The organism is Actinomadura graeca (assembly GCF_019175365.1).
GTDB lineage: Bacteria > Actinomycetota > Actinomycetes > Streptosporangiales > Streptosporangiaceae > Spirillospora > Spirillospora graeca.
In genome coordinates this window covers 4,890,466-5,351,838 of the sequence record NZ_CP059572.1, presented here as the reverse complement: position 1 = coordinate 5,351,838, position 461,373 = coordinate 4,890,466, and the positions used below count along the sequence as shown (strand labels likewise).

Genomic DNA, 461,373 nt, shown 5'->3' with positions numbered 1-461,373 from the left:
CGAGCCCGGCCAGCGCGGCGAGCGGCGCCGCGGCGAACAGCGACCCGCTCGTGACCGTCTCGGCGGCGCCCATCGCTCATTTCTCCGCGAGGGCCTTGGTGACCAGCGGGCCGAGCTTGGAGTAGGTGGTCGCGCCGATGATCCGGGCGGTGACGCGGCCCTGCCGGTCCAGGACGAGGGTGCTCGGGACGGCGCTCGGCGGGACCTCGCGGAATGCCAGCGTGACCCGCCCGTCCGCGTCGAACAGGCTCGGGTAGGCCACCTTGAACCTGCGCTCGAACGCCTTGGCGTTGTCCTTGGCGTCCTTGAAGTTGACGCCGAGGAACTCCACGCCCTTCGGCTTGTTCTCGGTGTAGACCTGGTTCAGGGAGGGGGCCTCGCCGCGGCAGGGCGCGCACCAGGAGGCCCAGAAGTTCACGACCGTGACCTTGCCCCGCAGGTCGGCGAGCTTGAACGGCTTGCCGTCCAGTCCCTCGCCGGTGACGTCCTGGACGCTCTTGCGGCCCCCCGGCGCGTACTCGGTGACGTTGCCGTCGCCGGAGATGAAGCGGTTGCCGCCGCCGCCCGTCCCGTCCCCGGAGGCGTCGCTCCCGGCGCAGCCCGCCAGCAGCGCGCAGAGCGCCGCGGCGGCGGGCACGGCGGTCATCCGCGCCGTGCGCGCGGGGCGGCGCGCACGAGGGCGCGAGGGGGAGACTCGGGGGCTCAAGGGACCCTCCTACTACAGGACGTAGTACACAATCTAGCGGCGCTGTCAGGCACCCGCGACACTGGGGCCCTTCGCGATGCCCGCCGCGGGCTCGCTGTAGGAGACCTCCACCAGGCGGTTCCCGTCGAACGCCAGGCTCGTGACGCTGGCCAGCGCGCACTCCCGCCTGTTCGGATGGTGCCAGAGCCTGCGGCGCTCGGCGTGCAGCCGCAGGATCCAGACGGGGAGCTGATGGCTCACGCAGACCGCCTCGTGCCCCCGCGCGGCCTCCCGCGCCCTGATCACCACGGCGCGCATCCGGGCGGCGAGCCCCTTGTACGGCTCGCCCCAGGACGGCTTGAAGGGGTTGACCAGGTGCCGCCAGTGCTCGGGACGGCGCAGCGACCCCGCCCCCGCCCCGAACGTCAGCCCCTCGAAGTGGTTGCCGGCCTCGATCAGCCGGTCGTCGACCGTCACGGGCAGGTCGAACGCCTCGGCCAGAGGCGCGGCCGTCTCCAGCGCCCGCTGCATCGGCGAGGAGAACAGCGCGGTGACGTCCCGGTCGGCGAACCATTTCGCGGCGGCCTTGGCCATGAGGACGCCGTCCTCGCTGAGCCGGTAGCCGGGCAGCCGCCCATAGAGGATCCCGCCGGGATTGTGCACCTCACCGTGCCGGAGCAGGTGGACGATCGTCGTGTCACTCATCGCCCGCCAGGGTACCCAGGCCGCCCTCCGCTCCGGCCGCCGCCCGGCGGCCTCAGAGCGCCGCGGCGACCTGCCGCGAGGCCGCCGTGCCGACGTCGGATGGGACGCCGCCGGGGACGCCGCCGGGCACGTCGGCGGGCACATCGGCGGGCACGTCGGTGGGGACGGCCGCGCGCAGGGCCGTCACGGCGGCGCGGATCGCGGGACGGCGGGCGGCCTCCTCCCGCCAGAGGGCGTAGACCCGCCGGGACAGCGGCTCGGCCAGCGGCACGATCGCCACGTCCGGCGGCACGTCGCAGCGGCCGAGGCGCGGCAGGATCGTGTTGCCGAGCCCGGCGGAGACGAGCGCGAGCTGGGTGGCGAACTCGTAGGCCATGTGGTCGATGCGGGGCTCGCTGTCGACGGCGCGCAGCGTCCGCAGGAGCCAGTCGCAGCAGATGCTGTCGGGCGAGGAGCTGATCCAGGTGTCGCCCGCGAGCTCCTTCAGCTCGATCGCGGCGCGGCCGGCGAGGGGATGGGCCGCCGGCAGCGCGACGTCGGCGATGTCATGGCAGATCACGCCCTTGTGGAGGCCGTCGGGCAGCGGCAGCGGCTCGTTGTTCCAGTCCTGGACGACGGCCATGTCGAGGTCGCCGCGAGAGACCAGCGGCATGCTCCGCATCGGGTCCTCCTCGCGGAGCAGGACCCGCAGGTCGGGGTGGTCGGCGCGCAGCCGCCGCAGCGCGGCGGGCATCAGCCCCCGCACGGCCGTGGGGAACGCCGCGATCGACAGCTGCCCGACGACGGAGCCGCGGTGCGCCTCCAGGTCGGCCTGGGCCTGCTCGACGAGCGACAGGATGCGCTCGGCGTGCGCGACGAGCAGCTCGGCGGCGTCGGTGAGGCGGACGCCGCGCCCGTTGCGCTCAAGGAGCTTCTGGCCGGTCTCCCGCTCCAGCTTGGCGAGCTGCTGGGAGACGGCGGAGGTGGTCACGTGGAGCACGTCGGCGGCGGCGCTGACCGAGCCGTAGGTCGCGACGGAGTGCAGGGCGCGCAGCCGTTCCAGATCGAGCATGAAGCAATGCTAAAACGATGTGTCAAGGAGTTCTAGCTTGTCCTAAAACAAAGCGATGACGACGATCGGGGGATGAGACCGCGCCACGTGCTGCTGGCCACCCTGATCGCCGCGATCTGGGGGTTCAACTTCGTCCCCATCAAGATAGCCCTGGACGACTTCCCGCCGATCCTGCTGGCGGCGCTGCGGTTCACGGCGGCGGCGCTGCCCGCGGTGTTCTTCGTGCGGCGGCCGCCGGTCCCGGCGCGGTGGCTGGCGCTGGTCGGCGTCCCGCTCGGGGTGGGGCAGTTCGCGCTGCTGTTCATCGCGATGCGGATGGGGATGCCGGCGGGGCTGTCGTCGGTCGTCCTCCAGGTCCAGGCGATCTTCACGGCGCTGTTCGCGGCCCTGCTGCTGCGCGAGCGGCCCGGTCCGCGGCAGGCCGCGGGCATGGTCGTGGCGTTCACGGGCGTCGCGCTGCTCGGCGTGGCGCAGGCCGGGGGCGGGAGCCCCGTCCCTGCGTTCCTGCTGTGCCTCGCCGGCGCGGCGAGCTGGGGGCTGTCGAACGTCGCGATGCGGCGCATGAACATGCGCGCGGCGGCGCGGGAGCCGGTCGACGCGTTCGGGTTCATGGTGTGGATGTCGCTGGTGCCGCCCGTCCCGCTGTTCGCCCTGTCGCTGATCTTCGAGGGGCCGGGCGCGGTGCCGGACGCGGTGGAGCACGCCTCCCTCCCCGGAATCGCCTCGCTGGCCTACATCGCCTACCTGTCCACGCTGGTCGGCTTCGGCGCCTGGGGCTGGCTGATGCGCCGGTACGAGGCGAGCACCGTGGCGATGTACTCGCTGCTCGTCCCGCCGTTCGGGCTCGTCTCCGCCGCCGTGTGCCTCGGCGAGCACGTGGACGCCACGCGCCTCCTCGGCGCGGCACTGATCATCACCGGTGTCGCCGCGGGGAGCGTCCGCCCCGCCGCCCGCCGGGCCGCCGGGCCCGATCCCGTCCTTGGGTCCGGCCCTGCCACCGCCCCCGTCCAGAGGTGAGGACCATGCACGGAATCCACGCGTCGCTCGTCACGCCGTTCACCCGCGCGGGCGAGGTGGACGCCAAGTCCCTCGAACGGCTCGCCGTCCACTGCCTGGACGGCGGCGCGTCCGGGCTGGTCGCGCTCGGCACGACCGGCGAGGCCCCGATGCTGGGCCCGGCCGAGCAGCGCACCGTCCTGGAGGTGTGCCGCGCCGTGTCCATCGAGCACGGCACCCCGCTGATCGTCGGCGCCGGGACCGCCGGCACCGAGGACTCCATCCGGCAGGCCCGTGAGCGGGCCCCGCTCGCCGACGCGCTGCTCGTCGTCGTCCCGTACTACCTGCGCCCGTCCGACGAGGGCGTCCTCGACCACTTCGCCGCCGTCGGCTCCGCCGTGGACGTGCCGCTGATCCCCTACGACATCCCCTACCGGACGGGCAAGCACCTGGACTCCGAGACCCTCCTGCGCCTGCTGTCGCTGGACTGCGTCGCAGGCGTCAAGCACTGCCCCGGCGGCATCGGCCAGGACACCCTGGCGCTGCTGGCCGCCGAGACGGGCAAGGCCGTCCTGTGCGGGGACGACGCCTACACCTACCCGATGCTGCAACTCGGCGCCTCCGGCGCCATCGCCGCGTCCGCCTGCCTGGCCCCGGAGGCGTACGCGGCGATGGCCGAGGCGTCCCGCCACGGCAACGCCGCGCGCGGCCTGACGCTCCACAACGCCCTGCTCCCCATGGTCGACGCGCTGTTCGCCGAGCCGTCCCCGGCCGTCCTGAAGGCGTGCCTCGCCGACGCCGGCCTGATCGACTCGCCCGCCGTCCGCGCGCCGCTGCACGCCCCGCACCCCGCGACCGTCACCCGGGCGCGCAAGGCACTGCACGGCCTCCCGCGCTAGGACGCGGCGGCCGCGGCCCGCGCGGCGTGCGGGAGGGCCTCCAGGACGCGGTCGAGGGCGGCGTCGTCGTGCGCGGCGGACAGGAACCACACCTCGTACGCCGACGGCGGGAGGTAGACGCCGCGGTCGAGCGCGGCGTGGAAGAACGCCGCGTACGCCTTGGAGTTCTGGCGCTGCGCGGCGGCGAAGTCGCCCACCGCCTCGGTGGTGAAGAACACCGAGAACAGGTTCCCCGCGTTCTGGACCCGGTGCGGGACGCCCGCCTTGGTGAGCGCGTCCGACGCCGCCTTCGCCACGATCCCCGCCGCGCGGTCGATCGCCGCGTACACCTCGTCGGTGGCGCCGCGCAGGGTGGCGAGGCCCGCGGCGGTGGCCAGCGGGTTCCCCGACAGCGTGCCCGCCTGGTAGACGGGCCCCGCGGGCGCGAGGTGCTCCATGACGTCGGCGCGCCCGCCGAACGCCGCGGCGGGCAGCCCGCCGCCCATCACCTTGCCGAACGTCATCAGGTCGCCCGGGACGCCCTCGATCCCGTACCAGCCGGACCGGGACGCCCGGAACCCCGTCAGCACCTCGTCGATCACCAGGAGCGCGCCGCTGCGCTCGCACAGCCGTTTCAGCAGCGCGTTGAAGTCCGGCAGCGGCGGCACCACGCCCATGTTGCACGGCACCGCCTCGGTGATCACGCAGGCGATCTCGTGGCCGTGCTCGTCGAACGCCAGCCCGAGCGCGGCGACGTCGTTGTAGGGCAGCACGATCGTGTCCGCGGTGGTGGCGCCGGTCACACCGGGGGTGTCGGGCAGCCCGAACGTCGCGACGCCCGAGCCCGCGGCGGCGAGCAGCGAGTCGACGTGCCCGTGGTAGCAGCCCGCGAACTTCACGATCTTGGCGCGTCCGGTGAAGCCGCGGGCGAGCCGGATCGCCGACATGGTCGCCTCGGTGCCGGAGTTGACCAGCCGGACGCTCCCGGCCGCGGTCCGGGAGACGATCTCCTCGGCGAGCTCGACCTCGCCGGGCGTCGGGGCGCCGTAGGACGTGCCGCGGCCCGCCGCGTCCCGCACCGCGTCCACCACCGCGGGATGGGCGTGCCCGAGGATCAGCGGGCCCCACGAGCACACCAGGTCGACGTACTCGTTGCCGTCGGCGTCGGTCAGGTAGGGGCCCCGCCCCGAGGCCATGAAGCGGGGCGTGCCGCCGACGGCCCCGAAGGCCCGGACCGGTGAGTTCACGCCACCGGGGACGACCCCGCCGGCACGGTCGAACAACTGCTGGGAGCGATCGGTTCCAGTCACGTCCCAATCCTCTCAGTTGCAGTTCGGCGACTGCCCTTGACCTCGCCGGGTACGGGCCGATATTCCACCAAGTACGACATGGCGTCCGAGGATGGCGCCACCTCACACTCACCGGCGTCGGCCGTATCGGAGGGATGGCTTTCACCGTGGTTGACGGCTGGACGGTACCGGGCTTCACCCACGAGCGGGATCTCGGCGGTGGCGGCTCGGGCCGGGTGGTGCTCGCGGTCGACGACCAGACCAGGACGAAGGTCGCGATCAAGTACCTCGACGGCGCGCCGCGCGCCGACGAGGCGTTCCTGGCGCGCTTCCGCGCCGCCGCGCGGAGCCTGTCCCAGCTTGAGGACCCCAACGTGGTGGACTTCTACGACTTCGTGGAGGCCCCGGACGGCGCCGCGATCGTGATGGAACGCATCGACGGCGTCGGCCTCCGCCGGGTCCTGGCCGTACAGGGCCCCACAGGGCCCCTGGCGGCCCTGTCGATGCTGGGCGGAACGCTCCTGGGGCTGGCCGCCGCCCACGCCTGCGACGTCGTCCACGGCGCGCTCCGCCCCTCGAACGTCCTGATCGACGGCCACGGCAACGCCCGCCTCGCCGACTTCGCGACCGCCCCGGCGGGCACCGAGGCGCAGTCCGGCCCCGCGTACGCGGCCCCCGAACTGTGGGACGGGGCGCCCGCCGGCGTCTCCACCGACCTGTACGCCGCCACGGCGATCTTCTTCGAGTGCCTGACGGGACGCCCGCCGTTCGCCGGCCGCAACATGGCCAAACTGCACCGCGAGGCGCCGATCCCCGCCGAGGAGGTCCCCGGCCCCCTGCGCACGCTGATCACCCAGGGCCTGGCCAAGGACCCCGACGAGCGCCCGAAGTCCGCCGCGGACTTCCTCGGGGCCGTCGAGGACGCCGCGGTGTCGGCGTACGGCCCGTCCTGGGAGGCCCAGGGCCGCGGACGGCTCACCGAACTCTCCGCGCAAGCGGCCGCGCAGCCGGAACCGAAGCCGAAGCCCGCCCGCAGCAGCGGCCGCAACGCCATCATCGCCGCCGCCCCGTCCGCCGGCGGGTCACGCGGCCGGTGGATCGCCCTCGCGGCGGCCGGGCTGGTCGTCGTCGCCGCCGCGGGCGGCGCCGCGCTGCTGTCGGGCGGCGGCGATGCGCAGCCCCCCGACCCGACCCCCGCGCAGAACAGCAGCCCGCAGCCGTCGCTCCCCCACGGCGGCGTCGACCCGGCGCCGCTGATCGCGCGCATCGACCAGGTCACCGCACGCGCCGCCGGCGCCAGGTTCACCTTCAGCCGCAAGGGCTGCTGCGGCACCGCCACCGGCAGGGGCTCGTTCGGCCTGGCCGCGGACGGCCCGTCCTCGTTCTCGATGACGCTGTCCGGCTCCGGCGCCACCCGCAAGGCGGCCCAGGCCGTCCTCGTCCGGGACGTGGTGTACCTGCGCGCGGGCAAGCGGTGGCGGCACTCGCCCGCCAACGGGCGCGGCTACCCGGCGCTGGCCGAGCAGATCCGGCAGGGCGGCTCCGTCGCCAACCTCACGGCGCTGCTGCGGTCCGCCACGACCCTCCGCAAGTCGGGCGCCGTCTACCAGGGCGAGGCACCCCTCGCCACGCTCGCGCAGGCCCCCGCCGCCGGCCCGCTGTACGCGGAGATCGCCCGCACCACCGGCACCGACAAGGTCAGCTTCGCGGTCCGGCTGGACCGCGGCGACCTCCCGGTCAAACTCTGGATCCGCGCCCAGGACGCCACGAGGAAACGCACGCAGGTACTGACGACGTCCTACTCCGCCTGGGGTCGCACGCCCCCGGTCAAGGCCCCTCGCTGAGCGCCTCACAGCTGTCGGCGAGGACCTCCAGCAACCGCAGCGGATCGGGCAGCCCACCACCGTCCGGAGCCCGCAGCCAGCCCACGTCCCGCCCGCGCGGCAGCAGCGACGGCGGCGCGACGACATAGCTCTCGCGGCAGTGCCACCGCATCCCCGGCGTCTCGGTGACGGTCTCGGGCGAGGTGTCGAGATGGCACGACCACCACTCGTCCTCGTCCGCGGGCGCTCCACGCGTCCCCACGAAGAACAGATGCCGCTCCCCGCCGACACTGGCGACCGGCCCCACCGGCAGCCCGTCCCGCCCGATCCGCTCCAGCGCCCGCTCCCCCGCCGCCGCCGGGATGTCGAACACGTCGAAGACCCGCCCGGTCGGCAGAATGATGTTCGCCCGCGGCCGCTCGGCCCACCACCGCTTGATCACCGCCGGATCCACGCTCGCCTCCAGCGCCCACGCCGCCGACACCGGATGCGCCCCCGGATCGGGACACCCGAGCCGATCACACGAACACGCCCTGTCACCACCGGCCGGAGGATGCGCCCCGGGAAAACAGGGCCACCCGAGCGCCGCGTACTCCGAAGCCGCCCCCGCCATCCGGTCCCGCGCCGCCCGCTGCCGCCTGCTCCCCGAGACCACCAGCATGTCCGCCCCCCAATATCCCAAGGTCGCCCGTGGGTTCATGATGCCGCATTCGTTGGGGGGCGACCCCCAAAAGATCACAGCCTGCGGGCTACTTCTGTCGCCCAGTAGGTGAGGGTGATGTCGGCGCCGGCGCGGCTGATGGACAGGAGGGATTCCCGGATGGTGCGCTCGCGGTCGATCCAGCCCTTTTCGGCGGCGGCCTCGATCATGGCGTATTCGCCGCTGACCTGGTAGGCGACGACGGGGACGTCGACGGCGTCGCGGGTGCGGCGGATGATGTCGAGGTAGGGGCCGGCGGGCTTGACCATGACCATGTCGGCGCCTTCGTCGAGGTCGAGGAAGATCTCGCGGAGGGCCTCGTCGGCGTTGGCCGGGTCCTGCTGGTGGGTGGAGCGGTCGCCGAACCGGGGGGCGCATTCGGCGGCCTCGCGGAAGGGGCCGTAGTAGGCGGAGGAGTACTTGGCGGAGTACGCCATGATCGCGATGTCCTGGTAGCCGGCGCCGTCGAGGGCCTCGCGGATGGCGCCGACCTGGCCGTCCATCATGCCGGACGGGCCGACGACGGCCGAGCCCGCGGCGGCCTGGGCGACGGCGATGGAGGCGTAGCGCTCCAGGGTGGCGTCGTTGTCGATCTCGCCGGCGGCGGTGAGGACGCCGCAGTGCCCGTGGTCGGTGTACTCGTCCAGGCACAGGTCGGTCATGATCACGGTGCTGTCGCCGAGGTCGGAGTCCAGGTCGCGCAGGGCGAGCTGGACGATGCCGGCCGGGTCGTCGGCGGCGGAGCCGTGGCCGTCCTTGACGGCGGGGATCCCGAACAGGATGATCCCGCCGACGCCGGCCTCGGCGGCCTCGTGGGCGGCCTTGCGGAGGCTGTCGCGGGTGTGCTGGTACACCCCGGGCATGGACGTGACGGGCTGCGGCTCGGTGATGCCCTCCTTGACGAACATCGGGAGCACCAGCTCGGCGGGGTTCAACCGGGTCTCGGCGACCATCCGGCGCAGGGCCGGGGTGCGCCGGAGCCGCCGCGGTCGCGCGACCGGGAACTGAGCGGACATGTCTTTCCCCCTGGGGTCTACTTGCGGCGGCGGGCGCCCCGGCGCATCTGGCTGGGCTTGCGCAGCGGGTCCCCCGCCTCGATCTGAGCCGCCCTGCGCTTCGCACCGTACTCCGCCAGAGCCTCGGCGAGTGCCGATACGGACGGTTTGTCCGCCATCACGTCGACGCGGAGCCCGTACTCCTCGGCCGTCTTCGCGGTCTGCGGGCCGATCACGGCGATGACGGTGACGTTGTGCGGCTTGCCGGCGATCCCGATGAGGTTCTTGACCGTGGAGGACGAGGTGAACAGCACGGCGTCGAAGCCGCCGCCCTTGATCGCCTCGCGGATCGGGGCGGGCGGGGGCGCGGCGCGGACGGTGCGGTAGGCGGTGACGTCCTCGCACTCCCAGCCGAGGTCGGTCAGCCGGGCGATGAGGGTGTCGGTGGCGATGTCGGCGCGGGGCAGCAGGACCCGGTTGATGGGGTCGAGGTCCTCGTCGTAGGGCGGCCACACCTCGGCCAGGCCCTCGCTGGACTGCTGGCCGGACGGGACGAGGTCGGGCTGGATGCCGAACTCGACCAGCGCCGCGGCGGTCTGCTCGCCGACGGCGGCGACCTTGAGCCCGGCGAACGCGCGGGCGTCCAGGCCGTAGTCGACGAACTTCTCGCGGATGGCCTTGACGGCGTTGGTGGAGGTGAAGACGACCCACTCGTACCGGCCGGTGACGAGGCCCTTGACGGCGCGGTCCATCTGCTGGGGGGTGCGCGGCGGCTCGACGGAGATCGTCGGGACCTCGTCGGGGACGGCCCCGTACCCGCGCAGCTGGTCCGACAGGGACGCGGCCTGCTCCTTGGTGCGCGGCACCAGCACCCGCCACCCGAACAGGGCCTTGGTCTCGAACCAGGACAGCTTGTCGCGCCAGCCGACGACGTCTCCGACGATGACCAGGGCGGGGGACTCCATGCCCTTGGTGTCGGCGATCAGCCGGTGCAGGGTCGACACGACGGTCTCCTGCTCGGTGGTGGTGCCGAGGCTCGTCATGGCGGCGGGCGTGCTGTCGGGGCGGCCCGCGGCGATCAGGCCCTTGACGGTCTCGGCCAGCGTCCCCTCCGCGCCGAGGATCACCAGTGTGGCCGCGGGGTCGGAGAAGCGGTCCCACTGGACGCCGCCGTGCGAGGCGTCCACGACGCGGACCTCGGTGTGCTTGGGGTCGGTCAGCGGGATCCCCGCGTAGCCGGGGACGCCGGTGACCGCGGACACGCCGGGCACGACCTCGAACGGGACGCCGGCCTTCGCGAGCGCGGCGCCCTCGGCGGCGAGGCCGCAGCCGATGCCGGGGTCGCCCTGGAACAGGCGGACGACCCGCCGTCCGGCCTTCGCGGCGCGGGCGGCGAGCCTCGCGGGGTCGCCGTCGGCGGAGTCGATGATCTCGACGTCGGGGCGGCAGTGGGACAGCACCTCGGCGGGACAGCGGGCGCGGCCGACGATGACGGTGTCGGCGCGCTCCAGCTCGGCGGCGGCGCGCAGCGTCAGCAGGCCGGGGTCGCCCGGGCCCATCCCGACGATGGCGACGGTTCCCGGGTCGGCGGTGCGGCGCGCCTGGCCGCTCTCCGTGGGACTCGTGCTAGCGGGGCTCAATGTCGCTCTCCCCCATCAACTGGTCGGCCCCCTGGGCGAGCAGCCGGTGCGCGAGGTCGCGCCCGAGCTCCTCGGCCCGCTGCGGGTGGCCGCTGGCGGACAGCCTGATCTGCCGGGTCCCGTCGTAGGCGGCGACGGTCGCGGTCAGACGCAGCTCTTCTTCTTCGGCAGCGTATGTTCCCACGGGCGCGGAGCAGCCCGCCTCCAGCACCGCCAGCACCGTCCGCTCGGCGGTGACGGCCGCCCTGGTCGCGGGGTCGTCGACCGTTCCAAGCAGGGCGAGCAGATCGGCGCGGTCGGCCCGGCATTCGAGCGCGAGCGAGCCCTGCCCGGGGGCGGGCAGCATCTGCTCGGGGTCGAAGACCTCGGCGACCGCGTCAAGCCGGTCGATCCGCTTGAGGCCGGCGTAGGCGAGGACCACCGCGTCCAGCTCCCCGTCGGTGACCTTGCGGAGCCGGGTGTCGGCGTTGCCGCGGATCGGGACGACCTCCAGGTCGGGGCGCAGGGCCCGCAGCTGGGCGACCCGGCGGGGGGAGCCGGTGCCGACGCGGGCGCCGCGCCGCAGGTCCGCCAGCTTGGACGGGCCGCAGAGCGCGTCGCGGGGGTCGTCGCGGGGCGGGGTCGCGGCGAGGGCGATCCCGTCGGCCGGGCCCGTCGGCAGGTCCTTCAGCGAGTGCACCGCGAAGTCCACCTCACCGGACAGCAGCTTGTCCCGCAGCCCGTTGACGAAGACCCCGGTGCCCCCGATCTGGGCCAGCAGCGCCTTGGAAACATCACCTTCGGTCGTTACCCCGACCAGCTCCACCGCATGCCCGGTGCGCAGCGTCAACGCGTCCGCGACCTGCTGCGACTGCGTCATCGCCATCAGGCTCTTGCGGGTCCCGAGCCGCAGCGGCCCCCCGCTGCCCGTTGTCCTCAATGCCTCGCTCCGCTCGGCCTCCGGCGGGCCGCCTCCGGGCCGCCGTCCACGTCTGTCATCCCTCGTGCCGCGGGTCGCGTCCGCTCACCGCGCGGACGCTCCCGGCCTGCGCGTTGACCGCTCCAGCGGTGATCCCCGGTTCGGCCGGGCCGCTGCTCACGCAGTCGGCCTCGGCGCATTCGATCCGGGTGACGCGGGCGGCCTCGGCCGCCCCCGTGCCCGCCACGTCCATGCTCTCGGTGTTACTGCTCCCCTCCACCGTACGGCCGGCGGAGGCCGCGCGCGTCTCGCCGCCCCACGGGACGGGGCCGGACGGCGCCGTGCCCCCGGGCGCGCCCGCGTCCCCCATGTCGGCGCGTGCGACGGCCTCGGGCGCCTTCGGGTCGAGGTCGAACAGCTCGCGGAGCGCGTCGGCGTAGGTGTCGCCGCCCGGCGCCGAGGCCAGTTCCTTGACCCGGACGGTCGGCGCGTGGAGCAGCTTGTCCACCACCCGCCGGACGGTCTGGGCGATCTCCCCGCGGTCGCGCTCGTCCAGCCCGGGCAGCCGCCCGGCGAGGCGGGCCAGCTCCGCGTCCACGACCTCGGCGGCCTTGCTGCGCAGCGCCACCACCGTGGGCGCGACCGCCGCGGCGCGGGCGGCGCCGAGGAAGGCGGCGACCTCGTCGCACACGATCTTGCGGACCGCCTCGACGGCCTCGGGGCCGATGGCCCGCTGCGCCTCCTGCGCGGTGCGCAGGTCGTCCAGCCCGGCCAGCTCGACGCCCGGCAGGTCGCGGACGGCGCGGTCGATGTCGTGCGGGAGCGCGAGGTCGAGGAGGAAGCGGCGGCGTCCGTCCGTCCCGGCGCCCCGCGCGGCCAGCCGCTCGGCCGTGAGGACGAGCCCCGGCGCGCCCGTGCACGACACCACCAGGTCGGCCTCGGCGATCGTCTCGTCCAGGGCGTGGAGCTCGACGGCGCGGGCGGGGACGTCCAGGGACTCCGCCAGCCGGACCGCGCGCTCGTAGGTCCGGTTCGCGATGACGACCTCGCGGGCGCCGGCGCGGCTCAGCGTGGCCGCGGCCAGCGAGCTCATCGAACCGGCGCCGACGACCAGGGCGCGCACGCCGTCCAGGGGCCCGAGGTGCCGTCCGGCGACCTCCAGGCCCACGCCGACCAGCGACGCCCCGGCCTTGTCGATGCCGGTCTCGTGGTGGGCGCGCTTGCCGACGCGCAGCGCCTGCTGGAGGACCTCGTGCAGGTCGCGGCCCAGCGTCCCCTGCTCCTGCGCGAACCGGAACGCCTGCCTGATCTGCCCGAGGATCTGCCCCTCGCCGACGACCATCGACTCCAGCCCGCACGCGACCGCGAAGGCGTGCTGGACGGCGCGCTCCTCGTAGTGGACGTACAGGTGCCGGGAGAGGTCGTCCAGGGGGACGCCCGAGTGCCGGGCGAGCAGATCGGAGATCGCCGAGACGCCGCCGTGGAACTTGTCGACGACGGCGTAGATCTCGACCCGGTTGCAGGTCGAGACGATCGCGGTCTCGGCGACGTTCGGGGAATCGTGCACGGAGTGCAGCAGCTTGGCCAGGTCGTCCCCCGTGACCGCCGCCCGTTCCAGCACCGCCACGGGGGCGCTGCGGTGACTGAGCCCCACGACCAGAACGCTCATGCCGTCCCTTCCGCCTCTCCCTCGGCTCCCGCGCGGCGCCTCATGCCTCTACCGCTTCTACGTAATGCGCGGCCCCCGGGGGCTCACCGCCGGGCACCGGTTCGTAGTCGCCCGGCCCCCCGGCCTTGCGCTGCTCGTGGAAGGCGAGGATCTGCAATTCGATCGACAGGTCGACCTTACGCACGTCCACGCTCTCAGGGACGGAGAGGACGACGGGCGCGAAGTTCAGGACGCTCGTCACACCGGCGGCGACGACGCGGTCGCACACCCCCTGGGCAGCGGCGGCGGGCGTCGCGATCACGGCGATGGACACGCCGTGATCGGCGATGATGTCCTCCAGCCGGTCGATGTGGCCGACGGTCATGCCGGAGATCTCCTGCCCGACGATGGAGTCGTCGGCGTCGAGGAGGCCCGCGACGCGGAAGCCGCGGGAGGCGAACCCCCCGTATCCGGCGAGGGCGCGGCCGAGGTTGCCGACGCCGATGATGGCGACGACCCAGTCCTGGGTGAGGCCCAGCTCACGGGAGATCTGGTAGACGAGGTACTCGACCTCGTACCCGACGCCGCGCGTCCCGTACGAGCCGAGGTGGGACAGGTCCTTGCGGAGCTTGGCCGAGTTGACGCCGGCGGCGGCGGCCAGCTCCTCGGACGAGACGGTCGCCACGCCGCGGTCCTGGAGCCCGTGGAGCGCGCGCAGGTACACCGGAAGCCGCGCCACGGTGGCTTCGGGGATGCCGCGGTCGCGCGGGCGGTTCTGTCGAGATGTCACGGCCTGCTCTTCGGGACTCGACGCTGGGGACGGGACCCGGAGGTCCCTCGCCCCGGCCCGCCCGGCCGGGCCTCACGGCCACGGCCTGACCGTCCCAGGGCTACCCCTCAGGTTAAGCCCTTGTGAATACGCGCACAAAGTGGGGCCCCTGTTGCCCGGGTCGTGCCTGGCCAGGCCGGTCACGCGGGGACCCCGCGTACAGGGCGTCCGCGGACCGTTCCGGGCCGTGGCCGGGCCGCCGCCGGGGCCCCGGGTGTGACGGACGAGACATCCCGTCAGCGGGCGCGGAGCTCCCCGATCGCGGCGCGCAGCCGCCGCTCGTCGACCCGCCAGAAGTCGTGCTGGACGCCGTTGATCAGCGTGACGGGGATCTGCTCCCAGTACAGCCGGGTGTCCTCCTCGGAGCGGGTGATGTCACGTTCCTCCCACGGCACGCCCAGCTCGCCGGCGACCCGCCCGATCACCTCGCGGGCGTCGTCGCACAGGTGGCAGCCGGGCTTGCCGAGCAGCGTGATCATGATGCCGTCCACGGTCACCTCCCCGGGTACTCCGGCGCGGGCAGCGGGATCTTCGAGGAGCCCAGCCGCAGCTCGATCACGTTCGTGGCCAGCACGTGCGTGCGGGACTCGGCGAGGAACCGCTGGAGGTGCGGCTGCTGCCGGTGGGCGGCGAAGGCCGCGTCGTCCCGGAAGAGCTGGTAGAAGATCCGCTGGGTGGGCGCGCCCACCACCTCGTGGGACGCGAAGACGACGGTGTCGGGCTCGGTCGCCCGCGCGGCCTGGACGAGGTCGGCGGCGAGCCGGTCGAAGGCGTCCTCGCGTCCGTCCAGCAGCGTGTAGACGGTGATCTGCCCGCATCCGGCCGGCAGGTCGGCGCCGCCCGGCACCCCGGCGGGGGCGCCGCCAAGGGCACCGGCGAGCGACCCGGGGAGCGGCCCCGCGAGCGCGCCGCCGGGGCGGGAGGGCTCGGGGACGGCCGGGCGCAGCCCGTCGACCGCGGTCGGACCGGCCGGGTCGCGGGACGGGTCGTCCAGGAAGCCCGCATCCGGGAAGCGCAGCTCGTCGGCCGGGGACTGGTCGGGGAAGCGCAGGGCGCCCCGCTTCGTCGCGGGCGGCGGCCCGGGCGTCCCCGTCGGCGCCGGGACCGGCTCCGGCTGGAACGAGGTGAACGCCTGGTCCTCGTAGCCGGTCGACGGGTCGTCGCCGTACTCGTCGTACTTGTCATACGTGTCGTACTTTTCCGGGGCGTACTCCGCGGCCGCGTACCCGCCGCCCGCTTCGCGCTCGTTGTCCTCGTACACGGGGATGGTGCGCATCGCGCCGTACCAGACCAGCCCGGCGGCGGCCCCCAGCGCGATGATCGCCACCGGCGCGGGCAGGAGCCCGCGGCTGCCGCTGACCACCAGCACCCCGGCCAGCGCGACCAGCGCGACGGGGATCAGCAGCTCACCGGCCTCCTCGTCGCGTTTGCTCGCCAGCCACGCGGTGACGCCCGTGCAGCCGACCAGCGCGATGACGGCCACCACGTGGGCGCCGTCGATCAGCAGCAGCGGCAGCGCGTCGTAGGTGTCGCCCGGCTTCGGCAGGCTCTTGCCCAGCGAGCCCCGCAGCGGGTCCAGCAGGAGGATGACGATCGCGACGAGCGTGTAGGACACGGCGAACAGCCACGCGGCGAAGCGCACCTGCACGTACCGCGCGATCAGCTCGATCATGCCGAGCGCGAGCCAGACCGGCCCGATCAGGGCCGCCCCGATCTCCACGACGCGGAACAGCGGGCCGTTGAACCCGGCCATGAAGCCCACGCCCATGGACAGCAGCGCGAGCGACACCCCGACCTGGGTGAGGGACCAGCTGATCAGGTACAGCAGCCGGTCCTTGTAGGCGCGCGCGATCAGCAACCCGGTGGCCAGCAAGGCACCCAGGGTCGCCAGCAGCGCGAGAAGAGCGTCGACCATCGCGCCCCATGGTGCCCGATGCGGGGCGGTGACGGGTAACCGCTCCCCGGTCAGGGCATCCGAAAACAAGCGTGCGGGACGGCACGGCCACGGATCGGACGGCGACGAGGACCGCACGCCCCCATTGCCCGGTGTACCTCTCGGTATCTAGAGTGGCAGATCACGCCGGAGGTCGTGTACGCCCGAGGAGGACTGCATGAGCAGCCTGACCCTCGACACCCGGGCCGTCCCGCTGCCCCGGCCGTCCGGGCGGACCGCGGGCCCGGCCCGCGGACGCGAGGACGGGTCCGACCGCGCGGCGGTGCTCAAGTCCCTCGTCCTGCGTGCGCGGGACGGGGACGCCGAGGCGTTCGGCCTCCTCTACGACCACTATGTCGAGCTGGTGTACCGGTACGTGTACTACCGGGTCGGTGCCCATCCGCTCGCCGAGGACCTGACGAGCGAGACGTTCCTGCGCGCGCTCCGCCGGATCCACGACTTCCACTGGCAGGGCAAGGACTTCGGGGCGTGGCTCGTCACGATCGCGCGGAACCTGGTCGCCGACCACTACAAGTCCGGGCGCTACCGGCTGGAGGTCTGCACGGCCGAGCTCGTCGAGCCGAGCCGCCCGCAGGAGGGCCCGGAGAGCGCCGTCATCGACGCGATGACGAACCGGACGCTGCTCACCGCCGTCCGGCGGCTGGGCTCCGAGCAGCAGGAATGCGTGGTGCTGCGCTTCCTGCACGGGCTGTCGGTCGCCGAGACCGCGCTGGTGATGGGCAAGAAACCGGGCGCGATCAAGGCGATGCAGTACCGCGCCGTCCGGGCGCTGGAGCGGATGCTGCCGGACGACCTGCGCGGCTGACCCCCGGGGCCGTCCCTCTGGCGCGGGTGTCCATCAGTACCGGCCCGTAACCTCATGTGCCATCCGATCGTTCTTGCGGACGGGAGAGCGCGTACGGGAGGGCAGCCCGCGCGCCTGGACGGCAAGGGAGCGGCCGGTGAGGACCAGGCGAGGCAAGACGATGGAGAAGGGGAGCGCACTGGCCCGGCTGCGGGCCAGCGGCGACGGGCCGGACCCGCGGTTCCGCGCCGCGCTGAGGGAACGGCTGGTGGCCGCCGCGGGCGACCACCGTGACGACCACCGGAACCACGCCCGCCAAGCAGAACGGAGCAACGTCGCCGACTAGGCTCAAGGCCATGCGGCGATTCTGGCAGCGCGGCAGGGACGAGGACCACGTGAGCGCCGGCGAGGCGGCCGCGGAGGCGGCGGCCCGGCTGACGCCGGTCCCCGTCCCCGACCCCGGGGCGGCGGCGTTCTTCGACGTCGACAACACGATGATGCGCGGCGCGTCGATCTACTACTTCGCCCGCGGCCTCGCCTCCCGCAAGCTGTTCACCATGCGCGACCTCGCCATGTTCGCCTGGGGCCAGGCCGCGTTCCGGCTGCGCGGCACGGAGAACGCCGAACACATCGGCAGCGCCAAGGAGGCCGCGCTGGCGTTCGTCGCGGGCCAGGGGGTCGCCGGGATCGTCCGGCTCAGCGAGGAGATCTACGACGAGGTGATGGCGGACCGGATCTGGCACGGCACCCGCACCCTCGCCCTCCAGCATCTGGACGCGGGCCAGCAGGTGTGGCTCGTCACCGCCACCCCCGTCGAGGTCGCCCGGACGATCGCGCACCGGCTCGGCCTCACCGGCGCGCTCGGCACCGTCGCCGAGACCCGCGACGGTGTCTACACCGGCCGCCTCGTCGGGAACCTGCTGCACGGGCCCGCGAAGGCCGAGGCCGTCCGGGCGCTGGCGCAGCGCGAGGGGCTCGACCTCGCCCGCTGCTCCGCCTACAGCGACTCGTTCAACGACCTGCCGATGCTCACCGCCGTGGGCCACCCGCACGCCGTCAACCCCGACTCCGCGCTCCGCGAGCACGCGAGGCGGAACGGCTGGCCGGTCCACGACTTCCGGACCGGGCGCAAGGTCACCATGGTCGCGCTTCCCGCCGCCGCCGGGGCCGGGGCCCTCGCCGGCGGTGTCGCCGCCGGCATCGCCCTGCGCAAGCACTACCGCGCGAACTGACCCGCCGCCCTCCTCGCCGCGTCACCGCGGCCCCGAGCGCCGCGTCCGCTGGCGCCGGGGCCCGGTTCCCCGAGGTCAGGCGCCGACGTACTCCGCGAGGTGCTCGCCGGTGAGGGTGGAGCGGGCGGCGACGAGGTCGGCGGGCGTGCCCTCGAAGACGACCCGGCCGCCGTCGTGCCCGGCGCCGGGGCCGAGGTCGATGATCCAGTCGGCGTGCGCCATGACCGCCTGGTGGTGCTCGATGACGATGACCGACTTGCCCGAGTCGACGAGCCGGTCGAGGAGACCGAGCAGCTGCTCGACGTCGGCGAGGTGGAGACCGGTCGTCGGCTCGTCGAGGACGTACACGCCGCCCTTCTCGGACATGTGGGTGGCCAGCTTGAGCCGCTGCCGCTCCCCGCCGGACAGGGTCGTGAGCGGCTGCCCGAGGCTGAGGTAGCCGAGCCCGACGTCGGCGAGGCGTCCGAGGATGCGGTGCGCGGCCGGGGTGCGCGCCTCCCCCTCGCCGAAGAACGCCTCGGCCTCCGTCACCGACATCGCGAGGACCTCGCTGATGTCGCGGCCGCCGAAGAGGTGCTCCAGCACCGACGGCTGGAACCGCTTGCCCTCGCAGTCCTCGCAGGTGCTGGCGACGCCCGCCATCATCGCCAGGTCGGTGTAGACGACCCCGGCGCCGTTGCAGGCGGGGCAGGCGCCCTCGGAGTTGGCGCTGAACAGCCCCGGCTTCACGCCGTTGGCCTTCGCGAACGCCTTGCGGATGGGGTCGAGCAGGCCGGTGTAGGTGGCCGGGTTGCTGCGCCGCGAGCCGCGGATGGCGGACTGGTCGATCGACACCACGCCCGCGCCCGCGGGGATCGAGCCGTGCACGAGCGAGCTCTTGCCGGAACCGGCGACGCCGGTGACGACGGTCAGGACCCCCAGCGGCACGTCGACGTCGACGTCGCGCAGGTTGTGCGCCGTCGCGCCGCGGATCTCCAGCGCGCCGGTGGGCGTCCGCACCGTCTCCTTGAGGGACGCCCGGTCGTCGAAATGGCGTCCGGTGATCGTGCCGCTGGCCCGCAGCCCCTCGACGGTGCCCTCGAAGCAGACGGTGCCGCCCGCCGTCCCGGCGCCGGGGCCGAGGTCGACGACGTGGTCGGCGATGAGGATCGTCTCCGGCTTGTGCTCCACGACCAGGACCGTGTTGCCCTTGTCCCGCAGCCGCAGCAGCAGGTCGTTCATCCGCCGGATGTCGTGCGGGTGCAGGCCGATCGTCGGCTCGTCGAAGACGTAGGTGACGTCGGTGAGCGAGGAGCCGAGGTGGCGGATCATCTTGACGCGCTGCGCCTCTCCGCCCGACAGCGTGCCCGCGGGCCGCTCCAGCGAGAGGTAGCCCAGCCCGATCTCCACGAACGAGTCGAGGCTGTGGGCCAGCGTGGCGAGCAGCGGCGCCACCGACGGCTCGTCCAAGCCGCGGACCCACTCGGCCAGGTCGCTGATCTGCATCCGGCACGCGTCGGCGATGCTGACGCCGCCGATCCGCGACGACCGGGCCGCCTCGCTGAGCCGGGTGCCCTCGCACTCGGGGCACTCGGTGAAGGTGACCGCCCGGTCCACGAACGCCCGGATGTGCGGCTGGAGCGCCTCGCGGTCCTTGGACAGGAACGACTTCTGCACCTTCAGGACGAGCCCCTCGTAGGTGAGGTTGACGCCGTTGACCTTGACCTTCACCGGCTCCTTGTAGAGGAGGTCGTGCAGCTCCTGCTTGGTGTACTCGCGGATCGGCTTGTCCGGGTCGAGGAAGCCCGACTCGGTGAAGATCCCGACCGTCCACCAGCCGTCCACCTTGTAGCCGGGGACGGTGATCGCGCCCTCCAGGAGCGACTTGGAGTCGTCGAAGAGCTGGGTGAGGTCGATGTCGGAGACCGTGCCGCGGCCCTCGCAGCGCGTGCACATGCCGCCGGTGCGGGTGAAGGTCGCCTTCACGGCCTTGCGGTCGCCGCGCTCGACGGTGATCGCACCGCTCGCCCGGACCGACGGCACGTTGAAGGCGAACGCGCTGGGCGCGCCGATGTGCGGCCGCCCGAGCCGGCTGAACAGGATGCGCAGCATCGCGTTGACGTCGGTGGCGGTGCCGACCGTGGAGCGGGGGTCGGCGCCCATCCGCTGCTGGTCGACGATGATCGCGGTCGTCAGCCCCTCCAGCACGTCGACCTCGGGCCGCGACAGCGTCGGCATGAAGCCCTGCACGAAGGCGCTGTAGGTCTCGTTGATCATCCGCTGCGACTCCGCGGCGATCGTCGCGAACACCAGGGAGCTCTTGCCCGAGCCGGAGACGCCGGTGAACACCGTCAGCCGGCGCTTCGGGATCTCGATGCTGACGTCCTTGAGGTTGTTCTCGCGGGCGCCGTGCACGCGGATCAGGTCGTGGCTGTCGGCGGCGTGCTGCGCAGGCGGCTGCGCGTCGGTCCTCGTGACCATGCTTGTGGTGTTCCCATCTGTCGGGCGGGGCCGCTCCGGCCCATGTCTACCTGATCTGCGGAGTCGTCCGGACGTCCCGGCGCCCGCTCCCGGACGGCGGGTCAGGCCGCCGGCGGGATCGCGCCCGGGGTCGCGCGGCCGCCGACGTCCATGCCGGTCAGGCTAGGTGCGGGCCCGTGTCCGGCGCTTCTCGATTCCTGATCGGCCGGGTCACCTGCTTCGCCAGGCACGACGGCATACCCGCCGCGGCGCCCGCCTCGCGGCGCCGGTAGGCGCTCGGCGGCATCCCCACCAGCTCGGCGAAGCGGGTGCTGAACGTGCCGAGCGAGGAGCAGCCGACCGCGAAGCACACGTCGGTGACGCTGAGGTCGCCTCGGTCCAGCAGGGCCATGGCGCGCTCGATGCGCCGCGTCATCAGGTAGCTGTACGGTGACTCCCCGTAGGCGAGGCGGAACTGGCGGCTGAGATGCCCCGCCGACATGTGCACACCACGGGCGAGCGCCTCGACGTCCAGGGGCTGTGCGTAGTCCCGGTCGATCCGGTCGCGGACGCGGCGCAGCCGCGCGAGGTCGCCCAGGTGTCGGTCCGCGGTGCTGTCCACCTGCGAAATCGTGCCATGCCCCCCTGACATTGCCCAGCCGGGCCCCCGGTCATTAGAAGAAGGCCGGGCCCCGCCGCAGGACGGTCTCGTTGAGCATCTGCTGGACGGTCTCGCGGACCTGGTCGGTGATCTCGAAGACGGTCATCGGGTCGTCGGCGGAGGCTGCGTCGTACTCCTCCAGCGGCATGGGCTCGCCGAACCGGATCATCCACTTGGACGGGAGCGGGACGAGCCCCGCCGGGCCGAGCAGCGGGAACGTCGGCGTGACCGGGAAGTACGGGAGGCCGAGCAGGCGGGCGAGCGGGCGCACGTCGGCGATCTTCGGGTAGATCTCCTCGGCGCCCACGATGGCGGCGGGGACGATCGGCACGCCCGCGCGCAGCGCCGTCTCGACGAACCCGCCGCGGCCGAACCGCTGGAGCCGGTAGCGGTCGGCGAACGGCTTGCCGACGCCCTTGAAGCCCTCGGGGAAGACGCCGACCAGCTCGTCCTTGCCGAGCAGGCGGGACGCGTCGGCGGGAGAGGCCAGCGTGTGGCCGGCCTTGCGGGACAGGTGGCCGAGGACGGGCACCTGGTAGACGAGGTCGGCGCCGAGCAGGCGCAGGTCGCGTCCGGCGTGGTCGTGGACCGCGACGGAGAGCATGATCGCGTCGAGCGGGATCGTGCCGGAGTGGTTGGCGACGACGAGGGCGCCCCCGGCGGGGACGTGCTCCACGCCGGAGACCTCCACGCGGAACCAGTGTTGGTAGAGCGCGCGGGCGAGGGGCAGCAGCACGGTGCGGTTGAAGTCGGGATCGAAGCCGAACTCGTCGACCTCGTACTCGCCGTTGAGGCGGCGGCGCAGGAAGGCCAGGCCGGAGGCGATGGTCTCTTCGAGGGGGCCGCGCCCGCCGGGGCGGTGCCGCGCGTCGTCGCCCTGCCGGTCGGCGTTCATGTTCCTCCCCTGCCGAGGACGGCGCCGAGCCGGTCGAGCACGCCGCGTCCGATGTCGTGCCCCGGGACCTGGGCGGAACCCTGCCCGGAGCCCTGCCCGGAGATCTGCGCGGCGACGAAGTCGGCGAACGCGGCCTCGGATCCGTGCTTCGGACGCCAGGCCAGCTCATGGGCGAGCGCCGACGTGTCGACGACGCGGCCGTAGGTCAGCCAGCGCAGGAGCTCGGGCGAGAACCCCGACATACCCGCGAAGCGCCGTCCCATGTCGCCGAGGACCGAGATCGACGGGGACGGGACGGGGACGTACGGGCGCCCCGCGCGACGCAGCGCCTGCGACAGCAGCAGGACCCCGTCGCCCGCGACGTTGAAGCAGCCGGGGTGGTCCTCGACGGTCATGCGCCGCAGCACCTCGACGGCGTCGTCCTCGTGCAGGAACTGGAGCCGCGGGTCGAAGCCCAGCACCGTCGGGACGACCGGCAGGCGCAGGTAGCGGGTGAACGGCGAGTCGACGCCGGGCCCGAGGAGGTTCGCGAACCGCAGCACCGACACCGTGAGGCCGGAGCGGCGCCGCTGGAGCCCCCGGACGTAGCGTTCGACCTCGACCGCGTCCTTGGCGTACCCGGAGGCCGGCGCCTCGGCGGGCTCGTCCCGCTCGGTGAACACCGCGGGGTCCCTCGGCGAGGAGCCGTAGACGGCGGCCGAGGAGCGGACGACGAGCTTGCGCGTGTCGGGCGAGCGCTGGCAGGCCGCGAGGAGCTGCATCGTCCCGATGACGTTGAGTTCCTTCGCCTTCGCGCGCGACGCCGGCGGGGCGGTGACCAGGCTGAGGTGCACCACCGTGTCGACCCGCTCCGAAGCGATGATCTTCGCGATGTCCGGTGTGCGGATGTCGACGTGGACGAACTCGGTGCGACCGGGGGAGGTTCCGGGCGACGCCCCGGGCTGCGCTCCGGGCGGCACGGTGTCCACCCCGATGACGCGCTCGATCCCCGGGTCGGCTTGGAGGGTGTGCGCGACCCGCGCCCCCAGGAAACGGGACACGCCCGTGACGAGGACGACACGGGCCGCGGCGGCGGGCATGGAGGACACGGTGCGCCCCACCCCTTACGGCTGAGTGGCCGGCGTGTCTACTTCTTGTTGCGACGCTGGATGCGCGTCTTCTTCAGCAGCTTGCGGTGCTTCTTCTTCGCCATCCGCTTGCGGCGCTTCTTGATGACAGAGCCCACGTGACCTCGCTCGGCGTATCGGGTGATCGGCAGGAGACGGGCGTGCCGCAGGCGAGCATCGGTCGAACGCGCGCACGGTCCGCTGCCCAAGGGTACCGCTGTACCGGCGGAGGTCAGGCCGTGGCCTGACATGCGGGAGCCGGCACCGCACGTCGCGCGGCGCCGGGCACCGTTCCGCGCGGGGCGGGCACCGCCCGTCCCGCGTCGTGTCCTGACCGTCCCCCGGCGCCCGGGACGCCGCGGGCATCGGTGATGCCCCCGTTCCCCCGGGCGCCGGCTCCGGTGGCCGTTCGGCCACCGGCCGGTCCCCTGTCCTTGTTCCCCAGCTCCGGGCCGTCCCTCGCGGTCCGTCCCGGTGCCCCCTGCACGGCCGGGTGTGGAGGTCGCGGCGGGGAGGTCTCTCGTCCCCCGCCCCTATCCCTTATCCGGCTTCGATGTACGCGTCGCGCAGGTAGTCGTGAACGGCCTGCTCGGGAACCCTGAACGAACGGCCCACGCGGATCGCGGGCAGCTCGCCGGAGTGGACGAGGCGATAGACGGTCATCTTGGACACCCGCATCACCGACGCCACTTCGGCGACGGTCAGGAACCTGACCTCACTCAGAGGTCGCTCGCCTGAGCTCATCGGACGCCCTCTTCCACACGTGCCGCGCACCGGCCCTTTGGGTGACTTTGATCACGCACGTGTACTTCCTCCAGCGTAAATCGCGTATCGGCAGTCGCAAGAGGGGAGTTCCACCCATTTCCGTATCCCGACCTGACCGGGCGGCCACAGGGCACTGTCCGCACGGAGGGTGAGGTGACGGCACAGGGAGTCGCCCGGCGATCGGTTGTCAACCGAAACCAGGCGATGACCTGCGACTCAGGCGCATTCGGTGGCTTCGCGCGGACGCAGACGCCCCGCTACGGCCGTTGCGTCACACGGAGTGACAGATGCGCGGGCCTATCCGCCAGGTGAGCGTGGTCAGCCGGATACGGAGAGCCCGGCCCTTCCCAGGAGATAGGCGGTCATTGGCGCGTAATGGTGCGGGGATACACCGTCGTCGAGCGGGACGACCACGTTGATCTTGCCTTCCGCGGCCCCGACGAACAGCGCCGGATCGTTACAGTCAGCGAACCCGACGGTGTCGATGCCCGCCTGCCCGGCCGCGCCCGCCCAGCCATGGTCGGCGATGGCCAGATCCGGCCAAACATTCGGTTCTCTTCCCGCCAGATCACCCGAACCGGTAGCGGCGGACCCCGCCGGGGCGCCTTCCCCGGGGCCGGAGGATGCCTCCGCGGCCGCCGCGGCGAGCTCGCGGAGCATCGCCTCCATGGGGTGCGGGTCGTGCGTGTGGTGGGTGCGGCCGTCGTCGCCCTCCAGCATCGCCACGCCGCCCTCGGCGTAGACGAGGCGGCGCGTCTCCACACCGCCCCAGCCGGTGCCGACCTCGTAGGTCCAGCCCGCGGCGGGCGTCAGGATCCGGCAACCGGCGTCCGCCAGGACGGCCGCGACGGCCTGGTAGACGGGTGTCAGGGTCGCCGGATGGCCGGTGGCGATCACCACGGTCTCGCGGCGGCGGGCGGCGAGCCCGATGCGGTCGCCCATCGCCTCCAGCGTGTCGAGGGTGATGTCGGGGTCGATGGTGTCGTCGCCGTACAGGTGCGCGGGGTCGGGATCGACGCCGCAGCGCTCGACCATCGTCTCCAGGACGCCCTGCTCCGTCCACGACGGCTTGAGCTCCAGCCCGAGCCGGTAGTACGGGTCGCCGGCCACGAGCCGCCGGTAGTGCAGCAGGTTGTTCTGGCGCGGGGTCGCCACGTCGCCCGCGATCCTCGTCTCGACGAGATGGGCGCGCAGCGCGTCCCGTCCGGGGGCGGCCGTCACTCGTCCGTCATCGGGTCGAGGCCGTGCTCGGGGAACACCGCCCGCCGCGTCGCCAGCACCGCCTGGTCGACCGGGCTCGCCGGGTCGTAGCCGTTCCCCCACCTGGGCACCTCCACCGTGCTCGTTCCGTCCGTCATCCGCCGGGGGGCGATCTCGTCGGCCCGCAGCCGGACGAACTCGCGCCATTCCTCCGGCGTCGGGGTCTCGGGCGGGATCGGCGCGCCCGACGCCTCGGCCAGCAGGTGCGTCCACGCGCGCGGGACGACCTGGACCAGTTCGTATCCGCCGCCGCCGGTGATGACCCAGCGGCCGCCGGCGGTCTCGTGCGCGAGCCGGTGCAGCGCCGCGTAGGCGGTGCGCTGCCCGTCCACGCTGAGGGTCAGGTGCGCGAGCGGGTCGAGCGCGTGGCCGTCCGCGCCGTGCTGGGTGACGAGGACCCGCGGGCGGAACCGGCGCAGCAGCGGCGGGACGATCGCCTCGAACGCGCGTAGCCACGGCGCGTCCCCGGTGCCGGGCGGCAGCGCCACGTTCACCGACGTGCCCGGCGCGTCCACACCGCCGGTCTCGTTCGGGAAGCCGGTGCCGGGGAACAGCGTCCGCGGGGTCTCGTGCAGGCTGATCGTCAGCACGCGCGGGTCGTCGTAGAAGGCGGCTTGGACGCCGTCGCCGTGGTGGACGTCGACGTCGACGTAGGCGACGCGCTCGGCGCCGTTCTCCAGCAGCCACGCGATGGCGATGGCCGGGTCGTTGTAGACGCAGAAGCCGCTCGCGGCGCCGCTCAGCGCGTGGTGCAGCCCGCCGGAGATGTTCGCGGCGTGCTCGGCACCGCCCGTCCACACCGCCTCGGCCGCCGCCACGGAGGCGCCCGCCACCAGCGCGGACGCGTCGTGCATGCCGAGGAAGACGGGGTTGTCGGGCGTGCCGAGCCCGTGCCGCTCGTCGGGCAGCCCGGTCTCGCCGGCGTGCCTGACCGCGGCGATGTAGGACTCCTCGTGGACGAGCCCGAGCAGCTTGTCGCCGGCCGCGCCGAACCCGGTGACGCGGACGTTCGGCCGGTCGTGCACGCCCAGCCCGCGCGCCAGCGCCATCGTCAGCTCGACCCGGACGGGGTTCATCGGGTGACCGGGCCCGAAGTCGTAGGACACGAGCCGGTCGTCCCAGAGGATCCTCAGCCCGCACCCCGCCGGTTCGGAGGGGGCGGACGCGGCGGGGCTGGTCATGACCTCACGGTATCGCGCGGGCGCCGTGGCGCGGATCACACGTTCCGGGCGATCGGCCGGGGGCGGGACGGTCCGGGACCGGGACGGCCCGAGGTGCGTTACCGGGCATTTATGGGCATATCCGTAACACACGCGAAACAGCGGATGAGGTGCGGATGGATCCTGCCGAGGTGACCCCCTCGCCGCGTACGACCGGACCGCGTACGACCGGGCCGCGGGCCGCCGGGCCGAGCGTCCGCAGCCGGGCGCTCAGCGGGATGATCCGGCTCGGTGCCCGGCCGTTCGTCCACCGCGTCCCCGGGGGCGCGGGCGGCATCCGCACGGCCCGTTCGACGGTCGACGCCGCGTCCCTGCTGATGCGGCACACCTCGCGCGTCCGCGTCACACCGCTGAGCGGCCCCCGGACCGGGACCGGACGCGGTGAGCCGGTCAGGGGCGAGTGGGTCGTCCCGCGCGAGGGCGGGAACGCGGACGGCACGATCCTCTACCTGCACGGCGGCGGTTACGTCGTCTGCTCGCCGCGCACCCACCGGCCGATCACCTCGCGGCTGGCGGTCGACACGGGACTGCCCGTCCTCGTCCCGCGCTACCGGCTGGCGCCCGAGCACCCGTTCCCCGCGCCGCTGGAGGACGCGGTGGCGGCGTACCGGTGGCTGCTGGCGCGCGGGGTCCCCGCGTCCGGGATCGTCCTCGCGGGCGACTCGTCGGGCGGGCACCTCGCCGCCGCGCTGGCCGCCGAGATCTGCCGGACGGGGCTGCCGCCTCCCGCCGGGATCGTGCTGTTCTCCCCCTGGGTCGACCTGACCTGTGAACTCTCCATCCGGGCGCAGAACGGCGCCCGCGACCCCTACATCAGCGCCCGCTCGGCACGGCGGATCGCGCGCCTCGTGGTCGGCCCGGACGGGTTCGGCGACCCCCGGCTGGCGCTGCTGACGTGCGCGTGGGACGACGCGCCGCCCGTCCTGATCCAGGTGGGCGGCGCGGAGGTGCTGCGTCCCGAGGCCGAGGCGCTCGCGGACGCGCTGGACCGCGCGGGCGCCTCCTGTGAGCTCCAGGTGTGGCAGGGGCAGATGCACGTGTTCCAGATCCTGAACCGGGTGCTGCCCGAGGCGGGCGCCGCGATGCGGGAGGCGGCCCGCTTCGTCCGCTCCGCCACGGAAGGACCGGAGGCGGTCGCCTAGAGGGCCTGGGCTGCGGGCCGGAGCAGGCCGAGGTCAGCGCAGCGCGGCGACCGGGTCGAGCCGGGCGGCCCGGCGGGCGGGGACGACGCCGGAGACGACACCGACCGCGGCGGAGACGGCGAAGGCGAGCGCCGGGGACCACCAGGCGACGGCCACCGGGACGGGCGTCAGGACGCCGACGGCGAGCGCGGCGCCGACGCCGAGCAGGACGCCCGCGGCGCCGCCGAAGGAGGTCAGCAGCACGGCCTCGGCGAGGAACTGCGCGAGGATGTCGCGCCGCCGCGCGCCGAGCGCCTTGCGCAGGCCGATCTCCCCGGTCCGCTCCCTGACGCCCGCGAACATGATGCCGGAGACCCCGGCGCCCCCGGCGAGCAGCGAGACCGCCGCGATGGCGGCGAGGACGCCGGTGAGCGCGCCGAGGAGCCTCCCGACGGTGCCGAGGAGCTGTGTCCGGGTGACCGCCGAGAAGCTCTCGCCCCGGTACTTGCTCTGCAACGCGTCCACGACCTCGGCCCGCAGGCGCGGGACGTCGCCCTTCGCCGGGGCCCGGACGGCGATGTAGTCGACGCGGGTCACGCCGAACATGCGCTGCGCCGTGGTGATCGGGATGTGGGCCTCGGCGTCCCGGGCCCCGCCGAAGCCCCGTCCGACCTCCGCCAGCACGCCGACCACGCGGAACCGGGAGCGGCCCGCGACCGACACCTGCCGCCCGACGGGGTCCGCGTCGCCGAACAGCCGCCGCGCGGCGCCGGAGCCGAGGACCACCACGCGGCCGCGCCCGTCCACGTCGGCGCGGGTGAGGTAGCGGCCCTGGCGCAGCGGACGGCCGAGGACGCCGCGGAGGTTCTCGTCCGCGCCCACGACCATCACGGGCATCGACCCGCGGCCCGCCCGGACCTCCCCGCCGGAGCCGAGCGCGGCCGCGACGGCGCTCTCGTCCCCGGTCACCTGGCCGAGGTAGCGGGCGTCCTCCAGCCGCATCCGCCCGGCCACCGGCGCGGGCCCGGGAGCGGGCCCTCCGGGCGCGACGACGATGACGTTGGAGCCGAGGCCCTCGATCGCGGACCGGACGAGGTCGCGGGCACCGGCGCCGACCGCGACGAGGACGACCACGGCGGCGACGCCGACGGCCACCCCGAGCATCGCCAGCGCGCTGCGGAACCGGTGGGCGCGCAGCGCGTCCGACGCCTCCCGGTACGACTCGGCGACCCTCAACGCCGCTCCCGCGGCACGCCCGCGTCGCGTCCTGCGGCGTCGTCGTGCTCGATGCGGCCGTCGCGGATGCGGACCCGGCGGCGGGCGCGGCCGGCGACGCCGGGATCGTGGGTGACCAGGACGACGGCGACGCCGCGTTCGGCGTTGAGGCGTTCGAGCAGGTCCAGCACGCGCCGCCCGGCGTCGGCGTCGAGGCTGCCGGTCGGCTCGTCGGCGAGGACGACACCGGGGTCGCCGACGAGCGCGCGGGCGATGGCCACGCGCTGCCGCTCGCCGCCGGACAGCCGGTCCGGCCGGTGGCCGAGACGGTGTTCGAGGCCGACCAGGGCGAGCGCCTCGGCGGCGCGGCGGCGGCGCTCGCCCCGCGGCACGCCGCGGTAGACGAGCGGGAGCGCCACGTTCTCGCGCGCGCTCGCCCGCTCCAGCAGCCGGAACGACTGGAACACGAAACCGAAGCGGGCGTTGCGCAGCCCGGCGAGCTCGGATTCGCTCAGCGAGGCGACCTCCCGCCCGGAGACGCGCAGGAACCCGGAGGTCGGATGGTCCAGGCAGCCGAGCAGATGCAGGAGCGTCGACTTGCCCGACCCGGACGGCCCGGCGATCGCGACGAACTCCCCCTCGTCGATGCGCAGGTTCACCGCGTGCAGCGCGGTGACGTCGGCACCGTCCATCCGGTACGTCCGGCTGACGGCCACCGCCTCCAGCGCGGGCTCCCCCGCCGCGCCCCCGGACGTCACGGATCCAGCTCCTGCCCCGGGCGGACGGAGTCGGCGCCGCGCACGACGATCCGCTCGCCCTCCCTCAGGCCGCGCGTGATCTCCACGGTCGCGTCGCCCTGCACGCCCACCCCGACCACCCGGCGCCGGGCGCGGCCACCGGACTCCACCCAGACGAACGACTCCCGTCCGCTGGTGACGACCGCCGCGGCCGGGACGGACAGGACGTCGCGGACGTCGCGGATCCGCATGGAGACCATCGCGCTCATGCCCGGCTTCGGCCACGGGGCCGCTCCACCGCCCGCCAGGGTCCCGCGGCCGAGCGCGAGGGTCACCTTGTAGGTGACGCCGCCGCCGCTCGCCGCCGCCGGAGTCGACCCGACGCTGGTCGCCTTGGCCGTGTACGTCCCGTCGGGGACGGCGTCGAGCTCCACGTCCGCCTGCACGCCCTCGCGGACCTCGAACACGTCCCTCTCGTCCACGCGGGCGTCGAGGAAGAGCGCCGAGACGTCGGCGACCGTGGCGACGGCGTCACCGGCCGAGACGGGCGCGCCCGCGGCGATGGGCGAGGCGCCGGGCACACCGAGGCTGCCGAGCCCCGTGAGGCCGTCCTCGGTGCGCAGGGGGCGAGGGAGCCGCCCGGCGAGGTCGCCGGGGCCTGGCGCGCCCCCGGCGGGGCCGCCGAGCCCGACGACGCCGCCGAACGGCGCCTTGATCGTCAGCGCGCCGATCGTGCGCTCGGCCGCGCCGACCGCCGCCCGCGTCTGCACCCGCTGCGCCGCGGTGATCGAGGACACCGTCGCGCCGAGGCCGCCGAGCCCGGCGTTCAGCCTGGCCACGGCGGTCCGCGCGGCATCCGCCGCGGTGCGGTACCCGGTCTCGGCGCGCGTGATCGCCGTGAGGACGAGCGCCCGCTGCTCCGGGTCGGGGATGCCCTGCGCGGCCTCGCGCGCCTCGGCGAACCCCTCCCGCGCCGCCTCGTCCGTCCGGTGCTGGAGGGCGGCGAGGTCGGCGCCCGCGGGCACGGACACGCCGCCCGACGCCGCCCGGTCCGCCTCGCGCGCCCGTGCCAGGCGCTCCTCGGCGTCCGGCGACAGGATCCTGGCGAGGACGTCGCCGGCGCGGACCTTGTCGCCGTCGGCGACGTAGAGGCGCTCGACCGTCCCGTCGGCGGGCGCGCGGAGCACGGCCGTGGCCCGCGCCGACACCGTGCCGGGGGCCTCGACCACCTCGGACACGTCGGATCTGGCGACCGCGCCGAGCTGCGGCGGCCGCCCGTCGCCACCGCCCGTGCAGGCGCCGAGGGACCCGGCCAGCAGGACGCCGAGCATGATCAGCCGGATGCGGCGGGGGGCGGCGGAGGCATGATGAGAACGTTCCCGGACGCGCCGGGACGAACGGCCCGATGAGGGCATGTTTCCCCGTGGTTTAGAAGTGGCCCGCCGGCTCGCTCGTACGGGACCTCGTGTCGTGGTCCGCCGGGCCCGTGAGCACGAATCCCGCCAGCGCGGCCAGCGCGGCGATGCCCTCCCCGATCAGGCTGATCGTCTTGTCGCTGTACCAGACGGGCTCGTGCATGTCCGGCAGCGGCCCGATCGCGCCCGCGTCGACGTAGTAGTAGAACAGCAGCGCCCCCACGGCGCTCGCCGCGACCAGGAACGCCAGTGCGTACGACCACCGGCGGGCGTAGGTCAGGATCACCACGGCCGTCACGCCCGCGATCGCGGCCTGGATCCGGAACAGCATGTCGCCATCGATCGAGCCGCCCTGGACATACGCCATGTCGGGGGCGAACCTCCAGTGCACGATGGCGTCGGCCGCCAGTCCCGCGGCCACGAGCAAGCGGAGGAAAAGTCCCATGCCCCTTACACGGGTGCGACCCCCACCCTGGCTCAATCGTTCAGAAATGAACTTTCGCACGGCATTCATCCCCCCTTTCGCCCTTCAGGGGGATTTGTGCCCATTCCGGCGCGTCCTAGCCTCACCCGCGCGCCCCGGGCCGGGATCAGCCGCCGGCCAGTTCCTGCCCCCGGTTCCGGGCCGCCTCGATGGCCTCCAGGACCGCGGCGCGGACCCCGTGCCGCTCCAGCTCCCGGATCGCCGCGATCGTCGTCCCGCCGGGGGACGTGACGGCCTCGCGCAGCAGGACGGGATGCTCCCCGGAGTCCCGCAGCATGACCGCGGCGCCCACGGCGGACTGGATCACCATCTCCAGCGCGGCGGCCCGCGGCATCCCGAGCAGGATGCCCGCGTCCACCATCGCCTCGACGAGGAAGTAGAAGTACGCGGGGCCGCTGCCGGACAGGGCGGTCGCGCCGTCCTGGAGCGACTCGGGGATGCGCAGCACCTTCCCGACCGGCGACAGCAGCTCCTCGGCGAGCTTCAGGTGCTCCTCGCCCGCGTGCGCCCCCGCGGAGATCACGCTCATCGCCTCGTCCACGTGCACGGGCGTGTTCGACATGACCCGCACGACGGGGACGCCGTCCGGGAGCCGCTGCTCGATGAACGGGGTCGTGATGCCCGCCGCCATCGAGACCACCAGCCGCCCCGGCGGGACGTGCGGGCCCACCTCGTCCAGCAGCGCGCCCATGTCCTGCGGCTTGACCGCGAGGACCAGGGTGCCCGCGCGCTCCGCGGCCTCCACGTTCGTGACGATCTCGACGCCGTACCGCTCGCGCAGCAGCGCCCCGCGCTCCTCACGGCGCGCGGTCGCCATCAGCTCCGACGGGCGGCGGCCGGCCCGCAGGACGCCCGACAGCAGCGCCTCGCCCATCTTCCCGGCACCCAGAATCGCGATCATCGACATACCTTGACGTGGGGTTTCAACGACCGGTCCACCCTATAGCCGCGCCCGGCACGGCCCGCCGCGGGACGGGCACCACGCAGCGGACCGCCGCGGAGCGGGTCAGCCGCGGACCGGGTCAGCCGCGGCCGACGAGCGAGCGCGCCAGGAGCCGGAGGTTGCCGGGACTCTCGGCGAGGCGCCGCATGAAGAACCCGTACCAGTCCTCGCCGTACGCGACGTACACGCGGACCTGCGCGCCCTGCCCGGCGAGCCGCCTCTGCTCCTGCGGGCGGACGCCGTAGAGCATCTGGTACTCGAAGGCGTCGGCGTCGCGTTCGTCCAGAACGGCCAGCGCCCCGGCGATGTCGATCAGACGCGGATCGTGCGTGGCCAGCATCGGGTAGCCCTTGCCCGCCATCAAGATCTTCATACAGCGGACGAAGGACTTGTCGACGTCCTCCTTGCCGCTGAAGGCCACGTCGTCGGGAGCGGCGTACGCGCCCTTGCACAGACGTACGCGCGAACCCTCGTACGACAGTTCGGCGCAATACTCCTCCGCGCGCCGCAGGTACGCCTGTATGACGGCGCCCGTGTCGGGGAAGTCCCTGCGCAGCTCGTGGACGATCCCGAGCGTGGAGTCGACCGTGGTGTGGTCCTCCATGTCGACCGTGACCGCCGTACCGGCCGAGCGTGCGGCCGTGCAAATGCGGCGCGCGTTGTCCAGGGTGAGCGACTCGTCCACGGGCTGCCCGATCGCGGACAGCTTCACCGACACCTCCGCGCGCGCGCCGAGACGCGCTGCGCCGAGCCGGTCGAGCAGTTCGATGTAACGCCGGACGTTCGCCCCGGTGCCCTTCCGGTCGAGCGTGTCCTCACCGAGGAAGTCCACGCTGACGAGCAGCCCCTCGCCGGTCAGCTCCCGCGTGACGCGCACCGCGTCCTCGATCGTCTCGCCCGCGATGAACCGGCGGGCGACGTCGCGGGTGAACGGCGCGGTCTCCACGACCCTGCGCGCGCCGCCACTGCGCGACGCCGCCAGCAACGCCTGTCGAAGCACTGGTGAACCCCTCGTCCTGCGTCCTCGCCCCCAGGGTATGCCCGGAGCGGGACCGGGCTCACGACACGGTGCCGAGGCTGTTCCCGCCCCCGTGCTGCCGGACGTACTCGGGCATCCCCGCCGTCTTCACAGCGTTGAACAGCGCCTTCGACTTGGCGGGGTCCAGCAGGACGACGCTCTGCTTGCCGCGCATCCCGGTCCCCCGGAACGGCGTCGTCATGAACGTCACATCCGAGGCGCGCAGATGCCGCAGGCTCAGCGCGAGGGACCGCAGCTTCCCGCCCGACACGCTCTCGTCCACGCTGATCGACTTCGTGAACGCCGACAGGAACCGGTCGAGCTTCAGCGGGTTGGTGAGCGTCCCCCCGGCCGCCGCCTGCTTGGCGAGCGCGCTGAGGAACGCCTGCTGCCGCTTGATCCTGTCGAAGTCGCCGTTCGGCAGGTTGTACCGCTGCCGGACGAACAGCAGCGCCTTCTCCCCGTCGAGCTTCTGCCGCCCCGCCGTCCAGCTCACCTTGCGGGCCGGGTCGTACACGCTCTGCTTGATGTCGACGGTGACGCCCCCGAGCGCGTCCGTCATCGACTTGAACCCCTCGAAGTCGATCGCGCCGTAGTGGTCGACGCGGACGCCCGTCAGGTTCTCCATCGTCTCGATGAGCAGCTTCGGCCCGCCGAACGAGAACGCCGCGTTGATCTTCTGGTTGCCGTAGCCGGGGATCTCCACCCAGGAGTCGCGCGGGAACGAGACCACGTACGCCTTGCTGCGATCCGCGGGCAGGTGCAGCAGCATGATCGTGTCCGTGCGCTGCTGGCCCGGCTTCCACACCTGCCCCCCGTCCCCGGTCGTGGACGCGTCCGCCCGCGAGTCCGACCCGACCAGGAGCCAGTTCTCGGTACCGGCGACGTTCGGGCCCGGCCGGCCGGCGCCCTCGTCCGGCATCACGCCCTTGATCCGGTCGATGTTGCCGTTGTAGGACGACTGCCGCTGCCACGCCAGCCCGCCCAGACCGGCCACGACCAGCGCGAAGAACACCCCCACCGCGATCAGGACCCGCGGCCAGCGGCGCCTGCGCGGCTTGCGGTGCCCCCCGCCGCCCTCGTCGTCCGGACCGCCGAGCGTCCCGAGAGCACTGAGACCCGACGGCTCGTCCGCACCCTTGTGCGGCGGCGGGGACAGGTCGGGCGCAGGCGGTCCGGAGGGGTCTCGGGGGGTCATGGCGCCGGAGATTACCAGCCGATCCCGACCGGAACGCACCGATCAGCGCAGGTGTCCGGATCAGGCGGTCCGCCGCCGCAGCGTCGCGGCGCCGAGCAGCAGCGCCACGAACGTGAACCCCGCGACGACCGCGACGTCCGCCGCGAGGGTCCCGGTGAAGTCCGGCACCCGGCTGATCTCCTGCATGCCGTCCACCGCGTACGTCAGCGGCAGCACCCGGGAGATCGCCTCCAGCCACGGCGCCATGTCGTCCCGCGGCATGATCAGCCCGCACAGCAGCAGCTGCGGCAGCACGAACGCCGGCATGAACTGCACGGCCTGGAACTCCGTCCGCGCGAACGCGCTCGCGAACAGCCCGAGCGCCATGCCGAGCAGCGCGTCCAGCACCGCCACGAGCACCAGCGACGCCAGCGAGCCGCTCAGGTCGAGCCCGAGCCACGTCAGCGAGATCAGCAGCACGACGCCGACCTGCGCCAGCGTGATGACCCCGAACGCCAGCGCGTACCCGAACAGCAGGTCCAGCTTGCCGGCGGGCATGGTCATCAGCCGCTCCAGCGTCCCGCCCGTCCGCTCCCGCAACGTCGCCACGCTCGTCACGATGAACATGATCAGGAACGGGAACAGCCCGAGCAGCATCGGGCCCACCCGGTCGAACACCACCGGCTGGTCGAACACGTACCGCAGCAGGATCATCAGCAGGCTGGGCACGCCGATGAGCATGCCGAGCGTGCGATGGTCGTTCTTGAGCTGGGCGAGGATGCGCCGCATCGTCGCCAGCGTGATCGCGAGGCTCATGCCGGGCTCTCCGCCCTCTCGTTGATCAACTGGAGGAACGCCTCCTCCAGGTCCGCCGCGCCCGTCCGGGACCGCAGCGCCTCGGGCGAGCCGTCGGCGAGGATGCGGCCCTCCCGCATCAGCAGCAGCCGGTCGGTGCGTCCCGCCTCGTCCATGACGTGACTGGACACGACCAGCGTCGTGCCCCGGTCCGCCAGCTCGCGGAACAGCTCCCACAGCTCCTGCCGCAGCACCGGATCGAGGCCCACGGTCGGCTCGTCCAGGACGAGCAGCTCCGGCGTCCCGAGCAGCGCCACCGCGAGGTTCACCCGGTTGAGCTGCCCACCGGACAGCGTCGAGACCACCTGGTCCCGGTGCTTGCCGAGCCCCACCTCGTCGATGACCCGCGCCACGTCCCCACGCGGCGCGCCCAGCACGGACGCGAAGTACCGCATGTTCTCCGCGACGCTCAGATCCGCATAGACCGCCGGCGTCTGCGTCGCGTACCCGACCCTCCGCCGCAGTCCCCGCGACCCGGCCTCCTCCCCGAGCACCGTCACCGCCCCGCTCCGGACGACCTGGACACCGACCAGCGCCCGCATCAACGTCGTCTTCCCGCACCCGCTCGGGCCGAGCAACCCCACGACCGAGCCCAGAGGCACGTCGAAGGACAGCCCATGCAGCACTTCCCGCCCCCCGCGCACCACCCGCAGGTCCCGCACACTGACCGCCGGACTAGAACTCATCATGTGTTGAATTTAAGCCCAGACCCCACCGGGGTCAAGTCCCGGCTCCTCCCGGGGCGCTGGTTCGCGGGAAACGCAGGTTGGACCTCAGCCGACGGTTTGAAGCTCAGCCACCGGTTACGGGACAGGCACGCGGAGCGAGTGCAGCGAGCGGAGCGGGCATGCCCGGCGCGCCGCGTCCCCGCAACGAAGCGAGTGCAGCGAGCGCAGTGGAGGAGACACCCGTGCCGCGCAGCCGGGGGGGTTCGGGGGGCGCACCCCGATGAGAACCAGCCCCCCCGGCAGGAACTAACCCAGGTAGATCTGCAAGGTCGGGGCCATCAGGGTGACGAGTTCGTCCTCTGTGGCGGAGGCGATCGGCTCGACCTGGAGGACGTAGCGGAGGATCATCAGGCCGATCATCTGGCCGGCGGCGGCCTGGGCGTTGAGGAGGGGGACGCCGGTGGCCTGGCCGATACGTCCGAACAGGGCGGAGGTGATGAACTCGCGCATGAGGGCGGCGGCGCGCTCGTTGGTCATGGCCGAGCGGAGCATGGCGAGGATGGGGGCGCGGCGGTCGGGGTCGCCCCAGACCTCCAGGAAGGTGCGGATCATGGTCTCGCCGAGCCGGTCGCGGGGGGAGGCGAGGACGCGGGGGAGGACGACGGCCGGGTCCACCGGGAAGCGCATGGCCTCGATGAACACGCCCTCCTTGTTGCCGAAGAAGTGGTGGACGAGGGCGGGGTCGACGCCGGCGGCGCGGGCGATCGCGCGCAGGGAGGCGCCGTCGTAGCCCTTCTCGGCGAACAGGTCGCGGGCGACGGCGAGGATCGTCTCGCGGGTCTCGGTGGGGCCGGGGCGGCGGCCGGGGCCGCGGCCCCGGGCGGGCCGTGCCGCCTGGGTCACCGCGCTCCCCTGCGGGTGACCTCGCCCGCCGGGCTGACTTCCCAGGTGCGGTGGGCCGCGGCGAGGTGGAGGCGGGCGTAGGCGAGGGCCTCGGCAAGGTCCTCCATGCGCTCGGCGCGGCTGGAGACGCGGCGGGTGTTGACCTCCAGGACGATGTTCCCGCGGAAGGCGGTCTCGGCGAGCTTCTCCAGCAGCAGACCGCAGGGCTGGTTGCCTCGTCCCGGGACGAGGTGTTCGTCCTTGTTGGTGATGCCTATCCCGTCGGCCAGGTGCACATGGCGGAGCCGGTCACCGAGGCCGCCCGCCATTTCGAGGGCGTCGGAGCCCGAGACGGCGGTGTGGGACAGGTCGAGCGTCACGTACGGATAGTCCTGGTCGACGGGGTTCCAGTCGGGGAGGTACATGCCCGCCTCGGCGCCGCGCGCCTTGAGCGGGAACATGTTCTCGACGGCGAACAGCACGTCCGTCTCGTCCTGCATGCGGGCGAGTCCCTCGACGAACTCCTTGGCGTAGTCGCGTTGCCAGCGGAACGGCGGGTGGACGACGACGACGTCCGCGCCCAGTTCCTCTGCGACCTCCTTGGAGCGCACCAGTTTTCCCCATGGCTCACGCCCCCAGACCCTCTGTGTGAGCAGCAGGCAGGGCGCGTGGATCGACCTGATGGGCACCTGGTGATAGTCGGAGAGGCGGCGAAGGACGTTGAGGTCCTGGGAGGACGCGTCGGTGGAGACCATGACCTCGACACCGTCGTACCCCAGCAGCGCGGCGATCTCGAAGGCGCTCGGGACCTTCTCCGGGTAGACCGACGCGGTGGACAGCGTGATCGGCGCGTCCGGCACGCGCAGGACCGGGGTCCTCTCTCCGAAGGGCAGTGCACCGTTGTGCTGCGGGGTCAAGGCTCCCTCGCCAGGAATGCTCGCTCGGCAATGTTCGTATCGGAAAGCCTATGCGCACTCAGCGGCGATCAAACCCTCGCTTTTAGTGATCCTCGTTGCCTTCGCGGGGCCCGGCGCGGGGGGCCGCTACGCTCTGCTCGCGTGGCCGAGATAGCTCCGGGGGCCGTACCGAGCCCGAACATCTGGAACTCCCCGCAGGTGTACGAAGTGGAGAACCGCGCGGTCGATCCGGACGGGGTGCTGGAGGCGGCGATGCGGGCCGTCCGCCCGTGGACGGGGGCGACGGTGCTCGACCTCGGCTGCGGCACCGGCTTCCACCTGCCCTTCTTCGCGGACGAGGCGGAGCACGTGATCGGCGTGGAGCCTCATGCGGGCCTCGCCGCGGCGGCGCGGCGCCGGGTGCGGGACCGTCCGAACGTCGCGGTCCGGGTGGGCGCGGCGCAGGCGCTGCCGCTGCCGGACGCGTCGGTGGACGTCGTGCACGTCCGGTGGGCGTACTTCTTCGGGCCGGGCTGCGAACCGGGCCTCGCGGAACTGGACCGGGTGGTGCGGCGCGGCGGCGCGATCTTCATCATCGACAACGACGCGACGCGGTCCACGTTCGGCGGGTGGTTCCGTCGGAGCCTGCCGAAATACGACCCGCGGGCGGTGGAGCGGTTCTGGACGCGGCGCGGCTACACCCGGGAGCCCCTGATGATCCGGTGGTCGTTCCAGAGCCGCGAGGACCTCGCGGCCGTCCTGCGGATCGAGTTCCCCCCGGACCTCGCGGACGCGTGCCTGCGCGAGCACGACGGGCTTGAGGTGGACTACGCGGTCAATCTGTGGTGGCGTTGCCCCTGAGTCAGTGACTGATCGGTCACACAGGGGGACCCGCCATGGCCTTACTGGACTCCTTGTACAACAATAGGATTTCGCAGGCGTTCGCGGCGCCGTCCCCCCGACCCCCGGCCGGTGCCCGTACCCAGGAATGGGAGGAACCGGCCATGGGCCGTGCCGCCAGGACGAGCCGTACCGACCTTGGCACCACCTCACGGCGCGGACCCCTCCGCGGCGTCCTCGCCGCCACCACCCTCGGCGCGATGGGAGCGGCCGGCGCGGGCGCCGGACTCGCGGCCCAACGCCGCGCCATGCGCCGCCTCCAGTTGCGCCCCGACCCCCACGCGGGCGAACCCTTCGGCTCCTTGCGCGGACGGCCCGTCCCCGTCCGCGCGAGCGACGGCACACGCCTGTACGCCGAGGTCGACGGCGACGACCGCACCGACCTCGCCGTCGTCTTCTCCCACGGCTGGACACTCACCCAGGACTCCTGGCATTTCCAGCGCAAAGCCCTCCGCACCCACGGCCGCCTCGTCTTCTGGGACCAGCGCGGCCACGGCCGCTCGGACGGCGGCACCCGCGACGGCTACACCGTCCACCGGCTGGCGCAGGACCTCGCCGCCGTCATCGAGACCACCGTCCCCGCCGACACGCCCGTCGTCCTCGTCGGCCACTCCATGGGCGGCATGACGATCATGCGGTACGCCGACGAGAACCCCGACCTCATCGGCGACAAGATCGTCGCCATCGCGCTGCTGTGCACCTCCTCCGGCGGCCTCGGCGAGGTCACCCTCGGCATGCCCGCCCTGCTCGCCCGCGCGTCCCACCGCCTCCTGCCCCGGACGCTGCGCGCGCTCGGCGCCGGATCCGCCGCCATCGAGAGGGTCCGCCACCTCGGACGCGAAGGCTCCATCCTCCTGGAGGACCTGATCGCCTTCGGCCCCGACGCCGGCCCCGCCGCCATCGCCTTCGCCGAGCGGATGATGGCCGACACGCGCATGGACGCCCTCATCGACTTCTTCCACTCGATGATCACCACCGACGTGATCAGCGACTGCACCGCCCTCGCCGCCGCCGACACCCTCGTCATCGGCGCGGAGAACGACATCCTCACCCCCGTCGGGCACAGCCGCAAGATCGCCGACTGCGTCCCGTCCGCACGCCTCGAAGTCGTCCCGACCGCCGGCCACATGGCCATGCTGGAACGCCCCACAATCGTGAACGCCCTAATCAGCAGCACCCTAGGCGTATGAGTTTTATTGCGGTGCCCTTGGCGTCAGGCGCTGAGCGCCATGTTTACTGCAGTGCCCTTGGCGTCAGGCGCTGAGCGCCTTCCTTCGGCGGGCACCGCGGCGATCGCTGCATCGCTCCGAACTCGCCTTGACGGCTCGCTCCGCGATCAGATCCTCGCTCCGCTCGCATCTGCCTTCGGACGCGATCGCAACGTAGAGGTCACCGACACCTGATGTTCGAACCTTGGTCGGTGACGGTGTCCCTCGCGAATTTATTGCGGTGCCCTTGGCGTCAGGCGCTGAGCGCCTTCCTTCGGCGGGCACCGCGGCGATCGCTGCATCGCTCCGAACTCGCCTTGACGGCTCGCTCCGCGATCAGATCCTCGCTCCGCTCGCATCTGCCTTCGGACGCGATCGCAACGTGAAGGTTGTCGACACTTGGCGTTCGAACCTTGGTCGGTGACGGCGCGTGCCTGGGTTCTGCGGAGGGCGGGTCTGGTGTCGGTGGCGGGCCATAGGCTTCGCGGATGGCGAAGGCTAAGACGGCGAAGGCTGCCTACCGCTGCTCCGAGTGCGGCTGGCAGACCTCCAAGTGGGTCGGACGCTGCGGCGAGTGCCAGACGTGGGGCACCGTCACCGAGGCCGCGTCGGCGACTCCGGCGCGGGTGGTGAACGCCGGGCCGGTCAGCTCGCCCGCGCGTCCCATCGGCCAGGTCGACGTGCGTTCCGCCAAGACAAAGCCCACCGGGCTGGACGAACTGGACCGCGTCCTCGGGGGCGGCATCGTGCCCGGGGCCGTCCTGCTGCTGGCGGGCGAGCCGGGCATCGGCAAGTCCACGCTGCTGCTGGAGGTCGCGGCGCTGGCGTCCACGGGTCCGGCGTCGGACGGGGCGGACGTCCCGCGGCCGCCGGCGGGTAAGGAGCCGCACAATCCCGTCCTCTACGTGACGGGCGAGGAGTCGGCCGAGCAGGTGCGGCTGCGCGCCGACCGGGTCGGGGCGATCACCGATCACCTCTACCTGGCGGCGGAGACAGAGTTGTCGGCCGTTCTCGGTCATGTCGACGCCGTCCAGCCGACGCTGCTGGTCGTCGACTCCATCCAGACGATCGGGACGTCCGAGGTGGACGGCGCGCCCGGCGGTGTCACGCAGATCCGCGAGGTCGCCGCCAACCTCATCCGCGTCGCCAAGGAGCGCGGCATCACCGTCGTGCTCGTCGGGCACGTCACCAAGGACGGCGCCATCGCCGGGCCGCGCCTGCTGGAGCACCTGGTCGACGTGGTCCTCTACTTCGAGGGCGACCGGCATTCCCGACTCCGGATGATCCGCGCGGTGAAGAACCGCTACGGCCCCACCGACGAGCTCGGCTGCTTCGACCTGTCCGAGGTCGGCATCGTCGGGCTCCCGGACCCGAGCGGCCTGTTCCTCACCCGCCGCGACGAACCCGTCCCGGGGACGTGCGTGACCGTCACGCTGGAAGGACGCCGCCCCCTCGTCGCCGAGGTCCAGTCGCTCGTCGCCAAGTCGCACCTGCCCGCGCCGCGCCGCGCGACCTCCGGGCTGGACACCTCGCGCGTCGCCATGGTCCTCGCCGTCCTCGCGCAGCGCTGCAAGATCTCGATGCACGAGCAGGACGTGTACGTCTCCACGGTCGGCGGCGTCCGGCTCGCCGAGACCTCCGTCGACCTCGCGCTCGCGCTCGCCGTCGCCGGGTCCACCGTCGAGCAGGCCCTGTCCAACAGCCTGATCGCGCTCGGGGAGGTCGGGCTGGCGGGTGAGGCGCGGATCGTCCCGGGCGTCCAGCGGCGGCTCGCCGAGGCCGCGCGGCTCGGCTTCAAGTTCGCCGTCGTCCCCCGCGGCTCCCTCGAACTGGCCGACGGCTCCCCGCTGAAACGCGCCGATCCGCAGCTGTCCAGCTATGAGGGGATGAAGGTGATGGAAGTGGACAGCGTCCAGCAGGCACTGCAAGTCGCCTTTACCGCGCCGTAACGTTGGTGGCGCCAGAGTATTACGCCGCGCGTCAGGCCGTTGCGACCAGGGGAGGAACCAGCCCGCGGCCCTCCTCGGTAAACTGACGCCGTCCAGCGACCTCCGGGGGCCAGGTGCCATCACACGACAAGGGTCATGACGAACGACGCCGCGCCACGCTCGCCGCGGTTGCCCCGGGCACCCAGATCCGGGACGGACTGGAGCGGATCCTCAGGGGCCACACCGGCGGGCTGATCGTGCTCGGCTACGACAAACCGGTCGAGGAACTGTGCACCGGCGGCTTCGAGCTCGACGTCGAGTTCTCCGCCACCCGGCTGCGCGAACTCGCCAAGATGGACGGCGCGATCGTCCTCGACAGCAGCCACAGCCGCATCGTGCGCGCCGCCGTCCACCTCGTCCCGGACTCCTCACTTCCCACGGAGGAGTCGGGGACCCGCCACCGCACCGCCGAGCGCGTCGCCCGCCAGACGGGCCATCCGGTCATCTCGGTGAGCCAGTCGATGCACATCATCGCGCTCTACCTCGACGGCATCCGCTACGTCCTTGAGGACTCGGCCGCGATCCTGTCCAAGGCCAACCAGGCGCTCGCCACACTGGAACGCTATAAACTCCGGCTGGACGAGGTCTCCGGGACCCTCTCCGCGCTGGAGATCGAGGACCTGGTCACCGTCCGCGACGTCAGCGCCGTCGTCCAGCGCCTGGAGATGGTCCGCCGCATCGCCGACGAGATCGAGGGGTACGTCGTCGAGCTCGGCACCGACGGCCGCCTGCTGTCCCTCCAGCTCGACGAGCTGGTCTCCGGCGTGGACGTGGACCGGGAGCTGATCGTCCGCGACTACCCGTCCGCCGACACCCGCGCCCGCGGCGTCACCGCCATCCTCTCGGCGCTGGACGTCCTGTCGGCCACCGAGTTGCTCGACCTGTCCACCGTCGCCGAGGTCATGGGCTTCGCCGGGCCGGACGCACTGGACCTTCCCGTCAGCCCCAAGGGCTTCCGCCTTCTCGCCAAGGTCCCCCGCCTCCCGAGCATGGTCGTCGAACGCCTCGTCGAGCACTTCGGCGGCCTCCAAAAGCTCCTCGCCGCCAGCATCGACGACCTCCAGGCCGTCGGCGGAGTAGGCGAATCCCGGGCTCGCAGCGTCCGCGAGGGCCTCTCCCGCCTGGCCGAATCGTCCATCCTCGAACGCTACGTCTGACCGCCTCCCGACGACTTCCCACCCCGTCCCCCGCGTCGTTGATCGCGGCGGGACGACACGCACTGCGCTCCGCGCGTCGCATTCCCTGCCCGCCGACGCCTGCTCCCGCACCGGCGCCTCCTGACGGTGGACGTCACCCCCTGTCTACCGGTCCACGACGTCTCACCGAAGGCCACCCAGAACAGGACGAAGGGCAACATCGCCTGCCCTCTCGCCCCGGTCCGGACAGATGGACGAGCACGAAACCTCCGCGCCAGGGCTGGAAACGCACTCCCAAGATCAAATGCCGTCGTTTTCGGCCCAGCAGGGTCCCTCAACGGGCGCGCCTCACTCCGCGACGAAGGCACGGACGCCGCGCACGCCCTGCTCTGCTGACTCGCTTCCGCGCGCCTTCCCTTGGCCGACGGACGAGACGGAGAGGAACCTGCGAGCCGGGAAGGGCGGGAGAGAACCGGGAAAGGCGGGGACGGGCGGGTCTGAGCAGACAAGGCAGGCAAAGGGGCCCGAACCGGGGTCAGCGGAGGTGGAAGATCACTTTTTCGGCACCTTTGATGCTCGCGACGTAGGTTCCGGGGCGGGCGGGACCGCCGTCGCCCTTGCAGCCGCGCTCGCGGTCCCAGGCCACGCCGTCGACATAGGGGATTCCGCGGCGCAGTGTCCGGTGCGGCCTGCTGTCATGGCGGCACTGCGCCGAGGACCAGATCCGATCGGGGCCGGACGTGACGCGGACGTCCAGCGGCCCGGCGTCCCAGAAGCAGTCGCTCTCCCCCGTGTTGACCACCGACACACGGAACCGCGGCTCCTCCCGGCCGGTGTAGGTGTCGCGGGACGTGGTCAGGCTGACGACCAGGTCCTCCGCCGCACAGGGGCCGCCGTCCGCCATCGGCTCGGGGGACGGGGTGACCGTCCGGGTGACGGTGATGGTCGGCATTGCCGTCGGCGGGGGCCGGTGTGGCACGTCGCCCGCGTTCGCCGCCGGTCCCTCCTCCTCGGCGTTTCCCGTGCACGCCCAGGTCAGGACGCCCACGACGGCGAGGGCTGCGGCCAGCGCGACGACCCGGCGCCGCCAATACCGGTCCGTTCCGGGGGGTGTGGGGGGTCGTCCCCCCACAAGGGACCGGTCCGGTCCGGGGGGTGTGGGGGGTCGCCTCCCCACAAGGGACCGGTCCGGTCCAGAATCGCCCAGGTCACGTCCGGTATCCGACCCCATACGGTCAGTATGCATTCGGCGAACCCGGGGGAGGACGCGACCCGCCGCATGTCACAATGGCGGTCCGCCATGAACTCCACTTACACAGACCCGATTCTCGACTGGTACGAGACGAACGCCCGGGACCTCCCGTGGCGCGCCGCCGACGCCACTCCCTGGGGCGTCCTGGTCAGCGAGATCATGCTTCAGCAGACGCCCGTGATCCGTGTCCTGCCGGTCTGGGAAGAGTGGCTGAAACGCTGGCCCACTCCGTCGGCGCTCGCCGCCGAACCATCCGGCGAGGCCGTCCGCGCGTGGGGACGGCTCGGCTACCCGCGCCGCGCGCTGCGGCTGCACCAGAGCGCCCGCGCGATCACCGAGCGGCACGGCGGTGAGGTCCCGTCGTCGCACGAGGATCTCCTGGCACTGCCCGGGATCGGCGCCTACACGGCGGCCGCGGTGGCCAGTTTCGCCTTCCGGCAGCGCCATGCCGTGTTGGACACCAACGTCAGGCGGGTCCTCGCCCGGCTTCTCACCGGCGACGAGTACCCGCCGAAGAGCCAGACGAAGGCCGAGATCCGGCTCGCCGAGTCCCTCCTGCCCCTCGACCCTCCGACCGCCGCGCGCTGGGCCGTCGCCGTCATGGAACTGGGCGCGCTCGTCTGCACCGCCCGCACGCCACGCTGCGTCGACTGCCCCGTCCTCGACAAATGCGCCTGGCATGCCGGCGGGCGGCCCGCCTACGACGGGCCGCCCAGGCGCGGCCAGACCTACGCGGGCACCGACCGCCAATGCCGGGGCCGCCTTCTCTCCGTCCTCCGGGAAGCCGAGGGCCCTGTGGAGAAGCCCGCGTTGGACGTCGTCTGGGCGGACTCCGTCCAACGCGAGCGCGCTTTGGACGCCCTGATAGCCGATGGCCTGGTGGACCCTCTTCAGGACGGCCGCTACGCCCTCCCCCACTGACGACTCAAACGGCGGCCCGCATTACGGCGGTGGCCCGCATTGCGCCGCTTCAGCGGCGGCGTTTTTCGTAGGTGTCCAGGAGACGGCCCAGCTTCCCGAACTTCTCGGTGTAGGTGTAGGGGTAGATGCCGGGCGGAGTAGCGGGACGGGACGCGTCGATGTACTGCGTCCCCAGATTCGAGAACACGACGATGACGTAACTGCGGCCGCCCTTGCCCGGCAGGGCGCGGACGATGCCCGCGTCAGCGGCGGTGTTGTCCACCCAGCCGGTCTTGTGCGCGAACGTGACCTCGGCCTTCTTGGTGCACGGACGGACGTCGCGACCGAACTTGTTGCCATCGACGGTCACCGTCCCGTCGGCGCCGATCCAGCGGGACGGCACGGCGTTCGGGATTCCGGGCGCCGGGTATTTCCCGCCGCACCGGTTCGCGGACGACAACATGTCGTTGAAGCCCTGCTGGGCGAGTTCGGAACGGAAGAACTTGCGGGACGCGGCACTCAGCACCGCGCTCGTCACCGGCTTGCCGGCCGGTGACGTCCACACGCGTCCCGGGGCTCCATTGACGAGGGTCAGCAGTTTGGCCGTGTCGAGCGAACTCATGGTGATGGAGTTGGACCAGCGCCCGCCGTTCACAGGATTGGTGCCCTTGAGCTGGAGGGTCTCCAGTCCGATGTCCTGGAAGGTCTTGTTCAGCGGGTCGATCGCCTGGTTGTCGTGCAGCATCTTTATCAGTGCGCAGGACGCGGCATTGGACGAGTAGGTGATGGACGCGTCCATGTACTGGCGAATGGTCTTGCTGCTGGCACCGCCGCAGAGGGAGCTGATCTGGGCGGGGTTGTAGGCGTAGGTGTCGTCGAGCTTGATTCTGCCCTGGTCGACCAGGCGGAGAACTCCGAAATTGACCATCAGCTTCAGGACGGACGCCGGGTAGTCGAGCATGTGGTCGATGGGCGCGTTCTCCCTGCCCGCGACCACGTCGACAGTGCCCTGCCCCTTGTTCTTGTACCAGCCCGCGTCGTCCCATTGACGCCAGCGGACGCTCTTCGTGGAGAGGTTCCGGTCGACCGGCACCACGACGCCGTTCTTGTAGAGCGGGCTCATCAGGACCGTGCCGGACGAGACGGGCCGCCCCTTCTTGTCCAGTTCGATGATGGTCGCGTCCATCTGCGGCTGCTGCGCGATCGGCTTGGGGTCGGCCTTGGCGAACGTCCGCGCCCGCGGATCGGCTTCCTTGTCCACAGGGTTCCGCATCGCGCGGACCTGTGCGGAGGTCGGCGGTGCCGTGTCGAGGACCTCCTGGAATTTCAGCCCGTTCATCGACTGCCGCAACTGCTGCGCGACCTTGCTCGACGACTTCACGTCCGCGACGCGTGCCGTATCGACCGCCGCCTGCCCGTTCGAACACCCCGCAAGGGCCGCCACCGTCACGATTCCGGCGGTGCCGTGCACCCACGTACGCCTCATTGGATCCCCCTTTTTCGGCGCGAGTTCGTGATCATAGGGGGACCTCGGCCCGGCCCGCTGAGAATCTGCCGCACCGCGCGCTGACCTGCGTCTCAGGGCGTAGCGGGAATCACGATTCCGGAACTTCCCGCGTGAAGTTCGGAACGGACGAGTTCCAGCAGCCGCCCCATCCAGTTCCGGCCCTCCTGCCCGCGCACAGCCCAGAAGTCGGAATCGAGGCCGGTGTATTCGATCGGCGCGTCACCCGTGCCGAGCAGGACCTCGGCCAGTCCGGGATGCTGGGCGAACTTCGCACGAAGGAGGCCCGCCATCACGGCCGTCCGCGCCTGTGACCAGTTCTCCACACGTGGGGCGCCCTCAGCCGACTCCCGGGCCTCATGGGGGCGCTCAGACGCCCGGATCTGCTCCCGCGCCGCCGGGTCGGCCGTGGACAGTGCCCAATAGGCATGCGTGACGGTCGGGTAGACCACGGAACCGACCTCGACCGGCGACGGATACTCGTTCTGGAGCACGGCGACGCCCACGTCTTCTGGCCAGCCCTGAGGGAACACCAGCCCGCCCAGGTGGATCGTCCCCGCGGCAGGTACTTCGGGATCGTCCGCCGGACGCTTGTTCTCGTATTCCACGCGGGCCTGGCCCCGATCGGCGAAATATTGGAACGCCCAGTCGCGCATGGGCTCGGTGACAGTGTCGTCCTGGTCCTGGAACCAACCCCCGATCGGCCGCTCACCGATATCGGTGACCAGCACGACGAGCGGACGATCCTTGGCGTCCATGTCCCCCAGCGCGTAGTGCCGCTTGTGTGACGGGATCGCCAGGTAGGTCTCACGCAGCGCGCGCCGATCGTCCTCCTCACGCGTCTCCAGGTAGCGGTCGAGCACCGCCAGGCACCGGCCCGTGGAGTCCGGACGGCCGTTCAACCGCTCGATGTCGTCCGCCACCTCGGCCAGCAGCATCTCGGCGGTGAGGCCGAACCGCGCCTCGGTGGCCTTCCAGCGGCCCAGTTCGAACGCGCTGATCTCACTGCCCTCGGGCACTTCCGTCACGACCCAGCCGCTCTCCAGCTCGGCGCGCAACCCGTCCAGATCCACCCACTTCCAGCAGTGGATCGCCCCATCCGCGAAGATCAGCAGGTTCGTCAAGTGGTACGAGAAGTTGTGAATGAAGATCGGACGCGCCACGCCCTCGATACGCCGGCCGTCCGCGACGCGGAAGACTCGGTTCATGACGAAGCCGTGATCTCGAAGCCGTACGCGGGGGTGCTCACCGGCCGAATCATCGCACGGAAAAATGTCTCGCCCGCCGTCGCCGACGCCTCGTAGCGTTCGTCCGTGCGTGATCTGCTCACCCTGCCCAAGGTCCACCTGCACGTCCACCTGGAGAGCACCGTCCGGTGGGACACGCTCCGGGACATCGCGGCGGCCAACGGCGTCCGGGTGCCCGACGACACCGCCACGTTCGGCGGCTTCGCCGCGTTCTTCGCGCAGAACGACCTCGTCCGCCAATGCCTGCGCCGCCCCGAGGACTTCCGCCGGATCGCCTACGAGTTCTGCCAAGACGAGGCCCGCCAAGGCACCCGCTACGCCGAGGCTTCCTTCACCGCCGCCGCGCACGGCGAACGCCTCGGCGACCTCGACATGCCGCTGACGGCCGTCCGCGAGGGCCTGGAGGTGGGACGCGAGGCGTTCGGCATCGAGGTCCGCCTCCTCCTCGACCACTCCCGCCGCCGCCCGCTCGACCGCGCCTGGCGCACCCTCGACCTGGCCAGACGCCATGACGACGTCGTGGCGGTCGGCCTTGCGGGCGACGAGTCCTTCCCCGCCGCCCCCTTCGCCGACGTCTTCGCCGCCGCCCGCGACGCGGGGCTCCACATCGTCCACCACGCGGGCGAGGGCGAAGGCGCGGCGAGCATCCGCCAGGCCCTGGACGGCGGCACCGAACGCCTGGGCCACGGCATCCGCGTCCTCGACGACCCGGACCTCGTGGCGGAGGTCCGCGACCGGAGGATCCCCCTGGAGGTCTGCCCGTCCTCCAACGTCGCCCTCGGCTTCGCCCCGTCCCTGGCCGAGCACCCCCTCCCCGTGCTCCGAGACGCGGGCCTCCTCGTCACCCTCAACACCGATATCCCCGCCCTGATCGCCACCCCTCTCGCAACCGAGTACGCCCGCGTCCGCGACACCTTCGCCTACGACGACACCGCCCTCGCCACCCTGGCCCGCAACGCCGTCGACGCCTCCTTCGCCCCCACCCCGACCAAGACCCGCCTCCACAAAGAGATCACCACCTGGCTCAACCCCCCGACCTAAAACCACCCCCACCCCGCCCACCACACCCGTCCAGAACACCCACCGCACCAGGCACCAGGCACCAGGCACCAGGCACCAGGACCAACGCATAAGCCAAGGCCAACGCACGGTCTAGGCCGGGCACGTCCGACGCACGACGTACGGGCCGAGCCCGATGCACAGACCACGGCCAATGACAGACCAAACCCGCCCACAGACCAAGCCCCCCGCAAGCCGAGCCCGCCCCACAAGCCAACCCCGCCCCAAAGGACGTGGACGCTCCTGTGGGGGTGCGGCTGTCCTGGGACGGCTCTAAGAGCTGTCCCGTAATGGTGGAGCGTGGGGACCGGTCGTGCCGCGGTGACGTGCCGCCCAACGCCGGATCGGCTGGTCATCGCCAGGTTGTGCATGAGGGCGATGCCGCGGGTGGCGTGGTGGACGCCGTCGTCCGGTGCCGGTCTGATCCCCGCCCCGGCCTGCAACGATCCGCACCGGGCGGCGGAACTGCCGCACCGGCAGGCCGGTGAAACACCGGCACCCACTTGTCCCGGTCGGCCTGATCACCCGCTCCCATAAAGATCAACGATCTTGATCGCCTGACGTTACGTGGACAGTCTTCGGGGGGTTACATCGAGCATGTGGGTGGCGCGGATCTCGCGGAGGAAGGGGTCTGTGTCGTTCCGCCATTGTGCGGCCGTCCGGACGACCGGGTGGACGGGGAGGCCGAGGCGTGCGGTGGCCTCCTGGGCGGCGTCGAAGGCGGCGTCCGGTTCGATCCGTCCGATGACAAGGACCTCGATGTCGGCGGGCGACGCACCCGGAACGCCCGCGTAGCGCTCGGCCCAGGCTCCGAACAGGTGGACCTCCTGGACGGCGGGGAGCCGCCCGAACTCCTCCGCCACGACGGTTGCGGGGCCGAACGTCAGCATGATCAGCTGCGCGAGCGGTTCGTAGAGCGGGCTGGAGATGTCTCGGGTGACCACACGTCCTGCCAGGGTGCGTCGCAGAGTCAGGACGCCCGCCTGGGCCAGTTGCTCCACCTCGCGCATGACGGATCCAAGGTCGGCGCGGAGCATCACTGCCAGGTCGAGCATTGTCATCTCACGCTGGGGACCTAGCAGGAGGCGGGCCAGCAACTCCCCCTGGAGACGCGATCGCAGGATCGGGAGCCGTGGTGGCTTCTGGGTCCGTATGCGGGACGGGGAGGCCCGCGCGAGGTGCTTCTTTCGCCGCTGGAATTCCGCCGCAGAACCGAGCACATTCGATTGCATGTTCGAATTTTAGGGAGGACCTCCGACATTCGACGACTGTCCAAATCAGGGTTGATCACGATCTGGGCGGTCTGGCTTCGGCTGCTCGTCTGAGCCGCATGACGCTGGGCGGGATGAAGCTGTCGAGCTCCTCCGAGGGCCGCTGCAACTCTTGCCGCGAGAACGAGAAGTGATCGCGCAAAGGCAACCCACGACGTCGTGAGCAGGGGCACTGGTCGAAGCAGGCCGTCAGGGCGACTCTCGCGGCTTCGACGGAACGAGGCAATGAGGAAGTCGAGCGGCGCCGCGCGGGGCGCCCACCGGACTCCTGGTGGCGTGAGGCGGTAGATGTGCCTCTGGCCCGGGTCGTCGGGTTCCGGCCTCGTCGTCGAGTGGTGCACGGGAACGCCGACGCGGATCACGTCACGGAGAGGACCCGTCGCTTGTGGCGCCTCACCTGACGTGCCGTCCCATCCGATCTTGCGCCGGTGCCGTCGGGTGCGGCCGTTACGCTTCGGTGTCTCTGGCTGATTCATGACTCCCCCGGGTCTCGTCGGTGCTGGGATCCATGCTCCGGGGGCGAGGCGGACGAGGGAAGCCGAACGGGATTCTGGGGATAACGAGCCGAAGGGCCCGCACCCCGGAAACGGGCGCGGGCCCTTCGTGGCGCCTCAGAGGAGGCGGGTCAGTCCTTGTTGAAGTTGACCGCGCCCTCGATGGGCGGCGGGCTGTCCGGGACGGTGGACGGCTTGGGCACACCCTTGAAGGTGAACTTGGCGTCCTCGCCCGAGCCCTCGGTGCCCACGATCACGATCTGGCCGGACTTGAGCTCGTTGTACAGGATCTTCTCGGACAGGCTGTCCTCGATCTCCCGCTGGATCGTGCGGCGCAGCGGACGGGCGCCGAGGACGGGGTCGTAGCCCCGCTCGGCGAGCAGGTCCTTGGCCTCCTGCCGCAGCTCGATGCCCATGTCGCGGTCGCGGAGCCGCTCGTCCACCCGGGCGATCATCAGATCGACGATCTGGATGATCTCCTTCGGGGTGAGCTGGTGGAAGACCACCGTGTCGTCGACGCGGTTGAGGAACTCGGGACGGAAGTGCTGCTTGAGCTCCTCGCCGACCTTGGCCTTCATCCGCTCGTACGAGCCCTGCTCGTCGTTCTGACGGGCGAAGCCCATCGAGACGCCCTTGGAGATGTCCTTGGACCCCAGGTTCGTCGTCATGATGATGACGGTGTTCTTGAAGTCCACGACGCGTCCCTGCGCGTCGGTGAGGCGGCCGTCCTCCAGGATCTGCAGCAGCGAGTTGAAGATGTCCTGGTGGGCCTTCTCGATCTCGTCGAACAGGACGACCGAGAACGGCTTGCGGCGGACCTTCTCGGTGAGCTGGCCGCCCTCCTCGTACCCGACGTAGCCGGGCGGGGAGCCGAACAGCCGCGAGACGGTGTGCTTCTCCATGAACTCGGACATGTCGAGCTGGATCAGCGCGTCCTCGTCGCCGAAGAGGAACTCCGCGAGCGTCTTGGACAGCTCCGTCTTACCCACACCGGACGGGCCGGCGAAGATGAACGAGCCGCCGGGACGCTTGGGGTCCTTCAGGCCGGCGCGGGTGCGGCGGATCGACTGGGAGAGCGCCTTGATGGCGTCCTCCTGGCCGATGACGCGCTTGTGGAGCTCGTCCTCCATGCGCAGGAGGCGGGTGCTCTCCTCCTCGGTCAGCTTGAAGACCGGGATGCCGGTGGCGGTGGCGAGGACCTCGGCGATGAGCTCGTCGGTGACCTCGGCGACGACGTCCATGTCGCCGGCCTTCCACTCCTTCTCCCGCTGCGCCTTCTGGCCGAGCAGCTGCTTCTCGGAGTCGCGGAGCGCGGCGGCCTTCTCGAAGTCCTGCGCGTCGATCGCGGACTCCTTCTCGCGCCGGACATCGGCGATCTTCTCGTCGTACTCGCGCAGGTCCGGCGGCGCGGTCATGCGGCGGATCCGCATCCGCGAGCCGGCCTCGTCGATGAGGTCGATCGCCTTGTCGGGCAGGAACCGGTCGCTGATGTAGCGGTCGGCGAGCTGCGCGGCCGCGACCAGCGCGCTGTCGGTGATCGACACGCGGTGGTGCGCCTCGTAGCGGTCCCGCAGGCCCTTGAGGATCTCGATCGTGTGCGACAGCGACGGCTCGGCGACCTGGATCGGCTGGAAGCGGCGCTCCAGCGCGGCGTCCTTCTCCAGGTGCTTGCGGTACTCGTCCAGGGTGGTGGCGCCGATGGTCTGCAGCTCACCGCGGGCCAGCATCGGCTTGAGGATGCTGGCGGCGTCGATCGCGCCCTCGGCGGCGCCCGCGCCGACGAGCGTGTGCAGCTCGTCGATGAACAGGATGATGTCGCCGCGCGTGCGGATCTCCTTCAGCACCTTCTTCAGGCGCTCCTCGAAGTCACCGCGGTACCGGGAGCCCGCGACCAGCGCGCCGAGGTCGAGCGTGTAGAGCTGCTTGTCCTTGAGCGTCTCGGGCACCTCGCCCTTGACGATCTTCTGCGCGAGGCCCTCGACGACGGCGGTCTTGCCGACGCCGGGCTCGCCCACCAGGACGGGGTTGTTCTTGGTACGGCGGGACAGCACCTGCATGACCCGCTCGATCTCCTTGTCACGGCCGATGACGGGATCGAGCTTGCCCTCCCGCGCGGCCTGCGTCAGGTTGCGGCCGAACTGGTCGAGCACGAGGGAGGTGGAGGGGGCCGACTCCGAGGGACCGCCGGAGGCGGCCGGCTCCTTGCCCTGGTAGCCGTGCAGCAACTGGATGACCTGCTGGCGCACCCGGTTGAGGTCGGCGCCCAGCTTCACCAGGACCTGGGCGGCGACACCCTCGCCCTCGCGGATCAGACCCAGCAGGATGTGCTCGGTGCCGATGTAGTTGTGGCCGAGCTGCAGCGCCTCGCGCAGGGACAGCTCAAGGACCTTCTTGGCACGCGGAGTGAACGGGATGTGGCCCGACGGCGCCTGCTGGCCCTGGCCGATGATCTCTTCGACCTGCTGGCGCACCGCCTCGAGACTGATCCCCAGGCTCTCCAGTGCCTTGGCAGCGACACCCTCGCCCTCGTGGATCAGACCAAGGAGGATGTGCTCGGTGCCGATGTAGTTGTGGTTGAGCATCCTGGCCTCTTCCTGAGCCAGGACGACAACCCGCCGCGCGCGGTCGGTGAACCTCTCGAACATCTCGTCGCTCCTCACAGAGCGGTTGGGCAGAGTCCGGAACGTCCGGAACTGTCCTTCCGCATGCTAGCCCGCCCCGAGGAGGCCGCCCGGTGCACTCCCACCAGAAGACGTTCCCCAGCTAAGCGCTGTTCAGTCTCATCCAACTACCGCATCGGTGCGTCATGTTCCCGCTACGCCCCAAGCGAACGGGGGGTTTTCGCAGGTCGATCAAGGCACGTCCGGGGCCTGCCGAATGGAGCGGTGTTCCGCCCGCGCGCCGGGTCTACCTCCCGGCGGACCCCGCAAACCCGCCGGACGCTACGCCACAAGCGAACGGCCCGCCTCGCGAACGGAGACGGGCCGCCGGCGAGACGGGCGGATCAGTTGGCCGCCTCGTACTGTTCGATCACCGTGGCCGGGATCCTGCCGCGCTCATTGACCTTGATGCCATTGTTCTTGGCCCAGGCGCGGATCTCGGCACTGCGCTCGCGGCTGGACGCGCCGCGCTGGCGGCGCCGACGGGTGCCCGTGCCCGCCTTACGCGACTTCTCCACGAACGGGTGCAGGGAATCCCGCAGCTTCTTTGCGTTGGCGCCACTCAAGTCGATCTCGTAGGAGGCGCCGTCGATCGAGAACGCTACGGTCTCGTCCGCCTCGCCACCGTCGAGGTCGTCGACGAGAAGCACCTGGACCTTCTGTGCCATGGGGACAGACCTTTCGGCTGGAGCAAACTTCCATTCGGTTGACAAAGATATACCGAGAAGTCCGCCGATGACAATTCAAGACACGCGATGAAGTCGATGAACCTGGGTTACTCGTTGTAATCATGCTCCACCGAATCCGGCATGACCGTGGCGCGCGCCGGACGCGGGGCGGGCCCCCGCCGGGGAAATTGTCCGGGCGGCCGGGGCCGCAGCCGGGATTTCGGCGTGACCGGGGTCACCACCCACCGGTCCTGACCTGGGCCGCCGATCGCGGATTGCCCCGGGTTTCGGGGCACGGCCGCTTTCCCGCCCGCGCCTCCGGGCGGAAAAGAGCCCGCACGGACCTTAACAGGCAGGGGGCACCGACCCCGCGCCCCAACGATTAACCCTGCCGTAACGGTACTTACCGTACGCTGGCCAGGGAATGCGCGAGGCTCCGACGACCCCGCAGGGAGGGTGGGACCTGCGCCCTCCCCCGGCGATGTCGCTGGATAACGGCGGGACCGCCGCCGACGAAAATCTGTTGCCACCTCCGAGTGACGGGAAGTCACGATGCGCCATCCGTCCGCTACGAGGTGGGAGACGACCCATCGCGAAATCTACGGATAAGCGGCACAATCCCACTCCCGGCCCCGCTTCTTCAACCCCGGGACCGCAACGCCGCAGCGGCAGAGCCGGTCGGTCACCGCGTCCACCGGGGCCGCGGGCGAAAGGCCCGTTCCAAGCGCGACGACGTCCCATCCGCCCTTAGTCCATCGCACTATGAAGCCCGACCGCGCGGACGTGGGAACCGCCTCTCAAAGCGGAGGGCGCATCCGGGACAGGACACATCCACCTCGATTCGAGGCCGTAACCGGAACGAGCACGGGATTCGCCGTGAGGGCCCTGTTTCCCGTCCGGCCCCTGGGCTCCATAACACACCGGCCGACCTCTTGCACGACGCATCGTGAAGGAAGACCGCGCATCACCGCGAAAGCCGCGTCTGGACGGCTCTAACGCTCGCGTGAAGGCACAGGGCGGCAAGCCGGAAGCCGACACGGAAGCCGGTCTGGAAGCCCGTCCGGAAGCCGAGCTGGGAAGCGCTCAGGTGCTGCGGGACAGGACGCACCTGTACCTCCGTGAAGGAGATGTGCCCCTTGGGAAGGAACGGCAGAGCCGCCCATAGACGCGGCAGTCGGTCGTCCTGATGGTGCAGAACAAAACTGCCAGCAGGAGCGCGGCGTCGCGGGCACCGTCGAGAGGGCACCACAACGAGCGCGATAGCGCAGCCTTAGGACACCAGCACCGCCCTAGGAAGAGGACACAGCGACGTCACCTCAAGCACCGAACGCAGATGGCACGAAGCGCCCAGGGGCCTGGGGCGGGCGGCGGAGCCACGCGCAGGGGCGCGCGGGGCGCGCGCGGGGGCGGATGGAGGCACGTGGGCCGGACGGAGACCGCGCAAGCTGCCGAGGGCACACGGAGCCGCGCGGAAGATGCGCCGGGAAGGGGGGTCAGGCAGACGGAAGCTCGTCGGGCAGGCGTTTCCTGACCTCGGTGCCGACAAGCCTGTCGTGGAGGGCCTGGCGGCGTGTGCCCTCATACAGCATCCCGGCGTTCGCCACCCAGAAAAAGCCTGCGAGGAGGCCGAGGATGGGCACGGGACGGGCCGCGACCGGCAGGGCGTACACCGCCGCCCGTGCCGTAGCCCGCAGGATTCCCAGCCGTCCCCGTCGCCGTGGGCCTGTCGCGGGCTCAGTGCCCGTCTGGGAGGGCGCCACGACCACTTCTATACCGGCGAACCGCTTGCCCAGAGTCCGGCCCCAGACGGCCAACTGGACGGCCTCGTATAGCAAGAGGCAACCCGCGACCGCGGGCGGTGCCACCACGTCCACACGCTGTCCGGTCACCAGCTCGCGGATGATGATGATCACGGGCAGGCCGACGATGAGCGTGTCGACGATACGCGCGAGGAGCCGCTGGCCCGGATCGGCAAGGTTCGGATCGACGGCGTTCGGATCGACGAGGTTCGTATCGGCGACGCCGGATCCGGGGTCGTCCGCTTTCGCGTCGTCCGGGTCGGCACTGTCCGGTTCGGCAAGGCCGAGTCCTGGATGACCGGGATCGGCATGGCCGGATCCGGCGAAAGCGAGAGGTTCCTCGCCCGAGACGGGGAGGCCCGCCTCGGACGGCTCGCCGGGGCGCTGCGAGGCCGCCATCGCAGCTCTACTCCGCGTACTCGTTGTACTCGGAGTCGTCCACCCGCTCGTCGATGACGATCGTCCCCGAGAAGCGGTCGTGGAGGGCCTGGTGCAAGGGCTGGTCCCAGATCGCCCACAGGTACGCCATCAGCCCGCCCGCCCAGACGAGCAGCATTCCGTACGCGGCGTAGCTCCACACCATCACGGCGAGGACGAGGAAGAAGAACACACCGATCTGGTACGCGACGTGGGTGACGGCCGCGCGCCACACCGCCTGCGTGGTCGTCACCGCCGCGCCCGCCGGGCGCACCTGGACGACGCCAAGGCCGAGCACGCGCTTGCCTAGCGTCCGTCCCCACATCGACAGCTGGACGGCCTCGTAGATGAACGGCAGCACCGACAGGACGAAGAACAGGGTGAAGATGATGGGCCAGTTCCAGATGCCCCCCTCGTCCTCCGCCTTGCTGCCGGCCTTGCCGAGGCCGAACGCGCCGACCGTGACGGGGAGGACGAGCGCGAAACCGAAGACCGCGACAAGGGCGTTGTCGATGATGCGCGCCCCGGCGCGACGGTGGATGGGCGCCAGCGGCAGATCCGCGGCGTTCCCGGAGTCGCCGTACTCGTCATAGGACGGTTCGTGGCGTTGGTACGACTGCTGCTCGTACGACTGCTGTTGCCATTGGTCCTGTTGCCACTGCTGTTGCTGGGGCTGCTGCTGCCACTGCTGCTGCCGGGCTTGCTGCCGTTGCTCCTGCGGCTGCTGGCGCTGTGGAGGATTTTGGTACGGAGGCGGCGGTCCGTACGAACCCTGTCCCTGTGGCGGCTGGTAGGGCCGTCCGCGGTCGTGGGAATCACTCATCGGGGGTCAGTCCTCCAGGCGAAGCAACATCCGGGTGTTGCCCAACGTATTCGGCTTGACCCGGTCGAGGTCGAGGAACTCTGCCACGCCCTCGTCGTACGAGCGGAGAAGTTCCTCGTACACCTCTGGCGCCACCGGAGTACCGAGGATCGGCTGGAAGCCGTGGCGCGCGAAGAACTCCACTTCGAAGGTAAGGCAGAACACCCTCCGCACGCCCAGTTCCCGAGCCGTTTCCAGAAGCCGCGTGACGATCCGATGCCCGATGCCACGTCCCCCGCATCCCCTGGCCACGGCGACGGAGCGGACCTCGGCCAGGTCCTCCCACATCACATGCAGGGCACCGCAGCCGACGAGCGTCCCCGGCTCCCCGGACGCCCCGCCCTGGATGTCCTCGGCGACCCAGAACTCCTGCACGTCCTCGTACAGCTTGACGGTGGACTTCTTGAGCAGGCGCCGTCCCGACGCGGCGTACAGGTCGACCAGCCTGCGGATCTCCTGCACGTCGGCGGTACGAGCACGCCGGATCACGACTTCCACAAACAGGCGACACTATCGAACGACCGACGTTCACTTGTTGTCGGCCCCGCCCCCACCCGAGGTGACGACCGCGAGTGACTAGCCAAAAACAACTAGTCCTCACGGACAACGGCGACGGATAGTGATCTGAAGCACACCGCCGACGTGCGCGGGGACCGGCAGCCGACGGAGAAACTACGCCACGACCAGGGAATTCGCATGTTCTGGTTGGCATCCAATCGCGCGTCCGTTAGTGTCCTGCGCTGATGTCGGCCTGCCGCATTGCGGAGGCCGGACCGCCGAGTCCCCGGGCCGCAACCAGTGGCCACGAGGAGCCGGGGACCCCACTCCCGGAGCGCCCCGGGAACCGTCCTGGGGCCGGCACCGGAAGGGGTGAATCCGCATCCGCGCGCGGCTGACCGCGCGTGCCCGCGGACGGGCTGCTCCGGCCCGAACCCGTCAGCTAACCCGGTAGGCGGACGAGGAGAGGAGAACCGGTGGAGCCGTCGCGGCCTGCATCCTTTTCACGCTCGGCACGTCCGCGGGTGGGACGCGCAGCACGTCTCCGGGGACGGTCGATCGCCGTCACGGGGGCGCTCGCCGTCGTCTCCGTCGCACCGCACGCTATGGCCCCGCACACGGTCGCGGCCGCGCACGCCGACCCCGAGCCCTCGACGAAGGAGCTCAGGTCCCAGGCGCTGAAGCTCGCCGACCAGCTGGAGCAGATGACCGAGCGGTACAACGGCCTGAAGGTCAAGCTCCAGCAGTCGCAGCGGGCCGCGAAGGTCGCCGCCGACAACGCCAGGCGGCAGGAGGAGTCCCTCAAGGGCATCCGCGAGAAGGTCGGCGCGCTCGCCGCCACCAGCTACATGCAAGGCGGCTCCGACCCGACGATCACGTTCGTCGCCGCGCAGGACCCGCAGGCCGTCCTCGACCAGGCCGCCACGCTCAACTACTTCGCCACGCGCGACAGCTCGAAGGTCCTCGGACTGATGCAGGCCATGCAGGCCGCCCAGCGCGCGCGCAAGGCGGCCGAAGCGCGCGCGAGCCAGGTGTCCCAGCTCCGCGCGGATCTCGACTCCCAGCGCAAGAAGGTCACGCAGACCTACGAGAAGGTCCGCGGCAAGCTCGTCAAGAGGGATCCCACGCAGCTCGCCAAGCTCCCCGTCATCGGCACCGGCAAGGGCGCGCAGGCGCTGCGGTACGCGATGACCAAGATCGGACGTCCTTACGTGTGGGGCGCCGCCGGCCCGACCACGTTCGACTGCTCCGGCCTGACGATGTGGGCCTACAAGCAGGTCGGGATCAACCTGCCGCACTACACCGGCAGCCAGTACAACGCAGGCACGCACGTCCCCGAGAGCCAGCTCCAGCCGGGCGACCTCGTGTTCTTCCACTCCGATCTGCACCACATGGGGATGTACGTGGGCGGCGGCAAGATGATCCACGCCCCGCACACCGGCGACGTCGTGAAGATCGCCCCCATCGCCGGACGCCCCTTCGCCGGCGGAGTCCGGGTCGCCTGACCGCAACCCGGCAACCCGCGATCCGCAACCCGCGAGCTGCGCGGAACACACGAACAGATGTGTGCGTGCATGGGTGCGCGCCCATGCAGAGGCAGCCTGCTGCGAAGACGAGTCCGCCGTACGGAGGAACTCGGGTCGTGCATGAGTGCTCGGTCGTGCATGAGTGCTCGGTCGTGCGGAACTTGCTGCCGTATGGGCGGCGGGCATGGTCCGGGCCCGAACCGCCGCAACGGGTCACGCTCTACAACTACGATCTTGAAACGGTGCTGCTCGGCAGTGCTGACCGAGAACAGCGATGCGCGGAAGTGGTGCAGTGAAACGGTGATGCACGGAACAACGTCCGCGGCGACGCCTCCTGCAGGGACCTACCTGTCAGAGCGCCGGCGCCGCCGCTGCGGGGTCGGACGGAGTTCGCGGGTCTTGGCGGCCTTGGGGGTCCTCCTTGGTGACGCCCGCCGTCCCCTGGCGGGCGCTTTCGTGCACGCGTGCTAGATGAGCTGCCTTCGGGCCGCCCACACCACGGCCTCGATAGGGGTGTTGACCTCCAGCCGGTCGCAGATCGTCCGCAACCGGCGGCGCAAGGTCCTTGCGCTCAGTTCAAGCTTGCGTGCCGCCACATCGGCGGTGACACCACTGGCGATCTGGGCGAGCAGCCGAATCTCCTCTTCGCTCAGCCGCAGATCGTCGGTGCCACGTCGCAGCAGTGTGGCCTGTTCCACTCCGTCCTCCCTCGTCCGTGGTTGATGACCGCGGGGATGCAGCCGTCCGCTGCACAGGCACGGGTTGGGCCTCGATCTGTACGCGTTGGGTTGCCGGGTCCGGAGCCTTCCGGACTTAGATCATCGGGTTCCTTTTCTGTCGAGCGGGCTTGGCCGGAGGTGGCCGATGGGCCGATTGCGGGGTCGAGCGGGGGAACTCCGGGTGACGATTCACTCGTTGGCCATCCGGACGAAGACGCGCTCCCAGGTCCGGGCCAGCCCACGAGGGTGTGGGGAGGCCCCGCCGTTTGGTGTGCGTCTTGCCGGGGACGGATCATGATCGCCAGCCATCCGAACCGTCCCTTCTCGGGTGGACCCACGAAATCTCGCCGCGGACGAAGATCGTGAATCGTTTCAAGCTACGCTTCGGCTCGGAACGCTAGGCGGCCGGATCCGGCCCGTCAAGCGTTGGTTAAATGCTATCTGTGTTCGTTTGGTCGCCTTGCGTGACCGAAGGAGCGGAGGTCGACCGAGGAAAACTCCACTACCTGCGAAAACAGATGTCGGGGCGGACGAGGAGCGAGTTGCCACAGACCAGTATTCGTGAGGTCGCACGACGTGCGGGAGTATCAGTTGGGACCGTTTCGAATGTCCTAAACCGGCCAGATCTCGTGGCCGAAGCTACCCGTGACCGCGTCCGCGCGGCGATCGAGGAGCTCGGATTCGTCCGGAACGAGTCCGCCCGGCGTCTCCGCCGGCGCCCCGAGCGCACCGCGGGCGAGTTCGGCGACGAGCCGCGCCGCGCCTTCGGCGTGGTCGTCGAGGACCTCACCAACCCGTATGCGACCGACGTGGTGCGCGGCGCGGAGCAGGCGCTCAACGCGGCGGGTCACGACGCGCTCTGGCTCTCCAGCGACCACTCCCCGTCCAAGGAGCGCCGGTCGCTGGAACTGCTGGAGGACCAGCGCGCCGCCGGGGTGCTCATCATCCCCGTCGGGCTGGACTCCGGCGACATCGCCCGGCTCCGCGCCGCCGGGCTCAGCGTCGTGCTCATCGACCGGGGCGGTCAGGACGCGTGCTCGGCGCAGGTCGACCATGTCGCCGGAGGGGAGATCGCCGCCGCGCACCTGCTCGGCCTCGGCCGCGAGCAGGTGGCGTTCGTGACCGGCGCGCCCGAGCCGCGGTCCTGCGTCGAGCGCCGCGACGGCGCCGCGCGCACACTCGTCGAGGCGGGTTTCGGAAAGCCGAACACCCTCGTTCAGGACGCGCTGAGCCCGGCCGAGGGACAGCTCGCGGCGCAGCGGATCATGGCGATGTCCCCGCTGCCGGACGGTGTCTTCTGCGCGAACGACCTGCTGGCCATCGGGGTGATCAACGAGCTGACGCGGCTCGGCGTGCGGGTCCCGCAGGACATCGCCGTCATCGGCTACGACGACATCGAGCTGGCCGCGAGCGCCGCCGTGCCCCTCACGACCGTCCGGCAGCCGCGACGTGAGCTGGGCGAGGAGGCCGCCGAGCTCGCCATGGCCGAGATCCGGGAGGGCAAGTCGCACCAGCACCGCCAGGTGGTCCTCACCCCGGAGCTGGTGATCCGCGAGTCCGCCTGACCGCCTGACCGGAACCCCCCTCCTAGAGGGACCGGATGGCGGAGCGGCGGTTGACAGGGTGTCCGGGACCATGGTCACTAGGGCCATGGAGGAAGCGACGGAACCGGCGGTCGAGGCGGCGGCGGTACTCGGGTTCGACCCGTCCGATCCGGCCTTCCGGGCCGACCCCTATCCGCGCTACCGGGCACTGGCGGCCGGCGGCCGCCTCCAGCGGACCTCGGTGGGCCTGTGGGTGACCGCCTCCTACGAGCTGTGCGAGCGGGTCCTGCGCGGGGCGGACTTCGGGCACCGGCCGGAGAACGGCGGCCTGTGGCGCGAGATCCCCCCGCGTCAACGCTCGTTCCTGCTCATGGACCCGCCCGGCCACACGCGGCTGCGCGGGCTCGTGAGCAAGGCGTTCACCCCCCGGCTCGTCGAGCGGCTGCGCCCGCGGATCGAGGCGCTGGTCGACGGGCTGCTGGACGCCGCGTCGGACCCGTCCGCCGAGAGCCGCGCGACCGGCGCGGGAAGGGCGCCGGGGACGGTCGACCTGATCGCGGCGCTCGCGTACCCGCTGCCGATCATCGTGATCAGCGAGATGCTCGGCGTCCCGGCGTCCGACCGCGGGCTGATCAAGGGCTGGTCCGACAGCCTCGCCCGCGGTCTGGATCCCGACTTCCTGCTGCCCGGCGAGGAGATCGCGCGGCGCGACCGGGCCCGCGAGGAGTTCGGCGAGTACGTGCGGGCGCTGGCGGCGGAGCGGCGCGCCGAGCCGCGGGACGATCTGCTCGGCGCGCTCGTCGGCGTCTCGGAGGGCGGCGACGTCCTGTCGGAGGACGAGCTGGTCGCGACGTGCGTGCTGCTGCTCGTCGCGGGGCACGAGACGACCGTCAACCTGATCGGGAACGGCGCTCTGGCGCTCCTGCGCGACCCGGAGTGCCTCGCCGCGTTCCGGGCCCGCCCCGAGGCCGTCCCGGCGGCCGTGGAGGAGCTGCTGCGCTACGACCCGCCCGTGCAGCTCACGCTCCGCGCCGCCCTGCGGGACACCGAGCTGGACGGCACGCCGATCGAGCGCGGGCGGCTGATCCTGCTGCTGACGGGCGCCGCCAACCGCGACCCGGCGGCGTTCGAGGATCCCGACCGTCTCGACCTGCTCCGCTACGCGGGCGGACGCGACACGCCACGGCATCTCTCGTTCGGCCACGGCATCCACTACTGCCTGGGGGCGCCCTTGGCCCGCCTGGAGGGCCAGATCGCGCTCAGGAAGCTTTTCGAGCGCGACGTGGCCCTCACCGGCGAGCCGCTCGACTACCGCGAGAACCTCGTCCTGAGGGGCCTGCGGTCCCTTCCGGTCACGTTCCGGTCCTGAGGGACGCCCCCGGCCCACCGGGCGGTAGGCGCTCGCCGCGCTCGCCGCGCTCGGCAGGTACGCGCGTCACTCCGGCTTCACCAGCGGGAACAGGATCGTCTCGCGGATGCCCTTGCCGGTGAACGCCATGATCATCCGGTCGATGCCGGCGCCGACGCCGCCGGTGGGCGGCATGGCGTACTCCAGCGCGCGCAGGAAGTCCTCGTCCAGCTGCATGGCCTCGGCGTCGCCGCCCGCCGCGAGCAGCGACTGCTCGGTGAGCCGGCGGCGCTGCTCGATCGGGTCGACCAACTCGGAGTAGGCGGTGCCGAGTTCCGTTCCGAAGCCGATGAGGTCCCACTTCTCGGTGAGCAGCGGCTCCTCGCGGTGCTGGCGGGTCAGCGGCGACGTCTCGACGGGGTAGTCCATGACGAACGTCGGCTGGACGAGCGTGTGCTCGACCAGCTCCTCGAACAGCTCCTGGACGAGCTTGCCCTGCCCCCACTTGGGGTCCCAGGAGACGTCGCGGGCGTCGGCCAGCTTGCGGACGGCCTCGATCGGCGTGTGCGGCGTGACCTCCTCGCCGAGCGCGTCCGAGACCAGGGTGAACAGGGGGACGCGCGGCCAGTCGGGAAGGCCGAGGTCGACCTCGACGTCGCCGTGGACGACCACGGTGGTGTCCAGCGCGGCGACGACCGCCTTCTGGTACATCCGCTGCGTCAGGTCGGCCATGTCGTTGTAGTCGAGGTAGGTGCCGTACGCCTCCAGCATCGTGAACTCCGGGTTGTGCGTGGAGTCCGCGCCCTCGTTCCGGAAGTTCCGGTTGATCTCGAAGACCTTGTCGATGCCGCCGACGACGAGCCGCTTGAGGTACAGCTCGATCGCGATGCGCAGGTAGAGGTCCATGCCGTAGGCGTTGATGTGGGTCTGGAACGGACGTGCCGCCGCGCCGCCGTGGATCGGCTGCAGCATCGGCGTCTCGACCTCCAGGTACCCCTCCTCGTGCCAGAAGTCCCGCACCGCGCGCACGGTGGCGCTGCGGATCCGGGCCATCCTGCGCGCCTCGTCGTTGACGATGAGGTCGACGTACCGCTGCCGCACCCGCGCCTCGGGGTCGGTGAGCCCGGCGTGCTTGTCGGGCAGCGGCCGCAGGCACTTGGAGGTGATCGCGAAGCGGTGCGCCATGACGGACAGCTCGCCGCGCCGGGACGTGATGACCTCGCCTTCGACGCCGACGTGGTCGCCGAGGTCCACCTCGCGCTTCCAGAGGTCGAGCTGCTCCTGGCCGACGTTGGCGAGCGACAGCATGATCTGGATCTCGCCGCCGCCGTCCCGGATGGTGGCGAAGCACAGCTTGCCGGTGTTGCGGATGAGCATGACGCGACCGGTGACGCCGACCCTGTCGCCCGTCTCGGTGCCCGGCTCCAGGTCCGGGTGTTTCGCGCGGACCTCGGCGATGGTCGCCGTGCGCGGGAAGTTCACCGGGTACGGGTCGATGCCGTTCTCGCGGAGGCGGTCGAGCTTCTCCCTGCGGACGCGCATCTGCTCGGGCAGCTCGTCCCGTCCGGGACCGGAGGGGGAGCCCTCCGCGGAGGCGGTCTCGTTGGTCTCGTCACTCACGGCTCAAGGCTATCCAGCCCGCCCGATGCCCCGCGAACGACTTGACGGGCCCGCGCGGGGGCGGCGGACGGTTCCGTGGCAGGGGGCAGGGCGGCCTGGGCCGGGCGGGCGGATGGTTCTGCGACAGGGGCTCCGCCCGGCCGGGCGGTTCAGGGGGTGTTGCGCTGGTAGATGAGGCGGAGGCCGACGAGGGTGAGCCACGGCTCGAACACGTCGATGCTGCGGGACTCCTCCAGGACGAGCGGCGCGAGGCCGCCGGTCGCGATGATCGTGACCTCCTCCGACGCGTCCGCCAGCTCCTCCGACATCCGCTCGACGATCCCGTCGACCTGCCCGGCGAAGCCGAAGATGATCCCCGACTGCAGCGCCTCGACGGTGTTCTTGGCGACCACGCTACGCGGCCTGACCAGCTCGATCTTGTGGAGCTGGGCACCGCGCGAGGACAGCGCGTCGATCGAGATCTCGATGCCGGGCGCGATCGCGCCGCCCACGTACTCGCCCTTGGCGGAGACGGCGTCGAACGTGGTGGCGGTGCCGAAGTCGACCACGATCGCGGGACCGCCGTGCAGGTGGACGGCGGCCAGCGCGTTCACGATCCGGTCGGCCCCGACCTCCTTGGGGTTGTCCATCCGCACGGGCACCCCGGTCTTGACGCCCGGCTCCACGATCACGGCGGACACGTCGCCGTAGTAGCGGCGGCACATCTCACGCATCTCGTGCAGGACGGACGGAACGGTGGAGCACAGTGCGATGCCGCTGATGTCGGTCTCGGCCAGCAGCGGGCTCTGCTGGACCAGGCCCTGGAGGACCACCGCGATCTCGTCGGCGGTGCGCCGGGGATCGGTGTTGATCCTCCAGTGCTCGATCACCTCTTCGCCCTCGAACAGGCCGAGGACGGTATGGGTGTTGCCGACGTCGATGGTGAGCAGCATCAGGTCCCCGCTGATCAGGAGAAGTCAAGGCCGATGTCGAGCACGCGCGCCGAGTGCGTCAGCGCGCCGACCGCAACGTAGTCCACGCCGGTCACGGCAACGTCTCGGGCCCTGTCCAGGGTAAGCCCACCGCTGGCCTCGACTTCCGCCCGGCCTGCCACAAGACGGACCGCTTCTGACATCTCGGTGTCAGTCATGTTGTCGAGCAGGATCGAGCGGGCGCCGGCGGCGAGGGCCTCGTCGACCTGGGCGAGCGTGTCGCATTCGACCTGGACGTGCAGGGACGGGTAGACGGCGCGGATGGCGTCGTACGCCTTGGTGACGCTGCCCGCGGCGGCGATGTGGTTGTCCTTGACGAGCGCGGAGTCGTGCAGGCCCATCCGGTGGTTGACCCCGCCCCCGCAGTGGACGGCGTACTTCTGCAGAGCGCGCAACCCCGGAAGGGTCTTGCGAGTGTCACGGACCCTGGCTTTCGTCCCCTCCATCGCGTCCGCCCAGAGGCGCGTGGCGGTCGCGATACCCGAAAGGTGGGTCAGCAGGTTCAGGGCCGTCCGCTCGGCCCGCAGGACGGCTCTGGTGTGTCCGCTGACCGAGATGAGGACCTGGCCGGGGACGACGCGCTCCCCGTCGGCGACCTTCGCCTCGTAGGCGACGCCCAGCACCTCGAACACGGCCGAGGCGACCGGGACGCCCGCGACGATCCCGGTCTCGCGCGCGGTGAAGTCGCCGGTCGAGGTGTCCCGGGGCGTGAAGATCGGCTCGCTGGTGACGTCCACCTCGCCGTCCTCGGCCAGCGCCGCCCGGACGAGGTCGTCCACAGCCTGTGGATCGAGGCCCGCGCTCCTGAGCGCCTCCTCCAGTTCCTCGGTCATGCCCGGTCTCCTTCCGCCCGGCCCGCCCGCCGGGGCTCGTAGGTCGTGGTGAGGGCGTCGCCGTCCAGGCGCGTGACGAGGTGGCCGCGCCAGGACGTGTCGGCGCGCTCGGGGAAGTCCTCGCGCCAGTGGCTTCCCCGGGTCTCCTCCCGGCGCCGCGCGGCCGCCACGATCGCGGACGCGACCGTGTGCAGGTTGGTGACCTCCCATGCCTCGACGCCCGGCTGTACGTCCCCGGAGAGGGCTGGCATATTCGCCAGTTCACGCGCTGCCATGGCGAGCCCCTCCGCGCCCCGTAGCACTCCCACGTAGGACGTCATGACCTGCTGAATGTCCCCACGCGCGCTCGGTGCAAGCAGGCCGTCCGCGCGCGCGCCGCCAACAGATGGGCCAGCTGAGGAAGGCTCGGCCGCTGGGGGGAGCGCGGCCAGGTCGTCCGAGAGGGCGAGGGCTATGCGCCCGGCGAACACAAGCCCTTCCAAGAGGGAGTTGGAGGCGAGCCTGTTGGCGCCGTGAACGCCTGTACAGGCGACTTCCCCGCACGCGTACAGTCTCGGCACGGATGTCCGCCCGTAAAGGTCTGTACGGACGCCTCCGCTCGCGTAATGGGCCGCCGGGACGACGGGCACCGGCTCGGTCACCGGGTCGATCCCGTGATGCCTGCACGCGGCGAGGATGGTCGGGAACCGGTTCTCCCACATCGCGGCGCCCAGGTGCCGTCCGTCCAGGAGCATGTGGGACGCGCCGGTCTCGCGCATCCGGTTCATGATCCCCTTGGCGACGACGTCGCGCGGCGCGAGCTCGGCGAGCTCGTGGCGGCCGGCCATGAAGCGCACGCCCGCGTGGTCGACGAGGTGCGCGCCCTCGCCGCGCACCGCCTCGGAGATCAGCGGCTGCTGCCCCGTCGCGCCCTCGCCGAGCCACAGCACCGTCGGGTGGAACTGGACGAACTCCAGGTCGGTGACGGCGGCGCCGGCGCGCAGCGCGAGCGCGACGCCGTCGCCCGTCGAGACCTCGGGGTTGGTCGTGGCCGAGAAGACCTGGCCGAGCCCGCCGGTGGCGAGCACGACGGCGCGGGCCCGGACGGCGCCGACGCCGCCCGGCTGCCCCTCGCCCATGACGTGCAGGGTGATCCCGGTGGCGCGGCCCGCGGCGTCCTTGAGCAGGTCCAGGACCAGGGCGTGCTCGATGACCTCGACCCCGGAGTCCTTGAGCGCGGCGAGCAGGGCCCGGCTGATCTCCGCGCCGGTCGCGTCGCCGCCCGCGTGCGCGATGCGGCGCCGGTGGTGGCCGCCCTCGCGGGTGAGCGCGATGCCGCCGCCGCTGGAGCGGTCGAACGCGGTGCCGAGGTCGATGAGCCCCCGGACGGCGTCCGGCCCTTCAGTGACGAGGGCGCGGACGGCGTCCTCGTCACAGAGGCCCACCCCGGCGGTGAGGGTGTCGGCCAGATGCTCCCCGGGGGTGTCGTCGGGAGCGAGCGCGGCGGCGATCCCGCCCTGCGCCCAGCGGGTCGACCCGGCGTCCAGCAGCGCCTTGGTGACCAGCAGCACCCGCCCGTGCGGCCGGCAGCGCAGCGCCGTGACCAGGCCCGCGATGCCGGAGCCGACCACGACGACGTCGGTCTCGGCCGTCCATCCGGGGGCGGGGGCGGTGAGAACGGAAGGGATCATGAGCCCTCCTCGGGGTTTCGGTTCTCGTCATTGTGACACTAACCCCGGAAAGGTCCCATGGGCGGCCCCGGTTTCGGACATAAGTCACATTTAAGAAACCTGGGCGGCGGATCAGCGGACCACGTGCACCTGCTCGCCGGGCAGCAGGTCGGCGGCGTCCATCAGGTCCTGGTCGACGGTGAGCGACCCGACGTAGTGCGGGTCCGCCTGTGTGACCGTCGCCCGGTGGATCTTGGATTTGAACATCGTCCGGAACATTCAGCGCTCCTTCGGGCCGTCGAGCCGCAGGGGGACGTTGTCGATCAAATGGGTCGTCCCGACCCGGCCCGCCACGGCGAGCACGGCCGGGCCGTCGTGCGGGCCCATGACCTCGACGAACGTCGCGGGGTCCACGAGGGCGAGGTAGTCGAGCGCGAGCGGCGGCTCGGCGGCGGCGGCCTCGTCGAGGACGGCGCGGGCCGCCTCCCGGACCGCGTCCGGGCCGTCCCCGGCGGCCGCCTCGCCCGCCCGCAGCGCCCGCGACAGCGCGAGGGCCGTGCCGCGCTCCTCCGCCGACAGGTACCGGTTGCGGCTCGACAGGGCCAGCCCGTCCGGCTCCCGGACGGTCGGGACCCCCGCGATCTCCACCGGCACGTTCAGGTCGGCGACCATCCGGCGGATCATCGCGAGCTGCTGCGCGTCCTTCTGCCCGAAGACCGCGACGTCGGGGCGCACCAGGTTCAGCAGCTTCAGCACGACGGTGAGCATGCCGTCGAAATGACCGGGCCGCGTCACCCCCTCCACCCGCTCGCCCATCGGCCCCGCCCTCAGCGTGACCTGCGGCTCCGCCGGGTACATCACCTCGCGGGACGGCGCGAACACGAGGTCGGCCCCTTCGTCCGCGCACATCCCGAGGTCGGCGGCGAGCGTCCGCGGGTAGCGGTCGAAGTCCTCGCCCGGCCCGAACTGGAGCGGGTTGACGAAGACGCTCACCGCGACCGCGTCGGCGCTCTCCCGCGCCCGGCGGATCAGCGCCCGGTGCCCCTCGTGCAGCGCGCCCATCGTCGGGACGAGGGCGAGGGTCCCCCGCACCGACGCCCTCGCGGCGGCCAGTTCCTCACGGGTCTCGGCGACGACGGGTCCGTTCCCGCGCTCGCTCACGCGTCCTCCCTGGTCGGTCGGGGCCGCACGGGTCAGTCGGCCAGTGCTTCGAGGAGCCGCTCGGCGTCCTCGGGCTTCAGCAGCCCGGCGCCGAGCGCACGGTCGGCGGTCAGCCGGGCCAGCGCCACGTACGCGCGGCGGCTCTCGGGCGACACCCGTCCCACCTCGGCGACATGGTCGGCGACCGTGCCCGCGTCGCCGCGCGCGACGGGCCCGGTGAGCCCGCCGATGCCGAGGCGCAGCGCGTTGTCGAGCGCCGCGCCGAGCAGCGGGCCGAGCATCCGGCCGGGCTCGGCGACGCCCGCCTCGCCCAGCAGGTCCATCGCCTCGACGACCAGCGTGACCAGGTGGTTCGCGCCGCCGGTGAGCGCCGCGTGGTAGAGCGGGCGGCGCACCTCGGTGATCCACACCGGTTCCCCGCCCATCTCCAGGACGAGCGCCTCCGCGACCGGGCGCAGCGGCTCGGGCGCGGTGACGCCGAACGAGATGCCGGTGAGCCGGTTGACGTCGTCGGGACGCCCGGTGAACGTCATCACCGGGTGGAGGGCGAGGGGCAGCGCCCCGGCGCGCGTGACCGGATCCAGGACGGACGTCCCGTACCGGCCGCTCGTGTGCAGCACCAGCTTGCCGGTGACCGCCACGCCGGCCGCGACGAGGCCGGCGGCGAGCTCGGGGAGCGCGTCGTCCGGGACGGTCAGCAGCACCAGGTCCGCGGCCGCCACCACCTCGTGGGGGGTCACGACGTCCACGCCGGGGAGGCGCTCCTCCACCCGGGACCGCGACCGCTCGGACACCGCCGCCGCGGCGACGACCCGGTGCCCGGCCTGGACGAGCGCGGCGCCGAGCGCCGTCCCGACACGTCCGGCGCCGACGACGCCGACCGACAGCCGCGCGGGCCGGTCCTCGGGGCGCTCGGTCCCGCCGTCCGGCCCGTTTCCGGGCGCGGCGGAAGCGGGCGTGGCGTGTGAGTCCATCTCTTCGTTCCAGTCCTCGATCGGGTACCGGACGTGCGCGACCCAATGTACCCGCGGGTCCTGGGCCCGGCGTCCGGCGGGGCGGGCGGTGCGCGGACAGTATCCGCGCCCGGAACACCATCACACAGCGGTGACGTTTCGACGACCCGGCGCGAGATCCACCTCTCCGGTCCCGTCACACTTCGCGGACACGGATGGTGATCGCTTGCGGATCGCCGAAAGACCAGCGTACTTCTGGATTGTGACGGTGCGATCACACAGGGTGTTCGAGATAGAGAGGTGCACAGGCCGCCACGCCACGGCGGAAGGCCCCACGGCGAGGGACCGGACCCGCCCTCGCCGTACTGGGGGCCGTCCGCATCCCCCTCCGCCCCACCGCGGCGAGTCGTCACCGCGGTGGGGCGGAGCCGCCCGCCGCCGTCCGCCGCCCGCCCCCGGGGGACGGCGGAGGGGGACGCGTCCCATCCCCCGTCGTTCACACAACGTGAGGACGTGACCCCGGCGGACGGCCGACGGCAGGTGGCCGATCGGCGGGGGCTCAGTCGGTGGCCAGCGACTCGACGATCGACGCCTTGGCGGCGCGGCGGGCGGGCATGACCGCCGCGACCATCCCGGCGGCGCCGGCGAGCGCCACGAAACCGGCGACCTGGAGGTAGGGCAGTGCGAAGACGGACGTGTCGGACATGGCATGGGTGGCCGCCCAGCCGAACGCGATCCCGAGCACCACCCCGGTGGACGCGCCGATCACGGCCATGACCAGCGCCTCGACCGACAGCATCCGGCGGAGCTGGCGCTTGGTGAGGCCGAGCGCCCGCAGCAGGGCCGACTCGCGCGTCCGCTCCACGACCGAGAGCGTCAGCGTGTTGGCGATGCCGAACAGCGCGATGACGATCGCGAGGCCGAGCAGCCCACCGAAGATCATCAGCATCGTGTCGATGGCGTTGCCGATGCTCTCCTCGACCTCCGCGGTCGAGAACACCTTCGCCGTCGGATACGGCCGCGCCGCGTTCTCGACGACCCTGCGCGCGGTGTCCGCGGGCACGCCGTCGCGGTCCTTGACGTAGATGGTCGACTCGTCCGGCGCGCCGAAGTAGCGCCTGAAGTCCGCCTCCGGCACCAGGACCTCGCCCACCGGCGCCGGGGTGGTGAACACGGCGGCGATCTTCACCGGGGCGTTCCCGCGCGCGGTCTTCACCTGGACGGTCGCTCCGGGCTTCAACCCGCCCTGGGCCGCGAACCCCTTCTCCACGACCGCGGTCCCCGGTGTGAGCCCGCCCGGCCGGAGCGCCGCCGCCGGGCCGTCCACGAGGCGGGGCTTGAGGACGGTCCCGAGCGCCGGCCCGGTCAGGCTGCCGACCTCGGTCTTGGTGCCGCCGACCTGCGTGTCCTTCCCGAGCAGTTCGAAGACGAGGGAGAACTCCTTGCGTCCACGCAAAGCTTCGGTGAGCTCGTGCGGCGTGACACCCTCGGCCTTCCCGTTGCGCGCCTGGACCTGGAACTCCACCGGGTACTGCTCCTCCAGGCTCGCCGCCGAGGTCGCCTTGCCGCTGGCGGCGATCACCGCGAACAGGCTCATCAGGCCGACGCCCACCGTCAGCGCGATCGTCGTGGTGGCGGTGCGGCGCGGTGTGCGGCGCGCGTTCTCCACCGCCAGCCGTCCCGGCACCCCGCCCAGCCGCGCCGGGACGGCCCCGGCGACGCGTCCGAACGGCCGCACCAGGGCGGGCATCCCCGCGATCACGGCGAGGAAGAACACCCCGCCCGCGAGCGCGACGGTGTACATCGCTCCCGTGCCCTTCGGCATCTGGAACGTCCCGAGCAGCCCGAGCGCCACCCCGGCCAGGGCGAGCAGGACGGTCAGCGCCGTCCGGACGACCCCCAGCCGGAACCGCCCGCCGCCCGGCTCCAGCTCGGAGCGCAGCGCCGCGACGGGCGGGACCCGGGTGGCGGCGCGCGCGGGCAGCAGCGCGGACAGCACGGTCACGGCGACCCCGACCGCCAGCCCGATCACGACCGTGCGGCCGGCGAGGGCCAGCCCGGACACCGGCACCTGCGTGGTCAGCCGCCCGATCCCCGCGACCGCCGCCGCGCCGAGCCCGACGCCCGCGACGATGCCGAGCAGCGAGCCGACCAGCCCGACCACCGCCGACTCGGCCAGGACGCCGCCGAACACCTGCCGGCGGGTCGCGCCGACGCAGCGCAGCAGCGCCATCTCCCGCATCCGCTGCGCGATGAGGATCGAGAACGTGTTGTAGATGACGAGCGCGGAGACCAGCATCGCCACCAGGCCGAAGATCAGCAGCCCGGCCCGGATGATCTCGGTGTCGGCGCCGGCCTCCTTCGCCAGCCTCCTCGCCAGCTCGTCACCGCTGTAGACCCGGTACGACGCGCCCACCGCCGCCGCGACCGCGGCCTTGTCCGCGCCGAGGACGTCGACCTCGTGATAGTTCCTCGCACCGGTCATCGCCAGCGTCGTCGCGGCGTCGAAACCCACGGCGCCGTGCGCGTCCGCCTCCTGGTCGATGCCGAAGTCGACGATGCCGACGACCGTGAAGCGGTGCGGCCGCCCGCGGTGGTCCAGGACCGTCACCGCGTCCCCGGTCCCGTACCCCGTCCGCTCGGCGGCGCGCGTGCCCAGCACCGCCTCGGCGGCCCCGGACGGCGCGCGCCCCTTCTCGACCTCGACGCGCAGGAGCCGCCCGGCCTGCACCGAGATCCCGACGGTCGGGAAGTCGCCGACCGTCTTGCCGTTCTTGCCGACCAGCGCGGCGTCCCCGCGCACCGCGCCCTGCACCTCGGTGACCCCGGGCAGCGCCTTCACCCGGGCGAGGACGCCGGCGGGAATGCCCACCTCGTCCGAGTCGCCCCCGCCGGGCGGCGCGTCGCCCCGAGGCAGGATCGCGGCGTCCACCTTGCCCGCCGACCGCGCGAACGTCCTGGCGACCCCCTTGTCCATCGTGTCGGTCAGGACGAACGTGCCCGAGATGAACCCCACGCCGAGGGTGATGGCCACGGCGGTCAGCAGCAGGCGCAGCTTGTGCGCGAGCAGGCCCGCCAGCGTCGTCCTCAGCATCACGCCCCCAGGCTCTTGAGCCGGTCGAGCACGGTGTCCGGGGTCGGCTGGACGATCTCGGAGACGATCTCCCCGTCGCGCAGGAACACGACCCGGTCGGCGTACGAGGCGGCCACGGGGTCGTGGGTGACCATGACGATCGTCTGGCCCATCTCGCGCACGGACGCGCGCAGGAAGCCGAGCACCTCGGCGCCCGAGCGCGAGTCGAGGTTGCCGGTCGGCTCGTCCGCGAAGATCACATCGGGACGGGCGACGAGGGCCCGCGCGCACGCGACCCGCTGCTGCTGGCCGCCCGACAGCTCGCCCGGCCGGTGGCCGAGCCGGTCGCGCAGTCCCACCACGTCCACGACCTGGTCGAACCACGCCGCGTCGGCCTTGCGCCCGGCGAGGTCGAGCGGCAGCCGGATGTTCTGCTCGGCGGTCAGCGTGGGCAGCAGGTTGAACGCCTGGAAGACGAAGCCGACGCGGTCGCGGCGCAGCAGCGTCAGCCGCCGGTCGCCCAGCCCGGTGATCTCGACGTCGCCGAGCATGATCCGCCCGCCGGAGACGGTGTCCAGCCCCGCCAGGCAGTGCATCAGCGTGGACTTGCCCGACCCGGACGGCCCCATGATCGCGGTGAACACGCCGCTGACGAACCCCACGCTGACGCCGCGCAGCGCGTGCACGGCCGCGTCGCCGGACCCGTACACCTTCGACACACCGTCGGCCATGACGGCCGCGATGGGCGTGTCGGCGTTCCTGCCTGGCGGACCGGTGAACGTGCGGGTCACGGCTGCTCCTTCGTTGATGCGGACGATCGTGCTCAACGGTAGGAAGCGGCGCGTCCCCGGCCATCAGCCCCGCGGCCACGCTTCGGGTCAGCCTTCCGGCGCGCCCGTCTCATCCCGTACGACCTGAGTCGTACGAGGTCATCAGCCATCTCGCCGACTCATCCGCGAAGGCCCGTAACCGGCCGACCTGCGAGCCGACGCGGCCGGACTCGCGGCCGGACGCGCGGCCGGACACGCCGACGGACGCGCAGGCGAACGCTCGGACGGACACGCGGACGCCGGGAGCCCCAGCGGACTCCCGGCGTCCGCACCGCCGGACCCCGGGCCGCCTGAAGGCGACCCGTCACCGCCCGGCGGCGATGGTTCAGCGATTTCAGTTGCGGACGGACGCGCCGCCCTTGCAGCTCGCGCCCGCGATGCCGACGACGGCCACGGCGTTGCCGCAGACGTTGATCGGGACCGAGATCGGGACGAAGACCTGGTTGCCACCCAGGATCGAGAAATTGCCACTGGTGTGGTTGTTGGAGAAGTGGCCGTCGTGTCCGTGGCCGTGTCCGTGGCCGTGGCCGTGCCCATGGCCGTAGCCGTGGTCGTGGTCGCCGCCGGCGTAGGCCGGGGCCGCGGTGAGGGCGGAGCCGGCGACGGCCAGGCCCAGGATGCCGCTGGCGGCAAGCTTCTTGATCACGAGAATCCTCCCGTACGTCGGGTTGTGCAGTGGACCCGTTGACAGTGCCGACACCCTCCGGACGGAGGGCATCGCGTACGGTAGTTACCCAGCTACTTTCCACTACAGAACTAGAACTCCCCAAGACAGCGGCAAATGGTGATCAAGGGGTGGCGGCGACAGGGCTAGTCGCCTCTCTGGCCGCTCTTGACCAGACCCGTCTCGTAGGCGAAGACGACCGCCTGCACCCGATCGCGCAGGCCCAGCTTCATCAGGATCCGCCCCATGTGCGTCTTCACGGTCGCCTCCGACACGTACAGCCGCTCGGCGATCTCCGCGTTGGACATCCCGCGCGCCACCAGCCCCAGGACCTCGTTCTCCCGGTCGGTGAGGCTCTCCAGCGCGCCGAGCGCCTTGTCCTCGGCGTCCGGGAGGTGCAGCGCGAAACGGTCCAGCAGCCGCTTGGTCGTGCTCGGCGCCACCACCGCGTCCCCCGAGTGCACCGACTTGATCGCCTCGATCAGCTGGGCCGGGCCCGCGTCCTTCAGCAGGAACCCGCCCGCCCCGGCCTTGATCGCGGCGAACGCGTACTCGTCCAGGTCGAACGTCGTCAGGATGATCACCTTCGGCCCGGACGCGGCGACGACGCGCCGGGTCGCCTCGATGCCGTCCATCCGCGGCATCCGCACGTCCATGAGGACGACGTCGGCCCGCGTCGTGCGGAGCAGGTCCAGCACCTGCCGCCCGTCGGCGGCCTCACCGACGACGTCGATGTCGGGCTGCGCGTCCAGGACCATCCGGAACCCGGCCCGCACCAGCGCCTGGTCATCGACCAGCACGACCCGGATCGGCGCCTCGTCCATCTCGTCCACCCTGCCTCCTAGAGAACCGACATCGTCGACAAGCCCTACCATTTCGCGCCCCGCCCCACAGGCCGTCCGGTGAACCCGCCGAGCCCACGCCCGGCCTCCGGCCCCGCACGCGCCTCACGCCCGGCACGCCCGGCCCCGCCCGGCGCGCCTCACCCGGCCATGCGGCCGTCCTCGCGGACCGGGATCCGCGCGACCACCTCGAACCCGCCCCCGGGACGCGGCGACGCCCGGACGCTGCCCCCGTACACGGCCGCCCGCTCCCGCATCCCCACGAGCCCGTGCCCTCGGCCGTCGTCGGCGGCCGCCGCGCCCCGGCCGTCGTCCACGACCCGCACCACCACCGCGTCGCCCGCGTAGCACAGCCGGACGTCCGCCGAGACCCGCAGGCCACCGTGCTTGAGCGTGTTGGTCAGCGCCTCCTGGACGATCCGGAACACCGTGAGCTGCCGTCCCTCCGACATCGACGCCGGCGTGCCGTCCACCTCGAACGTCACCGCCAGCCCCGACGCGCGGACCTGCTCCACCAGGTCGTCCAGCTGCGCGACGCCGGGCTGCGGCGCGTACACCCCCACGTCGTCGCTCTCCCTCAGCACGCCGAGCAGCCGCCTCATCTCCGCCAGCGCCAGCCGCCCGGTCGAGGAGATCGTCTCCAGCGCCTGGCGCGCCCGCCGGGCGTCGGTGTCGATCGCGTAGGACGCCCCGTCGGCCTGCACCACGATCACGCTGACGTTGTGCGCGATGACGTCGTGCAGCTCACGCGCGATCCGGGCCCGCTCGGCGGACATCGCCATCTGGACCTCGGCGTCCCGCTCCCGCTCCAGCCGCTCGGCGCGCTCCTCCACCGACCGCAGGTAGGCGCGGCGCGTCCGCATGTGCAGGCCGAGGATCCACACCCCCGCCACCAGCACCGACAGCACGAGGAACGTGGTCTTCCTGCCGTCGCCGTTGTAGGAGTACCGGACGGTCGCCAGGCACGCGCCCACCTCCGCCACCAGCGCCGAGGCCAGCCCCCACCGGAACGTGCACCCGGCCGCGACCGTGTAGACGCCGATCAGAACCGCGATGTTCGCCGGGACGATCCGGAAATCCGCGACACACTGGGCGAACGAGATCAGCGCGACCGCCGCGAAGACCGTCCGGGGGAACATCCGGCGCACGATCAGCGGCGCCAGCAGCGCGGCCGTCACCAGCCAGACCGCGACACGGTCGGAGCCGCCGTTGACCAGCTCCGGGAGCGACAGGAGCATGACCGTCCCGACGAGGAACGCATCGACCAGCGGCTTCTTGCCCCGCAGCCACTCCCAGTAGGTCCCGACCATGCCGACAGGGTATGTAGCCGCAGGTCAGCCTCGGATCAGCCGCAAGTCGGAACCGGCTCCCCCGCAGGGATGGCCCGCCCGGGACCGCCACGCACGGTAACGTCGCACGAATGGCTGGGTCGGTGATCGAATGGCTGACATGGCGCACCGCGATGGAGCGGGCGCTGTACGGGGAGGGCGGCTTCTACCGCCGCGGCGAGCGCCCCTCGGAGCACTTCCGCACCTCCGTGCACGCCTCCCCCCGCTTCGCCACGGCGGTCGCCCGGCTGCTGGCCGAGGTCGACACCGCGCTCGGCCGCCCGGACCGCCTCGACCTCGTGGACGTGGGCGCCGGCTCGGGACGGCTCCTCGCCAACGTTCTGGCCTGCCTTCCACCCGACCTCGCCGAACGGCTCACACCCACCGCCGTCGAGATCGCGCCCCGTCCCCCCGGCCTTCCCGCCGGGATCACCTGGCGGCCGGACCTGCCCCCGGAGATCACCGGCCTCGCGGTCGCCAACGAGTGGCTCGACAACATCCCGCTGGACGTGGCCGAGCAGACACCGGACGGCATCCGGACCGTCCTCGTGGACCCGTCCAGCGGAACCGAACGCACCGGCCCCGAACCCACCGGCCAAGACCGCGAATGGCTGGAACGCTGGTGGCCCTTGCACGAACCAGGCGACCGCGCCGAGATCGGCCATCCACGCTGCGCCGCATGGGCATCGGTCGTGAAACGGGTTCAAAGCGGCCTCGCCGTGGCCGTGGACTACTCGCACGGCCGCGACTCCCGCCCGCAGTCCGGGACGCTGACCGGCTACCGCGACGGCTCGACCGTCCCCGCCGTCCCGGACGGTTCATGCGACGTCACCGCCCACGTCGCCCTCGACGCCTGCGCCGAGGCCGGTGAACGCGCGGGCGCCACGTCCAGCGTGCTCACCACACAGCGCACCGCCCTGCGCGCCCTCGGCCTCTCGGGCGCACGCCCGCCGATCGGCCTCGCCCACAGCGATCCCCGCGCCTACCTCACCGCCCTCTGCCAGGCCGGCGAGGACGCCGAGCTGACCGACCCCTCCGGCCTGGGCGGGTTCGGCTGGCTGGCCCAGGCCGTCGCCGTCCCCCTGCCCGCCTCCCTGGCGACCTGACCAGGGCGTCACCTTTCGACGTACAGGGCCTCCAAGCCGCGCAGGACGAATCCCGGCTTCCACTTCGGCTCGCTGACCAGCCGCAGGTCAGGCGCCGACCGCAGGACCGCGCCATACGACTCGGCCAGCTCGATCCGCCCCAGCGGCGCGCCCAGGCAGTAGTGGATCCCGAGGCCGAACGTGATGTGGGGATTCGGATCCCGGCCGAGGTCGAGCCGGTCGGGATCGGCGAACATCTCCGGATCCCGGTTGGCGGAGGCGAACTGCAACGCGACCTCGGCGCCGCGCGGGATATCGACCCCTCCGACCGTGATGTCCTCCAGCACCCAGCGCTCGAACATCGGCGCCGGAGTGTCGTACCGCAGCAACTCCTCGACGGCCGTCGGGACGAGCGAGGGATCGGCCCGCAGCCGCTCCAGCTCCTCCGGATGACGGAACAGCGCCCACCAGCCGTTGCCGGTCGAGTTGACCGTGGCCTCATGCCCCGCGTTGAGCAGCAGGACGCATGTGCCGATCAGCTCGTCCTCGGTGAGCCGGTCCCCATCGTCGACGACCTGCGCGAGCGCACTGATGAGATCGTCGCGCGGCTCGTCCCGCCGCGAACGCGACAGCTCGCGCAGGTACCCGGAGAACTCGGCGGCGGCCCGGACGGCCTTCCGCTGCACCTCCTCGGCCGGGTTCAACTCGTACATGCCGCAGATGTCGGCCGACCAGGGCCGCAGCAGACGCCGATCCTCCACCGGCACCCCGAGCATCTCCGCGATCACGTTCACCGGCAGCGGCTCGGCGACCTCGGCGAGCAGGTCGCCGCCCCCGGCGGCCGCCAACTCCCCCGCCAGTTCCCCGGCGAGCCGCCGGATCATCGGCCGCAGCCCCTCGACCATCCGCGCCGTGAACGCCTTGGACACCAGCCGCCGCAACCGGGTGTGCGTGGGCGGCTCCATGTCGAGCATCCCCGCCCGGATCAGGTCCCAGAACGGCTTCAGGAACTCCGCCTCCGGCTCCTGCCCGAACTCCTCATGGCCTGCGACGTGCAGGTACGTCCGCCCGAGCCGCCTGTCCCGCAGCAGCGCGTTCACGTCCTCGTACCGGCTGATCACCCACTGCCCCGTGGCCTCGTCCAGGTAGACGGGCCGCTCCCGGCGCAACCACTCGAACGCCGGATAAGGATCCGCCACAAACTCAGGCGACCAAGGGTCATAGACCATTTCACTCATGCCCCGACGATAAGCCCCGAACCCCTCCTACGCCCCTACCCAAACCCGTCACTCCCTTCCCCAGCTCGCAAGTCGTCGATCACCCGCCCCGTCCGCAATTCCCCAGGCTCGAACCTCTCTCGACAAGCCCTCACACCCAGAAACACCCCTCATACCCCACCCCAACAACAGAACCGCCACCTCTCCCCCACTCCCATCCACACCCCGCTCGCACAGACCAGAAAAACCCCACTGATCAGTAACCCCCACCCCACCGAGTGCCACCCCGGACCACAGCCCGCGAACCACCCGGCCACACACCTTGCCCCACACCCCCCGCCCAGCACCCACCACACCGCGGACGGCCGACGGCCCGACGGCGGACCAACCGCAACGCAAGCGAACGACGAACACCGCACCAACCACGACAGACGTAGACAACGGACCCGCACCACACCGAAGCCACGAGTTGACATGCAGCGCGGGCTAGCCAGACCGCACCCAAACGGCGGACGCCCAACCACCAGGACACGAAGGGCGGACGGCACCGTAGGCGTCGCACCAGCCGAAATGCACGTCAGGGCGGACAGCGAAGGACCGCAAAGCCCAAAACCGCCGGTGCCACACCTGCCGAAACGCAGCAGAACGACGGACACCACAGCAACCAAGCGACACGAAACGGCAGACGCCAAAGCAACCCACATGCACGTCACACCGGACAACCAAGGAACAACGCGCATGACGGCGTGCGCCCTGGCCGGAGAACACAGGTAGACGATGGACGCAGCACCACTCGGAACGCACGCAACAGCGGTTGCTGTGCCTGACGCAACGCACGTGACACCGGACGAGAGGAAACCGGACGCGCATCCCGACGGGTGCCGGACCACCTGGAGCGCAGGCGAACAACGGACGGCGGACCAAGGGCGCCGAGTCAACTGGAGCGCAGGCGGACAGAACACAGCGGACGGCGGACAGCGGGCGACGGGCAGCGGACAGGGGACGGCCGACGGCGGGCGGCGGGCGGCGGACGGCGGACGGCGGACGGCGGACGGCCGACGGCGGGCGACGGGCGGCGGACAGCGGGCAGCGGACGGCCGACGGCGGACAGCGGACGGCCGACGGCGGGCGACGGGCAGCGGACAGCGGACGGCGGACAGCGGACGGCCGACGGCGGACAGCGGACGGCCGACGGCGGGCGACGGGCAGCGGGCAGCGGGCAGCGGACGGCCGACGGCGGACAGCGGACGGCCGACGGCGGGCGACGGGCAGCGGACGACGCGCAGCAGACGACGGGCAGCACACAACGCGCAGCGGACGACAGACGGCGGGCAGACAACGGGCAGCGGACAGCGCACAGCAGACAGCGGACGGCGGGCGCCGACGGCGCACAGCGGACAGCGGACAGCAGGCGACGGGCAGACAACGGGCAGCGGACGGCCGACGGCGGACAGCGGACGGCCGACGGCGGGCGACGGGCAGCGGACGACGCGCAGCAGACGACGGGCAGCACACAACGCGCAGCGGACGACAGACGGCGGGCAGACAACGGGCAGCGGACAGCGCCTAGCAGACAGCGGACGGCGGGCGCCGACGGCGGACAGCGGACAGCGGACGGCGGGGGCAGGCAGCAGACGGCGGGGGCGGCAGACGGGGGGCGGGAGGCGGCACACGGGCGGCGGGAGGCGGGGCGGCGGACAAACGAGAACTCACACAAGGGACGCCTCACCAGTCGGGGCGCATGCAACGGCAAGTGCTGTGCGTCGCGAAACGCACGTGATAGCGGACGGCGGGGAACCGAAGGTACATGCTGGCGGGCGCCGGACCGACCGGAGCGCAGGAGGGCAGGAGGGCAGCAAACGGCGGATCAGGCGGATCAGGGCCGCCGGTCGCGGTTCGTGTGCACGCTCACGCGGGTGGGCGGTGAGGCGGAGTCGGTGGAGTTCCTGGGTGCGTATCGGTGGGCGCACCGGGTCACCAGCTGATCGCGTCCGCTCGTCCGACCGCATCATCGCCGTGCCCGGATCAGGCGAATCAGCAAATCAGGCAGATCAGGCGGATCAGGCGGATCAGCTGGAGCGTAGGTTGACTACGGACGCCGGGGTCAGGTGACGCGACAGGACCTCCAGAGCCGTCGTCACCTCTTCTAGGTGCTCCCGACCACCGAGGACAGCCGTCAGCGCGGTGTCGATGCTGGTGGCCCGTACTTCTGCCACCCTCTCCGACGGCTCGTCCGCCTTGCGCACCAGGGAGCGTCGGCGATCGCCCGGATCCGGCGTGGTCACTACCGATCCCGCCTCTCTGAGCCGCGCGACCGCAGTGGAGACCTGGCTCTGCGGCAGTCCGGTGCGCTCGGCGATCTCGCCGACGGCGCTGTCGGGGTGCATGACGATGTCGCTTAGCACGATCAGGACCGCGCGCGTCCCGCCGCGCTTTTCGCCGTGCACCATCGGCATGGCCTCCTCCCCGACCTTCATCAGGGTCCGCCCCAGCAGGAACAGCTCGACTCCGTTCACACTCCCAACTTACATCGCCCTAGATGCATCTAGATTAATACATCTATTCGGATGCTTTAGGCTGGGGCCACCCGAACACCAGCGGCCCACCCATGGGCACGAGCGGCTTCACCCAGCAAGCGGAATGAAGAGGGCGGGAACACGATGACCATCAGATCCGCGACGTTGGCGGTGCCCGATGCCGAGCTGTACTACGAGGTCACGGGCGCCGGGCCCGTGCTGATGATCGGTCAGAGCGGCGAGGGCGACGCCCGGCGGACCACGGCCATGGCCGAGCGGCTGGCCGAGCACTACACCGTGGTCACCTACGACCGCCGGGGGCTTTCCCGGACGGTGGTGGCGGACCCGTCCGCGCCCGTCCCTCCCGAGACCCATGCCGAGGACCTCCATCATCTGCTCGCGGCTCTCACCGACAAGCCCGCCTTCATGCTGGGATGCAGTCTGGGTGCCCTGTACGGGCTCCATCTCGCCGTGGCTCATCCTGGGCAGCTCTCCCTTCTCATCGCTCATGATGTGGCGGCTCCCGGTCTCCTGCCTCCCGCCGACCGCGCGAGGATCGGCCGCACTCTCGCCACCGTCGAGACGACCGCGCGCGGGGGCGACTGGCGCAGGGCCATCGCCATGGTCGCGGCGGCCACCGGTCTCGATCCCGGCCGGATGAAGACCGAGTCCGGCGTCACCACCGTCGCCATGACCGACGACCGCGCCGCCAACATGACCTACTACCTCACGAACGACGTGGGCGAACTCCGCCGCAGCACCCTCGGGCCGGACGAGGTCGCCATCGCCTCCAAGGGCACGCGGATCATTTCCGCCGCCGGAGCCGACTCGAAGAACGCGTGGAATCACCAGTGCGCTGAGGTACTCGCCGCCCTTCTCGGACTCCCGCTCGTGGAGTTCCCCGGAGGCCATAACGGCAACACCGCGTTCCCTCACGCCTTCGCAGCACGCGTGCACGCCCTCCTTTCAGCAGACGACCATCGTGATCATTTGGCGGCCGGCCCGCCCTCCCCCCTCGGGCGGGCCGGCCATCTCCATGGTCGAGCGCACGGAGGTGACACAGAAGTAGAATGACGTTCTGTGGATAAAGGGTCAGCGGGCAGCCCAGTGGGTCGGGTCACCCGAGCTCCGGCGGGCGACCTGAGCCCGTCGGGCGGTCGACTCGACGATGGCGCGGGCCTCTCCGAGATCGCGGTCGGCGGCGGCCACCTGAACTGGTCCCGGAGGCGCGTCCACGTGGACGGTCGCCAGCCCGAGCAGCCTCTGGAGCGGGTTCGTCGTTAGCCGCACGCTCTGCGCGCGCGCGTGCGCGATCACGTCTGTCCGTCGGCAAGGCCAGCCATGGCGGGTCACGAACACCACGTCGTCGGTTCCCGCGCCGTCCGCGCGGTCCATCGTCATGGCCTTCGAGGAGGCGGGGACGAGCGGCACGGCGTCGATGTGGGTACCGGGGAACACCTGCGACACCAGGTGCATGGCGACCTGCCGGGGCGCCACTGGCAGGAGGGTCGAGGACAGGGCTTGGCGCTCACCCGCGTACCCGGCGACCGTCACCTCGACCCGCGCCCAGCCGAGGCCGCGCCAGATCGCCGGTTCGACGATGCTGATCGCCTGAACCCGACCGGGAGGGAGGGTCTGCATGCGGGTCTCCAGCAACCCGTACCGCAACCGGACGCCGTCCGGCGACATCGCCACCGTGAAGTTCGCGTACATCACCAGCGGTGCGATGACGGCGCGGACCAGCCCGAGCAGCGCCGGGACGGCGATGGCCAGCATGCCGCCCTCCGCATACGCCACGAGGAACACCAGCGACGCGAGGAAGAGCACCGCCGTCCCGATCACGGGCAGCCGGACGAGCAGCGATCCGAAGAGCGTGCCGAACGGGACGCGCCACATGTGCCGTTCGGGTGCTTCCGGGGTGTGGCCGGGCAACCCGGCCGCGCGCGAGGAGCTCGGCCCGCAGTTGCTGAGCGGCGTTCCGCCCGAGGTACCGCAGCGCGATCTCGCTCTGCTCGCCTCCGGCGAGTTCCACCCGCACCTCGGCGAGCGCGAAGACCCGTGTGACCAGCGGACGGACGAGGTCGATGGCCTGGACCCGCGAGAGCGGCATGCGGCGCTTGCGCTTGCGGAGCACCCCGGTCTCCACGACCAAATCGTCCCCGTCGATCCGGAAGCGCAGTCCCAGCCACGCCCATAGGCCGGAGCCCACCGCGATGATCCCCATGGGGACGCTCACGATCAGGAATCGGGCGATCACCTCGGGAGTGAGCGCGAGCGTGATGCCCTCGTCCGTCTGGGTCAGCAGCAAGGGGAAGCCGAGCAGGACGAAGTAGACGATGAGGATGAAGAACGCGCGCAGCGGTGCGGTCGCCCAGTGCAGCCGATGGGTGCCCTCGGAGAACCGCACCGGCGGCGCCTGCCCGTAGCCAGGTGGCTGGCCGTAGCCGTAAGGCGGACGAGGAGGACCGTACGGCGGCCCTGGTTGCGGCCCTGGTTGCGGCCCAGGAGGGCCGTAGGGAGGACGTGGAGGTCCATAGGGCGGCCCCGGACGACCTTGAGGCCCATACGGGCCCGGCGGCCCATACGGCCCGGGCGACCCATACGGCCCAGGAGGGCCGGGAGATCCAGGCGGACCGTGTCGACCAACAGCCGGACCGGGCCGACCATACGGTCCGGGGCCTCCCGGGTAGGGACCATAGGGCGGCCCTTGGCCACCGGGTGGTGGCGGGCCAGGCGGGCCGGGCTGACCAGGCGGGCCGTAGGGGCCGCTCATAGGCCCATGCTCCGCTCCTCACCCTTCCGGGCGAGCCGATCGCGCAGCAGGGCCGCCTCGGTGGCGGGCAGGCCCGGGATGGTCGCGTCCGTGGCGGCGGCGGCCGTGTGCATGCGGACGGTGGCGATGCCCATCCACCGTTCCAGCAGCCCGGCCGTCACGTCCACGAACTGCATCCGCCCGTACGGGACGACGATGAGCCGCTTCACGACCACACCGTGCGTCACGATGAGGTCGTCGGCGCGTTCTGCATACCCGAACGATCGGCGGTCGAGTTCGGCGACGATCCCGGTGAGAGCCACCGCGAGCACGACCGCGCCGGCCCACATGGCGATTCCCACGGTCCCTCCGCCGTTCCTCCAGACGGGGAACGCCCCCAAGGCGCCTATCGGGACGGCCCACAACACCGCCGCGAGCAGCCGGTGCCAGGTGTGGCGTTTGGAGATCGGTGACCAGTGGAGGCCATCGCCGGGCGCGAACGCCTGGTCCGCGCGGTAGACCGGCGTTGCGGACACGGCCCCGCCCTGCGGATGCGCTCCCGCGGCTTGCCCTGCCGCCGATAGGCCGCCAGGGTACGCGTGCGGCATACCGCCCTGGCCTGTCCCGGACGGCCCGGGCGGATTCACCGCACCCTGCGTTCCAGGGTGTGCGGCGGGCTCGTACGGCGGTTCGCCACGGCTCGCGTTCATCACCCCCTAGTCAACCGGAAAACGAGGACCGCTCGCCATGGCACGATGAGGCGATGATCCGAGCGGCGGAGATGCGACCATGACCACCGAGCGCATCGTTGGGATCGGTGCGGGCGCCAAGGAGCTCGCCACCGAGGACATGACCCTGAACATCGGGCCCCAGCACCCGTCCACGCACGGCGTGCTCCGGCTCCGGCTGACGCTGGACGGCGAGCGGATCTCGGCCGCCGAGCCCATCATCGGCTACATGCACCGCGGCGCGGAGAAGCTGTTCGAGGTCCGCGACTTCCGGCAGATCATCGTGCTGGCGAACCGGCACGACTGGCTGTCGGCGTTCTCGAGCGAGCTCGGTGTCGTGCTCGCGGTGGAGCGCATGCTCGGCATGGAGGTCCCCGAGCGCGCGGTCTGGGCGCGGACGTTGCTCGCCGAGCTGAACCGCGTCCTCAACCACCTCATGTTCCTGGGCTCCTATCCGCTCGAAGTGGGCGCGATCACGCCGATCTTCTACGCGTTCCGCGAACGCGAGGCGCTGCAGCGGGTGATGGAGGAGATCTCCGGCGGACGGATGCACTACATGTTCAATCGGGTGGGCGGCCTGAAGGACGAGCTGCCCGCCGGATGGACGGCAAGGGCGCGGCAGGCCGTCGCCGAAGTCCGCGCCCGGATGAGCGATATCGCGGACCTCATCATGGGCAATGAGATCTTCCGCGCGCGCACACGCGGCGTGGGAGTGCTCACCCAGGAACAGATCCTTCAGTACGGGGTGTCCGGCCCTATCGCGCGGGCGTCCGGGCTGGACCTCGACCTCCGGCGAGACGAGCCGTACCTGGCCTACGGCGAACTCGACGTGCGAGTCGTCACCCGGGCGGAGGGCGACTGCCTCGCCCGGTTCGAATGCCTGCTCGACCAGGTGTACGCGTCGCTCGACCTGGCGGACGCATGCCTGGACAGGCTCGCCGACCTTCCGCCAGGGCCCATCAACCAGCGGCTCCCCAAGGTGCTGAAGGTCCCAGAAGGCCACACCTACGCCTGGACAGAGAACCCCCTGGGCCTCAACGGGTACTACCTGGTGTCGCGGGGCGAGAAGACCCCTTGGCGCATGAAGCTCCGTTCGGCCTCGTTCAACAACATCCAGGTTCTCGCGGAGTTGCTGCCCGGCAACCTGGTCGCCGACATGATCGCGATTCTGGGCTCGATGTTCTTCGTCGTCGGCGACGTGGACAAGTAGCCACGGCGCTCCGCGGGCGCGTCCCCGTCAGGCGCGGGAGGCGCCCCGGGTGTGCTCCTCCTCGTCGGGCCCCTTGGGCACACGGCAGCTGTACTCGAGGAAGAACGCCGCGCCGACGAGGACGGCGGCGGCCAGGAACGTGCCGCCGCTGACGAAGAAGTCGTGACGGGGGGTCGGCTTGTCCAGGGAGTCGGCGAGGCTGATGGCGAACCCCGCGAAGATGCCCGCGAGGACGGCTGCCGCATGCGCGCTCGCCTTGGCCAGCGCCGCCATGCGCGCGACGACGAGGGGTTCCACCGGCTTGGTGTTCGGCTTGCGCCTGATGCGGCGCAACACGTTCACACCGGTGAAGGCTTCACCGAGGGCCAGGAGCAGCAGGGTCGGCACCGCGGTCCACGGGAGCGGCGGCAGGGAGACGTAGGCCGTCCGCAGCACCGCCCAGGTGATCACTGCGAGGACGACCACCAGCGCGATGAGGAACAGCGGCCGGGACGGTCTCATGCAGGCTGCTGCAGCGTCAGGTCGGTCCGGCGGCGCACGGCCGACGGTCCCCCTTCGGCCCGCTTGGCCTCGGCCAGGTCACCGACACGGCCATGCCCGGCCAGGAGCACGTCCGGCTCGATGTCCGCCCACGGAACGAGGACGAACGCCCGCTCGTGCGCGCGGGGGTGCGGAAGCGTCAGATCGGGGTCGTCGGACGTGATGTCCCCGAAGACCACGATGTCGATGTCGAGGGTGCGCGGTCCCCACCGGACCTCGCGTACGCGGCGCATGGAGTTCTCGATGTTGAGGACGCGTTCGAGCAGGTTCTCCGGTGGCAGCCGTGTATCGGCCACCAGGACGATGTTGAGGTAGTCGCCCTGTTCCGGGAGGGTCTCGCCGGGAGGAGCGTAGGGGGCGGTCTCGTAGACCGGCGAGAACGCCACGAACTCGAGCCCGGGCGCGTCGAACAGCGCGTCGACGGCCTCCTGGAGGTTGTCCAGGCGGTCGCCGAGGTTGCTGCCCAGTGAGAACACCACGCGATGCTGGACCAGCATGTGCCCGCCGGTCGCGGTGCGGTCGGGCATGCGGTCGGACGCTGTCATGGGCGACTCCTCCTGATCTTCACGGCCACGTCCGTGAAGGGGTGCGGCACCGGGGCGCTCGGCTTGTGGACGGTGACCTCGGCCTCCGCCACCGTCGCGTCTTCCAGACATATCTTCGCGAGCCTTTCGGCCAGCGTTTCGATCAAGTTGACGGGCTCCCCCTCGACGACCGCGACCAGCCGACCGGCCAGCGAGCCGTAGTCGACGGTACGGGAGAGGTCGTCGTCCGCCGCGGCCGGGCGGACGTCCAAGCCGAGCGAGACGTCCACCACGAACTCCTGTCCGAGCTCGCGTTCGGCGGGCAGGCAGCCGTGCCGGCCCCTGGCCCGCAGGCCGCGCAGTTCGATGCGGTCGAGAGTCATTCTTCCTCTGCCTCGGCGACGTTGAGCACAGGTGAACCATGGTGGAGCAGGAGGCGCCATTCTCCGTCCGACCGGACGAACACGTTGGTGGCCACCACACTGCCCCCTGCGAGGAACCCTGCCTCGGTGTCCTCGTCGGCGGTGAGAACGTTCTCCTTGCACGTCACCACCGCGTGATCGCCGTAAACATCGGTCTCGACATCGGTCAGGACGAACTGGATATAGGGCGTGTTGGCCATGATGAGCGCCCAGGAGCGGAGCACCTCGTCACGGCCTCTCAGCATCGTCCAGCCCGGATGCACGCAGGACACCCCCGCCGCGTACCGGCCGTCCGCCCACACCGCCGACATCCGGTCGAAGTCACCGGCTTCGAAGGCGGCGTAGAACTCTGCGTGTACCTCGTCCAGGTCGGCACGGTTCACGGCACGGCTCATCGGTCGTCGCTCCAGGAGTCGGCGCGACCGTCCGCCGCGACGGGTTCGGCTGCGTATGCGTCCGGCGCGGGCCGCTCCGGACGGGCGGCGCGCATGGCCGCGGCCACCCGGACGGCGTCGACGTTGGGCCTGACCTGGTGCACGCGCACACACCACGCCCCGCCGAACGCCGCGAGGGCCGTGGTCGCCACGGTCGCGTCGTCGCATTCCGCGAATGGACGGCGGGTCCCGTCGGGTTCCGCCAGGAGGGTCGTCAGGAAGCTCTTGCGGGACGCGCCCACGAGGATGGGATAGCCGGTGGCGGTGAAGGCGTCCAGATGCGCCAGCAGCGCCCAGTTGTGGCCTGCCTTGGGGCTCTTCGCGAAGCCCAACCCGGGGTCCAGCACGATCAGGGACGGGTCGACGCCCTCGCCCATCACGGCGTCCACGCGGTGTAGAAGCTCGTCGCGCACCTCGCGGACCACGTCGGCGTAGACGGCGCGGGTCTGCATGTCGTGGCTGTGCCCGCGCCAGTGCATCACGACGTACGGGACGCCCGCGGCCGCCACGACCCGCGGCATCTCAGGGTCCGCCAAGCCGCCGCTCACGTCGTTCACCAGCCGGGCCCCGGCCGCCAGCGCCGCCTCGGCCGCCTCGGCGCGCATGGTGTCGACACTGACGGGGACGTTCTCGGCGGTGAGCGCCTCGATGACGGGCACGACGCGGCGCAGTTCCTCCTCCAGCGACACCCTCTGTGCACCCGGCCGGGTGGATTCCCCACCCACGTCCACGATGTCGGCGCCCTCTGCGACGAGGTCGAGCCCGTGCCGGATGGCCTTCTCCGGGTCGAACCAGGTGCCACCGTCGGAGAAGGAATCGGGGGTGACGTTGACCACGCCCATGACGAGGCAGCGCCCTGGCTCGGGCAGCCCCGGAACAACGGCACTGGTCATATGACCAAGCCTATGCCTTGATCTCACCCCTCCGGGGCCCGCCCGAATCGCCGGGAGCCCAGTGGCCTGAGGCCCGGAAGCCGCCCAGAGGCCGCCCGGGAGCCGCCCGCAGCCCCCTCGCCGCCGGGTCGGAACCGGCGCCGGACGGCCGCCGCTGCGCCGCCGGGCGACGCAGGAACACCTGAACGGGCCTCAGCTTGCCGCTGAGGCCCGTTCAGGCGTTACAGGAAGCCGGGGAAGCTCCGGCGATCAGGAGCGGCCGAGGATGAGGCTCATCGCCTCGGCGCGGGTCTCGGGGTGATCACGGAAGTCGCCGCGGACCGCCGACGTCACCGTCTTGGCGCCCGGCTTGCGGACCCCGCGCATCGTCATGCACAGATGCTCGGCCTCGACGACGACGATCGCTCCGCGCGGCTCCAGGACGCTCATCAGCGCGTCCGCCACCTGGCTGGTCAGCCGCTCCTGCACCTGCGGGCGTCGTGCGTAGACGTCCACCAGCCTGGCCAGCTTCGACAGGCCGGTGATCTGCCCCTTCTTGTTTGGCGTGTACCCCACGTGGGCGACACCGTGGAACGGCACCAGATGGTGCTCGCACACGCTGTACACCTCGATGTCCTTCACCAGGACCATCTCTTCATGGTCGGCGTCGAAGACCGTGGTGAGCGCGTCCTCGGGCCGCTGGCGGAGACCGGCGAACTGCTCGGCGTACGCCCGCGCCACCCTCGCCGGGGTGTCGCGGAGCCCGTCGCGATCGGGGTCCTCCCCGATCGCGAACAGGATCTCGCGCACCGCCTTCTCGATCCGCGCGTGGTCGAAGCCAGGCGGGTCCTCCCGGATCGGCGCCTCGTCGTACGGGATGGCCAAGGTGATCAGCTCTCGCCCGGGGCCGGGTCGACGGCCTCAGAGGGGACCCCGCCGGTCACGCCGCCCTGTCCGTTGCCCTTGGTCAGGTCGGTCACGTCCTGCGGGCCGAGCAGAGCGAGCTCCTTGGGCGTGAGCACCGGCGGACGGTCGGACGGCAGGCGCTTGCCGTAACCGGTGTAGGAGTTCTGGTGCGGCCGCTTGGTGATCGGCGCGAAGATCTCCAGAACCTGGTCCTTGGACAGGGTCTCCTTGTCCATCAGGTTGACCACCAGGTCGTCCAGGACGTCCCGGTACTCGACGAGGATTTCCCACGCCGTGTCGTGCGCGCCCTCGATGTAGCGGCGGACCTCGTCGTCGATCGCCGAGGCGATGTCCTCGGAGTAGTCGCGCTCGTGGCCCACGTCGCGGCCGAGGAAGACCTCACCGGCGCCGGTGCCGAACTTGCGGGCGCCAAGGCGCTCGCTCATGCCGTACTCGGTCACCATGTTGCGCGCGATCGAGGTGGCCTTCTCGATGTCGTTCGCGGCGCCGGTGGTGGGCTCGTGGAAGACGAGCTCCTCGGCGGTACGCCCGCCCAGCAGCATCGCGAGCTGGTCGGTCATCTCCGAGCGCGTGGTGAGGAACTTGTCCTCCATGGGCAGCGTCATGGTGTAGCCCAGTGCGCGCCCGCGCGGGAGGATCGTCACCTTGTGCACGGGGTCCGCGTTGGGGAGCGCGTGTGCCACCAAGGCGTGACCACCCTCGTGGTAGGCGATGATCTTCTTTTCCTTCTCCGACATCACGCGGGTCTTGCGCTCGGGCCCGGCCATCACGCGGTCGATGGACTCCTCAAGGGTGTCCATGTCGATCAGCTTGCGGTCGAAGCGCGCCGTGAGCAGCGCGGCCTCGTTGATGACGTTCGCCAGGTCCGCGCCCGTGAAGCCGGGGGTACGGCGGGCGATCACGTCCAGGTCGACGTCGGGCGCGAACGGCTTGCCGCGCCCGTGCACGCGCAGGATGCCCTTGCGGCCCTCCAGGTCGGGACGGTCGACGGTGACCTGCCGGTCGAAACGGCCCGGGCGCAGCAGCGCCGGGTCGAGGATGTCGGGACGGTTGGTCGCCGCGATCAGGATCACGCCGCCCTTGACGTCGAAGCCGTCCATCTCGACCAGCAGCTGGTTGAGGGTCTGCTCGCGCTCGTCGTGGCCGCCGCCGAGCCCCGCCCCGCGGTGCCGCCCGACCGCGTCGATCTCGTCGATGAAGATGATCGAAGGGGCATTGGCCTTGGCCTGCTCGAACAGGTCGCGCACACGCGAGGCGCCGACGCCGACGAACATCTCGACGAAGTCGGAACCGGAGATCGAGTAGAACGGCACCCCGGCCTCACCCGCGACCGCGCGCGCGAGGAGCGTCTTGCCGGTACCGGGCGGGCCGTACAGGAGCACGCCCTTGGGGATCTTCGCGCCGATCGACTGGAACTTCGCCGGGTTCTGCAGGAAGTCCTTGATCTCTTCCAGCTCCTCCAGTGCCTCGTCGGCCCCGGCCACGTCGGCGAAGGTGGTCTTCGGGGTGTCCTTGGTGATGAGCTTGGCCTTGGACTTGCCGAAGTTCATCACCCGCGAGCCGCCGCCCTGCATCTGGTTCATGATGAACAGGAAGATCAGCACGATGACGACGATGGGGAGCAGGCTGAACAGCAGGTTCAGGAAGAAGCTCTGCTTGGGCACCTCGACGTTGTAGCCGCCGGGCAGCTTGCCGGCGTCCGCCTGCCGCTGCAGCTGCTGCTGCAGCTGGACGCCCTGGCCGTCGACCCAGGAGGCCTGCTGGTGCGTCTTGTCGTTGAGCGTGACCTCGATCCGCTGATCCTTGTCAATGATCTTGGCGGACTTCACCTTGCCCTCGGCGATCTCCTGGACCACCTTGGACGTGTCGGTCTTCTCGTACGAATGGCCGGGGTTGACGCCCCACATGATGAGGGCGACCAAGAGGCCGGCTAGCAGGATCCACAGCAGCGGCCCGCGAAAATAGCGCTTCACGTCCATTTATCCGGTTACCCCTTCGGGGCCCGTCCCTCCTGACCAACGTCTGTGTGCGATCCTCGCCCGTCCCGGGGGGCGGACGCCACTGCGACCAACAAAAGGCCCGTCGCCCTGGGTACCGGACCCACTGAGGCGCTCTCCCTCAGGTGGCTCCCTGACCCGATGGCCCGGGACACCGACGGTACACCGCAGTGGACAGGAGACGCAGCCAGCGCCGATCTCCTGATCCTGTCCATATACCCGTCAACGACCTTTGCAACGATCCGTCACGGTCCCTTGTTCCCCAGCGGCCCCGGCCAGCGCCGCCACCAGGCCGTGACGAGCGAACCGCACCCTCCGGCGAACTCCTGCCCGAAGGGCTTCCGCCCACACGTCCGGAGGGTTCCCGCCCGTACAGGATGCGGATTCCCGGTCGGCCCGGATCGGGTTTCTGGTCCGGCCAGAGGCGGACCGCATGCCACCCGTGTCCAGATCAGGCTCCGGGCCCGCCGTACACGTGTGGTGCCAGCGTGCCGACGAAAGGCAGGTTCCTGTACCTCTCCGCATAGTCGAGCCCGTACCCGATGACGAACTCGTTCGGGATGTCGAACCCGATGTACTTCACATCGATCTCGGTCTTGACCGCCTCCGGCTTGCGCAGCAGGGCACAGATCTCCAGCGAGGCGGGACCACGCGAACGCAGGTTGCTGACCAGCCACGACAGGGTGAGACCCGAGTCCACGATGTCCTCCACGATCAGCACGTGGCGGTCGAGGATGTCGGTGTCCAGGTCCTTGAGGATACGCACGACACCGGACGACTTCGTCCCGGAGCCGTACGACGACACCGCCATCCAGTCCATCGACGCGGGCGTGTGCAACGCGCGCGCGAGATCCGCCATGATCATGACGGCGCCCTTGAGGACCCCGACGAGCAGCAGGTCCCTGCCCGCGTAGTCGGCGTCGATCTGCCCGGCCAGCTCCCGCACCTTGTCCTGCAACCGGACTTCGGGGATCAGTACCTTCGCCAGGTCGGTGCCCAGGTCCTTCTCGTCCACAACCCCACCCTCATCGCTGTGACACTCGCCCGCCCGGCGGAACCGGGCGCCGCCGTGGCGCGGCGGGCGCGCCATGTGACGCTTCGCACACCGCGCGACATCAAGCCGGGCCGAACAGCAGCCTTCCATACCGCCGGAACGCCCGGAGCCCCCCGGGCAGATCCACGTGCCGCTGGCCATGCCAGGCCGTGACCAGCCGATCCACCGCATCGACATGGACGGCCGCGAGCGTACCCGGTGGGCTTCCGGCCCTGACCGCCGCCATCCGCAACACCCGGGTACGGACGGCTCTGGGCAGGTCACCGAGACCGTCAAGCCGGATTCCGACAAACACGTCGCTGCCGGTATCGCTGCCGGTGTCGGTTCCCGTGTCAGCGCCGGTTCCTTCGAGGTCCGCGAGTTCGGCGTAGGCCCGTTCGGCGAGGTCGTCGAGGACGTCCGCATCGTCGCGCAGCATGCGGGCCGTCCTGGCGAGCGCTTCGGCGATCCCAGGGCCCAGGGCCTTCTCAAGAGCAGGAAGGGCCTCGTGCCGAACGCGCACGCGCGCGTAGGACGGGTCGTCGTTGTGCGGGTCGTCCCACGGCTCCAGCCCCATTGCCAGGCAAGCCCTGCGCATGGTCACCCGGTCGATGTCCAAGAGGGGTCGCAGATAGCTCACGCTCGCCCCATCGTCCCCTGCTGGCCGTGTGAACGACGACGGCATGCCGGACAGGGAGCGCGCGCCAGAACCGCGCGCCAACCCCAGGAGGACGGTCTCGGCTTGGTCGTCCCTCGTGTGGCCCAAGAGGACGGCTGAGGCTTTCAAGCGGCCGGCCGCACCGTCCAGGGCGTCGTAGCGGGCGTTGCGGGCCGCGTTCTCCACACCACCGTGCGTACCGACCGAGACCGCGATCGACCCGACCGGGTCCAGGCCGAGACCGGCGAGGGTCCGGACGACGGTGTCGGCACGCACGTCCGAGCCGTCCTGAAGGCCGTGGTCGATCGTGACCGCGCCCGCCGGACGCCCCGAGCGGGGCGCCTCGAACGCCAGTGCCCCTGCGAGGGCCAGAGAGTCGGCCCCGCCGCTGCATGCCGCGAGCACGAGCGAGCCGGGCGGCAGGGGACCGAGCGCCGAACGCACAGCGAGGCGTACCGCCGCCACTGCCGGATCAGGCCCCATGCGAAACCCTTACCACCACGCTGGGGAGGACGCGAGAAGGCGGAGGAAGACAGGGGCGGACCCCGCATGGGCGGACATGGGACGGACGCTCAGGCTTCACTCGCCTCCGGCGGCGCGGTGTCGATGGCGTGAGGCCCGACGACCCGGCTGATCCACAGGGCCGGCTCCTTGATCTCGTCGTGGGTCGGCAGTGTCTCAGGCGACTCCCAGACCTTGTTGAACCCGCTCATGCCGGCCTCCGCGACGACCCGGCGCACGAACCGCGAGCCCTCCGCGTACTGCTTCATCTTCAGGTCGATGCCGAGCAGCCTCCGGATGGTCTTGTCCAGCCTGGACCCGCCGTCGCGCCGTCCCTGGAAGCGCGAGCGGATCTGCTGCACCGACGGGACGACCTCCGGCCCGACCGCGTCCATGACGTAGTCGCCGTGGCCCTCGACCAGGGTCATCACCGCGGTGAGACGGTCGAGGATCTTCCGCTGCTCGGGGCTCTGGATCGCGTCGATGAGGTTGGCGTCGCCTCCGCGGACGGCGTCCGCGACGGCCTCGGCCGCGTCCCGGATGCGGTCCAGCATCACACCGGGATCAAGGTCGGACGCCAGCAGGAACTGGGTCATCTGGTCCTGCACGTACTCGCGCAGCCAGGGAACACCCGTGAACTGGGCGCGGTGCGTCTCCTCATGCAGGCAGACCCACAGACGGAAGTCACGGGTCTCCACACCGAGTTCCTGCTCCACATGCACGATGTTCGGCGCCACCAGGGTGAGCCTTCCTGTAGGCGCGCGCCCGGTGGGGTCCGGCGGTAGGAACAGCTCGTACTGGCCGAGGACCCGGCTGGCCATGTACGCGAGGATCGCGCCGACCTGCATGCCGGTGACGCGGGAACCAACGGCCTGCACGACCACGTTCCCCGCGCCGCCGAGCGGCCCTGCGCCGCTGCGCTCGGTCATCTGCTCCATGAGCGGCTCGAGCACAACCCGGAAGCCGTCCACGTTCGCCCGGATCCACCCGGGCCTGTCCACGACCGTCGCCGGGGCCGGATCGAGCTCGGAGGCCATGCCGGTGAAGTCCCTGACGTGTCCATGGGCGAGTTTCGAGAGCTCGCGCAGCTCCGCCACGACCTCATGGGCCTCGGCATGGCTGACCTGAGGGCCCGGCCTGACGAGCCGGGTACCGGCCTGGACCGCTACGTTCCAGTCGATCATTGAGGCGCTCATGTACTCCACCGTACGTTTCGGAGACGGCGCCGGAGCGCCCCTGCACGATCGTTCAACGAACAACCGTTCTGGTTATCTCCCATACGGCTCCCCCCACACACCACCAGCGCGGGTACTGGCCGCCGTACACGGCCCATCGCACGCCTCACCCGCGCGAGTAGGTCACCTACGTGGCACGTCAACTACGCGGTGCGTGAGCTACGCGCGGTACGTCAGCCGCATCCGCATGCCGCGATGGCCGCCGCCAGCCGATCCAGCTTGCCCGGGTCCACGGTCCCCTTCCCGTCCCCCGCCATGAAGGCGAACGCCAGGAGGCGTCCGTCGGCGTCGTAGGCGACGCCCGCGAGCGTGCTGATACCCGAGAGCGTCCCGGTCTTGGCGCGGACCACGCCCGCGCCCGCCTGGCTCATCGGAACCGTGTAGCGCGGCGGGCTCAGCGTCCCGGAGAACCCGGCGACCGGCAGCCCCGTGATCACCGCGCGCAGTTCCGGACGCTCCGGCGCCGCGGCGAGCGAGACGATGCGGGCGAGCGCGATGGGCGAGATCCGGTTCTGCGGCGAGAGCCCGCTGCCGTCGTTGACCAGGACGCCGTCCGCGACTCCGAGCCGGGCGAGAACCTGGCGCACCGCCTGCGCACCGCCCGCGAACGACGGCTGACGACCCAGTTTGATGGCGACCTGTCTCGCCATCGCCTCCGCGACGTCGTTGTCGCTCTCGGTCAGCAGATGCTCGACAAGGGCCGACACAGGAGCCGACTGCACGGCGCCGAGCTGCGCCGCGCCCTTCTGGGCGACGGCCTGCCGCCCCGCCCTGGCGGGCACCCCGTTGGCGGTGAGGAGACGCGCGAACGCCGCCGCGGCTGCAGCGGGCGGATCGCCGACCCGGGAGTTCCGCGTCGGGTCCGCAGGGGAGACCCTTCCCTCGTCCACGGTCAACGCGCTGACGGGAGCCAGCTCACCGTCGGGCAGGTAGTTGGGCTTCCAACTGGCCGCCGCACGAGGCCCCTGATACGCGGACGCGTCGTAATCCACCTGCACGCGCCCAGCACCTGTGGTTCTGCCGGTGGCCTTGAGGGCCGAAGCGGTCTGTTGCGCCAGTTCCGTAAGCGACGCGTAAGGCGGGTGGCCTGCGCCTGGACGCTCGGGCAAGGCCGTCAGGGTGGGGTCCCCGCCGCCGACCAGGACGACCCCGCCACCGCGACTCCGCACCACCCGGGTGGTGATCCGATGCTGCGGGCCCACCGACGCCAGCACGGCCACGGACGTCGCCAGCTTGGTCGTCGAAGCGGGGGTCGCGGGCCGGTCCGCCCGCTGCTCGAAAATCGGGCGACGGCTTACGGCGTCGATGACCACCGCGTTGATCGTCCCGCCCGGTCCCCCGATCAGAGGCGTCAGCCGTCCCGCGACGGCGGGCGCGTTCGGGGGACGGACCGCCGCAAGGTCGGCCGCGGGGATCCCGCCTGGCGCTTGGACGAGGTCACGCGCGGCCACGGAAGGGGGCTGTGGCGACAGATGCCGCTCGGGTGTGAGTTTTGCCACTGCAAGCCCAGCTGCAACGATGAAAACATTAAGGAGGGACAGTGACAGCACCGCCAGGGCCCCGGCCCGTCCCGGCACGTGACCGCCCCTCTCCCACTCAGCACTCACCAACGTGCGACATCCTTATATATGGGAACACCCACCCTGTGGGGCCGGCCTCGCCCTCACAGGCTCCCGAAAGACTATTCACTGCGGCCGCGCAGGGAGCGGAGGACATCTTGGATTTCGACGTCACCATTGAGATCCCGAAGGGTCAGCGGAACAAGTACGAGGTGGACCACGTGTCCGGGCGCATCCGGCTCGACCGCATGCTGTTCACCTCGACGCAGTATCCCGCCGACTACGGGTTCATCGAGGACACGCTGGGCGAGGACGGGGATCCTCTGGACGCGCTGGTCCTGCTGCAGGAGCCGACGTTCCCCGGCTGCCTCATCCGCTGCCGCGCGGTGGGCATGTTCCGGATGACGGACGAGGCCGGTGGTGACGACAAGGTCCTCTGCGTCCCCGCGACCGACCCGCGCATGGAGCACCTGCGCGACATCCACCACGTCCCCGAGTTCGACCGGCTGGAGATCCAGCACTTCTTCGAGGTCTACAAGGACCTGGAGCCCGGGAAGTCCGTGGAGGGCGCCAGCTGGGTGGGCCGCGTCGAGGCCGAGGCCGAGATCGAGAAGTCCCGCAAGCGCGCGGTGAACCAGGGCGGCCACTGAGCATTGTCCGGCCCGGGTGCCGGCTGGGCCACGCCCAGGTGCTGAGTCGCGGACGGCGCCGATCCGCTCCCGGCGCGCCCATGCGACAAGAACGCCTCTGTAGGACCCTTCCGTACGGACGCCGTGCGGAAGGGTCCTTGCGTTGCGTGCCGTGTGCGTCGTTCTGCAAACGTGCGTCCGTCGGTCCGCTCGTGCGCCGGTCCGGCAGAGCGACCTGGACGATGCCGCTCAGCCGGACGGACGCGTGGCGCCTATGAGGTCGCTCCGCTCGATACTGGAGATGCGTACACGCGCGCCCGTGTACGGGGCTTCCACCATGCGGTCCTTGCCGATGTAGATGCCCACATGGTGGATCGTGTCGGGGTTGGACGTGTCCCTGGCAAAGAAGACCAGGTCTCCTGGGTTGAGCTCGTCCAGTGGCACGTGGGGGCCGGACGTCCACTGCGTGCCGGTCCAATGGTCCAGGCGAACACCGACCTGGTTCCACGCGTACATCGCCAGGCCCGAGCAATCGAAGCCGACGGTTCCCGCGCCCTGTCCGGAGCCGAGGCTCGGCCCATCGGTGGTTCCTCCGCCCCAGGAGTACGGGGTACCAAGCCACCTCAGCGCCGCGCGTGCAACGAGCGCACCGCGTTCTGTGGATGTGGCCGACACAACCGCCGCGCTTCCGGGGTCTTCTGGATCGGTACGAGCTTCGGCCTCTTCCCGTGCCCGTGCCCGCGCGCGCTTTAGCTCAGCGGTTCGCGCTTCGGCTCTGTCAAGCCGTCGCTCTAGCGCCCGCTTCTCCACTCTGATGCGCTGTACCGAGGTCTGCTGTTGGGCTACAGCCTCCTGCGCGAGGCGTTGGGCATCCTGTGCCCGCCTGGTCGCGGCGCTCTGTTCATCGAACGCGGCCTTCATCTGCTTACGGAAGATCTCCGCGACGTCCTGTGCGGCCTCCACCCGGCGGACGAACCCGGCGCGTTGCTTGGCGAGCACCTCGACCATCCCCGCCCGGTCCATGAAGCCCTGGGGACCGCCATCGCCGACGAGGGCGGACGGCACGCGGGCGTAGCCGGTGTTGTGCTGATAGGCCTGGGCTGCGAACGTCGCCAGTTCGGCCTGGCTCTCCTCCACTCGGCGGCCGGCTTGGGCAAGCCGCACCTGGCCGTCCCGGTATGCCTGTTGGGCACGTTCCAACTTGACCCGTTCACCGTTGAAGCGTTCGATGGCGCCCTCAGCGGCGACCGCGAGTTCGTCGAGTTCGCCGTCCGCCTGAACGAGCAGGGCGGTCGTGCGCCCCACCTCGGCCGCACGGGCCTCGGCCTCGCGCTCGCTCCTCTCCACGTCCTCCGCGTTGGGCGAGGGCTTGACCGCGGCGCGTGCGGTCATGGTCGGCAGCAGCATGCTCATGCCGAGCGCCATGCCTGTGGAGAACGCGAGGAAGCGCAAGGTCGCGCCGCAGGTGATGGAGGAAACCCGCTTACGGCAGAGAACCGCTGTGCTCGGTGCCATGCACACGTCCTCCCCCGGACGGGTTTTACTTAGCGCAAATGATCACCTACGAAGAGTAGTTGAGTCGGGCAACGATCGGAACTTCCTCGCATCGGCATCCACCACTGCTGGAAGCGGGTTGCTCAAACTCCGGACGGAACAGGCGCTGGGCTCTGCCCCGAGGAAGCCGGTGTGTCGTAGGGCAGGTTGCCCGAGGACGAGATAGTGCCCGCAGACGGCGGTTTGGGTTCGACTTCCGGCGGCGGGCCGGAGGCGGACGAGGGCCCGTTCTGTGGCGTTTCCTCTGACGTCGGCGGTCTCGGCCCGGAGGAAGACGGACCACCGGGCCCTTCGGACTTCGACGGCATAGGAGGTACCCCCGGATCTGCGGGAGTCGGAGTAGGCGAGGGCTCCGGGCCCGGACCGGGTGCACCTGGCCGCCAAGTGATGCGCACACGAATCCCACCCGGCTGGAAGGTGATGCCCCCCTCCCCACCCGTCCGCGCGTCTCGGACGACGTGCACGGTGACGGTCGTCCTCCGTCCAGGCTGGAGGTACCCAGACGACTGGCCCGCTCTTACGCGGCCCCAGGAGGTGGCGTGCCAGGTGATGGGACCGCCTTCTGCACGCAGTTCCACCGACCCGTCCGAATGTCCGGCCAGGTCGAGGAAGAGTGGCGTGACTTCAAAAGCCCGCTCCGAGGCGGGCGCTCTGCCGCCCTTCGCCCCGCGGTCCGGCACGGTGGGCTCCGGCGGTGGTGAGGGCAGGGCGATAGGTGGCGCGGACGAGGCACGTGAGCCGAGGGGGAAGGTGGCCGACACTGGGACGGCGTCCATGGTCCCGTCCTCGGCCGGCCGAACACGAGGAGGATCGTCCTCGGCGGGCACCTGCGAGACGCCGGGCACGGCGGTGGGACGACGTCCCGGGGTGGTGCCCACCGGGCCGGTGTCCCAGCCCACCAGCCGGAGGAGCCCGTGCACAGAGGCGAAGACCCCGCCGACGAGGAGCGCCACGACCGCGAGTGCCGTGAGCAGGCGGACAGCCTGAGTTGATGCCTCGCTCCTAGCGGACACCCCATGCGCCCTCCGGGAGCGGACGAACCGCAATGGGCCTCGCCCGGAGCGGAACGACTCAGGTGCGGACGCGTCCCGCTTGGCCCGGGCCGGGAACCCTGAAGACGTGAATTCCGTGACCCGTGCACCGACAAAAAGCCGATAACCGATCAATTCCGGATCCAGAAAGCAGCTCATGACGCGGAGCCGCAACTCTGCCGGAAGATCAGCGCTCGGCAGCAACCCGTAGACCTTGGCCGCCGACACCGTGCGCGGACGGAATGCTCCGCAGGTCCCGCAGTCCTGCGCATGCCCGAGAAGCCGGCCGCTGAGTTCCGCAGACGGCTCCCCTTGCCGCTCGCGCAGGAGCAACGCCCGTTCGGCACAGCCGTAGGGTCCTTGGTGCGCGAGGATCTCCGCCGTCAGCGCCCCTTCCAGCTCTCCGTGCGCACGGTCGAGCGCGGCCTGCGCGTCCCTGACCGGCATGTCGAAGACCGCCGCCAGGTCGGGGACCGACAGCTGATGCCGGACCCGCAATTCCAGGAACTCCCGCGTCAGCGGACGAAGCGCGAGAACGGCCTTCCACGCCATGATGCGCTGGTCGACATCCTCTTGATCATGACTGGCGACCGGGACGTCGGGCGGACGCCCGCGCGTGGGCAGGCGCCGCGCGCACTCCAGCCGGGTGATGGCGTACAACCACGGCCCGAACCGGTCCGGGTCACGGAGCCGGTCGATGTGCGCCTCGGCGACCACGAATGTGTCGCGCAGCGCGACCTGGGCCGCGTCACGGTCATGCAACTGGAACCAGCAGTAGGCGTAGAGCCGGTCGGCATACGCGTCGTACACCGCGGTCGGAGCATCCGGATCACGCGCGCGTAGCGCTTCGACCAGAAGATGGTCGTCCATGCTAGAGAAGGTAAAGGCTCCGAGGGTATTGAGCGGCGATTACAAGAGATCCGCTAGAGAAAGCAGATACCATTCTTGGCGATTGCTGGATAAATTACCGAATTACGGCTTTCGCCACATGAGGGGGTTCTGCTCCCGCTCCGCCGCATTGATCTCATTCCACGAACAGCGTCTCCATCATCGGACGCAGCAGCCGCTCGCCGGCGGCGGCGATCGCGGCGACCTGCGCGCTGGTGAGGATCACGGGCCGCCCCTCAAGGGCACGCGGCACCGCTCGGGCGGGACAGAAGAACACCCCGCCCTGCCGCAGGCCGTCCCGTCTTAGCCGCGCCCCATGCACAACGACCACAGGCTGGACCCGGACTCGGTCGCCCATCTCCCCGGAGAGAATCTTGGCGACGGTATCGGCCGCCTGCACGGCGGTACGTACGACGTCGTCGGCGGATCGCCTTCCCGCCCACAGGCGGGAGTCCTCCACACGCAGCCCCGCTCCCCACCGGAATCGCCTGCTGGCGACCGCGTACACACCTGTCAGAGCGACCACAAGGTGATCGAGGTTCGCCGGGCTCCCCGGCAACGCCCGGTCATGCAGGACGTGATAGCCGGCCGGATCCAGCCTGGCCAGCCGCCTCCCGGTACGACGCTCGGCCCGCGCGCCCCGTCGCCAGTTCGCCATGGGCCCCGGCCGAACCCTCGTGAACACCGCATGCCCGACGAAGACGAGAACAGCGACGACGGGCCCCGCCCACCAGGCGCTCACCCCGGCGGCGACCACACCGGCGCTACACGCCAGCACTCCGCGCAAGGCGCGCCGTTCCCAACGGTGCTCGGCGGCCAGCTCGCGGTAGCGGAACAGCGCCGATGCTCCGGCGCGGGACGCACCGACACCGCTGCCTCGCACGTGAACGCCCTTCCGCCCGCCCCGAAGCCGCATCCGGAGGCACAAGCGTCCGCCAGGCCAAGGGTTCATTCAAGACCTTCGGCATCTTTGCTGGATTTTCGGTGCGATCCCGGGCGATCTGAAGTTGACACTGTCATCGTGACAGTGTCACCATCCCTTCATGGACGGCATCTGGACGATCGGCGAGCTGGCGGAACATGCGGTCGCGGCGCTCGCCACGACCGAGTCCGCGCAGCTCAGCGGCCGGGTGCGTGACATGCCCAACGAGCGGCTTATCCGCTGGTACACCACGATCGGCCTCGTCGACCCGCCGCTGGGGCGCCGCGGCCGCGCCGCGCTCTACGGCCCGCGCCATCTCCTCCAGCTCGTCGCGGTGAAGCGCCGCCAGGCCCTCGGCCGCACGATCGCCGAGATCCAGTTGGAACTGGCCGCCGCCACCGACGCGATGCTCGAAGAGATCGCGGCACTCCCCTCCGGCGGCGGCACATCGGCACCGCCGCGACCGTCGGCCACCCCCTCCGCCCCCGAGGCACAGGAGGCGGTTCCGCCCTCCGGGCGACACGGATCCCAGGTGTCCGCCCGCAGAGCGCCCGCATCACTTCCCGGGAGTGACAACACAAGCGGGCGCTCCGCGCGACCGCCCTCCCCGCCGATCACCAAGAAGGGCGCCGATGAGGGCGCCCACGGACCGTCCATCAAAAGCGACCCATCAGACCCACCTCTCGCGGAAACGACACGAACAGAAGACCGAGGAAGCTCCGGCCAGACGCCGACGAGCAATGACGACTCGCAACACCCGGTCTTCGGTAGCCGACCCATCACCGGAAGCACATCGGCCGAGCCACCGCACCCCGCAGACAACGAAACACGTCCCGATGCTCTGATCAGCCGGACTCAGAGCCCGGGGAGCAGCACCGCGGAACCGGGCTCCACTCACCCTCGCGCTCCGGGCGCGACTGAGGCGGCGACTACCGCAAGCGCCCCGGGAGACCCGAGTCCGCAGACCACTCAACAAGCCCGGTTCTGGCGCGCCCGCCCGGATGTGTCGTACGGGCGGGCCGCCGTGTCCGTCGACTACGGCTCCACCCGACCAGGAGTCGTCCAAGGTGTCCGGCTGGCGCCGGGCCTGACGCTGCTCCTGGACGTCCCCTCGCTGAGCGGTGACGACCTCGCCGCGATCGAGACCGCCGCACGGCCGCTGCTCGATGAGCTGCGACGGCGAGGTCTCGTCCCATCCGCCGAAGGGCCCGTGCCCTTGCCCGTCGATCCTCCCCGGAGGCCACAGTGACCGTGCGCATCCTGCCGTTGCCCGAGACCGCGACGCCTCCGGCCCCCGACCGCGGCCTCGGCACGCTGACCACCGACAAAGGCAACCTGCCGCTCGACTCCGTTGACGTTCACGCCTCGATCACGGGGCTGGTGGCCGGAGTCGAGGTCGTCCAGGGATTCCGGAACCCATTCGACGTTCCCCTTGAAGCGACCTACATCTTCCCGCTCCCCGACCGCGCCGCCGTCACCGCCCTGCGCATGGAAGCGGCGGACCGCGTCATCGAGGGAACCCTGGAAGAACGAGGACAGGCTCGGGAGGACTACGACACCGCGATAGCCGCGGGCAAGCGGGCGGCGATCGCCGAGGAAGACCGCCCGGACGTCTTCGCCATGCGCGTGGGGAACATCCTGCCGGACGAGCGCGTCACGATCCGGATCGCGCTGAGCCAGCCCCTGCCCTGCGAGACGGACGAGTCGGGTTCCACCGCCACGTTCCGGTTCCCGCTGGTCGTGGCCCCCCGGTACATCCCCGGAACGCCCCTGGAAGGCGAGCGCGCGGGCGCAGGCGCAGCGGACGACACCGACGCCGTGCCCGACGCCTCGCGGATCAGCCCGCCGGTACTGCTGCCCGGATTCCCCAACCCCGTGCGGTTGTCGATCACCACTGTCATCGACCCGGCCGGTCTGCCTCTCACCGAGATCCGCTCCGCACTGCACGTGGTGAAGGAAGAAGACGACGGCGACCGTACGACTCTGCGGGTCCAGCCGGGCGAGCGCCTCAACCGCGACTTCATCCTGCGCCTCGGCTATGCGGGACACGAGAGCGCATCCCTGTCCCTGGTCGCGGACGGGTCCGGCGACGAGGGGACGTTCACCCTGACCGTCCTGCCCTCCGGGGAGTCCCGCCCGGCACCGCGCGACGTGGTGCTCATCCTCGACCGGTCCGGCAGCATGCAGGGCTGGAAGATGGTCGCCGCGCGCCGGGCCGCCGCCCGGATCGTCGATACCCTGCGCAACGAGGACAGGTTCGCCGTCCTGTCGTTCGACACCGTCATCGAACGCCCTCGCGACCTGGCCTCCGGGTTGGCGGACGGCACCGACCGCAACCGTTTCCACGCCGTCGAACACCTGGCGACGCTGAACGCGCGTGGCGGCACAGAGATGCTCGCCCCGCTCGACGAAGGCTGTGCCCTGCTCGCCGACTCCACCCGCGACCGGGTCCTCGTCCTCATCACCGACGGGCAGATCGGCAACGAAGACCAGATCCTCGCGCGCTTGGAGCCCCGCCTGCAGGGCGTCCGTGTCCACACGGTCGGCATCGACAGGGCCGTCAATGCGGGCTTCCTGAACCGCCTCGCCGCCATGGGCCAGGGCATATCCCGCCTCGTCGAGTCCGAAGACCGACTTGACGAGGCGATGGAGCTCATCCACCGCCACATCGGTTCACCGCTCGCCACCGACCTCACTCTCCACCCCACTGGCCTGGAGATCATTCCGGACTCGGTCACCCCGAGACGGCCGGGAACGCTCTTCCCGGGCGTACCCCTGGTCATCGCGGGTCGTTTCCGGGGCGCGCCGTCCGGCGCGGTTTCCGTCCGTGGCACCGCAGCCGATGGCACGGCCTGGGAGCAACATGCCAACGGCACGATCGGCGACGACCCCGCCGCCGTCTCCATCTGGGCTCGCGCCCACCTTCGCGAACTGGAGGACCACTACGCGGTCGGCGGTCCCGACGACCTCGAACGCCGGATCGTGGACACGTCCCTGACGTTCGGTGTCCTCTGCCGCTTCACCGCCTTCGTGGCCGTCGACAGCCGCGTGGCCACCGAGAGCGGCACCCTTCACCAGGCCGTCCAACCGGTGGAGCTACCCGACGGGTGGGCCGCCCCGCACGCGCCCCGGGTCGCCCACGCCGCCTTCATGGCCCCGATGGATGCCGTCGTCCCGCCACCCGCCATGGGATACGGTGCCGCGCCGGTTCCCAGCGGTCCGCCTCCCGCCGCCCCGTCCATGCCGGGCAGCCATCCCCGCCGCGGCTCGGCCCGCACAACCGCAAGCGTCCACAGGACGCCCCCGCAGACATACCCAACTCCCCCGACACCAGCACCGGCACCGGCGGAGCCAGAAGGGAAGCCACGAAAGGCAACAGGTACCGGAGCACGCGGTGGAGATACGCCGGAGTCCCTCAAGCGAGCCCGCGCCCCCTTCATGGACGAGCTGTCCGCGGAACTGAAGCGGCTCCGCAGCGTCCCCGACGATCACGACCAGCGGATCGCCCACCTGCTGACGGAGCTTCTCCCGCTCCTCGACTCCCTGGTCGAGCGAATGGAAGCCCGGCGACTCGACACCACGCCCCTGACCGCCCTCCGTGACGAACTTCGGCTTCTCGACACCACCTCCGACCAGGCGCGCGTCCAGGGAGTTTGGAGTCAGGCGCTCCAGGTCCTCAGCACCCTCACCAAGGAGCCGCGCCGCCCCTTCTGGAAACGCAGCAGATAGGCGCACAGACAAAGTCGGCCCGCGAGACGAACGCCCAGCCGAAGGCGGTCCACGGCCCGTCGCAGAGCAAGACCGCACCACCCTTGCTCGACTCCCAACAAGCGGCTCAACCCACAACAAGCAGCTCGATACACAACAAGCGCTCGACCACAACAAGCGGCGCGACCCACGACAAGCGGCGCGACTCGCAACAAGCTGAGGAGGTGGATGAGGTGAACACGCGCCAGGGGCGCCTTCCTGGCTGGAAGACGCCCCCGCGGTTCCGGGTCGTTCGATCAGGCGTGTGCGGGACGGCTACGACGGAGCAGCGGGATCACGTTCAGCACGAGACCCACGACCGCGACGCCACTGACGAGGTTGACCCCCGGGTGGAACTCGCCGAAGTCACCGCCCCCGCTGTGCGCGCCCCCCGCGACGAGGGCGGTCACGACGGCCAGCACCAAGGCGGCACCGACCTGACCCGACGTCTGGACGAGACCGGAGGCCAGCCCCTGCTCCGCGTCCTCGATGCCGTCGGTGGCCTGGGCCATGATCGAGCTGAATCCGAACGCGAACCCTCCACCCAGCAGGAGCATCGTCGGCAGGACGGTGAACGTGTAGTGCGGGGTGTCACCGGCGGTGGCGAGGAACCACACGTAGCCGAGGCTGAGCGACAGCATCGAGCTGATGATCAGCCGCGCCGTCCCGTACCGGTTGATGAGACGGCCGACGAACGGGGAGCCGAAGGCGACGACGAGACCGGCCGGCAACAGCGCCATGGCCATCTTCAGCGGAGACCAGTGAAGGACGTCCTGCAGGTAGAGGGTCATCATGAACTGGAAGCTCAGGTACGACCCGAAGAGCGCGACGATGCTCAGGTTCGCGCGGACGATCGAGCCGATCCGCAGGATGCCGAGACGGATCAGCGGGTGGCGCACCTTGTTCTCTGTGACGACGAAGCCGATCAGCAGGGCCGCCGCCAACGCGACCGAACCGAGAGTGACCGGGTCGAGCCAGCCCCGGTCCGGTGCCGAGACGACGGTGTACACGGCGAGGAGCATTCCGCCGGTCAGGGTGATGGCACCGACGAGGTCATGTCCGCCGTCCGCCGCCGGCTTGTCACGCGGAATCAGAGCGAAACCGGCGACAAGCGCGATCACGGCGAGCGGGACGGGGGTCAAGAACGTCCAGCGCCAGCCGAAGCTCGTGAGCAGCCCGCCCAGGATCAACCCGGACGAGTAACCGCTGGCGCCGAAGACCGAGAAGACCGACAGCGCCCGGTTGCGCGCGGGTCCCTCGTGAAAGCTGGTGGTCAGGATCGACAGGGCGGTCGGCGCGGTGAACGCCGCCGCGAGACCCTTCACAAAACGGGTGACGATGAGGAGCGTGCCGTCATTGACCAGTCCCCCGACAAGCGACGCGACCGCGAACACGGCCAGCGCGATGAGGAAGACCCGGCGGCGTCCGAGCAGATCCGCGGTACGGCCGCCCAGCAGGAGCAGCCCGCCATATCCCAGCACATAGCCGTTCACGATCCACTGAAGCGAGGTCGTCGACAGTCCGAGCTCGGATCCGATCGAGGGCAGCGCGACGCCCACCATGGAGACGTCGAGTCCATCGAGGAACAGCACGGCGCAGAGCACCGCGAGCACCCCCCACAGCCGAGGAGTCCAGGTCTGTTCGGCCGGGGCGCCGGTGGCCGGCGCGCGGACAGCGGAGGCAGGTGAGGTGTCGGTGATAGTCACGTCGCAGGACAGTACATGCATGTGCATCAAATGTCTACGCACTAAATTCCTAAGAATTTAATGCGAGTGCATCTGATGCGCGCGCATGCTAGGATGCGCGGCATGGAGTCGAACGCTGCTCTGGTCGACCGGTGGCGGTCGCTGCTGACCTGCTACAACACCGTCGCGTGCGATCTCGATCGCACGCTGCAGGAGGCCCACGGCCTGACCATGAGCGAGTTCGAGGCACTCGACCGGCTCGTCGAGGCCGACTGTGACAAGCGCCGCATGCAGGAACTGGCAGCGGACATGTACCTCAGCCAGAGCGCCCTCTCCCGCACGGTCGCCCGTTTGGAGAAGAACGGCCTCGTCCAGCGCGGCCTCTGCGAGTCCGACCGCCGCGGCGTCTTCGTCAGCGTCACCGAGGCCGGCCGCCACCGCCATGCCGAGGCCAGAATGACCCACTCGGACATCCTCGCCAAGCACCTCTCGGACGCCCCGCAAGCGGTCGCCTGACCAGCTCATCGAACGCCCCGCCCCGCACCGCGTTCATCCGTCCGGCGGCTGCGTCCCCGTCCGCGCCCCACCATTGACCCGGTCGCATGGCCCCGTAGGCAACCCGTTCCTCCGGCTCGCAGGAACGCGCCTGCTCTTCAGTCGATGACCTCGTCAGAGCAGCCTCCTGCCACCTCACCGCGTGCGGGATCGCGCCAGGAACGTGTCAGCTCCTCAGTCGATGACCTCGTCAGAGCAGCCTCCTGCTGCCTTACCGTGTGCGGATCAGGCCTCGGTTTCGTCGCAATCGGGTCGGCCGTGCCGCCGGGGTGGCGAGCCGTCGGAATGGTGCGGCAGTTCGCGTCAGCGGCCTGGGCCGCCGATCTTGGGGCCGTCCGGCCAGAGGGAGACGAGGTCGGCAGGAGTCAGCGGTCTCGCATAGGCCGCGTGGAGCACTTTGCGGCGCGTTGCCGGATCGGCCTCGGCGAGGTGGACGAACCAGTCGATTCCAGCCGGATAGGACCAGAGGTAGGTGCGCAGTTGGGGAGATCCGCGGTCCGTAAGAGTGTCGGCGATCACGGCGTCGCTCCACCAGGGGATGCGGCTCCGGGCGTGATCGGCGAGGTCGCGAATGGGCACCCCGTCCTCAAGCCCGAGGTGCAGTTCGGCACGGACGAGCTGGATGAAGTGGTCAAGCCGGATCCGGGCGGTGAGCACCTGGTCGTCCGGGATGACGAAGAGCGGCAACGCCTGGGCCAGACCTTCGAGAAGCACCTGCTGCAAGGCGTGCACCGACATCAGTCGAATCCATGGCGCGGAGGTCTTCGCCGTCTCCGTCCAGCTGGAACTTTGCAGGCCGTGCCCCAGAACCTCGTGCAGGGCGAAGCGTCGGGCGCCGACCTTCGTGAAGACCGCATTCCGCAGATTCAGCCGCAACCGGACCCGGTGACCCGCGCCGTCCAGCCAATATGCCCAATAGGCGTCTACGTTGGCGGTTTCGATGTCCAACTCGAACGGCGCGGTGCTGCCCGTGGCCTCTCGGACGGCGGGTTCGAGTTGATCGCTGGTCTTGCGGATGGCGTCCGGCGCATCCTCCAGGCCCAGCGGTCCCTCGACCTCGTTCATGTCGTCACCGGTGCCGGGACCCCAGTTCACTCCCAGTTCCGCCAGCGCCTCCCGGGCCTGCTCGCCCCGCGCGCGAACGTACTCCGGAGACCATCCCGCGGCTCCACAACCCTGTGTCACCTGGACGTATTCGGCCAGCGGCCTTCGTTCACCGAGCAGGGCGCCGAGGTAGGCGATGTCGGCGTCGAGACGTCCCGCAAGGCAGTCCTCGTCGGCGCGGTCCCTCAACTCGGTCAGCCTTTGGTAGACCTCCAGCCTGTCTCCTGCAGGTTCGACATCTGCATCCACGGGGTGACAATCGAAATCGATCACCGGGGAGCCTCCACGGCGGACCTCGTATGCATGCCACGCCCGCAGGACGGTCTCCGCCTCGTCCCGCACCATGTCGACTCCCTGCTGTTCCACAGGCCACTCCAAGATCAGGTTTTCTGGGAACCCTAACTGCCGACATGACCGTCGTCACAGAGCCAAATCAGCCAAAGCTGGGCCCCTTGTCCTCCCGAGATTTGGGTGCGGCGCAGGGCCGATGCGCCACGAGGTCCACGCGCTCGGATCACGGACTTGGACCGGCGGCACAGCGACGGCGCGCGCAGGACGCATCCATGCGATGACGTCCGACGCGCCGCGGAGCCGAAGTCATATCGAGTAGCCAGGCACGTTCCTCATCGGACGGACCACTGTCTCTGGAGCGGCTCGGGGGCCACGGAACGGGTCTGGGTTTCAGACGAGTCAGGGTTCGCGGGAACGTCAAAATTTCCTGGTCAGGTAAGGATTCCCGGGACGAGTCAGAGATCCCAGGACGGATCAGGGTTCCGGGACGGGGTCGAGTTTCCAGGGAGGGGCAGAGGTTCCAGGGCAGGGCCGAGGGTCGGGGCGGGGCCGAGAATCCGGGGCGAGGCAGGAGGTCCGGGGCGGGGCAGTGTTCGGTGATCGGGTCGGCAGAGGGCCCCGAGGGCCGCTCCTCACGCGGGACGTTCGCGTAGTGCCCGGGCCGGGATCCCAACGAGCAGTTACCAGTCGCCTAGTGTGACGACGACGGCGCTGATCTGAAGCCCGAGGTCGAGGCTTCCCGTGATGGTCTTGATCCAGCCGAGCATCGCAGGGCTGGTCGCCGCGGCGAAGGAGCCCATCGTCGTCACCATGGCGATCCCGCTGGTCGCTGCGGGTCCGGATAGGTAGATGGACGGGATGGAGTAGAACACCGTCAGCCCGCAGTAGTGCGCCCCGGTCATCAGGGCGAGCAGCACGATCACCACGTACGGGTTCGCGGCGGCGAAGGAGAGCGCGATCAGGCAGCAGGCGGCGGCGAACTCCGCGTCGGCGGCCTGCCACCGGCGTTCCAGCGTCCGGTCGGAATGGCCTTCGACGACCAGCATGACCGCCATGCCCAGGATGGGCGGGTCGCAGCGAGCAGACCGATGTCCAGGACGTCACCGACGCCGGACGTGTCGATGATCATCGGCGTCCAGACGGAGACCGCGTTGGCGAGCGTGTACGCGCCGCAGGAGACCAGGCCCAGCACGTAGACACGGGGATCGCGCAGCGCGTGCAGCATGCTCCCGTGCCGGTCGGCGCCGCCCTTGTGCTCCTGGTCGGCTGCGAGGTCGTTGACGACCGCGCGCTTCTCCTCTGCGGAGAGCCAGCCCGCGTCCACCCCGCCTCCGCCGCGCCGAGCAGGAACCGGGCACCGCAGAACAGCACGGGAGAGGTCGCCAACGAGGTCACGATCGTGACCACGCCCCAGGTGACCATGATCCGCAGCAGCGTCTTCCGAGCGCCGATACGGGCCAGCAGCATGTTGCTGGGGACCTCGAACAGGAGGAAGCCGACGAGGAACAATCCGACGGCCAAGCCGTGCACCTGGGCACTGAACCCGAGATCCTTCTCCATCCTGACCTGCGCGATGCCGATGTTGGTGCGGTCGATGAAGCTGACCACGTGGCACAGCAGCAACAAGGGCATGACGCGGAAGGCGGTCTTCCGGTACAGGTCGTCGCGGGAGGGGGAGACGGTTCCGGAAACGGGACGGGCTCTACGCGGCGGGGGCGGGGTCACGCTGCGCTCCTGGATCTGCAGGACGGTGGCGACGACCTGCTGAACGGCGTTCGCCATCCTGTGGCGACGCGCCAGCGCCCGCGCCTGCGCCTGCGCCTGCGCCTGCAAACGAGCTCGGCTGAACGACCGCATCCCGTCGCGCCCAAACCGCCGCGACCACACCGCCAAGCATGCTTGCGGCGCGTTCCTCCACCGCGCCGGTAGCGCTAAGCCGATGCAAGGACGCCCTCTAGAGTCGTGCCGTACAGATGACCTGCTGCTGGGATGGGTCGCCGATGAGTTCGGCCGGTTCGCGTGGTCTACACGGACAAGCACTATCGACGAGTGGCAAGGGGACCCCTCATGCGGAAGATCATCGCGGAGCTGTTCATCTCGCTCGACGGCGTGGTCGAGGCACCCGACCAGTGGCACTTTCCTTACTTCAACGACGAGATGGGCGCGGCGGTCGGCGCCGCCCTGGGCGCCGCGGACACGCTGCTTCTGGGACGCAAGACCTACGACAGCTTCGCGGGGGCCTGGCCCGACCGGGAGGCGGCCGGCGGCGAGGACGCCGAGTTCGCGAAGTCCCTCGGCGATGCCCGGAAGATCGTGGTCTCCAACAAGCAACTGGAATTCACCTGGAGGAACACCGAGCAGCTCAAAGGCGACCTCCTTGAGGCGGTCACCGCTCTGAAGAAGGAGCCGGGCGACGGCGTCATCGGCATGTCCGGCTCGGTCTCGGTCGTCCGCGCGCTCCTGGCCGCCCGGCTGATCGACGAGTTGCACCTGCTGGTGCACCCGATCGCCGTCCGCAAGGGCATGCGGCTGTTCGACGAGGGCGACGACTCGATCCCACTGAAGCTGATTTCGTCCGAGACTTTTGAGACCGGCGTGCTCAACCTCTTCTACGCTCCCGCCGAGCCGACCGCCGAGGCCACGTACGACGATGCCAAGACCCACCTGCCCGAAGCACAGCGCTAAAACGATCCGCGCCGCCAGGGCCGCGCACTCATCCACATGAACGCTCGCGTGCCTGGGACAGTCGCCCCAGGCACGCTCGACCTCTCGGCACCGTCTTATCGCCACTTCAGGACCGGTGCTATGCCCTGGCCGTGTGGCTATGCGCTGGTTGCGGCTATGCGCTGGCCGGTGGGTTCTGCTTGGCGGCGTGAAGCAGGTAGACGGCCGTCAGACTCGCCAGGTCATTGACGAGCTGATGAACGTCGTTGGGTTGCGCACCCAGAACGACCAGCGCGGTGATCAGTACGGCTCCGATGCCCATAGCAGGGATCGGCCCGTCGGATCGAGGTATCGTCCTCACTGAGGCCCTCCTTAGGGGGAGTTCTCGCAGCCATCGCCCTTGTCCCATGTCCAGTGCGTCAAGGGCGGTGGCGAACCAGTCAGCGCAAGCGTAGTTGGAGATTGCGCGATTGTGAACGCCTTCACAAGAAGATTGTGAAGGTCTTCACAAGGTGGTGACGGGGCGGAGTATCCCTGCCTCGCCGTTTTCCCCGGTCAGTGCCCCGATCGGCAAACGCGGCCTCCATCGAGAAACCGTCTCTGGCCTGCCGGAGCCGACCACCGAGCCTGCACGAAGGGGAGCCACCGCCGCCAGGCCGCCCGCCGAGCAACGTCGGCAGCGCACTATGAAGCGCCTGACGCATGTTCCAACACGCGCGTGTTGCGGCGGTCCCGTCTGCGGACCGGGCCAGCTTCGCCCGGCCGGGATTGCTTGTGCAGAGAAGAGCGACGCCGTCAGCACACCGCCGTCGCGACCGGTCGCCGACTAGGCAGCATCACCCCGCCGATTACACCTCGCGCCCGTGCACGCTAGCCGTCCGGCAGAGGCATCTACGGCAGACGCGCGTCGTAAGAGAGAGCCAACGACGACGTTCCGGTGCGCTAGTGGTAATTCGAGTAATTCAGCTGACGAAGACCCCTCGCGGCGGTCGCGAGAGGTCTTCGAAGCGGAGTCGCCTGTAGGTATCGAAACGGCCTATTCGTTAGAAGCTAGATCAACGATAAGCGTTATACCCCCGGGGACTGCACAGGAGGGGCGGCTGCAGACGATTTGGCCGTCCATCGCCGTCCAACCTTTATGTCACTCAGCTGGTCGATCACCGGATGTTACCGCGTGCGACCGTTGTCCCACCTCCCGGCCCTGTCGCAGCACGTGCTAGCCCGGACCTCATTGCGTGTCGTACCGATCAACCTCGGCGATGCAGCCCCACTCGAAATGCCAGACAAGTTCCGGCTTCGCCTCGCGCCAGCACGGGCACAACGACCTGTTAGCTGGTTACTGCGTCTCTCGGATAAGGGTGGCGGACTGGCCCGAGAAGCGCACGAGGGCGTTGTGCGGCGCAGCCTTCACCCAGGCGTCGAACCCGGAAATGGAGCACTTGCTGACGTTGGGTGGGGTGGTGCCGTCCGGGCACTTACCCCCGGCGACATACAGGACGGTGTCATTGGCGGTGAAGAAGATGACCCCGCCAACGGAGAACTTGCCCGGCGCCAGATAGCTCAGCCGTCCCCACTTCGACTTGATCTGCTGCCCACCCTGACCCGTGCGCGGGGCGGGCTGGGCCGTCGGGGCGCCCGAAGCGCCCGAACCACCCGGGCCACCCGAGCCACCCGAGCCACCCGAGCCACCCGAGCCACCGGGGTCGGACGCGGCGCTCGGCGTGGCGGCGCCGCTCTGCAGAGGCGTGGCGCCCACGGGCGGCGGCGCCGAGGTCTTGCTGTTGCTGTCGCCATCGCCGCCGCAGGCCGTCAGGCCGAGCGCCAAAGCCGCCGTAACTCCGGTGATCACGATCTTTCGCATGGGTCCCCGCTCCCGTCCTCGGTACGCGACCTTCCTGATCGCGCTGTACCGGGTGTGATGCGGGCGCCGCCCGGAGGGGTTGGCGCGCCACGACGTGATCAACCTGACCCGGCGCATCGCGAACCTGCGAGCCGACGCCGACGTCTGGATGGCCGGCGGCATAGAGAAGTTCGCGCAGTTCCGAAACAGTCTCGATCTTGGGCGCGCCACCAGCCTCTCCGGTCGCACACCAGCGTTTCGATGCTCGCATCGCTGTCAGTGAGGTGGCTCTCCCACCGCCCGACCACATGTGCCTGATACTTACGCGAACATGAATCTACTTCACAAAGGAGGGGCCGAAAAGCACTGAGGAGTGCAGTCATATCGCAGGCTCCTGCAACCACCCGGCTTGAGCCCGCTGCCAGCCCGCATGGGCCCCGTCCTCGTCGCCGGACCCCGGACACCGGCTCACTCGGCGACGGTCTCGCGCAGCGGTTCGCCTTCCCGCAGAGCCACGGCGCTAGCAGAGCCAGCGGCGCCGGGCAGCGCCGGGCAGCGCCGCGATCCGGTTGCCGAGCCTGCACACCCATCACGCCGAATCGTGCCGGTGCCCGCTGTCCGTCTCTTGTGGCGCCGTCGCCCCGTCCCGCAGCACGCCCCCTCGAACCCTGCCTGCCGCCACGAAATCCTCGTTCCGCTGCCGTGGCATCGGCTCACTCACCCACCTCGCTTGCCCAGCCCCTCGCCGGGGTGCAGCCCTCGACGTCAACACCCCCAGTACGAATTCACTGCCGACCCGTGACCGATTCACGCACGGAAGGGATTCACACTTTAAGACCCACTCAGACGCCGGTTTTTCGGACGGAAGTGAGCGGGTCACCTCAGAATGGCCCCTGACCTGCCCAGCCGATTTTTCGGTTCATGACGAACCCGCTTCCGGACAGCGGTTCTCATCTCGATTCTCGTCAACCCCACTCATGCACACCACGCCCGAGCACCTCGCCGAGCGCTCCCGGCCTACCAGGTTGACCTGCGTAAATCTGGAGTCACAAGCGTCAGGCCGTGTTCTTGGTCTCAGTTATTAACAAGACAGTCAAAAGTCTTGAAAATCCAATCGCTTCTGAAAAAGCCCGTCACTCCCCACTCGTCACCTACTATTCACCTATCCCTTTCCCCACTCCAAGCCGCAAACGTTAAACCTGGGGAACTACGGTTCGAGCGTCGTTGCCAGTGCGATACGAACCCACCTTCCGAGCGATCGAAGGAGTGCGATCCGTGACGCATCGTGGCCGGCGTACGCGCGTCCTCGCCGCCGTCGTCACGGGGCTGTCCGCCGTCCTTTTGGCCGCGTTCTTCACCGTCCAGGCGACGCGGGATCAGCCGACGGCCGCCGCCCCGCCGATGCCGTCTCCTGACGCGTCCCGTCCGGTCGAGCGCATCACCACGCCGGACCTGCCGTCCTCGGCGCCCGTCCGCCTCGAAGTACCGCGCATCGACGTCCGGACCCCGCTGATGAAGCTGGCCGAGAACCCGGACCGGACCATCGAGACGCCACCCCTGAGCCGCGCCCAGGTGGCCGGCTGGTACCGGCTCGGCGCCGCGCCCGGCAGCCGCGGCGCCGCCGTGATCATCGGGCATGTGGACACGACGCGCGGCCCGGGCGTGTTCTACCGGCTGGGCCGACTACGTCCCGGGGACAGGACGAGCGTGCTGCGCGCCGACGGCCGCACCGCCGTATTCGAAATCGACTCCGTCGAGCACTTCGGCAAGGACAGCTTCCCCACGAACCGCGTCTACGGCGACCCCGGCTACGCGGCGATCCGCCTCATCACCTGTGGGGGACGCTTCGACCCCGTCACCGGTCATTACGTCGACAACGTCATCGCTTTCGGCCACCTGCTGCGCTCGGACGAGGCGCGCTGACATGCGTCCAGCGTCCGGAAACGGCATGAGCGTCCCACCGGAATTCCCGCCGCCTGGGCACAGGGTGCCACGCAACGGACCGGCAGCCGCCCGGCGACCGGTCAGCGGTCGCCACCGCGCAATGCCCGGCCTCTCCCAGGCCACAACACCCGTGTCCGACCGGCTCCCCGCGACGATCGCACCACCCACAGCGCCGCGGTACGAGGTCGCGCCACCGTTCCCGCACGACCTTCCTCACCGCAGACGCAAGGACGACAGACGGGACCTACCACCCACACGCGCGGACGCGATGCGGGTCACGGTCCTGATCCCGGCGCACAACGAGGCGAAACAGATCACCGAGACGATCGCCTCACTCCGCGGCCAGGAACGCCCGCCGGACCAGATCGTGGTGATCGCGGACAACTGCACCGACGCCACCGCCGCGTTCGCGCAGCTCTGCGGCGTCGAGATCGTCGGCACCCGGGACAACGAGCACAAAAAGGCCGGCGCGCTGAACCAGGTCCTCGACCGCCTCCTGCCGATCTTCGGCCCGAACGACGCGATCATGGTGATGGACGCCGACTCGGCGCTGGACCCGGGCTTCATCCGGCACGGCGTCGCCTACCTCGCCACCGGCCGGTACGCCGCCGTCGGCGGCACCTTCACCGGCAAGCCGGGAGGTGGTGCGGTCGGCATGTTCCAGCGCAACGAGTACGCCCGATACGCCCGGGACGTCCGGCGCCTGCAGGGCAAGGCGCTCGTCCTCACCGGCACCGCGACGATCTTCCGCGCCACCACCCTCCAGGAGGTCGTCGCCGCCCGCCGCGAAGGCCACCTCCCCGGCCTGCCGCATGTCTACGACGTCCGCGTGCTCACCGAGGACAACGAACTGACCCTCGCCATCCTCCACCTCGGCTTCCGCATCCTCTGTCCCAGGGAGTGCACGCTCACCACCGAGGTCATGCCGACCTGGCGTGACCTCGCCCGGCAGAGGCTCCGCTGGAAGCGCGGCGCACTGGAGAACCTCGTCGACTATGGCTGGACGCCGATCACCCGCCCTTACTGGGGCCGCCAGTTGCTCTCCCTGATCGGCATCATCGTGATCACCGCCTACCTTGCCTCGCTCGCCTACTCGGTGATCTGGCTCGGCGGGATCAATCTCATACCCCTCTGGGCAGTCATCACCGTCATCTTCATGGTCGAGCGGGTGGTGAGCGTCCGGCAGCGCGGCGCCGTCCAGATGGCGCTCGCCTCCACCATCGTCGTCGAAATGACTTTCGACGTCTTCCTCCAGATGGTCCAGGCGCGCGCGTTCTGGCAGGCCATCTGGCGCAAAGAAAGGAAATGGTAGGTCATGTACAACAGTCCTCCCGTCGGCGGCGTAGCCGCCGGTTTCGGCGGCGCCGCCGCCGCGTCCACATGGCTCGGCCTCCAGGCACTCTGGCTCGGCCTAGCCCTCTTCACCCTGGTCTCGGCAGGAATGGCGGTGAAGCGGATCCTCCCCGCCCGAAAGGGCTGAATACGGATGAAGGCCGGCCCGCCCCGGCCTTCATCCGTACCGGCAGGTTCCGCCGGTGGACGGAATCACATGCGCACGACCCGGGTGGGCAGTGGCGGGATCACCATCAGGTGACCAATGTGGGGCCCGTGAGAAAGGGCCGCAGGCCGTCCCGAACACAGCACCCAGCCGACCGTCCACGCACGTTGCGGACACTACCGCTGCGGCTTCGACCCTCAGCGCCCACCACCCACGCCGCGATTCGTCGAACACGCTTCAACCAGCTCAAACGCTCCCCGCCACTCTCCATCGAGCACGCCGCCGGGGGCACCGCCCACGCCTACGGCGTCCGCAACGTCCCGCCCGGCTGACGGCCGACCGCGCCGCGGCGCGCCAGGCCCCGGACGGGCGGCTCGCCCCGCTGACCAGCGCGTGCTACGGGTCGGGGCGACCGTCAAGATCATGGATCACCAGGGCTATCTGGACGCGGTTCCGCAGGCCGAGTCGGGTGAGGACGCGGTTGAGCGCGCTCTTCACGCTCGACTCCGACAGGGCGAGGTCACGGGCGATCTGGCGGTTGGTCAGGCCGCGCGCGGCCAACCGGGCCACCTCGCGTTCCCGGTCGGTGAGGGCGTTCAGCCGGCCGGCGGGTGGTGCCGGGTGGTCGGCCAGCAGCGTCGGCGGGAGCGCGTTGACGGCGCGGATCAGTCGCTGGGTCACCGACGGCGCGAGCATGGCCTGGCCGTCGGCTATCACCGCGATCGCGTCGGCCAGGCGGTCGATCGAGCTGTCCTTCAGGATGTAGCCGGCCGCGCCGGCTCGGAGCGCGGCGTGGACGTACTCGTCGAGGTCGAAGGTCGTCAGCATCAGGACGCGTGGCCGTGGGATGTCGGCGTACGGCCAGTCGGCGAGGATGCGGCGGGTGGCCTCGACGCCGGTCATGCCGGGCATCCGCACGTCCATCAGCACAACGTCCGGTCGACACTCGAACGTCGTAGTGATGGCGCGCCGGCCGTCGGTGGCGGTACCGGCCAGTTCGGTGTCGTCGTGTCGTTCGAGGACGGCCCGAATGGCGTCGCGGACCAGTGGCTGGTCGTCGGCCACCACCACCCGGATCGGCCTCTCCCGTGAAGTCACGTCGGTTCCCGTGACCGGAGCACGGCGCTGACCCGCCAGCCGCGCTCGTGGGGGCCGGCGCTCAGGGTGCCGTCGTGCTGCGCGACTCGCTGACGCAGACCGACCAGGCCGAGTCCGGAGCCCGGGACGGGGGTGTGGCCGAGGCCCGGTGGACCGTTGTCGACGGTGACGGTCAGCATGTCGGCATCGCGCTGCAGCGCGATCCGCACATCGGTGGCGCCGGCGTGTTTGAGCACGTTGGTCAGTGCCTCCTGGACGATTCGGTACGCCGCTCGCTGGACGGCCGGACGGGTCTGACCCACTGGCCCGTCCACGCGCACGAACACCTGGCAACCGAGGGCGCGGGCGCTGTCGGCGAGCGCGTCGAGGGACGCGAGCGTCGGCTCGCGATCCGGGCCGGACGGTGACCGGTCGTCGGCGAGCAGCCGCAGGATGCCGCGCATCTCGTTGAGCGCGGTGTCCGCCGTCGAGGCGATACGCGCCACGCCGTCGGCGGCGCGTTCGGTGTCCGTGGGGAGCATGGTGGTCGTGACACGTGCCTGCATGGCGATCGCGCTCACGTGATGGGCGACCAGGTCGTGGAGATCACCGGCGATCCGGTTCCGCTCGGCCGCGACCGCGTCGCGGGCCCTGGCCTCCCGCTCGGCACGCAGCCGGGTCGCGTCTGACTGAAGACGGCGGAGGGTGACTCCCAGCAGCCAGATACCGGCCCCGAGTGTGCTGACCACGGCCATGTCGGCCAACGAGGATCCCGGTGCCGCCGACCCGGCCGACTGGCGCAGCGGGTCGGGGAGCAGGAGCGTCGCGCCGAGGACGCCGATCGCGGCGAGGCTGGCGGGCGCGGGGCTGTGGCGTGCCACCGCGTAGGTCGCGAACGCCAGGGTGAGCGCGCCTTCACTGGCCGAATCCAGCGACTCGCACGCGAGGTAGGTGGCGGCGAGCGCGCCCAGGACCGGCCAGGGATGGGAGCGGCGCCAGAGCAGCAGGACGCCCTGGGCAAGCGACAGTCCCGTCAGGGCGGCCGCGACGCCAAGCCCGACGCCGGGCGAGGCGGTGAGCCAGATCGCCAACGAGAGCAGCGTCAGCCCGGTGGCCAGCGACGCGTCCGTGGTCTTGGGTTTCGCCGCGAGGGCGCGGTGAAACCTGTCCGGCCATCGTGTCGGTGGTTCCTTCATCGCCTCAGCGGCCGATCTGTTCGGGCGGGTCACGGTCAGCATAAGGAATCACCCCACAGTGGTGCGCACATCGAAAGTTGCGCCGCCCCCATCTCCAGGGCGATGTGGGTCATCAGGGTTCCTTCCTACCGTCGGTTCCTCCACTCCGATCTCTCACTTAGGAGGAGTCAGTGCGTGTTCTTGGAACGGCCCTCGCGGTGGCCGGGCTGGCCGTCGGTGGGCTGCTCGTGCCCACGGAGCACGAGTCCGGTCTCGTCCGGTTCACCCATCAGCCGGTCGTCTGGACGGCCTGCGCGCGGGAGTCGGACGACGACACCGGCCGGCGCCTCGACCAGGCTGGTGCGCGGTGCGCCGAATTGCGGGTACCGCTGGACTACGGCGATCCCGGCGGTCGCACCCTGAAAGTGGCGATCTCGCGGCTGAAGGCCGCCGATCCCGCGCGCCGGCGCGGAGTCCTGCTGACCAACCCGGGCGGGCCCGGCTCTCCCGGACTGGACTTCGGCCTCGACGTGCGCACCGCGATGCGGGACGTCGCCGACGACTACGACCTGATCGGTTTCGACCCGCGCTTCATGGGCCGCAGTTCCCCGCTGTCGTGCGGGCAGGTCTCGTGGTGGCTGGCCTCTTCGGGTGTCCGTCGGTCGAGCTTCGACGCGGCCGTTCGCACCGCGCGCGATGTCGCCCAGGGGTGTCAGGAGCACGGGGACAACGCCCGACTGCTTCCGCACGCCTCCACGAGCAACACCGCCCGCGACATGGATGTGATTCGGGCCGCGCTGGACGAGCGCACGCTGTCGTACTACGGGGTCTCCTACGGCGCCGACCTCGGGGCCGTCTACACCCAGTTGTTTCCTGACACCTCCGACCGCATCGTCATCGACAGCTCCACGAACCCGGCGCGAACCCAGTACGAGTTGGGGCAGGACGCCGGAGAGACCCAGGAGACGGGTCTGGACGAGTGGGCCGCTTGGACCGCTGGACGTTCCGCCGAGTACGGCCTGGGCGACACGGCCGAGCGAGTGCGCGCGAACGTTCCCAGGCTGCTCGAACGGGCCGAGCGGGACCCGATCAAGATCGGTGGCTACCGGGTCGACCACCGGCTCCTCTCGGTCTTCCTGCGGAACATGGTCAGCCAGGAGGACAACGACGCCACGCTGGCCCGTTCCGTACGCGATCTCCGGGACGCGGCCGTGGGACGGCGGGTCACGCCCAACCCCGAACTCGCCGCCTTCCTCAAGACCTTCACCGGCCCCTTGGTGAGCACATTCGTGCCCGGCGTGACCGCCGTGATGTGCGCCGACGCCGGATGGCCCGCCGGGGGCTGGCCACGCGACCGCGAGCGGTACTGGCACGACAACCAGGCCCTCCGTCGCTCCCAGCCCGTCTTCGGCGCGCTGAACACCGCGATCTCGCCCTGCGCCTTCTGGAAGTTCCCGCCGCGCGAGCCCGCCACCACGATCGGCAACCGTGTGCCGCTGCTGATGGTTCAGGCGCGTCGCGACAACAACACCCCGTACAGCGGGGCCCAAGCCCTGCATCAGAAACTCACCGGCTCCCGACTGGTCACCGTGGACCTGCGAGCCCACGGCGTCTACACGCGAGGTGGTGAGGGTCTGCCCGTCAACGCCTGCGCCGACGACGCCGTCAACGCCTATCTCCGCACCGGAACCCTTCCCCCCAAAGACCTCAACTGCGCCAAGTAGTGCCTTGTTCGGTGATGGCGGTATCACGATGCCCGCCAAAGCGGGCAGGCCATGCAGGCACTAGGTCGTTCCCGTGGCGGGTTCACCACCAAGATGGACGTTGCAGCGGCTCGGGCACGCCGATGCGGCGATCACGCAAGCGGGTCTGCGCGCACGTGATCCGCTCGGCCGAGGTGGCCGCAGCTGACGTGTTCGCGCGGGCATGGGCGAAGTGGCTTAAGAGGCTGCTGTTAGCAAGCCTGTTAGCGAAAGCCCCCTTGCGAAGATCGCAAGGGGGCTTTGAGCTGGAGCCGCCTATCGGAATCGAACCGATGACCTATTCATTACGAGTGAATCGCTCTGCCGACTGAGCTAAGGCGGCCTGCCGTGCGGGGCACGGCGGGATGCAGTCTACCGGGTGTTGGGGTGTGGGTGCGCACCGGTTATTCAGCGGCAGACCGTGCCGGGCTTGGGGGGCTCGGTGGTGACCAGGTACCTGTCGGTGGCCTGGGTGATGCAGGGGTTGCCCTGGAGGTAGGCGGTGTGGCCGTCACCGTCGAGGGTGAGGAGGACGCCGCTGGAGAGCTGGGAGGCGAGACTCTGCGCCCACTTGTACGGAGTGGCAGGGTCGCGAAGGGTGCCGATGACGACGATGGGTGCGGCGCCCTTAGCGGTGATCGGGCCGGGCTGCTTCTTCGTCTGGACGGGCCAGTAGACGCATGGGAGACCGCCCCAGACGACGAAGGGGCCGAACCGGGGGGCGACCTTCTGCGCTTCGTCGGCGGCCTTGCCGTACTCCTTGGCGGAGGACGGGTTGGGCTTGTCGACGCAGTTGACGGCCATGTTGGCGTCGGTCTGGTTGCTGTAGGAGCCGTCTGCCTTGCGCTCGACCATCTGGTCGGCGAGCGTCACGAGGAGCGTGCCGTCCGACTTTTGCATGGCCTGTGTCAGGGCCTGGCGCAGGATGGGCCAGTACTCCTTGAGGTAGAGGGCCGTGGCGATGCCCATGACGGCCAGGGACTCGGTGACCTTCCGCGTGTCACGGGTGTTGGCGAGGGGCTTCTTGTCGGTCTCGGCCATGAACGCGGTGATTTTGGCGAGGGCGGCATCCGTGGACGTGCCCAGGGGACAGTTCGGCTTCTTGACGCAGTCCTCGGCGAAGGCGCGGAAGGCCGTCTCGAATCCTTTGGCCTGTTCGATCAGGAGTCCGGTGGACGACGCCTTGGGATCGACGGCACCGTCCAGGACGAGGGCGCGGACGTTGGACGGGAACTGCTCGGCGTAGAAGGCACCCAGGTAGGTGCCGTAGGAGGCGCCGTAGTAGGTGAGCTTTTTGTCGCCGACGGTGGCGCGTAGCACGTCGATGTCGCGGGCGGCGTTCGTGGTGCCGACGTACGGGAGCTCTGCGGCGGCCTTGGCCCTGCAGTTCTGGGCGAAGTTCTTGCTGGCCGCAGCGAAGGCGTCCGTCTCCTTCTGGTCGTCCGGGGACGAGTCGGTGGAGAAGAACTGGTCCAGTTGGGGGCCGGTGTTGCAGCGGACGGGGCCGCTCTTGCCCACACCCCGGGGATCGAAGCCCACGATGTCGAATCGCTTACGCAGATCGGCGCCGAAGCCTTCGGCCGCCTGGCGGATGAAGTCGACACCCGAACCGCCCGGGCCGCCGGGATTGGTGAAGAGGGAGCCGATGCGGTTTGACTTGTCCCGTGCAGGGAGTCTGATGAGTGCGATGTCCAGCTTCTCGCCGGACGGCTTGGCATAGTCCAGGGGCACTTGGGCGGTTGCGCACTGGAAACTGCCACCGCAGCCCTTCCAGGACAGTTGCTGGTTGTAGAACGTGTCAAGCCCCGCAGGGGCGCTCGTCGAGGAGACGGCTTCGTTCTGGCCGCCGACGGCATTGCAACCGGTCGCTGCCACCGCCAGCGCTGTGGCCACGCTGATGAGCCTCGCTGCCCGCACCCTGGTCCCCGTCTCGTTGTAGCGGCCTGTATGCCGACGCCTACGCTACGTCGACACGGTGTCCGAAGCTACTTCTCTCTGTATTCGTGTTCGATGCCGTCCAGGAGCCACTTAAGGCCGCGGTCGAAGCTGTCCTGTCCGTAGATACCGGCCTCGAACACGGGTTTGAGGTAGGGAAATTTGCCACTATCCATGAGTGAACGGACGTATGCCTGCTCCAGAAGGCTGCGTTGTGCCTGCTGCATACCGTTCTCGCCCAGCTCACGGATGCGCTGCTCGCGGAGCGTGAACCCGAGCATGTAGTGGTCGACGGCGGTGATGATCGCCAGCATCGACTTCGGATCGTCGGTGAGGCGCGCCGCGGCGGCGAGGGACTGCTCCGCGTGTCTCAGGCCGTTCGGGCCGACACGGAGCGAGCGACCGGCGATCTGGAACATCCAGGGATGTCTGAGGCCGGTGTCGCGTTCCCGGCATGCGATTTCCAGTATCGCTTCGCGCCAGTCGTCCGGGATCTCCCCCTCGATCAGCACCTCCTCCGCGACCACGTCGTACATGAGGTCGAAGAGCTCTTCCTTGGCGTCGATGTGGGTGTAGAGGCTCATCGCGCGGACCCCCAGCTCACCGGCGATGCGGCGGATCGACACCGCGTCCAGGCCATCGGTGTCCGCGATCTTGATCGCGGTCTCGACGATCGCCTCCCTGGTCAGCTTCGGACGGCGGCCGCCCCGAGGCCGCGTCCACACGTCGCCCGGCCGTTCGCGAGAGCCCCTGGAAGTACCTGCCACGACAGCGATCGTACGCGATACGGCGTATCGATACGCTGTACGGATCGAGCGATACGGTGTACGGTATTACCGATACAGCGTACGGAAGGAGGCGGGATGGAGACCATGGCGACCGCATCTCCCCAGGTGAGCAGGGGGATCGATACACGCCTACGCAATCTCGCGATCGTGGTCGTGCTCGGTGCGATCATGACCGTTCTCGACAGCACCCTCGTCAATGTCGCGATCAGCGCGCTCGGCGAGGACTTCACGACCTCGCTCTCGACCATCCAGTGGGTCGTGACCGGCTACACGCTGGCGCTGTCCATGGCGATCCCGCTGACGGGCTGGTCGGCGCGGCGGTTCGGCACCAGGACGATGTGGCTCGTCTCGCTCGGGCTGTTCATCGGCGGCTCGCTGCTGTGCGGGCTGGCCTGGTCGGTGCCCTCGTTGATCGTGTTCCGCGTCCTGCAAGGACTCGGAGGCGGGATGCTGATGCCGATCGGGCAGACCATGCTCGTCCGGGAGGCGGGTGCCGACCGGATGGGACGCGCGATGAGCATCGTCTCAGTCCCCGCGATGCTCGCGCCGGTACTCGGGCCGCTCCTCGGTGGCGTGATCGTCGACCATCTGAGCTGGCGGTGGATGTTCTACGTCAACATCCCGTTCTGCGCGGTCGCGCTGCTGGCGGCGGTGCGGATGCTGCCACGCGACACCGAGCGCGACACCGGCGCCCGGCTGGACCTCCTCGGCATCCTGCTCCTCTCGCCTGGCCTGGCGGCCCTGGTATATGGACTTTCCGAGGCCGGGAACGGTACGAGCATGACCGGTGCACGCTTTCTCGGAAGCGCCATCGCCGGCGTCGTCCTGGTGGTCGCGTTCATCGTGCACGCGATACGCAAGGGCGAGGGTGCGCTCATCGACGTCCGGCGGCTGAGCACACGGGCCTTCACGAGCGCTACCGGCGGGTTCTTCCTTTACAGCGCGGCGATGTTCGGACTGATGATCCTGATCCCCCTGTTCGCCCGGATCGTCCGAGACGAGTCGGCCCTGGACGCCGGCTGGCTGCTGGCCCCCTTGGGCGTCGGCGCGATGATCACGATGCTGGTCTCCGGGAGGCTGGTCGACAGGTTCGGCGGCCGCTGGATGGCCGCGACCGGGGTGGTCATCGTCCTCGCCGGGACGCTCGTCCTCACCTCACTCGACCTCACGACCCCACGCACCGTGATCATCGGGGCGATGTTCGCCGTGGGTATCGGACACGGCATGATCGCCCCTTCGCTCATAGCGATGAGCTACCAGGGGCTGCCACCCACCGCGATCCCGACCGCGACGACCGGCGTGAACATCATGGTCCGCGTCGGCAGTTCGTTCGGCACCGCCATGGCGGCCGTCATCCTCCAGATCGCGATCCGGGACGAGATCCCGGGTTCGAGCGGCGGCCTGAACGAAGCGGCCACGCAACCGCCGGCACTGCTGACGAGCGCCTTCACCGAGACCTTCTGGTGGACGGCCGCGCTCCTGCTCGCCGCCCTCATCCCCGTCCTGTTCTTCCCCCGCAGGAGGCACGCTTTGCGTAAGGGGCCCACAACCTTGTAGGACGCATCCCCCGCTCATCGGGCGTCTTACTGCGCCACGATCCGGCGTCGGCGAGCAGCGGCTGCCCAGCGACCCGAGGCACGGAGATACTGCCATGGCGAGAGTCCGACGAGTTGAGGTGCCGGCCCTTGGCCTACCGAGAAGCCGAGGTGCCGAGGCGCGGCGGCGCCACAGTGTCGAAACGCCGAGGTACCGAAGCCTCGCAACGTCGAGGCAGCCCCCACGTCCCCACGCCGCCGTCCGCTATGCCGGAGCCTCACAGCACCGAGTCGCCCCGCTGCCGCAGCGCCCCCGTATCCCCGCGCCGCAGTGTCGCATTGCTAGGCACCCGCACCCACGCGCCGACGTGCCGACGTGCCGAAGCACCGGCGTGTGCTCGTGCGGCCGTGCCGAAAAGCCACCGTCCCGGAGTACCACCGCCCCCCGGAGTGTCACCGTCCCGGAGTGCGCCGTGCCACCGCCTCGGAGTGCCGCCGTGCCGGAGCACCAGCGTGTCGCCATGCCGCCGTGCCGGAACGCCGCCGTGCCGGGGCACTACCGCCCCCGAGTGCTGCCGTCCCGGTGCCGCCGTGCCGAAGCACCGGCGTGTCCCCGTGCCGCCGCGCCGGAACGCCGCCGTGCCGGGGCACTACCGCCCCCGAGTGCTGCCGTCCCGGTGCCGCCGTGCCGAAGCACCGGCGTGTCCCCGTGCCGCCGTGCCGGAAAGCCACCGTGCCGGAAAGCCACCGTGCCGGAGGACCACCATGGCGGAGTGACGAGGTGGCGGAGCGCTCCTGCATTTCCGTGCCGGAGCGCCGTGGCGTCGAGGCGTCTCGTTGGGTGGGGCGCTACCGGCGTCGGGGTTGGGAGGCCGAGCGGCACCAGCGGGGCCCGCGCCAGACCCAGCAGGGGGTGCTGGACCGTTGTCGCGAGTCGCGTGTCGGTCCCGGCCAGATCGCCGTCGTGGTCGGGGCGCCGCCCGGGACGGTCACGCGGATCTGCGTCCGATGTTGGTGGTGGGGGCTGGTGTTCAGGTTAGGCGGGCTCGTAGGAGGCAGAATTCGTTGCCTTCCGGGTCGGCCAGGACGTGCCAGGGCTCCTCACCGGTCTGGCCGATGTCAGCCGGGCGCGCTCCGATCTCCAGAAGGCGTTGGAGTTCGGCGTCCTGATCACGGTCGGTGGCGTTGACGTCGATGTGCAATCGCGCCTTGCCGGTCTTGGGCTCGGTGGTGGGGCTGAAGATCAGAGTCGGCTGCAGTCCCCCGAAGCCTTCCCGTGGTCCGATCTCCACAGCGCCGTCCTCGGTGTGGAGCACGATGAAGCCCAGTACCTCGCACCAGAACGCTGCCAGCTGCTGCGGGTCCCGGCATTCGATCACCAGCTCAGAAATGCGACAGGCCATGACGGGCACCCTAGGCAGCGAACGGAGCCCGTGGCCACCGCTTTTGCGCCGCCCTGCGGCGGAGCTGGGCCAGTCGAGAGGAGTCGGCGTGGGACCCCAGTGGGGTTTGACCGATGGTCATCTCGTGGTGCTAGTGCGGTGACCGCCTCTTCACCGGGTTGGTGACATGCCCGTTGGTGTCCGTGATGGCGGGGCTTGTCGGCATCGGCCTCGATAGCGACCAGATTGCTGTGGAGGGTGAGGCCATCGGGTGGCAGAGCCGGTTCGGGCACGTCGGCTGAGTGACCGGGAAGGTTCCTACGCGTTCGGCCAACCCGATCGAGACTCAGTTCGGGCCTTCGCGGACCTTTGTGATGGACGACCATCCCACCACGCCGTGCTCGCCCACAGGCTGCACGCCTACCTGCGGTGGCGTAACGCCGACTGCCGCCATCCGGTGTCCTGGCCGCCGAGCGCCGCCAACGCGTCCGCAGCCGATGGCAACGGCGCCGGGGCGGCCTTCGCGCCGAGGTGGCGCGATCAAACCCTGCGAACGTTCGTGGTCACCGCACTCGCTGCCCGAGGGCCGCGCCTACTTTCGCACGCGGAAGCGGAGCATCGTGATGGCGCCCGACTGCGTGTTGCTGAAAGGTTCCAGGTCGATCCTGTTGAGGCTTGGGGGTGAGAAGCGGACGCCGTCGCCCAGTAGCACCGGTAGGACATACACCAGGATCTCGTCGACGAGCCCGCGTTGCAGGCACTGGGCGGCCACGTCGGCGCCGAGGATCTCCAGGTTCTTGCCGCCCGCGGCGCCGCGTGCCGTGGCAACGGCTTCCTCAAGTCCACAGGTGAGGAATGTGACGGTGGGGTCCGGCTCCTCGGGCGGCCTGTGCGTGAGGACGAACTGTGCTCCCCCGTCGTAGGCGGTGTCCTGGTCTGCCATACGCTTGGCGACCTCGTATGTGCCCCGGCCGATGAGCATTGCGCCCGTGGCCGCCATGACCTCCGGGACCTCGGCCGCGGTCAGGTACTCGGCGATCCAGTCCATCGCGTGGCCAGGCCCGGCGATGAAGCCGTCCAGCGACATCGCCCGGTTCACGACCACCTTGCCGGTGCCGAAGCCAACATCACTCATGCGTCTTCTCCGCGGATCCCGGAAACCCGAGGCCGGGTCATCGTTCGGCCGGTGGGGAGTTGCAAGCGTATCTGCGGTGGCGAAACGCGATCAACCGGCAGCCGGGTGTGTTGGCCGGGTCGGATGACCAAGCCGATGATCTTTTGTGGTCACTGCACTCGCTGGGTGTTGTCCGTTGGCCGGTTTCCGACCTGCGGTGGGCGGAGCTGTGGGGTCTGGGCGAGCGCGGCCTGTCGTGCCGGGGCTTGGCGGACACGCGAGGGCCGTCGAGTTGGGGGATGTGGGTTGGTTTGTGAAATAGCGGCGGAGGACGGGCTGTTGGCTCCGTCATGGGCATAGGACACGTTGACTTGCGCGGCCGGATCGAGCCTGGCGTCCGGCGGGTCAGGGCTTACCTCGGTGGCGCGCTGGTGGTCGACACCACCGCGCCGTCCCTCGTCTGGGAGAACTCCTACTACCCGACCTACTATCTGCCGGTGGCGGACGTGCGGGCCGAGCTCGTCGAGGACGGGCCGGGACGCGACGGCGGCACCGTCTACACCGTGAGGGTGGACGGCGCGCAGGCCCCCGGCGCTGCGCTGCGGCATGCCGACTCACCGGTGGAGGAACTGCGGGACCTCGTCCGACTCGACTGGAACGCAATGGACGCCTGGTTCGAGGAGGACGAGGAGGTCTTCGTCCATCCGCGCAGTCCGTATACGCGTGTTGACGTGTTGCCCAGTTCACGGAATGTCCGCGTGGAGGTGGACGGCGTGACGGTGGCGGAATCGTCCAGCCCCCGGCTGCTGTTCGAGACGGGCCTGCCGGTGCGGTACTACCTGCCGAAGACGCATGTGCGGATGGACCTGCTGGAGCACACCGACACCATCACCCGTTGTCCCTACAAGGGGGACGCCGAGTACTGGGCGGTGCGAGCGGGAGGCGAGGTCCACAAGGATCTGGCGTGGTCGTACCCGACGCCGCTGGAAGAGAGCCGCAATGTCGCCGGTCTGGTCTGCTTCTACAGCGAGAAAGTCGACATCTTCGTCGATGGTGTCAAGCAGGATCGGCCGAAGACGAAATTCGCCTGATCAGAGCCGTGATCGCGGACCTTGTTGACTTCGTCGTGGTCACCGCTGGGTTTCCTGGCCCTCGTCTCCGTCGCATGACGGTGGATCGCGAATGGGCTCTTCGGGCCGAGGGCTGGGAGCGGAGGCTCTTGCACGCCGGGTGAGTGGGAAGTAGACGTGGCCGTCGGTCAGCCTAGTGTTTGCGCTACTGGCAGGAAGAGGCGCGCGGGGTCGTTCGCGATGGGCTTGCCGCGTTCCATGACCGTGGTGCTGGACGCCGCGCGGAGGCCCTGCTTCTCCGCCCACTCGATGACCTCTGGATGCCGGTGGTCGATGTCCAGACGCATCGGCTCCGGGACGGTCAGTTCGTTGGCCAGCGTCAAGGCGGTCTTCTCGTCTCGGGCGATAAGCGGGCCCATCATCGCCTGGTCTCCATTCCGCCAGCGGCCACCGAAACCCAGAAGGCCGGTCGCGGAGCGGACGACGCGGAAGTCCTCTGAGAACGACGCCAGTTTCTCCATGAGGGCCGTGCGCGGTGCTCCGAAGACCTCTGTGTCGAGTCGGATCACGTCTGGGATGTCCTCCGGGGTCGCCGGCCTGGTCTTGTCTCCCCTGTGCGGGCCCTTGGGCGTGCCCTTGTAGGTTGTGCTGCGGCCGACCTCCCGGAAACCCAGGCGCTCATATAGCGGACGGCCGTGTTCCGTCGCGGTGAGGCTGAAGCCGGCGGTGCCAGCGTGTTCCATTGCGTGGCGCATGAGCTTTCCGGCGATGCCTTGGCGCTCGTAGCGTTGCGCGGTCAGCACCATGCTGATGGCGGCCACGTCTCTTCCGTACGGGGTGGACACGGCTGTCCCGGCGAGGCCGTCACCGTCCGGGGCGTCGAGGCCCCAGATGTCGCCGACGGCGAACAGCAGCCGCCATTGACGGTCTCCCGCCCCCCAGTCGCGGCCGATGGCGAGGCGTTGGCAGTCGGGCAGGTCGTCGAGGCCGAGCCGCCGTACGGTCGTGTCCATTCAGGTCGCTCCCCCGTGTCGCTCGCCGCCCTATCGGACCTAGCCCCCGCCCTATCGGACCCTAGATCGGGTTCGTCCAGGTACCAACTTGATTTGCGGGGCGCGGATCAAGGTCCCACGCTGGGCGCCGTTACACGGGGCCTTGGGGGCACGGGGGACCGCGGTACCGAGAATCCGAGGGCGGCATTCCATATTTGTAGTCGTCCGATCACGATTTCGACCGAACAGGGCACATGCTGGGAATGCTCGGCTCGTCGCTGCGGCAGGGCTTTCCGCGTGGTGCTGGAAGTGTCAGCCACGTGTCCCGCCTGGGACGGGCCGGTGCGCAGGAGGCCCGAAACGGAGGCTGGTCCCGCTTTTCGCGGACGGCCAGGAGGGGACGATCCGCGCCCGCCGACTCGCGTGAACGCCCGATTCCAGGGAGGATAAGGATCGCTTCACTTCGCCATGGACGGGAGTTCTTCATGACCCACGACCCGCAGGGTAACGCCGAGTCACCGGATCTCAACACATCCGTTCCGCATTCGGCGCGGGTCTGGAACTACTGGCTCGGCGGAAAGGACAACTATCCCGCCGACCGCGCCGCGGGTGATCACTTCATCGCGACGTTCCCGAGCATCGTCGAGATCGCGCGCCATTCCCGGCACCTGCTGACGCGGGTCGTCCGGCACCTCGCGCAGGAGGAGGGCGTCCGGCAGTTCCTCGACATCGGCACCGGGCTCCCGACCGTCAACAACACCCACGAGGTCGCGCAGCGTGTGGCGCCCGACGCGCGGATCGTCTACGTCGACAACGACCCGCTCGTGCTGACGCATGCCCGGGCGCTGCTCACGAGCACCCCCGAGGGGCGCACCGCCTACGTCGACGCGGATCTGTGCGACCCCGCGGAGATCGTCCGGCACGCGGCGGGCACGCTCGACTTCGGCAAGCCGATCGCGCTGATGCTGATGGGGATCCTCGGGCACATCCCCGACGAGCAGAAGCCGCACACGATCGTCGAGCAGCTGGTGCAGGAGCTTCCTTCGGGGAGCTACTTGTCCATCTGGGACGGCGTCAACCTCGTCACCGGCGAGGCCCTTGACGAGGCCCAGGAGGACTACAACGAGGGCGGTGCGATCCCGTACCACCTGCGCAGCCCGGAGGAGATCGCGCGCTTCTTCGAGGGGCTTGAGCTGCTCGAACCCGGCGTCGTCAGCCTGTCCCGGTGGCGTCCGGAGCCGAACGCGTTCGGTGAGGCCGTGGAGGTCGACGCGCTCTGCGGGGTGGCACGCAAGCCCTGACGGACGTCAGTCCGGGTCGCCGTACGCCTCGTCGTGCTGCCGCCGGGGTGAGCAGACGGAGGCCGACGGGCAGGAGCAGCGCCGGGAGCCGACCTTCACGGTGACGCGGTCGCCGGGGACGTTGTACCCGATGACCTGCCCTTCGCCCTCCGGAGTGCTCACCCGCGTGCCGAGCCGGGGGGCGGCCTCCTTGAACTCCATGTAGAGCGGGTGCTCGTACTTCAGGCAGCACATGAGACGGCCGCAGGCGCCGGCGATGCGGAGCGGGTTGACGGGGAGGTCCTGCTCCTTGGCCATGCGGACGGAGACGGGCTCGAAGTCCTTGAGGAACGTCGCGCAGCACAGGTCGCGGCCGCAAGGGCCGATGCCGCCCTGCAGGCGGGCCTCGTCGCGGGGGCCGACCTGGCGGAGCTCCACGCGGGCCTTGATGCCGCGGGCCAGGTCCCGGACGAGGGCGCGGAAGTCGACGCGGTGCGGCGCGGAGAAGTAGATCTTGAAGATGTTGTCGTCGTCGAGGTAGTCGACGCCGATGACCTTCATGGGCAGCTCGTGCTTGCGGATCAGCCGCTTGGCGATGGAGCGGCCCTCGGCGCGGCGGCGGCGGTTGGCCTCGTCGCGGGCGAGGTGCTCGCCGGTGGCGGGCCCGGCGCATTCGGGGAGGCCGCCGATGTCGTCGGAGACCCACTGCGGTGCCCAGACGCATTCGGCGACCTCGGGGCCCGAGTCGGTCGGGACGAGGACCTTGTCGCCGACCTTCGGCGTGTGCGGGCCCGGGTCGAGGTAGTACAGGCGCCCGTACCGGGTGAAGCTGACTGCCATCACCATGCCCACGGTTTTGCTCCGTTCGCCCGGTTCCGTGGGACCCACTCTAGGGTGTGATCAGCTGGAATGTCCCCCCGCTCATCCGGTGATCGGACGGTTCACCAGGCGGCGTCGGCGAGGTCGGGGGCGGTGAGGACGGCGCCGTCCGCGAGCAGGCGGCCGTCGGTGAGCGCGGCGAGCAGGTGGCGGCCCGTGTGGTCGATGTCGAGGCGGGAGACGCGGAGCGCGGGCCTCTTCCCGGCCACCCTCTGCCGCGCGAAGATCTTGGTCGGCTTGCGGGTCGCGACGGCGTAGCCCTGGAGGGTGATCTGCCCGTCCTGGGCGAGGCCGGCGATGACGGTCCGGCCGTCCCGCGTGAGGACGGCCTCGGACGCGCCCTTGGGCAGGTTCAGGACGGGCTTGCTGGCCTTGAGGTCACCGGACGGGAGCCTGGTGTCGAGTGCGCGCACCTGGTGCTTGGCCTCGGCGACCCTGCCGTGGACGTGGTGGAGCGGGCTCCAGACGAACGCGAGGGTGTCCCCGGCCCAGGAGAGGCCGGCGACGTGCGCCGGGCCCTTGGTCGTCCAGGACTTGCGCGCGCCGGTGCGGGTGGAGACGACGTCCACGCGGCTCTTGGCGCCCCGGTAGGTGACGTAGGCGATGCGGTCGCCGTCGGGTCCGGCGGCCAGATCGGAGTAGGCGGTGGAGACTCCGGAGAGGGTCGCCTTGGGAAGCGGCTGGAGTGCCTTGGGACGGCCCTTGGCGTCCAACTTGAGGCGCTGGAACGTTACCTGCCGTCCGGTGGAGGCCGCGACGACGAAGGTGCCGCCTTTCAGCGCGGAGACGTGCCGGAAGCGCGCCCCGCGCGGGGCGGCGATGGGCAGGCCGACGTCGGCGCCCTTGAGGTCGCGCACGAGCAGGGCGGTGCCCGCCTGCCGGACGCCGACGAGGAAGCGGGACGCGGTCTGCTCGCTCTTGGCCGCGGGCTTGGCCGCGTGCTCGGTCTTCGCCGCGCGCTGGCGGTGGTGGACGGCGTCCACGCCGCCCCCGATGACCAGCGCCATCCCGGCGGCGACGCCGACCGGGAGGAGTCCCCGCCACGCCGAGCCGATCCGCGAACGTCCGTTCATGGGCTTGCCCCGCACCAGCCTCTCACTGATCACCGATCTACCGACCCGTAGTTTCTATCTCATCCACCTCCCGGCAAGCAGCCATAAATGAGGAGTTGTCATTCACTGACTCATCGTCCGGCGGCGAGCGCCGCGCGGGCCGTCTCGACCACTTGGGAACGGTACGAGCCGCCGAACAGCTCCAGGTGGACGAGCAGCGGATGCAGCTGGTGCAGCGGGATCCGCTCCCGCCAGCCGTCCGCCGGCGGCGCCGTCTCATGGTAGGCCGCGAGGACCCGGTCGAGGTGCGGAGTCCCGAACAGCGCCATCATCGCGAGGTCGGTCTCGCGGTGGCCGCCGTGCGCGGCGGGGTCGATGAGCAGGGCCCGGCCGTCCGTCCAGCGGATGTTGCCCGACCACAGGTCGCCGTGGACGCGCGAAGGCGGCTCGGGCGGCCCGGCAAGGCCGCCGGCACCTTCGATGACACGCTCGACGAGGCGCGCGTCGCCGCCGGAGAGGTGGCGGGACGCGCGGCGCAGGAACGGTTCCAGGCGGCGCTCGGCGTACCAGGACGGCCAGTCGCGCCAGTCGGGCGTGTTGTCGAGCGGGAGGTCGGCGATGAAGCCGTCCCACGGCGCGCCGTACGCGTCGGGACGGTCCTCGGTGTGCATGCGCGCCAGCTCGCGTCCGAGACGCTCGGCGGCCTCCGGGGTGGGCGGGGCGGGTGGCAGCCAGGGCAGGACGAGCATGTGCCCGTCCACCCCGAGGACGTCCGGGACGGGCGTGCCGGGGCCCGCGTCGGCCAGCCAGCGCAGCCCGGCCGCCTCCGCCGCGAAGACGCCGACCTCGTCGCGGGTGGTCTTCACGAACACCTCGCGGCCGTCGGCGAGCGCCGCGCGATGCAGCGTCCAGGAGTGGCTGCGTCCCAGGTCGGTGAGATCGTCGACGCGGGTGCCGAGCAGCCGCCCGATCCGCTCGCGCACTTCCGTCCGCTCCCGCACGGCGGTCAGGCGGCCTTGAGCCCGGCGCGGATCTCCTCCAGGAGCCCCGGCATCGCCGCCTCCACCATCTCCAGGACGAGGTCGAAGTCGGCGCGGCCACCGTAGTAGGGGTCGGGGACGTCGAGGTCGGCGCCCGCGTCCGGGTCGAACTCGCGCAGGAGCCGGATCCTGTTCCGCGCGTCCGCGTCCGGCGCCATCGACCGCAACGCCCGGAGATGTCCCTCGTCCAGGGCGAGGATCAGGTCGTACCTGTCGAACCAGTCCGCCTCGAACCGGCGGGCGGTGTGCGCCGAGCGGTAGCCGGCCCGGCGCAGCGCCGCGACCGTCCGGGAGTCGGCGTCGTGGCCCACGTGCCAGGGGCCCGTGCCTGAGCTGTCCACCTCGACGTCCAGGCCCTCCTCGTCGACGTGGTGGCGCAGGACCCATTCGGCCATCGGAGAGCGGCAGATGTTGCCCGTGCAGACGAACGTGACCCGGTACGGCATGGCCCCATCATGCCGCAGCCTCCGCCGCCACCGGCCTGTCCGTCCCGCCGCAGGTCAACGTCCCTCCACGCCGACGGTGTCCACGCCGGTCAGCCTTGGGACGACGTTCCTCGCCGGTGATCGCCCGGCGGAGGACGTCGCGCGCTGACCGCCCGGCACAGCGCACAGCGGCGCGGCCCCCGTCCGTCGCCGGTCGGGGGCCGCGCGTGCCTGTCTTGTAGGGGCCTCAGCCGCCTAGGTGGGTCAGTTCTGGACGGCGTTCAGCGCATCAACGATGCCGTTGCCGAAGAACCCGTTCCGGCCCTTCGAGCCCTCGCAGGTCTGCTGCGACGTGTTCTTCACCCATTTGCCGTCGGTGAGCCTGTACCAGACGTATTCGACGGTGTTCGGGCTCGGGCAGGGCTTGGTGGTCGCGGTGGCGCGCAGCACGCCCTCGACGATCCGCGGGTTCAGCGTGAGCCCGCCGTTGTGGCGGTCCTTCCTGCCGTACTTGCTGACGATCAGCGCGGCGACGCCCACGGCGTGCGGTGAGGCCATCGAGGTGCCCTGGATCGACTGGTAGTAGGCGCACTCGTCCTCGGCGCAGCTGCGGATGATGTTCGGCACCTTCGGGCTGCCGTCGGAGTTCAGCTCGCCGCGCTCCTTCGCGAGCCGCTCGGGGTAGGCGGCCCAGATGCCGCGCCGGTCGTCCGGCTTGCCGTCGGGCGCGTCCACCTTGTCGCCGCCGGGGGCGGCCACGGCGATGAAGCCGTTCCCGAAGCTGCTGTAGTAGGACTTGCGGGTGCTCGGGCCGGTCGCCGACACCGGGATCACGTGGTCGCCCTCGGTCGGCATCGACGCGCAGCTCGCCGGGACCGTCCGCTTGTAGGGCTTCTCACCCGGGACCGACGGGAAGTCCGGGCTCGTCTCGTCCACGTTGGTCTTGGTGTAGTCGATGAGCTCGTTGCCCGCGGCGGAGATCAGGGTCACGCCGCGGTCGTGCGCGAAGTCCAGGGCGCGCTGCGTCGCCTTGACGATGGTGCGCTGTTCGAGCTGGTCGGCGGGCTTGTCGGCCGGGTTGTCGGCACAGTTGAACAACCACGGATCCAGGTAGTACGACATGTTGACGACGTCGATGCCGGACTTGGCCGCGTATGTCAGCCCGTCCACGGTCGGCTGCAGGTAGAACTGGCCGGAGTCCTGCCCGACGCGGATGTTGACCAGCGACACGTTCGGCGCGACGCCCGACATGCCGAGCCCGTTGCGGGGCGAGGCAATGGTGGACGCGACGTGCGTGCCGTGGTCGTTGTCGTCCCAGTCGACGGGGTCGACGCACGACTTGAACTCACAGGGGCCGTCCAGTTCCTTCCCGTCGGCGTCCTTGGGGACGTCCTGGGTGAAGTTGCGGCTGAGCTTCTTGTTGAAGTTCGGCTTGATGTCGGGGTGGTCGCCGTCCACGCCTGTGTCCAGGACGCCGACCAGCACCCGCCTGTCACCGGGTTCGGTCTTGTACGAGCCTTCGTTCGTGGCGTGGATCTGCTTCATGTCCCACTGCAGATCGGCCAGCGGCTCGGTGTCCTTGCTGGGCTTTCCCGCGACCGTCACGGTGCCCTGCGCGCCGGTGGTCCGCTCGACGGTCGCGGCGTTCTTGGTGTTCTTGGTGTTCTTCGCCGGGGCGGCCCTCGTGGCCGCGGCGGTCTTCTTGGGGACCTGGGGAGCCTCGCCGATAATGCGGTTGTGGGCGACGCCCTCCAGGGCGATGTGACCCATCGCGTCGGTGGTGAACTCGGGGTTCTTCGAGCGCACGGTGGCGACGCCCACGTCCTCGTTCTCGTGGACGATCCTGCCCCCGGCGGCCTTCACGGCGGCGTGGGCCTCGTCCAGGGGGACGCCCTCCCGGTAGAGGACGACGTACTCCGAAGCCACCCCCTCGTGCTCGGGCCGGCGCGGGGCCGCGGACGCTGGGAAGGCAAGGGCCGTCGTCAGGGCGACGGCACAGGTGGCAGATATCAGGACGCGCCGCAAAGCAGACCTCCTGGCGTGGGGGGAGCTTGCCCCAATTTGTGGGGCTCAGCCAGGGCACGGTACTGATGTTCATGTTGAGGATGGCGTACAAGAATGTAACGAAAGGGGACAGCTCTTGTAAGTCCTCCGGCGAGATTCGCGCCCGGAACCAAGATTTCGGTCCTCGCGCGCGTGCCACCGGACACGTGCCACCGCACGCCTGCCGCCGGCTGCGTGCCGCCGCACGCGTGCCGGACGCGACACCGGACGTCGCGTGCGTGCGGGACGCGGCGCCTCCGGAGCCTCAGCCGGTACGCAGCGCCAGGGTGAGCGCCTCGACCGCGAGCAGCGGGTTGACGTTCGCCTCCAGCCGTTCGCGGCATTCCATGATCGCGTCCAGCCTGCGGAGCGTGCCCTCCGGGCGGCCGCCCGCCGCGGCCGTCCGCAGCTCCGGGCCGAGCTCGGCGTTGACCAGCCCGCTCCCCGCCCCGAGCTGCAACGTCAGCACGTCCCGGTAGTAGGACGCCAGGTCGAGCAGCGCCCGGTCGAGCGCGTCGCGTTTCACCCGCGTCGCGCGCGACTTCTGGCGATCCTCCAGTTCCTTCAGCGCCCCGGCGGTGCCGCGCGGCATGCGCCCCTTGGCGCTCTCCCCGAGCGCCTGCCGGAGCGCGGACGTCTCGGACTCGTTCAGCTCCTCGGTCTGGACCTTCGCCTCGGCCTCGGCCGCCTTCACCAGTGCCTCCGCCGCCATCACCGCCGGGCCCACCGATGTCAGCCTGCGCGGTATCGCGAGCACCTCGGCGCGGCGCGCGCGCGCCTGCGGGTCGGTCGCGAGTCTCCGTGCCCGGCTGATGTGCCCCTGCGCGGCGCGCGCCACCACGTCCGCCGTCTCCCGGTCGACCCCGTCGCGCTGGACGAGGACGTCCGCGACCGCCCCCACCGGCGGCGTCCGCAGCGTCACCAGGCGGCAGCGGGACCGGATCGTGACGAGCAGATCGTCCGGTGCGGGCGTGCACAGCAGCCACACCGTGCGCGGCGGCGGTTCCTCGATCGCCTTCAGCAGCGCGTTCGCCGCCTGCTCGGTGGCCCGCTCCGCGTCCTCGAACAGGACGATCTGCCACCGCCCGCCGCTCGGGGACGACGACGCCCGCAGCACCAGCTCGCGGGTCTCCTTCACCCCGTACGACAGGCCCGCCGGGCGGACGACCTCGAGATCGGCGTGCGTGCCCTGGAGGACCTGGTGGCAGGACGGGCAGTACCCGCACCCGCGCGGCGTCTCGGAGCACTGCAACGCCGCGGCGAACGCCCGCGCGGCGGCGGTGCGTCCCGCCCCCGGCGGCCCGGTGAACAGCCACGCGTGCGCCATGCCGCCCGACGTCCCCTGCTCCCCCGCGGTGCCCGGCCCGGCGGCGGCCGACGACAGCTGCGCGATGACCGGCTCCTGGCCCACCAGGTCGTCCCACACGCTCATGTCACAAGGCTAGGGCGTGTCCACGGCGGAATGGCCCGGACCGGCGTATGAGGCGATGACTCGCCCGTCCCGTCCGCCCATGAGTCCGCTTAGTCCGTGATGATGGGGAAGGTGCTCGTGACGTCCTCGGTGCCCGCCGGGATCGGGTCGGGGAGGATCTCCCGGATGCGGTACTGGATCTCGCGGCTCAGCTCGGACTGCGGGCGGCTCGCGTCCAGGACGAGGTAGCGGCCGGGGTCGGCCTCGGCGAGGGCGCGGAATCCGGCGTGGACGCGCTCGTGGAACTCCCGGGGCTCGGACTCCATGCGGTCGGCCGGGGCCGACAGGCGCCTGAGGCCCGCGTGCGGCGGGATCTCCAGCAGGACGGTCAGGTCCGGGACGAGGCCGCCGGTCGCCCACGCGTTGACGCGGGCGATGTCCTCGACCGGCTGCTCCCGCCCGAAGCCCTGGTAGGCCAGGGACGAGTCGATGTAGCGGTCGCTCACGACGATCCCGCCGCGCTCCATCGCGGGCCTGACCACGTTCGCGACGTGGTCGGCGCGGTCGGCCGCGTACAGCAGCGTCTCGGCGCGGTCCGACAGGCCGGTGGTATCGCGGTCCAGCAGCATCGCCCGCAGCCGCATGCCGATCTTGGTGGCGCCGGGCTCCTGGGTGGTGATGACGTCGTAGCCGTGGTCGCGCAGCCAGATCGCGGCGAGCCTGGCCTGGGTCGTCTTACCCGCGCCCTCACCGCCCTCGAACGCGATGAACACGCCGCGCTCGCGGCGCGCGACCATGCGGTCGTCGGCGGCGCCCGGCTCCGGCGGCGTGTAGACGCGGCCCTGGAGCGCGGCCCGCAGGTCGGCGACCAGCGGGACGCCATGCCGGTCGTCCAGCCGGCGGAACGCCACGAGGCCCGCGAGCAGGGCCAGCAGCCCGGTGATCAGCAGCGCGGCGCCCGTCCCCTCGAAGTCGTAGACGCCGCCGCCGAGGTCGAGACGGCGGGAGCCGATCACCCCGGTCAGCGGCGGGACGGCGGCGGACACCACCAGCGCGGTGACGAGCGCGACCGAGCGCAGGAAGGCGACCGGACGCCCGGCCGGGGCGTCCGGCGTGCCCGGCGTGCCCGGCCGGCCCGGCTGCTGGTCCGGGCCGGTGAGCGCGGCGGTCGCGGTGGACCAGGCGATCCCGGCGGCCGCCCCCAGGAAGGCGGTCACGAACGCGACGACGACGAGGTTCTGCACGAGCGACACCACGACCAGCGCCAGCGCGGCGGCCGCGACCGCGAGGCCGAGGAGCCTGCGGCGGCTGAACGGGACGAGGATGCGCGGGCCGAGGAACAGCCCGAAGCCGAGCCCCGCGGTCAGGCCGGTGAGGACCGCGCCGTATCCCGCGTCCCCTCCGCCGAGCTGACCCGTGTACACGCGGGCCACGGCGACGACCGCGGCCACCGCCAGGGACGCGCCGGTGATCGCCAGCCCGATCCCCCGCGCGCCGGGTGCGCCCGAGGCGTCGCCCGGCTCGGCGGCGCGCCCGCCCGGCCCCTGGAAGAGGACCTTCAGCGGCGCCTGGACCGCGATCGGCTCCGTCCCGGGCAGCTCGCCGAGGGCGGCGACCGCGCCGGTCGCGGCCAGGAACACGGCGGACGTCACGTACAGCGCAAGGTCGGCGCGGTCGGCCACGCCGAACGTCCCGTCCGCGATGAGCGCGACGAACGCGAACAGCAGCGCGGCGACGGGCGCGGGCGCGCACACCGCGCGGACGGACGACCGGCGGGCCGAGGGCCGCAGGTCCTCCGGGACGAGCGCGGGCGGCGCCGTCGTCGCGACGGTGGCCCACAGCACGGTCAGGCACGCGACGAGGAACGCGGCGGCCAGCGTCCACGGCAGCGCGTCCACCAGCGGGACCGTCACGATCACCACGACCCGGAGCGCGTCGGCGATCAGCAGCGCCAGCCGCCGGTCGAGCCGGGCCGCGACCATGCCCGCGAGCGGCGGCAGCAGGACGGCCGGCAGCAGCATCACGACCAGCACGCCGCCGACCGCCTGCGCGCGCGCGGCGGCGTCCTCGTCGCGGGTCAGTACCGCGGCCATGGCCGTCAGCGCCGGGACGCTCAGCCATTGGCCGAGACCGGACACCGATAGTGCGATCCAAAGCCGCTGGAACGGCCTGATCGACGAGAGCGACGAAACGCCCGGGGACGGCGCGGCGGAGTGCGACCGAGTGGCGCCCGTTCTGGTCATGTCGGTCAGGGTATCGGCGTAGTTGTCCCTAGGAGCCGGACTTTGCGGAGGTTCGACGGCGCGTTGCCGTCTTCTTCTTCCCGCCACCCGCCGCCACCTTCTCACGACGCTCCGCGAGCAGTTCCGCGGCGCGCTGAATGGTGATCGACTCGACCTCGTCGCCCTTGCGGAGGCTGGCGTTCGTCTCGCCGTCTGTGACGTACGGGCCGAAACGCCCCTCCTTCACCACCACGGGCTTCTGGCTCGCCGGATCCGTGCCCAGCTCGCGCAGCGGCGCCGCGGCCGCGGCCCGGCCCCGCCCGCGCTGCTTCGGCTGGGCGAACAGCTCCTTGGCCTTGTCCAGCGTGACCGTGAAGAGCTCGTCCTCCGAGCCGAGCGAGCGACTGTCGGTGCCCCTCTTGATGTACGGCCCGAACCGCCCGTTCTGCGCGGTGACCGGCTCGCCGTCCAGCTCGCCCAGGGTGCGCGGCAGGGACAGCAGCTTCAGCGCGTCGTCCAGCGTGATCGTGTCGAGCGACATCGACTTGAACAGCGAACCGGTGCGCGCCTTGGGGGCGTCCGCCTTCTTCGTCCGCTTCTTCTTCTCCCCCTCGGCGGGCGGGGCCGGCTCGGGGAGGATCTCGGTGACGTACGGGCCGAACCGCCCGGACTTCGCCACGATCACATGCCCGGTCTCCGGGTCGGTGCCCAGCTCCCGGTCGCCGCTCGGCTGCGCGAACAGCTCCTCGGCCTTCTCCGCCGTCAGCTCGTCCGGCGCGATGTCCTCGGGGATGTTGACCCGGTCGCCGTCGCGGTCCAGGTAGGGCCCGTACCGGCCGACGCGCACCATGATGTCGGTGCCCTTCAGCGGGAACGAGCTGATCCCCTTGGCGTCGATGTCGCCGATGTCGCCGACCAGCTCCTTCAGGCCCTCCTCGCCGTTGTCGCCGAAGTAGAACCGCGTCAGCCAGCGGACGCGCTCGGCCTCGCCGCGCGCGATCTCGTCGAGACCGTCCTCCATGTGCGCGGTGAAGTCGTAGTCGACCAGGTTGCCGAAGTGCTGCTCCAGCAGGTTGACCACGGCGAACGCCAGGAACGACGGGACGAGCGCCGTGCCCTTCTTGAACACGTACCCGCGGTCGAGGATCGTCCCGATGATCGAGGCGTAGGTGGAGGGCCGCCCGATCTCCCGCTCCTCCAGCTCCTTGACCAGGCTCGCCTCGGTGTAACGGGCCGGCGGGCGGGTCGAGTGCCCCTCGGCGTCCACGGCGAGCGCGCTCAGCGGGTCGTTCTCCTCCAGGTTCGGCAGGCGCCGCTCCTGGTCGTCCCGGTCGGTGGACGGGTCGTCCGCGCTCTCCACGTACGCCTTGAGGAAGCCGTAGAACGTGATGGTCTTGCCGGTCGCGCCGAACTCCGCCGTCTCGTCCCGGGTCGAGACGCCCGTGACGCGGATCGACACCGACTGGCCCGCCGCGTCCTTCATCTGGGACGCGATCGTCCGCTTCCAGATCAGCTCGTACAGCCGGAACTGGTCGCCGGACAGGCCCGTCTCCGCCGGGGTGCGGAACGTGTCGCCCGCCGGGCGGATCGCCTCGTGCGCCTCCTGCGCGTTCTTCACCTTGGACGCGTAGACGCGCGGCTTGTCCGGGACGTACTCGCCGCCGAACAGCGTCGCCGCCTGCCGCCGCGCCGCCGTGATCGCCGTCTCCGAGAGGGTGATCGAGTCGGTGCGCATGTAGGTGATGAAGCCGTTCTCGTACAGCTTCTGCGCGACCGACATCGTGTACTTCGCGGAGTAGCTCAGCTTGCGGCTGGCCTCCTGCTGCAACGTCGTCGTCCGGAACGGCGGGTACGGCTTGCGGGTGTACGGCTTCCGCTCGACGGACTTGACGGAGTACGGACGCTCACGCAGACGCTCGGCCAGCGCGCGCGCCGCCTCCTCGTCCAGATGCAAGGCGTCCTTGGTCTTGAGCCTGCCGTCGGACGAGAAGTCGCGTCCCTGCGCGACGCGCTTGCCATCCACGGAGATGAGCCCGGCCTTGAACGCCGTGGGCTCCTCGTCCTTCCCGGTGTCGAACTGCGCGGCGATGTCCCAATAGTGCGCCGGGACGAACGCGATCCGCTCCCGCTCGCGCTCCACGACCAGCCGCGTCGCCACCGACTGCACCCGGCCCGCCGACAGCCTCGGCATGACCTTCTTCCACAGGACGGGACTGACCTCGTACCCGTACAGGCGGTCCAGGATGCGGCGCGTCTCCTGCGCGTCCACCAGGCGCATGTTCAGCTGGCGCGGGTTGGCGGCGGCGCGCTGGATCGCGTCCTTGGTGATCTCGTTGAAGACCATCCGGTGCACGGGCACCTTCGGCTTGAGGACGTCCTGAAGGTGCCAGGCGATCGCCTCGCCCTCCCGGTCCTCGTCCGTCGCGAGGAACAGCTCGTCGGCCTCGGCGAGCAGTTTCTTGAGCTTGGCCACCTGCTGCCGCTTGTCGGTGTTGACCACGTAGAGCGGCTCGAAGTCCTGCTCGACGTTCACGCCGAGCTTGGCCCACGGCTCGCCCTTGTACTTGGCCGGCACCTCCGAGGCGCTGCCGGGAAGGTCCCGGATATGGCCGATACTGGACTCCACGATGTAGCCACGGCCCAGGTACCCGGCGATCGTCTTCGCCTTCGCCGGCGACTCGACGATCACCAGGCGCGTACCGGCGCCGTTGTCCCGGCCACTGCCCGCGGTGCCGTTCTTGGCTGGCACAGTCGCTCCAACCTCGCTGTCTTTGGTCTTCTTGCTTAGGCTCTTCTTGCTCGGCTCTGCTTGTCAGGCTCCTACAACGTCGTCTGACGGCGCGTTCATGCCCCGCGGTTCCCGCGGCCGTCCCCGCGGCGCGTCCCGCGGTCGCCGCCCCGCCCGGTGAGGCGGGCGCGATCTCCGGCGCCGTCCGCGCCCCCGACAGGATGACATGCCACCGGCACACGCGAGGACCGAGCCGCCACCGTACGGTGTCCCGCTCCCGGCTGACCAAGTAATAATGGTCGCAATGGTGGAGTACACCTACCTCGTCTTGTCACTGCCGCGCGGCACCACGCGTGATACCGCCCGGCAGATCTTGACCGAGCACGCCGAGCACGGCGGCTGGGAGATCGATCGGTTGCGCCTCTACCCCGACGGTAGCCGTCGTATCCAACTCCGCCGCAAGGTCATCCGTCAGGTCCGCACGTTCTGACCGCCGACGCGGGTTCGCGTCCCTGCCCGTCCCCTGCACGTTGCTGCCCGCCTATGTCCGCCCGTACCCGCCCGTACCCGCCCGCGGCGTCTGACCCGATCACGTCCGACCCGTCCGTCCGCGTCCGGAGCGTAGCACTACGTACGAATCCTATGACATGGCGTAATCATAACCGCTGCGGACATGGCTTTGCCCGCCCCGGACCGCGCTTCCGGGACGGGCAAAGCGTTCTCGACCCCCTACGCCGTCCGCCGATGCCGGGACTGCACCATCCCGGCCCCGGCGACGGCCGGGTCACCGGCCGTCCGGCCGGACTCGTCCTGTCAGCGGCGTCCGCCCAGCTTGACGCGCCGCGTCAGCGCCAGCGCCCCGGAAACGGCGGCGACCACCGCCGCGAGGCCCAGCACCCACATCGACCCCGACTTGGTGTCCGTGGTGATCGACCCCTGGGCGGCGACCGGCTTCAGCGGGCCGATCTCCGGGTCCGTCTGCGGCGCCTTGACGCCGGTGGTCACCGGCAGGCCGGACGCTCCCGGCGCCTGGGCGCCGCTCGCGGCCGGGGTCTTCGCGGTGCCCGCGTCCAGCAGCTTCGTGCCGTCCAGCAGCGGAAGCCGCGGCGTGTCCGCCTTCGGCGACTGCGCGCCCGCGGCGGCCGACGGCCGCGGGTCGTCCGTGCCGGGCAGCACGATGCCGCCCGTGTTGACGCCGCCCGTGTTGACGCCGCTCGCGCCGGGCAGCTTCAGGGCGTTCGGGTTCAGCGGCTTAACGCCGTTCACCTGCGGCAGCGTGACACCGTCCAGGCTCGGCGCCTGGACGCCCGGGACCGGCGCGTCGGACGTCCGCGACGACGAGGGCGCCGGCGCGACCGGCGTCCCGGGCAGCTTCACGCCCTTGATCAGGCGCGGAACCCCGGTCCCGCCGAGCAGCGCGGACGTGTCGATCGGCAGCGACGTGACGGGCGGGTTCGCGCCGGCGGAGCGCATCCCGGCCGCCGGGCCGTGGGACAGCAGGCCCGGAAGGTCCGAGATGGGCCCGGGGAAGGGCGGCCTTCCGGCACCGAGCGGCGTCCCCATGCCCGACCGCGCCGCCGGCAGCGACCCGGCCTTCGGCAGCTTCGGCGCCTTCGGAAGCTTCGGCAGCCCCTTGGCCCCGGGCAGCCCCTTGACCCCCGGCAGTCCCTTACTTCCCAGCGGTCCCTTTCCCTTGGGCAGGACTCCCGAGCCGGGCAGCGGCGTGCCGGTCTTCGTACCGGTCTTCGCGCCGGAGCGCGCCTCCGGGACGGAACCGCCGTCGTCCGGAAGGTCCGCACCCGTCGGGTCGCCCGATTCGGGGGCTTCCTCCGACTCGGCACCGCTGCCGGAGTCGGGCGGCCCGGCGGGCCCGGTGACCTCGTCGGTCTGGGGACGGGGGTCGGCCGCGCGCAGGGCGTCCGGCACGGACGGGAAACGCGCGCCGAAGAGGTCGCGCGCGACGGGCAGCTCCGTCCCCTGGACGTGGGACGCGGCGGGGGCGAGCCTCGGCAGGATGGGCAGGGCCGACCCCGGGTTCAGCGGCAGCGACTCGACGACCGGCGCGGGCGCGCTCGCGCCCATCGCCCGCCCGTAGGGCTCGTAGCCGCCCGTGCCGCCCTGGCACTCCGTGAGCACGCGGCCGACGACCGCGGCGCCATTGCCGCAGACGATGGCGGGGGCGTTGACCGGCGCGTTCGCCTGGTTCCCGCCGCCGACCGACGAGTTCCCGGACGTCTGCCCGCCGGACCCGTGCGGGCCCGTGACCAGCGTCTGGCCGTTGCACTTCGCACCCGCGTCCCCGACCACGCCCGCGGCGTTCCCGCACGCGGTGACCGGGATGCTGATGGGCGCATTGCCCTGGTTGCCACCCAGGACGCTGGAGATGCCCGAGGTCCTCTGGTCTCCGCCGGAGCTGCTGCGCGCGTGCGCACCGCCCTCGCACAGGGCCGCCGCGTCCCCGACCACGCCCGCGGCGTTCCCGCACGCGGTGACCGGGATGCTGATGGGCACATTGCCCTGGTTGCCACCCAGGACGCTGGAAATGCCCGAGGTCGTCTGCCTGCCGGACCCGTGGCCGCCGTTGCGGACGGACGCCCCGCCGTCGCAGGCCGCGTGCGCGTTGCCGACCGCGTTGCCGCAGGCGTCCACCGGGATGCTGATCGGGACGTTCGCCTGGTTGCCGCCGAGGACGCTGGAGACACCGGAGGTGGCCTGCCCCGCGCCGGTGTGGCCGCCGTTCTTGACCTTGGCGCCGCCCTCGCACCCGGCCACCGAGGTGCCGAGCAGGCCCACGCCGTTGCCGCACGCGTTGACCGGCGCGGAGATCGGCGCGTTCACCTGGTTCCCGGCGACGGCGCCGCTCGTGCCGTCGGTGATCTGCCCGCCTCCGGCGCCGTTGTTCACGGTGGCGCCGCCCTCGCAGGCGGCCTCCGCGTCACCGAGGATGCCGACGGCGTTGCCGCAGGCGTTGACGGGCGCGGAGATCGGGGCGTTCACCTGGTTGCCGGACGCCACACCGCTCGTACCGGCCGTCTTGTGGCCGCCGCCCCCGCCTCCCGTGGCGGACGCGCCGCCCTTGGAGACGCCGTGCGCCGAGCCGCCGACGGCCGCGGCGTTGCCGCTGGCGTCGACCGGCGCGGAGATCGGCAGGTTCACCTGGTTGCCGCCGAGGACGCTGCTGTCGCCGTTGGTGATGTCGGCGAAAGCGCTGGTGGGGATGGCGGTGGCACCGAGAGCGACAAAGCTCGCGGTGAGCACCGCGGCACGCGAGGTGCTTTTTGCCCACGTTCGCATGATGCTCCGTTCGGGGAGTGTTCGATGAAAGGGAACGAGACGTGCGCGTCCGACGGACGCACCGGATCTCGTGGGAGATGACGTGCGCGACGGCACGTCCCGGAACCGCCCGAGCCACGCGGGAGGTCCGGAGCCTGGGATCTAGGGACTAGTCAGGCGCGAAGGACGGCTCGTCCGCGGCGGTGCGGACGACCGGGGGCACCGGACCCAGGGGACGCGCGGCCGACGCGCGTGGCCGTGCGGGGATCCGGACGCGGACGTCCGAGAGCCCGGCCGCACCGGCGAAAACGGGCGCACCCGCCGCGGTCGACTCGTCCTGGACGGGTGCCGGGATCGGCGCCGGCCGCACATCGGGGGCCGGAACGCGGACCTCGGCCACGGTCGCGGACCGGTGCCGCACGACCTTGTACTTCCGCACCACGGGACGCTCGGGCACCACATGCTGCCGCTTCTCAGGCGGCCGTGGAGCCCGCACGGCGTCCACCGTCGGGGACGCGGCCTTGGGCGGCGGGGCGACCGCCGCCCGAGGCGGCGCCGCCACCGGCGCCTTCTTCTCCTCCACGGGCGGGACCACGGTGGCGGGAGGCGTCATCACCTCGTTGACCACATGGTCCACGGTCGGCCTGACGATCTTGGTCGCCGGGGGCAGCTCGTCGGCGTGCGCCGATTGCGCGAGGCCGCCGAGCAGCCAGCCCGCGAACAGCAGGCCCGCGAGGACGAGCAACCCCCGGAGGACACGGCGCAGCGGGACCCGGCCCGCCCGCGCCTGATCGTCCGCCACCGGTCGCCCCTCCCACGGTCCTGTCCCTACAGACGGTAACCGTAGCACCACGGGCCGCACCGGTGGCGGTAATGCGCGAGAAAATCAGGACCGATCGATAAACCGGTCGAGGACCCGTACGCCGAACCGCAGCCCGTCCACCGGGACCCGTTCGTCGATTCCATGGAACATTCCGGAAAAGTCCAACTCTGGGGGAAGCCGGAGCGGTGCGAAACCGAAGCACCGCATTCCCAGTTGCGCGAACGACTTGGCGTCCGTCCCCCCGCTCAGGCAGTACGGGACCGGGAGCGCGCCGGGATCCTCCGAGGTCAGCGCCGCCTCCATCGCCGCGACCAGCGCCCCCTCGTAGTCGGTCTCGACCGCCTGGCCATGATGGACGAAATCACGCTCGACATCCGGACCGAGAAGTTCGTCCACAGTCGCGAAGAAATCCGTCTCATATCCGGGCAAAAATCGCCCATCCACCTGAGCCGTCGCACTCTGCGGGATGACATTCGTCTTATAACCCGCGTCCAGCCGCGTCGGATTCAGCGTGTGCCGCAGCGTCGCGCCGATCATCCGCGCCAGCGGCCCGATCTCCGCCAGGCACTCCTCCGGCCGCTCTGGGTCGAACTCCACCCCGTACGCCATGCACGCCCGCTCCAGGAAGGCCCGCACCGACTTCGTCAACTGCACCGGGAACTCATGCGCCCCCAGCCGGGCGACCGCCGCCGCCACAGCGGTGACCGCATTGTCCGGATGCACCATGGACCCGTGCCCCGCGGTCCCCTTCGCGGTCAAATTCATCCATCCGATGCCCTTCTCCGCCGTCTCGATGAGGTACATCCGCCGGTCCCCGGGCACGGACAGGCTGAACCCCCCGACCTCCCCCACGGCCTCCGTGCACCCCTCGAAGAGCTCCGGATGCCGGTCCACGAGCCACTGCGCACCCCACGTCCCCCCGGCCTCCTCGTCCGCGAGGAACGCCAGCACCACGTCCCGCGGCGGCCTGCGCCCCTCCCGCATCCGCTGCCGCACCACCGCCAGGATCATCGCGTCCATGTCCTTCATGTCCACGGCCCCGCGCCCCCAGACGCACCCGTCCGCGATCTCTCCCCCGAACGGATCCCGTGTCCAGTCCTCCTGCCGCGCCGGCACCACGTCCAGGTGCCCATGCAGCAGCAACGCGTCCCGCCCCGGATCCTCCCCCTCGATCCGCGCCACAAGACTCGCCCGCCCCGGATGCGACTCGAAGATCCGCCCCTCCAGCCCCACCTCTGCGAGCTTCTCGGCGACGTACTCCGCCGCCGCCCTCTCCCCGGGCCCCGAATGATCTCCCGGGTTGCTGGTGTCGATCCGGATCAGCTCCTGGCAGAGCGGGACGACCTCGTCCTCAGCGGTCGGCTGGTGGGCCACAGTGATCACCTTCGCGCTAGGCGTCCTCGGTACCGTCCCATGGTGCACCGACGATCGACTTCGCCGCGACTCGGGACCTTTGGTATGGTGAAGCCCGCCGCGGCCCAGCCCGCGGCCTGCGACCGGTCCGGGTGGCGGAATAGGCAGACGCGCTAGCTTGAGGTGCTAGTGCCCTTTACGGGGCATGGGGGTTCAAGTCCCCCCTCGGACACACAAGATCAGCCTCGGAGATGTGCAGGTCACAGGTCCGGGGCGTTGTCGTATCTGAGCACGCAGAGGCCGCTGATACTTCCGGCCTGCGGATCATGGTTCTACGCCTCGGCGACCAGCGCGGCGAACGAGTCGGCCGCCGCCTTCTGGTTGCCCGGCAGGACGTACGCGTACGTGTTCATCGTGATGACTGCGCTCGCGTGGCCGAGCCGCTCGGATACCACCTTGACCGGCGAGCCCTTGATGAGAAGTGCGGTGTCGTCGAGGTCGCGGGAAAAGCGGTCGGAGCCGCCTCCGCTGGAGCAGTCACCGCATGCCTCACAGTCTCTGGCCTACCTCAGCCTCCTACTCCTCCTCCACCCCCACCAAGACCTGCAATGCTGCGGCCCGATGAGCACCGCTCAGACCAGCGATATCCCGCAGACCCTTGTAGGGATCATAACTGTCCGGCTTGACGAGTTGCCGTCGGCGCACCCAAACGTCCTGTGGACGCAGCATGTAGTTGGTGGTCAGGATGGTAACGCCATGAGCCAGCAACAACTCCACGACGCGCATAAGCTTGTCGCTGTTGCGAGAGAAGCGGCTCAGCGCCGGAACGAAGATCGGTATATTCTCGGTCGTGACTTGCTGGAGCACCTTAATAAGATGAAGGTCGAAGCGGGGATCAATGGCACTGAATACGGTTTTTGGGATGCGCTCTTCCGTTTGCCTGGCCGCAGCATGCTCGTCGGATGAGGGTAGATCTGGCACTGGAGCTTCGGGTGCCCGGTAGCCATTACGGCCTCCACTGGCGAAGGTTTCGGCTACGGTCGAGAGACACGTCCACGCTCGTGGGTACTTGGTATCGAGGCCAGTGAAGGGACTGTCGCCTGGTACGGGCAGAGGATGTCGACGCCGGGCTGCCAGCAGATGGGACAGTGGGCCAGTGGCCATGCGAGTGAGCGCCCTCAGCCCGTCAGCGTTAACGAGATGCTGGACATGCGCCTCCTCCAGCTTGCTGTTGCGCACGACAACAGTGACGGCGGCCTTCAGTTCGAGCGGAGCGTCCAGTGGCTTGTGATCAAAGACCTCTTCGATGAACGGCGTGATCAGCACATCCTGCTGACTGCTCTGATCCAAGGCAGCGAACGCCTCGGCGCGACCAAGAATGTCATCACAAATGGCCTGTGCTTCAGCCGTCTGAACCTGACACACCTCCTGAAGAAATTCAGGCCCTACCTCACGACAGAACGTGGTCATGTGTTGAGAATCAGGCTCAGCCATGGCTTCGTGTCCTTGAGTGGGGTAACTAGGCTGCACCTTGCTACAGCCAATCGGTCGTCGCCTCACTCTAGTTTAGACAGATTCAATGGGCGCCGACGACCCACTTACCGTTCCACCACCCCGGGCCGTGGGTGACCATGTCCAAGGCGACGTGGTAGGTCGGCGTCGTCGCAGGTCCTACTTTTGGATAGTCAAGAGGCAACCGTATCGAGGCGTCCGGTGCGGCCAGCCTGCTTGACCAAGCGTCCCCAGCGCTCGCTGCGCCCGAACCGGCTGCCGATCGCCTTCCCCGGCGGCAGATCCCCCTCCGGCGTGCGGCTGGCTACCGCCCACCGCCACGCACGTCGCTGGATATCCACATCGCCTGTCCCCTCTGCACGAGATGAGGGTGAGCGCTGTACCGCCGCGCCATCGGCTGTGCCACGTTCCTGGGACGATTCCGCGGAACGTATGAGGTCAAAGGCGCGGCCGCTATGAGACTTCTCTGAGGTCTTTCGTCGGGCGGTTGGCCTCTCAGAGACTCCTCTGAGGGCGCTGCGGCCAAGCGGGGACCCTTATGAGAATCCTCAGAGCCCCGATGAGCCGCCGCAGAGATCCTATGAGCGGCCTCAGGAGTCCTATGTGCCGCATCCAATGTCACACCAGGACAGCGTTGTCACGCCCCGTTTTCATCACGGCGGTGCGTCTGATCTGCCGCATTAGCGGCTCATAGGCCCCGATGAGGGCGCAACTGGGCCAGACGGCGGTGAGGCGGCCGACCACCGATGGTTCGGCGACGGCGACGCTGGCGGCCAGACTGGCGGCGCTGCCCAGCACCAGCGGCGTCCAAGGCAAAAGCCCGCTGCGGCGGCCCTGCCGGGAGTCGACCAGCAGGAACATCGAGGCCACCGCGATCATCCCGTCCACGCTGACGGGCAGCAGCGCCGCCGTCCAGGACGTTTCTCCGTATCGCAGCACCAGTTGATACATGTGTTTGTAGCTGATCACTGCGGCGATGCGACCAGCACGATGACGCTGACCGTGGAGGCCCACCGGATCACCTGGTCGGGAGTGAAGGCTTGGCGTTCGCCATGGCGGCTCAGTCCTCCGCCTTGTCGACCAGGGCTGCGGTGTTTAGTGGGACTTCGCCCAGGGGTAGAGTGATATATGGGAATTTGGTGCGTGTCCCCCCTCGGACACACACCTTTGCACATGTGGAAGCCGAGACGATCTTGGCTTCCACCAGCTGTTTCTGCGGGTAGTAGGTCATCTTCAGCCCGAGCTGCGCCTAGAGCTCCGCCTTCTCGTCAGGATCGGCGCTGACGACGGCATGGGCCAGCTTTCCAGTCTGGTGAAGCAGTTCCGCCAGCCCATCAGCGGAGACCGCCTGGTCGGCGGGAATCACGCGTAGCTCGCTTTCGAGGCGCGCATGTTCCTGCTCGGTCTCGTTGATCCATTTCGTTGCCTGGCCTGCATCGGCGCCTGCGTTGAGAGCGGCGCGGTACTGGCTGAGGCGCTGGTCGCAGTCGGTGAGCTGTTTGCGCAGCCGCGTGGCGGCCGGGCTCTGTCCGCCGGTGCACGGCCACCCCGTCGCGACTGGCTGTGACGACGGCTGCCGACATCCCCGGCGTGCTGCACTTATGCATCTTCCCCGGTGCGTCAGCGGCGGCCGGTCAATGGGACGGCTTGGCCGTCGGTCGTAAGAAGCAGCTCGATCCCACGGCCTTGCGCGGCACGACGAAGCCGGTCCGTGATGTCGTGCTGTTCGACGTAGAAGGGCGGGTTGTTGAACAGTTCGTAGTGAATGGCGCAGATCGCCGTGGCCTGCAACATGGCACCGGCTTCGACGGCCTGCTCGGGCGTCAGCGTCACCGGCACGTTGGCCTCGTATCCCTCGAACTTGGCGATGACACCGTTGACAGGGACGAACGCAATGTCGAAGGGACCGTGATCGCGGGCGATCTGCCACCAGTTGCCGTGCCACATGGTGTCGCCACAGTGGATGATTCTGCGCCCGGATCCCTCGACGACCCACGCGACCTGGTCGGCGTCGGTGCCCCGCCAGTCCAGCGAAGCAACCGGGGTCACCGTCAACCCGCCGATCTGGCGCGGCCGGCCCAACTCCTGCGCGATCGCCGGAACACCGTCGCTGACCAGGTCATCAGCGATCGGGGTATGGCATCCGACGGTGCCGGAACGCGCCAGCCGCAGCAGCAGCTCGCGGTCGTAGTGGTCGGGATGCAGATGCGTGATCAGAGCGTGCGTGCCGGGCCGCACGTCCACGGAAGGAAGCGGCCTTTTCGGCTTGCCCAGCACCGGTTCCAGCGGCTCCACGTTCTGCAAGGCGTCGATCAGCACTGTGGTTTCACCCAGTCGGACCTCGACACCGGCCCACCCGAGCCGCCGCAACTGCAGACTCTCGATGACATCTTCCACACTCATGAACCCACCTCTCCTCGCGCGCAGCGCGCCGGTTCCGTCCAGCCCCGGGCGGGTGTTCATGCCGCGACCGCCGCGCGTACCACCGTGGCAAGCCGGACCGGTTCGGGGTCGGTCAGATCCCGTACTGCGGTCCTGACGCGTCCGAGGAATCCGCCGCGCGTGGCCGCACCGAACGAGGTGGCCAACTCGACGTGCCGCGGGTCGACGTTGCGCAACACTGCTTGCGCGGTGGCACGCCCTAAGGGGCTGGTGGCACCGGTGTTCCCGATCACGGACATCCAATCTGTTGTCGTCATGACTACGGATACAAATCGTAGCCACGATGGCTACGGAATGGCAAGATGCTTCCATGACCCGATCGACCAACACCCGGTTCGCGGTCGCCGTCCACGTCCTGACCTACCTTGCGGGTCTCAAAGACGGACGACCGGCCACCTCCGCACAGCTGTCCCAGAGTGCGAACGTCAACGCCGTCTACATCCGCCAGGTGCTGGGGCCCTTGCGCAGCGCCGGGCTCGTTCGGTCCCACCCCGGCCGTCACGGCGGCTGGGAAATGGCGCTCGACCCCTCGGACATCACCCTGGACCAGGTGTGGAGCTTGCTGCAGGGAGAAGACCCGGTGCTGGGCCTGCACGGACCCGATCCCACCTGCACGACAGGACGGAGCGTGCAGCAATCGCTGATCGCACTTGACCGAGAGGTCGCCGCCGCGATCCTCGCCGCGCTGCGGCACAACACCGTGCAGGAACTGCTGGCCGACGTGCGCGGCACCGAGAACGCCACCGCTCAGCCGGACCGGCGGAGAGCCCCACGATGACCGGCAGCGGGCACGCCGTCGCGCTGGTCGACGGTGCGGGGCTTGGCCGTCCTCGTGTCGCCTTCCTGGACCTGCGTCCTCTTCCCTTTGACGCGGACGACACCGACCGAGCGTCGAACGCGACGATTCCGGCGTCAAGGCCGACGTCGCGCCAGCGGAGCCCGAGCAGTTCGCCGCGGTTTCCGATGTCGGCGGGTAGTGGCACCCGGCCTGCCAGCATCCGCAGCGGCCTGATACCGGCGGCGCCGGCCCCGCTCTACTCGCCCGGTGGGTCGGCCAACGCACCGAGCGCCTCGGCGATCCGGGCTGCGGTCTATTCGGTGTCGGCCGGAAGGGTCCTCGCCCGCGTCCGGCCATCCGCTCGGGTTCCTCGCGGCAGGAGACGCGCAGGTGCAAGGCGTCCTCGGTGGCTGCGCGGCGGGCTGGTGTCGAGCGGTAGAAGATTCCGGTCGGCCGGGCGCAGGTCGCCGAGACCCGCGGGGCGCGGCGGCGGACGGCGGCGTACAGCGCGTCCAGCGGCCCGAACGGCTCGACGTCCAGTTCATCGGCCATCGGTGCTCCGTTGAAGAAGCACATCCGGTCGAAGTCGGTCGGCCTCGGCTTGCACGTGACCGTCCGCGTCGCTCCCGCAGGGTCGGCTCGGAATTTTTTTTCCCGGGTGGTGGGCGAGCCGTCGGTCGGCTGACGGTGGACGTTCTGCCGGTCTCGCGTTCGGGCACGTGCATCCGGTCTGTGTTGGTCTCGGGGGTTCAGGGTGAGGGCGAGAAGGTGGACTCGATGCGGGCGGCCGCTGTTTTGAGGGGGCGTACCCAGTCGTGGACGAGGGTGGGGCGGAAGCGGACGCTTGGCAGGGCGACGGCTATCGCGGCCACGGCGGTGCCTTGCTCGTTGTGCAGTGCCACTCCTAGGGCCGTGAGGCCGGTTTCGGTGTGCTGGTCGTTGACCGCGAAACCGTTGGCGCGGACGCCGTTGAGTTCGCGTTGGAGCCGGTTTCGCTGATCACGGTCCAGTGATTCGTACACGGGCTCCAGGTCGGCGTCGGCCCGTTCGGCCAGGATCGCCTTCCCGCCTGACGCCAGGTGAATGGGCAGGCTCTGGCCGGCACGGTCGCCGACGCGCAGGGCCCGGTCGCACTCGACGGTGGCGATGATCTGCACCTCGGTGTGGGAGGGGACGAACAGCTGGGCCGTCTCACCGGCCGTCTCGACCAGCCAGCGCAGGTGCGGCAGTGCCCGGCGGCGCAGCAGGACGGTCGGCGCGGTGGTCTGTTCGGCCGGGCGCAGGCGGGGGCCCGGCAGGTAGGAGCGGTCGGGTGCCTGGATGGCGAAGTCCCGGTAGACGAGCATGGCCAGGAGGCGATGCGCCGTCGATGGGGAGATCGTGAGCCGCTCGGCGGCGTCGGTCACCCGGAGGACGCCCTCCTGCTGGAGCAGGGACGCCAGATGCAGCGCGCGGTCCACCGAACCGAGGCTGTACGGCGGCTTGTTCTTCATAGTGGAAAAGGCTATCCCAGATAATGAACGGTCCATCATTCTCGGGCCATGACGGCCTCAATGGAATCGATGGAGTCGCCCATCTCGATCACGCGGCGGGAGACGGCGGGTCAACCGCCGCTGACCGCCGAGCTCCATCGCCTGTACGACGGGATGGAGCGCGGGCTGCTCGTCCCGCTGTGGACCGAGATCGGTGATCTGATGCCCGTCAGCCCGGTCTCCGCGGCTCGCCCGCACAGGTGGTCATGGACGGCGCTGATGGCGATGGCGCGCCAGGCGGGCAGGCTCGTCCCTGTCGGCCGCGGCGGTGAGCGGCGGGCGCTGGCGTTGGCGAATCCGGGGCTCGGGGGGCGGCCGTTCGCGACGCCGACGCTCTGGGCGGCCGTGCAATACCTCAACGCCGGTGAGCACGCGCCGGTGCACCGGCACACCCAGAACGCGTTCCGCTTCGTCGTCGAGGGGGAAGGGGTGTGGACGGTCGTCAACGGGGATCCGGTGGCGATGCGCCGGGGCGACTTTTTGCCTCAGGCGGGCTGGAACTGGCATGGGCATCTCAACCTGAGCGAAGCGCCGATGGCGTGGATCGACGGTCTGGACATCCCGTTCTCCTACCAGATCGAGTCGACTTTCTTCGAATACGGCCCGGATTCGGTGGACGCCCAGGAGACGCCCGATCGCTCCCGCTCGGAGCGGCTCTGGGGGCACCCGGGCCTGCAGCCGGTGACCCAGGTGGCGCCCACGGCGTCGTCGCCGTTGCTGGCCTACCGGTGGGAGGTGACCGACCGTGCCCTGGACGAGCAGCTCCGGCTTGAGGACGAGGGCCATCCGGTCACTCTCGCGCCGGGGCATGCCGCGGTCCGCTACGTCGACCCGTCCACGGGGGGTGACGTGCTGTCGACGGTCCGCGCCGAGTTCCACCGGCTGCGCCCGGATACGGCGACGCCGGCGCGGCGCGCGGTCGGGTCGTCGGTCTATCAGGTGTTCGAGGGGACCGCGTCGGTCACCGTGGGCGATGCCAGGTGGGACGTCGAGCGCGGTGACCTGTTCGTGGTGCCCTCGTGGCAGGCGCTGACCGTCACGACCGGTGAGGGCGTCGACCTCTTCACCTATTCGGACGCCCCGATCTTCGAGCGGCTCGGACGGTTCCGCAGCGAGACGGCGGGGGGTGCGGAGCGATGAGGCTGATGACGCTTCGGCGCGCCGACGGGACCACGGCCGCGGCACGGCTGGACGGGGACGAGTACGTCCTGCTCGACGACCCGGACGTCGGTTCCCTGCTCGCCCGGGAGGACTGGCGGGAGCACGCGCGGCGCTCGGCCGGCCCCCGGGGGACGCTGGTGGACGCCGATCCGGCTCCGGTGGTGCCCCGTCCCGGCAAGATCGTCTGCGTCGGGTTGAACTACCGTTCCCACATCCTGGAGATGGGCCGGCCGCTGCCCGAGCATCCGACGCTGTTCGCGAAGTTCGCGGACGCGCTGGTCGGGCCCGCGGACCCGGTCGAGCTGCCCCCCGAATCCGAGGCGATGGACTGGGAGGCCGAGCTGGCCGTCGTGATCGGCGGCACCGTCCGCCGCGCGACCCCCGCCATGGCCGAGCAGGCCATCGCGGGCTTCACGGTGATGAACGACATCACCCTGCGGGACTGGCAGTTCCGCACCCGGGAGTGGCTCCAGGGCAAGACCTTTGAGGCGACCACGCCACTGGGCCCGCAGCTCGTCACACCGGACGACCTCCCGGGCGGGACCCGGCCGTCCCTGACCATCTCGACGACGGTGGACGGCCGGACGATGCAGAAGGCCGACACCGCTGACCTGGTCTTCGATCCTGTATGGCTCGTGCGGTACGTCTCGGCGATCGTGACGCTGCGTCCTGGCGACATCATCGCGACGGGCACCCCCGGCGGTGTCGGGCACGCCCGCACGCCTCCGGTCTACCTCGCGCCGGGCCAGCGCGTCGTCACCCGGATCGACCGGATCGGACGGCTGGACAACCAGATCGTGAGCGCGCGGTGACCGGCAGGCCCGCGCGGTGGTGTGCCTGGATGGAGGAGGGCACGGAACGCTTCCTGGAGGCCGTCGACGACCGGGACTTCGGTGCCCCGAGCCGGCTGCCGGGGTGGAGCGTCGCCCACGTGGTGGCCCACGTCCACTACAACGCACAGGCCCTCACCCGCCTCGCCCGGTGGGCCGCGACCGGTGTCGAGTCCCGCATGTACGACTCCCCGCGGCAGCGTGCCGCCGAGATCGAAACCGGCGCCCGGCTGCCCGCGCGGACGCTGCGCGAGCTGGTGAGGAGCAGCGCCGTCGAGCTGGAAGCCGCCCTCGCCTCGCTCAGCGACGAGAACTGGCGGGCCGAGGTCGTCACCGCGCAGGGGCGGACCGTGCCGGCCACCGAGATCCCGTGGCTGCGCGTCCGCGAGGTGGTCGTGCACACCGTCGACCTGGACGAACGGCACACCTTCGATGTCTTCCCCGAGCCCCTCGTGGAGGCGCTCGTCTCCAGCGCCGTCCGCAACCGCCTGACCCGCGGGGAGGGACCCGTCCTGGCGCTGCTGCTGACCGGCCGCGCCACAGGCGACGTGCCCCTTCCCCCCTGGCTCTGAACGCCCGGAATCCACCGGCGCCTGCTCGGCTGAGCGATCCCGCGCAGCGGCAGGGCACCACTCCTGAAAGGCCGGCCATGGCAACAGACCGTGTTGCGCCACACCTGATCAACGGCGTCCTCATCGGCTCCGGACAGCACTCCACCTCCTACAGCCCGGCGACCGGGGAGCCCCTCGGCCGGTTCGCCGACGCCGACCGGCGCCTGGGCGAGCAGGCGATCGACGCCGCGAAAACCGCGTACGACTCCACCGACTGGAGGCGGGACCGGCGGCTGCGGCACCGCGTCCTCCAGCAGCTCGCGGATCTCGTCGAGGCGCACACCGACGAGCTCGTGCACCTGCTCGCGGAGGAGAACGGGAAGACGCTCGGTGAGGCGGGTTTCGAGCTGTCGCTGACGCCGGGCAAGCTGCGCTACTACGCCGCCCTGGCGCTCACCGACGGCGGCCGCGCCGCGGAGGTGCGTCCTGGGGTGCACCTGCGGAGCGCGGCCGAGCCGGTCGGAGTGGCCGGCGTCATCGTCCCGTGGAACTCGCCCGTCGTGCTGTCGGTGCGCTCGTTCGCCCCGGCACTCGCGGCCGGGTGCACCGTCGTGATGAAGCTCGCGGGACAGACCGGGCTGGTCAACGGGCGGCTCCACGAGATCCTCGCCCAGGCCGCCGATCTACCCACGGGGGTGATCAACTCGGTCACCGAGTCCAAGGACGACGTCGCGCGGCTGCTGGTGACGAGTCCCGACGTCGCGGCGCTCAGCTACACCGGCAGCACCCGGGTGGGACGGCTCATCATGGCCGAGGCGGCCCCGACGCTGAAGCGGCTGTCGCTGGAACTGGGCGGCAAGACCCCGATGGTCGTCTTCGACGACGCCAACCTCGACGCGGCCGTGCCCGTGCTGACGGCCGCGGTGACCACCTTCGCGGGGCAGTTCTGCATGACCGGCAGCCGGATCCTCGCCCAGTCCGGCATCGCCGCCCGCCTGCGCGAGCGGCTCGCCGAGGCCCTCGGCGGCGTGCGGGTCGGACCCGGCACCGACCCCCGGAGCCAGATGGGGCCGATGATCGACGCCGCGAACGCCGCCCGTGTCGACGCCGAGGTCGACGCCGCGATCGGACGCGGCGCCAGGGCGCTGGTGAGGGGAGGACGGCCCGAGCCCGCGGCCCGCAACGGCTACTACCGTCCCACCCTGCTGGAGGTCGCCGACGCGCACGATCCGATCGTGCGGCAGGAGGTCTTCGGCCCCGTGGCGACCTTCGAGACCTTCGACACCGAAGGCCAGGCGATCGACCTGGCCAACGCGACCGAGTACGGACTCGCCGCCTCGGTGTGGACCCGGGACGTCGACCGGCCGGTGCGGGTCGGGCGGAGACTCGCCGCCGGCACCGTCTGGACCAACACCTGGGCGGTCGTGGAGGACCAGTTCGAGGAGGGCGGCTTCGGCCAGTCCGGCCTCGGCAGGCTCAACGGGCCCGGCGGGCTCGCCGAGTTCCAGGAGCACAAGACCTACGTCCACGTCGTCTCCTGATTCGACCCACCCCGCTTGACAAGGACCCGTCGCCATGACGAACCGCGTTCTCAGCACGGCCCCCTCGGCCGACCCGGCCCGTGAGGCCGTCCGAGCCTGTGTCCAGGTCACCCTCATCTGCTGGGTGATGGTGGTCATCGAGGGCTACGACCTCATCTCCTTCGGCACCGTGGTCCCCGTCCTCCTCGACGGAGGGCACGGCTTCACCAAGGGCAACATCGGCTGGGTCGCGGCCGCGGCCTTCGGCGGCGCGCTCGTGGGCGCGCTCGGCTCCGGCTGGGCGTCCGACCGCTACGGCCGCCGGCCGCTCGCGATCGCCTCGCTGACCTGCTTCACCCTCTTCACGTTCCTGTGCGGATTCGCCACCGGGCCGGTCTCGCTCGGCGCGCTGCGGTTCCTCGCCGGGATCGGCATCGGGGGCATCGTCCCGGCGGCGTCCGCCCTGACGCTCGAGTTCGCGGTGCCGGCCCGCCGCACGCTCATCTACACGATCATGCTCTCCGGCGTTCCGTTCGGCGGGGTGCTCGCCGCGCTGGTCGGCATCCCGGTGCTCGAACACCTGAGCTGGCACTGGATGTTCTTCGTCGCGCTCGGCCCGGGCGTGGCGCTCCTGCCCCTGGTGCTCGCGAAGCTGCCGGAGTCCGCGGAGTTCCTGGACGCGGCCGGACGGCACGACGAGGCGGAGCGGACCCGGCGCCGGTTCCGGCTGCCCGCACCGGCCCGTCCCGGCGCCGAAGACCGTCCCGCCGCCCAGGATCGACACGTCCACGCCGAGGATCGTCCCGGCCACGCCGAGGATCGTCCCGGCCACGCCGAGGACCGCTCCGGCGTCGCGGGCACCGGCGTCTTCGCCCCCCGTTACGTCACCGCCTCGATCGTCTTCGCCCTCGCGACGTTCTGCGGCCTGTTCACCTGGTTCGGCCTCGCGACCTGGCTGCCCGGCATCATGCGCAAGTCGGGGTACCCGCTCGGCTCGTCGCTGGTCTTCCTGCTGGTGCTGAACCTCGGCGCGGTGATCGGCTCGCTGTTCGTGGCCTCCGCGACGGACCGCTGGGGCAACCGCGGGGTCGCCATCGCCACCTACCTCACGATGACGGCCGCGCTGATGGTCATGGTGGTCAAGCTTCCGCAGCCCCCGCTCCTCGCCGCGATCGCGATCGCGGGGGTCGGCGGTCACGGCGGGCAGATCCTCATCAACGCCTACGTCAGCCGCAGCTACCCGGCGCACATGCGGGCCCGGGCCCTCGGGTGGAGCCTGGGCGCGGGCCGGTCGGGGACGATCGTCGGCCCGGTCGTCATCGGATGGATCGTCGGCGGGCGTGACCCGCTCATGGGATTCCCCACCTTCGCCGCCGTCGCACTGCTGGCCGCGCTGCTGCTCGCCGCCGTCCCCCGTACCCCCGCCTTCGACACCACGTCATGAAGGGCCTGGGAGGAAGCGCGGGAGCGTCCCGCCGCCTGGCCCGGAGCATGGTCTGCCTCGACGACGTACGCCGTCTCGCCCGCAGGCGGGTGCCGCGCATGGTGTACGACTTCATCGACGGCGGCGCCGAAGGCGAGCGCACCCTCGGGCTCAACCGGCTGGCGTTCGAGCGGCACGTGCTCAATCCGAAGGTGCTGTCCGGCGCGTCGGCCCCCTCGACGGGAGTACGGGTCGCCGGCCAGCACCTGGACATACCGGTCATGCTGGCGCCCACGGGGCTGTCGAGGCTGGCCGGCAGGAGCGGCGAGACGGCCGCCGCCCGTGCCGCCGAGCGGGCCGGGACGGTGTCCGTGGTGAGCAGCGCCTCAAGCGTCCCCGTCGAGAAGGTCGCCGCGGCGGCCTCGACGCCGCAGTGGTTCCAGCTCTACCCCTGGGGCGATTGGAGCCTGACCATGGAGCTGCTGGAACGGGCCCGCCGGGCACGATGCACGACCCTGGTGGTCACGGTCGACGTCCCCGTCACCGGATCGCGGGAGCGTGACCTGAGGAACGGCCTCACCATCCCGCCCCGTCCCACGGTCAGGACCGCGCTCGACGTCCTGCGCCGTCCACGCTGGATGCTCGGCCTGGCCACCGGGCCCCGCATCACCATGGCCAACCTGACCGGGCTGTCCCACCGGCGGAACGGGTCGGCCTCGTCCTTGGCCCGGCTCAACCTCGACCTGCTCAACCCGTCCTACGACTGGCACGACCTGGCCCGGCTACGGCGTGAGTGGCCGGGGCCCCTGTTCGTGAAAGGGATCCTCGACCCGGACGACGCGCGCAGGGCCGTCGAGACCGGGGCGGACGGCGTGATCGTTTCCAACCACGGGGGGCGGCAGGCGGACGGCGTACCGGCCTCCCTCGACGCGCTCCCCGCCATAGCCGGCGCCGTCGCGGACCGGTGCGAGGTGCTGGTCGACGGCGGGGTGCGGCGGGGAAGCGACGTACTCGTCGCCCTGGCCCTCGGCGCCAAGGCGTGCCTGATCGGCCGCCCGTGGATGTACGGGCTCGCCGCCGCGGGCGAGGCCGGGGTGGACCGTGTGCTGCACATCCTCACCACCGAGATCCGCCGCACCATGACCCTGATCGGCTGCGCCGACGTGGCGGACCTGGACCGGGGACGGCTCCGTCCGGCCCGCGCGACCTTGGAGGACGCTTGAGCGCGACGGTGCGTGACGCGGTGCGCGGCGTCCTCGCGGCCCACGGGGTGACCCGGATCTTCGGCAATCCCGGGTCGACCGAGCTGCGGTTCTTCCGGGACTGGCCCGACGGCCTCGACTACGTCATGGTGCCGCAGGAGGCCGCCGCCCTCGCGATGGCCGACGGCCATGCCCAGGCGTCGGGCACCGTGGGAGTGGTGATGGTCCACTCGGCGGCCGGTCTGGGGCACGCCCTGGGAAGCCTGTTCACCGCGGAGCGCAACGGCACCCCGATGGTGGTCATCGCCGGACAGCAAAGCCGTTCGCTGCTGACAGGCGACCCTTACCTGCACGCCCGCCGGGCCACCGAGTTCCCGCGTCCCTACGTCAAGTTCGCCGCCGAGGCGGCGCGCCCCCGCGACGTCCCGGAGGTGGTCGCCCAGGCGTTCAGGTACGCCGCCCAGCCGCCGTCGGGCCCCGTCTTCGTCTCGGTGCCCGAGGACGACTGGGACGCACCCGCCGACCACGTCCCCCACCGGCAGGTGAGCACGAGCTTGGCCCCGGCCCCCGGCGACGTGGCCAAGGTCGCGCACGCCATGGCCCAAGCCGGCGGCGCCGCCCTGGTCCTGGGCGCCAAGGTGGCCGCCGACGGGGCCCGCGACCAGGCCGTCGTCCTGGCCGAGCGCCTCGGCGTCCCGGTGTTCACCGCACCCCTGGCGTCCAGGTCGCCCTTCCCCGAGGACCATCCGCAGTTCGCCGGGTTCCTCCCACCCGTCAGTGACCGGCTCCACCGGCGGCTGGCGGACCACGACCTCGTCCTGGTGATCGGAGCCCCCGTTTTCACCTATCACATCGCCTCATCGGGGCCACCGGCCGACGACGTGACGCGCCTGATCCAGGTGGTCGACGACCCACGGCAGGCGGCCCTCGCCCACTCGGGCGACAGCCTGCTCGCATCCGCGGGAGCGTTCGTCGACGCACTCCTCTCCCGCCTTCCCGCGGTGACGGAACGTCCCCTCCCCGCTCCCGCGAAGACGCCCGCCTCCAGACCCGGAGCGCTGACCCCCGAGGACGTAATGAGGATCATCGACTCGGCATCACCGCCGGACGCCGTCATCGTCGAGGAGGCACCGACGCACCGCAACGCGATGCACGAGGGCCTGCCGATAACCGCAGGCAGGGACTTCTTCGTCGCGGCCAGCGGTGGGCTCGGCTGGGCCATGCCCGCCGCGGTCGGCATCGCCATGGCCAGGCCCGCCCGCAGGATCGTGTGCCTCATCGGCGACGGATCCTCGCTGTACTCGCCCCAGGCGCTCTGGACCGCCGCCCAGCACGGCACGGACGTCACCTTCGTGGTGCTCGACAACGGCGGGTACGCCGCGATGAAGGCGTTCGGAACCCTGCTCGGCGTCACCGACGCGCCCGGACTCGAACTCCCCGGCATCGACTTCCCGCACCTGGCCACCGCGTTCGGCGTGCCCGCCACATCCGTCGCAAACCCATCCGAGCTGGCCAAGGAGGTCGCCGACCCCACCTTGGGACCTCGCCTCGTACACGTGCCGATGACCCCCGCAGCCCGAGCCCTCTCCTGAACATCAGCCGGTCTGCGCAGCACCAGGAAAACCGCCCTGTGTGCTGGTGCCCTTTGGTGTCGGGCTTGGGTCTGCTAGGTCGCGGACGGCGTCCGGTGCCTTGGTCCGCTTTCCGTTCGAGGTCCGCGGACCCTGGTCAGCACGCGGGTGCGCAGGTCGGCGAAGCGGGCGTCGGCGCGGGTGGTGATCTGGTCGCGGGCCGCGCCCAGATCGACCTTGAGACTGTCGACGACCGTGGTCGGACGGCCGCCCAGGACGACGACGCGGTCACCGAGGTACACGGCTTCGTCGATGTCGTGGGTGACGACGATGACGGTGATGCCGAGCTCCGCGCGCAGTGCCAGCGTCAGGTCCTCCAGGTCGAAGCGGGATTGGGCGTCCACGGAGCCGAAAGGCTCGTCCATCAGCAGCACGGGCGCCTCGTAGGCGAGACCGCGGGCTATGGCGACCCGTTGCTGCATGCCGCCCGAGAGCTGCCAGGGGTACTTGTCCCCGACACCAGCGAGGCCCACGGAGACCAGACACTCGTCGGCGCGCGCGCGGCGCTCGGCCCGCTTGACGCCCATGCCCTCCAGCGGGAAGGCCACGTTGTCCCGGACCCGCATCCATGGCAGCAGTGAGCCGCGGTAGTCCTGGAACACCACCGCTATGTCGGCCAGCGGCTTGACGACCGGCCGGTCACCGTAGCGCACGGTGCCCGAGCTGGGACGGGTCAGCCCGGACAGGCAGCGCAGCAACGTGGTCTTGCCCGCGCCGGACGGGCCGACGATACAGACGAACTCTCCGGGATCGACTCGCAGTGACAGGCCCTCGATCACCCGGTGCTCGTCCACGCCACGGCCGAACGTCTTGCCGACGTCCTCCACGACGAGGCTGGATCCGCGTTTCATGATGTCGTGACCTCGTTCCGGGGCAGGGACCTGGCCCGCCGGTTGCGGGGCGGCCGCTCGTGGTACCAGCCGAGCAGGACGTATTCGGCCGCGAGAAGAAGCACGCTCAGGCCGTAGCCGAGGATGCCGATGAGCACCGTGCCCGCCCAGACCTCCGGGACGGCGAAGCCGGAGCCGCTTTGCAGGATGAAGTTCCCCAGGCCCACCGGGGAGCCGTAGATCTCGCTGACGACCATGAGGACCACCGCGATCGACAGGGCGACACGGATCCCCGCGAAGATCTGCGGCAGGGCGCCGGGCAGAACGACCTTGAGCAGCCGCAACCGCACCGGAATGCGGTAGCTCCGCGTTGTCTCGTGCACGGCCGGGTTGATGCCGTGGACGCCGCTGACGGTGTTGAGCAGGATCGGCCAGACGGAGCCGAGGGCGATCAAGAAGATCTTGGGGCCGGAGCCGATGCCGAGGGTGAGGATGATGACGGGGACGAACGCCACCGTCGGGGTCGCTCGGGCGAAATCCAGCAGAGGGGTGGTCGCCTGCCGCAGCAGTTCGGTCTCGCCGATGACGAGTCCCGCGCCGACCCCGGCGACAATGGCGATGGCCAGCCCGACCATGATGTTGCGCAGTGAGAACAGGAGGTCGGCCGCCAGCCCGTCGTGCACGAGTTCCCGCCACAGGGTGGCCAGCACGTCCGTCGCCGGTGGGAAATAGAAACTGGTGCTTCCGGCGGTGCCGAGCAGCAGCCCGGCGACGCACAGGACCGGCAGCCACAATTGCTTGAGCGCGGACGGCCAGAAAGCGCCCGATGGTCTCAGGGACATGGCTCCTCCCTCCTCAATCGGTGTGCCTCAGCCGGCGCCAGCGCAACAGCCGCATCTCGGCGAACTGGGACAGCAGGTTGATCGCGTACCCGATCGCCCCCGCGGTGAGGATGTACGCGTACGCCGACGCGGATGCGCCGCCCTGCTGCGCCTGGACGACCTCGTGGCCGATGCCGGGCAGCGTGGTGAGCACCTCGACGCCGATCGCCACGAGCACGGACGTCGTCCCCGCGAGCCGCAGACCGGTCATGATCGAGGGCGTGGCGCTGGGTAGGACCACCCTGCGGAAGCGCAGCAGTCTCGGGACGCGGTAGCCGTGGACCGTCTCAGCGATCATCGGGGGGACGGACCGGGCGCCGTACTGGGCCTGCAAGAAGAGGGGGAAGACGCAGGCCAGGAAGACGACGGTGCTCTTCATCGCCGGTGTCGATCCCAGCACGAGCAGGAAGACCGGCAGCAGCGCGATGACGGGGAACGAGCGCAGCACGTCCACGAGCAGCCGGGATGACTGTTCGGCCACCGCGTACGTGCCCGTCACCAGCCCCAGCGGGACTCCGAACACGACGGCCAGAAGAAAGCCCGTCAATGCTCCACCCAGGGTGTCCCCCACCGCCTGCCAGTACGCATCGCTGCCAAGCAGGCCGGGAAACCGCCCGAACACCGATAGCGGGCCGGGCAACGCCGTGGAGCTCACAAAACCGGCCGCCGTGATGACCGCCCAGATGAGGAGGACGGCCATTACGGCGGACAGTTGGAGCAGGAAGAGTCCGCGTCGTCCCGGACCTTTGCGTCCCTCGCGTGAGGTGAGGGACACCCGGTCGGCGGCCCTGCGCCCGCGCATTGTGGACATGGCCATGGCATCGCCCTACTGGCGTCCGCCGACGGCGGCCGAGATCTTGTCCCAGTAGAGGACGTCGTCCCTCGGCGCGCTGCTGAGAATGCCGTACTGGTGCATCTTCGTGCTCACGGTGTGCATCACCGCGGTGTTGATGCTCTTGTCGTAGTAAGAGACCGGCGCTTTGTCGAGGTAGGCGGGGGGCAGTTGGGTGTACTGCTTGTCGACCGCCCTTACTGCCTCGGGATGGGCATTGGCGTACGTGATGGCCTGGGCGACGGCGTCGGTGAACTTCTTCGCGACCGTGGCATTGGCCGACAGGTAGCTCTGTGAGGAGAAGAGGACGCCCTGGGCGATGCCGGGCAGGTCGTTCATGCCGTTACCGATCGACGTGAGCCCGGCCTGCTTTCCGGCCGCGTAGAAGGCACCGAAGGAGTAGACGGCGTCGGTCTTGCCGCTGACGGCGGCGTCGGTGAGCGAGGGGGTCGGCAGGGAGACGAACTTGACCTTGCCGGGGTCGCCGCCGTCCTTCTCCGTCAGGTACTCGACGATGAACTGGAACGTGCCACCGAGCGCTGCGAGCCCGACGGTCTTGCCCTCCAGGTCCTTGAAGGACGTGATGGAGCCGCCCTTCCTGACCAGGAGGCCATCGGTGGGGACGGTCCTCGTGGTGGCGGACGCCAGCCCGGTGACGATACGGATCGGCATGTTCTTCGCGGCGCCCTTGAGGAAGCCGGAACTGTCGGTCATCGCGAACTGGGCCTCGCCCCTGAGGACGGACGGCGCGTTCTGCGAGGTGTCCTGCGCGCCTGCCTTGATGGTCACGTCCAGGCCCGCGTTCTTGAAGTAGCCCTGCTGTTCCGCGATGTAGAGCGGTTCGAAGAGCGCGCCGGTGGAGCGCAGCACGGTGATCTTCGGCGTGCCGTCCGATGAGCTGGAGTCGGAGGCGCCCGAACCGCAGCCGGCCGCCGTGGCGAGGACGGTGAGCATGACGACGGCTGAGGAAAGGCGGCCCAGCGGGTCTCTCCGTCTCTTCGGCATGATGGTGTGCTCCTTTAGCGCTGGGGTGGGGGCTCGTGCGCGTCCACGAGCAGGCCGCGCGCCTTGGCGGCGTGATCGCCGTACGGCTCGGCGAACCGGTGCCTGGTCCAGCGCAGTCGGGTGTCGGAAACCATCATCGACCTCCCGGTCGCGACGGGCCTGCTGGGGCGCCCTGGTCCGCGGCTCGCCGTCAGGCAACGTGACTGCACCGTACTAGATCGAACGATCGATCACAAGGTTCGGGAGGCACCTCCTCCTCTCTGGTCGAGATCGCGCTCAAATTCCTGGCTGAGGTACATCTGAGCCCTCTGCAACAAAGACGGTCCGATCGTCTATAGATCAATCGATCGGACCGTCCGAGCTTCCTGTGGATCCGGCACGACTCGCCTGGCGCCGGTCGCCGACCTTGGCTACCTCGCGGCTTCGCCCGAAAGAGCCGACGTGACGGTCAGCTGACTGTCGGCCTCGCCCGTGAGGCGTGCGAGTTCCTCCGCCATCGACTCCGGGTCGTACTTCAGGATCACCCGTTGCACCTCGCGCAGGTCCGCGAACTCCGGTGGCGGCTGGTCGACGGCTTGGAAGTCGCTCTCGACCCGGCCGGCCAGCGACTCGGGGTCGGGTTCGAACGCGGCCATCGTGGCGAACGAGGGAGGCAGCTGCCCGGCCTTGCCGTGCATGCCGCGCGCGTAGGTGATGAACTCGTATGCCTCGCCATAGCGCCCGCGCACCTGGGCGACCACCTCGTCCCGCAGTGCGCAGAGGTCGCTCCATGACCGGCGGCACTCGGCGAGCTTGCGATGGGCCTGCCGTCGGTACCACCCCAGCCGGACCCGCACCAGAAGCAGATCGCGTCGTGCGTCGCCCCTGCCCTCCGCGACCGGGTCGTAGGCGGCCGCCTTGATCACGATGGCGGTGACCGCCAGGGCCATCACGAGCAGGCCGACCATCTGCATCGAGACCTTGGCCTGGCCGCCGTTCGCCTCGATCGCCCGGAACGCGCCCCACAGTCCCGTGATGAAGATGAGCGTCATCGGCAGGGCGAGCCGCATGGGCCAGGGCCACAGCCCGCAGATCCACCGCTTCAGCCCCCGGCGCTGCTCCTGCAGTGCCTCGTGCCGCCGCATCGCCCGGTAGAGGGGCGCGCCGACGAGGTGCCCGGAGACGACGAGCCCGACCGCGAGGACGAGTCCCGGAAGCGCGGTGACGATGATGTCCAGCAGGCTCGCCGACCGGTTGCCGAGGCTGATCAGCTGGAAGATCTGCATGAAGTACCAGAGGTCGAACAGCCCGGCCGAGATCACCACCGGCCAGTGGACGACCCGCAGCCAGAACGGCGGCCTCGGCTCCTCACGCGAGCCCTCGGCGCTGTGGCGCTCGGCGAGGCCGGGCAGGACGCGCCGCCCGGTGAGCGAGCGCATCCGGTTCATCCGCTCCTGGAGCGCGCCGTGACCGGAGATCACGCTGTGGCGGGCCGCGGCGAGCTCGCCTCTGCGGCGCCGGACGTCGCGGATGGCCCGGTTGCGCGCCACCAGGAGCGCGTGCGCCTCCTGGTTGTCGGTTTCGTGGGGTTCGCGTTCGGGACTCCGGTCGATGTAGTCCTGGAAACCCTTCTTCCAGCAATCGCATCCGTGCGTGCACGTGTGGTGCGACGAGGACGGGACGATCCGGCCGCTGATCGGCTCTTCGTGGCGGTCGCGCGGCTGTTTCGCCGATTCCGGCGGCAACGGCGGCTCCGGCGGTCCCGCCGATTCCGGGGGCTCCGGAGGCTCCGGAGGCGCGGGGGGCTCTGACGGTGGAACCGTCGGGTTTCCGTCGGGCTGCCGGTGCTCATGCCGGTGGCTGCGCACGCGCCCATCGCCTTGACCCTGGCCGTGGCCATGCCCATGGCCGTGCGGCTCTTCGAAATGTCTCATCTCACGTTCGCACCTTGTACTTGATTTCCACTCTGCGGTTGCATTCCTGGGCCGCGGCGAGCGCGCGTCCGGACAGTCCCTTCTCGGAGCACGCCTGATCCGCTTCGCCGTAGCCTGCGACGTTGATGCCTTTCAGGCGCAGATCCCCGAGGACGGCGCCGACGGCGCCCGCCCTCTTCCGCGAAAGACCCTTGTTGTAGACGTCGCTGCCGCGGCTGTCGGTGTAGCCCTTGACCTGGACCCACTCGATCCTGTCCGCGTCGACTCCGTCCATGGCCTTGTCGATGGCCCGCCGCCCCTCGGGTTTCAGCTCCCATTTGTCCGTGTCGAAGAGCAGGCTCGACGAAAGCGTGACCGTCCGTTCCGGCGGCGGCTTCTCCACGGTCTTGAACGGCACCACAGGGTCGCTGACACCCTCGGCCGCCTTCTTGCCGAGGTCGTCCGGGTCGTGCGTGTCGAGGGCGCATCTCCCGGATCCGCCGACCGCCGCGTGGCAGAGCTGGGACCACAGCGACGTCAGCCAGGTCTGGGCGCCGTTCCGCGGGGCCGGCCAGCCCTTGCCGGGGTTCCCCACGCCGTACAGGACGACGTTCCAGCCGTTGAGGTCGGGCACGGCACCTTGGGCGACGCAGTTCGCCGAGACCCGGCCGGCCTGTCCCTGGCTTCCAGGGGTGAGCTTGCCCAGGTCCGCGCAGCCGACGGTCTGCAGGCCGTCCGAGACGACGATCAGCTTCCGCCGCCTGGCGTCGGCCCTTCCCTCGCGTCCGGCGGAGGCCATGGCTCCCAGGACATCGCTGCCGGGGGCCTCGCTGGCGCCGGTGACCGCCTTGGTGACCCGGCTCCGCAGGCAGGTTTCGGTGTTCCGCGCGAATTCGCTTCCGTACTTTCCCCTTCCACCGAGCGCGGGAAGGCTGATGGGCGGCTGCCAGTCCACCTTGCCCGCCCCGTCGAAACCGCCGATCCTGATGGACGCGGGTGTCGGCATCTCGCCGTTGTCGAAGACGAGCGTCGACTTCTCCGGGTCCTGTGCGCTGCCGAAGATCTGGCTGTACCAGTCGCGCGCCTTCCGGTCCTCGCGCCCGCTCATCGAGGCGCTCCTGTCGAAGACCGCGACCAGGTCGAGGGCGGCCGGGTTCTTCTTCCCGTGCTGCTGCGACAGCCAGTCGCACGCGTCGACGTCCTCGCCCTCGATTCCCATGACCTTGCCGACCGACGAACAGCCCGCGGTCGCCAGGCAGAGCGCCGCGACGATCGCGACGGCACGACGTGACGCCATCAGTTGAATCCGTCCGCGAGCGACTCGAACACGGTCTCGGCCGGGACGTCCAGGCCCATCATCTCCAGCGTCTTGCGCAGGACCGTTTCGCTGCTCACGACCAGGTCGTAGACATTGGCGGTCTGCTGGGCGTTGATGACGGAGTCGACGATCCGCAGCAGGCGCTCCGCGTCCTCCCGGCGCTCGGTTCGCATCAGGTCCATGACGCCGGCGATGTTGGCCGGCTTCTCCGCGAGTTCCACCGCGAAGCGGACCGCGTGGTCGTCGGACTTCTCCTTCAGGAACACCAGCCACAGGTCGCGCAGCTCGGCCCATTTCTTGAGCTGGAGCTTGTGCGCCTCGGCGTTCGCCTCGATCTTGAGCAGGCTGTGGCCCAGCTCCTGGCGGCTGGCCCTGACCTCCTCGCTCATCACCACGTGGACGGAGGGAGTGCAGGTGACCTCGACGTCCTCACAGCTGTGGACGATGGTCTCGAATTCCCGCTGGAGGGCCTCGTTGATCTCCCGTTCGGCCTCCGAGGCGTTGAACGGCGAGTGCTTGCGGCTCGCGTCACGGGCGATCGCGCGGACCCGGTTGTGCGTCCCGTCCCGTTCCGCCGCGATGTCCGCGCTCAGCTCGGAGAGCGAACGCTCGCCCTTGGCGCACCATTCCAGCTGAACGGTGACGATGAACTCGAAGACGTCGTCGCGGGCGGGCGTCTGGAACTGATGCGTGTAGTCGGTCTCGTGGTGGGTGTTCTCCAGGTTCTCCGGCGCGGGCGGCGGCTGGAAGATCCGCTTGACCATGGTGATCGGCGATGTACGGCCGGTCTCACGTTCCTTGTGCGCCGCGGCGGGCGGCGGGGAGGTCTTCGGCTTGCGTCGGAAGAGGGGCATGGTCAGTTCTGCTCCAGAATGCGGGCGAGACGCTCGGCGCGCTCGCTTCCGATGATCTTGGGATTGCGGTGGAACCAGAGTCGGAGGTGCAGGGACAGCGGGCCCCTGAGGTCGGAGTGCTCCTCGTCGAGCCGGAACACCCCGTCGATCACGGGGCCGAGCACCGGGTACACGGCCTCGCTGCGCAGCCAGTCGGCGATGATGTCCCACGCGGCGTTGTCGGCGGCGCCGCGCAGGGACCGCCGGTGCGTCAGCGTCACCCCGCCGCTCAGCGCGTTCCACCACAGCCCGATCAGGAGCCGGTGGAGGGACGGGTCACACCCGTCGAGAAGCTCGACCATCCCGGTCCTGCCGTCCTGGGACCGGAGCCGGTTGATCAGCCGGTTGAAGGCGAGCGCGGCCGTGCGCCGCTGGCTGGGGAAGTCGTCGTCACTCCATGCGTGGAGCTTGTGCAGGATCTCCGTCTCGCGGCCCTCGCCGAACAGGTCCGCGATCGACCGGGCCACCGCGTCCTGGAGCGGCGGCAGCCGGATCACCTTGCTGATCGTCTCGAAGGCGTTCAGCGTGTCGTCGACCCAGAGCATCCCGATCTCCGAGCCGTACGCGCGGGCCGCCACCGACTGCTGCGTGCGGGACCCGCCCGCCCAGCGGCGCAGCAGCACGCGGACGCGGTCGGCGATGCCGTCCTGGGTGGCCGCCGCCTCCAGCACCCAGGCGGCGAGCTGGTGCTTCCGGATGGACCTCGCCCTCGCCCACGGCAGCAGGAAGTCACGCTCGATCACATCGAAGTCGAAGGTCGCGAGCGTGCCCACCGCGTGCGCCGTCCTGATCCGCACGGCCTGGTCGGTGTGCTCGGACAGCCACCTGAGCCAGACGATCAGCGGCTCGCGGACGGTCGGGTGCTCCTCCCACACCGCCTCCAGCGTGGCGTGCGCCTGGGTCGGCCGCTTCAGCCGGACGATCCGCCCCTCCCCCCGCGTGGACGGCGAAGCCGTCGCACCGGCGAAGGTCAGCCATTCGGTGAGCTGCTCCCACGCCAGCACCGCCGCCGGGATCTCCTCCTGGTCCGTCTTCTCCACGAGGGCGGCCAGCGCGAGCGCCGCCCGCGACACCGTGACGGCCGGCAGTGTGTTGAGGACCGCGGCGGCGATCGCGAAGCAGCGCTTGCGCAGTGTGGCCGGATCGTCGTCGTGGAGCTTGCCGTGCATCTCGGTGAGCACGAGCGCGGGAAGGCCCGACAGGTAGGCGTCGATGCCCTTCTCGGGCCCGTGCTGCTCGTGGACCTGGAAGACCTCGTACGCGGTGTCGACCGCGATCCGGGGGGTCGGGCTCTCGCCAAGGGCCGCCTTCAGCTCCGGCGACGTCCGGATCTTGTCCACCCAGGCGCGAGGGTCGCGCACCGCGTGCAGCAGGTACTCCAGGCGCCTGGCGAACACCTCCTCCGCGTCCGGCATCGCCTGGTCGATCGTCCGGTCGTCGGGCTGGCAGCTCTCACCGACGACCACGACGATGCGGCCATCCGTCCGGACGGCGAGATCGGCGAGATGCGCGACCACGCTCGCGCTCGCGGCACTGCGGCGCGGCCATGACTCGTCCGTCGCGTCCAGGACGTAGCCGATCCCGCCGTCCAGGTCCTCGCACGACAATTCGAGTGGATCGTCGCGCAACAGCAGCCTCGCGACATTCGCCGGCTGGTCCCGGTACTCCTTCGCGGCTTCGACCCGGGCGCGTTCCCCGGCGTCGGCGTGCAGGAGCGCGAGCGTGGCCGTGGCCGTCCTCCCGCTTCCGGAGGGGCCTCTCACCAGGGCGATCCGATGGCGTCTCAGCACCTCCACGACCCGTTCCACGACCGCGTCGACACCGGTCGCGCAGTTCAGCAGCGCGTGCGCTTCGCCCATGCTGACCCGGGGGCTCTGCGCCCGGCCCTTCTGGTCGGAGCGGACGTTGATGTCCCCACCGGCGTTCAGGACCGAGTTGAAACGCCCGTCGATCCGGGTCCTGTTGCTGGTGAGGCCGCGCAGGCTCCGGCTGCGCAGCTCGCGCTCGCGATCGTCGGCGGCCATCCGGTCGCGGAACGAGCCGGACGAGTCGGTGTCGTCGGAAAGGGCCTCCTCGCTCGCGGCGGGACGTGGCCTCTCCGGCTGATCGTCCTGCCGGGGTTCCGGCTTCGGCTCCGGTTCCGGCTCCGATGCGCGTTCGGGCTCGGGGACGTCCGGCTCGTCCGCGCGAGGCTCGGCGGAGTCCCCCATCAGGCACTCCCCGTCGCGTCGCCTCCGGCGTTGACGACGCGGTTACCGTTGCCTTTGATGCGCGTCGAGTTCCTGACCCTCGGCCCGGGCATATCGACGCTCGGCCCGGACGCGTCGGACGACGGCCCGGACGGCGCGGACGGCGCGGACGGCCCGGACGGCGCGGCGGACGGTCGCCCGGCGGCGCCCGGCCCAGGTCCGTCGCCGCCGCCAAGCAGCGCGCCGAGGGCCACGCCCGACAGGCCCGGCACGTACAGGTAGGCCGTTCTTCGGTAGTCCTTGTCCGCCACCTCCGCCTGCACCTCGGCGAAGGACGCCGCGGACAGACCGTCGAAGGTGCTGCGGACGATGGACGAGTGCACCGGCTCGGACACGATCGCGGCCAGATGGGCGGGGGCCGCCCGCTCCAGGGCGGTGCGGAGCGACGTCGCGTTCAGCAGGCGGCTGACCTCGTTGAACGCCTCCCCGGTGTCGTCCTTGCCGTCCTGCCTCACGATCGTCCCGTGGTGGATGGCGAGGCGCAGGTCGATGCGGGCCTCGGCGACACGGTCGAGGTTGTAGAGGGTGAGGGCCCGGTTGAGCTCATCGGGGTACCGTCCGACGAGCCGGACGGAGTCGACGTCCCCCTCGGTCACCGCGATGAACCCGTCTCCGGTCGTCTGCTTGAACCAGAGTCCGGGGTCGAGCCCGGCCTGGACCGCGGCCTGATCGGAAAGAAGGCCGACCGCGGCCTGGATATCGATCTGGCGCCGCGCGTCCCGGGTGGTGTAGCGCCGGACATCGACCGTGAAGATGAATCGATTGATCAGCTTGATCGCCGCAGTCAAACCAGCCCCCTTGGTCGTGATGAGAAGTACCAGCTTGCAAGATCGAAAAAGGGGGTACGGTCAGAAATATGACATATAAGGGTGTGAGCTAGATTCGACTGAGCAGCCGCTCCCGGTCCCGGACGACGATCATTCCCCGGTCATAGTCGATGATCCCGTCATGGTGGAGCGCCTTGAGCTCCTGCCCGACGGTCTGCCGGACCAGCCCGAGGGCCGCCGCGATATCGTTCTGCCTGATGCCGAGGCCGAGGCCGGTGGCGTCGCGTCCGGCGTGCAGGCTCGCCGTCTCGGCGAGACGGACGAGGAACCGCGCCACCTGCCGTCTCGCCGGGACGGCCGTGCGATCCGCGCGGAGGTCCTCGCTTTCCTGCAGGTGGGCGGCCAGATACTGGAAGAGGACACCGCGCAGTCCCAGACGATCGACGAGCGCGCGGAACCGGTCCGCGGAGATCTGCCTGGCCTCGCACGCGTCCAGGGCCTCCACCGAAGCGGTCCGGACTCCGGCGCCGAGCATCCCCCGCGCCCCCAGCAGATCCAGAGGCCAGCGGACGGCGAGAAGGATCCTTTTCCCGTCATCCTCGTCGCGCCAGATCTTCACTCGGCCGTGCGTCAGCAGGAGGACGTGGTCGGCGGGATCCCCCTGGGCCAAGAGCCGCTCACCGCCGCGAAAAGACCTTGCCCGTCCGGCCGCGCACAGACCCGTCCACTGCTCAGCGGAAATAAAGGCGGCGAAACCGTTCACTCTGCCCCCAGAGCGCGCCAATGACGTAAAGGCAACTCAATTTCCCCATGATGAGCAGAGCCTGGCGGCACCGTCAACAGATGGGCGGAATCACTCGGAGGACGTGGGCGCGTGTGAGAGTCCGGCGGCGTTATGCGGCATTATGCGGCGTTATGCGGGGTTCGGTGGGTTGAGGTCGCTGGCGACTTCGACGGCTATGTCGATGGCTCGGGCGGCCAAGGGCGAGCGCGTGCGGCCGGGCCGCCAGTGCAGGTAGATCTCGCGCGGTGGCGGGGAGGGACGCAGCTCGTGGACGCGGAGTCTGGCGTCGGACGGGACGTCGGCGCCGTGAATGGCGAGCCATGGCAGGACGGCCGATCCCATGCCGGCCCGCACCATCGAGAAAAGGGTGTCGTTGACCACGGAGCGGAACACGACCTGCGGGCGGGCGCCGGCGCGGACAAGGGCCTGTTCCATCAGGGGCTGGTCGCAGGTGAGCGGCCAGGCCACCATCGGCGCGCCGTCGAGCCGGTCCAGCGGGACCGGGCCGTCGGGGAAGGTTCCGGCGCTCGTGACCAGCAGGTACGGATCGTCGAGCAGCTTGCGGTACTCGACGTCGCCGTCGATGCGGCCGTCATAGAACAGCAGGTCGAGGTCGCCGATCCGTGGCTGTTCCGGCTCCTCCTCGGACAGCCTGATGTCGCAGCCGGGCTGCTCGTCGCGCAGGCGGCGGACGACCGAGGGCAGGATCACGTTGGACACGCTCTGGAACGTGCCGATGTCGATCCGTCCGTCTCCCGCCTTGAAGCGGTCCACGGCATCGGCCAGGGCATCGGCCTTCGCCAGCAGTTCGCGCCCCCGGGCGAGGACGACGGAGCCGAGCGGGGTGAGCCGTACCGCCCTGGGACCGCCCGGGCGGTCGAAGACCTCGCCGCCGAGGGTCCTCTCCAGCGCGGCGATCTGCTGGCTCACCGTCGACTGGGTGTATCCGAGACGGAGGGCCGCCCGGCCGAACGAGCCCTCTTCGGCGATGGCGACCATCGCCGCCACGTGGCGGAGCTCGACGTCGGTCATGGGCCACAGAGTATCCGCGACCATCGCTGATAGCGATTGAAATGATCGTAATTCATCGCTTTTCATGATGGATCCGGCGGACCTAGCGTGACAGGACCAGCCGAGGTCGGCCGCTCCGATGGAGCGCACCGGCGGGTTGGTGCCGGGCACGACGAGACGAAGACGCGACGAAGGAGAACCGCTATGACCGGGACGCCGGCGCACGGCGAGCAGATGCTCGACATCAACGGTGTCGAGCTGTGTGTCGAGACCTTCGGGGACCGGGCGGATCCGGCGATCCTGCTCGTCGCCGGGTCGTCCGCCTCGATGCTGTGGTGGGACGCCGTGCTGTGCGGACGGATCGCGGCGGCCGACCGGTACGTCGTCCGCTACGACCACAGGGACACCGGACGCTCGACCAGCTACCCGCCGGGCGAGCCGGGGTACTCGTTCGCCGACCTGACGCTCGACATACTCGGCATCCAAGACGCTTTGGGCATCGAGCGCGCCCATGTGGTCTGTCAGTCGATGTTCGGGGGGAGCGGGCTCATCCTCGGTGTGGACCATCCCGGGCGGATCGCGTCCCTGACGTTCGTGTCGACCTCGACCGGGGCGGACGATCTGCCGCCGCCGTCGGGCGACCTGGCGATGCCGCCCGAGCCGGACACCGGTGACGTGGCCGCGGTCGTCGAGTACGTGGTCGCCGGTGCGCGGGCGTACTCCGGTGGCTCCCCGTACTTCGACGAGGCGGCCGTCCGGGCGCTGGTGGAGCGTGACGTGGCGCGTGCCAGGAACTACGCGTCCACCCTGGTCAACCACTACTCCATCGCGTCCGCGGGGCCGGTCGGGGGCGGTTTCGGCGACATCGCGGCGCCGACGCTCGTGGTCCACGGCGACCATGACCCGCTCCTGCCCCTGGCGCACGGCGAGGCGTTGCGCGACGCGATCCCCGGCGCGGAGCTGCTGGTCCTCAAGGGGGCCGGGCATGACCTTCCGGAACCGGTGTGGGACGACTTCGTGTCGGCCCTGGTGCGGCACACCCGGGGAGCGCGTCCGTGAAGCGGCTGCGTTCGGCGCTCTGGCTGCCGCTCTTCGACGACCTCGCCGACCCGCGGGCGGTCGCGCGCCTCGCCGCCGACGCGGAGGAGGCCGGGTGGGACGGCTGCTTCGTGTGGGATCAGCTGTGCTGGCGGGCACCGGTCCGGGACGTCGCCGACCCGTGGGTGGCGCTGGCGGCGATCGCGGCCGCGACCGGGCGGCTGCGGCTCGGCCCGATGGTGTCGCCGCTCCCCCGCCGCCGTCCGGCCAAGGTCGCGCGTGAGACGGCGACGCTGGACCGGCTCAGCGACGGCCGTCTCACGCTCGGCGTCGGCCTCGGCAGCGACCGGTTCGCCGGTGAGCTGTCGAAGACCGGTGAGCAGCTCGACGACCGGCGGCGGGGCCGGATGCTCGACGAGTCCTTGGCCATCCTGGCCGCCGCCTGGTCCGGCGAGCCCGTGCGCCATCGCGGCGAGCACCACGTCGTCGACGGGATCGCGTTCCTGCCGCGGCCGGTTCAGCGGCCCGGTGTGCCGGTGTGGGCCGCCGGATATCCGGGCAACGTCAAGCCGATCCGCCGGGCCGCCCGGCTCGACGGCTTCTTCCCGGTCAATATCGAGCATCCCGACCAGCTCGCCGAGGTCGTCGCGACCCTCACGGAACTGCGCCACGGGGACATGGCCTCGTACGATGTCGCCGTCGCCCTGCCGCTCGGTGCCGACCCCGGGCCGTACGCGGAGGCCGGCGCGACCTGGTGGCTGGCCGAGATCGAGCCCGGCGCGCGGCTCGACGACGTGCGCGGCGCGCTCCGCGACCACCCGGCGGCATGAGGAGGCATTCCCTGTGTTCGACTACGACTCGGAGCTCGCCCGCTACCGCGAACGACTGCGGGATGCCCTCGGCGTACGGCCCGGCGACCATGTCCTCGACATCGGCTGCGGCACCGGCCAGACCACCCGGGACGCGGCCCGCGCCGCGTCGCAGGGGACCGCGCTCGGCGTCGACGTCTCCGGCCCGATGCTGGAGCAGGCCCGTCACCAGGCCGCAGCGGAAGGGCTTCGCAATGTAGGTTTCGTGCAGGCCGATGCTCAAACCCATGCTTTCCCGCCGGAGCATTTCAGCTTGGGCGCCAGCCGGTTCGGCACGATGTTCTTCCGCGACCCGGTCGCCGCGTTCACCAATATCGGACGAGCCCTCCGTCCGGGATCGCGCTTCGTGCAATTGGTGTGGCAGGCGGGCGACCGTCAGGAGTGGCATACCGCGATCCGGGCGGCGCTGTCCCCGGGGCACGCGTCCGCATCACCCGAAGCGGCCTTCGCTTTGAGCGATCCGAAGGTTGTCGACGACGTTCTGGACGCGTCCGGCTTCACCACGGCGGACATCATCGACGTACGCGAGCCCGTTTTCTACGGCCCGGACGCCGACCGCGCCTCGGCGGCCGTCCTCCAGCTGTGGATGGCGAAGGAATTGGTCGCCGATCAGGACGCGGCGTCCGCCGAGCGCGCACTCGACCGGCTGCGTGTGACGCTCGACGCGCACGACACCGGCGACGGCGTGTGGTTCGACTCCCGCGCCTGGCTGGTCGTCGCGCGCCGACGTTGACGGTCGTCCCCGGGCCGCCGCGCGTGGCCGCCCGGGTCGCGACGCGTCAGAGCAGCTTGTCGAGGGTGATCGGGAGGTCGCGGACGCGTATGCCGGTCGCGTGGTGGACGGCGTTCGCCACGGCGCCGGCGACGCCCGTGATGCCCAGTTCGCCCGCGCCGAGGATGCCGCCCGGCATGGTGGGGTCCGGATCGTCCAGGAAGTGCACCTCGATCGGCGGGACGTCGGCATGGACGGGAACGTGGTACTCGGCCAGGCCCGGGTTCATGATCCGTCCGGTGCGGGGGTCGATGAGCGTCGCCTCCGACAGCGCCGCGCCCAGGCCCATGACGATTCCGCCGCGCAGTTGCCCGGCCGCCGTCTTCGGATTGACCACACGGCCGATGTCGAAGACCCCGGTCCACCGCGTCACCCGGATCTCGCCGGTGTCGGGATCGACGCGCACCTCGCAGAAATGCGCCCCGGCCGCGGCCCTCACCAAGCGCCGCTGATCGCGCATGAACCGCGTCATGAACCGCGCCTGTCCGGACAACCTGCCGAAGCGCGTGTCGGATCCGATCCGGGCCTCGATATGAGGGACGTCCGCGCGTTCCAGGATTTCCCGGACGCCCTCGCCGCCCGTCCGCTTCGCCATGGTCCGCAGTGATCGTCGCAGTTTCCCGCAGGCGAGCAGAAGGCTCCCGGCAATGGTCGCGGTCTGCACGGAGCCGCCCGCGATCGGTCCCTTCGGCAGCGCGGAATCGCCGTACTCCACCCGGACGTCCTCGAACGGCACGCCGAGGGCGTCGGCCGCTATCTGGGCCTGCGCCGTCGCGCCGCCCATGCCCATTTCCTGGAAGCCGCAGCGCACCAGGACGGACCCGTCCGCCGACAGCCGCACCGTGAGGTCGGCGGTGAGGTAGGTCGAGGGGTGGTACGCCGACGCCACGCCCATCCCGACCAGCCACCGGCCGTCGCGCATCGAGCGCGGCTCGGGCGTCCGCGCGGCCCAGCCGAACCTCTCCGCGCCCGTCCTGTACGCCTCGCGCAGCATCCGGTGCGAGAACCTCGTGCCGTCCAGGGGATCGGCCGCCGGCTCGTTGCGCATGCGCAGCTCGATGGGATCGATGTCCACCGCAGAGGCGAGTTCATCGATCGCGGACTCCAGCGCGAAGGTGCCGATCGCCTCCCCCGGTGCCCGCATCGCGGCGTTCGACAGCAGGTCGAGCCGTACCAGCTTCTGCTGGATGAGCATGTTCTCGGCGTCGTAGAGGTGCCGGGAGGCGCTGGTCACCGGCTCGGGATGGCCGCCGATCCGTCCGGTGCGGCTGACGCTGGTGTGCACCAGCGCGGTCAGCCTTCCGGCACGGGTCGCCCCGAGCGCGACGCGCTGGATCGAGGCCGTCCGTCCGCCCACGGTCCGGTAGACCCCTTCACGGGACAGCGCCAGCCGGACGGGCCTGCCCGTCGCCCGCGCCGCCAGCGCGGCGAGGATGGTGCCGGGCCAGATCGCCCCTTTGCCACCGAAACCGCCACCGACGAACGGTGCGAGCACGCGGACGTCCGCCGCGGGGATCCCGAAGCGCACGGCGAGGTGCGCGCGGAACCAGTCGATCGCCTGCGTGGCGTCGTGGACGGTGAGCCGGTCACCGTCCCAGACCGCCGTGGTGGCATGCGGTTCGAGCGCGTTGTGGTTCTGCGGCGGGGTGGTGAAGCGCAGGTCCAGCGCGATCGGCGCGGCGGCGAGCGCGGCCTCGGCGTCGCCCTTCCTCGCGTCGCCGGGTGCGATGAGGCTGCGCGGCTGCGGGACGGCGTCCGCCTCGGCGGCCGCGAAGTCCACCACGGCCTCCACCTGGGCGTACTCAGCGCGGACGAGCGCGGCGGCCTCTCTCGCGGCGGCGGAGGTCTCCGCGACGACCACGGCGATCGGCTGTCCGTCCCAGTGCACCTCGTCGGTCTGGAGGTAGTCGACCGAGGTGCCGGAGACGAACGAGCTGAGGTTCAGCGCGCTCACCTTCGGCGCCGGTTTCAGCGGCGGGGCGTTGTGGTGGGTGAGGACGGCGATCACGCCCGGTACCGCTTCCGCCTCGCCGGTGTGGACGGCGGTGACGCGGCCGCGGCTGATGGTCGCGTGCACGAGCGCGGCGTGCGCGAGGCCGGGGTGGGCGTACTCGGCCGAGAACGTGGCCGCGCCGGTCGTCTTCGCCTTGCCGTCGACGCGATCCAGCGGCTTGCCGATCACGGTCATGCCGCGCTCCCCTCGTCCGGGCCGCCCTGGTCCGGGCCGCCCTCGTCCGGGCCGCCCTGGTCCCGGCCGCCCTGGTCCCGGCCGTCCGCGTCCGGGCCGCCCTCGTCGCGCAGCCGCCGCAGCGTGGCGACGATCGTGCGCCGTGCCAGTTCGATCTTGAAAGCGTTGTGCGGACGGGGCGTGGCGGCGGCGAGCTCGGCCTCGGCCGCGCGGTGGAAGGTCTCGTCGGTCGCCGGTGCGCCGAGCAGGACGCCCTCGGCTTCGGCCGCCCGCCAGGGTTTCGTGGCGACACCGCCCAGGGCGAGCCGCGCCGCGCCGATCGTCCCGTCCCGGACCTCCAGCGCGGCGGCGACCGACACCAGCGCGAACGCGTACGACGCGCGGTCGCGCACCTTGCGGTACCGCGATCTCGCCGCGACCGGCACCGGAGGGACCTCGACGGCCGTGATCAGCTCGTCGGCGGCCAGCACGGTCTCCAGGTGGGGCGTGTCGCCGGGCAGGCGATGGAACTCGGCGAACGGGACGCGCCGCACGCCGCGGAGGCTCTCGACCTCGACGACGGCGTCCAGCATCGCCAGCGCCACCGCCATGTCCGACGGGTGCGCCGCGACGCAGTGCCCGCTCGTGCCGAGGATCGCGCTGGTGCGGGAGAACCCGCCGATCGCGTCGCAGCCGCTGCCGGGCTCGCGTTTCCCGCACGCGGCGGCCTTGTCGTGGAAGTACAGGCAGCGGGTGCGCTGCAGGAGGTTGCCGCCGACCGTCGCCATGTTCCTCAGCTGCGCGGACGCGCCGTGCAGGATCGCCTGTGACAGGACCGGATAGCGCGTCCTGACCAGCGGATCCGCCGCGAGCCTGCTGTTGCGGACGAGCGCCCCGACGCGGACGCCGCCGTCCGGCAGCTCCTCGATCCCGTCGAGCGCCAGACGGCCGATGTCCACGATCTTCGCGGGCCGCTCGATGCCCTCGCGCATCAGGTCGACGAGGTTGGTCCCGCCGCCGAGGAACTTCGCGCCCTCGCCGTCGGAGATCATGCGCAGCGCGGTCCGCACGTCGGACGGGCGGCCGTAGGAGAAGGACCTCATCCCGCGTCCTCCCCGGCCTCGGCGATCCCCGCGGCCTCTTTGATCGCGGAGACGATGCCGTTATAGGCGCCGCAGCGGCACAGGTTGCCGCTCATCCGCTCCCGGATGTCCTCGTCGTCCAGCTCGACGGCGGCCTCGGCCGGATCGTCGGTCACCGCGCTGGGCTCGCCCTGCTTCACCTCCGCCAGCATGCCGATCGCCGAGCAGATCTGGCCCGGCGTGCAGTAACCGCACTGAAGTCCGTCGAAGCCGACGAACGCCGCCTGTAACGGATGCTCCACGCCTTCGATGGTCGTGATCTCCCGCCCCTCGTACTGCACGGCCAGCGCCAGGCACGCATTGATCCGCTCACCGTCGGCGAGCACCGTGCACGCCCCGCACGCGCCCTGGTCACAGCCCTTCTTGGTCCCGGTCAAGCCGAGGTGCTCGCGCAGCGCGTCGAGCAGGCTCACCTGCGGCCGGACGTCCAACTCCCTGGCGACCCCGTTGACCCGCAGCGATATCTCCACCCCTGCCCCTCATCCCTGTGCTCGCTCGTGATCGACAAGTTAACAGACCGGCGTCCTTCTAACAAGAGGACGCTGTTCTCTAAACCTGCCGGGACTATCATGTCTGCCGATGTCCGAGAACGCGTTTCTGCGGGCCAGGCGGCCGGAGCACAAGCGGCAGCGGCGCGAGGCGATCCTGTCCGCCGCGCGCGAGCTGGCGCTCCGATCGGGCGTCCGCGAGGTCAGTCTCGGCGGTGTCGCGGCGGCCGTCGGCATGGCCAAGTCCAATCTCGCGCGGTACTTCGCCACCCGCGAGGAGATCTATCTGGAACTGTCCGCCCGGGAATGGCAGGACTGGAAGCACGCCGTCCTCGCCCGGCTGCCGCCCTCCCCCACGCCGGACGCGGTCGTGGACGCGCTCACCGACACACTGGCCGAGCGCCCGCTGTTCTGCGATCTGCTCAGTCACAGCGCGACCTCCCTTGAGCACAATGTCACCGTCGACGCGGCCCGCGCGTACAAGGTGTGCGTACTGGACGTCATCGGCACCTTGACGGAAGCCATCGCGCGGACCCGTCCCGGATTCACCGAAGGCGAAGCGCGCGAGCTCGTCGCGGCGGCCACGGGATTGGCGGCATTGGTGTACCCGGCGTCGAATCCGCCGCCGGCCCTCGCCGAGCTCTACGCCCGCGAACCCGACCTGGCCGCCGCTTGTGTCCCGTTCCAGCCCACCGTCAAACGCCTGCTCTCGGCCCTCGCCGCCGGCCTGCCGGCCCTCCGCTGAACAACCGCCCATCCGCCGCGGTGCCGGAGAGGGTCAGAACCGTTTTTCGAGATCGGCGAGTTCCCGTTCGAGTGCTCCTCGGCGTTCGTGCAGTTCGGCCAGTTCGTTCCTGATCTCGCGGGAGCGGAGGAGCCGTTGCAGCGACGTGCCGTCGTCGAAGGGGGTGACAACGGTGACGGTCCGCTTGGTGACGTCGACGCGTTCCGTCAGCAGAGCGCGGGCGAGCTCGGTGAACGTCCAGGTGGGAGTGTAGGAGGCATAGCCGCCCGCGGCGTATCGGGTGAGGTCCGCCGTGGCAGGGGCGCCGTGATCGCGGATCCTGGTGACCAGGTCGAGTTCCTTCTCCAGCCGCGATCTGGCCCGGACGAGCCGACCGACCCTCCTCGCCGCTCCGGCACGTGCGTCGAAGATCGCCAGCTTCCTCCCGAGGTCGTCCGCGTAGGCGGCGATCTCGCCTTGGCCGGGCTCCAGTTCCTTGGCGGTGGCCCAGGACGGATGCCCGCGGAGCGTGCGGTGCAGGAGCGAGTCGATCTCCTCGTCCACGAGCCTCTTCTCGTGGTGCCTGAACTTGCCGTCCCGGTGCCGGTTGTCGCACGAGTAGTGCGCCTCGATCCTCGGTTCGCTTCCGGTCGTGCCCGGCCAGACGTGCATGGGATCGCCGCAGTCACCGCATCGGACGTCCGGTGTCAGGCGCATCCGAGGAGGATGTGCCTTGTCGAAGTCCTCCATGGACGAAACGGTGGTCCGGTAATCCGCCACCCGGGAGGCGAACGTCATGGCCCATGCGTCGTCCGCCCCGGCGAGCACCGGCGCGACCAGGTCGAGTGCGACCAGGCCGTTCTCTGTTCGGTGCACCCACGTGGTCAGCGGCTCCTGGTCACCGTCCTGCTGGAGGAACCCGTGTTCCGAATCGAACGGGCAGACGTAGGAGACCTCAAGGGTCCGCGGATCGAAGGCGATGGTCGCCTTGGCATCGCAGTCGACACAGGGAACGACCGCGGTACGGCGTTCCGGTGGGTACCGGGAGGCGAGCCTCCTTTCCTCTTTGACCTTCCAGTCCCAGGCGTCCACGATGTATCCGGCGCGTTTGTCGATCGCGTCGGCGCGGCGTATCCGCTCCTGCTCCTCCCGCTTGGCCCGCTCCACTTCCGCCGCCTCCTGAAGTCGTTCCTCCAGGACCGGGATGAGCGCCGCGAGCCGCTCGGACTGGGTGGCGGAGAGTTCGCCGACGACCGCGCCGCCGCATGTGCGGCAAGGCCGGATCGCACCCCCTGCGCGAAGCTCGCTGACGGGCACGGTCGCTTCCTCGGCGACCCTTTTACCGACCTGCCGGCATTGCGGCGCATGGGTGACACCCGCCCCGCCGACCCGGACACTGATGGCGAGCCCGGCTAGATCCGCGCCGATTTCGTCCAGCGTCAACAGCGTCGATAAGAGCACTTCCATCGCCAGCGGTCCTGTCATCGAAACCGGTCACCTCCGCATGCCGCCATTGCCGGTAACGGCGGCTCCGACAGGCTTTCAAGCGTACGGCCGCAGCCCGGAACCAGGTGGCGAAGTGCGGCAGCAGGACGTGACCGCCGGGAGCGGCTCACCGGTCTCGGCGGGCGATCTGGCAACGCGTGGGCCCTGGTGTGGCGGAGTGGGCACATTCACGCGGGTTCAGGGTGACAATGGATCGGTGGCGGATCCGGGCTCGGGGGCGGCGTGGCCGCAGCCGTTCGCACATCTCAGCGCTCCCAACGCGGCGCTCTACCGGGACGTGCTGTGCTCGTTCGCACGGGCCAAGGAACGGTTCATCGTCCACCTGCGTCCCGAGGACGTGGCGGCGGAGTCGCGGCGCGAGAGTGACGAGCAGCTCGCGCAGGCACTGGAGAAGCTCGTGGAGTGGGGGAACCTGCGGGCCGACGCCGACACCGGCCGGGTGACGAGCGTCGAGGACTTCCACCGCAAGCGGCTCCTGTTCCAGCTCACCCCGGCCGGTCACGCGGCCGAGCAGGCGATCGCGTTCTATGAGGAGGCGATCGGCCAGCGCGGAGTGCTGCAGTCGGTGGCGCTGGCCGACATCGCCGACCGGCTCGCGGCCCTGTCGGCGCTCGCGGGCGAGGACGACCCGGATCCGGCGAAACTCCACCTGCTGCTGCTCGCACTGGCGGACCGGTTCTCCTCGCTGGCCGACAACGCGCAGGCCTTCATGGCGTCGCTGCGGCGGGCCATCGACTTCTCGGACGGGGACGTCGAGGGGTTCATCGAATACAAGGAACGGCTCATCGAGTACATCAACCGATTCATCGCGGATCTGGCGAACTCCGGGGCCACGATCGCGACGCTGCTGAACGAGGTGGAGGCGCGCGGCCACGAGCGGCTGCTCGGGCTGGTGGCCCGGCGGGAGGCGGCCGACGCGGCTCCGTCCGGCGCGGACGCCGCCGAGGCGTTCGGCCGCGCCGAGGCCGCGGCACTCGAGTCGTGGCGCAACCGGTGGCGTGGGCTGCGGGACTGGTTCGTCTCCGGCGGGACGGACCGCCCATCGCAGGCGCGGCTGTTGCGGCGGTCGGCGGTGACGGCGATCAAGCAGCTGGTCGACACGGTCGGGCTGCTGAACGAGCGCCGCTCGGGCCGTTCGGACCGGTCGGCCGATTTCCGGGCGCTGGCCCGCTGGTTCGCCGAGGCCCCGGACGAGGCGGCGACGCACCGGCTGTGGCGGGCGGCCTTCGGGCTGACCTCCGCGCGGCACCTGACCGTCACCGCGGTGACCGTGGCGGCATGGGAGCAGGACGCACCGCAGGGCGTGCCCTGGGCGGACGCGCCGCCGGTGCGGATCTCGCCGCAGCTGCGCCGGACCGGTTCGTATGAACGGCGGGGCAAGCCCAACCGCGTCCAGGACCGGTCGGAGATGCGGCGGCTGCTGCGCGAGCGCGCCGACCGGGAGGCCGCGGAGACCGCTGCGGCGCGCACCCGGCTCCGCACCGACGGGCCCGTCCGCCTGTCGGAGCTCGGAGTGCTGGACGCCCGGGCGTTCCGGCTGTTCCTGTCCCTGCTGGGGGACGCCCTCGCGGTGCGGCTGCCCGGCGACACCGAGGTGAAGGCCGTCACCGGGGACGGGTCCATGGAAGTGCGGCTGTCCCTCGTCCCGCACGGCGGGCAGGTGCACATCGTGACCGAGGACGGCGTACTCAGCGGACCTGAGCACCTCATCGAGATCACGGATCTGCATGAGTGAGGAGAACCCGGCCCGGAGGGCGGCGCTGCGGGCGCTGTTACGGCGTCCGCTGCTGACCGCCGAGTCCGACCCCGAGGCTTTGGCGCTGGTCCGCAGGCACCAGGCGGAGTTACGCGACTGGCTGAGCCGGGAGACGGGCTGGCGGCTCCAGGTGGACGCCGATACGGCCCGGCTCTTCAAGACGGCCCCGACCCTGGAAGACGGCACCCACCCGGCGCGCGGCAAGGCGGGGGAACCGTTCGGGCGGCGCCGCTACGTGCTGCTGTGCCTGGCCCTGGCGGTGCTGGAGCGCGCCGACGCCCAGACGACGCTCGGCCGGCTCGCGGAAGAGGTGCTGAACGCGGCCGCCGAGCCCGGTCTGGCGTTCCCGTTCGGCCTGGACGGCCGGGCGGAGCGCTCCGACCTGGTCGCGGTGGTGCGGCTGCTGCTCGGATGGGGTGTGCTGCGGCGGGTCTCCGGGGACGAGGAGTCCTACCTGGCGGCGACCGGGGACGTGCTGTACGACGTGCGCCGGGTCGTCCTCGCGAGTTTGCTCACCGGCGTGCGGGGGCCGTCCACCGTCGTCGCGACGGGCTTCGAGGAGCGGCTGGCCGAGCTGACCGACGAGCCCGTCCCCGACACCGACGAGCTGCGCAACCGGACACTGCGGCGCGGGCTGACCCGCAGGCTGCTGGAAGACCCGGTGGTGTACTACGACGACCTCGATGACGCCGAACGCGCCTACCTGGTGTCCCAGCGCGCGGCGATCACCCGCCGGATCGATGAGGCCACCGGCCTGGTCGCCGAGGTGCGCGCCGAGGGTGTGGCGATGGTCGACCCGGACGACGAACTGACCGACGTGCGGATGCCCGAGCAGCGCACGGACGGGCATGTGACGCTGCTGCTCGCCGAGTACCTGGCCGGGCGGAAAGAGGCGGGATGGGATGAGCTGACCGACTTCGTCCGGGACATGGCCGTCCGGCACAGGACGTACTGGCGCAAGGGGGTGACGGAGCCGGGCGCCGCGGAGGAGCTGCTCGGCATCGCGCTCGGGAAGCTGGCGGCGCTGCGGCTGGTGGAGCAGCTGCCCGGCCGGGTCAGGGCGCGACCCGCGATCGCACGTTACGCGGTGGAGGAACCGACCGTCCGGGTCTCAGGGCAGTTGCCGAAGGACACGGGCGATCGTCCCGTTACGGACGACACTCGTCCCCTCACCGACGACACGAGGAGGGCCGACACGTGACGGAGGTCCCCGTCGCGGCGTCCGAGCGCTGGAAGCCGCTGCGCGCCGGACTCGTCGACATGTTCTACTACGACGTCGAGGAGTTCTGGTTCCACGACGGGCGGCTGCTGCTGCGCGGCAACAACGGCACCGGCAAGTCGAAGGTGCTGGCGTTGACGCTGCCGTTCCTGCTGGACGGGGAGCTGGCCCCACACCGGGTCGAACCGGACGGCGACCGCCAGAAGCGGATGGAGTGGAACCTGCTGCTCGGCGGCCGCCATCCGCATCCGGAGCGGCTCGGCTATACCTGGCTGGAGTTCGGGCGCCGCCACCCGGACGGCACCGAGGAGTACCGGACGCTGGGCTGCGGGCTGAAGGCGGTCAAGGACCGCGGGATCGTCCGGCACTGGTTCTTCGTCACGTCCCGCCGCATCGGCGTGGACCTGTCGCTGGTGTCGGAGGGCGGTGTCTCGCTGACGCGGGAGAAGCTGCGGGAGGCGGTGGCCGGCCACGGCATGCTCTACGACGGTGTGACCGAATACCGGCGTGCCGTCGACGAGGCGCTGTTCGGCCTCGGTGAGCACCGTTACAAGGCACTGGTCAACCTGTTGATCCAGCTCCGGCAACCGCAGCTGTCGAAGAAGCCGGACGAGCGGCTGCTGTCCCGCGCGCTGACGGAGGCGCTGCCGCCGCTCAGCCCGACGCTGATCACGACGGTGGCGGAGGCGTTCCGCGGCCTGGACGAGGAACGGGACGCCCTGCACGCCCTGGAGGACGCGCACAAGGCCGCCACCGGCTTCCTCAGGCACTACACCGGATACGCGCGGATCGCGGCGAAGCGAAGGGCGGCCGGGCCGCGTCTCACGCAGAGCCGGTACGAACATCTGAACCGCGACCTCACCGACGCGGAAACACGGTTCACCGCGGCGAACGATGAGCTGGCAGAGGCGGCGCGGCTGCTGGAGGAGCTGGAAGAGGCGGAGAAGCGGCTGGGCGCGCGCCGGCTGGCGCTTGAGGCGAGCCCCGAGATGCGCGATGCCGAGCGCATCAAGCAGATGGGCGAGGAGGCGGGCCGCCGGAACTCCTACGCGGCGGCACGCGAGCGCGACCGCGACGGGCTGGCCCGCGAGGTGGAGCGCAAACAGTCCCGGGCCGGGACGGCACGATCCCGCGAGGAGAAGGCCGAAGCGACCTTCACCACGGTGAGGGACGGGGCGGCCGCCCTGGCGAAGGCCGCCGGATGCGGTCCCGCCCACGCCGCGGCCACGGACGGCTGGGAGGCCGACCTTGCCGGGGCGCACCGGGCCACCGGCGCCCTGGCCGCCGCCCGGTCCCAGGCCCTGGCCGAGCTCGACCGGCTGCTGGCGGAGGTCGCCGCCGCCCGGACCCGGCTGGATGCCGCCACCGCCGAGGCGGAGCGGCTGCTCGCCGAACTCCAAGCCGCGGACGGACGCATCGACGCGGCCGAGGCGCGGACGCGGGCGGAGGCCGCGCGGCTGCTGGACGACCACGTCGCCTACTTCGCCGGGCTCACCGAGATCCGGGTGGACGATCCGGACGCGGTCCTGGCGGAGCTGGAGGGGTGGGCGGTGACCGCCGAGGGCCGGAACCCGGCCGCCGGCGCCGTGGACGACGCGGCCCGCGAGGCGACCGCGTCCCTCGGCGGCCAGGTGGCCGATGCGGAGACCCGGCGGCGGGCGGAGCACGCGGCGGCGCAATCGCTCCTCGACGAGATCGGACGGCTGGAGTCCGGCGAGCACGACGTCCCGCCCGTCCCCCACACGCGCACCGCCTCCCGCGAGGGCCGTCCGGGCGCGCCACTGTGGAGGGTCGTCGATTTCACCGACACCGTGCCGGACGATCACCGGGCCGGCTTGGAGGCCGCGCTGGAGGCGTCCGGCGTCCTGGACGCCTGGGTGACACCGGACGGCGCCCTCGTCGGGGAGGACGACATGTTCGTGCTGACCGGCGAGGCCGTCCAGGGTCCGTCGTGCGCGCTGGTGCTGCGTCCCGCCATCGACCGCGCCGACCCGGGGGCCGCCGCCATCGGTGACGATGCCGTGCGGGCCGTCCTCGCCGGGCTGGGTCTCGGGCCGGGCGCGCGGACGTGGGTCGCGGTGGACGGGCGGTGGGCGAACGGCGTCCTCGGCGGTTCCTGGCGCAAGGACGGAGCCCGCTTCATCGGCGAGGGCGCCCGCGAGGCCGGCCGGCGCGCCCGCCTCGTCCGGCTCCGCGCCGACCTCGACGCGACCCGCACCAGGATCGACGCACTCGACAGGGAACTGGAAGCACTGTCGGCCCGGCAGAATATCTTGGCGGCCGAACATCGGAGGGTGCCGCGCGACACCGACCTGCGCGAGGCGCACGTCCGCCTCGCGGGTGAGCATCGCAGGCGGCAGGACCTGGGCGCCGAGCGCGTCCGCGTCGACAAGATCGTGGTACGGCGGCGCGAGGAGGCCGCGGCGGCGACGGTGAACGCCGCCGAGTTCGCCTCGGACGTCGGCCTCCCGACCGGCGAGGCCGAACTCTCCGAGGCACGCGACGCGGTCAGCGACTACCGGCTGGCGCTCGCCGAGCTGTGGCCGGCCGCGCGGGGGCTGCTGGCGGCGCGGGAGCTGGCACGCGACGCCGCCGAGGAGCTGGCGGATGTCCAGGGGCGGCTGGCGGAGGCGGCGGAGCGGGCCGCGGAGGCGCGCGGGCAGGCCGTCACGGCCGCCGAGCAGCACCGGACGCTGGTCGAGACGGCGGGCGCCGCCGTCGAGGAGTTGTTCCGGCAGCTCGAACAGGTGAAACAGGCCATCACCGAACGGGACCGCGCCGAATCGGCGGCGCGCGGGCGGGAACGGTCGGCGCTGGAGGCGCGCGGCAAGGCCCAGGGGACGCGCGATCGCCTCCGCGCCCAGATCACCGAAGCCGCCAGCGCCCGCGACGAGGCGGTCGGAACCTTCCGGGCGTTCGCCGCGACGGGTCTGCTGGCCGTCGCGCTGCCCGGCCTGGACGTCCCGGACCCAGAGCAGGAGTGGGCGGCCAAATCCGCCGTGCTGCTGGCCCGCGCCGTCAACACGGAGCTGAGCACCGTCGACGACGGCGACGGCCCGTGGGACCGCGTGCAGAAGAGGGTGGCCGAGGAGCACAAGCTGCTGTCGGACGCGATGTCCCGGCACGGCCACTCGGTCGGCCTGACCCTCCGCGAGGGGATCATGGTCGTGGACGTGCTGTTCCAGGGCCGCCCCCGGGACGTCCCCGGTCTGGCGGCGGCCCTGGACGTCGAGATCGGGGATCGGGCGCTGCTGCTGTCCGCCCGCGAACGGGAGATCCTGGAGAACCACCTGCTGAACGAGGTCGCCGGCACCCTCCAGGAGCTCATCGCCGCCGCCGAGGACGAGGTGCGGGAGATGAACGCCGAGCTCGCGTCCCGTCCGACGTCCACCGGTATGCGGCTGCGGCTGGTGTGGAAGCCGGCGAAGGGCGCCCCGGACGGGCTGGACCGTGTCCGGGAGAGGCTGCGGCAGACGATCGACGCCTGGTCGCTGGACGACCGCGCCGCGGTCGGCCGGTTCCTTCAAGAGCAGATAGCCCGCGAACACGCCGACAACCCGTCCTCCGGGTGGACCGAGCAGCTCACCCGCGCGCTGGACTACCGGTCCTGGCACGCGTTCACGATCCAGCGGCTCCAGGACGGGCAGTGGCGTCCCGCGACCGGGCCGGCGTCCGGTGGCGAACGGGTGCTCGCCGCGTCCGTGCCGCTGTTCGCCGCCGCGTCCGCGCACTACAAGTCGGCCGGCAACCCCTACGCGCCTCGGCTCGTCGCGCTCGACGAGGCGTTCGCCGGAGTGGACGACGACTCGCGCGCCAAGTGCCTCGGCCTGCTCGCCACCTTCGACATGGACGTGGTGATGACCAGCGAGCGCGAGTGGGGCTGCTATCCGCAGGTACCCGGCCTGGCGATCTGCCAGCTGTCCCGGCGTGACGGCATCGACGCCGTCCTGGTGACCCCGTGGCGCTGGGACGGCCGGGACCGCACCCGCGCGCCCCTGCCCCGGCCGGAGTCCGAGCCCGCGACCGGGCAGGCGGGGCTGTTCGGATGACCGACACCGGCCGGCTGCGGCGGCTGCTGGGCGGCCCCGACACGGCCTGGCTGGTCCAGCGGGTCCGACGCCGGCTGGAGCGCGGCGGTGCGCTCTCCGGGACGGTCACCCTGGCCGGGGCGACCCCGTCCCAGCGGCGGGCGGTCGAACTGCTCCTGGGCCGTCGCGCCGCCGCCGGGGCATCGCTGTCGGTCTCCCTCGCCGAGGTCGACCGTGTGCTGCGGGCCAGCGGTGCCTCTCCAGGCGGGCTCGCCGCCGCCGTCGAGGTCTTGGGCGGTCCGGTCCCCGACCTGGTCCGGGAGCGGGCCGAGACGGCCGCCGCCTGGGCGTCCGCCTTCGACCCGCTGGACGAGGCGGTCGCCTGCCGTCCCGAGCTGGCCGACTGGCACGAGCGGCTGGGCTCCTCCGGCCTCGTCCGGCGTCTGACGTCCGGACCCGGGGAGGCCGCGGCGATGCTGCGGCGGCTGGCCGCGGTCGTGCGGGCTCTGCCGGCCTCCGACGTCCCCCTCAGCCGATTCGCCGCCGAGACCTGCGGCGACGCACATGCCCTGGACGACGGCCGGCCCCTCGCCACGCTGGCGCTCTCCAGCGCCCGCGCCCTCGTCGGGCTGCCCTTCGCCGCGGACGGCGGCGCTGAGAACCGCCGCGGCACCTGGGCCGCGGTCGGGGTGCATCTGGACGAGCTGTCCTCGACCGTTCTGTGCCTGGGGCTTCCCGGCGACACCACCACGGCGACCGGCCGGATGCTCGCCGCCATGCGCGGCGAACCGGTGTCGCTGACCTTGCGCCAGCTCCGCCGCCGAGCCGCCCCGATGCGCGCCGGGCTGGTCCGGATCTGCGAGAACCCTGTGGTGCTCACCGAGGCGGCCGACGCCCTCGGCCCGTCCTGCCCGCCCCTGGTCTGCTGCAACGGGCGCCCATCGGCCGCGGTGTGGCGCCTGCTCGAACTCCTCGCGGACGGATCCGCCGAGTTCGCCTACCACGGCGACTTCGATTGGGGCGGAGTCGCGATCGCCACCGCCGTCCGCACCCGCATCGGCTGGCGTCCTTGGCGCTACGACGCCGCCGCCTACCGCGAAGCGGCCTCAGACACCCCCCTGACCGGACGCCCTTCGCCCACCGCCTGGGACCCCGCACTGGCCACGGCGATGAGCGAACGGGGAGTACGCGTCGAAGAGGAACACGTCCTTTCCGATCTCATCACCGACCTCGGCACCGCGACGACGCACGGGGCCGCGTGAACCGTGTGGGGTCTCGCCGACGAGGAGCATCGCGGCGAGCGAGCAGCCGAACGTCTCGGACGCGACGTACTCGATGTCCTTCTTCACCCGCGCTCATGATCGCGCTCAGGGCGGTCGGTCCCACGCGATCGGCGGGCGCGATGTCGTCTGCCGGTCAGTAGGGGCAGGGCTGGAGCGATCTGGTCAGGTCGTCGAAGACGCCCAGCGTGGGAAGGTCCCTTCCGGAGAGGGCGCGTCCGTCCGCGCCGCCGTAGTACTTGCCTGCGTACAGGCACCAGTCTTCGTTGTCGTGGTTCTTGAGGCTGCTGATGTTCTTATCGAGTCCTTGGCGGGTCAGGTCCGGCTGAGGCTCATAGAACACTCCTTTGTGCCCCTGGAAGTTCGCGTGTTCCCAGACGCATAGGGCGCCCGCAGGGCAACTGTCGTCCGCCGAGGCGGGGACGACCGTGCCCATCAGGGCCCCTGTGGTGATGGCGGCCACGGCGAAGGCGATACGGGAGGGGGTCTGCATGGGAGCTCCCTTTGGATCGGCATGCTGCAGGCAGGCGGGCAGGCCGCCGGACGGCCCTCGACCCATGATGTGCGGAGCGTGGTTGAGTGAACACCTTCAGTTAGGACAGGTCATTGTCGCCCTTGGCGCCAAGATGCGCGCGGGCAGACATGGCTTCGGCGATGGCCATCAGCTCGTCGAGGGCGTCTCGTCGGGATCAGGCGGGCGGCTGCTCGGCCTGGGCCTGCTCGGCCCGTTCCACATTGCCGCGCACGACCTTGGTCGTCGGGTGGTCGGCGCCCAGCACCCGCTCGCAGTCGGCGAGGGCCTGCCGGTACAGCCGGATCGCCTGGCCGAGATCTCCCGCCGCCTGACGGACGTAGGCGAAATTGTTGCGGGAGATCAGGGTGTCGGGGTGATCGTCGCCCAGCACCCGCTCCCGGTCGGCGAGCGTCCGCTCGTACAAGGGGATCGCCCGTTGGAGATCACCCGCCGACTGGTAGGCGTGAGCGAGGTTGTTCCGGGAGTTCAGGGTGTCGGGGTGATCGTTGCCCAGCACCCGCTCCCGGTCGGCGAGTGTCTGCTCGTACAAGGGGATCGCCAGGTCGAGACTCCCTGCCGACTGGTAGACGTGGGCGAGGTTGTTGCGGGATTGCAGGGTGGCGGGATGGTCGCCGCCCAGCACCCGCTCCCGATCGGCGAAGGTCTGCTCATGCAGGGTGATCGCGCGATCCAGATCCCCCGCGGTCTGGTAGGCGCTGGCGAGGTTGTTGCGGGAGAGCAGGGTGTCGGGATGGTCGCCGCCCAGCACCCGCTCCCGATCGGCGAGGGTCCGCTCGTACAGCGGAAGTGACCGGTCGAGGTCCCCCGCCGACTGGTAGGCGTGAGCGAGATTGTTGCGGGAGAGCAGGGTGTCGGGATGGTCATCGCCCAGCACCCGCTCCCGGTCGGCGAGGGTCCGCTCATAAAGCTGGATCGCCCGGCCGAGGGCCCCCGTCGCCTGGAGGGCGTTGGCGAGGTTGTTGCGGCAGTTCAGGGTGTCGGGATGATCGCTGCCGAGCACCTGTTCCCACTCGGCGAGGGTCCGCTCGTAGAGCGGGATCGCCCGGCGCAGATCCCCCGCCGACTGGTAGGCGCTGGCGAGGTTGTTGCGCGAGCGCAGGGTCTCGGGGTCGAGGTCGCCGCGGAGGCGCTGGTCACCGGCCAGGCCGCGGGTGTAGTAGGCGATGGCGCGCTGGACGGCTCCCTGGCCGTTCAGGAACGCCGCCGTCCAGTTGAGCAGGGGCAGGATGTCCAGGGTGTCGGCGTCTGGGTCGGTGTGGACGGCGAGCGCGTCGATATGCGGCAGCAGCGTCCGCCACAACGGCCACAGCGCCGGATCCCGGAAATCGGAGGGACGGGCCCGGTTCAGCAGCTGCGCCGCCTGGTCGCGGGCGGCGGCGATGTCGTCGGGACGCCGGTGCGGGTCGGTGGCGTCCGGAGTGCGCGCGACGGCCTGGACCAGCCGGTGCACCGTGACCGTCCCGGCGTCCAGGGAGACCATGTTGTAGGCGGCCAGTTCCCCGAGCGCGGCGGCGACCTCCACCGCATCGCCCAGCGGGTCCAGCAGACCGCGGGGTATGGCCTCCGGCGCCCACCACGCCACCACCCGCAGCAGCCTCCCTGCCAGCGGCGTGCCGGCCAGAGCGTCCAGGGTGATGCGCCAGATCCCGGCGACGGTGCGTTCACCGTCGGCGCCGCGGGCGGTCCGGTCGTACATCACGGCCGGGTTCTCGCGCAGCAGCTCCAGGTACCGGGCCGGGGAGAGGCGGGTCTGGTGCAGGAACGCGGCGGCCTGCTCCACGGCCAGCGGCAGGCACCCCAGCTCGGCCACCAGCTCGGCGGCACCGGACGGCACCGGGCCCGTCTCCTGTGAGGGGACGACCCCCCGCACCCCCCGGAACGGGCCCGCGCCTCCAGCGTCACCGGACGCAGTGGTCCCGGAAATGATCCGGGTGAGCAGTTCCACCGCCTGCTCCTGGGTGAGGACCTCCAGCCGGACGACCTGCGCGCCGAGGCGGTGCCAGCCCTCGGCCAGGCGGCTGGTGATCAGCACCCGGCCACGCGCCGCGCGGTCCATCACCGGGGCGACGTCGGCGGGATCGTTGACGTTGTCCAGCACCAGCAGCCAGTCCCGGTGGCAGGCCAGCCAGTCCAGCGCCCACCCGGCCAGTTCCCGCAGGGACAGCACCGTCTGCAACGCCGGTTGCAGCGCCGCGGCCAGCGCCGCCAGACCCGCCTGCACCCCTTGCGGGGTGTCAGCGGTGATCCACCACACCGGGCCCCACCGGCCGGCGCGGTCGGCGGCGTAGCGGGCGGCCAGGGTCGACTTGCCGATGCCGCCCAGTCCGTGCACCGCCGCGACGACCACCCCGCTCGCCGCCTCCAGCACCGCGTCCAGCTCGTCCAGCTCGGCGCGGCGGCCGACGAAGAGGTGATGACGTCCGGGCACGTTCGCCAGCCCCGCCGGGGCCTCCACCTCCGCCGCCGGCCGCAGCGCGTGAGGCGGCAGCACCGCCTGGATGTTGGTCGTGTTGTCACCGGTCGAAGCGATGCCCGAGATCCGCCCCGCCCCGATCGACCGCTCCCCCGCCCCGGTCACCGGCGAGGGCGCGGAGGACGGCGGTCGCTCCGTCCCCTCACTGCCCGGCATGACCGCCATCATCGCCCCGCCCGGACGGCCCCCGAGGGTCATCGATCACATACGCCGCTTCCGGACACGTCCTCGCACGTCACCCGATCCGGACCCACGATCGCGACGGCGGGCCCGGCCACGTGAAACGACGCGCGCTCCTGAGGCGGAAACGCCCTTGCGAGAAGTGAATTGACTGGCCTGGCACCACGGCAGATCATTGGGCCGATTAACGCATCAAGGGCCGGCCTGCGGTGGCGATCAGCGCTGGGCGGGGATTTACTGGTAATAGCGCGTCCCGGTTCCCACGAATTCCTTTGATCCTGTGAGGCGTTGTCCCGGTCAAGGTGTGTACGAGCTGCGGACGGGAAGGCTGGTGGCCGACCGCAAGGTGCAGATCGGCGGGCGCAGCTGCCCCTCCGTCATCACGTACGGCTCCTTCCTGGGCACCGACCTCGGCCCCGACCCCAAGAGGTACGTGAAGCCGTCCCAGGACGACATCAGGAACGCCTTCACCCCCTCTCATCGACCACTGACGGCATCCGGCGGCCGTTCAGCCGGTGATGCGGCAGATGACGGTGCCGGTGGTGACGGTGGTGCCCGCGGTGACCGACAGGCCGGTGACGATCCCCGGCCTGTGGGCGTGCACCGGCTGCTCCATCTTCATCGCTTCGAGCATGGCGATCAGGTCCCCGGTGTTCACCCGGTCGCCCTCCTGGACGGCGATCTTGACGATCGTGCCCTGCATCGGCGCGACGAGGTCCTCGCGTGAGGTGACCGGGCGCGCGGCGGATGAGCCGGCGCGACGGGGACGGGGCGGTGGCGCGGCGGACCGGCCGAACGAGGCGGGAAGGGAGATCTCCACCCGGCGTCCCTGCACCTCCCCGACGAGGGTCGTCCACTCGTCGGCGGGTTCGTCCGATACCGCCGCCGGCGGGCCGGACGGGGGGAGGCGGCCGGCCAGCTCGGTCTCGATCCAGCGGGTGTCCACGGCGAACGGAGCCGCGACGAAGGCGGGGTCGTCGACGACGTGGCGGTGGAACGCCAGCGTGGTGGCCGGTCCCTCCACCCGGAACTCGGCCAGGGCGCGGCGGGCGCGGGCGAGGGCCTGCTCCCGGTCCGCGCCGGTCACGATCAGCTTGGCCAGCATCGAGTCCCATGCCGGGCCGACCACGGTGCCGGCTTCGGCGCCCGCGTCCAGCCGGACCCCGGGGCCGGACGGCGGCTCCCAGCGGACGACACGGCCCGGGGCGGGGAGGAAGCCGCGTCCCGGATCCTCGGCGTTGATCCGGAACTCGATCGCATGGCCGCGCGGCTCCGGGTCGCCGTATCCGAGCGGAAGGCCGCGGGCCAGCCGGAACTGCTCCGCGACCAGGTCCAGGCCGGTGACCTCCTCGGTCACCGGATGCTCGACCTGGAGGCGGGTGTTGACCTCCAGGAACGAGACCGTGCCGTCGGCCGCGATCAGGAACTCGCACGTGCCGGCCCCGACGTAGCCGGCCTCCCGGAGGATCGCCTTGGACGCGTCCCGCAGCTCGGCCTCCTGCCCGTCGGAGAGGAACGGCGCGGGGGCCTCCTCGACCAGCTTCTGGTTGCGCCGCTGGAGTGAGCAGTCGCGGGTCGACACGACCACGACGTCGCCGTGCACGTCGGCCAGGCATTGGGTCTCCACGTGCCGGGGGCGTTCCAGGTACCGCTCCACGAAGCACTCTCCGCGGCCGAAGGCGGCGGCGGACTCCCGGACGGCGGACTCGTACAGCTCCGGGATCTCCTCGCGGGTGTGCGCGATCCTGAGCCCGCGTCCGCCGCCGCCGAACGCGGCCTTGACGACGATCGGCAGGCCGTGCCGGTCGGCGAACTCCAGCACCTCCGCGGCACCGCCGACGGCGCCGGTGGTGCCGGGCGCCAGCGGCGCGCCGACGCGCGCCGCGATCCGGCGTGCGGACACCTTGTCGCCGAGCACCCGGATGGCCTCCGGCGGAGGCCCGATCCAGACCAGGCCCGCGTCGAGCACGGCCTGCGCGAACCCGGCGTTCTCCGAGAGGAACCCGTACCCGGGGTGCACCGCGTCGGCGCCCGATTCCGCGGCGATCCGCAGGAGTTTCTCCTGGTCCAGGTACGTCTCGGCCGGGGTGTCCCCGCGCAGCGCGAACGCCTCGTCGGCCAGCCGGGCATGCGGGGCGTTCCGGTCAGGGTCGGCGTAGACCGCGACCGAGGCGAGGCCCCCGTCCCGGCAGGCGCGGGCCACCCGCACCGCGATCTCTCCGCGATTGGCGATCAGTATCTTGCGCATGGCGTCCCCCACGGCCGCTCCCACGGATTCGGAAGATGAACGGCGTGACGGACCCACCGGACCGGGCCGGCCCCCCGGAACCCGGCCGGTTCCGGCGCCCGGCGGACGGCCGCCAGGAGCACCACGGCCAGCGCGAACAGCTCCTCGTCGTCAAGGTGGCCCTTCACCAGCCTCATTGCGGCTGGTTCCCGTGCTTGCGGAAAGGCAGCGCACGGTGCTTCGCCCGGAGCATCGCCAGCGACCGGACGAGCACGGACCTGGTCTCGGCCGGGTCGATCATGTCGTCCGCCAAGCCCCGTTCGACGGCGTAGTGGGGGTGCATGAGCTCGTCCCTGTACTGCGCCACGCGCCGCCGCAGCGCCTCGTCCGGATCCGCCGCCGCCTGGATCTCCTTGCGGAAGATGACGCTGGCGGCGCCCTCGGCGCCCATCACCGCGATCTCGTTGGTGGGCCAGACCAGGGAGAGGTCCGCGCCGATCGAACGCGAGTCCATCACGATGTAGGCACCGCCATAAGCCTTGCGCAGGATGACCTGGATCCGCGGAACCGTGGCATCGCAGTAGGCGTAGAGCAGCTTGGCCCCGTGCCGGACGATGCCGCCGTGTTCCTGGTCGGCCCCCGGCATGAAGCCCGGCACGTCGACCAGGGTCACCAGCGGGATGTTGAACGCGTCGCACATCCGGACGAAGCGGGCCGCCTTCTCGGAGGCGTGGACGTCCAGCACACCGGCCAGGTGCGCGGGCTGATTGGCGACGATCCCGGTGACATGCCCGTCCAGCCGGGCCAGCGCGCAGACGACGTTGGCCGCCCATCGCTCGTGCACCTCGAAGAACTCGCCGTCGTCCACGATCTCGGCCATGACCGCGCGCATGTCGTAGGACCGGCCGGGGTCCGCCGGCACCAGGTCGAGCAGCCGGTCGGCGCGCCGGTCGGCGGGGTCGCCGGACGGCGCGGCCGGGGGCGGTTCCCGGTTGTTCGACGGCAGCAGCGACAGCAGGTACCGCACGTCGGTGAGGCAGCTCTCCTCGTCGTCGTAGGCGAACGCGGTCACTCCGGAGAGCGAGGCGTGGGCGTCCGCGCCACCGAGCTCGTCATGGCCGATCACCTCCCCGGTGACGGCCCGGATCACGTCCGGGCCGGTGACGAAGAGCTGGGCGATGTCGCGCACCATGAAGGTGAAGTCGGTGAGCGCCGGGGAGTACGCCGCACCGCCCGCGCAGGGCCCGAGGATCACGCTGATCTGGGGGATCACCCCGGAGCTGCGGACGTTGCGCTGGAAGATCCCGCCGTACCCGGCCAGGGCCGTGACGCCCTCCTGGATCCGCGCGCCCGCGCCGTCGCACAGCCCGACGATCGGGGCCCCGGTGCTCTCGGCCAGGTCCATCACCTTGTGGATCTTCTCCGCGTGGGCCTCCCCCAGCGCGCCGCCGAAGATCCGGAAGTCGTGGGCGTACGCGAAGACGGTCCGGCCGTGGACCAGGCCCCAGCCGACGACGACCCCGTCGGTGTGCGGACGCCGCGCCTCCAGGCCGAAACCGGTGGCGCGGTGCCGGCGCAGGGCCTCGATCTCGGTGAACGTCCCCTCGTCGAAGAGCAGCCCGAGCCGCTCGCGCGCGGACAGCTTGCCCCGGGAGTGCTGCGCCATGGTCGCCTTGGGGTCGCCCCGCCGGATGCGTTCCCGCAGCGCCGCCAGCTCCGTCACGCGTTCGCGGAGCGGAGGCGGAGCGGGGGGCGGGGCCGGGGAGGGCGGAGTCGCGAGAACGCGCTCGTCCGCGATGCTCATTCGTGTCCCTTCGTCAATATCCGTGCGGTCCGGACGATCTGCAGGATCAACGAAGCCGGTCGTTGACCAGCGTGCGGCGCCGGATCAGGAATTCGCCGCCCGCTTCGACGAGGACGTCCTGCACGGCGCCACTGAAGGAGACGTAGGGGGCCTCCCCCGGTTTCGAGTTCAGCACGATCGCATAGGTGAAGCAGTCCAGCGTGTGCTCGTCGATGCGATCGACCTTCATGTGCCCGAACCAGTGCCGGCGCCGCACGTCCGGGTTCTGGGAATTCGAGGGATGGTCCAGCATTTCCGCGAGAATGCCGGCACGTGTCCGAGCCGGTGGGCTCCCCTGGGAATGCTCGAACTCTCCGTCCGGGGTGAACCATTGGACGAACTCGTCGAGTTTCCCGTCGTCCAGGGTCTGCATCACCTCCGCGTAGAATCTCTGTACCGCCACATAGGTGTCGTTGCTCACCGCTGACATGAAAACCTCCGGACGAACACTCCTGTTCGTCAAGCGAGATGTGCACCGCCGTCGACGTACAGGACCGTGCCCGTCGTGTACTCGGCCCGGGACAGCGCGAAGACCGCGTCGGCGACGTCCCCGGGAAGGCCGACCCGGCGCAGCGCGGTCGTCGTCGCCACCCGCTCCTTGATCTCGGTGAAGCCGGCCGTCCACGGTGTGTCGATCAGGCCGGGGGCGACCGCGTTCACCCGCACCTCGGGCCCCACGACGGCGGCCAGCAACCGCGTCATGTGCTCGACGGCCGCCTTGCTGACGGCGTACGGGATCGAGCTTCCCGCCGGGCGGCTGCCGGCTATCGACGAGATGTTGACGATCGCCCCGCCGGCCGATCGCCGCAGCGCGGGCATCGCCGCGACGCTCAGGTTCCACGTGCCGACGACGTTGAGCCCGAGGATCCGCTGCCAGTCCTCCTGCGTGACCGAGTCCAGATCGCCGTGGGGTATCGGGCGGGTGCGTCCGGCGTTGTTGACGAGGACGTCCAGGCGGCCGAAGGTGGCGATCGTCTCGTCGACCAGGTCCCGGACCTGGTCGTGGTCTGCGATGTCGGCCTGCCGGTACATCGAATGGGGAAGGGAGGCGGAGAGCGTCTTCCCGGCGTCGACCGAGCGTGCCGAGTTCAGCACGACGCCGAAGCCGCCGGCGGCGAATCGGCGGGCGACGGCCTCGCCGATTCCCGAGGTGGAGCCGGTGACCAGGGCCACCGGTCTCGAATCCGGCATATCGATCATCTCCTTTGCGGTCTTCGGTCGGTCCGGCGTTCCGTTCATGCGAGGCAGGCCGGTTCACCGTCGTTGTAGGCGACCATGTCGGCGAGAACGTCCGCGTAGTCGATCGGCCCGCCCGGTGTGGCATCGTCCATTTCCAGATAGGCCCGGTGCAGGTTCCCGACGATTCGCTCCGTGTCGATCCATTGCCCGTACCGGCCGAGGTCGGCACCGCCCGCCACTTCCAAAGGCGTCTCACCGGCAGCCGTCCCGGATTCGGCCAGCCGCAGGATCCATCGCAGGTAGGAGGCGTTCTCCTCAAGCACGTCCGGGCCCGCCACCGGGCCGTGCCCGCAGACGACGGTCCGGGGGCCGAGGTCCCGCAGCCGCTCGATGGCGGCCAGGGTCCCCCGGACGGAACCGAAGAGATGGAATGGGGTGACCTGGGAGAACAGCACGTCCCCCGCGAACAGGATCCGCGGCCCGGGCAGCCAGACCACGAGGTCGCCCTCGGTGTGGGCGGGACCGACATGGACGACCTCCGCGGCCTCGGATCCGTAGCGCAAGGTCAGCCCGTCCGTCACCGTGATGTCCGGCAGGACGAGCTCGATCTCCCCCCAGTCCGTCCCTGGCCAGAGCCCGGTCAGCGCCAGGCCGTGCCGGTCCATGTCCGTCCGGCAGTCCTCGTGTGCGATCACCGTCGTGGCGGGCCCGAACACGTGGTTGCCGAACGTGTGATCGCCGTGCGCATGGGTGTTCACCACCACCCTGCGCGGTCCGGACGCGAGGCCGTCGACCGCGTCGCGCAGCCGTTTCGCGCGGGTCTCGGTGGCCGCGGTGTCGATCACCAGCGCCCCGCGGCCGTCGACGACGATCCCGGCGTTGTTGACGCACCAGCCCCCGGGGGCCTGCTCGTACACGTGGACCCGCCCGGCGAGCTCGATCACCTGAGCCGTGGTCGTCGGCGTCGTGGTCGTCGATGCCCTGGTCGTCGACGCCGCGGTCGTCGGCGTCGCGGTCATTCGCGTTCCGCGGGGGAGGCGGAGGACTCGGCGTAGGCGCCGGCGAGCTCAAGGGTCTTGGTGCTGTTGTCGCTGAGGGCCCTCCTGACGAAGCGGCGGGCGTCCGCGAGCGTGGCCTCCGCGCCGAGCACGTCCTGGACCGATTCCGGATCCACCAGGACCATGTGACGCGCGGTGACCACCGCGCCGTCGCCCTGCGTCGCGCGCACGGCCCACTGTCCCGCGTGACCGATCAGGAGCTTCGGCGGCAGATGCTGCTTGTAGACGAGCGTGTCGCCGATGAGCAGGCGGGTCGACGAGGTCCGGTGCGTCGAGCCGTCGGGGGTCTCGGTGTCCATGGTGAGCCGCTGGACCCCGTCGGACTCGGACATCTGGGCCGCCTTGACGTGCGGTATGCGCTCCGCCCAGAGATCGCCGCGGGCCAGGAAGTCCATGACGTCCCGGGCGCGCCCCGTGGTGTAGACGACGTCGTCGAAGGCGAAGGCGGCCTCACCGGCGGAGCAGCCGAGTTCCGCGACACGGCGCAACGCGCCCAGTTCCGCCTCGCTGTTGTCGTCCAGGGCCCGGGCGATGGCGGCCACCGCGGCCGGATCGTCGTCGATCACCGCGTAGTGGTGCTGCAACACCACCTCGCAACGCGCGGGGCCGAGAGGGCGGAAGGTCCATTCACCGCCCATCGACGCCAGCGGCGCGGCGCTCCGCACCTGCCGGAAGGAGATCCGCAGCGCCCGGGGATCGAACCGGCGCCGCGACTCCCAGTTCTTCACCTGCCCGTTCACGGTGGCCCAGATCCGGAAGTGCTCGGCGCCCGGTTCCTCATGGGTCCGCTCGACGTGGACGGTCGGGCCGAAGATGACCGGCCATCTGGTCACGTCGGCGACCAGCTGGTAGACGGCCCCCGCGGTCGCCCGCACCTCGATCGTGTGGGTGGCGGTCCTGGTCTGCGGGACGGTCGCCGGCCCGGTCATCGCGCCTCTCCGATGAGCTCGTTGACGAGGTCGAGCATCTCCCTCGGCGTCTTGACCTCGACGAGCTCCTCTTCGGGGATGCTGACCCCCATCTCCTGCTTGATGCGGGCGGCGGCCTCCATCAGTGCCAGCGAGTCGTAGTCGAGCTCTTCGAACGGGGTGTTCAGCGCGTCGCCGTGCAGTGCGTCGCTCTCACCGGCGGTGGCGACCAGGATCCGGAACAGGGTCTCCTGGGTGATGAGGGGCGAAGACATGATCTCCTGCTCTCCAGGGTTTCAGCGGTTCGGGTGGGTCAGTACGAGCGCGGAGTTGAATCCCCCGTGGCCGCGGGCCAGCACGAGAGCCGCCCGCAGCGCCGCGCGCCGTCCTTCGCGGGCGAGGTCGAGACCGTACGCGCCGGGCACGTCGGTCGTGTTGACGGTCGGTGGAATGAAGGAGTCCCGGAACGCCAGCAGCGCCGCCGCCACGTCCAGCGGCCCGCCGGCGGCGCCGGCCCTGCCGTAGGCCGCCTTGGGGACGGTGACCGGGACGCCGAAGGGCCCGAAGACCTCGCGCAGGGCGGCGGCCTCCGCGCCGTCGAGGGCCGGAACCCCCGCGCCGTCGGCGAACACGACGTCGATGTCGCCGGGGGCGAGGCCGGCGTCGGCCAGGGCGCGCTCGATCGCGACGCGCATCGTCGATGGCCGCCCGCTCCCCGGCTTCGGATCGAAGGGCGCGCGCTCCCGACGGAACGCCGGTCGGCTGCACGATCAGCGCGTTCTGCTCCCTGTCCCTGGACCCGCCGCTCGTCCTGGTCTGTATCGGACGAGATCGGCGCATGCACGACAACCTCGCCGCCGCCGACGGTTTCGTCGTCAACGTGCTCGCGGCCCGGCAGGGTGAGATCGCACTGGCCTTCGCAGGACGATCGGCCGCCCGGTTCGCCGGGCTCCCGGCTGGCGCGGGACGGCTCGGGCTGCCCTGCATCCACGGTGCGGTGGCACGTCTGGAGTGCCGCCGGCACAGCATCCTGCCCGGCGGCGACCACGCGATCGTCGTCGGGGAGGTGGTCGACGCCGTCCACTCGCCGGGTGAACCCCTCCTCTACGTGGACGGGGTCCTGCGTGACTCCGCCGACGGCCCGGGCCCGCACGTGTTCGACTGGCTGACCTCCCCGCAGTGGTGACGCTCCGGCGTGCGGTGGGCTCCGGCGTGCGGTGACGCTCCGGCGTGCGGGGACGGGGCCCCGCGCCGGTGGAGCGGCCCCCGCACCGCGGGTCCGCTCCACCGGGGGCCACCGTTCAGGAGCTCCGCAGCAGCACCTCCGGCACCGTGTCGGCGTTGATGATGGCCTCCTGCAGATCCCGCAGCTTGCGGGCGGGCTCCAGCCCCAGCTCCGTGGTCATCGTCCGCCTGATCTTCTGGAACACGTCCAAGGCGCCCGCCCGGTTGCCCGAACGGTAGAGGGCCACCATGTACTGGGCATGCAGATCCTCGTGGAACGGGTGCCGCATGACCAGCGACGCCAGCTCCCCGAGAGCCGCCCGGTGGTAGCCCATCCGCAGTTCCGCCGCGATCCGCCTCTCGGTGACGCACAGCGCGGCCTGTTCGAGCCGGGCCACCTCGGCGCGCAACGCCGGCCCGTGCTCCACGTCGACGAGCGGTGACCCGGCGCACAGCTCCTCCGCGGCCCGGTACAGGCTCGCCGCCTCGTCGGTCCGTCCCGCGCGGTCGGCCAGCTCACCTCGATCGGCCAGCCTGTGGAACTCGTGGACATCGACCCATGCCTGCGCGGGGTCGAACACGTAGCCGGCTTTGACCGTGCGCAGCACCGAAGCGGAGATGGTCCGCGGGCAGACGTCCGACGCCTCCGCCAGTTGCCTGCGCACCTGGAGCACATAGGTCTGCAGTGTGATCGCGGCGCTCCGGGGCGGATCGTCCTCCCACAGCTCGTAGATCAATGTGTCCACGGAGAGGTGCCGGTCCAGGTTGAGCGCGAGCAGCGCCAGGAGCGTCCGGGGCTTGGCGGCGCTGGGGACCGCGGATCGCTGACGGGTCTTCACCTGCAGTGGCCCGAGCATCCGCGCTTCGATGTTGATGGTGGAACCGTCGATCGGCATGGCTTCACTCCAGAAGTGATTTCTACGGGGGAACTCGGGACATGCCGCCCACCGTGGAGGCGCACCTGCGTGGCTCCAGCCGGTCTTCTCGCTTCTCACTCCTCCGGGACGAGGCGCTCACCCGTTCGCGCGTCCCGAATGAAGATCGCGTCCATCGGACAGCCCTCGGCGGCCGCCAGCAGTGAAGGCGCCGCCTCGACCTCCGCGGCCAGCGGACGCGACAGCCCGTCCTCGACCTGGAAGTGGTCCGGCCGGGTCGCCGCGCAGACACCGGTCCCCGCGCAGCGGTCGGCCGCCACCGAGATCCACCATCGCGGCTCAGCCATGGACGCGCTCCGTCGCGCCGAGCGCTTCGAGCGCCTCCGGAGAGATCCCGGAGAACGACACCTGGAGACGGTCAGGGCCCCGCACGGCTATGTGCGGCCGATAGCGCAGGCTCTCCCGGACCAGGACCGGATCCGCGAAGGCGGTGGCGAACGCGCTGAGGGCGATGGTCGCCTCCAGCCGGGCGAGCACGGACCCCAGGCAGAAGTGGGCGCCGGCCGCGAAGCCCAGATGGCCGCCGTCTCCGCGGGTGATGTCGAAGACGTCCGGCGCCTCGTGCACATCGGGATCGCGGTTGGCGGCCGCCAGCAGCAGCAGGATCGGCGACCCGGCGGCGATCTCCATGCCGCCCACGGTGAGCGGCCCGCCCGCGATGCGCGTGACCATCTGGGCGGGCGCGTCGTACCGCAGGACCTCCTCCACCGCCGCGCCGGCGAGCGCCGGATCGTCGCGCAGCAGTCCGAGCTGGTCCGGGTGGCGCAGGAGCGCGAGCACGCCGTTGAGGATCAGGTTGGCCGTCGTCTCATGGCCCGCGACCAGCAGCAGGATGCACATGATCACCAGTTCGGTGCGGGTGAGCCGGTCCTCGTCCTCCCCGGCGGCGATCAGCTCCGACAGGATGTCCTCGCGTGGGTCCTTCGCCCGCGCGTCGATCAGCTCGGAGAAGTAGCCGGCGAACCCCTCCCGCGCCTCCTCGACGTCCGCGATCGTCTCGGCGTCGAGCCGTCCGGGCACCAGCCGGGGATCGACGGTGTAGGCGATCGCGTGGGCCCAGCGTTCGAAGACGGGGTGGTCGCGCCGTGGCACGCCGAGCATCTCGCAGATCACGCGGACCGGCATCGGGTAGGCGAACCGCGACGCGATGTCCGCGGTCCCCCCGCCTTCGGCGATCCCGGTCAGCAGCTCGCGGGCGATCGCCTCGACGCGCGGCCGCCAGCGTTCGATGACGCGGGGCTTGAAGGCCCGGCCGGCGAGCCTGCGCAGCCGGGTGTGGTCGGGCGCGTCCAGGTTGATGAGGTTCGGCTGCTGCGGGACCACGGTGATGCCCGCGCCCCGCCGGTCGCTGCTCACGCCGGGGCTCCGGAGGACCGCCTCGCAGTCGGCCCGCCGCGCCACCACGACCAGCCCGGAGACGGGGTCGAGCACGGGTGATCTTTCGCGGAGGACCCGCAGCGTGTCATAGGGGTCGGGGCGGGTCGCAGGATCGGCCAGCCTGGTCAGGAGGGCCGAGATGTCCGTCGTCACGGTTGCCGTTCTCCGTTTCGGGACGGCCGGCGGGTGCGCCGGCGGAGGGCCGGGCGGGCGGTGCCCCGTCCGGGGAGGGCGCCCGGCCCGGAGAGCAGGCGGACGATCCGGACGAGCGAGCGCATCGTCCGCGGGGATCTGGTGAAGGACGTGGGACGCAGCGGAGGCCGGAACAGCTGCCGGGTCGTGGCCTTGGACCGGGCGAACTCCCGGAGCCCGTCGGGGCCGTGGACGCGGCCGAAGCCCGAGTCCCCGACCCCGCCGAAGGGCAGCCCCGGGACGCCGGCGAACGCGATCACCGCGTTCACCGAGACCATGCCGGCCCGCAGGCGGCCGCCGATCGCGGCCCCGGAGCGGCGCGAGTAGACCGACGCCCCGAGCCCGTAGCGGCTCGCGTTGGCGCGTTCTATCGCCTCGCCGGTCGTCGCGACCCGGTTGACGACGAGGACGGGACCGAACGTCTCGTCGGTGAGGAGAGTCGATTCCTCCGGCACGTCGGCGAGAACGGCCGGGTGCATGTAGGGCGGGTCGAGGGAGTGTTCGCCGCCGAGCACCGCCCGGCCTCCCCTGGACAGGGCGTCCCGCAGTTGCGCCGCGATGACGTCGAGCCCGCGGGGGAGCACGATCGGGCCCAGGTCGGCGTCGGCGCCGGCGCCGGCCCGGAGCGCGGCGGCCCGTTCCACGACCAGGCCGAGGAACTCGTCGGCGACCTCGTCGACCACGTAGACCCGTTCAAGGCCCACGCAGGTCTGGCCCGCGTTGGTCATCGCGGCCCAGACGGCGGCGTCCGCCGCGGCCGGGAGGTCGGCGTCCGGAGCGACGATCATGGCGTCCTTGCCGCCGCCCTCGATCACCGCGGGGGTCAGGGTCTGCGCGCAGGCCGCCAGCACGAGCCGGCCCGTGGCGCTGGACCCGGTGAACGAGATCTTGTCGACGCCCGAGCGGCACAGCAGGGCGCCGGTGCCGGCGAGTCCCGTCACGACGCGCAGGACCCGGGGCCCGGGGACGGCCTCGGCCAGCGTCTCGCTCAGCCACTCACCGACACGGGGGGTGAGCTCGCTGGGCTTGAGGACCACGGTGTTGCCCGCCGCGAGCGCGGCGGCGACCGGGCCGATGGGGATGAAGGCCGGGTAGTTCCACGGGCCGATGACGCCGACCACGCCGAGGGCCCGGTACTCCAGGGTCGCGGCCTGGTTGGGCATCAGCAGGCCGGGGGCGACGCGGCGCCGGCGCAGCACGCGGCCGGCGTTGTCCGCCGCCCAGGCCAGGTGCCGCGTGACGAGGACGACCTCAAGCCGCGCGTCGTCGGCCGGTTTCCCGGTCTCCAGGCGGATGAGATCGATCAGGTCGTCCGCGCGGGCGAGGATGAGCCTGCGCCATGCGCGCAGGCGAAGGCGGCGGCCGCGGAACCCGAGCGCCTCCCACGCCGGCTGCACCGCCCGGGCGGCCGAGACGGCGGCGCCGACGGCCGCCTCGTCGGCCACGGGATGGTCCCCGATGACCCGTCCCGTGCGAGGGTCGACCGACGTGAACCGCGTGGCATCGCTCATGCGCCCCTCCCGCGTTCGCGCGGATGGAGTGTCACCCTCACCTCGGAGAGCGGCCGGAGCGAGATCGAGGTGTCGCCGTACCGCAGGAACTCGCCGGGGACCAGCCGCAGCCGGAACCGCTGGTTGATCATCGCGACGATCATCTTCAGTTCCAGGAGCGCCATGAAGTTGCCGATGCACATCCGGGCACCGGCCCCGAACGGGAAGTAGGTCGTCTTCGGCCGTCCGGCCGAGACCGCCGGGTCGAACCGGTGCGGGTCGAACGCCTCGGGGTTGTCCCAGAAGCGCGGGTTGCGATGGGAGACGAGCGGCGAGAGGAGCACGGACGATCCGGCGGGGATGTGGAAGCCCGCGAGTTCGTCCTGCCCGACGGCGTCCCTCGGATAGATCCAGATCGGCGGGTAGAGACGCAGGCTCTCGTCGACCACCTGGCCGGTGAAGCGCAGGTCCGGGACGTCCTCCGCGGACGGGGGGCGCCCGCCGAGGACGCCGTCGACCTCCGCGTCCAGCTCCTCCTGCACCGGCGGGTGGTTGGCGATCGACAGCAGCGTCCAGATCAGCGCGACGGCGGTGGTCTCATGGCCGGCGAGGTAGATGGTGAGGATCTCGTCGCGGATCTGCTCGTCGGTCCAGGGGCGGCCGCTCGCCGGATCGGACGCGGTCTCGATCAGCTTCATGAGCGGGCCCTCACCGGTGACGGCGTGGTGCCGCCTGATCTCGCCGACGAGGCGCGACAGGATCCTGCGGTCGCGCGCGATCACCCGGTTCCGCCTGGTGGGGAGCCAGCCGGGGACCATCTCGCCGATCGTGCCGTGCTTGAACATGACCTCGACGACGTTCCCCACCACGTCCTTCAGCACGGGTGCCGCCGGCCGGATGTCGTAGTCGAACAGCGAGCGGCTCAGCGTCACGAGCGTCAGCCGCAGCGTCTCGGTGACCAGCTCGACCGGCTCACCACGCCGTGCACGCGACTCCCACTCGTCGAGCATCTCGGTGGTGGCCGCGACGACGTTCGGGCCGATGGCGTCCACCGCCTTGCGGGTGAACACCGGCTGCATGGCCCGCCGATGCGCCTTCCAGTGGTCGCCGTCGGTGGTGAGGAGCCCCGTCCCCATCACCGTGCGGAACTGCTCGTAGAGGACGCCACGCCGGTAGTTCCCGCTGTTCTCCTTCAGCACCCGGCCCACCGCCGCGGGTTCCGTCACCAGGTGGACGGTGTACGGTCCGAGCCGCATGCGGCTGACCTCGCCGTGGTCGCGCTGCATCCGGAGCAGGAACTCGGCGGTGCCGCCCTTCCATTGCCGGAGGCTGCCCAGCACGGGGACCCCGCGGGGCCCCGGCGCCCGCGGCCCGGGCACCGTCGTCCCGCGCCTGCCCCTCGCCGTCGTGGTCGTCATGCCATCACCTCGTCGCATCGCTTGGGCGGCCGCACGGCCGCCGGGTCACGGAACCGGGAACTGCCTGCGCAGGTACACGTTGTCGAAGACCGTGTCGGGGGTGACGCGGCGCAGGGCGATCGTGCTCGCGGCGAGAAGGCCGACCGGATAGCGGGCACGCGGCCGCCGGGCGCGCACCGCCTTCTCGATGACGGAGGCGACCCGGTCCGCCTCGATCGCGAACATGCCCGCCAGCGATCTCCGGCCGCCGTTGTAGATCGCCTCGTAGTACTCCGCCGTGCGCTCGTGGAAACGCCTGTAGGCGGAGTCGTGCCGCCCGGACGGGAGGCCGTCGAGGAAGGTGCGGCCCCAGGCGGTCCGGACCGGGCCCGGCTCGACGACGACCACCCGGATGCCGAAGCCGGCGACCTCCAGGCGCAGCGCGTCGCTCAGCGCCTCGACGGCGTGCTTGCTCGCCTGGTAATGGCCTCCGCCGGGAGCGGCGTACCGGCCGAAGATCGAGGAGAGGTTGACCACCCGCCCGCTCCCGCGGGCCCGCATCCCGGGCAGGACGAGCTGGGTGAGGCCGACCAGGCCGAACACGTTGGTCTCGAACTGGTGGCGCACCCGTTCCAGCCCGGTCTCCTCGATGGTGCCGGACAGGCCGTATCCGGCGTTGTTGACGAGGACGTCCACCGCCCCGTGGTCCGCCGTGACGGTCTCCACCGCGGCGCGGGCCGCGTCGATGTCGGTGACGTCCAGGGCCAGCGTGCGGATGCCGAGGCCGGCCAGGTCCTCCAGGGTGCCGGGCTCGCGGGCGGTCGCGTAGACGCGCAGGCCGCGCCGGTGGAGGCGCAGGGCGGTGGCCCGGCCGATCCCCGACGAGCAGCCGGTGACGAGTGCCGTCCGCCCCGGAGGGGGCGAGGCCATCACAGCACCCCGAGCTGTCCGGCCAGGTCCATGCCGTCCATCGAGAACCAGCTCTCGACGATCTTCCCGTCCCGGAAGTGGTCGATGACGATGCCCCAGATCTCGATCTTCTTTCCGGTGGCGGGGATGCCGTAGTAGTCCTCACCCGTGTGGGTGCCGCGCGCCGTGAAGCGCTGGACGATCTTGTCCCCCTGCTCGATCCAGTCCTCGACGGTCACGTGCAGATCCGGGAACGACGCGCGCTGGATGCGGACCCATTCGCGGAGGTGTTCCACGCCTTCGAAGCCTTCGGCGATGGTCCCGTGGCTGATGTGGCCGGGAATCGCCTTGCTGTAGACGGCGTCCAGGTTCCCCTTGTTCAGGCATTCCTCGTAGTAGTGCTCAAGCAGCCTGCGGTGGGCGCTCGGCTCCCGCGCGTCGATGGTGGCGGAGCCGGGGTCGGGGGTGCTGCCGGACATGGTGTCCTCCTGGTCGGGTCGGGATGTCGTGCTCAAGGGACGGATGGTTCTCGGCGGTGCCCGCCGAGCCCCTGGATCAGGGCCACGGGGGCATCGGTTCCGGCGTCCCGCACGTGCCAGACGCCCAGGACGGGATCACCGGCGATGCGGACACGGTCCGCGCGGGCGCCGTGCATGGTGATGCGGGAGATGACCAGCGGATGGGGCACGGTGCGCAGCCCGGCCGGCGGCGGGGAGACGACCGCCCGGACGAGGTTCTCGATGGCGGCGACGGGCACCGCGCAGCGCGGCGGCCGCGGCACGGCCCACAGGTCCCCGGGACGGCACTCGTCGACCTCGGCGGTGACGCGGTGCGCCCCCTCGGGCCGCCAGGACGCGAGGGGGATCGCCAGCCCTCTCCATTCCGGCGCGGGTGCACCGGACAAGAGGGCACCCGCCGGACGCGCGGCCGTCCCCTGTGCGGGAGGCGCGGGCGCCCTGGGAAGACGCGGCCCGCCGGGGCCGTCCACTGGACGGGTACCGAAGGCCAGCCGCAGCCGGGCCGTCCGCGGCGCGCCGGTCCGGCGCTCGAAGGTCACCGAGACGACCCATGCGCCGTCGCGCCACTCCCCTCGCATCTCACGGCTCAGCGTCACCCGTCCGGCCTCGTCGGCGCAGAGGAGCGGCCAGGGCACCGACAGCTCCTCGACCGTGGGCGGCACCGGCTCGGCCAGTTCCTCGGGGAGCACCCACTCCGCGCCGCGGACGGCGTTCTCCAGCAGCAGGCCGACCGGCAGCGCGGGCACGCCGCCCACGGTGAAGTCGCCCAGGGCGGGGGTTTTCGCCGCGTCGAACCCGACCACGGAGTCCAGGCGGTCACCGGCCCGGTAGAGGCGTGGCTCACCGAGATGGAAGACCTTGGGGTGGGTGTCGGCGAAGCCCGGCAGGCACGGCGGCATCGGGTAGCTCGACGCCTGTTCGGGATCGAGCGCCCGGCCGAGGCGCCCGACGAAGGTGACCTCGCCGCGGCTGCCCGCGAGCAGCTCCGCGCGCCAGTGCCGCAGCCCCGCGTCCACGTCGAGGGCCGTCATGTAGCGGAGGCTGGCCTCGAAGTTGGCGATCAGGCCGAGCCTCGCCCAGGTGGGCCAGGCCAGGGTCATCACCGGGAACGGCACCTGCCGGGTGGCCCAGTGGCCGAGCCGGGCGAGGCACTCGTTGGCCGCCGCGTAGTCGAACTGCCCGACCATGCCGCCCAGCCGCCCCGTCAGCGAGCCGACCGTGCAGAACACCTTCAGCCTCCGGTCGCGAACCGCGTCCAGGAGATGCGTGAACGAGTCGACCTTCGTTTTCACCACGGAGACCGCGACGTCGTCGCTCTTGCGGGGCAACCTCGCGGGGTGGTCCACTCCGGCGTTGTGGACGACGGCCGTGAGGCCCGGCAGCCGGGCGACCAGGGCCCGGACCTGACCGGCGTCGGTGAAGTCGCAGGGCAGGTAGTCCACGCGGAGCCCGGCGTCCCTCGCCGACAGCAGGTTCCCCACGACCTCCCAGGTGGCGCTCTCGCGCGCTATCGCACGGCGGATCTCGGCCACCGGACGGCCGCCGGCGTGTTCCGCCCACAGCGCGGCGCGGCGCTCCCGGAGCGCCTCCGGTGTCAGCTCCGGCCACGTCCGCTCGTCGGGGAGCGGGGCGCGCCCGGTGACGACGACCCGCATGCCGAACTCGGCCGCCATGGCGCGGGCCAGCGCCATGCCGATCCCCCGTCCGCCACCGCTGACCAGCAGCGTGTCGTCCGGACCCCAGGACACCGCCGGCGGGCCGGGGGGCACCGCCTCCGGAGTGAGGGTCCACCGGCGGCCGTCGCGGTGCCCGATCTCGGTGAGGCCGGTACGGCACAGTTCGTCGGCCACCAGGCCCGGGAGTCGCCCCGCGTCCGCGAGCGCGATGTCGAGGACGCGGGCCGCGCAGTTGGGGAACTCACGATGCAGCGTCTTGGCCAGGCCCGCCCACAGTCCGCCGAGGGGCTGGGCGATGTCGTCGTCCGGGTGGTAGCCCATGCCGCCGCCGAGATAGGTGACCGCCAGATAGGTCAGGCGGCCCGCCGTGGTCTCCGCGCTCCAGGCGTCGTAGCACCCGCGCAGCACGGCGAGCGTGCGGAGGAACGGCTCCCGCCAGCGCCCCGGATCGTCGGCGGCGAACCGCTCGGCGAGCGTGAGATCGACGACCGCGTCGAGGGTCGCGCCGCCGCCGGCGGGAAGGGCCTCGGCGGGGAGGACGTCCGCACCCCGCTCACGCAGTTCCGCCCGGACGTGTCCGGCGGCGTCGCCGGTGCCGCCCACGACCACGATCCGCCGGCCGGCGAGCGTCCTTTCGGAACGCGGTGCGTCGGCGGGCCGGTGGCGGTTCCGGGGCGCCGCGGGAGTGAGGGTCCAGATCATCCGGCTCACCGGCCCGGCGGCGGAGTCGGGTCCGCCGGTGGTGTCCCCTGCCGCTCGCGGCACGGCGGGGTCCGCGGCCGCGGCGCCGATGCCGGTCCTCGTCGCGGCGGTCATGTCGGCACCCGCCGCTCTCGCGGGCCCGCCGGCGCGTCGGCCGGTCCGCCGTCGCCGGGCGGCAGGACCTCCAGGGTCGCGGTGTCCAGGTAGCCGATGGGCACCGCCTCCAGATCCTTCATCTGCGCCAGGATCCGGCCGTCGGGTGTGGTCGCGACGAACCGGTTGCCGCCCGCGCCGGTCCCGGAGAAGCCCGGGTCGACCACGTAGAGGGCGACGTGGTCGTGGTCGGCCGCGAGCCGCAGGTCGTTGGCCTCCTGGTAGAGGTCGATCCGCCGGATCGCCAGGGGCGCCGCGATCGGGACGCGCCCTCCGGCCGGGTCGAGCACACCCGTCCGGGCCATCGCGTCGAGCAGCACGACCGGCATCCGGAACGCGCTCCAGGGTCCGGTGGCGTCGAGGCGGGGCCGGAACGTGGATCTGGCGCCCTTCGGATGCCGCCGGGTGTCGGCCGTCGCCTCGAAGGGGCCGCTCAGCCGTACCGGCGACGATCGCAGGTGGTACGGATCGGGCACCGCCCGCTCGCCGACCTCGTCCCACGGTTCCCAATGCGGTGACGTGGGGAAACGGGGCCCCAGCACCACTCGTGCGGTGAAGTGCGGCCGGTCGCGCACGAGCAGGACGCCCGACGGCGCCCGTACGTCATGGGTGACCTCCACGTCCACGGTGGTGAGCTCCCCGACGCGGCGGGCGACCCTGGCGGTGATCCGTTTCGGGTCCGGCTCCGCGCCGGGCCGCACCTGGAGGAAGCGCAGGAAGCGCACGTCCTCGAACGCGAGGACCTTCGCGCCCGGAATCAGCGCGAGCGCCGCCTCGGCCGCGATCTCGGTGACGAAGGTGCCCGGCAACGTGGGGACGCCGCGGACGAGATGGTGCTCCAGGTAGCCGTCGCCATCGAGGTCGAAGCGGCATTCGAACCGGATCTCGCCGTTGTCGGCATCGCCTGCGCCGCGGGGGCCATGCGCCGGGGCGAGGGGCCGCCGTAAATAGAAACGGCCGGGTTCCGCGGGCGGCGCCGGCGGGCCGACGCCCGACCCCGTCGCGGACGAATCGAGATAGCCGGGGTAGAACCGCTCGACGGTGGCGCGCTCGGCCGCTCCCAGATGCACCACGGACGTGGCCCGCGTCGAAGGTGCCAGCTCGTCCAGGAAATGGCGGATGCCTTCCGCGACCGGCATGTGGCTGTACGACCCGGTCCGTTTGAAGTAGTCGCGTGTCAGTTCACCGGCGCCCATCCCGACTTCGTCCCAGAGCGTCCAGCCGATGACGAACTCGTCGGTGCCCATGGCGGCGGCGTAGTCCGCGGCCATGGCGAGATAGTCGTTGCCGGAGGCGTAGTCGGCCTCGCCGCGTTGCCCGAAGTAGCCGAGCAGGGATCCGAAGTCGCACCACAGCCGGGGCGGCCGGTCCGCGAGCGCGCGCCGCAGGTTGCGGTGCGCGTTCACCTTCAGATCCCTGATGGCGCGGAACTCGGCGACGTCCTTGTCACGGATCAGCGCCGACCGGTTGAGTCCTGGGGCGTTGATGAGCAGGTCGATGGCGCCGTGCTCGTCCAGCACCGCTTCGATCGCGGCCCGGACCGACTTCTCGTCACGGGCGTCACAGGTCAGATAGGTCACCCTGCCCTCGCCGCTGTGCTCGGCCATGCGGGCCAGGTTCCGCCGCGTCGTCCGGGCGTCGACCAGGCGGTCGAAGCGCCGGCTGAGCCCGGCCACCGTCGCGCCGCCCGCCGCGAGCCCGCCGGAGATGAAGGCCGCCCGGGTCGCGGCGAACTCGGCGTCGGTGCCGGCGTAGGTCTCGGGGGGATGCTCGTCGAGCGGATTGCTGCCCAGGACGTGGATCCGGCTCTGGAAGCGCGCGGAGAGCGCGGTGAGCAGCTCGGCGGTGATGCCGCGCCCGCCGCCCAGCGCGACGACCACGGCGTCCCGGTCCAGCGGCGCCGCGGCACCCGCCCCCCGGGATCGCGCCGGGGACCGTGTGAGAGCCGGGACGAGCCGCTGGGTCCCATCGTGATGAACGACCGGGAAGGGACGGTCGGCGCCACGCTCCCCGGCCACCAGCGCGGCGGCTTCGCGTGGGTCGCGAGTGGCCATGACCAGCGCGAAGCATTCGGCGTCCGCGAGTTCGAGGTTCACGCATTTGGCCAGGCCGGTGAAGAGGCCGGCCATCGGGTGCGGGGTTCCGCCCGGACGCGCCCCCAGAAGGGCGAAGACCACCGAGGCCCCGGCGCCGCCGAGTTCCTCGTAGCGCTCTTGGCAGACGAGGAACGCCAGGTCGTGCAGGGCCGTCAGCGACGGGGCGTCGTCGGTGAGGGCACCGGAGGCCGGTGACGAGGCGGACAGGTCGGCGAGGACCACCACGTGGCGGAGCGGGCGCGGCAGCGCCTCGACCGCCCTGCGCACGAGGTCGTCATCATCCCCGACATGGTGCACGCCGGGAAGGGGCCCGGAGGGCGCCGTCGTGCTGAGGACGGTCGTCCCGGAAGAGCGGCCGAAGGGACCGGCCAGCTCCGGGCGATCGGTGAGGACCACGGCATCGTCGGGTACCGCCGCCACGGGCCGGAGGCCCTGTGCGGAGGGGACTCCGGCCGGTTCCAGCCCGGCGGTGAATCGCTCCACCACGTTCGCCGCGACACCGGACGATGCGACGCGGGACGCTGCGACACCGGCCGGATGGGCATCGGCCCTGTGGGCGGGGGCCGCGATCTCCGCGTGGGCGGCGCGGGGGTTGGAGGCGGGTGCCGTGCCGCCCCCGACACCGACGGTGACCAGCAGCCGTGTGGCCGCGTCCCGGGCGTCCTCCCGGCAGCGGATCTCGGTGACGCCCGGGTCCGCGTGCAGGGCGCGCAGGATCTCCGCGGCGCCCGAGGCCCCCAGGTACCCGCTGTAGCGGCCGTCGGCGCCGCTGTCCACGACACGGTCGGCGGCGCCGGGCCCGGGCAGCCGTGCCGGGCCCGTCTCCTCGACGAGGGCCAGGACCGGGAGACCGGCGTCGCGTGCGGTCCGTTCGGTGGTGAGCCCGAACAGGAACGCGCCCTCGGCCAGATCCACCGGCCGGCCGGCGAACACGCCGGTGAGGAGGTCCCGGTATTCGGGCAGGCTGTTGCCGTTGATGCCGCCGGCGAGCACGAGGTCCAGCTCGCCGCCGAGCAGGTACCGCCCGGCGATGGCGAAGGCCGACTGGGTGGAGGCCAGGCCGGCGTCCACCGTGATGTTCAGTCCCTTGAGGTCGAAGTGGTTGGCGACGCGGGCCGCGATGATGTTCGGCATCATGCCGGGGAAGGAGTCCTCGTTGGACGGCGGCGTCATCGACCGGACGCGTTCCCGCAGCCGGTCGAGCAGCTCCTCCAGCTCCGGGACGGAGCCGGTCCCCGCGTCCCCGCGCAGCGCGTTGCCGATGTCGTCGAGGTAGCAGCGGGCCGCGTACTGCATGGCCGCCCGGGTCGGCCCCATGTGGCCGATGACCACCCCCGTGCGCTCGGCGTGCTCGCTCCAGAATCCGGGAAGCCGGTCACGCAGGTCGTGGCCGCAGGCCAGGATCATCAGCTGGCAGCGGTCGATGGTGCGTACGGTGGCCGGTGGCATCCGTACCTGCTGGAAGGGCGGCGGGGGGTAGGTGTCGCCGAACCCCCGCGAGACCCGTCCGTCCCCGGTCAGCCTGCGGACGACGTCGTCGTCGGTGCCGGCACCGGGCAGTCGCGCCGACCAGCCGACCACCGCGATCCGCCCGGTGTGGCCGGGGCCGTCCGATCCCCGGCCGGGCGGGCGCGGAGCGGCACCGCCGTGCTCCCCCGTCCCGCGGTCCTCCGTGGGGGGTTCCGCCACGATCAGATGGGCGTTGGTGCCGCCGAACCCGAAGCCGGAGATCGCCGCCGTGCGGGGCCGGCCGGGTTCGGACGGCCATGGCCGTGCGGCTCCGGAGATCTCCAGCCGGGTCGTGTCCAGCGCGAACTCGGCGGGCGCCGACGTGAACCGGTACTGGCCCGGGATGGTGGCCTCGCGCATGCCGAGGATCGACTCGATCAGCGACACCACGCCGGCGGCCCAGCCCGTGTGGCCGATCAGGGACTTGTTGGACGTGACGACGGCGGGCCCCTCCGTGCCGAAGTGCCGCCTCAGCGTGGTGAACTCGGCCAGGTCGCCGGTCGGCGTGCCGGTCGCGTGCGCGTTCACCCAGCCGACGTCGGCGCCGGAGACGCCACCTGCGCCCAGGGCCCGGCGCACCGCGAGGTCCTGTCCCGCCGGGCTGGGCGCGTAGATCGCCTTGCCGCGGCCGTCGGACGACGAGCCGAACCCTTTCAGCACGGCCAGGACCCTGTCCCCGTCCGCCCGTGCCCGCGACAGCCGTTTCAGCACGACCACGCCGGCGCCGTCGGCGAAGATGACACCATCGGCCTTCGCGTCCAAGGCGTGCACGGCGCCGCGTTCGGACAGCCCTTTCAGCTTGGAGAACAGCACCGTCCCCCTGGGGGCCAGCGCGAACGCCCCGCCGCACACCGCGATGTCCTGCCGGCCCGCCAGCAGGCCCTTGACCCCGATGTCGACGGCGTAGAGGGACGACGAGCAGGCGGTATCGACCATCTGGACCTGCGTGTCGGCGGGCAGCACACCGGCCATCGCCTGGTGGCCGACCTCATGCGGCAGGAAGTGCGGGAACGGGACGGCGGCACGGTGGTACCGGCCGGAGAGCACGCGGTCCACCTCGTCGAGCAGCTGATCGCGCCGCGGGCCCCCGACGTCCATCTCGGCCAGGATCTCCCGGGTCAGCCGCCGCGTCGTGGCGAGGACGCCGGCCTCCTCCAGGTGCTGGCTGCCGTCGGCCGTGTAGCCGACGTTGAACGAGAAGCGGTCGCGTCCGGTGCGGCGCACACCGGTCAGCGCCTGCACGAGCGAGTGCCGGAGCCAGAGCGTGGTGAACTCCGTCTCGTCCGCCGAGGTCGGCAGTCCCTCCAGTGCCGCGCCATCGGGTTGGAAGCCGGTGATGAACACACAGGTGTCCTGATAGGACTTGTCCTCGGCGGTCACGTCGCCGGAGGAGAAGCCCGTCCTGTCCCATCGCTCCTCGGGCACCTCGACGAAGAGCTCCCGGCCGCTCGTCCGCAGCTCCCAGAACGCCTCGGGGCCGTCCGCCCCGCTGACCGCCAGCCCCATGCCGACCACGGCGATCTGGTCGTCTCCGTCCCGGACGGGGTCCGCACCGGACGTCGCCCCCTCGACGGCCACGGCGTCCTGGCCCGCAGGACCGGCCGACGCGGACGGTGCGGGCGGTCCGGGCGGTCCGGGCGGTCCGGGCGGCGACAGCAGGGGCGCGCCAAGGGTGAGACCGCCGTCCGCGAGTACCACCTGCCCGGTGATCCAGCTCGCCTGATCGGAGGCGAGGAACGCCACGACCTCGGCGAACTCCTCCGGGGTCCCCAGCCGGCCGAGCGGCGTCGCGGCGGCGACCGCGGCCTGCATCGCGGCTCCGCCGGGGAAGGCGTCCGCGACCTCGCTGACGAGCATGGCGGCGGAGGCGGTGTTGACCCTGATGTTGTGCGGCGCGAACTCCACGGCCAGATAGCGGGTGACGGCCTCGGCCGCCGCCTTGGCCGGCGCGCACGCGAGGTAGTCCGCCATGACCAGCTGGGAGCCGCCGAGCGCCGACACGGTCACGATCGAGCCGCCGCCGTTGCGCGCCATCAGCCGCGCCGCCGCCCGGGCACAGCGCAGCCCGCCCTTGAGGTTGGTGTCCAGCGCCCGGTCGAGGTCGGCGTCGGTGACCTCGGAGGCCGGCACGAGCGCGCCGCCGGCGGCGTTGTTGACCAGGATGTCCAGCCGGCCGAAACGCGCCTCGATCTCGTCGAACATCCGCGCGACCTGCTCGGGACGGGCCACCGAGGCGCGCAGCAGGTCCACCCGCGCGCCCCGCCGGCGCAGCTCCTCCCGGGTCTCCTTCGCCTGCTCGTGCGAATGGAAGTAATTGATCAGGACATGCGCGCCGTGGTCCGCCAGGGTGGTGGCTATGGCCCGGCCGACGTTCTTGGCGCCACCGGTGACCAGCGCCACCTTGCCGGTGAGGTTCCGGGAGGACGGAGGGTTCACGCGGCGGCCCCGGCCCGCTCGCGGCCGAGCTCCTCCCGGAGCAGAGTGACGATCTTGCCGAGCGTGTCGTGGTCGGACAGCCTGAAGCCCGATGCCCGGGGCGGTATCCCGTACTGCTCGGAGGCGCGCGACAGCAGTTCCATCTGCTTGACGGAGTCGACGCCGAGCTCGGCTTCGAGAAGCGCGTCCGGGGTGAAGACCTCCTCCGGGTACTCCAGCGCGGTCGCGTATAAGGCGCGGACCTCCGCGAACAGGCTTTCCGTGTCCGGCCGAACCGGATCCGGAACCGGAACGGTCGTCCGGAGGGAGAGCTGCCCGGGGAGGGCCTCGTCCTCGGCGGGAACGGTCACCTGCCTCAGCGCCGCCGGAGCGTTCTTGCCGCCCGTCCCGTTCCGCGGGGCCTGGAACGCGGCCAGCCGTCTGCCGACCAGCTCGTCGATCTCGCTCCGGTTCGCGGCCCAGAAGGCGCCGAACTCGTCCGGGGTGAGTCCCGGCGCGAAGTAGTCACGGAGCGGGTCCGGATCCCCGGCCGTGGCGAGCCCCAAGGCCCGGAGCGCGGCCAGGGTCTCCGGCAGCCGCAGCCGGTCGTTCCGCCCCACCGACAGCGTCGAGAGGACCGACAGATCCTCTCCGGCGATGCCGCGCAGCGCCTTGGGGACGAGCGAGGAAAGGGTGGCCCGTCCGCCCACCTCGACGAAGACGCGCTCGCCGCGCTCGTACAGCTCGCGTACCGCGGCGGAGAACCGCACCGGCCGCGTCAGGTGCTCCGCCAGCGGCCCCGCCAGGTCCGTGTCGTTCTCGTAGAAGCGCCCGAGGATGGGCGAATAGACCGGAACGACCATGGGCTGCCGCGGAATTCGGCGGACATAGGCGGCGAACTCGGACGCCACTCCGGCGAGCGACGGGTTGTGGAAGGCGAAGGGGACCTCCAGGTCCGCGCATCCCAGCCGGACCGCCGCGGCGGCCGCCCGCGCCCGGTCCACCGCCTGGCGCGGCCCGCTCAGGATGGTCTGTCCCTCATGGTTCTCACCGGCGACGGCGAGATGCCGGTGACCGATCAGGCCGACCAGGTGCCCGGCGCGCTCGGGACCGGTCCCAACGGCGATCATCGCTCCGTCCGCCGCCGCGCTCCCGGCGATCAGCTCGGTGCGGCGGACCACGATCCGCGCGCCGTCCTCCACCGTGCAGGCGCCCGCCGCGACCATCGCCGTCACCTCTCCGAGGCTGTGCCCGGCGAGGGCGGCCGGACGGACGCCATGGGCGGCCAGCACGCGGTGGGCGGCCAGCCCGGCACCGAAGATCGCCAGCTGCGAGACCCAGGGCTCGTCCTGGAGCAGCCCGGTCAGCTCGGCCGTCCCGTCCTTCAAGACCACGTCCGACAGCCGCCGCCCGAACAGTTCCAGCGTGACGGTGTCGATCCGTTCGAAGACCTCGCCGACCTGAGGATGGACGTGGTGGGCCAGGCGCAGCGCGGCCCCGTCGTATCCGCCCTGGCCGGGGAACAGCAGTACCGGACCGCGGGCCCGTTCGTTCGTGGTCATGATCCTCCTTAGGGAAGCCGTGTGTGCTCAACCGGCGCGGCCGGCGAGGGCCGCCGGGCGTCCGGGCCTGCCGCTTCTGAGCAGCAGCTCGCCCATGGGTCCGAGCTTGGCCGCGACCAGGCGGTCCGCCAGCGCGGCGGCCGCGGCCGGGCGCCCCGGCAGCCCGTGCAGCAACCAGCGCAGGACCCGGATGCCCGGCGGAAGGCCGCGCGTCTCGTCCAGGTAGTCGAAGAGTTCACGGAAGTTGGCGCGGGTGTAGAAGTCGGCCGGCGGGACGACGGTCGCGAAGAGGCCGATCATCTGCCGTGCGTGGTGCGGGCTCCGGCCCATCGCCTGGATCAGCGCGCGTTCCTCGGGAGAGTGATCGGCGATCCGCGCGTAGTCGCGGGTGTAGTCGTAGTGGTCCACCACCAGCCGATCCCGGGCGCGCGCGTAGGCGTCCAGCGCCTCCTTCATGGGCCGGAGCCCCGACAGCCCGTCATGCACCGCGTCGGCGAGCAGTTCCGCGCTCAGCAGGGCATGGGTGATGCCGGACGCCGTGATGGGGTCGCGGGTGGCGCCGGAATCCCCCACGAGCGCCCAGCCCGGGCCGTGCGGAACACGCAGGAAATTGGGCACCGCGCCGGTCAGCCAGCGGTCCGCACGGCGTGTCTCGCGCAAATCCCGGGCGAAGTCCGGGTCCGCGTCGGCGAACGCCTCGATGACGGCGTCGTCGACCTGTTCGGCGGTCCTTCCCGACGGGAATTCCGTCGCAGGCCAGGCCACTCCCACGATGGTCAGCCCGTCATGCGTCGACCAGGTGAACGAGTGTTTCCGATTCCGGCGGTGGGTACGGACCACGGTCTCCTCGGGAAGCCCCTCCCAATATGTCCACGAGCTTTTACTGAGAACCGGCTGCCTCCGATACTTCACGGCGCCCGCCAGTTCCGCGACCGTGGAATTCTTCCCGTCCGCCCCTATGACGAGGGCGGCCTTTCCGGTGAACCGTCCCGCGCCCTTGGACGTCCCGGCGACGCCGACGACGGTGCCGTCGCCGGAGCGCAGCAGGTCCTGGACCGAGACGCCTTCGCAGAGCTCGGCGCCCGCGTCCACGGCACGCCGCACGAGCGCGTGGTCGAGCTGGAGCCGCGGCGGCGAGAGCGCGTGATCGGCACCGTCGACCACCGGCAGGGCGGCCTCCAGCCGGGCGGTCCCGCTACGGAGGCTGTAGCGGGTGAGGCGCGGGGTCGCATGCCCGGCGAGCGCGTCGAGCACGCCCCAGCGGCGGAGCCTGAGCACCCCGGGCGGGTGGATCAGGTTCGTGGCGGAGGACGTCGGGCTCGGAAAACGCGCCCGGTCGATGAGCGCCACCCGGTATCCGCGCTCCGCCAGCAGCAGGGCGACAGCGGATCCAGAAATGCGCGCCCCCACGACTATCACGTCGTACATGCATCCTCCCGAGGTCTTGAGGGAACCATTAGGCCGATCCTCATGACGCGATTCATCCTAGGCAGCACGTTCGGCGAGACGTCAAGCATTCCACCACAAAGAGCTTTCTCATCTGTCGTTTTGCATCCACCGAGAAAAGCCGCCTTCTCACGAGGCGAGAAAGGCGTCCGGAGAACTTTGAAGAATTTAGATCTGCATTACCCGGGGCCGTTCAGCGAAGCCCTAGAATGCGTCTCCGAAGCCCGGGTCCGGGAAGACGGCCACTTTCTCGCGACAGGGAAGACGGGAGAGACGGTGGACGAGGGAAACGACGCGGGGCGGGCCGGCGCGGCACCGCACCCCTGGATACGGCCGGTGCTGCCGTACCTGGGTCGCTGGCGGGGGCGCGGCGAGGGGGGTTATCCCACCCTCGACCGGGGATTCGCCTACGAGCAGGAGATCGACATCTCGCACGACGGCCGGCCGTTCGTCCGGTACGAGGCCAGGGCATGGCTGCTCGACGACGACGGTGAGGTGCTCCGTCCCTCCGGCAGGGAGGTCGGATGGTGGCGGGTCACACCCGACGGGTACATGGAGGCGCTGCTCGCGCATCCCACGGGGATCATCGAGACCTACCTAGGCCGCGCGTCGGGGGCCGAGGTCGACATGACCACCAAGGACGTGCTCCGCACACCGATGGCCAAACAGGTCGACGCCGCACGGCGCCGCTATGCCGTCGAGGGGGACGAACTCGGCTACGTCCATGACCTGGCGGCGGTGGGAACGGAGCTGACGCGGCATCTGTCGGCGAGGCTCCGGCTCGTCGGATCCTGACCACGGCCGCGCCGGGCCGTGCTCCGTCACGGTCCCCGGGACGGCCCACCGCCTGCGTCCGTATCCGTCCGTCTCCCTCCGTATCCGTCCGTCTCCGTCAGGCGCCGGCGGTTCCTTCGGCCGACGAATGCCGGGCGGCGCGGACGCGGTTGCCACATCGGTCCGAGCACCAGCGCCGGGCCGCATGCGTGCGCACCATGAGGCGTGTGCACTTGGGGGCCGCGCAAAGGGCGAGCTTGGCGGCCTCGGCGCCCGTCAGCAGGCGCGCCGCGTCCTCGGCGAGCAGGCCGAGCGCCAGATCGACCTCGGTGCCGCGCCGCGTCCGGACCACCCTGCGCGCCCCCTCGTCCGACCACTCGATGATCCGCGCCACCGGATGCCGCGCGAGGACGGTGTTCGCGCGTTCCAGGGCTTCCGCCGCGGGCGCCACGCCGTCGATCCGCGCCTCGAAGAGGTCGCGCGACGCGGCGCGGAGGTCGCGCAGCCGGGTCGTCTGGTTCTCGTCGAGCGCGACGCCCGGAGGGATCAGCGCCCTCCCCTCCAGCCAGGCGCTCGCGGCGGCCGGATCGGACAGCCCGTCATGCGGGCCACCCGGCCGCAGGTGCTCGGTGTTGACCAGTGCCAGCGAAGAGAACCGATCTTCACCGGGCACCGGCGGTGTCTCCCCGACATCGATGGAGGCGATCATGCCACTAATGGTAACCCTTGCGATTCTCCGTGAGCCGTTGCTACCGTCCTCACAGGGCTAACGGCAAATCCAACCCTCTACCGTTGGGAGCGGCAGCGTGGCACACGTCACCGGCGGCAAGCCCGAGAACCTGGAGACCGGACTCGTCCTGCGGATCCTCGCGCTCGCCCTCGGCATGTTCGCGATCGGCACCGACAGCTTCGTGGTGGCCGGGATCCTGCCCAGCGTCGCGCGGGACCTGGATGTCAGCGTGTCGACCAGCGCCCGGCTCATCACCGCGTACGCCCTGGCGTACGCCATCCTGTCGCCCGTCATCGCCACCTTCGCGGCACGGGTGCCGCGCAAGCTCCTCCTGCTGACCGGCCTCGGCGTCTTCATCGCGGGGAACATCGGCACCGGGCTGTCGCAGACCTACGAGGTCGCCATGGCGTTCCGGGTGGTCGCGGCACTGGGCGGCGCCATCTACACGCCGACCGCCGCCGGTGCCGTGGTGGGCCTCGCGCCCACCGAGAAGCGGGCCACGGCGCTGTCCATCCTGTTCGGGGGCCTGAGCGCGGCGACCGCCCTCGGCACGCCGATCGGCACCTGGATCAGCGGTTACACCGACTGGCGCGGCACGATGTACTTCGTCGCCGCGGTCGGGCTCGCCGGCGTCATCGCCGTCCTGGTCAGCCTGCGCGCGGTACCGGCGCCTCCACCGGTGCGGCTTCGCCAGCGGCTCTCACCGCTCACCGACGTCCGGATCGGGCTCACCCTGGCCCTCGTGCTCGTCGCGTACTGCGGGCTCTTCATCCTCTACACCTACATCAGCCAGGTCTTCGCACCGGCGACGGGACGGGACACGACCACGCTCGCCTGGCTGCTCTTCGCCTTCGGCGCCGCCGCGACCGTCGGCAATCTCGCGGGCGGCCGGCTGACCGACAGGTTCGGCAACCACATCGTGATCAACACCGCCGGGATCGTCGCGGTCGCCGTGTTCGCCACCACGCCGTGGACGAACCGGCACCTGGCGACCGCCGTCGTGGCGATGTCGATCTGGGGCGTCTGCGGTTGGGCCATGCTCGTGCCGATCCAGGACCGGCTGGTGGGAGCCCGCCCGGCGGCCGCACAGTTGTCGATCTCACTCGTCTCGTCGGCCAACTACATCGGTGTCTCGCTGGCGCCCGTCGTGGGCGGCTTCCTGCTGGACCACGGCGTGTCCGCGGGCCGGCTCGGCCTGCCCGCGGCGGGCATCGTCGCGGTGGGGCTGGTGATCGGCGAGATCGGATACGTCCTCATCCGACGCGATCAGGCGCGCCCGCACGCGGCCCCGGTCGCGCTCAGCACCGACGGTCGCTCCTCTGACGCCCCGGCGAACCGATGAGCGGGCCGGTGCGCCGGCCATCGGCCGGCGCACCGGCCCGGGATCCGCGGGGTCCGATCCGATCAGGTGGAGAGGCCGGCCCTCCGGCCGTCGATCCCGTGGAGGCCGAGCGGGACACGTCGCGCCGGGGTCCCCGCCGGATCGCTGGAGAGCAACTGACTGATCTTGCCGGCGGCGGCCCTGGTCGCCTCACCGCACCGGTCCGCACCCGGCGACGGCGCGGACACCGGCTTCAGGAGAAGGACGGCGCCCATGATGGAGCAGTCCCAGAAGACCGGGGCGGCGTACGAACACCAGCCGGTCTCCTCCTCCCCGGCCCCCACCGCGTACCCCTTCCGGCCGACCTGCTCCAGGGAGGCACAGAGCTCGGCGTCGCCGGGAGCACCCGCACCTTCACCCGCACCGGCCGTCACATCTATCGCAAGCCATTCGCGGGAGTGCTCTGGCAAGAACGGCAGGATCGCGCGTCCAGCGGTCCCGCAGGCAAAATGCTGGTTTGCTTTCAATATCCCACGTGGCGCCGTATCCAGCTTCTTCAAGTCGGAGTCGCTCAGCGCCGAGGCCGCACACTGGAGGTGCAACCCACCAAAATAGGTCAAAGCAAGGAGGAACGCCGGGCCGCCGTCGGTGGCGTCGCGCAGTTCCCGGAGAGGCTCGGACACCGCCTCCGCGCTCGGCGCGCGTAAGAGCGCCTGCGCGCCGAACTGCGCGGCACGGGAGCCGGGCCGGTAGCGTCCCCGCCCCACTTTCGCGAACATCCCGCTGCGTACACCGGACTGAAGGATCCGATAGACGACGGAGTCGTCCAGTTGCGCCACGTTGGCTATCTCCTTGAGCCGGCAGACTCGTCCGCCGAGCTCGGTGAACGCCTCCAGAACACGGAAGACGCGTTCAGCGTGGCCGCTCCCCCCTTGACGGGCGGCAGGGTCGGCCCCCTCCGATTGCGTACCGATGACACACCTCCATCAGATTCAGCTGATTGGCGAGCATTGGAAAGCGCCTCTCCGATATCACCCGGCGGGCCGAAAGCCCATCGAGTGGATCCGCGCGAGCCGCCCGTCTGCGCGGTGGAGATGACCGCTTTTCCTATCATCAAGGTGCGTTTGGTCGGTCTACACCTCCTCACGGCTCGGCCTGGGCGATTCCCTGGCCGACGGATGAGCAGCGGTGTGATGTGGTCGACGGCGGGGGCCGGCGTACGCGATGGTGACGTGTGCCCCCACCACGTGCAACGACGTCCTCGATCACGCCCCGACCCGGCACGACCGCCAGAAGAAGTACATGTCCACGCCGGGGTCGCACAGATACTCCGCGACCGTCCGTCCTCGACTCCGGTCACGGCCCGGCGAAACGGACCATGCTCGATCTCGGCTCTTTCACGGCCGCCGCACCGACCGTCAAAGACATCTGGTCCACCGCAAGCCCACGAGGGTGAATTTCGAAGGACCAGGGCGATGATAGGCGTGGTGCCGGCTCCGCGAGCCGGTCCGGGAGAAGGACAGGACTCGCCCGCAACGGCGGGCCCCCACGCCTTGACGGACCCGAAGTCCGTCCTCACTCATCGCTAATCTTTCATCATGCGATCCACGAGCCGGTGACCCCCCTGCACTGATGTTCGTAGTTGCGTCATTGATCGCGCCCCCGCCGATGGACGCAGGCCCCGGACACCGTCCGGGCACGTCATTGACCCGTTTCAGAGGCTTTTCGAACTGGCTCCATGATGCCATGATGCTCGCGCGGTGCAGCAAGTGTTGACGCGTTGAGAAATCAGCGAAACATCACTAGCGAAGTGAGAGGAAAGCGGCACTCTCTGTGATCATGCCACGATGGGGCCCGGCGAGGACGGCACCGTGAGGTCCGGCCCGTTGCGAGTGAATCCGAGGAGATTCGGTGAGGGACAGGAAGAGGCAGCTGCTCGGGCCCGGGTTCGCGTCCGATCCCTACCCTGCCTATCGGCGGCTCCGGGAAGAAGCGCCGGTGCGCCGGATGCGCCTTCGCGACGATCTGTACTGCTGGTGGATCCTCCCCTTCGAGGAGGCCCGGGCCGCCCTCGCGGACCCGAGGCTGAGCAGGGATCCACGCGCCGCGGCTCCCGCGTGGCGGACGGACGACCGCGACCGCGGACTTGAGGACGGATCCGCGCTGGCCACCCACCTGCTCACCCTGGAGCCCCCCGACCACACACGCCTCCGCCGGTCGGTGACCGGAGCCTTCTCCGCGGAACGGGTGGAACGGATGCGCGATCGCATCCAGGAGATCGCCGGTTCACTGGTCGACGGCTTCCAGGACAGGGGCTCGGCGGAGATCATCGCCGACTACGCCTTCCCGTTGGCGATCTCCGTGATCGGCGAGATCCTGGGCGTCCCCGCGGAGGATCACCGCTACTTCCGGCAGTGGACCTCGAACGCGCTCCCCGACGGGCCACCCGTACCGCGCCCCGACGTCTACCTGAAAGAGCTCATCGCGGCGAAACGCCGCAACCCGGGCGACGATCTCATCAGCGAGCTGATCCAGGAGGACCTCGGCGAGACCGAGCTGCTCTCGATGGTCTTCCTGCTGGCGCTGGCGGGCCACGAGGGGAACGTCGCCCTCGTCGCGAACGCGGTGCTCGCACTGCTCCGCCATCCCGATCAGCTGAGCCTGCTGCGGTCCCGCCCCGAGTTGCTCGACCCGGCCATCGAAGAGGTGCTCCGGTGGGACGGCCCGATGGAGCTCGCGGCCTGGCGGTTCCCCACCGAGCCGGTCACCATCGGCGGAACGGTGATCGGCGCGGGCGAGCCCGTGGTGATCTCGCTGGCGGCCGCACACCGCGACCCCGGCCGGTTCACCGCCCCCGACGAGTTCCGTATCGACCGTGCCGACACCTCCCACCTCGCGTTCGGCCGCGGCGTCCACTACTGCCTCGGAGCACGGCTGGCCCGGGTCGAGGGGAGGATCGCGGTCGGCACGCTCCTCGACCGGCTTCCCGGCCTGGCGCTGGCGGCTCCCGCCGACCAGATCCGCAGGCAGCCCAGCTTCGTCATCCGCGGAGTCCACTCGCTTCCGGTCGTCTTCTCACCAGGCGGGCACTGACAGCGTTCCGGCGACGGCGCGGGGACCGCGCCCCTCCAGATGCGCGCGGATGTCGTCGGCCCGCCCGTCACCGAGTTCCTCGTACAGTTCGAGGGCCGCCTCCCAGGACCGCCGCGCCGGATCGGCGCGACCCAGCGCCTCCAGCGTGCGGGCCTGTCGCGCGAGGCCGTCCGCCTCACCCCAGCGGGAACCGGCGATCCTCCTGGCCTGGACGGACCGGTCGAGGAAGGTCAGCGCCAGTTCGAGCCGGCCGTGATCGGTGTGGACGCCCGCCAGCTTCGCCAGCGCCAGCCCCTGGCCGTCGTGGTTCTCGATCCGCTCGAAGATCGCGAGCGCCTCGTCCAGCATGGCCAGCGCCTCGGCGTGGTCCCGGCGGCCACGGCAGGAATCGGCGATGGTCAGCATGCTCGACGCCCGGCCGTGGTGGTCGCCGAGCTCGGTGAAGATCGATATGGCCTGGCAGGCGCATTCGCGGGCCGGTTCCCAGTGCCCCTGATCGACCGCGAGGAAGCCGAGGCCCGCGAGGGCCCACGCCTCACCGTGCCGGTCTCCGACCTCGCGGCGCACCTGGAGCGCGTGCTCGAAATGGAGCCTTGAGCGCTCATAGCGACGCAGCCAGCGGTATCCCTCCGCGAGACTGGTCTCCACCCAGCCCTCGGCGTAGCGGTCGGCGATGTCCTTGGCCGCCCGGAGGGCGAGCGCGGTCGTCGCGAGCCAGATGCTTCCGGGTCTCCTGAGCAGGCGGAAGTAGTCGAACAGGGCGACCGCCAGCTTCCACGCGGTCTCGTGCAGGCCATGGTCGACGGCGAGCCGGGTGACCGCGACGAAGTTCGCGGCCTCCGTGTCGTACCAGCGGAGGGCCGCCTTGTCGTCACCGAACCGCAAGGGGGTGGTGCCGGGCTCCACACCCGGCAACACCAGCGGGTTGAGCCGGAAGGGCGCCAGGGCCCGTCCGCCCGCCATGGCCGTATGGACGTACCAGTTGCTCAGACGGCGCGCCGCCGCGATCCGGTCCGCGATGGGCTCGTCGGCCTCCACCCGCTCGGCCGCGAAGAGCCGCAGCAGGTCGTGATGACGGTAGCGGCTGCCGGGGACCCCTTCGAGCAGATGGAACTCGTGGAGCTTCTGCAGCCGGCGGCGCGTCCTCAGCACGGGGACCCCGGTCAGCGCGGCGACCGCCTCCACGCTCGCGTCGGGACCGCGATGCATGCCGAGATACCGGAACGTGCGCGCCTCCGCCTCGCTCAACGCCCGATAGGACCATCCGAACGCCGACCGGACGTTCACCGAGTCGTGGATCGCCAGCCCGTCGAGACGCTGGCGCTCGGCGGCGAGTTCGTCCGCCAGTTCGCCGATGGGATGATGCGGATGCGCCGCCACCCTCTCGGCGACGATCCGGAGGGCCAGGGGCAGGCGCCCGCACAGATGGGCGAGCACGGCGACCGATTCCGCCTCCGAGGTGGCGCGTTCGGCGCCGATGGCCGACCTCAGCACGGCCACGCACTCGTCCTCCGACAGGGGGCGCAGTTCTCCCCGCTCGACATTGACGCGCATCGTCAGCGCGCCGAGCCGGCGGCGGCTCGTGATGATGACGGCGCTGTCGGAGGATCCCGGCAGGAGGGGCTCGACCTGGTCGGACGATGCCGCGTTGTCGAGGATGATCAGTACGCGGCGCGATGCCAGCAGCGACCGGTACAACGCCGCACGCCGTTCCATCCTGGCGGGGACCTCCTGGGCGGGGACCCCGAGGGACACCAGGAATCCCTCCAGCACATCCGCAGGGCAGGACGGTCCGCCATCAGGGGAATAGCCTCTGAGGTCCACGAAGAGCTGGCCGTCGGGGAATTCCGCGGGCTCGGACCGGAGGATGTCCTCCGCGCAGCGGAGCGCCGCGGTCGTTTTGCCGATGCCGGGCGGCCCCTCGACCACGACGACAGGGGTCCCGCTCGCACCGCGCCCGTTCAGGAGGATATTCCGCATTCGCGCGAGGAAGGCTTCTCGTCCCACGAAACCGGCGGGCGGGGCGGGAAGTTGCGCGGGGCTCGACAAGGGGGTGACCTTGGCGAGCGAGATGAGCCTTCCCCCCGCTTCCAGAACGTCGTCGCAACGCCTGACAAGGTCGGCCGACGGAGGTGCTCCATGCCGGACCTTGCTCAACCAACTGGGATGGTAGCCGGTCAGATCCGCGAGCCGCCGCCACGAGAGACGGCGTTGGGTCACCAGGCGCTGTAACTCTTCGACGAACGGCGAAGCCGCCTCACCTCGGTCCGCGGCCACTGGACCTCCCGGATACGCGCGAGCACGCCTTACTATCCAGCAAGGAACACTACACAAATTTCGTGGCAGTCCTGTAAAGCGGCTCGCAATGCGTACCTGGATATATCCAGACCTCCCCTCCGAATAAGGGTCGGCGATCCCCTGACCTGCAGGGGGTGATCCTTCGAAGATGTTGACCGCATCACGATTTCGACACGTCCGAAATCTGATGCAGTTAACGCCCTTGTGCGGAGGGACGGCCTCGGATGTCAGTGGTGAGAGTTGCGGCGCGCCGGAGTCGTGTGGCCATCTGTGCAGTGGTCCGGACATAGATGTGAATGTTCTTTCGACGGCTTCTCCGGCGCGGCGGCGGGCGGTGTGGCGGGAGGTTTTCAGACGCGGTCGGGGGTGGGTTCCTCTCGTTCCTGTTCGGGGACGGTCACGGGGTCCCCGGCCCGGGACGGGCGGAAGGCGGCCACCAGGACGAGGGCGCCGCCGAGGGCGATGGCCATCGTCCACAGGCTGGTCACGTGCATCGCGTGCATGAAGGCGCGGTCGGCGGCCTCGGCCAGGTCGGGGCGCCGCGCGGCGGACGCCGCGTGCCGGGCCTGCTCGGCGGAGATCCGGGCCTGGTCGCGGACGGGCCCGGACGTCCCGGCCAGGGCGTCCTCGATCCCCCGCCGGTAGACGATCGACATGATCGTGCCGCCCACCGCGATGCCGAGGACGCTGCCGGTCTGCCGGATCGTGTTGTTGACCGCGGAGCCGGCTCCGGCGCGGTCCAGGGGGATGGTGCTCATGACGGCCGTGCTCACGGGTGCGATCACGGTCCCGATGGCCAGCCCCTGGACGAAGGACAGGATCTCGGCCCAGATCAGCGGGGTGTGCAGGCCGAACAGGCTCCACGCCCCCATGACCAGCGCGGCGGTGGCGAGCCCGGTGACGGTGACGGGCCGCACGGAGGAGCGCGCGACCAGCCGCGTCGCCAGCGGGGCGCCCAGCATCACGCCGATGGCGGCGGGCAGCGGCCCGGCCAGCCCGGCCGCGAGAGGGGAGAAGCCGCGGGCGCCCTGGAGGTAGAAGGCGCCGAAGAAGGTGCTGGCGGTCATCGCGAGGAACAGCAGGCCGAGCGCCGCGTTGCCGCCGCCGAAGACCCGGCGGGCGAGCAGCCGGGGGTCGAAGCCGGGCTGCCGGACGCGGGCCTCGACCGCCACGAACGCGGCCAGCAGGACCAGGCCGGCTGTGGCGGGGAGCACCACGTCCCACCGGGCCCACGCGGACACCTGTCCCGCCCGGATCAGCCCGTACACCAGTGTGGAGAGCCCGGCGGTCGACAGCAGGAGGCCGGCGACGTCCAGCCGGCGCGGCTCCTGGCTCCGGAAGTTCGGCACCACCCAGCCGATCGCCGCCAGCGCGAGGACGACGACCGGCACGTTGACGAGGAACACCGAGCCCCACCAGAAGCGGTCGAGCAGGACGCCCGCGAGCACCGGCCCGGCCGCGATGCCGACCCCGGCGGAGATGCTGAAGGCGCCGAACGCCGAGGCGCGGGCGGGGCCGGTGAAGGCCCAGGTCAGGATCGCCATGGTGGCGGGGACCGCGAGGGCGCTGCCGAGGCCCATCACGGCGCGGGCGGCGATCAGCTCGGCCGCGCTGCCCGCGTACGCGGCCCACACCGACGAGAGGCCGAAGACGACCATCCCGCTGAGCAGGACGGTGCGGTGGCCGAAGCGGTCGCCGAGCGCCCCGGCGGTGAACATCAGGGTGGCGAAGACGAGCGTGTAGGAGCCGACCGCCCACTGGAGCTCGCCCGGGGAGGCGCCCAGCCCGCGGTCCGGGTCGGCGAGACGGACGAACGCGGTGTTCAGGATGGTGTTGTCCATCCAGATGACGATCGGGGAGACGACGAGTACGGCCAGGATCAGTCGCTGCCGGGTTGCGGCCATCGCGTGCCCTTACGGAGGTAGGCTGATTGTCAGGTTCTTGACGATAGCCTAGTTCGTCAGGAACCTGTCAATCTGTCGTGGCGCGGCCGGGCATGGAAGAGTTGGGCGGGTGGGAGAGTTCGGATACGGCGACGGCACGCTCGCCTTCATGGTCCGCAGCGCCTGGCTCGGCATGCGCGCCGCCATCGGAGCGGAACTCGAGGAGTTCGGGCTGTCGACGCCCCAGTACGCCACGCTGCTGATCGTCCAGGACCATCCGGGCCTGTCGAACGCCGACATCGGCCGGAAGGTGTCCAGCTCCCGGCAGTCCGCCAACGAGATGCTCGCCGGGCTGGAGCGCAACGGGCTGATCGTGCGGCGGCCGCACCCCGCCGACCGCCGCACCCAGGCGATCGAGATCACCGAGGACGGGCGCGCCCTGCTGAGGCGGGCCCGGCTCGCCGTCGCCCGCCGGGAGACCGACCTGGAGGCCGGGCTGGACGAGGAGCAGCGGGCGGCCTTCCGGTCCTGGCTGAGGGGGATCTCCGACGCCTGCGTCCCGGACGAGGGCTGAGCCCGGCGCCAGGCGGCATGGCGTCAGGCGGCATGGCGGCTGGCGGCGTTTGCCTGGTGGGGCCGGGGTACCCCGCTGGATAGGCGTCCCGGGCGGGGGCGCCCTCCGATCGCCATCAGGGGGCATCCGATGAGTTTCGTCAAGACGCGCGACGGTGTCGAGATCTACTACAAGGACTGGGGACGCGGGCAGCCGGTGCTGTTCATCCACGGGTGGCCGCTGAACGCCGACGCGTGGGACGACCAGCTGAAGGCGGTCGCCGACGCGGGCTACCGCGGCATCGCGCACGACCGGCGCGGGCACGGCAGGTCGGGCCAGCCGTGGGAGGGCTACGACTTCGACACCTTCGCCGACGACCTCAACGACCTCATCGAGGCCCTCGGCCTGTGGGACGTGGTGCTGGTGGCGCACTCGATGGGCGGCGGTGAACTGGCCCGCTACATCGGTCGGCACGGGACGGGCCGGGTCTCCAAGGCGGTGCTGCTGTCGGCGATCCCGCCGCTGATGCTCCAGACGGATACCAACCCCGAAGGGGTGCCCGCAGAGGTGTTCGAGGACATCAAGAGCGGCCTCCTGAACGAGCGTTCGCAGTTCTGGAGGGAGACCTCCGAGGGCTTCTTCAGCGCCAACCGTCCGAACACCAAGGCCACCCAGGGCAACCGGGACGCGTTCTGGTTCATGGCGATGCACGAGAGCGTCAAGGCCGGCGTGGACTGCGTCACGGCGTTCGCCGAGACCGACTTCCACGAGGACCTGCGCCGGTTCGACGTCCCGACGCTGATCGTGCACGGCGACGACGACCAGGTCGTCCCGATCGACGCCACGGCCCGCAAATCCGCGGAGATCATCCCGGACGCCACCCTCAAGGTGTACGAGGGCGGGTCGCACGGCATCGCCCTCGTCCCGGGCGACAAGGAGCGCTTCAACGCCGACCTCCTCGACTTCCTGGCGGGCTGAGGCGGGACGCGGCACCGGCGGCGGTCCCCGGACCGCCACCGGCCGCCCCCGCATCACGCCGGGACGGGCGGGGGCGGACGCGTCAGAGGATGATCGCCCAGGCCCGGCCGTGGGTCTCCTTGACGTCCACGGGGATGGGGAACGCGGCTCCGGGGTCGATGAGGTGGTAGCCGCTGACCTCGCGGTACAACGCCTCGGAGACGACGACGGCGAAGTCGGCCCGCCACTCGTCCATCCGGCCCTTGAGCGCGGGCGCGTCCAGCAGCCGGGCGACATGGTTGGCCGCGTCGCCGGAGAACCCGCGGGAGTCCTTCTGCAGATATCCGGCGTGGACGGCCATGCGCAGCCGCATGCGCTCCCGCTCGTCCCGGGCGGCGCAGGCGTTGTGGTCCCGCACACCCTTCTTCGCCCGCTCGACGAATGCCGGGAACATCATTTCCGGCCCGATCCCGGAGTCGGCGACGATCAGGATCCCATCACCGCGGTCGCCGCTCTGGCATCGCCAGGGCGGAATGCGAGCGGCCCTGCGCGCGTCCTTGATGATCTTGTACATCGAATGCCGGAGGAACATCTGCGTCTTCTGGTCGTGCCGGGAGTAGCCGGAGATGTCGACCCCGCAGAGGAGATGATGGCGGGGCTGGGCGGGAGGCGGCGCATCGTCGGCGCCCCTGTCCCTCAGCCGCGGGAACCAGCCGCTCACCGAGTCCCGCCGGAGGAGGCGGGGACGGGCGCGACCAGCCGGTCGTCCGCCCAGAAGTCGATGAGCTCCTCGGCGCCCAGCTGGTGGAGCACGGGCCGTTCGTACAGTCGCCGCCCGGTGGTCACCATCCAGTGGGTCGTGAGAATCAGTTCCAGCGCGGCTTCGTCGAGGTCGAGAGGACAAGTGGCCATCACGAGGACACTTTGGCGCATCATTGCGCCCTATGGGCCGCCCAAACACAAAGATAACGAACTATATGCGCGTTGAAGGCCCGGAAAACCCGTGGAATCCGCTGGAATTTGCCTCCGGCTACGACAGGGGGCGCCAATACTTCTTGCCGTCGTGTACCGAGGCGTTGGTCGCACAAGATCTGAAGGTGTGATACTCGCGGCGCTTCCCGCTGAGCCGGTACTCCTCGGCGAGAAGGCGCGCGTGCTCCACCCCCATCTGCACGGTGAGCCCCTCCTGGCAGAGTGCGAACAGGTCGAGCGCACGTCTGTCACCCGCCGCCGCCGCGCTCTTGAGGAGGACGAACGCCGTGTCGAGGTGCTCGGCACTACAGGCGAAGATGACTGCACCTTGGAAGTCGTACAGGGCGTGGCCGTCCCCGATGAGGGGCGCGATGGTCGACGCGTAGGATCCATGCCTCAGCAGGTAGTTCAGCTCGCCCGGCGTCAGATGGACCCGGGCAGCGCGCTCGACGTGGTGCTCCTGACCATCCTCTCGCCTCGACATCGCGGTGTCGGGCGGTTTCGATGCGCCGGCCGCTCTCCGTGCATATTCACGGACCGGTTCACGGACGGGCCTACGGACGGGTCCTCGGATGATCTCTTCGGCAAGCCCATCGGTGACGAGAACACCGTCACATGCTTCTTGCTTGGCGTTCCCCTTGGCCTGGCGGAGGAGTTCCTGCCATTCGGGCAGGGCGGCTCTACCGGGGTCTTCCGGCTCCAGGCCGATCGCGACGGCCCAATGCTGGAGAGCGAGGACAAGAGCCGCCAGCTTATCGGCGCTCGGAAGCGCTTCCAGCTTCCCGTTGAGCAGCTGGCTGAGCCAAGGCGCGGTGATCTCGACCTTCCGCGCGCGCCCCCCGTCCTTCAGCAGGTACATCTCGTGGGTCTTCGAGACCACTTCGATGATGTGCTTCTGCTGAGGATCACCGCAGTAGGCGTAGAAGCGTCTGAGATGGTCTATGAAAGCGACGTAGGCGGGCGTCCTTCGGATAGGCAACTTCGCCATCGATTCCGCTCTCATCAGGTCAGTCCGGGCACGGACGACGTCCGGGACGATCGTTTATCGTTCAAGAGTCGCATGACGCGACATACGGACCGAGAACACCCCGACTGAGGGCCAGCCCGACAGATCCCAGGATCTCACAACGGTCCCGGCGATTTCGTCCGATCAGCACGTTCCGTTCATCCCGGGTGACAGTTTGCTGATCAGTTCTCTCAGCCGGGCCGGGGTCTGGTCGGGTGGCGGCGCGTGGACGGCCAGGGCGTTCATCTCGTGCCGGTGGAAGTCCGACTCCTCGGGGTACAGGGCGGCGTCGAACCGCTCCAGGAAGACCACCTGGCCGAGGTTCCGCTCTGGCAGCTGGACCAACGTGAGGGGCGCTCCGAGCCCGGCGACGTCCCCGCGGTGGAGCTGGATCGTCACGTGGGGCAGCTCGCACAGCTCCTGCAAATGCTCGAGCTGGCGGTACAGGGAGCCTGCGTTCACGACGGGACGGCGGAACACGGCCTCGTCGAGGATCGCCCAGAGATGGACCGGACGCTCTCCATGGAGGATGCGCTGCCGCCGCAGGCGGAGCCGCAGCCGCTGGTCGATCTCGCGCTCGTCCGCACGCGGGTTCCGCGCACGGATCACCGCGCGGGCGTAGTCGGGGTGCTGCAGCAGGTCCGGGACGATCTCGCGCGCGTAGCAGCGGATCACCCTCGCCGACTGCTCGGCGCCGAGGTACGGCAGGAACCAGGAGCGGATCAGCTGGCGGTACGGCGCCCACCAGCCCTCCTGGCGGGACAGCTGCGACAGCTCCAGCAGCGCCATGCGCGTCCCGTGGTCGGAGATCCCGTACATCTCCGCGAGCGCGATCACCTCGCGGGGGTCCGAAGGGGTGATCCCGCGTTCCATCGCCTGGAGCCGGGCCGGGGAGCCGACCGCCAGGGCGGCCTCGGCCAGGCGGAGGCCGCTGCCCTCCCGCAATGCCCGCAGCCGGGCACCGAGCACCATCCGGGGACGGGTCAGCGCATCGGTGTCACGCGCCGACGACCAGCCCGACCATCCGGTATCCGCGCCCACGATGCCCACGTCCACTCCCCTGAACGCGTTCCCGAACCGGCCGCGCCCGCCGCCCTGCTCCCACCGGGCGTACCGGCCCGCCATCGGCCGTACACAGCGGGATCCTACGGGACATGGCCTGCGATTTTGCTTGATACCGAGACAACGGCATCGGATCACCGGAGGACGGCGCCGGTCACGGCTTCCTGCCGACGGCGGCGAACTGGTCGGTCTCCGGGAGGTCGAAGGCCGCGGTCTCGGGACGCCACCGCGTGCACGTCACCACCCCGGGCTCGATGATCTCCAGTCCCTGTCCGAGGAACAGTTCCTCGATCTGCCGGGGGGTGCGCCAGACGCCCGGGGGGCTTCCCCGCTCGTTCCACAACCGGACCGCTTCGGCCGCCTTCTCACCGGTGATCTCCAGCGTCTGCTGGCTCACGGCCAGATAGCTGCCGGACGGCACCCGGGCCAGCAGCCGCTCCATGATCCGGCTCGCTTCGGCGTCGTCCAGGATGTGCCAGAAGACCCCCAGCATCGTGATCGCGACGGGCCGGGACAGCTCCAGGGTCTCCTCGGCCCGGTCGAGGATGTGGTCGGGGTCGTGCATGTCGGCGTCCACATACGCCGTCCGGCCCTCCGGGGTACTGGTCAGGAGGGCCCGGGCGTGCGCAAGGACCAGCTGGTCGTTGTCGACGTACACGACACGGCAGGACGGGTTCGCGCGTTGCGCCACCTCGTGGGTGTTGTTGGCCGTCGGCAGGCCGGTGCCGATGTCGAGGAATTGCGTGATCCCCGCCTCACCGGCCAGGAAGCCGATGACGCGGCTCAGGAACAACCGGTCCGCCTTCGCCTGCTCGGCGATATCGGGAAGGAATTCGGCGACTTCGGCGGCCAGTTCACGGTCCACCGGGTAATTCTCCTGGCCGCCCAGGAGGTAATCCCAGATGCGGGCAGAATTCGCCTTTGTCGTGTCGATGCCCTGGACCGACCGGAGATCTGGGGCGTCGTCGTCTCGCATCACCGCTCCTCACCGAAACGAACACCGTCGTCCCCCCGGCCACCAGGAATGGGACGAGCTCGGACGCCCGGCGGCCGCTGCCAGCCTAGTCGGAAATCTCACTAACGAGGAGTTCCTCGGCGTCATCCCTCGATATGTGGCGATACGGACAGGGTCGACGTCAGAGAACGCACCACCAATACAGCACCAGGCGCCCCAGCAGGTCATGATTCTCTCACGGGGGAATGAATCGCGCAGGAATTCATACCGCTCTCATCAGGCCGGAAGAACGACCGGCACCACGGCAATGCCGTTCTCCACTTATTGCCCATGGGGAACATCCCGCCCGGAGACTTCGCCGGAATGCGGAGGTTTGGACGGAAACGGGGCCGGGAGGCGGGAGCCGCTCCCGGCCCCCGCTCCTAGCGCTCGCCGGGGCGATCGACGATCTTGACGGTGAGGTAGGCGTGCCAGCTGAGCAGCGTCCCGGCCCTGGCCACGGCCTTCCCGTCCGGGCCCTCGTGCACGGGGATGTCGCGCGCCGCCTCGGCGCCCGTGCCGAGGTAGCGGTAGGTGGACGGGTCGATGATGGCGCTGGTGCGCTCGCCGCGGCCGTCCACGAAGGCGAAGGCGTCGCCGACGCGGCCGGTCTGGTCGCGCACGCCCCGCCGCAGCCGGACGCCCGGGATCTTGGGCAGCGCCCGGTAGACCGCCGCCTGGAGGCGGGGCGGGATGGGGTTCTGGAGCATCTCGTTCAGCATCGCGAACACCGAACCGGGCCCCGTCCTGCCCACCTGGTCCGGATAGTGGGCGGCGTAGAGCCTCCGCAGGAGCGCGTCGGGATCAGCGGGCAGTGTGTGGTAGTTGCGCATGCTGTACGCCGGTTCGGGCCGGGTGTAGGTGACGCCGGGGGAGTCCGCGGTCGCCGGCCTGTCCTTGAACTCCTGGACGCGGACGCGGCCCTTCCACGACCAGGCGTAGGCTTCGCCGTCGACCCGCGTCCAGTGCTCGCCGGTCTCCGTGCGCGAGCGGTCGACCCCCTTCCACCAGGTGTTCATGTCGAACCCGGCGGCCATGGCGGTCTTGGTGTAGACCCACTGGCCGGGCCTGGGCGGGACGTAGGGCCGTCCCTCGACGGCCTTGGCGGCCCTGTCCCCGAACTGCGCGGCCTCGGCGGCGGGCGCGCCGTCACCGTCCAGTCCCTGGACGACGGTGATCCCGGTCGCGGTGGCGGCGGTCAGGGCCGTCGCGATGCCCACGCGGAGCACGAGCCGCCGGGAACGCGGCCGGTGCGTTCCCGGCCGGTCCGGTCCCTCGCCCCCGGCCGCCGCGAGCTCGCCGAGACGCGCCCGGATCGTGTCCTCGCAGGCGGCGGACATCGGCGCCGTGCCGCTCCGGAAGTCCTTGATCGCGTTGATGTCGTCCATCACCTTCACCTTTGCTCCCCGTCCTTCCTGGTCATCGGGTCGGCCTCCGCCAGCGCCGTGCGCACCTTGCGCCGGGCGCGGTGCAGGCGCGAGCGCACCGTGCCGACGCGCAGGCCGAGCGCGTCGGCGACCTCCTCGTAGGTCAGGTCGCCCCAGGCGATCAGCAGCAGGACGTCCCGGTCCCCTCGCGAGAGGCGGCCGAGCGCGCCCGCCAGGAGCTTCTCCTTCTGCTGGGCGGTGACGCGTTCGAGGACGGCGTCGTCCAGCGGCTCGGCCAGGGGGTCCTCGCCGGTGCGCTGGAGCACCCGGTAGTAGCGCTCCTCGGTCCGGCGGTGGCGCGCGATCAGGTTCGTGGCGATGCCGTACAGCCAGGGACGCGCCAGCGGCCGCGTCCGGTCGTAGGAGTGGCGGCGCCGGAAGGCCGCGAAGAACGTCTCGGCCACGATGTCCTCGGCCGCCTGGGCGCCGAGGCGCCGCGCCGCGTACTCGTGGATCCGGTGGCCGTGGCGGTCGAACAGCACGGAGAACCACTCGGGCTCGTCGAGCGACAGCCCGATGAGCCCCGCGTCGTCCAGCTCCTGCGCCCGTTCCGGATCGATCACGGCGGCCGTCATGGGGACAACCCGCGTCGTTGCATTACGTGTCCCTTCTCCTTCGGGAGGTCGATGCGCACTGGTTGTCTCCCGGTTCTCGGAAACGGGTTCACGGGTCACGGGCCGGCGCGGCGGCGTCCCCGTCCGCAACAGCCGGGCGACGGCCGTATCGGCCGTCCCGGCAGATCAAGGCCGCGGCTCGGTGAAGTTAAATATGAACGACAACAGAAAAGCTTCGACATTGACAGCCCTTTGTTGTCAGAACTATTCTTACCGCAGATTTCCGGGCCCGCCAGGAATACCGCGGACGTGCCGTCCCCCCCGGCACGTCCGCGCCCTCTCCGCCTCCCCCGGAAGGCCGCCATGACGATCGCCGGACGCACGGTCACCGCCGCTCTGGGCTCCGCGTTCACCCTTGCCGCCCTATTCTCGTCCCCCTCCTCCGCTTCGGCGGACCCGACCGTCCCACCCCCCGGAAGCGTCACCATCTCCCTGGTGGACAGCATCGGCTCGGGTTGCCCGAAGGGGACCGTGGGCTTCTCCGCCGACCCGGTCTCTTTCACCTTCACCCTCACGCCCGCCGGTTTCCGCGCGCAGGCGGGCGGCACGTCCCAGCCGACGGACCACCGGCGCAACTGCCAGAACACGGTGGGCGTCGCAGCCCCGGAGGAGTTCACCTTCGCGATCGCCGAGGCCGACCACGGCGGCCACGCCCACCTGGCACCGGGCGCATCCGGCCAGGTCAGCTGGCGCCATCATTTCCAGGGCTCGGGGACACCAGGGACGACGTGGCGCCACTCCTTGTCCGGCCCGTATTCGGACGGCTGGCAATTCACCGACAAGATCGACATCGCGTCGCTGGACTTCAGGCGATGCGGGGAAAGCCGGCACACCTACATCGGCCTGGAGCTCACGGTGGACCGCGGTACGTCCGACGCGTCCGAGACGAGCCTCATGCTGATGGAGCCGCCCGACGGCAGCACCTTCCGGCTGGTCTGGAAGCGCTGCCCCAAGCCCTGAGCGGCTCGCCCCGCCTCCCCCGGAGACCGCGTGGCGCGAGCGGCGGTGCCGTGACCTGAACCCGCTCCGGGACGACGCCGGAGGTCCCGGATACCCCTGTACGCGGGCGCTTCCGGGCTACTGAGGCGCTGACCTGGGACGTTGATGATTTTGTGGCAGTTTGCCATCCATTGACGTTCGGAGTAGCTTGTCGCACACCAAAGCGCCTGCCAGGCGTTTTGCCCCACCGTGTCCACCCGGACACGATCGCCCCGCCTGACGCCGTCGGGCGGGGACGGCGGCGCGATCCACGCGTCGCCCTGCGATGTCCTGCCGCGCGGGTCCTCTGCCTGAGACCCGATCGTCAGCCCGACCATGCGCACGCGATGGCGTGCTGGCGCTGAGAGAAGCCAGGACCAGGTCGCAGAGCACGGCGCCCCCGCTGGGGTGCCCCCCCTTCCGCGGGCGACGATGCCCCGGAGCCAGACCTGTTCATACCCCTCGTGGACGCCCGTCCGGGCGTCCGCCCGCCTAGTCCGCGCCATGTCGCCGTGCCACCACGGCGGCTCGCGGAGCCGGGGACCCACCCTTCACGACCTGGGGTGAATCGGCCTGCCCGCAGGCCGTAGGGCGACTTCCACGCCCGAACCCGTCAGCTAACCCGGTAGGCGGCCTGGAAGCCAAGGAGTTTTCCCTTGCAAGGCAACCACGACAACAAGCGCGGTCCTCTCGGCCGCCGTACCATCGGCGCTCTCGTCCTCCTCGCCGGTATCGGCGTGGCCGCGGCCACCGCGCAGGCGTCGGTGATGTCCGACCCGGACTCCGGTAAGTCGGTCGCGGCCGTCGAAACCGTTCCCCCGAAGCGCACCTCCGACCGGACCAGGGCCGACTCCCCGCACAGGACGGCCGTCCCTCACAAGGCCGTCCCCAAGAAGGCGGACGCCCCCGATAAGAAGAAGGCCGCCGCCAAGAAGTCGGACGACTCCAGGCGGAAGAGGAAGACGGCCCCGGCGGACACCGACGCCCGGTCCGCGGTCATCGCCCGGGCCAAGACCTGGAACCCGCACAGCGGCGACCGCGTCCCCTACAGCCAGACCAGGTACCACGACGGGTACCGCACGGACTGCTCGGGTTTCGTGTCGATGGCGCTGGGACTGTCCGCGCCCGGCCTGAACACCGTCGGCCTCACCTCGTCGCGGTACACCGAGCGCATCACGATGTCCGAGCTGAAGAAGGGCGACCTCGTCATGGACGCGCTCGGAACCAACACCACCCGGCACGTCGTCATCTTCGAGAAGTGGGCCAACAAAGCGCACACCGCCTACTGGGCGTACGAGCAGCGCGGAAGGTACGGCACCGACTACCGGACGCGTGACTACGGCCTGTCCTCGGGCAGCGAGTACAAGGCGTACCGTCCGACGAACCTCTGAATCGCCGGAAACGGTGAACGGCGCCCGGCCGGGGCATTTCCCGGCCGGGCGCTCCGCGTTTCCTGGCCGATCCTTGGGCCAATCAATACGGTGGCGCCGGAGAGGCAGGGGTTCTCGCGGGAAGTCAGAGCAGAGCCGCTCAACGAGATCCCATCGGAGGACGCGATGGCCCTGCACACCGTGTCGTCTTCCGCCGAGGACACCTTCACCATGCCGCTGAGCGAGCGGACGCTCGCGAAGCACCGGATCCCCGACGTGGAGTCGGATCCGCGCGCGGTGTACCAGGCGATCCGCGCGGAGCTGCTGCTGGACGGGAACTCCTCGCAGAACCTCGCGACGTTCTGCACGACGTGGAGCGAGGACGAGGTGCGCCGCCTGATGGCGGAGAGCCTCGACAAGAACATGATCGACAAGGACGAGTACCCGCAGACCGCCGAGATGGAGAGCCGCTGCGTGCACATCCTCGCCGACCTGTGGCACTCGCCCGCGCGCCGGGACACGGTGGGCTGCTCGACGACGGGGTCCAGCGAGGCGTGCATGCTCGGCGGGCTCGCGCTGAAGCGGCGGTGGCGGCAGCGGCGGGAGGCCGAGGGCGGGCCGGCGGACCGGCCGAACCTCGTCGCCGGGCCGGTGCAGGTCTGCTGGGAGAAGTTCGCGCGGTACTTCGACGTGGAGCTGCGGCAGGTCCCGCTGGAGGCCGGGGCGACGGGGCTGCGGCCCGGGCAGCTGCGGCGGTACGTCGACGAGAACACCATCGGCGTCGTGGCCATCCTCGGCGTCACGTTCACCTGCGACTACGAGCCCGTGGCGGAGATCGCGAAGGAGCTGGACGCGATCCAGGCCGACACCGGGCTCGACGTCCCCCTGCACGTGGACGCCGCCAGCGGCGGTTTCGTCGCGCCCTTCCTGCACCCGGACCTGACCTGGGACTTCGCGATCGACCGGGTGTCCTCCATCAATACGTCCGGCCACAAGTACGGCCTGTCCCCGCTGGGGGTGGGGTGGGTGGTCTGGCGCGCGGCGGACCTGCTGCCCGACGACCTTGTCTTCAACGTGGACTATCTGGGCGGGAGCATGCCGACGTTCGCGCTGAACTTCTCCCGTCCCGGCGGTGAGGTCATCGCGCAGTACTACAACCTGCTGCGCCTGGGACGCGACGGCTACCGCAGGGTCCATCAGGCGTGCGCGGAGACCGCCCGCTACCTCGCGGAGCGGATCGCGGCCATGCCGCAGTTCGCGTTGCTCTACGACGGCGACGGCGCGCTTCCCGCCGTCTGCTACACGCTCAGGCAGGAGCAGCCGTTCACCCTGTACGACCTGTCCGAGCAGCTGCGGATGCGCGGCTGGCAGGTTCCGACGTACCCGCTGCCCGCCGATCGCCAGGACACCGTCGTCCAGCGGGTGCTCGTCCGGCACGGTGTCGGACGTGACGAGATCGCGCTGCTCGCCGACGACATCGAGCACGCGCTCGGGCGGCTCTCGTCCGGCACCACGCGGGCACCGCGGCAGCCCGGCTTCCACCACTGACCGGCGGACGCACGATGATCACCACGCACGACGGGCCGGTGGTCGTCAGGGGGCCTGGCCGGTGGCGTGGCCGTGGTCCCACGCCCACGCGGCGATGCCCACCCGGTTGCGGGTCCCGAGCTTGGTCTGGATCGCGGCGATGTAGTTCTTGACGGTGCCATGGGAGAGGTGGAGCTCACCGGCGATCTCGGCGTTCGTCCTGCCCGCGGCGATCAGCGCCACGATGCCGGTCTCACGCGGCGTCAGTTCAACCCGCGGCGCGGACACGGCGGACGGTGCCGCCGGTGCGGGACGGGTCGGCGCCGGGCGCGCGAGGTGCCGCAGCAGCCGCACGGTGATCTGCGGGCTGATCAGGGCGTCCCCGGCGACCGCGGCGCGCACGGCCTCGACGAGAAGGGCCGGGGTGGAGCGCTTGAGCAGGAAGCCGCAGGCGCCGTTGCGCAGCGCCGCGTCGACGTACTCGTCCAGGTCGAACGTCGTCACCACCACCACGCGGACCGGGTCGGCGACGCCGGGACCGGCCAGGGCCCGGGTCACCTCCAGCCCGTCGAGGACGGGCATCCGGATGTCGGCGAGGACGACGTCGGGACGGTGCCGCCGCGCCAGCTCGACGGCGGCGCCGCCGTCCCCGGCCTCGGCGACCACCCGCAGGTCGGGCTGGGACTCCAGGATGAGGCGGAACGCGCCGCGGATCTCCTCCTGGTCGTCGGCGATCAGGATGTCGATCATCGCCGTGCGCCTCCGGACGCGGGCGGCAGGACGGCGGCCACGCGCCAGCCGCCGCCGTGCGGGCCCGCGGTGAACTCGCCGCCGAGGGCGCCCACGCGCTCGGCGAGCCCCGGCAGTCCCGTCCCGCCCCGGCGCCGGGCGCGGGACGCGGGGGACGGGCGGCCGCCCGAGTCGTTGGTGACGACGACCTCCAGCGCGCCGCACGAGGTGCGCCGGACGCCGACATCGACGGCACCGGCACCGGGGGCGTGGCGGCGCACGTTGGTCAGCGCCTCCACGACGACGCGGTACACGGTGGTGGCCTCCTCACGCGAGGCGTCCAGGCCGGGTTCGAGGGTGAGCGCGACCGTGGCGGGCCCGGCGCCGGAGTAGCGTTCGGCCAGCTCCGGCAGCTCGTCCAGGCCGGGCTGCGGGGTCCGTCCCGCGGGCCGGTCCCGGTCCGGGCGCAGGGCGTCCACGGCCTGGTCCATCGAGGACAGGGCGCGCTGCCCGGCCTCCTCGACGCGGGCGAACAGCTCGGCGGCGCGCTCGGGGTCGCGGACGGCGACGAGCCTGCCCGCCTGCGCCTGGGCGACGATCGCGCTCACGTCGTGGGCGACGAAGTCGTGCAGGTCCTGCGCCAGTTCCAGGCGCTGCGCGCTGCGGGCGGCGGCCACCGCGCGCGCCCGGCGGGCCTCCAGGAGCCGCAGGTACGTTCCCGCGGCGACGGCCGCGGCCGTCCCGGCGGAGAAGATCGCGCAGGCCGTCGCCGCGGCCGCCGCGGAGACGTCGGTGCTCGCCACGATCAGCCGGAGCACGAGCGCGACGACGGCGGCGCCGCACGCGGCGGCCAGCACGACCGCCCGCCGGGGCGGCGCCCAGCGGGCGACGCCGCCCGCCGCCACCATCAGCGCGGCCATCTCCACGTACCCGAGGACCTGCGCGGCCTCCGGGACGTCGGCGGACCCCGCCCTCGGATACACCGCGTCGGCGGCGATCGAGACGGCGGCGGCCGCGGCCGCGCTCCACCCCTGCCACGGGCGGACGGCCGGGCGCACGCTCAGCACCGCCGCGGCCACCGCCACGGCGGCGGGCACGGTCGCGACCGGGTCGTACACCGGGGAGGCGGCCAGCCCCGCCAGGACCGCCCCCGCCGCGGCGGCGGACGGCCACGACCCCTGCTCTGCTCGCATGGCCCGAGCCTAAGGTGCCCGCGGGCCCCGGCAACGGTGCCGGAAGGCACCTTCCGCGGCGGCGGTCTCCAGGCCGATCGGCATCTGGTGGGGCACCGCCCCGCCCGCCGACGCTCGACCCATGACGAGCACATCACGCCACTCGGCGTCCTCATCGCCCGCGCCGTCCGTCTCGGACCTCCCGGACCTCCCGGACCTCCCCCGGTGGGCCCGCTGGACGGCGCACGCCTCCGCGCTGGCGCCCCTCCCCTCCGGGCTGTGGAGGATCGCCATGGCCGCCGGCGTCCCGGTCGGCTTCGACCAGGCATGGCTCCAGGAGGCCCGGATGCCCGGGCGGGGGTCGGTGTGGCCGATCCTGCTGAGCCTGGTGACGGAGTGCTGCGCGCTCCTGGCGCTCGGGCTCGTGCGGCCGTGGGGCGAGCGGGTGCCCGCCTGGATCCCCTTCGCCGGGGGGAGGAGGGTCCCCCCGCCCGCCGCGCTGATCCCCGCCTGGTGCGCCACCGCGATCCTGACGGGCTTCGGCGCCGCCTTCGCCATCAAGATCGTCCGGGTGCTCGGCGGGCACGGGTCCGACCCCTCCTTCCCCGAGGGGACGGCGGCGTGGGTCATGAGCGCCACCTACGTGCCGATGCTCGCCTGGGGGCCGCTACTGGGCCTGACGGCCTTCGCCTACCAGCGGCGGAGAAGGGCCGCGGCGGCGCGCACCGGCTCCCGGGGCCGACGTTATCGGCGGCGTTAACGATCAGTTATCGGTCGTGGCTAGGCTCGTCGGCAATGAATTGGAAAAGCGGGCGGATATCGCTGGAGCCCCGCTTCGATCGCCTGTGATCGAGCTACCCGACAGGCAAGGGGGTGTGGGTGTGAGCACCAATCCATTCGACGATGAAGAGGGGCGTTTCCTCGTTCTGGTGAACGATGAGGATCAGCATTCGCTCTGGCCGTTCTTCGCCGACGTGCCGTCCGGCTGGCAGGCCGTGTTCGGCCCGGAGAACCGCCAGGACTGCCTGGGATACATCGAGGAGAACTGGACTGACCTGCGGCCCAGAAGCCTGCGTGAGTCCATGGCCGCCGACGCGGGCGGCACGGCCTGAACGAACGGAAAGAGCCGGGTACTCCGTACATTCCCTGACAGGGCTGGAGAGAACTCTTGTCAACTGAGCTGAAGACCGAGCAGCAGCCGGCGCGCAACAAGCGCGGTGTCATCGCCGAGCATTACCATTCCCTGCAAAGCCTCAGTGCCATCGAGGCCGCACGCGAGGCCATGACGGTGGAGCCGGCCACAAAGGAGGCGCTGCTCGTCGGGCTTTACCAGTCCGCCGAGATCGCGCTGCACAATCTCACCGACCTTCTCGACCGGGCCGCCGAGCACCTCGGCAGGCAGGACCTCGACCGGTGCGTGACGCAGCTCCACTGGGTGCGCAGCTTCCACCGCGTGCTCGTCCGCCTGAGCGTGGACGCGCTCCGCGTCAGCGACGGGTGGAGCGGCGACTCGCCGCGCTGGCCCGTCGACTCGACCCCGGCGTTCACCGAGTTCCTCCCGGCGATGCAGGGCTTCGACAAGGCGCTGTCGGACTTCGTCGAGCAGGGCGGCGTGGACGTGCAGGCGACGATCGCCGGGGCGTCCCTGGAGAGCGTCGAGTACGGCATCCTGCACTGCGCCCGCATCGCCAACCACGACGCCCGCGTATGGAGCGGGAACCTGGCCCGCGCGGCGCACCCGGCGCCCGGCGTGGAGATCGGCCGGCTCCTCGCCTCCGACCACCTCCGGCACGCGGTGCACGAGCACCGCCTGACCGGCGACACCTACTTCACGCAGTTCCGGGGCCTGCACCAGATCCCCGAACTCCTCGTCCGGGAGATCAACGACCGGCTGGAGGCCGCGACCCGCGCCGCGCGCGACGGCGACGTCGGCCGCGCGGTGGAGCTGCTCGACGGCGTCGCGGACCTGTACGCGCCGATCGAGGCGTGCCTGCCGCCGATCGTCGACAACCTGAGCACCCACGACTACCACCAGATCCGGGAGAACCTCGGCCTGACCAGCGGCAGCCACTCGGTCAGCATGCGGTTCCACCTGTTCACCGACCTGTACGAGCAGTTCGCCGAGGCGATCGGGACGCTCCAGGACTCCGGCGACGGGCACCCGCTGCTGCCGCGGCTGCGCCGGCACGCGTCCGACCTGCGGGTCTTCATCTTCGCGTGGCGCGACATGCACCTGCACCTGCCCCGCAACAACCTGGGCGGGCAGGAGACGAAGTCGCTCACCGGCTCCCCGGACGCGGTCCGCACCGTCCGCAAGATGCGGGACAACGCGGTGACGTCGGACCCGCTGGCGCGCGTCGCCAAGCGCGACCACCCGACGAGCGGCAGCGGCCCGCTGGCCGGGTACCTCGACGGGCCTGGCTCGTCCGACACGCTGCTGCTCGACCTGACCGGCAGGGCGACGCAGGAGAACTTCCGCGACGTGCAGGAGCGGCTGAACTTCTTCGCGCAGCGCACGCCGTTCTCCCGGCCGCCGCGCCGCGTCGTCTAGCGGACCCGACCGCCCCCACCCGACTCCGGCGCCGATCCCGCTGCGGGCGGACGTGCCGGCCCCGCTGGAAGGAGCACCGATGCCGAGCGGGCAGATGGACACCACCGGGCCGGCGCCCGCGGCGACGATCGCGGAGCTGTTCGGCCGCCGGGTCGCCGCGCGTCCGGACGGGATCGCCGTGCTCCGCGCCGGGACGCCCGGCGCGGAGCCGCTGACCTACCGGGAGCTCGACGACCGGGCCAACCGTCTCGCGCGGGTCCTCGCCGCACGCGGCGTGGGGCCGGAGTCGGTGGTGGGGGTGGCGTTGCCGCGGGCGCCGGAGGCGGTGGTCGCGGTTCTGGCCATCATGAAGGCCGGCGGCGCGTACCTGCCGGTGGACGCCGCCTACCCGGCGGACCGCGTCGCCTTCATGGTGACGGATTCGCGGGCGCGCCTGGTGATCGGCGACGTCGGGACGGCGGAACGGCTGCCGGAGCTCGCGGTGCCGGTACTGCGGCTCGACGATCCCGACGTGGTGATGGCCGTGGCCGCCGCCGATCCCGCGCCGGTGATGGACGCGGACCGGGTCGCCCCGTTGTCGGTGCAGAACACGGCCTACGTCATCTACACCTCCGGGTCGACCGGCTATCCCAAGGCCGTCGCGGTCACCCACTCGGGGGTGGCGGGTCTGCTGGCGACGCAGGTGGAGCGGCTGGAGGTGACGCCTGAAAGCCGGGTGTTGCAGTTCGCCTCGCCCAGCTTCGACGCCTCGGTCTGGGAAATGACCACCGCACTGCTCACCGGCGCCACCCTCGTCCTGGCCGACAAAGACGACCTCGCACCCGGCACACCCCTGACCGACACCATCACCACCTCAGGCGTCACGCATGTGCTGCTGCCGCCGCCGGTCCTGGCGACCCTGGCACCCGGCACACTGCCCACCGTCCACGCCTTGGTCGTCGGCGGCGACGCCACCTCCGCCGACCTGACCGCCCACTGGGCCACCCACCACCGCATGATCAACGCCTACGGGCCCACCGAGACCACCGTCATCGCCACCATGAGCCACCCCCTCCCCGGCGACGGCACCCCACCACCCATCGGCCACCCCATCACCGGCACCGGCATCCACGTCTTGGACCACACCCTCCAGCCCGCACCCCCCGGAACACCCGGCGAGCTCTACCTCACCGGACCCGCACTCGCCCGCGGATACCTCCACCAGCCCGCACTCACCGCAACCCGCTTCATCGCCTGCCCCTACGGCACACCAGGCCAACGCATGTACCGCACGGGAGACGTGGTGGTCGCCGCGCCGGACGGCGAGCTGCGGTTCCGGGGACGCGCGGACGACCAGGTCAAGATCCGCGGGTTCCGCATCGAGCCGGGCGAGGTCGAGGCCGTGCTGGAGGCGCACCCGGGCGTGGCGAAGGCGGTCGTCCTGGCACGGGAGACACCGGCGGGCCCGCGGCTGGTGGGGTACTTCGTCCCGCGCGGAAACGGATCGGGCCGGGTCGTCCACGACGGTGAGATCGACCTGTCGTCCGGTGTGATGACCGCGGACGTGCGCGCGCACGCGGCACGGCGCCTCCCGGACCACATGGTGCCGTCGGCGCTGATGCCCCTGGACCGCCTGCCGCTGACGGCGAGCGGGAAGGTGGACCGGGCGGCCCTGCCCGACCCGCTGGTCACCCGGGACGCCCACCGGGCGCCGCGGACCCCGGAGGAGGCCGTCCTGGCGGAGGCGTTCGCCGGGCTGCTCGGCGTGGACCGGATGGGCATCGACGACGACTTCTTCGCGCTCGGCCTCGACAGCATCCAGTCGATCCAGGTGGTGACGCGGGCCCGCGCGCGGGACGTGCACGTGAGCGCCCGGCAGATCTTCGAGCACCGGACGGTGGCGAGGCTGGCCGAGGCCGCGGTGGCGAACCGCCGGGACGCCGCGGGCACCCGCCCGCAGGACCGGGACGACGATGGCATCGGCTGGATGCCGCTGCCGCCCGAGGCGCAGCGGCTGCTCGGCCAGGGGCCCGGATTCGGCGAGTTCCTCCAGGCCAGGGTGCTGGAGCTGCCCGAGGACGTCGACCGCGCCGCGCTGACGGCGACGCTCGGCGCGGTGCTGGCCCGCCATGACGTCCTCCGTTCCCGCCTGGTGCGGGAGGACGGCCCTGGCCTGCGGGTCGACCCCCCGGCCCCGGCGGACGGCGGCGTGGACGGCGCGGTGGACGCGAAGGCGCTGACCCGCCGGGTCGGGTGCGACGGCCGCTGGGACACGGAGGGCTGGCGGCGGCTCGTGGCACGCGAACTGGACGGGGCGGCGCGGCGGCTCGCCCCGGCGGCGGGCGTGATGGCGCAGTTCGTGTGGTTCGACCCGGTGGCCGCGAACGGGAACGGGAACGGGACCGCGTCCCGGGATGGGGGCGGGGGCGTGGCGGCCGCTGGCCGGTTGCTGATCGTCCTGCACCGCCTGGTGGTCGACGCGGTGTCGTGGCGGATCCTCGTCCGCGACCTCGCGGAGACCTGGGCGCGGGTGCGCGCGGGGCGGGATCCGGCGCCGCCGCCGGTGCCCACCTCGGCGCGGCGCTGGGCGCACGCGCTGGCGGACGAGGCGTCACGTCCCGGGCGGGTCGCGGAGCTGCCGTTCTGGCGGTCGGCGCTGGACGGCCCGGACCCGCTGCTCGGCGCGCGGCGGCTGGACCCGGAGGCCGACGTCGCCGCCACCGTGGAGAAGGTCGCGGTCCGGCTGCCGGCCCCGGCGACGGAGACGCTGCTGACCAGGATGCCGGCGGTCTTCCACGGCGAGACCGGCGACGGCCTGCTGGCCGGTCTGGCGATGGCGGTGGCGGAGTGGCGCCGCCGCCGGGGGGTGGACGAGCCGTCGGCGCTCGTGCGGCTGACGGGCGACGGCCGGGCGGAGGGCGTGCTGCCGGGCGCCGGCCTGACCCGCACCGTCGGCGGGTTCACCAGCGTGTACCCGGTCCGCCTGGACCTCTCCGGGATCGATGTGGAGGAGGCGTTCCGGGCCGGCCCGGCCGCGAGCGCGGTGATCAAGACGGTCAAGGAACGGCTGCGCGCCGTCCCGGACAAGGGCATCGGCTACGGCCTGCTCCGGTACCTGAACCCGGAGACGGCCCCTGCGCTCCGCGACCTCCCGGCCGGGCAGATCGGCTTCACCTACGTGGAACGGGGTCCGTCCGGCGGGTCCCCGGAAGCTCCCAGGACCTCCGAGGCTTCCCGGTTGGCGGGCTGGACGCCGGCCGCCGAGTTCGCCGGGCCGGCCGAGCCGGACTTCCGACCGGGAATCGGGCGGGAGGCGAGCGTGCCCGTCCCGTCCGAGCTGGACATCAACGCCGCGATCGTGGAGACAGGCGACGGGCCCTGCCTGGAGGCCGTGTTCGCGGCCCCGGCCGGCGTGCTCGCCTCCGCCGAGGTGCGGGAGCTGGCCGGGCTGTGGCTGGCCGCGCTCGAAGCGCTCGCCGCGCATGCCGCCCGTCCCGGCGTGGGCGGGCTGACACCTTCGGACGTGCCGCTGGTGACGGTCGGGCAGGACGAGATCGAGACGTGGGAGCGGCGCTACCACGGCCTGTCCGACGTCTGGCCGCCGACGCCGCTCCAGTCGGGGCTGCTGTTCCACACGATGGCGAACGAGCCGGCGTCCGACCCGTACCGCGTGCAATGCGTCCTGCATCTGAGCGGGGAGGTGGACGCGGCCCGGCTCCGCGCGGCGGGACAGGCCCTGCTCGACCGCCACGCCGCCCTGCGCACCGCGTTCGTGACGAGCGCCGCCGGGGAACTCGTCCAGCTGGTGCTGGCGAAGGCCCCGCTGCCGTGGCGGGAGGCCGACCTCGGCGACCTCGGCGAAGCCGAGCGCGAGGCGGCCTTCGACCGGCTCCTCACCGGCGACCTCCGCGTCCCGCTGGACCTGGAGTCGCCGCCGCTGCTCCGGTTCACCCTGGTCGGGATGGGCCGGGAACGGTCGGAGCTGGTGCTCACCGCGCACCACGCGGTGTTCGACGGCTGGTCGCTGCCGTTGCTGGCGAAGGACCTGCTGCGGCTCTACGGGTCGGGCGGCGACGCGTCGGCGCTGCCGCCCGTCCCCGGCCACCGCGGCTTCCTCGCCTGGCTGTCCTCGCAGGACCGGGACGAGGCGGCGCGGGCATGGGCCGATGACCTCGACGGGCTGGACGAGCCGGTGATGCTCGCCCCCGACGGCCCGTCCGGTCCGTCCGCCCCGCCCGGGGTGGACGAGGACGGGGCGGGGCAGGTGCCCGTGCCGCTGTCCGCGCGGGACGCGGCGGAGCTGTCGCGCCGCGCGGCGGAGATGGGCGTCACGCCGAACACGATCGTCCAGGGCGCGTGGGCGCTCCTGTGCGGGCGGCTGACCGGCCGCCGGGACGTCGTCTTCGGCGCGACGGTGTCGGGCCGCCCGCCCGCGGTGCCCGGCGTGGACGAGATGGTCGGCATGTTCCTCAACGCCGTCCCCGTGCGGGTGCGGTGGGCGCCGGAGGACTCCGTCGCCCGCGTGCTGACCGGGTTGCAAGGCCGCCAGGCCGCGCTGCTGGACCACCACCACGCCGGGCTGACCGACGTCCAGCGGCTGACCGGCTTCAGGACCCTGTTCGACACCTATGTGGCGTTCGAGTCCTTCCCGGTGGATCGGACCGGTCTCGCCGAGGCGGGTGAGGCCGCCGGGATCGGCTGCACCGGCATCCGCCTGGTCACCGCGACCCACTATCCCCTGACCGTCATGGCGATGGCCGACGCGGACTCCCGGCTGCGGCTGACGCTCCAGTACCAGCGGAACGCGTTCGACGCGGACGCCGCGTCAACGATGGCGACGCGATTCGGCCGGATCCTCGCGCAGATGGCCGCGGACCCCACCCGCCCGGTAGGGACCCTCGACGTGCTGGACGAGGCCGAACGCGACCATCTGCTCCGCGAACTCAACGACACCGCCGCCCCCACTCCCGACCTCACCATCCCAGGGCTGTTCGCGCGGCAGGCGGCGGCCACGCCCGAAGCGGTCGCGGTGGTGTCGGACGAGGGGTCGCTGACGTACCGGGAGCTCGACGCGCGGTCCGACCGTCTCGCACGGGCGCTCACGGCGCGCGGCGTGGGACCGGAGTCGGTGGTGGCGGTGGCCCTGCCGCCGTCGGCGGAGCTGCTCGCGGTGCTGCTCGCGGTGCTGAAGGCGGGCGGCGCGTACCTGCCCGTGGATCCCGGCTACCCGGCCGAGCGGATCGGCTTCATGCTGGACGACGTCCGCCCGGCCATTCTCGTGACCGGCGCGGAGTCCGGTGCGCGGCTGCCGGACGCCGGCTGCCCGAGGGTCCTGCCGGCCGAGCTGGACGCGGTGGCCGACGACCTGGACCTGCGCAGCGGCCCGCACGACGACCCGCAAGGAGGGACGGCCCGGGGGCTGCCCGACCGGCTGGCCTACGTGATCTACACCTCGGGGTCGACCGGCGTGCCGAAGGGGGTCGGGGCGACCCACCGCGCGGTCGTCGACCTGGCCCTGGACCGGCGGTGGCGCGGCGGCGCCCACGAGCGGGTGCTGCTGCATTCGGCGCTCATGTTCGACGCGTCCGTCTGGGAGGTGTGGGCGCCGCTGCTGGGCGGCGGGCGGGTCGTGGTGGCGGAGCCCGGCGCCCTCGATCCCGCCGCACTCGCGGCGCAGGTGACCGCGCACGGGCTGACCTCGGTGTTCCTGACCACCGCGCTGTTCAACCTCCTCGCCCAAGAGGACGCGGCGTGCATGGCGGGGCTGCGGGAGGTGTGGACCGGCGGTGAGCGCTCGTCGTCGCCCGCGTTCCGGCGCGCGCTCGGCGCGTGCCCGGACACCGCGTTCGTGCACGTCTACGGGCCGACGGAGACGACGGTGTACGCCACCAGCCATCCGCTGCCCGCCGGGGAGCCGGTCGGCGAGAACGTGCCCATCGGGCTTCCCATGGACAACACCGGCGCCTACGTGCTGGACGCGGCGCTGCGTCCGGTGCCCGCCGGAGTGCCCGGCGAGCTGTACCTGTCGGGCTCCGGGCTCGCGCGAGGTTATCTGCGGCGGCCGGGCCTGACCGCCGGGCGTTTCGTCGCGTGCCCGTTCGGCCCGCCCGGGTCGCGGATGTACCGCACCGGCGACCTGGTGCGCCGGAGCACGTCCGGCGATCTGGAGTACCTGGGGCGGGACGACGCGCAGGTGAAGATCCGCGGGTTCCGGATCGAGCCGGGCGAGGTCGAGGCGGCGCTGGCGTCGCATCCGGCGGTGGCGCAGGCGGTCGTGGTCGCCCGGGACGGCGGCGACGTCTCCGGCGCCAGGCGGCTCGTCGGCTACGTCGTCCCCGCCGGTCCGGACGGCGTGTCCCCCGCCGAGCTGCGCGGCCATCTGTCGCGGCGGCTCCCGGACTTCATGGTCCCGTCGGCGTTCGTGCCGCTCGGCCGGCTGCCGCTCACGCCGGGCGGCAAGCTGGACCGGGCCGCCCTGCCCGCCCCCGAGTTCGGAGGGGACGGCCGCCGGGCCCCGCGGACGCCGCGGGAGAAGGCACTCTGCCTGCTGTACGCCGACGTGCTCGGGCTCGAAAGGGTCGGAGTGGACGACGACTTCTTCGACCTCGGCGGGCATTCGCTGCTCGCGACCCGGTTGTCCGGCCGCATCCGCGCCGACCTCGGGATCGACGTCCCCGTCGGGACGATCCTCAAATTCCCCACGGTTTCGGCACTGGCCGTCGAAATGGACGGCCTCACCGAATCCAGCAGGCCCCGCCTGCGCAAGATGATGGTCAAGGAGTAGAGGTCACATGATTCCCCTGTCTTTTGCGCAGCGCCGCTTGTGGTTCGTTCACCGTTTCGAGGGACCGTCGGCGACCTATAACGTCCCGCTCCGCGTCGAGGTGACGGGCGCTCTGCACATCCGGGCGCTGGAATTGGCGCTGCGGGATGTGGTGGGCCGTCACCAGACCCTCCGCACGGTCATCGCCGAGGACGACGCCGGAGTGGCGTTCCAGAAGGTGCTGCCACTGGAGGAAGCGGCCGTGACCGTTTCCGACGTGGAGGTCGGTCCCGAGGATGTGGACGCGGCTGTGGCCGAGGCGGTCTGCTACCGCTTCGATTTGACAGCCGAGATCCCGGTGCGCGCGTGGGTGTTCGGCATAGGACCCGACCGGCACGTCCTGGTGCTGCTCATCCACCACATCGCCATGGACGGCGAGTCCATGGCACCCCTCATCCGCGACCTGTCCACCGCCTACACCGCACGCACCCAAGGCCACACCCCGGACTGGCCCGACCTCCCCGTCCACTACACCGACTACACCCTCTGGCAACACCAGCTCCTCGGCGACGAAAACGACCCCGCCAGCCTCGCCGCACAACAATTCACCTACTGGCGCAACGAACTCGCCGGAACACCCCAGCCACTCCCCCTCCCCACCGACCGCCCACGACCGGCGGTCGCCAGCCGCCGCGGCGAAATGCTCGAATTCCGGCTCGATCCCGCCTTGCACAGCGCGATGGAGAAGCTGGCCCGCGAGCACGGCGCGACGGTGGCGATGGTGCTCCAGTCGGCGATGGCGGTTGTGCTGGGACGCCTGGGCGGGGGCGAGGACATTCCGATCGGATGCTCCATCGCGGGCCGCACTGAAGAGGCACTCACCGATCTGGTCGGCTTCTTCGTCAACACGTGGGTGCTCCGGACGGACCTGTCCGGCGACCCCACATTCGCGGCCGTCCTGGACCGCGTCCGCGACAAGGCACTGGCGGCCTACGACAACCAGGACGCGCCCTTCGAGCGGCTGGTCGAACTGCTGAACCCCGAGCGCTCCACCGCCTACAACCCGCTGTTCCAGGTCGGTTTCACCTGGCAGAGCAACGCGCGCCTGGACGTGGACCTGCCGGGGGCGCGGGCGTCGCTGGAAGGCGTCCGGACCGGGACCGCGAAATTCGACCTGGAGTTCAGCTTCGCTCACGACCCGGACGGCCAAGGGCTGCTGTGCCAGCTCGAATACGCCACGGATCTGTTCGACCGGGAGACGATCGAGGGGATCGCGGCCCGGTTCGCGCGTGTGCTGCGGCAGGTGGTGGCGGACCCCGGCCTCCCGGCGGCCACGGTGGACGTCCTGGGCCCGGCCGAGCGCGACTGGCTGCTGACAGGCGTCAACGCCGCCGCCGGACCCCCCGCGGAACCGGCAACGATCCCCGACCTCTTCCAACGCCACGTCACCGCACACCCCGACGCGACCGCCCTCGTCCACGGCGACCACACCCTGACCTACCGCGACCTCGACACACGCGCCGACCAGCTCGCGCAGACACTGATCGGACGCGGCGTCGGCCCGGAAACGGTCGTCGCCGTCGCACTGCCCCGCTCACCCCACCTGATCACCGCAGTACTGGCGGTGCTCAAGGCCGGGGGCGCCTATCTGCCCGTGGACTCCACCTACCCGGCCGACCGCATCGCGTACATGCTCGCCGACTCGGCCGCCCAACTGATCATCACCGACGCCGCCACGCAGCAGCGGCTCCCCGAGCTCGCGATCCCGGCCCTGCGCGTCGATGTCCCCGAGACCTCCTCGGGTGAGATCGTCCAGCCCCGGCCCGTCTCGGTGCACAACACCGCCTACGTCATCTACACCTCCGGATCGTCCGGCCGTCCCAAGGGTGTGGCGGTCACCCACACCGGCCTCGCCAGCCTCCTCGCCACCCAGGTCGAGCAGCTGGGAGTGACGCCCGGCAGCCGCGTGTTGCAGTTCGCCTCGCCCAGCTTCGACGCGTCCGTCTGGGAGATGTGCATGGGCCTGCTGTCCGGGGCCGCGCTCGTCCTGGCGGACAAGGACGCGCTGGCGCCGGGCGAGCCCCTGGCGGAGACGATCGACGCCCGCCGGGTGACGCACGTGACGCTCCCTCCAACGGTGCTGGCGGCGATGCCGCAGGGCGCCCTCGGGACGGTCGAGTCGCTGGTCGTCGCGGGTGAGGCGTCCTCGCCGGACCTGGTCGCGGCATGGTCGCGGGGCCGCCGGATGATCAACGCCTACGGCCCCACCGAGACCACGGTGTGCGCCACGATGAGCGCGCCGCTGACGGGCGACGGCCGCGTGCCGCCGATCGGCGGGCCGGTCACCGGCGCCCGCGTCCACGTCCTGGACGGCGCGCTCCGCCCGGTGCCGCCGGGGGTGCCGGGGGAGCTGTACGTGACGGGACCGGCACTGGCCCGCGGCTACGTCGGGCGGCCGGGGCTGACCGCCGGGCGGTTCGTCGCGTGCCCGTTCGGCGCGCCGGGCGAGCGCATGTACCGGACCGGCGACCTCGCCGCGTGGACGCGTGACGGCGACCTTCTCTACCGGGGACGTGCCGACGCGCAGGTGAAGGTGCGCGGGTTCCGGATCGAGCCGGGGGAGGTCGAGGCGGCCCTGGCCGCGCACCCGAGGGTGGCGCAGGCCGTGGTGGTCGCCCGCGGGACGACCGGCGGAACCGGCCGGCTGGTCGGCTACGTGGTGCCGGTGGGCGCGGACGAGGCCGGGTTCGGCGACGTGGAGGACGTCCGCGACTTCGACTTCGACCTCGGCGCCGGGGTGTCGGCGTCCGACCTGCGGTCCTTCCTGGCGGGACGGCTGCCGGAGTTCATGGTGCCGTCGGCGTTCGTGGTGCTCGGCGCGCTACCGCTGACCCCGAACGGCAAGGTGGACCAGCGGGCACTGCCCGACCCGGGGTCCGCCGCCGGGACGTACAGGGCGCCGCGCACCCCTCTGGAGGAGATCCTGGCCGGGGTGTTCGCGGAGGTCCTCGGACGGGACCGGGTGGGGATCGACGACGACTTCTTCGCCTCGGGCGGCGACAGCATCCGGTCCATCCAGGTGATCTCGCGGGCGCGGGCGCACGGGATCGAGATCAGCGCGCGCGACGTCTTCGACCACCGGACGGTCGCCGGTCTCGCCGAGACGCTGGACGCCCGCGCGGAGTCAGGCGGTCCCGCGGTGACGGCGGGCCGCGACGGGCGCCGGTCCGACGCGCCGCTGGTGACGGCGAGCCCCGGCGAGCTGGAGATGTGGCGGGAAGGCCATCCCGGCTTGGAGGACGTGTGGCCGCTGGCCCCGTTGCAGACGGGACTGCTGTTCCACGCGATGCTGGCCGGACCGGCGTCCGACGCGTACCACATGCAGCTGGTGATCCACCTGTCCGGCCGGGTGGATCCGGAACGGCTGCACGCGGCGGGGCAGGCCCTGCTCGACCGCCATCCCAATCTGCGCACGGCGTTCGTCAACGACGAGTCCGGGGACCCGGTCCAGCTCGTCGTCGCCGGGATGGACCTTCCGTGGCGGCACCTCGACCTCACCGGACTGACCGCGGACGCTTCGGGAGAGGACGGGCGCGAGGAGGCGCTGCAAGAGTTCCTGGCCGAGGACCGCGACGCCCGCTTCGACCCCGCCACGCCGCCGATGCTGCGGATGGCCCTGGTCACGCTCGGCGCGGAGCGCTCCGAACTGGTCGTCACGGCCCATCACCTCCTGCTGGACGGGTGGTCGCTGCCGCTGCTGATGCAGGATCTGCTGCGGCTCTACGGCTCGTCCGGCGACCCGACCGCGCTGCCCGAGGCGCCCCGGTTCCGCGACTACCTGGCGTGGCTCGCCGACCGGGACGACGAGGAGTCGGCCCGGGTCTGGGCGGCGGAGCTGGACGGGATCGACGAGCCCACCCTGATCGCCGCGGGCCGGACGCCGAGGGAGCCCGGCACGTCCGGTCCCTCCGTGGCCGACGTCCCGCTCTCGGTGGACGACGCCCGCGAGCTGGGCCGCCGCGCCGCCGAGCTGGGCGTCACGCTGAACACGGCCGTCCAGGTGGCCTGGGGCGTGCTGCTCGGACGGCAGACCGGGCGGCAGGACGTGGTGTTCGGCGCCGCGGTGTCCGGCCGCCCGCCCGCGGTGCCGGGCGTCGACTCGATGATCGGGCTGTTCATCAACACCGTCCCGGTGCGGCTGCGGTGGTCCCCGGGGTCGACGCTCGCCGGGCTGATGACCGGGCTTCAGTCCCGGCAGGCCGCGTTGCTGGACCACCATCACCTCCGTCTCGCCGACATCCAGCGGGCCGCCGGGACGAACGCCCTCTTCGACACCGTCCTCGGCTTCGAGTCCTATCCCATGGACCGCGGCGGCCTGCGGGAGGCGGGCACCGCCGCCGGTGTCGGGATCACCGGGATGAAGACGTCCGGCGGCACCCACTACCCGCTCGCCGTGGTGGCCTTCGAGGACCCGCACCTGCGGATCGCCCTGCAATATCAGGGGGACCTGTTCGACCGGGACGCCGTCCGGACCATCGCCGCCCGGTTCGCGCGGATCCTGCGGCAGGTCGTCGCGGACCCCGGCCTCCCCGCGGCCACGGTGGACGTCCTGGACCCGGCCGAGCGCGACTGGCTGCTGACAGGCGTCAACGCCGCCGCCGGACCCCCCGCGGAACCGGCAACGATCCCCGACCTCTTCCAACGCCAGGTCACCGCACACCCCGACGCGACCGCCCTCGTCCACGGCGACCACACCCTGACCTACCGCGATCTCGACACACGCGCTGACCAGCTCGCACAGACACTGATCGGACGCGGCGTCGGCCCGGAAACGGTCGTCGCCGTCGCACTGCCCCGCTCACCCCACCTGATCACCGCAGTACTGGCGGTGCTCAAGGCCGGTGGGGCGTACCTCCCCCTCGACGCCGCGCACCCCGCCGACCGCGTCGCGTTCATGCTCGCCGACTCGGCCGCGCGCCTGGTGATCACCAACGCCGCCACGCAGCAGCGTCTCCCCGACCTCGCGATACCGGCGCTGGTCATCGACGCCCCTGACCCGACGCCTGACGACATCGACATCGTCCAGCCCCGGCCCGTCTCCGTGCACAACACCGCCTACGTCATCTACACCTCGGGGTCGACCGGCCGTCCCAAGGGTGTGGCCGTCACCCACACCGGTCTCGCCAGCCTCGTCGCCACTCAGGTGGAGCGGCTGGAGATCACACCCGGCAGCCGGGTGTTGCAGTTCGCCTCGCCCAGCTTCGACGCCTCGGTCTGGGAAATGACCACCGCACTGCTCACCGGCGCCACCCTCGTCCTGGCCGACAAAGACGACCTCGCACCCGGCACACCCCTCACCCACACCATCACCACAACCGGCATCACCCACGTCCTGCTCCCACCACCGGTCCTGGCGACCCTGACACCCGGCACACTCCCCACCCTCCACACCCTCATCGTCGGCGGCGACGCCACCTCCGCCGACCTGGCCGCCCACTGGGCCCCCCACCACCGCATGATCAACGCCTACGGGCCCACCGAGACCACCGTCATCGCCACCATGAGCCACCCCCTCCCCGGCGACGGCACCCCACCACCCATCGGCCACCCCATCACCGGCACCGGCATCCACGTCCTCGACGACACCCTCCAGCCCGCACCCCCCGGAACACCCGGCGAGCTCTACCTCACCGGACCCGCACTCGCCCGCGGATACCTCCACCAGCCCGCACTCACCGCAACCCGCTTCATCGCCTGCCCCTACGGCACACCAGGCCAACGCATGTACCGCACGGGAGACCTCGTCCGGTGGGATGCCGAGGACCGGCTGGAGTACGTCGGACGGGCGGACGCCCAGATCAAGGTCCGCGGGTTCAGGATCGAGCCCGGAGAGATCGAGGCGGCGCTCGCCTCGCACGAGGCCGTCGACCGGGCCGTGGTCGTGGCCAACGAGGACCCGGGCGGCGACCGGCGGCTGGTCGCGTACGTGGTGCCGAGCGCGGCGGGCGCCGCCGCCGACGGCGGCGCCGGCAAGATCGCCGCGTGGGAGCAGGTCCACGAGCGCGTGTACGCGTCCTCGGACGGCCCGTGGGGCGAGGACTTCGGCGGCTGGGACTCGCAGTACACCGGCGCGCCGATCCCGCTGCCAGAGATGGAGGCGTGGCGGGACGCGGCGGTGGAGCGGATCTCGGCCTGGTCGCCCCGCCGGGTCCTGGAGATCGGCGTGGGCACCGGACTGCTGATGTCGAGGATCCTGCCGGGCGTCGAGGAGTACTGGGCCACCGACCTGTCGTCCACGGTGGTCGCGCGCCTGCGCGACCAGGTCGCGCAGGCGGGGCACGCCGAGCGGGTCCGGCTGAGGTGCCAGACCGCGGACGACGTGTCCGGGCTGCCGCGCGGGCATTTCGACACGGTCGTGCTGAACTCCGTCGTCCAGTACTTCCCCGACGCCGCCTACCTGGACCGGGTGCTGCGGCAGGCGCTGGAGCTGCTCGCGCCGGGCGGCCGGATCGTGGTCGGGGACGTGCGGAACGCGGGCTCGTTCCGGCTGTTCCGGGCCGGGGTGCAGCAGGCGCGGCACCCGGGCGCGGTCCCGTCGGCGGTGCGCGCCGCCGTCGCCAAGGCGATGCGCGGGGAGAAGGAACTGCTCCTCGACCCCGAATGGTTCACCCGCTGGGCCGACCGGAACGGCGTCGGCGCGGCGGACATCCGGCTCAAGGCGGGACGGGCGCACAACGAGCTGACCCGGCACCGCTACGAGGTGGTCCTGCACAAGGCGCCGGTGGACGCCGTCCCGCTGGACGACGTCCCCGCCCGGGTGTGGGGCGAGCAGCTCGGCGACCTCGCCGGGATGGCGGAGTTCGTCCGGTCCCAGGGCGGCTCGCCGGTGCGGGTCGCGCGGATACCGAACGCCCGGCTGAGCGGGGAGGTCGAGGCGGCCGCGGCGGCGTCGCTGATCGACGCGCCGGGGGCCGCGTACCGGGAGGCCGACCCGGAGGACGTGCAGGACTGGGCCGTCCGCAACGGCTGGGACGCGCTGGTGACGTGGTCGACCAACGCGGCCGAGTGCTTCGACGTCATCGTCTTCCCCGGCGGGTCGCGGCCGGGCCGGGTGCCGTCGGGCGTGTTCGCGCCGTCGGGGCGGGTCGGCCGGACGCTGGCGAACGAGCCCGCCGGGGCCCGTGAGGGCGGGTCACTGGCGGCTGTCCTGCGCGCCCACGTGGCCGGGCTGCTGCCCGAGTACATGGTGCCCTCGGCCGTGGTGGCGATCCCCGAGGTGCCGCTGAACACCAGCGGGAAGCTGGACCGGCGCGCGCTCCCGGCGCCCGACTACGCCGGGTCGTTCGTCGGCCGGGAGCCCCGCACGGCGCAGGAGGAGATCCTGTGCGGGCTGTTCGCGGAGGTGCTGGGGCTGGAGCGGGTCGGCGCCGACGACGACTTCTTCGAGCTCGGGGGGCATTCGCTGCTCGCGACCCGGCTCATCCGCCGGATCCGCGCCGAGCTGAACGTCGAGATCCCGATCAGGGCGCTCTTCGAGTCGCCGTCCGTCGCGGGGCTGTCCGGGCACCTGTCGACGGGCCTGCGGGTGCGGCCGGCGCTGCGGCCCGCGCGGGTGCGCCCGGACCGGCTGCCGCTGTCGTTCGCGCAGCGACGGCTCTGGTTCATCCACCGTTTCGAGGGGCCGTCGGCGACCTACAACTCGCCGCTGCGCGTGCGGCTGACGGGCGGGCTCGACGTCCGCGCGCTGGAGTCGGCGCTGCGGGACGTGGTGGGCCGTCACCAGACCCTCCGCACGGTCATCGCCGAGGACGACGCCGGAGTGGCGTTCCAGAACGTCCTGCCGCTGGACGAGGCGGCCGTGACCGTCACCGAGGCGGAGATCCCTCCGGACGAGGTGGACGCCGCGGTCACCGAGGCCGTCCGCCACCGCTTCGACCTGACCACCGAGATCCCGGTGCGCGCGTGGGTGTTCGGCACCGGACCCGGCGAACACGTCCTGGTCCTGCTCATCCACCACATCGCCATGGACGGCGAGTCCATGGCACCCCTCATCCGCGACCTGTCCACCGCCTACACCGCACGCACCCAAGGCCACACCCCCCACTGGCCCGACCTCCCCGTCCACTACACCGACTACACCCTCTGGCAACACCAGCTCCTCGGCGACGAAAACGACCCCGCCAGCCTCGCCGCACAACAATTCACCTACTGGCGCAACGAACTCGCCGGAACACCCCAGCCACTCCCCCTCCCCACCGACCGCCCACGACCGGCGATGGCGAGCTACCAGGGCGGCGCGGTCGAGTTCACCCTGGACCCCCAGGTGCTGGCGGCGGCCGAGGATCTGGCGCGCGTGCACGGCATGACGGCCGCGATGGTGTTCCAGTCGGCGCTGGCGGTGCTGCTCCACCGGCTCACCGGCCGGGACGACCTGACGATCGGCTCGCCGATCGCCAACCGGACCGACGAGTCCCTGACGGACCTGGTGGGGTTCTTCGTCAACACCTGGGTACTGCGCGCCGACCTGTCGGGCAACCCGCCGTTCGAGGCGCTGCTCGACCGCGTCCGGGACAAGGCGCTGGCGGCCTACAACAACCAGGACGCGCCCTTCGAGCGGCTGGTCGAACTGCTGAACCCCGAGCGCTCGACCGCCTACCACCCGCTGTTCCAGGTGGCGTTCGCCTGGCAGAACATCTCCTGGGAGGACTTCGACCTCCAGGGGACGCGGGCGAGGCTCGAACCGATCTCGCCGGGCGTGGCGAGGTTCGACCTGGAGTTCGCGATGTTCGCCCTCCCGGGTCACGGGATCCAGGGACGTCTCGAATACGCCACCGACCTGTTCGACCGGGGCACGGCGGAGGGGATCGTCGCGCGGTTCATGCGGGTCGTGCGGCAGCTGGTCGCCGTCCCCGCCATGCCCGTCGGGCTCGTGGAGGTGCTGGACCCGGCCGAGCGGGACCGGCTGCTGCTGACCGTGAACGACACCGACGCGCCGGTGCGGGCGGGCACGATCCCCGAACTGTTCGAGCACCGGGTGGCGGAACGCCCGGACGCGACCGCGCTGGTCTACGAGGGCGCGTCGCTGACCTACCGGGAGCTGGACTCGCGGGCGAACCGGCTGGCGCGGCTGCTGATCGGACGCGGCGTGGGGCCGGAGTCGGTGGTCGCGGTGACGCTGCCGCGCTCGCCCGGGCTGTGGACCGCCGCGCTGGCGGTGATGAAGGCGGGCGGCGCCTTCCTGCCGGTGGACCCCGCCTACCCCGCCGACCGCATCGAGTTCATGGTGAAGGACTCCGAGGCGCACCTGGTGATCGTGGACGCGTCGACGGCGGAGCAGGTGCCGGCCCTGAGCGCCTCCGTCGTCCGCCTGGACGACCCGGACGTCACCACGGCGCTCACCGGCACCACGACCGAAAGCGACACCGGCACCGATACCGAGGCCGAGACCGGCCTCGGAGCCGATGCGGGGCCGGTGCGCGACGCCGACCGGCTCGCGCCGCTCACGGTGACCAACGCCGCCTACGTCATCTACACGTCCGGGTCGACCGGCGTGCCCAAGGGCGTGACCGTGACCCACGTCGGGGTCGCCAGCCTGCTCGCCTCCCAGATCGACGGCCTGGACGTCACCCCGGAGAGCCGGGTGCTCCAGTTCAACTCGCCGAGCTTCGACTCCGCGATCTGGGAGATGTGCATGGCGCTGCTGTCCGGCGCCGCGTTCGTCCTGGCGGGCCGGGACGACCTGGCCCCCGGGGAGCCGCTGGTGGAGACGGTCGGCGCGAACCGGGTGAGCCACGTCCTGCTGACGCCGTCGGTGCTGGCGGCGCTGCCGCCGGGGTCGCTGCCGACCGTCACCACGCTGACGGTGGCGGGGGAACCGGTCTCGCCCGAGCTGGTGGCCGTCTGGTCGAAGGGCCGGCGGATGGCGAACGCCTACGGCCCGACGGAGACGACGGTGATGCCGACCCTGTGCCCGTCGCTGGCCGGGGACGGCCGCACGCCGACGATCGGGCGGCCGATCCCCAACGCCCGCGTGTACGTCCTGGACCCGTTCCTGCGGCCGGTGCCGGTGGGCGTCGCGGGTGAGCTGTACGTGGCCGGGGCCGGGCTCGCCCGCGGATACCTCGGCCGGGCCGGGCTGACCGGCGCGCGGTTCGTCGCCTGCCCGTTCGGCGGGCCGGGCGAGCGGATGTACCGGACGGGCGACCTCGTCCGCTGGAACTCCGGCGGCGAGCTGGAGTTCATCGGGCGGGCCGACACGCAGGTGAAGCTGCGCGGGTACCGGATCGAGCCGGGCGAGATCGAGGCGGCGCTGGCGGCGCATCCGCGGGTCGCGCAGGCCGTCGTGGTCGTCCGGGAGGCCGCGGGGACGGAGGGCGCGCGGCGGCTCGTCGGCTACGTCGTCCCGGTGGGGCTGCTGGAGACCGGCGGCTCGGAGGGGCTCGGCGACGGCGACTTCGACCTGAGCTCCGGGGTCTCGGCGGGCGAGCTGCGCGGCTTCCTGTCGGGACGGCTGCCGGAGTTCATGGTGCCGTCGGCGTTCGTGGTGCTGGACCGCCTGCCGATGACGCCGAACGGGAAGGTGGACCGCGCGGCGCTGCCCGACCCGGAGTTCACCGGGGAGACCTACCGGGCGCCGCGCGATCACGTGGAGCGGGTCCTGGCCGGGGTGTTCGCCGAGGTCATGGGGCTGGAGCGGGTGGGCGTGGACGACGACTTCTTCGCCACCGGCGGGGACAGCATCCAGTCCATCCAGGTGGTGTCGCGGGCGCGGGCGCACGGGGTGGAGATCAGCCCGCGTGAGGTGTTCGAGCACCGGACGGTCGCCAAGCTGGCCGAGGCGGTGCGGGGCCGGTCCGGCGCGGGCGCGGTCCTGGAGGAGTTCGAGGGCGGCGGCACCGGCACGATGCCGCTGCTCCCGGTCGCGCGCTGGTTCCGCGAGCAGGTGCCGGGACGCGGCGGTCCCGGCGGGTTCGACCGGTTCTCGCAGTCCATGGTGGTGGAACTGCCGGACGGCATCGGTCACGACGGCCTGACCGCGACGCTGGGCGCGGTCCTCGACCACCACGACCTCCTGCGGTCCCGGCTCGTCGCCGACGGCGGGTCGCTGGAGGTCGGCGCGCCCGGCTCGATCGACGCGGCGGGGCTGCTCCGCCGCGTCGAGTGCGACGGCCGCTGGGACGAGCGGTGGCGGGGGCTCGCGGTCTCGGAACTGGACGCGGCCGGCCGCAGGCTCGACCCGTCCGCCGGTGTCGTGGCGCAGTTCGTGTGGTTCGCCGCGGAGCGCGGGCCGGGCCGGTTGCTGATCGTCCTGCACCATCTGGTCGTGGACGGCGTGTCATGGCGGATCCTGCTGCCCGACCTCGCGGCGGCGTGGGAGCGGATCGCCGCCGGTGAGGCCCCGGCGCTCCCGCCGGTGGGGACGTCGATGCGGCGGTGGTCGCACGCGCTCGCCGAGGAGGCCGCGAACCCGGCGCGGGTGGCGGAGCTGCCGGTCTGGCGGTCGGTGCTGGACGGCCCCGACCCGCTGCTCGGGTCCCGGGCGCTCGATCCGGCGGCGGACGTCATGTCCACCGTCGACACGGTGTGGCTGCGGCTCCCGGCGCCGCTGACCGAGGCGGTGGTGACGGCGGTCCCGGCGGCGTCCGGCGGCGGGGTCAACGACGGGCTGCTGGCCGGGCTGGCGCTGGCGGTCGCCGAGTGGCGCCGCAGGCGGGGCGTCCACGGGTCGTCGGTACTGCTGCGGGTCGAGGGGCACGGCCGGGAGGAGCAGGTGGTGCCGGGGGCGGACGTCTCCCGGACCCTGGGCTGGTTCACCAGCGTGTTCCCGGTCCGTCTCGACATCGGCGGCATCGACGCGGAGGACGCCCTGGACGGCGGCCGGGCCGCGGGCGAGGCCGTCGCCCGGGTCGCGGAGCAGGTGGCGGCGCTGCCCGACAAGGGCATCGGCTTCGGGCTGCTGCGGTACCTGAACCCGGAGACCGCGGCCGAGCTGGAGCCGTACCCCACCGGCCAGATCGCCTTCAACTACCTGGGCCGCTTCTCCGCGGCTGACATGCCGGAGGACCTGCGCGGGACGGGCTGGACCGAGGCCGCCGACGCCGCCGAGCTGCTCGCGGAGCCCGACGCGGGGATCCCCGCGCTGGCGGTGCTGGACGTCAACGCGTACGTGTCCGACGGCGACGACGGCCCGCGGCTGAGCGCCCGCGTCGCGTTCCCCACGGGCGTGCTGTCCCGCGGCGAGGTCGAGGAGCTGGTGGGCCTCTGGTCGGACGCGCTGGAGGGGCTGGCCCGGCACGCGGCGGAGCACGGCGGCCGCGTCCCGCCGGCCGGGCCGATGGTCCCGGTGCGCCCCGGTGAGCTGGAGGCGTGGCGGGAACGCCACCCCGGACTCGCGGACGTGTGGCCCCTCGCCCCGTTGCAGCCCGAGCTGCTGGTCCACGCTATGGCCGCCGGCACGGGGTTCGACGCCTACCACATGCAGCTGGTGATCCACCTGTCCGGCCGCGTGGACCCGGACCGGCTGCGCGCGGCGGGACAGTCCCTCCTCGACCGTCACCCCAACCTGCGGACGGCGTTCGTCCACGGCGCGTCCGGCGGCCCGGTCCAGCTCGTGGTCGACGGCGTCCGGCTCCCGTGGCGGCACCTCGACCTCACCGGCCTCGGCGAGGACGAACGCGACGAGGCGCTGCAAGAGCTCCTGGCCGAGGACCGCGACGCCCACTTCGACCCCGCGACGCCGCCGCTGCTGCGGATGACGCTCGTCACCCTGGGCGCGGACCGCTCGGAACTGGTGTTCTCCACCCACCACGTGCTGCTGGACGGCTGGTCGAGCCCGCTGTTCATGCAGGAGCTGCTGCGGCTCTACGGATCGGCCGGCGACCCGTCGGCGCTGCCACCCGCGCCGCGGTACCGGGACTACCTGGAATGGCTGGCCGCACAGGACCACGAGGAGTCGGCCCGGGCGTGGGCGGCGGAGCTGGACGGGCTCGGCGGGCCGACCCTGCTCGCCCCCGAGACGGCGTCCGAGGCCGCGTGGGAGGGCTTCGGCCTCGTCAACGTCCCGCTCCCGGTGGACGAGGCGCGCGAGCTGGCGCGGCGGGCCACCGAGCTGGGCGTCACGCTGAACACCGTCGTCCAGGTGGCCTGGGGCGTCCTGCTCGGACGGCTGACCGGCCGCCCGGACGTGGTGTTCGGCGCGACGGTGTCGGGCCGCCCGCCCGCGGTGCCGGACGTCCACTCCATGGTCGGGCTGTTCATCAACAACGTGCCCGTACGCGTGAGGTGCGCGCCGGACGCCACCCTGGCGGAGCTGGCGGCCTCGGTGCAGGCGGGCCAGGCGGCGCTCCTGGACCACCATCACCACCGTCCGGCCGGGGTCGAGCGTCCCACCGGCCGGGGCGGCCTCTTCGACACCCTCGTGGTGTTCGAGTCGTATCCCATCGACCGGGCCGCGCTGCGCGAGGCCAACACCGCCGCCGGGGTGACGGTCACCGGCATGGCGGTGTCGAGCGGCTCGCACTACCCGCTGGGCGTCGCGGCGATCGAGGACCCGCACCTGCGGGTCGGCCTCCAGTACCAGCGGCACGTGTTCGCCCGTCACGCCGTCGAGAAGATCGCGGCGCGGTTCGGCGCCATCCTGCGAGGCTTCGCCGCCGACCCCCGGACCCGGGTCGGCGCACTGAAGGACACGGCCGGGGGCACATGACCCCGGCTGGAGAACGCGGGTACCGGCTGGCGCGGCCGGTACCCGCTCAAAGCACACCCCGAGGCGCGGGCGACCCCTGGGGGCGTCCCGCGCCGGGCGGTGCTTCTTGTTCAGGACGCCAGGGCGACCTTGGTGAGGAGGTGGCGCGCCAGGGTGCCGAGATGCTCGAAGCCGAACTGCTGTGCCGTGGCGAGCGCCAGCCGCGCCTCCTCGTGCGTCTCGTCGAGGCGGCCCGCGGTGTAGTGCGTGCGGGCAAGGCCGAGGTGGGATTCGGCCATGCCGTAGGGGTGGATCGTGGTCTGGACCGCCGCGGCCAAGGCGCGCTCGTGCGCCTCCATGGCCTCGCCGTAGTCGCCGCGATGGCGGTACACGGCGCCGACCGCGTTCCAGACGCTGATGGCGATGCACCGGGTGCGCAGCCCCTGCGACTGGGCGAGCGCCTCCTGGGCCACCTCGAACGCCTCCGTCCGGTCGCCGGTCTCGGTGAGGGCGACGGACAGGTAGGCGAGGCATTCCGCCCGGTGGTAGCGGGTCTCCAGCCCGGCGGCCTCGCGCGCTGCCGTGCGCAGCACCTCGGCGGCGCGCTTCCACCGTCCCATCATCAGCAGGCACCGTCCGACCACCATCAGGCACTCGACCCGCTGGACGGTCGGCTGCCCCTGCGTCGCCGCCGCCAGCGCCTCCTCCAGCAGCGGCAGCGCCCGCCCGAAGTCCCCGGCCATCATCGCCGCCGCGCCCAGCCCGAGCGGCACCGCGCCGAACAGGAACGGCGGCAGCGCGTCCGCCTCGGCCAGCTCCGCGACCTCGGCGAAGCACTGCCGCGCCCGCTCCAGCTCGCCCCGTTCGAGCCGGACGGACCCGTGCCAGACCATCAGCAGGGGCCGGCCCGGGTCGGCGGGGTCGCCGCCGGCGAGGGCTCCGGTGACGTACTCCAGCGCGGTGCCGAGGTCGCCGAGCTTCCGGTGCTCCCAGACCAGGCAGCCGATCATCGCCGTCTCGGCGGCCGCGTTCCCCTCGGCGCGCGCGGCGTGCAGCCCGGCCCGCGCCGCCGCGAGGTACTCCGTGTGGTGCCCGCCGATGCCCAGGTGCCAGGCCAGCGCCTCGGCCAGCTTCCACGCCATCGGACGGGGCCCGTGCTCGGAGCAGTGCTCGACCACGGCGACCAGGTTGGCGCGCTCGGCGTCCAGCCAGTGCAGCGCCCGGGACCGGCCGAACCGGGGCGGGGGCCCTTCCGCGGGCCCCTCCGCGGGCTCGGTCGTCGCGCGGATCGCCGTGATGAACTCCGGGTACAGCGCCACGACCGCGTCCGCGACGGCCTCCAGGTACCAGTCGAAGAGCCGCGCCCGCGCCTCGTCGCAGTACGCCTCGCCGTGCTCGGCCCGGACACGGTCGGCGGCGTACTCCGACAGCAGGTCGTGCACCTGGTAGCGGTCGCCGGGCAGCCGCTGGACGAGGCTGGCGGCGGCCAGCTGCTCCAGGGCCGTCGCCGCCTCCCCGGGCGTCCCGCCGGCGAGCACGGCCATCGCCTCCGGCGCGACGTCGGGCCCGGGGAACAGCGCGAGGAGCCGGAACATCGCGCGGGCCCCGGGCGGCAGCGACAGGTAGGACAGGTCGAACGCCCGGCCGACGGCGATGTGGTCGTCGTCGTCCATCGCGAGCGCCCGCACCCGGCGTCCCGCGAGGAACCGCTGGATGTAGGCGCCGATGTCGGGCCGGTGGCTGCCCGCGAGGTTGCTCGCGGCGATCCTCAGCGCCAGCGGCAGGCGCCCGCACAGCTCCGCGAGCCGCTCGGTCGCCGCGCGCTGCCGCGCGGTGGTCTCCGTCCCGAGGATCGCGGTGAGCAGGGCGAACGACTCCCCGCCGCTCAGCAGGTCGAGGCGGACGCGGCGGGCGCCGTCCCGCGCGGTCAGCGCGGTCAGCTCGTTGCGGCTGGTCACCAGCATCGCGCAGCCCGGCTCGCTCGGGATGAGCGGGCGGACCTCGGCCGCGGACGCGGCGTTGTCCACCGTCACGAGGACGCGCTTCCCGCGCAACGCCGTCCGGTACGCGGCGACCTGCTCGTCCTCGTCCACGGGGATGTCGTCGGCGGAGTGCCCGAGCGCGCGCAGCAGCCGCGCGAGGACCGTCTGGGTCGACGGCCGCCGGACCGCCGAATGCGCGTGCAGATCGACGAATAACCGGCCGTCCGGGAACGACCCGCGCATCTGGTGCGCCACCCGGACGGCGAGCGCGGTCTTGCCCGTCCCCGGCGGCCCCGACACGGTGACCACCGGGACGCCGACCCGCCCGCCGCCGTCCAGCAGCGCGGCGATCCGCTCGATCTCGGCGGCCCGCCCGACGAAGTTCCCGATCGCCGGGGGCAGCTGGGAGCCCGTCCGCGGCGGCTCGGCCACGCCCTCGGCCGGCGCGGCGCCCGGCGGCGTGAGGTCCGGGTCGGCGACCAGGATCGACTGGTACAGCTCGCGGAGCGGCGGGCCGGGCGCCACGCCCAGCTCGGCGGCCAGGCCCGCCGAGATCGCCTGGTAGGCCGACACCGCCTCGGCCTGCCGGTTCGCGCGGTACAGGGCGAGCATGAGCTGCGCCCAGAGGTCCTCGCGCAGCGGGTTCGCGGCCGTCAGCTCGCGCAGCCGGCCGATCACGTCGTGGTGCAGGCCCATGCGGAGCTTCACCTCGAACCGCCGGTGCTCCGTCCGCAGCCGGAGCTCCTGGAGGCGCGCCGCCTCCATGTGCAGCGTGTCCGACGGCACGTCCGCCAGCGGCTCCGCGCGCCACAGGGCCATCGCCTCGTCGAGCAGCGCCCCGGCCCGCTCCAGCTCGCCGTCCCCGGCGAGCGCGGTGCCCCGGGAGGCCAGCTCGCCGAAGCGGTGCAGGTCCAGCGCCCCCTCGTCGATCTCCAGCCGGTAGCCGTCCGGCATCGTCCGGATCAGGTCGGGGACGGGGAACAGCCGGCGCAGCCGCATCACGAACACCCGCAGCGCGGGGACCGGCTGGGCGGGGACCCCCGCGCCCCAGACGGCGTCCGTCAGCTCGCCGAGCGACACCTCCCGGTTCGCCCGCAGGAGCAGCGCCGCCAGCACCACGCGCAGCTTCGGCGCACCGACCCGGATCTCCTCCCCGTCCCGCCGAACCTCCAGCGGCCCCAGCAGCCCGAATTCCATGAGTGGACGCATCCGCCGACCGACCCCCGTCCGTGTCAAAAGTCACAGCTGGAAATGCTCGCCCACGCCCCCGACCCTAGCTCGGCCCTCGGGGTCTGATCCCCCTGATAACAGACTTAGGGGTGTTATCGCGGAGCGTGAAGCCACGCGCACCCAGAGATGAATTGTTTTTGCGCGGCGGGCACAAAGCGAACAGGTCCACCGACCCCCTCCCCGAGAAAGACACCGGAGACAACCGCAAGATCATGATGAATTCCGCGATCCCGCGTCTAACTCGGGCAGCAACGTCCCAAGGTGACGCGCGGCATGCCCGTTTCCCGGAGCCTCAGGGCGCGGGACGACCGGCGCGCGCGGGCGCCCGGCGGGCAGCCGGCGGCATCCGCCCGCGCCTGCTCGTCGCGGGCCTTCTCGGCCTGGCGCAGCAGCGCGTAGTCGCGCAGCAGGTCGTGGACGTGGTACCGGCCGCCGGGCCTGCGTTGCAGCAGGTTGGCCTTCGCGAGCCGCTCCAGATGCCGCGCCGCCACCACGACGGGCACACCCGCCAGCGCCGCCACCGCCTCCGGCGTGAAGTCGGGGCCGGGAAGCCGCCCCACCAGCCGGAACGTCGCCTGGAGCGGAGGCGGGAGCTCGGCGTAGGACAGGTCGAACGCCGCCCGGGTGGCCACCTCGTCGCCCTCGGCGTTGAGCCCGGCCAGCAGGTCGCCGGGACGGAACCCGCGGACGTAGGCGTCCACGTCGGCCTGCGGGCGGCCGACCAGCGTCGCCGCCGCCATCCGCAGCGCCAGCGGCAGGTGGCCGCACATCTCCGCCAGCCGCTCGACGGCGCCGGGCCGCGCCGCGACGACGTCCTCGCCCAGGATCCGGGCCAGCAGCCCGAACGCCGCGTCCGGATCGAGGACCCCCAGCGGCACCAGCCGCGCGTCGTTGGTCACGATCAGGCCGCGCAGCTCCTGCCGGCTCGTCACCAGCACCGCGCAGCCGGGGGCGCCCGGCAGCAGCGGCCTGACCTCCTCGGCGGAGGCGACGCCGTCGAGCACCACCAGCACCCGCCGGCCGTCTAGCAGCGTCCGGTAGAGGGCGGCGCACTCGTCCTGGTCGGCGGGGACCTCGCCGGGCGGCACGCCGAGCGCCCGCAGGAACCCGGCGAGGACCGAGGCCGTCGGACGCGGCGCGCCGGACGAGTGCCCGCGCAGGTCGGCGAACAGCTGCCCGCCGGGGAACCGCGCCCGGCACCGCCGCGCCACGTACGACGCCAGCGCCGTCTTCCCGACCCCGGGCGGCCCGCACACCGTCACCACGGGCATGGTCGCGTTCGTGGCGCCCGCGTCGAGCAGCCCGATGATCGTCTCCGCCTCGGCGTCGCGGCCCACGAAGTCGGCGACCACCGGCGCCACCTGGGACGGCGTCGGCTCCCGCGCGGCGGGCGGCGGTTCGAGCGCCGGATCGCGGGCGAGGATCGCCGCGTGGAGGCCCTCCGCCTCCGGCCCGGGGTCGATGCCGAGCCGCTCGGCGAGCAGGCCGCGCAGGTTGTGGTACGCCTCCAGCGCCTCGTCCCGGCCACCCGACCGGTACAGCGCGAGCATGAGCTGGGCCCAGAACCGCTCGCGGAGCGGGTGCTGCTCCGTCAGCTTCCGCAACGGCCCGACGAGGTCGCGGTGCCCGCCCTTGCGCAGCACGGCGTCGTTCCTCGCGGCCTCGACGTCCAGCTCGCGGTCCTGGAGCCGGGGCGCCTCGACCCGGTGGAGGAGCTCGGAGTCGACGTCCGCGAGGGCCGGGCCGCGCCACTCGGCCAGTGCCCGGTCGAACAACGCGACGGCGGTGTCCAGCTCGCCCCGCTCCGCGGCCGCCGTGCCCCGCGCCGCGAGATCCTCGAACCTGCCGAGGTCGAGGTCCTCGTCCCGGATCCGCAGCACGTACCCGGTCGACGTGGTCTCGATCAGCTCCGGCTCGCCCAGGAGCCGCCGCAGCCGCATGAGGTACACGCGCAGCGTCGACACCATCCGCCGGGGCGTCTCGTCCGCCCAGACGCACTCGGCCAGCTCGTCGACCGACACCGACCGCCCGGCGCGCAGCAGCAGCGCGGCGAGCAGCGACCGCTGCTTGGCCGCCCCGACCGGGACGGGCTCGCCGCCCCGGTGCACCACGAGCGGGCCGAGCACGCCGAACCTCAGCCGGGAATTCCCGCCGGGCTCCATATCACGAACCGTCATCGAAGTGAAGATGAAAGGCACCGGCGCCATTGTCACCGCGCCCGCGCGCCGCGGACCCGGCGCCGATGTCCCTGGACCTGCGGGGTGTCCCCAATCGGGTCATGGCCGGAGTCTACTCGGCGGACCGCCTATGATCGCCCGAATCCACTCCGGTGGCGTTTTCCCGCCATCTATACGTGAATCTAATTCTTTATTCCCGGCCAATCGCGCCACAGCCGGTCACCTCGGCCCGCCGCGTCCGCACGCCCGGCGCCCGGCGCCCGGTCCGCGGAACCGGCCGAATTGGATCCTGACTTACACTTACGGCGTCCGACGTTCGAATCGTCCGCGTCCACGAAGGCAGGTTCGGCGCCATGACCGCACCCCGGACCCCCACCACCGCCGACGAGCTGCGCGCCGTCGGCCTGCGGGTGACGGCCGCGCGGGTGGCACTGCTGGAGACCGTCCGGGAGGGCGACCACCTGGAGGCCGAGGCCGTCGCCGGAGGCGTGCGCGACCGCGTCGGCCACATCTCCCTCCAGGCCGTGTACGAGGCGCTCCACGCGCTCACCGCGGCGGGCCTGCTGCGCCGCATCGAACCGGCCGGGAGCCCGGCCCGCTACGAGGGACGCGTCGGCGACAACCACCACCACCTGGTGTGCCGGAACTGCGGGGCGGTCAAGGACGTCGACTGCGCCGTCGGGCATCCGCCCTGCCTGGAGGCCGTGGACGACGCCGGCTACCTCGTCGACGAGGCCGACGTCACCTTCTGGGGCCTGTGCCCGAATTGCCGCCCGGAAACCGCCTGATCCCCGGCCGCCGGCCGACGTCCGGCAGACGTCCGGGCCGGTCCCTGCGGACCGGCCCGGACGCCCCTGGATCAGCGGCGGGTCAGGTCGAACCGGTCGAGGTTCATCACCTTGTCCCACGCCGCGACGAAGTCGCGCACGAACTTCTGCCCGGCGTCGTCACTGGCGTAGACCTCCGCGAGCGCGCGCAACTCGGAGTTCGCGCCGAACACCAGGTCGACGCGGCTGCCCGTCCACCTGACCTCGCCCGACGCGTCGAGGCCCTCGTAGGTCTGGTCGTCCCCGGACGCCGGCCGCCACGTCGTCCCCATGTCGAGCAGGTTCACGAAGAAGTCGTTGGTCAGCGCCCCGGGCCGGTCGGTGAGGACGCCGAGCGTCGAGTGCTGGTAGTTCGCCCCCAGCACCCGCAGCCCGCCGACGAGGACGGTCATCTCGGGCGCGCTCAGGGTCAGCAGGTTCGCCCGGTCGACCAGCAGGTACTCGGCGGGCAGCGTCTGGCCCTTGCCGACGTAGTTGCGGAACCCGTCCGCCGCCGGCTCGAACACGGCGAAGGACTCCACGTCGGTCTGCTCCAGCGTCGCGTCCGTGCGTCCCGGCGTGAACGGCACCTCGACCTCGTGGCCGGCGGCACGGGCCGCCTGCTCGATCGCCGCGCACCCGCCGAGCACGATCAGGTCCGCGAGCGAGATCCGCTTGCCGCCGGTCTGCGCGGTGTTGAACTCCTCCTGGATCCCCTCCAGGACGCCCAGCACCGTCGCCAGCTCGTCGGGGTTGTTGACCTCCCAGCCGCTCTGCGGCTCGAAGCGGATGCGCGCGCCGTTGGCGCCGCCGCGCTTGTCGCCGCCCCGGAACGTCGAGGCCGACGCCCACGCGACGGAGACCAGGTAGGAGATCGACAGCCCCGAGTCGATGATCCGGGACTTCAGGGCGGCGACGTCCAGGGCGTCGACGAGCTCGTGGTCGACCGCCGGGACGGGGTCCTGCCACACCAGCGTCTCGGACGGGACCTCCGGGCCGAGGTAGCGCTCGACCGGGCCCATGTCGCGGTGGGTCAGCTTGAACCACGCGCGCGCGAACGCGTCCGCGAACGCGTCGGGGTCCTGGTGGAAACGCCGCGAGATCGGCTCGTAGATCGGGTCGAACCGGAGCGACAGGTCGGTCGTGAGCATCGTCGGCGCGTGGCGCTTCGACGGGTCGTGCGGGTCGGGGACGGTCCCGGCGCCCGCGCCGTCCTTCGGCCGCCACTGGTGGGCGCCCGCGGGGCTCTTGAACAGCTCCCACTCGTAGCCGAACAGGATGTCGAAGAACGTGTTGTCCCAGGTGGTCGGCGTGTTCGTCCAGATGCCCTCAAGGCCGCTGGTGATCGCGTCCCCGCCCTTGCCGGTGCCGTAGCCGCTCTTCCAGCCGAGACCCTGCTGCTCCAGCGGCGCCCCCTCGGGCTCGGGGCCGACGTTGTCGGCCGGGCCCGCGCCGTGCGTCTTGCCGAAGGTGTGGCCCCCGGCGATCAGCGCGACCGTCTCCTCGTCGTTCATCGCCATGCGGCGGAACGTCTCGCGGATGTCCCGGGCCGCCGCGATCGGGTCCGGGTTGCCGTTCGGGCCCTCCGGGTTGACGTAGATGAGCCCCATCTGCACCGCGCCCAGCGGACTCTCCAGCTCCCGGTCACCGCTGTACCGCTCGTCGCCGAGCCACGTCGTCTCGGGCCCCCAGAAGACGTCCTCCTCGGCCTCCCACACGTCCTCGCGTCCACCGGCGTAGCCGAAGGTCTTGAGGCCCATCGTCTCCAGGGCGACGTTGCCGGTCAGGATCAGCAGGTCGGCCCACGAGATCTGCTGCCCGTACTTCTTCTTCACCGGCCACAGCAGCCGGCGCGCCTTGTCGAGGCTGGCGTTGTCGGGCCAGCTGTTGAGCGGCGCGAACCGCTGCTGCCCCGACCCGGCCCCGCCGCGTCCGTCGCTGATCCGGTAGGTGCCCGCGCTGTGCCACGCCATCCGGATCATGAACGGCCCGTAGTTGCCGAAGTCGGCGGGCCACCAGTCCTGCGAGGAGGTCAGCACCTCCGCGATGTCCCGCTTCACGGCACCGAGGTCCAGCCCGCTGAACGCCTCGGCGTAGTCGAACCCCTCGTCCAGCGGGTTCGTCTCGGCCGGGTTCTTGGCGAGGAGCCGCAGGTTGAGCCGCTCAGGCCACCAGCCCCGGTTGCCGCCGCCCTGGGTGGGGTGCGGAGCGCGGTTGTGCGCCACCGGACACCCGCCGGCACCTGCCTCGTTCGTGTCGTAGACGACTGACTCGTTGTTTTCCGACATGGGGATCCTTCCAGGGCTAAACGGGGGGATCAGATTTTCTGGTCGGTGGAGCACTCAGGGCACAGGCCCCAGTAGATGACCTCGGCCTCGTCGATCGAGAAGCCGCTGTCGTCGGACGCGGTCAGGCAGGGCGCCTCCCCCACGGCGCAGTCGGCGTCGGCGATGACACCGCACGTCCGGCACACGATGTGATGATGGTTGTCCCCCACCCGCGACTCGTAGCGCGCCACGAAGCCCGACGGCTGGATCCGCCGCACCAGACCCGCCGCCGTCAGCGTGTGCAGCGAGTCGTACACGGCCTGGTGGGACACCTTCGGAAGATCCCTGCGCACGGCACCGAGGATCGACTCCGTGTCAGCGTGCGGATGCGCGTGAACCGCCTCCAGCACCGCCACCCGTGGCCGGGTGACCCGCAGCGCGGCCCCGCGCAGCATCTGCCGGAAGTCCATGGTCGATGCCACGCAGCCAAGGCTGGCTCACTTTCTTGAACGAGTCAAGAATCCAACCCCACTTTCCCCCGATCGCGCGCTCTACGCCTGCCTCACGGCTCGGTGGTGCGGTCGGTGCGGGGTCACCGCAGGGCGTGCTCGTAGGCCGCGCGCTCGTGCACCTGCTGCGCGTGATCGTGTCCGGATGCAGGAACGCCAGGTCGAACCCGTTGTCGCCGAGCCCGAACGCGGCCAGGCCGAACAGGAACGTCGGCTCGACCTCGTGGCGCACGCAGAACTTCGCGATCCTGGCCGCTCCGAGCAACGTCCCGGCGTACGAGACGACGTAGACGCGCCGGAGCGGGTGGGCGTCGAGGCACCGGCCGAGCGCCGCGACGATCGTGGCCCCGGACGCGACGGTGTCTCCGATGATCAGGACGTCGGCGGGCGCGTCGAAGCAGGTGTACGGCACATCGATCCGCGCGGTGTCAGGGGAGACGTCGGCGCGCGATGTCGCGATCATGTTGGTGGGAAGCGTGCGGCCGGTCTCCGCCGCCATCGCCTCACCGAGCTGGTAGACCAGGCCCTTGCTGAGGATCATCAACTCGGCGGTGTCCTCGGGCGGGCACTCGTCGGCCAGGTGGCCGACGAAGTACCGGCTACAGCGCAGGCATGCGCGCCGGAAGCCGACTCCGGTGAGGTTGCGGTCGAAGAGAAGGTCCTCCAGCGCGGCGTTGTGGACGATGTAGACGCGCGGGCCGTCCCGGCCACCGCCGAGGGGCTCCGCGACGCTCTCGCCCCATTCGGTTCTCACGTCTCATCTGCTCCCCGCGAACGGCCGCTGCCCCAGGCGCTCCAAGGCCGCCAGCATCGGCGGATCGCCCGGCAGCATGTTGTCCCGGTACTCGGAAATGGCCTCGTCCAGCCATTCGGGCTTCGGGTCGGGCACGGCGGTCTTCCCACGGGCGAGTTCCGGGAGTACCCGCCCCGCGGACAGGAAGTCGTCGACGACCTCGGAGGCCAGCGCGGCGACATGGGGGTGAACGTAATCCCGGACCAGGACACCGCGATACGCGATCGAAGCCGAGGGGGCGATGGGGCGGTTTTCGACGCGGGGGACGGAGTGGCGCGTGGGATGCGGTGGGGGGTCAGGTTAGGGCGAGGGTTAGGACTAGGAGGGCGATTGTGGCGGCGGCTATGAGGGGGAGCCAGCTTGGGCGCGGGGGACGGGGGGTGGCTTGCTTGAGGGGTTTGGTGCGGGTGGTGGCGTGGCGGAACAGGAGGACGGCCAAGCAGGCGGCCAGGATCAGGACGGCCGTGTGGACGTGGTCTCCGGCGCTCAGCCTGTAGAGAATGTGCGCTGCCAGGAGGCCGGACGCGCAGGTCCAGAGAAGGGATGCCGGGCGGCGCATCGGATCAGTCCCTCGCCTTGGTGGCTCCGGCCGCGGCGAGGGCCTCGTCGGTGCCGAGGCGGGGGTGGTGCAGGTCGAAGGCGGGGCGTTCCGAGCGGATGCGGAGGATGGCGTCGAAGTTGTGGCGCGGCGGGGGGCAGGAGGTGGCCCATTCAAGTGAGTTGCCGCTGCCCCACGGGTCGTCCACCGCCAGTTTCCTGCCCTTCTTCCGGGTGACGTAGATGTTGAGGAAGAAGGGGAGGGTCGAGGCGCCGAGGACGAAGGAGCAGATCGAGGAGACCTGGTTCAGGGTGGTGAACAGGTCGGGGTAGTCGGCGTAGCGCCGCGGCATTCCCCAGGCGCCGAGCCAGTGCTGGACGAGCAACGTGCCGTGGATGGTGAACATCTGGTTGAACTGCTCGTTGCTCACCAGCTGGCGGCCGGGTTCGAGCAGCTCGGCCCGGATGATCATCGCGAGCACGCCGCCGACCAGGAAGAACGTGCACGAGCTGATGAGGTAGAGGTACCCGATCACCTTGTGGTCGGTGGAGGAGAACCAGGACGCGACGAGGCGTCCCTTGGACGTCCTCGGACGGGCGGGCGGCGGTCCCCGATGCCACCGCTCCTCCAGGGAGGTCACCGCGTTCTCCGGCGCGCGGGCGGGACGCGGGGCCCATGTGCTTGCCGTGGCATAGGGCCATCATCACGGCCGTGATCACCGCCGATCACTTCGTCCCGGGAAAGGCCGGGCAAAGTCTGCGGCCGTCGCGCCGATGCCGTTCCGCGGCCCTTCCTGGTGGGTCGTGAGAATGGACGGGTGCCCGAAGCTCGCGATCGCGGACCGCTGCCCGCGCTGCTCGTCCTGCTGACCGTGATGACCGGTTCAGTGGATGCGACCAGTTATTTGACGCGGCGATCGGTTCCGCGCTGATCAGGCATGTCTCGGTCGCGGCGCCGCTGTGGGGGTCGGTCGCCGTGGCGTCGTCGGTGACGGCGCGGCGCGAGGGGGCGGAGAGCCGGCGTTGACGGTGCGGGGCCCCCGGCATCCTTGTCGCCGGGGGATGCCGGGGGCCATCGCGGGGAATGCGTCAGCAGGTCAGGTCGGCGCCGGGAGCCACGCCGAGAAGCTGGGTGAAACGCTTGTACGCGTCCACCCTGCTCTGCACCTGGGCGGGATTCCTGCCGTCGCATTCCAAGGCACCGTTGATGCTGCGGATCGTCTGGCCGAATCCGCGGCTGTTGACCATCGCGTCGTGCCCGGTCATGGTCCCCGGGCCCTTCTGGGTCATCCAGTACCAGAGGGCGCTCTTCCACGACACCGCCGCGTCCCGTTCCACGAGGTACGGGTTGTTCAGCAGGTCGATTTTGAGGGCGTCCCCTGCGGCCTTGTAGTTGAAGTTCCAGCTCAGCTGGATGGGTCCGCGCCCGTAGTAGGCGGCGCGTCCCGCCGGGCAGCCATAGGGCTGACCGGCGTCGCAATAGTGCGGGTAGTTGTCCTTGTTCTGCTCGACGATATGGACGAGACCGCCGGTCTCGTGGTTGACGTTGGCGAGGAAGGCGGCGGCCTCCTGCTTTTTGACGGTGTCGCTTCCGGTGTTGGCGAATCCCGGATAGGACGTCATCGCCGCGGTCAGGCCGCCGTAGGTGTAGAAGGCGTTCCGGTTCGGGAACATGCTCGTGAACTGGGACTCGCTCACCACGAAGTCCGCGGAGGACTGCCGGACGGACGGCCCGTCGCAGTCCCGCACCGTCGCGCACTCCGCGGCGGATGCGGGCGGCGCGGGCAGCGCGGCCGGAACCGCCGCCGCCGAGAGCAGCGCGGCGCCGAGCAGGGTCACGGCACGTCGCACCTGATCACCCCTTCGGGGGCCCGTCCGGTCCGCCATCACTGGACCTCTAGGTCGATGCAGGCGTAGAAGGCGTTGGCGGTGTCGGCGATGTTCCAGATCGCCAGCACCTTCTGGCGTCCGGTGAACGCGCTCAGGTCCACCGTGTGCGCCACGAGCGAGGACCGGTCGCCCTTGAACATCCCGACGCGGGTGTTGCCGATGTAGTACTCGTAGTCACGGGACGGGTGTTTCGCGGTGAACGTCCAGGTGAAGGTGACCGACTTGCCGACGGTGGCGGCCTTCCACGCCTTGCCGTCGTCGTCGAGGTCGGAGAAGCGTCCGTTGCCGCCGCTGCAACTGCGCAGGCCCTTCGGCCCTTCGACGCTTTGCGGCTCGTACTGGATCTGTCCGCACTGCACGGTCTTCTGCGCGCACTGCGCCTGCCGGCTCGGGGGCGCGGAGACGTAGCCGTGGGCGAGGGCGGTCGCCGCGGGGAGCAGGACGGCGACGGCGGGGGAGATCACCAGGCCCGCCGCGGCCGCGGCGTACCTGCGCCTTGAAGTCTTCATGCGGGGGTTCCTTGCGTTGGGGTGGGACGGGTTTCTGCGCGGCCGCCGGCTGGCGGCGGCCGGGAGAGCCCTGGCGGGGGGCCGGGCAAGGTCCGGGAGGCGGGTCCGCCGGCCCTCGGTGAGACGGCCGGGGCGCGGCGGGCGGCGGGGCGGGGAGCGTGGCATGGGAGCTCCATCGGATAGGAAACTTTCCTATCGGATAGCCGAACGTTAGCCTGCCGTCGCGCGACGGGCAACCCTTCCGGGGAGGAAAGATGACGCCCCCCTTCCGGCGGTGGCCGCCACCGGACGGGGAGGGACGCGGTCGCCTTGATCGCACTAGCATGCGGACGTGCTGCTCCTGGAACGCGAGCGCGAATTGTCCCGCCTGGGACAGATCGTGGCGTGCGTGAAGGAGGCCCGGGGCACGCTCGTCCTGGTCTCCGGCGAGGCCGGGATCGGGAAGACGTCGCTGGTCACGGCCCTGCGGGACCGCCTCGGGCGCCGCGTCCGCTTCATCGTGACGGGCTGCGAGCCACTGTCGGTCCCGGTGCCGCTGGCCCCGGTGCGCGCCCTGCTGGAGGCGACCGGCGCCGGCACGTCCGGGCTCGGCGACGGCGACCGGCGGGTGCTGGCCGGTGACCTGACCGCGGCGCTCGGCCGGGCCGGTCCGGCCGTCGTGGTGATCGAGGACCTGCAGTGGGCGGACGCCGCGACGCTGGACGTGGTGCGCCTGCTGGCGCGGACCGTCCGCTCGCTCCCGGTGACGCTCCTCGCCACCTACCGCGACGACGGGCTCGGCGCCCATCCCCAGCTGGCGATCCTGGTCGGCGATCTGGCGGCCGTCCCCCGGCTCCGGCTGGCCCGCCTGTCCGAGGCGGCCGTCGCGCGGCTCGCCGCGCCCGCCGGGCTGGACGCGCCGCGGCTGTTCGCCGTCACCGGCGGGAACCCCTTCCTCGTGGTGGAGGCGGTGGCCGCGCTCGGCGAGCCGCCGCGGTCGGTGCGCGACGCGACGCGGGCGCGGATGGCGCGCCTGGAGGAGCGGGCCCGGCACACGGTCGAGGCGGCCGCCGTGATCGGCCAGGTGATCACGCTCGCGCTCCTGGAGAAGGTGGCGCCGGGGGCGCGCGGATCGCTGGAGCAGTGCCTGGCGCACGGCGTCCTCGTGGACGCGGGGGCGGGCAAGGTCGCCTTCCAGCACGACCTCACCCGCCAGGCGGTGGAGGAGTCGCTCCCGCCCGCGCGGCGCACCGCCCTTCACGCGCGGGTGGTGGACGCGCTGCGCGCCGAGGGGGAGCCGGAGCACGCGCGGCTGGCGCACCACGCCGAGCGGGCCGGGCTCGGGCGGGAGACCGTCCGGCATGCCATGTGCGCGGCGCGGGAGGCGCAGCGGCTCGGGTGCCACGCCGACGCGGCGAAGCAGTACGAGCGCGCCCTCGCGCACGAGGCGCCGGCCGCCGAACGCGCCGAGCTGCTGATCGGGTTCGGCCACGCCGGGTGGCTCGCGGGACGTCCCGAGCGGTCCGCCGCCGCGCTGGAGGAGGCGGCGGCGCTAGGCAGGCGGCTGCGGGACCGCTCGATCCAGGGCCGCGCGCTGCGGCTGCTCAACCAGCCTTTGTGGGAGTTCGACCGCTGGCAGGACGCCCGGCGCGTGCTGCTGGAGGCGATCAGGCTCCTGGAGGACGGCGACGCCGCCGAGCTGGCCCGCGCCTGGGCGGGGCTGGTCGCGATCGAGGGCTGCGGGCTCGATCCGGCGGCCGGGATCGAGCACGCCCCGGTCGCGTTACGGCACGCCGCCGAGGCCGGGCTGGACCAGGTCTGCGTGGACGTGATGATCGGCCTCGCCCACGCGCGGGGGTTCCGGGGCCACGCCGACGACGGCACGCTCACCGACTGCCTGCGGCGCTGCCGTGCCGAGGGCTGGCACTTCGAGGCCGTCCGCGGGTACGCGGTGGCGTTCATCGTGGCCTCCCTCAACCGCGACCACGTCCGGATCGAGACGACCCTCGCCGAGGCCCTCGCCTTCTTCGAGGAGATCCAGGCCCCCCGCGCCCGCGACCTCGCCGCCGGCTGCCTCGCCCGCAGCCTCCTCGACCAGGGGCATCTGCCCGAGGCCGCCGAGTGGGCGGTCAGGGCCCAGTGCACCCCGCTCATGGAGGCGTGCCTGGCACCGGCCGTCCAGGCGACGGCCGAGCTGCGCCGCGGGCATGACGCCGAGGGTCTGCTGACCCGGGCGCGCGCGGCGCTCGCCGAGTCCGGCGACACCTACCGGCTGCCGTGGGTGGAGGCGGCGCTCGCCGAGGCGGCCTGGTTGCGCGGCGACCGCGACGCCCTCCTCGCCCACGTCCGCTCCGGGCTGACGCACCCGGGGGTCAGGCAGATCCCCCGCGTGGCGGGTGAGCTCGCCCTCTGGGCCATGCGCGGCGGGCAGCCGCCGCCTTCGCACAACGGCCTGCCCGCGCCCGTCCGCCTGGAGCTCGCCGGGGACTGGAACGGCGCCGTCCACGCCTGGCAGCGGCTCAAGGCCCCGTACGAGGCGGCCCTGGCCGCGCTGCCCGGCGACCCCACCTCGGCCCGCGAGGCGATCGGCGCCCTCCAGCGCCTCGGCGCCGGCGCGGCCGCCCGCGCCTTCGCGCGCGAGCGGACCGCCCGGGGCGCGCCCACCCCGCGGGGCCCCCGTCCGTCCACCCGCGCTCATCCGGCCGGGTTAACGGCGCGCGAGCAGCAGGTCCTCATCTGGGTTGCCGAGGGCGCCACCAATCGCGAGATCGCCGCCGCGCTGCACCTGTCCGAACGCACCGTCGCCCACCACGTCTCGGCCGTCCTCCGCAAACTCGGCGCCCGTACCCGCACCGCCGCCGCCGAAAAGGCGCGTGCCCTCCTCCTGCTTCCCCAGAATGGGCGGGAGCGGCCCCCCGGATAGCGGCGGTGCCGCCGGGGAACGGTTCCCGGGAATCTCCTGGACGAGCGCGGTCAGGGTATCCACCCGGCCTCGGTCGCGATGCGGACGGCGTCCACCTTGTTGCGCGCGTTCAGCTTGACCACCACCGTCGTCAGGTAGTTGCGCACGGTGCCGACCGACAACCGGAGGGCGGTCGCGATCTCCTTCGGCTCCGCCCCGAGCGCGGCATGCCGGAGGACCTCCACCTCCCGTTCCGAGAGGGGGTTCTCCCCCACGTCCCACGCGATCACCGCCAAATGCGGGTCGATGATGCGACGTCCCGACGCCACTTCGCGCACCGTTTCGGCGAGGCGTTCGGACGGCGTGGACTTGAGGAGGAAACCGGACACCCTGGCGGCGAGCGCGCGGCGGATGACGCCGGGCCGCGCCAGGCCGGTCAGGATGACCGTGCGGCAGGACGGGAGGGACTCGTGCAGCATCCTCGCGGCGGTCAGCCCGCCGACGTCGGACATGTCGAGGTCGATGATCGCCACGTCGGGCCGGCACCGCCGCGCGGCGGCGATGACCAGGTCACCGCGGTCCACGCTGGCGACCACGCGCAGGTCGTGTTCCATTTCGAGCAAGGCCACGAGCGCCCCCCGGATCATGTTCTGATCGTCGGCGACGAGCACCTTCAACGCCCGCATTTGTGCACCTTCTGGCTTGACAAGACAGGCCATGCGGCATCTGTCAAATGTGGGAACCGCTGGAGAGGCGGGTTCGCTGGTGGGGTCGGTGGGACGGTGGTCGCGATCGGCATCGTCGTTCCGCTGGCGGTCTCATGCCACGGTCATCTTCATTGCACTACCAGTAGCTTCGGCGGTACCATCGGTGTGTTTCGCGGCACCGCCGTTCTTTCTTTCGCCACTGTGGTCAATGACAAACGACCCAATCAGTATCGTCGTATAGTGGCACGTTCCAAAATGTCCTGCCGCAATGGCCATATCCGGCCGCGCCATGCACTTGCCCGAGTTCCCGCAGGAACCGCGCTTTTTGTGCAATTCCCGGAAGTCGGTTGGCTGTTTTTCGGCCGTGTTCCAAGCAGGCCGCGACCGTCGCCCGATTTACGGCCGGCCGCCGCGCTTAACGCCCTTCATTGATCATTCAACCCCGGTTTAACGTATGTCGGCCCGCCGTGAACGCCCCCGCCCATCCGAACCCCAGAGGATCCACGCGCGCCGCCAGGACGGGCCCCGCGACCGCCGCCATGCCCTCCTCGGCCGCGCGCCTGGCCGAGGCGCCCGGCCGGGCCGATCCGGTCCGCCACCTCGGCCGGGGGCGGGAGGGCCTCGACGGCGGCAGAGCCGAGCCGTCCCGCCGGGCCTCGTCCGCCCCGCGCTCCATGATCGGCTGCGTGCACGTCCCGAACCGCCTCATTAGCGTCTCCTCCTCGGCTCGACCCGAGGGACGGGTCCCGGGGGCGCGTCCCCTCCCGCCGGATATGAAACTTTCATGCCGAACACGTGATCTGATCGGTGGCCGGTTCCACGCCGCCCATTGCATGCTTGCGGCGCATTTCGACCGAGCACGCCGTCCCCGTAGACGCCACCCTCGAAATTTCAGTGCCCCACGAGGGAGAGACCCGTGAACACGGCAGGAAAGGACCTGATCGCCGATGACCGCACCCGCGGCGGGACCAGGGAGAGGTGGTCCGTCCAGACCGGTTTGAGGGGCGACGCGGGCGTGCGGGCCCGCCGAGCCGAGCTGCACATCCCCGTCGGCCTGACCCTGGAGTCCTGGCGCCACATCGGGCGCAACCTCAGGATGATCACCGACTCGTCCGGCTGGTGGCTCGGCGACTGGCTGGTGTACGGCGAGAACCGGTTCCCCGACCGCTACCGCTTCGTGATCGAGGAGACCGCGCTGGATTACCAGACGCTGCGGAACTACGCCTGGGTCGCCCGCAAGTTCCCGGCGTGCCGGCGCAGGGACTCGCTGAGCCTCCAGCACCACGCCGAGATAGCCGCGCTCTCCGAGAGCGAGCAGGACCGGTGGCTGGAGAGGGCCGAGCGCGGCAAATGGTCGACCCGGCGGCTGCGCAAGGAGATCCGCCAGGTCCGCGAGGAGGCGAAGGGCACCGCGCGCCCATGGGAGGGACGGTCGCCGGCCCGGGTCGTCATGAACCTGGACGCCGGGCGCAAGGACCGCTGGGACCAGGCCGCCGAGGCCGCCCAGATGCCCCTGCTCGACTGGATCGCGATGGTGCTGGACGAGGCCGCGCTCCCGGCCGAATGACGGACCTGCCGAGGGCTCCCTGTGGCTGGGGAGGGGGCCCTCGGCCACGTCCGGCTCCGGGTCAGCGCCTCCCGGGGCCGGACCGCTGGGTCGCGAGCCTCGTCCGGACGGCGAGGAACCGCCCGGCCTGCCACCTGACGGCGGCGGCGGGCGCGGCGTAGAACGAGGCGCCCAGCAGCGCGTAGGCGAGTTCCGTCCCGCCGATCAGATATCCGGCGAGCGTCACGCCGCCCATGGCCGGGAGGCCGAGGAGCACGACGGCGGTCGGCTTGGAGCGGGCGGCGAAGTCCAGGAGCCCGGCCGCGACGCGCCACGGCGTGGCGTAGCGGCGGCGGAGGAACTCCAGCACCCGCTCGGACGCGAGGATCTTGAAGGACCCGATGAGGTTGCCGAGGGCCTCCAGGAGCAGTTCCGCGGGGATGCGGCCCTGGCGCCGGCCGTTCCCGAGGTCGGCCGACCACTGCCGGCGCAGGTCGGCGCCCAAGGGCCCGCCGACGATCGCGGCGCCGAGGGCGTTGGCGCACCCCGCGAGGCGTTCACAGCGCGACGGCCTGACGCGGTTCCACCAGGCCCGGACGACCAGGCGCCGCAGGACCCGTCCGGGCGTGCCGCCCACATGATCGCGTATCGCGGCCCCGACCTCGGGGCGATCCTCCGTCGCGGCCTCGATCTTGCGCAGCGTCCGGCCCAGCCGGACGCCGGAGGCCGCTCCCAGCAGTGCCGCGACTGCCAGGCCCGCGCAGAACAGGAGGACGTAACCCCCGTCGGGCAGGCTCCCGTACTCGTTCATCGGGCGGTGTTCCCTTTCTGGTCATTGCCCGAAGACCGAACTCGGAGGCGGCGCCAGGGGGAACGGCAGGCCGGCCTTGGCCAGTGCCTCCCTGCGCACCTCCAGCGCCGACCGCGCGCGCTCCCGACCTTCGGACGTCAGCTTGTAGTACTTGCGCGGCGCTCCCGAGTCGCGCGCCTCGCCCGGATCGTCCCGGTCCTCCCACCGGCTCGTCACCCAGCCCGCCCGCTCGAAGCGGACGAGGATCGGGTAGACGGTGCCGGTCCGGAGCGCCGTCGCGGCGGAGATGGCCTGCCCGTACTGTCCCTTCTCACCGTCGCTCACGAGGAGGACGGACAGGACGGCCAGCATCTGATCGGTCATTCGTGCGAGGGGGCGGACCTCGGTCGCGCCACCGGTCACCCTGTCGTCCGAAGAGGCCATCACTCCGGCCTCCCCAGGACCGTCAAAGGCACCGCCCCCGCGTAAGGCGCCTTCGACCGGGTGCGCGCCGTGTGCGCGCGCCCGTCCCACATGGGCTTCATGCCTCTCGCGTTCCTCTCCTCACCGCGGCCGGACCTCGCCGGCCGCTGCACCGTGGGCCGCCGAGCGCTGCCCCCGCGGACCCCCCGCGATCAGCACTCGACCCCCCTGACGCCGCCAGAATACATGTTCTCGATATATAGAGATAGATATTTCAAGGTACGCCGTCCCGATGATCGAAGGGCGCAACGGGCCGATGCCCGGCCGGACCGATGCGCGACGGACCGGGGCGATGCCGGGCCGGAACGCGGCCGGGCCGGGACGCGGCCAGAGGAAGGCGCGGCGGGCCGGGGCACGGCCGGGCCGGGGGGCAGCCGGGCCGGGGCGCGGCCGGGTCGGCGGCCGGCGCCCAGGGTCCGTCTCGGAGTGGCCTCGGGCGTCCGGGCATGGTCACGGTGCGGGCCGCCGGGGGGGGGGGCACCGTGGGCCGGGACTTCGAGACCGTGGCATGCAGCGGCCGAGGCCGGTGGACGCCGGACGGCTGGTGTCCAGCCGGAGAGGACGTGCGCCGGTGTGGCTCACCGGGCGGATGTCCGCCTTCGAGGCGGGCGCGTCGTCGGCCCCCCGGCGGCCGCGCGGCCGCCGGGACCTCGTGGTCTCAGAGGTCTCCCGAAGGTGGAGCGCTCGGAAACGGTGGAGCGCTCCCAAGGTGAAGCGGTCTCAAGGAGCGGTGCGCTCTCGACGAGCGGTGCGCTCCCGGACGGTGGAACCGTCTCGAAGGGTGGAGCGTCGTCGTGCAGGGAACGGTGTCGGTGGCGGTCAGAGTGGGAAGAGCTTGGCGTACGGCGCGTTGATGCGGACCTTGCGGGTACCGAAGTCGACGAGGACGGCGTCGCGCTCGACCTCGACGACACGGCCGAGGCCGTACTTGTCGTGGGTGACCCGGTCCGCCACGTCGAACTCCTTGGCGGGCGGGGCGGGTGGCGGTGGTTTGAAGGGACTGGTCGGCAGGTGTCGTCGCCTTGCGGCTCCAGAGGGTTTCATCACCGCCAGTATGCGCCCGCGAGGGTGCTCAAGGGAGCCTGATCGGGTATCTGATCTGGGAATTCATCGTGTTTATGGGCCTCTGACCAGCGGCGCTTTCCCTTGCACAACGCTCAGGTCACGGGAAAGCGCGCCACCCATCGGCGCTGCCACGGGGTCTCGACGGCCCGGGGGTGGTGGTGTTCGCGCGTCCAGGCTACGGCGTCCGCGGGGTCCAGCCCCGCCAGGACGGCCAGGCACGCCAGGACGGTCCCGGTGCGTCCCACCCCGCCGCCGCACGCGACCTCGACGGCCTCACCCGCCTGGGCCCGCCCGTGCAGCGCCCGGATGTGCCGGACGGTCAGGGCGGTGTCGCGGGGCAGCAGGAAGTCGGGCCACTCGATCCATTCGTGAGGCCAGCGCAGGGTCTCCTCGTGGCGCCGCCGGAGGCGTCCGGAGCCGAGGTAGAGGCCGAAGTCGGGGACCGGCCCCGCGGGAGCCGGGTTCCGCAGGCCGCGGCCGCGGACCCGGGAGCCGTCGGGGAGCCGGACGGCACCGTCCAGCGCGCTCATCGGGCCGCGCTCCCGGTCCGGCGGCGGGCGCGGTGGTTGGCGACGTTGAGGCGGTTGCCGCACACGCCGGGCATGCAGTAGCGGCGGCGTCCCGCCCGGCTGGTGTCGGCGAACACGCCACGGCAGCCGGGCGCCGCGCACGCGCGGAACCGCTCGTGCCCGAGGGCGCGGACGGTCCCGAGCAGCCCGACGGCGATGAGCGCGGCCAGTTCCGCGGCGAGCGGCGCGCCCGGCTCCGTCGGGACGTACCACTGCCAGCCGCCGTCCTCGCGGCGCAGAACCGGGCTGCGCCCGGCGCGCCTCAGCAGGACGATCCCGCCGGCGACGGCCTGGTCGCCCGTCTCGGTCTCCAGGATCCCGCGCACCTCCCGCCGCAGCAGCTGGACGTCGCGGACGTCGTCCGCGGACGGCCCCCGCCGGTCCGCCACCGCGTCGAGCCGGACGTCGTGCTCGGACAGGAAGCGCATCAGCGCGCCGGGATCGGGGAGGGCCTCGCCCGCGTCGCCCCGGACGGTCGGCGAGGTGCCGACCAGGTCGCCGCCGACCGCCGCCCCCACCGTGTAGCCGGTGATGGAGATGTCCACGCCCCTCCCTCGGTAAGGCTTATAGGCGAACTATAACCCTTACCGGCGGATTGGCACGCGCTACTCCGCGCGCAGCGGAAGGTGATGCTTCGGGCAGAGCGGCACGGCCTCGCCGATCTCCTGGGCGGGGTAGCGGTAGTCGCGGTGCGGGCAGGCGTACATGGTCGCCGCGGTGACCTCCTCGTGCTTGGGGAGGTCGAGGTAGGCGAACGCGTGGACGCCCTCCGGCGGCGGGGGCGACAGGCTGTTCAGCCTCTCCCGCAGGGCGGTGTCCCCCGTGAGCAGCTCGAACAGGTCGTCCCCCGCGGGCTCGCCGCGGCGCAGGGAGGCCAGCAGCGCCTCGAACCGCGCCGCCGTCCCGGCGCCGGCCAGCGTGGAGACCTCCGGGCGGACGGCCTCGGCCACGGCCAGCAGCTCGTCGTCTTCCACGGTCAACCTCCGGTGTAGGCGAACGCGGCCCATTCCGTCGCGTGGGCGAAGGGCATCGCTTGCGGGTCGCGGCGGCGCACCGCGCGCCAGAGCGGGCGGGCGTCGGCCGGGGACAGCCCGAAGGTCACGTGGGCCCGGTCGGGTTTGAGCGCGGCGGCGAGGTCGGCGTTGGTGAGGCCGCGGAACTCGCGCTGGACGCCGCACAGCGCCGCGGCGGGGTGCGACCCCGTCGCGCAGCGCTTGTAGAAGGCCGCCACCACCAGCGCGGACGTCAGCGACGACACCGCCCACTGGCTCGCCAGGACGCCCTGGCAGCCGGCCTGGAGCAGCCCGGCGGGCAGGCCGACCACCTCCTCCGGCGCACCGTCACCGCCCGGGAACGACTCGCACGCCGGCAGGACGATCAGCCGGGGACGGGCCGGGACGTCCAGCTCCACCAGGTCGCGCAGGGTCAGCGGCTCGTCGTAGGCCATCAGGAGGGCGCTGTCGAGGGGCGCGTCACCGCGGCCGAGCCCGCGGCAGGACAGGTGCACCAGGCCGTGCGACGCCAGCTCCCCCAGGACCCGCGTCCTCATCGCGTCCGACCCGGTCAGCAGGGTGGTGCGCTCGGCCATCCGCGCGGCGGCCACGCGCTCGGTGGAGGACCAGGGCAGCGGCGGCGCGGACACCGGCTGGGGATCGTCGACGACGAGGGCGCCGGCGAACACCCGCGTGCCCGCCGCGTCCGGCCGCAGCGCCCGGGCGGCCGGCGCGTAGCCCAGGACGACCTCGTCGAGGACGAGGCGCCCGCCGGGCCCCCGCGCCGCGTGCAGGGGCAGCAGGGCGAGCCGCCCGGACGGGATGAGCACGCAGTGCCCGGTGTCGCGCGGCAGCCGCCGGACGACACGGTCGAGGACGGCGTCGTGGGCCCAGCGGGCGACGGCGTCGACCGCGCCGAGCCAGGTCGCCGCGTCCCCGTCCTTCGCGCGGTAGGCGTTCGCGAGCAGGTCGGCGCGCACGCGCACCGCGTCGCCGGTCACCGCGGGCAGCTCGACCGGGCGGACCTTCCTGGCCGCCGGGTCCACGATCAGGGCGAAACCCCCCGCCTCGGTGGCGCCGAGGTAGACCAGGACCCGGTCGCCCGCCGCGCGGTAGATCGCGTCGAGGTCCAGGACGGGCGTGCCGGCGCGGTGCGGGACCTCCTCGTCCAGCAGCGCCGCGCGGGCCCGCTCCTGGACGAGCACGGCGTCCTCGACCCGTCCGGCCTGGACGAGCGCGTACGCCGCCCGGGCGGGCACCGCCTGCGCGGTCCGCGGCCAGGTCTCGCCGCCGGGGCGGTTCCGCTGCCGCGCCGACAGTGCCTCGATCACCTGGACGCCGAAGGAGTACGCCTCGACGGCCTCCTTCCAGGCGCGCCGGGAGGAGGCCCAGGCGCCCCACACCGACGAGGCGTCCAGCGTCCTTTCCGGGGACCGGTCGAGGCCGGTGAGGCAGGCGATCCGCAAATGGCGGACGGCGTCCTTGTAGTCCTTCCGGCGCCCGCGGGCGGCATGCCGGGCGGTCAGGCTCCTGGCCAGATCGAGATGCCGCGAGGAAAGCTCGGCATCGGTCGGCGATGTTATCTCAAGCGCCTTTGCGTAAAGGTCAATGGATTGGTCGAGATAGGCGCGGTCCTTGGTCTCTTCGTAGGCGCTGGAGAGGCTGTTCCCCAGATTGTTGAGACGGGCCGCATAAGAGCGGTCGGCAGGGTCGGTGGCTTCGACGACTATTCTGAGAACGGTGAGCGCGCGCCGGAGATAGGCGACGTCGCCCCGCAGTGAATAGACGGCCTGGAAGGCGTTCGCCTGGTTGTTCAGCGCGAGGAGCCAGGACCGGCAGCCCTCCGGGGCCTCCGCGACGGCGCGCTCGTGGGACTCCAGCGAGCGGTGGAGGTCGGTCTCGTCGCCGGTGCGGGCGTAGCGCTCCCGCAGCAGCATCCCGTGCAGGCTGTGGCCGTAGGACCGCGCGCCGAGGAAGACCCGCGGGGCGGACGTGGCCTCCAGCAGGCCGATCGCCTCCGCCATGTCGGCCGGGCGCCCGGACGTCCGGTACCGGGCCCGCAGCGCCGACGCCAGCATCACCCGCACGGCGTCCCGGTAGGGCGAGGCGGAGGCGAGGTCGACCAGCGCGTCCCGGGCCAGGTCGACCGCCTCGTCGAGGTCCACGTTCTCGCTGCCGTGGCCGTGGAGCCACACGAGGCTGCGCGACAAGACGTCCATGCAGCGCGGGCGGAGGCGGTCCTCGTCGAACGGGAGGTCGACGAGGACGCCCCGCAGCCGTGTCACCGCGGCCTGCGCGTCCTGCTCCGAGCCGCGGACGACCGCCCGGTTGTAGAACAGGAGGCCGAGGTGGTAGCGCAGGTCGGCGCCGAGCCGTCCCGTCTCGCCGAGGGCGAGCTCCAGGTGGCGGCGGGCGACCTCGATCTCCTCCAGGTCGCCGATCTCGGACGCGTGCCAGCACAGGGCCAGCGCGGCGCGGTCCCGGCAGGCCGCCCGGAACTCCGGGTCGGCCCCGGCGAATTCGGGGTGGTCCAGGACCGCCCGCCAGACACCGATCAGCTTTTCCAGTGCGGCCCGGTCGAGTTCCCGCCACCAGGCGGCCAGAAGGTCCTCCGTGCCGTCGATGAGGACGGTGAGGGAGGCCGGTCCGGCGGGCATGGCGAGCCAGCCCAACTGTCCGGCCATATCGGACGCTACGGGATATTCGGGCACCGGCCTTGCCTACCATGTTACCCGTCAGGACCGTAGCGAACGGGTTAATGTCAGGGCCGAAAACAACACCGGGTGTCGGGCCTATAGCCGTTTCGCTACATCGCGTTAAAAAGGGGCGACGGATAGCTCCGCATATCCCCGTCCTGGGACGGAACACCGGCGCGGGCGTCACTGCTCGCTGCGCCCGCGGACGAAGAAGTGGACGACGAGGGCGAGGATGCCCGCGCCGGTGAGGGCGCTGACGGCGATCTCGTACCAGGTGCCGTTCAGCACGACGTTCGCCAGGATGTTGATCACGAGGAGGACGCCGACGGCCGTCCAGCGGGTGCCGTTGCTCATGGTCGTTCGCCTTTCGGGCATGCGAGGGCTTCAAGGGATGCGGGGGTTCTCGGGGATGCGGGGTCTCAGGAGACGGACGGAGACGACCGGCGGGGCAGCAGCGCGCGTGCCGGGAGGAGGATCGCGGCGGCGCCGGAGCCGGCGACGCCGAGCAGGACGGCCGCGCACGCCACCGGGGACACCGAAGGCAGCGGCAGCCCGGTGATCGCGGTGGCGAACGCCGCGAGCGTCACCCCGGCGATGGCCGCCCCGGTCAGGGTGCCGGTGCCGAGGACGATGGCGGCCTCCAGCCGCAGCATCCGCAGCACCTGCCGCCGGGTCGCGCCGACGAGCCGCAGCAGGGCGAACTCGCGGCGCCGGGCCGCCGTCGCGAGCGCGAGCGTGGTGACGAGGCCGATGACGGTGAAACCGCCGATCGCCGCGACGACGACGTGGTTGAAGAAGCCTTGGAGGCGGACCTCTTGCGACACGGCCGCGCCGAACGCGTCGTGGTCGATCGCGGCGGCCCCCGCGTACGCGGCGGTGACCGGGCGGAGGTCGGCCCTTCCCCGGACGAGGACGTGGTCGTCCAGCGTGGTGGAGGAGTGCGCGGCGACGAGGTCGTGCGGGAGCAGCACGTCGCCGAAGCCGAGGCCGCGGTCGTAGACCGCCACGACACGGGCGGTGACGCGCGTCCCGTCGCCGAGCCAGAGCGCGGCGGCCGAGCCGACGCCCAGCCCCGACGCGACGTCGCGGCTCAGCGCGACCGTGGTGCCCCGAAGGTCGGCGAGCCGTCCGGACGTCACCCCGGGGTCCATCGTCGCCTCCGCGTCGCGGCCGACGCCGCGGGCGTTCAGCGACCGCAGGTTCTTCTCGCCGAGCTCCTTGACGGCCATGACCACGGTGGTGCGCTTGACCGGCGTGGCGGCGGTGACGCCGGGGACGCGGCGGGCGGCCTCGGCAGCGCCCCGCGGCAGCCCGGGACCGGCGGACACGACGACCTGGTCGGCGCGGTCGCCGGCGGCGGCCTGCGCGGTCGTCGCGTGGACGACGGTGGACTGCGCGAACAGCTGCGTCCCGGCGAACGCGACGGCCAGCGCGACCGGCGTGACGATCGAGCCCGCCCGCAGCGCGGCGGCGGCCCCGGCGTGCCGGGCCAGGCCCCCCGCCACGGGCGAGATCGCCCGGGCGGCGCCGCCGAGCACCCGGTTGCCGAGCCGCGCGACCAGCGGCCCGAGCAGCGCGGTCGCCACGATCAGCGCGATGACCAGGCCGCCGATCGCGGCGTTCGCGGCCGGGCCGGAGGTCGCGGTGGACGTGCCGAGCGCGGACAGGCCGAGCACCAGGAAGACCACGCCGGTGACGACCCGCCACGCCGGGAGCGCCGCGGACTCGACGGCGGACTCCCCGAGCGCCTGGACGGGACGGATCCGCGACACGCGCAGCGACGCGAGCAGCGCCGTCACGACGGCCGCGGCCAGCGTCACCGCGAACGCGGCCAGCACCGGCAGCGGGCCGAGCACCGGCGCGAAGCCGTCCGGCAGCACCCCCTTGCGGAGCATCGCATGGTGCATCGCCGCGCCGAGCCCGAGCGAGAGCACGCCGCCGATCAGCGCGGCGGGCGCCCCGGCCAGGAGCGTCTCCCCGAGCAGCCGCCGCCGCACCTGGCCGGGCGTCGCGCCGATCGCGCGGAGCAGCGCGAACTCCCGGGCCCGCTCCCGCACCGACAGGACGATCAGCCCGCCGACCACCACGAGCGCGGTCATCACGGCGACGCCGCCGAACGTCGCGCCCAGTTCCAGGATGTCGGGGCGGGCGGCGGCGACCCGCGGGTCCTCGGCGTCGCCGCGCGCCGGTCCGGTCGCGACGGTCAGGCCCGGCACGGCGTCGCGGAGCGCGCCCGCGTCGGCGCCGCCGAGGACGGCGAGCGCGTCGGCCTGGCCGGGGTGCCCGTAGAGCGCGGCGGCCGTGGCGGTGGTGAAGAACGCCGCGCCCGGCCCGGACGAGACGACACCGGTGACCCGGTACGGGCGGGGCGTCCCGTCGGCCTGCAACCACGCGACGCCGCCCGGCGCGACCCCGGCCGGCCGGCTCAGCACGACCTCGTCCGGTGCCCGCGGGGGCCGCCCGGCGCTCAGCGCGTAGGGGCGCAGCGCGGCCGACTCCCAGCCGTGGCCGGTGAGCGTCCGCCCCGAGGAGGCGAGGACGGGGAACGACACGTCCGCGACCACGCCCCGGACCCCGGGGACGGCCCGCAGCCGCGCGGCCGCGGAAGCCGGGACCCGGGACCGCTCGGTCAGCGGGCGGCTCTGCCTCTCCGGCTCCTCCCCCAGCCGCTTCATCCGGTCCTCGACGCTCCGCGGCCCGGTCACGACGGCCGCGGCGGCGCCGAACCGCTCGACGGGGGCGTGCGCCCGGTACGCCGACTCCACCAGCACCCCGCACGCGCCGACCAGCGCGGCGGCGAACAGCAGCGCCGCGAAGATCCCGGTGAAGACGCCCGCGTTCCGCCGGGCGCGGCGCCTCACAGCGAGTCCCAGCGGGCGGCCACGGCGGCGGCGGACGGGGCGGCCAGCTCGTCGACGATCCGGCCCGCGCGCAGGAACAGCACCGAGTCGGCCCACGCCGCCGCGGCCGGGTCGTGGGTCACCAGCACGATCGTCTGGCCGGTCAGGTCCGCGGCCTCGCGCAGCAGGCGGAGCACGTCGCGGGCCGTCCGGGGGTCGAGTGCGCCGGTCGGCTCGTCCGCGAACACCACGTCGGGGCGGGTGACCAGGGCGCGGGCGACGGCGGCGCGCTGCTGCTGCCCACCCGACAGCTCGGACGGGCGGTGCCGCAGCCGGTCGGCCAGCCCGACCCGGGCGACGATCTCGCGCAGCCACGCGGGGTCGGCCTCGATCCCGCCGAGCCGCAGCGGCAGCGTGATGTTCTGCTCCACGTCCATGGACGGGATCAGGTTGAACGCCTGGAACACGAACCCGATCCGCTCGCGCCGCAGCCGCGTCCGCCGCGCCTCACCGAGGCGGCCGATGTCGGTGCCGCCGATCCGGACCGTGCCCGCGGTCGGGCGGTCCAGCCCCGACGCGCAGTGCAGGAAGGTGCTCTTGCCCGACCCGGACGGCCCCATCACGGCGGTGAACCCGCCGCGCGGGAACGACCAGGTGATGCCGTCCAGCGCGCGCACCGCGCCGTAGGTCTTGGTGACCGACTCCAGGCCCACCGCCTGCGCGGTCGCCTCGGCCGTCATCGTCGTCATCGGTGCCCTCCGCCGGAATCCGTCCTCACCTGGACGAATCTAGGTTTCGGGGGGTGCCCGGCACAGTGACGGCCGCTCCCGAACCGATGGTGTAGCCCGCTACACCATCGGCCCGGTCAGAAGTCGATGACAGGGGCGGGCCAGCGGCGCAGCCGGTAGGGCAGCGCGACCGCGACGCCGCCGATCTCGACGGCCAGCCGGGCGTCGAGGAGGTCGCCGAGCCGGGCACGGTCCTGCTCGCCGAGACCGGCGGTGGCGACCGGATCGGCGAGGCGGTGGAAGAGGGCGAGCAGGCCGGGGTCGTGGATCACGAAGTGGGCGCCCGGCTCCTCGCGGAGGTCCTGGACGGTGGCGAACCCGTTGCCGCGCCGCCAGTAGCACTGCCCGTAGCGGTGCGCGGCGCGCCACTTCGCTGCCGCGTCGTCGCCGAACGCGGGCGGCGCCAGGTGGAACAGCAGGCCGCAGGGCAGGCCCGCGACCGCGCCGCCCCATTCCAGCGGCACCCCGAAGGACGTCGCGCGGACGAGGAACGCGATCAGCTGGGGCGCGCCGGGCAGGGACGGCGCGTCCAGCGTCATGCCGATGACCCCGGACGGCAGTGCGGCGAAGTCCTCGTCGGCGGGCCACGCGCGGCGGGACGGCGGCGCGCCGGACGGCTCCGGGCGGACGCGGAGCCAGGTCAGCGGCTCGTCCGGCCCGCCGGGGATCGTCTCGCCGGAGGCCAGGGCCGCGAGGGGGACCTCCAGGACGCGGACGTCCGGGCGCCCCTCGGCGGCGGCGATCCCGGCGGCGCTCGTCAGGTCGACGGGCGGCAGGCCGCGGATCACCGGGTCCCGCCGGGGGTCACGTGCCCGCCCCGACCATGGCGGGCGTGGGGACGGCCGTGCCGCGCACCGCCGTGGCGTCGTGCTCGGTGGACAGCGTCACCGCGCGTCCGGACTCGCGGTAGACGAGGCCGAGCGCCGCGAGGTCGTCGACGAAGGCGGCCGGCCAGGCGGCGCCGACCCGCCACCCGGCGGCGGACAGGTGCCGGGCGAGGCCCTCCGGTGACCGGCCGCGGGCCAGCGCGGCGTACGCGGCGACCTCCGCGGGGTCGTCGAGGACGTGGTCGGCGGCGTGCCGCCCGGCCCGGCGGTCGTACAGGTGGAGCCGTCCGCGGACGGAGCGGTGCGTGAGCGACGAGCGGGGATAGGCGTCGCGCCAGACGCCGAACGCGGCCTTCAGCGCCGCGAGGACGGCGCCGCCGATCCCGTGGTCCGGGGTCTCGAAGAGGTAGGCGACGTCCGCCAGGTCCGCTTCGCCGAGGCCGGGGAACACGCCGCGGTACCAGGCGCGGGGGCGGCGCTCGGCGAAGCCCATGTCCGGGTGGTCGAAGTAGGGGTTGAAGCGTTCGAGGGCGATCCGGTGCGCGCCGAGCGGCGGCTGGAGATGGTGGAGCAGCGGGATCTGCCCGATCACCTCCCGGTAGCACGCGTCGGTCTCCCCGGGGAATCCGACGAGATAGTTCCAGAGGACGGTGAGGCCCTGTCCTTGCAGTTCCCGTAGCGTCGCAATGTTGCCCGTCCCGGTGACGCCCTTGCGCATGAGCTTGAGCGGCAGCGAATGCAGGTTCTCGATCCCCGGCTGCACCTGGACGACGCCCGCACCGCGCAGCGCGCGGGCCTGCGCGGGCGTGAGATCGGACTTGACCTCGTACATGATGCGCAGGTCGAGGCCGCTTTCCTCAAGGGCCGGGAAGACCGTGTCGAAATAGGTCCGGTCGACGATGTTGTCGGTGGTGAGGACGTCGAGGACCTGATGCCTGCCGACGCCCGCGAGGAGTTCCCCGACCACCCTTTCCGGCGCCTTGGAGCGGAAGGGCAGGATCATGTCGGAGAGGCCGCAGAAGGTGCAGTGGTGCCGCTCGCCCCACCAGCAGCCCCGCGCCGTCTCCATCATCAGCGCGGGCTGGATGTAGTCGGCGACCGGGGAAGTCTCCAGCCGCTCGAAATAGGCGTCCTGGTCCATCGGCGGGAAGTCCCCGCCGCCGGGGAGACGGCCGTCCTCGGGATTGGCCCAGACCGTTCTTTTGCGGGGGGACGACCCCCCACACCCCCCGGAACCACCCTGCCCCTCGTGGGGGGGCGACCCCCCACACCCCCCGCACCCCCCCTGTACCGACTCGTCCCGCCAGCACAGACCGGGTATCCGGCTCGCCTGGAGGGCCGTCCGCCCGGGATCCCCTTCCGCCAGCGCGTCCAGCAGGGCGCGCAGGGGCGCCTCACCCTCCCGGCGGACGACGTAGTCGATCTCCGGGAAGTTGCGGTGCAGCGCGGCGCCCATCGGGCCGTCGCAGTTGGAGCCGCCGAACACGATCGTGACGTGCGGCGCGAGGGCGCGCAGCCGCCGCGCCACGGCGAGGGCGGGGACGGTCTGCGAGAACGTCGTGGTGAACCCCACGACGTCGGGGCGGCCCGCGGCGATGGCGTCCGCCGCGTCCGCCGCGAACGCCGGGGCGAGCCGGAAGATCTGCTCGGCGACGTCCGGGGCGAAGCCGATCGCCGCGCACGCCTCGGCCGCCTCCGCCGGGAGCCGGGGGGTTCCGTAGAGCGCGCCCGTGAACAGCCATTCGCCGATCCCGCCGGTGAATCCCTCTTCGGCCACGTACATATAGGACTCGGGGAGCAGACGCGCTTCCGCGCTTCCTTCGGGAGCGGTTTCGGCTTCGGCGAGCATCCGCTCGGCGAAGGAGATGCTGCCGTAGTAGGTGGTGACCTCGTGGTCCGGCGCGAGGGCGGCGGCGAGGACGCTCGCCGCCCCGTTCGGCGCGGTCACGAGGTGCCAGGGCATGACCGCGAGGGTGACGCGCACGTGCGACCTCCGGTGCGGAAGGCGGGGGGCTGGAGACGGAACGTGGCGCGAACCCCGAAAGGGTCCGGCCACGCTGGGGAGCCCGTCAGAACTCGTGTCGCTGGCTGGCGGTCTGCTGCTTACGGATGACTTTCCGCTTCACCTCGCCCTCCTTTCGCAACTTGAAGATCACTCTGCTTTCTACCCGCCGGGTGAACGGCCGCCCGAGTCGGATGACCGGACCCGGTCAAGATCAGCGACTCGCGGGGCGTCATGTGCGGACCGTGCTTATCTGGGTGCTGGAGGTGAGTGTTCCAGTGCCGAGGGGACGGGCGGCCACCGGCGCCTCCTATCGTGCCCTCTTCGCCGTTCCGGGCACCACACGCCTGTACCTCGGATACCTCCTGGCGCGCATGCCCGTCGGCGTCGTCGGGCTGTCGCTGCTCCTGCTCGGGCAGGAGACGGGCGGGACGGCGCGCTCGGGGCTGCTGGTCGGCGCGTTCTCCGCCGCGCTCATGGTCGCGACGCCGCTGCTCGGCCGGGCGCTGGACGCGTTCGCCGCGGGCCGGGTGCTCGGCCTGTCCGCCGCCGTCCACTGCGGGGCGCTCGGCCTGCTCGCGTCGTGCTGGTCGGTGCCCGCGCCGCCGCCCGCGCTGCCCGTGGCCGGGGCCGTCCTCGCGGGCGCGTCGCTGCCCCCGGCCGGGCCCGCGCTGCGGGCGACGCTGCCCGCCTTCGTCCCGGACGAGCTGCTCACCACGGCCTTCACGGGCGAGGCCGTCATCCTGGAGGCCGTGTACGTGATCGGCCCGCTGCTCGTGGGCGGGCTGGGCACGGTGGCGGGGTGGCTGCCACCGGCGGCGGCGGGCGTCGCGGCCGCGGCCGGTGTGGCGGTCATGCTCGCGAGCGGCCGGCTCGCGACCACCGGGCGCGCGCCGGGAGGCCGCGCGCTGTGGACGCTCGGCCCGCTCACGGACGGCCGCGTCCGCCGCCTGCTGCTCGGCGCCCTGCTGTTCCTCCCGGCCCTCGCCGTCGTGGAGGTCGCGGTCGCCGCCGTCGCCGACGAGCAAGGCCGTCCCGGTCTGCTCGGCGTGATCATGGCGGGCGCGGCCGCCGCGAGCCTGGCGGGCGGGCTGCTGTCCGGGACGCGCCGCTGGCCGGGGTCGCCCCCGTTCCAGGCGGCCGCGCTGGCGGGATGGTTCGCGGCGGCGGCCGCGCTCGGCGCCCTGGCGCCGGGCCCGTGGCCGGCCGGCGCCGCGGTGCTGCTCGGCAGCCTCGTCGTCGCCCCGGCGCTGGCCCTGCTCGGCCGGATCGCCGGAGCGGTCGCCCCGCGGGGACGCGCCGCCGAGACCCACACCTGGCTGTCGACGGTGAACAACTGCGGTCAGGCGGCGACGCTCCCGCTGGCCGGGATCCTCGCCGAGCGGACGGGGCCGCCGGGCGCCTTCCTCCTCGCCGCCGCCCTCGCCGGATCGGCGGGCGCGCTCCTCGCGAACGGCCGCCACCGCCTCGCGCCGCCTCCCGCGCCGCGTCCGCGGGAGGCCGTCAGGACCTGAGCCGGGGCGGGACGTGGCGGGCCGCACGGGACGGTCCGGTCCCTTGTGGGGGGACGACCCCCCACACCCCCCGGAACGGCCGGCAGTCAGACGAGACCCTGCGCCAGCATCGCCCCGGCGACGCGTTCGAAGCCCGCGATGTTGGCGCCGGTGACGTAGTCGCCGGGGGCGCCGTAGCGCTCGGCGGTCTCGAAGCAGGTGTCGTGGATCGTCGTCATGATCGTGGACAGCTCCGCCTCGACCCGCTCGAACGCCCAGGACTCGCGGCCCGCGTTCTGCCGCATCTCCAGCGCGCTCACCGCGACGCCGCCGGCGTTCGCGGCCTTGCCCGGCCCGAACGCGACGCCCGCGTCCTGGAAGACGTGGACGGCCCCGGGCGTGGCGGGCATGTTCGCGCCCTCCGAGACGGCCTTGACGCCGTTGCGGACGAGCACCAGCGCCGCCGCCTCGTCCAGCTCGTTCTGCGTCGCGGACGGCAGGGCGATGTCGGCGGGCACGTCCCACACGCTGCCGCCCGGGACGTACCGGGCGGAGACGCCGCGCAGCTCGGCGTAGTCGGACACGCGGCCCCGGTCGATCTCCTTGACCTTCTTGAGGAGTTCGAGGTCGATGCCCTTCTCGTCCACCACGTAGCCGCCGGAGTCGGAGACCGTGACGACGTTCGCGCCGAGCGCCTGCGCCTTCTCGATGGTGTAGATCGCGACGTTGCCGGAGCCGGACACCACGATCTGCTGCCCGTCCAGGTCCTCGCCGCGCCGCTTCAGCATCTCGGCGGTGAACATGACGTTGCCGTAGCCGGTCGCCTCGGTCCGCCCGGCGGAGCCGCCCCACGGCAGGCCCTTGCCGGTGAGGACGCCCGCCTCCCAGCGGTTGGTGACGCGCCGGTACTGGCCGAACATGAAGCCGATCTCCCGCGCGCCGACGCCGATATCACCGGCGGGGACGTCGGTGTGGTCGCCGATGTGCCGCTGGAGCTCGGTCATGAACGACTGGCAGAAGCGCATCACCTCGTCGTCCGAGCGGCCGTGCGGGTCGAAGTCGCTGCCGCCCTTGCCGCCGCCGATGCCGAGCCCGGTCAGCGCGTTCTTGAAGATCTGCTCGAAGCCGAGGAACTTCACCACGCCGAGGTTCACGGTCGGGTGGAAGCGCAGGCCGCCCTTGTACGGGCCGAGGGCGCTGTTGAACTCGACGCGGAAGCCGCGGTTGACGTGGATCGCGCCCGTGTCGTCCTGCCACGGCACCCGGAAGACGATCTGCCGCTCGGGCTCGATGACCCGCTCGACCAGCCGCGCGGCGGCCAGCTCGGGACGGGCGGCCAGCACGGGCGGGAGCGACTCCAGCACCTCGTGGACGGCCTGGTGGAACTCCGGCTCGCCGGGGTCGCGGCGCAGGACGCGCTCGTACGACTCCTCCAGGGCGGCCAGGACCTCGGACGGGGCCTCCAGGCGGGGAGACAAGGGCATGGGGTGGCTTCCTTGGCGTCGAGGGTGCGCTTCGCAGGACGACAACATTTCTACCCGCAGTACGCGGCGGCGTCGAAATCCTCCTCAGCGGACGGGCGCGAATCGGGCCTTCCCATTCCCGCGCCGCGTTGATCGTCTGAGCGGTGCGCGACAACGCGACAACCCCTGAAGCCGAAGTATCGCCCCAGATAGGAGCATATTTCCCGCCAGATCGGCCCGGCGCCCGCTGAGGTCAGGGGTGTTTCGGACGACCCCTGGAGGCACCCCCGTCCGGGCCCGTCCGGCGCCCCTGGCCGGGCGCCGCACTCGGCCTGACGCCCGATCTGACAACACACCCACCCGCGGGTGCCCGAAGCGCCTACCCTGTCGGGATGATCCCCAATGGGGGTGATCCCTCCACTATCGGACGACTTGGGTGGCTGGACGCGCTGCGCGGGTGGGCCGCGCTCGCGGTGGCCCTTCACCACGCCAGCTACATCTATCTCCCCTCGCTCCAGGTCTGGCTGCTCCCGCGGTTCGACCCCGGCCGCTACGGGGTCATGGTGTTCTTCCTGGTCAGCGGCTACATCGTCCCGGCGTCGCTGGAGCGGCGCGGCAGCGTGCGGGGGTTTTGGATCGGGCGGTTCTTCCGCATCTACCCGCTGCTCGCGGTGGCCTGCCTCGTCGCGGTGCTGCCGTTCCTCCTGGGCGTGCTCGGGCTGCGGGCCGGGCTGGAGCGGTATGACCCGGTGACCGCCGTCCTGGCGCATATGACGATGCTCCAGGACCTGCTCGGCGTGCCCAACGCGATCAACGTGCTGTGGACGCTGTCCTACGAGATGGCCTTCTACCTGCTGATCGTCGCGCTGTTCGTGGTCGGCGGGCACCGGCGGTCCGCGGCCGTCGCGTCCGGGCTCGCCGTGGCGGCGCTGCTGGTGGGCGCGCTGCTGCCCTCGGCGCTGCTGTCGCGCACGGCGGGAACCGGCCCGCTGGTCGGGACCGTCGCCCTGGCGCTGGCCGCCGCCATCGCGGCGGCGGTCTCGGGCCGCCCGGCGCTGCGCGTCGCGGGCGGCGTGCTCGGCGGCCTGCTGGCCGTGGCGCTGGTGACGGTGAACGGCCGGGTCTACGCCTGGGAGGGCATGATCATGCTGGCCGTCATGTTCGCCGGGACGGCGGTCTACCGCGCCGAGCACGGCCAGACCGGCCGCCGGGCCGCCGCCACGGCCGCGGCCCTCGTCCTCGGCGGCGCCATCGCCTGCGGGACGTGGAACACCGGCACGCCCGAGCAGGCGTGGCGCGTCCAGCTCTACTGGTCCGCCCCGCTGGTGCTGGCGGCGGCCACCTTCGCCGGGGGCTGGCTGCTGCGCCACCGGGGCTTCCCGCGCTGGACGATCGCCCTCGGCACCGTCAGCTACTCGATCTACCTCCTGCACCCGCTGCTGCTGATGATCGCGGCCCAGTTCCTCGGCGCCTCCGGGCACGAGGACGTGGTGGGCCTGGTGGTGTTCGTGGCCGTGCTGGTGGCGGCGAGCTGGGCGTCGCACCGCTGGATCGAGGCCCCGGCCCAGCGGGTGGGACGGCGGGTCACGCGGCGCCTCGCCGGTCCCCCGGCGGCCCCGCCGGGCGAGCCCGCCCGCCAGGTCCTCGTCCCCTGACCTCTCACGGGATCCACATCCACGCCGTCGTGCGCGTCTCCTTCACCTCGACCTGGATCCGGTCGAGCCGCTTGTCGTCGAGCAGGTGGTAGCCGCGGACGACCTCGTACAGGTCGTCGGACGTGATCACCGCGAACTCCGCCGCGCGGTCGTCCATCCGCGCGGTGAAGTCCGGCGCGTCGAGCATCCGGGCGGCCCGGTTGAGCGCGTCCCCCGAGTAGCCCTGCGGGTCCTTGTTGAGGTAGCCGCCGTCCAGGGCGACCCGCAGCTGCATCTGCTCCCCGGGCGCGGCGAGCAGGTTGTGCCCGCGCACCCCGCCTCCGAGCTTGCGGATGAAGTCCCCGAACAGCACCTCGACCCCGACCTTTCCGGTGACCACCAGCACGCCGTCGCCCCGGTCGGTGCCCACGTCGGACCGCCACGGCACGCGGGCGCCCTGGGAGGCCGCCCTGACGATCTCGTGCATGGCGTCGCGCACCCGGGCCTGCGATGCCGGGTCCCGGCCGGTGTAGCGGCGGATGTCGACCGCGAAGCAGGTCCTGTAGCGGGGCTTCATGCCTCCGCACCCGGGGTGGGTCCGCTCATCGTCACCTTTTTCCTGCCGTTTCGACGGAGACCAACCGGCCGTCGGCCCAGAAATCGATCAACTGTTCACAATCCAGGTCATGAAGCGTGGGGCGCTGGTGCAGCCGCCTGCCGGTGGCCAGCATCCACGTGGTGGTCAGCACGATCGCCAACTCGGTCTCCTCTGGACAGCGGGGGGCGGCGTCGTGTCGGCGGCTCGTCGGGCGGCGGTCATGGCCTAAGGCGCCGTCGCCGCCGCCGCCACGGGCGAGGATCGGCATCGCGGGGAGGTGCTCCGTAAGGACGAAATGAACACACATACCTTTGCGTACTGCATCCCCCGATAATCGGCATTCTGGCAAGAAAACACAAAATGAAGTGCGAGGACGCAGCAAGAACAGCGAGGAAACGCTACGAAACGTCAGTGGCCCCGCGGGTCTCCGTCCCCACCAAAAAGATTTGGTACCAAACAGAAAAGTCGGAAGGCGAACGTTCGATGACGGTGCCTCCGGCCCCGTCCGGGCGCGGCGGTCAGCCGTCCAGCTGGGGCGCCTGCTCCTTGACGCCCACCCGGACGACACGGGCGGCGCATTCGGAGAAGTACCGCGCGGCGTCCTCGTCGTTGCCCCGGACGGCCGCGTACTCCAGGGCCCGCACCTGCCCGAGGACGAGCTGGGTCATCGCGGCGGCTCCGGATTCGGACGCGATGAGGAGGTCGGTCGCGGCCGCCACCCCGGCCGCCGCGGCGCTCGCGGCGAACGTCGCCGCGCGCTCGTTGTAGGGGGAACCCGAGGTGAACAGGCCGAGGGCCATCTCGTACAGGGTCCCGGGGTCGCCGCTGGACGCCCGCACGGTGACCTTCCGGCCGTGCGGCCCCAGGGTGACGAGGCAGTGCACCTCGACCGGGGACAGCGCGACGACGCCGACCGGGGTCCGTGTCTGGGGGAGCCCGCCGGCCGACGCCGGTCCCGGTGCGGGCAGCCGCACCGGCTGGGAGGGGTCGGGACGGGTGGCGTCGATGAAGACGCCCGAGTTCCGCTGCGCGATGTCGAGGACCGTCGCCTCGCTCAGCACCGCCTGCCAGCCGGGCAGGGTCGCGGTCCCCGGATCGTCGTGGATCACGCGTTCGACGAAGGCGAAGTGCTGGAAGGCGAGGATGAGGCGGGAGAGCTGGGGGGCGGTCGGCAGGCAGCCGTGCCATCCCATAATGATCTTGTAGATGTTCCCCGCGGACGACAGCCCGGTGTCACGGTCGGTGTCGCGCTCGGCCCGCAGGTCCGGGTAGAGCTCCGGGAGCCGCCTGACGATGTCCAGGATCTTGGCGGACGAGGGCCGCCCGTGCGCGATGTGCGCCCCGTGCAAGCAGTTGATCATCAGCTGGTGGGCCGGGGTGCGCCGCGGCGTCGTGGCCATCGCTCCGTCTCTCTACTCGGCGTGGGACATGATCTGACTCGGCGGCACGCGAGGTCGTTCAGGGAAGGGCGGCCTGTTCGCCGCCGGACAGCATGCCAGTCCGGCCCGCCCGTTTCTGTGTCATCGGCGACATTCGCCCCTTCCCGCTCACAGGTCGGCGATCATTTGCCGCAACAGGGCCGGGGTGCGGGCGGGGGGTTCGGCGACGACCGCCAGCAGGTCCATCACGTACAGGTGCCGCCGCTCGTAGTCGGGGTAGAAGGCGGCGTTGAACTGCTGGAGGTAGACCACCTGGCGCACGTCCTGGTCGCGCAGGACCTTCACGAGCGTGATCGGGCCGCGCGGCAGGTCATGGCCCACGGTCAGCGGCATGATCTGGATGACGACGTGCGGCAGCTCGCACAGGTCCAGCAGGTGTTCCAGCTGCCGGTAGGTGATCTCGGCGGTGCCCATGCGCCGGCGCAGGGCCGTCTCGTCGATGATCGCCCAGAGCCGGGGCGGATCGGCCCCGTGCAGGATCCGCTGCCGCCGCAGCAGCAGCTCCAGCCGCTTGGCCAGCTCCTCCTCGCCGGCGCCCTGGTGCCCCCAGCGGATCAGCTTCTCGGCGTAGGCGGGATGTTGCAGCAGGTCGGGGACGGCGCCGACGGTGTAGGAACGGATGATCTCGGCGGCCTGCTCCGCGCCGAGATACGGCAGGAACCAGGACCGGATGACGCCGCGGTAGGGGGCCCACCAGCCCTCCTCGCGCGAGTTGAGGGCCAGTTGCAGCAGGTGCAGGCGGGCGGCGTGGTCGTTCACCTCGTACAGGGACGCCAGGGCCATGACGTGGTGCGGGTCGGAGGCCGTCACGCCCCGCTCCATCGCCTCCAGCAGCGGCAGCGACCCGATCGTCGCGCCCGCCGCCTCCACCACCACGCCGTTGCGCTCGCGCAGGGCGCGGAGCCGGGCGGCCAGCAGCAGCCGGGGGCGTGTCAGCGCGTCAGGGTCGCGTGTCGGCAGCCATAACGTGCCCACGCCCCTCCTTCCCGCCGGGGGCCCGGCCGGCGGCGATCACCACCGGCCGGCCACCCGCCCAGCTTGCCCGATTCCTCCGTGCCCGCGCATCCCGATCGGGGCACGGGCATGGCCGGACGGTGCCGCCCCCGGGGGACGGCCGGAAGGGGGACGGCCGGAAGGGGACGGCCGGCGAGGGGCTCACGGCTTGCGGCCCACGCCGCCGAACTGGTCGACCTCGTCCGGCAGGATCTCGACGGTCTCCGGGCGCCACCGGTTGCAGGACACCACGCCCGGTTCCAGCAACTCCAGGCCCACGGCGTCGAACAGGTCCTCCAGCTGCCGCCTGGACCTCCACACCCCGGGCGGGGTGCCGTCCCGGTTCCACATGCGGACGGCCTCGCGCGCCCGCTCCCCGGTGATCTCGTCGGTCTGGTGGCTGATCGCCAGATGGCTCCCCGGCGCGACCCGCTCCGTCAGGCGCCCGAGGATCCGGCGCGCCTGGTCGTCCTCCATGATGTGCCAGACCACCCCGAGCATCGTGATCGCCACCGGCCGGTCCAGGTCGAGGGTCGCCGCCGCCTCGTCCAGGATCCGGTCCGGCTCGTGCATGTCGGCGTCCAGGTAGGCCGTCACGCCCTGCGGCGTGCTGGTGAGCAGCGCGCGGGCGTGCGCCAGGACCAGGGGGTCGTTGTCGACGTAGACGACGCGGGCGTCGGGGCGCAGCCGCTGGGCGACCTCGTGGGTGTTGCTGGAGGTCGGCAGGCCCGTCCCGATGTCCAGGAACTGGCCGATCCCCGCCTCACCGGCGAAGAACTCCACGACCCGGCTGAGGAACAGCCGGTCGGCGCGGGCCTGGGCGACGATGTCGGGCAGCACCTTCTCGATCTCGTCGGCCATCACCTTGTCGGCCTCGTAGTACTGATGGCCCCCCAGCCAGTAGTCCCACACGCGCGCCGAATTGGCCACGTTGGGGTCGAGTCCGGGAACCGACGGCAGATGCGCTTCGAACTGTTCGGCCACGATCATCCCATCGAATCAGACAAAAGCCCACAATTAGCGTAACGGGCCGGGCATCCGGTGCCATGACCTTAAGAGGCCACTTTCTCGGCCTTGACAGATTCCCGGACATCTTCGCCCGGCGCGGGCACGAGCACGACGGGACACGGCGGCCTCCGCCATTACGCGCCGCAGAAGGATCCGGCGCATTCGCCAATCATGATCGCGGCACGGCCGATTTCACGACAGAGGGCTTGCGCCGACGCAAGCGGCCGCCTTTGTGGCCGGCCGAATCCCGGTGGATCGGGCCTTTCACGGTGGGCGGCGCGCGTTCAGCCGCTCAAATGGCCGGCGAGGAACGCGGCATGGCTGTGGGGCAGGTCCTTGGTGGCCGTCAGGAGAGTGAGAGGACCCTTGGCGGCCAGGTCGCGCAGGCGGTCCAGCGCGGCGGCGCGGACGGGATCCTCGAGTTCGCCGGCGTAGCGGCGCTTGAATTCGGGGTACTTGCCGGCTTCGTGGCCGAACCACTTGCGGAGTTCCGTGGACGGCGCGACGTCCTTCTCCCAGCGGGAAAGGCGGGCGGCGTCCTTCGTCAGGCCGCGCGGCCAGACTCGGTCGACCAGCACGCGGGTGCCGTCCTCCACGGACGCCGGCTCGTACACCCTGCGCAGTCTCACTGTCGTCATCGTCGCTCTCCCGCGAGGTCAGACGGGACGGGCATGCTTGGCGGGACGGTGCTCGGCGGCGGTGCGTCGGGCGAACTCGCCGGCGAGGGCACGGCCGAGGACATCGTCGTCCGGGCGGTGTTTCTCAAGGTACTCCAGCGCCTCCGCGAGTTCCCCCGCGGTGAGCCTGCGCAGCGGTTTCACGGCCCAGTCGGGCGGCCATCGGTTCACGGGTGTCGGGCCTTTCGTCGAGAGTGTCCGCGCGGCGGCGGGTGCCGGATCGGCCGGTTCCCCTAGGATCGCCGCGTGCATTGGTGGAGCCAGCAGGCGTGCGACGCGGCAGCGGAGGCACAGGCCGCCGATCCGTCACCGGGGAATCTCATGGCGGCCGCCCAGGTGCAGGCGCTGGTCTCGATGGCCGAGGCGCTGCACCGCATCGCGGCGGCCCTGGAGGAGCGGGACGAGAGCGTCCCCCCATTGATCATCCGGCCGAGGTCCTGACGGCGGCCGGGGCCCCGGCGGCGCGGGACGTCCACCGCGACCGCGCCGGACGGGCGTGGCAGGGGACGGCGACCGCCGTCCGCCAGACCCGCCGGGTCCGCCTGATGAAATGACCGGTGCGCCCCGACGGGCACACCGGCATTCCACGCCCCTCACGCGTCGCTGAAGGACTTGCGCTCCGCACGGCCGTTGGCGCCGGAGGCCAGGCGGGACGCCTTGCCCGCGGGCGGGCGCAGCGGCCCCGCCGAGGACTCGGCGTAGTCGGGCTCGGGCGCGGCGACGGGCCGGTCCTCCTCGGGCACGACCCTGCGGGTCTCCTCCCGCGGGCGGTCCCGCAGCCGGCGGGCGGCCTGGCGCAGGGCGCGCTCGCCCACCAGCCGCGTCAGTTCCAGCCCCCAGCAGTCCAGCTTGTCGGCGTCGGTGAGGTCGTCGCGGTGGCTGAGCTCGGCGGCGAGGCCGCCGAGCCGCTGGGCCTCGGCGAGGTCGAACTCGCGCATGAGGTGGCAGCACAGCTCGGCGAGCGCCGCGTGGTCGCGCTCGAACGACAGGCCGGACAGGTCGTTGTGCGACAGCCGGCTCAGCGCGCGCTTGCGTTCCAGCTCGCCGTCGGCGATCCGGAGGATGCCGTTGAGCAGGGCGATCGGGCCGGTGCCGGCCGCGCGGGTCTGGGCGGGGGCGAACGACATGCGCAGGACGGCGGCCGAGCCGATCCCGGCGGCCATCACCCGCACGACCATGAGGGTCGTCGGGGGCATCGTCGCCGGCAGGCCGAACGTCCAGCCCGACGCCGTCACCGCGATCAGCGCGACCACGGACGCGCTCGTGTTGACGAAGGCGAACAGCAGCCCGCCCGGGGACAGCAGCGCCGCGACGGGCTTGTCGCGGTAGCGCGCGACGAGCTCGGCGACGCCGATCGCGCCGCCGATCAGCGCGGCGAGGAACATCTCGATGATCATTTTCTCCCGTCCTACGCGCTGCGGGCGTTCAGGCGTCCGAACGGGTACTCCTCGGGCCGCCCGCGCCGCGAGAGCAGCGTGGGGCGCTGGCGGCCGGCGAGTTCGGCGCGCTCGACCTCCAGGAACACCAGCAGCCATTCCGTGGGGCCGGTCGCGAGGCCGCTGTGAGTGCGCAGCGCCTGCTCGCGTGCGCCGAGAAAGGTGAGCAGCCAGCCGGTCGGCCCGGTACCCCCGGTGGCTCGAATTCGTGATTCCATGCGGATGACCATTTCGCAGCGCCACGGCGAAGTCGACGTCCGACGCGTCAAGTTTTCTGAGATCGGCGACGAGCACGGCACCGTACCGAGAACGGCCGGGCGGCGGTCCCTTTATCGCCAATCCGCACCCGCGCTTAACGTTTTGACTTACTCGTTCAACGAACGCTTGGACTCTTTTACGCGGGCGGAGCCGGTCCTCACCGCCCGGACGACGCCGGGCATCCCGCCGGGACGGGAGGCCCCGGTGAGGGCGCGCGGGTGGCATCACGCGCCGGACAGACGGAGGGGCCACTCCCCCCAAAGAAGTGACCCCTCTCCCCCCGTTCCGCCGGGCCGGCCGCGGCGCCCCGTACCGGGGCCCGCCTGCTCCATCGCGAGCGGCCCGCTCCCCCCGAAGCGGCCCGCCCCTGGAGCGGCTCGCGCCGTTCGTCCGGCGGATGCGACGAACGTAGCGAGCCCCCGGAGGGGCCTGCGAGGGCTTCGCTCTCCCGGCTCGACGAACGGTTCACCGTCTGCGACGAACGGAACACGGTCCGCGCGGGGGCGCCGCCCGGCCTCACGGCACGCGACGCCCGGCGCGCGGCGGGGACGTCGCCGGGCCGCGGGGCGGGCACCCCGGCATCCGCACTAGGGTCGCAGTGGTGACGGTGCCGGACGGAGGAGAGCGGGCTATGACTGGGCGAGTGCGGGCCATCACGCTGGTGGGGACCCCGGTCCTGCATCAGGCGTGCCGGCCGGTCGAGGAGTTCGACGCGGCGCTCGCGGAGCTGGCCGACGACATGTTCGCCAGCATGTACGCGGCGGAGGGCGTCGGGCTCGCGGGCAACCAGGTCGGGGTGGACCTGCGGATCTTCGTCTACGACTGCCCCGACGAGGACGGCGAGCGCCACAAGGGCGTCGTGGTGAACCCCGTGCTGGAGCTTCCGCCGCTGGACCGGCGGCGGCTGGACGAGGGCGACGAGGGGTGCCTGTCGGTGCCCGGCCCGTACGCGAAGCTGGCGCGTCCCGACCACGCGACCGTGCACGGCTTCGACCTGCGCGGGGAGCCGGTCACCGTCGAGGGGACGGGGCTGCTGGCGCGCTGCCTCCAGCACGAGACCGACCACCTGGAGGGGAAGGTCTACATCGACCGGCTGTCCGCGAGGTCCCGCAAGAAGGTGCTGAAGGAGTACGAGCGGCTGCGCGCCGAAGCCGCGGAGAAGGCCGCCGAGGAGGCCGCGGGGAAGCCCGCCGCGACGTCCGCGGAGGGCTCCGCGGCGGCGTCCGCCTCAGCCGTTCCAGACGGGGAGTAGCAGCGACGACGGGTGCCCGGCGTCGCGGTGGACCTCGAAGCGGACGCGCTTGGACGCCACGGCCCGCGCGGCGGGCTCGCCGGTGCCGTGGTTGCGCGCGAAGCGGGGGAACGCCCCGCCCGCCAGCATCACGCGGAGCCGGTGCCCGCGGTGGAAGCGGTAGCCGGTCGGGTGCATCTCGACCTCCGCGCGGACGAGTCCCGGCGAGGAGATCCGCACGATGCCGTCGGTGACGTTGCGGGACACGCCCCGCGGGTCGACGTCGCAGAGCCGGACGAACAGGTCGCCGTGGCCGGTGCTCGTCCGGACGTGGATGGTCGCCGACACCGGGCCGATCAGGTCGAGGGGACGGTCGAGGGGCGCGCCGGTGAGGACGGCGACGTCGCCGCGCGCCTCGATCCGGCCGTTGTCCCGCTGTCCGGCCCTGCCCGGTGAGAGGAGCGGGCCGCCGACGCCCGGCGTGAGGTCGAGCGGGTCATAGGTGAAGGCGACCGGCTCGGTGCCGGACGGCGCGTCCCAGGTCAGCCCGTGCGACAGGTGCAGCGGAGTCGGCTCGGTCCCGGGCGGTGGCCAGCTTTCGAAGTCCAGCCAGCGGCCCGACCCCTGGAGGTGCAGCCGGACGGGCGCCCGGCGCAGCGCGGCGGTGTCCCCGCCCAGGTGCGCGTCCAGCCAGGAGACCTGGTCGGCGAGGACGGCCCGCAGCGCCTTCGCGTCGTGTCCCCAGGGCCCGATCGTGATGCGGGCCCGGCGGCCGGCGGCCTGGAGCGCCTCGAAGTCGCGGAGCTGCCCGCGCAGGAACGGGTCCCACCAGCCGGTGACCATGCTGGCGGGGGCGGTGGTCGCGGCGACCTGGGCGCTGTGGTCGGTCGCCTCCCAGAACGCGATCCGCTCGGCGTTGGCGGTGACCTCGCGCAGGAACGGCTCGGGGCGGCCGATCGCGGCGGTGTCGGCCTCGCCGACCGGCAGGTGCCGCATCGCGCGCCGCACGCGCCGGTCGTGCAGCGGGCGCCGCCCGTCCCGCGCCCCCTCCTCCCCGCGGCGGCCGGCCCGGACGCCCATGAGCGACGACCATACGAGCGTGTTGTGCAGGGCCAGCGCGCCGCCCGGGTAGAAGGAGCTGACGAACTCGGACGCGGTGATGCCGAGGCCCATCGCCTCCAGGGGCGGGTCGGCGTAGGGCGCGACCGCCCACTGGGTGAAGCCGAGGTAGCTGGCGCCGACCGTCGCGACCCGGCCGTCGCACCACGGCTGCGCGCGCAGCCACGCGAGCGTGGCGAGCCCGTCCTCCCGCTCGTCGTGGAAGGCGCGGAACTCGCCGCCGGAGCCGCCCACCCCCCGCACGTCCTGCACGACGACCTGGAAGCCCCGCCGGACGAGGACGCCCGCGAACAGCCGCACGAGCGCCTGCCCCTTGCCGTACGGGGTGCGGATGAGGACGGCGGGCAGCGGGCCGGTGCCGCGCGGGCGGTGCACGTCGGCGAGCAGCGTCACGCCGTCCGGCATCGGCACCCGCAGATCGCGCGCGACCCCGGGGGGCGGCGGCGTGTCATGCGCCGGGGCCACGGGCAGGCCGAGGATCCGGTCGGTCAGGCGGCCCAGAACGGTCATCGAAATTCCTCCGCGTGTTCGACCCTCAACGTTAGGCTGCGAAGGGTGATCTCGGTGCTGGACGCCCCCTCCAACCTCGGCCTACGGCCGCCGCGCGAGGGTCACGAGCCCGGCGTGCGCGGCCTCGCCCGCGCGCTGCGCGAGCACGGCATCGCAGGGCGTGCGGGGGCGGAGGACGCCGGGCGCGTCGATCCGCCGCCCTACGTCTTCGGTCCCGACCACACGACCGGCTACCTGAACGGGCCCGCGCTGGCGGAGTACTCGGCGCGGCTCGCGGCACGCGTGGGCGGGCTGCTGGACGCGGGGCGCTTCCCGCTCGTGCTGGGCGGCGACTGCAGCATCCTGCTCGGGCCGATGCTGGCGCTGCGCGCCCGCGGCACCTACGGGCTGGCGCATCTGGACGGTCACGACGACTACTCGCCGCGCCTCGACCCGGCCGCCCACGCGGGGCGGCTCACGGCGGGCGGGCTGGCGCTCGGCCTCGTCACCGGCCACGGCCCCGGCGCGCTCACCGACCTCGACGGCCTGCGCCCCTACGTCGCGGAGGAGCACGTCGCGCACATCGGCGTCCAGCGGGAGCCGGAGGACCACGCGGACTCCGACCTGGCCGCCTTCGACACCTCCCGCATCGACCGGTACCCGATCGAGTACGTCCGCGAGCACGGCGCGGACGCGGCGGCGCGGGCGGCGCGGGCCCATCTGGAGGACGCGCCGATCGAGGGTTTCTGGATCCACCTGGACGCCGACATCCTCGACAGGTCGGTCATGCCGGCGGTCGACTCGCCGAACCCGGACGGGCTGTCGTTCGCGGAGCTGACGTCCGTCCTGGCGACGCTGCTGGCCAGCCCCCGCGCGGTGGGCCTGCACGTCGGCATCTACGATCCGGAGCTCGACCCGGACGGCACCGCGGGCGCCGCCCTGACGTCCGCGCTGACCACCGCACTGACCACCGCGTCGGCCGACGCGCCCCCCTGAGGTGTCCGCCGACCTCCACCTCGTGTCCAGCGCGGCGATCGGGTCCGGGGAGATCCGCGACCTGGTGGTGTCGCTGGGCGGGGAGCCCCAGCCCGCGGCGGGCGCGCCCGACGTGACGGTCCTCGTCCGCGGGGACGGCGCCGTGGTCGTCTACCCGTTCCCGCCGGACGAGCCGATCCGCGCGGCGGCCCTGCGGGAGGAGTGCGCGCGGGCCCTCGGCGCGCCGCCGCGCACCCGGATCGTGCTGGAGGTGCTCCCGGGCCGCGAGAGCGAGTGGATCGCCGCGGAGATCGTGCTGGCCGCCGCCGACCGCTGGCCCCTCGCGATCCGCGACTTCGGGGAGGCCGTGATCACCGTCGCGGAGCTGTACCGGCGGCTGGCGCGGCGCCGGTCGGGCTTCTTCCGGCCGGAGGACCGCGAGGCACCCCTGCCCGGACGGCGCCGCACCCGGGTGGACGAGGCGACGCTGCTGCTGCCGGGCGGCGTCACCCCTGAGCGGTTCGCGCGGATCGTCCGGTCCCTCGGCGGACGGCTCGCCCCGGACGATCGCGCGGACGCCGTCCTGGAACGTGCCGGTGCGTGGGTGTGGGTGCGTCTCCGGCCGCCGGGCGCCCCGCCCGTGGACCCGTCGGCGGCGGCCCTGCACGACGCGGTCCTGGGGCCGCCCCCCTACACCGCCGTGGTCCTGGAGATCTTCGAGGGGACGCCGTCCCAGCTGCTGGCCGCCGAGCTGGTGGAGGCCGCGGCGGAGCACTGGCCGCTGATGGTCCGGGGCGGCTCGGGGCAGGCGATGACGGCCGACGACGTCCGCGCCCGCGTGGCGATGGGCGCCGCCGACATCTTCGACCCCTAGGAAGGCTCCTCGTCCCGGCCGGTGGGCTCGTCGGCAAGGTAGGGCGGGGCGGGGTCGTACTGGATGTAGCGGCGGACCGTGCGCGCGTGGTCGCGCCCGTGGATCCGCCCGATCAGCCACAGAGCCATGTCGATGCCCGCCGACACGCCCTGGCTGGTGACCAGGTTCCCGTCGACGACGTACCGGGCGTCGCGGACGACGGTCACGCCGCCCAGGGACTCCAGCCGGTCCTCCGCGGACCAGTGCGTGGCCACGCGCCGCCCCTTGGCGACACCCGCCGCGTGGAGCAGGAACGCGCCGGTGCACACGCTCGTCACCCACCGGGCCCGCTCGGCGGTCTCGGCGATCCAGCCCGTCACCACCGGGTTCGACGGCTCGGTCTCGCGCGCGCCCCGGCCGCCGGGGACGAGCAGCACGTCCAGCCCCGGGTGGTCGTCCAGGGTGTGGTCGGGCAGGACGCGCAGCCCCTTGGCGCACCGGACGGGCCCGGACCGCTCCGCGAGGAGCATCGCCCTGTCGCCCTGGTCGCGCACCATCGCCGACGCCGTGAACACCTCCCATGGACCCGCGAAGTCGAGTTCCTCGGCCTCGTCGAAGACCAGCAGCCCGTACGTGGTCATGCGAACTCCCTCATTCCTCGGAAACGGTCCCTGTAGTCGGACGGGGCGACGCCGACCTGCCGGTGGAAGGCGCGGCGCAGCGTCTCGCCCGTCCCGAAGCCGAGCCGGCGGGCCAGCGTCTCGACGGGCTCCTCGCCCTCCGCGAGCGCCCGCCGCGCCGCCTCCACCCGCACCCGCTCGACGTACGCGGCGGGCGGCACGCCCAGCTCGGCGGTGAACCGGCGCTGGAGGTGCCGCGCGCTGAGCCCCGACCGCCCGGCCAGGTCGGCGACGCTGTGCCGGGCGCCCGGGTCGGCCTGGACCGCCGCCACCGCCGCCCGGATCGGGTCGGAGGACGGCTGCGCCGACCACAGCGGGACGCTGAACTGCGACTGGCTGCCGGGCCGCCGCAGGAACATCACCAGCTCCCGGGCCACCGCGTGCGCGACGTCCCGGCCGTGGTCGTTCTCGACCAGGGCGAGCGCGAGGTCCATCCCCGCGGTGACCCCGGCGGACGTCCAGAACCGCCCGTCCCGGATGTAGATCGGGTCGCAGTCGACGGCCAGCCCCGGGTACTCGTCCCTGAGCTGCCGCTCGCGGCCCCAGTGCGTGGTGACCCGGCGGCCGTCCAGCAGCCCGGCGTCGGCCAGCAGCAGCACCCCGCTGCACACCGACGTGACGCGCCGCGCCGTCCTCGCGGCGGCGGCGATCCAGGCGGTGAGCGCCGTGTCGTCCCGCGCGCGGTCGACGCCCCTCCCGCCGATGACCATCAGCGTGTCGACGCCGCCCGGCGGCACGTCCCGGACCCCGTGCGAGGCGTGCACGGGCAGCCCGCTGCTCGCCCGGACGGGACCCGCCTCGGACGCCACGACCAGGCACTCGTACCGCCCGGTGAAGTGGAACACCTCGTGCGGGCCGGTCAGGTCGAGCGAGTGGAACCCCTCGTAGATCACGAACGCGACGCGCTGCATGCCTCCCAGGCTCGCCGTCCGCTCCTCATGGCGTCAACGACCGGTACCCCACGGATCGCGCCATCGACGCCGTCCACCACCGCGCGAGCACGCGGCGCAACGCCCGGCGGATGCCGGCGCGGCGGCTCAGCCGGGGTCGCCGACCGTCTCCCGGCCGCGGCCGTCCACGGCCGGGGCCGGGAACTCCGCCCACACCACCGTGCGCGCGCCCTCCGTCCGGAACCCCCACCGCGATGCCAGGCCCGCCACGATCCGCATCCCGCGGCCGGTCTCGGCGCCGGTCTCGTCCTTGACGAACGGCCGCCCGCCGGCCGCGCCGTCGTCGGTGACCTCCAGCCGGTAGCAGTCCGGCCCGGCGGCGAGCACCACCCGCACCCGGCCGCCCTCCAGCCCCGACGCGGTGTGCGTGATCGCGTTCGCGACCGTCTCGCTCACCACCATCACCAGATCGTCCAGCCGCTCGTACCCGCCCGCCAGTTCCCTGACGAAGCCCCGCGCGTACGCGACCGACCGCCGCACGCCCGGCAACGTCACCTCGCCGAGCACCCCCGGCCCGCCCACGGCACCGCCTCCCCGCCGCCCGGCACACCCGGCAACGAGTCGGGACGCGTCCTCGACACCCACGGCGACGGCCCCCTCCATCCCGGAAAGTCACACGTCACCAGGCTGTACGGCGTAACCCCCCGCATCGTTCAGCCTCCGCGGACGTTCTCCCGGATCACACCGCCCGGCCTGCACACCGTCACCCGGCGGTCTCCGCGGGCCCGGAGACCGGGTGGGTTCGCGCGACAGGGGCGTCCGTCTCAGCGGTGAGCGGCGGTTTGCGACGTCTCACCAACGGCGTCCGCGCTCCCGGCGGCGTTGCTCACGACTCACGAAGACCATTGCGCGCCGCCCGTGCCAATCTTTGCCCTGTCAGCGATTTCCTATCCGCCCGAAAGGAGCGTCACCTCAATCGGCGAAAAACCGAGACGAATCCGGAATCGCGATCTCATTCAGAGGGGTATGTCATGTCCACCGAGACAAAGCCGGGCCGACGCCGGCTCCGCCGATCGGTCACCGCGGCGTTCGGAATCGGAGCCATCGCCGCACTGGTTCTGCCGGCTCCCGCGCAGGCTGCCACCGGAGCTTCCGCCGCGAACACCACGCGGGCGGGATCGGCGCTCCTAGGCCACCAGGACGGCGTCTGCACCGGCGGTGAATTCTGCCTGTACCAGAACATTCTGGCCACGCAGAGCTTCTCCGACTTCGCCGTCAACGACCCCAACCTCTTCGACAACGTCTACCTGTCGCCGGGCACCGGCCAGGGCACGGTGGTCGCCAACAACTCCAGGTTCGGGCGGAACAACGACGCCACCCGGAGCGCGGTCATCTGCACCGACGTCAACTACACCGGCAGCTGCGCCGGTTTCGTTCCCAACAGTGGCGGCGCTTTCAACGTCACCTACCGCGGCAACGTCGAATCGCTGTACTTCTCCTGATCCCGATTCGCACGACGCGGGAATTCCAGCGCGCATGAAACCGGGCGCGCACCGAGTCCAAGGCGGCCGGCCCGTCCCCCGGGCCGGCCGCCTTGCCGCCGCGTCCACCGCCGAGGAAGGCGTCATGTGGTCACGCCCGTCCCGCCGATCTCCGACCCTGCGAGGCGTCCTGGCGGCGCATCTGCTGCTCGGAGGTCTCGTCTCCGGCTGTTCCGGCGGTTCCTCCGGGCCACCCGGACAGCGAGCCGCGCGACCCTCGCCCGCCGCCCGGGAAGCGGCGACGTTCCGGCTTCCCTTGGACGACTACCTGCTGTCCCCCGCCGAGACGACCGCCGTCACCGACGCCTACCGCCGCGTGGTGCGGCAGTGCATGAGCACGTTCGGACACGACTTCCCGCCGGTGGCCGGCCAGGGCAAGGCGCTCCTGAGGAGCTGGAACGAACGCCGTTACGGCCTGGCCGACCTGGACCGCGCGAGAAGCAGCGGCTACCGCCTGGAACAGCCCGGCCGCACGGCGGCCTACAAGCCCCCGACGCCCGAGGAGCGGACCGTCCTGACCGGTGACAAGGAGCGGTCCCCCGACGGACGCGAGATCCCGAAGGGCGGCTGCGCCGGGCAGGCCCGCGACCGGCTCTACGGCGCCTCCCACGCCGACCAGGGCCTCGCGCAGTCGCTGTCGGACGAGGGCTTCCACAGCTCCGCCGGGGACGCCCGCGTCCGCTCCGCCGTGGCGCGATGGTCGCTGTGCATGCGCGGCCACGGCTTCGCCTACCCCGGTCCCCTCGACCCGCCGAAGGACCCGCGCTTCCAGGGCGGCGCCCCGTCCGAGCTGGAAAGGACCGTGGCCGCCACCGACGTCCGGTGCAAGAGCGAAGGTCACCTGGTCGAGGTCTGGTCGTCCGTGGAGGCCGCTCGCCAGACAGAGCTCATCGGACGTCACCGGAGCGGGCTGGCGGCGGCGGCGCGGGCGAAGAGGGCCCTGCTGGAGAGAGCCGCCCGGCTCCAGGGCCCACCCCGGTGACCCGTGCCGCACGCGGCCGCGGCGGCGGTCACGGGGGCGGCGGCCGCCGCAGGGCCCCCTTCACCGCGACCACCGCGTCCATCGGATGGTCGGCCTCGCACAGCCAGATCCCGTCCGCCCAGGTGAACCACCACTGGTCGCCGTCGCTGGCCCGGCGGCGGCAGTCCAGCACGACGCCCTCGCCGTCCGGGCCGTCCGCGACCCGCAGGCGCCCGCCCACGATGTCGGCCGTCAGGCGCTGGCCGCGCAGTGTCCCGGCCAGTCCCGCCAGCCGGCCGGCGCCGTCCGGCTCGATCACCTGCCCGGCGTCGGCCTCGCGCGGCCGTTCCAAGGACTCCACGTCGAACCCCCTTCACTGACGATCACGCACTGTGTCTCAACGAACACGCTAGGTACGGGATCGCGCGGACGGCCACGGGTGTGCCGAAGTGTGGCACGCGACTTTCACAGCAGGGTGTCCCGCACCCTGGTGATCAGCTCGCGCGCCGCCGCGCCGTGGACGGCCGGGCGGGCCAGTTCCTCGAACGCGGACGCGTACAGGGCGATCTCGGCGGGCTGCGTGATGGTGAGCCACCCTGAGACCGTCTCCACCGACACGCGCTCCTGGTCGAACATCCAGAAGCCCTCGACGGGCCAGAGCGTCCGCTCGGCGTCCGCCGGGATCACCCCGAAGGACACCGTCGGCAACCGCGTGACGCGGACGAGGTGCGCGAGCTGCTCCGCCAGCACCTCCGCGCCCCCGAGGCGGCTCCACAGGGCGGACTCCTCCACGAGGAACGCGAACCGGTGGTCGCCCTCCCGCAGCACCCGCTGGCGGGCGACGCGCGCGTCGACCGCGTCGTCGAGGTCCGCGGTCGGGCTGTTGCGGAACGAGCCGACCTTGGTGAGGACGGCCCGCACGTAGCCGGGCGTCTGGAGCAGCCCGGGCATGATCCCCGGCTCGTAGATCCGGAAGACGCGGGTCCGCTCGTACAGGCCCATCCGGGATTCCTGGAGGCGCCGGAGCCCGGACCGCTGGAGCCGCCTCCACTCGATGAACGCGCCCTCGACGGCGCGGAGCGCGGCGATGAGGTCGGCGGTCTGGTCGGCGGCCCCGCACACCCGGCACCACGTCCGGACGTCCTCGCCGCTCGGGGCCCGGGACGCGTGCTCGATCTTGCTGACCTTGGTGCGGTGCCACCCGGCCCGGGCGGCGAGGTCCCGGCCGGTCAGGCCCGCGTCGAGGCGCAGCTCGCGGAGGCGGCCGGCGAGGGCGCGCCGGGCCTGCTGGGCGCTGGACGACGGTGAGGTGGCGGACATGGCGGCTCGGGGACGGCAAGGATCACACGGGCAGGTAGTCCGCGTGGTCGACTCCGCGCTCCCACACCGCCTCGAACGCCGACGAACAGGTCTTGACCATGATCGTGTCGGTGGTGGTCTCCTTCGGCTGGGACCGGCCGTCCCCGTCGAAGTGGTTCCACAGGACCAGCTCCCCGTCGAACAGCCAGAAGTCGTTGCCGGGCAGGCACAGCCCGGACGCCCGGCGCCGGGGCAGCCAGCGCACCTGCTCGCCCGCGTAGATGTTGGTGAACGTGCCGTCGTACTCGAACCGGATGTACTCGCTCACCGGCTCGGAGACGATCCGCGCCCGCCGGACCCGGACGCCGCGCCGCGTCGCCTCCCGGACGAAGGTGAGCCATGGGCGCCACCACGAATCCGGGTCGGCCGGATCGTCCCGGTGTCCCGTCCTCCATTCCTCGAAGTCCTCGTCCTCCCCGTCCATGGCGTAGACGTCCCGCATCTCCAGGTGGACGGCGGTGAATCGCGCCGTCCGGAGGAGTTCAGCGGCCGTCGTGACTGTCGTCATTCATCAGCTCCTTGAGCAAGGGGAGAAGGCTGCACGGAATGCGCACTATCGCCTCGTTCGCCGGGACGTGATCGCACCGTGACGTCGCCAGGAGTTCGGCCAGCACCGCCGGGTTCCCCTCCTCCTTCCATCCCTGCACCACAACACTGCCGTCGGCATCGTCATGCCAGAGGGAAGGCGAGTCGCCGTCCTTGCTGTCCGGGGCCTTGCCCAGAAAACGTAGCGTCATGACGCCCTCCCAGGTCGGGGATGCGCCTACATCTGGCCCACCCGATGCCCAACACCATCCCCTCGGCACCAAAGCCCGGCAAGGCATCTGCCCGGCGCCAACATCGATCATCTGCTATACGGCTCTTGGCGCCCTTGCGTTTATCCGGGGGGATTTTTACGGCAGTTTCCCCGGTGGCGGATCAGACGCCCGACCAGATCAACGGAGAAGGGATCCGGCTGCCGCTCCGCCCTCCGACCGGCTCGAACACCGGCCCGAAGCCGCCCGCGGCGCGGCCGGTGCACCGACGCGCTCGACGCCGGGTCCGCCGCGCCCGCACGGCGGTCACGGCCGGACGCCCGGGGCATCCACGGCCGTCACCGGAACGCCCAGACGGCCCCAAAGAATCCGACACCACCCATATTCCCCAGCGCCCCCTTGTGTGATCTACGCCGGGTCGGAGATCAATTACCGATCGTGATTTCCGCTGTGAACCGATGGCGCCCCGCCCGCGTCCCACCAGATGGTTGCCGATACACGGATTGCGGGGTCGAGAATTGATTGAAGCGCTTGTGCTCGGTGTGGTGACGAACGTTCTCAGCAGCTACATCACGGGCCTGCTGACCAACAAGCAGACCGAGCGGAACCGCGCGGAGCTGGTCACGCTGATCGAGGGCCGGGTCAAGGAGGAACCGGAGCTCGAGAACAAGCAGGCGGTCGGCCTCGCGGTCCGGGAATTCGACCTGATCATCGATAAGGACAGGGATCTCACCTGGCACGACGACCGTCTGGTCATCCGCCCGTCCGGCCGGATCCGCAAGTCACTCCCCTCGCCGCAGCAGGCGCTCGACGAACTGGTCGCCAGCGTGGCGGCCCGCCGCCGTGAGCTGGGACTCCCGCTGAGCGGGGAGGAGCCCCCCGGGCCGCCGCCCGACCGTCCGGCGGAGGAACCGGACGGGGCGGCGGGCACGCCCGCCGAGGGCGACCTGATCCCGGCCGAGCAGACCCCGCCGAAGCCCGATCTGCGGGCCGAGGTCCTCGGCCTGCCCACCGAGGTCATGCGCGAGAAGGAACGGCGCCGGAGAGAGTCGGGCCGTGACTGAGGCGATAGCGGAGCGCTTCTCGACCGTGGTCGGGCTGCATGTGATCGCGAATCTGCGGCCCGACGTGCAGCCCGGGACCCCGTTGCTGCTCGGCATCCAGGGCCCGGCCGGCGAAGGGAAGACCTACCAGGTCGAGCGGATCCTGGAGAACGCGGGCATCCATTCCGTGCTGCTGTCCGGCGGCGAGCTCGAAAGCCCGAACGCGGGCGCCCCCGCGGCCCGGATGCGGGAGGCCTACGCGGAGGCCGGCGCGTACGCCGACGCGGGGACGCCGGCGGCCGTGCTGCTGAACGACGCCGACGCCGCGATCGGCAGCTGGGGCGACATGACCCAGTACACCGTCAACACCCAGAACCTGATCACCGAGCTGATGCACCTGGCGGACTACCCGACCCGGGTGGAGGGCAGGGCGGTCCGCCGCGTCCCGATCATCCTGACCGGCAACGACTTCACCCGCCTGTACGCCCCCATGCGGCGGGACGGCCGCATGCGGATCTTCAGCTGGCGGATGCGGCCGGAGGAACGGGCGTCCGCCGTCCGCGCGCTGTACCCCTGGCTGACCCCCGGGCAGGCGGAGGACCTCGTGGGCCGCTACCCCGGGCAGCCGATCGCCTTCTGGGCGGCGGCGCGGCGGCGGATGGACGACTCGGCCCTGACCACGGCGCTGTACCGGCACGGGCTCCACGACCTCGCCCGCGCCCTGATCTCGCACAGCAGGGTGCAGATCGACGACCGTCCCCGTCCGATCGAGGACATCCTCCTGGTGGCCGAGTCCATGGCCGCCGACACGGCGCACGACTTCCTCTCCTCCTAATCCCCAGGGACCCATGCATGGCCATCGCCAGGACAGCCACCTACACCAAGACGTACGTCCGCACCGAGCTCATCGAGATGCAGATCAACCGGATCCTGGCCCGCAGCACCCGGGACCGTGACTACGCCCGGCGGCTTCTGCTCGGGATCGAGCGGCGCTGGATCAGCGAGATCTCCGTCTACGGGCTCGACGAGGCCGGCACGTGCCACGCCGAGCTGTTCGTCAAGGTCGACTGGAACCGCAACACCCTGCACATGTCGGCGGGGCGCGACACCGTCCAGGTCGACGCGGGCTGGGAGGACGGCATCGCCACGGAGGTCGATCTGGCGTTGCAGAAGTTCGAGATGGTCACCCGGGAGCTAGGGCTCAGCAAGGTCGTCCACTCCCGCTACGTGCCCGGTGTCGACCGGGCCATGGCCAACCGCGAGCTCGGCTTCCGCAGCGCGGACCCCGTCCAGTGGCGGAGCGGCTTCTACGGCACCACCATGAGCGTCCCCGAGCTCGACGAGGTCACCGTGGGCATCAACCTGGCCGGCGACGGCTGAGGCGTCACGCCCGGGCGGCGCGGGATCATGCGCCGCCCGGGCGGCGGCGGCATCGGGTCGGCCCTGCATGATCCCTCGCGTCCAGGTGGGACCGGCCGTCACGGTGACGATCATCCGCCCCATGGGCGTTCTGTACCTTTTTATCCTGGTTTCATGGCCGCGTTGAATTCCCGGGAGACGGAACTGTGGCGGGTCTGGACGAGCGCCGCGGAGATCGTCCGGGCGCGGGTGGCCGACGACGTCGCGCGGGCGACCGGGCTGTCCGGGCCCGACTTCGGGGTGCTGTCCAGGCTGGCGGAGCTGGGCGGGGGACGGCTCCGCCAGAACGAGCTGGCCGCGTCGATGGGCTGGCATCGCAGCCGGCTGTCCCACCACCTGACCCGGATGGCGCGGCGCGGCCTCGTCGTCCGGGTGGAGGCCGGCGGCGGCGTCGACGTCGTCGCGACCGACCGCGGGGACGAGCTGCACGCCGCCGCCCGTCCCGTCCACGCCGAGGCGGTGCGCCGCCACCTGCTGGACGCGATCCCGCCCGGACTGCACGACGACGTGCGCGAACTCCTCGCCAGGCTGGCGGACCCGCGGGCCTTGCCGCACCTGTACGCGCGGGGATCGGGGCCACTACGCTGAGCCATAGGCGATCACTCGAAGTGACGGCGCGGATCGCCGGGGACACGGGGGATCGATGTGCGGGGCGCGGGGACGGCGGACGGGTGGCGCGGGCGGGCCCACCGGTGGCACGCGCGGCTGTTCCTGTCCGTGCGCGGGCGGGCCACCTGCATCACGGTCGCGGTCTCCGCGCTGATCCTGCTGCTCGCCCTCACCCTCGGGATGCTCCTCGCCCGCGACTGGGCCGAGAACGAGGTGGAGGAGACCGCGGAGCGGACCGTCGAGCGGATCGCGTTCGACCTCGTCCGCGGGGAGCCCGCGAAGGCGCTCCGACCCCGGCCCGGCGAGTCGCCGATCGTCCAGGTCGTGAGCCGGGACGGGCGGCGGGTCCTCGCCGCCAGCGAGGAGATCATCGGGCGGCCTCCGCTGGCGTCCGCCGACCTGATCGGCGGCCAGCTGCTCATCGACCGGATGATCTGCCCCGGCTTCCTGGACGACTGCGTCTGGATCTTCGGGATGCGGCTGCGGACGTCCGCGTACGGGGACGGCGTGATGGTCACCGCCGCCTCGCCGATGCCGACGCTCGCGAGCGCGTGGCTGCTGCCGGTGGCGCTGGGGCTGCTCCTGGTGGCGCTGCTCTCCCTGATCGGCTGGTGGACCTGGCACACGGTCGGCCGGGCGCTGGCGCCGGTCGACCGCATCCGCGGCGAGCTGGCGCACCTGAGCGCGGGCGCCCTCGATCAGCGGGTCACCGACCCCCGCACCGGCGGCGAGATCCAGGACCTCGCCGAGACGGTCAACGAGACGCTGGACCGGCTGGAGGAGGCGACGAACCGGGAGCGCCGGTTCGTCTCCGACGCCTCGCACGACCTGCGCAACCCGATCGCGGGCCTGCGCACCCGGCTCGAGGTCGCGCTGGAGGAGCCCGGCGACGCGGGCTGGCGCCCGGCGGTCCGCGCGGCGCTGCGCGACGTCGACCGGCTGAACGAGATCGTCGCCGACCTGCTGGAGCTGTCCCGGCTGGACTCCCGCGCGCCCCAGCCGGTCGAGCGGGTCGATCTCGCCGACCTGGCGCGGCGGGAGATCGAGCGCCGCCCGGGGCGCACACCGGTCACCACCCGGCTGGAGCCCGGCGTGACCGTCCGCGCGAACCCGGTGCGGCTGAGCCGGGTGCTCGGGAACCTGCTGAGCAACGCCGAGCGGCACACCGAGTCGGCGATCGAGGTGGTCGTCGAGCGGGAGCGCGACGAGGCGGTGGTGGTGGTCGCCGACGACGGCGCCGGGGTCCCGGAGGAGTCGCGGGAGCGGGTCTTCGAGCGGTTCGCCCGGCTGCCGGACTCGCGCCGCCGCGACCCGCAGGGCACCGGGCTCGGCCTGCCCATCGCCCGGGAGATCGCCCAGATCTACGGCGGCACGCTGTCCATCGCCGACAGCGCCAAGGGCGCGCGGTTCGTCATGCGCCTCCCCCTGGCCGCCGGCCGCGACCCCGCATGAGGGACGCCGCCTCGGCGGACGCGTCGAAGCAGGTGCGGCGCGGCGGCCCGGTCGGCGCGCGGGTCAGCGCGCGGGGGCGCGGATGACCTCGATGACGCTGGAGAGGCCCTCGTCACCGTGTCCGCGGTCCACGGCGCGCCAGAACAGGTCCCTCAGCGCGGCGGGGCCCTCGGTGTCGAGCCCGGCCTCGCGGCTGGCCTCGACGATGTGGTCGGCGCCGATCGCCTGCATGAGCAGCGTATTGTCGTCGCCCCGCGATCGGCCGGAGACGACATCGTCGGTGATGGCGCGGACGTATCCCGCGGGGCCGTCCTCCGCCAGGGTCGCCATGGACCTGATGACGAACGGATGGAACCGCTCGGCCGACACGCCTGCCGTGCCCAGGAGGGCGAGCCCGTGCATGTAGGCCGTGAGCGTGGACCAGAAGAGGTACAGCTGCGCCTGGTAGTACAGCATCGACAACCCCGCGTCCATACCGACGAACGTGGGGTCGCCGAGCTCACGCAGAGTCTCGCGGTGCCGGTCCAGGGTTGCCTCGTGGCCGCTGTAGAAGACGTATGACCCGGGCGTCCCGATGGCCGGGGGCGGCACCATGATCCCGCCGGTCAGCAGCTCCGCGCCGTGCCCGGACGCCCATTCGCCCGCGCGGCGCAGCTCGTCCGGGCTTCCGGAGCTGAGGTTGGCCAGGACGCGCCCCTTCAGCGCGTGGGTCTCCCCGCCGAGCGAGTCGTACATCGCCTTGTAGTCGGTCTGGCTGATGACGATCAGCTCGGACGCGGCGAGCGCGTCGGCGGGTGTCGCCGCCAGGGTCGCGCCCCGCTCCGCCAGCGGCGCGGCCTTCGAGGCCGTCCGGTTCCACACCGTGGTCGGGCGCCCGTTCTCCAGGAACACCGCGGCCATCCTCGCGCCCATGGGGCCCAGTCCGATGACCGTCACCGGGGCTTTCGACATCAGTACTCCTGCTCGTCCGAAGCGGGTCCAGCACAACGGGTCCAGCGTGGCGCCGGGCGCTACGGATCCGCCGCGGGCCGATCCGTGGCGGGAACGTCCGAGGCGCCGCATACGCTGGCGGGATGCGCTTCGGGGTGCTGGGTGCCCTCGCCGTGTGGACGGACGGCGGGGAGGACGTCCGCGTGCCCGAGACGAAGGTCCGCATCCTGCTCGCGGCGCTGCTGGCCGACGCCGGGCGCCCGGTCCCCGCCGACCGGCTGGCCGGCGCGCTGTGGGGGGACCGCCCGCCCCGCAACCCGTCCGGGACGCTCCAGGCGCGGATCTCGCAGCTCCGCGGCGTCCTCGACCGCGCGGAGCCGGGCGCGCGGCGGCTGGTGGTGTCGCGTCCGCCCGGCTACCTGATCGACGTGCCGCCCGAGGCGGTGGACTCCGGCCGTTTCGCGGCGCTCCTCGCCCGGGCGGGCGAGGCGGCCGACCCGCTGGCCAGGGCGCGCCTGCTCGGGGACGCGCTGGCGCTGTGGCGGGGGCCCGCGTTCGACGGCCTCGACTTCGCCCACGCCCTGGCCGCCGATCTCGGAGAGCGGCGCCTGACCGCCCTGGAGGACCACGCCGAGGCGCGGCTGGAGCTCGGCGAGCACGCCGCGCTCGCGGCCGAGCTGGCGCGTCCCGTCGCCCGCCACCCCCTGCGGGAGCGGCTGCGCGCCGCGCACCTGCGGGCCCTCTACCGGGCCGGGCGCCAGGGCGAGGCCCTCGCGGGCTACCACGACCTGCGCGAACGGCTGGCCGCGGAGCTGGGCGTCGACCCGGGTCCCGAGCTCGCCGCCCTCTACCAGTCGATGCTCGAACGGGATCCGGCGGAGGAGGGGCGCCCGCGCGTCCCGTCCCGGCTGCCCGTGCCGCTGGGCGGGCTGATCGGGCGCGACGAGGCGGCCCGGCGGGTCCGCGCGCTGCTCGCGGAGGACCGGCTCGTGACGCTGACCGGCCCCGGCGGTGTCGGCAAGACCCGGCTGGCCCTGGAGGCGGCCGCGCGGTCCGCGGGCGACCACCCCGACGGCGTGTGGCTCGTCGAGCTGGCCGCCGGGCGCGCCGCGACGCCCGAGGAGGTCGCCGAGCAGGCGAACCGCGTCCTGAACCTGCGCGAGGAGGGCGCGGACGGCCCCGTCGAACGGCTCACCGAGGCGCTGCGGTCCCGGCGGGCGCTGCTCGTCCTGGACAACTGCGAGCACGTCACCGGGCCCGCCGCCGAACTGGCGGGGCGGCTGCTGGCCGGGGCGCCGGGCCTGCGGGTCCTCACGACCTCACGGGAGCCGCTGGGCGTCCCCGGCGAGCGGCTGGAGATCGTCCCGCCGCTGGACCTGCCCGGTGACGCGACCGCGCCCGCCGCGCTGCTGGAGTCGGGGGCGGTGCGCCTGTTCACCGAGCGTGCCGCCGCCGCGGCGCCCGGGTTCGCGCTGGACGAGGCGTCCGCGCCCTGGGTGTCCGCGATCTGCCGGCGGCTGGACGGCCTGCCCCTCGCGCTGGAGCTGGCGGCGACCCGCGTCCGGGGGCTGGGCGTGCGGGAGCTGGCGGCGCGGCTGGACGACCGGTTCGGCGTGCTGGCCGGCACCCGGCACGGCGGCCCGGCCCGGCAGCGGACGCTCCGCGCGGTGATCGACTGGAGCTGGGAGCTGCTCACCGTTCCCGAGCGGATCGCGCTTCGGCGCCTCGCGGTGCACGCGGGCGGCTGCACGGCCGGGGCGTCCGAAGAGGTCGGCGGCGCGGGCGCGGACGTGCTGGCCAGGCTCGTGGACCGTTCCCTCGTCGTGCGGTCGGAGGACGGCCGCTACAAGCTGCTGGAATCCGTCGCCGCCTACAGCCTGGAGCGGCTGCGGGAGGCGGGCGAAGACGGCGACCTGCGCGCGCGCCACGTCCGCTACTACACCGCCCTGGCCGAGGACGCCGCCGGAGGACTGCGCGGGCCTGAGCAGCGGCAGTGGCTGGCACGCCTCGACGTGGAGGCCGCCAACCTCCGCGCCGCCCTGGACCACGCCACCGGCGAGGACGCGCTGCGGCTGGTGAACGCCCAGGGCTGGTACTGGTTCCTCCGAGGGCGCTCCGGTGAGGCCAGGCGCGCGCTGGGCGCCGCGCTGTCGGCCGCGGACGGACCGTCCCGGGCCCGGCGGGACGCCGAGACGTGGCTGGCCGGTTTCACCATGGCCTCCGGCGAGGACACCGATTCCGAGGAGCTGCGCCGGTCCGCCCTCGCAGACCACCGGGACGAATACGACCGTGCCAAGGCCGAATGGTTCCTGACCCACGTCCACTGGGCGTACGGGAACCTGGCCGCGAACGAAGAGCGCATCGAGCGCGCCTTGGCGGTCTTCCGCGCGCGCGCCGACCGGTGGCATACGGCGGCAGCCCTCGCCCTCCACGCGAAACAGGTCATGGCCCGCGGCGACCTGGAGGCCATGGAACGCCACGGCGCGGAGAGCCTCGCGATCTTCACCGGGCTCGGCGACGCGTGGGGGCGGCTGGAGGCCATGGACGTCCTCGGCCGCCGCGCGGAGATCGTCGGTGACCTCGGCGAGGCGGCCCGGCTGCGCCGCGCGGAGCTGCGCCTCGCCGAGGAGCTGCGGATGGGGCCGGACGTGGCGTTCCGCCTCGCCCAGCTCGGCCGGATCGCGATGCTGGCCGGCGACCTCGGCGAGGCCCGCGTCCTGCACGAGCGCGCGCTGGACCTCGCCGTCCGGCAGGCGGCGCCGTCGGCCGCGGAGTTCGCCGAGATCGGCCTCGGCCTGGTGGCCCGCCGCCGCGGCGACCTCGACGCCGCCGAGCGGCACCTGCGGTCCCGGCTCGGCTGGCTGCGCGGCATCGGCGGGACGGCCGGGATCTCGTTCGTGCACGCCGAGCTGGGGTTCGTCGCCGAGCAGCGCGGCGACGCCGAGGCCGCCCGCGCCCTGCACACCGAGGCCCTCGACGCCGCCCGCGCGATCGGCGACCCCCGGGCGGTCGCGCTCGCCCTCGAAGGGCTGGCCGGGGCGCGCTCCCTCGCGGGCGAGCACGCGCCCGCCGCGCGGCTCCTCGGCGCCGCCGCCGCGCTCCGCGACGCGTCCGGCGCGCCCTTACCGGCCGCCGAGCGCGGGGACGTCGACCGGATCGCCGGGAGGATCCGGGACGCCGCCGGTCCCGGCGCCTTCACCACCGCATACGATCACGGCCGAGCTGAGAGGACGCCATGACCGAGGACCTCGGGTACGGCTGGCAGAGCGATCTGCTGGACCTGCCCGCCTACCTGGAACGTATCGGCCACCACGCCGACCCCGAGCCCACCGCCGCGACGCTGCGCGCCCTGCACCGCGCGCACGTCACCTCCATCCCCTTCGAGAACCTGGAGATCATCCTCGGCCGCCCGGTGCGGCTGGGCGTCGAGGCGGTCCAGGCCAAGCTCGTCGGCGGCGCCCGCGGCGGCTACTGCTTCGAGCACACCGAGCTGTTCGCCGCGGTGCTGGAGAAGATCGGCTTCGAGTTCACCGCGCTCGCCGCGCGGGTGACGATGGGCGCGGCGAAGCTGCGTCCGACGACCCACGCGCTGCTCCAGGTCCGGATCCCGGGCGAGCCCGCGCTGCTCTGCGACGTCGGTTTCGGCGCCGGTCCCCTCGAACCCGTGGAGTTCCCCGCAGACCCGGACGAGGGCGGCCGCACCGAGGTCGAGCAGGACGGCTGGGGCTTCCGGCTCCTGCACGGCCCGCGCGACTGGGAACTGCACCAGCGCGGCACCGGCGGCTGGGTGCAGCGCCACACGTTCACCCTGAACGAGACGTTCCACATCGACTACGACCTGTTCAACTACTTCATCTCGACCCACGCGCGTTCGCCGTTCACGGCCCGTCCGTTCGCGCAGAAGTTCGCCGTGGACTCCCTCCACGTCCTCGACGGGACGGACCTGACCGTCAGCCGCCCCGACGGCGGCGAGGAGAAGCACGCGCTGACCCCGCAGGAGGTCCCCGGCACCCTCGCCGAAGAGTTCGGGATCGTCCTGGACGAGGCCGACGCCGCCCGGCTCGTCACGTCCCTGACCTGAAGGAGAGCGGCCCCCGGAGTCCACCAAGCTCCGAGGGCCGCCCCGCCGCCCGGGGCTTTCCCGTCTGCCCACCACAACAACGGGCGCCCGGCCGGACGGCGACCCACGTCAGAGGTACGGGCACAGCCCCTGCCAGGGCTCACATGATTCCCGCGGACCCGAGGGTAGAGATCCTCACGGCGGGTACCGGCACACCTGTACGTACCCGGCCGAAGGAGGGGCGGCAGATGACCGACCGCAAGAACGACGAGGACAAACCGCTCGCCGACCGCCGCGCCGAGGCCGGGGCACCGCAGGAGGACGACGGCGATTTCGCCGAGGAGCACACCCCCGGCCCCACCGACCCGCCGAACGCCGAGGCCGACACCCCCGGCGGCGAGGACCACGGCTACAGCCCCCAGACAGAGATCCCCTGACGCCCCACCCGCGCCGACGTCCTAATAGTGTCGCCGTCTCATCCTGTCGGCGTCTCCCGCCGCGTTACATCGCGGGCCGATCGGGAAACGCAGCGCCATGGACCACTCCGAGGCCCCCGTCCTGGAAGCCCTTGCCGCCTATCACAGGGAGGGGCAGCTCCCCTTCACTCCTCCAGGCCACAAGCAGGGCCGGGGCGCCGATCCGCGCGTCCGTGAGGTGCTCGGGGACGCCCTCTTCCACGCGGACGTCCTCGCCGTCTCCGGCCTCGACGACAGGACGTCCTCGGCCGGGATCCTCGAACGCGCCCAGGAGCTCATGGCCGACGCCGTCCACGCCGACCACACGTTCTTCTCGACCTGCGGAAGCTCGCTCTCGGTCAAGAGCGCCATGCTCGCGGTCGCCGGTCCCGGGGAGAAGCTCCTGGTCGGGCGGGACGCGCACAAGTCGGTCGTCTCGGGGCTGATCCTCTCCGGCGTCCGCCCGATCTGGGTGGAGCCGCAGTGGGACGCCGAGCGCCATCTGGCCCATCCGCCCTCCGCCGCCGCGTTCGCGGCCCGGCTGGACGAGCACCCCGACGCCCGCGGCGCCCTCGTCACCAGTCCCACCCCGTACGGGACGTGCGCCGACCTCGCGGCGATCGCCGCCGAGTGCCACCGGCGCGGCAGGCCGCTGATCGTGGACGAGGCGTGGGGCGCGCACCTGCCGTTCCATCCCGACCTGCCGGCGTGGGCCATGGACGCGGGCGCCGACGTGTGCGTCACCAGCGTCCACAAGATGGGCGCGGGGCTGGAGCAGGGCTCGGTCTTCCACCAGCAGGGCCCGCTGGTGGACCCGGCCGTCCTGAAGTCCCGGGAGGACCTGCTCGGGACGACCAGCCCGTCCGTCCTGATCTACGCGGGCCTGGACGGCTGGCGGCGGCAGATGGCCGAGCACGGACGGGGCCTGCTCCAGGACGCCCTGGACCTCGCCGCGTCCGTCCGTGCGGACATCGCGGACATCCCCGGCTTCGACGTGCAGGGCCGCGCCGAGTTCACCGGCCCCGGCCTCGCCCACGACCTGGACCCGCTGCCCGTCGTCATCGACATCGCGTCCCTCGGCACCACCGGCTACCGGGCCGCCGACTGGGTGCGCGAGCGCCACCGGGTCAACCTGCACCTCGCCGACCACCGCCGGATCAGCGCCCAGCTCACCTTCGCCGACGACGCCTCCACCGCGCGGCGGCTGCTCGCGGCCCTGCGCGATCTCCGCGAGCACATCGGCGACCTGGAGGGCGCCCCGCAGGTCCGGGTCCCGGCGCCCGCGGACCTCCGGCTGGAGCTGGTCGTCCTGCCCCGGGACGCGTTCTTCGGCCCGGCCGAGCAGGTGCCCGCCGCGTCCGCCGCGGGGCGGATCTCCGCCGAGATGATCACGCCGTACCCGCCGGGGATCCCGGCCGTCCTGCCCGGTGAGCGCCTCACCCCGGACGTCCTCGCGTACCTGCGCGACGGCGTGGCCGCGGGGATGGTCCTGCCGGACACCGTGGACTCCGCCCTGGACAGCGTCCGCGTGTTCATCGAGGAGTGACGCCCCTCCGAAGCCAGCGGGGTGCCGGGGACCGCGGGGCTTGACCTCTAGCACGGTTGAGGACGCACGCTTGTACAGAGGCCCGGAGCAGCCGGGCCGGGAAGGCAGGGGCACGCATGACCATCCGACTCGACCACATCATCGTCCCGGCCACGGACAAGAAGACCTCGGCGGAGTTCCTCGCCGGTGTCCTCGGCCTGGAGGTCGGGCCCCAGTACGGGCCGTTCCTGCCCGTCAGGACCGGCAACGGCGTGACGCTCGACTTCATGGACTCCGACGACTTCCGCGCCCAGCACTGCGCCTTCCTGGTGTCGGACGAGGAGTTCGACGCGATCTTCGCGCGCGTCAGGGAGTCGGGCGCCCACTACTACGCCCACCCCGACGGCAGCGGACCGGGAGAGATCAACACGCGGGACGGCGGGCGGGGCGTCTACTTCGACGACCCCGGCGGCCACGCGATGGAGATCCTCACCGTCCCCTACGGCGGCGGATCGCAGGCGGCACCGCCCGTCGATGAGCACCGCTAGAGGCGGCCCTCCAGCTCCGCGAGGAGCCGCCGCTTGGGCTTGGCGCCGACGATCTGGTGGACGACCTCGCCGTCCCGGTACAGGTTCAGCGTGGGGAAGCCCAGGATCCCGTACCGCGACACGATCCCGGGGTGATCGTCGCCGTTGAGCTTGGCGACCGCGAGGCGGTCCCCGTACTCGGCGTCGATCTCCTCAAGGATCGGCGCGATCATCCGGCACGGGGGGCACCAGTCCGCCCAGAATTCGACCAGTACCGGCGTGTCTGAGCGGAGCACCCGCTCGTCGAAGTCCGCCGCCGTCAGATTGATCATCGGTTGCCTCCGGTGGGTGCGCGCGGCCGGGACAGGCCCGCCTGAGCTGGTCGGTCACGTCGGCCCGCAGCCGGATCAGGGTGCGGATGTCGGCGTCGATCTCGGCCAGCCTGCGCCGGTAGACCGCGACCGACTCCGGGCAGGCCGCCCCCGCCGCGTGGCCCGCGCGCAGGCAGTCCACGAACGGCCGGGCGTCGTCCAGGGTGAACCCGGACGCCAGCAGCGAGCGGATCTCCGAGACGAGCCGCAGGTCCGACTCCTCGTACTCCCGGTACCCGTTGGCCGCGCGCCGCGCCGGGAGCAGCCCCTGCTGCTCGTAGTAGCGCAGCGTCCGCGTGCTCACCCCCGCCCGCGCGGCGAGTTCCCCGATCCGCATCGGCCCCTCCCTGCTCCGTGACCGTCCACGACGCTAACCCTTCACACCGGCGTCAATGTCAAGCGGACGGCGGGGGAACCCGCACGGGGGCGGACATGCGGCAGGGCGCGGACCGTGCGTGCACGGCCCGCGCCCTGCCCTCGGGTCAGCGTCCCTGGAGGGAGCGGACGTTGTTGCCGAACGTGAAGCCCTTCGAGCCGTCCCAGTTGAAGGACCAGGTCATGATGCCCTTCAGCTGGCCGTTGAAGTTGTTCCACGCCTGCGAGACGAGGCCCGGCGACATGTAGCCGCCACCGGCGCCCGGCTGCGCGGGCAGGCCGGGGACCTGCTTGTCGTACGGGACCTTGATCGTGGTGCCCTGGATGACCAGGCCCTTGTTGAGGCACTCGGTCTGGACGACGAAGCCCTGGACCGTCCCGGCCTGGTAGGAGTCACCGGAGCAGCCGTACATGCTGCCGTTGTAGTACTGCATGTTCAGCCACCACAGGCGGCCGTTGTCGGCGTACTTCTTGATGATCGGCAGGTAGGCGCCCCAGATGGAGCCGTAGGTGACGCTGCCGCCGGTGACGTACGCCGTCTCGGGGGCCATCGTGAGGCCGAAGTTCGACGGCATCTGCGCGAGCACGCCGTCGATGATGCGGATCAGGTTCGACTGCGAGGCCGACAGCTCGTTGATGTTCCCGGCGCCCGACAGCCCGGTCTCGATGTCGATGTCGATGCCGTCGAAGTTGAACTTCTTCAGGATCGGGACGACGGTCGCGACGAACTTGTCGGCGACGGTGCTGGAGCTGAGGTCGATGCCCGCGGTGGCGCCGCCGATCGACATCAGCAGGGTGGCGCCCGCCTCCTTGGCCGCGCACATCTCGGCCGGGGAGGAGACCTTCACGGTGGCGTCCATGCCGTCCTCCCACAGGACGGTGCCGTCCGAGTGGATGACGGGGAACGCCAGGTTGATCACGTTGTAGCCGTTCTTGAGCATCCGGGAGTCGGTGATCGGCACCCAGCCGAACGGCGGGTGGACGCCGTTGATGGAGCCGTCCCAGTTCTCCCAGTAGCCCTGGAGCACCTTGCCCGTCGGCCTGGACTTCACCGCGCAGGTCTCACCGGCGGGCGGGTTCGTCGGCGGGTTCGTCGGGGGCGTGGTCGGCGGGGTGGTCGGGGGCTGGTCGTCGCAGGCGCCGAGGGCCCGCCACAGCGTGGGGGCGGCCTCGGGGTTCCAGTTGGTGGTGTACGAGGTGTGGTTGACGCGCGCCTCGTAGCCCTTGCCGCTGTAGGCGACCTTCGTCCCTGCGGTGTACGCCTTGCCCTCCGACCAGGCGGGGAACGAGCAGGCGATGACGGCGCGGGCGGACGGCGGCGCGGAGAGCGCGACCACGCCGAGCGACAGCACCAGGGCCATCGTGGCTGCGGCGAAGACGGCCGCGCGGGGCGACCATCGCCTGTGCTGGTAGTTCACGAGTCGACTCCTCAGTTGACGGGGACACAGAGGAGCCGGCGCAGAGCCAAACAAATCCCGCGGACGGGACCCCTCCCAGGCGAAAGGCTTTTACGGCCGGCGTGGACGCCACAAGAAGGGTAACCGCGTCGGTGGGGACCGGGAAGCCCCCGCCGCCGCGGGCGGCCTCGGGGCCGCAGGGGCGGGTCAGCCGGACAGGCGCTCGACGATCTCGGCGGCGGGCGCCTCGGTGGCGAGCCGGAACCCCACGCCCGCCCACAGGTTGACGGTCCCGGCGTCGCCCCGTGCCGCTGCCGTCCGGCGCAGCGGCGAGGTCACGTGGTGGACGTCCGGGTACGCGGCGGGCGCGTGCTCCGAGTGCTCGCTCAGGAACCGGTTCACAAGGCCGCGGGCGGGCCGTCCGCTGAACGCCCGGGTCATCGCGGTGGACGTGAAGCGCGGGTCGGCCAGGGCCGCCTTGTGCACGGCGCTCGCGCCGCTCTCCGGGCAGCGCAGGAACGCCGTCCCGACCTGGGCCGCTACGGCGCCGAGGGACAGGACGCCGGCGACGTCCCCGGACGTCGCGAGGCCACCGGCGGCGATCAGCGGGTGCGGGACGGCGCCGCGGACGAGCCGGAGCAGGTCACGCAGCGGGAGCAGGCCGTCCAGGGTGTTGGTGAACGAGCCGCGATGCGCGCCCGCCTCGGCGCCCTGGACGCAGAGGACGTCGGCGGCGGACGCGGCGCGCGCCTCGTCCACGCTGGTCACGGTCACGATGACCGTGGTCCCGCGGTCGCGGAGGGCGCGGACGACGTCGTCGGCGGGACAGCCGAAGGTGAAACCGACGAACGCGGGCGGGTCCGCCAGCAGGTCGGCGATCTTCGCGTCGTAGTCGTCGTCGCGCGCGCCGGGGATGCCGGGGACGACCCCGAGCCGTTCGGCCTCGGGGACCAGCCGGTCGCGGTAGGCGGCCACGGCGGCGGCGTCGGCGGCGTCCAGGGACGGCATGAAGACGTTCATCCCGAACGGCCGGGACGTCAGGCGGCGGGTGGCCGCGATGTCCTCGCGCATCGCCGCGGCCGAAATGTACCCGGCGGCGAGGAAACCGATGCCGCCCGCGTCCGACACGGCGGCGGCGAGGGCGGGCGTGGACGTCCCCCCGGCCATGGGCGCCTGGACGACCGGCCGGTCCGCGTGCACGAGCGCCGCCTCCACAGGGGCAAGATAACCCGCGGGGCACCGGGCGCCGCCGGCCGGGTCACCCGATCATGGAACAGCGGGCCGAAAGGGGAGCAGGATGCGGGTGCTGCTGCACTACGACATGGACCATTCCGAACCCGGGCTGGACATCGTGAGCTGCTCCGAGCAGGACGACGGGCGCCTCGCGCGGCTGCTGCCGGACACCGAGGTGATCTGGCACGTGCTGCGCCCGCTGACCGCCGCCGACATGGACCGGGCGCCGAAGCTGCGGCTGATCCAGAAGCTCGGCACCGGCGTGAACACCATCGACCTGGACGCGGCGCGGGAACGCGGCGTCCGCGTCGCGAACATGCCGGGGCGGAACGCGCAGGCCGTCGCGGAGACGAGCCTGTTGCTGATGCTGGCGGCGCTGCGCCGCGTCGTCCCCTTCGACACGCGGACGCGGCGCGGCGAGGGCTGGCCCGCAGGCCGCGCGCTGGTCGGCGGCGAACTGCGCGGGCGGACCGTCGGGCTGCTCGGCGGCGGCGAGATCGCGGGCCTGCTGCGCGGGATGCTGGAGGCGATCGGCGCGCGCGTCGTCTTCACCTCGCGCCGCCCGCGCCGCGGCGACCCGTCCTGGATGGGGCTGGACGACCTGCTGCGGGTCAGCGACATCGTCTCCGTCCACATCCCGCTGACGGAGGAGACCCGCCACCTGCTGGACGCCCGGCGGCTGGCCCTGCTGCCGCCCGGCGCGATCGTGATCAACACGGCCCGCGGCGCGGTGATCGACGAGGCCGCCCTGATCGGCGCCCTGGAGTCCGGCCACATCGGCGGCGCCGGGCTGGACGTCTTCGAGCAGGAGCCGGTGGACACGTCCAACCCCCTGCTCTCCCGCGACGACGTCGTGGTGATGCCGCACGTCGCCTGGCTGACCCGCGAGACCTGGGACCGCTACTTCACCGTCGCGGCGGAGAACTGCCGCCGCCTCGCGAACGACGAGGAACTGCTGCATCGCGTCGTCTAGCCGGGTCCCATGCGATCGCGGCCGCGCGGGGTCATGGCAGGAGGACGGGTTTGATCGTCCTTCCCTGTCCGGCGTCGGCTTCGGCCTGGTCGATCTCGGCCAGGGGGTAGGTCGTGATCAGGCGGTCGAAGGGGAAGCGGCCCCGCCGCCACAGTTCGATCATCTTCGGGATGAAGGTGTGCGGGACGGCGTCGCCCTCGATGATGCCCTTGACGGTGCGTCCCATGAGCAGCAGCGACGCGTCCAGGCGGTACTCGGGGGCGCCGACGCCGACCAGGCCGCAGACGCCGGTGGTGCGCAGGGACGCGACCGCCGCCGAGACGACCTCGGGGACGGCCGTCGAGTCCAGCGCGTACTGGACGCCCTCGCCTCCGGAGGCCGCCCGGACGCGGGCGGCGAGGTCGTCGCAGGCGCCGTCGAGGACGTGGGTGGCGCCGAGCTCGCGGGCCAGGTCCAGGCGCGGCGCGTGCAGGTCGACGGCGATGATCGTGGCCGCGCCCGCGAGCCGCGCGGCCATCACCGCCGCGAGCCCGACGGCGCCCGCGCCGAACACCGCGATGCTCTCGCCCGCGCGGACACCGAGCGAGACCAGCACGGACGCGGCGCCGGTCTGCACGCCGCAGCCCAGCGGGCCGAGCAGCTCCAGCGGCAGGCCGCGCGGCACCGGGACGACGTTGCGGGCCGTCCCGAGGGCGTGGGTGGCGAACGACGACTGACCGAACCACCGGTTGTGGACGGCCCCGCCGCCGCCGTCGGTGACGCGCGGCCGCCCGTCCGCGGCGACGGCGGCCAGGTTGAGCGCGGCCATGTCCCGGCAGTTGCCGGGCAGCGCGGCGCGGCAGTTGGCGCACGACCCGCACGAGTCGAACGACAGGACCACCGGGTCGCCCTCGGCGAGGCCCGCCACGCCGGGGCCGAGCGCCTCGACCACGCCCGCGCCCTCGTGCCCGAGGATCACCGGCTTCGGCACGAAGTCGCCGGGCGCGCGTCCCAGCAGGTCGGTGTGGCACATCCCGGCGCCCGCGATCCGGACGACCACCTCACCGGGTCCCGGGCCGTCCAGCTCCAGCGTCTCGATCGTGTAGGGCCCGTCGGCGGCGCGCAGCACCGCGGCCCCGATCCGCATACCGGCCCCCTTAGGCGACCGTGTAGCGGACGGGCAGCCGCTTGAGGCCGCCGACGAACGTGGTCGCGGTGCTCTCGGGCGGGCCGTTCAGCTCGATGGAGGACAGCCGCGGGAGCAGTTCCTCGAAGAACGCGCGGACCTCGATGCGGGCCAGCGCGGCGCCGAGGCAGTAGTGGACGCCGAACCCGAACGCCAGGTGCTTGTTCGGGTCGCGGCCGACGTCGAAGCGGTGGGGGTCGCCGAACACGTCCTCGTCGCGGTTCGCGGACGGGTAGGACAGCAGCACCGACTCGCCCGCGCGGATCCTGACGCCGCGCAGGTCGTAGTCGCGCGCCGCGGTCCGCATGAACTCCTTGACGGGCGTGACCCAGCGGATCATCTCGTCCACGGCGAGCGGCATCAGCTCCGGCCGCGCGCGGAGCCGGTCGAGCTGGTCGGGATGCTCGATGAGCGCGTGCAGCCCGCCCGCGATCGTCGCGCTGGTGGTGTCGTGCCCGGCGGTCGCGACGATCACGTAGTACGAGGCGGTGTCGAAGTCGTTGAGCGGCTCGCCGTCGATCCGCGCGTTGGCGATGGCGGAGGCCAGGTCGCCGGTGGGCGTCCGCCGGCGCGCCTCGGTGAGCCGCTGGAAGTAGGCGAAGAAGTCCATCAGGACCTCCAGCTTGTCCTCCTTGGTGGCGCCGCGCCGGTAGTCGTCGTCGTCCCCGCCGAACAGCTCCTGCGTGAGCTTGAGCATCCGGTCGAAGTCGCTTTCGGGGAGGCCGAGGAGCGACAGGATCACATAGAGCGGGAAGTGCACGGCGACCTGCCGCGCGAAGTCGCACTCGCCGCCGAGCTCCGCCATCCGGTCGACGTACCGCCGGGCCAGCTCCCGCACCCGCGGTTCGAGGTCCCGCATCGCCCGCGGCCGGAACCAGTCCGCGCCGATCGCCCGGACGACACGGTGGTCGGGGTCGTCCATGTGGACGATCGTCCGCAGCCCGACGCCCTGCTCCATGCGCTGCCGGTTCATCTCGTCCATCTCGGCGGTGCTGAGGATCGTGCGCGGCGCGTTGAGGAACACGCCGTGCTCGCGCTCGACCTCCAGGACGTCGGCGTGCCGCGTGACCGCCCAGAACGGGTTGTAGTCCGGTGCCTCGACGCGGTGCACCGGGGCCTCGCGGCGCAGCAGCGCGAGCGCCTCGTGCAGGCGGCGGTCGTCGGCGTAGGACTTCGGGTCCGCGAGCGCGCGGCCCGCCTCGTCCACGGTCAGGGTCATGCGATCGGCTCCTCGGTCGCGGCTGGCCGCCCGCAGCGGAACCCCGGAGGCACCGGCCGGGGTCTCCGACGTCGTCGAAGACGCCCGTGCCCCCCGGGTGGACCGCTGCGCGCCCTTGACAGCATCATCCAGCGCCCAGGGCCCGCGGCGGTACTTCCGGCGAGCGCGTCACGGTCAGGAATGCCTTCCGTCTCCGGGACGCACGTGTCCGGGCGGATCAGGCCATCTGCGACGCCGACGCGCCCGGCATGTCACCCGTCCTCGGACATGTCGACGAAGGCGCCGTCCACGAGGTCCTTGAACCGGTCGAGCTCCTCGGCGGGCGCGTCGATCCCCCGCAGCGGCCCCGGGTCGGCCAGCCGGTTCCGGGCGTAGAGCCGCGCGACGAGCGCCTTGCGGTCGCCGCCCGAGTCGGCGCGCTCCCACCCGGCCTGCTCCAGCAGCAGCGCCGCCGCGTACACGTCCGCCATGTACTGGGCCAGCGGGTACAGCCGCGCCTCCGCCGCCGCCCGGTCCAGGCCCCGCCACCTGCCGATGGCCTCGCGCAGGTTCCGGATGCGCCCGTCCACCAGGGCGGCGGTCGCGTCGTCCCCGCCCGGCGCGCGCCCGGCGGCCTCGGCCAGCCGGTCGAGGAACGGCCCGTCCGCGTCCTGCCGCTCGATCGCCCGGCGGACGTCCAGGCACAGGATGTTGTCGCCGCCCTCCCAGATCGGGTTCACCTGGGCGTCCCGGAGGATCCGCGCGACGGGCCACTGCTCGATGTAGCCGTTCCCGCCGTGGACCTCGACCGCGTCGCCCGCCGCCGTGACACCGAGGCGCGCCGTCCTCAGCTTGATGAGCGCGGGCCCCAGCCGCAGGCGCGGACGGCCCAGGTACCCGTCGAACACCAGCGCCTGCGCGGCCTCCGTCTCGACGACCAGCTCGGCGAGCTTCCGGCGCATCAGCGGATGCGCGTCCAGCGACGTCCCGAACGCCTCCCGGGCACGCGCGTAGCACAGCGCCTCGACGAGGGACCGCCGCGCGCATCCGACCCCCATCATGGCGATGCCGAGCCGGGCGCCGTTCGTCAGCTCCATCATCCGGGCGAGGCCCCTGCCGTCCCCGCCCCGCCCCGCGCTCGACGCCGGGGCCAGCAGGAACGCCTCCGCGCCGGTGAACTCGATCTCCGCCGACGCGACCGACCGGGTGCCGAGCTTGTCCTTGAGCCGCCTGACGCGGACACCGTTGCGCGACCCGTCCCGCCTCTCCCGTAGGACCAGGAACGGCGCGATCCCCCGGACGCCGTCGGCCGCGCCCTCGGGCTTGGCCAGCACCACGAACACCGACCCGTTCGCGTTGGACGCGAACCACTTGAGCCCGTCGAGCCGCCAGCAGTCCCCGTCCGGCGACGCCGTCGACTCCAGCGCGCCCAGATCGGACCCGCCGGACCTCTCCGTCAGCATCTGCGCGGCCTCGCCGGAGAACTCCCCGGCCGCGAACAGCTCCCGCACCCGCGCCTTCACGTCGTCCGGCGCGAACGACTCGGTGAGGCTCAGGACCATGTCGCCGCCGGTCCCCAGCGCGCACGCCATCCCGATGTCGGCCTGGTCGAGCAGGTAGCTCCACGCGACGGTCATCGGCTCGGGATCCACCCCGGCCGCGCGCGCCTCCGCCACGAACCCGGGCCGCGTGAAGGACGTGGCGACGAGCCGCTCCCGGGCCGCCTCGAACGACGGCGGCATGACGACCTCGCTGACGTCCCGCCCCCACCGGTCGTACTTCTCCAGCCGCGGCGGATTCCGGTCGGTCTCCTCGGCCCACCGCGCGACCGGCCCGCCCATCAGCGCGCCCACCTCCCGCAGCCGCGGCTCGGCCCACCCGAACCCGTCCCCGAGATGGCGCCGTACAAGGAAGCGCAGCGTCGGGTCGCAGTCGTACCAGTTGCGGCCCACGGCCCCGCGATAGCGCTCCGTCGCGTACCGCCGGGCCTTGTCCGCGCCGCCGAAGGGGAGCCGGTCGAACGGCTCGATCAGAGAGGAGCCCATGACCGGATATTACGCTTCTCGATCACATGATGGAAGACTGTAACCTGACGGCGGAGGCCCCCTCCTCCCCCGCTTCCAGCAGGTAGGGTTCTCACCAGACATGACCGCCAAGACCCTGGAGATCCGGCCGCTCACCGCACGTTCAGTGGTGCTGAGTACGCTGCTGGGCGTCCACCCGCCCAGGCTTCCCGCCCGCTACCTCGTCCGCGTCGGCGACCTGTTCGGCATCGCCGAGGGCACGATCAGGGTCGCGCTCTCCCGCATGGTCGCCTCCGGCGACCTCGTCCAGGCCGACGGCACGTACACGCTCGCCGAGCGCCTCCTCGCCCGCCAGGCCCGCCAGGACGAGAGCCGCCTCCCCCACACCCGCCCCTGGGACGGATCCTGGGAGATCGCCGTCATCACCGCCGAGCGCCGTCCCGCCCCCGACCGTGCCGCGCTCCGCCAGGCCATGTCCGCGCTCCGCCTGGCCGAACTCCGCGAGGGCACCTGGCTGCGCCCCGCCAACCTGACCCGCACGCGCCCCGACACGGTCGTCCGCCAGTGCCGGTTCCTCACGGCCCACCCCGAGGACGACCCCGCCGCCCTCGCCGCCGCCCTCTGGGACCTGGACGGCTGGGCCGCCTCGGCCCGCCTCCTGCGCACCGCCCTCGACGGCGCCACCACGATCGCCGAGCGCTTCACCCTCGCCGCGGCCGTCCTGCGCCACCTCCTGAACGACCCGATCCTGCCCCCCGACCTCCTCCCCGGCGACTGGCCGGGCCCCGACCTCCGCGCCTACTACGAGCGCTTCGAGGCGGACTTCGAGCAACTCCTCACCCACCACGTCCGCTCCTGACCCCCGCACCTACCGGATCTGCCCGACCTCCACACCGGGCTCGTCCAGCCAGACCCACTGCCGGTCCCGGGTGACGGTCACGCCATACCGCGTGCACGCAGGCTTCCCCGCGACGGCCCAAGCCTCGTCCACAGCCCGGATCGCCGCCTGCGAAACACGCTGCCCACGCAGCGGCATGAACCACGACGCCCCGACAAAACGCCCCTCGGCCGCGCCGTCCTCCCCCACCGAGAGCACGGCCAGCGGACCATCCGGATGAAAGGTCATCGCCCACGGCACCACCAGCAGCCCACCCGGCCGTCCCCGATCACCACCTCCACCGGATACCCGGCCCCGCGCAGCACCCCGCGGGCCCGCTCCCCCAGATCCCGGTCGATCTCAACAGTGGTCACATTGTCTGCGCCGATGATGTGCGCGAGCACCGCGGCGTTGTACCCGGTACCGGTCCCGATCTCCAGAACCCGCAGGCCGGGCCGCAGGTCAAGCGCATCGAGCATCACCGCCATGATGCGCGGGGCGCTGCTGGAACTGGTCGGCCAAACCCCCTTGCCGGCGGCCTGCCCATCGTCCACCTGCGTGATGACGGACTCCTCGGACCGGCACTCTTTCTCCCACGCGTCCGGATCCTCTCCCCGGCGCACCGGCACGGCCCACCCGTCCGGACGCCTGACCCACACCGTGTCCGGCATGAAGTCCCTCCGAGCAACCGCCCGAAGCGCCTCCCAAGAACCCATCGCCCTCCATATACGCGAAACGGCCCTCCCGGACCAAGGCCCGAGAAGGCCGCAAGGAGCGGGCCAAGCCTCGAAGGCACCAGCCCACTGCGGTATCGCTAGAGATCCAACGCGCCGGCCTTGACCTGCCCGACGAGTGCCACCAGAACCCCGCGCCGCACCGTCAAGTGACCGCCTTGGGGATTCTTGCTATCCCGAACAGCAACAGCATCACCCACAACCGCCAGCTCAACACACTGGCCGCCCTCTCCTCCGCTGTGGCTGCTCTTACGCCAGCAGGGACCAGCCTTACTACCGCTCTCCACGAATCCTCCAGACTCCTCAGATGAGGACTCAGTTGGACGGCTAGAGATCCAAATCCCCAGCCTTGATCCGCCCGACCAGCGCCGCGAGAGCCTCACGTTCGACCGTCAAATGACCGCTACGCAGATCCTTGGTGTCTCGAATACCTACACGATTGCGGACAGAGGCCATCTCGACACACTGAGCAGCCTCACCGCCACTGTAGGTACTCTTCCGCCAGTAGCTGCTGTTCTCCATGGAGCCTCCAAAATCTTCAGATGAGGACTGCCAGGTGGACTACTAGAGATCCAAATCCCCAGCCTTGATCCGCCCGGCCAGCGCGGCGAGAGCCGTACGCGCAACGGTCAGATGACCGTTTTCGACACTCTTGCTGTCCCTAATGCCCACGGAATCGCCCACACAGGCCAACTCCACGCACTGGCCAGTGTCCCCGCCGCTGTACCTGCTCTTGCGCCAGCAGAGACCAGCTTTGCTGCTGCTTTCCATGGAGCCTCCAGACTCCTCGAATGAAGCCTTTCGGTTGGACGGCTAAAGATCCAAATCGCCAGTCTTGATCCGGCCGACCAGCGCCACCAGCGCCGCGCGTCCGACCGTCAGATGCTCGTTTTCGGGATTCTTGCTGTCCCGAAAGCCGACCTGTCCCGAGGGGAGGGCCGCGGCCTCGACACATTCCCCCTGGCCGCCACCCTGACTGTGGCTGCTCTTACGCCAGTGGATCATGACGCATCGTCTCCATCGTCTTCTGGATCAGGGCCCGACTGGCTTCTTCGGACAAAGCCTGACAGCGAATCTCATCGAACCGTATACCAAGCCTGGCGACCTCAGCTTGATCTTCGATCAGTCTTCCCCCGAACTGAGCTTCGACATAGCCGACACGGTGGCGATCGGGCTTGGTGAGGACGACCATCGGCCCGTCGAGCCCGCGATACCAGCCATCGGAGATCCGGACCGCCTGTATGTGCACCTGAGGCATCTCCCCGGCGCAGAGCAGGTGGTGAAGCTGCTCCACTATCACGCCTCCGTCGCGGCTGCGGCGAAGGATGGCGGCATGGTCGAGCACCACGAAGAGATGGGGTGGATCCCCATCTCGAGTCAGGATGTCTCGTCGCGCCAACCTCCTCGCGATCAGTTCTTCGTCCACCCGCCCCTTGGGTGATGTTGCTCTCATGTATCCCTCGGTCTGGAGCAGACCAGGAATGTAGAGCGGCTGAAACGTACGGATCTCCGACGATTCGTTCTCGTGGGCAACGTACGCCTCGAACCATTCCCGGAGGTGCTCCCGCTGCGCGTGGTGCCAGAGTCCCTGGAACAGCTCACCGGTCCCGAAGAATTCATCGAGCTTCTTGCAGAACTCCTGGTCCGGACGGTTTCGCTGAGTCTCATAAGCCGTGACGGTCTCGCGGGTCGTGTACAGCTCCTTGGCCAAGCCGTCCTGGCTGAGCCCCTTGATCTCCCGCCAGAGCCGCATTGTGTACGCCAGCTGGGCCCTCATGCTTCGGCGGGGGTCTATGGGGACAGAATGGGGCATATGCCAGCCTCCACGCGTGGTATTTCGCGAAGTACCAGTCGGTGTGTACCCCAGCCTATTGCCTTGGCACCACCCTGGAGCTCAGACGTCCCACCCAGAAGGAAGTGATCAAATTCCATGAGCTTCGACACTTCACCGGGAAGTTCCCGCAGAAGTCACAGCGACACCGCGCCAGGGCACCCGCCGACGCCAGACCGGTGGGCGACGCCGTACATATCCGGAAAGACCGGGCAGCTGACCGTCTGCACGAGGCGGCCACTAACGCCGTCGCAAGTGCAATTCGGGCTGAGGTCGTGCCTGTCGGCCGACACCGGCGAGCGTTTGAAAGTGCTTATGGCCGAGGAGGACAAATTGTACGGGCAGCACCTGAGCCAGCAGGACTCTCAACGGGACGCCGAGTGAGGGAGATTCTTGTGGAGATGCTCTGGCAATCGTCCCTGCTCTTGGGCGCCGGCCCTGTAGGCGGGCTCATCATCGGGTTCTTGCTGCATCCCCGGCTGTCGCATCGCGGGAGCCATAGAAAGAACGCCACTGGCGCCTCCCACGGTTCCGGGTCGGTCCCTGCCTGTCCGTCCCCGGCTTCGAGTCCTGAGCGTCCCGACATGCTGGATGCCAAGCCTCTGCTTGGGCCTTGGCATTCACGCGGGAGATGGTGACTGCGGCGCACCGATCAAATCTCCTCCGGGCATGCGCCGCTCCCGCCGCGCGTCCGGGGGACACCACTCCTCCCCGGCCGCTGCCTCCGTCACCGTCAGTCAGGGGGTGGCGGCCGGGAAGGTTTTTCGCCGTCCACCATGGCTCTGACACCGGGCCAGGGCGCTACCTCAGGGAGTCTTGCGCCAGTTGCCGTGAGCGGGCCATGAACCTGTCGAGTTGGGCGTCGCCGAAATGCAGGTCGCCGACCAGTGCTGTGAGGAGGAGTGTTCTGACCCTGATCGCCACTCTGGGATCGATGTCGTCGTTCGCTTCCAGCGGGACTTTCCCGATGGCGTGGTTGATCAGGCGTTCGGCGGTGGCGGGGACGATGATGTTGGGCGCGGCGCGGGCGGCGGTGATGAAGGCGGTGACTTCGGCATCGTCGGCGGGCCACCCGTTCCGGACGAAGCGGCGGCACGCGGCCTCGTAGAAGGCGGCGGAGATCAGCGCTGCATAGCCCGCGTCGGCCTCGGACGGGCCGGGCCGCCCCCATCGGTGGTGACGCTTGCCGGGACGTCCGGCCAGACGGACGCGCAGGGTCGCCACGTGGTCATCGGTCACGGTCACAGTCGAACCTCGTGGCGGGGTGGCTACGAGACGGCTTCCAGCGGGGGGCCGCTACCACGCCAGGTGGCCGCCAGCTCCTGCACGGGCACGTCGAGCGCCTCGCCGATGCAGACGATCGTGCCGAACCCGGGGGCGGGCAGGCGGCCGGTCTCGATCTTGCGCAGGGTCTCCGGGGAGATGCCCGCCGCGCGCGCGACCTCCGCGAGGTCGCGGCCCGCCCGCGCGCGGCGCAGCAGGGCGCCGAGGCGCCTGCCGGCTTCGATCTGTTCGGGCGTGAGCGGCTGGCGGACCATGCCCACAGCGTAGGGCTGGTATTACTATACCGTCAAGCATGAGAGTATTGGTATAGAAATACCAGCACTCCCCGTACGTGAGGTACTCGTGATCGAACTGAAGACGCCCGCGGAGATCGCGCGGATGCACGTGGCCGGGCGTTTCGTCGCCGAGGTGCTGTCGGAGGTCAGCCGGGTCGCCGCGGTGGGCGTCAACCTCCTGGACCTGGAACACCACGCGCGCGCCATGATCAAGGAACGCGGTGCGGAGTCCTGCTACTGGGACTACGCGCCGTCCTTCGGCAACGGGCCGTTCCGCAACGTCATCTGCCTGTCGGTGAACGACGCCGTCCTGCACGGCCTGCCCCACGACTACGCGCTGCGCGACGGGGACGTCCTCAGCGCGGACCTCGCGGTCGGCATCGACGGCTGGGTGGCGGACTCGGCGTGCACGGTCGTCGTCGGGACCGCCGCCGAGGAGGATCTGCGGCTCATCCGCGCCACCGAGGAAGCGCTGGAGGCGGCGATCGGGATGGCACGTCCGGGTAACCGCCTGGGCGACATCTCGGCGGCGATCTCGGCGGTGGCCGCCGGCTACGGCTATCCGGTCAACGACGAGTTCGGTGGCCACGGCCTCGGCCGCACCATGCACGAAGGGCCCCACGTGTCCAACAAGGGCCGGGCCGGGCGCGGCCTCAAGCTCCGGCCGGGCCTGACCCTCGCGCTCGAACCCTGGTTCGCCCGGACGACCGACCGGATCGTCTACGACCCCGACGGCTGGACCATCCGCTCGGCCGACGGCTCGCGCACGGCCCACTCGGAGCACACCGTGGCCATCACCGAGGACGGCCCCCTGGTGCTGACCCGGCGCGAATCCGAGCGTCCGGCGGATCCAACGGTTCGTCCTTGAGGCGACGTCGTCGTGGGGCCTTCGGGACGGAAGTCGGGTGCAGCCGTGGCACCTATCTGTTCACCTGGTAGCGGAGGTGGGTGACGCCGATGCTCTCGGCCACCGTCGGGCCGCTGAGGGTGACCGGGGCGTGGGCGAGGTCGCCGAGAAGGCGGGTGCCGCTGCCGAGCAGCACCGGCACGAGGTCGATCTGGAGTTCGTCCAGCAGTCCGGCGTCGAGGGCCTGGCGCGCCATGTCACCGGCGGCGACGCCGACGTGGCGCTCGCCCGCGACGGCCTTCGCCTGCCGCACCGCGCTCTCCAGCCCGTCGGTGACGAAAGTGAACGGGGCGTCGGGATGCGGCCAGTCCACCGGCGCCCGGTGGGTCACCACGAAGATCGGCACGCCGCACGGGTGGTTGCCGCCCCATCCCCGCGTGACGTCGAACAGGCGCCGTCCCACCACCAGGGCGCCGAAGGTGGCGAGCTGCTCGCGGATGTGGTCCGCGCTCGTTTCCGTCACCTGGAATGACCAGCGGGGGTCGGCCGATGGGACGTTGACGTCTCCATTGCGGTGCCAGGCGAACAGGTACTCGAAGCCGCTTTCCGAAGGGCCCGCGATGAAGCCGTCGAGAGACATCGACGCCGATGAGATGACCTTTGTCATTTCCGCTCCTTGAGTGGGCGGCTGCCGGGGCGGGCCCGGCAGCCGCCGAATCGCATCGGTCAGCCGACGCCGTATTGCAGGACGATGTTGCTGGAGTCGGCGAACGTGCGGTTCGTGAGGAGCCGCAGTGGCGCGTCCGGCGTTTTACCGAAGGCCGGTGTGCCCGATCCCAGGACGGCGGGGCCGACCATCAGGTGCAGTTCGTCGACCAGGCCCGCCTTCAGCAGGTCGTTCCAGAGGACGTTGCTGCCGAAAACGAGGATGTCCCGTCCCGGCGCCTTCTTCAGCGCGCTTATTCGCGTGTGCGCCTCGGAACGGGAGACGATGGCCGCGTCGTCCCAGGGCGCCGTCCGGGCCCGGGTGAGGGTGTCGGAGACGACGACCTTCTCGATGGCGTTGTCGAGCCGGGAGATCTCCCGCTGGTCCGCGGTGGCGTTCTCGTTGCCGGCCACCGAGGGCCAGAAACCGCGGAACATCTCGAATGTGGTCCGGCCGAGCAGGAGCGTGCCGGCTTCGCGGAGACGTTCCGCGCAGTAGCCGTCGAAACTGTGGTCGGCGGGCATGACCATGAAGTTCTTTCCCGGCCCCTCGACATATCCGTCGAGGGACATGAGGGCGCAGACGACGAGCTTCCGCATGATCAGCCCTCGTTCCGGTCGTAGAGCAGGCACAGGGCGCCGCTGTCGGTGCGGGTGGTGTCGGTCAGCGTCCAGGACGAGCGGGCGATCTCGTCGGTGAAGAGCGGCCGGGCCCCGCCGCCGACGATCTCGGGGCACTGGGTGACGCTGAGGCGGTCCACCTCGCCGGCGTCGAGCAGCTGCTGGATGACGCTGACGCTGGCCAGGACGATGATGTCGCCGCCCTCCTGGCGGCGCAGCTCCTTGACGGTGGCGGCCGGGCCGGCGGTGGCGAGGCGCGCGTTGTCCCACTCGACCTGGTCGAGGGTGGTGGAGAACACGACCTTCTCGACGGTGTCGAGCCAGCGGGCGAACGTGCGGTCCTTAGGGTCGGCGTTCTCGTCCTCGGCGACGGAGGGCCAGAAGCCCCCGAAGCCCTGATAGTTCTTGCGGCCGAGGAGCGCGGTCGTGGCGCCGCCGGTGACGCGCACCATGTGCGAGCGGGCGCCTTCGCTGATGGCGTGCGGGACGATCCAGCTCATGTCGTACTCCCCGCCGGGACCGGCGACGCGGCCGTCGAGCGACAGGGCGATGTTGGCGATCACGTTTCTCATGTGCACAGCCTGTCGTCCTAGGTGGCAGGCTGTCGTCGTCAGACTTGGTGACTTCGCGTCCGGATGGGGAGGTCGGATGGTGGCCTCTGTCGTCAGCCCCGTCCTGGTCGGACGGGAGCCGGAGACCGCGGCGCTGCGTGCCGCCTACGAGCAGGCCGTGCGGCGGCGGCCCGTCACGGCGCTGGTCTCGGGCGAGGCGGGCATCGGCAAGTCGCGGCTGGTGACCGGCGTGGTGCGGGCCCTGCCCGGGGATCCGCTGGTCCTGTCCGGGGGATGTCTTGAGCTGGGCTCCAAGGGCGTGCCCTATGTCCCGTTCGTGGCGATCCTGCGGGGCCTCGTCCGGCGGCTCGGCCGGGACGGGGTGGCGGCGATGCTGCCGCCGTCGGGGTCGGCGCTCGGCGACTGGCTCCCCGAGCTCGGGCCCGCTCCCGCGCGCTACCCGCGCATCCGGCTGCTGGAGGAGATGCTCGGCCTGGTCACCGCGGTCTCCTCGTCCCGGCCCACCGTCCTGATCGTGGAGGATCTGCACTGGGCGGACGCGTCGAGCCGTGACCTGTTCGCCTACCTCGTCCGCAACCTCGTCGAATGTCCCGTCCTGCTGATCGGGACCGTCCGGACCGGCGAGCATCCGAACCGGCGGCTCCTCGCCGAGCTGGCCCGCGGGGACCAGGTCACGCGCCTCCGGCTCGGCCCGCTGGAGCACCGGCACGTCGCCGACATGCTCGCCGCCATCGGCGGGCACGCGCCCGACCGTGTCCGCGCCGCCCGGATCTACGGGCGCAGCGGCGGCAACCCGCTGTTCGTCGAGGCCCTCAGCAACGCCGACGAGACCCCGGCGGACGACCTGCGGACGCTGCTGCTCAACCGGGTCGCCGACCTGCCCGGGCCCGCCCGCGACACCCTGGCGATCCTGGCGGTCGCGGGCGAGGGGCTGACCGAGGACACGATCCGCGAGGCCGGGACGGAGCCCGCGCTGCACGACCTCATGGCGCACGACCTGGTAGTGGTGCGCGAGGACCGGTTCGTCCTCCGGCACGACCTGATCCGCGAGGTCGTCTACGACTCGCTGCTGCCGGTCCGCCGACGCGAGCTGCACGCCCGGTACGCCGCCACCCTGCCCGCGGGGAGCACCGCGTCCGCCGAGCACTGGCTCGCCGCCGATCGACCCGACCGGGCCCTCCCCGCCGCCTGGGACGCCGCCGCCCGCGCGGCCAGGCAGAACGCCTACGACGAGCAGCTCCACCTGCTCGACATGATCCTCACCCACGGGGACGGGCGTTTCACCGGAGCCGACCGCACCGACGTGCTGGAGACGGCGGCGACGGCGGCCTACGCCGCGGGCAGGTCCGCCGCCGGTGTCGCCCACAGCACCGCCGCGCTGGACGCCCTCGGCCCCGGCGCGTCACCGGAACGGGTCGCGGCGCTGCTCGGGATGCGCGGCCGTCTCCAGAACCGGATCGACGGCACCGGCAGGGACGACCTGGAACGTGCCGTGGCGCTGCTCCCGCCGGGCACGGCGGACGCCCTGCGCAGCGAACTGCTCTCGGCGCTCGCCTTCATCGGCGTCGGCGCGCTCCGCGACGAGGAGAGCCGCCGCCACGCGTCCGAAGCCCTGACCTTGGCGGACGCGGTGCCGGACGACGCCCTGCGCGCCCCCGCCCTGCTGGTGCTGGCCACACTCGACGGGATGGCGGGCCACGGGGACGCGGCCCGCCGCGCGTTCGCCGAGGCGCGCCGGGCCGCCGAGGCGGCGGGCGACGAGCACACGTTCCTGACCACCTTCCAGTGGGAGGCCGCCGACCTCATCGAGGTCCAGGGCCGGTACGCGGACGCGGCGGACCTCGCGCACGCCGGGCTGGAGGCGGCCCGGCGGCTCGGCCGCACCCGCTCCCGGGGCAGCATGCTGGCCGTCGTCAGGGCGGTCCCGCTGAGCGTCCTCGGCCGGTGGGACGAGGCCCTGGACGTCGTCGCGGACGCGCTCGCCGGTTCCCCGCCGCCCCTTTACGCCGCGTTCCTGCGGCTCGTGGCGGCGGACATCGCGCGATGCCGGGGCGAGACCGACCGGTTCGAGGAACTGTTCCGGGAACTGACCGAATTCGCCCAGCACGCGCGCGGAGCGGAAGAGGCGAAGGCGGACCTGGCCGTCCAGCACGTCGCATGGCTCCTCGACCAGGGCCACCTGGAGGCCGCCGACCACATGCTCGGCGATTACCTCGCCGCCGGCCGACGCCCGCGCGACGTGCTCCGCCTCGCCGTGCTCGGGGCCCGCCTCCAGCGCGCCCGCCGCGCGGCCGCGCCACGGAACAAGAAGATCGCCGACGAGGCCGCCGCACGGTCGGCGTGGCTGACCCGTCTCGTCGGCGAGATCGGCGAGACCACACCCGTGCTCGACGCCCACCGGCTCACCTTCCAGGCCGAGACCGCGTCCGGCGGCCTTCCCGCCTGGGACCGGGCCGCCGCCGCGTGGCGCGACCTGGGCAACAGGTACGAGACGGCGACCGTCCTGACCGGCGCCGCGAATACCGCGCTCGCGTCGAACAACCGTCCCGGCGCCAGATCCCGGCTGAACACGGCCCGCGCCATCGCCGCCGACCTCGGCGCGGCGCCGCTGCTCGCGCGCATCGACGAGCTGGCGGCGCGCGGGCGGCTGGAGGCGGAGCCCGCCGCACCCGTCCGCAACGACTTCGGGCTGACCCGCCGGGAGCTGGACGTCCTGCGGGTCCTGGCACGCGGCCGCTCCAACGCCCAGATCGCCGCGGAGCTGTTCATCTCGTCCAACACGGCGGCCACGCACGTCGCCCGGATCCTCGACAAGCTCGGCGTCTCCACCCGCACCGAAGCCGTGACCCGCGCCCACGAGACCGGCCTCCTGAACACCTGATCCCGGCCCTTCCAAGGCCGGGTGGTGACCACTCGCGGGGGGCAATCTAGGCATACGTTGACGAAGGGCGCAGTCCGCCTGAATCGTGACCTGGATGACCTTGTCGGCCTGGTCTTTCGTGGGCAGAGTCTCCCGGTGACCCGCAACGGTGCGGGGACGCCGCGTCGGGAGGTAGGTAATGGCCTCGGTCTTGGACGGGATGCTCCGCCGCAAACCCATCGAGCAGATCGACGACGAGGGCGCGGCGTCCGGGCTGACGCGGACGCTGGGGCTGTGGCAGCTCACCGCGATCGGCGTCGGCGGGATCATCGGCGCCGGGATCTTCTCGCTGGCGGGGGCCGTGGCGAACGAGAAGGCCGGGCCGGGCGTGCTGATCTCCTTCCTGGTCGCGGGGATCGCGAGCGCGGCGGCGGCGTTGTCGTATGCGGAGTTCGCCGGGCTCATCCCGCGCGCGGGGTCGGCCTACACCTACGGGTACGCGGTGCTCGGCGAGTTCACCGGATGGGCGATCGGGTGGGACCTGCTGCTGGAGTACACCGCGATCGTGGCGGTGGTCGCCATCGGGATCTCCGGCTACTTCAACGACCTGCTCGGGTTCATGGACGTGGACCTGCCCCTGTGGATGAGCGGCGCGCCCGGCACCGAGCCGGACGGCGTCGCCGACGGCAGCTACAAGGTCAACCTGTTCGCGGCGCTGCTGTGCCTGCTGATCGCCTACGTGCTCAACCTGGGGATGAAGAACGCGGCCCGGTTCGAGACGGCGCTGGTGTACCTGAAGGTCGGGATCGTCCTGCTGGTCATCGTGGTCGGCGTCTTCAAGATCGATAGCGGGAACTACTCGCCGTTCCTGCCCTACGGATGGTCGGGGGCGTTCACCGGGGCGGCGACCGTCTTCTTCGCGGTGTTCGGGTACGACGCGATGTCCACGGCGGCCGAGGAATCGCAGGAGGCGCGCAAGCACATGCCCAAGGCGATCCTCTACTCGCTGGCGGTCTCGATGGTGCTGTACGTGCTGGCGTGCCTCGTCCTGACGGGCATGGTCGACTACAAGGACATCGACACGAACGCGGCGTTCTCCTCGGCGTTCGACTCCGTGGGAATGGACGCGATCGGGGCCGTCATCGCGGTCGGCGCGATCCTGGGCGTGCTCACCGTGCTGTTCACGTTCATGATGGGCGCCACGCGCGTGTGGTACTCGATGAGCCGCGACGGGCTGCTCCCGGGCTGGTTCGCCAAGACCCACCGGACCCGGCACGTCCCGACGCGGATCACCTGGATCCTCGGCGCCGGGTCCGCGGTGATCGCCGGGTTCCTGCCGATCGCGGAGGCGGCGGAGCTGACCAACATCGGCATCCTGCTGGCCTTCATCGTGGTGTGCATCGCGGTCATCGTGCTCCGCTACAAGCGCCCCGACCTGCCGCGCGAGTTCCGGACACCGGGCATGCCGATCATCCCGCTCGTCGGCGTGGGCTTCTCGATCTGGCTGATCACGTTCCTCCAGTGGCAGACCTGGGTCCGGTTCGCGACCTGGTTCGTGCTGGGCTGCGTCGTCTACTTCGCCTACAGCCGCCGGGCATCCTTGCTCAACCCCCGCCGCACCACCCCCAAGGACTGAGCACAGCAGGAGCGCCGTTGTAGTCGACCATGCCCGTCACGCGAAGAAGACGGTCGCCGCCCCGGTGAACGCCCCCGACCACCAGGTTGACCTTGTAGCCGCCGTCGGCGACGCCGTCCGGCTCGGTGCCGGGCGCGCCCGCCACGATCGCGGTGTACTCCATTGGAAGGGCCGGTCTCATCCGGGCAGGTGCAGCGTCCCGGTGTCGGGACGGTCGACCTCTAGCGTGTCGGCGAGGAGCCCCCGGGTGTAGGGATCCTGCGGTGCGCTGAGCACCGACTCCACCGCCCCCGACTCCACGACGTGGCCCTGGCGCAGGACGACGACGCGGTCGCCGATGCTGCGCACGACGGCGAGGTCGTGGGTGATGAAGATCATGCTCAGCCCGTCGTCCTGCAGCGTCCGGAGCAGCTCGACGACGGAGGCCTGCACCGAGACGTCGAGACCCGAGGTGACCTCGTCGCAGATCAGCAGCGAGGGACGGCAGGCGAGGGCACGGGCGATGGCCACCCGCTGGCGTTGGCCGCCCGACAGTTCGGCGGGGTAGCGGTCCGCGAGCCGCCACGGGATCTCCACCCGCTCCAGGGCCTCCTTGACCTTGGCGCGGGCGGCCTTTCCCCGTTCTCCGTAGAAGTGCTTCAGCGACACCGCCACCGCGGTCGCGACGGTCTGGCGGGGGTTCAGCGAGCCGTACGGATTCTGGAAGACGTACTGCATCTGCTGCTTGGCCGTCTTGGGCCGGTCCCGCAACCGCAGTGCGAGCGGCTTCCCGTCCAACTCGAAGCCGCCGGACTGTTCCTCGTGGAGCCCGATCAGGCAGCGGGACATGGTCGTCTTGCCGCTGCCCGATTCGCCCACGACCGCCAGGCACTCACCGGGGGCGACGTCGAAGGAGACGTCGAACAGGACCTGCGTCCGGTCGTAGGAGGCGTTCAGTTTCCGTACGCCGAAGACGGAAGCGGTGTCCTCCGCTCTGCTCTCGATGCGCGGCAGGGGCTCCTTGACCAGGCACGTCTGGTTCCGCCGGACGTGCTCGACCCGGAAGCAGCGTGCCGCGCTGCCCGTGGACGTGGCGGCCAGCGGGGGCGCGGAGTCCCGGCAGCGGTCCTCGGCGAACGCGCAGCGGTCCGCGAACACGCAGCCGTCGAACCGGGCTCCCGCCGCCGGTGCCCGGCCGGGGATGGAGATGAGCGGCAGCCGCTGGCGCGTCGACGGCACCGATTCGAGCAGCGCGATGGAGTAGGGGTGCGCGGCGGAGCGCAGGACGTCCTCGCGTGATCCGGTCTCCAGGACCTGCCCGGCGTACATCACGGTCACCAGGTCGCCGACGGTGCCGACGACCGCGAGGTCGTGCGAGACGAAGACGGCGGCCACGCCGTTGTCCGCGCAGAGGCGGGCGACCATCTCCAGGACCCTCGCCTGGGTGGAGACGTCCAGGCCGGTCGTGGGCTCGTCGAAGACGACCAGCTTCGGGCCCTTCGCCACGGCCATGGCGATCGCCACCCGCTGCTGCTGCCCGCCCGAGAGCTCCTGGGGGTGGCGTCGCAGGAAGGCCGCGTCCGAGGGCAGGCCGACGGTCTCCAGAACCCGCCGGATCCTCGGCAGGTTCTCCTTCTTGGCACCGGGCATTCCCTCGGTGAGCTGTGCGCCGATCCTCCTCGCCGGGTTGAGGGCCGTCGCGGGGTCCTGGGGCACGAAGCCGATGAGCTCCTTGCGCGCCCCGCGCAGCTTGTTCGGCGTGAGCGCGAGCAGATCGACACCGCCCACCACGATCCTGCCGCCGGTGATGTTCGCACCTGCCTTGGTGAAGCCGACCAGCGCGAGCGCGACCGTGCTCTTGCCCGAACCCGACTCGCCGACGAGGCCCATGACCTGGCCGCCGTCCAGGCTGAACGACACATCGTCGACGATCACACTGCCGTCGTCCAGGGTGACGGTGAGCCCGGTGACCTCGACGGCCTTCATGAACGGGTCCCTTCGGTGCGGCCGATCACGCGTGCGGCGCCCTCGGCGAAGAGGTTGCCCCCGATCGTGAACAGGGCGATGCAGACGGCGGGGATGAGGACGGCCAGCGGCTGGGTGGCGAGGCCGTCCTTGTTCTCGCTGACCATGAGCCCCCAGTCGGCGTCGGGCGGCTGGACGCCGAAGCCGAGGAAGCTCAGGGAGGCGAGGCCGACGACCGACCACATGAGCCTGAGGCCGATCTCCACCATGAGCGGGGACGTCACGTTCGGCAGCACCTCCCGCAGCAGGATGTGGCGGGAGGAGAGCCCGACCGTCCGCGCCCACATGACGTGCTCACGCCTGAGCACCGGACGCGCCGCGCCGCGGATCACGCGCGCCATCCCGGGTGTGAGGCCGATCGCCACCAGGACCACCAGGATCCACCGGCTGGGCCCGGCCATCGAGATGAACAGGATCGCCATGATGATCGTCGGGAACGTCAGCAGGATGTCGACGACCCGCATCAGGATCGTGTCGAGGATCCCGCCCGCGAAAGCCGAGATCATCCCGATGGCGGTGCCGAGCGTCACGCCGCCGAGCGTGGCGAGGACGGCCATCCAGGTCAGGTCGGTTCCGCCGCTGAGGATGCGCGAGACGATGTCCCTGCCCAGCGAGTCGGCGCCGAGCAGCAGGCCGTCGCCGGGCGGCGCGTACGGCTTCGCGAGGACCGCGGTCGGCGAGTGCGGCGCGAAGAGGGGACCCGCGACCGCGAAGGGGATCATGGTCAGCAGCATGATCAGGCCGAGCCGGGTCTGACGGGAGGTCAGGATACGGCGGGTGAGGTTCCTGGGCGGAGCCTGGAACCCCTGCGCCCTGGGTCGCGTTCGGATCACGGCCGCACGCTCCTTCGTCTGTCAGCGGTTCGTCTCAGCGGTTCGTCTGTCAGCGGGTTCGTCTGTCAGCGGGTTCGTCTGTCAGCGGGACTTGTTCAGGGTCGCGAGCACATCGGCGAGCTGGTTGAAGCAGAAGAACGCGACCGCCATGAGCATGATGATGGCCTGGATCATCGGCAGGTCGTGGCCCGCGACGGCGTCCACGAGCGCCGAGCCGATGCCCGGATACGCGAACAGGTACTCGATCACGACCGAGCCCGCGATGGTGAAGGCGGCCATGATGCTCGCCGCCGGGATGCTGGGGCCGAGCGCGTTCGGCAGCGCGTGCAGGAACAGGATCCGTCGCATCGACAGGCCCTTGATGATCGCGAGCTGCACGTACTCGCTCTCCAGCACGTCGATGAAGGAGACGCGCACGAGGCGCGAGAGGTAGGTGACCCCGACGAGCGTCATGACGGCGACCGGCATCACGAGCTGCCGTGGATGCTCCCAGGGCGCGTCGCCCGGAGGAAGCAGCGACACCGGGGGCAGGACCTTGAAGACGACGGTGCCGAACAGGGCGATCACGAGGCTGCCGATGACGAAGTCCGGGGTCGCCGTCACCACCAGCGAGGTGCCGAGGTAGGACTTGTCGAGGGCCCGGTCGCGGAAGACGGCGGCGAGCAGGCCGATCACGAGGGACAGCGGCAGGATGAAGACCATCGCGATCACGGTCAGCGTCGCGGAGTTGAGGATCCGTCCGGCGAGCAGCTCCGACACGGGCTGACCGCTGACCAGCGATTCGCCCATGTCGCCGGTGAGGACCCTCCTGAGCCATTCCCAGTACTGGGTGACCAGCGGTTCGTCGAGGCCCATGTTCTGCCTCAGCTGGGCCACCTGGTCGGTGGACGCCCCGGGTCCGAGGATGATGTGCGCGACGTCGCCGGGCATCGCCTGCGTCGCCACGAAGACGATGACGGAGACGCACCACAGGGTCACCACGCCCGTCAGCGCGCTCCGGCCGATCAGCCAGGGGAGGGCGGCTCGGCGGGAGTGGCGCGGGGCCGCAGCGGTCTTGACCGCGTGTTCGATCGTCATCTCAGTAGCCATTGCACCAATCCCGTCCAACGTGTCCGGTCGCCGTTCGGGCCGGGGTGTCCGCGCCCGCGACCCCCCGGCCGTGGCCCCGTGCCGGCGGAACGCGGAGATGCCCCCTCGCCGTGCGAGGCCCGAGGAGGGCAACTCCGGTTCGCGCGCCACCGTCCGTCCTGCTCAGCCGCCGATGGTGACCTTGGTGAAGTTGTACAGGCTGCCCGAGGGGAACTCCGGGACGAGGCCGTGCACCTTCGAGGAGTACACGCTCACCGTGGGGTTCGTCGCGGCGAGGATGCTCGCGCCCCGCTCGTGCTCGATCCCCTTCATCTTCTTCTGGAGCTCGCATTGCTCCTGCTCGTCTGAGGTGGCGTAGAGCTTCTTCGCCAGTGCCTCGAACTCCTGGTCGTGCCAGTGCTGGTGGTTGAGCGCCGCGTCCTTGGTGATCATGTTGGGCACGTCGCCGAGGTAGGGATTGGTGTCGTAGCCGGTGTAGAACTTCCACTCCCCCCACTTCTCGAGGTAGGCGCCCAGCTCCATCTTCTGCACCTTGATGGTCACGCCGATCTTCTTGGCGTCCTCCGCGAGGATCTGCACGAGCTGGAGCATTCCGGGCTTGTTCGCGGCGGTCTGCAGGTCGATGGTGAGGTTCGATTTGCCCGCGTCCGCGAGGAGCTGCTTGGCCTTGGCGAGGTCCTGTTCCCGCTGGGGGACGTTCGGCAGGCAGGTGTCGAAGCCCAGGTGGTCGTTCGCCACGGCCCCGAGGCCGTCGAAGGCGTTGGAGAGCGCCAGCTTGCGATTGATGATCAGTTGCATCGCCTGGCGGACGCGCACGTCGTTGAAGGGCGGGACGTCGGCGCGCATTCCGATGACGACCTTCAGGTTCAGGTCGCTCTTCATGACCTTCAGTCCCGGCGTCTTCTGGATCGTCGGGAGCGAGGTCTGCAGGATGTTGGAGCTCGCGTCGATCTGGCCGCCGATCAGCGCGTTGGTCGAGGCCTCCGCGGTCTTGAAGCTGATGATCTTCACTTTGTCGATCTTGGGCTTCGCGCCCCAGTGGGCGTCGAACCTCTTGACGACCGTCTCCCGCCCGGGGGTGAACGAGACGAGGCTGAACGGCCCCGTCCCCATCGCCTGCTCGGGCGTGGATCCCTTCTTGTAGAAGATGATGTTGCTGTTGGAGACGGCGAACTTGAACGGCCCGTACGGCTCGCGCAGCTTGAACCGCACCGTCAGGTCGTCCACCTTCTCCATGCCCTCGGGGTCGATGAAGTCGACGTAGTTGGCCTCGATGAGGGGCTTCTTCTTGTCGAGGATCCGCTTGAAGACGGCGATGACATCGTCCGCGCCGAACACGCTCCCGTCGTGGAACTTCACGTTCGGACGGAGCTTCACCGTCCACACGGTGTTGTCCTTGTTGTGCGTGATGTCGGTGGCGAGCGCCCATTCGAAGCCGTTCTTCGTCTGCCGGACGAGCGGCTCGAACATCGCGGCGTTACGCACGTAGAAGTCCTGCGACCTCAGGTTCGAGTAGGCGTCGATGGTGGAGATCGTGCTGGCCACGACGCCGACGCGGAGCGTGCGCCCGGACGCGCCCTCCTGCCCCTCCGACGAGCCCGATGAGCAGGCCGTCGCGAGGCCGGTGACCATCGCGAGGCCCACCGCGGGCGCGAGCATCCGGGAACGTCTCCTGTGCTCTCTGCTGGCCGGTCGACTCAACATCCTTCCTCCTTTGAAAGACGCTGGTGCGGGTGCGGTGGGAGCTCGTGCGCGGAACGAGGCGGTGGTTGTCGTCGGGTGCCGTGCTCCACGAACGTGCGCGAACAGGAGGTCGTCCCGTCCGGCCGGAGCGAGTTTGTATGACGTACCAAATCAGACGTGCTAGGCGCCGTCAACAGTGTAAAGCGGACAAAATCGGCCGAGGAGTGAGCGTTGGCGCTGCTGACAGGGGTTGAAGCGCACGGCTGCCGTGCGGTTGACTGGCGGAGGTTGACCCGTCTTCGTCGTATGATTATATTACGTCATACAAACTCTGAGGAGGTGGCATGACAGAGACCGGACCGAACCTGCGGATCGACCGTCCTGCAGAGTCCGTTCCGCAGCTCGTCGTGCGCAGGGTCCGGCAGGCCATCCTGGAAGGCACGCTGCAGCCGGGACGCCGGCTCACCGAGCGTGAGCTCATGGAGCTCACCAGCGTGAGCCGGACCTCGATCCGCGAGGCGGTCCGCCATCTCCAGGCGCTCGGGCTCGTCGAGACCTCGAGCAGCCGGGGCGTGCGGGTGGCCGTGCTCGGCAGCGACGACGTCCGGCAGATCTACGAGGTGCGCGCGGCGCTGGAGCCCGAGGCCGCGTCGCTGTTCGTCCAGCGCGCCACGGACTCGGAGGTGCTGGAACTGGTCAAGCTCATGCGGCCGGGCAAGGGCGGCGAGGAGCAGCTCAGCGCGATCCACCACTTCGACGAGCTGCTGCTGGCGGGGGCGAGGAACGCCCTGCTGGAGTCCATCCTCGCGCCGCTGCACGCCCGCATCCACGCCCTGCGCCGGCTGTCGCTCAGCATCCCCGGACGCCGGGACAGATCCGACCAGGAGTACCGCGACCTCGTCGTGGCGATCACCGACCGGGACGCCGAGCGCGCCGCCCGGCTCGCCCGGCACCACGTGGAGGCCGCGAAGGAGGCGGCGCTGGCGGCCGTCGCGAAGCTGGAAGAGGAGCAAGCCTCGGGAGCATGACCGCGCTGGACGGGAGCCGGTTCGCCGCGCGCCCGGCATGACCGCGCGGCGCCGTACCCCGACAGGGCGTGTCCCGACACGTCGTGCCCGGCTCTGACGGGCGGGCAAGGGCCAACCGACCGGAGAGACGCATGCAGCACGAGTCAGCCGAGATCGCGATCGTCGGTGTAGGGCAGTCGGACTTCCGCGCGCTCTACGCGGCCACTGACCGGCCCCGGGACGCCTATGCCCTGGCGGCCGGCGCCCTCCGGGAGGCGATCGAGGACTGCGGGATCGGCAAGGACGAGATCGACGGGCTGCTCTGCTCCCGCGTGGAGTACAACCGGCTCGCCACCGTGCTCGGCCTCCAGCACCCCCGCTTCGTCCACGATCTCGAAGGATCGGGCCGGATGAGCGGCGTCGCCCTCCAGGAGGCCGTCGCATTGATCGCGAACGGTACGGCCGACGTGGTCGCGTGCGTCTACGGCAACAACGGCCGGTCCGCGAGGATGAGGTACGGCGGCGAGGGCGGCGGCCCCACCGTCGCCTACGACGAGATGTACGGCATGACCTCGCCGGGCGCCTACGTCGCCATGATGTACCAGCGGTACCGGGCGATGTACGGGGCGGACGAGGACGCGCTGGCACCGTTGGCGATCAACAACCGCCGGCACGCCGCGCTCAACCCGGTCGCCGTCTTCCAGGAGGAGATCACCCGCGAGGACTACCTGGGGTCGCGGTTCATCGCCGAGCCGCTGCGGCTGCTCGACTACTGCATCATCAACGACGGCGCCGTCGCCTTCATCGTCACCTCGATGGAGCGCGCGAGGTCGCTCCGCAAGCCGCCGGTGCGCGTCGCCGCGACGGCGGGGATGGCCCACCTCACCAACTACTACACGGCGGAGGACTTCTTCTACTCCGCCTGCCAGGACGTGGCGAGCCGGCTCTACCGGCGGACCGGCATCGCGCCGGAGGACGTCGACTGCCTGCAGATCTACGACAACTTCACGCCCACCATCGTCTTCACCCTGGAGGGCTTCAACCACGCCCCGCGCGGCGAGGGATGGCGCTGGGCGGACGAGAAGAAGATCCGCCACGACGGGCCGCGCCCGCTGAACACGGCGGGCGGGCACACCGGCGAGAGCTACATGCAGGGCTGGGCGCACCACGTCGAGGCGGTGCGCCAGCTACGCGGCGAGGCGGGTGCCAGGCAGGTGCCCGGATGCACGACGGCGCAGTACATGTGCGCGTCGCCGATCGTCACCTCGCACATCCTCACCAACGACGGGCACATCCTCACCCACGATGGGGCGGCCACGCGATGAACGCCGAGAGCTACGAGCGACTGCTGCCGGAGATCACCCCGGCGAACCGGCCGTACTGGGACGGCCTGGCCGAGAACGAGCTGCGGTTGCAGTGCTGCGACGCCTGCGGCGAGTACCGCTTCCCCGACAGCGAGGTGTGTCCGCGCTGCCTGTCCGGCTCATTCGGCTGGCGCGCGGTCAGCGGGAAGGGGCGGCTGTGGTCCTGGATCAGGATGCATCAGCGGTACTTCAGCGCCTTCGAGGAGGTCAGGCCGTACCTGGTGGCCTACGTCAAGCTCGACGAGGGCCCGGCCGTCATCAGCACGCTCGTGGAGGCGCCGGAGGAGCTCGTCCCCGACCTGCCCGTCCGGGCCGTGTTCGAGCCCGGCTTCAGCGAGCGGACGATCCTCAAGTTCGCCGTCCAGGGGCAGGAGCCCCTCACATGAGCGCGGACGCGGGCGAACGGCTCGTCCTGCACGAGGACCTCGGCGACGGCGTCGCGCGGCTCACCCTCAACCGCCCGCACAAGCGCAACGCGATGAGCCGCGCCGCGAGGTCGGCGCTGCTGGACGCCCTGGACGACTGCCACGGGACGGCGAAGGTCATCATCCTGACCGGGGCCGGCAGCGCCTTCTGCTCCGGGGTCGATCTCAAGGAGGCGGGCGAGGAGGGCACCGGGGCCGACGACACCGTCGAGGGGAGGCGGACGAGCTGGCACTCGGTGCAGGAGAGGATCCGGCACCATCCCGCGATCGTCGTCGCGGCGGTCAACGGGTTCGCCCTCGGCGGGGGCGTCACGCTGGTCAACTCCTCCGATCTCGCCATCGCGGCCCATGAGGCGCAGCTCGGCATGCCGGAGCTCGGGTTCGGCCTGTACCCCGGGCTCGCCGGGCCGTCGACCCAGCTCCGCCTCTCGCCGAAGCGCGCGGCCTGGATGGTGCTGACCACCGAGCGCATCAGCGGCACCAAGGCCGCCGAATGGGGACTGGTCAACGAGGCGGTGCCACTGGCCTCGCTCGCGGACGCCGCCGTCGAGCTCGCCCGCCGCGTCGCGCGGTTCGACCCGGTCAGCCTCGACTGGTCGAAGCGGGCGCTGCACGAGATCCCCCAGCACATCTCCGACTGGACCACGGCGCTGCGCTACGGCGAGGACCTCCGCGCGCAGATCCAGGCCCGGAGCGACGTCCTCTCCGACGGCGCCGCGACCTACCGCCGGGCCGTGGGCAAGAACGGAGGGCGGTGACGGTGGCACCCTTCTCCAGCAGGTTCCTGTACTGGATCGCCATCGACTTCGGCAGCTCGGACCCGGCGGACGTCGCGCGGTTCAACCGCTTCTACGACGAGACGCACGTCCCCGAGGTCTTCGCGAGGTATCCGGGCTTCGTGGCCGCGCACCGCTACGCCCTCCAGCTGCCGGACGCGAGGGGCGACTTCGGAGGGGCCTACCTGGCGGCCTACGAGATCGAGAGCGAGCAGGCGGCCACCGCGTTCCTCGCCCAGCAGGCCGCCGGGGAGACCGCCGGGGAGACCGCCGGGGAGACCGTCCATCCCGTCTACACCGCCGACCCGCCGCTCTGGCCGGACCTGCTCACCAGCCGGTGGCGGGTGCTCTATGAGAAGGTCGCCGAGACCGCGCCGTCGACGGGCACCCCGGACGTCATCCAGATCATCGGGATCGACGCGCCCGCGGACATCGGCGACGACGAGCTCGCCGAGTTCGATGACTTCTACACCAATGTCCACCTCCCCGAGGCGACGGCCACCGGCGGCTTCGCCCGGGGGACCAGGTACGCGCTGCGGCGCCCGCTCAAGCATCCGGAACCGGGCTGCCCGCGCTACCTCGCCGTCTACGAGCTGGCGAGCGCCACTGACGAGCAGGTCCTCGCGACGCTGCGGGTGATGCAGACGAGCAGATCGACTCCGGGCCCCGACTCCTGGACCAGGCACACGACACCGTGGCGGCTCTGGTACCGCAATATCTCGTTCACTCCACGGACGCCGTCGCCGGCCCAGGCGACCGTCCGGCAACCTCAGTGAGGCGGAGGCGTGTTCATCCTCGATACCCAGATCCACATGTTCCTGGCCAACACCCCGGACCGGCCCTGGCCGGACATCGGCGAGACCTACACGGGGTCCCCGGAGTCCACGCCGAAGCAGATCCTGCCCAGGATGGACGAGCTCGGCATCGACGCCGTGGCGATCGTCCCGGCCATCTGGGCGGGGAACGACAACTCGCCGCAGCTCGCCTGGGCCGCGCAGTACCCGGGCCGGTTCGGCGTGATGGGCAGGTTCGACCTCTGGGACCCGGACCGGGACCGCATCGAGCGCTGGTTCGACGACCCGTGGATGCGCGGCATCCGGATGAGCTACCCGGAGTTCCGCGGACGCGACTGGATCGACGTGGACGAGTTCCCGTGGTTCTGGGAGGCCGCGGAACGGCTCGGCATCCCGCTGATGCTGCTGATCTACGGCCCCGAGGTCCGCAAGGTCGCCCGGATCGCCGAGCGGCACCCCGATCTCCGGCTGATCGTCGACCACATGGGCCTGATCATCGGTGACCCGCTGACCCAGGACCTCTGGGCGTACATCGACGACATCTTCCCGCTCGTGAAGTACCCCAACGTCTACATGAAGTTCTCCGCGATCCCCGACTACACGGCCGAGCCGTACCCCTATCCGTCCCTCACCCCGACGCTGCGCCGTGTCTACGACGCGTACGGCCCGCAGCGGCTCATGTGGGCCTCGGACACGACGCGGGTGCGCGGGGCGACCTGGCGGGAGAACCTCGACCACGTCAGGTACACGCTCGACTTCCTCAGCGAGGAGGACAAGGTCTGGATCCTCGGCCGGACGGCGGCCACGGTGCTGAACTGGCCCCGTCCCGAGAGCGGCTGGGAGTGGGAGCACGCCGGGCCGGGCGCCACCGAGGTGGCGCGCTGACCGATGACACGACCAGATGAGGAGCGGGGCGGCGACCGGCGGCGCGACCCCGGCGCGGCGCTGCGGGTCGTCGAGCTCTCCACCGGCGTGGCCGCGAAGGTCTGCGGCCGGCTGCTGGCCGGGCTGGGGCACGAGGTGATCCTGTGCGAGCCGCCCGGCGGGGACCCGCTGAGAACGCAGAGACCCCTGGACGAGCACGGCGTCGGCTTCGCCTTCTCCAGCCTCGACGCGGACAAGCGCAGCGTGGTCGCCGACCTGGACACCGCGGACGGGCGGACGACGCTCGCCCGCCTGCTGGACCGTGCCGATCTCCTGCTCACCGACCTCGGCCCCGCCCGGGCCCGCGCCACCGGCCTGACCGCGCCGCGGATCCGCGACATCTGGCCGGGCCTGGTCACCGTGGGCATCACGGCGGCGGGGCTGGACGACCCGCGCTCGGACCATCCCGGCGACAGCCTGCTCGCCGAGTGCTTCGGCGGCCTCGCCTCGATGATCGGCGAGCCGGACCGCTCCCCGCTGAGCCTCGGCGGGGAGCAGACGGCGCACGCCGCCGCCTTCGCGGGCTTCTTCGGCGCCATGCTCGCGCTCCGCCGCCGTGCGCGCGCCGGGCAGGGCGACGTGGTCGATGTGGCCCTGTGCGACGTCGCGGCGTACATCGACTGGAAGAGCGACATCGAGACCACCGTCGCCGCCACCGCGCCGACGCGCACGGGGGCCACCGCGGGGCCGTGGCGGATCGTCCGCGCGTCCGACGGCTGGGTCGGCTTCGTCTTCCAGCACGAGCAGTGGGGCCTGCTGGCCGAGCTCGTCAGCGGGTCGGCGCCGGCGTCGCCCCCCGATCCGGAGCGGTGGTGGCCGGTGATCGAGAGATGGGCGGCACGCCTGCCCAAGCGGACGATCTACGAGCGCGCCCAGTCGCTGGGGCTCGCCGTCGGCTTCAGCGCCGACCTGGGCGACCTGCGCGGCGATCCGCAGTACGGATCGCGTGGCTTCTTCCGTGAGCCGCGGCAGGGCGGGACGACGGTCGCGCCCGTCGGCCCTCCGGCCCGCGCCGCGGGGCTGCCGTGGCGCTCCGGGCCGCCACCGGCGCTCGGTGACGGCGGCCCGTCCGCGGCACGGGCGTGGGAGCACACCGGGCGGCGGGTGCCGGCACCGGCCGGCGCCTCCGGCACGGCCCGCTACGGGAGCGGGGCCCCCCATCCGGTGGCGCCGCTCGCGGGCGTGACCGTGCTGGACCTCGGGACGATCACCGCGGGCGCGGCCACTGGGCGGCTGCTCGCCGACTACGGCGCCACGGTGATCAAGGTCGAGTCCGCGGGACACCCCGACCCGTTCCGGCAGTGGCCCGTGGCGGGGCAGCCACCGGCCACGCACGGCCTGGACGTCTCGCCCATGTTCGAGTCCAACAACGCGGGCAAGCTGGGCGTGGTGCTGGAGCTCAAGACCGAGGCCGGTCGCGAGGCGCTGCACCGGCTGGCCGCCCGCGCGGACGTCGTGATCGAGAACTTCACCGTGGGCGTGACCAGGCGGCTCGGGGCCGACTTCGAGACCCTGCGCGCGGTCAATCCGGGCCTCGTCTACCTCTCCCTGTCGAGCCAGGGGCAGGACGGTCCCGAGGCCGGCCGCAGATCGTACGGTTCGACGCTCGACCTGCTCTCGGGGCTGGCCTCGGTGACGGGGTACCCGGGCGGCGGGCCGATGTGGTCGTCCGCCGAGGTCAACTACCCCGACCAGGCGGCGTCCCTCTTCGGTGCCAGCCTCGTCGCGTACTGCCTGGAGCGCGGCGTCCGCGGCGTCCACCTGGACGTCTCGCAGCGCGAGCTCATCAGCTGGACCCTCGCCGATCGGATCGCCGAGCACGCGGTGACGGGCGTGCTTCCCGCGCCCACCGGCAACCGGCGCCCCGGCGGCACCCCGCACGACGTGTACCCCTGCGCGGACGAGGACCGGTGGGTCGCGGTCGCGTGCCGCCGCCGGGCCGAACGGGAGGCGCTGGCGTGCCTCGTCGCGCCCGCGGAGCTGACGGGGAGATCGGACGAGTGGTGGTGGGAGCACGAGGCCCGGGTGGACGAGCTGATCGGGGCGTGGACCCGCGCCCGTTCCCGCGCGGAGTGCGTCCGGGCCCTGACCGAGGCGGGAGTGGCGAACGCGCCGGTGCTCTCGGCGGCCGAGCGCAGACACGAGCCGCGGTTCCGTGAACGGCGGGTCTACCTGGGCGACCGGGGCTCCCGCCGCAAGGGGTTCCCGTTCACGATGCGCGGCTTCGCCCCGCCCGACCCGGCTCCGGCGCCGGCCCTGGGACAGGACCAGGAGACGGTCCTCGCGGACCCGGGCTTCTGCGGCAGAAAGGAAACAGTATGAGTATCAGCGGGCAGGCGTTCCTCGCCGGCGCGTTCGAGCACCCGGGGCGGGAGCTGCCGGACGAGTCGCTCGCACAGATCCACGCCACGGTCTGCCTCGGCGCCCTGGCCGACGCGGGCCTGACCATGGACGACGTGGACGGCTTCTTCTGCGGCAACGACGCCGCGGGCGCCGGCTGGATCTCCATGGCCGACTATCTGGGCCTGCGCAACCTGCGCTACATGGACTCGACGGAGAGCGGCGGCGCGTCGCCGATCTACCACGTCTCGCACGCGGCGTCCGCGATCGTGGCCGGCAAGTGCAGCGTCGCGCTCGTCTCCCTCGCCGGGAAGCCGCGCACCGGCACCAACTCGGGCCCCGGCCCCCTGAAGGTGCCCGAGGACGGCTTCGAGGGCCGGATGTACGGTGTCGCCGGGGCCACGAGCACCTACGCGCTCGCCGCGCGCCGCCACATGCACGAGTACGGCACCACGAGCGAGCAGCTCGCGGAGATCAAGGTCGCCGCCACCATCCACGCCTCCCACAACCCGAACGCCTTCCTGCGCAAGGTGATGACGGTCGAGGAGGTGGTGGGCTCACCGCTCATCGCCGATCCGCTGCACCGCGCCGACTGCTGCGTGGTCACCGACGGCGGCGGCGCCGTCGTGGTGGTGAGCGCGGACGTCGCGGCGAGCCTCGCCCGCGACTCCGTGAAGATCATGGGTGCCGGCGAGGCAGGCAAGATCGTCAACGGCGGCAAGACCGACCTCACCTACTCAGGCGCGGTGTGGTCGGCGCCGCGCGCCTTCGAGGAGGCGGGCGTGACGCCCGCCGACGTGGACTACGTGTCGATCTACGACAGCTTCACGATCACCGTGCTCATGATGCTGGAGGACCTGGGCTTCTGCGCGAAGGGCGAGGGGGGGCGCTTCGTCCAGGACGGTGCGCTCGTCGCGCCGCACGGGCGGCTCCCGTTCAACACCGACGGCGGCGGCCTGGCCAACAACCACCCGGGGCACCGCGGGGGCGTGACCAAGCTCATCGAGGCGGTGCGGCAACTGCGCGACGAGGCGAACGAGGGCGTCCAGGTCCCCGACTGCCAGATCGCGCTCGTGCACGGCAACGGCGGCGACCTCGGCACCCGGATGCGGAGCGCCACGATGATCCTTGGAAGAGAGGACTCATGACCACGGTTCGCACCGACTCGGCACTCCCCGTCCCCGCCCCCGACGTCAACCCGGACACGGCCGAGTTCTGGGCCGCGACGCAGGAAGGGCGGCTGCTGGTCACGCGCTGCTCCCAGTGCGGGGAGGCGGTCTGGTACCCGCGGCCCATCTGCCCGTTCTGCCACAGCACCGACACGGTGCTCGAACAGGCCAGCGGACGCGGGACGGTCTACACGTTCAGCATCGTCCGGCGGGCGCCGGGCGAGTGGGGCCAGGCCACCCCCTACGTGCTCGCCTATGTCGAGCTTGAGGAGGGGCCCAGGGTGATGACGAACATCGTGGACTGCTCCGTCGAGGACGTGTACATCGGCGCCCCGGTCGAGGTCGTGTTCTTCGACACGGGCGAGGGGGCCGCGCTGCCGCGGTTCCGCCTCGTGGACGCGTGAACAGAGACGAGCCGGAGGAGACGACCGCCATGTCGATCAACAAGATCTATTCCTCGCCCGAGGCCGCCGTCGCCGACGTCCCCGACGGGTCCAGCGTGGCCATCGCGGGGTTCGGGATGGTCCACAGCTTCCCGTCCAGCCTCACCGTGGCGCTGCGCAAGCAAGGCGCGAAAGAGCTTTGCATCGTCGCCAACTCCCTGGGCAGTGGTCCCTACCGCTCCAACACCCTGATCGAGAACTGCCAGGTCAATAGGTTGATCGTGTCGTTCTCCGCGCGGGCGGGCGAAGGGAGGTCGGCGGCCGAGGAGCAGATCGCGGCGGGCCGTATCGACGTCGAGCTGGTCCCCCAGGGCACCCTGGTCGAGCGGCTCCGCGCGGGCGGCGCGGGAATCGGCGCGTTCTTCACCCGCACCGGGGTGGGCACCGCGATCGCCGAGGGCAAGGAGACCCGCGTCATCGACGGTGTCGAGCACGTCCTTGAGCACGGCCTCAAGGTCGATTACGCGTTCATCCGCGCCGACCGCGCGGACCGCTTCGGGAACCTGCAGTTCCGGGGCGTCGGCCGCAACTTCATGCCCAGTTTCGCCAAGGGCGCCCGCGTGGTGGTCGCCGAGGTGGACGAGATCGTGGACGGCCTGATCGACCCCGAGGACGTCGGTCTCCCCGGCATCTTCGTCGATCGGGTGGTCACCGCGACGGTCGAGGTGCCGATCGACTTCCCCACCCGGCGCGCGGGCCGCACCGGGAGCAGCGCCCAGGAGTACAACGGCAAGCGGGCCTGGACGAGGGACCAGATGGCCGAGATCGCCGCGTCCCTGCTCCCCGAGCCCGGCTACGTGAACCTCGGCCTCGGGATCCCCACGCTGATCTCGAACTACGTCGAGGGCCGCGACATCGTGCTCCACTCGGAGAACGGCGTCCTCGGGTACGGGCAGGTGGCCGCGCAGGAGGAGTTCGACCCCGCCGTGTACAACGCGGGCGGGCAGTACGTGACGTTGCACGACGGCTCCTCGTTCTTCGACAGCGTCACGTCCTTCGAGATGATCCGCGGCGGCCGGGTGGACGCCGTCGTACTCGGCGCCTTCCAGGTGGACGGCCAGGCGAACGTCGCGAACTGGAGTGCCCCCGGCATGGTCGGCGGCGGCATCGGCGGAGCGATGGACCTCGTCGCGGGCGGCAGCACCGTGATCGTCCTCATGACCCAGTGCGACGCCCAGGGGCGGCCCAAGCTGGTCGAGCGGGCCGACTACCCGCTGACCGGGCGCGGGCTCGTCGACATCGTCGTGACCGACCTCGGCGTGTTCCGCTGGCAGGGCGAGCGGTTCCGGCTCGACAGGGTCGCTCCCGGCTTCGGTTTCGAAGAGGTCGCGGCCCTGACCGAGCTGGACGTCGCCCTGCCCGCGGACTGATCGCCCTCCGCGGACTAGGTCACCGGACGTCGATCGCGAGGGTCTTGACCTGGCTGAACTCGTCGATGACCCAGCGGCCGCCAAGCCGGCCCCGGCCGGACTGGCGGCCGGCCGCGCCACCGAAGGGCAAGCTGAACTCCCAGTAGTTGGAGGAGTCGTTGACCACCACCAGCCCGCAGTCGATGCGCTCGCCCAACTGGAAGGCCCTGGCGAGGTCGGTCGTGAACAACGAGCCGACGAGCCCGAACTCACCGGCGTTCGCGGCCGCGACCATGTCCTCCTCGTCCTCGAAGACCGACAGCGAGGCGATCGGCCCGAAGGTCTCCTCGCTGAAGAGGGCGGCGTCGCGGCCGACGGAGGTGATGACGGTGGGCGGGAAGAAGAAGCCCTCCTCGCCCTGGATCCGTTCACCACCGGTCACGACGTCCGCGCCGTGCTCCCGGGCATTCTCGATCAACCGGTCGTACCGGGCGATGCTGGACTCCAGATGGACCGGTCCCATCGTGACCCCGGGATCCAGCGGGGACCCCAGGACCGTCTCCGTGGCCCGCTTCGCGAGCAGCCGGGTGAGCTCGTCCGCGCACGACGCGGCCACCAGCACCTTGCCGGCGGCACTGCACACCTGGCCCGCGTTCCAGAACGCCGCGTTCGATATCGCCGTTGCGGCGATCTCGATGTCGGCATCGCCGAGAACCACGATGGGCGAGTTCCCGCCCAGTTCGAGGAGAAGCTTTTTACGCCAGGCCGATTCGGCGATGGACTGACCCGTCCCGCTGCTGCCGGTAAAGCCGACCGCGACAATTCCCGGATGCGTCACCAGATGGCTGGCGACCGCGACTTCGTTCGTGATCACCAATTGCAGTAGTTCCTGCGGGAAATCCGCCGCGAGAAGGATTTCCCGGAACTTCGCCGCCACGACGGCCGTGGTGGGAGCCGGCTTCCACACCACGGCGTTGCCGGACGCGAGGGCCGGGCCGAGGTACTCGACCGGAATGTTCACCGGGAAGTTCCACGGGGTGATGACCGCCCACACGCCGAGGCCCTCGCGGCGCACGATCGCCCGCTTGTTCGTGTCCTGGACCTGCGGCGTCTCCCCGCCCAGGGCGAGGACGGACTCCGCGGCCATCTCCAGCCCGCGGACCGCGAACAGGATCTCCCCGGTGGCCTCGGCGATCGGCTTGCCCTGCTCGGTGGAGAGCACCTCGGCGAGTTCCCCGTGCGCGCCGAGCAGCGCCTGAGCGGCCGACCGGCACCATGCGGCACGGGTGGCGGCCCCTGCGCCGCGGTTCTTCCGGAAGGCCGCCTCGGCGCTGGCGACGGCGGTGTCCACATCGCCTGCGGACGCCGACGCCAAATCGGCGAATGGACGACCCGTGGCCGGGTTGATCGCCGGGTACCGCATGTCGCTTTCGCGCCACGATCCGTCGATCCAGGATGAGTAGAAGTCGGCAGCCGAAGGCGCGGTGAATGTCATGTCGATCCCTTCCTAGTCGCCTTTACCGTATCAATTCTTCGTTCGAGTGAATAGAGGCGAGGAGAATGGATTCGAGGGGACCGCGCGCGCCTTCCACCTGCCGCACCGGCCACTACGACGCCCTGGTCCGGGGCCACCGCACCTCCGGCACGCCGGTGACCCCGCCGGGCGACCGGGTGTGGACGCATGACTCCGCCCGCGTGGACCTGGTCCCCCTCGTCCCCGCCCAGGCGTGGGAGTTCATCGAGGCGGCGGCGGGCGCTCATGAGCGCCCGCGATGGCGTCCGGTGCTGGACGCCCCGTCCCAGGCGGGGCACGCGCGCCATCGCCGACCATCTGCTCGGGCTGTTCATCCCCGCCCGCATCGCCGCCGCCCGAGGACGCAGCCACCGGCTCACGCCCGAGGGACCCACGTCTACCTCGCCGTCCTCGCCCGCTACCTCACCGGCAACCAGACGCGGCGGCCGCTGGCGGGCTCGCCGGCGGGCTCACGGCCGGATTCGCGGCCGGTCTCACGGGCGGGCCCGCCAGACTCCGCTATGTCGGGTTCCTGCTCTCCACACGGGGACAGCTCCCCTGGCGGCTGGGGCGCTTCCTGCACTGGAGCCACCGGACGGGACTGCTGCGAGTCTCAGGTATCGCCTACCAGTTCCGCCACAGCGAACTCCAGCACCATCTCGCCGACCACCCGCGCCCCCGGACTCCCGCGTGGCCGACCGGCCCAGGAAACGACGGGAGTGCGCACTAGGCGGGACCCGAGTGTGTATCGTGTTGGCCATGGCTCGACTGAACATCACGTTGCCCGACGAGCTCGCCGCGACACTGCAGGGACTCGCCGCGGAAAAGAAGATCCCGTCGGTCTCGGGGTTCCTCCGGGACGCGGCAGTGCGCAAGCTGGCCTATCTCCAGGACGCCGCGACCGTCGATGAGCTGTTCGGCCCTCCGAGCCCGGACGAACAGGCGCTGATCGAACGTCTCACCGACGGTGACGCGCAGTCCGACCGGAACGTTGCGTGATCACCGGTCACGTCGTCGACACCACCGCCCTGGTGGATCTGGCCACCGGCAAGACGATCTATGTACGGGCCCGGCTCAGGGCGTCCATCGCCACCCAATCCACCATCGTCATCCCCGCGGCCGCGCTGGCCCGCGCTTGGCAGCTCGTCCCCGACCACGGCCGCGGCGTGCTGGAACGGCTGCCCAACATGGAGGTCGTCCACGTCGATGACCTGGACGAGGTGATCGCCCAGCAGACAGGGCAGCTCACCACCACCGTGTCCGACCTCGGAGTGGACGCCGCCCAGGCCGCCTGGTCGGCGCGGTGGCGCCGCTGGCCCCTGATCACCGCGACACCCGACGCCTACAAGGCGATCCCCGGTGTGCGCGTCGAACAGATCCCCTGACGCCATCGGAGCCGTCATCCGGGCATCCCTGCTCAACCCCTGCCGCACCATCCCCAAGGACTGACAACACCGGCCTCATTCGTGTGCTGAACCTGAGTCTCGTATCACCCCTGGTCAGACGACGCACGCCACGGAACGCGCAGAAGAGGGAGACCCGGTCAGGCGCATGAAGGTCCAGTCGATTTCGGGAGTCCGCACTCCCGGCAAACGGACGGACGGTCTTCGAGTGGTCAAGGTCGTTGTTTCTCGGCTGCACTCAAAGTAGGCGGCAGCAGGAGGCCCTTTGGCGAGAGGTCGCCCACGCATCGGGCGAGCGTTGAAGGAACGGGGGATTCTGCCCTGCTGTTCGGGATGCGAGGCTTGGAAGCAGGTACTCCCTGAACCACATCCGCCTTTGTCCGGTGACCGCGATCGACGGCGGGTCACTCTGTGGTGAGCCGCTGCCGAAGTCGCCCCCGGACACGTCGCGAGGTGCGGGTACAGCTCAACGACCATGCCTTGGGAGAAGTCTCCAGCGACCCCACGTGGCCGCAGGTGACACCGCGCGCGGCCGAACCCGGAGTGCCGGCGAGGATGAAGGCGCGGTGCCACGCGGTGCGACGCAGCGGCGCCCAGCCCTGTGTCCACCGCACGGACACATCACGCGTGCCCGGGGCAGAGGATCCCACTCTTTGCGCGGTGACGGAGGCGTACACATAACCCGTGAATGGATGGGGAAGGACCGGACGCATCGCCACTGCGGCGGCGGGCCCAGGATGGCGGGCGGCTTCTTCGAGGCATCTGCTTTTGATGGCGCCCAGCGACGCGGGATCGAGGGTGGCCCGTCCTGTCACCCCCCGCCAGGCCGCGTAGCCGATCAACCCGAGAACCCCGAGCACGTACAGGGCCATGAGTCCCGCGGGCCAAGGGCGAGGCGTCCACCTACCTGTGGCGATCCCCGTGGCGGTGTAACCGAGGGCCGCCGCTGCGACGACGATCCCGTGGACCACGATGAGCGATCGGTCCCGGGTGGGCAATGGCGGCGGATCATCCGGGGCGACCGGGGCTTCTGTGTCGAGGATCGATGGGGGCATGAGGCGTTCCGATCAGGGGGAAGAATGGAAGCAGGCTGTTCCGCCGACGACTCGGAACGTGATGTTCTTCGCGTGAGCCGTCGGACGTCGTCGCGTCTGAGCGTTTTGCGGGCGATAGAGGCGCGGTCGAAGGGGGGGTGATCCGAGGCTTCGCTGGCACTTGTGCGCTTCATGTCGTCATGCGCGGTTCGACTCCAGAGCGAAGTTTCTTTGACCCTGCGACAGTCAGCATAACTGCCTTTTGCGCGATGCTCTTCATCATTTCGGGCCCAGGGGGCTGGCCACAGTCGGCAACTCATGGCCTCCTTCTTTAGCGCCCTGACGCAGTGTGCATGCGATGCCCATGAATCGTTATGACTCATCTCTCCTGATCAGAAAGTCGCCTGGCACTTACAGCACCTCCGTGCTCTGCTCGCGCCGAGGGCGCCGACCACGGGTTTACCACCGTCCATAATGCGGCATGGACGGACCACGCGGATGACGACTTCTACATGTACCCGAGTTAACGCTGCCTGTCAGGAAAGCTGCTGTTACTACCAGCTTGGCCCGACTGCGGAGCGCCACGCGCCGAGCGAGAAGCGGGAAGGCGACGCGCCATCCCGGACGTCGCGGCACTCCTGGGCGGCAGGCGGTCAATGCACGCCTCACCATGAGAGACGTGCACCGAGACGGCACTCGGCGGCTCCGTTCCAGTGAGTGGTCCAGAGGATCCGGCGTGTCGTGGCCCCTTGAACAGGACATGCCGAAATACATCACTCGCGTGACGAGAGTCACACCAACGTCACGCTCTGACGCTCCTCAAAACGAGAGATGGCTTTCGTTAGGCGAAAGTCATGTATCGCCTAAGCGCCCATGGTTGATATCCAGCCAGCTCAGGGGAGGAGATAAGCGACATCGCTAGATTTCGGATGAGTTCGGATAACTCGGGTGTTGGTTTAACAAAATATTCCGTTCGCCCGAGAACCATCCGTTCGCGGTGCCCGTTGGCCAGGATCGATCGCGGCCTTCGCCCTATCCCAGGTGGATCGGCCGTAAGATCTGCAGAAAGCAACTGCAACGTGGCAGAGAGGCGGGACCTACATCTCCGAGTGAGCACTCCGTCCTGGGTGACGGACTCCCGTCACCGGGCACCATCCCGCGCAGCAGGCGGATAAGGTCGAGCATCAAGCTCCCTCAGTGCGTCGCGGCGGATTTCGAACGGGTCCAAAAGAGCTAGCGGCCGTTCGACCGCAGACGAGCAGAAAAGGATGCGTTCCGGGTTCAGGTCTCCTGGACCCGTGGCCATCCATCCCCCGAAGTTCCTAACGAGGGACCCCCATCCATGGCTCAAGAAGACAACGAAATACCCTCCCACCAGCGCGGCAGCCGCAGGACGGCTGACAACGACCGGAGGAGCAGCCCGAACCGGCCCCATCGGCGGCGGACGGTGAACTCCGAGCCGTTCGACGACACGTCGAAGGATGGTGAACTGTCCTCCGTCACGTCGAACGCCGCCTCGGCGCGTCGGAGCGCACCACAGCCAAGCGCCCCCCTGGCGCACTCTTCCGGCCTGGAGACGACCGACGAGGCACCGCGGCCGGAACGCGAGCACGACCACGCCGCACAGCCCGGCTTCTGGCGCCGGTTCCTGTGGTTCCGCCCGAACGCGCGCATCCACAACACGGCCATCTTCGTGGCGTGGATCGGATTCGCCGGCACCGTCGGCGCGCCCATGGCCACCATCGCCGTCCCGGCCCTGTGGTCGCAGATCGCCGGCGGGGGCGAGGACAAGGGCATGTCGCAGGTGGCGTCGATCGTCAACACGCCCGGCGGCCGGACGTACGCCTACCGGCAGCCCAGCCTGTCCAGCGAGCACGACGACCGGAGACCCGTCTACCGCGAAGGCGACACGATCGAAGTCATATGCCAACTCCGCGACGGCGAGGCCGTGACCATGCCCGGCGACAACCGTCCGCTTTACGCGGTGACAGTGTGGGACAAGCTCGCGAACGGCAGCTGGGTACCGGACATCTTCACGTCTCTGGACCTCAAACGGGGACCTCAGCCCCCGCGGGGACTTCCGGTGTGTCCGGAGGAGACCGCCGCTCCGGTGCCGGTCCCCTAGCCGGGGACCGCCGTCGTCGTCAGGCGCGGTGCGAGGGGGGAGAAAGACGGAAGGCCCGGGTCGATCAGCACCCGGGCCTGAATGCTCGGGAGGTGCGGACGATAGATCGCCGGCGACGCGTCTGCACGCAGGGCCAGCCACTGTTGGAGTCGGCGACCAGCGTCGCGGTGAAGGTGGTCTCGACTCTTCGGGTGATTCAGGGATGGGGTGGTCCTCCGTCTTTGGTCAGGGTGGGGGCGCCGGGGCCCGTCAGTTCGTCGGGGCGGATGGGGCGTCCTGACAGGGCCAGCAGGAGCGCCAGGGCCGGGCCGCGTACTTCCGGGCCTTCGCCGACGTCGAGGTCCGCGTCGGTCGCCACGAGGTGCAGTCCCTCAGCCCGCTCCTTGCCGCCGCCGATCCCGACGCGGGTGCGGAGCTGGTGGCGGAGCGCGGTGACGACGGGCTCGACCGGGTAGTCGCGGCTGAGGCCGAGGGGGCGGCGGACGTCCTCACCGTGGACGAACGCCTCGACGAGACGGGTGGCCTTCGGTGCCGGGGCGCCGGTGGTCCTGTGGAGGGCCGCGCGGAACGAGGCGAGCGTGCGGCGGGGGTCGTCGGTGCGTTCGCGGGCGACGGCCGCGTCGTTGTAGCGGTCGAAGTCGAAGCGGGCCGCGGCGAAGCGCAGCACGAAGCTCAGAGGGGTGGTCTTGGCGTCGCCGGCGAGATGGGCGACGACGTCGTGGACGTCCCAGCCGGGGCACAGCGACGGCGTCGACCAGCGCTCGGCGGGCACGTCCTCCAGGTCTCTGATCAGCGCCTCGCGTTCGGCGTGGACCACGGGCCATATCTCGTTCATGACATCCCTCGCTCCTCTAACTGAACTGTACCGTACAGGACAGTTTGTTCTGTACTCAAGAGTTCAGTTGGAGGTAGCATGCGGACCGTGGGCAAAGACAGCACCAGACCCTCGCCGCCATCGGGCAGGCGCGCCGAACGCAACCGGCAGGCCATCGTCACCGCGGCGCGCGAGTTGTTCATCCGCGAGGGGTTCGACGCCGGGATGGACCTGATCGCCGCGGCCGCGGGCGTGTCCAAGGTGACGGTGTACAACCACTTCGGCAGCAAGGAGGAGCTGTTCACCGAGGTCGTCGGGCAGGCGATGGGCGAAGCGCACATGACCATGGCGGAGGTGCGCGCCGGGCTCGCCGATATCGCGGACGTCCGAGAGGCACTGCTGCACACTGCGCGCGCGCTGGTCGACGCGGCCACCGATCCCTCGCGGATGGCGCTGCGCAACCTCGTCACCGGTGAGCTGCGCCGCTTCCCCGAGCTCGGCCAGGCGTACCTGGAGCGCGGCCCGGCCCGCTCCGCCACCGGGCTGGCGGAGGTGTTCGGCGACCTGTGCGCGCGTGGCCAGCTGGTCATCGCCGATGTCGAGCTGGCCGTCGTCCAGTTCTTCGGCCTGACCGTCTACCCGCATCTGATCACCGGCTCGATCGGCGTCGGCGTTCCGCCGGACCTCGCCGGCCGCCTCGTCGTCGACGGTGTCGACCTGTTCCTGAGCCGCTACCAGGCCCGCCCGCGCTGACCGGACGCGGCACGGCGCCCTCCAGGCCGCAAGGAAAGGGTTCTGAGCACGATCCCGGCCTGGAAGGCGCCGTGGTCTCGGGCGCCCCCGCGGGTCAGGCGCGGGCGTTGTCGAAGCGGGTCGTGACGTCCGTCCAGTTCACCAGCGACCAGAGCCTCTGCACGTAGTCGGGACGGACGTTGCGGTACTGCAGGTAGTACGCGTGCTCCCAGGCGTCGAAGACCAGCAGCGGCGTGGAGCTCATGCCGACGTTGCCGTGATGGTCGTAGACCTGCTCCACGATGAGGCGCCTGCCCAGCGGCTCCCACGCCAGCACGCCCCAGCCCGAGCCCTGGACCAGCGACGTCGCGCTGGACAGCTGCTTCTGGAACGCCTCGAACGAGCCGAAGTGCTCGTCGATGGCCGCCGCAAGCTCGCCGCCCGGGCGGTCCCCGCCGTCCGGCGACAGGTTGTCCCAGAAGATCGAGTGCAGGACGTGCCCGGAGAGGTTGAACGCGAACGTCTTCTCAAGGCCGACCAGGCCGCCGAACTGCTCCTTGTCACGGGCCTCGGCGAGCTTCTCCAGCGTGTCGTTGGCGCCCTTGACGTAGGCGGCGTGGTGCTTGGAGTGGTGCAGCTCCAGGATCTCGCCGGTGATCGCCGGTTCCAGGGCAGCGTAGTCGTAGGGGAGGTCGGGCAGCGTGTAGTCGGCCATGGCGCCACTATTGCAAACGAGTCGCAGTTACGTCCAACTCGCAATACGAACGGCGTGCCGGAAGGCCGGTGAGGTGGGCAGCGGGGTGTGTCGTCAGTGGCGGCGCCCGCCGCGCAGCCGCGCGAGCAGACCACGGACCTTGGCCTGCGTCCGGGGGTCTCGTGCGAGCCGCTCCGCCCGCGCGCGCGCCTGCCGCCCCTGGGGGCTGCTCATGAATCGCTTGATCCGGTCGATGACGGAAGCCACGTTCTTCCTCCTCGGCCTAGGCTTTCCCGTTCAACGAGTGCCCGCCGTGAAAGGTTCTGAACGCCTCGCCCCCGCCGCATGACGGCGGGGGCGGAACCAGCACGGGAATGAAACCCTACATGTAGGCGGGCGTCCTCGTGCAGCCCCAACATGTTGGGCGTGTCGTGACCACTTCCGGGGGTCGACTGCACATTCGAGGGAAGCGGTGGGACGATGGGCCGGTCATGTCCGCACAGCCCCCGCATCCGCTGTCCCGCACGGCACGCGCGGTGGTGTTCGCCACCGTGTGCGTGACGCTCGCGGCGACGGGGCATGCCCTGGCGTCGCGGGACACGGTCCCGGCCTGGGCCGTCCTCGCCGGGTTCGGGACGGTCCTCGCCGTCACGTTCGTGCTCGCCGGGCACGAGCGCTCGCTGGCGACGATCGCGGGCGGTCTCCTCGGCGGGCAGTTCGCGCTGCACACGCTGTTCGCGAGCGCGACGGACCCCATGCTCCACCACGCGCCGGGCGCGTCGCACGGCGGCGCGGTCCAGGGCTCGGGCACCGCGATGACGCTCGCGCACATCGCCGCCGCCCTCCTGTCGGCGCTGTGGCTGCGGCGCGGCGAGCGGGCGGCGTGGGCGCTGGCGCGGCGGCTGGCCGCCGCGGCCGAGCGTCCGCTGCGGCTGCTGGCGGTCCTGTTCTCGGTCACGCCGGACGGTCCCGCGCCGCAGGTTCCGGCGGTCCGTGCGGCGGACGAGGTCACGGGCGCCGGACGGGTGCTCCGGCATCAGGTCGTCCGGCGGGGCCCGCCATGCCTTTCGAGGGCACCCGCCCAGCACTGATCCGAGCGGGTGCCGTACGCGTCACCGGACGCGCCGGTCCACGGCGCCTCCGGCTCCTTCCGTACGACTCGATCGGAGTTCCGCCATGCTTTCCAGTCCTCCCGCCCGCCGCCTCGCGACGCTGGCCTCGCTCGCCGCGCTGTCGGTGATCGGCCTCGCGACCGCCGCGTCCGCCCACGTCACCGTCAACCCCGGCACCGCCGAGCAGGGCGGGTTCACCAAGGTGTCGTTCCGGGTGCCGAACGAGCGCGACGACGCGGGCACCACGAAGATCCAGGTGGATTTGCCCACCGACCATCCGGTGGCGTTCGTGTCCGTCCGCCCCGTCCCGGGGTGGAAGGTGAAGGTGGAGAAGTCCAAGCTCAAGACGCCGCTGAAGATGGAGGGCTCGCAGCTGACCGAGGCCGTCTCACGGATCACCTGGAGCGGCGGCAAGATCGACCCCGGGCAGTTCCAGGAGTTCGACGTGTCCATGGGCCCGCTGCCGACCGGCGTCGACCGGATGCTGTTCAAGGCCGAGCAGACGTACTCGGGCGGTGAGGTCGTCAAGTGGGACCAGGACCCGGGCGACGGGCAGAACGAGCCCGAGCACCCGGCGCCGGCGTTGAAGCTGACCCCGAAGGGGGTCGAGCCCGCCGCCGCGAAGTCCCCGGCCGGCGTGACCGCCCAGCCGAAGGCGGCGGCGACGTCCGACGCGAGCGACGGCACCGCGCGGGTCCTCGGCGGGATCGGGATCGCGGTCGGCGTGATCGGCCTCGGTGTCGGCGGCTACGGCATCAGCCGGGCGAGGAGCCGGGCATGAGCCGTGCGCTGGCGAGGACGGCCGCGGCCGGTGCGGCGGTCGCGCTGGTGGCGCTGGGCGCGGCCCCGGCCTCGGCGCACACCACGCTGAAGTCGGCGGACCCGGCGTCGAACTCGACCGTCGCGCCGCCGTCCAAGATCGTCCTGACGTACGCGGACCCGGTGATGGTGCCGCAGGTCGTGCTGACGGACGCCTCGGGCGGGCGGCACGAGGCGGGCAAGGCGCAGGCGGTGGACAACACCGTCACCGAGACCGTCTCCGGGACGCTGCCGAACGGCGTCTACACGGTCGGCTGGCGCGTCGTGGCCACCGACGGCCACCCGGTCAAGGGCAGCTTCACGTTCACCGTGAAGGGGTCCACGAGCCCGCAGGCCCAGACCTCCGCGCCCGCGCCGGGCCCCTCGACGGCCCCGGCGGCGGCCGGTGAGGACTCCGGCGGCTCGTCCGGCTGGCTGTGGATCGGGCTGGGCGCGCTGGTCGTCGCGCTGATCGGCGGCGGCGTCGCCTGGTCCAGGCGCGCCGGGGAAGGGTAGCCGGGAGGAGTGGCCGGGCCGCGTCCGGCCGGGTGATCACAGGCCCACGGTGATGACCCGGCCGGACGCGGCATCCGGCAAGCGAGTGGGGATGGGCCGTCGTCCTGGCTGATAACGGCTGGCTATCAGAGCGGCGATTGGACGGTGCGAGGGCCGGGACCGGAAGATCTTCGTGGCCGGTCGAGGGGACCGGACGACGACGGCGCGGGGGTGGAGAGATGAGTTCTGCCGAGGACCGCCTGGCGGTCATCGAGACGTGCACGCGGATGGCCTGGCACGCCGACCGGCGCGAGTGAGAACGGCTGAAGACGATCTTCGCGGACGAGGTGCGGCTGGACTACACGAGCCTCAACGGCGGCGAGCCCGTCGTCCTCGGGCCCGGGCAGATCGTGGACGCGTGGGAGCGGGGGCTCGGCGGCTACGACGCCACCCACCACATGATCACCAACCATCTGGTGGAGGTGACCGGCGACACCGCCGTCTGCACCGCGTCCTTCCAGGCCACGCACCGCCTGGAGAACCGGTTCGGGTCGCCGCTGTGGACGCTCGGCGGCACGTACCGGTTCGACCTCGTCCGCGAGGGCGACTGGAAGATCGGCGGCCTGGTGATGACCGCGACGTGGGCGGACGGGAACCAGCAGCTCGCGACGCTGGCGGCGGAGGGCCGGTGAAGGTCGCCTTCGCGAGCGACGAGGCGGCGCTGACCGGGAACCTGTTCCACCCCGGCGGGGACGCGCCGGTGCCCGGCGTCGTCGTCGCCGGGACGTGGACGAGCGTCAAGGAGCAGATGGCCGACCGGTACGCCGAGCGGCTCGCCGGGCGCGGGTACGCGGCCCTGTCCTTCGACTTCGCGGGCTACGGCGAGTCGGGCGGCGACCCCCGCGACGTCGAGTCGCCGGAGCGGAAGATCCGCGACATCCGCAACGCGGTGACCTACCTCGCCGGACGCCCGGACGTGGACGCCGGGCGCATCGGCGCCCTCGGGGTGTGCGCCGCCGCGATGTACATGAGCGCGAACGCGGCCGCGGACCCGCGCGTCCGGTCGCTGGCCCTCGTCGCGCCCTGGCTGCACGACGGGGAGATCTGCCGGGAGAACTACGACGTGGACGCGCGGCTCGCCGAAGCCGCGCTGGCCCGCGCGCGCTGGGAGGAGACCGGGGAGGTCGAGTACGTGCCGGTGGTGAGCGGCAGCGACCCGCGTGCCGCCATGCCGTTCGACATCGACTTCTACCTGAACCCCGGACGCGGGGGCATCCCGCAGTGGCCCAACCGGTTCGCGGTGATGGCGTGGAAGGAGTGGCTGGAGTTCGACTCGGTCGCGCTGGCGCCGCGCATCGACGTGCCGGTGCTGCTCGTCCACAGCGAGGACGCCGCCATCCCCGACGGCGCCCGCCGGTTCCACGCGGGCCTCGCGGGGCCGAAGGAGTTCGTGTGGACGACGGGCGTCCAGTTCGACTTCTACGACCGGGAACCGGCGGTCACCACCGCCGTGGACGCCGCCGCCGGGCACTTCACGGCGACCCTGGAGCCGTCGTGAGGACGAGGACCTTCTAGGAGGCGACGGGCACGGCCGGGATGGCGGCCAGGCAGGACGTGTCGCCCGGCTTCTGGGCGCGGATGAAACCGGTCTCGATCCCGGCGACGCATCCGGACGGCTCCTTCTCCGCGACGTGCCCGACGTTCGGGACCTCCACGACGGTGGAGCGGGGGAACCGGCGGGCGGCGAGCCGTCCCTCTTCGGTCGGGGTGTTGGGGTCGAGGTCCCCGGACACGACCAGCACCGGGACGTCGGGGACGGGACCGGCCGCCTGCCCGGTGCCGTGCCGGTCGGGCCAGCGGAGGCAGGTGTTCCCGCGGTCGGTGATGGCGCTCGTCCACGCCTGCTTGCCGAACGGCCAGAAGTCGCGCTCGGGCAGGGCGGCGCGTCCCGCCTGGAACTGCCGGAGCCGGGCGGCGACCGGTGCGGCGCGGTCCCACAGCGCCGGGTAGTCGTTGCACATGACGGCCATCGACTGCGCCGGGTTGAACGGCTCCTCGGCGGGGGCGGACGAGCCGCTCATCGGGGCCAGCTCGCGAGCGGCGCCGACCAGCGCCGCGGTGCGGCCGCGCAGCGCGTCGCGGACCATGGCGGGGACGGTCCCGATGCCCTCGGGCGCCGCGGTGGCCGCGCCGTAGACGATCGCGGACAGCGCGGTGGCGTCCAGGCTGCGCCGCTCGCCGTTCTCCAGCTCGTAGGGGATCGGCCGCTCGCCGAGCCGTGCCGAGAGGCGGGCGACGTCGCGCAGGACGCGGTCGCCGTCGCAGGCCCCGCTGCGGTCGCAGACGAGCTTGAGGGTGCGGCGCGCGGCGCGGACGTTCGGCCGCGCCCACATGTCGAAGTCGACCGGGTAGGCGCTGGACAGCACGATCGACCGGACGCGCTGCGGGTGCCGCTGCGCGTAGACCGTCATCAGGTAGGTGCCGTACGACTCGCCCAACAGGTCGAGGCCGCCGATCCCCAGCCGGGCGCGGACGGCGTCGATGTCGTCGGCGGTCTCGGCGGTGGTGTACCCGCGGGCGCGTTCGCCGAGGGCCTCGCCGCACGCCCCGGCCGCGCGGACGAGGCCGTCGCGGGTCGCGGGCAGCGCGTCGCCGAACCCGCAGTCGACGGACCCGGAGCGGCCCACCCCCCGCGGCTCGACGAGCAGCATGTCGTGGTCGCGGAGCAGGTCGCGGAACTTCTCCGCGTACATCGGGGCGTAGGCGAGCGCCGAGTCGCCCGGCCCGCCCGGGTTGACGGTGACCGTCCCCTTCGCCGGACGGGACGTGTCCCGATGCCGGATCACCGCGTAGGCGACCGTCGTCCGTCCCAGATCGGGTCGTGACCGCACCAGCGGCACCTGGATCGTTCCGCATTCCGCGCCGGAGACGCCGGCGCACTCCGGCGCGGCCTCCCGCGCCGACGCGGCGCCGACGCCGCCGGCCGCCACGGCCGTGACGGCGGTGAGCACGGCCACCGGCACGCCGGCCTTCCTCAAGATCTGCCTCATACCCCGACGATGGCCGCCGCGCACCCGGACGCGCATCGCCCGGCGCGGGTAGACCGTGCCCGCTACCGGAGAGGGAGCCGGGACGCCGCGCGTATCGGCTCCCCACCGTCCGGCTCCCCACCGTCCGGCTCCCCACCGTCCGGCTCCCTCCGTCCGGCCACCGGCGTCCGGTTCCCGCCGTTCCTAGCGGACGCGCTCCTTCAGGTGGACGGTGATGTCGTCGCCCACGTCCTTGCCGATCGCCCGCCGCAGCTCGGCCTTCACCGCGAGCTTGTGGTTCCCGTCGCCGAGGGCCATGAAGGAGCCCTCGAACGGGTGCCCGTCGATGGTCCCGCGGACCTTGACCAGCCCGCGCGTCTCGAAGAACTCCGCCGACTCGGGCCAGATCACGTACGTCCAGCCGCCCTTGCTGGGGCTCTTCTGCAGGTTCGCGGTGAAACGCTTGTCCAGTGCCGTGCCCATGCCGTCTCCTCCTCGTGCCGAAGTTCCACCGGATATGACCGCGCTCGTCCGCGAAAGTCATCGCTCCCGGGGCACGCTTTTCTCAGATCGACTGCCGTCGCCCCTGGGTAGGACACTCTCGGACGCCACCCCCCATCCGGGGGTGGCGCCCGACAGGACAGCCGACGACGATCCCATCAGACCGACCCAGCGCCTACACCGAAGACCGGAGGGAGGGCGCGCCAGCGCCCGACCGCCGAGGGTGACGCGATAAGAAAGGACCCCTCCATGCCGGCAGTCGAGTTCCGCGCGGCGCGCGACTTCCTGCTCGCACATCGCGAGGACTACGCGACCGCGTACGAGAAGTTCCGCTGGCCGGTGCTGACCGGCTTCAACTGGGCGCTGGACTGGTTCGACAAGAACGCCGAGGGCAACGACGCCCCGGCGCTGTGGATCGTCGAGGAGGACGGCTCGGAGGCCCGGTACTCCTTCTCCGAGATGTCGCGGCGCTCGAACCAGGTCGCGAACCGGCTGCGGGCGGCGGGCGTGCGGCGCGGCGACCGGATCATCCTGATGCTCGGCAACCAGGTCGAGCTGTGGGAGACGGTCCTCGCGGCGATGAAGCTCGGTGCCGTCCTCATCCCGTGCACGCCGTTGCTCGGCCCCGCGGACCTCCAGGACCGGCTGACGAGGGGACGGGCCCGCCATGTGGTGGCGGGCTCGGCCGACACCGGGAAGTTCGCGGGGCTGGACGGCGAGTTCACGCGGATCGCCGTCGGCGGCCCCGTGGACGGGTGGCTGCGGTTCGAGGACGCCTACGAGGAGCCGGAGAAGTTCTCCCCGTACGGGCTGACGATGTCGCGGGACCCGCTGCTGCTCTACTTCACCTCGGGCACGACGGCGAAGCCGAAGCTGGTCGAGCACACCCACGCCTCGTATCCCGCCGGGCATCTGTCGACGATGTACTGGATCGGGCTGCGGCCCGGCGACGTCCACCTGAACATCTCCTCGCCCGGCTGGGCGAAGCACGCGTGGAGCAACATCTTCGCGCCGTGGAACGCCGAGGCGTGCGTGTTCATCTTCAACTACACGCGTTTCGACGCCGGCCGGCTGATCGACACGCTCGACCGGTGCGGGGTGACGAGCTTCTGCGCGCCGCCGACGGTGTGGCGGATGCTGATCCAGGCCGATCTCGGGCGGCTGTCCACACCGCCCCGGGAGGTCGTCGCGGCCGGTGAGCCGCTCAACCCCGAGGTGATCGAGCGGGTGCGGGACGCGTGGGGCCGGACGATCCGGGACGGGTTCGGGCAGACGGAGACGACCGTCCAGATCGCGAACACGCCGGGCCAGCCCGTCAAGCCCGGGTCGATGGGACGGCCCGCGCCCGGCTACCGCGTGGCGCTGATCGACCCGGCCACCGGGCGGATCGGCGACGAGGGCGAGATCTGCCTGGAGCTGGAGGACCGTCCGCTCGCGCTGATGGCGGGCTACCACGGCGACGAGGAGGGCACCGAGGAGGCGATGTCCGGGGACTATTACCACACCGGCGACATCGGCTCCCGCGACGCCGACGGCTACATCACCTACGTGGGCCGCGCCGACGACGTGTTCAAGGCGTCCGACTACAAGATCTCGCCGTTCGAGCTGGAGAGCGTGCTGATCGAGCACGAGGCGGTGGCGGAGGCGGCGGTGGTGCCGTCCCCCGACCCGGTGCGGCTGGCGGTGCCGAAGGCGTACGTGACGCTCGCCCCCGGCTGGGAGCCGGACGCCGCGACCGCCAGGGCGATCTTCGAGCACGGCCGGGCGCGGCTGTCGCCGTACAAGCGGGTGCGGCGGCTGGAGTTCGGCGAGCTGCCCAAGACGATCTCGGGGAAGATCCGCCGGGTCGAGCTGCGCACGAGCGAGATCGGCAAGCACCCGGGCGCGGACGACCGGCCGGAGGGGGAGTTCCGCGAGGAGGACCTGCGGTGAGACCCGCGTACGCCTCGGGCGCCTCCGCGGTCCCGCTGCTAGGCGAGACGATCGGCGCGAACCTCGACCGCACGGTCGCGTCGTCCGCCGACCGCGACGCCCTCGTGGAACGGGCGACGGGACGGCGCTGGACCTACGACGGTTTCGGCGCCGACGTGGACGCGGTCGCGCTCGGGCTGCGCGGCCTGGGCGTCGTCAAGGGCGACCGGGTCGGGATCTGGTCGCCGAACCGCGCGGAATGGATGCTCGTCCAATATGCGACGGCGAAGCTGGGCGCGATCCTGGTCACCATCAACCCGGCGTACCGCGTCCACGAGCTGGAGTTCGTGCTGAAACAGGCGGGCGTCCGGACGCTCGTCGCGGCGCCCGCGTTCAAGACGTCCGACTACCGGGTGATGGCCGCGGAGGTCGCGCCGAAGTGCCCGGCGCTGGAGGAGGTGCTGTTCCTCGGCACCGGCGAGTGGGACGCGCTGGTGGACGCGGGCCGGGCGGGCGACCGGGCGGTGCTCGGCGGGATCGGCGCGACGCTGAGTCCGGACGACCCGATCAACATCCAGTACACGTCGGGGACGACGGGCTTCCCCAAGGGCGCGACGCTCTCCCACCACAACATCCTGAACAACGGCTTCTTCGTCGGCGAGCTGTGCGGCTACGACGAGGAGGACCGGGTGTGCGTGCCCGTCCCCTTCTACCACTGCTTCGGCATGGTGATGGGCAACCTCGCGGCGACCAGCCACGGCGCGTGCGTGGTGATCCCCGCGCCCGCGTTCGACCCGGAGGCCACCCTGGAGGCGGTCGCGGCGGAGGGCTGCACGTCACTGTACGGCGTGCCCACGATGTTCATCGAGATGCTCGGGCACCTCGCCGCGAGGGGGGCCGCCCTCGACCTGTCCGCGCTGCGCACCGGGATCATGGCGGGGTCGCCGTGCCCGGTGGAGGTGATGCGGCAGGTCATCGACCGGCTCGGGATGGACGAGGTCGCGATCTGCTACGGGATGACCGAGACGTCGCCGGTGTCCACCCAGACGCGGGCGGGCGACTCCCTCGAACGGCGCGTCACGACGGTCGGGACCGTCCACCCGCACCTGGAGATCAAGATCGTCGATCCGGTCACCGGCGTCACGGTGCCGCGCGGCGTGCCCGGGGAGTTCTGCACCCGCGGCTACTCGGTGATGCTCGGCTACTGGGACGAGCCGGAGCGGACGGCCGAGGTCGTCGACGCCGCGCGCTGGATGCGCACCGGTGACCTCGCGGTGATGGACGAGGACGGCTACGTCGGCATCACCGGCCGCATCAAGGACATGGTGATCCGCGGCGGCGAGAACGTGTACCCGCGCGAGGTCGAAGAGTTCCTCTACACCCACCCCGACATCGTGGACGCGCAGGTCATCGGCGTCCCGGACGACCGGTACGGGGAGGAGCTGATGGCGTGGGTGCGGCTCCGCGACGGCGCCGCCGGGCTGACCGCGGAGTCGCTGCGGGAGTTCTGCCGGGGCAGGCTCGCCCACTTCAAGATCCCCCGCTATGTCCATCTGGTGGACGCGTTCCCCATGACGGTCACCGGTAAGGTCCGCAAGGTGCAGATGCGCGCCGAGGCGATCGGCATCCTCGGCCTGAAGGACCCGCCGCCCACGGCGTGAGTTTTCCACCCGGTGACCTTCCGAGAGGGAGGCGTTCGGGGGATGCTGCACTACATGAACACGCCGTTGCCGGGAGGTGGCCCCCAGGGGGCGCGGGGCGATGAGGGCGCGGTGAGGTCGGCGGTGCTGTCGCTGCACCGCGCGACCGGGCTGCCGATGGTGTTCGGCGGGGCGCTGAGCGGGCGCGACAGCCTGCGGATCACCGAGCTGGTGGGCAACACCACCGACTCGCTCGACGGGCTGGTGGTGCGGCAGGGCAGCGGGCTCGGCGGCAAGGCGATGGCGCTCGGCCGCCCGGCGTGGGTGAGCAACTACCCGTGCGCCGCGTCCATCAGCCACGACTACGACGGGCCGGTCGCGCGGGAGGGCCTGCTGTCGATCGTCGCCGTGCCGGTGGTGGTGCGGCGCGCGGTCCGCGGCGTCCTGTACGGGGCGCTGCGCGAGCCGCTGTCGCTCGCCGACCGTGTGGTCGGCGCGGCGGTGCAGGCGGCCCGCGACGTCGAGCAGGACCTCGCCGTCCAGGACCGGGCGGACGAGGCGCTCGCCAGGGCCCGCCGTGACCCGGCGGGATCGTCGGCGGCCCGGTGGGAGGAGGTCAGGGCCGTGCACGCCGAGCTGCGGGCGCTGGCCGAGGACGTCCCCGACGCGCCGACCCGGGACCGCCTGCGCGAGGCGGCGCTGCGGCTGGCCGCCGCCGGGCTGGACGCACCGGACGTGCCGGGCCGTCCCGTCCTGTCGCCGCGGGAGCTGGACGTCCTGTCCCATGTCGCGCTCGGCTGCACGAACGCCGAGGCCGCCCGGCGTCTCGGGCTGCTCCCGGAGACCGTGAAGAGCTACTTGCGCTCGGCGATGCGCAAGCTCGACAGCCACACCCGTCTGGAGGCGGTGACGGCGGCCCGCCGCGCGGGCCTGCTGCCCTGACCACGGGCCCGTTCCGGGGGCGGCACCGGCAGCCGCCGCGCGGTGGCGGGGCGGTCTCCGGCGGCGTGGGCGGTCCCCGGCGATCCGGCCCGGCGACGGGGTCAGCGCCCACGCGGCGCACGCGACGACCAGAGCAGATCGGCCCCCGTGGCGCACTGCCTGATCGGAACGGTCACCACGGGCCGGCTGCGCCGGGCCATGATCGCTCGGCCGCCCCACCCGGTCTCCGGGCGGAGGCGTCCGCCCCCGATCTGCAGACAGCACCGTAACACCTGCGAACACCGATGTTCGTGATGTTGGAATTGTTCTCCCGGCACCCTCCGGTTGGTAGCTTTGGCACATGGACTCCGACGGCCGCTGCCCGCTGCCGCGCGGGCGCCATCACCTCACCCGCGAGCAGGTCAGCGCGTCCCAGCGGGAACGGCTGCTCCAGAGCATGACGGAGGCCGTCGGCGAGAAGGGCTACACGCGCACCTCGGTGGCGGACGTGCTGAAGCGCGCGCACGTGTCCCGGGAGACGTTCTACGAGCACTTCGCCGACAAGCAGGAGTGCTTCCTGTCGGCCTACCAGGCCGCCGCCGACCGCATCGTCGGCGTCGTCCACGAGGCCCTCCAGGCCGCCGACGCGCCGCTGATGCAGCGGTTCGAGCGGGCGCTGAGCGCCTACCTGCGGGAGCTGGCCGTGGACGCGGCGGCCGCCCGCACGTTCCTGCTGGAGATCTACGCGGCGGACCCGGCGGCCGCGGTGCTGCGCATCGGCGTCCAGCGCCGGTTCGTGGAGACGGTCACCGCGCTCCTGGTGGAGGACGAGCGTTTCCGCACCCTGCCCGACCCGCAGTTCGCGTGCCGCATGCTGATCGGCGGCGTCGCCTCGCTGGTGACCGGGAAGGTGGCGATGGGAGAGCACGCCACGCTCCCCGGCCTGTGCGCCCCGATCCTCGCCCACGTCCGCTCCCTCCTAGAACGCTGACCGCCCGGAAGGCGAAGCGTCCGGGGGTCAGGTGACCTTGATTTGGGCTAGGTCGAAGTTGTGGACGCGGGTGTCGTCCTCCCAGGTGACGGAGAGGCCGAACGAGGCGTGGAAGGTACTGAGGCCACGGGTGTCGATGGTCGTGCGATAGGTGAAGGGGTGCCAGCCGGCGTGCTCGGCGTACTCCAGCTTGGTGAAGTCGTCCTCCTGGGTGGGAGCGGTGCGGCCCGCCTGCGCGACGACCCACCAGCTGATGGTGGGCGTGTCGGACGCGCTCCACACCCAGAAGGACATCTCGACGTCGATGCTGGTCCGGCCGGGCGGGACGGGAAGCTCCCGCGACACCCACAGGGTGCCGTCGTCCTGGAGCCCGTCGAGCCAGAACTCCAGGCTGTGCGTCCCGCTCTTGGCCTGCTTCGACGACCAGGTCACGGTGCCGTCCGGGAGCCTGTCGTCCTTCCCTGCGACCCAGCCCTCGGTGCCGCTCTCGAAGTCGAAGGTGTGCTCGTCGGCGACGCGCGCCGCGGACGGTGACGGCGGTGGCGCGGCGACGGCGGCAGCGGCGGGTCCCAGCAGCAGGCCGGCTGCGGTGGCCCCCGTGGTGATGAGCGCTCTCATTCTCACGTGCCCCTCCTTGGACGAGTGGGCGGAGGGGCTTCCCTTCGCCCCCCGCCGTCCGTGCGCTCACGACGCTAGGAGCCGAGGCGCGCGGGCGACGACCCAGCCCGCGCGCCTTCATCGGTACAGCAGGCCGTGCCGGGGCGTTCGCGTGGACGGTCAGATGAAGGTGCTGAGCAGGGCGGCCATGCCGAACCCGACGACCGAGAGGATCGTCTCCAGGACCGTCCACGTCCTGAGGGTGTCGCGGACGGACATGTTGAAGTAGCGGGAGATGATCCAGAAGCCGCCGTCGTTGACGTGCGAGGCGATGATGGAGCCCGCGGAGATCGCGATGGCGATCAGCGCGACGTGCGGGTCGGAGTAGTCCTTGTCCTGGACGAGCGGCGCGACGATCCCGCCGGTGGTGACGATCGCGACGGTCGCCGAGCCCTGCGCGACGCGCAGCCCGCAGGCGATCAGGTAGGCCAGCACGATCACCGGCAGTCCCGCGTCGGAGAGGGTGTCGGCGAGCGCCTTGCCGACGCCGGTCGCCGACACGACCGCGCCGAAGAACGCGCCGCCGCCGATGACCAACAGGATCATGCCGATCGGGCGGAGCGAGCGGGTCGCGACCTCCGACAGCTCCGCGCCGGGGATGCCGCGGCGGATGCCGAGCAGGTACATCGCGAGCAGCACCGCGATGGTGAGCGCGACGACGGGGTTGCCGAGGAAGGTCAGGGCCGGCAGCGCGGGGCCGTCCTCCCACCAGACGGTGCCGAAGGTCGCGAGCAGGATGAGCACCAGCGGCACGGCGATGATCAGCCCGACCAGCAGGAGGGACGGCTCGGGCTCGGGCGCCGCGCCGGTGTTCTCGGGCACCGTGTCGGCGTCCTCGGGCACCGTGTCGGCGTGCTCGGGCGCCGTGTCGATGTCCTCGTGCTCCGCCCGGTCCTTCTCGGCGAGGACGTACTCCTCGGGCACCTCCACGATGACGCGCCTGCCGATCCACGCGCCCCACGCGACGCCCGAGACGAGGAACGCGGGGACGCCGCAGACGAGGCCGAACACGATGAGCCAGCCGAGCGGGACGCCGAGCAGCCCGGCCGCGGCGACGGGGCCGGGGTGCGGGGGCAGGAACGCGTGCGTCATCGACAGCCCGGACAGCAGCGGCAGCGCGTACAGGACGAGGGAGCGCCCGCCGCGCCTGGCGGTGATGTAGACCAGCGGCGCCAGCACGAAGATGCCGACGTCGAAGAAGACGGGGATCCCGAAGATGAGCCCGGCCAGGCCCATCGCGAGCGGCGCGCCCCGCTCGCCCGCCACGGCCAGCAGCTGCCGGGTGAGCACGTCGGCGCCGCCGGACCGCTCCAGGATCGCGCCGAGGATCGTGCCGAGGCCGACGATCGGCGCGATGTGCCCGAGCAGGCCGCCGAAGCCCGTCTCCAGCAGCGACTTCTTGGAGCTGAGCGCGGTGCCGACGATCTCCTCGACGCCGAGCCCGGCGGCGAGCGCGAGCGCGAGGCTGGAGATGATCAGCGCGATGAACGGCTCCAGCCTGACCTTGATGATGAGGAGGAGCAGCACCGCGATGGACGCGGCGCACAGCAGCAGGAGGCCGCCCGTCTCGTGTTGCAGCCAGTGGACCATGGACCTGACCTCTCGGGGGTGGGGGCGAGGGGGGAGCGGGTCAGCGGGTCGTGCCGTCGGGGGCGCGGCGGAGGGCGCGGCCGGGGAGCGCGCCGGTGGGGCGGCCGTCGGCGATGACGGCGGTCCCCCCGACGAGGACGTAAGGGATCCCGCCGGCCTGCCGCCGGGGGTCGTCGAACGTGGCGGTGTCGCGGACGGTCTGCGGGTCGAACAGGACCAGGTCGGCGTGGTACCCGGCCCGGACCAGCCCGCGGGAGTCGAGCCGGAGGCGCCGCGCGGCACGTCCGGTGAGGTGCGCGACGCATTCTTCGAGGGACAGCACGCCCAGCTCGCGGACGTACCGCGCGAGGTAGCGGGGGAAGGTGCCCCACGCGCGGGGGTGCGGCTTCGCGGCGGCGAGGAGCCCGTCGCTGCCGCCGGTGTGGCACGGGTGCCGCATGATCGCCTGGACGTTCTCCTCGTGCCCGACGTGCTGGAGGATCGTGGTGGCGAGGTCGTCGGCGACGAGCCGCTCGCAGAAGACCTCGAAGGGGGGACGGCCTGTCTCCGCGGCGAGGCCGGCGATCGTCCGCCCGACGACGGTGCGGTTCGGGGAGCCGGACACCTCGATCGTCTCCCACTCGGCCGGGACGCCGTGGCAGCCGTCCGATCCCTCGACCTCCATCGCGTGCCGGATGCGCGCCCGCTCGGCGGGGTCGGCGAGCCGGCCGAGCAGCGCCTTCGGGCCGCCCTCCCCGGCCCAGCTCGGCAGCAGCGCGGCGAGGGTCGTGGAGCCCGGCAGGTAGGGGTAGGTGTCGAGGGTGATGTCGCAGCCCGCGCCGATCGCCTCGTCCAGAAGGGCGAGCAGCTCGGGCGCGCGGCCCCGGTTGACGCCGAAGTTCATCGTCGCGTGCGCGAGGTGGAGGGGGCAGCCGGTGCGGCGCGACAGCTCGACCATCTCGGCGTACGCCTCCAGCGCGCCCGCCCCGTACGACCGGTGGTGCGGCGCGTAGAAGCCGCCGTGGGACGCGACGACGCGGCACAGCTCGGCCAGCTCGTCGGTGCCGGCGTACATGCCGGGCACGTAGGTCAGTCCGCTGGACATGCCGACCGCGCCCTCGCGCATGCCGGTCGCGACCAGCTCGCGCTGCCGGTCGAGTTCCGCAGGGGTCGGCGGACGGTCCTCCCAGCCCATCGCCAGCAGCCGGACCGCGCCCTGCGGGACGAGGTAGCAGGCGTTGACGGCAATGCCCTCGTCGAGCCGGTCGAGGTACTCGCCGACGCTCCGCCACGTCCAGTCGAAGCCGGGAGGGTCGCCGTTCCAGCCCGCGATGGTGCGCCGGATCTCCGGGAGGGTGGTGTCGTCGGCGGGCGCGTAGGACATCCCGTCCTGGCCGATGACCTCCGTCGTGACGCCCTGTCCCACCTTGGCGAGGTGGCCGGGCTCGGCGAGCAGCGCCAGGTCGGAGTGGGCGTGCATGTCGATGAACCCGGGCGCGAGGACGAGCCCGTCCGCGTCGATGACGGTCCCGCCGGTCGGTCCGCGCCCGATCCCGGCGATCCGCCCGCCGGACACCGCGACGTCGGCGACGCGGCCCGGCGCTCCGGTGCCGTCCACGACGGTGGCGCCGCGGAAGACGGTGCCGGGCATCAGAACCAGGTCCTGACCAGGTCCACGACCTCGGGACGCTCGGCGGCGGCGTCGTCCACGACGGGGATCAGCGTCCACTTGTCGAGCGCCGTGCAGGGGTGCGACAGCCCGAGCCTGACGACGTCGCCGACCTCGGCGGCGGAGTCGGCGAGGAACGTGTGCTGGTCGTTGAGGGCGGTGACGTGGGCCCCCTCGACGGGCGCGGTGCCCTTGCCGCGGACGAACTGCGGCACGGGCATGCCCTCGTCGAACGGGAGGTCGCGCTTGCCGGCGTCGAGCAGCGCGAGCGCCGGTTCCGGGCGGGACACCACGCGCGCCCAGCCGTGCATGGCCGACCGCAGCGGCCCGTCGCCCACGCCGCGTGAGAAGGGCGAGATGTTCCGGTAGAAGCCGTCGTCGTGGACGATGTACGCGCCCGACCGCAGCACCAGCCTTCCGCCGATGCCGCCGAGGACCTCGGCGACCTGGTCGAAGAAGGAGCTGCCGCCTGCCGTCACGACGGGCTCGTCCGTCTCGTACTCCAGCCGGCCGAACAGGTCCGCCACGCGGCGCAGGTAGACGTCCACGGAGGCGCGCCCCTCGTCGGACGCGTCGTGCGCGAGGGCGCCCTCGTAGCCCGCGAGCCCGGCGAGCCGGAGGGTCGGCGCCTTGCGGACCGCGTCCGCGACCTCGCGTGCGGCGCCGGCGTCGCGGAGGCCGGTGCGGCCGTGCGGGCCGCCGAGCTCCACGCACACCTGCACCGGGCGCTGCGCGCGGGCGGCGCGGAGCACGTCGTCCATCAGCTCGACCGCGCGCACCGAGTCGACCCAGGACAGGAAGTCGAAGTCGGGGTCCGCCTCCAGCCGTCCGGCGATCCACGCCAGCCCGGCCGGGTCGAGCAGCGCGTTGGCGAGCAGGACGCGGCGGACGCCGAACGCGCGCGCCACCCGCACCTGCGGCAGGTTCGCCAGCGTGATGCCCCAGGCGCCCGCGTCGAGCTGCCGCCGCCACAGCTGCGGGGCCATCGTCGTCTTCCCGTGCGGGCAGAGCGCGACGCCCGCCGCGTCCGCCCAGCGCGCCATCGCGCGGACGTTGTGGTCGAGCGCCCCGGCGTCCAGCGTCAGCAGTGGTGTGCCGAAGTCCTCCAGGGGTATGCGGGTGTCACGGACCTCCGCCACCGACATCCCGTGCGCCGATGCCGGGATCGCCTTGAAACGCCAGTCGAGCCGTTCGCGGCCGAGCGCGTCCACCGCGTCGGCATCGATCCCCGGGCTCATGTGACCTCCTAGATTGCACGATATGCAGCGTTAATTGCGCTATGTGCTGTTGCGGTTGTAACATCGCCCCCGGGTGGCGGTCAACGGTCGAGCGCCGATCATGACCGCCTCGGGGAGAGAGGACGATGGAAGGCTTGCCTGCGGCCGCCTGCGTGGGCGAATCGATGGCGGTGCTCCTCCCCGGCCGTCCGGGACCGCTCGAAGACGTCCCCTCCTTCCGCCCCGCGTCCGGCGGCGCCGAGGCGAACGTCGCGCGCGGGCTCGCCGCGCTCGGCGTCCCCGCCGCGTGGATCGGGCGCGTCGGCGACGACGGCTTCGGGCGGCGCGTCGTCCGCGACCTCGCCGCGGGCGGTGTCGACGTCCGCGGCGTGTCCGTGGACCCCCGCCGCCCGACAGGGCTGTACGTCAAGGAGGCCGGGCCGGGCGGCAGCGTCCTGCACTACTACCGCGACGGCTCGGCCGGATCGGCGATCGGCCCGTCCGTGCTCGACGACCCCGACGCCGGGCCGCTGCTGAACGCCGCGGGGCTCGTCCACCTGTCGGGCATCACCGCCGCGCTCTCCGACTCCGCCCTGGAGCTCACGCGCGCCCTGCTGCTGCGCCCCCGCCGCCCCGGCCGCCTGGTGAGCTTCGACCTGAACTGGCGGCCCGCGCTGTGGCGGCGGCGCGACCCGTCCGTCCTGCGGCCGCTCCTGAACGCCGCCGACATCGTGCTGCTCGGCGCCGACGAGGCCGCCGACGTGCTCGGCACCGGCGACCCCGGCGAGCTGCGCGCGCTGCTGCCCGGGCCGGCGACCCTCGTGGTCAAGGACGACGCGCACAGCGCGACGGCCCTCACCCGCGACGCGGCCGTCACCGCGCCCGCCCTGGACGTCGAGGTCGTCGAGCCGGTCGGCGCCGGCGACGCGTTCGCCGCCGGTTACCTCGCCGGCACGCTGCGCGGGTACGGCCCGCGGCGCTGCCTGCGGCTCGGCCACCTCGCTGCCGCCGCCACGCTCGTCGTGCCCGGCGACCACGGCCCCCCGCCGCCGCCCGCCCTCGTGGACGAGCTGCTGCACGCCTCCCCCGGCGTCTGGGCGGCGACCACGGTGCGCGCGTCCGGCGTCGCCCGCCCGCCGCGGGCGGAGCAGGTGGAGGAGGGGACACGGTGAGCCAGAGCCTCGGGCGGGCGCTCGTCATCCTCGGCGAGCTCGGCGAAGGGCCGCGCACCCTCGACGAGCTGGCCGCGAAGGTCGGCGTCCACAAGACGACGGTGCTGCGGCTGGTCCGCACCATGGAGGGCGAGCGGTTCGTCCACCGCGACGGCGACCACCGCTTCCACCTCGGCTCGCGGCTGTTCGCGCTGGCGGGGGCGGCGCTGGAGCAGCGCGGCGTCCGCGGCGTCGCCGCGCCGCACCTGGCGCGGCTGAACGAGGCGACGGGCCAGACCGTCCACCTCGGCGTGTACGAGGGCGGCGACGTCGTCTACCTCGACAAGTACGACTCCCGGCACGCGATCCGCATGTACTCGCGGGTGGGGTTGCGTATGCCGCTGCACGCGACCGCCATCGCCAAGGTGCTGCTCGCCGACCTGCCGGAGCAGCGCCGCCGCCGCGTCGCCGGGGAGATCGAGTACACGCCGTTCACCGGCCGCACCATCACCGGCCCGCGCGAGCTGCTGGACGAGCTGTCCCGCGTCGCGCGCCAGGGCCACGCGTTCGACGACGCCGAGCACGAGACGTTCATCCGCTGCGTCGCCGCGCCCGTCCGGGACGCGACCGGGCGGGTCGTGGCGGCCGTCTCCATCTCCGTGCCGGAGGTCGTGCTCGGCCGGGACGAGGTCCTCGCGCTGCTGCCGGACCTCCTCGCGACCACCCGCGCCATCTCCGCCGACTGCGGCTTCACCGAAGGGAACTGAACGCATGGGCGACAAGACACAGGTGAGCACCGACGGCGCGCCCGCCGCCGCCTTCGCCTTCTCGCAGGGCGTCCGCAAGGGACCCCTGCTCCAGGTCTCCGGCCAGGCGCCGCAGGACCCGGCAACGGGCGAGTACGTCCACCCCGGCGACGTCAAGGCGCAGACACGGCGCGTCCTGGAGAACGTCAAGGCGATCCTGGAGGCGGGCGGGTCCGGGGTCGAGGACGTGCTGATGTTCCGCGTCTACCTGACGACGCGCGACCACTTCGCCGACATGAACGAGGTGTACGCGGAGTTCGTCAAGGAGAACTGCCCGAGCGGCGTCCTCCCCTGCCGGACGACCGTCGCCGTGGAGCTCCCACATCCCGCGATGCTCGTCGAGATCGACGCGCTGGCCTGCGTCGGCTGAGCCCCCGGCCGCGGTCCCCGTCCGCGGGCGCGGTGAGACGGCCGGTGGCGACCAGCTCCAGGGTGATGAGCACCGCGACGGCCTCGATCGCCAGCAGGCCGATGAGGACGAGGAGCTGCGTCGCCCCGGCCTCGACCGGGCCGGCGCCGCCCAGCAGCACGCCGACGAACGCCCCCGGCAGCGTGACCAGCCCGACGGTGCGGGTCTGGTCGAGGACGGGGAACAGCGCGAGCGCCGCCGCGGGACGGCACACCTCCAGCGCCGCGTCGCGTGCCGGGAGGCCGAGCGCGAGCCCGCCCTCGTACTCGCCGCGGCGGGTGACGAGCTCGTCCAGCGCGCGGCGGCCGGTGAGCCCGGTCGCCGACATGGCGCCGCCGATGAAGATCCCGGCGATCGGCAGCACCGCCACCGGACGCGCCGGGACGAGCCCGGACGCGAGCAGCAGCGCGAGCACGGGCGCGACCCCGGCGGCCAGCGGCAGGGCCGTCCACCAGCCGGAGCCGAGGGCGGAGCCGGTGACGCGGTGGCCCGCCGTCGCGGTGGCGGCCACGAGCATCCCCGCGATGAACGCCGCCGTCCACCCCGCGCTGCCCAGCACCGCCGCGATGACGAGGGAGACGATCGTGAGCTGCGCCGCGGCGCGCGCCGCGGCGACGACCATGTCGCGTCCGAGGCCGAGGCCGCCGAGGCGCGCCAGCACCCCGGCCCCCGCCGCGAGCGCCACCAGGACGAGCGCCAGGACCGGTCCGATCTCCGGCGCGGCGTCCACCTGCCCCGCCACCTGCATGGTCGCCGCACCTCATCCCGATGGGGATGATTGTGATCTCATAGCAGTCTCCTACCCGCTTAAAACCCCGATAGCGTGGGACTTGTGGAGGATGAGGAGGCAGGCGGGACATCTCGCCGCAAAGCGCTCTGGTTGATGGGCGCGGCCGCCGGGCTCGCGGCACTCGGCGCGGACGAGGCGCACTCGTCGCGGCCCTCCGGCGGGACCGCGCAGGCCCCGCCGACCCCGCGCGCGCGGCCGTTCATCCATCCGAGCCCGACGCCGACGCCGACGCCCACCCCGACGCCGCGTCCGGCGCCGTGGACGCCCGCGAAGCTGACCGCCTCGGAGACGCCCGTCCGCGAGCTGACGCAGCTGTCGCCCGCGCCGCCGCCGGACTCGATCGCGCTGACCATCGACGACGGCCCGAGCCCGCTGTGGACGCCGCGCGTGCTGGACCTGCTCGCCGAGGAGCGGATCCAGGCGACGTTCTTCATCATCGGCGAGCAGGTGGAGGAGTTCCCGAAGCTCACCCGCCGCATCGCCGACGCCGGGCACCAGATCTGCAACCACACGATGACGCACCCGATCACCATCGCGGAGATGTCGAAGAAGAAGGTCCGCAAGGAAATCGTCGACGCGCACGACAAGATCGCCGACGTCACCGGCGTCGTGCCGCAGTTCTTCCGCTCGCCGGGCGGCGCGTGGTCGGAGAACGTCCTGGAGCTCACCGAGGAGCACGGGATGCTGCCGATCGACTGGACGGTGGACCCGCGCGACTGGGCCCGCCCGGGCGTCGGCCACATCCGCAGGTCGATGCTCGGCGCGAAGGCGGGCAACATCCTGCTGTGCCACGACGGCGGCGGCGACCGCTCGCAGACCCTCTCCGCGCTGAAGACCGTCATCCCGAAGCTGAAGAAGCGCGGCCTCACCTTCGTCGCGCTCTGACGCCGGGCGCTGCGACCGGACGCCGGGCTCCGGTTCGCGGAGCCCGGCGACCAAGCCGTCCTCGGGAAGTGGGGTTCGTCCTATATCTGCGGGACGGGCGGCCCCCGCACCCCGGCGGGCGGCTCCAGGAGGACGTCCTCGCCGCCCTCCCCTCCGTCACCGTGCGAGACGCGGGGCAGCCAGCCCAGCCAGCGCGGCAGGTACCAGTTCGCGCGCCCCAGCAGGGACATGACGGCGGGCAGCAGCACCACGCGGACGACCGTCGCGTCGATCAGCACCGCCACCGCCAGACCCACCCCGAGCTGCTTGAAGTCCTGCATCGACAGCGTCGCGAAGATCCCGAAGGTGGCGATCATGATGACGGCGGCACCGGTGACCACGCCCGCCGTCGAGCGCACGCCGTCCGCGACGGCCCGGGAGGTGGGGACGCCCCGGTCGTGCGCCTCGCGGATCCGCGACACGACGAACACGTGGTAGTCCATCGACAGCCCGAACAGGATCACGAACACGAACAGCGGGATCCACGACTCCAGCGCGCCCGCGCCGCGCGTCCCGACCAGCGAGTCCCCCCAGCCGTGCTGGAAGACCGCCACCATGACCCCGTACGCGGCGCCGACCGACAGCAGGTTGAGCACGATCGCGCTCGCCGCGATCACGACCGAGCGGAAGAAGACCAGCATCAGCAGGAACGTGATGCCCATCACGAACAGGAACACCGGCACGATGGCGTCGCGGAGCTGCGCGTTGTAGTCGACGCTCCACGCGAGCTGCCCGGTGACCGGGGCCTCCGCGACGCGTCCGACCGTCTCCGGGACGATCTTCTCCCTCAGCGTCTCCAGCGCGTGCTCGGAGGTCGCGTCGGCGCCGGCCCCCGCCAGCGGCACCTCGATCTCCGCGATGTCCTCCCGCCGGTGCACGGTGACGTCGATCGGCTCGTTCATCTCCCCGGACGCCACGGCCCGCCGCCGCAGCTCGGCGATCGCCGCCCGCACCTCGGGCGCGTCGATGTCACGGGCCTTCACCACCACCTGCGCGGGCTCGGGGTTGCCGGGGAACGCGGCGTTCAGCCGCGTGTACGTCTGCGCGATCGGCTCGCCCGGCGGGATCTGCTGGTCGATCGCGAGGCGCTCGGTCCGCATCCCGAGCGCGGGCGCGGCGAGCGCGAGCAGCAGCCCCGCCGACAGGACGGCCGCGATGCCGGGGCGCGCCAGGACGGGCTTCAGCAGCGCCGCCACCACGCCCCCGCGGGTCTCCCGGTGCACTCCGCGGGCCTCCCCGCGGCGGCGCCGCGGCATCGGGATCCGGCCGAAATCGACCTTGTCGCCGAGCAGGGACAGCAGGGCCGGCAGGACGGTCACCGAGCCCAGCATCGCGATGAGCACGACGAGGATCGTCGCGAGCGCGAAGCCCTTGAACAGCAGCAGCCCCGACAGGAACATCCCCGCCATCGCCACCATCACGGTCAGGCCCGACACCAGCACCGACCGCCCCGAGGTGGCCGCCGCGACGGCCAGCGCCGTCTCCCGGTCGCGTCCCCTCGCCCGCTCCTCCCGCTCGCGCTGGAGGTAGAACAGGCAGTAGTCGACGCCGACCGCGAGGCCCATCAGCAGCATCACCGAGTTCGTCGTCTCGTCGACGTGCAGGGCGTGGCTGGCGACGGCCAGCACCCCGCCCGCCGCGAGGAACGCCGTGAACGCCAGCACCACCGGGAGGACGGCCGCCAGCAGCGCCCCGAACGCCACCAGCAGGATGCCGAGGGCGAGCGGAAGGGCCGTCATCTCCGCGCGCTTGAAGTCGCCGCCCAGCGCCTTCTCGAACCAGGCGTCCGCGCTCGCGCCGCCGAACTGCCCGATCCGCACCGACGGGTTGGCGCGCTGCGCCCTCCCGACCGCGTCCTCGACCGCCGGGAGCGGGTCCGGCGCCCCGTCAGGCACCTCCCTGAGCGTGAACTGGACGATGACGTGGTGCCGGTCCGCGGACACCACGTCCGGCCGCATGCCGGTGATCACGCCGGTGGCCCGCACGTTCGCCCGGACGGCGGCGACGGCGCGCGCCATCTCGGGCGAGCCCGCGGCGTGGGCGCCGCCCGAGACCAGCACGGTCTCCTCGTCCGGGTCCTCGATCCCCGCCTCGTCGAGGATCCGCACCGCCCGCGCCGACTGCCCGGTGCCCTGCTCGTGGTCGTCCATCGTGACCTGCCCGCCCATCCCGCCGAGCACCGAGGCGAGGACGACGAACAGCAGCCAGCCGAGGATCGCCGCCATGCGATGGCGCGCGCTCCAGCCGCCGAGCACGGCGGCGAGGTTCCGTTTCATGGGGGTCCCCTGGGGGTTTCGGTTTCGGGGTGACACCCATGAACGCTAGGAAGCCGCGCACCTCCGGGACATGGCTCTAGACGGCCTCCGGGGGGTGCACTTGGGTACACCTCGCATCCGGGTCCGGGGCACACTGTGCTGGACCGATGCTCACCGGAAACTGGACTCCGGACAGCGGAGCGAGGCGTACGGAGGACCCGGTGGATGTTCGGATGGTGAAGGAGACGAGGCGCGAGCAGCACCTCAAGGCCCCCTGGCGGGGGCTCGGGCTGATGCTGCTCGGCATCCCCGCGACGTTCGTCGGGATCTGGTTCATCTCGGTCGTCTCGATGATCACCGGCGCCCTCGGGGTGCTGCTGTTCCCGTCCGCGGCACGGCTGATGCGCGGCCAGGCGGACGTGTACCGCAAGGCGATCGCCGCGTGGACCGGGGTGCGGATCGAGCGGCCCTACCTGCCCGAGCCCGACCCGGAGCCGGGGATCGCCGGCCGCCTCAAGCGCTTCATCGCGATGATCAGCGACCCGGCGACCTGGCGGGACTACCTGTGGATCGTCGCCGACCCGATCGTGGTGGTCTTCACGGCGGCGCTGCCCGGGCTGCTCGTCCTGTACGGGCTCTGGGGCTACTTCCTCGCAGCGTTCGCCGGCGGGATGATCGGCCATTACGGCGGCAGCGAGTGGTACGCCTGGGTGGAGGTCGACGGCGGCTACGACCGGGACGCCGGGCGGCTCGTCTCCACCGTGGTCGTCGCGACCGTCTGCGTCGCCGTAGGCTTCCTCATCGGCCCGAAGATGATGGCCGTATACGGACGCTGGGGACGCGCGGTGCTCGGCCCGACCGAGAAGTCGCGGCTGGCGCTGCGCGTCCGGCACCTGTCCGAGAGCCGCTCGGTCGCCGTCGACGCCTCCGCCGCCGAGCTGCGCCGCATCGAGCGCGACCTGCACGACGGCGCGCAGGCCCGGCTCGTCGCGATGGGGATGAGCCTCGGCGCCATCGAGCATCTGCTGGACAAGGACCCGGAGAAGGCGCGGACGCTGCTGGCCGAGACCCGCGCCTCGTCGGCCAAGGCGCTGCACGAGCTGCGCGACCTCGTCCGCGGCATCCACCCGCCGGTGCTCGCCGACCGCGGCGTGGGCGACGCCGTCAAGGCCCTCGCGCTCGACCACCCGCTGGACGTCGAGGTTACCGTCGACCTGCCCGGGCGCCCCGAGGCGCCCGTCGAGTCCGCCGCCTACTTCGCGGTCTCGGAGATCCTCACCAACGCGGCCAAGCACTCGGGCGCGGGCCGCGTCTGGATCGACCTGCGGCACGAGCGCGGCATGCTCCGGGTCACCGTCACCGACGACGGCCGCGGCGGCGCCACGCTGGACGGCGGCACCGGGCTGCGCGGGATCGAACGCCGGATCGGTACATTCGACGGCGTCCTCGCCCTCAACTCGCCGGTGGGCGGCCCGACCATCGTCACCCTGGAGCTGCCGTGCGCGTTGTCCTCGCCGAAGACCTCGCCCTCCTGAGGGAGGGCCTGGTCAGCCTCCTGGAGACGCACGGCTTCGAGATCGCGGCCGCCGTCGACAACGGCCCCTCGCTCCTGAGGGCACTGCTCGACCACCGCCCGGACGTGGCGGTGGTCGACGTGCGCCTGCCCCCGTCCTTCACCGACGAGGGGCTCCAGGCGGCGCTGGAGGCGCGCCGCCGGGTCCCGGGCCTGCCCGTCCTCGTGCTGTCGCAGTACGTCGAGCAGCTGTACGCGCGCGAGCTGCTCGCCGACGGCACCGGCGGCATCGGCTACCTGCTGAAGGACCGGGTGTTCGACGCCGCGCAGTTCGTCGACGCCGTCCGGCGCGTCGCCGCGGGCGGGACGGCCATGGACCCCGAGGTCATCTCCCGCCTCGTCGCCAGCAACACCCGCGGCTCCCCGCTCGGCCGTCTCACCCCCCGCGAGACGGAGGTCCTCGAACTGATGGCGCAGGGACGCTCCAACGCGGCGATCGCCGAGAAGCTCGTCGTCACCGAGCGGGCCGTCACCAAGCACACCGCGAACATCTTCGCCAAGCTCGACCTCCCGGTCACCGGCGACGACAACCGGCGGGTCCTCGCCGTCCTGGCCTACCTGAACCGCTGAGGGCCACGCCCGGCCGCCGGGAGGCGGGACGGGGCGGGCGCGCTGGGCGGGATCCGGGCTGCGCGGGTGCAGTATGTTGCTCCGCGAGACGGCCCTTGGAGGGCGCGATGACGGTGGTCCTGATCCTGCTGTGCCTGGCGATCGCCGGCCGGGAGCTGTACCTGGCGTTCGAGCGCAGGCGGCCGGCGGGCGCCCCCGAGATCGCCGACATCCGCACCCAGCTCGCCGCGCTGAAGGGCACGCGGGACGAGCTGGAGCGGCTCCGCGCGGAGATCGCCGAAGGGCAGGCCCGCGACGCCGGGGCCCTGCGCGAGACCGACGCCCGCATCCGCTCGCTGATCTCCCAGATCAACGACCGGATGCTGCCCGACGTCAACGACCGCCTCGCCCGCCAGCGCGACGCGGCCGACCGGCTGGCCGCCGAGGTCGCCGGGCTCCGCGCCCACCTCGTCGGCCGGCTGGACCAGGCGGTCGCCGCCTCCCTCGGCGCCGACCCCGCCGACCTGGTCGCCGGGGCGGTCACGCCCGCGGGGCTGGCCGCCCCCTACGAGCGGCTCGCCGGGCACCTCGGCCTCCGCGTCGAGCTGACCGACCGGGACCGCTACTACCTCTCGGGACGCAGTCCCCGCGCCCTGGAACGCGACTTCCTCGGCCTCCTCACCGTCCTCCGAGCATCCGAGGGCGGCGCGAGCGGGGGCACCCGCGCCGAGGAGGCCCGCGCCCTGCTCTCCGCCCTGCGCGGGACCGACGGGGGCGGCGCGCAGATCGGGCCGTTCCTGGCCGTGCGGACGCCCGCGTCCCTGGTGTGCGGCGTCCTCCCGCTCGCCGACCTGCGCCACCCCGGGGCCTTCCGGCTCCTCGACGACCCCGCCGACGCGGCGCTGCGCCTGCACGACCTCCCCGACAACCGCTTCTGCGACCTGTCGTCCTGGCCCGCGCTCATGCGGGGCCCGTCCACGTGAAACCGGGCGCGCGGCGTTCCAGGAAGGCCGCGACCCCCTCGTCCGCGTCGGGGCCGCGCACCGCCTCGTCCTGCCAGTGGCCGACCTTCGCGTCGTGCGGCTCGCCCGCCGCCAGCGCGTCGACGACGTCCTTGGTGGCCCGCTGGGTGAGCAGGGACCGGGACGCGAGCGTCCCGGCGAACGCGGCGACGCGGGCCGCGAGATCGCCGGGCGGGACGACCTCGTCCAGCAGCCCGACCCGCAGCGCGTGCCCCGCGCCGACCAGGTCCGCGGAGTAGAGCAGGTACTTGGCCGCCGACGGCCCCACCAGGCGGACGAGCCGCGCCGTGGCCGCCGCCGGGTAGACGATCCCGAGCTTGGCCGGGGTGATGCCGAACCGCGCGCCGTCCGCGGCGAACCGCAGGTCGCACGCCACGGCGAGCTGGCAGCCGCCGCCGACGCAGAACCCCTCGATGGCCGCCAGCGACGGCTTGGGGAACGCCGCCAGCGCCTCCTCGGCGGCCGTCGACCGGCCGGTGCCCTCGCGCCAGCCGTGCCCGCCCAGCTCGGAGATGTCCGCGCCCGCGCAGAAGTCTCCGTCCGCGCCGGTCAGCACCAGCACGCGGACGCCCGGGTCGGCGGCGAGGCCGTCCAGCAGGCGGGGCAGCGCGCCGAACATCTCCGCGGTCATCGCGTTGCGCTTGCCGGGGCGGTCGATGGTGATCGTCCCGACGCCGTCGGCGACCTCGCACCGCAGCCCCATGGTCCCCCCTCGGTTCGGCGCCTGCGCCATCGTACGGGGCCGTTCCAAAGCGGCAGGGGGGCCGTCCCCCGGCCGGGAGACCGACCCGGGTGGGCCGGGGGATTCCTCAGGGGTGATCTCCGCCCTCAGGACGATCCGCATCGGACGTCACCACCCCCAAGGGGTGGATCGAAGACAACCCCTGTGATGGAGGAATTCACGGGGCGTTCAGCGGATTCTAAATGAAGGGCGGCCCCGAGGAACGGAGCTCGTGGTGCCACAAAGCACGCGCGTCTTCTGGACCATCGATCTCGACGATCCGCTGGCCACCGTGCCCGACCGGGCCGGTGCCAAGGCGGCCAACCTCGCCCGCGCGGCACGGCACGGGCTGCCGGTGCTGCCCGGATTCGTCATCCCCGTGCAGTGCGTCTCCTCGGACGAGCGCTACGCCAACACCGCCGAGCTGCGCGCGGCCTGGGCCCGCCTCAGCCACGGCGGGGAGCGCCCGGTCGTGGTGCGGTCCTCGTCCACGCTGGAGGACGGCGCCGCCTCCTCGATGGCCGGGCGGTTCGTGTCCGTCCTCGACGTGCTCGGCTGGCCCGCGTTCCGCGCCGCCGTGGACGAGGTGGCGGCCTCGGCGACCGGGCCGGGCACGATGGCGGTGCTCGTCCAGCCCCAGCTGGACGCGGCGGCGGGCGGCGTGATGTTCGGCGCCGACCCGGTGGACGGCCGCACCGACCGCGTGATCGTGTCCGCGGTGCCCGGCGGGCCGCAGGCGCTCGTCGGCGGCGAGGTGGACGGCACCCGCTACTCCCTCACCCGGCGCGGGCGGATCGTCGGCGTCGAGCGCGACGACGGGCCCGCGGGCGGGCGGGAGGCCGGGGAGCAGGGCCCGCTGACCCCGCTGCGGCTGCGGGCGCTGGCCCGGCTGGCGGCCCGGGCGGCGGCGGTGTTCGGCGGCCCGCAGGACGTCGAGTTCGCGTTCGACCACGAGGGCCGCCTCTGGATGCTCCAGAGCCGTCCCGTGACCGCGCTGGCGCCGCTGCCGCCGCGCCGTGCCCCTCTCCTCGGCCCCGGGCCGGTCGCCGAGACGCTGCCCGACCCGCTGTCGCCGCTCGAAGAGGACCTGTGGCTCGTCCCGCTCGACCGGGGGCTCGGTGAGGCGCTCGCCACGGCGGGCGCGGTGTCGCGGCGGGCGCTGCGCCGCTCCCCGACCGTCCGCGCCGTCGGCGGACGCGCCGCCGCCGACCTGCGGCGGCTCGGCGCCGGGCCGGGCCGCCCGTCCCGGCTCCGGCTGCTCAACCCCGTCCCTCCGGCGCGGCGGCTGCGCGTCGCGTGGCTGGTCGGGCGGCTGCGCGCGGACCTGCCCGCCATCGCCGCCGGGACGGCCGCCGCGGTCGACGCCGACCTCGCCGCGCTCCCCCGCGTCGACGGCCGGATCACCGACGCGGAGCTGGCCGGCGCCCTGCGCTGGACGCGCGCGACGCTGACCTCGCTGCACGGCCTGGAGGCGCTCGCCGGGTCGCTGCTCACCGGACCCGGCGCGGGGGGCGCCGGGGACGTGACGGGGGCCCAGGGCAGTGCGGCCGCACAGGGGCTGGCCGCGCTCGCCCGGGAACGCTCCCTCGGCCGCGACGACGCGGGGATCCCCGCCGCCGCCCCGGCGGTCCTCGCGTTGTCGCCGCCGGTGATCGGCCCGGTCCCGCACCTGCCGCCCGCAGGCGCGCCGGGCGTCCCGGGCGGGACGGGCGGCGCGGCGGGCGGCGCGGCGGGCGGCGGCGGCCTGGCCGGGCTGCCGCCCCGGGAGGCGCTGCGGCTGCGCGTCCGGTGGGTGCAGGAACTCGGCGCGCGGCTCGCGTGGGCGGCCGGGCGGCGGCTGGCGGCCTCGGGGGCGCTGGCACGGCCGGAGCTCGTCCGGGCCCTGCGCTTCGAGGAGCTGATGACGGCGCTCCAGGGCGGCTCCTTGCCGGCCGATCTGGAACGCCGTCCCTCCCCGCCGCGCACCGCGCCCCTGCCCGCCGCGTTCCGGCTGGCGGGGGACCGGATCGTGGCCGAGGCCGCCCCGCCCGGGGACGGCGCGCGTCCCGCGGGCGGCGGCAGGGGCGCCGGGCCGGTGTTCCGTGAAGCGGAGCAGTCCGGCCCGGACGTCCCGCCCCCCGGCTCGGTCCTGGTCGTGCGGACGCTGGCGCCGTCACTGGCAGCGCGGCTGCCGACGCTGGCGGGCCTGGTCGCCGAGACCGGCAGCCCGCTGTCGCATCTGGCGATCCTGGCCCGCGAGCTGGGCGTGCCGACGGTCGTCGGGCTGCGCGGAGCCCTCGACCGCTTCCCGCCGGGCACGCACGTCCTGGTCGACGGCGACACCGGCCGCGTCGAGCCCCTCCCCGCCGGGCCCCGCGCAGGCGAGGAGTCGGTCGCGTGAACGGGGCGCGGAAGGTCGTCTATCTCGGTCTCGGGGTCACGGTCTTCTGGTCCGGGGCCTACGTGGTGATCTACCTGGCGCGGTGGGAGTGGCAGCGGGCGCTGATGGCGGGGGAGCTGCTGCTGGTCGGCCTGGTGGTGCTCCTCGCCGTGCTGGGGGCACGGCGGCTGGCGCGGATGGAGCAGCGGCTGGCGGAGCTCATCGAGGGGACGGCCCGCCCCGCGGAGCCGCCCGCGCGGCCGACGGCCGTCGGCCCCACCGCCCACGCGACGGCCCCCGCGGGCGAAGCACCGCGTTTCCGCTGGCTGGAGCCCGACGGCGACGCCTACCGGGTCTTCATCCCGGTGCTGCTCGGCGCGGGGCTCGCGGTGTCCGGGCTCGCGGCGCTGGTTGAGCGGCTCGCCACCGCCCTCGGACGGGGCGGCCGCGCCGGGCCCGCCGGGCGCGTCCGGCTGCCGGACGCGCTGACACCGCCCGCCGGGGGCGTCCTGGCCGGCGCGGCGGACCTCGCGCCGCCGCGCCCGGACCGCACGGCGTGGCTGCGGGCGGCGGCGCTGGCCCTGGCGCTGCTGCTCGTCACCGCGCTGGTGGTGGACGAGCTCGCGGAGCGCACCCAGGACCGTCCCGACCGTCCGGTGGCGGCCGCCGCGAGCACCGTGGTCATCGAGGCCGCCACCCGCGGCGACACCGGCGCCGCGACCGTGGAGCCGCTGGTCGCGCGGCTGTGGGAGTACTGCCGGGGATCCACCCGGCCCTACGTGGAGGGCGGCGGCGCGGTCGCGCTCGGCGGCGGGCGGTTCGCGCTGGTCGTCCGCCCGGCGCTCGGCGAGCACGCGCTGCGGCGGCTGCGCGGCTGCCTCCAGGACGCGATGATCGACCGCGCGCGCTTCCGCGTCGTGTCGGCCGACCCCGCGCCGCGGTGATCGCAGGGCCTGACCTGCGGGCGGTATGTCCGATCGCGGGCCTCTGACCTCCGGGAATGCGCGAACCGGCCCGGGTGTTGTACATTCGAGCCAGCGTCTTCGGCTTTCCGCCGTATGCGGCGAGGGCGTCTCTTTCCCCGCCCGGGCCATCTGAGCGCCCGGTGGTCCTCGGTCAGGCACGCGTCGTCAGCGTGATAGGCCGCCGCACAAGGGAGCCGACGTCAGCCCGGATGAGCCGAGCTGCATTTCTTGCATTCCTCTCGCGTACGCGCCGCGGGTTCCGCCGCCGCACGCGGGAATCGACACCGGGCCGCGCGGAGCGTTCCGCACCGGCCTGAGAAGGGACCCCCATGTCCGCTTCCACCATCACTGAACATTCCAGTACCGCAGAGCACAAGGCCCACAGGGCCGCCCAGCCCGCCCGCCAGAAGGGCAGGCGCTCCGCCGCCAAGCAGTCCGCCGAGCGCGCCGCCGCCGGGACGCCCGCGACCCCACCCGTCCCCTTCCACGGGATCCTCGCCGTCCAGGACAAGCACGCGTTCGTGCGCACCTCCGGCTACCTCCCCGGGCCGGACGACGTGCACGTGTCCCTCGCCCAGGTCAAGACGTACGGGCTGCGCCCCGGCGACGCCGTGTCCGGCATCGCGGGCCCGCCGAAGTCCAACCGGGAGAAGTTCGCCTCGATGGCGTCGGTCGAGACGGTGAACGGCCTGTCCCCCGAGGACGCCGCCTCCCGCCCCGAGTTCGCCAAGCTGACGCCGCTGTTCCCCGAGGAGCGCCTGCGGCTGGACACCGGCCCGCTCGCCACCCGCGTCATCGACCTCGTCGCGCCGATCGGCAAGGGCCAGCGCGGGCTCATCGTGTCGCCGCCGAAGGTCGGCAAGACGATGATCCTCCAGGCCGTGGCGGGCGCGATCGCCCAGAACAACCCCGACGTCCACCTCATGGTCGTGCTCATCGACGAGCGGCCGGAGGAGGTCACCGACCTCCAGCGCTCCGTCCGCGGCGAAGTGATCCACTCGACGTTCGACAAGCCCGCCCAGGAGCACACCGCGCTCGCCGAACTGGCCGTGGAGCGCGCCAAGCGCCTCGTCGAGCAGGGCCGGGACGTCGTCATGCTGCTCGACTCGATCACCCGGCTCGGCCGCGCCTACAACCTCGCGGCGCCGTCCAGCAGCCGCATCCTCGCCGGCGGTGTCGCCACGACCGCCATCTACCCCCCGAAGAAGTTCTTCGGCGCCGCCCGCAACATCGAGAACGGCGGCTCCCTCACCATCCTCGCCACCGCCCTCGTCGAGACCGGCTCCCGCATGGACGACGTGTTCTTCGAGGAGTACAAGGGCACCGGCAACATGGAGCTCAAGCTCGACCGCGGCCTGGCCGACCGGCGGATCTTCCCCGCCGTCGACATCGAGGCGTCCGGCACCCGCCGCGAGGAGCTGCTGATGTCCCCCGAGGAGCTCGCCCTCGGCCGCCGCCTCCGCCGCGCCCTCCAGGGCCTCGACCGGCAGCAGGCCGTCGAGCAGCTCCTGGAGAAGATGAAGGGCACCGCGTCCAACGCGGAATTCCTCCTCCGCATCCAGCAGACGACCTGAGTCACTCCCTCTTTTCGGCCCTGAACGACTTCAGGATCCCGTCGTAGAGGCGCTGTCCGGGCGTCCATTGCGGATCGGGCGCGGAGAAGCGGAACTCATAACCCGCCACGCGGCTGCACAGCACGTGCTCGCCCCCCGCGTCGCCCTTCCATGTGAATTCCCATTCGGCCGCGCCGTCGACGAGTTCCGGCACCGCCTCCAGGCGCAGCCGGCGATACCCCGGGTACCGGCTCTGCGCCACGGCCTCGCCCTCCGCCGCGCGCAGCTGCGCCAGGGGCTCCCCTGGCGCGGGGGAGATGCGCAGGGCGCGTCCGGTGCCCCAGTCCTCCCACGCCATCACCGCGCCGCGCCGCTCGGCCTGCCAGCCCGCGGGGACCCGCACCGAGTAGGCGCCCGCCTCCCGGTACTTCGCCATCCTGGACGGCACGCCCGCTGCCGGGCGCAGCGCCACCGCGTCGCTCTTGCCGATGGACGTCCACCGCGCCGCCCACGTCCCCATGCCCGCCGCGAGCGCCGCGAGCACCACCACGCTGAGGACGGCGCCCGGCCGCGGACGGCCGCCGCGCAGCAGGCCCGCGGCACGCCGCCGCACCGGGCCGCCGCGCCGCCGTCCAGGACGCGCGGGACGTGCCGGGCCCGCCGGACGCACGAGCGCGCGCGACGGGAACGGGACCCGCCGGGACGCGCCGCGCCGCGCCACCGCGGGCAACCCCGCCGCGGGCAGCCCCGCCGCACGCCGCCCTGCCGCACGCCGCGCCGCTGGACGGCGTGTCCGCCGCGCGGGCGGCGCCGTGGCGGGCAGCGCCGTGGCACCCGGCTCCGGCGACGGCCCGGCCGCCTCCCTCAGCAGGACGGCGGTGGCCTCGGCCGACAGCCGGTCCTCCGGCTCCTGCCGCAGCAGGCCCTGGATGACGGGCTCCAGGGCCCCGGCGCGCACGGGGTCGGCGTAGTCGCCCAGCAGCACCGCCACCATCGACGCGAGCGCGTGACAGCGCAGGAACGGGGAGAAGCCCTCGACCGCGGTGTAGAGCGTCGCGCCCAGCGACCACAGGTCCGACGCCTCCACGCTCGGGTGGCCGTTGACGCGCTCCGGCGGAAGGTACGCGGGCGAGCCCTCGATGCCCGCGACCAGCGTCTCCGCGGTCTCCCGGCCCTGCTCCATGTGCACGGCGAGCCCGAAGTCGGTCAGCAAGACGCGGCCGTCCTCGCAGATCAGCACGTTGCTCGGCTTCACGTCGCGGTGCAGGATGCCCGCCGCGTGCGCGGCCCGCAGCACCGACAGCACCTCGACGCCGATCTCGGCGGCGCGCCGCACGCCGAGGGGGCCGCCGTCGGCGATGAGCCGGTGCAGCGACCGCGACTCCAGGAACTCCATGACGATCCAGGGCCGGCCGTCCTCGACGATCAGGTCGTGGACGGCGACCACGCCGGGGTGCTTCAGCGCCGCGGTGGCCCGCGCCTCGCCCAGCAGGCGGCGGCACAGCACCTTGCGCTCCGCCTCGGTGATGCGTTCGGGGAGGTGGACCTCCTTGACCGCCACATCGCGGTCGAGCATCTCGTCGTAGGCCCGCCAGACGGTGCCCATGCCCCCTCTGCCGACCACAGAGAGAAGGCGATACCGTCGCGCGAGCGGTATCAACCGATCCCCTTTCATGGGGAAGTTATGCGCCCGGACGCGCTCAAGGCACGCCCCTTCCGGTTCAATCATTTTTTGACCGCGGCACGCTTGCGCGCGTGATGGAAATGCGCTGAAGCCCGTTCCCCGGGGGGCACGCGATGGTAAAGGGCGGTTATGCGCCCGCTTCCGCGAACACCTTCTTGGCCCATCTGTAATCGGATTTGCCGACGGCCGTCCGCCGCACCGCGTCCACGATCTGGATCTGCCGCGGCAGCTTGTAGCCGGCGAGCCTGCCGCGGCAGTGCCCGACCAACGCCTCCAGGGTGACCTCGGCGCCCGGCCGGGGCGCGACGACGGCCGCGACGCGCTGCCCGAACCGCTCGTCCGGGAGGCCGATCACCACGGCGTCCTCGACGCCGGGATGGTCCTTCAGGGCCACCTCGACCTCCTCGGGGTACACCTTCTCCCCGCCGGTGTTGATCACCAGGGAGCCGCGGCCGAGGAGCGTGATCGTGCCGTCCTCCTCCAGGCTCGCGAAGTCGCCCGGGACCGACCAGCGCGTCCCCTCGGCGTCGGTGAAGAACGTGGATGCGGTCTTGGCGGGATCGTTGTAGTAGCCGAGCGGGATGTGGCCGCTGCGCGCGAGCCGCCCGATCCCGCCGGGCGCGACCACCCTCAGGTCGTCGTCCAGGACGGTGACGCCCGGCTTCACCTGGAACCGCGCGGTGCCCTCCCGCCCGCCGACGGACGGGCCGCACGCGCCGGTCTCGGACGCGCCGTAGTTGTCGAGGAACAGCACGTCCGGCAGCCGCGCCCGGAGCGCCTCCCGCACGCCCTCGGTCAGCGGCGCGCCGCCGGAGGCTATCGCGAGCAGCGAGGACGCGTCGTGCGCGCCGCCCGCCAGCGCCTCCGCCACCGGGCGCGCCATGACGTCCCCGACCAGCATGAGCACGTTGGCGCGTTCCTCGGCGACCAGCCGGAGCGCCTCGTCCGCGTCGAACGCGCGGCCGGTGTAGAGGACGACCTTGGAGCCGTGGAACAGGGCCATGAGCGCGACCCATTGCCCGGCGCCGTGCATGACGGGCGCGCAGTCGACCACGGACAGCCCCGGCTGGGCGGCGTTGGCGGCGAGCTCCTCCGGGGCGCCGACCGGCTCCCCGAGCGGGTTCCCGCCGCCGAGCGCGCCGTAGAAGATGTCCTCGCAGCGCCACTCGACGCCCTTGGGCGAGCCCGTGGTCCCGCCGGTGTACATGATGTAGCGGTCGTCACCGGAACGTTCCGGGAAGCCGTCCGGCGGGCCGGCGGCGGCGAGCGCCTTCTCGTACTCCACGGCTCCGGGGATCTCCGCGGTGCCGCCGTCCTCCAGGACGACGACGTGCCGCAGGCGGGGCAGGTCCGCGCGGATCTCCCCGACCGCCTCCAGCAGCGCGCGCTCCCCGATCAGCGCCACCGCGTCGGAGTCGGCCAGGACGTGGCGCAGCTCGGCGGCGACGTACCGGAAGTTCACCGGTACCGGCACGGCGCGGATCTTGAAGGCGCCGAACATGGCCTCGATCCACTCCACCCGGTTGCAGGCGAGGATCGCGACGTGCTCGCCCGGCCGGACACCCGCCCCGGCGAGGTGGTGCCCGGCCCGGCTCGCGCGCTCGTCCAGCTCCCGGTACGTCCGGCGCCGATCCCCCGCGACGAGGGCGGGACGATCCGGTCCGGCCTCCGCCATGATCTCCAGCAGATCGGCCAGATTGTAGCTTCGCGCCATCCCACGTCCTCGCGTCTCGGAGTGCGGTACGAGCCCTCCGCATCATCCTCGCAGAGACGTAAGTATTCAATTACCCTCGGTATTGTCCCTTCAACAAAGTGCACCACATGCGGTCACATGCGGTCACATGCGGTCATCGCGGGAGCGGCACGTACACGATCGACGTCCGGACGCCGCTGTCGATGAGGCGGCCGTCGGGGCCGAACGTCCCCAGCCCGAAGTCGTTGTCGTTGATCACCGCGAGCGTCCGGCGGTCCGCGAGCGCGATGCCCTCGATCTTGCCGGGCATCCCGGGCACCGCCGACAGGTCCGCGGTGAGGCGCTTGGGCAGCGCGGCGACGCCCGCGGGCACCCCGGCGGACTTCTCCAGCGACGGCGCCGTCGCCTCGTCGTCCCACCGGGAACCGAGGATGCCGGTGGCTTCGCGCAGGTCGACGGTGTAGACGCGGGCGACCTTGTCGGTCCGCTCGTCCACCAGGAGCCGGTGGTCGTCCAGCGCTGCCAGCCCGGAGACCTTCATCTCGTTCTGGTCGCCGCAGCCGGACGGGTCGAACGCGCACACGTCCTCGAACCGGTAGACGTACTCGCCCGAGACCTTCCCCTTCCGCAGGTCGAAGGTGAAGATCCGGCCGTTCCTGGACGCCTTGTAGGTCTTCTTGTCCGGGTTGGAGAGGGGGCTCTGCACGGCTGCGAACAGGGTCTTACCGTCCGGTGAGATCGCCAGCCCCTCGAAGCCACGATTGTAGGTCCGCTTGTTGAGGATGGCCGGGAGCGTCGCCTTCACCGGATAGCTCGGCCTGCCCGTCCAGCCCTGCGGGACGTACCGCTCGACCACCCGGCCGCGCCGGTCGAGGTGCAGCAGGGACGGCCCGTACTCCTCGGCCACCCAGAACTCCCCGTCCTTCGTCCGGACGAGCCCCTCGGAGTCGATGCCGTCGGCGTCGAACGCCAGCCGCGTCCCGCCGTCGAAGCCGTAGGGCGCCTCCTCGCGCCCCTCCACGTTGGGCAGCCCCGTCACCGGGCGCCCCGCGCGGTTCGTGATCGGCAGCGTCCTGGTGATCCTGATGCCGTCCTTGCGGACGCGGAGCCTGACGATGACCGGGTCGAACCCCGGGACCGGGAACGTCACGCGCTCCTCGCCGCCCACCTTCACCGTGCCGTTCGGCCCCCGGTCGGTGATCGCCCAGAACTCGTCCGGGCGGTCGCCCTTGGCGTGGAACAGGTCGCTTCCCACGCCGCCGAGGGCGACGCCCCGGTCGTCGTCGACGGTGCCGGGGAGCACCGCGTCCTGGAACGGGCCGAGCGGGATCCTCGGCAGCACGGCGGTCCCGGACGGGCCGGACGCGTGGGCCGTGCCGGAGGTAACGGCGGCGCAGGAAATCAGGATGAGGGCGGCCCCCGCGAGCGCGGACGGGCGGAGCGATGAGCGATGTGTCACACGCGGACGGTAGGGGCATGGGGTGGCCGACGGATGATGCCCAGGTGAAGGCGGGGTTCGCGACGTCATGCCGGCGTTCCGGATCCGGCCACGCGAATCGTTCTTACACGGCTCTTATCCGGGTACCGGCATTCTTGGCCGTAACGATTTCGTATCAGACCGGGGGTAGCGGTGAACGCAGGCGCGATGGCGTGGACGCCTCCGACGTGGGAGGAGATCGTCAGCGAGCACTCCACACGGGTGTTCCGGCTGGCGTACCGCCTGACGGGCAACCGTCACGACGCCGAGGACCTGACCCAGGACGTCTTCATCCGGGTCTTCCGCTCGCTGTCCTCCTACAGCCCCGGCACGTTCGAGGGCTGGCTGCACCGGATCACCACGAACCTGTTCCTGGACCGGGCGAGGCGCAAGCAGCGGATCCGCTTCGATGCGCTGGGCGACGACGCCGCCGAGCGCCTCCAGGGCCGCGAGCCGAGCCCCGCGCAGTCCTACGACGAGCGGCACCTGGACGCCGACATCCAGAAGGCGCTGGACGGCCTCGCCCCCGAGTACCGGGCCGCCGTCGTCCTGTGCGACATCGAGGGCCTCACCTATGAGGAGATCGCCGCGTCGCTGGGGGTCAAGCTCGGCACCGTCCGGTCCCGCATCCACCGGGGCCGCGCCCAGCTCCGCGCCGCGCTGGAGCACCGCCGCCCGATGGAGCCCGTGACCGGCGTCCCCGGCGACCACTGAGCGGCCCGGCGCGTCCCTCCCCCGGGATCGGCTCTCCGGGGCACCTTGGCATACGACTCTGACAAGGCGAAACCGGATAAGCGACCGAAAATCCGCCCCCTCCGAGTTGCGGACGTGCCGATCTCCCTGGGCGGGGATGGCCGGGCGCGGTCCAGGTTCTGAGGGCTGATCTCAGGCGGTGACGGACGGGTCCGGGCGTCCCGGCCGGCCTGCCGAGCCCGGCGATTCCCGGGTCGGCGAGCGAATCGGAAGCGCCGGGAACAGGGAGGGATTGACAAGTGTTTGAACCCTCAACTAACCTCGACCAAGTCGTTGAAGGTTCAACCACCATCGCCACGGGAGAGATCCATGAGCATTGCCACCGTCGCCCCCGGCCTGACCGCCGGCACCTGGAACATCGACCCCTCGCACTCCGAGGTCACCTTCACGATCCGGCACCTGATGTCCAAGGTACGGGGCAGCTTCACCGAGTTCAGCGGCGCCGTGCAGATCGCCGAGGAGCCCGCCGACTCGACCGCGACCGTCGAGATCGCCATGGCGTCGCTGGACACCCGCAACGCCGACCGCGACGCCCACGTCCGCAGCTCCGACGTCCTGGACGTCGAGAACCACCCCACGATGACCTTCACGACCAAGGGCGTGCGCACCGACGGCGGCGAGCACCGCCTCGACGGCGAGCTCACGATCAAGGGCGTCACCCGCCCGGTCAGCCTGGACGTGGAGTTCAACGGCGTCGCCGAGGACCCCTGGGGCGGCACCCGCGCCGGGTTCTCCGCCTCCACCACCATCAACCGCAAGGACTGGGGCATCGAGTTCAACGTCCCGCTGAAGGGCGACAAGGCCCTGCTGGGCGACAAGGTGGACATCCACCTTGAGGTCCAGGCCGTCCGCGCCTAACCTCCCCCGGCGTCCGCCGCGCCCCCGGACGCCACTCGCGGAAAGGGCCGTCCACCCCGTGGACGGCCCTTTCCGCGTTCCGTGCGCTATTCCCCGGCGAGCGGCAGCCTCAGCGCGAAGCGGGTGCCGCGCGAGCGCTCGACGACCCGCAGCGTCCCGCCGTGGGCCTGCGCGATCTCGCGGGCGATGGCGAGACCGAGCCCGGTGCCGCCCGAGCCGCGGTCGCGCGCGGCGTCCAGCCGGGTGAAGCGCTCGAAGACGCGCTCGCGGTCCTCCGGCGGGATCCCGACACCGTCGTCGGTGACGGTCAGCAGCGCGTGCCGGCCCTCGCGTGACACCTCGACCGTCACGAGCTCGTCGGCGTACCGCTCGGCGTTGTCGAGCAGGTTCCCCAGCAGCCGGACGAGCTGCATCCGCACGCCCCGCACCGTGACCTCGCCGTCGAACTCGGTCGAGACCTTCAGCGCGAACGTCCGCCGCGCGATCTCGGCCTCGGCGAGCCGCGGCAGGTCGATGGACTCCTCGGCGGCGGCACCCGTCCCGATGCGGGCGAGCAGGAGCAGGTCGGTGACGATCGACTCCAGCCGGTCGGTGTCGCGCAGCGCCGAGTCGACGACGGCCCGCAGGTCGTTGTCCTCGGGGTGCATGGACGCGTCCTCCAGGTTGGCGCGCAGCCCGGCGATGGGCGTGCGCAGCTCGTGGGAGGCGTCGGACGCGAACTGCCGCTGCCGTCCGATGGCGCGCTCGAGCCGGTCGAGCGTCGCGTTGGCGGTGCGGGCCAGCTGCGCGATCTCGTCCTGGCCCGGCGGCTCGGGCACCCGCCGGTTCAGGTCGCTGGCGCTGATCTCGGCGAGCTGGGCCCGGATGGCCTCGACGGGGCCGAGCGTCCGCCCGACGACATGCCAGGTGATCCAGGCGACGAGCACGGCGAACGCCAGCACGCCCGCGCCGAGCAGGATCTCCAGCACCCCGTTCACGAGGTAGGACGGCATGGGCTCCCACGCGTACACGACGACGGAGTCCGGCGCGGTGGTGGCCCGGATCGCCTCGACGGCGAAGCACTCGCGGTCCGGCCAGGCGCCGCGGCACTCCACGAAGTCGCGGACCCGCAGCTCGGCGGACGGCCACAGGCCGCTCACCGGCTCCCGGCCGGTCGCGGCGGGCGTCGCGTCAAGGACGTGCCCGCCCGGCCCGACGACCTGCACGAGGATCCGCCCGCCGGTGTCGTCGGGGATCGGCGTCGCGAGCGAGCCGTCGCGGACGCCGCCGCTCGCCCGCCGCGCGTCGATCTGGATCTCCTCCAGCAGGTCGGACTTGACCGCGCTGCGCACGGCCAGGTCGATGCCCGCGGCGAGGAGGCCGAGCACCAGGACGGCGAGCACCGCGGCGATCAGGGTGTCCCTGGACCTGATCGACCGGGGGCGCATCCGCATCGGCCCTCCCGTTCAGCGGAAACGGAATGTTTGACGGCGCCGCCCGGGGGGATGGCCGCCGGTGCCCCGGCGGCGGCGGTGGGCCTCGTCGTCCATCACAGAGTGTCACGTTTTGCAGGACGTACGCCCCATGCCCGCCAACGCTACCGATCGGTCATGAATCGGGGGCCCGAAACAGGATGCCGTGTTTTTACCACCCCTTACCTGGACATCCCGTTTTATGACGGTTCCTCCGAAGCATAGGGACGGACACATGGGCAGGGACGTGGCCTCGGTCACCATCAGCGGCGAGGACCGCAGGCGATACCGGGACAAGGTTCGCCGTTGCCTCGACGTGCTGGCCCGCATGCTGGGCGAGTCTCAGTTCGACTTCGAGCGTCCCCACATCGGCCTGGAGATCGAGCTCAACCTGATCGACTCCCTCGGCGACCCGCTGATGCGCAACGCCGACGTGCTCAAGGCCATCGCCGACCCGGCCTGGGCCACCGAGCTCGGCCAGTTCAACCTGGAGATCAACATCCCGCCCCGTGAGCTCGGCGGGGAGGGCACCGGCGAGCTGGAGGCCGAGGTCCGCGACCACCTCGACCACGCCGGCGCCCGCGCCCGCGAGATCGGCGGCCGGCTCGTCATGATCGGCATCCTGCCGACCCTCCGCCGCACCGACATCGGCGAGGAGACCCTCTCCGCCAACGCCCGCTACAAGATGCTCAACGACCAGATCTTCGCCGCCCGCGGCGAAGAGATGCACATCGCCATCGACGGCCCCGAACCGCTCCGCATGCACACCGACACCATCACCCCCGAAGCCGCCTGCACCAGCGTCCAGTTCCACCTCCAGGTCAGCCCCGACCAGTTCGGCGCCTACTGGAACGCCGCCCAGGCCATCGCCGGCGCGCAGGTCGCCGTGGGCTGCAACTCCCCTTTCCTGTTCGGCCACGAACTCTGGCACGAGACCCGCATCACCCTCTTCGAGCAGGCCACTGACACCCGCCCGGAGGAACTGAAGGCCCAGGGCGTCCGCCCCCGCGTCTGGTTCGGCGAACGCTGGGTCACCTCCGTCTTCGACCTCTTCGAGGAGAACACCCGCTACTTCCCCGCGCTGCTGCCCCTCTGCGACGACGAGGACCCCGGCGCCGTCCTCGACCAGGGCGGCATCCCCGAACTCGGCGAGCTCACCCTCCACAACGGCACCATCTACCGCTGGAACCGCCCGATCTACGCCGTCGTGAAGGACCGCCCCCATTTGCGCGTGGAGAACCGCGTCCTCCCCGGCGGCCCCACGGCCGCCGACGTCATCGCCAACGGCGCCTTCTACTACGGCCTCGTCCGCATGCTCGCCGAAGAGGAACGCCCCGTCTGGACGCGCATGTCCTTCAACACCGCCGAAGAGAACCTCCACCGCGCGGCCCGCCACGGCCTGGACTCCACCCTCTACTGGCCCGGCATGGGCGAAGTCCCCGCGACCGAACTCATCCTCCGCAGGCTCCTCCCCCTGGCCCACGAGGGCCTCGACCGCTGGGGCGTCGACCCGTCCCGCCGCGACCGCCTCCTCGGCATCATCGAACGCCGCTGCCTCACCGGCCAGACCGGCTCCGCCTGGCAGATCGAGACCGTCCGCTCCATAGAAGAGTCCTTCGGCACCTCCCGCCACGAGGCCCTCCGCATGATGACCCTCGCCTACGTTGCCAACATGCAGGAAAACACCCCCGTCCACACCTGGCCGGTGGGGCCCTAGTTTTCCGGGGGCGACCCCCCAACCCCCCGGCTGCGCGGCACGGGTCTCCTCCACTGCGCTCGCTGCACTCGCTGCGTTGCGGGGGCGCGGCGCGCCGGGATACCTGCTGCACTCGCTGGCGCTCGCTCCGCGCGCCTGTCCCGTAACCGGTGCCTCAGGTTCAACCTGCCGGGGTTGCGGCTCAACCTGCCGGGCTTGGGTGGCCTGTCAGGTGGGGCGGCGGGGGTTAGGGCGTCGGCGTGTTGGGGGGTTTGTCGTCCCGTGAGGTGAGTTTCTGCTCGGGGTTCCCTTCCGTCCCATCTGACTGTCTCGGTGGCGACATCAGACAGCCTGGCGGGGTTGCGACACGCCTCCGTAGCATCACTCTCGGTGTTGATTTCTCAACCAAGAGTCACGGGCGGAGCCGCCCGTGGGTCGGAAAGGAATACCGATGAGCAAGCGGACGATGGGGCGGAGGGTGGCCGGAGCCCTGGCGGTGAGCGCCTTCGCGGCGGCATTGCTGCCCGCCGGGGTGGCCATGGCCGATGGCGAGGAGCAGCCGCCGACCTACACCTGTGACCAGGTGGCGCCGGGCGGCGAGGACCAGGCCAGTGGGTTCGAGGGCACGGGGGCCTGTGAGGTGACCTCCGGCGAGCTTCCCGAGGAAGGCCCCGTTCTCGGGACGTTCGTCATCAGCAGCAGGCAGGCCGGGCCGGGCGGGTCGGTCTACTGCGAGGTCTCCCGGCCGTTCTCCGGGTTCGCCAAACTCCCCGAATCGGTGCAAGGACTACAGTGCTCCCCCCTGGAACGCTGAGCTGAGCTGAGCGGGTCGGCGCGGGCCTGGGGTCGGCCCGCGCCGGTCTGCGGCCCGGATCTTCACGGGTTCTGTACAAGTCACACGCTTAGCACACAAGTCGGGCTTCTAGAGTCGGGGCTTGTGAGTGGGAACGTGTCGCGCATCCTCGTGGTCGAGGACGAGCCGACGATCGCGCGGGCGGTGGTGGATCGGCTGGTGGCGGAGGGGTTCTCCGTCGAGCTCGCCGGGGACGGGCCGGGGGCGGTCGAGCGTGCCCGTGCGTGCGAGCCGCATCTCATCGTGCTGGACGTGATGCTGCCCGGGTTCGACGGGCTGGAAGTGTGCCGCCGGGTGCAGGCGGAACGTCCGGTGCCGGTGCTCATGCTGACCGCGCGCGACGACGAGACCGATCTGCTCGTGGGACTCGGCGTGGGCGCCGACGACTACGTGACGAAGCCGTTCAGCATGCGGGAGCTGGTCGCGCGGATCCGCGCGGTGCTGCGCCGCGTCGAGCGTCCGGCGCCGGACGCCGTCGCGGCGCCGCAGCGGGTGGGGCCGCTGGAGCTGGACCCCCGGGCGCGGCGGGTGCGCAGGGACGGGCGGGAGGTGCACCTCACGCCGACCGAGTTCGACCTGCTCGCCTGCCTCGTCCGGAACCGGGGGACGGTGCTGACCCGCGCCGTCCTGCTCGAACAGGTGTGGGACTGGGCGGACGCGTCGGGGACGCGGGTCGTCGACAGCCACGTCAAGGCGCTGCGCCGCAAGCTCGGCCAGGACCTCATCCGGACCGTCCACGGCGTCGGGTACAGCCTGGAGATCGCGTGACGGCCCCCGTCGTCCACCGGCTGTGGGCGCGGCTGCCGCGGCCGCTGGACCCGCTGCGCTCGATCAAGGTGAAGTTCGGCGTCGTCGTGGTGGTGACCGCGTGCGTCGCGGTGCTGATCGTGCTGTGGGGATATCCGCTGGGGTTCCGCGCCCGGCAGACGCTGCCGGTGGGCGTGCTGATCTCGCTGGTGGTGATCCAGCTGCTCGCGCACGGGATGACGGCGCCGCTGCGCGAGATGACGGCGGCGGCGCGGGCGATGGCGCGGGGCGACTACAGCCGCCGTGTCCGGGCCACGTCCAGGGACGAGGTCGGCGAGCTGGCGCAGGCGTTCAACCGGATGGCCGCCGACCTGGCGGAGGTCGACCGGCAGCGCCGCGAGTTCGTCGCGAACGTCTCGCATGAGCTGCGCACGCCGATCAGCGCGTTGCAGGCCGTCCTGGAGAACGTCGCGGACGGCGTCACCCCGGCGACCCCCGAGGTGCTCGGCTCGGCGCTCGACCAGACCGAGCGCCTCGGCCGCCTCGTCACCCAGCTGCTCGACCTGTCGCGGGCGGACGCGGGCGCCGCGGCGCTGGAGCTGTCGCGCGTGGACGTCGCCGCGTTCGTCGCCGACGTCACGGCGGAGGCCGAGGCCGGGCATCCGGGCGCCCTGTTCGAGTCCGATGTCACCCCCGGCCTGCATGCCACCGCCGACCGGGACCGTCTCCACCAGGTCGTCGCGAACCTGCTGGCCAACGCCGCCCGGCACGGCCCGCCCGGCAGGCCCGTCACGATCACGGCCCGGCCCGGCGCGGCGCCGGGCGGCCTCGTCCTGGAGGTCGCCGACGAGGGGCCCGGCATCCCGCCCGCGGAACGCGCCCGCGTGTTCGAGCGCTTCTCCCGGGGCACCGCGTCCGGCCCCCGCGCCGGGACCCCGGGCGGCGGGACGGGTCTCGGCCTCGCCATCGCCCGCTGGGCCACCGACCTGCATGGCGGCGACATCACCGTCCTCGACACGGCCGGCGGCTGCCGCGTCCGCGTCACCCTTCCAGGCGAGCCGTGATCCACCGGTCCTCGTGGAGGGCGAGGAGCGCGTAGGCGGCCAGTGTGGAGTCGTCGGTGACGTGGCCGTCGCGGATGAGGGCCTTGAACTCGGCCTCGGTGAAGAAGCGCTGGCGCATGTCCTGCTCTTCGGGCTCGCGGTCGGGCTCTCCGGGCACGAGGTCCGTGGCGAGGAAGACGTTGAACCCCTGGCCGCTCGTCCCGTGGGAGCAGTTCAGGTAGCCGAGGTGGGTCAGGGTGCCGGCGCGCAGGCCCGTCTCCTGGGCGAGTTCGAGGGCGGCGAGGTCCTCAGGGACGGCCTGGTGCCGCCCGGGCATGGTGCCCTGGGGGAAGCTCCACGTGCGGCGGCGGATGGGGTAGCGGTACTCCTCGACGAGGTGGAAGCCGCCGTTCTCGGCCGGCACCACCACGACGAAGTCCGGTTTGTCGATGACGCCGTAGATGCCGCGCGAGCCGTCCAGCCGCTCGACCTCGTCCTCGCGGACGGTCATCCACGGGTTCTCGTAGACCACCCGCGTGCCGATCCGGCGGACCGCGGGCTCCTCCCCGTCCTGCATTCAGGCCCCCGGTCCGTAGCGGTAGACGAGCTCGTGCCGGTCGCCGACCACCACGCGGTGGGTGACCTCGACCACCCGCTCGTCCTGGTCGAAGGCGCGGCGCCACAGGGTCAGGACGGGCTGGCCGGAGCCGATCCGCAGCGTGGCCTGCTCGTCGGCGCGCGGGAGGCGGCAGGTCACCGACTCCTCGAACAGGATGCCGTACCCGGCCTCCTCCAGCCGCGAGTAGATGCCGCCGGGGCCGGTGTCGACCTCCCGCAGCACCGGGAGCCGCGCCACCACGTCCATGAGCACCCATGTGGTCGCGGTCTGGACGGGCGGCTCCCCCTCGACGCCCTGGACACGCGCGCGCTCCAGCACCCGCGTGCCGACCGGGACGGCCAGGCGGCGGGCGACCCGGGCGTCGGCGTCCACCTCGCGGACGACCGTGCGCGTGAAGGGCCTGTGTCCCTCAGCCAGAGCGGACGCGTGGAAGCCGCGCCAGCCGCCGACCTGCCGGGTGATGTCGGACGCGGCGCGCCGCACCGGGCGTTCCAGCCGCACCTGCACCCCCGAGCCGTGCTCGACGCGCACGAGGCCCTGGTCGGCCAGCATCCGCAGCGCCCGGCGGACGGTGGAGCGGTCCGCGCCGAACTCGCGGGCCAGCTCGCGCTCCGACGGCAGCCACGCGCCCGGGTCCAGCTCGCCCTCGACGATCCGGGCGGCCAGCGCGCTCGTGATCGCTTGGGCCTTCGTGGGGGGACGCGGCATACCAGATCCTGCTCCGAAACGCGTGTTTGGGCGTCACACACGCTACAGCGTCCGCCCTTCGCGCCCGCGGTCGGAGCCGACGACCTCACCGGCCCCGGCCCCGGCGGGGGACGGCGCGGCGACGCGGTGCCCAGCGCAGCCCGCCAGCAGCGTCCGGGCGCGGAGCACGATCTCCAGGTCGAAGCGCAGGTCGGGGTCCAGGAGCCGGTCGCCGAACAGCTCCTCCAGCTGCCGCAGCCGGTAGCGGACGGTCTGCGGGTGGACGTGCAGGCGCATCGCGACCTCGTTGGCGTTGCGTCCCGACTGGAGCCAGGCGAGGAGCGTCTCGGCGAGCCGGTCCTGCTGGCCCGGGCGCAGGTGGGCGAGGGGGGCGAGGCGCAGCCCGGCGAGCGCGGCGACCAGCCGCTCGTCCCGGAAGAGGATCAGCGTGGAGATGTGCTCCACGCTGCGGACCACGCCGCCGCCGGCGTCGATCACACCGCGCTGGACGAGGCGGAGCGTCTCGCGGGCCCACCGGCTCGACCGCGCCGCCTCCACGACCGGGACGGTCGGGCCGATCACCGCGAGGGTCCCGGACAGCGCACGGTCGACGATCGCGGCGCGGCCCGGCCCGTCCGGGTCGGGGACGACGAGGCTGGGGGTGCGGCGGGTGAGGCCGGCGAGCACGTCGGGCGGGAACGCGGGACGCGGGGCGGCGTCGGGACGGGGGCCGCCGAGCGCCACGGCGGCGACCGTGCGGGGGACGGGCCAGTGCGCGGCGGCGGCGAGGTCGGCGACGGCGCCGGGCGCGGCGGGCGGGTCGGCGAGCAGCAGGTCGAGCAGCCGTTCGCGGCGGCGCTGCATCTCGCCGGCGACGGCGGCGCGGGCCTGGGAGTACCCCTCGGCCGCGGCGGCGGTCAGCTCGTCCTGGAACTGCATCAGCACCTCGCCGACGGCGCCGAGCATGCGGGCGGAGGCGTGCAGGGTGTCGGCGCCCTCCGCGATCCGCCGCCAGGCGACCATGCCGCCGACCCGCACCGCGGTCTGCATCGCGTCGAGGCTGCGGCCCTCACCGGCCTCGCCGCGGCCGATCGCGCGGAAGAAGTCGGTGACCGGGGCCGGGTCGTGGCCGGGATCGGCCACCCGCTCGACGAAGTAGTGCAGGACGCGCTCGACGGCGAGCCGGAGGGTCCCGGAGTAGGAGCCGTCGCCCGGCCTGTCGTATTCGCGGACGCGCGTCTGGATCTCCTGCATCATGTCGTCCGCGACCTCGTCGAGATGCGGCCGCATGTGGTCGGCCAGCTCCCGGGGGACGTCCGCCCACGGGCGCCCGCCGGCGGTGGAGCCCTCGTCCGCCACGTGTACCTCCCGCCGCTCGTCCCCTGGCGCGCTGCCGTGCACACGGGACGAACGATCACTCATGTGACGCGTGTGGGGCACAGCGGGGCCCGGGGCCTCCCAGGGCGCACAGTCTAGGTCGGGAGTGGTCGGGTTCGCCCGATCCGGGACAGACGATCACAGGCCGGGCGTCACTGGCCGGTTTCGCCGTCCGGTGCGACGGTGAGGGCACGACCGGCGCCCACCGGCACGAACGGCCATAAAGGTCTCGGCCCCTGATCGTCGTCGCCCACCGCCGACGTTCCGCATTCCCGTTTCCGGACGGCCCGCCCGCGTTCCGGCCGTGATTCCGCGAGAAAGCCAGAGGGGCGGTATTCCATTGTCCAAAAACCCGCGACCGGCTGGTGTCAGTGTGTCCCGTGGGATCCGCTGTTGATGCCCCTGGAGTGATACAGCGGTGAAAGTTAAGGCCGCCGGTATTGAAAAGAACGGCGTTGACGCCTTCCCCGGATCGAGATTACTGTCACGAATGATCATCGGCTCGACCTGATCAGCGGCACCGTCGTGACCGTCGGCACCCGGATTACCGGACGGCTGTCAAAGCCGCGCCGGATATCCGCCATGACTGGGAGACATGCGACCATGAAGAATGCCAGAATCGCGGCTTTCGTGGCTATCGGCACCGCCGGCCTGCCCCTGCTGACCGCCTCCCCCGCGCTCGCCGATCCGCCCCCCGGCAAGATCACGATCGACGTGGTGAGCGACAAACGCACCTGCGCGGTCGGGACGATCTCCGTCGGGATCTACGACGACAACACCGCCTTCACCCTCTCCCTCGGAGACTTCTCGGTCTCCGTCGGCGGCGACTCCGCACCGCAGGCCGCCCGCAAGACCTGCCGGCTCGACCTGAAGGTCAAGGTCCCGGCGGGATACACCTTCGCGATCGACGAGGTCGACCACCACGGCTCCGCGAAACTCCAGGCGGGGACCTCCGGCCATGTGCTGGAGGAGTTCCACTTCCAGGGAGGCGCCGTGGGCAACACCATCAAGAACACGGTGAAGGGCGCCCACAACGGCGGCTGGCAGTTCCAGAACGGCAAGGACACGGTCACCCCGGTCTACAGGCCCTGCGGCAAGGAACCCAACCTCCTCATCGCGAAGGACCTGCGGGCGGACCTCGGGACCTCCGACGCCACCAAGGTCAGTTCCTTCTCCCAGGGCGCCCCCGACGGCACCACGAAGTACCGCCTCGCATGGAAGCGCTGCACCGCCTGACCTGACCGGCGCCTGGAGACCCCGCCCATGAGGAACACCGAGCGCATCGCGGCACTGGCGGCGGCCATCGTCGCCGTGCCCGTCCTGACGTCCTCCCCCGCGCCCGCAGCCCCGGGCCCGGACGGCGTCACCGTCACGGTGAGGAGCGAGAACGGCAGCGGATGCCCGGCCGGGACGACGACCGTGGCGGTGGCCGACGACGGCGGCGCCTTCACCGTCACCTTCGGATCCACCGCCTTCACGGCCCGCGCCGGAGGCGGATCGGCCCCGACCGACCTCCGCAAGAACTGCCAGCTGGCCCTGCGCGTCGGCGCACCGGCGGGCTACACCTACGGCATCAAGCGGGTCGACCACCACGGTTCCGCGAACCTGGAGAAGGGGGCCTCCGGACAGCTGAAGTCGACCTACTACTTCAGCGGATTGCCAATGAGGCCCTCATATACGAGTTCGGTCAAGGGCCCGTATTCGGGCGGCTGGCATTTCGTCGAGAACGACATCCGGCTGGAGACCTATAAGCCGTGCGGTGAAGAGCTGAACCTCAACCTCAACCAGGAGATCCGGGTGACCTTGGGCGACGCCGATCCCGCCAAGGTCAGCTCCCTGTCGGTCGGCGTCTCCGACGGCAGCCCGACCTACACCCTGGCCTGGAAGACGTGCCCCTGATATCCGAAGAGGAGACCCGCATGTGGAGGACGACCCGCACGGCGATGGTGGCGGCGGCCGCGCTTCCCCTCGTGACGGCCGGGCCCGCGGCCGCCGACCCGCCGCCCGACGGCATCACCATCGAGATCGCGACCGTGAACGGGGGCTGCCCGGCCGGAAGCGTCTCCGTGTCGATCTCCGAGGACAAGAGCAGTTTCCAGGTCGCCTTCGGCGACCTCACGGCCTCCGTCGGTGGAGACTCGCCCCCGTCCGCCGCAAAGAGGATCTGCAGGCTGAATCTGAGGATCCACGCGCCCCAGGGCTACACCTACGAGATAACGGCGATCGAGCAGAGCGGCGCTGTGAACCTTGAGGCCGGCGCCTCTGCACAGGTGACCCAGCAGTACTACATCCAGGGAAAGAAGCCGGACACCGATCTCGTCCACGTTCTGACGGGACCGTCGAATCGCGACTGGGTCTTCCGCGACACCATCCCCTCGGGTGCCATGCCATGCGGAGAGCAGCGCAACCTCAACCTCGCGACAGAACTGCAAGCGAACCTCGGGACCTCCGACGCTTCCAAGAAGAGCTCCATTTGGATGTCGTCCGGGACGGGCCTTCCAGGGGTGCGCACCGCCTACCCGGGCAGGGTGACGTACTCCTTCGGCTGGACGAAGTGCACCACCTGACGCCGGTCGCGATCATGCCCGGGTAGGGTGGAGGAATGCGTTGACGCCTGCCCGAGGCCCGGGCACCCCCATCTCCTTCGTACGCCATGTGACCACTCTGGCCTTTCGAAGGAGATTCCTTTCCATGACCGCGTCGACCGCCATCGGCGTCCCTGAGGAGTTCGCCGCGTCCTATGGCGTGAACGGCCCCGAGGCACGCGTCTGGCTCGCCCGTCTGCCCCGTTTGGGCGGTGAGTTCCTGGAGCGCTGGGACCTGCGGCCGGACGGCCCGGCCGCACACGGCATGGGCTCGCTGGTCCTTCCCGTCCTCCGGGCGGACCGTACGCCCGCCGTCCTGAAGTTCCAGCAGGTCAGGGACGAGAACGCGGGCTCCGTCGCAGGTCTGCTCGCCTGGAACGGCGACGGCGTCGTGCGCCTGCTCGACCACGACGAGGAGAGCGGCACGCAGTTGCTGGAGCGGCTGGACGCGTCCCGCCCCCTGTCCGCGGTCGCCGACGACGACGCGGCGATGCGGGTCCTCGCCGGGCTGATGGCCCGTCTCACGGCGATCACCGCGCCCGCGGGCATGCGACGGCTCGGCGACATCGCCACCGCGATGCTCGGCCAGGTCCCGCGGGCCGTACCGGCGCTCCGCGACCGCGAGCAGCGACGGCTCGTCGACGCGTGCGCGTCGGCAGTCAGGGACCTGGTCGGCGAGCCCGGCGACCGGCTGCTGCACTGGGACCTGCACTACGACAACATCCTGGCCGGGGAGCGCGAGCCGTGGCTCGCCATCGACCCCGAGCCGCTGGCGGGCGATCCGGGGTTCGAGCTGCTGCCCGCCCTCGACAACCGCCTGGAGAACACCGCCGACGTGGGACGCGTGGTCCTCCGCCGCTTCGACCTGCTGACCGAGGCCCTCGGCCTGGACCGGCGGCGGGCCGCCGGATGGACCCTCGGCCGCGTCCTGCAAAACGCGCTGTGGGACGTCGAGGACGGCAAGGACGCCTTGGACCCCGTGCAGGTCACGGTCGCGGCACCCATACTGCGCCGATGGGACGAACGGTTCGGCGCGTGAACCGTCGTGAAGAATGCGGTGACATGGAGTTCTTCTGCTACCACCGCGACCGGTCCGGCTCTCTGCCGCTGCGCATGGCGTTGCTGGAGGAGCACTGGTCCTACATGGACCGGTACGACAAGGAGCTGATCGCCCGCGGGCCGACCCTCGCCGGTGACGGTGAGACGCCGACCGGCAGCGTCCACATCGTCGACCTCCCCGATCCCGCCGCCGCCCGCGCGTTCGCCTTCGACGAGCCCGGCTACCAGGCCGGGGTGTACCGCGACGTGCTGCTGCGCCGATGGCGCAACCTGCTGGGGCGCACCATGTGGGAGTTCCCCGGCGGCCGGACGGGCGGCAGCCGCTTCCTGGTCCTCGGCCTCGCCCCGGAGAGGGACACCGGCCCCGCCGTTCCGCCCGTCCGGGACGAACTGGTCGCCTACGGGCCGCTGCTGTCCGACGACGGCACCGCCTGGGTCGGCACCGCCGCGCTGGTCAGGGCCCCAGACCCGAACGCGGCGCGCGCCGTCCTGCCCCCGGACGGATACGCCGACGTCGAGGTCCACCCATGGGAGTTCGGCGGACGCCGCTGACCCCCCACCCCTACCGACCCCGCGCCGCTACGCCAGACCGCTACCGGGCCGCGGCCGGGACGGTGGCTCAGGACATGAAGGTGGCCATCAGCTCGTCGCGTCCGGTCACGCCGATCTTCCGGTAGATCGCCTTGAGGTGGCCGTTGACCGTGTGCGGCGACATGCGCAGGCGCCGTGCGATCTGCTTCGCGGACAGCCCGGTGAGGAGCTGCTCGATCACCGTCCGCTCGCGGTCGGTGATCCCGTGCAGCACCGCCATCGTAGGGAGCAGCATGTCGGCGGTGGCGGGCCGCACGACGACGGCGACCCGGCCGGAACCGGCGATCGGCTCGGCCGACAGCGCCATCCAGCCCGTGGGCGCGGGGATCCGGCTGAGCACCGGCCGGGCGGCGTGCTGGGCCATGACGGAGATGCACCACAGCGACTCGTCGAGCCGGGCCGGGCACGTCACCAGCATGTTCATGGGGGCCGCCTCGGCGAGCCAGTGGCGCGCCGACTCGGTCTCGCCGACGACCGAGCCGTCGGCGGCGACGACGAACACGCCGGGCGGACGGCCCGGCCGCGCGGGACGGAGCGTCCGGCCCGCCATGAAGCCCTTCAGCGCGAGGGCGAGGGGCTCCGACAGCCGGGCGGCGTGCCCGGCCTCGTCCTCCGAGAACGGCCTGTCGCCCAGCCCGCGCACCAGGACCAGCGCCCCCCAGCCGAGGCCGCGGTGTTTCAGCACGAGGCGCATTTCGCTGCCGTAGCCACCGGCGATCATGACCTCGTTCAGCCGCCGGCTGTCGCGGTACCGGGACGATCCGAGGCTGAGCACCCCGACCGGCCGGGGGCCGTGGATCAGCGCGGAGTAGCGGTGCGCGTCGCCGCCCGCGGCGTCCGTCCGCGCGATCAGCCGGACCGCCGCCGCGCTGTAGCCGTTCTGCCCGGCATAGAAGCATCCCGCGCCGGTCAGGGGATCGATCCCCACGAGCATGTACCCCTCGTGCGGCACCCACTGCGCGACCTCGTTCGAGACGAGGGCACCGAGCTCGGGAACGGTCACGGCCTCCTGGGCCATCGCCGCGAGCTGGCCGACCGGCGCCTCCCGAGCGTGCATTGCTCCAGTATGCGCTGATCATTCATTTCGCACGTTCCGGCGCGGGAGAACCCCATCTCAGGAGCGGCTTGTTGATCGTGCAAGAAAGGCGATATGAACCGATTTTCAGGTCCAGAATCTCGGATGAAAGGGTCATCGGAGGGCATCTCGCCGCGCCCGGCGAGGTGCTCCCGAAGGGAGATGTGACCGTGCGGTTAGCCTCACAGGGACGTTCCAAGACGATCGACCGGCGACCTGCCAACCGTGCCAGGCGGTGATCACCCACCAGCGCCCGGGCCCGGCGATGAATCCGACGGAGCGACGATCAGAGCACGCTGGACGCACGGCGCCGGTTTCAAGACCCCGGCTGGTGAGGACGGACGGGTGTCCCGAGTGTGGTAGCGCCGGGCCATGGCTCCGGTGTCAGAGCACGAAAGACCTGGAAGAACGTGGATGGACCTGGAAGGGCCCGGAAGTGCCCGGAAGTGCCCGGAAGGACCCGGGAAGGGGATGCCGGGCCCTGACGGGATATCGCGAATGTCCTGTCAGGCACGGCGATCGGCAGGGCCGCGGAGTCCCCGGCGCAGGTATTCAACCGACCGTCACCCCCGCCGCTGGACGACCGAACAGGCGGCGCCACGGCGGGATGCCCGACGCCGACCGCACCCGTCGCGGGTCGCGCGCGACGAGAGCGGCGGCCGGGCGGGACCACCGGCACGACCAGCGGCAATACCTCGCTCAATCCCGCTCCGAAATGGACCGGAGAGCCGTGTCACACGGCATTGAATAGGGAGCCGCGGAGCGATCCGATAAGTATCTGCGTAGTTCATCGAGTTCTAGCGCAATCGGGGCGGACTGAAATTTCAGTTACGGCTTGAATCTGGTTACTGACAGCTCATCGACGTACCTTGCTGTCACACGGCGCCCTTATCGCGAGCCCTGCCCCAGCGAGTTCGCCGATCAGGCGCGTCCCCCGCAACCCAGTTGCCGCCGACGCCCCCGGCGGTCGGCGGCGGAAGGTGGACAAGAGTGAATCGTGGAACGCACCTCAAACGCATGGTCCCCCCGCTGTTGGGTGCCGCGACCCTGATCACACTGCCGGCGCTCGGGACCGTTCCGGCGACCGCCGCGACGCAGGCGGCAGGGACCGTTCCGTACGCTCAGTCTCCCGAGACGAAGCTGTCCGATCAGCTCATCGGCCGGCTCGGCTCCCAGCAGGCCGGCTCCTACCTCGACGGTGCCGGAAAGCTCGTCGTCAACGTCACCAACGCCTCGGCCGCCCAGCAGGTCCGGACGGCCGGCGCGAAGGCCCGCATCGTCAAGCACGGTATGCAGCCGCTCAACGACTCCAAGTCCCGGCTCGACCGTCTCGCGGGCACCAAGGGGACCACCGGTCTCTCCTGGGGCGTCGACGTCGTGTCCAACGCCGTCGTCGTCTACGTGCCGAAGAACGACAAGGACGCCGCCACCAAGTCCTTCATCAAGCGCGCACGCGCGATCAGCGGCGTCGTGAAGATCGAGAAGGTCGCGGGCCCGGCGCACGTGACGCTCGGCCCGGGTGACGCGATCATGACGGGCGGCTCGCGCTGCTCGGTGTCGGCGTTCGGTGTCAGCGGAAGCACGACGTACCTGGTCACCGCCGGGCACTGCACCAACGCCGGCTCCACCTGGACGGCCGGCGGCCAGACCGTCGGGACCCGGCAGCTCAGCAGCTTCCCGAACAACGACTACGGCACGATCCGGGTCACCAACACCTCGATGACCACCACCAACGACCAGCTCACCGAGGTGGGCAAGCCGCCGGTCGGCACCCAGGTCCAGAAGAAGGGCTCCACGACCGGCACGACCTCCGGGTCGATCAAGGCGTACGACCGCACGGTGAACTACTCGGAGGGCGCGGTCACGGGCCTGATCGCGACCAACGCCTGCGCCCAGCCCGGTGACAGCGGCGGCTCGCTGCAGAGCGGCAACATCGCCGTCGGGATCACCTCCGGCATCAGCGGCAGCTCCTGCAGCGGAAGCGGCTTCGAGTCGTTCTTCCAGCCGCTGGACGAGGCCATGCAGGCCGGCAACCTCACCCTGAAGAAGTAAGGTTCAGCTCCCCCTCTCGCGACTGTGGGGCTCCCGGCCTGCCGGGAGCCCCACATCCCTTTTCCGGGTCAGCTGAAGTCGTCCGCGTGGTCGGCCGCCCACTGCTCGAACCCGATCGCGGGACGGCCCAGGACGTCCTCCACAGCGGTGGTCGCGGGCGAGTTCCCGGCGGCCGCGTCGTCGAGGAACCGCAGCACCGCCTCGGCGTCCTCAACCGGCATGAACTCCGAGAACCGGGCGAGCGCGTCGGGACGCGACAGCTCCCTGACCGGGATCGGCTCGCCGACGACACGTCCGATCACGGCGACCTGGTCGCGCTGGGACGTCCGGACCGGCCCGGTGAGCATCCCGCTCAGCGCCGGTGTGACGGCGCCGGTCAGCGCCGCGCACGCGAAGGCGGCCACGTCCCGCTCATGGACCGGAGCGGTCAGCGCGTCCGGCCGGTACAGCGGCACGCTCCCGGTGGTGCGCAGCAGATAGGCCCATCCCAGGGCATTCGTGGCCAATACCAGCGGACGGATCGGCACCACCGGCGGGCCCGGCGCGGCGGCGAAGGCGTCCTCGGTCCGCCGGTGCCGTTCGGTGAGGGTGTTGCCCGCCGAGGTCGGGTGGATCACGCTGCCCGAGGACAGCAGCACCAGACGTTCCACCCCGGCGGCGCGGGCCTCGCGAACGACACCGTCGACGCTGCCGTGGTCGGCGTACAGGAACACCCGCCCGGCACCCTCGAACGCCGGACGGAGGCTCGCGGGTTCGGTCACGTCCGCGGCGAACACCTCGACACCGCCGGGAAACCGCACCTTTCCGGGACGCCGCGCCGAGACACGGACCGGGCGGCGTTCGTCCAGCAGCTGTGCGAGGACGCACCTGCCGATGTTCCCGCGGGCTCCCACGACCAGGACGGGCTTGCGATCGAGACCTGCCATCACGGCTCCCATGCACGTATCACTACGCGCCATGGAGACCGTTCCGGCCGACAGGGCGTTCCGACGCAGCACCCCGCCACCGACCACCCTAGCTCCGCCGCCGAGCCAGATCACCGACACGCGTCATCGGCCGTCCACAGTCGCAGCGAGGCGACGGCGTCCGCTCCCCTGGCCGGTCAGGCTCGATCAGGGATGCGACGCGAAGACATGGGCGACGGCCCCGCCGCTGAAGACGGTGGTGCTCACCGGCTCGATGGCGAGCGGCGCGCGGAAGATCCGCTCCCCCGCCCCCAGGACGACGGGATGGACGAGAAGGCGGTACTCGTCGATCAAGCCGGTCGCGACCAGCGATCGGGCGAACCGTACGCCGCCGTGAGCGAGCAAATAGCCATCGAAGCGCTCCTCCTTGAGGCGCGTGATGTTCTTCGTCAGGTCTCCGACGGCGATCGTCGTCTCGCCCCAGTCGGCGGACGTGAGCGAGTCCGAGAACACGACCTTGGGGATCTCGTTCATCGGCTTGGCGAACGGCCCGGAGTCGCCGGGCCAGTGGGCGGCCATCGCCGCGTAGGTGGCGGCACCCATGAGGTGCGCACCGGCGTTGCCCACGGTCTCGACGTTCCAGCTGAGGGCGTCTTCGGAACCTCCCGCGGCGATCCAGTCGCCGCTCCCGTCAGGCGGTGCGACATAGCCGTCGAGCGAAACGGACATCTTCAAGACCAGTGAGGCCATGCGCTGTTCCCCTCCCCGTAATGGGATCTGCTCTGGTGTGTCGACCAGAGCGGACGGCGGAAATCATCGCGGGGGTCGACGGGCGGCTAGCGCCCACGGCGGGCCGCCGGTGACGGCGTCACAGGCTGATCTCCGCCTCGGCCCGCATACCGGTCACGTAGATCAACGTGAAGAACGGCCGTGCGGGGGAAGTGACCCGGTAGCGGATGCAGCGGGCTCCGGAGCGCCGTATGTGCTGGTGCGGGGCGCCCTGACTCTGACCGGACGGGGCACGATCCCGTGGCCGATCCGTCGTCCCAAAACTTTTTCGAGGAATTCCGGGGGGCGGTGTCGGATCTGGGCGGTGGTGTTCGTAGCGAAGGTGAGGCCGTCCACAAGGGGCGGCGCCAAGGCGAAGGAACCTCGATCATGAAGCTGACGACCATGACCCAGATCACCATCGACGGAGTGATGCAGGGCAACGGCGGCCCGTCGGACGACCGCAGGAACGGGTTCGAGCGCGGCGGATGGGCCCTGGGGAAGGGCGACGACGAGACCCGCGCCTACATCAGGCAGACCTTCGAGCGCGCCGATGCGTTCCTGTTCGGGCGGCAGACCTACGAGCTGTTCGCCGGTTCGTGGGGGACCTTCACGGTTCAGGACGTCCCCGGCTGGGCGTCGGTCGTCGAAGCGTTGAACACGCGGCCCAAGTACGTCGCGTCGACCACGCTCACCGAAGCGGCGTGGTCGAACTCGACCGTCCTGTCCGGGGACGTCGCGGCCGCCGTCCGGGAACTGAAGGCCAAGCCGGGGGGCGAGCTGCAGGTGCACGGCAGTGGCCTCCTGATCCGGTGGCTGCTGGAGAATGACCTGGTCGACGAGATGACCCTGATCACCGTCCCGGTGGTCGTCGGCCAGGGCACGCGGCTGTTCCCCGACGCGGGTCCGGATCTCGCGCTCGACCCGGTCGAGTCGCGCGTCGACTCCAAGGGCGTGTCCATCCAGGTCTACCGGCCGGCCGGGCGCCCGCAGTACGCGGGGGCGGCGTGACGTCCCCGGCCACCCGGCCACGCCCGTCGTGACACCACAGGAGATGATCTTCAGATGCGGTATCTGGTTTCCGTGATCGATGACAAGGACAATCCCGGCAGCACCGACAGGCGGCCCGCCATCAGCGAGTTCAACGAACGGCTGATCGCCGACGGTCACTGGGTCTTCGCGGGCGGGCTCGCGGACACCGACGCGGCCACGGTCGTCGACAACCGGGGCGAGCAGGCGGTGTTCAGCGACGGCCCGTTCCTGGAGTCGAAGGAGTACCTCGCCGGGGTCTGGGTGTGGGAGGCCCCCGATCTGGACGTCGCGCTCAAGCTCGCCGCCGAGGCGTCGAAGGTCTGCGACCGGAAGATCGAGGTCCGGCCGTTCCAATGAGCGACGTCGACGAGGCGGTCACCCGGGCCCACCATGAGGAGTGGGCCCGGGTGGTCGCCGCCCTGACCAGGCGCTTCGGTGACCTCGACATCGCCGAGGAGGCGGCCGCCGAGGCGTTCGCCACCGCCGTCCAGCGGTGGCCCGCCGACGGCGTGCCGCCCAACCCCGGCGCCTGGCTGACCACCACCGCCAACCGCAAGGCCATCGACCGGATCCGGCGCGAGAACAAGCGCGACGACAAGCACAAGGAGGCTCAGATGGTGTCCGGCGGCGACCCGCCCGAGCCTGTCGGCGCCATCGACGACGACCGGCTCCGGTTGATCTTCATCTGCTGCCACCCCGCGCTGGCGATGGAGACCCGCGTGGCGCTGACGCTGCGCCTGGTCGGCGGCCTGACCGTCCCCGAGATCGCCCGCGCCTTCCTGGCGTCCGAGGCCGCGATGGGGCAGCGGATCACCCGCGCGAAGGCCAAGATCAAGGCGGCGCGCATCCCCTACCGGGTGCCGTCCGCCGAGGATCTCCCGGCGCGTGTCTCCGGCGTGCTCGCCGTCCTGTTCCTCGTGTTCAACGAGGGCTACCTGGCGACCGGCCCCGACACCAATCCCGTACGCCACGACCTGACCGCCGAGGCGATCCGCCTCACCCGCCTGATCCGCGCCCTCCTCCCGGACGACGGCGAGGTGGCCGGGCTGCTGGCGCTGATGCTGCTCACCGAGGCCCGCCGCACCGCCCGGGTCTCGGCCGGTGGCGAGCTCGTCGCCCTCGACGAGCAGGACCGCGGGGCCTGGGACGCGACACTCATCGCCGAGGGACACCGCCTGGTGCGCGAGCGCCTCGCCGCTGCCGCCGCCGGGGTGCCTCCGGGCCGCTACCAGATCCTCGCCGCGATCAACGCCGTGCACACCTCCGCCCGCGACATCCGCGACACCGACTGGTCACAGGTCCTCGCCCTCTACGACCAGCTCGTCCGCCTCGACACCTCCCCGATCATCGCCCTCAACCGGGCCATAGCGGTCGCCGAACTCGACGGCCCGGAGGTGGCACTCGCGGCCGTCGACCGTCTTGAGGACAGGCTGGCCGACTACCACGCCTACCACGCCACCCGCGCCGACCTGCTGCGCCGACTGGGCCGCAGTCAGCAGTCACGCGCGGCCTACGACAAGGCGATCGAACTGGCGGGCAACACCGCCGAGACCGCCTACCTGACCCGCCGCCGCGACCAACTCCGCTAGCACGGCGAACACCGCAGTCGGCGGCCCCGAGGATCACCCCGGCTCGTCCGGCGAAGCTCCCCGCACCTCACACAGCAGGAGCCCTCGTCCTTGGGACAGTGATCCTGCAGACGAGGGCTCGTGGACGAGGGGAATCGGGCAAGGTCAGGTGAGGTCGTAGGCACTCGCCCTGACGCGGCGCGTGAAGGCACGCCAGTCGGCGGCCCCGAGGGATCACCCAGCGCCTCCGGCCAACTCCTCGCACCTCACACAGCAAGAGCCCTCGTCCTTGGGACAGTGATCCTGCAGACGAGGGCCCGTGCACGAGGAGAATCGACGAAGGTCAGGTCAGGTCGTAGGCGCTCGCCCTGACGCGGCGCGTGAACGCGCGCCAGTCGGCGGCCCCGAAGGCCAGCTTCGGCCCGTCCGGGTCCTTGGAGTCCCGGACGGCCACGACCGGCCCGACCTCCGCCACCTCGACGCACTGACCACCCTCGTGCCCGCTGCGGCTGGCCTTGCGCCACGCCTCGGCCGACGCCCGTGTCACCTCTCCGACCTCGACGCAGTCACCGCCTTGATGAGCGCTGCGGCTCGCCTTGTGCCATGCCTCAACGGCTACTTGCGGAATACTCCCGATCTCGACGCAGTCACCGCCCTCATGAGCACTGCGGCTCGCCTTGCGCCACTTCACGGCCGATAGATCCGGTGCGGTCATCCGTACTCCTCCATCACGCTCGTGATCAAGGCTCGCGACTCCTCGACACGGAGCGCGTCGCCTCGCAGTGAGTTGTACCGTACTGCGAAACTACCGACAATCCGTGGCTCCTGGATGAGTATTCCCTGCCCCGCCGATTCGGTGTACGCAACATCTGGACCGTTGACAAAGCCGAGCATGGTGAAACTCCCGGCTAGCCCGGGATAGTACGTCGGGCACTGCGGTACGACATCGATCGAGACGTTGGGAAGCTCTCCCAAAGCGAGGATGTGTGCGAGCTGCTCCTGCATGACGTCCCGTCCGGTGATCGCGCGGCGTAGGGCGCCCTCGTCGAGGGTGAACCAGACGCGTGGCGCGTTCTGACGGGTGAGGATTTCCTGTCTCTTGAGGCGTTCGGCGACGAGGCGCTCGGCGGTGTCCGGGTCTTGGTCGTGTCCGACGACCGTGCGTATGTAGCTTTCCGTCTGAAGCAGGCCGTGAACGAGCATGAGCTGATAGACCCGCAGCTGGTCCGCCTCCGCTTCCCGCTCCAGGTACTCGGCGAAGCCGGGCGGGAGGACGGCCAGGTGGCGGGTCTCGACGATGCGCTTCCACTGGCGGAAGAAGAGGCCGTTGGTCTGGAAGAAGGTATCGAGGTTCTCGGCGAACTCCTTCGACGGGATGCTCTTGGCGGACTCGATCTGACTGATCCACTGGGGGGTGTATCCGAGGCTCTCGGCGAACTCCGTCTTGTTGAGCCCGGCCGCCGTACGCCAGGCGGTCACTTCGGAGCCGAACGCCTGAATTGCGGGGGCTTCGTATGGTTCCTTGTTCGATCCCATGGGAACTCCCACCAAACCCGTCCCTGGGTTTAGTTGATCTATGAGGGGGGCGAGCGTCACCCCGCTTCGGCTTCGTGGCCAGGGACGACGCATTGCTGTGATTCTGTATAACACAATCACCGATCGCAGATCACAGCATGGGACCTTCCATGGAAGACACAGTTCCGAAACCAGAGAATCCGGCCCTCGAACGTCTACGCGAAGATTTTCCCGGACATCGCATTTGGCGGTCTCGCCGGTGGGATGGGGGACTTGGGGAATATGTCGCGACTCTCATCGACCCGAAGGCCGGGGTGGATGCGACGGTGATGCGTCCCGACCCGATCGCGCTGCGGGCGGAGCTGACCCGGGAGGCGGCCCGTGCGAGCACCGCCGTGAAGAGGTTCTGGTGACGGGGCGGACCCCAGCGTCCACCCCGCCACCGGAGCGGGCCGTCCACCCCCGGACGGCTCGGCCCGAGAGGGCGACGGCGTGGCCGGTGGAGATCCCCCCTGGCTCACCGGCCGCGCCGCGTCCTCTCGACGTGTGGCGGACGAGACGCCATCTCAGACGTCTCGCCCGCCGGTTGCGACGCCAGGGTTGGACCGTGCACGCTCGGCTCGCTGTTTCCCCACCGAGGCTGCGCGTGTTCGACCCGCAGGTGCCGCGTGTCAAGGCCGGCGTCACCGTGGTACGCGAGGACGCGGGCTTCTGGTACGTGTCGGGCGGCGATGAGCCGCTTGCCCCCTGTGCCGACCCCGATTGGGCCGTGGGCAGGATCTCCGCCCAGCTCATCCCTCGGATAGGTGAGGCCCTCGAACATCAAGGCACATTCTGAGAGCATCGCGCACGGATGTCCGAGGCCCATTCCTATCCGGGAGGACGAGGCACACGACGTTGGACGGTCAGTTCCAGTTGAGGTTCTCCCCGTACACGAACTCGCCGTTCTCGTAGAAGGAGATGTAGCCGCTCGTGCCCCGGCCGCTGGTGTCCTGGGAGAAGTCCAGGGCCTCCCACTCGGTCCCGGCCTCGACGTTGGCCTCCGAGGTGACCGTCCGCCCGGTCACGTAGTCGATCTTCACCTTCACCTGACGCGTCTCCTCACACTGCACCTTCCACATGTCGGCGGCCAGCAAGACCTTGTGCACGGGGTGCTCGACCTCCTGCATGTCCGCCGTGACCGTACACACAGCGGCGGCCTTGGCGGGGGCGGCCGGGGCGGCCGGAGCGGCCATGGCCGGAATGGCTCCCAGTCCACCCGACACTGCCGCGGCCAGGGACATTCCAACGAGAATCTTCGCGCGCATCGAACGATCTCCTTTTCCAGCTGTACCGGACATACCGAGACGCGTTCGGCACCGACCTTCCAGCTCGGCACCTTCGGATAAATCCCCGGAGGGCAATCCACAGGGCTTCGATCACCGCCCTTACCGCGTCGGTATACGCAGTTTGCAGTCACGAGCCCCGGCCGGTCGTCCCCGCCTGCGGGTGATCTTCGGTATAGCTGGCACTACCATCACGCCTTTACGCCGACCAAAGAAGACAGAGAGCCTGAATCCAACCCCCAAAGGTCGGAAAGATGAACGCGCAGAAATCAGTTCAGGTCTCGAAGATGTACCTAGCCACGAAGTCATCCCTACTACACAACGTCCATTTCTGCGGATTCCTGAGCGCAGGGTGTCCCGCGGCGGCAGCACGAACCGCCGATGATCACTAACGGCCCCGGGCGCCTACGCCACCGTGGCCGCTTCCGGACGATGCACCACACACTACAGATGGTGTAATGAGATCACTTACTCCAAGTTAGGGAGAATGTCATGCCACTCGCCACGACTCGCTTACTTCTGTGTCTCTCCCTGCTGGCGGGCGGTGCCGCCACGGTGGCCGCCCCGGCATCCGCCACGGCCAGCCCGTCCGCACCGCAGACGCTGATCCACCTCAGCGTCGCTCCTCAGTCCGGTAGGGCAGGGCGCACCGCGACGCTTACCTGCGACCCGGCCGGGGGCACCCACAAGAACGCGGCGGCCGCCTGCGCCGAACTCGCCGCCGTCGGAGGGGACATCCAGCTCGTCCCCCCGAAGCCGCACGTCAGCTGCCTTCAGATCTGGATCCCCGTCGATGCCACCGCGACCGGATACTGGCGCGGCCAGCCGATCAAGCCCTACTCCGAGACCATCACGAACGACGGCTGCGCCGCGATCAGGCACGGCCACGTCCTCGACTTCTGACCACCCCAGCGCGCCGCCGCCCACCGTCACCCGAGAAGCTCCCTCACCGACACCCACGACGGCGGCGCGCGAGGTCTCCCCGGGCCGCACCTTCGCGACCGATGAAGGATGATCAGAGGACGAATTCCTCGGCGCTCTGCGCAGTGACGGCGCACTTGAGCCAGTGGTCGAACTGATCGATATCAGTGCAGTTGTTGATCCGATCCCGATCGTCATCGGAGACCGAGAAGCCACGCACACCCAGCAGGATCAGAACAGCCTTGGCATGACCCTTGGCTAGACCTTTTACAAAATCTTCTATAAAAGCCTCCGAGCGTCCTCGTGCGCGGTGGCCTTCAACGAGGTTGGACATCCACTCGTGACCGTTCTGCTCCACAATCTCCTCCGGGATTTGGCGGGCGGCTTCAGACGCGTTTCGAGCACGAACAAGAGCACGTCCGTCCCACCTTCTGCGCGGCCTTCCTCGCGGCCTGCCAATCGGTGGTTCACGGCGAACTTCGAGACCCAGGTGTAGCGGTTCTTTCCACGGTCTCCTTCAGTAGCTACGGGCGGGCCTAAGAGAGCTGAAGGGCGTTGCAGTGATCATGGGCTACGACCGCCCTGCCAGGGCCCCAGCGCGGCGGTGAAACCGTCCGGGACCCCGCCGCCAGCGGCCCTCGGCGCACGCTTGTGAGTGCACAGACCCGGCCTCAGACAGCACCCTTGACCCGGTAACGGCACAAACGATCAGAGGAAGAGCTCCTCCGCGGTCTTGGCAGCAGCAGCGCGCTTGAGCCAGCGGTCCAGCTGATCGATATCAGTGCAGCCGTTGATCCGATCGCGGACATCGTCGGAAACCGGAATACCGCGCACACCCAGCAGGAGCAGGACGGCCCTCGCCTCACCTCCGGCGAGGTGGTCTTTGGCGAAGTCCGACATCCACTTGTGGCCGTTCCTCTCCACGGTCTCCTCCAGGAGCTTGCGCGCGGTTTCAGAGAGCTGCACCGCGATCCGGCACGGCCACGTCCTCGACTTCTGACCACCCCAGCGCGCCGCCGCCCACCGTCACCCGAAGCCCGGCCCTGACCACGACCGCCCCGGCTCTCAGCCAAGAAGCTCCGTCAGCAGCAGGCATGGAAGCGGCGGCGCAAACCATGCGCAAAGACGCGACTGTCATGCGTGCTTGCTGAGGTTGCAAAACAAGAAGCCCCGCTCGATCCGGGGCACCCTCCGGAGACCTTTTTGCTCATCGGCCGACTCACAGGTAAACCGACAGCATCGACCGTGTCACACGGTATTATGCTGCAACACGTTGGAGGTAAAATCTTCCGCCGAGTCGGCGGTCAGCGCGCACTTGGCCCAGCGTTGAAGCTGATCGAGATCACTGCAGGCCCTGATCTGGTCGCGAACTTGGTCAGAGACCGAAATACCACGCGTTTCGAGCACGAACAAGAGCATGTCCGCCTCACCTTCTGCCCGGCCTTCCCGACGGCCTTCCTCACGGCCGGCCGATCGGTGGTTCACGGCGAACTTCGAGACCCAGGTGTACTCATTCTTTTCCACGGTCTCCTCCAGTAGCTTCTGGGCGGCTTCAGAGAGCTGCGGCAAGATGTAGTCATGATATAGGTCACCGACATTGTCGGACAGGGTCTCGATCGCGGCGGCGACGCTGTGCAGGACGGCTTCGGCGTGTGGTCCGTCGGCATGTGCGGGGGCACTGAGCACGGCGAGTTCCGGCAGGCGGCGCGCCTCGTTCGGATCAGTGATGGGCGGCAGCACCTCCGGGGAGACGGTAAGCGGCGTCAGCACCCATCCAGGATGTCCCATGTCGATCGGCACCGCGCAGCCTCGGGCGGTGGCCCGGTCAGGGCAGAGCACCAGCAGTACCACCGGGCACCTGCGGCGCAGGCGTAGTGCGGCCAGGTAGGCGGGCCAGCTGTATCTCTTCTCCTCCCGGGCCCGCAGTTGCGACTCCACGACGACGCCGAGGTCGGGGGCCTCGGGTTCGCCCAGCAGGACGGTGGCGTCACAGCGCAGCTCGGCCGGATGCGTGTCAGCGTAGGACTCCGACGTCAGCGTGATCCGGTCTGGGCTGGGCACCTCCAGGCTGAAGACGGTGCGCAGTAACGCGGGGACGAGTTCCGGCCGGTTGCGAACCATCTCCAGCGGCAGCTCATGCATGTTCGTAGGCACGAGCATCAAACTAACAGTAATCAGAAGACCACGCTGAGTTAATTCAAACTTTCCCGGCGAGTCCGGGGCGAAAGGTCAGGCTGGTTGTGGTTCGGGGGTTGGTGTCTGGTTTCTGATGGGTCTTGTCACCTGCTTCGCGAGGCAGGGGGGCATCTCCGCCCCAGCGCCTGCCGTGCGGCGGCGGTAGGCGCTGGGCGGGATGCCGACCAGCTCGGTGAAGCGGGTGCTGAACGTGCCGAGCGAGGAGCAGCCGACCGCGAAGCACACGTCGGTGACGCTGAGGTCACCTCGGCGCAGCAGGGCCATGGCGCGTTCGATGCGCCGCGTCATCAGGTAGCTGTACGGCGATTCGCCGTAGGCGAGGCGGAACTGGCGGCTGAGATGCCCCGCCGACATGTGCACGCCACGGGCGAGCGCCTCGACGTCCAGGGGCTGTGCGTAGTCCCGGTCGATCCGGTCGCGGACGCGGCGCAGCCGCGCGAGATCGTTCAGGCGCTGCGCCGCGGTGAGCGCGCGTGACCAGCCGGGACTGCACATCGGAAGACTCCTTGTCCGTTTCCGCGAGTACCTGGGGACGGCCGCTCGTAAGGCGGCGTTCAGCGCTGTTCCTGGATGCGGATCAGGTTGCCCGCGGGGTCGCGGAAGGCGCAGTCGCGGGCGCCCCAGGGCTGGTCCGTCGGCTCCTGGACGACCTCGGCGTCGCCGGCCTGGACCTTCTCGAAGGTGTCGTCGAGATTCGGGGTGGCGAGCAGGATCCAGCCGTAGGTGCCCTTGGCCATCATCTCGGCGATGGTGCGGCGCTCGTCGTCGGTGATCCCGGGGTCGGTGGCGGGCGGCGCCAGGAGGATGGACGTACCGGGCTGGCCGGGCGGGCCGACCGTGATCCAGCGCATCTTGCCCTGGCCGACGTCGGCGCGGACCTCGAAGCCGAGGACGTCGCGGTAGAAGGCCAGGGAGGCGTCCGGGTCGTCGTGCGGAAGGAAGGTGGTGTGAATGGTGATGTCCATGCCGCTCACGCTAGGCGCGGGACGGTCATCGGGGCTTCTCGATTCCTGACCGGTTCCTCCAGGTGGCTTCAGCGCCGGTACAGGTGGAGCCTGTCGGCCAGGCGGTCGCGGAGGGCGTGGTCGTCGACGCCCTGGCCCTCCTCGGCGGCGGCGCAGAGGACGGCGACCTTGCCCACATGACGGTTCGTCTGGACGGCGCGGGTCGCCTCGCCCGCCTCGTCCAGCGGGAAGACCGTGGAGACCGTCGGGTGGATCATGCCGAGGGCGATGAGCCGGTTCGTCTCGACGGCCTCGTGGTAGTTGAAGCCGTGGGAGCCGATGATGCTCTTCAGGCGCATCCAGAGGAAGCGGTTGTCGTACTCGTGCCTGTAGCCCGTCGAGGATCCGCAGGTGACGATCCTCCCGCCGCGTTTGGCGACGTAGACGGACGCGCCGAACGTCTCGCGGCCGAGGTATTCGAACACGATGCCGGGGTCCTCGCCGACGAGGCGGCGGATCGCCTCGCCGAGCAGGCGCCCGGCCTTGGGGTGGCGGAGTCCCTGCTCGCCGAGGTCGAGGTCGTTGCGGTTGATGACGTGCTCGCAGCCCTGCGCGCGGACGAGCGCGGCCTTCTCGTCCGAGGAGACCACGGCGACGGGGATGCCGCCGCCGTTCTTGACCAGTTGCGTCGCGTACGAGCCGAGGCCGCCGGTGGCGCCCCACACCAGCACGACGTCGCCCTGCTTCATGCGGGCGCCGTGGGGGCCGACGAGCATCCGGTACGCGGTGGCGGCGCACAGGGTGCTGGCGCCCGCCTCCTCCCAGGTGAGGTGCGCGGGCTTGCGGATGAGCTGGTTCGCCTTGACGAGGCAGAAGTCGCCCAGCGAGCCGAAGTTCGTCTCGAAGCCCCAGGCGAGCGGGTCCTCGCTCATCATGGCGTCGTCGTAGGAGCCGTGGTCCTCCTCGTCCATGTAGGCCGGGGACAGGACGACCTTGTCACCGGCCTTCCACCTCCTGACGCCGGAGCCGGTGCGGACGACCACGCCCGCGCCGTCCGAGCCCAGGACGTGGTACGGCAGGTCGTGCCGGGCGCCGTGCGGGCCCCGGCGGCCGAACCTCTCCAGGAACGCGAAGGTGGGGACGGGCTCGAAGATCGCCGACCACACCGTGTTGAAGTTGATCGCCGCGGACATGACCGCGACGACGCACTCGTCCGGCGCCGGCTCGGGCATCTCGACCTCGCCGACGTGCAGGGAGCGCCGGACGTCCTTGTCGGCGTGCCCCTCGAAGATCCCGACCTCGTCCTTCAGGGTGTACGCGGCGCGGTACCGGGCCGGAAGGTCGAGTTCCAGGAGCTCGGGACCGCTCGCGCCGGAGCGGACGGCGTCGAGCAGGGCGTTGGACGAGCCGGGGTGGGCCATGGAGTGTCCTCCGTGTGGGCGGGATCCTTCAGCGTGCCGGAGCGGCCGGGCTCCGGGAGGCGTCGGGCTTGACGGCGGGTGTGGCGGCGGGCGCTGCGGCGGGTTCGGGGCGTCCGGCGAGCCTGTCGGCCAGGTCGGCGGCGAGGACGTCCACTCCCGGCGGGTCGAGCAGGTTCAGGTGGTGCGCCCCGCGGATCTCGATAACTTCCAGGTCGGAGCAGAGTCCGCCGAATCCGTTGGTCCCGTCGAGCGCGTACCGTGCGTCCTTCACCGCCCAGGGGGTCTCCTCGGGCGCGCGGTAGAGGATGACGCGGCCGTCGTAGGGGCCGGGGTCGTACGCCTCCAGGGACCTGGTGTCCTGGTGGGAGGTGAGCTGGTGGGCGAGGGCGGCCGGGGGGATGTGGTCCACCAGCGGCGCGGCCCGCTCCATGACCAGCGCGAACTGCGCCTCCTCGTCCAGCCCGGCCAGTTCCTCGTAGGTGAGCGCGACGTCCAGCCCGTACGTCTCATTGACGTATCCGGCGAAAGCGGCGAACCGGCGGGCGAGGGTGTCGGACTCGTCGTCCACGGGGAGCGGCAGGCCCGCGTCGAACAGCGCGACGAGCTCGACGTCGCGTCCCGCCGCGGTGAGCCGCCGTGCCGTCTCGTAGGCGAGGACGCCGCCGAACGACCATCCGCCGAGCCGGAACGCACCGTCGGGCTGCGTCTCCTGGAGATGCCGGACGTACCGGGCGGCGCGCTCCTCGACGGACGGGGCGTCCTCGAAGCGCTCCAGGCCGAGGACGGGCTGGTCGTCGCCCAGCAGGACGGTGAGCCCGCGGTAGCAGGCGGTGGTGCCGCCCGCCGGGTGCGCGACGAAGAGCGGACGGCGGCCGCCGCTGGCGCGCAGCGGGCGGACGGTCCGCCGCGCGGCCTCCTCGTCGGCGTCGCGGATGAACGCGGCGACGTGCTCGGCGGTGGGGACCTCGAACAACCGGCCGCGGGTCACCTCCCCGCCGGTCTCGGCGACGACCCGCGCGACGACCTCGTCGGCGTGGTGGTCGCGGCCGCCGAGGTCGGTGAAGAAGCCCGCGGTGACGCCGACGCGGTCGAGTCCGAGGACGTCCTCGAACACGCGGACGGCGAAACGCTCGGCGGCGTCGCGGGGCATCACGTACCCGGCCCCGGCGTTCGCGGTGGCGGACGGCGCGGTGGCGACAAGGCCCAGCCCGGCGGCGGCCCACTCGCCGAGGGCGGTCACGCTCGCGCCCTGGAGCAGCAGGGACGCGGGGACGGTCAGCCCGAGGTCGTGCTCGACACCGCTCTTGATCCGGACGGCGACCAGCGAGTCCAGCCCGAGGTCGGTGAGCGGGGCCGCGTGGTCGAGGCGCCGGGGGTCGAAGCCGAGGACGGCGGCGACCCGTTCCCCGATCCGTGCCATGACCATCGCACGGGCGGCGGCCGGGTCGAGCGCGCCGAGCGCCTCGACGCCGGGCCAGTCGCCGGGGTCCTGCCCTCCGGCCGCGTCCGTCAGCGCCGCGAAGTAGGGCATTCCGCGGATCTCGGGAAACAGGCGGACGGCCGTGGCCGGGTCGAACCGGAGCACGCCCACCCCGGACGTCCCGCGGACGATCAGCGCTTCGAAAGCCTCGGCGCCCTCCGCCGGGCCGATCGCATCGATCACGGCGAAGGCAGGCGCGCCGACGGCGCGCGCGGCACCGGCCGCGGCGGCGCCAGCGGTGGGTGCGGGTGTCGTCCCGGCGGCGCCTGCGAGGGCGGGTGCGGACGCCGTCTCGGGGGCGGGCACGGGCGCGGGCACGGGCACGGCGGTGGGTGCGGGTGTTGGTCTGGTGGCGCGGGCGGGGGCGGGGGCCGACTCGGCTAGTGCTTTGGCGGCGGCGCCTGTTTGTGACCAGGTGCCCCAGTTGATGGTGGTGCCGGGGCGCCCGCGGGCGCGGCGGTAGGCGGCCAGGGCGTCGACCGCGGCGTTCGCGGCGGCGTAGGCGGCTTGGCCGGGTGAGCCGAGCAGGGCGGCGGCGGAGGTGTGCGCGGCGAACCAGTCGAGGTCGAGGTTCCAGGTGGCCTCGCTGAGCCGCCGCGCGCCGTCGGCCTTCGCCGTCCACACCCTGTGGAGATCCTCGGCGCCGAGGTCGGCGATCAGCCGGTCGTCGGCCGCCCCCGCGCCGTGCACGACGCCGCACAGCCGGGCGCCGCCCTCCCGCGCGGCCGCGACCAGGCGTTCCGCGGTGCCGGGGCGGGCGATGTCGCCGAGCACGACGGCGACGTCCACGCCGTCCTCGCGGAGCGCGGCGATCACCTTCTCGGCGGCGGGGCCGGGGCCGCGCCGTCCGGACAGGACGATCCGCCCGGCGCCGCAGTCGGCGAGCAGCCGCGCCGTGACCAGCCCGATCCCGCCGTACCCGCCGGTGATCACATAGGCGCCGCCCCGCCGGACGAGCCGCCGCGGCCTGCCCTCCGGGGCGGGCAGGACGGCCCGCTCCAGCCGCGCCGCGTACCGGTGGCCGGCGCGCCAGGCGACTTCGCGGTCGTCGGCGTCCGCCAGCAGCTCCTCGACGAGGTCGGCGGGGCGGTCCACGTCGATGTGGGTGGCCTTCTGGGCGGTCCGCTCGAACGCCAGGACGCGGGTGAGCGCGCTGACGAACCCGTGGCCGGGCTCTCCCGCCTCGCCGTCGCGGACGGGCAGCGCGTTGCGGGTCGCCACGTAGAGGCGGGGCCCGTCGGGCAAGGTGCGGCTCACCTGGGCGACAGTGAGGACAAGCGTCTCGTCCACAAGGTCGGCCGGCGGGACCAGGACCACCCCGTCGACCGGGTCGCCCGGCTCGGGGTGTCCGGGCGGCCATGTCGCGGGCGCGTGCCGGATCACGCGGCGTCCGCGCGCTTCCAGGCCGGCGGCGGTCGCGGAGGCGAGCGCGTCTTCCTCGTCGGAGAGCAGCAGCCATGTGCCTCCGCCGTCCGGTGTCGTGGCGGGGAGGTCGTTCTCCGACCAGACGAGCCCGACGAGCTTGTCGGCGAGCGGCACCGGAACGTCGTGCCGCCTGACGCGGCGCAGGACGATCCCGTCCGCCTCGGCGAGGATCTGCCCGTCCGGCCCGACGAGCCGGACGGAACCGCATATTTCGTCGCCGACGTGGACGATCTCCGCTTGGACGCGGCCGCCGCGGTGCGTCGGCCCGTGCACGCGGAGGACGCCGATGGTCTCCGGCAGCCACACCTCGCCGTCGGCCGCCGCCTCGGAGCACAGCACCGCCAGGCAGCGGTCGAACACCTCCGGGTGCAACCGGTAGTGGCGGCTGCCGCGCTCGGCGCCCGCTACTTCCACGCCGCCCGCACCGGCGGCGGCCGGGGTCCGGTGGTCCTCGCCGACGTCCGCGCTGGCCAGACGCGTCCAGGTGCCCGCCGGGGTGAGCGCGTGGACTTCGACCCGCTGCGCGGCCTCGTCGAACGTCGTGGTGACGGTCGTGTGGTCGGCGAGCGCGAGCGGCCGCTCCATCCACAGGCTGTTGACGCGGACGGCGCCGGTGCCGAGCGCGGCGGCGCCCGCGGCGAGGGCCATCTCCGCGAACGCGGCGGCGGGCAGCGCGTGCAGGCCGTGGACGGTCGCACCGCGCAACCACGGCTGGGCGGCGAGGCCCACGTCCGCTCGCCAGGCGTGCCGGTCCTCCCCGGGGAGCTCGACGTGCGCGCCGAGCAGCGGGTGCGCGTCGCGGAGGGCGGACGAGCGGGGCGGCAAGTCCGCCCAGTGCCGCTCGTGCCGCCAGGGCGACGGCGGGACGTCCACGACCTGCCCGTCCGCGGGTCCGGCGACCGCGTGACCGTGCGCGGCCAGCTCGGCGAGGCGCGTGTGGAAGGTGAGGGTGTCGTCGGTGTCGTGGCCCTTCGGCGCCCGCTTCAGCGTGTGCGTGACGAGGGCGCCGGTGCCCTCCAGCGTCTCCCTGACCGCGTGGGCGAGCAGTGGATGGGCGTTGACCTCGACGAACGTCCGGTACCCGTCCTCGGCCGCCGCCGTCACCGCGCCGGTCAGCCGGACGGGCGCGCGGACGTTCACCGCCCAGTACTCCGCGTCCAGCGGGACGGCCCCGCCCAGGAGCGCGCGCGGGTCCTCCAAGGCGGTGGTGTACAGCGCGATACCCGGGGCGAGCGGGGTGCCCGCGTCGAGACCGACGTCGGCGAGCCGGTGGCGCAACTCGGGAAGCAGCGGATCGACCTGCGGGGAGTGGCCCGCGCCCTCGGCCCGGACGGGACGGGCGAGCCGTCCCTCCGCCTCCGCCCGCGCGACGGCCTCGGCGACCTGCGCGGCGTCGCCGGTCACGACGGTCTGCCCGGGCGAGGCGAACACCGCCGCGTGCACCCCGGGCAGGTCGCGGGTGAGGGCGGCGACCTCGTCCGCGGACGCGCCGAGCACCGCCATCGCGCCGCCTCCGACGAGCCGTGCCAGCAGGCGGGAGCGGCGGCAGATCACCTTCACGCCGTCCTCGACGCCGATCGCCCCGGCGACGACCGCGGCGGCGACCTCGCCCATCGAATGGCCGATGACCGCGCCGGGCGTGACCCCGTACGACGCCCACACGCGGGCCAGCCCGACCTGGACCGCGAAGATCACCGACATCGCGGCGGCGGGATCGCCGGGATCGCGGCCCTCGTCGAGGATCGTCCACAGGGCGGGGCCGCCCTCGGCGGCGAACAGCTCGTCCAGGTCGTCGACGGCCTCGGCGAACGCGGGCTCCTCCTCCAGGAGCAGCCGCGCCATGCCCGCCCGCTGGGCGCCGTACCCGGAGAACACGAACACGGGACGGCGCGGCGCGCCGAGCGCGGTGCCGGTGACGGCGCCCGGGTGCGGGCGCCCCTCGGCGAGCGCGGTCAGCCCCGCGACGAGCCCGGCGCGGTCACGGGCGGCCACGGCGGCGCGGGCCCGGCCGCGTCCGTCGCGCCGGTGCAGGGTGCGCGCCACGTCGGCGAGCGCGACGTCGTCGCGGGACGGCAGCCACCCGGCCAGCACCGCCGCGTGGTCGCGGACGCGGTCGTCCGCGACGTCCGACAGCGGGAACGTCCGGACGGCGGCGGGTCCGCCCGGACGTTCCCGCGCTTTCGGGGCCTCCTCCAGCAGGACGTGCGCGTTCGTCCCGCCGAATCCGAAACCCGACACTCCTGCGCGCGCAGGATGTCCTCGCTCCGGCCAGGGCGTGTTGTCCGTGACGACCGCGAGCCGCAGGTCATCGAACGGGATGTGCGGGTTGGGCTCCGTGTAGTGCGCGCTCGGCGGGATCACCCGGTGGTGCAGCGCCAGGACGGCCTTGATCAGCCCGGCGGCGCCCGCGGCCGACTCCAGGTGCCCGAGGTTGGACTTGGCGGAGCCGATCAGCAGCGGCTCGCCCTCGGGACGGCCCGCGCCCAGCACCTCGCCGGCCGCCCTCGCCTCGATCGGGTCGCCGAGGAACGTGCCGGTCCCGTGCGCCTCCACGTAGTCGACGCCGTGCGCGCCGACGCCCGCCGACGCGTACACCTCGCGGAGCAGCGCCCGCTGCGCCTCGGGGTTCGGCGCGGCCAGGCCGTTGGAGCGCCCGTCGGAGTTCACCCCGGAGCCGCGGACGACGGCGAGGACACGGTCGCCGTCGCGCACCGCGTCCGCCAGCCGCTTCAGGACGACCGCGCCGCAGCCCTCCGCGCGGGCCATCCCGTCCGCGGACGCGTCGAACGGCTTGCAGCGCCCGTCCGCCGCCGTCCCGCCCGCGAGGTCGAACGTCATCGTGACGGCCGGGGACAGCAGCAGGTTCACGCCGCCCGCGAGCGCCACGTCCGCCTCCCCGGCGCGCAGCGCCCGCGCCGCGAGGTGCGTGGAGACCAGCGACGACGAGCACGCCGTGTCGACGATCATGCTGGGGCCGCGCAGGTCGAGCAGGTACGACAGCCGGTTCGCGACGATGCCGAGCGCCGCGCCCGTCGCCGTGAACGGTTCCAGCGAGGCCGGGTCGGACGCGGTGAACGCCGCGTACTCCGGCGCCGACACGCCCACGAACACCCCGGTGCGGCTGCCGCGCAGCGACGCCGGGGCGAGGCCCGCGTGCTCGAACGCCTCCCACGCCACCTCCAGGACGAGGCGCTGCTGCGGGTCCATGACCGCGGCCTCGCGCGGGGCGATGCCGAAGAACCGCGCGTCGAAGGCGGCGACGTCGGAGAGGAACCCGCCGAGGCGCGTCGTCCTCGCCAGCAGGTCGCCGACCTCGGGGGAGCCGTCGTCGAAGGGGTCCCAGCGGCCGTCGGGGACCTCGCGGATCGCGTCGCCGCGTCCGGTCAGGAAACGCCAGTAGTCCTCGGGGCCGGTGAGGTCGCGGTCACCGCCGGGGAAGCGGCAGCCGACGCCGATCACGGCGATGGGCTCCCCGGCGGGGGCGGGCCCCGGCGACCGCGCAGGCGCGGGTGCGGGCGAGGACCCGGGCGACGCGGGTAGGCCGGGACGGGCGGGGGATCCGGCGAGCGCAGCCGCGAGGCCGTCGATCGTCGGGTGGTCCCAGACGAGCGTCGCCGGGAGGACGCGGCCGAGCATCCGCTCCAGCTCGCCCGCGACGGCGACGGCGTCCCGCGAGGCCAGGCCGAACTCCTCCAGCGGACGGCCGGGGTCGACCTCGGCGGCGGGGATCCGGGAGCGGAACGCGATCTGCTCGATCAGGTACCGGCGGAGCGCCTCCTCGCCGACCTGGAGGCCGTTCCCGGACGGGGCGGACCCGGAACGACCGTTGCTCTCCATGCCGTGGGTTCCCCCTACGAGACCGGGACCGTTCATCGACGCGAAGGGACCACCTTGGCCCACGGTGACCGGCCCACGATGCGCATCCAGGCCACGTTTCTCCGCGCCCGCTTGTCACGGTGATGACAAGACTCGGAAGTAGTCATTGTGGCTCGATGGGATGGTGGGGTCCCGGGGTGCACACTCGTCTGAGTGACCGGACACCAACATGTGGTGACAGTGGCCATCCGAGGCTGAAGGAGGAAACGGCGGATTCCCGAGGCGATCGGGACGTCCCGCCGGCGGACAGTGACCCGCGGCCGATACCGGTGGACGCTGACGGTGGTCGCCGTCGGCGCATTCATGATCACCATGGACAACACGGTGGTCGCGAACGCGCTGCCCGTCATCATGCGCGACCTCGGCATGTCCGACCGGGCGAAGGACTGGGTCGCGACCGGCTACATCCTCACGTTCTCCTGCCTGATGATCGCGGGCGGGCGGCTCACCGACGTCTACGGGCGCCGCGTCACCTTCGTCACGGGCATGGCCGTCTTCACCGCCGCGTCCGCCGTCTGCGGCCTGGCCCCCGACCCGGCGACGCTGATCCTCGCCCGCGTCGCGCAGGGCGCCGGGGCCGCGCTCGCGCTGCCCGCCACGCAGGTCATGGTCACCGTCGGGCGGACCGACGGGGAGCGCTCCCTCGGGACGGTCGTCTGGGTCGGCGCCGCGGCGGGCGCCACCGCCCTCGGCCCCGCCGTCGGCGGGTTCATCGTCCAGCAGTGGCACTGGGGCTGGATCTTCCTCGTCAACGTCGTGCCCGGCGTGCTGGTGATCCTCCTCGGCCTGGCCGTCCTCACCGGTGAGGGCGGGGACCGCCGCGCCCGCGTGGACCTGCCCGGCGTCCTCGTCTCGGCGACGATGCTGTTCGCCCTCACCTACGGCCTGCAGAGCGGGAACCGGCACGGCTGGGACGACCCGGGGGTCCTCGCCGTGCTCGCCCTCGCCGCCGCCGCGCTGGCCTGCTTCGTCCTCGTCGAGGGCTGGGCCCCCGACCCGATGGTCGACCTCGGCCTCTTCCGCGACCGGGTCGTCGCGGGCGGGCTGCTGTCGCAGATGCTGTACGGAATCGGCTTCAACGGGATGATCTTCTACTCGGCGACGTTCCTCCAGCGTTTCCTCGGCTTCTCCCCGCCTCGCGCGGGCCTGGTCCTGCTGCCCCCCGCTATCGCGATCATGGCGCTGACCCCCGTCGCGTTCTGGCTGGCCGTCAGGGTCGGCCCCCGCGCCGCCGTCGGCGGCGGCCTCGCCCTCATGGCGGCCGGCATGGTGCTGTTCTCCACGATCCGCAGCGGCGACGGCTACGCCGACCTCATGCCGGGCGTCCTGATCGTCGGTGCCGGTGCCGCCATGGGCATGCCGCTCGTGATGTACGTGCTGAAGGCCGTCCCCGACGAGCGGGCGGGCGTCGCCGGGGGCGTCATCAACGTCGTCCGCGAGGCGTCCGGCGCGCTGGGCATCGCCGTCCTCGGGCTGCTCGTCGATCATGTTCCCCGGGAGGGCGCGGGCCCCGCCGAACTGGAGACGTTCCGGGACGGGACGTCCGCCGCCCTCGTCCTCGGCGCCGCCGTCGTCCTCACCGGTGGCCTGGTCAGCGGGTTCACCCTTCCCCGCAGGGCCCGGCGCGAGCGCCCACGGCCGGAGCCCGCCGTCGCCGTCGCCGCCGCCGTCCCGGCCACCGTCCCGGCGCCGCGCGATCCGCCGATCACCGTCCGGACGAGGACCGAGCCCGCCAAAACCCCAGACGAGTTCACCTGGACCGGGACACCACACCACCGGCCCGCGCCCCCGGAAGGCCGGCACGAGCCGTACGTCCCGGACGACGACCCGGCGGGCGGCCCGCGGACGGCCCCGCGCGACGACATCTGGTGAGGAGGCGGCGGTGAACAGGATCGTGATCTTCTCCGCGGGGTCGCGCGGGGACGTCCAGCCCTGCGCGGCACTCGGGCGGGCACTGCGCGCGCGAGGCGACGAGGTGTGCCTGGTCGCAAGCGCCCGGTACGCGCCGCTGGTGGCCGCCGCGGGTCTGGAGCTCGCGCCGCTCACCGCGGACCCGGTGGAGATCCTCGAATCGGACGCGGGCCAGGAGCTGCTCTCCGGTGGACGCGACCCGGTGCGGTTCCTCACCGGGTTCCGGCGCATCCTCCGGCCGATGGCCGAGCGCCTGCTCGCCGAATGCCTGGACGCCTGCAAGGGAGCCGACCTCGTCCTGGGTCCCACGCTGGGTTTCCTCCCCGAGCACATCGGCCAGCACCTCGGCGTCCCCTGGGCGCTGATCCATTTCCAGCCGAGCCAGCCCACGGCGGCGTTCCCGCATCCGCTCGTGGCGCGCGCGCGGACGCTCGGCCCCTGGGCGAACCGGGCCAGCTACCACGCGGTCGAGCAGATCGCGTGGCAGCTGTCGCGTCCGTTCATCAACCCGTGGCGGGACGAAACGCTCGGCCTTCCCCGCCTGCCGGTCCGCGGCGCCCGTCACGACAGGGCACCGGTGCTGGCGTGCTTCAGCCCGGTGGTCGTGCCCCGTCCCAGGGACTGGCCCTCATACGTCACCATGACCGGCTACTGGTTCCTGGACGAGCCCGGCTGGGAGCCACCCGGCCACGTCACGGACTTCCTCGCGGCCGGACCCGCGCCGGTCTACGTCGGCTTCGGCAGCATGGTGCCCGGGGACCCGCGGCTCACCGGCCAGGTCGTCCGGGCCGCGCTGCGTCTCGCCGGAGTCCGCGGTGTGGTGCACGGCGACCCGGAGACCTCGGACGAGCACGTCCTCGCCGTCCGGGACGTCCCGCATTCGTGGCTGTTCCCGAGGACGTCCGCGGTCGTGCACCACGGAGGCGCCGGCACGACGGCCGCCGGGCTGCGCGCGGGCGTCCCGTCGGTGGTGTGCCCGTTCTTCGGCGACCAGCCGTACTGGGGCGGGCGCGTCGCCGCGCTGGGGGCCGGGCCGCGCCCGCTGCCGTTCCGCGACCTGACCGTCCCCCGGCTGGCGGCGCGGATCCGGCGCGCCGTGCGGGACGCGGGGATGGCCGAACGCTCGAAGTCCGTGGCCGTCCGGCTCCAGGCCGAGGACGGCAGCGCGCGCGCCCGCGAGGTCCTCGCCTCCCTCCTCCGCTGAGCCGGGCGAACCGGACGGCTCACCTCGATCCTCAGGCTTCCGGCGTTCTCCGCCAGCGCCAGCCCGCGCCGTCCGGCGACGGGACGATCTCGCGTTTCGCGTTGTCCACCGGAGCGGGACGCGGCTGCGGACGGCCGTCCGCCCAAGGCGCCCACGTGGCGGCCTCGTCTTCAGGCGGCGGCGCGACCTCATCCGCGTCGGGCGGCGGCGTCTCGTCGGGCGGGCGCTCCCAGCGCAGGGCGTAGGGGAAGGGCCGGTCGTCCGGGAGCGGGGGCGGCGGCGGCGCCGGGACACCGGGCAGGTCGGCACGTTCGCGCAGGTCGGCACGTTCGCGCAGGTCGACGTGGGCGTGCAGGCCGGCGAGCGGGCCCGGAAGCCACCAGTTGGCCGCTCCCATGAACCGCATCGTGGCCGGGACGAGGAGGGACCGCACCAGCGCCGCGTCCACGACCACGGCGACGAACATGCCGACGCCGATCAGCTTGACGACGGTGATGCCGGCCATGCCGAACCCGGCGATGACGACGAGGAACAGCAGCGCGGCGCTGGTGATGACGCCGCCGGTGCGCTGCATGCCGGACGCGACCGCGACGCGGTTGTCGTGGGTGCGGTCCCATTCCTCGCGGATGCGGCTGAGCAGGAAGACCTCGTAGTCCATGGACAGCCCGAAGACGACCGCCAGGATAAGGATCATGCTGGTGGCCTCGACGCCGCCGGTGGGCGTGAAGTCCAGGAGCCCGGCGAGGTGCCCGTACTGGAAGCCCCACACGATCACGCCGAAGGACGCGCCGATCGACAGCACGTTCATCACGATGGCCTTCAGCGGCAGCACGACCGAGCCGAAGAACATGAACAACAGGACGAACGTGGCCAGCCCGACGGCGACCGCCATCTTCGGCAAGGTGCGCATAAGGCTGGACATCAGGTCCATCTGCGCGGCGGTGATGCCGCCGACGTCCACGTGCAGTGGCCGGCCGTCCTGGGACAGCCGCATTTCCCGCACGGTCTTCACCAGATCCTGCGCGCGCGGGTCCATGGGCTCGTACTTGTGCGTGACCGAGATGCGCACGCCCCCGTACTCGCCCGAGTAGCCGGTGAACTGCGCACCGGTCACCCCGGGAAGCGAACCCAGCCTCCTACGGAAGTCCTCCAGGTAGGGCGGGATGTTGCCGCCCTTGGGGGTGGGCTTCCAGTCGCGCGGGATCAGGTCCCCGGACACCACCACGTCGACGGGCTCGGACGATCCGTTGGGAAAGTCGTGCTTGACGGTCTCCGCCACGGCCCGCGTAGGGCTGTCCTTGGGCAGGACACGGGCGTCGAGGCTCGCGAACTGAACGTTCAGGAACGGGACGGACATCACGCCGAGGACGACCAGGACGGCCGTGAAGTAGGGAAGCGGATGCTTCATCACGCTGCCGCCCAGGCGGTACCAGAAGCCGCGTCCGCTCCGCGCGTGTTGCGAGCCGGGACGGCGCCACGGCATCCGCCCCCATTCGACGCGCGGGCCGAGCAGCGCCAGCAGCGTGGGCAGCAGCACCGTCGCGCCGAAGACGGCCACCACGACGGTCGCGATCCCGGCGAGCCCGATCGTCCGCAGGAACATCTGCGGGAAGAGCAGCAGCCCGCCGAGCGCGGCGGACACGGTGACGCCGGAGACCATGATGGTGCGCCCGGCGGTGGCCATGGTCGCGCCCAGGGCCGCCTCCCGCAGCGGGCGCATCGCCTCCCTGTGCGCCGCTTTCACGTCCCTGCGCGCCTGGCCGCGTTCCCGTTTCCAGGGTCTCCCCGGTTCCAGGCCCTCCGCCGCCACGGCGCGGTCCAGTTCCTCCCGGAAACGGCTGATGATGAACAGCGAATAGTCGATCGCGAGGCCGACGCCCATCATCGTGACGACCTCCAGGGCGAAGGACGTCACGTCCGCGGCGTAGGTCACCGCGTGCAGGACGGCCAGGCCGCCGATCATCGAGAACGCCGCCACCACCATCGGCAGCAGGGACGCGGCGAGCGCGCCGAACAGGATCGTCAGCAGGATCAGCAGCGGCAGCGCCGTGATGGTCTCGGCGCACACGATGTCCGCGGTGACCTGCTCGCCGAACTCCTGGCCGAGCGGGACGCCGCCGCCGAACCGCGCGCTGAGGCCCGGCGCCCGCAGCCGGTCCTCGACCGCCCGGAACCCCTCAAGCTTGGCGCGGTCGTCGCCGCGCAGCTTCACCGCGACGAACGTCCCGTGCCGGTCGCGGGACACGAACGAGGCGGCGGCCGCACCGCCGACCGTCCAGTACGAGATGGTCTCGGCGACCCGTTCCCTGGGCAGCCCCGCGAGCGCGGTGGCGACGGCGGCCTTGTAGCGCGGGTCGTCCACCGTCATCGTGTCGCTCTCGTAGAGGACGAGGACGTCGGGGCTGGTGTTGCCGAAGTAGGTCCCGCCGAGCTTGGCGACCAGCGTGGACGAGGCGTCGGGGTCCTCGAAGCCGCCCGCCTTGAACTTGGAAAACACGCCCACGCCGAAGGCGCCGGCCGCCACGGTGAGCACCAGGATCAGCACCAGGGCGGTCCGGCGCCGCCGGTGGATCAGCCGTCCCAGCCCCGCAAGCATGTCCCTCCCGTCGTTCCGCGCCCGCCGGGCGCTACCGGCGCGACGCCAGGCGGGCCGCGGTCGTCGGCAGCGCGCCGTCACGGTGGCGCCGCCGGGTGGCGGCGCGCGCGATCTTCCCGCTGGAGGTGCGGGAGACGCCGCCCGGCTCGATCAGCACGAACTCGTGGACGCTCATCTCGTGCTCGATGTTGACGGCCCCGCGCACCGCCGACTCCACCTCGCGGAGGTCGAGCCGTCCGATCGGGACACGCCTGTTGCGCTCGGCCACGATGACGAGCCTCTCGGTCTCCTCGCCTTGCAGCGCGAACGCGGCGACATGGTCCGGGCGGACGGCCGGGTGCGCCTCTTGCGCGGTCATCTCGATGTCCTGGGGATAGTGGTTCCGTCCGTCCACGATGATCAGATCCTTGATACGGCCGGTGACATACAGCTCACCTTCGTGGACGACACCGTGGTCGCCGGTCCTCGTCCACGGCCCGGACGGCAACGCGCCCGGCTCGGACAGCTCCGCGCCGAACGTCTCCCGGGACAGCTCGGGGTCGCGCCAGTAGCCCGCCGCGGTGTTGGGACCGTGCACCCAGATCTCCCCGACACGGCCGTCCGGCTGCTCGGCGCGCGTCCCGGGATCGACGATCGCGACGATCTGCCCGGACGGCCGCCCGCACGACACCAGCGGGACGGCCCCGTCCGCGCGGAGCCGCAGCGCGCCACCGGCCAGCACCTCCCGATCGACGGTGATGACCTTCGGGGGACGGTCCTCCGCCGCCGCGGTGACGAAGACGGTCGCCTCCGCCAGCCCGTACCCCGGTGCCTGCGCGCCCGCCCGCAGCCCGGCGTCCGCGAACCGCTCCGCGAACGCCGACAGCGTGGACGTGCGGATCGGCTCCGCGCCGTTCAGGCACGTCGTCAGCCCGGACAGATCGAGGCCCGACAGCCGCTCCTCCGACGCCCTGGCCCCCACGTACTCGTAAGCGAAGTTGGGCCCGGCGGTGTACACGTTCTTACCCGGACGCTCGGCGATCAGCTCGATCCACCGCATCGGGTTCATGAGGAACGACACCGGATCGGTGAAGATCGCGTGGTCGCCGTGCGCCAGCGGCAGCGCCACCGTCGCGATCAGCCCCATGTCGTGGAACAGCGGCAGCCAGCTCACCAGCTCGGGATCGGGCCTGCCGGGCGCCCACCCCGCCCACAGCTGCGCCGCGTTCGCCGTCATGTTCCCGTGGGTGATCCGCACGCCCGCCGGACGCCGCGTGGATCCCGAGGTGTACTGCAGGTAGGCGAGGTCGTCGAAGCCCACGGGCTCGTCTTGCCACCCGTCCGCCGCCCCGGGATCGACCTCGTCGGCGAGCACGACCTCCGGCCGCGGGACGTCACGGTCGGCGAGGAACTTCTCCACGTGCGGCAGCGCGCTCCGCGTCGTGACGGCCACCGCGGGCGCCGCGTCCGAGTACGCGCCGGCCAGCCGGTCGGCGTGCCCCGGCAGGTCGGGCGAGAACAGCGGCACCGCGACCACACGCGCGTACAGGGCGCCGAGCATCGCCGTCACGTAGTCGAGGGACTGCGGCAGCAGCAGCGCCGCCCGCTCCCCGGGCCCGGCCACCCGCCGCAGCGCCGCCGCCATCGCCCGCGCCCGCCGGTCGGCCTCCGCCCACCCCAGCGTCGTCTTCGCTCCGGACGGGTCGAGCGAGTAGTCGGCGAACGTGAAGGCCGGGGCGCCGGGCCTCTCCCGCGCCCATCCGGCGAGCCGCCCGATCAGCGGGGTGCGGCCGGAGCCGCCCGGGAGGAGTTCCGGAAGCAGCGAGCCCAATGCCATTGATCTCTCCCGGGGGGACCGGCCACGCGAGCCATCGGAGGCACACCGATGGAGGGAAGCTACCCGATGGTAGGTACCGCGTGGCAACCCCGGGACGCCGTGCCGCCGGGCGCTACTTCTCCCCGGCGAAGATCCTTTCCATGATCCCCCGCCGGTGCCGGCCCTGGTATCCCGTCCCCGCCGCGGCGGGGAGCTCGGCCAGGTAGCGGCTCTCGGCCTCGATGAGCTGCTCCAGCTCACCCCGGTCGAGGAACACGCCCTTGCACCCCTCGCACTCCTCGATCACCACGCCGTGCCGTTCGTGGGTGCCGAGGCCCGCTTCGCATTTCGGACACCGCAGCGTCGCGTCTGACATGCCGGAACCCCTGTCCGTGACGGCGCCTTCACTGTCAGCCGCTCAGCATACTGACACGTCCGCTCATTCATCACGACTTACGGATACCGGCACTCACTCTCCGTCGGCCTCGCCGATCGCCCGCTCGAACGCGGCCCGCCGCCGCCACAGCACCGCGCACGCCGCGCCCCACAGCAACCCGAACTCCGCCACCAGCACGAACCCGAGGACGACGGCCCAGTCCGTGCCGTCCCCGCCGTCCGCCGCGACCGGCGACATCAGGGTCATCCGGCTCTCCCCGGCCACCGTCCGCGGCCGCGGCTCCGGGCTCGCCGCCCCAGGCGCGTTCAGCGGCGGCAGCACCACCGGCGCGGACGGCGCGCTCAGCATCTCCGGCTCCTCCGCGCTGTCGGTCTCAGGCTCCCCCGGCCCATCGGGCACGACGTCCGTCTGGCTGTGCGTTTTCGTGCCGTGGCAGGACGCCCCCTTGCACGGCCGAGGCGCGCTCTTAGGAGAGCCACCACTATGGGACGGCTTGCCGCTCCCACCAGACGACCCCGCAGGACACGTGTGTTTCCCCTTGCAACCCGCTGCGGGAGCCTTGGGCTTGGGCTTGGCGCTCTGGCAGCCCTTGCCGTGACACTTCCGGGGCTTGGAACGGGGCTTCTCCACCGGCTTGCTACTGACGCACGCCCCGCGAGGGCACCCCGAGCCCGGCACGAGGGCCGGCTTCTCGGGGACGCACCGTCCGCTACCCGGCCTCTGGCACTCGTCAACGGGACGACCGGCGGCGGGCTTCTCTTCCTGGGCCTTCCCAGAGAGAGAGAACACCGCC

The 461,373-nt window shown here is 71.8% G+C and carries 393 protein-coding genes, 2 tRNA genes, 6 pseudogenes and 2 riboswitches (1 of these 403 only partly in view); of the genes and pseudogenes, 143 read left to right on the top strand and 258 right to left on the bottom strand.

Features of this window, described 5'->3' with window-relative positions; genetic code table 11:
* The 4 genes in view from AGRA3207_RS23745 to AGRA3207_RS23730 are tightly spaced (at most 52 nt apart) and all read right to left on the bottom strand, a layout consistent with a single transcriptional unit that may run on beyond the window.
* Positions 1–73 carry the beginning of a cytochrome c biogenesis CcdA family protein gene (locus AGRA3207_RS23745; protein WP_231329244.1) on the bottom strand. Its footprint begins 668 nt before the window's first position, so 73 of the gene's 741 nt are visible here — the first part of the coding sequence; the start codon lies at positions 71–73; its stop codon lies beyond the left edge, outside the window.
* Positions 74–76: 3 nt separating this feature from the next.
* A complete protein-coding gene (locus tag AGRA3207_RS23740; RefSeq protein WP_338028212.1) occupies positions 77–706 on the bottom strand; it encodes a TlpA family protein disulfide reductase in 630 nt (209 codons plus the stop codon).
* Positions 707–751: 45 nt separating this feature from the next.
* Positions 752–1,390, bottom strand: coding sequence for a histidine phosphatase family protein (locus tag AGRA3207_RS23735; protein WP_231329243.1), 639 nt, complete (start codon positions 1,388–1,390; stop codon positions 752–754).
* Between the two features lie 52 nt (positions 1,391–1,442).
* The gene (locus AGRA3207_RS23730; RefSeq protein WP_231329242.1) at positions 1,443–2,441 is read right to left on the bottom strand and encodes a LysR family transcriptional regulator; all 999 of its coding nucleotides are present in this window, start codon (positions 2,439–2,441) and stop codon (positions 1,443–1,445) included.
* A 72-nt stretch (positions 2,442–2,513) separates the two neighbouring features.
* On the opposite strand from AGRA3207_RS23730, the gene AGRA3207_RS23725 reads away from it, so the two are divergent.
* Together AGRA3207_RS23725 and AGRA3207_RS23720 are read left to right on the top strand one after the other, a co-directional pair.
* Positions 2,514–3,458, top strand: coding sequence for an EamA family transporter (locus AGRA3207_RS23725; protein ID WP_231329241.1), 945 nt, complete (start codon positions 2,514–2,516; stop codon positions 3,456–3,458).
* Between the two features lie 5 nt (positions 3,459–3,463).
* Positions 3,464–4,336 carry a dihydrodipicolinate synthase family protein gene (locus AGRA3207_RS23720; protein WP_231329240.1) on the top strand — a complete coding sequence of 291 codons (873 nt, stop codon included), beginning with the start codon at positions 3,464–3,466 and terminating at the stop codon, positions 4,334–4,336.
* Here the strand turns inward: AGRA3207_RS23720 and hemL are convergent.
* Entirely contained in the window at positions 4,333–5,625 is a 1,293-nt protein-coding gene (hemL, locus tag AGRA3207_RS23715; protein WP_231329239.1) for a glutamate-1-semialdehyde 2,1-aminomutase, read from the bottom strand. The genes AGRA3207_RS23720 and hemL overlap by 4 nt on opposite strands.
* Before the next feature lie 134 nt (positions 5,626–5,759).
* Between hemL and AGRA3207_RS23710 the strand changes: the two genes are divergently transcribed.
* Positions 5,760–7,448 carry a serine/threonine-protein kinase gene (locus AGRA3207_RS23710; RefSeq protein ID WP_231329238.1) on the top strand — a complete coding sequence of 563 codons (1,689 nt, stop codon included), beginning with the start codon at positions 5,760–5,762 and terminating at the stop codon, positions 7,446–7,448.
* On the opposite strand, the gene AGRA3207_RS23705 is transcribed toward AGRA3207_RS23710, so the two are convergent.
* The 8 genes from AGRA3207_RS23705 to AGRA3207_RS23670 form a co-directional block, all read right to left on the bottom strand.
* Positions 7,432–8,088 (bottom strand): bifunctional DNA primase/polymerase, encoded by a 657-nt coding sequence (locus tag AGRA3207_RS23705; RefSeq protein WP_231336360.1) that lies wholly within the window; start codon positions 8,086–8,088, stop codon positions 7,432–7,434. The two genes, AGRA3207_RS23710 and AGRA3207_RS23705, sit on opposite strands and share 17 nt — an antisense overlap.
* Before the next feature lie 74 nt (positions 8,089–8,162).
* Entirely contained in the window at positions 8,163–9,143 is a 981-nt protein-coding gene (gene hemB, locus AGRA3207_RS23700; protein ID WP_231329237.1) for a porphobilinogen synthase, read from the bottom strand.
* A gap of 17 nt (positions 9,144–9,160) precedes the next feature.
* Positions 9,161–10,681, bottom strand: coding sequence for a bifunctional uroporphyrinogen-III C-methyltransferase/uroporphyrinogen-III synthase (locus AGRA3207_RS23695; protein ID WP_231336359.1), 1,521 nt, complete (start codon positions 10,679–10,681; stop codon positions 9,161–9,163).
* Between the two features lie 67 nt (positions 10,682–10,748).
* Complete coding sequence (gene hemC / locus AGRA3207_RS23690; RefSeq protein ID WP_231336358.1) at positions 10,749–11,627, bottom strand: hydroxymethylbilane synthase; 879 nt, start codon at positions 11,625–11,627, stop codon at positions 10,749–10,751.
* 109 nt (positions 11,628–11,736) lie between these two features.
* Positions 11,737–13,329 carry a glutamyl-tRNA reductase gene (locus tag AGRA3207_RS23685; protein ID WP_338028211.1) on the bottom strand — a complete coding sequence of 531 codons (1,593 nt, stop codon included), beginning with the start codon at positions 13,327–13,329 and terminating at the stop codon, positions 11,737–11,739.
* 40 nt (positions 13,330–13,369) lie between these two features.
* Positions 13,370–14,098 carry a redox-sensing transcriptional repressor Rex gene (locus AGRA3207_RS23680; protein WP_231329236.1) on the bottom strand — a complete coding sequence of 243 codons (729 nt, stop codon included), beginning with the start codon at positions 14,096–14,098 and terminating at the stop codon, positions 13,370–13,372.
* 275 nt (positions 14,099–14,373) lie between these two features.
* Positions 14,374–14,616 carry a glutaredoxin family protein gene (locus AGRA3207_RS23675; protein ID WP_231336357.1) on the bottom strand — a complete coding sequence of 81 codons (243 nt, stop codon included), beginning with the start codon at positions 14,614–14,616 and terminating at the stop codon, positions 14,374–14,376.
* A 14-nt stretch (positions 14,617–14,630) separates the two neighbouring features.
* Entirely contained in the window at positions 14,631–16,052 is a 1,422-nt protein-coding gene (locus AGRA3207_RS23670) for a putative quinol monooxygenase (protein ID WP_231329235.1), read from the bottom strand.
* Positions 16,053–16,248: 196 nt separating this feature from the next.
* Here AGRA3207_RS23670 and AGRA3207_RS23665 point away from each other — a divergent pair, with 196 nt between their 5' ends.
* The 3 genes from AGRA3207_RS23665 (at position 16,249) to AGRA3207_RS23655 (ending at position 18,107) form a co-directional block, all read left to right on the top strand.
* Positions 16,249–16,896 carry a sigma-70 family RNA polymerase sigma factor gene (locus AGRA3207_RS23665; RefSeq protein ID WP_231329234.1) on the top strand — a complete coding sequence of 216 codons (648 nt, stop codon included), beginning with the start codon at positions 16,249–16,251 and terminating at the stop codon, positions 16,894–16,896.
* A gap of 136 nt (positions 16,897–17,032) precedes the next feature.
* Complete coding sequence (locus AGRA3207_RS23660; protein WP_231329233.1) at positions 17,033–17,221, top strand: hypothetical protein; 189 nt, start codon at positions 17,033–17,035, stop codon at positions 17,219–17,221.
* A 10-nt stretch (positions 17,222–17,231) separates the two neighbouring features.
* Positions 17,232–18,107 (top strand): HAD family hydrolase, encoded by an 876-nt coding sequence (locus tag AGRA3207_RS23655; protein ID WP_231329232.1) that lies wholly within the window; start codon positions 17,232–17,234, stop codon positions 18,105–18,107.
* Positions 18,108–18,182: 75 nt separating this feature from the next.
* On the opposite strand, the gene AGRA3207_RS23650 is transcribed toward AGRA3207_RS23655, so the two are convergent.
* The 8 genes from AGRA3207_RS23650 to AGRA3207_RS23615 form a co-directional block, all read right to left on the bottom strand.
* Positions 18,183–20,567, bottom strand: a complete 2,385-nt coding sequence (locus tag AGRA3207_RS23650; RefSeq protein ID WP_231329231.1) for an ATP-binding cassette domain-containing protein — start codon at positions 20,565–20,567, stop codon at positions 18,183–18,185.
* Between the two features lie 157 nt (positions 20,568–20,724).
* Positions 20,725–21,168: a helix-turn-helix transcriptional regulator gene (locus AGRA3207_RS23645; protein ID WP_420830768.1), complete on the bottom strand. Its 444-nt coding sequence runs from the start codon at positions 21,166–21,168 to the stop codon at positions 20,725–20,727.
* Between the two features lie 52 nt (positions 21,169–21,220).
* Positions 21,221–22,102 (bottom strand): lysophospholipid acyltransferase family protein, encoded by an 882-nt coding sequence (locus AGRA3207_RS23640; protein ID WP_231329229.1) that lies wholly within the window; start codon positions 22,100–22,102, stop codon positions 21,221–21,223.
* On the bottom strand, positions 22,099–23,181 hold the full coding sequence (locus AGRA3207_RS23635) for an NAD-dependent epimerase/dehydratase family protein (protein WP_231329228.1): 1,083 nt from the start codon (positions 23,179–23,181) through the stop codon (positions 22,099–22,101). The genes AGRA3207_RS23640 and AGRA3207_RS23635 overlap by 4 nt, the downstream gene beginning before the upstream one ends.
* Positions 23,182–23,228: 47 nt before the next feature.
* Positions 23,229–23,327, bottom strand: coding sequence for a 30S ribosomal protein bS22 (locus AGRA3207_RS23630; RefSeq protein WP_018654693.1), 99 nt, complete (start codon positions 23,325–23,327; stop codon positions 23,229–23,231).
* 421 nt (positions 23,328–23,748) lie between these two features.
* Positions 23,749–23,952 carry a helix-turn-helix domain-containing protein gene (locus tag AGRA3207_RS23625; RefSeq protein WP_067466901.1) on the bottom strand — a complete coding sequence of 68 codons (204 nt, stop codon included), beginning with the start codon at positions 23,950–23,952 and terminating at the stop codon, positions 23,749–23,751.
* A 339-nt stretch (positions 23,953–24,291) separates the two neighbouring features.
* Positions 24,292–25,194 (bottom strand): phosphatase, encoded by a 903-nt coding sequence (locus AGRA3207_RS23620; protein ID WP_231329227.1) that lies wholly within the window; start codon positions 25,192–25,194, stop codon positions 24,292–24,294.
* The gene (locus AGRA3207_RS23615; RefSeq protein WP_231329226.1) at positions 25,191–26,414 is read right to left on the bottom strand and encodes an acetoin utilization protein AcuC; all 1,224 of its coding nucleotides are present in this window, start codon (positions 26,412–26,414) and stop codon (positions 25,191–25,193) included. Before AGRA3207_RS23615 ends, AGRA3207_RS23620 begins: the two co-directional genes overlap by 4 nt.
* 155 nt (positions 26,415–26,569) lie before the next feature.
* On the opposite strand from AGRA3207_RS23615, the gene AGRA3207_RS23610 reads away from it, so the two are divergent.
* Complete coding sequence (locus tag AGRA3207_RS23610) at positions 26,570–27,595, top strand: alpha/beta hydrolase (RefSeq protein WP_231329225.1); 1,026 nt, start codon at positions 26,570–26,572, stop codon at positions 27,593–27,595.
* A 33-nt stretch (positions 27,596–27,628) separates the two neighbouring features.
* On the opposite strand, the gene AGRA3207_RS23605 is transcribed toward AGRA3207_RS23610, so the two are convergent.
* The 11 genes from AGRA3207_RS23605 to AGRA3207_RS23555 form a co-directional block, all read right to left on the bottom strand.
* Positions 27,629–28,810: an ABC transporter permease gene (locus AGRA3207_RS23605; RefSeq protein ID WP_231329224.1), complete on the bottom strand. Its 1,182-nt coding sequence runs from the start codon at positions 28,808–28,810 to the stop codon at positions 27,629–27,631.
* Entirely contained in the window at positions 28,807–29,547 is a 741-nt protein-coding gene (locus AGRA3207_RS23600; protein WP_273699768.1) for an ABC transporter ATP-binding protein, read from the bottom strand. The genes AGRA3207_RS23605 and AGRA3207_RS23600 overlap by 4 nt, the downstream gene beginning before the upstream one ends.
* Complete coding sequence (locus AGRA3207_RS23595; protein WP_231329223.1) at positions 29,544–30,941, bottom strand: efflux RND transporter periplasmic adaptor subunit; 1,398 nt, start codon at positions 30,939–30,941, stop codon at positions 29,544–29,546. Before AGRA3207_RS23595 ends, AGRA3207_RS23600 begins: the two co-directional genes overlap by 4 nt.
* A 13-nt stretch (positions 30,942–30,954) precedes the next feature.
* Positions 30,955–31,386: a hypothetical protein gene (locus AGRA3207_RS23590; RefSeq protein ID WP_231329222.1), complete on the bottom strand. Its 432-nt coding sequence runs from the start codon at positions 31,384–31,386 to the stop codon at positions 30,955–30,957.
* 145 nt (positions 31,387–31,531) lie between these two features.
* Complete coding sequence (gene proC / locus AGRA3207_RS23585) at positions 31,532–32,326, bottom strand: pyrroline-5-carboxylate reductase (protein ID WP_231329221.1); 795 nt, start codon at positions 32,324–32,326, stop codon at positions 31,532–31,534.
* 121 nt (positions 32,327–32,447) lie between these two features.
* Positions 32,448–33,368: a proline dehydrogenase family protein gene (locus AGRA3207_RS23580; RefSeq protein ID WP_231329220.1), complete on the bottom strand. Its 921-nt coding sequence runs from the start codon at positions 33,366–33,368 to the stop codon at positions 32,448–32,450.
* A gap of 58 nt (positions 33,369–33,426) precedes the next feature.
* The gene (locus AGRA3207_RS23575) at positions 33,427–34,584 is read right to left on the bottom strand and encodes an LCP family protein (RefSeq protein WP_231329219.1); all 1,158 of its coding nucleotides are present in this window, start codon (positions 34,582–34,584) and stop codon (positions 33,427–33,429) included.
* Positions 34,585–34,644: 60 nt separating this feature from the next.
* The gene (locus tag AGRA3207_RS23570; protein ID WP_231329218.1) at positions 34,645–35,379 is read right to left on the bottom strand and encodes an ABC transporter permease; all 735 of its coding nucleotides are present in this window, start codon (positions 35,377–35,379) and stop codon (positions 34,645–34,647) included.
* On the bottom strand, positions 35,376–36,107 hold the full coding sequence (locus AGRA3207_RS23565; protein WP_231329217.1) for an ABC transporter ATP-binding protein: 732 nt from the start codon (positions 36,105–36,107) through the stop codon (positions 35,376–35,378). The genes AGRA3207_RS23570 and AGRA3207_RS23565 overlap by 4 nt, the downstream gene beginning before the upstream one ends.
* 285 nt (positions 36,108–36,392) lie before the next feature.
* On the bottom strand, positions 36,393–36,989 hold the full coding sequence (locus tag AGRA3207_RS23560; protein WP_231329216.1) for a TetR/AcrR family transcriptional regulator: 597 nt from the start codon (positions 36,987–36,989) through the stop codon (positions 36,393–36,395).
* A complete protein-coding gene (locus AGRA3207_RS23555) occupies positions 36,986–37,885 on the bottom strand; it encodes a sugar phosphate isomerase/epimerase family protein (RefSeq protein WP_231329215.1) in 900 nt (299 codons plus the stop codon). The genes AGRA3207_RS23560 and AGRA3207_RS23555 overlap by 4 nt, the downstream gene beginning before the upstream one ends.
* 141 nt (positions 37,886–38,026) lie before the next feature.
* Between AGRA3207_RS23555 and AGRA3207_RS23550 the strand changes: the two genes are divergently transcribed.
* From AGRA3207_RS23550 to disA, 4 genes are all read left to right on the top strand, one after another.
* The gene (locus tag AGRA3207_RS23550; protein WP_231329214.1) at positions 38,027–38,725 is read left to right on the top strand and encodes a class I SAM-dependent methyltransferase; all 699 of its coding nucleotides are present in this window, start codon (positions 38,027–38,029) and stop codon (positions 38,723–38,725) included.
* 143 nt (positions 38,726–38,868) lie between these two features.
* Positions 38,869–39,954: an alpha/beta fold hydrolase gene (locus AGRA3207_RS23545; RefSeq protein WP_231329213.1), complete on the top strand. Its 1,086-nt coding sequence runs from the start codon at positions 38,869–38,871 to the stop codon at positions 39,952–39,954.
* 506 nt (positions 39,955–40,460) lie between these two features.
* Positions 40,461–41,921, top strand: a complete 1,461-nt coding sequence (radA, locus tag AGRA3207_RS23540) for a DNA repair protein RadA (RefSeq protein ID WP_231329212.1) — start codon at positions 40,461–40,463, stop codon at positions 41,919–41,921.
* A gap of 113 nt (positions 41,922–42,034) precedes the next feature.
* On the top strand, positions 42,035–43,117 hold the full coding sequence (gene disA, locus AGRA3207_RS23535; RefSeq protein ID WP_231329211.1) for a DNA integrity scanning diadenylate cyclase DisA: 1,083 nt from the start codon (positions 42,035–42,037) through the stop codon (positions 43,115–43,117).
* Positions 43,118–43,631: 514 nt separating this feature from the next.
* Here the strand turns inward: disA and AGRA3207_RS23530 are convergent.
* A complete protein-coding gene (locus AGRA3207_RS23530; protein WP_231329210.1) occupies positions 43,632–44,228 on the bottom strand; it encodes a hypothetical protein in 597 nt (198 codons plus the stop codon).
* Positions 44,229–44,396: 168 nt separating this feature from the next.
* Between AGRA3207_RS23530 and AGRA3207_RS23525 the strand changes: the two genes are divergently transcribed.
* Positions 44,397–45,269 (top strand): HhH-GPD family protein, encoded by an 873-nt coding sequence (locus AGRA3207_RS23525; RefSeq protein ID WP_231329209.1) that lies wholly within the window; start codon positions 44,397–44,399, stop codon positions 45,267–45,269.
* A gap of 49 nt (positions 45,270–45,318) precedes the next feature.
* Here AGRA3207_RS23525 and AGRA3207_RS23520 read toward each other — a convergent pair whose 3' ends face one another.
* Both AGRA3207_RS23520 and AGRA3207_RS23515 read right to left on the bottom strand, forming a co-directional pair.
* Entirely contained in the window at positions 45,319–46,734 is a 1,416-nt protein-coding gene (locus tag AGRA3207_RS23520; RefSeq protein ID WP_231329208.1) for a serine hydrolase, read from the bottom strand.
* Positions 46,735–46,826: 92 nt separating this feature from the next.
* On the bottom strand, positions 46,827–48,110 hold the full coding sequence (locus AGRA3207_RS23515) for an NADAR family protein (protein WP_231329207.1): 1,284 nt from the start codon (positions 48,108–48,110) through the stop codon (positions 46,827–46,829).
* On the opposite strand from AGRA3207_RS23515, the gene add reads away from it, so the two are divergent.
* A complete protein-coding gene (gene add / locus AGRA3207_RS23510; RefSeq protein WP_231329206.1) occupies positions 48,066–49,040 on the top strand; it encodes an adenosine deaminase in 975 nt (324 codons plus the stop codon). The genes AGRA3207_RS23515 and add overlap by 45 nt on opposite strands.
* A 581-nt stretch (positions 49,041–49,621) precedes the next feature.
* On the opposite strand, the gene AGRA3207_RS23505 is transcribed toward add, so the two are convergent.
* The 6 genes from AGRA3207_RS23505 to AGRA3207_RS23480 all read right to left on the bottom strand — a co-directional run bounded on the left by AGRA3207_RS23505 (position 49,622) and on the right by AGRA3207_RS23480 (position 57,727).
* Positions 49,622–50,113, bottom strand: coding sequence for a hypothetical protein (locus AGRA3207_RS23505; RefSeq protein ID WP_231329205.1), 492 nt, complete (start codon positions 50,111–50,113; stop codon positions 49,622–49,624).
* Positions 50,114–50,954: 841 nt separating this feature from the next.
* Positions 50,955–53,468 carry an ATP-dependent Clp protease ATP-binding subunit gene (locus AGRA3207_RS23500; protein ID WP_231329204.1) on the bottom strand — a complete coding sequence of 838 codons (2,514 nt, stop codon included), beginning with the start codon at positions 53,466–53,468 and terminating at the stop codon, positions 50,955–50,957.
* Positions 53,469–53,827: 359 nt separating this feature from the next.
* Positions 53,828–54,151, bottom strand: coding sequence for a histone-like nucleoid-structuring protein Lsr2 (locus AGRA3207_RS23495; protein ID WP_067466973.1), 324 nt, complete (start codon positions 54,149–54,151; stop codon positions 53,828–53,830).
* Between the two features lie 1,493 nt (positions 54,152–55,644).
* Positions 55,645–56,349 (bottom strand): RDD family protein, encoded by a 705-nt coding sequence (locus AGRA3207_RS23490; RefSeq protein WP_231329203.1) that lies wholly within the window; start codon positions 56,347–56,349, stop codon positions 55,645–55,647.
* Between the two features lie 7 nt (positions 56,350–56,356).
* Entirely contained in the window at positions 56,357–57,190 is an 834-nt protein-coding gene (locus tag AGRA3207_RS23485; protein WP_231329202.1) for an RDD family protein, read from the bottom strand.
* Positions 57,191–57,196: 6 nt separating this feature from the next.
* Entirely contained in the window at positions 57,197–57,727 is a 531-nt protein-coding gene (locus AGRA3207_RS23480; RefSeq protein WP_231329201.1) for an amino-acid N-acetyltransferase, read from the bottom strand.
* A gap of 325 nt (positions 57,728–58,052) precedes the next feature.
* Positions 58,053–58,200: riboswitch (cyclic di-AMP (ydaO/yuaA leader) on the top strand.
* Between the two features lie 51 nt (positions 58,201–58,251).
* On the opposite strand from AGRA3207_RS23480, the gene AGRA3207_RS23475 reads away from it, so the two are divergent.
* The gene (locus AGRA3207_RS23475; RefSeq protein WP_231329200.1) at positions 58,252–59,232 is read left to right on the top strand and encodes a C40 family peptidase; all 981 of its coding nucleotides are present in this window, start codon (positions 58,252–58,254) and stop codon (positions 59,230–59,232) included.
* A gap of 488 nt (positions 59,233–59,720) precedes the next feature.
* On the opposite strand, the gene AGRA3207_RS23470 is transcribed toward AGRA3207_RS23475, so the two are convergent.
* Positions 59,721–59,951, bottom strand: a complete 231-nt coding sequence (locus AGRA3207_RS23470; protein WP_231329199.1) for a LuxR C-terminal-related transcriptional regulator — start codon at positions 59,949–59,951, stop codon at positions 59,721–59,723.
* A 455-nt stretch (positions 59,952–60,406) separates the two neighbouring features.
* On the opposite strand from AGRA3207_RS23470, the gene AGRA3207_RS23465 reads away from it, so the two are divergent.
* Both AGRA3207_RS23465 and AGRA3207_RS23460 read left to right on the top strand, forming a co-directional pair.
* On the top strand, positions 60,407–61,537 hold the full coding sequence (locus tag AGRA3207_RS23465; protein ID WP_338028205.1) for a LacI family DNA-binding transcriptional regulator: 1,131 nt from the start codon (positions 60,407–60,409) through the stop codon (positions 61,535–61,537).
* Between the two features lie 85 nt (positions 61,538–61,622).
* The gene (locus tag AGRA3207_RS23460) at positions 61,623–62,885 is read left to right on the top strand and encodes a cytochrome P450 (protein ID WP_231329198.1); all 1,263 of its coding nucleotides are present in this window, start codon (positions 61,623–61,625) and stop codon (positions 62,883–62,885) included.
* Between the two features lie 66 nt (positions 62,886–62,951).
* Here AGRA3207_RS23460 and lysX read toward each other — a convergent pair whose 3' ends face one another.
* From lysX to AGRA3207_RS23405, 12 genes and pseudogenes are all read right to left on the bottom strand, one after another.
* The gene (gene lysX / locus AGRA3207_RS23455; protein WP_231336354.1) at positions 62,952–64,406 is read right to left on the bottom strand and encodes a bifunctional lysylphosphatidylglycerol synthetase/lysine--tRNA ligase LysX; all 1,455 of its coding nucleotides are present in this window, start codon (positions 64,404–64,406) and stop codon (positions 62,952–62,954) included.
* A gap of 227 nt (positions 64,407–64,633) precedes the next feature.
* Positions 64,634–65,416, bottom strand: coding sequence for a type III pantothenate kinase (locus tag AGRA3207_RS23450; protein WP_231329197.1), 783 nt, complete (start codon positions 65,414–65,416; stop codon positions 64,634–64,636).
* A 14-nt stretch (positions 65,417–65,430) separates the two neighbouring features.
* Entirely contained in the window at positions 65,431–66,288 is an 858-nt protein-coding gene (gene nadC / locus AGRA3207_RS40125; protein ID WP_338028204.1) for a carboxylating nicotinate-nucleotide diphosphorylase, read from the bottom strand.
* The gene (locus tag AGRA3207_RS23445) at positions 66,285–67,958 is read right to left on the bottom strand and encodes an L-aspartate oxidase (RefSeq protein ID WP_338028203.1); all 1,674 of its coding nucleotides are present in this window, start codon (positions 67,956–67,958) and stop codon (positions 66,285–66,287) included. The genes nadC and AGRA3207_RS23445 overlap by 4 nt, the downstream gene beginning before the upstream one ends.
* A 117-nt stretch (positions 67,959–68,075) precedes the next feature.
* Positions 68,076–68,216 (bottom strand): annotated as a pseudogene (locus AGRA3207_RS23440) (aspartate 1-decarboxylase); the annotation flags it as partial.
* Positions 68,217–69,098: a pantoate--beta-alanine ligase gene (gene panC, locus AGRA3207_RS23435; protein WP_231329196.1), complete on the bottom strand. Its 882-nt coding sequence runs from the start codon at positions 69,096–69,098 to the stop codon at positions 68,217–68,219.
* Positions 69,099–69,130: 32 nt separating this feature from the next.
* Entirely contained in the window at positions 69,131–70,072 is a 942-nt protein-coding gene (locus tag AGRA3207_RS23430) for a Rossmann-like and DUF2520 domain-containing protein (protein ID WP_231329195.1), read from the bottom strand.
* A gap of 538 nt (positions 70,073–70,610) precedes the next feature.
* A complete protein-coding gene (locus AGRA3207_RS23425; RefSeq protein WP_231336353.1) occupies positions 70,611–73,145 on the bottom strand; it encodes an ABC transporter permease in 2,535 nt (844 codons plus the stop codon).
* On the bottom strand, positions 73,145–73,855 hold the full coding sequence (locus AGRA3207_RS23420; RefSeq protein ID WP_231336352.1) for an ABC transporter ATP-binding protein: 711 nt from the start codon (positions 73,853–73,855) through the stop codon (positions 73,145–73,147). Before AGRA3207_RS23420 ends, AGRA3207_RS23425 begins: the two co-directional genes overlap by 1 nt.
* Before the next feature lie 433 nt (positions 73,856–74,288).
* A complete protein-coding gene (locus AGRA3207_RS23415; protein WP_231329194.1) occupies positions 74,289–74,600 on the bottom strand; it encodes a chaplin family protein in 312 nt (103 codons plus the stop codon).
* A gap of 164 nt (positions 74,601–74,764) precedes the next feature.
* Entirely contained in the window at positions 74,765–75,442 is a 678-nt protein-coding gene (locus AGRA3207_RS23410; protein WP_231336351.1) for a response regulator transcription factor, read from the bottom strand.
* 158 nt (positions 75,443–75,600) lie between these two features.
* Positions 75,601–76,770 carry a sensor histidine kinase gene (locus AGRA3207_RS23405; RefSeq protein WP_231329193.1) on the bottom strand — a complete coding sequence of 390 codons (1,170 nt, stop codon included), beginning with the start codon at positions 76,768–76,770 and terminating at the stop codon, positions 75,601–75,603.
* A 110-nt stretch (positions 76,771–76,880) separates the two neighbouring features.
* Here AGRA3207_RS23405 and AGRA3207_RS23400 point away from each other — a divergent pair, with 110 nt between their 5' ends.
* A complete protein-coding gene (locus AGRA3207_RS23400) occupies positions 76,881–77,894 on the top strand; it encodes an SAM-dependent methyltransferase (RefSeq protein WP_231329192.1) in 1,014 nt (337 codons plus the stop codon).
* A gap of 8 nt (positions 77,895–77,902) precedes the next feature.
* Here the strand turns inward: AGRA3207_RS23400 and AGRA3207_RS23395 are convergent, their stop codons facing one another.
* Entirely contained in the window at positions 77,903–79,072 is a 1,170-nt protein-coding gene (locus AGRA3207_RS23395) for a cytochrome P450 (RefSeq protein ID WP_231329191.1), read from the bottom strand.
* A 2,087-nt stretch (positions 79,073–81,159) separates the two neighbouring features.
* On the bottom strand, positions 81,160–81,606 hold the full coding sequence (locus tag AGRA3207_RS23390; RefSeq protein WP_231329190.1) for a MarR family transcriptional regulator: 447 nt from the start codon (positions 81,604–81,606) through the stop codon (positions 81,160–81,162).
* A gap of 144 nt (positions 81,607–81,750) precedes the next feature.
* Between AGRA3207_RS23390 and AGRA3207_RS23385 the strand changes: the two genes are divergently transcribed.
* Positions 81,751–82,680, top strand: coding sequence for an alpha/beta fold hydrolase (locus tag AGRA3207_RS23385; RefSeq protein ID WP_231329189.1), 930 nt, complete (start codon positions 81,751–81,753; stop codon positions 82,678–82,680).
* Positions 82,681–82,698: 18 nt separating this feature from the next.
* On the opposite strand, the gene AGRA3207_RS23380 is transcribed toward AGRA3207_RS23385, so the two are convergent.
* From AGRA3207_RS23380 to AGRA3207_RS23370, 3 genes and pseudogenes are all read right to left on the bottom strand, one after another.
* Positions 82,699–83,502 (bottom strand): PH domain-containing protein, encoded by an 804-nt coding sequence (locus tag AGRA3207_RS23380; protein ID WP_231329188.1) that lies wholly within the window; start codon positions 83,500–83,502, stop codon positions 82,699–82,701.
* Positions 83,503–83,617: 115 nt separating this feature from the next.
* A pseudogene (locus AGRA3207_RS23375) lies at positions 83,618–83,830 on the bottom strand (PH domain-containing protein); the annotation flags it as partial.
* Positions 83,831–84,375: 545 nt separating this feature from the next.
* Positions 84,376–84,894: a PH domain-containing protein gene (locus tag AGRA3207_RS23370; RefSeq protein WP_231329187.1), complete on the bottom strand. Its 519-nt coding sequence runs from the start codon at positions 84,892–84,894 to the stop codon at positions 84,376–84,378.
* Positions 84,895–85,147: 253 nt separating this feature from the next.
* Here AGRA3207_RS23370 and AGRA3207_RS23365 point away from each other — a divergent pair, with 253 nt between their 5' ends.
* The gene (locus AGRA3207_RS23365) at positions 85,148–86,296 is read left to right on the top strand and encodes an NADH-quinone oxidoreductase subunit D (protein ID WP_231329186.1); all 1,149 of its coding nucleotides are present in this window, start codon (positions 85,148–85,150) and stop codon (positions 86,294–86,296) included.
* A 27-nt stretch (positions 86,297–86,323) separates the two neighbouring features.
* Here the strand turns inward: AGRA3207_RS23365 and AGRA3207_RS23360 are convergent, their stop codons facing one another.
* From AGRA3207_RS23360 to dacB, 11 genes are all read right to left on the bottom strand, one after another.
* Positions 86,324–86,797 (bottom strand): DUF3180 domain-containing protein, encoded by a 474-nt coding sequence (locus AGRA3207_RS23360; protein WP_231329185.1) that lies wholly within the window; start codon positions 86,795–86,797, stop codon positions 86,324–86,326.
* The gene (folK, locus tag AGRA3207_RS23355) at positions 86,794–87,381 is read right to left on the bottom strand and encodes a 2-amino-4-hydroxy-6-hydroxymethyldihydropteridine diphosphokinase (protein ID WP_231329184.1); all 588 of its coding nucleotides are present in this window, start codon (positions 87,379–87,381) and stop codon (positions 86,794–86,796) included. Before folK ends, AGRA3207_RS23360 begins: the two co-directional genes overlap by 4 nt.
* Complete coding sequence (folB, locus tag AGRA3207_RS23350) at positions 87,378–87,743, bottom strand: dihydroneopterin aldolase (RefSeq protein WP_231329183.1); 366 nt, start codon at positions 87,741–87,743, stop codon at positions 87,378–87,380. The genes folK and folB overlap by 4 nt, the downstream gene beginning before the upstream one ends.
* Complete coding sequence (locus tag AGRA3207_RS23345; protein ID WP_231329182.1) at positions 87,740–88,177, bottom strand: nuclear transport factor 2 family protein; 438 nt, start codon at positions 88,175–88,177, stop codon at positions 87,740–87,742. Before AGRA3207_RS23345 ends, folB begins: the two co-directional genes overlap by 4 nt.
* Positions 88,174–89,109, bottom strand: a complete 936-nt coding sequence (gene folP, locus AGRA3207_RS23340; protein ID WP_231329181.1) for a dihydropteroate synthase — start codon at positions 89,107–89,109, stop codon at positions 88,174–88,176. Before folP ends, AGRA3207_RS23345 begins: the two co-directional genes overlap by 4 nt.
* 249 nt (positions 89,110–89,358) lie before the next feature.
* Entirely contained in the window at positions 89,359–89,973 is a 615-nt protein-coding gene (gene folE, locus AGRA3207_RS23335) for a GTP cyclohydrolase I FolE (protein ID WP_231329180.1), read from the bottom strand.
* Between the two features lie 5 nt (positions 89,974–89,978).
* A complete protein-coding gene (gene ftsH / locus AGRA3207_RS23330; protein ID WP_231329179.1) occupies positions 89,979–91,994 on the bottom strand; it encodes an ATP-dependent zinc metalloprotease FtsH in 2,016 nt (671 codons plus the stop codon).
* Positions 91,995–92,463: 469 nt separating this feature from the next.
* The gene (gene hpt, locus AGRA3207_RS23325; RefSeq protein WP_231329178.1) at positions 92,464–93,027 is read right to left on the bottom strand and encodes a hypoxanthine phosphoribosyltransferase; all 564 of its coding nucleotides are present in this window, start codon (positions 93,025–93,027) and stop codon (positions 92,464–92,466) included.
* Between the two features lie 100 nt (positions 93,028–93,127).
* Positions 93,128–94,186, bottom strand: coding sequence for a tRNA lysidine(34) synthetase TilS (gene tilS, locus AGRA3207_RS23320; protein ID WP_231329177.1), 1,059 nt, complete (start codon positions 94,184–94,186; stop codon positions 93,128–93,130).
* Between the two features lie 89 nt (positions 94,187–94,275).
* Positions 94,276–95,388, bottom strand: coding sequence for a zinc-dependent metalloprotease (locus AGRA3207_RS23315; RefSeq protein WP_231336350.1), 1,113 nt, complete (start codon positions 95,386–95,388; stop codon positions 94,276–94,278).
* Between the two features lie 224 nt (positions 95,389–95,612).
* Entirely contained in the window at positions 95,613–96,752 is a 1,140-nt protein-coding gene (gene dacB, locus AGRA3207_RS23310; protein WP_231329176.1) for a D-alanyl-D-alanine carboxypeptidase/D-alanyl-D-alanine endopeptidase, read from the bottom strand.
* Between the two features lie 404 nt (positions 96,753–97,156).
* Here dacB and AGRA3207_RS23305 point away from each other — a divergent pair, with 404 nt between their 5' ends.
* Positions 97,157–97,648 (top strand): inorganic diphosphatase, encoded by a 492-nt coding sequence (locus AGRA3207_RS23305; RefSeq protein WP_231329175.1) that lies wholly within the window; start codon positions 97,157–97,159, stop codon positions 97,646–97,648.
* A gap of 228 nt (positions 97,649–97,876) precedes the next feature.
* Here the strand turns inward: AGRA3207_RS23305 and AGRA3207_RS23300 are convergent, their stop codons facing one another.
* From AGRA3207_RS23300 to AGRA3207_RS23290, 3 genes are all read right to left on the bottom strand, one after another.
* On the bottom strand, positions 97,877–99,142 hold the full coding sequence (locus AGRA3207_RS23300) for a C40 family peptidase (RefSeq protein ID WP_231329174.1): 1,266 nt from the start codon (positions 99,140–99,142) through the stop codon (positions 97,877–97,879).
* 122 nt (positions 99,143–99,264) lie between these two features.
* A complete protein-coding gene (locus AGRA3207_RS23295) occupies positions 99,265–101,082 on the bottom strand; it encodes a sigma-70 family RNA polymerase sigma factor (RefSeq protein WP_231329173.1) in 1,818 nt (605 codons plus the stop codon).
* Positions 101,083–101,236: 154 nt separating this feature from the next.
* Positions 101,237–101,983, bottom strand: coding sequence for a nuclease-related domain-containing protein (locus tag AGRA3207_RS23290; RefSeq protein ID WP_231329172.1), 747 nt, complete (start codon positions 101,981–101,983; stop codon positions 101,237–101,239).
* 160 nt (positions 101,984–102,143) lie between these two features.
* Here AGRA3207_RS23290 and AGRA3207_RS23285 point away from each other — a divergent pair, with 160 nt between their 5' ends.
* A complete protein-coding gene (locus AGRA3207_RS23285) occupies positions 102,144–103,271 on the top strand; it encodes a MerR family transcriptional regulator (protein ID WP_231329171.1) in 1,128 nt (375 codons plus the stop codon).
* Positions 103,268–105,751 (top strand): VIT domain-containing protein, encoded by a 2,484-nt coding sequence (locus tag AGRA3207_RS23280; protein ID WP_231329170.1) that lies wholly within the window; start codon positions 103,268–103,270, stop codon positions 105,749–105,751. The genes AGRA3207_RS23285 and AGRA3207_RS23280 overlap by 4 nt, the downstream gene beginning before the upstream one ends.
* Before the next feature lie 275 nt (positions 105,752–106,026).
* Here the strand turns inward: AGRA3207_RS23280 and AGRA3207_RS23275 are convergent, their stop codons facing one another.
* Positions 106,027–107,475 carry an MFS transporter gene (locus AGRA3207_RS23275; protein ID WP_231329169.1) on the bottom strand — a complete coding sequence of 483 codons (1,449 nt, stop codon included), beginning with the start codon at positions 107,473–107,475 and terminating at the stop codon, positions 106,027–106,029.
* A gap of 102 nt (positions 107,476–107,577) precedes the next feature.
* Here AGRA3207_RS23275 and AGRA3207_RS23270 point away from each other — a divergent pair, with 102 nt between their 5' ends.
* The gene (locus tag AGRA3207_RS23270; RefSeq protein WP_231329168.1) at positions 107,578–107,970 is read left to right on the top strand and encodes a MarR family winged helix-turn-helix transcriptional regulator; all 393 of its coding nucleotides are present in this window, start codon (positions 107,578–107,580) and stop codon (positions 107,968–107,970) included.
* A gap of 342 nt (positions 107,971–108,312) precedes the next feature.
* On the opposite strand, the gene AGRA3207_RS23265 is transcribed toward AGRA3207_RS23270, so the two are convergent.
* The 3 genes from AGRA3207_RS23265 to AGRA3207_RS23255 form a co-directional block, all read right to left on the bottom strand.
* Complete coding sequence (locus AGRA3207_RS23265) at positions 108,313–109,458, bottom strand: hypothetical protein (RefSeq protein WP_231329167.1); 1,146 nt, start codon at positions 109,456–109,458, stop codon at positions 108,313–108,315.
* Positions 109,459–110,084: 626 nt separating this feature from the next.
* Positions 110,085–110,459 carry an MFS transporter gene (locus AGRA3207_RS23260; RefSeq protein ID WP_231329166.1) on the bottom strand — a complete coding sequence of 125 codons (375 nt, stop codon included), beginning with the start codon at positions 110,457–110,459 and terminating at the stop codon, positions 110,085–110,087.
* A gap of 70 nt (positions 110,460–110,529) precedes the next feature.
* Positions 110,530–111,261 carry an MFS transporter gene (locus AGRA3207_RS23255; protein ID WP_231329165.1) on the bottom strand — a complete coding sequence of 244 codons (732 nt, stop codon included), beginning with the start codon at positions 111,259–111,261 and terminating at the stop codon, positions 110,530–110,532.
* A gap of 210 nt (positions 111,262–111,471) precedes the next feature.
* Here AGRA3207_RS23255 and AGRA3207_RS23250 point away from each other — a divergent pair, with 210 nt between their 5' ends.
* Positions 111,472–112,089: a dihydrofolate reductase family protein gene (locus AGRA3207_RS23250; RefSeq protein ID WP_231329164.1), complete on the top strand. Its 618-nt coding sequence runs from the start codon at positions 111,472–111,474 to the stop codon at positions 112,087–112,089.
* Between the two features lie 154 nt (positions 112,090–112,243).
* Here AGRA3207_RS23250 and AGRA3207_RS23245 read toward each other — a convergent pair whose 3' ends face one another.
* Both AGRA3207_RS23245 and AGRA3207_RS23240 read right to left on the bottom strand, forming a co-directional pair.
* On the bottom strand, positions 112,244–112,390 hold the full coding sequence (locus AGRA3207_RS23245; protein ID WP_231329163.1) for a hypothetical protein: 147 nt from the start codon (positions 112,388–112,390) through the stop codon (positions 112,244–112,246).
* 1,014 nt (positions 112,391–113,404) lie between these two features.
* A complete protein-coding gene (locus AGRA3207_RS23240) occupies positions 113,405–113,929 on the bottom strand; it encodes a hypothetical protein (protein WP_231329162.1) in 525 nt (174 codons plus the stop codon).
* Positions 113,930–114,023: 94 nt separating this feature from the next.
* Here AGRA3207_RS23240 and AGRA3207_RS23235 point away from each other — a divergent pair, with 94 nt between their 5' ends.
* From AGRA3207_RS23235 to AGRA3207_RS23220, 4 genes are all read left to right on the top strand, one after another.
* Positions 114,024–114,191, top strand: a complete 168-nt coding sequence (locus tag AGRA3207_RS23235; protein ID WP_231329161.1) for a hypothetical protein — start codon at positions 114,024–114,026, stop codon at positions 114,189–114,191.
* Between the two features lie 992 nt (positions 114,192–115,183).
* The gene (locus AGRA3207_RS23230) at positions 115,184–115,831 is read left to right on the top strand and encodes a class F sortase (protein WP_231329160.1); all 648 of its coding nucleotides are present in this window, start codon (positions 115,184–115,186) and stop codon (positions 115,829–115,831) included.
* A gap of 289 nt (positions 115,832–116,120) precedes the next feature.
* Positions 116,121–117,164: a glycosyltransferase family 2 protein gene (locus tag AGRA3207_RS23225; protein WP_231329159.1), complete on the top strand. Its 1,044-nt coding sequence runs from the start codon at positions 116,121–116,123 to the stop codon at positions 117,162–117,164.
* Positions 117,165–117,167: 3 nt separating this feature from the next.
* On the top strand, positions 117,168–117,332 hold the full coding sequence (locus AGRA3207_RS23220) for a hypothetical protein (protein WP_231329158.1): 165 nt from the start codon (positions 117,168–117,170) through the stop codon (positions 117,330–117,332).
* Between the two features lie 414 nt (positions 117,333–117,746).
* Here AGRA3207_RS23220 and AGRA3207_RS23215 read toward each other — a convergent pair whose 3' ends face one another.
* Both AGRA3207_RS23215 and AGRA3207_RS23210 read right to left on the bottom strand, forming a co-directional pair.
* Positions 117,747–118,448, bottom strand: coding sequence for a response regulator transcription factor (locus AGRA3207_RS23215; protein WP_231329157.1), 702 nt, complete (start codon positions 118,446–118,448; stop codon positions 117,747–117,749).
* Entirely contained in the window at positions 118,445–119,623 is a 1,179-nt protein-coding gene (locus AGRA3207_RS23210) for a sensor histidine kinase (protein ID WP_231329156.1), read from the bottom strand. Before AGRA3207_RS23210 ends, AGRA3207_RS23215 begins: the two co-directional genes overlap by 4 nt.
* 170 nt (positions 119,624–119,793) lie before the next feature.
* Here AGRA3207_RS23210 and AGRA3207_RS23205 point away from each other — a divergent pair, with 170 nt between their 5' ends.
* Positions 119,794–121,326, top strand: a complete 1,533-nt coding sequence (locus AGRA3207_RS23205; protein WP_231329155.1) for an alpha/beta hydrolase — start codon at positions 119,794–119,796, stop codon at positions 121,324–121,326.
* Between the two features lie 285 nt (positions 121,327–121,611).
* Here the strand turns inward: AGRA3207_RS23205 and AGRA3207_RS23200 are convergent.
* From AGRA3207_RS23200 to AGRA3207_RS23190, 3 genes are all read right to left on the bottom strand, one after another.
* A tRNA-Thr gene (locus tag AGRA3207_RS23200) sits at positions 121,612–121,687 on the bottom strand.
* Between the two features lie 65 nt (positions 121,688–121,752).
* Positions 121,753–123,237 (bottom strand): alpha/beta hydrolase, encoded by a 1,485-nt coding sequence (locus AGRA3207_RS23195; protein ID WP_231329154.1) that lies wholly within the window; start codon positions 123,235–123,237, stop codon positions 121,753–121,755.
* A 92-nt stretch (positions 123,238–123,329) separates the two neighbouring features.
* Positions 123,330–124,046 carry a TetR/AcrR family transcriptional regulator gene (locus AGRA3207_RS23190; RefSeq protein WP_231329153.1) on the bottom strand — a complete coding sequence of 239 codons (717 nt, stop codon included), beginning with the start codon at positions 124,044–124,046 and terminating at the stop codon, positions 123,330–123,332.
* 189 nt (positions 124,047–124,235) lie between these two features.
* On the opposite strand from AGRA3207_RS23190, the gene AGRA3207_RS23185 reads away from it, so the two are divergent.
* Positions 124,236–125,624 (top strand): MDR family MFS transporter, encoded by a 1,389-nt coding sequence (locus AGRA3207_RS23185; protein WP_231329152.1) that lies wholly within the window; start codon positions 124,236–124,238, stop codon positions 125,622–125,624.
* A 1,009-nt stretch (positions 125,625–126,633) separates the two neighbouring features.
* On the opposite strand, the gene AGRA3207_RS23180 is transcribed toward AGRA3207_RS23185, so the two are convergent.
* Positions 126,634–127,005 (bottom strand): VOC family protein, encoded by a 372-nt coding sequence (locus tag AGRA3207_RS23180; protein ID WP_231329151.1) that lies wholly within the window; start codon positions 127,003–127,005, stop codon positions 126,634–126,636.
* Positions 127,006–127,576: 571 nt separating this feature from the next.
* Entirely contained in the window at positions 127,577–128,119 is a 543-nt protein-coding gene (locus AGRA3207_RS23175) for a dihydrofolate reductase family protein (RefSeq protein WP_231329150.1), read from the bottom strand.
* 350 nt (positions 128,120–128,469) lie between these two features.
* Here AGRA3207_RS23175 and AGRA3207_RS23170 point away from each other — a divergent pair, with 350 nt between their 5' ends.
* Complete coding sequence (locus AGRA3207_RS23170) at positions 128,470–129,189, top strand: DUF427 domain-containing protein (protein ID WP_231329149.1); 720 nt, start codon at positions 128,470–128,472, stop codon at positions 129,187–129,189.
* Positions 129,190–129,356: 167 nt separating this feature from the next.
* Here AGRA3207_RS23170 and AGRA3207_RS23165 read toward each other — a convergent pair whose 3' ends face one another.
* Positions 129,357–130,181, bottom strand: a complete 825-nt coding sequence (locus tag AGRA3207_RS23165) for a GNAT family N-acetyltransferase (RefSeq protein ID WP_231329148.1) — start codon at positions 130,179–130,181, stop codon at positions 129,357–129,359.
* Between the two features lie 464 nt (positions 130,182–130,645).
* Here AGRA3207_RS23165 and AGRA3207_RS23160 point away from each other — a divergent pair, with 464 nt between their 5' ends.
* On the top strand, positions 130,646–131,461 hold the full coding sequence (locus tag AGRA3207_RS23160) for an SAM-dependent methyltransferase (protein WP_231329147.1): 816 nt from the start codon (positions 130,646–130,648) through the stop codon (positions 131,459–131,461).
* A 6-nt stretch (positions 131,462–131,467) separates the two neighbouring features.
* Here AGRA3207_RS23160 and AGRA3207_RS23155 read toward each other — a convergent pair whose 3' ends face one another.
* The 8 genes from AGRA3207_RS23155 to topA all read right to left on the bottom strand — a co-directional run bounded on the left by AGRA3207_RS23155 (position 131,468) and on the right by topA (position 143,261).
* Complete coding sequence (locus AGRA3207_RS23155; protein ID WP_231329146.1) at positions 131,468–132,286, bottom strand: PSP1 domain-containing protein; 819 nt, start codon at positions 132,284–132,286, stop codon at positions 131,468–131,470.
* A 95-nt stretch (positions 132,287–132,381) separates the two neighbouring features.
* Positions 132,382–133,392 carry a hypothetical protein gene (locus AGRA3207_RS23150; RefSeq protein ID WP_231329145.1) on the bottom strand — a complete coding sequence of 337 codons (1,011 nt, stop codon included), beginning with the start codon at positions 133,390–133,392 and terminating at the stop codon, positions 132,382–132,384.
* Positions 133,393–133,502: 110 nt separating this feature from the next.
* Positions 133,503–134,381 carry a fructosamine kinase family protein gene (locus AGRA3207_RS23145; protein WP_420830917.1) on the bottom strand — a complete coding sequence of 293 codons (879 nt, stop codon included), beginning with the start codon at positions 134,379–134,381 and terminating at the stop codon, positions 133,503–133,505.
* Positions 134,378–134,857 (bottom strand): low molecular weight protein-tyrosine-phosphatase, encoded by a 480-nt coding sequence (locus AGRA3207_RS23140; protein WP_231329143.1) that lies wholly within the window; start codon positions 134,855–134,857, stop codon positions 134,378–134,380. Before AGRA3207_RS23140 ends, AGRA3207_RS23145 begins: the two co-directional genes overlap by 4 nt.
* A 243-nt stretch (positions 134,858–135,100) precedes the next feature.
* Positions 135,101–136,762, bottom strand: a complete 1,662-nt coding sequence (locus AGRA3207_RS23135; protein WP_231329142.1) for a S8 family peptidase — start codon at positions 136,760–136,762, stop codon at positions 135,101–135,103.
* A gap of 382 nt (positions 136,763–137,144) precedes the next feature.
* Positions 137,145–138,311: a DNA polymerase III subunit delta' gene (locus AGRA3207_RS23130; protein ID WP_231329141.1), complete on the bottom strand. Its 1,167-nt coding sequence runs from the start codon at positions 138,309–138,311 to the stop codon at positions 137,145–137,147.
* 89 nt (positions 138,312–138,400) lie between these two features.
* The gene (tmk, locus tag AGRA3207_RS23125; protein ID WP_231329140.1) at positions 138,401–140,533 is read right to left on the bottom strand and encodes a dTMP kinase; all 2,133 of its coding nucleotides are present in this window, start codon (positions 140,531–140,533) and stop codon (positions 138,401–138,403) included.
* A 28-nt stretch (positions 140,534–140,561) separates the two neighbouring features.
* Positions 140,562–143,261: a type I DNA topoisomerase gene (gene topA, locus AGRA3207_RS23120; RefSeq protein ID WP_231329139.1), complete on the bottom strand. Its 2,700-nt coding sequence runs from the start codon at positions 143,259–143,261 to the stop codon at positions 140,562–140,564.
* A gap of 283 nt (positions 143,262–143,544) precedes the next feature.
* On the opposite strand from topA, the gene AGRA3207_RS23115 reads away from it, so the two are divergent.
* Complete coding sequence (locus AGRA3207_RS23115) at positions 143,545–143,730, top strand: DUF5703 family protein (RefSeq protein WP_231329138.1); 186 nt, start codon at positions 143,545–143,547, stop codon at positions 143,728–143,730.
* A 323-nt stretch (positions 143,731–144,053) separates the two neighbouring features.
* Here the strand turns inward: AGRA3207_RS23115 and AGRA3207_RS23110 are convergent, their stop codons facing one another.
* The 3 genes from AGRA3207_RS23110 to AGRA3207_RS23100 form a co-directional block, all read right to left on the bottom strand.
* Positions 144,054–146,534: a chaplin family protein gene (locus AGRA3207_RS23110; protein ID WP_231329137.1), complete on the bottom strand. Its 2,481-nt coding sequence runs from the start codon at positions 146,532–146,534 to the stop codon at positions 144,054–144,056.
* 148 nt (positions 146,535–146,682) lie between these two features.
* Complete coding sequence (locus tag AGRA3207_RS23105) at positions 146,683–147,315, bottom strand: hypothetical protein (RefSeq protein ID WP_231329136.1); 633 nt, start codon at positions 147,313–147,315, stop codon at positions 146,683–146,685.
* Positions 147,316–147,399: 84 nt separating this feature from the next.
* Positions 147,400–148,710 carry a M20/M25/M40 family metallo-hydrolase gene (locus tag AGRA3207_RS23100; protein WP_231329135.1) on the bottom strand — a complete coding sequence of 437 codons (1,311 nt, stop codon included), beginning with the start codon at positions 148,708–148,710 and terminating at the stop codon, positions 147,400–147,402.
* A gap of 125 nt (positions 148,711–148,835) precedes the next feature.
* Here AGRA3207_RS23100 and AGRA3207_RS23095 point away from each other — a divergent pair.
* Positions 148,836–148,921, top strand: a tRNA-Leu gene (locus AGRA3207_RS23095).
* A gap of 100 nt (positions 148,922–149,021) precedes the next feature.
* Here AGRA3207_RS23095 and AGRA3207_RS23090 read toward each other — a convergent pair.
* From AGRA3207_RS23090 to AGRA3207_RS23070, 5 genes are all read right to left on the bottom strand, one after another.
* Positions 149,022–149,144: an integrase gene (locus tag AGRA3207_RS23090; protein WP_231329134.1), complete on the bottom strand. Its 123-nt coding sequence runs from the start codon at positions 149,142–149,144 to the stop codon at positions 149,022–149,024.
* Positions 149,145–149,265: 121 nt separating this feature from the next.
* Positions 149,266–150,183 (bottom strand): recombinase family protein, encoded by a 918-nt coding sequence (locus AGRA3207_RS23085; protein ID WP_231329133.1) that lies wholly within the window; start codon positions 150,181–150,183, stop codon positions 149,266–149,268.
* Positions 150,184–150,819: 636 nt separating this feature from the next.
* On the bottom strand, positions 150,820–151,170 hold the full coding sequence (locus AGRA3207_RS23080; RefSeq protein ID WP_231329132.1) for a DUF2637 domain-containing protein: 351 nt from the start codon (positions 151,168–151,170) through the stop codon (positions 150,820–150,822).
* A gap of 651 nt (positions 151,171–151,821) precedes the next feature.
* Positions 151,822–152,604 (bottom strand): MBL fold metallo-hydrolase, encoded by a 783-nt coding sequence (locus tag AGRA3207_RS23075; protein ID WP_231329131.1) that lies wholly within the window; start codon positions 152,602–152,604, stop codon positions 151,822–151,824.
* A gap of 56 nt (positions 152,605–152,660) precedes the next feature.
* Positions 152,661–152,876 (bottom strand): Rossmann-fold NAD(P)-binding domain-containing protein, encoded by a 216-nt coding sequence (locus AGRA3207_RS23070; protein WP_231329130.1) that lies wholly within the window; start codon positions 152,874–152,876, stop codon positions 152,661–152,663.
* A gap of 77 nt (positions 152,877–152,953) precedes the next feature.
* On the opposite strand from AGRA3207_RS23070, the gene AGRA3207_RS23065 reads away from it, so the two are divergent.
* Positions 152,954–153,421 (top strand): Rrf2 family transcriptional regulator, encoded by a 468-nt coding sequence (locus tag AGRA3207_RS23065; RefSeq protein ID WP_231329129.1) that lies wholly within the window; start codon positions 152,954–152,956, stop codon positions 153,419–153,421.
* A 749-nt stretch (positions 153,422–154,170) separates the two neighbouring features.
* Here AGRA3207_RS23065 and AGRA3207_RS23060 read toward each other — a convergent pair.
* The gene (locus AGRA3207_RS23060; RefSeq protein ID WP_231329128.1) at positions 154,171–154,914 is read right to left on the bottom strand and encodes an IclR family transcriptional regulator; all 744 of its coding nucleotides are present in this window, start codon (positions 154,912–154,914) and stop codon (positions 154,171–154,173) included.
* Between the two features lie 48 nt (positions 154,915–154,962).
* Between AGRA3207_RS23060 and AGRA3207_RS23055 the strand changes: the two genes are divergently transcribed.
* From AGRA3207_RS23055 to mdlC, 7 genes are all read left to right on the top strand, one after another.
* Positions 154,963–156,093, top strand: coding sequence for a cupin domain-containing protein (locus tag AGRA3207_RS23055; RefSeq protein ID WP_231329127.1), 1,131 nt, complete (start codon positions 154,963–154,965; stop codon positions 156,091–156,093).
* Between the two features lie 5 nt (positions 156,094–156,098).
* Positions 156,099–156,926: a fumarylacetoacetate hydrolase family protein gene (locus AGRA3207_RS23050; protein WP_231329126.1), complete on the top strand. Its 828-nt coding sequence runs from the start codon at positions 156,099–156,101 to the stop codon at positions 156,924–156,926.
* 29 nt (positions 156,927–156,955) lie between these two features.
* The gene (locus AGRA3207_RS23045; protein WP_231329125.1) at positions 156,956–157,516 is read left to right on the top strand and encodes a maleylpyruvate isomerase N-terminal domain-containing protein; all 561 of its coding nucleotides are present in this window, start codon (positions 156,956–156,958) and stop codon (positions 157,514–157,516) included.
* Positions 157,517–157,593: 77 nt separating this feature from the next.
* A complete protein-coding gene (locus AGRA3207_RS23040; RefSeq protein ID WP_231329124.1) occupies positions 157,594–159,036 on the top strand; it encodes an aldehyde dehydrogenase family protein in 1,443 nt (480 codons plus the stop codon).
* Between the two features lie 34 nt (positions 159,037–159,070).
* Positions 159,071–160,459, top strand: a complete 1,389-nt coding sequence (locus tag AGRA3207_RS23035) for an MFS transporter (RefSeq protein ID WP_231329123.1) — start codon at positions 159,071–159,073, stop codon at positions 160,457–160,459.
* Positions 160,456–161,661, top strand: coding sequence for an alpha-hydroxy acid oxidase (locus AGRA3207_RS23030; RefSeq protein WP_231329122.1), 1,206 nt, complete (start codon positions 160,456–160,458; stop codon positions 161,659–161,661). The genes AGRA3207_RS23035 and AGRA3207_RS23030 overlap by 4 nt, the downstream gene beginning before the upstream one ends.
* Positions 161,658–163,232: a benzoylformate decarboxylase gene (gene mdlC / locus AGRA3207_RS23025; protein WP_231329121.1), complete on the top strand. Its 1,575-nt coding sequence runs from the start codon at positions 161,658–161,660 to the stop codon at positions 163,230–163,232. The genes AGRA3207_RS23030 and mdlC overlap by 4 nt, the downstream gene beginning before the upstream one ends.
* Positions 163,233–163,306: 74 nt before the next feature.
* Here the strand turns inward: mdlC and AGRA3207_RS23020 are convergent, their stop codons facing one another.
* From AGRA3207_RS23020 to AGRA3207_RS22970, 12 genes are all read right to left on the bottom strand, one after another.
* Entirely contained in the window at positions 163,307–164,122 is an 816-nt protein-coding gene (locus AGRA3207_RS23020) for an ABC transporter ATP-binding protein (RefSeq protein WP_231329120.1), read from the bottom strand.
* Complete coding sequence (locus tag AGRA3207_RS23015) at positions 164,119–164,943, bottom strand: ABC transporter permease (RefSeq protein ID WP_231329119.1); 825 nt, start codon at positions 164,941–164,943, stop codon at positions 164,119–164,121. The genes AGRA3207_RS23020 and AGRA3207_RS23015 overlap by 4 nt, the downstream gene beginning before the upstream one ends.
* A 13-nt stretch (positions 164,944–164,956) precedes the next feature.
* Positions 164,957–165,799: an ABC transporter permease gene (locus AGRA3207_RS23010; RefSeq protein WP_231329118.1), complete on the bottom strand. Its 843-nt coding sequence runs from the start codon at positions 165,797–165,799 to the stop codon at positions 164,957–164,959.
* A gap of 9 nt (positions 165,800–165,808) precedes the next feature.
* Positions 165,809–166,819, bottom strand: coding sequence for an ABC transporter substrate-binding protein (locus AGRA3207_RS23005; protein ID WP_231329117.1), 1,011 nt, complete (start codon positions 166,817–166,819; stop codon positions 165,809–165,811).
* Between the two features lie 14 nt (positions 166,820–166,833).
* Positions 166,834–166,956, bottom strand: coding sequence for a hypothetical protein (locus tag AGRA3207_RS39895; protein WP_273699709.1), 123 nt, complete (start codon positions 166,954–166,956; stop codon positions 166,834–166,836).
* A 273-nt stretch (positions 166,957–167,229) separates the two neighbouring features.
* The gene (locus AGRA3207_RS23000; protein WP_231329116.1) at positions 167,230–168,543 is read right to left on the bottom strand and encodes a hypothetical protein; all 1,314 of its coding nucleotides are present in this window, start codon (positions 168,541–168,543) and stop codon (positions 167,230–167,232) included.
* A gap of 190 nt (positions 168,544–168,733) precedes the next feature.
* The gene (locus AGRA3207_RS22995; RefSeq protein WP_231329115.1) at positions 168,734–170,008 is read right to left on the bottom strand and encodes an OmpA family protein; all 1,275 of its coding nucleotides are present in this window, start codon (positions 170,006–170,008) and stop codon (positions 168,734–168,736) included.
* On the bottom strand, positions 170,008–170,883 hold the full coding sequence (locus tag AGRA3207_RS22990; RefSeq protein ID WP_231329114.1) for a hypothetical protein: 876 nt from the start codon (positions 170,881–170,883) through the stop codon (positions 170,008–170,010). Before AGRA3207_RS22990 ends, AGRA3207_RS22995 begins: the two co-directional genes overlap by 1 nt.
* Before the next feature lie 2 nt (positions 170,884–170,885).
* Entirely contained in the window at positions 170,886–173,132 is a 2,247-nt protein-coding gene (locus AGRA3207_RS22985) for a hypothetical protein (RefSeq protein WP_231329113.1), read from the bottom strand.
* On the bottom strand, positions 173,132–173,959 hold the full coding sequence (locus tag AGRA3207_RS22980) for a hypothetical protein (RefSeq protein WP_231329112.1): 828 nt from the start codon (positions 173,957–173,959) through the stop codon (positions 173,132–173,134). The genes AGRA3207_RS22985 and AGRA3207_RS22980 overlap by 1 nt, the downstream gene beginning before the upstream one ends.
* An 88-nt stretch (positions 173,960–174,047) precedes the next feature.
* Complete coding sequence (locus AGRA3207_RS22975) at positions 174,048–174,608, bottom strand: Crp/Fnr family transcriptional regulator (RefSeq protein WP_231329111.1); 561 nt, start codon at positions 174,606–174,608, stop codon at positions 174,048–174,050.
* 243 nt (positions 174,609–174,851) lie between these two features.
* Positions 174,852–175,754 carry a LysR family transcriptional regulator gene (locus AGRA3207_RS22970; RefSeq protein ID WP_231329110.1) on the bottom strand — a complete coding sequence of 301 codons (903 nt, stop codon included), beginning with the start codon at positions 175,752–175,754 and terminating at the stop codon, positions 174,852–174,854.
* Positions 175,755–175,937: 183 nt separating this feature from the next.
* On the opposite strand from AGRA3207_RS22970, the gene AGRA3207_RS22965 reads away from it, so the two are divergent.
* The 3 genes from AGRA3207_RS22965 to AGRA3207_RS22955 are packed head-to-tail and all read left to right on the top strand — an operon-like array spanning position 175,938 to position 178,373.
* The gene (locus AGRA3207_RS22965; RefSeq protein WP_231329109.1) at positions 175,938–176,792 is read left to right on the top strand and encodes an alpha/beta fold hydrolase; all 855 of its coding nucleotides are present in this window, start codon (positions 175,938–175,940) and stop codon (positions 176,790–176,792) included.
* On the top strand, positions 176,789–177,601 hold the full coding sequence (locus AGRA3207_RS22960; RefSeq protein WP_231329108.1) for an LLM class flavin-dependent oxidoreductase: 813 nt from the start codon (positions 176,789–176,791) through the stop codon (positions 177,599–177,601). The genes AGRA3207_RS22965 and AGRA3207_RS22960 overlap by 4 nt, the downstream gene beginning before the upstream one ends.
* A gap of 13 nt (positions 177,602–177,614) precedes the next feature.
* Entirely contained in the window at positions 177,615–178,373 is a 759-nt protein-coding gene (locus AGRA3207_RS22955; protein WP_231329107.1) for a class I SAM-dependent methyltransferase, read from the top strand.
* 46 nt (positions 178,374–178,419) lie between these two features.
* On the opposite strand, the gene AGRA3207_RS22950 is transcribed toward AGRA3207_RS22955, so the two are convergent.
* From AGRA3207_RS22950 to AGRA3207_RS22940, 3 genes are read right to left on the bottom strand one after another with little or no spacing between them, the layout of a single operon-like run.
* Positions 178,420–180,600, bottom strand: a complete 2,181-nt coding sequence (locus AGRA3207_RS22950) for a xanthine dehydrogenase family protein molybdopterin-binding subunit (RefSeq protein ID WP_231329106.1) — start codon at positions 180,598–180,600, stop codon at positions 178,420–178,422.
* Positions 180,597–181,682 carry an FAD binding domain-containing protein gene (locus AGRA3207_RS22945; protein ID WP_231329105.1) on the bottom strand — a complete coding sequence of 362 codons (1,086 nt, stop codon included), beginning with the start codon at positions 181,680–181,682 and terminating at the stop codon, positions 180,597–180,599. Before AGRA3207_RS22945 ends, AGRA3207_RS22950 begins: the two co-directional genes overlap by 4 nt.
* Positions 181,679–182,191, bottom strand: coding sequence for a 2Fe-2S iron-sulfur cluster-binding protein (locus AGRA3207_RS22940; protein ID WP_231329104.1), 513 nt, complete (start codon positions 182,189–182,191; stop codon positions 181,679–181,681). The genes AGRA3207_RS22945 and AGRA3207_RS22940 overlap by 4 nt, the downstream gene beginning before the upstream one ends.
* Positions 182,192–182,300: 109 nt before the next feature.
* Here AGRA3207_RS22940 and AGRA3207_RS22935 point away from each other — a divergent pair, with 109 nt between their 5' ends.
* A complete protein-coding gene (locus AGRA3207_RS22935; protein WP_231329103.1) occupies positions 182,301–182,954 on the top strand; it encodes a TetR/AcrR family transcriptional regulator in 654 nt (217 codons plus the stop codon).
* A 33-nt stretch (positions 182,955–182,987) separates the two neighbouring features.
* On the opposite strand, the gene AGRA3207_RS22930 is transcribed toward AGRA3207_RS22935, so the two are convergent.
* Positions 182,988–184,376 (bottom strand): recombinase zinc beta ribbon domain-containing protein, encoded by a 1,389-nt coding sequence (locus tag AGRA3207_RS22930; RefSeq protein WP_231329102.1) that lies wholly within the window; start codon positions 184,374–184,376, stop codon positions 182,988–182,990.
* Between the two features lie 259 nt (positions 184,377–184,635).
* Here AGRA3207_RS22930 and AGRA3207_RS22925 point away from each other — a divergent pair, with 259 nt between their 5' ends.
* Genes AGRA3207_RS22925 through AGRA3207_RS22910 form a run of 4 tightly spaced genes read left to right on the top strand, consistent with a single transcriptional unit; the run spans position 184,636 to position 192,704 of the window.
* Complete coding sequence (locus AGRA3207_RS22925; RefSeq protein ID WP_231329101.1) at positions 184,636–186,174, top strand: TIGR02677 family protein; 1,539 nt, start codon at positions 184,636–184,638, stop codon at positions 186,172–186,174.
* The gene (locus AGRA3207_RS22920; protein WP_231329100.1) at positions 186,167–187,396 is read left to right on the top strand and encodes a TIGR02678 family protein; all 1,230 of its coding nucleotides are present in this window, start codon (positions 186,167–186,169) and stop codon (positions 187,394–187,396) included. Before AGRA3207_RS22925 ends, AGRA3207_RS22920 begins: the two co-directional genes overlap by 8 nt.
* Positions 187,393–191,463, top strand: coding sequence for a TIGR02680 family protein (locus AGRA3207_RS22915; protein ID WP_231329099.1), 4,071 nt, complete (start codon positions 187,393–187,395; stop codon positions 191,461–191,463). Before AGRA3207_RS22920 ends, AGRA3207_RS22915 begins: the two co-directional genes overlap by 4 nt.
* Positions 191,460–192,704 carry a TIGR02679 family protein gene (locus tag AGRA3207_RS22910; protein ID WP_231329098.1) on the top strand — a complete coding sequence of 415 codons (1,245 nt, stop codon included), beginning with the start codon at positions 191,460–191,462 and terminating at the stop codon, positions 192,702–192,704. Before AGRA3207_RS22915 ends, AGRA3207_RS22910 begins: the two co-directional genes overlap by 4 nt.
* Positions 192,705–192,858: 154 nt before the next feature.
* On the opposite strand, the gene AGRA3207_RS22905 is transcribed toward AGRA3207_RS22910, so the two are convergent.
* The 10 genes from AGRA3207_RS22905 to AGRA3207_RS22860 form a co-directional block, all read right to left on the bottom strand.
* Entirely contained in the window at positions 192,859–193,215 is a 357-nt protein-coding gene (locus AGRA3207_RS22905) for a peptidase inhibitor family I36 protein (RefSeq protein ID WP_231329097.1), read from the bottom strand.
* A gap of 196 nt (positions 193,216–193,411) precedes the next feature.
* Positions 193,412–195,886 carry a tetratricopeptide repeat protein gene (locus AGRA3207_RS22900; RefSeq protein WP_231329096.1) on the bottom strand — a complete coding sequence of 825 codons (2,475 nt, stop codon included), beginning with the start codon at positions 195,884–195,886 and terminating at the stop codon, positions 193,412–193,414.
* A gap of 532 nt (positions 195,887–196,418) precedes the next feature.
* Positions 196,419–198,158, bottom strand: a complete 1,740-nt coding sequence (locus tag AGRA3207_RS22895; RefSeq protein WP_231329095.1) for an acetyl/propionyl/methylcrotonyl-CoA carboxylase subunit alpha — start codon at positions 198,156–198,158, stop codon at positions 196,419–196,421.
* 172 nt (positions 198,159–198,330) lie between these two features.
* Positions 198,331–199,941, bottom strand: coding sequence for an acyl-CoA carboxylase subunit beta (locus AGRA3207_RS22890; protein WP_231329094.1), 1,611 nt, complete (start codon positions 199,939–199,941; stop codon positions 198,331–198,333).
* Positions 199,942–199,987: 46 nt separating this feature from the next.
* A complete protein-coding gene (locus AGRA3207_RS22885; RefSeq protein ID WP_231329093.1) occupies positions 199,988–200,401 on the bottom strand; it encodes a nuclear transport factor 2 family protein in 414 nt (137 codons plus the stop codon).
* Between the two features lie 38 nt (positions 200,402–200,439).
* Entirely contained in the window at positions 200,440–201,171 is a 732-nt protein-coding gene (locus tag AGRA3207_RS22880) for an SDR family NAD(P)-dependent oxidoreductase (protein ID WP_231329092.1), read from the bottom strand.
* Between the two features lie 44 nt (positions 201,172–201,215).
* Positions 201,216–202,178 (bottom strand): MBL fold metallo-hydrolase, encoded by a 963-nt coding sequence (locus AGRA3207_RS22875; RefSeq protein ID WP_231329091.1) that lies wholly within the window; start codon positions 202,176–202,178, stop codon positions 201,216–201,218.
* On the bottom strand, positions 202,175–203,146 hold the full coding sequence (locus AGRA3207_RS22870) for an aromatase/cyclase (protein ID WP_231329090.1): 972 nt from the start codon (positions 203,144–203,146) through the stop codon (positions 202,175–202,177). The genes AGRA3207_RS22875 and AGRA3207_RS22870 overlap by 4 nt, the downstream gene beginning before the upstream one ends.
* Complete coding sequence (locus tag AGRA3207_RS22865; protein ID WP_231329089.1) at positions 203,143–203,400, bottom strand: acyl carrier protein; 258 nt, start codon at positions 203,398–203,400, stop codon at positions 203,143–203,145. Before AGRA3207_RS22865 ends, AGRA3207_RS22870 begins: the two co-directional genes overlap by 4 nt.
* A 21-nt stretch (positions 203,401–203,421) precedes the next feature.
* The gene (locus tag AGRA3207_RS22860) at positions 203,422–203,820 is read right to left on the bottom strand and encodes a beta-ketoacyl-[acyl-carrier-protein] synthase family protein (RefSeq protein ID WP_231329088.1); all 399 of its coding nucleotides are present in this window, start codon (positions 203,818–203,820) and stop codon (positions 203,422–203,424) included.
* 5 nt (positions 203,821–203,825) lie between these two features.
* Here AGRA3207_RS22860 and AGRA3207_RS22855 point away from each other — a divergent pair, with 5 nt between their 5' ends.
* On the top strand, positions 203,826–204,311 hold the full coding sequence (locus AGRA3207_RS22855; protein WP_231329087.1) for a flavin reductase family protein: 486 nt from the start codon (positions 203,826–203,828) through the stop codon (positions 204,309–204,311).
* Positions 204,312–204,426: 115 nt separating this feature from the next.
* On the opposite strand, the gene AGRA3207_RS22850 is transcribed toward AGRA3207_RS22855, so the two are convergent.
* From AGRA3207_RS22850 to AGRA3207_RS22800, 11 genes are all read right to left on the bottom strand, one after another.
* A complete protein-coding gene (locus AGRA3207_RS22850; protein WP_231329086.1) occupies positions 204,427–205,245 on the bottom strand; it encodes an AfsR/SARP family transcriptional regulator in 819 nt (272 codons plus the stop codon).
* A 95-nt stretch (positions 205,246–205,340) separates the two neighbouring features.
* Positions 205,341–205,571 (bottom strand): ferredoxin, encoded by a 231-nt coding sequence (locus tag AGRA3207_RS22845; RefSeq protein WP_231329085.1) that lies wholly within the window; start codon positions 205,569–205,571, stop codon positions 205,341–205,343.
* Complete coding sequence (locus AGRA3207_RS22840; RefSeq protein WP_231329084.1) at positions 205,564–206,814, bottom strand: cytochrome P450; 1,251 nt, start codon at positions 206,812–206,814, stop codon at positions 205,564–205,566. The genes AGRA3207_RS22845 and AGRA3207_RS22840 overlap by 8 nt, the downstream gene beginning before the upstream one ends.
* Entirely contained in the window at positions 206,811–208,364 is a 1,554-nt protein-coding gene (locus AGRA3207_RS22835) for an aldehyde dehydrogenase family protein (protein ID WP_231329083.1), read from the bottom strand. Before AGRA3207_RS22835 ends, AGRA3207_RS22840 begins: the two co-directional genes overlap by 4 nt.
* Positions 208,361–209,761, bottom strand: coding sequence for a cytochrome P450 (locus AGRA3207_RS22830; RefSeq protein WP_231329082.1), 1,401 nt, complete (start codon positions 209,759–209,761; stop codon positions 208,361–208,363). Before AGRA3207_RS22830 ends, AGRA3207_RS22835 begins: the two co-directional genes overlap by 4 nt.
* 45 nt (positions 209,762–209,806) lie before the next feature.
* Positions 209,807–210,670: an SDR family NAD(P)-dependent oxidoreductase gene (locus tag AGRA3207_RS22825; RefSeq protein WP_231329081.1), complete on the bottom strand. Its 864-nt coding sequence runs from the start codon at positions 210,668–210,670 to the stop codon at positions 209,807–209,809.
* A complete protein-coding gene (locus tag AGRA3207_RS22820) occupies positions 210,670–211,164 on the bottom strand; it encodes an ester cyclase (protein ID WP_231329080.1) in 495 nt (164 codons plus the stop codon). Before AGRA3207_RS22820 ends, AGRA3207_RS22825 begins: the two co-directional genes overlap by 1 nt.
* Entirely contained in the window at positions 211,161–213,659 is a 2,499-nt protein-coding gene (locus tag AGRA3207_RS22815) for a KR domain-containing protein (protein ID WP_231329079.1), read from the bottom strand. The genes AGRA3207_RS22820 and AGRA3207_RS22815 overlap by 4 nt, the downstream gene beginning before the upstream one ends.
* The gene (locus AGRA3207_RS22810; protein WP_231329078.1) at positions 213,656–219,739 is read right to left on the bottom strand and encodes an SDR family oxidoreductase; all 6,084 of its coding nucleotides are present in this window, start codon (positions 219,737–219,739) and stop codon (positions 213,656–213,658) included. Before AGRA3207_RS22810 ends, AGRA3207_RS22815 begins: the two co-directional genes overlap by 4 nt.
* Positions 219,736–221,280 carry an acyltransferase domain-containing protein gene (locus tag AGRA3207_RS22805; protein ID WP_231329077.1) on the bottom strand — a complete coding sequence of 515 codons (1,545 nt, stop codon included), beginning with the start codon at positions 221,278–221,280 and terminating at the stop codon, positions 219,736–219,738. Before AGRA3207_RS22805 ends, AGRA3207_RS22810 begins: the two co-directional genes overlap by 4 nt.
* Before the next feature lie 27 nt (positions 221,281–221,307).
* Positions 221,308–222,708 carry an NAD(P)/FAD-dependent oxidoreductase gene (locus AGRA3207_RS22800; protein ID WP_231329076.1) on the bottom strand — a complete coding sequence of 467 codons (1,401 nt, stop codon included), beginning with the start codon at positions 222,706–222,708 and terminating at the stop codon, positions 221,308–221,310.
* 294 nt (positions 222,709–223,002) lie between these two features.
* On the opposite strand from AGRA3207_RS22800, the gene AGRA3207_RS22795 reads away from it, so the two are divergent.
* Positions 223,003–223,521: a heme-binding beta-barrel domain-containing protein gene (locus AGRA3207_RS22795; RefSeq protein WP_231329075.1), complete on the top strand. Its 519-nt coding sequence runs from the start codon at positions 223,003–223,005 to the stop codon at positions 223,519–223,521.
* Between the two features lie 97 nt (positions 223,522–223,618).
* Here AGRA3207_RS22795 and AGRA3207_RS22790 read toward each other — a convergent pair whose 3' ends face one another.
* The gene (locus tag AGRA3207_RS22790; protein ID WP_231329074.1) at positions 223,619–224,209 is read right to left on the bottom strand and encodes a CGNR zinc finger domain-containing protein; all 591 of its coding nucleotides are present in this window, start codon (positions 224,207–224,209) and stop codon (positions 223,619–223,621) included.
* Positions 224,210–224,306: 97 nt separating this feature from the next.
* On the opposite strand from AGRA3207_RS22790, the gene AGRA3207_RS22785 reads away from it, so the two are divergent.
* A complete protein-coding gene (locus AGRA3207_RS22785; protein WP_231329073.1) occupies positions 224,307–225,572 on the top strand; it encodes an MFS transporter in 1,266 nt (421 codons plus the stop codon).
* 62 nt (positions 225,573–225,634) lie between these two features.
* On the opposite strand, the gene AGRA3207_RS22780 is transcribed toward AGRA3207_RS22785, so the two are convergent.
* Positions 225,635–226,390, bottom strand: a complete 756-nt coding sequence (locus tag AGRA3207_RS22780; RefSeq protein ID WP_231329072.1) for an IclR family transcriptional regulator — start codon at positions 226,388–226,390, stop codon at positions 225,635–225,637.
* Between the two features lie 9 nt (positions 226,391–226,399).
* Positions 226,400–226,447, bottom strand: a pseudogene (locus tag AGRA3207_RS40295) (hypothetical protein); the annotation flags it as partial.
* 1,015 nt (positions 226,448–227,462) lie between these two features.
* Between AGRA3207_RS40295 and AGRA3207_RS22775 the strand changes: the two are divergent.
* Positions 227,463–228,644, top strand: coding sequence for a cytochrome P450 family protein (locus AGRA3207_RS22775; RefSeq protein ID WP_231329071.1), 1,182 nt, complete (start codon positions 227,463–227,465; stop codon positions 228,642–228,644).
* On the opposite strand, the gene AGRA3207_RS22770 is transcribed toward AGRA3207_RS22775, so the two are convergent.
* Entirely contained in the window at positions 228,627–230,624 is a 1,998-nt protein-coding gene (locus AGRA3207_RS22770) for an ATP-binding protein (protein ID WP_231329070.1), read from the bottom strand. The two genes, AGRA3207_RS22775 and AGRA3207_RS22770, sit on opposite strands and share 18 nt — an antisense overlap.
* Positions 230,625–231,292: 668 nt before the next feature.
* Positions 231,293–232,846, bottom strand: coding sequence for an MFS transporter (locus AGRA3207_RS22765; protein ID WP_231329069.1), 1,554 nt, complete (start codon positions 232,844–232,846; stop codon positions 231,293–231,295).
* 109 nt (positions 232,847–232,955) lie between these two features.
* On the opposite strand from AGRA3207_RS22765, the gene AGRA3207_RS22760 reads away from it, so the two are divergent.
* Complete coding sequence (locus AGRA3207_RS22760; protein WP_231329068.1) at positions 232,956–233,399, top strand: MarR family winged helix-turn-helix transcriptional regulator; 444 nt, start codon at positions 232,956–232,958, stop codon at positions 233,397–233,399.
* 129 nt (positions 233,400–233,528) lie between these two features.
* Positions 233,529–234,356, top strand: a complete 828-nt coding sequence (locus AGRA3207_RS22755) for an alpha/beta fold hydrolase (protein ID WP_231329067.1) — start codon at positions 233,529–233,531, stop codon at positions 234,354–234,356.
* Positions 234,357–234,438: 82 nt separating this feature from the next.
* Here AGRA3207_RS22755 and AGRA3207_RS22750 read toward each other — a convergent pair whose 3' ends face one another.
* From AGRA3207_RS22750 to AGRA3207_RS22720, 7 genes are all read right to left on the bottom strand, one after another.
* Positions 234,439–235,056 carry a hypothetical protein gene (locus AGRA3207_RS22750; protein WP_231329066.1) on the bottom strand — a complete coding sequence of 206 codons (618 nt, stop codon included), beginning with the start codon at positions 235,054–235,056 and terminating at the stop codon, positions 234,439–234,441.
* Positions 235,053–235,247: a hypothetical protein gene (locus tag AGRA3207_RS22745; protein ID WP_231329065.1), complete on the bottom strand. Its 195-nt coding sequence runs from the start codon at positions 235,245–235,247 to the stop codon at positions 235,053–235,055. The genes AGRA3207_RS22750 and AGRA3207_RS22745 overlap by 4 nt, the downstream gene beginning before the upstream one ends.
* 118 nt (positions 235,248–235,365) lie before the next feature.
* A complete protein-coding gene (locus AGRA3207_RS22740) occupies positions 235,366–236,310 on the bottom strand; it encodes a hypothetical protein (protein WP_231329064.1) in 945 nt (314 codons plus the stop codon).
* Between the two features lie 147 nt (positions 236,311–236,457).
* Positions 236,458–237,438 (bottom strand): helix-turn-helix domain-containing protein, encoded by a 981-nt coding sequence (locus AGRA3207_RS22735; protein WP_231329063.1) that lies wholly within the window; start codon positions 237,436–237,438, stop codon positions 236,458–236,460.
* A gap of 91 nt (positions 237,439–237,529) precedes the next feature.
* Positions 237,530–238,351, bottom strand: coding sequence for an SAM-dependent methyltransferase (locus AGRA3207_RS22730; RefSeq protein WP_231329062.1), 822 nt, complete (start codon positions 238,349–238,351; stop codon positions 237,530–237,532).
* A gap of 401 nt (positions 238,352–238,752) precedes the next feature.
* Complete coding sequence (locus AGRA3207_RS22725; protein ID WP_231329061.1) at positions 238,753–239,757, bottom strand: CU044_5270 family protein; 1,005 nt, start codon at positions 239,755–239,757, stop codon at positions 238,753–238,755.
* Positions 239,758–239,762: 5 nt separating this feature from the next.
* On the bottom strand, positions 239,763–240,371 hold the full coding sequence (locus tag AGRA3207_RS22720; protein WP_231329060.1) for an RNA polymerase sigma factor: 609 nt from the start codon (positions 240,369–240,371) through the stop codon (positions 239,763–239,765).
* Between the two features lie 474 nt (positions 240,372–240,845).
* Here AGRA3207_RS22720 and AGRA3207_RS22715 point away from each other — a divergent pair, with 474 nt between their 5' ends.
* The 3 genes from AGRA3207_RS22715 (at position 240,846) to gad (ending at position 244,306) form a co-directional block, all read left to right on the top strand.
* A complete protein-coding gene (locus AGRA3207_RS22715; RefSeq protein ID WP_231329059.1) occupies positions 240,846–241,370 on the top strand; it encodes a DUF4360 domain-containing protein in 525 nt (174 codons plus the stop codon).
* Positions 241,371–241,886: 516 nt separating this feature from the next.
* A riboswitch (cyclic di-AMP (ydaO/yuaA leader) is annotated at positions 241,887–242,036 on the top strand.
* Positions 242,037–242,044: 8 nt separating this feature from the next.
* The gene (locus tag AGRA3207_RS22710; protein WP_231329058.1) at positions 242,045–242,779 is read left to right on the top strand and encodes an NlpC/P60 family protein; all 735 of its coding nucleotides are present in this window, start codon (positions 242,045–242,047) and stop codon (positions 242,777–242,779) included.
* A 165-nt stretch (positions 242,780–242,944) separates the two neighbouring features.
* Positions 242,945–244,306: a glutamate decarboxylase gene (gad, locus tag AGRA3207_RS22705; RefSeq protein WP_231329057.1), complete on the top strand. Its 1,362-nt coding sequence runs from the start codon at positions 242,945–242,947 to the stop codon at positions 244,304–244,306.
* Positions 244,307–244,351: 45 nt separating this feature from the next.
* Here gad and AGRA3207_RS22700 read toward each other — a convergent pair whose 3' ends face one another.
* Together AGRA3207_RS22700 and AGRA3207_RS22695 are read right to left on the bottom strand one after the other, a co-directional pair.
* Entirely contained in the window at positions 244,352–245,035 is a 684-nt protein-coding gene (locus AGRA3207_RS22700) for a response regulator (RefSeq protein WP_231329056.1), read from the bottom strand.
* Positions 245,032–246,207, bottom strand: a complete 1,176-nt coding sequence (locus AGRA3207_RS22695; protein ID WP_231329055.1) for a sensor histidine kinase — start codon at positions 246,205–246,207, stop codon at positions 245,032–245,034. The genes AGRA3207_RS22700 and AGRA3207_RS22695 overlap by 4 nt, the downstream gene beginning before the upstream one ends.
* A 121-nt stretch (positions 246,208–246,328) precedes the next feature.
* On the opposite strand from AGRA3207_RS22695, the gene AGRA3207_RS22690 reads away from it, so the two are divergent.
* The 5 genes from AGRA3207_RS22690 (at position 246,329) to AGRA3207_RS22670 (ending at position 269,184) form a co-directional block, all read left to right on the top strand.
* On the top strand, positions 246,329–246,946 hold the full coding sequence (locus AGRA3207_RS22690; protein ID WP_231329054.1) for a hypothetical protein: 618 nt from the start codon (positions 246,329–246,331) through the stop codon (positions 246,944–246,946).
* Between the two features lie 121 nt (positions 246,947–247,067).
* Positions 247,068–247,298: an MbtH family protein gene (locus tag AGRA3207_RS22685; protein WP_231329053.1), complete on the top strand. Its 231-nt coding sequence runs from the start codon at positions 247,068–247,070 to the stop codon at positions 247,296–247,298.
* 56 nt (positions 247,299–247,354) lie between these two features.
* The gene (locus tag AGRA3207_RS22680) at positions 247,355–248,737 is read left to right on the top strand and encodes a hypothetical protein (protein WP_231329052.1); all 1,383 of its coding nucleotides are present in this window, start codon (positions 247,355–247,357) and stop codon (positions 248,735–248,737) included.
* A gap of 79 nt (positions 248,738–248,816) precedes the next feature.
* The gene (locus tag AGRA3207_RS22675) at positions 248,817–255,500 is read left to right on the top strand and encodes a non-ribosomal peptide synthetase (RefSeq protein ID WP_231329051.1); all 6,684 of its coding nucleotides are present in this window, start codon (positions 248,817–248,819) and stop codon (positions 255,498–255,500) included.
* 7 nt (positions 255,501–255,507) lie between these two features.
* Positions 255,508–269,184, top strand: a complete 13,677-nt coding sequence (locus AGRA3207_RS22670; RefSeq protein WP_231329050.1) for a non-ribosomal peptide synthetase — start codon at positions 255,508–255,510, stop codon at positions 269,182–269,184.
* 110 nt (positions 269,185–269,294) lie between these two features.
* Here the strand turns inward: AGRA3207_RS22670 and AGRA3207_RS22665 are convergent, their stop codons facing one another.
* Both AGRA3207_RS22665 and AGRA3207_RS22660 read right to left on the bottom strand, forming a co-directional pair.
* The gene (locus tag AGRA3207_RS22665) at positions 269,295–272,342 is read right to left on the bottom strand and encodes an AfsR/SARP family transcriptional regulator (protein ID WP_231329049.1); all 3,048 of its coding nucleotides are present in this window, start codon (positions 272,340–272,342) and stop codon (positions 269,295–269,297) included.
* Between the two features lie 269 nt (positions 272,343–272,611).
* Positions 272,612–274,552 (bottom strand): AfsR/SARP family transcriptional regulator, encoded by a 1,941-nt coding sequence (locus tag AGRA3207_RS22660; RefSeq protein WP_231329048.1) that lies wholly within the window; start codon positions 274,550–274,552, stop codon positions 272,612–272,614.
* 353 nt (positions 274,553–274,905) lie between these two features.
* Between AGRA3207_RS22660 and AGRA3207_RS22655 the strand changes: the two genes are divergently transcribed.
* Complete coding sequence (locus AGRA3207_RS22655) at positions 274,906–275,340, top strand: Fur family transcriptional regulator (RefSeq protein ID WP_231329047.1); 435 nt, start codon at positions 274,906–274,908, stop codon at positions 275,338–275,340.
* Positions 275,341–275,411: 71 nt separating this feature from the next.
* On the opposite strand, the gene katG is transcribed toward AGRA3207_RS22655, so the two are convergent.
* The 7 genes and pseudogenes from katG to AGRA3207_RS22625 form a co-directional block, all read right to left on the bottom strand.
* Complete coding sequence (gene katG / locus AGRA3207_RS22650) at positions 275,412–277,646, bottom strand: catalase/peroxidase HPI (protein ID WP_231329046.1); 2,235 nt, start codon at positions 277,644–277,646, stop codon at positions 275,412–275,414.
* Between the two features lie 29 nt (positions 277,647–277,675).
* Entirely contained in the window at positions 277,676–278,080 is a 405-nt protein-coding gene (locus tag AGRA3207_RS22645) for a Fur family transcriptional regulator (RefSeq protein WP_273700064.1), read from the bottom strand.
* Complete coding sequence (locus AGRA3207_RS22640) at positions 278,001–278,888, bottom strand: hypothetical protein (protein ID WP_231329045.1); 888 nt, start codon at positions 278,886–278,888, stop codon at positions 278,001–278,003. The genes AGRA3207_RS22645 and AGRA3207_RS22640 overlap by 80 nt, the downstream gene beginning before the upstream one ends.
* 3 nt (positions 278,889–278,891) lie before the next feature.
* Complete coding sequence (locus tag AGRA3207_RS39890) at positions 278,892–279,023, bottom strand: hypothetical protein (RefSeq protein ID WP_273699665.1); 132 nt, start codon at positions 279,021–279,023, stop codon at positions 278,892–278,894.
* A 467-nt stretch (positions 279,024–279,490) separates the two neighbouring features.
* Positions 279,491–279,859, bottom strand: a pseudogene (locus AGRA3207_RS22635) (aa3-type cytochrome oxidase subunit I); the annotation flags it as partial.
* Between the two features lie 694 nt (positions 279,860–280,553).
* A complete protein-coding gene (locus AGRA3207_RS22630; RefSeq protein WP_231329044.1) occupies positions 280,554–281,315 on the bottom strand; it encodes a chitinase in 762 nt (253 codons plus the stop codon).
* Between the two features lie 35 nt (positions 281,316–281,350).
* Entirely contained in the window at positions 281,351–281,863 is a 513-nt protein-coding gene (locus tag AGRA3207_RS22625; RefSeq protein ID WP_231329043.1) for a lytic polysaccharide monooxygenase auxiliary activity family 9 protein, read from the bottom strand.
* Positions 281,864–282,194: 331 nt separating this feature from the next.
* Here AGRA3207_RS22625 and AGRA3207_RS22620 point away from each other — a divergent pair, with 331 nt between their 5' ends.
* Positions 282,195–284,765 carry an ATP-binding protein gene (locus AGRA3207_RS22620; protein WP_231329042.1) on the top strand — a complete coding sequence of 857 codons (2,571 nt, stop codon included), beginning with the start codon at positions 282,195–282,197 and terminating at the stop codon, positions 284,763–284,765.
* Between the two features lie 50 nt (positions 284,766–284,815).
* Here AGRA3207_RS22620 and AGRA3207_RS22615 read toward each other — a convergent pair whose 3' ends face one another.
* A complete protein-coding gene (locus AGRA3207_RS22615; RefSeq protein WP_231329041.1) occupies positions 284,816–285,430 on the bottom strand; it encodes a response regulator transcription factor in 615 nt (204 codons plus the stop codon).
* A 96-nt stretch (positions 285,431–285,526) separates the two neighbouring features.
* Here AGRA3207_RS22615 and AGRA3207_RS22610 point away from each other — a divergent pair, with 96 nt between their 5' ends.
* Positions 285,527–285,883, top strand: coding sequence for a hypothetical protein (locus tag AGRA3207_RS22610; RefSeq protein ID WP_231329040.1), 357 nt, complete (start codon positions 285,527–285,529; stop codon positions 285,881–285,883).
* Between the two features lie 484 nt (positions 285,884–286,367).
* Positions 286,368–287,018, top strand: coding sequence for an LmbU family transcriptional regulator (locus tag AGRA3207_RS22605; RefSeq protein WP_231329039.1), 651 nt, complete (start codon positions 286,368–286,370; stop codon positions 287,016–287,018).
* A gap of 61 nt (positions 287,019–287,079) precedes the next feature.
* On the opposite strand, the gene AGRA3207_RS22600 is transcribed toward AGRA3207_RS22605, so the two are convergent.
* From AGRA3207_RS22600 to AGRA3207_RS22545, 12 genes are all read right to left on the bottom strand, one after another.
* The gene (locus tag AGRA3207_RS22600) at positions 287,080–287,808 is read right to left on the bottom strand and encodes a hypothetical protein (RefSeq protein WP_231329038.1); all 729 of its coding nucleotides are present in this window, start codon (positions 287,806–287,808) and stop codon (positions 287,080–287,082) included.
* Positions 287,809–287,829: 21 nt separating this feature from the next.
* Positions 287,830–288,171 carry a PadR family transcriptional regulator gene (locus AGRA3207_RS22595; protein ID WP_231329037.1) on the bottom strand — a complete coding sequence of 114 codons (342 nt, stop codon included), beginning with the start codon at positions 288,169–288,171 and terminating at the stop codon, positions 287,830–287,832.
* A 918-nt stretch (positions 288,172–289,089) separates the two neighbouring features.
* Positions 289,090–289,314 (bottom strand): hypothetical protein, encoded by a 225-nt coding sequence (locus tag AGRA3207_RS22590; protein WP_084264377.1) that lies wholly within the window; start codon positions 289,312–289,314, stop codon positions 289,090–289,092.
* A gap of 113 nt (positions 289,315–289,427) precedes the next feature.
* Positions 289,428–289,865, bottom strand: a complete 438-nt coding sequence (locus AGRA3207_RS22585; RefSeq protein ID WP_231329036.1) for a protein-tyrosine phosphatase family protein — start codon at positions 289,863–289,865, stop codon at positions 289,428–289,430.
* On the bottom strand, positions 289,862–290,449 hold the full coding sequence (locus tag AGRA3207_RS22580; RefSeq protein WP_231329035.1) for a CGNR zinc finger domain-containing protein: 588 nt from the start codon (positions 290,447–290,449) through the stop codon (positions 289,862–289,864). Before AGRA3207_RS22580 ends, AGRA3207_RS22585 begins: the two co-directional genes overlap by 4 nt.
* Before the next feature lie 60 nt (positions 290,450–290,509).
* On the bottom strand, positions 290,510–290,878 hold the full coding sequence (locus AGRA3207_RS22575; RefSeq protein WP_231329034.1) for a hypothetical protein: 369 nt from the start codon (positions 290,876–290,878) through the stop codon (positions 290,510–290,512).
* Between the two features lie 2 nt (positions 290,879–290,880).
* Positions 290,881–293,580, bottom strand: a complete 2,700-nt coding sequence (locus AGRA3207_RS22570) for a CHAT domain-containing protein (RefSeq protein WP_231329033.1) — start codon at positions 293,578–293,580, stop codon at positions 290,881–290,883.
* Between the two features lie 195 nt (positions 293,581–293,775).
* Entirely contained in the window at positions 293,776–293,946 is a 171-nt protein-coding gene (locus AGRA3207_RS22565) for a hypothetical protein (RefSeq protein WP_231329032.1), read from the bottom strand.
* A gap of 65 nt (positions 293,947–294,011) precedes the next feature.
* Positions 294,012–296,453 carry an FtsX-like permease family protein gene (locus AGRA3207_RS22560; protein ID WP_231329031.1) on the bottom strand — a complete coding sequence of 814 codons (2,442 nt, stop codon included), beginning with the start codon at positions 296,451–296,453 and terminating at the stop codon, positions 294,012–294,014.
* On the bottom strand, positions 296,450–297,181 hold the full coding sequence (locus tag AGRA3207_RS22555) for an ABC transporter ATP-binding protein (protein WP_420830767.1): 732 nt from the start codon (positions 297,179–297,181) through the stop codon (positions 296,450–296,452). The genes AGRA3207_RS22560 and AGRA3207_RS22555 overlap by 4 nt, the downstream gene beginning before the upstream one ends.
* 116 nt (positions 297,182–297,297) lie before the next feature.
* Positions 297,298–298,008, bottom strand: coding sequence for a DUF5825 family protein (locus tag AGRA3207_RS22550; protein WP_231329030.1), 711 nt, complete (start codon positions 298,006–298,008; stop codon positions 297,298–297,300).
* Positions 298,009–298,024: 16 nt separating this feature from the next.
* Positions 298,025–300,010, bottom strand: coding sequence for a RiPP maturation radical SAM C-methyltransferase (locus AGRA3207_RS22545; protein ID WP_231329029.1), 1,986 nt, complete (start codon positions 300,008–300,010; stop codon positions 298,025–298,027).
* Positions 300,011–300,315: 305 nt separating this feature from the next.
* On the opposite strand from AGRA3207_RS22545, the gene AGRA3207_RS22540 reads away from it, so the two are divergent.
* Entirely contained in the window at positions 300,316–301,563 is a 1,248-nt protein-coding gene (locus AGRA3207_RS22540) for an MFS transporter (RefSeq protein WP_231329028.1), read from the top strand.
* An 86-nt stretch (positions 301,564–301,649) separates the two neighbouring features.
* On the opposite strand, the gene gdhA is transcribed toward AGRA3207_RS22540, so the two are convergent.
* A complete protein-coding gene (gdhA, locus tag AGRA3207_RS22535; RefSeq protein ID WP_231329027.1) occupies positions 301,650–303,026 on the bottom strand; it encodes an NADP-specific glutamate dehydrogenase in 1,377 nt (458 codons plus the stop codon).
* Positions 303,027–303,397: 371 nt separating this feature from the next.
* Here gdhA and AGRA3207_RS22530 point away from each other — a divergent pair, with 371 nt between their 5' ends.
* A complete protein-coding gene (locus AGRA3207_RS22530; protein WP_231329026.1) occupies positions 303,398–304,660 on the top strand; it encodes an acyltransferase family protein in 1,263 nt (420 codons plus the stop codon).
* A gap of 4 nt (positions 304,661–304,664) precedes the next feature.
* Here AGRA3207_RS22530 and AGRA3207_RS22525 read toward each other — a convergent pair whose 3' ends face one another.
* The 7 genes from AGRA3207_RS22525 to AGRA3207_RS22495 form a co-directional block, all read right to left on the bottom strand.
* The gene (locus tag AGRA3207_RS22525; RefSeq protein ID WP_231329025.1) at positions 304,665–305,216 is read right to left on the bottom strand and encodes a hypothetical protein; all 552 of its coding nucleotides are present in this window, start codon (positions 305,214–305,216) and stop codon (positions 304,665–304,667) included.
* 31 nt (positions 305,217–305,247) lie between these two features.
* On the bottom strand, positions 305,248–305,397 hold the full coding sequence (locus tag AGRA3207_RS22520) for a hypothetical protein (protein WP_231329024.1): 150 nt from the start codon (positions 305,395–305,397) through the stop codon (positions 305,248–305,250).
* A 358-nt stretch (positions 305,398–305,755) separates the two neighbouring features.
* A complete protein-coding gene (locus tag AGRA3207_RS22515; protein WP_231329023.1) occupies positions 305,756–306,637 on the bottom strand; it encodes a hypothetical protein in 882 nt (293 codons plus the stop codon).
* 147 nt (positions 306,638–306,784) lie between these two features.
* The gene (locus tag AGRA3207_RS22510; RefSeq protein ID WP_231329022.1) at positions 306,785–307,651 is read right to left on the bottom strand and encodes a DUF5753 domain-containing protein; all 867 of its coding nucleotides are present in this window, start codon (positions 307,649–307,651) and stop codon (positions 306,785–306,787) included.
* 180 nt (positions 307,652–307,831) lie between these two features.
* Complete coding sequence (locus AGRA3207_RS22505; protein ID WP_231329021.1) at positions 307,832–308,659, bottom strand: SAM-dependent methyltransferase; 828 nt, start codon at positions 308,657–308,659, stop codon at positions 307,832–307,834.
* A gap of 302 nt (positions 308,660–308,961) precedes the next feature.
* Positions 308,962–309,315, bottom strand: coding sequence for a DUF488 domain-containing protein (locus tag AGRA3207_RS22500; protein WP_231329020.1), 354 nt, complete (start codon positions 309,313–309,315; stop codon positions 308,962–308,964).
* Between the two features lie 18 nt (positions 309,316–309,333).
* Positions 309,334–309,525 (bottom strand): hypothetical protein, encoded by a 192-nt coding sequence (locus tag AGRA3207_RS22495; protein ID WP_231329019.1) that lies wholly within the window; start codon positions 309,523–309,525, stop codon positions 309,334–309,336.
* Between the two features lie 75 nt (positions 309,526–309,600).
* Between AGRA3207_RS22495 and AGRA3207_RS22490 the strand changes: the two genes are divergently transcribed.
* Complete coding sequence (locus AGRA3207_RS22490) at positions 309,601–309,795, top strand: hypothetical protein (protein ID WP_231329018.1); 195 nt, start codon at positions 309,601–309,603, stop codon at positions 309,793–309,795.
* 152 nt (positions 309,796–309,947) lie between these two features.
* Here AGRA3207_RS22490 and AGRA3207_RS22485 read toward each other — a convergent pair whose 3' ends face one another.
* Both AGRA3207_RS22485 and AGRA3207_RS22480 read right to left on the bottom strand, forming a co-directional pair.
* The gene (locus AGRA3207_RS22485) at positions 309,948–310,751 is read right to left on the bottom strand and encodes a hypothetical protein (protein ID WP_231329017.1); all 804 of its coding nucleotides are present in this window, start codon (positions 310,749–310,751) and stop codon (positions 309,948–309,950) included.
* A gap of 11 nt (positions 310,752–310,762) precedes the next feature.
* Positions 310,763–311,008 (bottom strand): hypothetical protein, encoded by a 246-nt coding sequence (locus AGRA3207_RS22480; RefSeq protein ID WP_231329016.1) that lies wholly within the window; start codon positions 311,006–311,008, stop codon positions 310,763–310,765.
* A 671-nt stretch (positions 311,009–311,679) separates the two neighbouring features.
* On the opposite strand from AGRA3207_RS22480, the gene def reads away from it, so the two are divergent.
* Complete coding sequence (gene def, locus AGRA3207_RS22475; protein WP_231329015.1) at positions 311,680–312,300, top strand: peptide deformylase; 621 nt, start codon at positions 311,680–311,682, stop codon at positions 312,298–312,300.
* Here def and AGRA3207_RS22470 read toward each other — a convergent pair.
* Positions 312,277–313,908, bottom strand: coding sequence for a CocE/NonD family hydrolase (locus AGRA3207_RS22470; protein WP_231329014.1), 1,632 nt, complete (start codon positions 313,906–313,908; stop codon positions 312,277–312,279). The genes def and AGRA3207_RS22470 overlap by 24 nt on opposite strands.
* 45 nt (positions 313,909–313,953) lie before the next feature.
* Between AGRA3207_RS22470 and AGRA3207_RS22465 the strand changes: the two genes are divergently transcribed.
* Together AGRA3207_RS22465 and AGRA3207_RS22460 are read left to right on the top strand one after the other, a co-directional pair.
* Complete coding sequence (locus AGRA3207_RS22465; protein WP_231329013.1) at positions 313,954–314,883, top strand: arginase family protein; 930 nt, start codon at positions 313,954–313,956, stop codon at positions 314,881–314,883.
* Between the two features lies 1 nt (position 314,884).
* Entirely contained in the window at positions 314,885–315,736 is an 852-nt protein-coding gene (locus AGRA3207_RS22460; RefSeq protein WP_231329012.1) for a hypothetical protein, read from the top strand.
* On the opposite strand, the gene AGRA3207_RS22455 is transcribed toward AGRA3207_RS22460, so the two are convergent.
* From AGRA3207_RS22455 to AGRA3207_RS22445, 3 genes are all read right to left on the bottom strand, one after another.
* The gene (locus AGRA3207_RS22455) at positions 315,733–316,356 is read right to left on the bottom strand and encodes a DJ-1/PfpI family protein (protein WP_231329011.1); all 624 of its coding nucleotides are present in this window, start codon (positions 316,354–316,356) and stop codon (positions 315,733–315,735) included. The genes AGRA3207_RS22460 and AGRA3207_RS22455 overlap by 4 nt on opposite strands.
* On the bottom strand, positions 316,353–317,306 hold the full coding sequence (locus tag AGRA3207_RS22450) for a GlxA family transcriptional regulator (protein WP_231329010.1): 954 nt from the start codon (positions 317,304–317,306) through the stop codon (positions 316,353–316,355). Before AGRA3207_RS22450 ends, AGRA3207_RS22455 begins: the two co-directional genes overlap by 4 nt.
* A 126-nt stretch (positions 317,307–317,432) precedes the next feature.
* Complete coding sequence (locus AGRA3207_RS22445) at positions 317,433–317,867, bottom strand: ATP-binding protein (protein ID WP_231329009.1); 435 nt, start codon at positions 317,865–317,867, stop codon at positions 317,433–317,435.
* Between the two features lie 449 nt (positions 317,868–318,316).
* Here AGRA3207_RS22445 and AGRA3207_RS22440 point away from each other — a divergent pair, with 449 nt between their 5' ends.
* Positions 318,317–318,787 (top strand): hypothetical protein, encoded by a 471-nt coding sequence (locus AGRA3207_RS22440; protein ID WP_231329008.1) that lies wholly within the window; start codon positions 318,317–318,319, stop codon positions 318,785–318,787.
* 295 nt (positions 318,788–319,082) lie between these two features.
* The gene (locus AGRA3207_RS22435) at positions 319,083–319,808 is read left to right on the top strand and encodes a hypothetical protein (protein ID WP_231329007.1); all 726 of its coding nucleotides are present in this window, start codon (positions 319,083–319,085) and stop codon (positions 319,806–319,808) included.
* Positions 319,809–319,836: 28 nt separating this feature from the next.
* On the opposite strand, the gene AGRA3207_RS22430 is transcribed toward AGRA3207_RS22435, so the two are convergent.
* The 4 genes from AGRA3207_RS22430 to AGRA3207_RS22415 form a co-directional block, all read right to left on the bottom strand.
* Positions 319,837–320,148: a hypothetical protein gene (locus tag AGRA3207_RS22430; protein WP_231329006.1), complete on the bottom strand. Its 312-nt coding sequence runs from the start codon at positions 320,146–320,148 to the stop codon at positions 319,837–319,839.
* A gap of 104 nt (positions 320,149–320,252) precedes the next feature.
* Positions 320,253–321,107: a helix-turn-helix domain-containing protein gene (locus tag AGRA3207_RS22425; protein ID WP_231329005.1), complete on the bottom strand. Its 855-nt coding sequence runs from the start codon at positions 321,105–321,107 to the stop codon at positions 320,253–320,255.
* A 22-nt stretch (positions 321,108–321,129) separates the two neighbouring features.
* Positions 321,130–321,654, bottom strand: a complete 525-nt coding sequence (locus tag AGRA3207_RS22420; protein WP_231329004.1) for a DUF6879 family protein — start codon at positions 321,652–321,654, stop codon at positions 321,130–321,132.
* The gene (locus AGRA3207_RS22415) at positions 321,629–321,883 is read right to left on the bottom strand and encodes a hypothetical protein (RefSeq protein WP_231329003.1); all 255 of its coding nucleotides are present in this window, start codon (positions 321,881–321,883) and stop codon (positions 321,629–321,631) included. Before AGRA3207_RS22415 ends, AGRA3207_RS22420 begins: the two co-directional genes overlap by 26 nt.
* A gap of 563 nt (positions 321,884–322,446) precedes the next feature.
* Here AGRA3207_RS22415 and AGRA3207_RS22410 point away from each other — a divergent pair.
* The 5 genes from AGRA3207_RS22410 to AGRA3207_RS22390 all read left to right on the top strand — a co-directional run bounded on the left by AGRA3207_RS22410 (position 322,447) and on the right by AGRA3207_RS22390 (position 326,424).
* Positions 322,447–322,965: a hypothetical protein gene (locus tag AGRA3207_RS22410; RefSeq protein ID WP_231329002.1), complete on the top strand. Its 519-nt coding sequence runs from the start codon at positions 322,447–322,449 to the stop codon at positions 322,963–322,965.
* A complete protein-coding gene (locus tag AGRA3207_RS22405; RefSeq protein ID WP_231329001.1) occupies positions 322,958–323,779 on the top strand; it encodes an AAA family ATPase in 822 nt (273 codons plus the stop codon). Before AGRA3207_RS22410 ends, AGRA3207_RS22405 begins: the two co-directional genes overlap by 8 nt.
* A 17-nt stretch (positions 323,780–323,796) precedes the next feature.
* The gene (locus AGRA3207_RS22400) at positions 323,797–324,324 is read left to right on the top strand and encodes a hypothetical protein (RefSeq protein WP_231329000.1); all 528 of its coding nucleotides are present in this window, start codon (positions 323,797–323,799) and stop codon (positions 324,322–324,324) included.
* Positions 324,325–324,477: 153 nt separating this feature from the next.
* Positions 324,478–324,951, top strand: a complete 474-nt coding sequence (locus AGRA3207_RS22395) for a MarR family winged helix-turn-helix transcriptional regulator (protein WP_231328999.1) — start codon at positions 324,478–324,480, stop codon at positions 324,949–324,951.
* 57 nt (positions 324,952–325,008) lie between these two features.
* Positions 325,009–326,424: a sensor histidine kinase gene (locus AGRA3207_RS22390; RefSeq protein ID WP_231328998.1), complete on the top strand. Its 1,416-nt coding sequence runs from the start codon at positions 325,009–325,011 to the stop codon at positions 326,422–326,424.
* A gap of 63 nt (positions 326,425–326,487) precedes the next feature.
* On the opposite strand, the gene AGRA3207_RS22385 is transcribed toward AGRA3207_RS22390, so the two are convergent.
* A complete protein-coding gene (locus tag AGRA3207_RS22385; protein WP_231328997.1) occupies positions 326,488–327,375 on the bottom strand; it encodes an NAD(P)-dependent oxidoreductase in 888 nt (295 codons plus the stop codon).
* 122 nt (positions 327,376–327,497) lie between these two features.
* Here AGRA3207_RS22385 and AGRA3207_RS22380 point away from each other — a divergent pair, with 122 nt between their 5' ends.
* The 5 genes from AGRA3207_RS22380 to AGRA3207_RS22355 all read left to right on the top strand — a co-directional run bounded on the left by AGRA3207_RS22380 (position 327,498) and on the right by AGRA3207_RS22355 (position 333,942).
* Positions 327,498–330,593, top strand: a complete 3,096-nt coding sequence (locus AGRA3207_RS22380; RefSeq protein WP_231328996.1) for an ATP-binding protein — start codon at positions 327,498–327,500, stop codon at positions 330,591–330,593.
* Positions 330,590–331,435, top strand: coding sequence for an arylamine N-acetyltransferase family protein (locus AGRA3207_RS22375; protein WP_231328995.1), 846 nt, complete (start codon positions 330,590–330,592; stop codon positions 331,433–331,435). Before AGRA3207_RS22380 ends, AGRA3207_RS22375 begins: the two co-directional genes overlap by 4 nt.
* Positions 331,436–331,662: 227 nt before the next feature.
* A complete protein-coding gene (locus AGRA3207_RS22370) occupies positions 331,663–331,851 on the top strand; it encodes a hypothetical protein (RefSeq protein WP_231328994.1) in 189 nt (62 codons plus the stop codon).
* 97 nt (positions 331,852–331,948) lie between these two features.
* The gene (locus AGRA3207_RS39885; protein WP_273699640.1) at positions 331,949–333,415 is read left to right on the top strand and encodes an aminotransferase class I/II-fold pyridoxal phosphate-dependent enzyme; all 1,467 of its coding nucleotides are present in this window, start codon (positions 331,949–331,951) and stop codon (positions 333,413–333,415) included.
* 116 nt (positions 333,416–333,531) lie between these two features.
* Positions 333,532–333,942, top strand: a complete 411-nt coding sequence (locus AGRA3207_RS22355; RefSeq protein ID WP_231328993.1) for a VOC family protein — start codon at positions 333,532–333,534, stop codon at positions 333,940–333,942.
* Here AGRA3207_RS22355 and trxA read toward each other — a convergent pair.
* The 4 genes from trxA to AGRA3207_RS22335 form a co-directional block, all read right to left on the bottom strand.
* Positions 333,939–334,253, bottom strand: coding sequence for a thioredoxin (trxA, locus tag AGRA3207_RS22350; protein WP_231328992.1), 315 nt, complete (start codon positions 334,251–334,253; stop codon positions 333,939–333,941). The two genes, AGRA3207_RS22355 and trxA, sit on opposite strands and share 4 nt — an antisense overlap.
* Entirely contained in the window at positions 334,135–334,629 is a 495-nt protein-coding gene (locus tag AGRA3207_RS40120; protein WP_231328991.1) for a MerR family transcriptional regulator, read from the bottom strand. The genes trxA and AGRA3207_RS40120 overlap by 119 nt, the downstream gene beginning before the upstream one ends.
* Positions 334,630–334,774: 145 nt before the next feature.
* Complete coding sequence (locus AGRA3207_RS22340) at positions 334,775–336,085, bottom strand: glycosyl hydrolase family 18 protein (RefSeq protein ID WP_231328990.1); 1,311 nt, start codon at positions 336,083–336,085, stop codon at positions 334,775–334,777.
* Positions 336,086–336,271: 186 nt separating this feature from the next.
* A complete protein-coding gene (locus tag AGRA3207_RS22335) occupies positions 336,272–337,279 on the bottom strand; it encodes a nitronate monooxygenase (RefSeq protein WP_420830766.1) in 1,008 nt (335 codons plus the stop codon).
* Between the two features lie 82 nt (positions 337,280–337,361).
* On the opposite strand from AGRA3207_RS22335, the gene AGRA3207_RS22330 reads away from it, so the two are divergent.
* Positions 337,362–338,270, top strand: coding sequence for an NAD(P)-dependent oxidoreductase (locus AGRA3207_RS22330; RefSeq protein ID WP_231328989.1), 909 nt, complete (start codon positions 337,362–337,364; stop codon positions 338,268–338,270).
* 31 nt (positions 338,271–338,301) lie between these two features.
* Here AGRA3207_RS22330 and AGRA3207_RS22325 read toward each other — a convergent pair whose 3' ends face one another.
* The 3 genes from AGRA3207_RS22325 to AGRA3207_RS22315 form a co-directional block, all read right to left on the bottom strand.
* Positions 338,302–339,396, bottom strand: a complete 1,095-nt coding sequence (locus AGRA3207_RS22325; RefSeq protein WP_231328988.1) for an NAD(P)-dependent alcohol dehydrogenase — start codon at positions 339,394–339,396, stop codon at positions 338,302–338,304.
* Between the two features lie 10 nt (positions 339,397–339,406).
* Positions 339,407–340,654 (bottom strand): cytochrome P450, encoded by a 1,248-nt coding sequence (locus AGRA3207_RS22320; protein WP_231328987.1) that lies wholly within the window; start codon positions 340,652–340,654, stop codon positions 339,407–339,409.
* A gap of 251 nt (positions 340,655–340,905) precedes the next feature.
* Positions 340,906–342,678 carry an acyl-CoA dehydrogenase family protein gene (locus tag AGRA3207_RS22315; protein ID WP_231328986.1) on the bottom strand — a complete coding sequence of 591 codons (1,773 nt, stop codon included), beginning with the start codon at positions 342,676–342,678 and terminating at the stop codon, positions 340,906–340,908.
* 100 nt (positions 342,679–342,778) lie between these two features.
* Here AGRA3207_RS22315 and AGRA3207_RS22310 point away from each other — a divergent pair, with 100 nt between their 5' ends.
* Positions 342,779–343,516, top strand: coding sequence for a PaaX family transcriptional regulator C-terminal domain-containing protein (locus tag AGRA3207_RS22310; RefSeq protein WP_231328985.1), 738 nt, complete (start codon positions 342,779–342,781; stop codon positions 343,514–343,516).
* Between the two features lie 9 nt (positions 343,517–343,525).
* Here AGRA3207_RS22310 and AGRA3207_RS22305 read toward each other — a convergent pair whose 3' ends face one another.
* The 9 genes from AGRA3207_RS22305 to AGRA3207_RS22265 all read right to left on the bottom strand — a co-directional run bounded on the left by AGRA3207_RS22305 (position 343,526) and on the right by AGRA3207_RS22265 (position 347,637).
* Complete coding sequence (locus tag AGRA3207_RS22305) at positions 343,526–343,783, bottom strand: hypothetical protein (protein WP_231328984.1); 258 nt, start codon at positions 343,781–343,783, stop codon at positions 343,526–343,528.
* On the bottom strand, positions 343,780–344,205 hold the full coding sequence (locus AGRA3207_RS22300; RefSeq protein WP_231328983.1) for an rRNA adenine N-6-methyltransferase family protein: 426 nt from the start codon (positions 344,203–344,205) through the stop codon (positions 343,780–343,782). Before AGRA3207_RS22300 ends, AGRA3207_RS22305 begins: the two co-directional genes overlap by 4 nt.
* 143 nt (positions 344,206–344,348) lie before the next feature.
* Positions 344,349–344,468 (bottom strand): DUF397 domain-containing protein, encoded by a 120-nt coding sequence (locus AGRA3207_RS40115; protein WP_338028202.1) that lies wholly within the window; start codon positions 344,466–344,468, stop codon positions 344,349–344,351.
* 127 nt (positions 344,469–344,595) lie between these two features.
* A complete protein-coding gene (locus tag AGRA3207_RS22290; RefSeq protein ID WP_231328981.1) occupies positions 344,596–344,790 on the bottom strand; it encodes a DUF397 domain-containing protein in 195 nt (64 codons plus the stop codon).
* A 42-nt stretch (positions 344,791–344,832) separates the two neighbouring features.
* Positions 344,833–345,039 carry a DUF397 domain-containing protein gene (locus tag AGRA3207_RS22285; RefSeq protein WP_231328980.1) on the bottom strand — a complete coding sequence of 69 codons (207 nt, stop codon included), beginning with the start codon at positions 345,037–345,039 and terminating at the stop codon, positions 344,833–344,835.
* Between the two features lie 42 nt (positions 345,040–345,081).
* The gene (locus AGRA3207_RS22280) at positions 345,082–345,273 is read right to left on the bottom strand and encodes a DUF397 domain-containing protein (RefSeq protein WP_231328979.1); all 192 of its coding nucleotides are present in this window, start codon (positions 345,271–345,273) and stop codon (positions 345,082–345,084) included.
* Complete coding sequence (locus AGRA3207_RS22275; protein WP_231328978.1) at positions 345,257–346,045, bottom strand: helix-turn-helix domain-containing protein; 789 nt, start codon at positions 346,043–346,045, stop codon at positions 345,257–345,259. The genes AGRA3207_RS22280 and AGRA3207_RS22275 overlap by 17 nt, the downstream gene beginning before the upstream one ends.
* Before the next feature lie 855 nt (positions 346,046–346,900).
* The gene (locus AGRA3207_RS22270; RefSeq protein WP_231328977.1) at positions 346,901–347,338 is read right to left on the bottom strand and encodes a hypothetical protein; all 438 of its coding nucleotides are present in this window, start codon (positions 347,336–347,338) and stop codon (positions 346,901–346,903) included.
* A gap of 29 nt (positions 347,339–347,367) precedes the next feature.
* Positions 347,368–347,637 carry a helix-turn-helix domain-containing protein gene (locus AGRA3207_RS22265; RefSeq protein ID WP_231328976.1) on the bottom strand — a complete coding sequence of 90 codons (270 nt, stop codon included), beginning with the start codon at positions 347,635–347,637 and terminating at the stop codon, positions 347,368–347,370.
* Between the two features lie 88 nt (positions 347,638–347,725).
* On the opposite strand from AGRA3207_RS22265, the gene map reads away from it, so the two are divergent.
* A complete protein-coding gene (map, locus tag AGRA3207_RS22260) occupies positions 347,726–348,526 on the top strand; it encodes a type I methionyl aminopeptidase (RefSeq protein ID WP_231328975.1) in 801 nt (266 codons plus the stop codon).
* A 52-nt stretch (positions 348,527–348,578) separates the two neighbouring features.
* Here the strand turns inward: map and AGRA3207_RS22255 are convergent, their stop codons facing one another.
* From AGRA3207_RS22255 to AGRA3207_RS22245, 3 genes are read right to left on the bottom strand one after another with little or no spacing between them, the layout of a single operon-like run.
* Entirely contained in the window at positions 348,579–349,172 is a 594-nt protein-coding gene (locus AGRA3207_RS22255; protein WP_231328974.1) for a dihydrofolate reductase family protein, read from the bottom strand.
* Positions 349,173–349,231: 59 nt separating this feature from the next.
* Positions 349,232–349,810, bottom strand: a complete 579-nt coding sequence (locus tag AGRA3207_RS22250; RefSeq protein ID WP_231328973.1) for a dihydrofolate reductase family protein — start codon at positions 349,808–349,810, stop codon at positions 349,232–349,234.
* A 2-nt stretch (positions 349,811–349,812) separates the two neighbouring features.
* Positions 349,813–350,403, bottom strand: coding sequence for a dihydrofolate reductase family protein (locus AGRA3207_RS22245; RefSeq protein WP_231328972.1), 591 nt, complete (start codon positions 350,401–350,403; stop codon positions 349,813–349,815).
* Positions 350,404–350,479: 76 nt separating this feature from the next.
* On the opposite strand from AGRA3207_RS22245, the gene AGRA3207_RS22240 reads away from it, so the two are divergent.
* Positions 350,480–353,284 (top strand): ATP-binding protein, encoded by a 2,805-nt coding sequence (locus tag AGRA3207_RS22240; RefSeq protein ID WP_231328971.1) that lies wholly within the window; start codon positions 350,480–350,482, stop codon positions 353,282–353,284.
* Between the two features lie 178 nt (positions 353,285–353,462).
* Positions 353,463–354,899, top strand: a complete 1,437-nt coding sequence (locus AGRA3207_RS22235; protein WP_231328970.1) for an amino acid permease — start codon at positions 353,463–353,465, stop codon at positions 354,897–354,899.
* Here AGRA3207_RS22235 and AGRA3207_RS22230 read toward each other — a convergent pair.
* The 5 genes from AGRA3207_RS22230 to AGRA3207_RS22210 all read right to left on the bottom strand — a co-directional run bounded on the left by AGRA3207_RS22230 (position 354,868) and on the right by AGRA3207_RS22210 (position 360,484).
* Positions 354,868–355,062 (bottom strand): hypothetical protein, encoded by a 195-nt coding sequence (locus AGRA3207_RS22230; RefSeq protein ID WP_231328969.1) that lies wholly within the window; start codon positions 355,060–355,062, stop codon positions 354,868–354,870. The two genes, AGRA3207_RS22235 and AGRA3207_RS22230, sit on opposite strands and share 32 nt — an antisense overlap.
* Positions 355,063–355,076: 14 nt before the next feature.
* Positions 355,077–356,864, bottom strand: coding sequence for an ABC transporter ATP-binding protein (locus AGRA3207_RS22225; RefSeq protein WP_231328968.1), 1,788 nt, complete (start codon positions 356,862–356,864; stop codon positions 355,077–355,079).
* Complete coding sequence (locus AGRA3207_RS22220) at positions 356,861–357,736, bottom strand: ABC transporter permease (RefSeq protein ID WP_231328967.1); 876 nt, start codon at positions 357,734–357,736, stop codon at positions 356,861–356,863. Before AGRA3207_RS22220 ends, AGRA3207_RS22225 begins: the two co-directional genes overlap by 4 nt.
* Positions 357,737–357,817: 81 nt before the next feature.
* Positions 357,818–358,813: an ABC transporter permease gene (locus AGRA3207_RS22215; RefSeq protein WP_231328966.1), complete on the bottom strand. Its 996-nt coding sequence runs from the start codon at positions 358,811–358,813 to the stop codon at positions 357,818–357,820.
* A gap of 174 nt (positions 358,814–358,987) precedes the next feature.
* Positions 358,988–360,484, bottom strand: coding sequence for an ABC transporter substrate-binding protein (locus AGRA3207_RS22210; RefSeq protein ID WP_231328965.1), 1,497 nt, complete (start codon positions 360,482–360,484; stop codon positions 358,988–358,990).
* 368 nt (positions 360,485–360,852) lie between these two features.
* Between AGRA3207_RS22210 and AGRA3207_RS22205 the strand changes: the two genes are divergently transcribed.
* The 10 genes from AGRA3207_RS22205 (at position 360,853) to AGRA3207_RS22160 (ending at position 371,120) form a co-directional block, all read left to right on the top strand.
* Entirely contained in the window at positions 360,853–361,536 is a 684-nt protein-coding gene (locus tag AGRA3207_RS22205; RefSeq protein WP_231328964.1) for a GntR family transcriptional regulator, read from the top strand.
* Between the two features lie 131 nt (positions 361,537–361,667).
* A complete protein-coding gene (locus tag AGRA3207_RS22200; RefSeq protein WP_231328963.1) occupies positions 361,668–362,840 on the top strand; it encodes a thiolase family protein in 1,173 nt (390 codons plus the stop codon).
* The gene (locus AGRA3207_RS22195) at positions 362,837–363,265 is read left to right on the top strand and encodes a Zn-ribbon domain-containing OB-fold protein (protein WP_231328962.1); all 429 of its coding nucleotides are present in this window, start codon (positions 362,837–362,839) and stop codon (positions 363,263–363,265) included. The genes AGRA3207_RS22200 and AGRA3207_RS22195 overlap by 4 nt, the downstream gene beginning before the upstream one ends.
* Positions 363,262–364,062, top strand: a complete 801-nt coding sequence (locus tag AGRA3207_RS22190) for an enoyl-CoA hydratase/isomerase family protein (RefSeq protein WP_231328961.1) — start codon at positions 363,262–363,264, stop codon at positions 364,060–364,062. The genes AGRA3207_RS22195 and AGRA3207_RS22190 overlap by 4 nt, the downstream gene beginning before the upstream one ends.
* The gene (locus AGRA3207_RS22185) at positions 364,059–364,856 is read left to right on the top strand and encodes a DUF4286 family protein (protein WP_231328960.1); all 798 of its coding nucleotides are present in this window, start codon (positions 364,059–364,061) and stop codon (positions 364,854–364,856) included. Before AGRA3207_RS22190 ends, AGRA3207_RS22185 begins: the two co-directional genes overlap by 4 nt.
* Positions 364,857–364,865: 9 nt before the next feature.
* The gene (locus AGRA3207_RS22180; protein ID WP_231328959.1) at positions 364,866–365,759 is read left to right on the top strand and encodes an amidohydrolase family protein; all 894 of its coding nucleotides are present in this window, start codon (positions 364,866–364,868) and stop codon (positions 365,757–365,759) included.
* Positions 365,760–365,762: 3 nt separating this feature from the next.
* Positions 365,763–368,120 carry a CoA transferase gene (locus tag AGRA3207_RS22175; protein WP_231328958.1) on the top strand — a complete coding sequence of 786 codons (2,358 nt, stop codon included), beginning with the start codon at positions 365,763–365,765 and terminating at the stop codon, positions 368,118–368,120.
* A complete protein-coding gene (locus AGRA3207_RS22170; protein WP_231328957.1) occupies positions 368,117–369,286 on the top strand; it encodes a thiolase domain-containing protein in 1,170 nt (389 codons plus the stop codon). The genes AGRA3207_RS22175 and AGRA3207_RS22170 overlap by 4 nt, the downstream gene beginning before the upstream one ends.
* Positions 369,283–369,711: a Zn-ribbon domain-containing OB-fold protein gene (locus tag AGRA3207_RS22165; protein ID WP_231328956.1), complete on the top strand. Its 429-nt coding sequence runs from the start codon at positions 369,283–369,285 to the stop codon at positions 369,709–369,711. The genes AGRA3207_RS22170 and AGRA3207_RS22165 overlap by 4 nt, the downstream gene beginning before the upstream one ends.
* Positions 369,708–371,120, top strand: a complete 1,413-nt coding sequence (locus AGRA3207_RS22160) for a 3-oxoacid CoA-transferase (protein WP_231328955.1) — start codon at positions 369,708–369,710, stop codon at positions 371,118–371,120. Before AGRA3207_RS22165 ends, AGRA3207_RS22160 begins: the two co-directional genes overlap by 4 nt.
* A gap of 19 nt (positions 371,121–371,139) precedes the next feature.
* Here the strand turns inward: AGRA3207_RS22160 and AGRA3207_RS22155 are convergent, their stop codons facing one another.
* Entirely contained in the window at positions 371,140–372,594 is a 1,455-nt protein-coding gene (locus tag AGRA3207_RS22155) for an aldehyde dehydrogenase family protein (protein ID WP_231328954.1), read from the bottom strand.
* 777 nt (positions 372,595–373,371) lie between these two features.
* Between AGRA3207_RS22155 and AGRA3207_RS22150 the strand changes: the two genes are divergently transcribed.
* From AGRA3207_RS22150 to AGRA3207_RS22140, 3 genes are all read left to right on the top strand, one after another.
* Positions 373,372–373,611 (top strand): ribbon-helix-helix domain-containing protein, encoded by a 240-nt coding sequence (locus tag AGRA3207_RS22150; protein WP_231328953.1) that lies wholly within the window; start codon positions 373,372–373,374, stop codon positions 373,609–373,611.
* Complete coding sequence (locus AGRA3207_RS22145; RefSeq protein WP_231328952.1) at positions 373,608–373,997, top strand: hypothetical protein; 390 nt, start codon at positions 373,608–373,610, stop codon at positions 373,995–373,997. Before AGRA3207_RS22150 ends, AGRA3207_RS22145 begins: the two co-directional genes overlap by 4 nt.
* 2,499 nt (positions 373,998–376,496) lie before the next feature.
* Positions 376,497–377,174 (top strand): hypothetical protein, encoded by a 678-nt coding sequence (locus AGRA3207_RS22140; RefSeq protein WP_231328951.1) that lies wholly within the window; start codon positions 376,497–376,499, stop codon positions 377,172–377,174.
* Between the two features lie 196 nt (positions 377,175–377,370).
* Here AGRA3207_RS22140 and AGRA3207_RS22135 read toward each other — a convergent pair whose 3' ends face one another.
* Positions 377,371–378,009: a maleylpyruvate isomerase family mycothiol-dependent enzyme gene (locus AGRA3207_RS22135; RefSeq protein ID WP_231328950.1), complete on the bottom strand. Its 639-nt coding sequence runs from the start codon at positions 378,007–378,009 to the stop codon at positions 377,371–377,373.
* Between the two features lie 87 nt (positions 378,010–378,096).
* Here AGRA3207_RS22135 and AGRA3207_RS22130 point away from each other — a divergent pair, with 87 nt between their 5' ends.
* A complete protein-coding gene (locus AGRA3207_RS22130; protein ID WP_231328949.1) occupies positions 378,097–378,741 on the top strand; it encodes a TetR/AcrR family transcriptional regulator in 645 nt (214 codons plus the stop codon).
* 94 nt (positions 378,742–378,835) lie between these two features.
* On the opposite strand, the gene AGRA3207_RS22125 is transcribed toward AGRA3207_RS22130, so the two are convergent.
* Both AGRA3207_RS22125 and AGRA3207_RS22120 read right to left on the bottom strand, forming a co-directional pair.
* Positions 378,836–379,435, bottom strand: coding sequence for a superoxide dismutase (locus AGRA3207_RS22125; RefSeq protein WP_231328948.1), 600 nt, complete (start codon positions 379,433–379,435; stop codon positions 378,836–378,838).
* Between the two features lie 93 nt (positions 379,436–379,528).
* Positions 379,529–379,681: a hypothetical protein gene (locus AGRA3207_RS22120; RefSeq protein ID WP_231328947.1), complete on the bottom strand. Its 153-nt coding sequence runs from the start codon at positions 379,679–379,681 to the stop codon at positions 379,529–379,531.
* 224 nt (positions 379,682–379,905) lie between these two features.
* Between AGRA3207_RS22120 and AGRA3207_RS22115 the strand changes: the two genes are divergently transcribed.
* The 5 genes from AGRA3207_RS22115 (at position 379,906) to AGRA3207_RS22095 (ending at position 383,377) form a co-directional block, all read left to right on the top strand.
* On the top strand, positions 379,906–380,505 hold the full coding sequence (locus AGRA3207_RS22115) for an MFS transporter (protein ID WP_231328946.1): 600 nt from the start codon (positions 379,906–379,908) through the stop codon (positions 380,503–380,505).
* An 85-nt stretch (positions 380,506–380,590) separates the two neighbouring features.
* Complete coding sequence (locus AGRA3207_RS22110) at positions 380,591–381,307, top strand: YcnI family copper-binding membrane protein (RefSeq protein ID WP_231328945.1); 717 nt, start codon at positions 380,591–380,593, stop codon at positions 381,305–381,307.
* Positions 381,304–381,840 carry a copper resistance CopC family protein gene (locus AGRA3207_RS22105; protein ID WP_231328944.1) on the top strand — a complete coding sequence of 179 codons (537 nt, stop codon included), beginning with the start codon at positions 381,304–381,306 and terminating at the stop codon, positions 381,838–381,840. Before AGRA3207_RS22110 ends, AGRA3207_RS22105 begins: the two co-directional genes overlap by 4 nt.
* Positions 381,841–382,166: 326 nt before the next feature.
* Positions 382,167–382,511 (top strand): nuclear transport factor 2 family protein, encoded by a 345-nt coding sequence (locus AGRA3207_RS22100; RefSeq protein ID WP_231328943.1) that lies wholly within the window; start codon positions 382,167–382,169, stop codon positions 382,509–382,511.
* Entirely contained in the window at positions 382,508–383,377 is an 870-nt protein-coding gene (locus AGRA3207_RS22095) for an alpha/beta hydrolase (RefSeq protein WP_231328942.1), read from the top strand. Before AGRA3207_RS22100 ends, AGRA3207_RS22095 begins: the two co-directional genes overlap by 4 nt.
* 13 nt (positions 383,378–383,390) lie before the next feature.
* On the opposite strand, the gene AGRA3207_RS22090 is transcribed toward AGRA3207_RS22095, so the two are convergent.
* Both AGRA3207_RS22090 and AGRA3207_RS22085 read right to left on the bottom strand, forming a co-directional pair.
* Entirely contained in the window at positions 383,391–384,869 is a 1,479-nt protein-coding gene (locus AGRA3207_RS22090; RefSeq protein ID WP_231328941.1) for an alpha/beta fold hydrolase, read from the bottom strand.
* A gap of 183 nt (positions 384,870–385,052) precedes the next feature.
* On the bottom strand, positions 385,053–385,331 hold the full coding sequence (locus tag AGRA3207_RS22085; protein WP_231328940.1) for a DUF1905 domain-containing protein: 279 nt from the start codon (positions 385,329–385,331) through the stop codon (positions 385,053–385,055).
* Between the two features lie 267 nt (positions 385,332–385,598).
* Between AGRA3207_RS22085 and AGRA3207_RS22080 the strand changes: the two genes are divergently transcribed.
* From AGRA3207_RS22080 to AGRA3207_RS22065, 4 genes are all read left to right on the top strand, one after another.
* Complete coding sequence (locus AGRA3207_RS22080) at positions 385,599–387,281, top strand: AMP-binding protein (RefSeq protein WP_231328939.1); 1,683 nt, start codon at positions 385,599–385,601, stop codon at positions 387,279–387,281.
* Complete coding sequence (locus AGRA3207_RS22075; protein ID WP_231328938.1) at positions 387,278–388,921, top strand: AMP-binding protein; 1,644 nt, start codon at positions 387,278–387,280, stop codon at positions 388,919–388,921. Before AGRA3207_RS22080 ends, AGRA3207_RS22075 begins: the two co-directional genes overlap by 4 nt.
* A 54-nt stretch (positions 388,922–388,975) precedes the next feature.
* The gene (locus AGRA3207_RS22070; protein WP_231328937.1) at positions 388,976–389,842 is read left to right on the top strand and encodes a helix-turn-helix transcriptional regulator; all 867 of its coding nucleotides are present in this window, start codon (positions 388,976–388,978) and stop codon (positions 389,840–389,842) included.
* 340 nt (positions 389,843–390,182) lie between these two features.
* The gene (locus tag AGRA3207_RS22065; RefSeq protein WP_231328936.1) at positions 390,183–390,812 is read left to right on the top strand and encodes a TetR/AcrR family transcriptional regulator; all 630 of its coding nucleotides are present in this window, start codon (positions 390,183–390,185) and stop codon (positions 390,810–390,812) included.
* Between the two features lie 27 nt (positions 390,813–390,839).
* Here the strand turns inward: AGRA3207_RS22065 and AGRA3207_RS22060 are convergent, their stop codons facing one another.
* From AGRA3207_RS22060 to AGRA3207_RS22045, 4 genes are all read right to left on the bottom strand, one after another.
* Entirely contained in the window at positions 390,840–391,436 is a 597-nt protein-coding gene (locus AGRA3207_RS22060; protein ID WP_231328935.1) for a hypothetical protein, read from the bottom strand.
* A 153-nt stretch (positions 391,437–391,589) separates the two neighbouring features.
* A complete protein-coding gene (locus AGRA3207_RS22055) occupies positions 391,590–393,059 on the bottom strand; it encodes a GntP family permease (protein ID WP_231328934.1) in 1,470 nt (489 codons plus the stop codon).
* Between the two features lie 40 nt (positions 393,060–393,099).
* The gene (locus tag AGRA3207_RS22050; protein ID WP_231328933.1) at positions 393,100–394,689 is read right to left on the bottom strand and encodes an N-acyl-D-amino-acid deacylase family protein; all 1,590 of its coding nucleotides are present in this window, start codon (positions 394,687–394,689) and stop codon (positions 393,100–393,102) included.
* Positions 394,689–395,945, bottom strand: a complete 1,257-nt coding sequence (locus tag AGRA3207_RS22045; RefSeq protein WP_231328932.1) for an amino acid deaminase — start codon at positions 395,943–395,945, stop codon at positions 394,689–394,691. Before AGRA3207_RS22045 ends, AGRA3207_RS22050 begins: the two co-directional genes overlap by 1 nt.
* Positions 395,946–396,070: 125 nt before the next feature.
* Between AGRA3207_RS22045 and AGRA3207_RS22040 the strand changes: the two genes are divergently transcribed.
* From AGRA3207_RS22040 to AGRA3207_RS22030, 3 genes are read left to right on the top strand one after another with little or no spacing between them, the layout of a single operon-like run.
* Entirely contained in the window at positions 396,071–397,096 is a 1,026-nt protein-coding gene (locus tag AGRA3207_RS22040) for a sugar kinase (RefSeq protein ID WP_273699604.1), read from the top strand.
* Positions 397,093–397,842 (top strand): IclR family transcriptional regulator, encoded by a 750-nt coding sequence (locus tag AGRA3207_RS22035; RefSeq protein ID WP_231328931.1) that lies wholly within the window; start codon positions 397,093–397,095, stop codon positions 397,840–397,842. Before AGRA3207_RS22040 ends, AGRA3207_RS22035 begins: the two co-directional genes overlap by 4 nt.
* Before the next feature lie 4 nt (positions 397,843–397,846).
* Positions 397,847–398,251, top strand: coding sequence for a RidA family protein (locus tag AGRA3207_RS22030; RefSeq protein ID WP_231328930.1), 405 nt, complete (start codon positions 397,847–397,849; stop codon positions 398,249–398,251).
* Here AGRA3207_RS22030 and AGRA3207_RS22025 read toward each other — a convergent pair.
* A complete protein-coding gene (locus AGRA3207_RS22025; protein WP_231328929.1) occupies positions 398,142–399,038 on the bottom strand; it encodes an ABC transporter permease in 897 nt (298 codons plus the stop codon). The genes AGRA3207_RS22030 and AGRA3207_RS22025 overlap by 110 nt on opposite strands.
* An 84-nt stretch (positions 399,039–399,122) precedes the next feature.
* Between AGRA3207_RS22025 and AGRA3207_RS22020 the strand changes: the two genes are divergently transcribed.
* Entirely contained in the window at positions 399,123–399,965 is an 843-nt protein-coding gene (locus tag AGRA3207_RS22020; protein WP_231328928.1) for a polysaccharide deacetylase family protein, read from the top strand.
* Positions 399,966–400,045: 80 nt separating this feature from the next.
* Here AGRA3207_RS22020 and AGRA3207_RS22015 read toward each other — a convergent pair whose 3' ends face one another.
* The gene (locus tag AGRA3207_RS22015) at positions 400,046–402,280 is read right to left on the bottom strand and encodes an MMPL family transporter (RefSeq protein ID WP_231328927.1); all 2,235 of its coding nucleotides are present in this window, start codon (positions 402,278–402,280) and stop codon (positions 400,046–400,048) included.
* A gap of 212 nt (positions 402,281–402,492) precedes the next feature.
* Here AGRA3207_RS22015 and AGRA3207_RS22010 point away from each other — a divergent pair, with 212 nt between their 5' ends.
* The 3 genes from AGRA3207_RS22010 (at position 402,493) to AGRA3207_RS22000 (ending at position 405,364) form a co-directional block, all read left to right on the top strand.
* Positions 402,493–403,794 (top strand): sensor histidine kinase, encoded by a 1,302-nt coding sequence (locus AGRA3207_RS22010; RefSeq protein ID WP_231328926.1) that lies wholly within the window; start codon positions 402,493–402,495, stop codon positions 403,792–403,794.
* Positions 403,758–404,402 (top strand): LuxR C-terminal-related transcriptional regulator, encoded by a 645-nt coding sequence (locus tag AGRA3207_RS22005; RefSeq protein ID WP_231328925.1) that lies wholly within the window; start codon positions 403,758–403,760, stop codon positions 404,400–404,402. Before AGRA3207_RS22010 ends, AGRA3207_RS22005 begins: the two co-directional genes overlap by 37 nt.
* A 107-nt stretch (positions 404,403–404,509) precedes the next feature.
* Positions 404,510–405,364 carry a hypothetical protein gene (locus tag AGRA3207_RS22000; RefSeq protein ID WP_231328924.1) on the top strand — a complete coding sequence of 285 codons (855 nt, stop codon included), beginning with the start codon at positions 404,510–404,512 and terminating at the stop codon, positions 405,362–405,364.
* Here the strand turns inward: AGRA3207_RS22000 and AGRA3207_RS21995 are convergent.
* Positions 405,342–406,106, bottom strand: coding sequence for an enoyl-CoA hydratase/isomerase family protein (locus AGRA3207_RS21995; protein WP_231328923.1), 765 nt, complete (start codon positions 406,104–406,106; stop codon positions 405,342–405,344). The two genes, AGRA3207_RS22000 and AGRA3207_RS21995, sit on opposite strands and share 23 nt — an antisense overlap.
* A 253-nt stretch (positions 406,107–406,359) precedes the next feature.
* Here AGRA3207_RS21995 and AGRA3207_RS21990 point away from each other — a divergent pair, with 253 nt between their 5' ends.
* The 3 genes and pseudogenes from AGRA3207_RS21990 to rho form a co-directional block, all read left to right on the top strand.
* The gene (locus AGRA3207_RS21990; protein WP_231328922.1) at positions 406,360–408,504 is read left to right on the top strand and encodes a PEP/pyruvate-binding domain-containing protein; all 2,145 of its coding nucleotides are present in this window, start codon (positions 406,360–406,362) and stop codon (positions 408,502–408,504) included.
* Complete coding sequence (locus AGRA3207_RS21985; RefSeq protein WP_231328921.1) at positions 408,501–409,427, top strand: hypothetical protein; 927 nt, start codon at positions 408,501–408,503, stop codon at positions 409,425–409,427. The genes AGRA3207_RS21990 and AGRA3207_RS21985 overlap by 4 nt, the downstream gene beginning before the upstream one ends.
* 500 nt (positions 409,428–409,927) lie before the next feature.
* Positions 409,928–411,022, top strand: a pseudogene (gene rho, locus AGRA3207_RS21980) (transcription termination factor Rho); the annotation flags it as partial.
* A gap of 1 nt (position 411,023) precedes the next feature.
* On the opposite strand, the gene AGRA3207_RS21975 reads toward rho, so the two are convergent.
* The 3 genes from AGRA3207_RS21975 to AGRA3207_RS21965 all read right to left on the bottom strand — a co-directional run bounded on the left by AGRA3207_RS21975 (position 411,024) and on the right by AGRA3207_RS21965 (position 415,837).
* The gene (locus tag AGRA3207_RS21975) at positions 411,024–412,607 is read right to left on the bottom strand and encodes a serine/threonine-protein kinase (RefSeq protein ID WP_231328920.1); all 1,584 of its coding nucleotides are present in this window, start codon (positions 412,605–412,607) and stop codon (positions 411,024–411,026) included.
* A gap of 205 nt (positions 412,608–412,812) precedes the next feature.
* On the bottom strand, positions 412,813–414,399 hold the full coding sequence (locus AGRA3207_RS21970) for an acyl-CoA synthetase (protein WP_231328919.1): 1,587 nt from the start codon (positions 414,397–414,399) through the stop codon (positions 412,813–412,815).
* 133 nt (positions 414,400–414,532) lie between these two features.
* Positions 414,533–415,837: an esterase-like activity of phytase family protein gene (locus AGRA3207_RS21965; RefSeq protein WP_231328918.1), complete on the bottom strand. Its 1,305-nt coding sequence runs from the start codon at positions 415,835–415,837 to the stop codon at positions 414,533–414,535.
* A 186-nt stretch (positions 415,838–416,023) separates the two neighbouring features.
* Between AGRA3207_RS21965 and sigE the strand changes: the two genes are divergently transcribed.
* Positions 416,024–416,569 (top strand): RNA polymerase sigma factor SigE, encoded by a 546-nt coding sequence (sigE, locus tag AGRA3207_RS21960; RefSeq protein ID WP_231336345.1) that lies wholly within the window; start codon positions 416,024–416,026, stop codon positions 416,567–416,569.
* Between the two features lie 348 nt (positions 416,570–416,917).
* The gene (locus AGRA3207_RS21955) at positions 416,918–417,466 is read left to right on the top strand and encodes a YceI family protein (protein ID WP_231328917.1); all 549 of its coding nucleotides are present in this window, start codon (positions 416,918–416,920) and stop codon (positions 417,464–417,466) included.
* A gap of 86 nt (positions 417,467–417,552) precedes the next feature.
* Here the strand turns inward: AGRA3207_RS21955 and AGRA3207_RS21950 are convergent, their stop codons facing one another.
* Complete coding sequence (locus tag AGRA3207_RS21950) at positions 417,553–418,899, bottom strand: sensor histidine kinase (RefSeq protein WP_231328916.1); 1,347 nt, start codon at positions 418,897–418,899, stop codon at positions 417,553–417,555.
* 253 nt (positions 418,900–419,152) lie between these two features.
* Here AGRA3207_RS21950 and AGRA3207_RS21945 point away from each other — a divergent pair, with 253 nt between their 5' ends.
* The 4 genes from AGRA3207_RS21945 to AGRA3207_RS21930 all read left to right on the top strand — a co-directional run bounded on the left by AGRA3207_RS21945 (position 419,153) and on the right by AGRA3207_RS21930 (position 423,277).
* Complete coding sequence (locus AGRA3207_RS21945; RefSeq protein ID WP_231328915.1) at positions 419,153–420,634, top strand: glutamate-cysteine ligase family protein; 1,482 nt, start codon at positions 419,153–419,155, stop codon at positions 420,632–420,634.
* Positions 420,635–421,064: 430 nt separating this feature from the next.
* A complete protein-coding gene (locus AGRA3207_RS21940) occupies positions 421,065–421,427 on the top strand; it encodes a hypothetical protein (RefSeq protein WP_231328914.1) in 363 nt (120 codons plus the stop codon).
* Positions 421,428–421,550: 123 nt separating this feature from the next.
* Positions 421,551–422,234, top strand: coding sequence for a response regulator transcription factor (locus AGRA3207_RS21935; protein ID WP_231328913.1), 684 nt, complete (start codon positions 421,551–421,553; stop codon positions 422,232–422,234).
* Positions 422,231–423,277: a sensor histidine kinase gene (locus AGRA3207_RS21930; protein WP_231328912.1), complete on the top strand. Its 1,047-nt coding sequence runs from the start codon at positions 422,231–422,233 to the stop codon at positions 423,275–423,277. Before AGRA3207_RS21935 ends, AGRA3207_RS21930 begins: the two co-directional genes overlap by 4 nt.
* Here the strand turns inward: AGRA3207_RS21930 and AGRA3207_RS21925 are convergent.
* Genes AGRA3207_RS21925 through AGRA3207_RS21915 form a run of 3 tightly spaced genes read right to left on the bottom strand, consistent with a single transcriptional unit; the run spans position 423,255 to position 425,984 of the window.
* A complete protein-coding gene (locus AGRA3207_RS21925) occupies positions 423,255–423,833 on the bottom strand; it encodes an NUDIX hydrolase (protein WP_231328911.1) in 579 nt (192 codons plus the stop codon). The two genes, AGRA3207_RS21930 and AGRA3207_RS21925, sit on opposite strands and share 23 nt — an antisense overlap.
* Positions 423,834–424,583, bottom strand: coding sequence for a GntR family transcriptional regulator (locus AGRA3207_RS21920; protein WP_231328910.1), 750 nt, complete (start codon positions 424,581–424,583; stop codon positions 423,834–423,836). It abuts the gene before it with no gap.
* Between the two features lie 42 nt (positions 424,584–424,625).
* Positions 424,626–425,984, bottom strand: coding sequence for a PucR family transcriptional regulator (locus AGRA3207_RS21915; protein WP_476692269.1), 1,359 nt, complete (start codon positions 425,982–425,984; stop codon positions 424,626–424,628).
* Positions 425,985–426,569: 585 nt separating this feature from the next.
* Between AGRA3207_RS21915 and AGRA3207_RS21910 the strand changes: the two genes are divergently transcribed.
* From AGRA3207_RS21910 to AGRA3207_RS21890, 5 genes are all read left to right on the top strand, one after another.
* Complete coding sequence (locus tag AGRA3207_RS21910; protein WP_231328909.1) at positions 426,570–427,175, top strand: DUF4360 domain-containing protein; 606 nt, start codon at positions 426,570–426,572, stop codon at positions 427,173–427,175.
* A gap of 27 nt (positions 427,176–427,202) precedes the next feature.
* Complete coding sequence (locus tag AGRA3207_RS21905) at positions 427,203–427,838, top strand: DUF4360 domain-containing protein (protein ID WP_231328908.1); 636 nt, start codon at positions 427,203–427,205, stop codon at positions 427,836–427,838.
* Positions 427,839–427,882: 44 nt separating this feature from the next.
* The gene (locus tag AGRA3207_RS21900; RefSeq protein WP_231328907.1) at positions 427,883–428,506 is read left to right on the top strand and encodes a DUF4360 domain-containing protein; all 624 of its coding nucleotides are present in this window, start codon (positions 427,883–427,885) and stop codon (positions 428,504–428,506) included.
* Positions 428,507–428,630: 124 nt separating this feature from the next.
* The gene (locus AGRA3207_RS21895; RefSeq protein WP_231328906.1) at positions 428,631–429,563 is read left to right on the top strand and encodes an aminoglycoside phosphotransferase family protein; all 933 of its coding nucleotides are present in this window, start codon (positions 428,631–428,633) and stop codon (positions 429,561–429,563) included.
* Positions 429,560–430,135 carry a YciI family protein gene (locus tag AGRA3207_RS21890; protein WP_231328905.1) on the top strand — a complete coding sequence of 192 codons (576 nt, stop codon included), beginning with the start codon at positions 429,560–429,562 and terminating at the stop codon, positions 430,133–430,135. Before AGRA3207_RS21895 ends, AGRA3207_RS21890 begins: the two co-directional genes overlap by 4 nt.
* A 67-nt stretch (positions 430,136–430,202) precedes the next feature.
* Here AGRA3207_RS21890 and AGRA3207_RS21885 read toward each other — a convergent pair whose 3' ends face one another.
* A complete protein-coding gene (locus tag AGRA3207_RS21885; protein ID WP_231328904.1) occupies positions 430,203–431,231 on the bottom strand; it encodes a helix-turn-helix transcriptional regulator in 1,029 nt (342 codons plus the stop codon).
* 1,008 nt (positions 431,232–432,239) lie between these two features.
* Here AGRA3207_RS21885 and AGRA3207_RS21880 point away from each other — a divergent pair.
* Positions 432,240–433,301, top strand: coding sequence for a S1 family peptidase (locus AGRA3207_RS21880; protein ID WP_231328903.1), 1,062 nt, complete (start codon positions 432,240–432,242; stop codon positions 433,299–433,301).
* Between the two features lie 68 nt (positions 433,302–433,369).
* Here AGRA3207_RS21880 and AGRA3207_RS21875 read toward each other — a convergent pair whose 3' ends face one another.
* Both AGRA3207_RS21875 and AGRA3207_RS21870 read right to left on the bottom strand, forming a co-directional pair.
* Positions 433,370–434,227: an SDR family oxidoreductase gene (locus AGRA3207_RS21875; protein WP_231328902.1), complete on the bottom strand. Its 858-nt coding sequence runs from the start codon at positions 434,225–434,227 to the stop codon at positions 433,370–433,372.
* A gap of 186 nt (positions 434,228–434,413) precedes the next feature.
* On the bottom strand, positions 434,414–434,956 hold the full coding sequence (locus AGRA3207_RS21870) for a dihydrofolate reductase family protein (RefSeq protein ID WP_231328901.1): 543 nt from the start codon (positions 434,954–434,956) through the stop codon (positions 434,414–434,416).
* A 408-nt stretch (positions 434,957–435,364) separates the two neighbouring features.
* On the opposite strand from AGRA3207_RS21870, the gene AGRA3207_RS21865 reads away from it, so the two are divergent.
* From AGRA3207_RS21865 to AGRA3207_RS21855, 3 genes are read left to right on the top strand one after another with little or no spacing between them, the layout of a single operon-like run.
* Complete coding sequence (locus AGRA3207_RS21865) at positions 435,365–435,985, top strand: dihydrofolate reductase family protein (RefSeq protein ID WP_231328900.1); 621 nt, start codon at positions 435,365–435,367, stop codon at positions 435,983–435,985.
* A gap of 54 nt (positions 435,986–436,039) precedes the next feature.
* The gene (locus AGRA3207_RS21860; protein WP_231328899.1) at positions 436,040–436,363 is read left to right on the top strand and encodes a YciI family protein; all 324 of its coding nucleotides are present in this window, start codon (positions 436,040–436,042) and stop codon (positions 436,361–436,363) included.
* The gene (locus AGRA3207_RS21855) at positions 436,360–437,595 is read left to right on the top strand and encodes an RNA polymerase sigma factor (RefSeq protein WP_231328898.1); all 1,236 of its coding nucleotides are present in this window, start codon (positions 436,360–436,362) and stop codon (positions 437,593–437,595) included. The genes AGRA3207_RS21860 and AGRA3207_RS21855 overlap by 4 nt, the downstream gene beginning before the upstream one ends.
* 322 nt (positions 437,596–437,917) lie before the next feature.
* Here AGRA3207_RS21855 and AGRA3207_RS21850 read toward each other — a convergent pair whose 3' ends face one another.
* The 3 genes and pseudogenes from AGRA3207_RS21850 to AGRA3207_RS21840 form a co-directional block, all read right to left on the bottom strand.
* A complete protein-coding gene (locus tag AGRA3207_RS21850) occupies positions 437,918–438,121 on the bottom strand; it encodes a DUF397 domain-containing protein (protein WP_231336343.1) in 204 nt (67 codons plus the stop codon).
* A 99-nt stretch (positions 438,122–438,220) separates the two neighbouring features.
* A pseudogene (locus AGRA3207_RS40290) lies at positions 438,221–438,289 on the bottom strand (hypothetical protein); the annotation flags it as partial.
* Positions 438,286–439,110: a helix-turn-helix domain-containing protein gene (locus tag AGRA3207_RS21840; RefSeq protein ID WP_231328897.1), complete on the bottom strand. Its 825-nt coding sequence runs from the start codon at positions 439,108–439,110 to the stop codon at positions 438,286–438,288. The gene AGRA3207_RS21840 and the pseudogene AGRA3207_RS40290, both read right to left, overlap by 4 nt.
* A 625-nt stretch (positions 439,111–439,735) precedes the next feature.
* On the opposite strand from AGRA3207_RS21840, the gene AGRA3207_RS21835 reads away from it, so the two are divergent.
* Entirely contained in the window at positions 439,736–439,927 is a 192-nt protein-coding gene (locus tag AGRA3207_RS21835; protein WP_231328896.1) for a hypothetical protein, read from the top strand.
* A gap of 67 nt (positions 439,928–439,994) precedes the next feature.
* Here the strand turns inward: AGRA3207_RS21835 and AGRA3207_RS21830 are convergent, their stop codons facing one another.
* Positions 439,995–440,258: a hypothetical protein gene (locus AGRA3207_RS21830; protein ID WP_231328895.1), complete on the bottom strand. Its 264-nt coding sequence runs from the start codon at positions 440,256–440,258 to the stop codon at positions 439,995–439,997.
* Between the two features lie 648 nt (positions 440,259–440,906).
* Between AGRA3207_RS21830 and AGRA3207_RS21825 the strand changes: the two genes are divergently transcribed.
* Positions 440,907–441,317: an SSI family serine proteinase inhibitor gene (locus AGRA3207_RS21825; protein WP_231328894.1), complete on the top strand. Its 411-nt coding sequence runs from the start codon at positions 440,907–440,909 to the stop codon at positions 441,315–441,317.
* A gap of 112 nt (positions 441,318–441,429) precedes the next feature.
* Here AGRA3207_RS21825 and AGRA3207_RS21820 read toward each other — a convergent pair whose 3' ends face one another.
* The 7 genes from AGRA3207_RS21820 to AGRA3207_RS21785 all read right to left on the bottom strand — a co-directional run bounded on the left by AGRA3207_RS21820 (position 441,430) and on the right by AGRA3207_RS21785 (position 452,638).
* Positions 441,430–441,693 carry a hypothetical protein gene (locus AGRA3207_RS21820; RefSeq protein WP_231328893.1) on the bottom strand — a complete coding sequence of 88 codons (264 nt, stop codon included), beginning with the start codon at positions 441,691–441,693 and terminating at the stop codon, positions 441,430–441,432.
* A 350-nt stretch (positions 441,694–442,043) separates the two neighbouring features.
* A complete protein-coding gene (locus AGRA3207_RS21815) occupies positions 442,044–442,301 on the bottom strand; it encodes a hypothetical protein (protein ID WP_231328892.1) in 258 nt (85 codons plus the stop codon).
* 282 nt (positions 442,302–442,583) lie between these two features.
* Positions 442,584–443,495 (bottom strand): hypothetical protein, encoded by a 912-nt coding sequence (locus tag AGRA3207_RS21810; RefSeq protein ID WP_231328891.1) that lies wholly within the window; start codon positions 443,493–443,495, stop codon positions 442,584–442,586.
* 69 nt (positions 443,496–443,564) lie between these two features.
* Positions 443,565–444,026 carry a helix-turn-helix transcriptional regulator gene (locus AGRA3207_RS21805; protein ID WP_231328890.1) on the bottom strand — a complete coding sequence of 154 codons (462 nt, stop codon included), beginning with the start codon at positions 444,024–444,026 and terminating at the stop codon, positions 443,565–443,567.
* 59 nt (positions 444,027–444,085) lie between these two features.
* Positions 444,086–444,496 (bottom strand): VOC family protein, encoded by a 411-nt coding sequence (locus AGRA3207_RS21800; RefSeq protein ID WP_231328889.1) that lies wholly within the window; start codon positions 444,494–444,496, stop codon positions 444,086–444,088.
* Positions 444,497–444,564: 68 nt separating this feature from the next.
* Positions 444,565–445,896 (bottom strand): crotonyl-CoA carboxylase/reductase, encoded by a 1,332-nt coding sequence (gene ccrA / locus AGRA3207_RS21795; protein ID WP_231328888.1) that lies wholly within the window; start codon positions 445,894–445,896, stop codon positions 444,565–444,567.
* Between the two features lie 28 nt (positions 445,897–445,924).
* Positions 445,925–452,638 (bottom strand): type I polyketide synthase, encoded by a 6,714-nt coding sequence (locus AGRA3207_RS21785; RefSeq protein WP_273699587.1) that lies wholly within the window; start codon positions 452,636–452,638, stop codon positions 445,925–445,927.
* Positions 452,639–452,989: 351 nt separating this feature from the next.
* Here AGRA3207_RS21785 and AGRA3207_RS21780 point away from each other — a divergent pair, with 351 nt between their 5' ends.
* Both AGRA3207_RS21780 and AGRA3207_RS21775 read left to right on the top strand, forming a co-directional pair.
* Positions 452,990–454,549: an MFS transporter gene (locus tag AGRA3207_RS21780; protein WP_231328887.1), complete on the top strand. Its 1,560-nt coding sequence runs from the start codon at positions 452,990–452,992 to the stop codon at positions 454,547–454,549.
* Between the two features lie 10 nt (positions 454,550–454,559).
* The gene (locus AGRA3207_RS21775) at positions 454,560–455,792 is read left to right on the top strand and encodes a glycosyltransferase (protein WP_231328886.1); all 1,233 of its coding nucleotides are present in this window, start codon (positions 454,560–454,562) and stop codon (positions 455,790–455,792) included.
* A 31-nt stretch (positions 455,793–455,823) separates the two neighbouring features.
* Here the strand turns inward: AGRA3207_RS21775 and AGRA3207_RS21770 are convergent, their stop codons facing one another.
* The 4 genes from AGRA3207_RS21770 to AGRA3207_RS21755 form a co-directional block, all read right to left on the bottom strand.
* Positions 455,824–458,388, bottom strand: coding sequence for an MMPL family transporter (locus AGRA3207_RS21770; protein ID WP_231328885.1), 2,565 nt, complete (start codon positions 458,386–458,388; stop codon positions 455,824–455,826).
* A 31-nt stretch (positions 458,389–458,419) separates the two neighbouring features.
* On the bottom strand, positions 458,420–460,204 hold the full coding sequence (locus tag AGRA3207_RS21765; RefSeq protein WP_231328884.1) for a fatty acyl-AMP ligase: 1,785 nt from the start codon (positions 460,202–460,204) through the stop codon (positions 458,420–458,422).
* 112 nt (positions 460,205–460,316) lie between these two features.
* Positions 460,317–460,559 carry a TFIIB-type zinc ribbon-containing protein gene (locus AGRA3207_RS21760; RefSeq protein WP_231328883.1) on the bottom strand — a complete coding sequence of 81 codons (243 nt, stop codon included), beginning with the start codon at positions 460,557–460,559 and terminating at the stop codon, positions 460,317–460,319.
* Positions 460,560–460,652: 93 nt separating this feature from the next.
* Positions 460,653–460,928 (bottom strand): hypothetical protein, encoded by a 276-nt coding sequence (locus AGRA3207_RS21755; protein WP_231328882.1) that lies wholly within the window; start codon positions 460,926–460,928, stop codon positions 460,653–460,655.
* Positions 460,929–461,373 lie beyond the last annotated feature (445 nt).

Excerpts from the sequence above, each read along its gene's own strand:
- AGRA3207_RS23735 (WP_231329243.1), bottom strand. The coding sequence starts at position 1,390 with ATGAGTGACACGACGATCGTCCACCTGCTCCGGCACGGTGAGGTGCAC.
- AGRA3207_RS23730 (WP_231329242.1), bottom strand. The coding sequence starts at position 2,441 with ATGCTCGATCTGGAACGGCTGCGCGCCCTGCACTCCGTCGCGACCTAC.
- AGRA3207_RS23725 (WP_231329241.1), top strand. The coding sequence starts at position 2,514 with ATGAGACCGCGCCACGTGCTGCTGGCCACCCTGATCGCCGCGATCTGG.
- AGRA3207_RS23720 (WP_231329240.1), top strand. The coding sequence starts at position 3,464 with ATGCACGGAATCCACGCGTCGCTCGTCACGCCGTTCACCCGCGCGGGC.
- AGRA3207_RS23710 (WP_231329238.1), top strand. The coding sequence starts at position 5,760 with ATGGCTTTCACCGTGGTTGACGGCTGGACGGTACCGGGCTTCACCCAC.
- AGRA3207_RS23705 (WP_231336360.1), bottom strand. The coding sequence starts at position 8,088 with ATGCTGGTGGTCTCGGGGAGCAGGCGGCAGCGGGCGGCGCGGGACCGG.
- hemB (WP_231329237.1), bottom strand. The coding sequence starts at position 9,143 with ATGTCCGCTCAGTTCCCGGTCGCGCGACCGCGGCGGCTCCGGCGCACC.
- AGRA3207_RS23695 (WP_231336359.1), bottom strand. The coding sequence starts at position 10,681 with ATGGGCCCGGGCGACCCCGGCCTGCTGACGCTGCGCGCCGCCGCCGAG.
- hemC (WP_231336358.1), bottom strand. The coding sequence starts at position 11,627 with ATGGCGATGACGCAGTCGCAGCAGGTCGCGGACGCGTTGACGCTGCGC.
- AGRA3207_RS23685 (WP_338028211.1), bottom strand. The coding sequence starts at position 13,329 with ATGAGCGTTCTGGTCGTGGGGCTCAGTCACCGCAGCGCCCCCGTGGCG.
- AGRA3207_RS23675 (WP_231336357.1), bottom strand. The coding sequence starts at position 14,616 with ATGATCACGCTGCTCGGCAAGCCCGGCTGCCACCTGTGCGACGACGCC.
- AGRA3207_RS23670 (WP_231329235.1), bottom strand. The coding sequence starts at position 16,052 with ATGGTCGACGCTCTTCTCGCGCTGCTGGCGACCCTGGGTGCCTTGCTG.
- AGRA3207_RS23665 (WP_231329234.1), top strand. The coding sequence starts at position 16,249 with ATGAGCAGCCTGACCCTCGACACCCGGGCCGTCCCGCTGCCCCGGCCG.
- AGRA3207_RS23655 (WP_231329232.1), top strand. The coding sequence starts at position 17,232 with ATGCGGCGATTCTGGCAGCGCGGCAGGGACGAGGACCACGTGAGCGCC.
- AGRA3207_RS23650 (WP_231329231.1), bottom strand. The coding sequence starts at position 20,567 with ATGGTCACGAGGACCGACGCGCAGCCGCCTGCGCAGCACGCCGCCGAC.
- AGRA3207_RS23640 (WP_231329229.1), bottom strand. The coding sequence starts at position 22,102 with ATGAACGCCGACCGGCAGGGCGACGACGCGCGGCACCGCCCCGGCGGG.
- AGRA3207_RS23635 (WP_231329228.1), bottom strand. The coding sequence starts at position 23,181 with ATGCCCGCCGCCGCGGCCCGTGTCGTCCTCGTCACGGGCGTGTCCCGT.
- AGRA3207_RS23625 (WP_067466901.1), bottom strand. The coding sequence starts at position 23,952 with ATGAGCTCAGGCGAGCGACCTCTGAGTGAGGTCAGGTTCCTGACCGTC.
- AGRA3207_RS23615 (WP_231329226.1), bottom strand. The coding sequence starts at position 26,414 with ATGACCAGCCCCGCCGCGTCCGCCCCCTCCGAACCGGCGGGGTGCGGG.
- AGRA3207_RS23610 (WP_231329225.1), top strand. The coding sequence starts at position 26,570 with ATGGATCCTGCCGAGGTGACCCCCTCGCCGCGTACGACCGGACCGCGT.
- AGRA3207_RS23595 (WP_231329223.1), bottom strand. The coding sequence starts at position 30,941 with ATGCCCTCATCGGGCCGTTCGTCCCGGCGCGTCCGGGAACGTTCTCAT.
- AGRA3207_RS23590 (WP_231329222.1), bottom strand. The coding sequence starts at position 31,386 with ATGGGACTTTTCCTCCGCTTGCTCGTGGCCGCGGGACTGGCGGCCGAC.
- proC (WP_231329221.1), bottom strand. The coding sequence starts at position 32,326 with ATGATCGCGATTCTGGGTGCCGGGAAGATGGGCGAGGCGCTGCTGTCG.
- AGRA3207_RS23575 (WP_231329219.1), bottom strand. The coding sequence starts at position 34,584 with ATGACCCCCCGAGACCCCTCCGGACCGCCTGCGCCCGACCTGTCCCCG.
- AGRA3207_RS23570 (WP_231329218.1), bottom strand. The coding sequence starts at position 35,379 with ATGAGCCTCGCGATCACGCTGGCGACGATGCGGCGCATCCTCGCCCAG.
- AGRA3207_RS23565 (WP_231329217.1), bottom strand. The coding sequence starts at position 36,107 with ATGATGAGTTCTAGTCCGGCGGTCAGTGTGCGGGACCTGCGGGTGGTG.
- AGRA3207_RS23545 (WP_231329213.1), top strand. The coding sequence starts at position 38,869 with ATGGGCCGTGCCGCCAGGACGAGCCGTACCGACCTTGGCACCACCTCA.
- radA (WP_231329212.1), top strand. The coding sequence starts at position 40,461 with ATGGCGAAGGCTAAGACGGCGAAGGCTGCCTACCGCTGCTCCGAGTGC.
- AGRA3207_RS23525 (WP_231329209.1), top strand. The coding sequence starts at position 44,397 with ATGAACTCCACTTACACAGACCCGATTCTCGACTGGTACGAGACGAAC.
- AGRA3207_RS23520 (WP_231329208.1), bottom strand. The coding sequence starts at position 46,734 with ATGAGGCGTACGTGGGTGCACGGCACCGCCGGAATCGTGACGGTGGCG.
- AGRA3207_RS23505 (WP_231329205.1), bottom strand. The coding sequence starts at position 50,113 with ATGCTCGACCTGGCAGTGATGCTCCGCGCCGACCTTGGATCCGTCATG.
- AGRA3207_RS23500 (WP_231329204.1), bottom strand. The coding sequence starts at position 53,468 with ATGTTCGAGAGGTTCACCGACCGCGCGCGGCGGGTTGTCGTCCTGGCT.
- AGRA3207_RS23495 (WP_067466973.1), bottom strand. The coding sequence starts at position 54,151 with ATGGCACAGAAGGTCCAGGTGCTTCTCGTCGACGACCTCGACGGTGGC.
- AGRA3207_RS23490 (WP_231329203.1), bottom strand. The coding sequence starts at position 56,349 with ATGGCGGCCTCGCAGCGCCCCGGCGAGCCGTCCGAGGCGGGCCTCCCC.
- AGRA3207_RS23485 (WP_231329202.1), bottom strand. The coding sequence starts at position 57,190 with ATGAGTGATTCCCACGACCGCGGACGGCCCTACCAGCCGCCACAGGGA.
- AGRA3207_RS23465 (WP_338028205.1), top strand. The coding sequence starts at position 60,407 with ATGCTATCTGTGTTCGTTTGGTCGCCTTGCGTGACCGAAGGAGCGGAG.
- AGRA3207_RS23460 (WP_231329198.1), top strand. The coding sequence starts at position 61,623 with ATGGAGGAAGCGACGGAACCGGCGGTCGAGGCGGCGGCGGTACTCGGG.
- lysX (WP_231336354.1), bottom strand. The coding sequence starts at position 64,406 with ATGCGCGTCCGCAGGGAGAAGCTCGACCGCCTCCGCGAGAACGGCATC.
- AGRA3207_RS23450 (WP_231329197.1), bottom strand. The coding sequence starts at position 65,416 with ATGCTGCTCACCATCGACGTCGGCAACACCCATACCGTCCTCGGCCTG.
- nadC (WP_338028204.1), bottom strand. The coding sequence starts at position 66,288 with ATGACCGAGGAACTGGAGGAGGCGCTCAGGAGCGCGGGCCTCGATCCA.
- AGRA3207_RS23445 (WP_338028203.1), bottom strand. The coding sequence starts at position 67,958 with ATGATCCCTTCCGTTCTCACCGCCCCCGCCCCCGGATGGACGGCCGAG.
- AGRA3207_RS23430 (WP_231329195.1), bottom strand. The coding sequence starts at position 70,072 with ATGGACTCACACGCCACGCCCGCTTCCGCCGCGCCCGGAAACGGGCCG.
- AGRA3207_RS23425 (WP_231336353.1), bottom strand. The coding sequence starts at position 73,145 with ATGCTGAGGACGACGCTGGCGGGCCTGCTCGCGCACAAGCTGCGCCTG.
- AGRA3207_RS23420 (WP_231336352.1), bottom strand. The coding sequence starts at position 73,855 with ATGGCCGACGGTGTGTCGAAGGTGTACGGGTCCGGCGACGCGGCCGTG.
- AGRA3207_RS23410 (WP_231336351.1), bottom strand. The coding sequence starts at position 75,442 with ATGGACGAGGCGCCGATCCGGGTCGTGCTGGTCGATGACCAGGCGCTG.
- AGRA3207_RS23405 (WP_231329193.1), bottom strand. The coding sequence starts at position 76,770 with ATGGTCGGGACCTACTGGGAGTGGCTGCGGGGCAAGAAGCCGCTGGTC.
- AGRA3207_RS23400 (WP_231329192.1), top strand. The coding sequence starts at position 76,881 with ATGGCTGGGTCGGTGATCGAATGGCTGACATGGCGCACCGCGATGGAG.
- AGRA3207_RS23385 (WP_231329189.1), top strand. The coding sequence starts at position 81,751 with ATGACCATCAGATCCGCGACGTTGGCGGTGCCCGATGCCGAGCTGTAC.
- AGRA3207_RS23380 (WP_231329188.1), bottom strand. The coding sequence starts at position 83,502 with ATGTGGCGCGTCCCGTTCGGCACGCTCTTCGGATCGCTGCTCGTCCGG.
- AGRA3207_RS23365 (WP_231329186.1), top strand. The coding sequence starts at position 85,148 with ATGACCACCGAGCGCATCGTTGGGATCGGTGCGGGCGCCAAGGAGCTC.
- AGRA3207_RS23360 (WP_231329185.1), bottom strand. The coding sequence starts at position 86,797 with ATGAGACCGTCCCGGCCGCTGTTCCTCATCGCGCTGGTGGTCGTCCTC.
- folK (WP_231329184.1), bottom strand. The coding sequence starts at position 87,381 with ATGACAGCGTCCGACCGCATGCCCGACCGCACCGCGACCGGCGGGCAC.
- folB (WP_231329183.1), bottom strand. The coding sequence starts at position 87,743 with ATGACTCTCGACCGCATCGAACTGCGCGGCCTGCGGGCCAGGGGCCGG.
- AGRA3207_RS23345 (WP_231329182.1), bottom strand. The coding sequence starts at position 88,177 with ATGAGCCGTGCCGTGAACCGTGCCGACCTGGACGAGGTACACGCAGAG.
- folP (WP_231329181.1), bottom strand. The coding sequence starts at position 89,109 with ATGACCAGTGCCGTTGTTCCGGGGCTGCCCGAGCCAGGGCGCTGCCTC.
- ftsH (WP_231329179.1), bottom strand. The coding sequence starts at position 91,994 with ATGGACGTGAAGCGCTATTTTCGCGGGCCGCTGCTGTGGATCCTGCTA.
- tilS (WP_231329177.1), bottom strand. The coding sequence starts at position 94,186 with ATGGGGCCTGATCCGGCAGTGGCGGCGGTACGCCTCGCTGTGCGTTCG.
- AGRA3207_RS23315 (WP_231336350.1), bottom strand. The coding sequence starts at position 95,388 with ATGATCGACTGGAACGTAGCGGTCCAGGCCGGTACCCGGCTCGTCAGG.
- AGRA3207_RS23300 (WP_231329174.1), bottom strand. The coding sequence starts at position 99,142 with ATGGCACCGAGCACAGCGGTTCTCTGCCGTAAGCGGGTTTCCTCCATC.
- AGRA3207_RS23295 (WP_231329173.1), bottom strand. The coding sequence starts at position 101,082 with ATGGACGACCATCTTCTGGTCGAAGCGCTACGCGCGCGTGATCCGGAT.
- AGRA3207_RS23285 (WP_231329171.1), top strand. The coding sequence starts at position 102,144 with ATGGACGGCATCTGGACGATCGGCGAGCTGGCGGAACATGCGGTCGCG.
- AGRA3207_RS23270 (WP_231329168.1), top strand. The coding sequence starts at position 107,578 with ATGGAGTCGAACGCTGCTCTGGTCGACCGGTGGCGGTCGCTGCTGACC.
- AGRA3207_RS23265 (WP_231329167.1), bottom strand. The coding sequence starts at position 109,458 with ATGGTGCGGGACGAGGCGGAGACCGTCCTGCGGGCGTGGCATGCATAC.
- AGRA3207_RS23260 (WP_231329166.1), bottom strand. The coding sequence starts at position 110,459 with ATGGCGGTCATGCTGGTCGTCGAAGGCCATTCCGACCGGACGCTGGAA.
- AGRA3207_RS23255 (WP_231329165.1), bottom strand. The coding sequence starts at position 111,261 with ATGCGGTCGTTCAGCCGAGCTCGTTTGCAGGCGCAGGCGCAGGCGCAG.
- AGRA3207_RS23250 (WP_231329164.1), top strand. The coding sequence starts at position 111,472 with ATGCGGAAGATCATCGCGGAGCTGTTCATCTCGCTCGACGGCGTGGTC.
- AGRA3207_RS23245 (WP_231329163.1), bottom strand. The coding sequence starts at position 112,390 with ATGGGCATCGGAGCCGTACTGATCACCGCGCTGGTCGTTCTGGGTGCG.
- AGRA3207_RS23240 (WP_231329162.1), bottom strand. The coding sequence starts at position 113,929 with ATGCGAAAGATCGTGATCACCGGAGTTACGGCGGCTTTGGCGCTCGGC.
- AGRA3207_RS23225 (WP_231329159.1), top strand. The coding sequence starts at position 116,121 with ATGCGGGTCACGGTCCTGATCCCGGCGCACAACGAGGCGAAACAGATC.
- AGRA3207_RS23220 (WP_231329158.1), top strand. The coding sequence starts at position 117,168 with ATGTACAACAGTCCTCCCGTCGGCGGCGTAGCCGCCGGTTTCGGCGGC.
- AGRA3207_RS23210 (WP_231329156.1), bottom strand. The coding sequence starts at position 119,623 with ATGAAGGAACCACCGACACGATGGCCGGACAGGTTTCACCGCGCCCTC.
- AGRA3207_RS23185 (WP_231329152.1), top strand. The coding sequence starts at position 124,236 with ATGACCGTTCTCGACAGCACCCTCGTCAATGTCGCGATCAGCGCGCTC.
- AGRA3207_RS23180 (WP_231329151.1), bottom strand. The coding sequence starts at position 127,005 with ATGGCCTGTCGCATTTCTGAGCTGGTGATCGAATGCCGGGACCCGCAG.
- AGRA3207_RS23175 (WP_231329150.1), bottom strand. The coding sequence starts at position 128,119 with ATGAGTGATGTTGGCTTCGGCACCGGCAAGGTGGTCGTGAACCGGGCG.
- AGRA3207_RS23165 (WP_231329148.1), bottom strand. The coding sequence starts at position 130,181 with ATGGACACGACCGTACGGCGGCTCGGCCTCGACGACCTGCCCGACTGC.
- AGRA3207_RS23160 (WP_231329147.1), top strand. The coding sequence starts at position 130,646 with ATGACCCACGACCCGCAGGGTAACGCCGAGTCACCGGATCTCAACACA.
- AGRA3207_RS23155 (WP_231329146.1), bottom strand. The coding sequence starts at position 132,286 with ATGGTGATGGCAGTCAGCTTCACCCGGTACGGGCGCCTGTACTACCTC.
- AGRA3207_RS23150 (WP_231329145.1), bottom strand. The coding sequence starts at position 133,392 with ATGAACGGACGTTCGCGGATCGGCTCGGCGTGGCGGGGACTCCTCCCG.
- AGRA3207_RS23140 (WP_231329143.1), bottom strand. The coding sequence starts at position 134,857 with ATGCCGTACCGGGTCACGTTCGTCTGCACGGGCAACATCTGCCGCTCT.
- AGRA3207_RS23130 (WP_231329141.1), bottom strand. The coding sequence starts at position 138,311 with ATGAGCGTGTGGGACGACCTGGTGGGCCAGGAGCCGGTCATCGCGCAG.
- tmk (WP_231329140.1), bottom strand. The coding sequence starts at position 140,533 with ATGACCAGAACGGGCGCCACTCGGTCGCACTCCGCCGCGCCGTCCCCG.
- AGRA3207_RS23115 (WP_231329138.1), top strand. The coding sequence starts at position 143,545 with ATGGTGGAGTACACCTACCTCGTCTTGTCACTGCCGCGCGGCACCACG.
- AGRA3207_RS23110 (WP_231329137.1), bottom strand. The coding sequence starts at position 146,534 with ATGCGAACGTGGGCAAAAAGCACCTCGCGTGCCGCGGTGCTCACCGCG.
- AGRA3207_RS23085 (WP_231329133.1), bottom strand. The coding sequence starts at position 150,183 with ATGGCTGAGCCTGATTCTCAACACATGACCACGTTCTGTCGTGAGGTA.
- AGRA3207_RS23075 (WP_231329131.1), bottom strand. The coding sequence starts at position 152,604 with ATGAGTGTGGAAGATGTCATCGAGAGTCTGCAGTTGCGGCGGCTCGGG.
- AGRA3207_RS23065 (WP_231329129.1), top strand. The coding sequence starts at position 152,954 with ATGACCCGATCGACCAACACCCGGTTCGCGGTCGCCGTCCACGTCCTG.
- AGRA3207_RS23060 (WP_231329128.1), bottom strand. The coding sequence starts at position 154,914 with ATGAAGAACAAGCCGCCGTACAGCCTCGGTTCGGTGGACCGCGCGCTG.
- AGRA3207_RS23055 (WP_231329127.1), top strand. The coding sequence starts at position 154,963 with ATGACGGCCTCAATGGAATCGATGGAGTCGCCCATCTCGATCACGCGG.
- AGRA3207_RS23050 (WP_231329126.1), top strand. The coding sequence starts at position 156,099 with ATGACGCTTCGGCGCGCCGACGGGACCACGGCCGCGGCACGGCTGGAC.
- AGRA3207_RS23045 (WP_231329125.1), top strand. The coding sequence starts at position 156,956 with ATGGAGGAGGGCACGGAACGCTTCCTGGAGGCCGTCGACGACCGGGAC.
- AGRA3207_RS23040 (WP_231329124.1), top strand. The coding sequence starts at position 157,594 with ATGGCAACAGACCGTGTTGCGCCACACCTGATCAACGGCGTCCTCATC.
- AGRA3207_RS23035 (WP_231329123.1), top strand. The coding sequence starts at position 159,071 with ATGACGAACCGCGTTCTCAGCACGGCCCCCTCGGCCGACCCGGCCCGT.
- AGRA3207_RS23030 (WP_231329122.1), top strand. The coding sequence starts at position 160,456 with ATGAAGGGCCTGGGAGGAAGCGCGGGAGCGTCCCGCCGCCTGGCCCGG.
- AGRA3207_RS23020 (WP_231329120.1), bottom strand. The coding sequence starts at position 164,122 with ATGAAACGCGGATCCAGCCTCGTCGTGGAGGACGTCGGCAAGACGTTC.
- AGRA3207_RS23015 (WP_231329119.1), bottom strand. The coding sequence starts at position 164,943 with ATGTCCCTGAGACCATCGGGCGCTTTCTGGCCGTCCGCGCTCAAGCAA.
- AGRA3207_RS23010 (WP_231329118.1), bottom strand. The coding sequence starts at position 165,799 with ATGGCCATGTCCACAATGCGCGGGCGCAGGGCCGCCGACCGGGTGTCC.
- AGRA3207_RS23005 (WP_231329117.1), bottom strand. The coding sequence starts at position 166,819 with ATGCCGAAGAGACGGAGAGACCCGCTGGGCCGCCTTTCCTCAGCCGTC.
- AGRA3207_RS39895 (WP_273699709.1), bottom strand. The coding sequence starts at position 166,956 with ATGATGGTTTCCGACACCCGACTGCGCTGGACCAGGCACCGGTTCGCC.
- AGRA3207_RS22995 (WP_231329115.1), bottom strand. The coding sequence starts at position 170,008 with ATGGCGTCACGTCGTGCCGTCGCGATCGTCGCGGCGCTCTGCCTGGCG.
- AGRA3207_RS22990 (WP_231329114.1), bottom strand. The coding sequence starts at position 170,883 with ATGCCCCTCTTCCGACGCAAGCCGAAGACCTCCCCGCCGCCCGCCGCG.
- AGRA3207_RS22985 (WP_231329113.1), bottom strand. The coding sequence starts at position 173,132 with ATGGGGGACTCCGCCGAGCCTCGCGCGGACGAGCCGGACGTCCCCGAG.
- AGRA3207_RS22970 (WP_231329110.1), bottom strand. The coding sequence starts at position 175,754 with ATGACCGACGTCGAGCTCCGCCACGTGGCGGCGATGGTCGCCATCGCC.
- AGRA3207_RS22965 (WP_231329109.1), top strand. The coding sequence starts at position 175,938 with ATGACCGGGACGCCGGCGCACGGCGAGCAGATGCTCGACATCAACGGT.
- AGRA3207_RS22950 (WP_231329106.1), bottom strand. The coding sequence starts at position 180,600 with ATGACCGTGATCGGCAAGCCGCTGGATCGCGTCGACGGCAAGGCGAAG.
- AGRA3207_RS22945 (WP_231329105.1), bottom strand. The coding sequence starts at position 181,682 with ATGAGGTCCTTCTCCTACGGCCGCCCGTCCGACGTGCGGACCGCGCTG.
- AGRA3207_RS22935 (WP_231329103.1), top strand. The coding sequence starts at position 182,301 with ATGTCCGAGAACGCGTTTCTGCGGGCCAGGCGGCCGGAGCACAAGCGG.
- AGRA3207_RS22920 (WP_231329100.1), top strand. The coding sequence starts at position 186,167 with ATGAGTGAGGAGAACCCGGCCCGGAGGGCGGCGCTGCGGGCGCTGTTA.
- AGRA3207_RS22910 (WP_231329098.1), top strand. The coding sequence starts at position 191,460 with ATGACCGACACCGGCCGGCTGCGGCGGCTGCTGGGCGGCCCCGACACG.
- AGRA3207_RS22905 (WP_231329097.1), bottom strand. The coding sequence starts at position 193,215 with ATGCAGACCCCCTCCCGTATCGCCTTCGCCGTGGCCGCCATCACCACA.
- AGRA3207_RS22900 (WP_231329096.1), bottom strand. The coding sequence starts at position 195,886 with ATGCCGGGCAGTGAGGGGACGGAGCGACCGCCGTCCTCCGCGCCCTCG.
- AGRA3207_RS22895 (WP_231329095.1), bottom strand. The coding sequence starts at position 198,158 with ATGCGCAAGATACTGATCGCCAATCGCGGAGAGATCGCGGTGCGGGTG.
- AGRA3207_RS22890 (WP_231329094.1), bottom strand. The coding sequence starts at position 199,941 with ATGAGCATCGCGGACGAGCGCGTTCTCGCGACTCCGCCCTCCCCGGCC.
- AGRA3207_RS22880 (WP_231329092.1), bottom strand. The coding sequence starts at position 201,171 with ATGCCGGATTCGAGACCGGTGGCCCTGGTCACCGGCTCCACCTCGGGA.
- AGRA3207_RS22875 (WP_231329091.1), bottom strand. The coding sequence starts at position 202,178 with ATGACCGCGACGCCGACGACCGCGGCGTCGACGACCAGGGCATCGACG.
- AGRA3207_RS22870 (WP_231329090.1), bottom strand. The coding sequence starts at position 203,146 with ATGACCGGGCCGGCGACCGTCCCGCAGACCAGGACCGCCACCCACACG.
- AGRA3207_RS22865 (WP_231329089.1), bottom strand. The coding sequence starts at position 203,400 with ATGTCTTCGCCCCTCATCACCCAGGAGACCCTGTTCCGGATCCTGGTC.
- AGRA3207_RS22860 (WP_231329088.1), bottom strand. The coding sequence starts at position 203,820 with ATGCGCGTCGCGATCGAGCGCGCCCTGGCCGACGCCGGCCTCGCCCCC.
- AGRA3207_RS22855 (WP_231329087.1), top strand. The coding sequence starts at position 203,826 with ATGGCCGCCCGCTCCCCGGCTTCGGATCGAAGGGCGCGCGCTCCCGAC.
- AGRA3207_RS22850 (WP_231329086.1), bottom strand. The coding sequence starts at position 205,245 with ATGCCGATCGACGGTTCCACCATCAACATCGAAGCGCGGATGCTCGGG.
- AGRA3207_RS22845 (WP_231329085.1), bottom strand. The coding sequence starts at position 205,571 with ATGGCTGAGCCGCGATGGTGGATCTCGGTGGCGGCCGACCGCTGCGCG.
- AGRA3207_RS22835 (WP_231329083.1), bottom strand. The coding sequence starts at position 208,364 with ATGAGCGATGCCACGCGGTTCACGTCGGTCGACCCTCGCACGGGACGG.
- AGRA3207_RS22830 (WP_231329082.1), bottom strand. The coding sequence starts at position 209,761 with ATGACGACCACGACGGCGAGGGGCAGGCGCGGGACGACGGTGCCCGGG.
- AGRA3207_RS22825 (WP_231329081.1), bottom strand. The coding sequence starts at position 210,670 with ATGGCCTCGCCCCCTCCGGGGCGGACGGCACTCGTCACCGGCTGCTCG.
- AGRA3207_RS22815 (WP_231329079.1), bottom strand. The coding sequence starts at position 213,659 with ATGACCGCCGCGACGAGGACCGGCATCGGCGCCGCGGCCGCGGACCCC.
- AGRA3207_RS22805 (WP_231329077.1), bottom strand. The coding sequence starts at position 221,280 with ATGACCACGAACGAACGGGCCCGCGGTCCGGTACTGCTGTTCCCCGGC.
- AGRA3207_RS22800 (WP_231329076.1), bottom strand. The coding sequence starts at position 222,708 with ATGTACGACGTGATAGTCGTGGGGGCGCGCATTTCTGGATCCGCTGTC.
- AGRA3207_RS22790 (WP_231329074.1), bottom strand. The coding sequence starts at position 224,209 with ATGATCGCCTCCATCGATGTCGGGGAGACACCGCCGGTGCCCGGTGAA.
- AGRA3207_RS22770 (WP_231329070.1), bottom strand. The coding sequence starts at position 230,624 with ATGCGGAATATCCTCCTGAACGGGCGCGGTGCGAGCGGGACCCCTGTC.
- AGRA3207_RS22765 (WP_231329069.1), bottom strand. The coding sequence starts at position 232,846 with ATGGCCGCAACCCGGCAGCGACTGATCCTGGCCGTACTCGTCGTCTCC.
- AGRA3207_RS22755 (WP_231329067.1), top strand. The coding sequence starts at position 233,529 with ATGAGTTTCGTCAAGACGCGCGACGGTGTCGAGATCTACTACAAGGAC.
- AGRA3207_RS22745 (WP_231329065.1), bottom strand. The coding sequence starts at position 235,247 with ATGGCCACTTGTCCTCTCGACCTCGACGAAGCCGCGCTGGAACTGATT.
- AGRA3207_RS22740 (WP_231329064.1), bottom strand. The coding sequence starts at position 236,310 with ATGAGAGCGGAATCGATGGCGAAGTTGCCTATCCGAAGGACGCCCGCC.
- AGRA3207_RS22735 (WP_231329063.1), bottom strand. The coding sequence starts at position 237,438 with ATGGCGGGCCGGTACGCCCGGTGGGAGCAGGGCGGCGGGCGCGGCCGG.
- AGRA3207_RS22730 (WP_231329062.1), bottom strand. The coding sequence starts at position 238,351 with ATGCGAGACGACGACGCCCCAGATCTCCGGTCGGTCCAGGGCATCGAC.
- AGRA3207_RS22725 (WP_231329061.1), bottom strand. The coding sequence starts at position 239,757 with ATGGACGACATCAACGCGATCAAGGACTTCCGGAGCGGCACGGCGCCG.
- AGRA3207_RS22720 (WP_231329060.1), bottom strand. The coding sequence starts at position 240,371 with ATGACGGCCGCCGTGATCGATCCGGAACGGGCGCAGGAGCTGGACGAC.
- gad (WP_231329057.1), top strand. The coding sequence starts at position 242,945 with ATGGCCCTGCACACCGTGTCGTCTTCCGCCGAGGACACCTTCACCATG.
- AGRA3207_RS22700 (WP_231329056.1), bottom strand. The coding sequence starts at position 245,035 with ATGATCGACATCCTGATCGCCGACGACCAGGAGGAGATCCGCGGCGCG.
- AGRA3207_RS22695 (WP_231329055.1), bottom strand. The coding sequence starts at position 246,207 with ATGCGAGCAGAGCAGGGGTCGTGGCCGTCCGCCGCCGCGGCGGGGGCG.
- AGRA3207_RS22690 (WP_231329054.1), top strand. The coding sequence starts at position 246,329 with ATGACGAGCACATCACGCCACTCGGCGTCCTCATCGCCCGCGCCGTCC.
- AGRA3207_RS22675 (WP_231329051.1), top strand. The coding sequence starts at position 248,817 with ATGCCGAGCGGGCAGATGGACACCACCGGGCCGGCGCCCGCGGCGACG.
- AGRA3207_RS22670 (WP_231329050.1), top strand. The coding sequence starts at position 255,508 with ATGATTCCCCTGTCTTTTGCGCAGCGCCGCTTGTGGTTCGTTCACCGT.
- AGRA3207_RS22665 (WP_231329049.1), bottom strand. The coding sequence starts at position 272,342 with ATGGAATTCGGGCTGCTGGGGCCGCTGGAGGTTCGGCGGGACGGGGAG.
- AGRA3207_RS22660 (WP_231329048.1), bottom strand. The coding sequence starts at position 274,552 with ATGACGGTTCGTGATATGGAGCCCGGCGGGAATTCCCGGCTGAGGTTC.
- AGRA3207_RS22655 (WP_231329047.1), top strand. The coding sequence starts at position 274,906 with ATGACCGCACCCCGGACCCCCACCACCGCCGACGAGCTGCGCGCCGTC.
- katG (WP_231329046.1), bottom strand. The coding sequence starts at position 277,646 with ATGTCGGAAAACAACGAGTCAGTCGTCTACGACACGAACGAGGCAGGT.
- AGRA3207_RS22645 (WP_273700064.1), bottom strand. The coding sequence starts at position 278,080 with ATGCTGCGCGGGGCCGCGCTGCGGGTCACCCGGCCACGGGTGGCGGTG.
- AGRA3207_RS22625 (WP_231329043.1), bottom strand. The coding sequence starts at position 281,863 with ATGAAGACTTCAAGGCGCAGGTACGCCGCGGCCGCGGCGGGCCTGGTG.
- AGRA3207_RS22615 (WP_231329041.1), bottom strand. The coding sequence starts at position 285,430 with ATGCGGGCGTTGAAGGTGCTCGTCGCCGACGATCAGAACATGATCCGG.
- AGRA3207_RS22600 (WP_231329038.1), bottom strand. The coding sequence starts at position 287,808 with ATGAACGAGTACGGGAGCCTGCCCGACGGGGGTTACGTCCTCCTGTTC.
- AGRA3207_RS22595 (WP_231329037.1), bottom strand. The coding sequence starts at position 288,171 with ATGACCGATCAGATGCTGGCCGTCCTGTCCGTCCTCCTCGTGAGCGAC.
- AGRA3207_RS22590 (WP_084264377.1), bottom strand. The coding sequence starts at position 289,314 with ATGAAACCCTCTGGAGCCGCAAGGCGACGACACCTGCCGACCAGTCCC.
- AGRA3207_RS22585 (WP_231329036.1), bottom strand. The coding sequence starts at position 289,865 with ATGAGCGCGCTGGACGGTGCCGTCCGGCTCCCCGACGGCTCCCGGGTC.
- AGRA3207_RS22570 (WP_231329033.1), bottom strand. The coding sequence starts at position 293,580 with ATGGCCGGACAGTTGGGCTGGCTCGCCATGCCCGCCGGACCGGCCTCC.
- AGRA3207_RS22565 (WP_231329032.1), bottom strand. The coding sequence starts at position 293,946 with ATGAGCAACGGCACCCGCTGGACGGCCGTCGGCGTCCTCCTCGTGATC.
- AGRA3207_RS22555 (WP_420830767.1), bottom strand. The coding sequence starts at position 297,181 with ATGACGACGATGACGGCCGAGGCGACCGCGCAGGCGGTGGGCCTGGAG.
- AGRA3207_RS22545 (WP_231329029.1), bottom strand. The coding sequence starts at position 300,010 with ATGCCCTGGCACCTCGTGACCGCGCCGAACGGGGCGGCGAGCGTCCTC.
- gdhA (WP_231329027.1), bottom strand. The coding sequence starts at position 303,026 with ATGCCCTTGTCTCCCCGCCTGGAGGCCCCGTCCGAGGTCCTGGCCGCC.
- AGRA3207_RS22530 (WP_231329026.1), top strand. The coding sequence starts at position 303,398 with ATGATCCCCAATGGGGGTGATCCCTCCACTATCGGACGACTTGGGTGG.
- AGRA3207_RS22525 (WP_231329025.1), bottom strand. The coding sequence starts at position 305,216 with ATGAAGCCCCGCTACAGGACCTGCTTCGCGGTCGACATCCGCCGCTAC.
- AGRA3207_RS22515 (WP_231329023.1), bottom strand. The coding sequence starts at position 306,637 with ATGGCCACGACGCCGCGGCGCACCCCGGCCCACCAGCTGATGATCAAC.
- AGRA3207_RS22505 (WP_231329021.1), bottom strand. The coding sequence starts at position 308,659 with ATGATCGTGGCCGAACAGTTCGAAGCGCATCTGCCGTCGGTTCCCGGA.
- AGRA3207_RS22500 (WP_231329020.1), bottom strand. The coding sequence starts at position 309,315 with ATGACGACAGTGAGACTGCGCAGGGTGTACGAGCCGGCGTCCGTGGAG.
- AGRA3207_RS22485 (WP_231329017.1), bottom strand. The coding sequence starts at position 310,751 with ATGATCATCGAGATGTTCCTCGCCGCGCTGATCGGCGGCGCGATCGGC.
- AGRA3207_RS22480 (WP_231329016.1), bottom strand. The coding sequence starts at position 311,008 with ATGGAATCACGAATTCGAGCCACCGGGGGTACCGGGCCGACCGGCTGG.
- def (WP_231329015.1), top strand. The coding sequence starts at position 311,680 with ATGACTGGGCGAGTGCGGGCCATCACGCTGGTGGGGACCCCGGTCCTG.
- AGRA3207_RS22470 (WP_231329014.1), bottom strand. The coding sequence starts at position 313,908 with ATGACCGTTCTGGGCCGCCTGACCGACCGGATCCTCGGCCTGCCCGTG.
- AGRA3207_RS22455 (WP_231329011.1), bottom strand. The coding sequence starts at position 316,356 with ATGACCACGTACGGGCTGCTGGTCTTCGACGAGGCCGAGGAACTCGAC.
- AGRA3207_RS22450 (WP_231329010.1), bottom strand. The coding sequence starts at position 317,306 with ATGCAGCGCGTCGCGTTCGTGATCTACGAGGGGTTCCACTCGCTCGAC.
- AGRA3207_RS22440 (WP_231329008.1), top strand. The coding sequence starts at position 318,317 with ATGTCCACCGAGACAAAGCCGGGCCGACGCCGGCTCCGCCGATCGGTC.
- AGRA3207_RS22425 (WP_231329005.1), bottom strand. The coding sequence starts at position 321,107 with ATGTCCGCCACCTCACCGTCGTCCAGCGCCCAGCAGGCCCGGCGCGCC.
- AGRA3207_RS22420 (WP_231329004.1), bottom strand. The coding sequence starts at position 321,654 with ATGACGACAGTCACGACGGCCGCTGAACTCCTCCGGACGGCGCGATTC.
- AGRA3207_RS22415 (WP_231329003.1), bottom strand. The coding sequence starts at position 321,883 with ATGACGCTACGTTTTCTGGGCAAGGCCCCGGACAGCAAGGACGGCGAC.
- AGRA3207_RS22400 (WP_231329000.1), top strand. The coding sequence starts at position 323,797 with ATGGCCATCGCCAGGACAGCCACCTACACCAAGACGTACGTCCGCACC.
- AGRA3207_RS22395 (WP_231328999.1), top strand. The coding sequence starts at position 324,478 with ATGGCCGCGTTGAATTCCCGGGAGACGGAACTGTGGCGGGTCTGGACG.
- AGRA3207_RS22385 (WP_231328997.1), bottom strand. The coding sequence starts at position 327,375 with ATGTCGAAAGCCCCGGTGACGGTCATCGGACTGGGCCCCATGGGCGCG.
- AGRA3207_RS22380 (WP_231328996.1), top strand. The coding sequence starts at position 327,498 with ATGCGCTTCGGGGTGCTGGGTGCCCTCGCCGTGTGGACGGACGGCGGG.
- AGRA3207_RS22375 (WP_231328995.1), top strand. The coding sequence starts at position 330,590 with ATGACCGAGGACCTCGGGTACGGCTGGCAGAGCGATCTGCTGGACCTG.
- AGRA3207_RS22370 (WP_231328994.1), top strand. The coding sequence starts at position 331,663 with ATGACCGACCGCAAGAACGACGAGGACAAACCGCTCGCCGACCGCCGC.
- AGRA3207_RS39885 (WP_273699640.1), top strand. The coding sequence starts at position 331,949 with ATGGACCACTCCGAGGCCCCCGTCCTGGAAGCCCTTGCCGCCTATCAC.
- AGRA3207_RS22355 (WP_231328993.1), top strand. The coding sequence starts at position 333,532 with ATGACCATCCGACTCGACCACATCATCGTCCCGGCCACGGACAAGAAG.
- trxA (WP_231328992.1), bottom strand. The coding sequence starts at position 334,253 with ATGATCAATCTGACGGCGGCGGACTTCGACGAGCGGGTGCTCCGCTCA.
- AGRA3207_RS40120 (WP_231328991.1), bottom strand. The coding sequence starts at position 334,629 with ATGCGGATCGGGGAACTCGCCGCGCGGGCGGGGGTGAGCACGCGGACG.
- AGRA3207_RS22330 (WP_231328989.1), top strand. The coding sequence starts at position 337,362 with ATGCGGGTGCTGCTGCACTACGACATGGACCATTCCGAACCCGGGCTG.
- AGRA3207_RS22325 (WP_231328988.1), bottom strand. The coding sequence starts at position 339,396 with ATGCGGATCGGGGCCGCGGTGCTGCGCGCCGCCGACGGGCCCTACACG.
- AGRA3207_RS22320 (WP_231328987.1), bottom strand. The coding sequence starts at position 340,654 with ATGACCCTGACCGTGGACGAGGCGGGCCGCGCGCTCGCGGACCCGAAG.
- AGRA3207_RS22315 (WP_231328986.1), bottom strand. The coding sequence starts at position 342,678 with ATGGGCTCCTCTCTGATCGAGCCGTTCGACCGGCTCCCCTTCGGCGGC.
- AGRA3207_RS22310 (WP_231328985.1), top strand. The coding sequence starts at position 342,779 with ATGACCGCCAAGACCCTGGAGATCCGGCCGCTCACCGCACGTTCAGTG.
- AGRA3207_RS22305 (WP_231328984.1), bottom strand. The coding sequence starts at position 343,783 with ATGACCTTTCATCCGGATGGTCCGCTGGCCGTGCTCTCGGTGGGGGAG.
- AGRA3207_RS22300 (WP_231328983.1), bottom strand. The coding sequence starts at position 344,205 with ATGCCGGACACGGTGTGGGTCAGGCGTCCGGACGGGTGGGCCGTGCCG.
- AGRA3207_RS22290 (WP_231328981.1), bottom strand. The coding sequence starts at position 344,790 with ATGGAGAACAGCAGCTACTGGCGGAAGAGTACCTACAGTGGCGGTGAG.
- AGRA3207_RS22285 (WP_231328980.1), bottom strand. The coding sequence starts at position 345,039 with ATGGAAAGCAGCAGCAAAGCTGGTCTCTGCTGGCGCAAGAGCAGGTAC.
- AGRA3207_RS22280 (WP_231328979.1), bottom strand. The coding sequence starts at position 345,273 with ATGATCCACTGGCGTAAGAGCAGCCACAGTCAGGGTGGCGGCCAGGGG.
- AGRA3207_RS22275 (WP_231328978.1), bottom strand. The coding sequence starts at position 346,045 with ATGAGGGCCCAGCTGGCGTACACAATGCGGCTCTGGCGGGAGATCAAG.
- AGRA3207_RS22265 (WP_231328976.1), bottom strand. The coding sequence starts at position 347,637 with ATGGTCCGCCAGCCGCTCACGCCCGAACAGATCGAAGCCGGCAGGCGC.
- AGRA3207_RS22255 (WP_231328974.1), bottom strand. The coding sequence starts at position 349,172 with ATGACAAAGGTCATCTCATCGGCGTCGATGTCTCTCGACGGCTTCATC.
- AGRA3207_RS22250 (WP_231328973.1), bottom strand. The coding sequence starts at position 349,810 with ATGCGGAAGCTCGTCGTCTGCGCCCTCATGTCCCTCGACGGATATGTC.
- AGRA3207_RS22245 (WP_231328972.1), bottom strand. The coding sequence starts at position 350,403 with ATGAGAAACGTGATCGCCAACATCGCCCTGTCGCTCGACGGCCGCGTC.
- AGRA3207_RS22240 (WP_231328971.1), top strand. The coding sequence starts at position 350,480 with ATGGTGGCCTCTGTCGTCAGCCCCGTCCTGGTCGGACGGGAGCCGGAG.
- AGRA3207_RS22235 (WP_231328970.1), top strand. The coding sequence starts at position 353,463 with ATGGCCTCGGTCTTGGACGGGATGCTCCGCCGCAAACCCATCGAGCAG.
- AGRA3207_RS22230 (WP_231328969.1), bottom strand. The coding sequence starts at position 355,062 with ATGGAGTACACCGCGATCGTGGCGGGCGCGCCCGGCACCGAGCCGGAC.
- AGRA3207_RS22225 (WP_231328968.1), bottom strand. The coding sequence starts at position 356,864 with ATGAAGGCCGTCGAGGTCACCGGGCTCACCGTCACCCTGGACGACGGC.
- AGRA3207_RS22215 (WP_231328966.1), bottom strand. The coding sequence starts at position 358,813 with ATGACGATCGAACACGCGGTCAAGACCGCTGCGGCCCCGCGCCACTCC.
- AGRA3207_RS22210 (WP_231328965.1), bottom strand. The coding sequence starts at position 360,484 with ATGCTCGCGCCCGCGGTGGGCCTCGCGATGGTCACCGGCCTCGCGACG.
- AGRA3207_RS22205 (WP_231328964.1), top strand. The coding sequence starts at position 360,853 with ATGACAGAGACCGGACCGAACCTGCGGATCGACCGTCCTGCAGAGTCC.
- AGRA3207_RS22200 (WP_231328963.1), top strand. The coding sequence starts at position 361,668 with ATGCAGCACGAGTCAGCCGAGATCGCGATCGTCGGTGTAGGGCAGTCG.
- AGRA3207_RS22195 (WP_231328962.1), top strand. The coding sequence starts at position 362,837 with ATGAACGCCGAGAGCTACGAGCGACTGCTGCCGGAGATCACCCCGGCG.
- AGRA3207_RS22190 (WP_231328961.1), top strand. The coding sequence starts at position 363,262 with ATGAGCGCGGACGCGGGCGAACGGCTCGTCCTGCACGAGGACCTCGGC.
- AGRA3207_RS22175 (WP_231328958.1), top strand. The coding sequence starts at position 365,763 with ATGACACGACCAGATGAGGAGCGGGGCGGCGACCGGCGGCGCGACCCC.
- AGRA3207_RS22170 (WP_231328957.1), top strand. The coding sequence starts at position 368,117 with ATGAGTATCAGCGGGCAGGCGTTCCTCGCCGGCGCGTTCGAGCACCCG.
- AGRA3207_RS22165 (WP_231328956.1), top strand. The coding sequence starts at position 369,283 with ATGACCACGGTTCGCACCGACTCGGCACTCCCCGTCCCCGCCCCCGAC.
- AGRA3207_RS22155 (WP_231328954.1), bottom strand. The coding sequence starts at position 372,594 with ATGACATTCACCGCGCCTTCGGCTGCCGACTTCTACTCATCCTGGATC.
- AGRA3207_RS22150 (WP_231328953.1), top strand. The coding sequence starts at position 373,372 with ATGGCTCGACTGAACATCACGTTGCCCGACGAGCTCGCCGCGACACTG.
- AGRA3207_RS22135 (WP_231328950.1), bottom strand. The coding sequence starts at position 378,009 with ATGAACGAGATATGGCCCGTGGTCCACGCCGAACGCGAGGCGCTGATC.
- AGRA3207_RS22125 (WP_231328948.1), bottom strand. The coding sequence starts at position 379,435 with ATGGCCGACTACACGCTGCCCGACCTCCCCTACGACTACGCTGCCCTG.
- AGRA3207_RS22115 (WP_231328946.1), top strand. The coding sequence starts at position 379,906 with ATGTCCGCACAGCCCCCGCATCCGCTGTCCCGCACGGCACGCGCGGTG.
- AGRA3207_RS22110 (WP_231328945.1), top strand. The coding sequence starts at position 380,591 with ATGCTTTCCAGTCCTCCCGCCCGCCGCCTCGCGACGCTGGCCTCGCTC.
- AGRA3207_RS22105 (WP_231328944.1), top strand. The coding sequence starts at position 381,304 with ATGAGCCGTGCGCTGGCGAGGACGGCCGCGGCCGGTGCGGCGGTCGCG.
- AGRA3207_RS22090 (WP_231328941.1), bottom strand. The coding sequence starts at position 384,869 with ATGAGGCAGATCTTGAGGAAGGCCGGCGTGCCGGTGGCCGTGCTCACC.
- AGRA3207_RS22085 (WP_231328940.1), bottom strand. The coding sequence starts at position 385,331 with ATGGGCACGGCACTGGACAAGCGTTTCACCGCGAACCTGCAGAAGAGC.
- AGRA3207_RS22080 (WP_231328939.1), top strand. The coding sequence starts at position 385,599 with ATGCCGGCAGTCGAGTTCCGCGCGGCGCGCGACTTCCTGCTCGCACAT.
- AGRA3207_RS22070 (WP_231328937.1), top strand. The coding sequence starts at position 388,976 with ATGAACACGCCGTTGCCGGGAGGTGGCCCCCAGGGGGCGCGGGGCGAT.
- AGRA3207_RS22065 (WP_231328936.1), top strand. The coding sequence starts at position 390,183 with ATGGACTCCGACGGCCGCTGCCCGCTGCCGCGCGGGCGCCATCACCTC.
- AGRA3207_RS22055 (WP_231328934.1), bottom strand. The coding sequence starts at position 393,059 with ATGGTCCACTGGCTGCAACACGAGACGGGCGGCCTCCTGCTGCTGTGC.
- AGRA3207_RS22050 (WP_231328933.1), bottom strand. The coding sequence starts at position 394,689 with ATGCCCGGCACCGTCTTCCGCGGCGCCACCGTCGTGGACGGCACCGGA.
- AGRA3207_RS22045 (WP_231328932.1), bottom strand. The coding sequence starts at position 395,945 with ATGAGCCCGGGGATCGATGCCGACGCGGTGGACGCGCTCGGCCGCGAA.
- AGRA3207_RS22040 (WP_273699604.1), top strand. The coding sequence starts at position 396,071 with ATGGAAGGCTTGCCTGCGGCCGCCTGCGTGGGCGAATCGATGGCGGTG.
- AGRA3207_RS22030 (WP_231328930.1), top strand. The coding sequence starts at position 397,847 with ATGGGCGACAAGACACAGGTGAGCACCGACGGCGCGCCCGCCGCCGCC.
- AGRA3207_RS22025 (WP_231328929.1), bottom strand. The coding sequence starts at position 399,038 with ATGCAGGTGGCGGGGCAGGTGGACGCCGCGCCGGAGATCGGACCGGTC.
- AGRA3207_RS22015 (WP_231328927.1), bottom strand. The coding sequence starts at position 402,280 with ATGAAACGGAACCTCGCCGCCGTGCTCGGCGGCTGGAGCGCGCGCCAT.
- AGRA3207_RS22010 (WP_231328926.1), top strand. The coding sequence starts at position 402,493 with ATGGTGAAGGAGACGAGGCGCGAGCAGCACCTCAAGGCCCCCTGGCGG.
- AGRA3207_RS22000 (WP_231328924.1), top strand. The coding sequence starts at position 404,510 with ATGACGGTGGTCCTGATCCTGCTGTGCCTGGCGATCGCCGGCCGGGAG.
- AGRA3207_RS21995 (WP_231328923.1), bottom strand. The coding sequence starts at position 406,106 with ATGGGGCTGCGGTGCGAGGTCGCCGACGGCGTCGGGACGATCACCATC.
- AGRA3207_RS21975 (WP_231328920.1), bottom strand. The coding sequence starts at position 412,607 with ATGGGCACCGTCTGGCGGGCCTACGACGAGATGCTCGACCGCGATGTG.
- AGRA3207_RS21970 (WP_231328919.1), bottom strand. The coding sequence starts at position 414,399 with ATGGCGCGAAGCTACAATCTGGCCGATCTGCTGGAGATCATGGCGGAG.
- sigE (WP_231336345.1), top strand. The coding sequence starts at position 416,024 with ATGGCGTGGACGCCTCCGACGTGGGAGGAGATCGTCAGCGAGCACTCC.
- AGRA3207_RS21955 (WP_231328917.1), top strand. The coding sequence starts at position 416,918 with ATGAGCATTGCCACCGTCGCCCCCGGCCTGACCGCCGGCACCTGGAAC.
- AGRA3207_RS21950 (WP_231328916.1), bottom strand. The coding sequence starts at position 418,899 with ATGCGGATGCGCCCCCGGTCGATCAGGTCCAGGGACACCCTGATCGCC.
- AGRA3207_RS21945 (WP_231328915.1), top strand. The coding sequence starts at position 419,153 with ATGGGCAGGGACGTGGCCTCGGTCACCATCAGCGGCGAGGACCGCAGG.
- AGRA3207_RS21940 (WP_231328914.1), top strand. The coding sequence starts at position 421,065 with ATGAGCAAGCGGACGATGGGGCGGAGGGTGGCCGGAGCCCTGGCGGTG.
- AGRA3207_RS21925 (WP_231328911.1), bottom strand. The coding sequence starts at position 423,833 with ATGCAGGACGGGGAGGAGCCCGCGGTCCGCCGGATCGGCACGCGGGTG.
- AGRA3207_RS21920 (WP_231328910.1), bottom strand. The coding sequence starts at position 424,583 with ATGCCGCGTCCCCCCACGAAGGCCCAAGCGATCACGAGCGCGCTGGCC.
- AGRA3207_RS21915 (WP_476692269.1), bottom strand. The coding sequence starts at position 425,984 with ATGAGTGATCGTTCGTCCCGTGTGCACGGCAGCGCGCCAGGGGACGAG.
- AGRA3207_RS21905 (WP_231328908.1), top strand. The coding sequence starts at position 427,203 with ATGAGGAACACCGAGCGCATCGCGGCACTGGCGGCGGCCATCGTCGCC.
- AGRA3207_RS21900 (WP_231328907.1), top strand. The coding sequence starts at position 427,883 with ATGGTGGCGGCGGCCGCGCTTCCCCTCGTGACGGCCGGGCCCGCGGCC.
- AGRA3207_RS21895 (WP_231328906.1), top strand. The coding sequence starts at position 428,631 with ATGACCGCGTCGACCGCCATCGGCGTCCCTGAGGAGTTCGCCGCGTCC.
- AGRA3207_RS21885 (WP_231328904.1), bottom strand. The coding sequence starts at position 431,231 with ATGCACGCTCGGGAGGCGCCGGTCGGCCAGCTCGCGGCGATGGCCCAG.
- AGRA3207_RS21875 (WP_231328902.1), bottom strand. The coding sequence starts at position 434,227 with ATGGCAGGTCTCGATCGCAAGCCCGTCCTGGTCGTGGGAGCCCGCGGG.
- AGRA3207_RS21870 (WP_231328901.1), bottom strand. The coding sequence starts at position 434,956 with ATGGCCTCACTGGTCTTGAAGATGTCCGTTTCGCTCGACGGCTATGTC.
- AGRA3207_RS21865 (WP_231328900.1), top strand. The coding sequence starts at position 435,365 with ATGAAGCTGACGACCATGACCCAGATCACCATCGACGGAGTGATGCAG.
- AGRA3207_RS21860 (WP_231328899.1), top strand. The coding sequence starts at position 436,040 with ATGCGGTATCTGGTTTCCGTGATCGATGACAAGGACAATCCCGGCAGC.
- AGRA3207_RS21855 (WP_231328898.1), top strand. The coding sequence starts at position 436,360 with ATGAGCGACGTCGACGAGGCGGTCACCCGGGCCCACCATGAGGAGTGG.
- AGRA3207_RS21840 (WP_231328897.1), bottom strand. The coding sequence starts at position 439,110 with ATGGGATCGAACAAGGAACCATACGAAGCCCCCGCAATTCAGGCGTTC.
- AGRA3207_RS21830 (WP_231328895.1), bottom strand. The coding sequence starts at position 440,258 with ATGCAGGAGGTCGAGCACCCCGTGCACAAGGTCTTGCTGGCCGCCGAC.
- AGRA3207_RS21825 (WP_231328894.1), top strand. The coding sequence starts at position 440,907 with ATGCCACTCGCCACGACTCGCTTACTTCTGTGTCTCTCCCTGCTGGCG.
- AGRA3207_RS21810 (WP_231328891.1), bottom strand. The coding sequence starts at position 443,495 with ATGCTCGTGCCTACGAACATGCATGAGCTGCCGCTGGAGATGGTTCGC.
- AGRA3207_RS21805 (WP_231328890.1), bottom strand. The coding sequence starts at position 444,026 with ATGTGCAGTCCCGGCTGGTCACGCGCGCTCACCGCGGCGCAGCGCCTG.
- AGRA3207_RS21800 (WP_231328889.1), bottom strand. The coding sequence starts at position 444,496 with ATGGACATCACCATTCACACCACCTTCCTTCCGCACGACGACCCGGAC.
- ccrA (WP_231328888.1), bottom strand. The coding sequence starts at position 445,896 with ATGGCCCACCCCGGCTCGTCCAACGCCCTGCTCGACGCCGTCCGCTCC.
- AGRA3207_RS21785 (WP_273699587.1), bottom strand. The coding sequence starts at position 452,638 with ATGGAGAGCAACGGTCGTTCCGGGTCCGCCCCGTCCGGGAACGGCCTC.
- AGRA3207_RS21780 (WP_231328887.1), top strand. The coding sequence starts at position 452,990 with ATGGACAACACGGTGGTCGCGAACGCGCTGCCCGTCATCATGCGCGAC.
- AGRA3207_RS21770 (WP_231328885.1), bottom strand. The coding sequence starts at position 458,388 with ATGCTTGCGGGGCTGGGACGGCTGATCCACCGGCGGCGCCGGACCGCC.
- AGRA3207_RS21765 (WP_231328884.1), bottom strand. The coding sequence starts at position 460,204 with ATGGCATTGGGCTCGCTGCTTCCGGAACTCCTCCCGGGCGGCTCCGGC.
- AGRA3207_RS21760 (WP_231328883.1), bottom strand. The coding sequence starts at position 460,559 with ATGTCAGACGCGACGCTGCGGTGTCCGAAATGCGAAGCGGGCCTCGGC.
- AGRA3207_RS21755 (WP_231328882.1), bottom strand. The coding sequence starts at position 460,928 with ATGCTGAGCGCGCCGTCCGCGCCGGTGGTGCTGCCGCCGCTGAACGCG.